This window comes from Spirosoma lituiforme (assembly GCF_054776635.1).
Map to the genome: position 1 here is coordinate 115,344 of NZ_BAAHBO010000005.1, position 327,021 is coordinate 442,364.

Genomic DNA, 327,021 nt, shown 5'->3' on the forward strand with positions numbered 1-327,021 from the left:
AAGCCGTTGAAGCCGCCAAACTCCTGATCGCTCAATCAGGCCAGAAGTTCGTTGTGGTGAAGTCCCAGATCCACGCGGGTGGGCGTGGAAAAGGCCAGATCGTCGGCTCTGAGCAGCGCGGTGTTGCTTTGGCCAAATCGGTGGATGCCGTGCGCGACATCACCAAGAACCTCATCGGCAATGTTCTGGTTACGCACCAGACAGGGCCGGAAGGCAAGCGGGTGAACAAAGTTCTCGTTGCTGAGGATGTATACTATCCGGGGCCATCCGACCCGAAAGAAATGTACATCGGCATTCTGCTCGACCGTACGAAAGCCTGCAACGTAATCATGGCCAGCACCGAAGGGGGTATGGACATTGAAGAAGTAGCAGAGCACTCGCCCGAAAAAATTGTAAAAGAGTGGATTGATCCAGCGATCGGTCTTCAGCCCTTCCAGGCCCGGAAAGTTGCCTTCGGCCTTGGGCTCGAAGGGGATGCGTTCAAGGAAATGGTGAAATTCGTGACGTCGCTTTATAAAGCATACGTCGATACGGATGCCTCGATGTTTGAGATTAACCCGGTTCTGAAAACGTCGGATAACAAGATTTTGGCCGTTGACGCCAAGGTTAACCTGGACGACAATGCCCTGTATCGCCATCCTGAGTTGAAGGCCATGCGGGATTTGGCTGAAGAAGATCCGCTCGAAGTAGAAGCGTCTGCCAATGACCTGAACTATGTGAAACTTGATGGTAATGTCGGTTGCATGGTAAACGGCGCGGGCCTGGCTATGGCAACCATGGATATTATTAAATTATCGGGTGGCGAACCCGCTAACTTCCTTGATGTTGGGGGTGGTGCAAACGCGAAAACGGTTGAGGCTGGTTTCCGCATCATTCTGAAAGATCCGAATGTAAAAGCGATCCTGATCAACATTTTTGGTGGTATCGTTCGCTGTGACCGCGTGGCAACGGGTGTTGTTGAAGCCTACAAAGCGATCGGCGACATTCCTGTTCCGATCATCGTTCGTCTACAAGGTACGAACGCCGAAGAAGGCGCCAAAATCATTGACGAATCGGGCCTGAAAGTACAATCAGCCGTTCTGCTGAAGGAAGCCGCTGAACGAGTACGTCAGGTTATTGCCGCTTTGTAAAGACCCGAATAACCAGATACTGTCTGGAGCATAAACAGAAAAGCCGGAGCGAAAACTCTGGCTTTTCTGTTTATGCTGCGCTCAATGCATTATCGGGCACTAGCGTAATATTTCTCGGCTTCAGGAAGTAACTTTTGCAAGTCAGCGATCCGGCGTGCGTCCGATGGGTGATCCGACAGAAATTCGGCAGGTGCTTTACCACCACCAGCCTTCGCCATACGCGTCCAGAACGAAATGGCTTCCTTAGGATTGTATCCCGCCATCGACATAAAGATTAACCCTAAATGGTCAGCTTCGGATTCCTGTTTACGGCTATGGGGCAGACCCACGCCGTACTGATAAGCTAATGGTCCAACAACGCCAAATGCCTGCTGAAAGATAGCCTGCATTTGTGGACTTTTATTTGATGTGCCAATACCGGTTGCTACCTGACCGGCTTGTAGTAGACCATTGGCCACCAGCCCTTCACTCATTCGTTCGTTACCATGTTCGGCAATAGCGTGGGAGACCTCATGCCCTAATACCGTAGCCAGACCCGCTTCATTCTGGGTATACGGTAAGATACCAGAATAAACCACGATTTTACCGCCGGGCATGCACCAAGCATTTACCTGGTTGCTTTGTACCAGATGGTATTCCCATTTGAACCCCTCGAGTCGTTTGCTATAGCCATTGCTGTTCATGTAACTTTCAACAGCCCGGCGAATTCGATCGCCAACCCGACTAACCATTTCAGCATCGCTATTGCTGGTGCTGACAACCCTGCTGGTATCTAAGAAAGCTTTGTACTGCGTAAAGCTCATCGAAAGCATATCATTATTAGGCACTAAAATCAGTTGCTTTCGTCCCGTTAAAGGTACTTTCTCGCAAGCCGTTACAGCAAAAGCGAGTGACAACATGACAATTATTATTGTTTTCATTTTCGCGTGTTTTAAATGGTAGTTATTCTGACGTTATATGACGAGCAAAGTACTGGAATTGTTCAAAATTTTACCCAGCGATGCGGTTGCCCCTTCTTTAGTCGTTAGATTTGCGGTATTTGCATTGGTTTAATGTAACGCGGACATGTTGTCCGTCCTTGTTAGAACAACACTGCGGGTAGCATGTCCGCGTTATGTCTATGAAAATTATTTGTGTTGGCCGGAATTACGTTGACCATATAAAGGAGCTTAACAACGAACAGCCTGAGGATCCCGTTATTTTCATGAAGCCCGAAACGGCTATTCCCCTCAGGCATGAGCCATTTTTCTATCCGGATTTTTCCAGTGATGTTCATCATGAAGTCGAGGTTCTGGTGAAAATTAATCGGGTTGGCAAGAACATCGACGAAAAGTTCGCCCATAAGTACTACGACGAGATTGGCATTGGGATAGACTTCACGGCCCGTGATGTGCAGAGCAAGTTAAAAGCAAAAGGTTTACCCTGGGAACTGGCCAAAGGCTTCAATGGCTCTGCGCCAATTTCGAACTTTGTCCCGAAAACCAATTTCCCCGATTTACAGAATCTGAATTTCCGGTTGGACATCAATGGCGAAACCCGGCAGACAGGAAATACCAGCCTGATGCTGTTCAGGATTGATTACCTAATTTCCTTCGTATCGCGGTATTTTTTGCTGCAACAAGGCGACATTCTCTTTACGGGTACCCCCAAAGGAGTGGGTCCTGTTCAGGTAGGTGATCGCCTGACCGCCTTCATCGAGGACACTCCGATGCTCACGTTTGATGTAAAGTAAGCGTTCTGGATTCATTTGGCTTTTCGTATAGTCAGACCAACGCTTCTATTTTCAATTAATTTTGCTTTTGAAACAAGTACTAATTTATAAGTTAATAGCCGTTGTCCTGCTAAGTACGGGGCTGGTAGTTGGGCAAACGCCCCCCCGTTCGGCCCCCACAAAACCGGCCATTCAGACAGGGTATATTCAACCCGGTACCATTGAAGATGGCTATTTCCAGTTTCCTATTCAGCCCGGTGGCGCTAACTCGCTATCGGGAGGACTGGGCGATCTACGTCCCAATCACTTTCATGCGGGCCTGGATATTCGCACGGGTGGGCGTGAAGGGCTGGACGTTCATGCGGCTGCGGATGGCTATATCTCCCGAATTGCGGTTTTTACGGGCGGTTATGGCAACGTCATATTTATCAAACACCCGAATGGCTTAACGACCGTGTATGGTCACCTCAAAGCGTTGAAGGACACGCTCGGCACGTACCTGCGGGAGCAGCAATACCAAAAGAAAACATTCGAGATCGACCTGCGTCCGCAACCGGGCCAGTTCCCAGTCAGGCAGGGCGATGTGGTCGCGGCATCGGGCAATACGGGTGGCTCGGGTGGGCCACACCTTCACTTCGAAATACGCGATGCCAAAGACAATCTGATTAACCCCCTGCTGTATGGTTTTTCGGAAATTCAGGACAACGTACCGCCTTATTTCGAACGGATTGCCCTGAAAACGATGACGCCCACCTCGCGCATCAACGGCGAGTACCAACGCGTCAGCTACGCCCCTACCCGCCAGCCCGACGGCTCATATACCATCACCAAGCCTATCACAGCCTCCGGTCTTGTTGGCCTCGAAGTACTGGCTTACGATAAAACAAGTGGCTCTCCGTACCGAAATGGTATTAGCTGCCTGGAAATCCGGCTCGATGGTCGGGAGGTGTTTGCCTACAACATGAACAGTTTCCCGAATGAACAAACCCGGTTTATGAATATCCACGAAAACTACGAAGTGGAGCAGATGACCGGCCAGCGTTATCACCGGGCCTACGTTGCCGATGGTAACATTCTGAATCTGTACAAGATGCAAAGCAACGCGGCTTACCGGGGGCGTTTACCGTTGCTGGATGGCCAATCGCACGAGGTCACATTAATCCTGTACGATGCGTACGACCACTCCACGAAGCTGACGTTTACGATCATGCCCGAGGTAACAACAGCCCAGTCCAGAACAGACTCGGTGGCTATTCAGCCGGTAGATTATTCCTCTGAATCCGTTGCTGGAGAAACGGCCGCTACCGTTACAACTGACGAAAATGTTCTGAAGCTAACGGTCCGCAACGTAGTAGCGGGCAATCCGCCAGTAGCCAAATTGATTACGGGCAAGACGGTGGTGGAACAGCCGGTTAGCTATGTTCGTAACAACCAAGCGGTTTATCTTATAGATTTGCGGCAGACTTTGCCAGATTCGGTCCAGTTTGGTCGGGGTGTGATTCGAACGAACTTCAAAAAACGGGTCATACCGGGCCGGGCTGACGTAGTTACGGTTGGGAATGCGCGACTGGAATTTAGCCCGAAAACGCTGTTCGACACCTTACACCTGGCTACACGAACATTACCGGGGGGAGGTATCGAAATCAACCAGCCTACCATTCCGCTCAATGACTACCTGACGATTCAGTATGTACCAAATTACCCTATTGCGATTGACACCATGCGAACGAAAGCCTACTGGGTGAGTGGCGGTCGGGAAAGCTTTATGGGCGGGAAATGGAACAAGGGCAAAATTGAGTTCAAAACCCGTTCGCTGGGCCGCTTTCAACTAATGATCGATGCGAACCCACCATCGGTTGAAATCCTGAGCGCGACGCCTAAAGGCATTACGGCCAAAATAAGGGACGACCTGTCAGGAATTTCTGAATTCAGGGCGTTAGTAAATGGCGAATGGGTGCTTATGCAATATGATTACAAGCGAGCCTTGTTGTGGTCGGATAAGCTGAACCCGGACGAGCCGTTTGAAGACGGGGCTGAAGTGCTGGTTCAGGTGAAAGATCGATCGGGTAACATTGGCTCCGATAGCACAACGATTGAAATTCCCCGTCAGCCGGTAAAGCGCAAAGCGGCACCGAGTAAGGGACGAAAGAAACGATAACCCAGTAACGGGTTTGTACACTGACGACGAACCAAAAACGGTGAATTCCGGCGGGGAACCGCCCAAACGAAAATTTAATGAGCCTACACATCGGTGACCCAGCCCCTGACTTTACCAGTACGGACCAGAACGGCCAGCCCATCAAGCTATCTGATTACCGGGGAAACAAAGTAGTTCTGTATTTTTACCCCAAAGACAATACGCCCGGTTGCACAGCGCAGGCGTGTAGTCTTCGCGATAATTATGCTGATTTACGGACCAAAGGGTACGAGGTTCTGGGCGTTAGCGTCGATGATCAGGTATCTCATCAGAAGTTTATCAGCAAATACGAATTACCGTTTACACTCATCGCCGATACGGATATGAAGGTGGCCGAAGCGTACGATGTCTGGAAAGAAAAGTCAATGTATGGCCGGACGTATATGGGTACTGTCCGAACGACGTTTCTAATTGATGAGAACGGCATCATCACCGACATCATCAATAAGATAGATACGAAAAATCACGCAGAACAAATTTTACCTTAACGCGACCATCCAGCCAGGACGCCAGTAGCCTTGCTCAGGCTGGACTCGCCATTTTTGATTAAAAAAGCGGGCTTTCACCGCACTACTACATGGAAATAGAACAACTTAAACACACTGCAACCGCCGTTCGGCGAGACATTCTTCGCATGGTTGCGGCCGTTAACTCCGGGCACCCCGGCGGTTCTTTGGGCTGCGCCGATTTTTTAGTCGCGCTGTACTTCGACGTGATGAATCGAAAAAAGGACGCCGATGGCAACCCGGTCTTCGATATGGATGGCCGCGATGAAGACCTTTTCTTTTTGTCGAACGGTCACATCTCACCCGTATTTTATTCAGTACTAGCGCGGGCAGGCTACTTCCCTGTTTCGGAACTGGCTACGTTCCGTAAACTTGATAGCCGGTTACAGGGTCACCCCACAACAGCCGAACATCTGCCGGGCGTCCGCATCGCATCGGGTTCGTTGGGCCAGGGGTTGTCGGTTGCCAGCGGTGCTGCTTACTCAAAAAAACTGAATGGCGATAAAAGCCACGTATACGTTCTGATGGGCGATGGCGAGCAGCAGGAAGGCCAGATTTGGGAAGCCGCTCAGTTTGCTCCCAACAAAAAACTGGGTAACCTGACCGCCATCATCGACCTTAACCATGCTCAGATTGACGGTACTACCGACAACGTGAACAGCAACCGTGACCTGGCAGCCAAATACCGCGCGTTCGGCTGGTTCGTCGACGAAATGGAAGGCAACGATATTGAAGACGTCATCCGGACGCTTAAGAAAGCGCAGGAAAACCCTGACGTACCGACGATGATTCTGATGCACACCGAAATGGGATTCGGCGTCGAATACATGGTGGGTAATTACAAATGGCACGGCACAGCACCCAACGCCGAGCAGCTGACCCAGGCCTTGAACGGCCTGCCATTATCCATTGGGGTAACGGATTACTGATTATACGTATAGACGCAACCCTCTGCGTCTTCTCCTGCCGGATGGTGTTGCTGACGCATAAGAGAGACGCAAGGGATTGCGTCTCTACATGGACACATGAAAATCAAACGCCTGGTTATCGAAAATTTCAAGTCCATTGAACGGATCGAACTCATTGAGCCGAATCCGTTCACGGTCTTTGTTGGCCCTAACGGGTCGGGCAAATCGAATATTTTCGAGGCTTTGGAGTTTGTGAATTTTCAGTCGAAAAATGACAAATCTACAGGTGTAAGATTATTCGGAGGAGCAGATAGCATTCTTAATAGAAAAATTTCGAAAAAGGAATTTTCTTTTAAGCTAAAGTTTGACAGCGAATCGCCAAATCACTCCGAGATTACTTTCTCTTTTTCAGAAATTGGCTACACCCGTAATTCCACAGGAGTTCCCAGTCAAAACAATCGTGATTATTTCTTCGAAACCGGGAATTGGGAAAATTACAAGCAATTTTATGATGGATTTGGAAGATTATTCGTGGGCAATAACAAAATCCTTAAAGTTGACTTCCAAGACAACGAAGTTTTAAATGCTAATGCTTCTAATCTTGAAGAAGTCTTAGAAAGAATTTTATCAGACAGAGACATTATAGACGAGTTTGAAGAATGGCTAACACTATTTATTCCTGGTTTTCTGAAAGTCGAAGTTAGAACTGATAATATTGGAGGCACTTCAACTTTACTTATTTATGAACAGGGTATTGAGAGGCCATTTACAAAGGCTTTGATCTCCGACGGTACGTACAACATTCTGGCTTTACTCACAGCGATTTATCAAAGTACAGATGAACCGCAGTTTCTTTGCATTGAGGAGCCGGAAAACGGTCTGAACCCCAAGGTTGTAAAGGAGCTGGTTAATCTTTGTCGCTATGCCTGTGAAGAGTTTGGGCATCGTATCTGGCTCAATACGCATTCTCAATCGCTGGTTTCTCAATTGACACCCGACGAAATTATCTTGGTGGATAAAAAGGAAGGTGCAACGCAAATAAAGCAAATTAAGGGAATGAACTTGCATGATCTACCCATGGACGAAGCCTGGCTTACGAATGCTCTGGGAGGTGGGTTGCCGTGGTAAAACTAGGTATCATCTGCGAAGGGGAAACAGAGCCTATTATTCTGGATACAGCCTCTTTCCGAACGTTTATTGCTCATTTCGATATTGAACTCGTTGCGGTTACCCAGGCTGGCGGTAAAAAAGAATATGAGGCTGAGCGTATTGATAAGCACCGCAAGATTCTATTAGACAAAGGCGCAGAGCGAATCTTCGTTCTTGTCGATTTAGATCGCGATGCATGCATCACCTTGACGAAGGAAGCCATTAGTCAGCATGCGGATCAGACGGTAATCGTAGCCGTTAAAGAGTTTGAGAACTGGTATCTGGCAGATTCAGAAGCATTGGGCAAATTCACCGGTACAACTGAAGTCATACCCTTTCCTGAAGAGGATAATGACCCCGTCACAACGATTGTTAATCTGGGATTAGCGTCGCAACGATTCAGGCGCTTTCGAAAAAGCAAAGTCTTACTCGCCAACGCTATGAAAAATAACGGCTTCACCATTGAAAAGGCGGCTCAACACCCAAACTGTTCGAGTGCCCATTATTTTTTGACCAAATTGCAAACCCTCGCTTCGGCGAATTAACAGGCGCAAGGGATTGCGTCGCTACACGATGAAAAAATACGAATACACGGAGAAAAAAGATACGCGTTCGGGCTTTGGCGCGGGCATGACCGAACTGGGCCGCTCGAATCCTAACGTCATTGCGCTAACCGCTGATCTGGCCGGGTCGCTCAAACTAGATGTCTTTATCAAAGAAAATCCAGAGCGCTTCGTTCAGTGCGGCATTGCCGAAGCCAACATGATTGGTGTATCGGCGGGGCTAACCATTGGTGGCCATATTCCGTTCGCGACGACATTTGCCAACTTTGCTACCGGTCGGGTGTATGATCAGATTCGCCAGTCGGTTGCTTACTCGGACAAAAACGTGAAGATTTGCGCGTCGCACGCGGGTCTGACGCTTGGTGAAGATGGCGCCACTCACCAGATTCTGGAAGATTTGGGTATGATGAAAATGCTGCCCAATATGACCGTTATCAATCCCTGCGATTATAACCAGACCAAAGCGGCTACGCTGGCCATTGCCGAACACGTAGGGCCTGTTTATCTGCGCTTTGGCCGTCCGGTTATTCCGGTATTTACCCCTGCCGATCAGAAGTTCGAGATTGGTAAGGCGTGGACCGTGAACGAAGGAAAAGATGTTTCGATTTTCTGCACAGGTCACCTTGTCTGGGAGTCTATCAAAGCGGGTGAAATTCTGGCTGAGGAAGGAATCGAGGCCGACATTATCAACATTCACACCATTAAACCGTTAGATGAAGAGGCTATTCTGGCTTCGGTGAAGAAGACGGGTTGTGCCGTATCGGCCGAAGAGCACATGATCAACGGTGGACTGGGCGACAGCGTTGCCCAAGTACTAGCTCGTTATTATCCAGCTCCGCTTGAGTACGTTGGTGTGCATGATACCTTCGGAGAGAGTGCTACGCCCGATCAACTTATGCAGAAATATGGACTCACCGCCGACAAGATTGTTGAGCAGGTGAAAAAAGCAATAGCAAGAAAATAGGTTTCCGTATCCGGTTTGTGGTTTATAGTTTCGGCTCCCCGCCGGGATTGTAAGCCACAAACCCTATATGGAAACCGAATGACTAATGACTGACGAAGAAATCCTCGCCAAGTACCGCGACCCATCGAGCCGGAATTACGCCTTTAATCTGCTGGTACGTAAGTATCAACAGAAAATCTACTGGCATATCCGAAAGATGGTTATCGACCACGACGATGCCGATGATTTGGTGCAGGAAACATTTATTAAAGTCTGGAACAGTCTGGAACAGTTTCGGGGTGATAGTCAGTTATATACTTGGGTGTACCGCATTGCTACCAATGAGTGCCTGAACTTCCTGAACAAAAAACGTCGGCGCTTTTTCCTGCCTATCGGCGATGTTGAAGGTGAGTTGATGGAGAAACTGGAGAGCAATTCCAGCTATGTTACATCGGGGATCGAGCCCACGGGCGAGGAGGTGCAGATGAAATTACAGAAAGCACTTCTCAAGCTTCCCGACAAGCAACGACTTGTATTCAACATGAAGTACTTCGATGATATGAAGTACGAAGAAATTGCTGACATAACGGGAACGTCTGTTGGTGCGCTGAAAGCATCCTATCACCTGGCGGTAAAAAAAATAGAGGATTTTATCACGAAAACTGATACAACCGATTAAACCCAAGCCCGTTGATCCTGTCAAATAAATATAACTGAATTGGAATCGTGTAATACGCACACCACTTACCATGAACGAGGATAATAACTTCCGGCTTGACGAATTACCCCCAGAACACCCCATGCGGCAACATCCGTTTGCCGCACCGGATGGCTACTTCGACACGCTACCTTCTCGGGTACAGGCGCGTGTTATGCAGAAACCCAAACCGGCGTTTAGTATCAGCTGGTCATGGCAGCGCTCGACAGCATCGCTGGTTGGTGCTAGTCTGATCGCTTTGTTGGTTTGGCAGACGTTGCCACAACGCCAGGAGTCGCTACCGAGTGAAGCGCTGGCGGGTGTCAGTAATGACGTTATCACGGCTTACCTCGATGAGCAGGGGATCAACGCCGACGAACTGGCTGATAGTCAGCAACTCCATTCTTCTTTGGGCAACGATACAACGGCTATCCAGTACTTGAACGTACAGCCCGCCGACATTCAGCAGCATATTAAGGACGAGGTTCTTTCGGATAACCCGAATGTAGGCTCCTGATTTATTTAGCATGGTTAACTTTACCGCGATGAAACACGCATGGATTGGCTGGATGATTGCCCTGACGCTGACGACTCAACTCGCTACTGCCCAGGGCGATCTCAATGGACGCCAGAAAATTGAATCAGCAAAGATTGGCCTGATTACCAATCGACTCAACCTGACTACCGATCAGGCCCCGGAGTTTTGGGCTGTTTATAACGCATACAACGCAAAGAAGCAGGAACTGAACCGCCGGGTTCGGCAACTGACCAATGAGCCATCACGCACTAATCAGAACGATAATCAACTGGTCAACGGCCTTCGTGAAGTCAATGCGACAAAGCAGAAACTGGCCGACCTTGATGAAGAATACATGAGTCGGTTTCTGAAAGTAATCAGTCCGCAACAGTTGACTGAGCTGTACAAAACAGAACAAGTATTCAATAAAATGCTGCTCAATAAACTGAACAGCCAGGATTAAATACCCTTCATATACAACAGAAGAGCCTGACCCATCAGTGGGTCAGGCTCTTCTGTTGTGTATGAAGGGTATGATTTGTGCTTTAGCTACGGCATCTTTAACGCATACAACTGATTGAACAGTAGCTTAAACGTACCCTGCGCCTGGGCGCGAAAGGTGATTTCGGGGCCAAAGGCAATTAGTTTACCGGAGCCAACCGGAGCCATAAACGCGGCCACACCGTCCTGTAAGTACCCTTGTCCCCAGGCCCAGCCACTACGCAGCGGTTTAGCTGTCGAGAACCAGGCCAGCGGTTTTACTTCGCCCCTGGCAATCGCATCCGGAGCCACTTTAAAGACGGGGCTGGCATCAAAGTACACATCCGTTTTTGTGGGCATACCCCAGGTAGCCTGCTGCGTTGAGTCAAGACTCACCTGCAAAATACTGCCCGGAATATAGTATTTCTCTGCGGGAAGCGGGCGCTCCTGCCCAGCGGTACTCATCTCAACCAGGGCATTCTTAACGGGTAAGCCAAGGTGGTAAGCCAGGTTGGTACTCGTACCAATGGTTACCACGCTACCGCCCGCTTCCATAAACTGTTTCAACTTCGGAATTGATTTATCAGCCGTGATTCGGCCAAGCCACGGACGGTATTCACTGGGTAGCTCTTCCGCTTTTGGCTCCCGTGACGCCGAAAATTCACCTTCGCTCCGGTTGGCATTGGCATTGCCAACTCCCGGAATAGCGCGGGTTACGAATAAGATCACATCATACTTCTTGCGTAGATCACCGGCATCAATATCCTGGGCGTATACCAACTGAATCGGAAAATGGTACTGCTCCATTAGCCAGCGGGTCCAGCCCGACGGCATCGAGCCACCATAGGTATCCCAAAGAGCGATACGTTTTGGCGACACGTTGATCATGGAAGTTGTTGGCTTTCTGGACAAGCCTGTTACGACCAGCCCTAATTCACTGGTTGCTTTGTCGAGTATCGCTTTTGCTTTTGCTGATGCCGGTATAAAAAATGAGCCTGCTTCGATACCCGACTTATCACCTACTCCATTCGGCAAACGGTATACCGCAACGCCCGCTTTGAGCAGATCATTGACCGCTATAAACGAGTTATTTGCGCGTGCGCCCAATACGTAGCCAGCTCCCGCCGACCCGTCTACACGCCCCTTGGGCGACTGAAGTTCGCCATACGGCAGTTTCCTGAACGGACCGTCGAATCCATCCAGAACCCTATCAAACTGAACCCCCATCTGGTAGGCCAGTGTCCAGCCTGCAGCATCGTACGGACGAACAGGTGGGCCACCGGGATACTGAAAATCATTTGGGTGGTCCTGTGGCTCGAACATATCAATCACGTGCGGCCGAAACGCCTGATCGGTTTTTACGACGTACGAGCCCGCCGGATACTTCTTGCCTGCCACCGAGAAATCGGTCGTGGCTTGCTGAATCTGAATGCCCGTTTTTATCAAGGCATTTACGAATTTAACCGCCGTTGGGAAATCAGGCTGATCGGCGGTAATAATAAAGCCCCGCGGATCGCGCAGTACGGGCGCTTTCATAATTGTGTCGTAATATTTAACGGGCATTCCACCACCACGGGGCAGTAAGCCGTATTGGTCCGGGGTGGTGGAATGCCCGGCACCGGGCGTGTTTTTTTTCTGAGCGGCCTGATAAGCCTGCGTAATAGCGTCGATGCGTTTTGGCGACAAGGTCCAGTAATCATTGCTGCCCCGATCAATGGAATTTTTGCCCATCCGGTAAATATTGTACAGCAATTCATCCGCGTGACGGGCTGCGTAGTTCAGGGTTGCGTAGTTCAGCGATAGCGAGTAGTCGATGGATTGCTTAAAACGCCACTTCTGCGGGGTAACCGGAAACGGCGTATTGCCGTTGGGGATGAGTCGCTGCGGAACCAGCGGAACATCTTCGGGGGTTGGATTACCGATAATTTCGGTGAGCAGGCCAATCATGTTATGAAAGTGCGTAGTGGTTCGCAACCCACCGTTGTACCAGGTCGAAAAGACAGAACCGCCAAGACGGGTGTAGCCGGGTTTATTTTCTGCATTCAGCCGGTTAATCATGGCCGCGCCTAATGCATCAATGCCCGTAATCATCAATGGATCAAATACATAATTGAAGGGGTCACGGTAGGGAGGCCCCGCCAGAACCGAACCGGCCGGACCACGCTGGTGGTGATTGTACATGATTTGCGGCATCCATTCGACAAACAACTGACGGCCGATATTCTGCGACTCTTTCATGTTCATGATGAAGAAATCCCGGTTGTTGTCGTGCCCCACGTATTTCTGATACAGGCGCGGCAGATTATCCAGCGTGCGCTTCTCTGGTGTCGGGTTACGCATGTACCAGTTTGAGACGATCTCCTGCCCGTCGGGATTGGCATGGGTTAAGAGGATAACCACATTATCGAGAATCTTCAGCGTTTCGGGATCTTTCCGGCTTACCAGCTGATAGGCGGTTTCGATGAGCTGGTGAGTACCAACGGTCTCCGTAGCGTGCAGCCCCCCATCAATCCAGACAACGGCTTTTCCTTCCGTCGACAGCGCGCGGGCCTGCTCTTCGCTGATTCCTTCGGCGCGAGCCAGCTTCTGAGAAATGTCTTTGTAGGTGGTCAGCTTTTTGATGTTCTCCGGCGACGAAACGATCAGCATAAACTGATGGCGTCCTTCTTCGGTCAGGCCAATGTCAACCAGTTTGGTTCGGTCGGACGTAGCCAGTTTCTTGAAATAAGCTTCAGTCTGAGTATAAGTAGCCAGATGGTAATCGTCGCCGATGGCAAAGCCAAAATGATCTTTGGGCGTAGGAATGGTTTGTGCCTGAACAATCAGCGCGCCCACCGACAGCACCAGCATAAACGAATGAAGAATTTTTTGAATCATAGATGTATGAAATCGGTCAGTTGAGGTAATGCACACAAATTAGTAACTTCCGACCATGAATAGCCGAATTTTTATTACTTTTTTAAGCTGTATGCCTTTTTTTATATTGCACTATACCTTATCAACAAAACCTAAATTAGGTATTTATACTGATCGCCGAAGTATGTGTTTTATTTTGTCTGGTACATAAAAAAGGGATTACAGTCATGTAATCCCTTTTTTACGAAGAAGTGTCTCGACTTCTGAAGCTTGGCTTAACAAACGTTTTGTCATTGCGACGCAGGAGCAATCTTCAGATGAAAACCGTTTATATCCTTCGAAGATTGCTCCTGCGTCGCAATGACAAAAAATCAGCTATACGTCCGTAGCACCCGTTTCTTGCCAGCTTCTGGACCTTGCCGACTCCAGCACTGCTTCGCAGACTTTCTGGGTTTGCAGCGCATCCTGGAACGTAGGTGCACAAGGTTCGCCGGTTTCCAGACTTTTGAAGAAATCGGCCGCCTGGTGCACAAAGGTGTGCTCGTACCCAATGATTGTTCCGGGAATCCACCAGCGTTTCATGTACGGCTGATCACTATCCGTCACCAGAATTGACCGCCAGCCCCGCACAATGGATTCGTCCGCATGATCGAAATAGTCCAGGCGATTCATGTCGTGTAAGTCCCACCGGATGGACGCATGCTCGCCGTTGATTTCCAACGTATATAAGGCTTTGTGCCCACGCGCGTAACGCGTTGCCTCAAAGAGACCCAGTGAGCCGTTGCCGAAATGACAATGGAAGAGACAGGCATCGTCGATACCAACCGGCTGCACTTTACCCGTCACCTGGTGCATCCGCTCTTTAACAAACGTTTCGGTAACGGCCGAAACATCCGTAATGGCACCGTTCAGCCACATGGCTGTGTCGATACAGTGGGCCAGCAAATCACCGGTTACGCCCGACCCGGCTGCGTCAACGTCCATCCGCCAGGTACCGGTTCCGCCCTGCGGCACATCAGCGCTAATCGTCCAGTCTTGCAGGAAGTTGGCCCGGTAATGGAAAATCTTACCCAGCTTGCCCGAATCAATAATCTGCTTGGCGAGCGTAACGGCGGGTACACGCCGGTAGTTGTACCAGACGGTATTCTGAACGCCCGCCTTTTCTACAGCGTCTACCATCTGCTGAGCTTCGGCCAGGGTCCGGGCGAGCGGTTTTTCGCACAGGATCATCTTCCCGGCCGCAGCTGCGGCCAGGGCAATTTCAGCATGGGTATCGTTCGGTGTGCAAATATCGACAGCATCAATATCGTCACGAGCAATGATCGCTCGCCAATCGGTTTCGATGGATTCGTAGCCCCACTGATCGGCGAATTTCTGTACACTTTCAGCATTGCGCGAACAAACGGCTTTCAGTACCGGCCGGTATTCCAGTTCAGGAAAAAAGTCGCCGATTCGTTTGTATCCGTTCGAGTGTGTCCGGCCCATCAGGCCAGCGCCTATTAAACCAATTCGTATTTCTTTCTTGGGTGTCATGTTGTTGGGGGTTCAGGCTACTCTCGCCAGCCATGTTCGTTGCGGACTTTAATCATGGTGCCCAGAATATCATTCCAGGTCTGCTGATTGTTCATGACGGCGTTGGGGAACATGCAGCCATCCCAACAAATATGCCTGAACGCTTTGGTCAGCACGCCCTTTTCGTCGCGCAGCCAGTAACCGGCATCATGAACGACATCGAGTTTACCATTGGGATCTAACGCCTGACAGTGTCGGCCAGTTTTATCGTGTGAACCGGAACCGAATACCGTGCCGTCATTCTGAGCCACGTGGAAGTCGATTGTCCACGGACGGAGGGCTTTCGTTATGGTCACCAGCGCTTCTTCCAGCGTTTTCCGATCACTCCAATCGAAATTAGCGGGCAGAATACGGTCCTGCTCGCGGTTATAACCGAGTGTGTACAATAAAGTATGGGCCATGTCAGCCTGGAAACCCATATTCGGGCGATCGACGGCTTCCAGCGTGTCGAGCATAGTTTTCCAACTTTGCATGCCGGCCCAGCAAATTTCCCCTTCAGCGGCTAGCTTTTCGCCAAAATCGGCAGCTACATCGCAGGCTTCCCGGAACGTTTGCACAATGATTCTGGAGTTTCCTTCCGGATCGGCATCCCAGGCCTGGGGAGAGCTGGACGAATCGATACGCACAACGCCACTTGGCCGAATGCCCAATTCACGCAACCGCTGACCAAAGTGACAGGCTTTGCGCACCATGTCGACAAACGTGGCTCGTTCTTCTTTGCTGCCCATGGCCGAACCTGCCCAGATAGGGGCTACCAGCGACCCAATTTCCAGATTGTAGCCAGACACCTTGTCCACTAGTCGTTTAATATCATCGTCGGAACTATCGATGTTGATGTGCGGGTCCAGAAGACCGATATCAACACCATCGAATTTAACGCCGTCTACTTCAGCGGCAGCCGTCATTTCGAGCATCGTATCAAATGGAATGGGGGGCTCTGAATCTGGCCCTTTCCCGACGATTCCAGGCCAGGTCGCATTGTGCAGTTTAGGGAAGTTATTCTCGTTCATGGAGTTTTAGGGTATCAATGGTTTGTGGTTCGTCAATGCTGACGCGGAAGTGTCCCGTAAAGCCACAGCTCATGAGTATGGTAGCAATTTATGGGCTTACAGAAGCCCGTCGCTTAGTTTACGATTGCCTATCCATAGACCGGTGTCCTCACGGTCCATTTTCGCGTCAGCCGCCGTCCAATTATCTACAAGACCAAATCAGGATTGCCGGGCCCGAAATGTTTCAGCATCACGATGGGGTCCGTTGTGGAGGCATTGACAATGGTAACGCCCGATAGAGCCGCTTTTTCACTCACGAAGAATTCATCGTTCGTCAGTTGGCCGTACCGAATCAGCGCGGGGGTTTCGATGTTCCAGTCATTCAGTTTACCATGTCCCTGCATCATGATCAGGCCATATGCCGCACTGTCTTTAATGGTTACGGTCTGGCCGGGGAAAACAGTTAGCTCTTTCGCACTGAAGGCATCAGACTTATAGCAAACCCAATGTTCGGCGTAGCCTTCCATCTCCTCCAGCGGCCGTACCGGCAATGGCTTCATAAACCGATTAGCCATCATCTGCGGATCAACATTCAGATCCCAGTCGATGGCTTCCATCAGCTGGTCAAAATCACCGATGCGGTCTTTGGGCGTACCATTCCACAGCAGTTCTTCCGGTATAATCGCTTCGTTCACCAGCGACTGGTACATGGCAAAAACATCGGAGGCTTTCTGAGGCTCGTAAGTACACATACTACCCGGCGCGTGCAGCAATCCCGGCGGCACATCCCACCCCGTTCCCGGCTCCAACCGGTAGGCCGACGAATAATTCGTGATCTTATTGTCGCCTTTGGTAAAGTTTTGCAGGCATTCCTTTATCTGCTCTTTTGTCGTGCCGGGGGCAATACCAAAAAAGGTGTATGGAAAGTCGCCACCGTGGTTGTTGACCTGGGGCGGAAAATAATAGGCTTCGGGCTTACCCAGTTGACCGATCAGGGCTGCCTGCTCATCGTTGTGATGCAGGTGATGCGGCAAAGGACCCATGTTGTCGAAAAACTTAGAGTACATTGGCCAGGCCCCATACTCATCCCACAAACGATCGCCGATCAGTTCGCCTTTCAGTTCATTTACAGCATCTTTCAGCAAAAATTGAACCTCTGACTCGCCGTTGTTGAAAACAACATGGCTCAGACCTTCATTTTCGCCGGTCAGTGGTCCGTTTTTAGCGGGTGTCGTCGATGAGAACCAGCGTTCATCGATGCCGCCCCGTTCACCCCCGAGTACATAATAATCGTCGGGGTGGAGTTTTATCCGGCGACCGGGTACGCAGAATGACCGGGGAACCCAGGTTGGGGTCAGTCGCAGGACGCCCTGCCCCTGCTCCAATGCTTTTTCGATCAAACTGGATGTTGTTGTTGTTTCCATACAGGGTTTTATTAAGGATCGGTTTAGGAATGTTTTGTTAGAAAGTCATCGAGCGCGGCTTTCTCATGTAAAATTTCAATTTCCAGATCGTAGGACCGGGTTTCGCCGGGTACCAGAAACAGAAGCTCCTCTTGTTCACGGGCTTTGGCCTGGCCGATAAGCGGATTGGTGGCAGGTTCGAGGCCGGTCACGTACTCCCCTTTTCCCCAATGCTGCCAGTTGATCAGCCAGGGCAGCTGGTCTTTGCGAAAGCGCAGGGCCATGACTATGCCCAGTTTCTCATTGTACAGACCAGCCGTACACAGACCCCTACTGTCGGGGGTCGCGTTGATGGATGCAACGGCTTCGCCCGTGCCGCTGTGCGTATCTAAAGGAGCCGGACAGGTCCGAAAGTCGTTGCCTTCCCGGAAGATGTCGGCGTTGATACCACCCTCACGGGCTTGCCAGTCGCCCTGCCAGATAATCTTCGTGCCCTCATCGACCAATGGCCAGCCAAAGTTGAAATGGTACAACAGCATATGGGGCATCGGCGTATTACCCCGATTGATAACCTCATCGTGAATACGCAAAAAGGGCTGGCCCAACGTGCCCGATATGGTTCGTCTTAATTCAAGACTGGGGCCAAATATTTTCGTTTCCTTGATTCGGCCGGTGATGCTCATCTCAAGCTGGCCGGTCAGCAGATCGGGCTGAATAATGGATTCGATTTCGGCGGGGCTATTGCTGATCTGCCCATGCAATCCTCGTTCGCCATACGCATCCTGCTCAGGGCCACCCACATGCGATAGGCCACAGGTAATGAGCAGGCCACCCCCAAAGGTGCGAAGCCAGTCGGCTCCCTTATCGGAAAAAGGCTGGGGCGGAGTAATGCCCGTATGGCTAATCCAGGCCAGACTATGCTGGTTGTAAAACGCATCGGCGATATCCATGGCCCGATCAATGACCACTTTATACCGAAGACCTGTTCCAGTATTGATCCACGCAATGCGGGTACCACGGCCCGTTCCGTTATCCAGTACGGATGTTTCAATTCCGCCTACTTGTGCCGGATTGGTTACTCTGTCTGTCCAGGGTTGTTGCGCCAAGGTTGTATAGTTTGTGGTTCGTAGGTGTGCGTTTGTCGTTTGTGATTGCGGTTCTCCGCCGGAACTGTCGCGAAAACAATACGTATGCCCCAGTCCTGGGGGAACCGTAAACCAAACCTATAATTGCTTCAGCATGAGGTTCCGATACTGGACTTTCATGGGTGGGCCAACGTGCACCTGCACGCCCAGAAGTCCTTTGGTTTTGCCATTGACCGTATCCTCATCGGTGACATCGCTCATGAGCACATCGTTGATGTAGTGCTGCAAATGGTTGCCTTTTACAACCAGTCTGAACGTGTTCCAGTCCTCAGCTTTGATCTTCGTCTTTAAAGAATCCGAATCACCCAGCGAGCCAGTCACCGTCAACGCACCCCACGCGTTATTCTTCACATTGGCCCGGACGGCGTCGGGAGTAGCATCGCCCGTATAAGCCGGAATCGTCGTTTTCTGGCCACGATACGCCAGCGTCGTCCGCTTGCGCTCCTCGTAGTTCTGCCCGGTGTAGCGGTTCTTGCCGTCAATATCGGCCTGATACCCGCGCAGGGCAAACGGTACATCCGTTAGTTGATCGCTGCGGTAGTTAATGCCGGAATTGCCTTCGCTGGTGATGTTGAACTCCCCTTTGAACTCGAAATCACCCGGCTCACCACCCCGCCAGATAATAAACGAGTTGGTCTTGAGCAAAGTCGAGGGGGTTATTTCGCCGACCAGATTCCCGTTTTCTACTCGCCAGTAGGTAGGGTCTCCATCCCAGCCTTTCAACGACTTTCCGTCGAATATCTGCACAAATCCGTTCTTGTCTTTCTTTTGCGCCACACTGGCCGTTCCCAGGCCCACCGTCATGGCAATAGCCAGCACGAGCCCCAAACGCCTAACATTAATGCTGTTTTTTTTCATTCTATCCGTTTGTTTTCATAGCGTATTAGTGCCGCAGTTCGAACTGCGGCACTAATACGCTGAATTTTTATTTCCCTTTCGATCCAGTATTACCTGCTTTATAGACCTCGTTGTTCTGATTGCCGCCCGATTTCAGGTAAGCCACCAAATCTTTGAGTTCATCGGGGTTCAGGCTGTTAATCAGACCCGGCAGCATGATGGAAACGGTTGAGTTTTTTCGCGACGCAACATCTTTCTTGGCGATCTTCCGAAGCTGATCCGGGGCAAAGGGATTCTGGGAAATTGAATAACTCGCCTTATCCTCGTTGACCAGCCGGCCCAATACCGACTCCCCGTTTTTCAACGTGAAAATGGTAGATACATACTGATCCGAAATCGCTTTATCCGGGTGGATGATGGACTCCAGAATATCTTTGTTGGAGAACCGGGTACCAAGTTGGGTCAGATCGGGTCCGATGTCGCCCCCCTGACCACCCATCGAATGGCAACGGCTACATAAGATGGCCGAATAGATTTTCTTGCCGGTGTCGAAGTTGCGGCTGGTCGATCCACTGTCAAGTACAGCGACCGCTTTGTCCAGTTCCCACCGACGACCCGGACCTTTTGGCGCGTAATCGCTCACGAAATCGTTGCCCGATGCCGATAGCAGATCGGCCCCCGACAGTTTATTGTATTTTTCAAACTGGTCTTTAGGTACGTGATTCAAGGCCAGTTTACGCGCCCGATCAATGAAGCCGACGTAGCTGCGTCCGCCCTGGTATTTAAACGCATTGGCAAACCAGGAGAAATACTTCGCCCGGAGTTCTGGTGTCCAGCCTGTGTCTTCCCGGCTAAGCATAACGGCATAAAACGTTTGTTGCAGGGGCGGCACTTTGGCCAGCATGTTGGCGATGTCCAGCCCGTATTGCGGGTTGCGCAGAATCAGGTCGGAGGAAGCGGTGCTGTTTTCGAGACCAAGGTCTTTGCTACCCGGTTCGTCTTTTACGTCCATCAGGGCCAGCGTTTTGCTCACCACACCCGGTGCTTCCAGGGTAATCAGAACCTTACTGAGCCCCCGGTTCATCAGCGCCGTTTTAGCGGGATAACGCGGATTCAGGTAGGCGATTACTTTTTCCTTATCAGCCCCTTCGGGCATGCCCATCCGGAGTAGAACCAGTTCGAAAGCCCGACACAGGTCGAACTGCTGCGACTCCGGCAACTGGTCGTATTTTATCGTGACCAGGGCGTTGAGCAGTTTACTTTTCTGCGCAGCGTCACCCTGACGGGCCAGTGCGACGGCCGATTGGATCAGGCGTTGCGGATCGGTTTCGGTGAATACCCGATTCTGCCATTGAGCAACCGGCTGATGTTCAACCGCAATCCGGGCCGCATAGCGAACAAATCGGTCGGGATGGCTCAGATTAGGCCAGGCAGCGTCGATAGCCGCGGGGTTGGCTCCCTGATGATACTGTTCCAATTGGGTTCGGAGCTGGTGTTCTTTGGTCAGCACAGTTGCCTTCGCCGTGGGCGTGACCGATTCAGTGCCGGTATACGTGATCCGGTACAGATCTGATTCCAGTCGACGGCCACCCGTCAGGAAATACAGGGAGCCGTCGGGTCCGAACATGCCATCGGTCAGTGGCAGTGGTGAACCCGAAATAAACTCCTCCCGCTCGGCCTCGTACGATGCCCCTTTAGGCTTCAGATTGATCGAGTAAATAATACCGAAGCTCCAGTCGAAGGCAAACAATGACTGACGATAGCGTTGCGGAAACCGGGCGTTCTCGCCAAAGACAAGGTTTGTCGGCGAGCCCTGCCCGATGTTCAATACGGGCGGCAAGTTGTCGGGGTTGGCAGGCAACCACTTTCCATTACCGGTACGCCAGCCAAATTCAGCACCACTGGTCACGTGACAAATACGGGTAGGCCGGTACCAGGGCAGGCCAAAATCCCATTCCATGTCCGAATCGTAGGCAAACATGTCACCGGCTTCGTTGAACGCAATATCAAACGCATTCCGGAAACCAGCCCCCATGAGTTCCCACCGCTTTCCCTCCGGATCAACATTCGCGATCCAGCCGCCGGGGGCCATCCGGTTGTTGGCATGGCCACGAGGGTCTTTTATCTGTGGGAACAGGTTGTCCTCCTTCCAGTTAGACGGCAAGCGATAGGCGTCCATTTCCGGCACATCGGTATGGTTCCCGGCAATGACGTACAACGACTTCTTGTCGGGTGAGAGTTTTATACTGTGGGGACCATGCTCGCCCGGCTCACCTTTCAGGGCTTTCAGCAAGGTTATTTTGTCGTACTGATCATCGCCATCGGTGTCCTGCAGCCGGTAGAGCCCGCTCCCTTTGTCGAATTTCTTATTTTCCCAGTTGTTCACCATCACGTAGAGGCTGTTGAACGCATACAGCAGACCCTGTGCGTAGCCCATGCCCACCGTCGTATCGCCGGGTTGAACAACCCCCACTTTCAGCTTTTCTATTTTAGGCTGTGACGTACCCGAGCCGATTGGCGGCAGTTCGAGCCGATACAGAAATCCGTACTGATCGGACGTGATCATGCGGCCTTTATCGTCAAATGCCATGGCTACCCAGGAGCCCTGTTTGTTATCGGAGGGACTGTACAAGTGCTCCGCTTTGAACCCCGGCAACAGCTTCAATTTATCGGTTTTAGGGTCATCGGCTACCGGAATCAGGGTACTTGCCCCCTGCATACTAATCCAGGATGTTCCGATAAAGGCGAACGCAGCAACGATGAGTAGTAACTTGGCTGGTTTGTTCGTGAATAACATAATTCGATTGAGTAAATAAGTTTGTAGCAATGCCTCGATGGCGGCATGTCGAACAATAATCGGGGGTGCAGTCTCCGTATAAAGCACCTGAACAGAGCAATATACCGACCTGGCAGTGGCGGGTAAACAAAAGAGAAGAAGCAGAGCCGAAACGATTCTGCTTCTATCGATTCATTTTTACCAACCTAGATTAAACATAAAGAAAGCACTTGTTTTCATTTTCTTTCCGGCCCGAACCGTCCGGTGGGGTACGCGTAAAATTACGTTTGTGGGATGGCAGGTTTAGTAACATGCCCGTGGTGTCGGCCGGGGCGATTCTCAAACCCGATACCACGGGCACATCATAGAACATCCATATACGTTTAAAAATAAGGCGTCAGAGCCGATTCGACGGCGGGTAATCCGTAGTAATCGTCCAGAACCGTGAAGGCATTCGGTGGCGGAACGGCTCCGGCGGGAAAATAGTAATCGGCCGGGTTGGCTTTCACTTTGGCTCCGTAAGCCCCAATGATCTCTTTCACGCGGCCCGTTCTGGTCAGATCGAACCAGCGCTTGTTTTCGAAAGCCAGTTCGACCCGTCGTTCTTTAAAGATGGCTTCCCGCATATCAGCCTGCCCCGTCGCTTTGGTTGCCGCCAGCCCCGCCCGCGTACGAACCTGGTTGATGTAGGTGGCAGCCTCACCGGTTTTCCCCTGTTCATTCAGCGCTTCAGCCATAAACAGCAGCACTTCGGCGTAGCGATATACCGGCCAGTTCTGCCCCGTATTGTTGTTCAACGAGTGTGGCCGGGCGTACTTTTTGATGTACGGGTATTCTTTTGTTGCGCGGAGACTAGTGCTCAGCACAACGGTCCCAATCGAAATATCCTTCCGCTTGTCACCGGCTTCATACGCTGCAATAAGGTCCGGCGTGGGAATGTTATTGCTTTCCTGCGAGGTCGGCTGGGGATTCGACGTGCCCACGATCGGGGCAATCTCCGCTGCGGTTATGGGCGATGGCAGAAACCGGTAAATCTGATTGCCATTGTACCCGGCCGAGCCTTCCATGTACTGAATCTCAAAGATCGATTCCGCATTATTTTTATTCGTACTGGTGTAGGAAAACGCGTCATTGTAGTCAGCCCGCAGCGAGTATTCGTTTTTGGAAACGATGTCTCTCAGCACGGTTTCGGCCGACGCCCATTTCTTCTGCGTGATGTACAAATTGGCCAGCAGGGTCTTGGCGGCTCCCGACGTAGCCCGACCGATATCCTGTGCGGCCTGTGCCGATTTACTCTGTAAGTTGGTACTGGCCGCCAGCGCATCCTTCTCAATCTGGGCATAGATTTCGTCCGTTGTCGACAAAGGTAGGGCGGCATCTTCGCGGCCCGTCACCGGCGTTAAATGCAGCGGCACTTTCCCAAACAACCGAACCAGATCGAAATAGGCAAACGCCCGCAGAAACTGCGCCTGCCCCTTGATGTTGTTTTTAACCGCATCGCTGGTGAACGTTATTCCCGTGCCATCAATCAGCGACAGCACCTGATTGGCCCGTGAGATGATCACGTAGTTCAGCCGGAACTGCACGAGTACATTGTCATTCGCTGTGACACCGTTAGCCGTTGGAACGGCAAAATCAGCGACGTTCTCCGTGGGGTCAACCGCGCCGTACAGCGTATTCCGGGCGTAGTAGGTATTATCGGAGTGCATTTCTTCCAGCACCCATGCCCGTTCGTTGTACATCTGCCGGAACGGAACGTAGGCTCCATTGACGGCCTGCTGAAAATCGGATTCTGTTTTGAAAAAGGTGGCCGAACTTAATGCAGTCTCCGGTATTACCGTTAAAAAATCGCTCTGGCAACCGGTCAGCGCAACGCCCATCAACCAGGTAGCTATAAGTCTTGCTTTCATTCTGTATGAGAAATAAGAATGTTGAAAATGAGTTTGATACACCCGCTGGCCTAAAAGTTCAGGTTGATGCCTGCGGTATACGTGCGGGGAACCGGGTAGTTGGAGAAGTCGACTCCCTGGCTCAAATTGTCGCCGGGGCCGTCACCAGCTCCATTGCCACTGGTTTCGGGATTTGGTCCACCCCAGTATTTCGTAAATACATAGACCTGCTGCACCGATGCATAGAGCCGGGCCGACCGGAAGAACTTGTTCAGCGGACCGAAATTATAGCCCACGGTTATGTTCTTGATGGTGAAGAACGACGCATCGGCCAGAAACTGTGAACTGTGCCAGTCGCGCTCAATACCGGTGTAGTTTCCGCCGTTGTTTGTTGCCCCGAACTGACCGGCTCCCGGCGTAATTACGGTGGTGGCCACATTGGTGGTAATGCCGTTATTGATTACCTGGGTGTTCTTAACCCGGAAGCGATCTTTCACCCCCTCAACCATGTTGAATACCCCATCCAGATTGGCCGTGCTGTACAAATGACGGACCCAAAGCTGGTTGCCATACGAGCCGGACCCCGTAATCGAGAAATCGAAATTGCCGTACTTGAGGTCGTTGGTAATTCCGTAGGTAAATTTCGGGAAGGGGCTGCCCAGAATCGTCCGGTCATCGAGGTCACCGCCGTTCGTAATAACGCCATCCCCGTTTATGTCCTTAAATTTAATCGTCCCGATGGCCGAACGCCCCGGAATAATCGGCGAGGTTCTTAACTCCTCTGCGGTTTGGTAGTAGCCTTCTTTTACCAGTCCGTAGAACTGGCCGAAGGGCTTGCCGACCTGCGTAATGTGAAATCCTGTACCGCCATACACCCGGTCGATACCCGGCGCCAGCGAAACGACAATGTTCCGGTTGAAGGAAATGTTGGCGTTGGTGGTCCATTTCAACCGGCCCGTGGTATTCTTCGTCGTCAGCGAGAACTCATGGCCCCAGAACTTGATCTCACCGATGTTATCGGAGAAGTAGGTAAAGCCGGACTCCTGCGGAATCTGCACGTTATAGAGCAGATTGGTGGTTCGCTTGGTGTAGAAATCATAGATAAACTGAACACGATCGTTGAACAAACCCAGGTCGAGGCCGGCGTCAAACTGGCGGGTGGTTTCCCAGCCTAAGTTCGGGTTAGCCAGGGTCGAAACGACAGCTCCCGTAGCCACATTGCTGCCAAACACCGCATTCGTGGTGTTGTTGACCAGGGCGTAGGAGGTGTAGTTACCAATGTTATTATTCCCGATTACGCCGTAGCTGGCCCGGATTTTGGCAAACGAAACCTGCTGAATGGGTTTCAGGAAATTTTCATCCGACAATACCCAGCCCACTGACGCTGAGGGGAATGTACCAAACTGGTTATTGGCCCCGAACCGGGATGAACCATCTGCCCGAACAGCCGCCGTGAACAGGTACTTGCCTTTGTAATTATAGGTCAGCCGGGAGAGATACGACGTAAGCGTCCACTGCTGAATATCGTTGCTGGTGTTGTTGCCTGCACGATCGATGTTGAGGGCTCCCTGAATGGTTGGCAGCCGGTCGTCGGAGTAGGTATTGGCCGAAATTCGGGTGAACTCCTGGCGGAATTTCTGGTTGGTAAACCCGGCCAGCAACTCAAAATTATGGTCATTGAAACTCCGCGTATAGGTTGCCAGGTTTTCGTTCAGCCAGGATACGTTTTCCAGACTTTGCCGCGTCGATGAGGCCGTTGTGGGTATCGGTACATTGATGGCGCTCGTGGCCGTCGACGGGTTGAAATAGAAGAACTTGGCATTCAGATATTCAATGTTGATGGTCGACTTCAGCGTCAGTCCGTTAATCGGGCGGTACTGAACATAGGCATTGGCCAGCAAATTCGTGTTTCGGGTTTCGTTGGTCAATTCACTCGCGGCCCGCACCCAGTTCGGGTAGTTGAAAATGTTCCCTGTGCTGCTGGGCAACGTATTGTATTTGGTCAGTTGCCCGTTCGAATCGTAGATGGGCATAATGGGCCAGGTATGCAGCGCATTGAACAGGATACCCGTTCCCCGGTCGCCGTCGGTTCGGGGAGTATTGTCGAACACGTACGATGGCGCGGCATTGAAGCCAACGGTTACGCTTTTCGACAGATTGTAGTTCGAGTTCATCCGGAGTGAATACCGCTTGTATTTGTTGTTCAGCACAACCCCGTCCTGGTTGAATACCCCGGCCACCAACGACGTATTTGACCGCTCGGTGTTGTTCGACACACTCAGGTTATAGCTCTGAATAGGGGCTACCCGAAGCAGGGCATCATACCAATCGTTGTTTTTGCCTTCGTACTGAGCTGGGTTCTGAAATATATCCGGTACGGGCTGCAACTGGTCTTCGTAAAACTCTTTCTTGAACTGGGCAAACTGAACTGCATCCAGCATTTTAACCCGGCCCCGTTTGGGCACCTGCTGCACCCCCGCAAACATATTGAAGCTAATGTTGGTCTGACCGGGCTTCCCTTTTTTGGTAGTGATCAGGACAACGCCATTGGCCGCCCGCGATCCATACAACGACGTTGAAGCCGCATCTTTCAGTACGGTCAGGTCTTCAATTTCGTCGGGGTTGAGCTGGGCAATGTTCCCCGTAATCGGAAAGCCATCCACTACATACAGCGGATCACTACCCGCCGTAACCGACACCTGCCCCCGAATCCGGATGGATATACCTTGACCGGGCTTCCCCGTAGTTTGGTTGATCTGTACCCCTGCCAGCCGACCCTGTAGCTTTTGCCCGATCTGCGAAACGGGTAAATCTTTGATTTCGGCGGCACTGACCGTCTGCACAGCGCCCGTTATTTCTTTTTTCAACTGGCTACCGTAGCCAACCACAACCACTTCGTTTAGGGTCTGATCGTCCGGTGCCAGGGCAACTGTCAGCGCGGTCTGGTTACCCACCACGACTTCTTTCCTCCCGTACCCCACAAAACTGAAGACCAGTGTTGCAGCAGCGTTGGGAACATTGATTCGAAAACTACCTTCGCCATCGGTCGTCGCTCCCTGGGTTGATCCTTTCACCACAACACTAACGCCGGGCAATCCTTCTCCTTTTTCGTCTGTCACTTTACCCGTTATGGGAATGTCTGCGACAACATTGTCTACCGGCTTTGGGGTGTTAAAGGCCACTAACTCACGGGACAGAGCGCGTCCTGTGGGCTGGGGTTGTCTGGGCTCCTGCGCAAAGCTGGTAAATGAGCCCGCTACCAGACTAAGTGCCACAAACTGATAGAGTCTTTTCATGAATATGACTGGATTAAGTACTAGAGGTTAGTAATTAACTGGCTTAGGAAAAAGATAATTTAATAGCCAAATATTACCAGATGCTTTCCTCTAACTTTCCCATACCTACCCATAACTATCATTATTTCGACAATATTCTTGGTATTTTCAATACTATTGAACCGTACAGAGCCCCTGTTTCTGCATAGTTATAACTTGTTCAGTGCGCCCGTACCAATAGCTTAATCGATCCTGAACCAGCCCTTTATCAGGCGGCCGCTGATGATTGCAATCGAAAGAGTACATTCACTGGCCTGCCGACTTTTCAGACAATTCAATGTCTATTGTCAATCGGCCATGCTTTATCACATTAAGATTAACGACTACTCCAACACGCCCAAATACCAGCAGATTTATAATTCAATTGTGGAAGGCATCGAGAATCGGGATATTCTGCCGGGTGCCAAGCTTCCCTCCATCCACGAACTTTGCGCTGAATTTGACGTGTCCAAAGGCACGATAGAGCGCGCCTATGAACTCCTGAAGGAAAAAGAAATAATCGGGGCTGTGAAGGGAAAGGGATTTTATATCAACTACACACCAACCGGGAATAACTTAAAAATATTCTTGTTATTCAATAAGTTAAGCGCCCACAAGAAAATTATCTACGACTCTTTTGTGGAACTGCTGGGGCCAGGCGTAGCAATCGATTTTTTCATCTACAACAATGATTTCCGACTGTTTCGGGACCTGATCCAGCGGCAGGCCCGCAACCATACGCATTATGTGATTATCGGGCATTTTTTTGAAGGGGGCGAAAAAGCCGATGACCTGATCAACAGCCTGCCCAAACACAAACTGATTATTCTGGATAAGTTGCTGGAGGGAATAACGGGCAGCTATGGTGCGGTCTTTCAAAATTTTGAGCGGGATCTTTACCAGGCGCTAACCGACGCCCTGCCCCTGCTACGAAAATACACAACGTTGTGCATACTCTTTCCGTCGTACAGTTATCATCCAAAAGCGATTCTGAACGGATTTTACAAGTTCTGTTACGAACACGGCCTCAGGACGCGCGTTATCAACGACATACAGCATGAGGTTATTCAGCCTCAGCACGCGTATATTAATCTGATGGAGGAAGATCTGGTCGAGCTGATCAAACGAATCAAGATAACGCCGTACATCGTTGGGCAGGAGGTGGGCATTCTGTCGTACAACGACACGCCCCTGAAGGAGTTTTTACTGGATGGCATCACGGTAATTTCCACCGATTTTGCACAAATGGGCCGAACAGCCGCCCAACTGGTCTTAAACGCCAGTGTGGAACACGTTGAAAACCCGTTCCACCTGGTCGTTCGAAAGTCATTGTAAGAACCGCATGAGCGGCTCAGGAGGTTTTGTTTAATACCGCACCACCTTGAACCGGGAGATGCCCCCGTTGAAACGGATCGTCATTTTCTTTTTGGCTGTATTGTAGCCTGGACTGACAAATTCGCCCCCGCCCACATCGGTAAAATCATCCAGCTGCTCCAGATTAAGGGCGCCGTCTTTCTTGATCTGGCAACCCACTTCTTTAGGAACATGAACCGTAACCGAAGCCGCTCCGACATCCAGTTTTACATCAGCCTGGTCGGCTTTAGCCCCCAGTTTAAGGTCGAGGTCAGCCGCGCCAGCGCCCAGCTTCAGGCTTTTTACGGCATAGGCGCTCAGGTCCAGATCACCCTGACCCGCACCGAGGGCCACGTCCATTGTCCAGACCGGGGTTGCGTTCAGGTGAACATCCACCCGATTTTCGAACTTGCCATCTTTCAGGTCAATGTCCTGTCTTTCTTCGGTTGGCTTTAGTTCGATGGTCGGAATATGGGTCGTTGCATCGCGGTCTACAGACATAGAATACGTACCCACGGTCTGCTTCGTATCGGCTTTGATGAGTTCGGAAGTGGGTTCACTGATAAAAAACCGGCCGGCCCCACCCGACAACTTCAGCACCGCTTCACGTGTACCGCTTTCCATCGTTTCGGAAAACGTATTGGTGTGCGTTTCAGACGTTTCCGAATCACGACGATCACGCTCGGCCCGGTAATCATCTTCATTCTCGTTCTCCGCGCTGCCGTTATCCTCGTCCTCCTCTTCTTCCGACTCGCTTTCGTTATTGTTATCATCGTTGTCGTCGTCATCCCCATTGTCCCAGCGCATGTGAAACTCATCGCGATCCCGATCGTGTGACAGAAAGCCAAACAGGGTTGTAGGTACGGCAACGGCCAGCATAACCGTGGTGATGAAAGCGGCCGGATTAGCGCGCCGTTCCAGAATCAGATTAACACCAGCCAGAATCAGGAGAACCGGCCACAAATTCACTAGCGAATGCCAGTCGACATCCAAAACCCCTGCTCGCCGGGCCAGGAACAGCACCCCCAGCGTAAGCAGGAAAATCCCCCAGAATAATCCGTTTCTTCGTTGCATAAGACTTTTTAGATGTATGATGCAGGATGTAGGCTGTATAATTTCGCATCAACTTGGCTACATCATATAGCCTACATCCTGCATCATAACGTTACAGTGTCCCGTTATTTGGATCGTTTTGGGTGGGATCATTCCTGTACGGATCATTCTTGTAGGGGTCGTGTTGATTCGGATCGAAAGGCGTCCGGATCCGATCCCGAAAAATCAGCCACAAACCAAGCGCGATCAGAATAAATGGCCATAGATCGCCAAAGTCGATATCGAAGTAGCGGTCAATTAGAAACATGACGCCAAGCAGAATCAAAATTCCCCCGCCGAGGATGCTCCGGTCAGGTGATGCAGGTTTATTGGGATTATAAGGATTCATGAAAATAGGGTTTGCGTAAACAGTTGATTGTAAACCAGCGACCGCCGAACGACGCTCCGGCAATGCGATCCACAAGATAACATAAATGATGACAGCCGGGAAGTGAGGCAGAAAAATCCCGATAACAAACAACAGGCGCACCAGGGCGCGATCAATGCCAAAATAATCGGCTATACCAGCGCATACGCCCCCTACCTGGGCCTGGTCAGCAATACGTTCTAAGCGTTTGTTCATGGCTTCTAGTGCCGGATACCCGGACCGTTAAAACTGTTGTAAACCTAGCCGATGAACCCCTGCCCCAAAAGCAGAATAGGAAGAATGGACGCGCTTATGGATGGATGTATGTTTTCAATGATAGTAGGTAATACATAGTAGTGATTTTAGTCTTCCTCAATCGCTTCCAGAATATCCATCAGCTCGCCAAATTCTTTGTTGCCAGGCTGTTCTTCAATGCCTCCACTCAGGGCAATACCGCGCACCGACGACAGTTCAGCCAACAGCTCATGGACATTCTGCGCCGATATTCCGGTTCCCAGCAAGATGGAATAACGGGTTGTCGGCCGTTGCAGAAGCGTTTTCAGTTCCTCTTCCATATTCATCAGTCCATTACTCTCCAGCAAAACATAGTCGGCATTGGCCGCCCCCGTCTGGAGAAGCGTATCCAGCTGATCGAGCGTCAGCTGCGCCACGTCGACCCGGAGAATGAACCGAAGTTCCGTATCTGATTTGCCCAGGGTACTCAGGTAAGGAAGCAAAGCCGCTTCGTCGACCTGTAGCAAATCAGGCTGGTACGTTTCCAGAAGCTGCTCAATGATTTCCGGATCGGTCGATCTGGTTTCGCCAACAATCTGTACACCCGCGAGCCAGCCCCTTATCTCGGCAAACTTTGCTGGCGCTACGTAATCCGGCGAATCAGCATCCATCGAAAAACCAAGCATATCAACGCCCATACCCGCACAGTAGCGGGCATCGCTGAGGTTCGTCACATTCGATATTTTAACCAGCGTTTTGAGAGCCATAGTAGTAGGTAGCCTTGACAGAGATTGTTTATACCCCAAAGGTAGGGACGCTCGTGTATAGTCGGACAACTTTCCTGTCCGGATTGTTCGGCATCGGACAACCGTGTACGATTTCGGACGGTAGCTTTCTGACAAAACAGCCCCATACAGATCAGAACAGCAAATTTGGTAAGCTGGCAAGGTATTTGTTCTACAAAAGTTAATCTTATTCTTTCTGCATGAAACGGACCTACTTGGGTGAGTTTGAAGAAGTGGTTTTATTGACCGTTGCGGTGCTATACGAGGGCGCTTATGGCGTTGCGATCACGGATGAACTGGATCGGCAGACGGGTCGGTCGGTAAGCATCAGCGCGGTTCACGCAGCCCTCCACCGGCTGGAAGAGAAGGGTATGCTTGCCTCCCGTATGGGCGAGGCAACTGCTGAACGGGGTGGCCGGCGCAAGCGATTATTTACCGTTACGGCACTGGGTAGCCGCACCCTGCACGACATCAGAGCCGTTCGGGATCAACTCTGGAACGCTATCTCACCCCAGGCCCTACCGGCTATCAGTTTATGAACGCCCGCCACGCCAAACCACCTCATATGAACCAGCCACCCCGCTGGGCCGACCGGCTACTCGAATGGGTCTGTGCTCCTCACCTGCTGGAAGAAATACAGGGGGATTTGCACGAGCGGTACGTCCGTGATGCACGACAGGCAGGAACCGGGAGCGCCAACCGACGATACTGGCTGAATGTGCTCCGGTTTATGCAGCCCTTTGCCCTGAAACGCCAGCCCCATTCGTCATCGGATAACTCTATATTCAGCATTGATATGTTTTTCAACTACATTAAACTTGCCCGGCGACAACTTTGGCGTAACCGTTTTTATTCTGGCCTGAACGTCGTCGGCTTGTCCATTGGGTTAAGCGCCTGCTGGGTTATTTACCGCATCGTATCGTTCGAATTCAGTTTCGATACCCAGAACCCTGATCGCGATCGGATCGTCAGGGTTGTAAGCCAGTTCATTGTCGATGGCAAGGAACAGGGAAACCCTGGTACGCCCCTACCGATGGCCGATGCCGTTCGTCGGCACATTACCGGTATTGAACGCACCATCCCCATCTTACATCGCCGATTCGAACAAATTCAGGTTCCGCAGCCGAAAGGGAGTCCCCTGGCATTCGATGACGGCCAGAACGTGGTTCTTACCGATACAAATTATTTTCGGATGGTACCCTACATATGGCTATCCGGCAACCCTTCCCTGGCGCTCACTCAACCCAATTGCGTTGTCTTGACGCAGCGTCGGGCCGCTCAGTACTTTCCGGGCCTGTCGCCCCGTCAGGTACTGAATAAACCTGTTTTGTACGGAGATACGCTTTCCGTACAGGTAGTTGGCGTGGTAGCCGATTTACCTTACCCTTCTGATTTTACCGGCAGCGAATTTATTTCCATAGCAACGGACCGAGAGCCTTATGAACACCGTAAATGGGGCAGTACGAACTCCATCGATCAGCTTTTTCTAATGCTCAGTGCCAATGCTGACCCGAAACGGGTTGAAGAGCAGATCAATGCTCTGTCGAAGAAAAACTCGGCCGCTTACCTTCCCTTTAAACGCTGGCATTTGCTTCAACCGCTGGCCGAATTACACTTTGGCACGGCGTACAACGAATACAGCCACCGGATCGACAAACACGTTTTGGTTGGCTTAATCGGACTAGCCTGTTTTATCCTGGCGCTGGCCGTTATCAACTACATCAACCTGGCTTCGGCGCAGGTACCCCAGCGGGCGCGCGAGATCGGGATTCGCAAAACTCTTGGCAGTCGGCGACGAACACTGGTTATGCAATTTCTTGGCGAGACAGCCGCGATCACGCTACTGGCCTTCGGACTGGCTTACGGTCTCTCCCAATTGTTTTTTGCGAACTTCAGTGACTTGATTCCGGATGGTCTGACAGCCCATCAGAACTGGCTGGCAATTGCCCTGTTCTTGACGGCGCTACTGATCAGCGTAACTTTATTGGCGGGCCTATACCCAGGATGGCTTATTGCCCGTTTTCAACCCGCGGCTGTGTTACGAGGGCAACTAGGCTACTCGACCAAAGACAGTCGAAATCCGCTCACACTGCGAAAAAGCCTGATTGTATTCCAGTTTTTCATTGCCCAGCTTTTCATTGTAGGGTCGCTTATCGTGAATCAGCAACTTCGGTACAGCCTTCAGGCCGATATGGGTTTTGTCCGGGAAGCCGTTCTAACGGTGTCTATCCCGTGGAAACACGCGGAGACGACACCGGTGAACCAACGATTTGCGTTAAAACAGGCGCTGCAAAAGCTACCTGGTGTGTCGGCAGTAAGTCTGGGAAACCAGCCCGCTTCAGATTCTTATTCGAGCAACACCCATGAGCTGGTTGGCAAAAAGGGGAAAGTGGAGGTGAACATGTATCGTAAGTACGTAGATACAGATTACATTCCTTTGTATAAGCTGCCCCTACTGGCCGGACGCAATTTACAGCCCGCCGATACAATCCGAGAGTACGTCATTAACGAAACAGCGGCTAAAGCCTTGGGATTCAATAGACCGCAGGAAGCACTGGTCGCTCATTTGAGAGAGGATAATGGTCAGAAAGTAGTACCCATTGTTGGCGTAGTCCGCGATTTTCATACCCGATCCTTCCGGGAGAAAATACAACCCACCGCCCTTATGACTGACCGGGAAGGCCTGTATACGTTAAACATCAAGCTGGCATCCAATCAGCCCGCCGACTGGCAGCAGACGATTACACAAATGAATACGGTCTGGAAGCAGTTTTTCCCCGATGCTGCCTTCGATTATGAATTCTACGATCAGACAATGGAAGCATTCTACAAGCAGGACCGGCAATTGTCGCGGGTGGTTAATCTGGCAACGGCCATCGCTATCCTGATCAGTTGTCTGGGACTCTTTGGACTGGCTACCCTAACCGCTCATCAGCGCACCAAAGAAATCGGAATTCGGAAAGTACTGGGGGCCAGCATAGCGGGCGTCGTTTCGCTACTCTCCAAAGACTTTATCAAGCTGGTGTTGATCGCTGTGGTACTGGCTAGTCCGCTGGCCTGGTGGGCCGTTACCCACTATCTGCAACGCTTTACGTACCGTATCGATGTATCGGTCTGGATATTTGTGGGGTCAGGTTTGTTAGCGGTGCTTATTGCGCTGCTAACCGTGAGTTACCAGAGTATTCGAGCCGCTCTGATGAATCCGGTCAAGAGTTTGCGAAGCGAATGACGCCTTTGAGACGCAGCTTTTTACGTCTCAAAGGCGTCACCAACCCGTCGCCTATAGCTTATAGTCCCAACGTCCGATTCAGGACGGTCCGGTGTCCGTAATCGGACATTCACCGACTACTTTATCGACCAATATCTTCCCCGTGAGCGTTGCAGAGCTTGTTCCTGGTTCTGGCAAGACATTTGATCAGCAAATATAGAACTAATCAAATGTGATGAAGCGGACCTACTTGGGCGAGTTTGAGGAGATTGTTCTTCTCACCGTTGCGGTGCTGGAAGGGCAAGCGTATGGCGTAACCATTACCCACGAAATCATTGAGCAAACGGGCCGCCCGGTTCGGCTGAATCAGATTCATGCGGCCTTACAACGTCTGGAAGACAAAGGCATGGTCAACTCCGTAATGGGTGAACCCACAGCCGAGCGCGGTGGCCGCCGGAAGCGCTTGTTTACGGTGACCGTTTATGGTCGTCGGACATTGCAGGAAATTCAGGAAGTCCGGACCACACTGTGGAACCGGTTGCCTAGCTCATCAAACCCGGCCATCAGCTTATGAATCAGCCACCTGCACCACCCCGCTGGGCCGACCGGCTACTGTCCTGGATACTGTCTCCTCATAGACGCGAAGAAGTTCTGGGCGACCTCCACGAAGAATTTGCCTGGCAGGTCGGGCGTCGGGGGGAGCGTCGGGCCAGGTGGCGCTATGTGTGGGATGTGATAGGCTTTATCAAACCCTTCGCCCTCAAACGAAAATCAACAGCAACGTACTACCCAACGCCAGCCACAACGACTATGCTTCAGAATTATATCAAAATTGCCTTCCGGAATCTGACCAAAAACAAGGCTTTTTCAGCCATCAATGTTGCCGGACTTTCGGTAGGAATGGCCGTGGCCATACTCATCGGCCTGTGGGTGTGGGACGAACTCTCCTACAATAAATCCTTCCAGCATTACGACCGTATTGCGCAGGTCAGGCAACACCAGACCTTCAATGGAGAGATTGGTACCCAGACGGCTGTCCCCTACCCGATGGGTGCCGAACTACGCAGCAAATATGGCAACGGCTCGTTCAGGCATGTTGCCATGTATACCTGGTTAGGCGATCATATTCTGTCGGCGGGCGAAAAGCGGATCACGAAAAGTGGCACGTATATGGAGCCTGAAGCACCTGAAATATTGACGCTTACCATGCTGAAAGGGACGCGGGCGGGGCTGATAGAACGGGGCTCCATTCTCTTATCGGAATCTGTGGCTCAGGCCGTTTTTGGCGACACCGATCCGATGGGAAAGCTGATGAAGATCGACAACAAGTTCGCCGTAAAAGTAACGGGGGTATATAAAGATCTGCCCATCAATTCTGACTTCAGCGATCTGTCGTTCATCGCACCCTGGGATTTGTCCTTCAGCGCTATGGACTGGCCGGAGAAGCTGACCAACCCCTGGCGCAACAACTCGTTTCTGACGCTCGTCCAGCTAGCCGATAACGCGTCGATGGAGCAGGTTTCGGCGCAAATCAAAAACGTTAAGCGTAACAACGTTCACAAAGAAGACGGCGAGTTTAACCCGGAGGTATTTCTTCATCCGATGAGCCAATGGCACTTGCACAGCGAATGGAAAAACGGGGTAAACACGGGCGGACGGATTCAGTACGTTTGGCTGTTTGGCATTATCGGCCTTTTCGTGCTGCTGTTGGCGTGCATTAATTTTATGAACCTCAGTACAGCCCGATCCGAAAAACGGGCCAAGGAAGTCGGTATCCGGAAAGCGGTCGGTTCGGTGCGTGGTCAGTTGATTGCTCAGTTCCTGAGCGAATCGCTACTGGTCGTTACCATCGCTTTTGTGCTGGCGATCTTGTTTGTGCTGCTCACTTTACCAATTTTCAATGAAATCGCCGACAAACGATTATCAATTCTGTGGTCGTCGCCCGTGTTCTGGCTTCTGGGAATGGGTTTCAGTGTATTAACCGGCCTTATCGCGGGTAGCTATCCAGCTTTCTACTTATCGTCATTTCAACCTGTGAAAGTCCTAAAAGGCACCTTCCGGGTGGGCCGACTCGCTTCCGTTCCCCGTCAGGTGCTGGTCGTCGTACAGTTTACGGTTTCCGTTACGCTGATCATTGGAACAATCATTGTTTTTCGTCAGATCCAATTTGCCAAGAACCGCCCCGTTGGGTACAATCGGGAGGGTCTCATCTCCGTTCCGATCAATGTCGAAGAGCTCGTTAAGCACTACAATGCCCTTCGGACTCAGTTACTCGAAACGGGAGCCGTTGCGGAGATAGCCCAATCGTCCAGCCCAACCACGGGGGTTAATGTAATTAATAACGGATACGAGTGGCCCGGCAAAGCCCCCAACGTTCAGGGTAATTTTGGGACGATTGCCATCTCGCATGATTACGGAAAAACGGTGGGCTGGCAGTTCAGGGAAGGGCGCGATTTCTCCCGGTCATTTTCGACGGACTCCTCTGCGGTTGTCGTTAATGAAGCCGCCGTAAAATTTATGGGTTTGACAAACCCCATTGGGCAGACCATCACGGCCGACGGCAGGCCATTCAAAATCATCGGGGTCATTAAAGACATGGTGATGGATTCCCCCTACACGCCGGTTTTTCGCACCATGTTCATGCTGGATTATAGTTGGGCCGACCTGTTTGTCATCAGGCTATCACCCACCATGGCCGCCAGCGATGCGTTGCCAAAAATTGAAGCCGTCTTTAAAAAATTCAATCCGGCGGCTCCCTTTGACTATAGATTTATCGATCAGGAGTATGCCCGGAAATTCGGTAACGAAGAGCGAATCGGCAAGCTGGCGTCGATCTTCGCCGGGCTCGCCATCTTTATTTCCTGCCTGGGTATTTTCGGATTAGCTTCCTTTGTGGCCGAACAGCGAACCAAAGAGATTGGCGTTCGCAAAGTGCTGGGCGCATCGGTACTGAACCTGTGGGGCATGCTTTCCAAAGACTTTGTTGTACTGGCCTTGATTGCGTTCATTATAGCAGCCCCTACAGCCTATTACTTTCTCAATAACTGGCTTAGCTCTTATACGTACCGAACCGATATTTCCTGGTGGATTTTCGTCGTGGCTGGCCTGAGTACGCTACTTGTCACGTTATTAACGGTAAGCTATCAAAGCATCCGAGCCGCCCTGACAAATCCAGTCAAGAGTTTACGAAGCGAATAAGTTACTGCCTGCCGACCGCTGCTCTGACGGTCGGCAGGCAGTAACTCACTGAATTTTAGCCAGCCACAGCGACGCGTTGATGTGCAGGGCCGGATGCGATGTGTAACCGGAAGGGGCATCGCCCGACCAGCCGTTGAACAGGTTATCGTTCGGATCGCCCGTTCCGTCGTCGGCGGGGGAACTGTCGCCGATGAAGACAATACGCCCACTTCCGTAGGTAGACAAGAGCGCCATCACGCTCGTGGTGCTGCCCACGGTGCTGCTCATCCGCCAGAATAATCCCTGCACATTGGTGTTATTGGTGGGATAGAGCGTCGCCGTCGAGCCATTATAGAACGCTAATTTAGAGGCCGTTCCGGCTATGCCGCTCAGCACTTTCTGAGCGTTGGCGTTTGTACCTGTGTAGACTTTCGTTGTGGGTTTTTCGCTGATGTCCACCAAATCGACCGTAAAGCCGAACGGCTTGTTGTTGTTGATCCCGTTGTTCGACATCAGGTCATTCCAGACACGGGGCGAATCATACCCGTCGCCATCCCGATCCGATGGATTGTACCCATTGGGATCGGTGCCGGTCAGCGACGGAGCCGTATGATCGGCAATCATCATCAGTCCACCCCCGTTCGACACAAAATTCATGATCGCGGTTTTCTCCGTTGCCGAAAACAAGCGGTTAGGTTCGACGACCACGTAGACAGCGTAGTTGCTCAAATCCTGCGGATTTGACGAGTTACCATACGTAACGACCGAGCCGCTGGGCAGCGTTTCAACCAGGTTACCCCGCTTCACCAGGTCAACAGCCCAGGCCGATATAGCGCCCCGCCAGTAGGTTTCCGGAGTACTGGCTGTAATGCCGGTATAAGACGGCGTGGGGAAACGCTGCGCGAGAAGTTCTACCGTGGTGCCACCCGTGTACATCGGTACGTTTTCGGTCCCGTCGGCATCAATTTGCCAATCGGCACTGCCCGCATTTTCGCGCTTGCTGGCATCAAACAGGAATGTCTTGCCCGTTGTCGGTGGTGGTGTCGTGCCGCCCGAATAATCCGAAACGACTATATCGTCGATGTTGATTCGGTTCGTTGAGCCGGATACCTTCCGAATCTCCAGCCGAACATTGCCGGTAACATTCAGCGTAAAGGTTTGCGTTTGCAGCGTCGCGGTTGTGGTTACCGCACTACCGCTCTGCGTCCAGCTACTGCCCGCGTTGGTTGAGTACCACAGGCTCCACTGGCTGGCGGCATCGGAGCCGTAACTGCCGTGTTTAATGCTTACGGTGCTGATGCCCGACGGGAGGTCGAACTGCATGGTTAGCTTACCGCTGTTCCGGATTCGGGCCGACCAGGAACCCGCTTTTAAATCGCCACTAAGGTTTCCGATGATGGCATCGTAAAGGTTCCAGGATTTCGACTGGAGCGTTACGTCATCACCGCTGGCCGAACCGGTTGGCGAGACGTCATAAGCTGTTTTCGGACTGGTCGAACCGACCTCAAAACCCTCCGATAACGTGACGGCCTGCAACCGGGCCGAACGAAGCGCACTCGTGGCATCGACGGTTGGAGCCAATTCACTGAAGGAATGGCAGCCGATCAGGATTGACCCTACCATCAGGCAGCTACCGATTAGAGTTCTTGATTTGCGGGAATTGAGCATAAACGACGGCGTTAACGTGATTACTAAAGATGCACAAATATTAGCGTTTGTCAGCATTACAAGTTACAGGAAGTTATTACTATTCTGTTATGTTATACATCCTTCCGTAATCAATCATTGACCGACTTGATGGGCAAGTGCGTCGGGGCCAAGCCCCCTCTTTTACGCTGTACCTAACCGCTTAACGTTTTTTAACAACCTGTCTGACAGCAATGTACGTACCTTGACCTCGCAACTAAGGACGGACACACTATGCTCACAAATTACCTCAAAATTGCCTGGCGAACCCTGGTCAAAAACCGGCTTTATACCGGAATCAACATCGCGGGACTGTCGATCAGCATGGCGGCCTGCTGGCTGATTACGCTCTATGTCTGGAACGAACTAACCTTCGACCGGTTCCACCAACAGTCAGCGTCTATTTTTCGCGTCATCACCCGATTCAGAATGACGGGCTCGAATGATGGTCTGGCAACATCGAGTACGGACGTCGGGGTCCGTCTGAAACAGACGTATCCGGACGTCTTGAAAACGGTCCGGTTCAAATCCGTTCCGGTGGCAACGGTGCGCAAAGGCAATCAGCTCGTCAATGAAGGCGACGTGTATCAGGCCGATAAAAGTCTTTTCGATGTGTTTTCGTATCGACTGGTTTTTGGTAGCCGGACTGCTTTGGACAAACCGAACAGCATCGTGCTGACCCAGCAGATGGCGGAGAAATACATCGGCCCGGGTGACCCAACCGGCAAAGTTCTGACGCTGAACAACCAGCCCTATACGATTACCGGCGTCGTACAGAATCTTCCAGCCAATACAGACCTGAAATTCAGCGCGCTCCTCACCTGGAAAGATGAGCCGGTTTCGCCCGAAGACGTTTTCGATACGTCCTGCTTTACGTACGTTCTACTCGCCGACAAAACCCTGGCTGACAATTTCCGCCGGAAGCTGGTCCAGTTCGACAAAACCCAGGTAGCGCCCCGCATCAAGGCATTAGGCCTGGGCAACGATATCCGGATCAATCATGAGCTGCAACCGCTAACCGAACTGCATTTCGTCGACGGGTTGTTCGACGATACGCCCAAAGGCAACCGACTGTATCTGATCGTCTTCTCCATTGTCGCGGTGTTTATTCTCTTAGTGGCTTGTATCAACTACATGAACCTTTACGTCATTCAGGCCACCAAACGCTACAAAGAAGTAGGCATTCGCAAGATCATGGGGGCCGGTAGACGCCAGTTGGTTGGTCAGTTTCTGGGCGAAGCGCTGCTGATCATGCTGACAAGCGCCGTTCTGTCGGTTGCACTGGTCATAGGCGCTCGCCCGGTGTTCGAGCAACTGACTGGTATTCCACTAACGATGCCAGACTGGTCATTGATCGTGGCTGGCCTGGGTGTGTTGGGCATCGTGGGGGGACTGACCGCTCTGTATCCCGCCATCATTGTGGCGAAGCCCGAACCCTTAAGTATTCTCAAGGGACGATCGTACGGACCTGGCCGCCAGTGGACCCGCCAGTCGCTGGTTGTGTTGCAATTCACCCTATCCGTTATCCTGATTGCCAGTACGCTAATCGTGCGCCAGCAAACCAGTTACCTCCGAAGCAAAGATCCGGGATTCAACAAGGAGCAGGTGCTGGTGTTATCTATTCCGCCGGTCGAATCCATTCGCCAAAAAATGCCCGTGCTGAAGCAGACACTCGCCCGCAACAGCCATGTCGAGGCCGTATCGCTGGGCTTAAATCCGATTACGAACGAAGCGAAAGCAAGCGTCATAAAAGAAAGTGGTGGCCAGCGAACGGAACAACTCGTCTTTTCGGCCCATATAGACGAGGACTATATCAACCTATTGGGCATTAAGATGAAGGCAGGGCGCACCTTTAATCCCAATATACCCAGCGACAAAAAAAGGGCGGTTGTCGTGAATGAAAGCTTCGTTAAGTGGATGGGATGGTCGATGGATCAGGCCGTTGGGCAGATCGTGAAGACATCGGCGCACGACTCGCTCAACCAACGGGTAATCGGTGTTGTGAGCGATTACCATTTCGCATCACTGCACAACCGAATCGAGCCCATTCTTCTGTATTACCAGACAGGAAATCCATTCAATGTTCTGGTCAGGCTCAAACCGGCAGATGCATCGTTGGTTCAGTCGGCCTGGACAGCCCTGATTCCGGATTACCCTTACGACGCTGCGTTTCTGAATACAACGTTCGACAAGCAATACCAGCGGGAAACAAACGGCCAGACATTGCTCAGTTGGTTATCAGCCCTGATCATCCTCATTTCCTGTTTGGGCGTTCTTGGACTCGTAGCCTTCACCGCCGAGCAACGCACCAAGGAAATCGGCATCCGAAAAGTGCTGGGTGCATCCGTAGCCAATATCGTGAAGCTACTCACCAAAGACTTTTTACGGCTGGTGCTGATCGCCATTGTTGTGGCTACACCCATTGCTTGGTATGGCATGGATCAATGGCTGAACAGCTTCGCTTACAAAATTGACCTCAATTGGTGGGCGTTCGTTTTAGCAGGTTTACTGGCGGTCAGCATCGCCTTACTAACCGTCAGTTTTCAAAGTATCAAAGCCGCCCTAATGAACCCCGTCAAGAGTTTGCGGAGTGAATGAATAAGGTCATCATAAGCGCCATCAACAAGGCCATCCGTGCGGATGGCCTTGTCCGTTTCAGTACAATTCGTGTCCACTTGCGGACACTAAACCGATTCACTACTCAAAAGAAGTGCGTTCAGAGCACAATAGAAAGCCTTTGCTTGGTTTGGCACCGCATTTGTTATACATATACACAACTAATGAACTCGGATGAAAGGAACGTACCTAGGGGAGTTTGAAGAGATCGTTTTACTCGCGGTCGCCATCCACTCGGGCGATGCATACGGGGCAGCGATCGTTTCAGAAATCGAGCAGCAAATGAATCGGTCAGTCAATTTGGGAGCGGTCCATTCGGCCCTGAACCGGCTTCAGGAGAAAGGCCTTGTCAGTTCACAGATGGGCGGAGTGACACCGGAGCGGGGCGGGCGCCGGAAACGACTTTATTCCGTGACGGCTTACGGACGACGCGCTCTGGAGGAGGCTCGTCAGATACGCAATCAAATGTGGGATGCTGTTCCAAAAACGGCCTGGTCATGAGCAAATTGAACAACTCATCTTCCCAAACTGGCGGCCCACCACCCCTCGCGACTCGCTTGCTGAGACTGTTTTGCGCTCCGCATCGGCTGGACGAACTGGAGGGCGACCTGGAGGAACTGTTTCACGAGCGGGTCGCCATAGCAAGCTTGCGCGAAGCCCGCTGGCGCTACTGGCAAGATGTACTGAGCCTGATAAGACCTTCTTTGCTGAAACGAGAAAAATCATCCTACTCAACCCCAACCCACACAACGATGCTTCAGAACTATGTAAAAATAGCTTGGCGGAATCTGACCCGTAACAAGGCGTACTCCTTTATCAACATCTTTGGGCTGGCCGTTGGCATGGCGGTAGCCGTACTGATTGGCCTGTGGGTCTGGGATGAGCTGACCTTCGACCACTATCACAAAAACCACGACCGCATTGCTCAGGTATACCAAAGCCAGACGTTCAACGGCAAAATCAGTACCGGCAACTCGATTCCCCGACCCCTGGAAATGTCCCTGCGTACCGAGTACGGCGAAAACTTTAAGCACATTGCGATGAGTAGCTGGCGGTTTCGCAGCATTCTGACCTACGGCGATAAGAAGCTGGTGAAGCAGGGCAATTTTATGCAGGAGGCCATTCCTGACATGCTTGGTCTGGACATGCTTTCGGGACAACGGGATGGCCTGAAAGACCCTAATTCTATTCTGCTGGCAGCCTCTACGGCTCAGGCACTGTTTGGCAGCGAGCCGGCATTAGGCAAAATCGTCAGGTTCAACAACAAATACGACCTGAAGGTGACGGGTATATATGCCGACATACCGCCCAACAACGAGTTTAGTGCCACGACATACGTTGTTCCCTGGGACCACTACGTAAGCAATAATGAACGCGTTAAAAACGCAGCCACTAAATGGGGGAATAATTCCTGGCAGCTATTTGTCCAGATCGCTGATAACACCACCATGGAGGAGGTGTCGGCCAAGATTAGGGACACCAAAATGAAAGCCGCCCCCGAGGATGACACAAGGCACAAACCGTCCTTATTTCTGCACCCGATGAATAACTGGCATCTACGCTCTACGTTCGAAAACGGCGTTCAGACGGGCGGGCGCATCGAAAACGTCTGGTTGTTTGGTATCATCGGTGCCTTCGTACTCCTGCTGGCCTGCATCAACTTCATGAACCTCAGTACGGCTCGGTCTGAGAAACGGGCTAAGGAAGTCGGCATTCGAAAATCGGTTGGCTCCGTACGGACCCAGCTTATCAGCCAGTTTTTAAGCGAATCATTTCTGGTAGTGGGCCTGGCGTTTACCGTGACCATCCTGCTGATACTGCTTACCTTACCTACCTTCAATACCCTGGCTGACAAGAAAATAGACTTCCCCTGGGCAAACGGCTATTTCTGGGGCGCGTCCCTATGCTTCATTCTGCTTACCGCCCTGCTTTCGGGCAGCTACCCGGCCCTGTATCTTTCTTCTTTCCAGCCTGTTAAGGTCCTGAAGGGTACCTTCCGAGTAGGGCGGTACGCTACGCTGCCGCGCAAGGTGCTGGTCGTATTGCAATTTACCGTATCGATTGCGTTGATTATCGGGACAACCATTGTGTTCCGGCAGATTCAGCACTCTCAGAATCGACCGGTTGGTTACAACCGCGCCGGTCTTATCCAGATACCCCTAACCGATTTTGATTTCGTCGGAAAGTACGATTTCATGCGTCGCGAACTGATCAATTCAGGTGCCGTTGTGGCGATGTCTTCGGCCAGCAGCCCCACAACGGACGTTTGGTCCAATACCTCAGGCTTTACGTGGGAAGGTAAACCCCAGGGATTTCAGGAAGACATGGCGTTAACCTTTGTTTCGCCGGATTATGTCAAATCACTGGGTCTGAAAATCATTGCCGGACGCGACTTCTCGCGGGCATTCGCGTCTGACTCCAACGCGGTTATTCTGAACAAAACGGCCGTAAAATACATGGGGTTGAAGCATCCCGTCGGCACCGTCATCCGCGACGAACACGAAGAAAATCACACACCACCCATAACCGTCATTGGCGTCATCGACGACATGATTATGCAGTCGCCCTATGAGCCCGTCAAGCAGTCGTTGTACATGTTTAATAAAAACAATAACGACAGCTATTACAACCTCCGGCTCAACCCCAACCAGGCTGCCAGCCAGAGCGTTGCCACGATTGAAGCCGTTTTCAAAAAGAACTTCCCCAATCTGCCTTTCGAATACCAATTCGTAGATCAGGAATACGCCGATAAATTCGCGGGTGAAGTACGCATTGGCAAGCTTGCTTCGGTATTTGCCGCGCTCGCCATTTTCATTTCCTGTCTGGGTCTGTTTGGCATGGCTTCGTTCGTGGCGGAGCAACGAACCAAAGAAATTGGTATCCGTAAAGTACTGGGAGCCAGTGTGGGTAGTTTATGGAGATTGCTTTCCAAAGATTTTGTGGGCCTGGTCGTCATCGCCTGCCTGGTTGCTACCCCTATGGCCTGGTATTTCCTGAACGGATGGTTGCAGCACTATAGCTACCGTACGGAAATACGTTGGTGGGTATTTGTAGCCGCAGGCGGGGGGGCTTTTGTGATTACACTCCTGACCGTCAGTTTCCAAAGCATTAAGGCCGCCCTGATGAACCCAGTCAAGAGTTTGCGGAGCGAATAAATAAGGTCATCACAAGCGCCCATCAACAAGGCCATTATTAATCACAAAACGAAATGTAAAAACCTACATTTCCAAATGTAAAGATTTGTCCTGCCTGTGAATTGTACTTAAATGAGATATGAGAAGTGGGCCGATGTGGATAAGTGTCGGTCTATTTTTTCGCCTAAATGTCGGATTTTGCCACTACGAAGGAGTTGGTCAAGCTGACTAAACGATCTTTTTTTCAGCATGCTTAAGTATGCCAAATAGGGGAAAAGAGCTTAAAATCAGGTATATTCGCTTCGCTATCTTACCCCAAAAACTCGATATGCTGAACATTTTAAATAACCTTAGATCGAAATTATTTACGTCACTATCGGACAACAAGACAAAAACTCTATGGATCACCTACTCTTGGGATGATAACAAACTACAAGAGGTCGAATATATTGCCCAACTCATTGAATCGCGGGGAGTATCCGTCAAACTGGATAGATGGAACATAAATGCGGGAAAACGCCTATGGGATCAAATTGATAAATTTATAACAGACCCGAAGGAGTCAGATGCTTGGGCGATTTATGCCACTCAAATAAGCCTAGAAAGTGAACCATGCAGGGAGGAAATAGCGTATGCATTGGGTCGAGCATTGGGGTCTAGGACTGTGAATTACCCACTAATTGGAATCTTCCCTCACAGTGTCGAAGATAAGCTTATACCTGCTTCAATTAAGACTCGTCTTTACGTTAGCATAGAGGACAATGATTGGCTGGAAAGAGTTATATCTACCATTAATGGTGCCCCATTAAATATACCAAGGCAGAGCATAAACCCATTTACTGTCGAATTATTGTCGAATCCCAACTACATCAGAATAGCGCCAAGGACAACCATCTGGAATGATTTCATCATTGGGATTCCCTTGAATGAAAAGGAAAGTATTAAAATGTATATAGCACCAGGATCAAAACATGTGCCAAGTCCTCAGTCACTTCAGTATATGGGATCGCACAGAACCTACCTTTCTGAAGATGGGTTATGGGAATTGCAGCATATAAATACTAGCGCAAACTCAAACACCGCCTATTATGCCCATTTTCAAACTATGCCTACCAAAATAGTATTCTCAGATGGCGTAGCAGTTTATGGCTTGGATATGGTTGAGTTTAGGAACACAGGTAAACTTGTTAAATATGTTGAGTAGGATTCAAATTAAGATAAACAAAAAAGGCAATCTAAAATAGATTACCTTTTTCCAACTCCCCCCTATAAGGCCCAATCATTCGCATGGTTGGGCTATCTTTTTTAAACCCTACTTAAATACCGTTTAAACGGCCCGCTTTAGAATGCCCGATTTCAGTAGCCGGAACCATACCCGCCCGTCCATGCTGGCTTTGTGTGGTAGTGACTCATGGAGAACAAAGGCATTATCCCGGTTATCGTACAAGTCTTGGTAAGCCTCTTCAGACTCAAACAGGACGGGCATCGACACCACCAGGTTCGGGTCGGTAACGAACGATCCAAGATCAAACAGATCATGCGTTGGGCAAGCCGATACCAGCCCGTTCTTATTGACAATAAGCGTGTGTGTCGTTTTCATAAGTTCACTTTTGGGGCAATCGCCAGTTTAACCGCAATGATACAATCCGTAAAATAACCCTGATCGACGCCGTTACCAACGAACCGGCGTTCCGTCTTTAGATCGACAATATGGAACTGACTGGTCAACCCAGCTACCTGAGAACCGAGCCACCGTTGTTGCGCGGCCACTCCCGCCTGTGTGGGGTTATAGGTGGTCGAATCGGTTACAATCGTTTGTTCCGTCCACTGGACGTTTACGGATGCTGGCTTACCTTGCAGATTAGGCCACTTCAGATCAATGGCCAGGAATCGGTTATCTGGGTAACCCTCGAATGCGGCAAACACATCGCCTAGCGTGCTGATAGTACCATCGGGCTGACGGGCTTTCAGGGCTGTGTCGTAGGTCGCGATCCGGGTATTGACAACCTGTTGATCGACGGCGGTTTGTTCGTCCTTGTGAACGAACGAATCAAAAAAATCATCCCAATCCTGTTGGGTGGGCACCTTGCCAGTCTGAAATCGGGAACGTAACTCGGTGCGTGGAATCTTACTCATACAGTTTCACGGAAATTGCGAAGGACACCCCCGCGAAGATTAAACTTAAACTCTTTCCCAGACAGAGGCTGAACAATGATGTTATCGCTCTTATGCTTGCCCTGGCTGGCATCGAAAGCAGCAATATCCAGCGCATTCCCTTTCACCCGAAAGCGTACGTCCGGGCGACCACGGCGGGCATTACTCCCCTGAGCATAAGGACCACCGAAGGCACTGGCGTGGTGCAGGATCGTTGTTCCATCAGAAGCCGGATCAATCCACTGTTCTGCTCCATCGAAACGATACCGGCAATGCTGCCAGGGCTGGCCTTCGGTACGCTCGCACTGGCTGTAGCGGTACGCGGCATCAAAGCTGGCATTGTGCCAGTTCTGTGGCTCATCCGGAAAGTCATTAGACGACGGATCACTGTTCCAGGTTGGTGCCCGTTCATCGAACTGAATCGACCCATCGGTCAGCATGAAACCGACCATGAAATTACAACCCAATAACCAGTCATAGTCCACGTGTGGGTGAAGCCCAAAGGTGGTTTGAACTGAGCCGTCTGGTTTTACCCGTTCGTAGTTCATCCCATTATGAAGGTCATTGTTATCCACGCCAAGCCCCTCGATTTTACCCCAATCCAAGTAGGCTAGTTTGCCCGGTCCAATACCCCCCTGACGGCCCATGCCCTTTCCCATTCCTTCGGCGGCATACGCCTTCCGATAATAATCCGCAAAGTAATCGGGCAGATCGGCGTAATTCTTCACAATCGCCCCCACGCCAATCGACTCGAACAGGCCAAAGTAAGCACACGAAGCCCGCGCCCCCTCCACGCTTTGCAGGACACGCATAAACGGCGCATTCGGGTTATTGGGCATAATATTCCGGTTCCCATCGACGGCATACAACCAGGGATCACCGTTCAAATTTTCAAAACCGCCATAGGTACCGTAGTTCCGCATCGGCACACCAGCTGCCGCGTACATATCCCGGCGAATCTCGTAGTACCATCTTTTCTGTGGTGCCCAATAAGGCATTCCCCAGGGTTCACCTTCACCCAATTCGTCAGCCTCGATGAACGAAAGGGGCATGGTTTGAGCGACCTGCTTTACCTGGTCATACGTCAGGTTTTTGGCTGGATTGGCGTCCCCTGGAGCGGGTTGGCCACCACTATAATTGAATTGACGACTATGCGTCCATTGATAATGAATGCTGACGTTGTTAATTTTATCATAGGAAACGTTGGTGTCCATGATCGCGTTGATACCCGCCCGGCCAATTATATCACGCGATGTCTGGTCCTTGCGCCGGTTAACAGTGGTATGAATCCGGCCATCGGGCAAGCGAAAGGGGGGGGCATTTTTCTGGCTGGTCGCTACCCATAAGTTATAGCGATCATGCCAGGTCGGTGAAGTTACTTCAGTCATGGTGTGGATTAAATTTGGCCAAAAACAACTTTTGCGTGCGCTTTGGTATCCCATTGCGACGCGGACACGTCGGGCGATGTTGCCACGGTGTACCAGACCGTAATTTCATCCCCTGGAAAATAATCGTAGGTCGTTGGCAGGGCGGTCAGGTATGGATTACCATTGATGAAAAAGTACCCGGCTTTACCTTGTGGAATACCGTAGTTAGCCGTATCCCGGACGCGCCATTTTGAGCCGTTATGTTCCGCGACCAGGTTCATGATTCCCCGGTTCATCGGTACGATCATGGTAGCTCCTGGATTGACAACGGGCGGTGGTGTGTTGTTATCAACGCTCGTTGAATCGGCGGGTACGATCGTCAGGTCAAATTCATCAGAGATCGCTGCCCCTTTGTCATCGGCTGCCGTCACCCGGACCGTATAGGTGCCCGCCGTGGTGGGGGTGCCTGAGATCGGACCACCCGCATTGTAGCTTATGCCGGGTGGTAGCCCTGTCGTGGCGAAGCCAGCAATAAAGCCATCCGGGTCCGTAAAGACGTTGGACGGAATCGAATAGGTGAAGTACTGACCGACTTTGCCCGATTGGTTCGGCATGGGATTAACCACCACAGGCGGCTGATTGGGCACCGTCAGATTAATGTCCAACGCCGTGGTAGCCGTCTGACCTTTTACCCTAGCCAGAATCGTGTACTCACCGCTCGGTACATTTGTGTAAGACCGCATCCGGTTGTACGATACCCCCGCCATCTCCGAACCCCAAACAATAGCATCCGAAAAGGAATCTGTGTACGCGGTGTTATTTCTCCCGATCAAGCGCACTTCGACATCCCCGGCATTGATCCACGCCAGTACGTTGAGCGATTGCCCGGATCGCTGATAGGTCAGTTGGGAAATGGCACCAGTGGCTATCCGCGTAAGGGAAGCCGTCAGGCTCATGACCTCCAGCGTGAAGATCGACCCCGTACCTTGTGCCTCCAGCGAGACGGGATAACCCGCCGTGTAGTTGACTGGCTGATCAAACGTAACGACGCCATCTTTCTTCAGGACCGTCCGATACTGCCCGGTTTGTTTTAGGGCAAACACAATCTGAATGTCATTCAGGTAGGGGTAACCCGCTTCCCAAGCAAACGGATTGTTGTTGCTATCGACCACATACGTGGCATCCTCGACAATGGCGTAACGCTTCCCGGCTTGTTTATAGGCATCAACAATGCCTTTTAGCTGGCTAATGAGCGATGGCGCTAACCCGGTAGGCACAACTACCTGAAAATCGACGGTAACGTAGTTACCATCCAGAATATAGATATTTCCCACACTGGATGAAAACGCAGCCTGATTCAGCAATTCTTCCAATAATAAGACCTGACCTGTTGCTTTCGACAGAAGCACCATTTGCCGACGACTGGTTTCAATGGCCAGGAGTAGCGAAGCCATTGGCGCGAAGAGCAATTTCACGAACCCGACATTGAGGTCAGTTCGCCGGTTGATAGGCAGGAGCTGCCGGATGAAAGCCTCTAAATCAAACATAGGTAAAAGCCACGTCTATAAGTTTCATGTGTCCTGCCCGGCTGGTTGTTTCACGGGTAAATGAACTCCAGGCGGATGTGCCAGCCGCACGAGTAGCGGATGAGGTTACCTGAAAATCTAATACACCATTAACTTTCTGAAGGGCATCCGTCAGCCCTGTCCAGGACATGACAGAGTCAAAGGGGAGAGCGCGTATGTATTCCACGATGGCGTTCAATACGACGTTTGTGCCCGGACTAGACAATGAGAGGCCATTGCCGTCTAAAACCTGCCGGTCAATCTTGACCGTTGCCCGAAGCTGTAGTTCATCAGCTGGCAATGAAATGACATCCAACGCAACGCCAGCATACTTCACCATCCGTACATACTCTTTCAGTGCCGTTAGCTCATCTTCAGATAAAGGGCCGAAAAATTCCGCGCTGGCTTTTGCCACTTTTGCCAGCAGCCGACCATCTGATTGTTCGGTTACCGTACATTGTAAGATGACTTGTTTAGCGGGATTGATGCTGGCGTAACCAACCCGGTAGCCGTCATAGACTGTGACTGAATCGCCGAACTGAAAGGCTTTTATGATTTTTACATACCAAGCCAGTGAACCCGTTTGATTGTCCGTTATAGCCTGCAACGTTGCCGCCGTGGCGGCATCGACTCGTTGTTCGATTGCCATGACCAGCAACACCCACATGTTCTTTAAAAGCCGAAAGAAACTGAGTTGACTGGTAGAGGTCAATTTGCTTAAAGCGGGATAGGTGGCTTGCACCGCGTCCATCTCAGCCTGTATCTCTGAATTTGTTCTCATCGTGTGGTTTATGTTAGCCTATTTTATACTCCTCGGTTCGCCAGTAGCCAATACCCATTGGCTTGTCGGTTTCATCAATGGTCTGGAAGGGTCCGTAGATGTCTAGTTCGTCCGCCTGACGTGGGTTGATTTTATCTTCACGCAGGTGAAGCGTTTGGTCCGGTTGTAATCGGTCGGTTAGCCCGATCAGTTGAGGATTATCGGCCAGCAGCCAGAAAATGCCTTCTACATCACCGTACACCTCGATAGCGATGTCAAAAAGGCTTTGTTGAATCAGCACCTTATATCCTATTGCATTCATGATGGGTAACTGGTTTGAACCGACACATTGCCATCTAGCCCAATGTCAACGTAGTCTACATCCTGGCCATCTGCAATGAGTTCTAATCGAATAGCCGCAGCCAAGCCGGGCAGATTGTTGTCATCATTGACGAAGTTGACCGCACCAACACCTCGCCTTGGGTCATGCTTATACCACCCCTTATCAATCACGATCAAATCCTTGGTGTGCTGATCGGTCGAGTCCCCCACCACCAGTTCGCCGTTTTCAATCAGGATGTCCCCGGTAATTGGGTCAAAGAGAATGTCGGTTGTCATGATAGTAGCTGCGAAACCTTCGTTTCGAGTTGGGTGACACTGGTTAGGGTAGCTGGGAAAACCGACGCGGATGGCGCACCAGGACCGGCGCAAATGACCTGAAAGGTTTTCAGCAGCGTGGTCAGATCGGTAAATAAGGACTTCAAGTTCACCCCGGCATTCTTGATACTGACCTTACCGCTGGCAAGCTCTACAACGGTCTGATCCTGCTTCAGTGTCGCTTTATCGGTCAGCGTCAGTTCGCATTTATCCCGGACGGCTTTCACCTGGTCTTTATCGACCGTGACCAGCGACTTGTCGATCTTGATTTCGACCCGATCCACTTCCGACACCATGCAGACAAACAGGTTATCGACCGCGTTTTCCACAGCCGCCACGTACACAAATGAACCCACGCGGGGTACGATCAACACGCCCTCGCTGGCCTCATCATCCGCCCGAAGGTTCACCTCGTTCACGTCCACCAGGTCAGTGCCTACAATGTCAACCGTACAGTCGGTCCCCTGAATGGATTTGACGATAGCGGGCCACACCTGAATAGGTGTTTCGGGATGTAGCCCCTTTAAAGCCTCCAGTAATTGCGCTCGCTTATCCATAGATTATTCTGTTGGGAGTCGGTGAAATGCTGGATTTTGGGGCTGGCCACGTCCGGGCCAGGGCGGATCATGCCAGGAGCCGGGCATTTCACCCGCCATCCAACCAAATATTGTTCTGTTTCTTAGGCTGACACCTTAATGCCCAGGGTGACGGTTCGACGGCCACCACTGGACGAAAATTCCGTCTTGACGGCATTAACATAATAGCGACCTTCGCGTTCGGGATAGTCCTTGTCGATTAGCTTGGCACTATAACCGATCTCACACACGGGAATCAGCCAGCCTTTAACCGCTCCCTTGTAGCCATCGAAACTTAGTTTCTTCAACTCTTCTTTCCCCACGGCCTCCAGTGTCGCTTTATCCGAAATGGTTGGCTTTTGAAACGTGCGAACGTCCCCGCCTTTTTCCCCCACCTCGACTTCGATGTTGGCTCCTTTCTTGGTTCGGCCAACGACCTTGACCAGTACTTTCACATCTTCCGCCCGGACGTATTCCAGCCCGTCCGACTCTTCCAGATTTTTGGCAAAGTCATAGGTCACATCCCCCCGTTTTTGGGTATAGAGCAGATGGCAATGCAACTCATCGTTCCGGCAATAAATAGCGACGCCCGTTTCTGATTTGATCTTCTCCAGCACCTCATATCCGTTGGCCCGAACAATTGTAAACGAATCGAATTGCAGGCCACTCAGATCAGTTACGAGCTTCATTTTATGACCCGTCAGTTGCGGGTTGATCTGGCTAATGACATACTGAAGGATGTCGATGGCCGTCGTCTTTTTGAACTGCTTATCCTTAATTGGTTTACGAAACAGGTAGATCGAATCTTCACACTCCAGCTTCATGGGTGTGTTGGGATGGATGCTTTTTAAATAGCCTTTAAACTCGGTATGCAGGTTGCCATCATAGCCTAATTTTACCGTCACGGCATCCCCTCGCTTAACGACTTTCTCCAGATCATACGCCTTGTTATAAGCCATACCTGGCAACGTGATTTTGCACTGATCCGATAACAGGTCCGCGCTCGAATCGACCGTGACTGATTCGATTCCCTTCAGCTTGACCTTGCCAATCTGAATGTCGTAATCCATTTTAAACATAGGGGGTGGGGTACATTTAACTTTGGAAAGGATGACCAGGCAGAAGAGTGAGCCAAACAAGAGTTTAATCGGGTTCATGGTGTGATAGATTGGGATTAAGTGCCGGAACGCCGGTGCGAAGGTTACGTTAATTCAAAATATTGGTCCGAATAGCCCGAAAAGGTGTATAGCTGATTCTCAAGACCTGCCGTGTGGTCAAAATCGGCACTTTCAATCGCCATCAGGTTGACCCCGAAGATGTCCAGTATCTGACACCGTATCACGATGCTTTTCATCGGCGTGAGAAACGATTTGAGCTTGGACAGTTCACGTTCCGGGAACTTGCCGATTTCGGACGACTGGAGTAACCCGGAAACGCGTATGTCATAATCATCCATGTTCCAGGCTTCCTTTACGCTACCCGATCCGACCGCTTTGGCAATGTTTCGGCGGACAATGGTTTTCTTCAGTCTGACCGTGACAGTCGGTTCCAGCGGAATCGTCCACAGGTCGGACCCGTCTTTTTTAAAGCCCAGGCGAACGGGGCATTGCATCGTCACACCCGTCGTTTTTACTTTCTCCGTGTAGCTCATCACTGGGTAGCCATTGAATTGGAACTGTTCAATACGCGAAGCATAGCGTCTGTTACCTGCGCTTCCATATCCTTGACGCCTTCGCCAACGCTACCGGCATTGATATTGATTCGCTCGACCAGGCTTTTCAGGTTGATGGTAATGGTTGTCGATTTGGTACCACCCGTCGTAGCCTCCAGCCCAGCCGATTTACCAATCCCTTCTTTATCTTTACCCTTACCTCCAGGCTTGCCATCCCCACCACCAGGGGCACCCGGACCACCGACGCCGGGGGCTTTTGGCATGGCGGGTTTCTTGGCCGCTGGTGCATTGGGTACTTTGGGCACATTGGCTGCCGCCCGTGATGCCTTATCTGCCTTGATCTTGACATCGGCATTAGCTAACCCCTGTTTGATTCCATCGGCAAACGCCTTGCCTACTCCCGAAAAGTCACCTTTCATCAGCGCATTCCAGGCTTTACCGATTGAGCCAAACACCGATTTGGCTACTTCCCACAGCTTAATAAGCGCGTGTCGAAACCCTTCCACATTGTCCCACAGCCACATGATCCCGGCTACGATGGCGGCAATAGCCGCTACGATCCAAACAGCCGGACAAGCCAACATGGCCGCACTGAAGGCCCAAAACGATTCAGCCAGGGCAACCACCCACGCGAACGCGGTACCGATCCAGCCGATGAGCGTCACCAGCCAACCCGTGATCGTAGCCAGATTCAAAATGATCAGTGTGGCACTGGCGATAAACAACAGGATTGGATTTTCGACCAGGTATTGAATGGCTGTACTGAGCAGGTTGACCACCCAGGCTACGCCATTAATGGCCGTGGCCAACAGTTGCATAATCACGGTCAATAAACCCGCCTGTTGCCCACCGATGCCAAACAATTCGAGCAGCTTGCCGATGGCAATAAACAACGGCTCAAAGGCTTTGAACAGGTTCATAATGGCGTTAAACACCGGGTCAAGAGCCGCGAACAAACCGCTACCGACCTCCAGCAAAAGCGAGATGATCGGATTAAGCGATTCAGCCAACATGCCAATCTTGTTCTGAACCGTACCCATCAGGGTGGATAATTTCCCCCCCGTCGTTTTAGACATCTTGTCCAACATCCCTTCGAACATGCCCCCTTTAGAGGTCATGGATTCAAAGGCTTTTTCGATGTCGGTGAACTTGATCTGACGGGTTTCGGCCATCTTGAGAATTTCCTCTTTCGATTTACCCAGACTCTTACTCAGGGCGTCCAGAATAGGAATACCCCGATCCGCGAACTGCCAGATGTCCGATGTATCAGCAAAACCCTTTGATTTCAGCTTGCCATAAACGCCAGCGAGTTCACCAAAATTGGTCTGTACACCAGCGGCCACATCACCTACCATACTTTCCTGATGCACGATGTCATTGGCTTTAAAGCCATACGAAAGCATCGACCGACCCGCCCCCATCACTTCTTCATTGGTAAAGGGCGTCACGTCCGCGAAGCGGTTCTGTTTGGCAATCAAGTCCCTGGCAATAGCCGGATCGCGGGTGAACTGCTCATAGGCCATTTGGGTTTGTTCCCGCCCAATTCCTTGCTGAAGCATGGCACCAGCACCAGCCACTAAAGCCGCCGTGGTCAGCATCCCGCCAACCGATCCGGCCAACATGCCGCTAATGCCGCCACCGACAGCCCCACCAGTACCCCCGCCACCCAGCCGCTGTAAACGCTGCATTTCGCGTTCAGCTTGCCCAATTTCCCGGTTTAGCTGACGAATTTCCCGCGTATCAACAGAGATGTCACGACGGCGAGTCAGACCGTCCAAATGGCGGTTTAGGGTATCAATGTTCTGGATTTCCCGCCCGAACGTCAATCTTCTACGTAATTGTTCAACCGACTGACCAGCCCGTGCGAAGCCTGACTGCATCCGACTGGTCGCTTGTTGAACCGTGGATGCCGTGCGCGAAACGGTTGCATTAATTCTAGCCAGTTGGGGACTGACTAAATCTTTCAATCGCATCGCAAACTCGTATACCCGGTTCATTTTTCGTCCTTATTAATTAGTCGGAAGGTCTTAATCACATAGTCAGCTTCGCGCCAGATTCGTATCAAGTCTTCAATCGCCAACGACCAGGGATCAACCATCGGGTAGATGTACCGAATGATGGCACACATGGCGGGTAATCCTTCGCCTGATTTGTTGGTAATTTCCGGCCAGTCGGTTAGAGCTTTACCATTTTAGACTGACGCACTTCCAGAAACTGAAGGGCTTCCATAGCCGCCGAATTAAACATGGCCATGTCGGTTTTGATCTCTTCATCGCCCCCTAGCCAGCAGCTTTTGACCAGCACTTTACCCGCGTCCAGCATAACCGGCAGTTTCGACATGGCAAAGCTCAGTTCCTTGTCGGTTGGCTTGCGTAGGTAGGCCGTTTTGCCTTCGATCTCTTCATCATCGGCGGGAACCAGGTGGGGATCAAATTTGACTGAATGGTCAGCTACGGTAATCTTGCTTATTTCACCGTGCTTTTCTTTCCACTGGTCAATCAATTCGGGCGTTACTTCAGCCGCCGATGCAGGTTTCGTGTTCATTGTGTTTAAGAGAGTTGTAAGGAGGGAAAATGCGTTTAAACGCTATTTAAATGGTTATTGTACACTAGACCTTATACTTGGAAGTGGGGCATGTCGATAAACTTTTCATCACTAGTCTTCCAGTTCTTGTTCCAGTCAGCACCCCAGGTAACATCCGGAAATTTCTCTCGGATGATGTGAGCCGCGTTCTCGTAATTGGCTTCACTCCAATCCATTTTGCCACCCTTCACGAAGCCCAGATCGAACGCCCGGGAAGGACTTACCTGGTGAAGACTCTTGCCTGGTGGGGCATTCGTAATCTTGCGCCGGTTCTCCACTTCCGTGATGGCCTCCAAGCCATTCTTCATACGGATGGTGTTGACGATGGATAGCTTTTCGCGTCCCTGAGCGTAGTAGGCTCGTTGCACATCCGGGCTTCGGTAGGTCTCGACCAGAATCACCGCTGGCGCATCCGGGTAACGCTTCGGCCACTCTTCCTTGAGATACGCCCACGCCTGTTGCAGGCGTGGGACGCACAAGGCAATGTCTTTATTGATTCCCATTGTCTTTTTTGAGGGTGGGTAGCTTAAACTCCCAGATCAGTGAAATGACTCGACCCGTAAACGAAAGCGGGTCTACCTCGAAGAGCTTGGCAGCAGTCAGCATGCCATTCATTAGCCGGTTTCCAACGTTGCCCACGGCGTAGGCAATACCCGACGAAAGCCAGGGAAGCCAACCGGCCTCCAGTAGCGCAAAGCCGACCAGGCTGGCCAGGCAGAACCCCGACAATACATTCAGGGTTCTGACCAGGATCGGCAAGCCAACATCATTTTTGCCTGATGTCAGGACGGCTGAAATAAGACTGGCGAGCGCAATGGCGGTGTGATCAAACTCAAAGAGGTCGTTCAATTTGGCGAGCAGGTCTTTCATTTATACGTCGTATTTAACGTCCAGGAACATGATGGGCAATTCGATTTCCATGAACTGTTTACCCTGCTCCAGTGCCTTTTCAACCTCCGAAAACTCAGCCCCGACGATATTATCAATGACCGATGTGCCGTCTTCCCGCTCGTAGCCAATCGAAATAGTCAGGTTACGGAGACGAAGTAAATCTTTGTTGGGCGCGCCTTGGATGAGCGTCTCAACCTCATCCTGAAGCAGCTTGACCGATCCTTCAAAGGCGTAGTTACCTCGCTGAATGGACATGGGCTTATCGCCTTTGCCATACACGAAGCCTTTCTCCTGCGTGCGTTTGTAGCTGATTCCCTGAACACCCGTCAACACCCGGCTACCAATCTGAATCGTTACGTCAGCCCAGGCATATTGTTCACTATTGAAACTTGATGAAGTTGCCATAATTAAGCTGCGTTGGGGTTATAGAGTCCAAGTTTGACCAGGATAACCCGGTTGGTGCCGGTTGGCGTAATACGCAAATCCACGATTAGTTTTGAGGTTGCCAAAATGTCTTGGTTGGGGTCAATAAACGCGTCTACGTTACTGATCTCGCCAGCCGCTCCCATCGTCAAACCAATCGCCCGTTCGATATTTGACTGATATTGTTTGATGGTTGTCTTGAGAATTTTTCCCTTCTCATCGACCGGAACGGTATCTAATAACTCCTCCACGAACGTGGCATAGGCGATACGAGCCACCTTATCAATAACGCGACCATTTGCCAGGGTTGCGAAATCATCGGTATCCGGGCAAGCCATGTGATCTTCATTAAAATAGAATCCACCCTTGCCGATAAAGCGACGAAACAGGATGTACCCCTTATCCCCGACCGTTGCAATGTCACCCATCGGGATATTGCGCGTCACCTGCCCGCCTGTGGTGTAGGCTTCATCGATCAGAATCTGCCCAGATCGTAGCCGGGCGATACTCTGATTGACCGGACTGGCGGCAATTCTGCCTAATAACTGACCCATACAGGCGTTTTTTGCCCCCTGTTTATTGCTGGCTACGCATACCGCCACCCGATTGTAGGTCAGGGATTTTAAATTGGTTAGGGTAGCCGGGGTTGCGCTCATGTACTTACCGTCCATGATAATACGAAGCGGCATGTGCAGGGCTGCATAGTATTCCGCAAATGCCTGAGCGTCATCCAATGCGTTCATACAGTCCGCATCAATACCACTCACTAGAGCTGGAGACGCTGGCTCAGTCGCCAAGTAGCGGCTGAAGCCTACTACGTTGATTCGACCACCTGACCGCTCAATCAGATTTGACATAACCCCGCCCGAAAACAGCACTGCCGTCGATGTGGCCGGATTCACCGGCTGTAACCATAGTTCAGCACCCGCACCAGCCTCCTTAAAAAAATCGGCAATTTGACGGTCGTATTCGGAAACATAATTAGCGTCCGCACGGGTAGCATGGTTCTTGGCGTCTTCCAGCGAAAATATCTGAAGCGGTTGGTCCGCTACCCCATTGATCACTAATGCACATACCCGATCCTCCTGAGCCGCAATCCGACCAAGACCACCGCTCTGAATCTCTACATTAACTGTTGGAAGTCCCATTGTTCGTTTAAAAAGTTAGAAAAGCCCATTCGCGCTACCCGCTTGGATAGAGCGAACGGGCTATGTTATACGTTATACGATCAATGGATTACGAAACCCAGGTTTCCACGATGGCGGCAATGCCTTTGCCATCAGCACGACGTACCCGTCCACCCAGCATCACCAGGAAGGAGTATACGTCACCGTAGTACAAGGGGTTGTTAAGTTGCTCGAACATCTTGACCGTACCCAAGGCGCGTTCGACCGAATATTTCGACCAGGCCAAACAGCCCACATTGTCCGTACCGGCAGCGGCTGACCCTGGAGCTTTGGCCGCGTTGGTCGTTTTGTCGAATGACAGCGAAGACGCCCGAACTAGGATGTCGAAGCCATACACCCGGCCAACGATGCCTTCCGCTATGTTTGCATACTGCACGAAGTTGACGGCCAACGATGTATCGGCTAAGAGCTGTTCCAGGTATTCCGGTGTCAGCAGGACAGTACGCCCGTCAGCCGGAATGTTCTGTTTATCAAACATCACTTTGGCTTTCCGTAGGTCTTCTTTGGTGAAGAGCTTCCGGGTACCCGTGGCACCTGTCAGCGTCGTAGCCGCTGTCTGACCCGTGGTATAGATAATGTTGGTTGTCGAACCGCCCCAAGTAAACAGGATCGCTTCCGCCTGAGCCTCTTTCAGCTTGGCCTGATCTTCGGCCATTACCGACGCCCGCTTGTCGTACGAAAGCTGAATGTTGTCGATGTTGGGGATCAGGATCGGGTCTGTGGTGTACTCATCCAGCCCGTAGGTGATGTCCGTGTCCGTGCGCTTGCTAACGGTAGCGGGTAACGAAGTACGGTTCTTCGATACACCCGAAGCGGCCCCACTCTGTGGGATGTGAACAGCGGCACCGCCAACAACGTATTCGTCGGCATTCGTGGAACGAGTCAAAAACTCGTTGTCTTTGTACAGGTTGCCAACAATCTGGGCCTGCCAAATTTCGGGCTGAAGAGCCATAGATAAATCAAGTTACGATGGTGTGGAAATAAGCAATCTAACCGCAGTCGCGGATGACCGGCGAACCGGCACATGGTCTAAGCAAATACCTTATCCGGCTCTTTACCGAATTTGGATTTATAAAGGCGTTTGAACTCGTCAGGGTTCGATGTCTTCAGTTGGAGCAGTGTACCAGCCCGGTCCATTTCATCGTACTTATTAGCCGCATCCGCATCAGTGACCGTTGCCGCCTGAGCCGCGCCCTGAGCCGCTAAAGTCACCAGGTTTTGAGGCTTGACCATTCCAGCCAATATGGCTTTGGTTGACTCGTGGTCAGCCGAGAACAGTTTCAGGTACGAATCTTTAGCCGTTGCAGGAATCCGCTTGTCATTCACGGCTTCATCGACCAGGTTTGTGGCTTCAGTGGTTTTATCCTTCGCTATCTGTAATTTTAGATCAGATAGTTCTTTAGCCAGGTTCAGGTTATTGGCGGCAAGGATCATCACTTCCTGTTCGGTTGCCGTCTCCGTCAGGCCCATCGCCAAAGCGATAGTGGTCAGCGCAATTTGCTTCATTGAATTAATCGGGTTTGCTTGAGAATTGTCCGGTTTGAATTGCTCCAGGTGAGCCGCCAGCTTCATTTCTGAAAGGGGTTCACCGCTCTTGTCATAGAGTTGCAGGGCGTTCTGATTAGAGCCAATATCCACAATGGATATTTCCTGCATCGACCATTTGGTGATGTCGTAGCAGTCCAACGCTTCATTATAGGTTGCCTCCAGGATCACAATACCAATCGAAGCGGCATTGATAAACTCCCGATCAACCTTGCCCCCTATTTCCGCCCCCCCGCCTGGCCTGGTGTCAGCCACATCAAAAACCGCATCAGCCAACCATACGCCGTTTTCTTTGCGTAGGTTTTCCCATTTACCAATGACATTCCCACGTAAGTGCATGTACAGCATGACGGGGTTGCTTTCAAAAGCAGATGTGTCACCACCTTCAGAGAGGACTCGACACTTGTAGGAATTTATGCTTTCATCACTTACGCGGAATGTCTTTGGCATTTGGGTCAACTGTTCATGATGTGAATAGAAACGGTGGGTACTTTCGCCCTTGATGACCCAAAGTTGTGAGGCTAAAACCAGCCCCGCAAAAGTCGCTTTACCGGGTTCCCGAAAACCGGGAACGGCGTTCCCGGTTTTCGGGAACCCGGTAAAGCGACTTTTTCAAACCCCGCCCTAACTGCTCAATTTTGGACAAGGCAAAAGCCATCCACACCCCATTCCAATGAGCATTCAGGAAAAGATAATGGCCACCGGCAAGGTCATGTATATGCTCAACGTACCAAACGTTGAGATTGCCCGTACCCTCGATGTGTCGGAAACGACCGTTTCCAATTGGGTCACGAAGGGCAACTGGCGGGAAGAACGCTCGGATCAGACTTCCCGAAAAAAAGCCAGAATGGACATGTTAGGCGATCTGATCGACTACCAGCTCGAAGCCCTGCACCAGTTCATGAGCCGTGGACGAGAAATGGCCAGTGTCGTGGCTGAACAGGAGCGGATCGTTAAAGCCGGTGAAGCCCTGTACATGATCGACTGCCCGGTTGAAGACATTGCCGATGTTCTCCAGGAAGAAGAAGCCGAAGTCGAAAAGTGGATCAAATCACGAGGCTGGCAGGAAAAGCGGGCTACCCAGCACATGAATGGTCGATTGATGCCCCTCGACAAAGGAGAAGTGGACGCCCTGGCGAAGATGTTTGCCCAGGTAAAAGGTAAAGAGCTGACGTTCGACAACCTGGTCAACCTGATCCGGGAACTCTTGGAGTTTCTGAATCAGAAATCACCTGACCTGGCCAAAGCCCTGGTCCCCTACACCAACGACTTTCTGTTTGCCAAAAAGGAGGTATTGGCCCCATGATGACGGCGAAAGAAAAGAAAGCCCTTCAGGAGTATTATGATTCCACCAAAAAGATCGTAAGCCAGCAGGTAGGCGCGGACCCGCACGAACCAGCCGCCGTCCGCACCGCCCGAATCGACCGGCTGTTAGGCAATTTCGTGGAGTTCTGTAAGTACTACTTCCCGCAATTCTGTCAATCTGAGTTTGGCTGGTTTCACAAAGCAGCCGCCAAACGCATCATTGCTGACCCGACGATCTTTGCCGTTTTGGAATGGCCACGCGCTCACTCCAAATCCGTCTTTTCGGATGTCATGATGCCCATGTTCCTTAAGGCCAAAAAAGACCTGAACGGGATGATCGTTGTATCAAATAACCAGGCCAAAGCCATCGGCCTGCTCATCGACATACAGGTTCAGCTAGAGGGCAACGAACGGTACATTGCCGATTTTGGCGAGCAGGCCAGTTTCGGGGATTGGTCGGAAGGTAGTTTCGCCACGCAGGACGGGGTTGGCTTTTGGGCGTTTGGCCGTGGTCAGTCTCCCAGGGGCACCCGGAAGGCAGAAAAACGCCCGGATTATATCGTAGTCGATGATATTGACGATAAGGAAATTGTCAAGAATCAGGACCGGGTTATTGAAGGCGTCAACTGGGTTCGGGAAGACTTGTTCGGTTGTTTCGATTTGATCCGTGGCCGCTTCATCATTGCCGGAAACCGGATTCACCAGGCGTCTATTCTGGCTCACCTGGTGGGTGATGTCAACGAAGGGGATATAGTTAATCCGGAGATTTTCCACTGCAAAGTTTTCGCGCTGGAGAATCCCAAAACCCACAAAGAGGATCAAAGCATCGACGGTGTACCCGCCTGGAAAGAACGGTTCACCCGCGCTATGCTGGAGAAGGCTTGGGCAAAAATTGGCTACATCAGCTCACAGCGGGAATATTTCCACAAGCATATCATGCTTGGTCGAATCTTCAACAACGATATGATCCTGTTTGCGCCCATGAAAAACCTGAGCGCGTATAGTCACATCGTCACCTATAATGACCCGTCATTCAAAGACACTAAGAAAAACGATTTCAAGGCCATCATCGCGGTTGGAAGGCTGGGTAAATACTATGACGTATTGGCCATGTGGGTGCGTCAGGCTACGACCGGCGCAATGGTGAAGGCGCATTACGACATGCACGAATGGCTGGAAAGCCAGGGGGCTAATCTGGTCTCTCACTACATGGAATCCAACTTCATTCAGGATTTGATTTTGGAGGACTACGTAACGGAGTCGGTCACGCGTGGCTATATGCTTGGTATACGTGGTGATGACCGAAAGAAGGACAATAAGTTTGGCCGTATCGAAGCGATGGCCCCGCTTTACGAACGGGCCGTGATCCGCTACAATGAAGCCCTAAAGAGTTCGGTGGACTTCAGAAACTTCAAAGATCAGCTCATTGGCTTTCCAGCCGCACACGATGACGGCCCGGATGCTCAGGAAGGAGCGATCTGGCAGATTAATAAACGTATCAATATTTCAGTCCCTGTCATATCCGGCGGTCAACGCCGTCAAAATCGCTGGTAACATGTTTCTCACAAAAGCCGACTTAGATTCTTCCCTCTATCCTGAAATCAGTTCGATGATTTCCCGCTACAGCGATGCCATCATCAATATGAACCTGGTAGCCGCTGAAGGCGAAATTGACATGTATTTAGCGGCCCGGTATGCCATTCGGACGGAACTCGACAAGACTGGCGAAAACCGTCATGCCTATTTGCTCACTATTGCCCGTGACCTGGCGATCTATCACCTGTACTCGCTCCAGGAGACCATACCCGCTCACCGGGAAAAGCGGTATGAACAGGCCATCACCCTGCTAAAGTTGATTCAGCAAGGCAAGTCAACGCTGCCCGGCGTCGATCCCGCCCCGGTGGCTGACGCCCCTGATGCCGCTAGTCAGATCGGCTATGGTGGCAATGCCCGACGCCCGACCTTATTGAACCCAATGGTCGGCCCTGGTCGATACAATTGATTCTACCTATTTAAAAGGTATTTAAACGACGAGCAAAACAAAAAGCAGTACCAAGATTCCACACAACATTTGAGTGCCTTAAAACGCACGAATTGCAATGGTCAAAAAGAAAGTTAATCCTAAACCTGATTCCGTCGTCATCAACGACTTCGGCATCAACATTCGCACCGTGGATCGGAGCCGGATGGACATGCAGCGTTGGCGGCAAGCCCTGGTCAGCGCAGAAAGCATTCTCCAGCCAACCCGTAATCTGCTTTATGACCTGTATGATGATGCCACTCTTGACGAACACCTGACCAGTGTGCTGGAGCAACGTCGGCTGGCGATTACCAACACCCGGTTGGTGTTCAAAAAAGATGGCGAAGTCGTTGACGACATTCAGAACCTGATCGATACGGAAGGCTTTGAAGATTTGGTGACGTACCTATTGGATTCCCGTTTTTACGGGTATTCGCTTTGCTACGCGGATTTAGCCGCTAAGAATGAGTTAGGCGAGCCTGATCCGGTTGTTGAGCTGGTACCCCGTAAACACGTCGTTCCCTCACGCACGTTGGTTGTTGCTGATCCCTACAGCATCGTCGGCGTTGACTACACCCAACCGCCTTACAACCATTTGTACGTAGCGGCTGGCAAGCCAAAGAATTTAGGGTTGCTCCTGCAAGCGGCCATTCTGGTGTTGATCAAACGGGCTGACGTATCCGATTGGGCAACGTTCAACGAAGTATTTGGTCAGCCCATGCGTGTGGCTTATTACACGACAGGCGATCCGACCCAAAAGCAGCAGCTTGAATCAGCAATGGCCAACGCTGGTGCGATGTCATACCTGGTCTTACCAGACGGCTCGAAAATAGAGTTCCCAGAGGTAAACAAAACCGGATCGGCGGACACCTACGAGCGCTTACAAAAGGCGATGGATGGCGGGATGAGTAAACTCATCGTCGGTCAGACCATGACCACCGAAGACGGCTCCAGCAAAAGCCAGGGTGAAGTTCACGAGCGGGTAGCCGAAAAGATTGCTCGGTCGGATCGTCGGTTTATTCTGAAGCTTTTAAACAGCCGGGTAAAAGCCCTGTTGGCCGCTCAAGGATTTAGCGTCGATGGTAAATTTGATTTTGAAGAAGAGCAGGAGAAGGTTTCCATAAAAGATCAAATTGCTAATGCGATCAATGTCCATACCAAAGTAGCCCCTATTAAACTGGACTGGTGGATGGAGCGGTTTGGCTTTCCTTTCGATGAAGAAGAGATCGAACGCCGTCAGCAGTTGGCCAGTGCAATCACAGAACCGGACGAAGAAGATCCCGAACCGGAAAAGCCCAAAAAGAGCGCGAAGAAAAAGCCTGCCGGTAAACAGAACAACGCTACTGAAACCGACGAAGGTTTGTTGGAACGGGCACGTGCTTTAATGATCAAGCTATTTGGTATTGATCCTTTCGCAAATTTTCACTAGGCCACGATCCCATAGAATCGGCGCTCGTGGCCGAACTCCAAACGTTGTACGGTTCCCATCAGCATGACACGCTGACGCTGGCAGACGGTAGCCCACTACCCAAATTCCTGAACATCAAGAAGCTGGTCGGTAAAGCCCTGGACAATCTATTCAACGGCTTCAAAGGCTTGATAGAACCTAGTCTATTTGCCATCACCTACCAAGCGATGAACGACGCCGTGGACAAAGGGTTCGGGGTAATCAAGTACGGTGAGCCGAATTATGAGTTTGTTCAGCAACTCAAAAAGTCAGGTGCCTGGTTTTCGGCCCGCAAGACCTACCGTCAGCGGGAAGAGTTGGCCGCACTCCTGACCGATGAGAAAGGCAAGGTCCGCACCTGGCGTCAGTTTAAAGCCGCCAGTCAGTCGATTGTCAGCAACTACAATGAGGTGTGGTTAAAGGTCGAATACAATACGGCCATTGCCAGTGCCCGGAATGCCAGCCGGTGGAAGCAGTTCGAAGCGGACGCCGATCAGTATCCGAACCTGGAATATTTACCATCCAGGGCGGCAACCCCTAGGGAGGAGCATAAGCCGTATTACCATGTCATTCGGCCTATCAATGATGAGTTTTGGGTACATCATTTCCCACCGTCTGCATACAACTGTCAGTGTGGTGTAGAGCAATCAGATGACGATGAAACGCCGGTACCGGAAAAAGGACCGCAGCCGGTGCCGGGTTTGGATCACAACGTAGGCAAGACGGGTGAACTGTTCAGCAAGAGCCATCCGTACAGCGTCGATCTGAGCAAAGAGCAGCAAGAGGAAATTGATGATGAAGGCGAAAAACTAGCAGACGACGATGGCCAATAGCAGCTTCGACATTCAGATCAGCCGCCTTCGGGCCTTCGTTCAGCGCGATGCCAAAACCATCATCCGAGTTGAAGCGGTCAAACATTTCAAACAGTCGTTCCGGGATGAGGGCTTTACCGACGATACACTGGAGAAGTGGCCTGACATCAGCGGGAAGCGTAAAGCCCAAAAGCGAAAGCGGAACGGCAACTTGCCGCCCATCTTGACCGACACAGGTGATCTGGGCAACAGCATAACCGGCGAAGAGAATAGCCAGGGCGTGACGATCAGCAGTGACAAAGCCTATGCCCAGCGACACAACGAAGGATTAGCCGGAATGCCAAAACGTCAATTTATGGGACCATCGAAGGCATTGGATCGCAAGATCATGGCCAAACTCGACAAAGGGATTGGTAAGATTTTTGGTCGTTTCTAACCACCGTATAAATGCTGTTTAAACCATGTTTAAAGCCTATTTTACCATTGCCCAGGCAATTAAAAAGCTGGCCAACCAAATCAACTGGATCGACTTGGATAAGGACCAGTTAGACAACCCGGAGTTGTACAATAGCATCATTACACCGGGTATCCTGATCGGCCATTCTGAATTGGAATGGAGCCAACTGGCGGGTCGAAATCAGCTTGGCAACGGTACCGTGACGGTTAAGTTGGTCGTAAGGCTACCCGGTCAAACCCACCTGACTGATCCATTCATCGTTGAAAACCTTAAATCTCTTGATTTGTCCGATCTGGTCAATCAGGCGGTCTTGTCCGTGCCTGGCGTATTGAGCCGGGTTCGTTCCCTCGACTACCCGTCAGGCACCTACTATGTATTTGAACAGACTTATATGACACAGTTCAAATCCAGCCCCACTATTACCCAAAAGACCGTATCCCTAGTTGTTAATCCATTTCTCCACAATCCCACCGCAAACGCATGAAAAATGAACGAATTGGCTGGATAGCCGCCAACGCTTTGCTACTGGCAACCGCCCTGTTACTTGCCTATTTGATGTCCGGCTGCATGACCTACAGCAAAGCTCTACGCAAGTTCGGGCACCTGGCAAAAGATTCTACCACCGTGCTGATCCAGGACACCGTGACCATTCCCAAAGACAGTATCGTCACGCAGTTCAAAACCGACACTACGATCTTTCACAAGGTCATTGAAACGCTTCGCTCTAAGCTGACCATTGATCGTACCCCACGCTCGACCCGGATCACCGCCGAATGCAAGCCGGATACGATCATACGCACGCTCCAGGCTAAATGCCCACCCGTGGCCAGCTTCGGTATTGCGCCCGGGTACAAATGGGCATTCTATATCACGCTTGGCCTGTTGATCGTGGCCATCATCGTTTTTCTGTTTTCTTATCTGTTCAAACTAACCGTAGTAAAACGATGACCATAATGAACGTCATTGATGTTGATGAAGCCGTTGAACTGACGATCCGATGTAAGGCCAACCGCACATTCGATCTGGTAGTCAACCTGAACCGGGATACCACCGGCAAGACCTACAAATTGGATGTCCGGGATAGTAGTGACGCACTCTTGCTGTCGTTTGTTTCCGGTCAGGGAATGACCCAGCAGCCACAAGCCGTAAAACTCTCTAAAAGCCCTTCAGAGATGGAACAGCCAACGGGCTGTTACCGCTACGATCTGGTAGAGATTGACGCGAACCAGGGGGCTGAAAACATCTTTTTCGGCTGGTTCATCATTCAACCAAGCCACACCCAGCTATGAAAGTAATCACCGTAACGAATGGTCAGCGGAATGAAGTAGTCGTTAACGCTGACGCCCCCCCTTCATTAGTTACTGTTGGCTCATCGGCCTACGCAGGTGTCTTGCCTGAGCTGGTTCTACCCATTATTCGCACGGGGCAAACCGTGTTCAACATCGGCGGGCTGGAGCCACGTCGAACCCTGTACCTGAATGGTGTTCGTCAACGGATCGACAGTGATTACACGATTACCCTGCCTTACCTGATCTGGATTCCCGCAATACCCTTGGAACCAACGGACCTTTTGATTTTATCTTTTTGAGTTCACACCCTAACGTAGTTCACAATGCTTATTAAAGCCAAACAGATTGCACCAGGCATTTTACCCAGCCAAATTGACCTCTCAACTGCATCGACGCCGTCGCACCCTGCCAGCCGTCAATTTGTGGCTGACTCCGTACAACAGTCCATCTATAACATGGACATCAAAGATTCGGTAAAGGCGGCTACCACTGCCAACATTACCCTATCAGCCGCGCAAACGATTGATGGCGTCTCGCTGGTGGCGGGTGATCGGGTTTTGGTCAAGAACCAGACTACAGCCAGCGCCAACGGCATCTACATCGTCAATGCTTCCTCATGGGTTCGGTCCACCGACTTCGATGGCTCAACCGAAGTCACCAGTCAGGCGATTATTTCCGTTGAATCCGGCACCACGAATGCCAATACGACCTGGCGGCTGACGGGCACCGGCCCGTTCACGGTCAACACCTCGAACCTGGCGTTTCAACTCTTTTCGTCAGCCTACTACGCAACCCCTACCATCAGCAATAAAAACATGGTAGCCAGCGTCACCGCTGCCGATAACGATATTGCTTGTGCTACGGGCATGGCCGCTACCCCTGCTCAGAGCAGCTACGTCTACGTCGAAGTGAATGGCATTGCTGCCGCCGTGGGTAACGCGGTGAAGACTGCCGATTGCTACTTCAGCGGTGATTCCGGCTCAACGGCCCGCGCGCTGAACGCTGTCGTGTCGGGGGATAAGCTGTATTGGGTTGGTTCGGTGGCTGGTCATCAGCTCGATGCTAACGACCGGATCACGTTCGACTACGTTGTCTAATTCCACGCCATAGGTCTACCTACCTCCCGTAGGTAGACCTATTCTTCATTCCACCCACAAAAAATGAAAATACCCGTCAAACAACTGCGCGATTACCATATCGTAAACTCAACTACGGAGCTTACCGCTTACACAGGTTCCAGAACCGGAATGCTGTTGCCCGATGGCCGAAGTTATTACTATGATTCAGCCAGCAGTGCGACCATTGATAATGCAATCGTTTTGGCCGCGACAGGAAAGGGGGGGGGACGATGGATCAGCAACCTGTTACACCGCGTTGATCTGGCTCGCTTCGGCGTTAAAACGGGCACTTCACTTTCTGCCAGTCAGATCACGGCCAATACTAGTGCGTTTCAATCTGCCATTAATTCAGGCGAACGGCTTTCCCTGCCATCGAACGTTGATATTGTCATTGATGGATTGTTGACAACAAACAATATACCCGTCAATATCATCGGCTCAACGATCAGCAGTAAAATACGTCAGAAAACCGCAGTCGGCGTCTTTGATTGCGCGGTCAATCTGGAAAATTTCTGGATGGAGAATGTCAATGTCTTTCCTGAAGTAGATACGCCGAACAGTTTTGCCATTAAAATCACGGGTGCCGGTGGAAATAACCCCAACGTTCAGCTAAAGAACGTCGTCGTTAATCGGGGAGTTACGGCAAACAATGTGACCAACTTATTCGGGGGTGGGTTCTGGCTGGTAAACTTTGGTGAGGGTTTGATCGAGCACTGTAAGTATTTCGGCATGGATCAAACCAAAAGCGTGGGCATGAAGCTGACGAATACAGTCATAAGTGTGTCATCAACGATTCACGATTTTAAAGTATACGGAGCCTTGACGGGCTTGGATGTTAACAACTCGACCTATCCGGGTATCGAAGGGATTCGGATAACGGAAAGCGATTTTGTTACCTGTAGTACAGGTATCAATGTAAGTTCAGCGACTAACTTAGGCACCGATGGCAACTATCATCCACCGCAATTTGAGATAATAGGATGCCACTTTAATGTGTCAACAGCGGCAGTAAAAATGCGTCAATACTGTCAGTTTAATATTAGTGATCCTTTGGTTTACCTGTCGAACGCAACCGACTCGACCGCGTTTGATATTGACTACTGCCAGGACGTGACGGTGCAAAATGCACGCGTATTTTCAGTCGGAAGCGGACCAACCACGGGGATAATCATCGGTGCCAATTGCAACAATATCAAGTGGATCAATAACTACTCGAAGCAAAAAGCAGGCGAGTCTCAATGTATTGTCAAGCCGGGTGCAACTGGCATCGAAGCCCGTAATAATCGAATTGAAGGGGGAACTACCTGCATTAACGATAGTGCTGGCCTGGCCATCAAAGCCAGTAATTATGTTGGCTCGGAGCGCGAAGTAGAGTATAAAGCAATGTATAGTACGAGTAACTGGTCTACATCGAATTATTACAATGTCATACCAGGGGGGACGCTTGTGCCGGGAGCGGTCTATTTAGTGCAGCTATCATTTTCACAAAGCGGTTTAGATGATATTAATCAAGCCTATATTGTCCCCATTACCAATACGTACACGTCCGCCAATGCCATGTTAATCAATGGCAATTACGTCACCTATTCAGGGACGGCTAGATATTTTACTATCCGATACCGCCCAGGGGCTACCTCTAATACAGCCGTGGGATTAGAAGTAAGCCCGTCTGTTTCCGGTCTTTCCTCTACTTTGGTTGTGACAGCGACCAAGCTAAGCTGAAGCCATTTTTCCAAAATTAGACTACCTTTGCCCCATTATTATTTCTCATTAGATCATAAAAAAGGCGGGGACCAATGGTCCCCGCCTTTCTCGTTTTGAACAACTAAACTAATGAATTATCCTTTGCCAGCTTTGGCCAAAGCTTTGTAATCGTTATCAAACTTACCTCGTAGATACGTAGCCGGGTACAGCTTGTTTTGATTCGGTCGGGTCATCAGATAAAAGTTATAGGAAGGAATATTCTCGAAAGCCTTTATTTGATCATCCCGGCTCATTTTATCCCAAGCCTTGATGGCATCCTGTTTATCGACCTTCAGGCCATACGCGTCATAAAACTGATCGAACGTCACTTCGTTGGTTGTTAGCCGGATCGTCATGCTCTTGCTGTTACCAGCCATCTGCTCCAGTAGCTTTTCCGTGACGGGAAAGTTCTTGTTGAGAAACTGCAAATGCTCGACCGTCAATTCTGCATCGTTGAAAAAGCCCGTTAGCGTACTCTCATCGTTATACGTAAAGGTCAGCTCACCGGGAAACATGGACGACGTGATGGTGTACCTTTTCTTCATGATCTCAAACTTAGCGGGTTTTAAATGATTCATCCGGGCGTAGTTTGGGGTTGTACGCATCATCAGCCATTCGACGGTTATCCGCAAATATGATCCCAATAGCAAAGCCCATTAAGCCAGCAATCATGATAGCCAGAATGAAGAGCATCAACGTAAATTCCAGCGGTCCAAAGTAGATTTCCGGTTTCATGCTGCCAGGGCGATTGATGGTTGGTTGACAACGATCCGGTACCGGCCACGCTTCCACACAATAGCTTCAATCGTCGCTTCAGTCATGTAGAAGCGATAAGCGAGATCAGAGATGATAAACTTGGACTGCTTACCAGCCAACTTTTGCCGGTCGAACTCGTCACGGATCGTTATGATTCGACGTTCACGATTCGACAAAGCAGCAGCAGTAGATGCACTGCCTTCGGGAAGGTTCTTCATTAAGTGTGAGTTACGGTTTGTGGGATTACCACAAAATAATAACGCACAAAATAGATATTTTCGATACATTTTAAAAACAGATTAAAAAATTTAGTTACACGAGAAACGTTTGGTGGATTCGACCGATCAGCGACTGAATAAAGTTGCCCTCGTACGACTGCATGGCCGTTGGCGAATCCACCTCAAAATAGCCAGCGCAAATCAGGGCTAAGGCTTGCGTTCGGGTGATCGTCACGCTGTATAGTTCTTCGTTTCGGGATGCCTTGAAAATGCGAATGTTCTCGCTTTTCTCTTTCACCTTCGCGTATAGCTCATACAACGCTGACATGATCATCAAATCACTTGGCTCCTTGCGTAACTCCTCGATTGGATTCAGCGTCAGCGTCGATGCCAGGTGTTTACTCAAGGCAATCACCTCGCCCGATTTGAGCCGCAATTTTAGCTTGACTATCATTATTAAAGCAGATCAGAAAACCACTTGACCAGGTAGATGAAAAGCGACCACGAAAAGGCTCCGATCACGATCATGATCAGCCAGGCAGACACCAATATTACCACATCAAAAAAAGTTAATCTAGGGGGTTGCATAGCGTTTAAATAGCATTTAAAAGGTTGTTGACCATTTTCTTAGTTTCTGATTCCCGCCACTTTTCCATAGCCGTCACGGCGTCTATTAGCTTCAGATAAGATAGCTTGTGTAGGGGGGCTTTGAACTTGCCAAACAGGAATGTGTTTAGCTTGTCGTAATGCACCTGCTCCCAGGCGTCACGTGGTCTCAAGTCAAAAATATCACGCCCAATGTGGATGATCTTGGCCCTCATTTTCTTGATACTCGTGGTCTGCTCATCGTCCAGTATCTCAATCGCTTTAGCCATCTCGTCTATGCTCATATCTGAACTGGAGGTGGTTCGCCCATCGGTGCAAGCCTTCACGAGTTCGGCTTTATCTTCCCGGTCGAACTTCCGTAGCGTCAACAGGGTGTGAAACCGGCTATTCTGTTGGAGTGTCCGTTGCATAGTTATGAAAGTCAATTGTTTTGTGCGTTCGGACCTCAACTGACGAATAAAAAGGGACTCTTTTACCTGTTAGAATGTACTTTTTAACTAGGTCGAAAGACGCTTTTATGTCCGCCAAATTGCAGAACGAATAGATTATGAAACACTGGCAGTCTGGATATTCCAGGTAAATATCAAGTGACTCTTCATCTCCGCCTTTGAAGGCTATTTGAAGGCGACCCAAGGCATTTTTTTCGTGCATCATGTTGACCATTTCACAGAATTTCTTCAGCATAAATGACCGTTTCTTTATCTCTTCGTTAATGATTGACCTGGCTATTCTAAGTTCCAGTGATGATGCCATCTTCGTTGAGTTGTTTGGTCAACATGAGTGTGTAGTAATTCTTCATGCGTTCATCCGCGTCGATGCTGTTCTGGAACCCTAGCACACAATAGCCGGTTTTGATGCCGGGAAAGCTCTCCAGGATGTAGGTGATCGGAGCGCAAACGAAGCCAGGCAATATCTTTTTGGCATCCCGGTCATACTTCGCCAGGATCAGAATATCACCCACCTTGAACCCTCGATCATTCTTGCGAAGCTCGAATCGTTTACGACCATCGACAACGGCGTCAAACTCGTTCACCCATGTTTTCAGGAAATGCATTTTGACGAATACCCCCTGTTCAATCAATTGCCCTTTGCTCAGTCCAACCAATTGAGTTGTAACTATCTTCTTTTTAGGGTTCTGCATAGCGATCAGTATTGATAGTTTTCAAAATAGTCCTGCCCTTCATCCACGTCTGGCGCGTCAGCAATCAGTTTATTAATCTCATCGACAGTGCCCTTGACCTCGATCCTATGCCCGGATAGGGTTACAATGCTGTTTCCTTCCCGCGTTGATGGTGAAACGTTCTCAATAAATTGGGTATCCATCCGCATGGATTCTGAATCAAATCCCCGTACCCGTTTTACCATTATTTTCTTTGCCATATAAAGTTTGGTTTATGGCTACGGCCGTAGGTCTCCAGCCGTAGCCTGGTCAGAATTTTATACTACTGGATCAGGAGTTGTATCGACCTCGATGATGTCGATGTAAAATCGCTTTCCACTCAAAAAGAACTCGTCCAAGCTCTCTTGCTCGACCAGCAAGGACATCACAGCCGAAGGCGTAGTCTTACTGAAAGACGTATTCTCGTTGGGCGTCCCGTCCAGATTATCACCCGTCACGGCGGTCATGTATACCTGCTTCTGGTACGAGTCTCCAGAAGTGCTATCCTGAACGTCTGTACACTGAAATTTGCACCGGATCGACGCTACCGGAGCCGGTTCCTGAACAGCCGGATCGGCTGTCTTTTCTTGCTTTGCCATAAAATTTGGGGGGTTAAACTGGCAGAATTGCCATTGCACCGGGTAGGGAGTCGAACACCTACCGAAGACCGTCCCGGTTTGCCTTACTGGTTGATTATCTAGCGGTTAGAATGGTCCGCCGTTATTATTGCGCTCGAAGGTGACGATTCGGTTGTTCGGACCATTCCAAATCATTGTGTTGCCGTTATTGGCGAACGAAACGAAATACCCTCGTGAAACACTCAGTGACCCATTGGAACGTTGCACATAGATGTTATCTCCACCTACTCCATTGTTTTCGCCCCAACTGATATTGTCATTCAAGGCTGTTGTCTCGAACATCAGTCCACCCGCATCTGTATCGTAGTACATCGCCATAAAAGAAGGGCTACAGGTAGGCGTCATATTGGCCATACTAATGTTACCACCTCCATTACCATTACTGTGTACATAAATCCAGACATTAGCCAGCGAACAACCCGATGCGTTTTGGTAGTAGGTTGAATTGTAGGGGTACCGATCAAGACCGGTTACAGAAACTAATTTCCATTGGCCAAGCATCGCGTTACTAAAGCCAGAGCGTGCCCCTGATTTTTTGGGCGAAACGGGTGTATTACTGTTACAGCTAACTAATACACACAAAACAAGGATAGCACTCAAAACAAACGATTTCATAAAAATTTGGGATGTTAAATTGTGAGAGATTTAGCTAGGAAGTAGCCCTAATCGGGTGGCTATTTTGTGCGCCTTCGCGTGTTCTTCCAGCTTCTTTTTTAATTCTTGCGCGAAGGTTTTGGCTCGATCTTCAGGTATGGTGGTCCCCTGATTTGGTGCATCTTTTTTCATGGCTATTCAGGTTTCTTTATGTCGTAGCGAGTCTCCTGCACCAATGTGATCTCGTGCTTATCCAGGGCTTTGATCAGCGTCTTATTGCCCTTTGCTACCTCATCCCGGACACGAGTTACATCAACCGATAGTTTACCATAACTTGGTCCTAGAATCGTTACCAAACCCGCTTGCTCGACCGCGTTCAGGTTCTTGCCCGTCGATCTTAATTTCAGCCCTGGTGCATTGACTACGATCTTGACCAGGCCAACGCCTTCGACGGCTAAAATCCCATCCTTATTGAAAGCCGTTGGATTGGCTCTACAGATGTCGATAACAATGGCTTTCAGTTCGTCCATCTGCTTTTCTTGGGCTGTGGTTAAGCCTTTTAGCTGAAGCCATGATGCCATAGCATCGCTCAATTTTGTGCGTTCTGCCTTTTTCATTTTGCTGTTGCCAGGGCTACCCGCCTGGCGTGGGTTTGGGTGGTTAATTGTCTGTAATCTTGACCTCGACTTTACTTAGCTCCTTCACGATTTCGTAAGTCTGAAGAGCCATTTCCCGCAGGAATACGGAGGGAATATTTGGCTCAACTACAGAGATCGCTACGATGCAGTGATCCTGTGTTGGGCTGTCTTCCTTGCGGTGTTCAGCTACCGTGTAGCCAGCCGTAAGGCCATATTTGGCCAAAACGGTACCCATGTCCGCTTGAAAGCGGGCTATCTGTTCTTGACTTAAAGGGGCCATGTTATTTGTCTATTGGAAGGGGGTAATTGAAGGCTTTCATAAACCGCCAAAGCTGAACTTCACTGGTCAGGTGGAACGTCATTGCTCCAGCATACGCACGCCATTCAGCGGCTGGTGTGTAGTACTCGATGTAAGGCGGACGATGGTGTCCTTCACAATGTCTATGTCCCTGTATTTCAAGCCTGTTGTTTGACGCATTAAAGACACAAACCTTATTGATTTGGAAGGAATTATGAACCAAAAATCGGTTGTCTATGTAATGGGCTACTTTGTGTCTCACTACGACAATAAATTCGGCGGGAATGAATTTGAAGCCAGCGGCAAGTATCTCATCTACAGTTAGCATGTCCATTTTCGTAGCGGTTAAGCCAATGCTGGCGTGGTGAGTTGTTGCATTGCAATTTCCGGTTCCCGTTGGCGTAGGGCTTGTGCCCGTTCATGCTTCACAGCCTGTTTTAAGACACGCAGATCATGCTTGCTCATCATGGCGTATTTACCGCCAACCATCACCCGTTCAGGCTGCATCTTTTGCCACACCCGCGCTTGTGCCCGTTCGTCGGTCAGCCCATTTGCCTTGCAGATCGCAACCACATCTGTTTCAAAAATCCCCACTAAGGGCATGTATGAGCGACCCAACCGGCTTTCTAATTCATCCATACCACGCGAGTCCCGACGAACACCGGCCTGAATGTGTTTCTTTAGGTCGTGTGCCCCGATCAGCACCATACCCACTTCATCCTGTAGCTTGTTGAAAAGCGGGATAAACAGGCGCAAACTGGAGGGTTTCAGCTTGTTGGCTTCATCGACAATCAACAGTGGACGGGTAGTCGTTGCCTTTTGCTTCAGGAAGGAAACAATCATGTCGGTCAGGTCCGAAATGCTGTACCGCTCGACCCGCAAACCCAACGTTTCAGCCAGTTTTTGCACGAACTTTTTGTGACTCCAGGACTCTTCACACTCGACATAGAACACGGCATCGTGACTGAGCTTGTACATCTGTACCCCCGCCGTTTTGCCCTGGCCAGCTTCGTGCGAAATGGCCGTAAACAACTGATCATTTTGCGCCCGATCTAATAGTTCCATCATCACCAGTGTGTTGGTGGTTGGGACCAGATGCCAGGCTGATTCATTGATCTTGTAGCCTAGTTTGATAGCTACTTTTGCCCACATCTGATCACTAACCAAGTGCCATTTTGCCGGATCGGTCATGTTATACCGTACCGTAATGTGGTTGGCTCCAACTTTGGTGGCGACGCGTGGCCAGCTACCAAGCTGTTCCGCTTCGATCTCCAAGAGCCGGGCGATTTCGTGTTTCTGTGTGTCCGTTATCATTATTTCTCAGAGGTTAAAAGGTGTTTAAACCGCGTTTAAACGACTATTTGCTATGAAATTCAGCCGCTAGAAGTGCGTCGATTTCGAGTTCAACCAACAGATACCAGCGTATATCTGTCCGCAATTCGTCAATCTGACTGAAGAATAAATTGACCGTCTTGATCCGGCTATAAATCAGCTCAATTCGGGCCGATATGAGCAGTTTAGCGGCTTGTAGCTCCTTGACATCCATAAGCTGTAATTCGCCCAGGGAATGGCTACGGAGAACGCTGTACAGCGTCGTAGCTTGCGGTTGTTTAACCGGCGTGTTAATTGTGGTTGAAACTTGGCTTGTCATCATTTCTCAATTGATTATTGGTTATAGAAGCTATTGTTAACAAAGGATTTTGCGTCGAATGGAGCGTCCGAAACCGGCACCGGATGCGCCTTCGGTTTAGTCTGCTTAGTCTGTTTCGATTTGGCTGTATGGTGAGCATTCACCGACATGGATAGGCCCATTTGCTCATAGATCAGGGTATTTTGGGCACTCTCAAACTCATCTTTCCCGACTTTACCGCCCATCGTCAGCAGGTATTCAGGATCGACCGTGGCCGCACTGATGGTAGCTTCCAGATCAGCCCGTTTGCGGTCGTTGAACTGCTTAATTTTGGTCTGACGACCTGCCAGACGCCGTTTATCAGCATCAGGACCGTACATCACAACCGGCGCTGTATGGCCTAATTCACAGATGAAGAAATCAGTCACCTGATCGTCAGCACCCACCGCAAACAGCATCACTTTAGTCGGGTCGGATTCTTCGTACCGAATGGCTACGCGGTCATAGCGATACAGTAGCTTTTCGTCGTAGATATGGTACTCATAATCGACGCCGTGTACTGTATGCTCCAGGCGATTCCGGCGTATATCCAGCACTTTGGTATGCCAGAATAGTGACGCCTGGTCCCAAATCTCAACCGGGATCACATTTGGCTTTTCGCTTTGCTCGTGGAGTTGAGCCGGGCTAAGATCAAGACCCTTATGCTTGCGGGAATAGTAGCTTACCGGCGTCTGACGGTACTCCTCTATACGTTGCCATGCTTCTTGCCATGATTTGTCAAAGTCCCACCCGTCCGCTTTAGCTTCTTTCCGAACTTTTACCAGGTAATCGGGTGATCGGTGAGCGTAGTCACGAGTAGACATAATGCCTTGCCCGTAGTAGTATTTTGACTTACTCAGGAACACCGTTTGAAGGGTATCGAACCAACGCTCCAAGAGTGCTTTTCCGGTCGCTTTATGTGTGCAAACTAACTGCACACCTTTACGCTCCATTGCGCCTAAAATGGACTGCATTTCGTCGCTCACATGCCCCGGAAACCGATCATAGACCAGCGTATGAGGCAAATAACCCGTCGATTTAACCGCCATTTTCAGGGCATTTGCATAACCCCAACGGTCCTCTTTCGTGTCGAAATAACAGCCAACCACTTCGCCCGAATAGGCATCCCGGATCACGATCACAAACATGAATTGAAACTTGTCTCGATCCGCCGTGGCATGTTCGATGAAGTTGACACGCGTAGCATCCATCATCCAGCAATCACCCGCGTACATGGCCCTGGCCATCGTAATCGAATGCGAGAAAGCTCCAGCCTTTTTGGTTCCAGCACCAAAGCGAGAATCCGCCGTCATTTGCTTCATCTTGCCGCTGGCCAGGACTTGACTGAACCAGGAAGCGGATGGCACGTCCCGCCCAACGATCCGACAAACATCTGACACCTTCCGAATCACATAGGCGTTCGGATCATTGGTACCCTGCATCCGGGCCATTGTGATCCAGGCCATCAGTTCAGCGTCACCCGCGAACTTATCCCGGCTCTTGTTGCCCTCACGAGGGAGCTTAACTACCTCCGTGATCGGAAGCGGATCGACACCCACCTTGCCAAACCGCTGTACAACTTTCTCTTTAAGCCGGATCGCGTTTGAGGGTAGGTACTGATTTCCTTTTGGGAAATAGAAATCATAGTTACCATCCTGTTTCAACCAGCTTATTACTTCGTTATACGGCTGGTAACTGCGTGAGTCTAATTGCCGATCTTGAATGTAATTGCCGATCAATTCAACAGCAGCAGCAGCACGAGCCAGACAAGTTTGAGTCTTTAGAGCCGCCCGGCTCGTATCGTCAGCCGGATAAAGGCCGCAATACCGGCGAAAACGCTCATTTAGCGTTAATTCTAGTTCTTCAGCCAATGACCGTTCGCTCAAAACCTCCTTTGCGCGCTTTGCGGCTATTTCCCACGGTTCCAGCCCTCCACATAGCACCCGCCGAACGGTTGACTTGTATTCATCAGCAAGGGTATCGTAGCGAATCAGCACACAACGCTTATCATCGGGGTCGTTGATTTTTTGCCACCGATTTGAGCCGCGCTTGTATCCACTACGAATAGTATCGTCGTCAATTGAACATTGACTAACCAGTTCATCGAACGACACATACCATATTTGAGCAACAGGCTTCATAATCGTTTACGCGGCTTTACTTTGGGAGGCCAGCCGCGCACGGTCAGCTAAAAGTTGTTCAGCAACAGATATGATTTGAGCGTTTTTACGACGCCCACGAATCACCTTTTTCACATAGTCATGTGTGAAGCCGGTTATCTCTGCAATTCTGGCCTGATCGCCGTGTTTTAGCTCCTTTTCCATTGCCGTTCGCTCAATACCAGCCAATGCGACCCCTTGCAGGACTGGATTATCTCATTAATTTGTCCTCTAATTAGGGGACTTGTCTGCAATAATAGAATATATTCTATTAAGGTGCAAGGGATTTTAGAATATATTTTAAGGATTGCTATGGCCAGTGCGAATCGACTTAAACAGTATTTAGTAGCTAAAGGAATGAATAACAGGGAAGCAGACGATTTATTCGGCTTTTCTAATGGCCTTACAGGTAAATTTCTTGCTGGAAAAACTGTCTTAGGAATCGACAAAATAGAAAATATTCTATCAGCCTGCCCTGATTTGAATGGAGACTGGCTAATCACAGGCCGTGGAGCGATGTTGGTCAACGATCATAGCCATAACGCTACTCAAGAGCCAAAAACTAATTACATACGCTTAAATGACGCTTCTGGGAAGATTTCCGAATTGGAAGAGCGCCTGAAAGATAAAGATGAAATTATAGACGCGTTGAAAGAGAATATCCGCCTTTACAGAACAATGCTCAAAAAATAGAAGAATTTCTATACGGAATGCACCGCTAATTGCACCACTAAATGCACCCCTAATCTTAAATGTAAATTTTAGAGGTGCATTTTGTTAAGAATTTTCTAAATTTTTAATGAATTTAAGTGTAACCACATTTCAACCTTAGATAGAGTTTGTATGGGATTTCTTGATACCATGAAAGAGGTGGCCAACAGTGCCGCAGCAGCGAAGCAAAACGCCTTCAATGATGAAGTCAATACATTGTTGTTGCCAGATGAGAAGATAGAAGACACAATCCGACTATTTGCTGACTACTTCGTCTTTACGAGTAGACGGGTGATTTTTGTAGATGCGAAGGCCATGTCATCTAAGCGGGCGATAATATCCATTCCATACAGCAAAATCAGCGAAGTGGCCATGTCATCGGGTGGAATGATGAACTTCTCTCAAGAGGTAGCCATACAAGTAGGCTCAATACAGCATGAAGTCAAATTATACGACGCTAAGCAGTCAATTGAGCTTTATAAGAAGCTGGTTGCTAAAATCAGCTAAAACGCGATTAAATACCATTTAAACCACATAAAAACGCCTTACAGTGGTCCAATACTGTAAGGCGTTTCCAATTTTTCGGCTAATAATGGCTGGTTTCGCTCAATTTCTCCAACGCCAATTCAAGGCAAATCCAACTCTTTACATTTGGCGATTTATCCACATATTCGTAACTGTCTGAATATCAGAATCGGGCAAAAAATAATTAAACCCTATTCTTTACATTTAGAACTACCCCTTATACCATCCGTGCGGATGGCCTTGTCCGTTTCAGTACGGTTTGTGTCCGTAATTGGACACGGCATTGACCCAGTATGGAAAATAAATGGGTTCAAAACGCTGTAGACAGCCTTCCACAGATTTGGCACTGCATTTGATCGACATAATCGTATATAATAATCCCTGCTATGAAACGGGCCTTTTTAGGAGAGTTTGAAGAGATTGTTCTCCTCACGGTTGCGGTGCTGGACGAACAGGCGTATGGCGTGACCATTACCCAGGAGATTGAGCAGAAAACGGGGCGGTCCGTTGGGTTCAGCACCGTTCATACCACCCTGCAACGTCTGGCCGAAAAAGGCTTTCTGACCTCAACGATGGGCGGAGCCACAGCCGAGCGCGGTGGTCGGCGGAAACGCTTTTTCACGGTTACGGCAACCGGCCGAAGAGCCTTACAGGAGGTTAGGCAAATCCGCGATGAGTTATGGGGTGCTTTACCTCCCCAAACGTTACAACTGATGGGAAACTGACCATAAGAAAACCATGGACAAGCCAACTCGCCCTCGCCCCATCGGTGATCCAACGCCCCGACCGCCCCGCTGGGCCACCCTACTGCTGACCTGGTGGGGCCACCCCGACGCGCGCGAAGAAGTGCAGGGTGACCTGCTCGAACTGTATGCCTACTGGCTAACCACCCTGGGCAAACGGCGGGCCGACTGGTGCTACGGCCTGAACGCCCTGAAGTTGATCCGGCCTCTGGCCAGACCCCAATCGACAAGTGATTACACTACACCCTTTTTCCTAGACCCTGACATGATCCGAAATTATTTCAAAATAGCCTGGCGGAATCTGGCCAATAACAAACTCTATACAGGTATCAACATAGCGGGGCTAGCCCTGGGTATGGCCTGTGCGTTACTCATCGGCCTGTGGGTACACGATGAACTAAGCTACGATCGCTTTTTACCCGATGCAAAAAATCTCTATTTCGTTCGAGTAAACTTTAACTTCCGCGGTGGAGAAACCCAGACAGCCTTTGTTACGCCGGGGCCGTTGCAGGAGGCTATCGCGAACGATGTGCCGCAGGTAGCCGCCGTCACAAAACTCGACTGGGGCTTTGAGACCCTGGTTAAAGCGATCGGCACGCCGATGGGCGAAAAAATGGCCAAAGAACGTGGGCATTACGCGACGTCGGACTTTTTCTCCGTATTTGAGCTGCCTGCGCTCTACGGCGATCCGAAGAAGGCCCTGGCAGATCCCAACAAGGTTGTGATTACGCGCCATTTAGCCGAGAAATATTACCCGACCGGACTAGCACTTGGCAAAACACTTCAACTCGACAACGCCAAATACTACGTGGTGGGAGCCGTAATTGAGGATCTGCCAACAACATCGACGCTGCAATTCGACTGGCTCATCAACTTCAACGCGCAGGAACAACCCTGGCATAAAACATGGGGCAATAATTCATTTTTGACCTACGTCCGCCTGAAACCGGGCACAACCGTAGCTCAGGCAGAAGCCGCCATGAAAAGCATCTACCCGCGCTATGCCCAATTCGACAACAACGAACTACCGGTATTACAGCCCATGACCGATCTGCACCTGTACGGAGAATTTAAAGATGGCCGGTCCATTGGTGGTCGGATTGAGTACGTTCGTATCTTTTCCATAGTCGCTCTGTTTATCCTGTTCATCGCCTGTATCAACTTCATGAACTTAACAACGGCCCGATCCGCCATTCGGGCAAAGGAGGTTGGCGTCCGAAAGGCAGTTGGCGCACTACGATCCTCCCTGATAGGGCAGTTTTTGAGCGAATCGTTACTGACCAGCTTGCTGTCCGTTGGGTTGGCGTTGTTTATGGTCTGGCTGGTTCTGCCAACGTTCAACGCCGTATTCGATAAGCAGCTGGCACTTGATCTGACAAACCAGGGGCTTTGGCTCATCCTGGCGGTTTTGGTCCTGGTTACAGGTTTGCTTTCGGGCAGTTACCCGGCCTTCTTTCTGTCCGGTTTACAACCGATGCGTATTCTGAAGGGAGCCGGTTCGGCGCTTCGGCTACCGATCGGTACGGGTACGGCCAACTTCCGGCGCGTACTGGTTGTGATCCAGTTTTCGCTGTCCACTTTCCTGATTGTGGGAATGTTAGCTATCGGTCGGCAGATGCAGTACCTGCGTAGCAAGAACCTTGGCCTCGATCGCGAAAACGTTATGTACATGAAGCTGGAAGGCAGTCTGAATGACTACCAGAAAACAGAATTATTACAGCAGGCCTTGTTACGAACCCCGGCGGTGGTACAGGCAACCACCACAGGACACCTGCCCCTGAACATCCAGAGCAGTACGACTGACTTACACTGGCCGGGTCAGAACCCCAAGCAGTTGGTAAGCGTAGCAGCCACGTCGGTGGGGAATAATTTCGTTAAAACGATGAACATCAAACTGCTTGACGGACGCGATTTTCGGGTTAATAGTCTTGCCGACACCGCCAATTACCTTATCAACGAAGCAGCCGCTAAACTGATGGGCATGGATAAGCCTGTTGGCCGTGAGATTACGTTCTGGTTTGGCAAAGGACGAGTCATCGGCCTGATGAAAAACTTTCACCTCGGCTCGCTGCATCAGCCCATTGGCCCCCTGGTTGTAGCCTATATGCCGCCTAACACCAGCTATCTGCTTGTTCGTAGCCGCGCGGGACAAACAGGGCAGGCCATTGCCGACTTAGAACGCCTGACCAAGCAGTTTAACCCAAGCTATCCGTTTAGCTACCATTTTCTAGACGAAGCTTACGAGAAGATGTACCTCGCCGAGCAGCAAGTCCACACGTTGGTCAATTACTTTGGGGTATTAGCCATTCTGATTTCCTGCCTGGGCCTGTTTGCACTGACGGCCTTTACCGCTGAGCAGCGAACAAAAGAAATTGGCATTCGTAAAGTATTGGGAGCCAGTGTGCAAAACATTGTCAGCTTACTGTCAGCCGATTTACTGCGCCTTGTCCTGATTGCCCTTGTGTTAGCGACACCTGTCGCGTGGTGGGCCGTCGATAAATGGCTGAAGACATTTGAGTACCGGCAGGAATTAACCTGGTGGATTTTTGCCCTGGCAGGATTGTTAGCGGTTGGTATTGCCCTGCTAACCGTCAGCTTTCAAAGCATCAGAGCGGCCCTGGTGAACCCGGTCAAAAGCTTACGGAGCGAATAGGAAAGCATGCCGAAACTAAGCACACGCCAAATTGTGTTCGTATCTTTGTGAGTCGCTAGTAACGGCGCACGATTAGTCATAACCATTACCATCGCGGGGCTTTGAACCCTGGCGGATATGAGCAAACACGGACGAATTCTGGTCGCCATGAGTGGCGGCATTGACTCTTCATTAGCAGCGGTACTACTGCATGAAGAAGGGTATGAGGTCATCGGGATGACCATGAAAACCTGGGATTATGCCTCCTCAGGCGGCACAAAGAAAGAGACAGGCTGTTGTAGCCTGGACAGCATCAACGATGCCCGCAACATTGCCGTCAATCTCGGCTTTCCCCATTACATTCTGGATATTCGGGAGGAGTTCGGCGATGCCGTAATCGATCACTTCACGGGCGAATACCTCGAAGGCCGGACGCCGAACCCCTGCGTTATGTGCAACACACACATCAAATGGGATGCTCTCCTTCGACGGGCCGACCGGCTCGATTGCGAGTCGATTGCGACGGGCCATTACGCCCATATCCGGGAAGAGAACAGCCGATTTATTCTCTCCAAAGGCGTCGACACGCTGAAGGATCAATCGTATGTACTGTGGGGCGTTTCGCAGGCGAGTCTGAGCCGAACCAAATTACCGTTGGGCCACCTGCGCAAAACCGAAATCCGGGAGATGGCTAAAGAACGAGGGTTTATGGAATTGGTCACCAAATCCGAATCCTACGAAATCTGTTTCGTGCCGGATAACGATTACCGGGGCTTTTTGAAACGGCGGATGCCGGGCCTGGAAGCTGAAGTAGCCGGGGGCAATTTCGTCTTGGAAGGTTCGGGGAAAGTGCTGGGTAAACACCAGGGCTATCCATTCTACACCATCGGGCAACGTAAGGGCCTGGGGATGGCGTTCGGCCAGCCCATGTTTGTTACCGAAATCCGGAAAGACACGAATGAAGTGGTATTAGGGGTCGATAAAGACCTGTTCCGGGATGGCATGATCGTCAGCAAGCTGAATTTGCAAAAGTACGATCGCATCAACGGCCCGCTCGAAACGGTTACCAAAGTACGGTATAAAGACCCCGGCACGCCGGCCACCATTTCGCAGGAAGGGGACAAAATCGAGGTTCTTTTCAAAGAGGGTGTATCGGCTATTGCGCCCGGCCAGGCAGCCGTTTTTTACGACGGCGACGACGTTATCGGCGGTGGCTGGATCATGAAGAGCTTTCGACAGGGTGACAACCAAACCCATCAGCCGTTTGCGTTAAGCACAGTGGCTTGATAGCTCAGGGATTATTTTAGACAGCAAGTCGTCGGGAAAAACAGAGACATACCGTTCCTGGTTATCCCGGCGGCTTTCTGTTTATCACCCTATTGCCTACCTTTCGTACATGAAAACGTTATTTCTGCTCACCGGCGTCATGATGGCCTTTACCGTTCAGGTGCTGGCTCAGACTACGGTCCCCGTTGCCATACCCAAAGGCCATCCAAACACCGCAGCGGCTGGCTGGAAACCGTTGTTTGCCAGTGATCTTTCGGACGCCGGATTTCCCAAAGGTGTGTGGAGTATGGACGACGGGGGCGTTTTGACGGCTACAGCCGACAAGGCCATCTGGACGGCAATTCCCTACGACGATTTCGTTCTGGATCTGCTCTTCAAAACCGCCGACGGTACCAACAGTGGCGTGGTTGTCCACGCCAGCGATACAACAAACTGGATTCCGAACTCGGTGGAGATTCAGATTGCTGACGATTATGCGGCAAAGTGGGCCGAATCGCCCACAAACTGGCAGTGTGGTGCTTTTTTCGGGCATCAGGCTGCCAGTAAACAGCAAATCGTTAAGAAGCCCGACGAATGGAACCGGTACACCGTTACGTGCCAGGGCAAGCTGATTTACGTTGTGCTTAACAACCAACTCATCAACACCATCGACCTGTCGAAGTTTACCTCATCCAAGACGAATCCAGATGGCACAGAAGTGCCCGCCTGGCTCAGTAAAGCCCCCGCCGACCTTCCTCTTCATGGCTACATTGGCTTACAGGGCAAACATGCTGGTGCTCCGATCTACTTCAGGAATTTAAAGATAAAAATTCTATAAGGCGGTGGTGCGGCATTCTGCCATCCTGCCTTGCAGTACGCTTATTACGAACAGGATGGTGGAATGCCGCACCACCGCGCTACACGAACCCAACCGTTGTTATCAGTTGTTCACTGCGTATGCAAACCGAACCACAAACCCGCCATAGTCCTGCGCTGCCCGAATTGCGTTTCTCGCTCCATCTGTTGTACGTTGGCCGACTGTTGCTGGGCATGAAGTCGCCATCGCTCACGACCAACGAAGGAATCGACGCGTTCGATGAGCGGATCGAAGATGTAACCGACGAACTGGTATCTACGGAACTCCTTCACGAAGCAGCCGTTCTGGCGGGTGATGTTCTGCCCATAACGACACCTGACAACAACGTTCACCCTAGTTAATCTCAATTGATACCTCATGATGCCTAACACACCATCGGCTACTCATCCGTGGGCGGCCCTTTTTGATATGGACGGTGTTTTGATTGCCAACACCGAATTCCACATCAATGCCTGGCTGCAATTTGCCCAGCAACACAATCGTCTGCTTACCTGGGAACTGTACGTTGAGCACATTAACGGGCGCGTTGCCGCTGATGCGATGGCGTATGTCTTTCAACGACCCATTTCACCCGATGAATTAACCGCGTTGACAGAAGAGAAAGAAGCTATTTATCGGGAGTTATATCGCCCCTATCGTCAACCGACACCCGGTTTATTACCGTTTCTGGATGCCCTGCGTGCTCAGTCCGTTAAGCTGGCGGTTGGTACGTCGGCTCCGCAAAGCAATGTCCGGTTCACCCTCGATGAGCTTCCGCTGAGGGCCTATTTTGATGTGGTTGTGGACGCCAGCATGGTTCAGCGGGGCAAGCCCGACCCGGAAATTTACCTGACTGCTGCTCAGCGAGTTGGTATTGAAGCAAGTCAGTGCCTTGTGTTCGAAGATGCGCTGGCCGGTATTGAGGCTGGTCTCCGGGCGGGCATGAAAGTTGTTGCGCTGGCCACGACGCATACCCATGACGAGCTCGCCAATACGGGGGCTTCCCTCATTGTTGATGACTTTACCGACTTAAGCGTCGATGCCGTCAGGGCGCTGATTGAGTAGGCTATCCGGGAAATTTTGCGCCCTTGCCGTACCTTTGCTTCTCGTAAACCGTAATTCGTCCATCGTATATGGCTTTGATTCCCGCCCGTGAGGGCTTTTTCTTTCCTGCCGAATGGCATCCGCACGTAGCGACCTGGCTTAGCTGGCCTCATACCGAAGCTTCCTGGACGAAGGAGCGACAGGAACTGATGTTTCCGGCTTACATCGAGTTCATCAAGGCCATCGCCGAAAGCGAACAGGTCTGTATCAACGCGCACAACGACGAGGTGATGGAGTCGGCCAAACGTCGTTTGCTGGCTGCCGGGGCCGATATGAGCCGCATCACCCTGTTGCCCCATCCCACCAATGATTCGTGGTGCCGTGATCATGGCCCGGCGTTTCTGATCAACCCGCAGACAAACAAGCGGATGATCATTAACTGGGGCTACAACGCCTGGGGCAACAAGTACCCTCCCTACGACCGGGATAACCTGATTCCGGTTGAAATTGCCCGGTACCGCAAGCTGGACTACGTAACGCCCACAGTGGATGCTGCCGCAGTGGATACTGCCGCAATGGATTCTGCCACTGCAAATGCGGTGGAAATTATTATGGAAGGCGGATCGGTTGAATTTAACGGAGCCGGAACCGTGCTGACCAGCCGTGCCTGCCTGCTCAACCAGAACCGAAACGCGCACCTGACCCAAACACAGATCGAACAGTATCTCCGTGATTACTACGGCGTTCAGCAGGTGTTGTGGGTAGAAGAAGGCATCGTGGGCGATGATACCGACGGCCATATTGACGACACCGTTCGTTTTGTTAATGAGGACACCGTCATTGCGGCTTACGAGGCCAATCCGCAGGATGACAACTACCCGTTTTTGCAGGAAATTCACCGCGAGCTCCGTGAGATGCGCCTGATCAATGGCAAACCGCTTACCATCGTAGAGCTACCCATGCCCGATCCCGTGTACAGCGATGGCCTGCGCTTACCGGCTTCATACGCCAACTTCCTGATCACCAATGGAGCGGTCATTGTACCAACCTTCCGGTGCGATAAAGATCAACCGGCGCTAGACATCATCGGCTCGTGCTTTCCCAACCGAAAAATTATCGGTATCGACTCAACCGATATTGTCTGGGGTCTGGGCAGTTTCCATTGCCTGAGCCAGCAGGAACCGGCTGTATAGCTATAAGATATATGATGTATGGTATAGCCGTTACCCATAAAGATCATGACATACATCATATACCCTGTATCATACACCATACATCCCCAACACCATGTACGATAACAAGACCTTTCGCTCCGTCGCCAATACTAGTAATGGGGAGGTCAGTGACGAGACACTTTTTCACTACCACCAGGAAGGCAAGGTGGTCTGGGCCGACTACGCGGGTGGTGGCATTCTGAAAGGATTTCTGATTGCCGTTGTTCTGGAAGGGGGTTTCCTGGACATGCGCTATGAGCACGTTAACAAGCAGGGTGAGCTGATGACCGGCCGCTGCACTTCCGCCCCCGAATACCTGCCCGACGGTCGGATTCGGTTGCACGAACAATGGCAATGGACGAGTGGTGACGGGTCGTCGGGTTCGTCGGTTATTGAAGAAGTTTTACCGTAAAAGCGACGTTTAGAGAAGCATGCGCATTCATTTAACCCTGTTGATACTGGCCATTGGTGTTTCGGTTCAATGGAGTTGTACCCGAAAACCGTCGCTGACAGCGGAGTTGACACCCCGATCCATCCACGCGATAAATCTGGAAGAAACCCTGAGTCGGCGCGACGAGTTGATGATGGTCTACTCACTCACCAGCTACGATGCCAAAAACAAGGCCGTAGCGGTTGTGAATGGTGGCTGGGGCATTGAGTCCGTCCAGAAAGGGCAGCTTCTCGACTTACAGGCTCCATCCCAGGAAGAGCATACTCCGGCAAAGTCGATTAGTCTGAGCATTCCCCGAAACGGACGTGTCGTAGCCTCGCTGGTCCTCATTGAGGTAGATGACTACAACCAGGCGAGACAGACCGTGGCAAAAATTCAGAAAATTCATAACCTGGTTGCCTTACCAGCGGGTTTGCTATTAACAGCCGCCGAAGTGCTGACACCCTTGAAGTACGTGTCGGCAGGTTTGGTCGCTTCGGGTGTTGGCCTGCAATTGCTGGACAAACTCGATGATGATGACCTGCTCGGACAAAGCAGCGTGGAACTGAAGGAAGCGGAGATCCGTCAGAAAAACCAGCGATTTATTCGGGTACCCGCTATTTTTACCGGACAGAAATTTAAGGACTCATTCGAGTACCGGCTTGAGTACGACATCATTCTCAAGTCGGTGAAAATCCAGCCCGTGCACCAATAAGGGGGCTTTCGTAACGTTGCTTAGTCATACCGAATGTTTTTTCTGCTGTATCTGTTTTCCTAACATAGTTCCATTTACTTTCCAGACGCTATGCGCCATATCACAGGCGGCCTTCTGCTGACTTTACTCGTAACAGCCTGTAAGACAGCCGCACCCGTTGTTCAGAAAACACCGCCAGAACCTGTTATTCTGACGCTGGGCAACAAAGCCTTCACGACCAGCGACTTCTTTCAGTCGTTCACTAAAAATCAGCTTTCTTCCGATTCGGCTCAGCGAACCGACGTGAAAAATTACTTCGATCTGTACACCAATCTGAAGCTGAAAGTGCTGGCTGCCGAGGCCGGTGGCCGCGATACGACCGAAGCGTTTCGGGAAGAAATGAATACCTACCGGAAGCAGTTGGCGCAGTCGTATTTGACGGATAAAGTGCTGGTTGAGTCGCTGGCTGCCGAAGCCTATCAGCGCATGCAGACAGATGTGAACGCATCGCATATATTGATTCCGATTGCCGAATACGCAACCCCGGCCGATACCCTGACGGCTTACCAGGCCAGTCTGGCCGTGCGCAAACAGGCGCAGGATGGGACCGATTTCGCTAAACTAGCCCGCGACTACTCCAAGGATGTCAATACGGTGGAGAATGGCGGTAACCTCGGCTATGTCTCCGTTTTTGGCGTTGTCTACCCCCTGGAAACGGCGATCTTTACCACACCTGTCAACAGCGTTTCGGCACCTGTCCGCACCCGGTTTGGCTATCACCTCATCAAGGTAAACGATCGGCGACCCAGCCGGGGACGTCTGCGGGTTGCGCACATCTTGGTTCGAATGAGTCCCTCCGCCGATGAAGCCGGACAGAAAATGGCTAAAGAGCGCATCGACGCGGCTTACGCGCAGCTTCAGAAAGGAGAACCGTTTGACCAGGTCTGTAGCCGGATTTCAGACGATGCTACCTCTAAAGCCAATGGTGGGGTATTACCGATGTTTGAGCCCGGCCGATCGGTTCCCTGGGTGCCCGCTTTTGACGATGCGGCTTTCTCACTGACAAAACCGGGTGCGTATTCAAAGCCCGTCCGAACCAACTACGGCTGGCACATTATTAAACTCATCGAGCGTAAACCGCTGGATTCCTATGCAACACTGGGGCCGTCGTTGCGGCAGCGCGTCATGACGGATAGCCGCGCAGAGATTCTACGCCAGGCAACCATACAGCGCCTGCAAAAGGAATATGCGGTGCAACCTGACCAGACCGTTCTGCAACAGGCGCTGGCCAAAGCCGACAGCAGCATGTTGTCCGGTAAATGGCGCTTTGCCGAACCCCTCGATCCGGCTCTACAAGGCAAGACACTCGTTCTAATCAATAAACAGCCCTACAGCGTCAACCAGTTTTTTGATTACGTTCGGCAGAAACAGCAGCCCCCCCGCAACCCGGCCGTAGCCAGCGCACCCGGCAATAGCCCAGCCTCGTCAGCCATAGATCGCCCCGCTGGGGGGTCGCCAGCGGTTGCCATGCGCCGGTTGTTCGACCGGTTTGTGGGTGATCAATTGATATCGGTAGAAGAAGCAAACCTGGACAAGAAATCGCCTGAGTTTCGGGCATTGCTCAATGAAATCAGAGATGGGGTACTGCTCTCGCAGGTTATGGAGCAAAACGTGTGGGAGCGCTCCATGGCCGATTCTCTAGGGCAGCGGCAGTACTATGAGCAAAACAAAGACAAATACCGGTTTCCTGTACGGGCACTGGCCACGGTTGTCGTTGCGCAGAACGATAGCCTGCTGAAGCAGGCCACAACGATGCTCAGTGGTCGCCCCCCGTATCAGCTTCGGCGGTCAGCGGCACCGCTTACGTTCGCCAAAAATCAAACGGCGTTAACGCCCGCCCTTCGCGAAACCCTGTTTGACGTATTAGTGGTCATGGGCGCCAACCCTGATTACATCGTTGAAGTGAGTGGTTCACACGACCCTACCGAGAGCGACTCCATGTCGGCAGGGCGGATCAGGCAGGTAGTAGGGTATTTGCAGAAAAATGGCATTTCGCTTAACCGTATCTCGGAGAAAGATTTTCAGGGGGCACGACCGGGAGCGGCTAAAAATGCCCAGCGCAATGTTTCCTTTCAGTATTTCAGCAATGCCAAAGACGACATCGCGAAAGTAATTAACAGCCGATCTGGTGCACCCACTACTGCAACACCCCGCCTGACCGATAACCCGGCCGTAACCATGACAACGGGTTTATTTGAGCGCGGTGAGAATCCTTATCTCGATAGCGTTACAGACTGGAAAGTGGGAACAACACCCTTACGTCGCAACAACAACGTTATTGCTGTAATCATCGAACGGATTGAACCAGCCAGAGCCAAAACGTTTGCCGAAGCCCGCGGAACCGTCATCAACGAATACCAGGCAACGCTCGAAAAACAATGGCTGGCCCAGCTCCGGCAAACGTATCCGGTAAAAGTCAACGACGATGAAATCCGGAAGTTGGCGAAGTAAGCTTTTGCCAGGCGAATAAAGCTATTGTGCGACCTACCCGCACGACCATAAATTAACTCTTAAAATTGCTTAAAACGCAGAGTAACAACCATTCTCTGCGTATCTTTAAAACATGAAAAAAGTAATCAGCAGTGCGCTTATTATGTTGGTTGGCTGGTTTTTGACCGCACCCACGTTTGGGCAGGGTCAGGGCGTTAGCCTGAACAGGATCATCGCCAAAGTCGATAACTACTACGTGCTTCAGTCCGACCTGGAGGAAGCCTATCAATCGTACGTTGGCCAAAATCAGACACCCCCACAAAAGTGCCAGTTACTGGAAAGCCTGGTCATCAATAAAATGATGCTGGCCAAAGCCGAAATTGACTCGGTGGTGGTTGAAGAAAAGATTGTCGACAGCGAACTCGACTCCCGGATGCAGTACATGATCCAGCAGTTTGGCTCCGACAAAAACATTGTGGAAGCGTACGGCAAAAGCCTGGAAATGCTAAAAAGCGAACTGCGGACGCAGGTGAAAGACCAGAAGGTTGTTCAGAAGATGCAACAGAAAATCACGAGCGACGTGAAGGTAACCCCACGCGATGTTCGTCGGTTTTTCGATGGTATTCCCAAAGACAGTCTGCCGTATATACCCGCCGAAGTAGAGGTAGGCCAGATCGTTCGGTTTGCCAAGCCAACGAAAGAACAGAAAGAAGTACTGCGCCAGAAACTGCTTGACTTCAAGCAGCGGGTTGAGAAAGGCGAAGATTTTGCCAAACTAGCCAAGGAAAACTCCGAAGACGTTGGCTCGGCCCAGAACGGAGGTGACCTCGGCTTTGCCAAACGGGGTATGATGGTTGCACCCTTCGAAGGAGCAGCCCTTAAGTTAAAGCCCAATCAGATCTCCGACGTAGTCGAATCGGATTTCGGCCTTCACCTTATTCAGCTGATCGAAACGCGCGGAGCAGAGTACCACGCCCGGCACATTCTGCTTCGGCCCGATTACAACCGGCTAGATGTCTCGGGGCCAACCCACTACCTGGATAGCCTTCGGAACCTGGTCCAGATTGATTCGCTGAAATTTGATAAAGCCGCTAAAGACTTTTCGGAAGATAAAAACACCGCTGATGCCGGTGGCCTGCTTCGCGATGCCCAGTCGGGCAGCAGTCGGCTGGCGATGGACGGAACGATGGAGTATGCTATGTTCCAGATGCTCGATACGATGAAAGTTGGCAGCGTTTCGGCCCCACTGCCGTACCGTACGGAAGACGGTAAAAGTGCGGTACGAATATTGTACTTCAAAAGTAAGGTTGCGCCACACACGGCTGATTATACGAAAGATTTCGAAAAATTACAGACGATTGTGTTGAGCAATAAAAAGAACCGGGCGATTGATGACTGGTTCAAAAAATCCATTGCGGATGTGTACATCACCGTTGATCCTGAGTATCATGGCTGCCGGATATTTGGCACCACGCAGGGCAGCGCAGCTACGCTAAGTGGGGGAGGAAACTAAGTAAATGATGAATTATAGATGATAATTCGTTTCTTAGTCGTTTATAAGTCATCAGGTGCGGTTGGTTGCTGAAACAACGACAGTACGTTCTTCATTTCTCATTCCTAATTAGAATACTGTGCCCTATTCATCGGATGTTGCGGCTGCCGAAGCCCTTACAGTTTCCTATCAGAAATTAAAAACTGAAATTTCGAAAGTCGTTATTGGTCAGGATGAAACGGTTCGGTTGTTACTGACCGCCATCTTTTGTCAGGGTCACTGCCTGTTGGTCGGTGTACCGGGGCTGGCGAAAACGCTGCTGATCCAAACCATTGCGGGTGCTCTGGATCTTGACTTTAACCGGATTCAGTTCACGCCGGATTTGATGCCTTCCGATATTCTTGGTTCCGAAACGCTGGATCAGGAACGCAATTTCAAATTTATCAGAGGCCCCATTTTCGCCAACATCATCCTGGCCGATGAAATCAACCGGACTCCTCCCAAAACGCAATCGGCTCTGCTCGAAGCGATGCAGGAATATTCTGTAACGATTGCCGGTCAGAAATACGGTTTAGGTCGGCCTTTCTTTGTGCTGGCGACCCAAAACCCTATCGAGCAGGAAGGTACTTACCCCCTGCCCGAAGCCCAGCTGGACCGGTTTATGTTCAATATCTACCTGGATTACCCTTCATACCAATCGGAGGTAGACATTGTTAAGAACACCACCTCGGACAAGCGGTATGATGTGCAACGGGTCATTACCGGCGAAGAAATCCGGGAGTTTCAGCAGTTGGTGCGTCGGGTACCCGTAGTCGACAACGTAATTGAATACGCCGTTTCGCTTGTGCACAAGACCCGGCCCAATACCGAGAAAGCAGCTGCTGATGCCAACTCCTACCTCGAATGGGGGGCGGGACCACGAGCCTCACAATCGCTGATTCTGGCGGCCAAGTGCAATGCCTTATTATCGGGCAAATATTCCCCTGACATCGAAGATGTTCGGGCGGTAGCGCTGCCTATTTTACGGCATCGGGTTGTGCGTAACTTCAAAGCCGAAGCGGAAGGTATTTCAGTAGAGCAGTTGATTAAGCGACTACTCTAAAGTAGCCGGATAAAAATAGCAAACGGGCCACCTTTTAGTAAAGGTGGCCCGTTTTATTTGTGCCCCCGTTCCGTGTATAGGAATCAGCTTATTCGTCGTCTTTGCCTTCCAGGTTGGTCTTGCCCAAAAAGTCATCCTCGCCCATACCGGTCGAGTGGTCATCTACACCTGAAGCATCTACATTGTCGGTTTCCTTACTAACCAAGCGTCCTTCTTTGAGGTCTTGCTGTCCGGTATCCCAGGTTTCTTCGTTGTTCTTGTCGGGTTGTTGATTTTCCATAATGCGTTGTTGGTTTCGTTTTTCATACAACTCAATAGCAACCATCCGGTTTACATTCAGGGTTTCAAACGCCACACCGATTCCGGCTCCACCCGGACACCAACCGACTGTCCGACCTGTAAATCGGCGCGGGTGGTCAGCAAGCGCAGGCACACATAACGCGACAATTCGACTTCGGCTTCGTAGTGACTCCCCTTGAAAAACAGCGCCCGAAGAAGTCCGCGGGCTCCTCCTTCATGCAGAGAAATCTGCTCGGGGCGGAGGCAAATCAATTCATTAGAATTATCGCCTTGGGGTAAGTTAAGCAGCGGTAAGTGCTTTGCTTTTAAAATATTGACCGGCCCCGTCATGCGGGCGGAATAAGCCGTTTCGGGCTGTTTATACACCGCCACTGGAGTTCCCAGTTGTATCAGCTTACCATCCCGCATAATACCCAGCAAATCCGCAATGGACAGAGCATCCGTGGCGTCATGGGTAACCAGTAAACAGGATGTCGGGGAAGACCCATCATCCGTCTGACGAACCATATCGAACAGCAGGTCACGGACAATGAGCCGATTGGGTAAATCGAGGTGACTGAACGGTTCGTCCAGCAGCAAGACGGCTGGTTTATCCGCAATGGCACGGGCAATGGCCGTACGCTGTTTTTCGCCCCCTGATACCTGCCGGGGCAACCGGCTCTGAACCTCCGTTAGTCGACACAGTCTCAGCAGTTCATCAACCCGATAATTGCGGTAACTTTTCTCAAAGAACCGGAGGGCGTAACTGATGTTCTCCCGCACCGATATATTCGGCATGAGCTGGTACTCCTGGTGTACCAGCCGAATGTCTTTGTGTCCGGCCACCAAGACCTCAGCGGGTCCCATTACCCGTTCGCCGTTCAGCGTAACATCACCCGTATCCGCATCGGTCAGCCCGGCCAGCAAGCTAAGCAGCGTACTTTTACCTGAGCCACTGGCACCAACAAGTGCCATGATCCGGCCCGGTTCGAGATGTAAAGAAACGTGCCGTACGGCGGGCGCGTCGTTGTACGCTTTGGTAAGTTTGGTGGCAGTGAGCATAAGTAAACCTATAAGGCCCGGAAGACCTTATAGGTTCTGGCTAGCCGTTAAAAAATAAAGTTGGTACTCAGAAATTCGGACTTATGATTCCCAACAATGTCATTCAGAATTTCTTTATTGGCTGGCGTATCTTTCGTGGCTACCGCCGACCGAATGGAAAATGAACGGAGTGCATCTTCAACCGACAAAGTACCTTCGGCCGAGTCTTTCCGCCCGGTGAAAGGAAACGTATCCGGCCCCCGCTGGCATTGCGCATTGATATTGACCCGGCTCACCAGATTGACCAAGGGGTCAATAAGCCGGGCAATTTTTTCGGTGTCCGTACCAAAAATACTGGCCTGCATACCGTGGTCGTCCGTGATGAGGTAGTCGATAAATTCTTCCACATCATCGTAGGGAACAACCGGAACAATCGGCCCGAACTGCTCTTCCCGGTACAGCTTCATACCCTCCTTAACCGGATACACAACCGCCGGTCTGAACAGCGACGCGGATACCTCACCCCCACCCTCATTCACGATGGCGGCACCATGCGCTTCCGCATCCTGGATACAATCGGCCAGATAGTCGGGTTTGCTTGGCTCCGGGAGTGGTGTGATCTGCACCCCATCGCTCCAGGGCATACCCGGCTTCAGTTTACTTACTTCGGCGCCAAACCGTTTCAGGAACTCATCGGCAATAGAGCGGTGAACCCAGATAATTTTTATGGCCGTACACCGCTGACCATTAAACGACAGCGATCCCAGCAAGCACTCTTTAACGGCTACGTCCAGATCGGCATCGGGCAAAATAATGGCTGCGTTCTTGGCATCCAGACTCATAATGGATCGAAGCCGGTTCAGTTTCGGGTGTTGCCGCTGAAGTTCATCGGCCACCCGACTGGAACCAATCAGGGTCAGCACGTTTACTTTTCCCGAGTGCATAACAGGCGGAATCACATTGGCACCCCGGCCGTAGAGCGAATTGACAACGCCTTTGGGGAAGCTGGTGCGAAACGCTTCGAGCAGTGGATAGTGCAGCAACGAACCATGTTTAGGAGTCTTGAACAGAATGGTATTCCCCATTAGAATGGCCGGAATCAGCGTTGTGTAGGTTTCATTCAACGGGTAGTTGAACGGACCCATAGCCAGCACAACCCCCAACGGCGACCGGCGGATCTGGCCGATGATGCCTTCTTCGATGCGGAACCGGGACGAATTCCGATCCATCGTTTTAAGTGTATCGATGGTATCGTAAATATATGTTACGGTCCGGTCGAACTCCTTGGTCGAATCGGCCAGGTTTTTCCCAATCTCCCACATGATCAGGTTAACGACCAGCTTCTTCTGCTCCAGCATTTTGCCAACGAATGTCTCCATGCACTGAATTCGTCTGGCGACTGGCATTTGCGGCCACTCACCCCGGCCGTTGTCATACGCATTAACAGCTGCATTCAATGCTTCAAGCGCTTCGTCGGGTCCGGTAACCGGAAAGCTACCCACCAGTTTGCGTTCCAGCTGGCCATCAGCGCCCGGAATGCAAACTGGCGAATAAACCTCGGAAACGGGGCCATTCCACGAGCGCATCTCGCCGTTGAGCAGGTATTCACGCTGGTGAATGGGTTCGATACGGTAGTCGGATGGAATCTGATCTTCCGTCGGAAAAAGTTGACTAAGTTCCTGGGTGTTCATCGTAAAAGAAACAGATTTGAAAAGAAACGCTGGCAAACGTCGCCATTCGTCCGGCGAATTCCAACCCGGCCAAAAACAAAATTGGCCGACTCTCAGAGAGAATCAGCCAATTGGGTCGTCCTGTTCGTTTTTATAAGATTGTCTGGTACTTTTCCCACTACTGAACGTGCTTTTCACTCCCTTAACGATACATTCCGATTAGTCTTCAAATTTGACGGTCGACATGGCCCAGGCCCGTTCGTCGAAGGGTGGCCGATACACATCATCCGTGGATACCGCATTGGGTTCCGCCGGCGTAGTCCGCGGATTGGCGGGCGCTTTAAGGAGTTGCTGCCATTCGTTCTCCAGTTGCTTAATGGGTTCTGACATGGACGTTCCGTCAAAACCATCTATAGGTAGTTGAGTGAGGTGTTCATGATCGATAAGTTCGGCCCGTATAATTTTTTTACCTTTCACGGAAAGCGAACTCATTACATCCAAAGCAAACTCCAGGCTAGCAAACCACCAGGAAAAGTCCCGAATCTGGCCTAATTCATCAATTACGGTAAATGATAGAAACATACAAGTCAGCTAGTTTAATGCGCACAAAAATTACAGATAGTCCGTCCAATACAAACTTTATTTACTAATTGGTAACATATAATTTTCACATCAAAGTTATTATGAATTTATTGGTCAGATTTCAACAAAATTCTGTCATAACTACTCAAAAAATAGCAAATATTGGGCCATAGACGACGAAACAAGTATTATCAAATTGAGTTACTCGTAACAAAGTATGAATTTTTGTTACCAATCCAAAATTTTTAAAAACAGTAATTAGGCTATACCTCGGTCGTTTACGACTAGCTTGTTTGCGTACATACCTCTGTACTAGCACATACAATCGTAATTCAACTGCCGATGTGCAACCGGAATCGCCTTTTCCGAGTTTTGAGGTTGGGTAATCTGGCATTTGTCAGATGCCCCTCAGCGGACATCACGATTACACGAAACTTGAAAAGAGTATGGAAATTGGCATAGATAGTTTTGCCTCGAACCTGCTGGAGAATGGTACCAGTACCACCATCAGCGGCAGAGAAGCAATTAGTCAGTTGCTTGACCGCATTGATCTGGCCGATCAGATTGGGCTGGACGTGTTCGGTATTGGCGAGCATCATCGGCCGGAATATCTTGATTCCGCTCCGGTCGTTATTCTGGCCGCAGCCGCAGCCCGAACCAGGCGTATTCGATTAACCAGCGCGGTAACGGTACTCAGCGCAGCCGACCCGGTGCGGGTCTTTCAGGAATTTTCAACGCTCGATCTTATTTCGCAGGGCCGGGCAGAAATGGTGGTAGGCCGGGGTTCTTCCATCGAGGCATTTCCCCTGTTCGGGTTTGACCTCAACGATTACGATGCGCTGTTTGCGGAAAAGCTTGATCTGTTGCTCACTGTTCGAGACAATGAGCATGTCCGCTGGTCCGGCAACTTCCGCCCCGCCCTCACAGGCCAGGGAATTTACCCCAGACCAATGCAAAGCCCCCTGCCTATCTGGCTGGGCGTGGGAGGCACCCCCGCTTCGTTTGTGCGGGCCGGCACGCTGGGCCTGCCGCTTATGGTCGCCATCATTGGGGGAGATACCCACCGTTTCCGGCCCCTTGTGGATTTATACCGGGAAGCGGGTCGGCGGGCGGGCCATTCACCAGAGCAGTTACAGGTAGGGCTGCATTCGCTGGGCTACGTAGCAGAAACCACCCAGAGAGCCGCCGATGAAGCTTATCCAGGTTACGCCCGTACGTTCAACAAACGCTCACAGGAGCGTGGTGGATCGCCCGTAACCCGTGCCCAGTTCGATGCCCAGCTTGGTCCGTTGGGCGCCTTGCTGATTGGCAACCCCGAAGACGTTGCTGCGAAGATACAGCGGCATAGCCAGGCGCTGGGCGGTATATCGAGGGTAACGTTTCAACTGGATGTGACGGCCTTACCACACGACAGAATTATGCAGACAATCGAGTTGCTCGGCACGCGCGTGGCTCCACTGCTGCGTTGAGTATTGGCAAAACAAGACTTCAACGCTCGGGTGGGAAACCGGAAAGAAGCTGCGGGCTGGCAGTCCGGTGCCCCACCAGAGAGGTTTTAGTCTACTTTCGGGCAAAGCAATACCATCGCGTTATCGTTTGATAGCAACTGAATCCGGACCGCTTTGCAGTCGACTCTAGCTGGTTTGATTCGGTCATGGCGAGACGACACGAAACGCCACCGCCTGAGCGGCCCGACAGCCTGAGATTTGCTTATTCGTTTTTCAGGTAATGAACCGGATTGGAACGAGCCGCTTTTAGCGCCTGATGTACGACGGTTAGAGCGGTGATCAGGGCGGTTATGGTAAGCGTACCCGCCAGCAGCCACCCATTTATAGATATTCGATAGGTATACTGCTGTAACCACCCAGACAGCAGCCAGACGCCCAGCGGGGCTGCTACCAGAAAACTCAGACCCAATGATTTGCCGAATTCACGGCCTAACAGCCACAGAAGCTGTTCCGTCCGAGCGCCCAGTACACGACGAACGCCAATTTCTTTCGCTTTGGCTTCGCTCAGGAACGTAACCAGCCCGTACAAACCCAGGCAACCCAGCCCGATGGCAACTAACGCGAAGAACTGCATAAGTCCCGCCAGCAACCGTTCAATTTTCATAAAACTTTGCATCAGATCAGACACGTCTTCCGCATGATAGACCTGATCGGGGAGTACTTTGTCCCAGACCTGCTGAATGCCCAAACGGGTCTGATCGTTGGACGTTGGGGCTAACTGAATCATCGCCACCCGGCTGTGCGGAATGTCGTGGATAAGCGTGACAGGGAGAATAGGCTGGTGCAAATCGCCACTGCGAAAATCCCGTACGACTCCGACAATGATCCGATCCGCATTGTTTACCCGAATTGGTTTTCCCAGCACGGCCGCTGGCGAGGAAACGCCCAGCCGCTTCACCATCGTTTCGTTCACCAGAACATCCTGTCCAGTCGTGTCGGTGGTTCGAACGTTTCGACCCGCCACCAACGACATACCGAAAACCGACAGGTAGTACGCATCAATTGCCCGTAACCGCGTCTCAAATGCTTCGGGCTCGGTGGCCTTGTGGTAGCTGAACGAACTGGGGCGGTCATAGGGGGACGCGGGTATGTCACTGCCGAAAGTTACTTGTTCGACACCCGGAATTTGACGCCACTGTTCCCCGAGGGTCGAAAGAGGAGCAGGACTCTGCTGAGGTAGAAAAACGGCTACGATCGATTCATAGTGAAAACCCCAGGAGGCTTGCTGCATATGCCGAATCTGCGCGGTAATGACCAGCACACTCAGGATAAAAAACTGCATCAACACGAATTGGCCCCAAACCAGCCCCTGTCGAACCGTTAGTCTCCCTTTCAGTCGCGTTGTGAGTTGGCTAGTCAAGGCGCTAATTGGGTTGAAACGAGCGAGAACGAACGCTGGGTACAGACCTGAGAGCAGAATAACCCCGACGAGCAGGCTTATAAACCAGCCTATGGCCCGGGGCTGAACCACATCTATGATGGAGAGTTTGGGCTGTAGCATACTGACGTTAGCGGCCAGGGTCTGATTGACAAACGGCAAACTCAGTTGCGTAAACAGAAGTGCAACAAACATCGACAGGATGACCAGTATGGCCGTTTCCAGCATGAACTGGGCGATAAGCTGCCCCTGCGTGCTGCCCATCACTTTGCGAACCCCGACTTCCCGCGCTCGTTTGAGCGCCCGGGCAGTGGCCAGATTGATAAAGTTGATACAACCCGCCATTACCAGAAGTATGCCTACGCCAATGAGTGCATAGAGAATAGGCCGGGGAGCCATACCACTACGCTCATGATTGAGTTCAGCCAGCGGCAGCATCTGATACTCAAAATGGGCAACCTCCTTGGGAGATAGGTACTTCCGCCGGATAATGGGCAAACTTTGCCGGAGCCGGTTGGGATCGGTTCCGTCCCGCAACTGGACAAAGCACATCGCTTGCAGGCCTTGCCAATCGGCCAGGGCGGTGGGTCCTTCGAGCACCGGAATGGTGGCGTAGGAAACAAACGCATCGAAGCGCATCTGGGTGTTGGCCGGCGGGTCTTTCACAATACCCGTAACCGTCAGGTCTACTTTGTTATCTAACCGTAGGGTTCGCCCCATGGCGGGTGCCGCATCGAAGTACTTACGGGCGTAACGTTCACTGAGCACAATCGTATTGGGAGCCGCCAGGGCTGTTTTGGGGTTACCAAGCACCCACTCCACGCCGAATATGCCAAAGTACTGAGGCTCGGTGAAGCAGACGTTACGGGCTTCGGCAAACTTTTTGACCCAGCCGCCTTTTCCGTTCGAGACGCTCAGAGCGCGGCCAAAAAAGGTCTCCAGACGAACCGCACTTTCCACAAACGCGTAGTCGCGCCGGAGCACCTGGGCCAGCGGACGGGGGGCAGCATCTGTGGGCATTGTTCGTTCCCCTCTGACGTCAGTAACAAGCCAATACGTCCGATTCAAGTGCGGGTGGTAGCGGTCAAAGCTGAACATGTAATTGACCACCAGAAAAATGATCAGGCCACTGGTCAAGCCAACGGCCAGCCCTATCAGGCTAATTAAGTTGATATGCCAGTACTGCCGCAGGTGGCGCTTAGCCACGGTGAGTAAATGAATAACCATGGGAAACGTAATAAGATGAGCTCGTTTTCAGATAGGACTAACTGGAACAAAAATATATAAGAAAATTATATATACAAATAATAGTACTATAATGGTTTATCCCGGAAACGCTTTCGTACTTTTCAGTTGTTTTCATCTGGCGCTTTCACTCCTGCCATCTGACTTAAATTTTCACGACACATAGTAAACCAAATTGACTATCCTTGCGTTTTGCGACTATCATTGTCTACTGATACGTTCATGCAAGCTGCCCTTCCTGTCAGCTCACCCGCCATTCCAACCGGGTTGGTTCGAGTGATTATTGTCGTTACGGCCATCTCGGCCGCCGTTATGGAGCTTATCGATGTTACCATCGTCAACGTAGCGCTCAATGAAATTGCCGGTGCCTTAGGCGCTACCATCGAAGATGTTGCCTGGGTCGTCACGTCCTACGCCATCGCCAACGTCATTATCATTCCCATGACGGGTTTTCTGGCCGATTATTTTGGGCGCAAAAAGTATTACGTGGCGTCGATTATTCTCTTCACAATTGCTTCCTATTTCTGCGCCAGCTCAACGAGTTTGTGGCAGCTGGTCTTCTGGCGGTTTATCCAGGGTATGGGGGGCGGTGCCTTGCTGTCTACCTCGCAGGGCATTATCTTCGACGCTTTCCCACCGGCTAAACGAGGGGTAGCTTCCGGTATTTTTGGTATGGGAATCATCCTGGGGCCAACGCTGGGGCCGTTTTTGGGGGGTGTCATTGTGGATAACTACCATTGGTCGTACATTTTTTACGTTAACGTACCCATTGGGATCATAGCCACCATTCTTACCTTGCTTTACATCGCTAAGAAACCCGGCGAAGGCACCCGCAAAAGCCAGATCAAGATTGATTATGCAGGCATATTACTGTTAAGTATCGGGGTTGGATCGTTGCAATACGTGCTGGAGAAAGGCCAATCCGACGACTGGTTTGAGTCGCGCACCATTGTGATCCTGACCATAACGGCCATCGGCGGCCTGGCAGGCTTCATCTGGCGGCAACTGACGACCGACCACCCGGTTGTCAACTTACGCGTTTTGGGCAAGGGGACGCTGGGGGTAACCACTATTTTCAGCTTTGTGGCCGGTCTGGGGCTCTTTACGTCCGTCTTCGTTTATCCCGTGCTGGTGCAGCGTATCAACGGGTTCACGCCCACCATGACGGGGCTTTCCCTGCTCTGGCCTACTCTGGTGGGTATCCCCCTGTTTCCCCTGATTGGCAAACGACTTTCGACGGGCGCATCTCCCCTGCCCTTTATCATCACGGGCATGTGCATTTTTGTGGTATTCGGTTTTTATAGCGGCACCCTGAACGGACAGGCCAACCAGTGGGACTTTTTCTGGGCGCAGATGATGCGCGTCTTCGCCGTAACAATGCTTCAATTGCCACTTATTAATCAGGCCGTTGCCGGCTTGCCACCCCAGGACTTCCCGTCGGCTATCGCTCTCAACAACATGATTCGGCAATTGGGTGGAGCCTTCGGCATTGCCCTGGCCAACACGTTTGTCACCCGGGATTATGCCCAGCACCGCTACGACCTGGTCAGCAACCTTGACCCCTCTAACCCACTGCTCACGGAGCGGCTTAACCTGTTGGGTGGGGCGAGCCAGCGGGCGTACAAAATTCTTGACCTGACGGTAGATCGACAGGCTTACCTGCTGGCGTATCTGGACACGTTCCGGCTCGTGGGTATTTTCTTTCTGATCATTCTACCCCTGGTTTACTTTCTGCGCACGAAAAAGAAATCAGCAGCGGAGATAGCCCTGGCCGCCAAGGCCATGTCGGAAGCTCACTAAGGCCGGAAAACAGCTCATTCTGGTACCCCGCTACCTGTTTAGATTGATTCGTTGGTTGTTTTCCTATACATTGGTCGGTGCCCGTTGATCAATCCCTACTTAATACAAACTATGCAACGAATAGTCTATTTTTCGCTACTTCTGCTACTGGCCGGAGCTTGTCAGCGCGTTTCGGTTCCGACAACCAAACGCGTAATCCTGACGGGAGTTGACCCGTCTAAAAAACCAGGCGATGATTTTTTCACGTACGCCAATGGCATTTGGAACGACACGGTCCAGATACCGGCCAGTCAAACCGGCGTAGGGTCTTACTCTTTTTTGAACTATCCCCAGCGCATCCGGCTCCAGGCGATTCTGGACAGCGTTTCGACACGCCAGCATTCAGCCGGGAGCATCGAACAAAAGGTAGGCGACTTTTATGCCTCAGGTATGGATACGGCCGCCATCAACAAACGCGGCTATGAGCCGATTAAACCGCTGCTCGCCCGCATTGATGCGGTGACGGATATTCCTTCGTTAGTAAAACTAGTGGCTGACGAACAAAAAACAGGCAACAATTCCATTATTGGTTTTTATGTTGGGCCCGATGACAAACAGAGTACGGTCAACATTGCGCAGTTTTCTCAAACCGGCATTGGCTTACCCGAACGGGCGTATTATTTTAAAACGGATTCTTCAACCATCTCCCTTCAGAAAGCCTACAAAACCTACCTGACCCGCTTATTTGAACTGATCGGCACAGAACCCTCCGCGGCAAAGAAGAACGCAACCATTGCCTACGACATTGAAAAGCAACTGGCTGAATCTCACCGTACCAATATTGAGCTCAGGGACGTAAAGACAAACTATAATAAGTTGTCAGTCAGAGACTTGTCAAAAAAGCAGCCTACCCTGAACTGGCCCACGTTATTAACCGATCTGGGCGTGAAAACAGATTCCGTTAATGTAGGTCAACCGGCTTATTATGACAAGTTGAACACCATGCTGGCTTCCGTTCCCATCCAGAACTGGACCGTTTATTTAAAAGCCCAAGCACTGACCAACTATGCTGATTTTTTAAGTCAACCGTTTGCCGATGCGTCTTTTGCCTATGCAAAAACCCTGACCGGACAAGCCGTCAAGAAAACGCGGGCGGAAGAAATGACACAAGCCGTCGACAGATCCCTGGGCGATGCGTTAGCCCAATTGTACGTAAAAAAATACTTTCCTGAAACAGCCAGAAAACGAATAGCGGCCCTGGTCGACAATCTAAAGACCGCCTTCGAAGCCCGCATCAATAAACTGGACTGGATGAGCGATTCCACGAAGGCAAAGGCCAAAGAAAAACTGTATGCCTTCAATCAGAAAATTGGCTACCCCGATAAATGGCGGGATTACTCGACGGTGGCCGTAAGCAGGGGCGGTTATTTTGAAAACCGGCTGGCAGCGACTAAAAACGAGTATAGCTACAACCTGGCAAAAGTAGGCCAGCGGGTCGACCGGGCAGAATGGCATACTACCCCACCCACGGTGACAGCGTACAACAATCCTCCGCTGAATGAAATCGTTTTTCCGGCGGGCATACTACAGTCTCCTTACTTCGACATAAACGCCGATGATGCCCTCAATTACGGCGGTATCGGCATGGTAATCGGTCACGAAATAACCCACTCGTTCGATGATCAGGGGGCTCAGTATGATAAGGACGGCAACGTGACCAACTGGTGGACCAAAGCAGACTATGCCAAGTTCAAAGCCAGAACCCAGCAGGTCATCAACCAGTACGATTCGTTCACCGTACTGGATTCGGTACACGTCAAAGGAGCCTTAACAGTAGGCGAAAACACCGCCGATATTGCCGGGGTAGCCATTGCGTATGACGCCTTCAAGTTAACCGAGCAAGGAAAAAGTCTGGAAAAACTAGATGGATTTACCCCCGATCAACGGTTCTTTATTTCGATAGCCAGAATCTGGCGGGTAAAAACCCGGAATGCGTACATGGGCATGTACGTAAACACCAATCCGCACTCTCCAGCCAAGTGGCGGGTAAACGGCCCGTTGATGAACTTCACGCCCTTTTACAACGCCTTCAGTGTGCAGCCCGGCGACAAAATGTATAAACCTGAACCGAAAAGGATAACCGTCTGGTAACGTTCCGGACAAAGCATTCGTACTCGCCCGACCCCGCATCGATAAAAAGAAGCGACACTCCAAGCCCCGCCATCACGACGGGGCTTACTTTTTTTTAACGGGTTTTAGGTGATTGGGCCATTTACTCAGGATTGACAAATCATCCGTAGCGTCGCGCCACTAAGTAAATATTAAGCTACATCATTAACATTTAGTTTACTATTGCATGCCTTTTAAGTCCTTACCAATCATGAATGAACTAGTCTATTCTCTATCATTAGTCGGTCTCCTATTCGAAACTGGCTTTGCCCAGTGCAACCAGGTTGTTAGACACGCCGAAAAACAAGGGAACAGAGTCGTTATCAAAAGTACGAGTGCTGGCTCTATCTGGACAGAGCCTGTTCAATACAAACAGGTGACAGAAAAGGGCGTAACTCAATTCTACATACACCTGTACGCCTTGGGTGGCTCTTTAACCGATCAACAGGGAGCATCCATCTTTTTTAAGGATGGAACCGTATTAGAGTGGCCCGAAACCAAAGTGAGGGCGACTTTCGGAGAAACAGCCCCCATGAATCAATGTAAGATCAAGCTGACAGAAAGTGAAATAGAGCAGTTTCAGGAAAAGAAAATCAGCAGCATCAAATTAGCTGGTCAGGAACGATCGCTCACGACTGCGCAGTCACAACGGGCGCAGGACATCATCAATTGTGTCATTTATGCCAACTACTGCGATATCAAGTCAGACAAGTTAATCAACCAATGATAAACCGGCTAGCCAGCAATTCTACGCCGATAGTTCTCCGTCAATCCTGGTAAAATGCGTTGTTGTCATTTCTGTTTTACTTAAGCGAATCTTAGTCATGCGTACGCTCATCAACACCTGCATCATTTACTACTTCGCAATCGGTTATCGACTGCTGCAACTGCTCGATCCAAACGCGGATGATAGGTAGCAGGCAATTAGTTGACGACGTTAACCTCCTTCATTAAGCTGCACGTCGGGGCAGTGGCTTCTCGGATAGTATTACCTGCCAATCGCCCTTTTCCCCGGCTTCCAGGAAATCCTCACGGCTTTGGCAGCCCAGTTCAGCAGTCATACATGTTGGTCTTGAGCCCTTCTCGCCGACGAACTCCGGCCATTGACGGTTCGCCCTGTAGACCTTCGGAACCAATCTTCTCTTCGACCGTATATTGCCGCCGGGTCTAATCCGCGTCGGTGTCCTTTTGTCCCAGGCGGTATAGTAATCTCCATTATTCTACTCCAAATCGTTTTTTCCATCAACTATTTGTATTTAAAAATCATTGTTTAGTAAGTTTACAGACTTTGTTGGTTTGAAACGAATAACGGTATGGCTGATAAAAGCCCGTTTACCCATTCCGTTTGCTTACCCGCACTTAACTTGAAAACGTGTGGCCTGATTCTGAAAGAAGAACGGTCATCGGTGTTGACATACTGGCAGAACTAAATCGGCAACCAGTCAACGCACTTACTTAGTCAATAAAAACACGCACGGCTATTTTTTCATGCAGCCGTGAACGATACCAAAATGGAATTATTTGTACGATATGATCTGGAACGTCTGACAAAATACGCTTCCCTAACTCAAAATTCAGCCCGCATACGAACCCATATAACGACGCATTATGCGTGCTTACAGTTTGTCGATGTCAATTATTTCAACTATTGCATTTGTCTGGTTGCCGAACAGATTCCACAGATCGTTCAGGAAACGAAAGCTTTCTACCAGCATATACCTTATAGGCTCTTAATTGAAGATACTGGCGACTCAGCATCCATCCACCCCTTTCTGAAGCAGCAGGGGTACGTCTGCAAGGGTCAGCAGGTTCTGTTGCACGCACCCGATACGCTCCGTCAGGTAGACAAACCCGATGTGTTAACCGAATTGGAACTCGTGTCTCCTTCAACATTACACTCCTTCACCCAGGACTACCTGACTGGCTTCGAATCCGATCGAACCGACGCCGAATCAGTATCGGTCAACTTTGGGCAATTATTAACGTCCCCGGCTATTCGACTGTACCGGGTTATTGTCAATCGGCAACCCGTAGGTGTTGCCGCGCTTTATCAGGAAGGTGACCACTTCCTGTTGGCTGGCGGGGCCATTCTCCCCCCCTACCGACATCAGGGCTACCATACCGGTGCTTTAATCAGCCGTCTGCAGTATTGTTGGCAACACCAGCCAAAAAGTATTTCAGCCTGGGCTTACCAGGATAGTATCAGTTATCAGAACATGTGCCACTTGGGTCTGGCTCCTCTCAAAAGCTACTGGATTTATGAGCACAGGATTTCGTGATCGCTGGTATCAGTTAAGTGAACAATTTGCCCAGCAGGAAGCGATCTGTCATACGAGTCGGCGGGTAACCTACGGGCAACTGGCTGCACAGGCCAACATGTACGCACGCCGGCTAACTGACTTAGACCTCATTCATACGTGTATCCCGGTGCTGGTCGACAGCCCTATCGATCATATAGCCGCCCTGTTGGGTATCCTCCTGTCGGGTAATTACTACTATTCAGTTCATCCAGACCGGGCACCCACGATCAACCAGATTCTGAAAAGCGTAGGTGCGCGGGCACTGATTGCTACCGCAGATTTAGTTGATCCAGAGCTATTACCGGACTCACAGTGGCTCATTCAGCCCGATACGCTTCAGCCAGTCCGATCTTACCAGGCCACGCAGGTTATTGAACCGACAACCGCTTTCTGCCTGTTCACAACCTCGGGAACCACGGGCGAACCCAAACAGGTCATTCATTCCCACCAGAGTGTACTGACCGACACCGATCGTCAGATTGCGGATAACCAGGTTGGCCCAGCGGATCGCATCGATTTATTATTCTCGCTCGAATTTAGCGCGTCTTTAGCGTGTGTTTTTCCCGCTTTGCTGACGGGGGCTACGCTGGTTATTCATAACCTTAGGAAAGAAGGGGTCTTATCCCTGCCTTCTTTTTGGCAACGCGAACGAATCAGTTTCAGTACACTGGCCGTCAGTACGCTTCGGCTGTTGCTGAAAAGTCCAGTTGATTTCAAAACACTCGACCGGCTCCGGTTTTTGTCAATTGGCGCGGAGCCCGTGTATCAACGGGATGTTGAGGGGTTCCAGCAGCGATTCGGAGACCAAACCATTCTTCAGATCGCCTACGCCACCACCGAAACCCGGACCATCACGGAACACAAAATACGAACCAATACGGTCTGGACGGATACCCTCCATTCAGTCGGTAAACCCGTTAGTGGGCGAACCGTTCGCATCCGGTCGGAAGCGGGTGATTGGCTTGAGGCTGGGGAAGTGGGTGAAATCGTTGTTGTGGCCAGGGCAATTCCTCAGCAGTACGCGAATAGCCCGATTGCCAGTCAACGGTCTTACCAGATCCAGGCCAACGGACTGATAAACTACGCAACGGGCGATCTGGGCTACCTCGACGAAGCCGGTTATTTATTCTGGTGTGGCCGCACCGACTTTATGATCAAGAAAAACGGACAGAAAATTAATTTGCTTGATCTAGAACAGGGGATTGGCCGCGCCCCTGGTATGGGTGAGGTAGCCGTTGTGTGTGATCTGGCTCGACCTGATCAGCCAGTTATTCGAGCTTTTTTAGGGCCAGCCCCCCAACTGGATTTAGTTAGCCTGAAAGGTTGGGTAGCGGAACAGTTCCCTCCCTTTATGCTTCCTGATACGTATCAGTTCGTCACGGAGTTACCCCGCACCCGGACCGGCAAAATTGATCGGTTTGGTCTGCTTCGTCACTACCCGATTGCCTCGCCTGATGTTCCATCCGTCCCCCAATCCGGTACAAATCCCTTGCTGGATGCTGTCAAAAAAATATGGGCCCAGGAATTAAGATACCCGGATGCCATTGCGGACTATGACGATTTTTTTCGGGATTTAGGTGGCGACTCCCTTACCGCTGAGGCTTGTGTGGCCAGGCTCGAAGCACACATTGATCGGACCTTACCGATGCAATTGGCCTTTTCCTACTCCACGCCCCAGGCGCTGGTTTCCTTTATAACCACTCCGCCAGAAACGGGCGTTCAGTGTATTTCGTTGAATCCCCCTGTCGCCGATCGGCCCCAGGTGTATTTTATTCCCCCCCTGTCGGGCGATAAACGAATTTACCAATGGCTGGAAAGAACGCTGAGTACTCAGGCCAATTTATATTGCCTTTACTTTTCCCCTTTCACCGCAACTGGGCATCTAAGGTCGTTGGATGAGCTGTGTGATTCGATGGCTCAGGCGGTCAGTAGTACCAAAAATCACGCACCGAATCTATTGATTGGGTACTCATTCGGTGGCATTCTGGCCTACGAGTTAGCCCTGCGTCTGGATCGTCAGTTACCCCGGCATCAGCTAAGTCGCCTGGTGTTGTTGGATACCCCCGTGTACAAGCGTTACGCTTTTTCGTATGTTATCAGGCAGGATTTGAAACGAAGCTGGCACAAACTTCGGCGGGTCATTCAAGATCAGGAATCCTTTGGTTGGTCAACGAATTTCCATCAGGTATTAGCTCGGTACTCGGGTCGGTTGACGGGTTTATCGCCTGAGCGGCTTTCCACCAACTGGCAACAGAAAGTTGAGCTGGCGGCCCAGCGGTATAGTCAGCAGGTATCGGTGCAAGCTCCTGTTGAGCGGCCTATTGTGTTGTTCCGGGCTAGCGATACGTCTTTTTTCAAGCACGACGTCAAACCGGATTATACCTGGCAGGATTATACAAAAGAAGGGGTGGAAGAGCACCTGTTAGCAACGAATCACTACCACCTGCTGAATCAAGTCAACAGCGGTCAGGTTTCTCAGGTTCTCCTGGGCTTGTTAACCCAGATGATCTAGGATGAGCTATACCGGCAGGCAAATGATCGTGTTGAGCAATTTGATACTACCAAACAGTCATTCATCAACGCATTAAAGTGAGCGAAACGGCTAACTTTTCAGTTGCACTTAGCTCCACTACTCTACCCCTCGTTTAATCGACAGGCAGCGGCTATAGGGCTTACGGGATGTTACCAGTCCAGATGAGTACCACATCTACGCAAAGAATATTGGGGTTGTTTTCTTTGGTAACTGTGACCTCTTTCATCCAATGTGATACGTATCGAGTAAGTAACGGTAACCCACAAACGCAACATCAGGATGACTTTGTTTTTCTTCCAAAGAACGTACCCGTCCGAACCCGGGAAAGCAAGTAAAACAAACTTTTGGTAGTTCGTGCGGCTTGCCCCCCTGTCTCTGGATCAATCTTTATTTACGTGGGAACGTTCCGGCTGTTGCCGAAAGGACAAATACCAGAACACAGCGTCGACCGTCATGGCAAGGTCATGGGGCTTTACTCAACCTGTATTGATGGGATACTCCGTGCCCAGGTGGTTGATATAATTAGCGCCCTTCAATGACGTATCGATAACATCCATCAAAAACGTGGCCGCCAGTACGCTGAAAAGCCAGGTGCGCCGGGCGTAGTAGTAGTCCTTGAATCCCTTGTAGTCAGACAGGTCTTCCGGAAACAGCAACGCGCAGAGAAAGTAAAAGAGAATGACGTAAATGATCACGGCCATGTAGGACAGAAATGTCCATTCGGTCAGTTGACGCAACCGGTATTCCCACCACCAAAAATCAATGATCGTTAAGAATACATTGGCACCCCACACGAGATGCACCCAATAGGGTCGGCTCCGGGTAGGATGAACAATGAGTTTAGCCACTCCACGTAACAAGTGGGCGATCGTAAGGCTCAGAATAAAGCCTATAATCATCCGGATGTGGATGAATTCATTCATGAAGTAATCGTTAGCCGTGACTGCACCACCCAGTTGGTATAGTCACGTGCGTTATGCGGCTATTTTCGTCAACCGCGATGTACACAGTAGAGGCACTGTTTATTTTTTCCGAATGCCAATACGTCCTCCTTCCTGATCGTAGTATACATCAAACATGAAGAAGAAGTTAGTGCCAAAGGCCAGGTAAGCTTTTTCCGGTGTAGACGCGTTCGTAACGATGCGGTCTCTACCTGCTATCTGCCTTGTCACCTGAAACGTCGTGTCAACCAAGGGGGTTGTCTGTCCTGGCAACCCGATTCCTAACGTCACGACCGTTCCTTTGGCTAGCTTTCCATAGCTGGCCAGGTTCGGTACAAACGCCTGGGTAATCGGATTTCCCGTATCTAGGATCGCAGTTGCCTGTATCAGACGGCCATCAACGACCAATATTCCGTTGAGTCGATTATCAATCCAGCTGTTCAGCCCATTTGGCATCAGGTTCGGTCCTGGCGCTAACGAAAAGAACGTAAACCCGGTCAAATCTGAAGCCGTTGGATTCACCACGAGCTTCCCCGCCAACTGGCCGTAGCGGGGAAAATAAATCAGATAGCTGTGGTTGCCCGGTAGTTGAGCCAATGGACTAGCTATATCTGACCGTGGTCCGTGCCGCATGCCTACCCCAAATACCCCCGACAGCCCGTTAAATACCTTCTTCAGCGCAACGGAATCCATAGTCGGCGTTACCAGATTCGAGGACGAATGCGTGATGGTATCGATCAACATCATAGTTAGGAGCCCGTCCGAACTCAGTCCACCCACCGAAATGGTACCACTGGCTTCCTGTCCTTTGATGTAGGTCGTGCTGATGGCTGAGCCATATCCGTAGGTCAATCGTTTAGCGTCCAGTTTGACATTGGCCCCCTTCAGCGCTCCCTTTAGTATGCGAAGTCCGGATGAACCCGTATCGAAGATAAGATCGCTGGCCACTCCATTAACCTTTACCGATATAATTGGGGTAACGGTGTTGTACAGTGTATCGTATTTAAACCTGAGCGGAAGTTCCGTTCGATTGGCAGCGACCAACGAGCCCAGCGGTGAATCGACCTGCTCTTTGCGGGCGCTGCCCACACCCAGCAGCAGCAGCAGGGGTAATACCCAAAGATTAATGATAGACATGAGAACGACGGGTCTCGATTGCGATGTAAATGAAGAGACGGTAGGCTCCCGTTATTTTTTTCGAAAACCAATACGACCGCCTTCCTGGTCATAGTATACATCAAAAGCAAAGAAGAAATCAGTACCGAAAGACAGGAAGGCATTCGCCTGTGTGGACTCGTTAGTGTATACCAAATCGCGACCCGCTACCTGCTCCGTTACCCGGAACGTCGTGTCGATCAATGTGGTTGTCCGTCCTGGCAACCCGATTCCTAGCTTCAAGACAGTGCCTGGAGCCAATATTCCCTGACCCGTCAGGTTCGGAGCGAATGCCATTGAGGCTGGATTTCCCGTGTCCAGAATCGTGTGCGCCTGGATCAGACGTCCATCAATGATCATCATCCCGTTAAGCTGATCCGTAACCCAGCTATGGAGGCCATTCGGCAATGGAGTAGCCCCCGGAGTCAGAGAAAAAAACGTAAACCCGGTCAAATCCGAAGCGGTCGGATTGACAACGAGTTGGCCCACCGGTTGACCGAATTGAGGGAAACGAACCAGATAACTATGATTGCCCGATAGTTGCGCTAGTGGGCTGGCTATAGTAGATCCTGACGCGTATCGCATGTCAACGCCAAATAGTCCTGCCAGATTGCGAAATTCTCCCTTTACAACGACTGAATCTACCGTGGAGGTGACTCGGCTCGTCCATGAATGCGTGATGGTATCGATCAACATTAGCTGTAGAGGACCAGCTGAACTTAATTCCCCTACTGAAACTGTACCACTAGCCTGCCGCCCCTTTATGAGGGTATTGCTTTTCGAATCACCCAACCTATAGGTTACTTGTTTTGCGTCTACGTTTACGTTAGCGCCCTTCAGGGCTCCCCCCAAAATCCGAATCCCCGACGACCCCGTGTCGAACAGCAGATCGTTGTCCACGCCGTTGATCTTTACCGATATAACCGGCGTAACGGACTGTTTACTGTAAATGACCTTCAGAGGAAGTTCCGTTCGATTGCCTGTCGCTAACGGATCAAAAGGTGAATCAGCCGACTTTTTGCAGGCGCTGCTTATGCACAAAAGCAGCAGAAAGGGTACTAATCGGTAGTAGATTACAGACATAAAAAGATAGTTTTCGGATTGATAGCCAACGATATAGCGAGCCATAATCCGTAGCAGACTCATTTTTTTACAAGGTGCATTATAACCTTATTGGCCAGCGCCAAAAGCGGTCTGGCGACCAACGGCTATCGGACTAGCGAGGGGATCAAATCCATCCAGCGGCCGTCCTACGCCCCAACTATAGCCAACGAGTCGACCTTGTAGGTCAGCATAGAAGCGGAAAGTTCCTTCGCCCAGACCGGGGTAATGTTCCGTTGCTGATAGGCGCCGGGTATCGGCACTGTGAGGAGATCCCGTCGAGTCCATCACCCGAACGCTGTACTGAACGGTGTTAGCCAGTAGAATATCCGCTGATGGCATGCGTATAGGCGCGCCATCCATCAGCAAACAATGGCCGGTATCTTCTTCGTGCTGCGACCGGTCCAGAAACTTCAGGGCAATCACATCACCAGGCTGCATATCGCTGATCTGCGTGATATGGTTGAATTTGTTGCCACTCACGATAGCCTCATAATAATCGGAGGCATGGGGCCGCTTTACGCCCATCCATGTTTTGAAATACAGACTATCGACCTGGTAACTATGCTGGAAAAGGGCGTTGATAAACCCGCTGCAATCGGTGTAAGACTGGTAATCGGTTGAGGCTGTTTTCCAGGTGACAATACTGGGACTATGCTGGTAAGTCGTATTGGCCTGAGAGATGTGGGCCAGCAGATCACGGGCGTCCTGTAGATGCTGGAGCGGATTAATCACGGGCGTAGCTGGGTCCGGATGTTTGCAGCCCACCAGGGGTAAGCACAGCAGAATAAAAATCCAATAAATTTGTTTCATAAGCGGGGAGCGTCCAGTGTGATCAGCTAGCTACTGTTCGATTTTTAGTTTACTATATTTACTGTTTAATTACCAAAAGTAGTCAAATAACTTATAGATAAAACTACTTAGTATATATATTTACCGTTTATTACAAATATCAACTTAATGACGAATCGGACTGGGTTTATTACGCTGGTTATACACCACAGGTTGACAACTTCAGGCGCCACGCAGTTTCCCCTAATTGCGCTCGATGCTGGCTGATGTTGATTTAATTCTCGTCGGGCAGGGTGTGTTGCTGCCGTAATTTCACGTAGTTGGCATGGTATGCTTTGTTTCCTTTTACCCCCACGCTGACCAGCACACCGCTCATGATGGATTTGATCCAGTACCCAAACACAAATTTCGTCTGATCACGGCTGTAGAAAATGGGGGCCTCCTGCTGGTTTTTTTTGCGTAGAACGTGGCCAATCACAAAATTTTCAACGCGAATCAGCAGCGATTTCCGGGGGGCATCTGTCTTGCCCAGCAAGCGCAGTTTTAAATCTTTATAGAAAAACCGCATGGTACCCACCGATGCATAGTTGTTCCCCGCCATCCGGACCAAAACGGGCTCCAGATACCCGCCCTCCAGACCCGCAGCAGCCATAGGTTTCGTGATCTGGGTCAGTTCCGGCAGGTGCATACCCGACGTTTGGAGTAGCATACGAAAGCCTGACAGCGAATCGCCGTAAGACTCCCGATAATGCATTTGATTGATGGACAAGCCCAGCAGTTTGGTACTGGCCAGCAACGACAAACTATCCGACCACCGGGTGGGGCGGTTCGTGATGTTCTTGACTACCCCATTGATTTCCGTCAACGGAATCGTACCGACCTGATTGGTTATTTTGGATGTTTCATGATAGGTTAGCCGACTATTTATAATGCGGATCGAGTCCACACGAAACGGCAACGTAATGCCAGACAGCAACCGGGTTGGCATCCGTCTATGAGGAATTGACGCAGGTACCGGTAATCGTTTATCCCGCGACACATCGGTGTCGATACCGTCCAGAATGATGTGGTGGATGGCCATTGCGGAGTCACTGGACCATTGGTTGGTCTGGATACCAAGTAGTTGCGCTTTGCGTCCACGCATGATTATGTAGTCCTTCTGAAACGGGGATCGCTCCAGAGTCTCCTGTTTACTGGTGGCGGGACTAACCTTAAAGTTCTCGACTTCCAGTTGAGACGGGCCATGCAGCCACGTCACCTGTTCAGCCTCGGCATGGGTAGTTGCGCTCTTAACAGACGGTTTTTTGATAGTCACATTCGCGTGGTTTACCCAGGTCGTCCAGGGTATTTTTTTCTCCCCTGTCCAGTAAAAATTGGGTAAATCGACAGTACCCGTAATGCCCTGTACCCGAAATGAAAGTGGCTTCTTCGCCTGGCTGACCAAGGGCCGGGGGTGCAACTCGTCGACTACCCAACTGGCCGTGAGGTGTGCCGTCAATACAGGCTTCCCCGCCGGAGATGTCGCCAGTTTCCCATTGGCTAACTGCATGGTAGCCGACGGTACGGTCGTCGTTAGGGTTGGCATTTCCAGCGCCAGGTCAATGGGGCTGACCCGCACCGAAGCAAAGGTAACGGCCTTGTGTTTTTGAGCCCGTAAAGAAACAATCACCATGTTCATCCGCGTTTGAATGTGCGTTGAGTCAGCTCCCTTTTTGCCCGTAAACGTCACGTTTGCCTGATTGACATTCAGTTGATCGAGGCCAAGTGTAACCGGAATAGAAAATGTATTGGCAGCACCGATCGGTTGGGGACTGTTGTCGGTAATGATGGTTATCTGGGGTTGCTCCAGTTGTACGGAACTCAGCTTGATGGTCGAAAAATCAGTGGACAAAAGTGGCCCTCTGATGGCTGCTTGCGGGACCAGAAAGCGCAAGCTGCGGCCGGGACCATTATCGACGTAGGCAAGGTTGGTCAGGGTAGTGCTGTGTTGGCTGTTCAGCACCAGTTTTTCGGCTGTGATCTGCTTCCCCCCTGTTTGATTATAATAGAAATGCGTCAGTTTTCCGCCGAATTGCATCCATCGCAAGTGATGATCGTCTGTCATTAGTTTATCAACCCGGATACCTTCACCCACAAAACCCGCCAGCGTCTGGTTCGGTAGAGCCGCGTTCATTCGTATCTGCCCAATAACGAGCTGACCAATTTGAAGGCGGGGAAGGGGTTTCTCTACGACTGGGGTAGCCGCCGATGCCATCAACCCATGTGCGGAGAGGGCCGGTTTTATTGAGCTATCCGCTTTGGCATCAATGGTTACTGTACCCACCTGGAGTCGTTCGACCTGCACTGCGTTCATCTTCTGAACCATAGTCCACGACAATTTCTCCCCGCTCAGCGTTGTTCCGTTTGCAGTTTTCAAGTGGAATTTACCCAACCGATTGTACCGATTTTTCCCGTTGAAGGCATACTGACTGAGCAGTACGTTTGCGCGGGTTGTCGCTGCCCGGACCTGACCAATCGTTAATGTTGGCATAGCGTGCATCATATCGGCCAGTGAATCACTCAACAGCAGCTTTCTTAGCCGAATCGTCGTATTCAGGTTTTTCAGATCGACACGGACTGGCTTACCGACCGAAACGGCATAGTGAGCGCTCGCATCAACGACGCGAAACGTCTCTACCTGTAGCAGTTCGGCCAGCCCGTGCAGAGTCTGGTACATAGTCGGTTTAGCATGCGGAGATCCGGTTGCCGTATCGGAGCGGGGGATGAACGGTACTTTTGTCGTGCCCGAAAATGTTAAAACGGGCCGTACCAATTCGGCGTCCGTTGCGATCAGCCGTTTTCGGAGAAGATCTTCCAGGCTGATGTTTCTCAGCCGCAAAGCGGGCGCGGTAAAGGTTAGCTGACTACCCGCGACGTGGGGCGCTACCGGACCATAAGATACCCGGTTGAAAACAACGTCTTTGTTGAACAGGGCGAACGATTCGACCGCTATTTTAAACAAGCTGTCTTTTGAATAAAAGGCGATATTGTTCAGATTCAGGCGAATACTCCCGGCCGTCAGTGAATGCCGTTTACCGGGCCTGAACGAAAGGTTTTGAATGGTGAGGTTGGCTTTCTTCGTCCCGGCCCGGGATACCTTACTGGTTTGCCCGGCTACGATGACTTCACCGTCTTTTATGGCCGCGTGCCGGATCGTTATGTCGTTGAACAGGCTTTGCAGGTTTGTTCGACCGGTTGCGTACTGGTTCTTGTTGCGCTCCATAGGCAACGTTAGCACGGGTCTTACGCACACTAACGTGTCGAGTTGCAGTTTGCCCTTCTGATAAATAGCTGGCAGGTGACTCGACGTAAAAAAAAACTTATCGGCTCGCAGGCTGGTTTCACCCTGCCCGTTGGCCGCCGGTTTCCGATAAAAAACAGAGTCGATTTCAACCAACTGGGTTGTACTCGAAAAACGAAGTCCGGTAAAACTCAGGCTATTTTCACCATCCGACAATTGCCAGTGTTGCCGTCCTATAGCCAGCTCTACGTAATCAGAGCCAAATACATGCTTATCGTTATTGTCTATTTTTAAAAAGTTACGGACAATAACGGTTATATCATTCAGATGAAAGGGAACCGGATTCGTCCGTTTATAAAGCATTAGCGAGCCATGCCGGATCGTGAATGCTTTCGCGTGGAAATGATCGAGTGCCAGCTGAAGGTTTTCCAAAATCATGGCCGTATGAAAACTCGTCAGATGACGGCCCGTTTCTGGTATTCTATAATCATGAATGACAATGTCAGGATGTTCTATCGACAAGCTATCAACCGATACACGCTTGTTAATCAGCAACTCCCGCCATGAATTAATGGATAGATACGCCTTCGGAATTTTTACGTCACAATAAACTGGTATGCTGGCGGTATCCCTACGCGTTAAAACCAGCTTGTCGATCCGGATCGTTTTATCGAGCAACGAAAGCCTAATCGTTTCGCTGTCAATCACGTAGCCATCTGCGGTTTGTTTCGAAACGGCATATTTTACAATGGCCTTTGCGTTGAGAAGTAACACATAGTAACAGGCGCCAACGGCAAGCAACAGACAAGCCGCGACAATAAGCCCGATTTTTATTCCTCTTTTCAACGATATGTACATTACTTATTCTTTAAAGATCTAGCCAGTAGTTGTTGCTAAACTATGGCCCGTTAAAAAGAGAAAAAGCAGTTACTCGTTGCCATTGTATTGATTTGAACTGACCAGCCCATTATTTCTTTTTGATACCAATGCGCCCTCCTTTTTGGTCGTAGTATACGTCGAAGAAGAAGAAGAAATTAGTGCCAAATACCAGACTAGGTTCAGTCCATGTGGGCACATTGGTATGCACCAGATCTTTACCCACCACCTGACTGGTAACCCGAAACGTAGTGTCGACAAGCGCACTTGGTTGCCCCCGTTGCGCTAAGCCCATTTTTACCACACTACCTTGATCGAGTATCCCGTAATGATGCAGGTTGAAGGCGGAGATATGAGTAGTTGGCGTACCCGTATCCAATAGGGCAGGCGCTCGTACAGTTAGTCCGTTAAGTACAGCAATTCCGTTGAGCTGATCATCCGTCCAACTGGATAAGCCATTGGGCATGGGGTAATTGCCTTTGGCGAGTGGAAAGAAGGTAAACCCCGCTAGATCGGATTCGTTTGGATTAAGAATCACGCTACCCATTGGCTGACCATAAGCGGGAAAGCGAATCAAATAGCTGTTATTACCCGGCAGCTGCGCCAGCGGACTAGCCACATCCGACCCTTCCCTATTGCGCATACCAACCCCTAAAATACCCGCCAGATTACGAAAGTGGTGATTAGGTACCGTTACCGAATCCAGGGTAGATCGACCGGCATCCGTAGCGGAACGACGAATCGTATCGATGAGCATAATGTGAACCGGCGCGGTAGCCGCTAAACCGCCAACTGAAAAGGTGCCACTCGCTTGTCGTCCGTTTATCGTGATGCTTCCTCGTGAAGAGCCGTAGCCGTAAGTCAGTTGGTTCGTATTAATGGTCAGGTTGGCCCCTTTCAACGCGCCGGGTAAAATGCGCAGACCCGCAGAGCCGGTATCAAAAACAAGCTCATTGGCCACTCCGTTGACGCTCACCACAAGCGTAGGCGTGATTATTTGTTCGGCAATGTCGTACGTCAATTTAAGCGGCAATTCGGTTCGGTAATCCACCTCAACTGGTGTTGGCAAATGGTCTTTAGGGCTGGAACAGGCAGCCAAAGCCGCCACCAACAAAAGCACACACCATTTCTGGATCGCAAACGGGACATGAACTGGTCCGCAACAATAAGGCGAACCGGACGCTACCGACCCATTGGCTTTGACGTCCTGCTCACGGCTTGCCCGCGTATTAACAAGCTGATTGATTTCAGTAGATATTTGTGACATACGTATGCTTTTTTGATGGCAACCTGTCTGGCCGGTTTGGCCGACTTAGTTATCAATACGAGCGGTGGTTTGACGGATCAGGCGCATTTTTCCGTTCACGCGCTGTTTGAAGGTAGTGATGGTCCGGCTCGACTTGTTCGGGTCTACTGTTGTTTCGGTTTGTTGCAGCAGCGTCAACTGACCATCGAGGAAACCATACGTGTCTTCGCCATAATCGCAGCAATTGGCCCGCCAGGCTGAACGAATCCGCTGATTGACCCGATCTACAACAGGTGAGGTAATTTCTTCCAGAGCCGTATTACGAGTGAACCGATTGGTTTGCGGATCGTACAGCCAGACGTAGTAAGGAATGTTGGGCGCTGCCGGCATTAACTGGCGGATTCGCAGGTCATTGTAGCCATCAAAGTTCATGTCTTCTACCACCAGGGCACTACTTAGTTGCTGGCAGTCCTGGTCATTCTCTTCAGGCTTGATGCGTTGACGCAACTGGTTGTTTGCTCTGTCGAGAATAGCGATGGCGGACACCAAACACGACCTTAGATCCCCCTGCCCCTGAGAAGCGATGTGAACCTGGTACGTAAACCGACTATCCGATGACCGGATGAGCGAATCTGCGGGCTGCCCATACGCCGTCGACAGTAGCGCTTTTAGCCCGAGCAGAACCCCTGTCATGAGCCATTTTGGCTGGGTCATACCCATTCGGTTCAGACTAATGTGAATATTCGGCAAGTTCGTTGAGTGTCTAACCAGTGGATGAATCATGCTCGCAAAATTTGTCAGGCAGACGGCAAAATTGAGCGTAGATAAAGCGGGCGGCAACCCAACCTCCGTAACCAGACGAAGGCTCTGCTCGCAACGTTATTTACTTACCCCAAAAAACGACTGACGACCAACTGCGATTGGATTTTCCTGAGGATTGAACCCTGCGTTGGGCTTTAACTCACTCCAGCTATACGCCACCAGTTTACCCTGCTGGTCGGCATAAAGCCGGAACGTTCCTTTCCCCAAACCGGTATATTTATCAGTAGCCGATAGGTGACGGGTGTCGCTGGTGCCGTGCGGATCTTCCGTTGAATCAATCACACGCACACTATACTGGGTTGTATTGGGGAGCTGAATATCTTTAGCCGTCATCAGTTTGGGCAACTCATCGACCAGCAGGCAATGCCCTGTGTTTTCATCGTGTTTACCCGAATCTACGTACTTCAGTGTGATCAGATCACCAGGCTGAATATCACTCACGTTTTTGATGTGTACAAAACCGTGATTAGCCACAACCGCGTCATAGTAGGTGTACGCGTGCGGGCGGTATGATCCCATCCATGTTTTGAAATAGAGACTATCGACCTGGTAACTATGCTGGAAGAGGGCGTTGATAAACCCGCTGCAATCGGTGTAAGACTGGTAATCGGTTGTAGGCGTCTTCCAGGTGACAATACTAAGGCCGTGCTGGTAAGTCGTGTTGGCTTGCGAGATGTGCGAAACCAGATCACGAGCATCCTGCAGATGCTGAAGTGGATCGACGGTAGGCGCAACTGGGTCAGGCTTGTTACAGCTAAACAAGGGCAGATAGAGCACAACGAGAGTCCAATAGAGATACTTCATGTAAATAGTAATTTTATGTTATAAGCGATGTTACTTTTAAAGATTATGAAAACTTACTAGTTTATTATTAGTACATATATATATATATTATGATTAACTAATTAATATTTTTGTATACTAAATCTATGTAATTAATCCATCTAGACTGAACACAGAAGGCACATTTTATGTAGCTAACAGCGCTTACCAAGCTGAAGAGGAGAGCGACCTTGACCGGAAGCCGCCGGTCATGAATCCACAGCGGTGGTGGAACGACTTTTCATAACGTACTAGCGCCGTCAACCAACGTGAGCTGGTCTGCTTTGTAGGCTTGCCCGGCTAGTGGTGAAATCGACCAATGGCTTAGTCTGGTTCTCTGGTTTTAATCGATGACCGTAAAGCACGACACCTAACTCCTACCGAAAAGAGTTAGGTGTCGCATTATTTTAACCGTAAGTATGTCGTTCCGGACGCGTATCGCAAAATACCCCACCGGTTGATTGCACCACTCAGTCTTTGTTTACTTTCTTCTGGGAATACCGACTTGCAGACCAACGTTGACGGTAAAAAATCTGGACGTCTTATCAACGTTCACATTGCCAAATGTCCCTACGTATGCACTTCCATTACTATTGTCGAATATGACATTGTAAGCCCCTTCGGCAAAAATGCCCAGATTACCTATGGCCAGCATAAGCCCTGCCTTTGGCGCCACCCCAGCATGAGTTGACCTGATTTTACTACTCTCCTGTCCGTTGAATGTAATTTCCGTACCAACGGCATAAGCGCCCACTTCAGCACCAATATAAGGACGCAACAAGCTCCCCGTCAGATAATAGTCAACCTGCGCCGTGATAGGAATGATAGCCTCCAGGTAGTTCAGGGTCTGCCCACCAACGGAGATCGTTCGACTTTCGCCGAAAGCTTTAATACCAACACCTACGTCAACTTTTGGGCTTAGGAAAACCTTTGCATTCAACCCACCTCCGTAGATCGTCGTTGAATTACGAACATTTGAAAAGGCCGCAGACCCATTAACGCCAACTGAAAACTGAGCGAAGGCAGGTGTTAATACAAGTAGAAAAAAAACCAGGATGGCACAAACGCTGGTGTACACTTTACTCATCATAATGTAATTATAGTTAACTTATTCGCAATAGTAGTTAATTATATCTAATATTGATATACTAATTATACAAAAAAGATAGAAATATTACCCTTTTCGAATGAAATTGGATAAACGAAGTTCAGAGGCTACGCAGCCATTCGGCAAATTGATATTGAATAGCCTCTACGGCCAGGCAGCGCGAATATTCGTGGTTGCGGGACTGGTAGGATGGGGATTAAGTGACTGCAAAACTACTCCGCTTGACTCAACGCTCCCCGTTTTTTCGACGGACACTACCGGAGACCGACAGATCGTAGATGTGATTCTGACCTACAATATAGATCTCACAACCGATCAGCTTTACCTATACCAGTCTTATCCAGCCCCCTCATCGGTAGATGCTACTGGCTGGAACGCAGAAAAAGCCAATCAGGCCGAGCATCAACAGGCATTCAGTTTATTTGCCCGCATCATTCCAAAAGCCTACCGAACGCAATTGAAGTATCTTTCAATACAACAACTGGACAAACAAAACCTGGTATTTGCCGCCATGGGGTGGCAGAAAAATAATTCGTTGTCTCCATTCAGGTTAATGCTCGTACCTAACATACTTCAGTATGTTGATTCGATTCCGGCCTTCAAAGCCCCTGCCTACCAGAGCAATACATTAGGCTATTCCATCTCTGTTTATACGATGATTCATGAATTTGGCCATTACCTGACTTGGGCAGACAAACAGGCGTCTGGCGTGACTGGGCAGACAGTTACATTTGGGTCAGGCTCGATTGTGGACAGCCTGATAACCAGGTACTGGAAGCCTCATCTCACTGATGACGTAGTAACCACTTGCTTTCCTAAATATGGAAAGATGTTTTTTTGTTTCCCGTCAGGCTCGTTTGTTGGATCTTACGCCAGTACGTCGCCAGAGGAAGATGCGGCAGAATCCTTTGCTCAATTTGTGTTACTGGATGCCAGGCCGACGGGCGCTACGGAGGCTGAACGAAAAATTCGCTTATTCTATCAGTCGCCCACCTTTGTAGACGTACGGACCGCTATTCGGGCGAATTTGAGGCAGATGGGTATCACTCCCCGAAGTCCCAACTGGCGTTTATGACGCAAACAGGCAGAATTATCAACTAATTTCCAACTTTCACCCAGCAGAGCCGGTTAAACTAGCTTACAGGCGGCTATCAGGCGTAGACATGGCTACAGTTCGTGTCAACATCACACCGATCTATCGACTAGCCGGTCTTGTCTCCAACGGCATCGTCCGAGGGGCAAGCCCCTGAGAATGCAGGGTTTTATAGATGTACCCACTCCCGTATTTATAGAAGTAGCCAATTTTTTGACGATGCCTTCAGGACTTTTTGCGTTATTGGATGATATATCGGCCTTAGTAAAAGCAAGCGCTGCCAGTTTAGATGATGTACCAACTCAGGTGGCTAAAACGACCGGAAAAGTGTCGGGCATTGTCATTGATGATACGGCCGTTACGCCCAAGTACGTTGTGGGTCTCGATCCATCCCGGGAGCTGGCCATTATTTACCAGATTGCCAAAAAATCGCTAATCAATAAGCTCCTGATATTAAGTCCAGCAGCCTTGTTACTCGGTTACTTTGCTCCTTGGGCTATCACGCCTATTTTAATGGTAGGTGGCGCTTATTTATGTTTTGAAGGCTACGAAAAGGTTCATTCTTTGTTTAGTCATCACGATAGCCAAACGGAAAAGAAGCCGGTAAAAGAGATTACGCCCCAGGAACTGGAGAAGGAACGAGTGGAGAGTGCAGTTCGCACGGATGTTATTTTATCGGCCGAGATTATGGCTATTGCGTATAGCCAGGTAACCGGCCAGCCGATTCTTAACCAAGTTGTGGTGATGCTGGCGGTGGCCGTTTTCATTACGGTGGCCGTTTATGGGTTTGTGGGCCTGATTGTTAAAGCCGATGATATGGGGCTACACCTGGCTGGCAGTGAGCAGTCACCAACTACGCAGAAAATAGGCCGCGGCATTGTAAAATTTATGCCTCATTTCTTGCGTTGGCTGGGGTATATCGGTACAGCCGCCATGCTGTGGGTCGGTGCCGAAATCATCGCGCATGGCATACCGTATACTGCTCATTTACTGCACGATCTGGAACAGAGCTTATCCTCCATGCCGGTCGTCGCCTGGTTGGCCAAGGCCCTGGCCTGCGGAGCTGGCGGGCTGGTAATCGGCTTTATGATCGAGAAGATTGTCGTGCTGGTGAAAAAGGTCTTCTTCCAGTCCAGAGAATAGCGTAACCAGTTCATCCAGTTTTTTGCCTCCTGTACCTATTTTCTATCGTCAGACAGTCGATCCACGACCCTTGTTCATTTGTCGCTACTCCAACTTTTCTGAAAAGGCAATCTGTGTACATGACCATTAACAGACTGCGAGGCTAAAATACCTTATTGAATCAAGGTCCTCACCGTTACGGTATAACGATAAAAAATACGGGCTGACTACAGATTTCTGTAATCAGCCCGTTTTGGTACCGGGAGCCGGACTCGAACCGGCATGTCCTTGCAGACAATGGTGTTTGAGACCATCGCGTCTACCGATTCCGCCATCCCGGCGACAGAATCGTCACACTTGCGTGTGATGCGTTTGTCAAACGTGGGTGCAAAACTAGGTTTTTGATATGGCTTATGCAAACAAAACGTGAGATAAATTAAGCCACATCGCTAATCAGCGGGCGTTCGATCATCTTATTCATACCGTAGGGCATCAATAGGATCAAGTTTAGACGCTCGGACGGCAGGATAAATACCTGCGAACAAACCAACCGAAACGCAGACAACAATACCCAGGCCCATCCAGCCCCAAGGAACAATAAAGCTGCCTTTCCCTTGGCTGATAACGCCCGCAATCAAATTCCCAACGCCCAAGCCCAACAGGATTCCGCCTATTCCGCCCAGAATACAGATAACAATGGCTTCAATCAGAAACTGTTCCCGAATCCGTTTGGGTGTTGCACCCAGTGATTTACGGATGCCAATCTCGCGAGTCCGTTCAGTTACTGAAACGAGCATGATATTCAGCAAAGCAATCGATGCGCCTAACAAAGTAATGAAACCAATGCCGAAGCCGCCAATGCGCAGATAGCCCGTAATATTGGCCGTTTCTTTAGCCAGGTCATCGGCGCGTTCGATTTCAAACGAATCCAGCTGACCGAGTTGGTCATGCCGAACCAGTCGCATCGTGCCCCGTGCTTCATCGACGGCTTCGTCCTGATCCGACACCGTTGGCACAGAGGTTGTAATGTCGAACGAAAGCTTTTGGGTTCCGGCCAGCGCCCGGGCGTTATCGAGGGGAATCAGGATAATACGGTCATCGCCACCACCCGAAAAACCGCCTTTCTTATCCAGAACGCCTATAATTTTATATTGGGTACCCGAAACCCGGATAACCTGACTGAGCGGGTTAAGCTTTTTCTCAAACAAAGTATTGGCGACTTCGATGCCAATGATCGCGACGTTCAGCGCGTGGGTCAAATCATTCTGCGTAAAATTGCGACCATTCTGGATCGTAAATCCTTTCACGTTCAGGTAGGCATCATCGCCCCCGATAAGCTGCACATTGGGGTTCGTTTTCTTCGAGCCAAATTTGGCCTGCGCAGCGCCCGATACGGCTGTTGATACCGCAATGGTAGCTCCATAAGGAAACCGTCGCTTAAAGTTCATGGCATCAAAGTAGTCAATCGGCGCATCCTGTTTTTGCACGCGGCCACCCCGCCGAAACGCATCCTGCCGGGCCACGATACTGAACGTGTTGGCTCCCAGACCCGCAAAACTGCTGTCGACTGAACTCTGTATGCCCTCAATGGCCGTCAGAATACCAACCAATGAGGTAATACCGATGGCAATGATGAGGGAGGTCAGAATGGTCCGCAAGCGGTTACTCGCAATCGAGCGAAGACCTTCACGAATATTTTCAAGTAAGTTCATTTAGTAAAGGTGAAAGAGCAAAAGAGCGAATGAGTGAAAGAGCCTAATGCGCAAACGTATACGCGTAGTTTTCGTCGCTCTTTCACTCATTCGCTCTTTCACCTATATTTTCTCGCACAATATTTGCCTATCTTTCGTTATAACAAAACTACCACAAGCATTTTTATCGGGGAAACCAATGAAGCGCCTGCTGTTACCGTTTATCCTATTTCTCACGCTGACGGCTCAGGTGTGGGCTTCCAAGATTCTGATTCCGATGGATGACACCCAGAAGAATCACTTGAAGGCCTATGGTATTGCCTATTGGGTACTGAAAACGCACGATACCGAAATCGACTGGCTACTAAACTACCGGGGGGGCTCGTTCATGATGCCTCAGAGTCAGTCGTTCATTAACGAGATGGTGATTCGAGGAGTCAGCTACGAAGTTATTTCGGATGCGCAGTCGGCCCAGATACTATCGGAAGTGTCGGCCGCCGATGCCAATATGGATGCGGTGAAGCTACAGAAGCCGCCGAAGGTAGCAGTTTATTCGCCCAAGACGAAACAGCCCTGGGACGATGCCGTGACGATGGTTATGACCTACGCGGAAATTCCCTATGACGTTGTTTTCGATGAAGAGGTCATGAACGGAAAATTGCCTGAGTATGACTGGCTTCACCTTCACCATGAAGATTTTACGGGTCAGTACGGCAAGTTTTTTCACTTTAAGGACCAGCCCTGGTACATTGCACAAAAACAGGAAGCCGAGAGCATCACCCGCAAATTTGGCTTTACCAAAGTACCCCAGTTAAAGCTGGCCGTTTCGCAGAAGATCCGCGATTTCGTGCTGGGTGGCGGTTATCTGTTTGCCATGTGCAATGCTACGGACACTTACGACATCGCGCTGGCAGCTCACAATACGGACATTGTGGATACCTTCTACGATGGCGACCCTGCTGACCCCAGCGCCAATAATAAGCTGGATTTCAGTCAGACACTGGCCTTCAGAAATTTTCAGGTGTACACCAATCCCTATCTGATCGAGTTCTCAAACATTGACAATCAACCCGATGAGCGTGGTTTGAGCGAACATAACGACTACTTTACGTTGTTTCAGTTTTCAGCTAAATACGATCCAATTCCCACCATGCTGACGCAGAACCATGCCAATGTCATCAAGGGCTTTATGGGTCAGACAACCGCGTTCAAGAAGAATTACATAAAGCCCGAGGTAGTCATTCTGGCCGAAAATCGGGCAGCGGGCGAGGCTCGTTACATTCACGCTCCCTATGGCCGGGGCTTCTTCACGTTCTATGGTGGGCACGATCCGGAAGACTATCGACACGAAATTGGTGAAGAACCCACTGACCTTAACCTTCATCCCAACTCGGCCGGCTATCGCCTGATTCTCAACAACATTCTCTTCCCCGCTGCGAAGAAAAAGAAACAAAAGACGTAGGTCTGGCTCAGTGATACTTGATCAATTATCGAACCACTCCGATACCATTTCTTCCTGAGATTTGCTCTCTAGTTTTCGCTCCAGATCGTCGGGAATTTTAGGAAAGAAATCAATGCCGGTTAGCTGCTCAATGCGATCGACCGGCACCACAAACCGGCTTAAGGAACTGTCCGACGCTTCGTTGTTCAGCAAAAAGCCAATCATTCTGATGTTGGGTTTGTCGCAGTACAAAATCACTTTGTAAAATTTTTCGGGCACACTCACTTCAACGGTTTTACCGATAGTGGGTAAGCCGGGCTTGAGAACGGCACCCGTGACTACGTATATACCCTTATCCCGAATGGCCCACGAGCGGACTTTCTCTTCGAGTTCCTTCCAGATACCCCGGTTAAAATCAGGCGTCTGAGGCGTAATGTTGCTCATGAAGAACGTCTCACGCATGATTCGCTGCGAAAACTTAAAATCTCCGGCGGGTGCCAGGTGCCCCCGGTCATAGCCCGAGCGGGTGTAATCGGATGGAAGCGCGGTGCCGTTTTCTACGTTTGGATCGGGTTTGAATTGCTCAAATTTCCGATCCGCATCGCCCGTCGTTTCGTAGTTCAGTAACGGGTACGCTACCCAATCTGCGTCTTTATATTGATTCTGATACCGAAGTGTGTACCCTTCGTGCCTTACGATGTCATCACCGGCTTTGACCAGCGGCAGGAGAAAATCAACCTGCTTTTCAAAGTCAAACCGCACATTTCCCGACGAGCCGCCTGTCGGCGCGTTAGACCGATTATCGCTGGCTTCACTTTCATCTGATTTCGGCTTACCTTTCCGCCGACTGCGCGTAGTGACATCAGGATCAGTTGGCTCGGGAGCTTTGTACGGATTATCTTCATCAGGGTGTGATCTCGAGCGACCCAGCCCGATCATCTGCCGGAAGTCGTTCCAGAACGCCACTACCGGTTGAGTACGGCCACCGTAGTGCAGAAACAGGCCAATAAGAAAGAAAAAAAACAGTATTACGAGGGTATTACCACGCAGCCGAAAGCCCCGACGGGAATACTTTTTGTTTGAAAAGCGAGGTTTGAAGAACATAAAAGTAAAGTTACACTGTTTTTGTCTTGGTGATAAGTTAGTCCGTCCGATACAAACTTTCTTAAGGAGTATATTCATTACCCGAACATGGGTAGCCGGTTCATAATCCATGAACCGTTCCCCTCAAAGTGCTGTTAAAAACTCATGTCATCGTTGAATATCGTCGTTATTGGGGGCGGAGCGTCTGGTTTTTTCGGGGCTATAACAGCCGCTGAAACCTATCCGGACGCAACCGTCACCATCCTTGAGAAAACCCGCACGGTACTGAACAAAGTCCGTATTTCGGGCGGAGGACGCTGTAATGTCACCCACGCCTGTTTCGAAAATCGAACGTTTGTCAAGCACTACCCGCGTGGCGAAAAACCGTTGCGCTCATTGATGAGCCAGTTCGATGCAGCCGCAACCGTTGCCTGGTTTGCCAGACGGGGCGTAACGCTGAAAACAGAAGCCGACGGGCGTATGTTTCCAATCACAAATACGTCCGAAACCATTGTAACCTGCCTGCTCCAGACCGCTCGTCGGTTAGGCATTGGTATTCGTACCAGTTGCGGGGTTAGCTCCATAATGCGCGACGAACAAAATCGCTGGCAGTTACACCTACTCACCGACGAAGTTCTGGTGGCAGATCGGGTATTGATCGCTACGGGCGGTTTTCCTAAAGCAGACGGCTACGACTGGTTGCCCGAGCAAAGCGAATCGCTGTCGTTGCCGGTTCCCTCCCTGTTTACGTTCAACATTCCCGACAGCCCATTTCTGTCATTGGCCGGTGTGGCCGTACCGGATGCAAAAGTTTCGGTACCAGGTACCAAACAGGAGCAGCGCGGCCCCTTACTGATTACCCATTGGGGGTTTAGCGGACCGGCTATTCTGCGTTTATCGGCCTGGGCAGCCCGCGATCTGGCTGATGCAACCTATCAGTTTACGCTGCGAGTGAACTGGACACCTACCCTGAATGAGAACGAGTTACGAACTACGCTCCAGAATTTCAGACAGCAGAATGGCAAGAAACAGGTCATCTCTCAAAATCCGTTCGGGCTTCCTTCCCGTCTCTGGCAGGCACTGATACAGGAGTCGGACATATCCGACACGCAGCGGTGGGCTGATTTGCCAGCCAAGCCCCTTAACCGACTTTCTGAGCGACTCACCAACAGTCAGTTTCGGGTTACGGGCAAGAGTACCTTTAAAGATGAATTTGTGACCTGCGGGGGAATTTCGTTCGATGGACTACATCCGCAAACGCTCGAAAGCAAGGCCCAACCCGGTTTGTTTTTTGCCGGTGAAGTGCTGGATGTCGATGGTATTACGGGTGGCTTTAACTTCCAGAGCGCCTGGACAACCGGTTATGTAGCCGGGCTGGCTATTGGCCGTTGACTTACTGATTCAGGATAGTGCGGGCCGACTCTTCGTCGCGTTTCAGCTGCGCGACCAGGGCGGGTAACCCATCAAACTTTTGCTCAGGACGCAAAAACTCCTTGAATTTCAATGTGATGTGCTCGCCGTATATGTCCTTGCCGAAGTCAAAAATGTAGGTTTCGATGGTTTGATTCGTTCCCGCAACGGTAGGCCGAAAGCCAATGTTGAGCATACCGCCCAGGGTTTGCCCGGCATACTCTACATCAACCGCGTAAACGCCATTAGCCGGAATAAGCTTGGATGGATCATCGACCTGTAAATTAGCCGTTGGAAAACCAATGGTACGGCCAAGCTGACGTCCTTTCACGACCGTTCCATTCAAACTATAAAGTCGTCCCAGAAACCGGTTTGCGGTTTGCACGTTGCCTTCATTTAGAGCCGCCCGAATTTTTGACGAACTAACCCCTACAGCCTCTACATCCTGCCGGGGAATTTCCTCCACTTCGAACCCATACTCGCTTTGATGGGCCTGAATATAGTCGAAACCGCCTTCACGATCCCGGCCAAAGCGGTGATCGTACCCGATCACGAGTTTTCGGGTGCCGATTTTACCAATCAGAATCTGACGAATATACTCTTCAGAGGTTAATTCAGAAAACGAGCGCGTGAAAGGAATAACGACCAGATGATCAACCCCCGCCTGATCGAGCAACTCTATTTTCTCGTCCAGCGTTGTCAGGAGCCGCAGATTCTGGCTGTCGTTGGAAACAACCGTTCGGGGGTGTGGCCAGTACGTAATCAGAACGGACTCGCCCCCGCTAGCCTTGGCAACTTCGGTCAGTCGGGACAGAATAGTCTGATGCCCAAGATGAACTCCATCAAATGTACCGCTCGTCACAACAGCATTTGGTAGGGGTTGGATATCGTCGAGTCCTTTGTAAATAATCATTCGTTTGTCGAAAGTGGATCAGGCAGCGAAGCACGATGCACAGCAATAAACTGTTCGATGGTGGCGGCATCCTCCACCCGAAAGTTACCAATGCGTGTTCTGCGCAGGCCGCTCATGTAAGCACCGTTGTTGAGTAATAAGCCTAAATCGCGTACCAGACTGCGAATATAGGTGCCTTTTGAACACACGATACGAAAATCCACTTCGGGAAAGCGTTCGGTGTTCACCTCAAAAACCGATACAGTAACGGTGCGTGCCTTAATCCCACCGTCAACCCGATCGGCGGTTTCGCCCCGACGTGCCTTCTCGTACAACCGTTCTCCGTTTACCCGAATCGCGGAATAAATGGGCGGCACTTGTAGAATGTCGCCCGTTAGCTGCTGAGCGGCTTCCTGTATCTGATCGGGCGTAACTCCGCTTGTATCAAATTCGGCATCAATTTCTGTTTCAAGATCGACAGAAGGCGTTGTTTTACCCAGAACAAGCGTACCCGTATATTCTTTTTCCTGCGCTTGGTACTGATCAATTTGCTTGGTCATTTTGCCCGTGCAAAGAATAAGCAAACCCGTTGCCAATGGGTCGAGCGTACCGGCATGACCTATTTTTTTAAACTTACAGGCGTGTTTAAGCTTGTTCGCCACGTCGAACGATGTCCAGGTTAGCGGCTTATCAATTAAGATGACCTGACCTGGATCAGGGGTTTGTTCCTTGTTCAATGACAGTTTATAGTTTGTACGGTTTCCTACCGGAATTGACTGACCGGCTTAGTTGATTGAATGCCCTGCCATTACAGTACGTCCAGTTTAACGCCAGCCGCCATCAGGCCCAGCAGCAGTAAGCCGAGGGCAATGCGGTAATAGCCAAACACCTTAAATCCGTAGCGGTTCAGGAAGCCGACAAAAGCGCGAATGGCCAGCAGACCAACGAGGAAGGCAATCACGTTACCAATCAACAACGTCTGGTAATCAGCCGGCTGTAGAAGCTTGTATGTTTTGAGCAGCTTGTATCCCGAAGCAGCGGCCATAGTCGGTACGGCCAGGAAGAAGGAAAACTCGGCGGCCTGTGTACGGCTCAACCCCTGAAACATACCACCGATGATGGTTGCTGCCGACCGGGATACGCCCGGAACCATAGCGATGCACTGAAAGAACCCGATTCGGATCGCATCGGGCACCGTTACATCACCATCTTTCGGTTGCCGGTTAACAATGCGATCAATAAATACGAGCACAATACCGCCCAACAGAAGCGAAATAGCCACGGTGGTGATACTTTCCAGCAACGAGTCGATAAAATCGTTCAGCAGGAAGCCAATAACGGCGGCAGGCAGAAAGGCAATCAGAATTTTACTGTAGAAATCCGCCATGGGCTGCAGGCGGATAGGCAGCGATTTGAGATAACCAGGAACGACAAAAGTCCCTTTTCGGGTGTCCGTCATGAAACGACGGTGATACAATACCAGCACCGACAGGATGCAGCCAAACTGAACATCAACGGTGTATAACTTGGTGAATTCATTCCCGGCAATGCCCGCCAGCGAAGAGTAAATAATCATATGGCCCGTTGAGGACACCGGCAGAAACTCGGTTAGCCCCTCAATAATGGCCAGTGCAATGGCATGAATCAGATCCATTAATACTGGTTTGTAGTTTGTAGTTTGTCGTTACCATCTGTCAACGACAGACAAACTTAGAGTAACTGGCACGAAACGACAAACCACAAACCACAAACTTTACGCCTTAGGACGGGCGAGAATCGCAAAAAATTCGAGCATGAACCCGCCCATAACGACTAAAGGACCGAGGGTTAAGCCCAGAAATCCGAAGCCAAACTCTTCTTTGTCGAGACTCATAATAAAGAATCCGGCTAGAATAATACCGATACCTGCCAACATCAGGGTATAGTTCTGCCGACCAAAGGGCAACGCAGCAGCGGTGTCCCGCCGGGTTGGTTCTACCACCGACGACCGGGTTGTAAGCGGTTTAAGAGGCACCGGTGTGGTGGCCACTATTTTAGGGGCTGGTTGTTCGCGGACCAACGTTGGTGCGCCCGCCTGTTTATCTTTTGCCATGTTCGTTCGTCAGTTATGCTTTTTGTGTAACCCTAAAATCGCCCTGTAGGTTTGCGCTGTCCATTACGGCGATTAAACCATAACTGATTCAGCAATAGCCTGATCAATAAAGCTCATCTATTGTTAGGCCCAGATACCGGTTGACGGCCTGAAAGGTGCTCAGGAAGCCGATCAATACACCCAGCCCAACAATACCAATCATCAGAAATACCATCTTTTCTGTATCCTGAAACGTTCCCAGTTCCGGCAGATTATGAATAGCGATCTGTAAACCGGCTAACAAAAGAACGACGGCAATAATACCCGCTAAAAACCCCTGCCACATGCCCCGTCCCAGAAACGGCCGCGTAATAAACCCATTTGTTGCCCCAACCAACTGCATGCTTCGAATGAGCAACCGCTGGGAGTGCAGCGCCAGCCGGATTGTGTTGTTCATCAGCACAACAATGATGATCAGCAGAATTAAAGCAAAAGCCGACATCACGGCGTAAATTTTTGTAATGTTCCGATTGATATTATCGACCAGATTTTCCTGATAGACTACCTCAAATACGCCATCTATTTCTTCCAGATCCTGTTTTACTTCCTGCAATTTAGCTTCCTCAAAATAGCCCTCGTTGAGCTTAATGCGGTAGCTGTCGTGCAATGGATTTTCGCCCAGAAATTTCGAAAAATCTTCCTTTGTTTCGGCAATGAATTCTTTGGCGGCTTCGTCTTTAGTAACCAGATTTATTTGTGGTACCCCATTTATTTTTAAAATGTAAGGCTGCTCTGCTATGGTCTGAAAAAGCGCGGTGCTCTGCTTGGCACTGAGGTCTTTATCCAAAAAAGCCCGCACTTCGTAATGCTCACGAATGTATGTTACCAGTTTCTTTGACTGAATAGCTAGCAAGCCACAGAAACCAACCAAAAATAACGCCAGCGTCAGACTGAATAAAATCATGCCACTGGGATACGCACCTACTTTTTTCTTGTTACGAGCCATTTAGTGGGTTCGTGTTATGGAGACAAAAATAACGGATTCGACCGGGGAAAGGTCGAATTTAACAAATTTTAGCATAACGGGCCGAAAATCAGCACCGAGCCAGTAGTGGCCACCCCCGAAACGTTGGGTTAGCTTCGTTCCGCAAATACAGCGTCCGGATAGCCAACTTCCACCAAATATAGTCCGTTGGCGGGTGCTGCCCGGCCCGCTATAGTACGATCCTGCGCCCGGATGATGTGCTCAAACTGGTCGAGACTCATGCGCCCCTGCCCTATTTCGAGCATAGTGCCGACAATGGTTCGCACCATTCCCCACAAAAACCGGTCGGCTTTAATATGAAACGTCAGGCAATCGTCATTTGTATGTTTCCAGTACGCAAAATCGAGTCGGCAATGAAAGTGCGTAACGTTAGCTCTGGCTTTACTGAAACTCTTGAAATTAGTATGCTGCAAAAGGAGTTTGCAAGCGTTGTTCATCCGGTCAACGTCCAGCACTGGCCGAAAGTGGTACGTCAAATTGCTCTGGAAAGCATCTTTTTGCCGCGTAACATGGTATTGGTAGTACCGTGACGTAGCCGAGAACCGGGCGTGGTCTTTCGGTCGAACCGGAAAAATCGTGTGGATAGCGATATCCTCGGGTAACATGCAATTGATCGAGTAGATAAGGGACTCCGTCAACTCAAGCGGTTCAGCAACCTCAAAATGGGCAAACTGCTGCTTTGCATGAACACCCGCGTCCGTACGCCCACTCCCCATAATGTAAATGGGTTTACCCAGCCGTTGAGTGAGGGCAGCTTCGAGCGTCGTCTGTACGCTAGTCCCGTTAGCCTGTGTTTGCCAGCCATGGTAGGCCGTTCCCCGATACGACAATTCAATAAAATAACGCATACCGGGCAAAAGTACCGTTTAATCCGCTTTTGTCAGCTACCACAGACACCGACTTGACTGATGTGTTATCGGTCACTGAGTACCGGCAAACGAGGTTTTTAAAATGCAAACCTGGTAGAAGCAGTGAAGAGCCGTGCCACGGCTCTTCACTGCTTCTACCAAAGACTTCTAGTACAAAAAAACCAAATGCCCGGTGGTCATAAAGATCTAAACGTTCTCTATGACCACCGGGCATTCACGTACTATATTTTCGCTTAGCGGGGACCGCGCTGACGTCCACCTTCACCATTCCCTCGTTGTGGCTGTTCCTGACCACCGGGTTGCGCCTGGCTCTGCCCACCCCGGTTCTCGGGTATCCGCTGGAAGTTTCCGCCATCACTACGGCCACCGGGCGCAGACGGCGCATTCTGCAAACCGGGCGAGCCGGCATTGTTCATGGAACCGGCCCGTTCTGCCCGATCAAATGGGCGATTAGGTTGCTGCTGCTGGAAGCCGCCGGGCTGCGATTCCCCTCTCGAATTACCACCCGGCTGAAAACTTCCCCGACCGGACTCAAAACGATTGGATGGCGTTGGCGCTGCGTTTCCGGGATTTGGCGCGGGTGCACTTACCGTACTGCTCCGATCAGCGGGCGCATTGTTATTAAAATTCCCATTGTAGCCTCCCCGGCTAGGGCTACCGTTATACTCCCGGTTGGGCGTATTGTTCGAGTTGCTATAATCGGGACGGCCCGGTGCATTATTCCCGTTGTAATCCCGGCCAGGCAGGTTATTAGTACCGTTGTACGGATTATTTCCACCGTAGCTACCCCGATTAGGGACATTGTTGCTGTTATAATTAGGACGCGATGAATTATCGAACCGGTCATTCCGGTCAAACCGATCATTCCGATCATAATTTTGTCCGTATCCCGACGGGCCACCGGGCCTGTAGAAACCCACGGATCCATTGCCGATCACAGAGCGTCCGGGACGATCCAGCGGGTCGATCCGATAGACCGGAACATTGCGTCGGGTAATCCGCTCGATCTCTCCCCGGTTTGGGCCATATACATAAGCTCGGTTGTTGGACCGGTATATGTTATTGATGATGGTTGTGTTCTGGTAGATGTTCACCACGTTTGGCCGGGCTACCCGATAGCTGTACAGGTAGGGACTGGTGATATACACCTGCGGCACGAAAGTCCAGTAAGGAGCCGGAATGTTTATGTTAACATTGATGTCCAGGCCGGGGCCTAATGGAGCCCAGCCGTAATAGCCACCACCCGACCGCCAAGATACCCAGGCTGGCCCCCAGTCGTTACCCGGAATCCAGGCCCAGCCGAACTGGTTGTCGAAATACCAGCGTCCATAGTGGAACGGTGCCCATCCCCAAGGGTAATCCGATACCCAGGTATTACCGAACTCGGTCACGACCCAATGCCCGTCTGTTGCATAAGGCTGAAAATCCTGGCCTACGTTGGGTATCCAGACCGAACCATACATTGGACTGGGCACCCATTGCCCATAGGGAGCCAATTCATTATAAAATGTTTGAATAGGAACGCTGATGCCCGGCTGTGCTGAAACCTGCCGGGGGGATAATGGCTCCAGCGCGAGCACCGCTACCAGGCCAAGTACGTTTATTATTGTCGGGATACGCATGACGTTTGGTCGTTTTCTGCCGCGTACTGAAACGCGTCGAAGGTTAGATGTATAACCGCTCAAAACGTTTAACGTACGAGTAAACAAACTTCGTCTTTGTGTAAAAAATGCCCAACGTATCTAACCAGCTTACCGACCCAGGCCAACTATGCACTACAGCCAGTTTTTACGCCGGAATATCCAGACCGTTAGTGCCGACGACAGCACCATCATCGCCAGCGCAAACGCGTAACCGTATTTCCAGTGGACTTCGGGCATCTCATCGAAGTTCATGCCCCAGATGCTGGCCAGCAGGGTGGGCGGCAAAAACACCAGCGATACAACGGTAAAGATTTTAACGACCCGGTTCTGCTCCAGGTCAATCAGACCGAGGTACGTATTTTGCAAGAACTCCAGGCGTTCAAAGATAAAATTAGTGTGGTCGATCAGCGAATTGATGTCTTTGATCAGCGTTCGTAACCGTTGTTGCTCGACCTCGTTGAACCAGCCATCCGACCGAATCATTGACGATATAACGCGTTGCTTGTCAACCACATTTTCCCGAATAGACATCGTCAATTCCTGGTAATCGTTGATATTGAGCAGCATTTCCCGATCAAGGTTGGCATCAAGGTCGAGCATCCGGTTGATCGCTTTGATTTCACCGGACACCATTTCGATCAGGTCGGCATCGGAATCAATGCGGGATTCGAAAATGGAAATCAGAATCTGTGCACCATCGTTGAACAATGCCCGGCGCGACTTGATGCGCTTAACGGTATCAGCAAATGCTTTCAGGTCGGCATTCCGGTACGTGAACAACGTATCGTCTTTCAGCAGAAAACTTACCGGTACGGTCACGTAACGGTGCTCGGCATCGGATACCAGAAAGTTGGAATTGGCAATCAAAAAATCGTCTTCTTCAATATAACGCGAGCTGCTTTCAATTTCAAGCTGCTCCTGCTGGCTCAGAAAATCAACGTCAAATTTCTCCTCCACCCGCTTGATTTCAACAGGTGTTGGATTCTGAAGATCCACCCAGAGCGTTCGTTCTGTATTGGAGAAAGAATCAATATCACGGATTTTTCGGACGGACGTTGCGTCTTGCTGAAAGATTCGGATCATAAAATCGAAAGCAGAGTATATGGCCGCGAAGTTCGTAGAAACAAATCATTTATTTTGCCCTGATGATGGCTGATTTTCGGCTTTAGCTATCTGTTAAAACAATCTTAACAATATAATTATTCGAAGCGATACCCTCTGAAACAATCATTTAAGCGGCTACTCATTGACTCTTTTACGATATCACGCACAAAATCGTTGTATTAACTGTTACCCTTTTAGCTGAGCCTAACCCGCTTGGCTGTTGGCTATGCAACCCGATTATCTTATTAATACGCGCTCGACTATCGACCGTCGGCCCCAGGCCATCAGCCTCTGGGAAACGGCTCACTTACTTGGTTTCCCGGCTGCCATGTGGCGGCTGCCGAACCAACTGGACAAACACCTGATTGTGTCGTTTGATGAGGTGTTGCCGCGTGTATCGGCTGACCTGGACGAGCTGCCCGCCGGTTTTTTGGTCAGTCCTTTCGACAACCTCGCGGGTACGGCTCCAACCAATACATCGGATGGTGTCACGACAGGAAACAGCAACCAGACGCTTTTCCTGAGAGCTGATATTCAGGCTTCTTTCGCTGAATCAGGTGAAGCGCACTCAACGGCTTTTACACACACCACAGCCGATGCCGCAACGGCTAACACGTTCTGGCAACGCGTATCAATTCAGCCTGTCAATCGACCAGCAAGCCAGTCTGTTCAACATGGCGTAACGACATTGCCCGATCCGGAAGCGCAGGCGGAGTATGTTCATAACGTAGCCCTGGCGGTTGAAGCCATGCAGCGGGGTGAGTTCAGGAAAGTGGTTCTGTCACGAACAAAACGGATCGTTTTTACGAATGCGCCGGATGCTGTGGCTCTGTTCGACAAGTTGTGCGCGGCCTACCCAACGGCTTTTGTTTCGGCCATTTCAATCCCGGAGAAAGGACAGATATGGATAAGCGCCACGCCCGAGCGTCTGGTCAGTGTGGATGCCAACGGCATCTTCAAAACAGCGTCGCTGGCGGGAACACAATCGGCATTTGAGCCGGATGGTACGCCCAAACGGCCCGCCGAAGCGATGTGGTCGCAGAAAGAAATTGAGGAGCAGGCGCTGGTAAGCCGTTACATTATCGAGTGCTTTAAAAAAATCAGGCTGCGCGAATACCTGGAAGAAGGACCCAAAACGCTTATCGCCGGAAACCTGATGCACCTCAGCACTTGCTTTTCGGTAGATACCCAGGCGGTACGCTACCCGCAACTTGGCACCGTTATGTTACGGTTACTGCATCCAACATCTGCCGTGTGTGGCATGCCTCGTGATGTAGCCTTTCGGTTTATCGGTCAGCACGAAACCCATGACCGGGAGCTGTACAGTGGTTTTGTCGGCCCAGTCAACATCAACACGAATAACGAAGGTCCGGCAAGCGACCTGTTCGTTCACATACGCTGCATGAAACTGGAGGGTACGCTCGCAACCCTATACGCGGGTGCGGGCTTGACGGAAGATTCTGTTCCCGAGCGCGAATGGCAGGAAACCGAGATGAAGTGCAAGACACTCCTCAACATAATAATGACAGATAAATGACAAATTTCACTTCATCATTTATCTGTCATTATTGACTGATTATGCCCCTTCAGCAGGATCGTTGGGGGCGCGGGACCCGTCTTCGGCGGTTCGGCCACCAGCTTCACTGGCCGCAGACGATTGCGTGTCTGCGTCAGGAGCGGTCCCTTCCGTATCAGCGCCTTCAGTTGTTACAAGGGCTTCCTCCTGCGGGTCTGGAGTTGATTCTAGGTCTGCCATAGTCTTGGTTGAGTAAAGAATGTAGTGAAAAATTTTTCGACTTCCGGCTAACCGAGCCGTCAATCGCGGTGCAGGAATAGCTTACTCCATGCTATCGTCATCCAGGTCATCTTCAATAGAATCGTCATCCAGATCTTCGTCCAGGTCCTCCTCATTGAAGTCATCTTCGATGTCGTCCAGATCATCTCCTCCGTAGCCACTGGCGGCACCGGAGCCAAGTTCATCGAAATCAGCTCCCGCATCGTCGAAGTCATCTTCATCATCGTCGAAGGCGGCTGTTTCTGGATCTGGGTTAAGCATCAGAACGTCTTCGTCCTGATCAAATGCTAGCTGGTTAATCATGATTTAAAGAGTATAAAAGTTAGTTCATCCCTGTTAACGCGTCTCTTTCCCGGAAGGTTTAGCGATTGCAAAAACTTATTAAGATTTGCGCTATAACAGTGTATTCAGTTTGTGAGTTAGTTGATTGCACCCCTCATACCAGCCATTCATAAGCCAATATACATGCGACACTATCAACTCCAGCGACTCGTTGACCAGCCAATTATACAAACAAGCGATGTAAATCCAACAATCGACGGCTTTGAGGTACTGGGTGCTTTTAACCCGGCGGCCTGCGTGTTTGACAATGAAATTCTGCTGCTGCTGCGTGTGGCAGAAGCGCCGAAAGCCGAGAAAGAGACAATTCTTATTCCGTTGATTGAAGAGCAGGATGGTGTGCCGACGCTGGTAATCAAGCGCTTTCCTGAACCAACCGAGCCATATGATCCCCGCGTCATACCCATTCAGGGCAAGACGTACCTTACCTCGCTGAGCCACTTACGACTGGCCCGCAGCCGGGATGGTATTCATTTTACCATTGACGATAAGCCCTTTCTTTTTCCGGCTCGCCTGGACGAATCGTTTGGTATCGAAGATGCCCGGATCACGTTTCTGGATGGTAAATACTGGATTACGTACACAGCCGTATCCGAACACGGACCGGGGGTAGGTCTAGCCGTGACTACCGATTTCAAAACCGTTGACCGCCTGGGAATGATTTTACCCCCACCTAATAAAGATGTGGCGCTGTTCCCGCAAAAGATCCACGGGAAATACCTGTTGCTACACCGACCCATGGTGTCAGAAATTGGTAAACCGTCCGTTTGGCTGGCGGAATCGACCGATGGTGTACACTGGGGCAACCACCGCTTTCTGTTCGGTGGCCGGGGCGGAACAGACGCCCGTTTTTCCTGGGAAGGCGGTAAAATTGGCGCCGGACCGGAACCGATCCTGACCGATGAGGGCTGGTTAGTTTGCTACCATGGCGCGGACCAGACTCACGCGTATGCGCTGGCGCTGGCGCTGCTCGACAAAGACGATCCATCCATTGTACTGGACCGCTCGGAGACTCCCCTCCTCACACCCGATTTAGTCTGGGAACAGGAAGGATTTTTCCCCAATGTTGTCTTTTCCAACGGCTGGATAAAGTGGCCCGAAGGCAGCGACAAGGCAGGAAAAATCTGGGTGTACTACGGTGCCGCTGATTCGGGAGTTGGCCTGGCGGAGTTAGTGAGAACGGAAACTTTACCAGAGCCTTTATTATAAATACGTCTTCTTCACCAGGGCTACCGTAGTGGCTGGCTCGTAGGCAGCGTTCAGTCGGGTTGCGTTCTCCTCTACGGTAAGCTCAAATCCGGCTTCTTTCCGTCGTTGGTTTACAGCTTTTACATTGGCGATTGGCCAGACAAAACAGCGCGACTGTTTGGATGTTTTCATGGGTCGGCAGGTTACCTGCGTACCGTAGATCTGCGGCTTGCTACTGTTCATCAGTGAACGATCAAGCATCATGGCATACTGAAAAAAAGGCAGTTCCCCCTGATCAGCGGCTTTTTTTATGGCCGGCAAATAGGTTCCGATTTTATCGGAATGCTGAATAATGTAGAAGATCGCCTGATTGGTGGGTGAGCCGACCAAGCTTTTGCCAGGATAGCCATATTGCTTGATAATGGCTTCTGCCCGATTCAGATTACTCGAATCAACTTTCGTTTGCTCAGCCCACAGAATACTAGCCAGCTTCGACCGATCCGTTTTATAGAGGGTGCTCAGGCTATCCGTAAACGGCTGGTTATTTCCCAGTTTAGCCAGCCATTCGCGGTTGCGCTGATCCAGCACGTACATGCTATCCAACTCCTGCTTCAGGCGGGTATTTTGCTGAGCGTATGACAAAATGGGCACACAAGCATATAAAAGCGTGAAAAATTGCAGGTATCTCATAAGTAGTAGACTGATTAACAGATGGTGGTTTATTGGCGCTGGCTTTTTTGTAGTTTACGTTAGTTTTTAACTCTCCTCCTTTAATGAAAAACGTTAGCCAACTTTTACTCTGTCTCTTCCTCTCAACGTCGCTGTTCGCGCAGAGCCAGAAAAGGCCGCTTACCGCTGCCGACTATGACCGCTGGCAAAGTGTCCGATCCGAAAAGATCTCGAACGACGGCCGCTGGATTGCCTACCAGATCGACCCCCAAGAGGGCGACGGCCGGTTGGAGGTGACAACATCTGGTGTCAACTCAAACCGGAAGCAGTATGTTTTCTCGCGCGGTTATATGGCTCAATTTACTCCCGACAGCCGGTTTCTAGTGATGCGCCTGAAAGCCCCCTATGCCGACACGCGCAAAGCAAAGCTCAAGAAGAAAAAGGCCGACGACATGCCCAAAGACAGTTTGCTGGTATTGAACCTGACTACCGGCAAACCAACCAAATTGCCCAACGCCAAATCATTCGCCTTTGGTAAAGATTCGGGTTCGTGGCTGGCAGTGGTGCAGGAGCGTAAAGACGACAAAGAACGGCCGACACCACGGTCAACTTCGCTGAAAGATACACTTACCCCCCTCCCCCCCGTTTCGACAACCGCCGTAGCGACCCGAAAAGGAACGTCCAAAAAGCCCAAAGGTGATGACCTGACGCTGCTGAACATGACCGATGGCACGCGTAAAACCGTTCGGTACGTTTCCAACGTGGCGATGTCCGACAACGGTCAGGCAATTTTTTACAGCAAAGAATCGGCGAATGACTCCTTAAAAACGGGCGAAACCGGCATTCCCGGCGTTTTTCTATTCAACACCACCAACGGGCAAACAATGCTGGTTGATACCAGCTCTAAGCGAAAAATTTACAAAGGACTGGCGGTCGATAAAGCTGGGCAACAGCTCACCTGGATGGCTTCCGCCGATAGCGCCGGAAGCGACGTAAAAGTGTTTACGCTGTATTACAAAAGCCTGTCGCCAGCAATGGCGGCCAAGGGTAAATCAGGCAAAAAGGCAGCACCCGACGTACCGTTCAAAATTATCGCCGACACGCTGACGAACGTTCTCCCCAAGGGTTGGTCGGTCAATGAGTACCGGGAACCGAAGTTTTCGGATGATGGCAGTCGGCTCTATTTCTCGACCTCTCCCATTGCACCAAAGCCAACGAAAGACAGCCTGACGCCCGAGGATGAGAAAGTAAAAATGGACATCTGGACCTGGACCGATAGCCGTCTGCAACCCATGCAACAGCGCCGGTTGAAGGAAGAAAAAGAACGCGGTTTCCTAACCGTTTATGACCCGAAGTCCGGCAAATTAACGCCCCTGGCGAGCCGCGAAGTACCGACTGTTTCGTTCGATCCGAAAAAAAATGCACGTTACCTGCTTGGCCTGAGCGACCTTCCCTACCAGGTTCAGTCATCCTGGGATCCTGGTCATACTGACCTCTATCTGGTTGATGCACAAACCGGTGAGAAGAAGCGTATCGCCAGCGACATTATGGCCTCGCAGCCCCGGCTATCGCCCGAAGGAAAATACGCGTATTGGTTCGATGAACGCGATTCGCTCTGGCGGGCGTGGTCAATTCCCGAAGGCAAACGCATTGACCTGACCCGGGGCCTGCCCAGCAAATTTTTCGATGAAGAACACGACACACCCAACCTGCCCGGCTCCTACGGTGCGGCTGGCTGGACAACCGGCGACCGCTACCTGTGGCTTTACGACCGGTATGACATCTGGCAAATTGATCCTGCCGGTCGCGAGAAACCGACGAGCCTGACTACGGGCTGGGGTCGTAAAAATAAGATTCGGCTGCGCCGGGCGGAGCTGGATAACGACGATGATGATGCCCCCGGCCGGCGGTCGGGTGCTATCGAGAAGGCAATCGACCCCAAAAGTGAACTGTTCCTGACTGGTATTTGGGAGAGTGACAAGGCGACGGGTATTTTAAAAAGCAAAAATGGACTGACAGCCGCCGAACCAACGGTTTTAACCCGTAGCAACCACCGGTATTTTGGTCTGAACAAGGCGAAAAACGCGCCGGTCGTCACCTTCTACAAAGGCAATTACCAGGAGCCGGTCAACCTGTTCCAGACGGATACGACGCTGGCCAACCCCGTACAGCTCACCCACACGAACCCCCAGCAGGACAGTATCCGCTGGGGTAGTGTCGAAATCGTAAAATGGACGGGTACCAACGGCATCAAACTGGAAGGATTACTCTTTAAACCCGAAGGTTTCGACCCAACCAAGAAGTACCCCATGCTCACGTACTTCTACGAGCGGAATGCCGAAACCCTGAATGACTACCGGGCTCCGTCGCCAAGCCGCTCCACGATCAACATTCCTTACTGCGTCTCGAATGGCTACCTGGTTTTTGTTCCCGACATCGTGTACACGACGGGGCAACCCGGCCCCAACGCTTACGACTGTATCGTGCCGGGCGTCTTGAGTCTTCTCGATAAGGGCTTCGTTGACCGGGACCGGCTTGGTATTCAGGGCCAGAGCTGGGGCGGTTACCAAACCGCTTACATCATTACCCGCACGAACCTGTTCCGGGCGGCCGAAGCGGGAGCACCCGTTGCCAACATGACATCGGCCTACGGGGGTATCCGCTGGGAAACGGGCATGAGCCGGGCATTCCAGTACGAAAAAACCCAGAGCCGGATTGGTGGTACCTTATGGGATAAACCCATGAACTACATCGAAAACTCGCCCCTCTTCTTCGCCAATCGCATTGAAACGCCCCTGATGATGACACACAATGACGCCGATGGAGCCGTTCCCTGGTATCAGGGTATTGAGTTATTTTCGGCCCTTCGCCGGTTGAACAAACCCGTCTGGATGCTGGTCTACAACGGCGAAGGGCATAACCTGACCCAGCGGCACAACGCCAAAGACCTGAGTATTCGCCTGTATCAGTATTTCGATTATTACCTCAAGGATGCGCCCATGCCCATCTGGATGAAAGAGGGGCGCAGCGCCGTGGAGAAAGATCGGGGGGAGATGAAATACGGCACTAACCTAAGCGCCGATTCACCACAACGGTAACCAAAAGGAATTTCACGATTAGCGGAACAGAACGCCCGGATATAGTCACATTCGGGCGTTCTGCTGGTTAGTACACTCACCTGTTTCTTATTCGTTGACGACTTCGCCCTTGAAAGACAAGGTTTGCGAGCCACCCTCGGCATTGGACTCGACCGTAACGGTTTTGTTAAAGGCTCCCGGAGCAGCCGCGTTAAACGTTGCCTTGATTTTCCCCGTCTGACCGGGCAAAATTGCCGCCTTGGGATAGTCAACGCCGGTGCAGCCGCAGGAGCCTTTCGCATTGTTGATAACGAGCGGCAATTCGCCCGTATTGGTAAAGGTGAACTCAGCCGTGACGGGTTTACCCTGCGGAATGCGCCCGAAATCATGGGTAGCACTGCGCCAGTTAAACAGAGCCGTTGGCGCAGTCATGGCAACGGAAGCCATCAGTAAAACCAGCGAAGCAAAGAATAGCATGCGTTTCATAAAAAAGCGATTTAATAAGGTTTACAGCACCGCTCACCCGAGCGACAAGGCAAACCTACTCTACTCTTCCCTGTGCCTTTGTTAAGCACTTGCCAACGTTTGTTAATGAGTTGTTAATTAGTTAGAGTACGATACGCTAAGCGCTATCTTTGACTAAACGAGCCCCCCACTCCTCACATTACCGGGCTGGCCCGCTCGTTTGTGCTTTCACTCATTCGTCCTTTATTATGTCCCGCTTACGTCTGCTGATCGTCCTCTCCGTTTTATCCATCATCGGTATTTTGGCGGTCCAAGCGATTTGGGTGCGGAATGCTTACGCCTTGCGGGAACGACAGTTTCGGCAGTCAGCCTTTATTGCGTTGCAGGACGTAGCCGATGAGGTTGCCCGACTGAATCGCTTTACAATCAATCGGTACGCAGTCACGCAGCTTTCAACGGACTATTTCATTGTCAATACCGACGCGCCGATTGATCCCGTTACGCTTGAAGCGTTCATTCAGCGATCGTTGCAGCAGCATCACCTCATTACGGATTATGAGTATGGTATCTACAATTGCGAGACCGACCGCATGGTCTACGGAGCTTATGTGAGCACGAGCAGTTCAACCCCGTTGAAAGCGGGTGTCCAGCGGCAAAGCTTACCGAAATTTCCGCGCTATACCTATTACTTCGGCATTCGATTTCCGAACCAGACGGGTTTTGTCGCGGGCCAGTTAAGTAGCTGGCTGTGGTCAACGGTGGCGGTATTGGTGGTTGTCATGTTCTTTGGCTATACGCTGAGCGTGGTGCTAAAACAACGGCGGCTAACCGAAGTGCAACGTGACTTCATCAACAACATCACCCACGAACTTCAAACGCCCGTTTCGACCATTCGTATAGCTGCCGATGTACTCCAGTCCGACGCCATTCGTCAACAGCCCGACCGACTGACGCAATACGTCCGGGTTTTGGGCGAAGAGAGTCGGCGCTTGCAGAAGCAGATTAACAGCGTGCTGGAACTGGCCCGTTCGGAACGCAACGGGTTTGTGCTCGATCAGGAAGAGGTTGATCTACACGAACTTATGACGCTAGCTGCCACGGGGTTCGCGCCCCACGTAACCCTTAACCTGACAGCACCCGATGTCTGTATTCGAGCCGACCGGTATCACCTCGAAACGACACTCAACAACCTGATCGACAACGCCTTAAAATATTGCAACACCACTCCCTGCGTCTTGCTGGAAACCCGGTTTGAGTCTGGTAAACTAATCTGGTCGGTAAAGGATAATGGCATTGGTATTGCACCAGCACACCAGAAAGCCGTCTTTCGTCAGTTCTTCCGTGTCGCATCCGGCCACACGCATAACGTCAAAGGGTTTGGCCTGGGACTTTATTCTGTTCAGCAGGTAATTCGGGCGCACGGCTGGCAGTTAATCCTCACCAGTAAGCCCGATCAGGGCAGTACGTTTGAGATAACCTGTCCTTATGTGAAGAGCGAAGGAGTGAATGAGCGAAAGAGCGGGTCAACAAAGCGATTGTCTGCCTTGTTTCCGCGGCTCGTATCCTCTCGTGCCACGGAAACAGCAACCTACCGGACAGGTGGTTCGTGAAGACACGAACCACGGATAGGGAATCGCTTTATTAATCATTTTTCGCTCTATCACTACGCATCGGCGGGCCGATTTCACTCTTTCGCTCATTCACTCTTCCACTCTTTATCTTTTGACACCCGCCCGTATCTTGTTTGTCGAAGACGACATCAATCTCGGTTTTGTTGTTCGGGATACCCTCGAAAACGTACCATTCGATGTGACGCACTGCACAACCGGCCCCGACGCCTGGACTGCCTTCCAAACTCAGTCCTTCGATTTATGTCTGCTGGATGTCATGTTGCCGCAAACGGACGGTTTCACCCTGGCACGCCAGATCCGGGCCGTGAACACAAACATTCCAATCTTGTTTCTGAGTGCGCTGGCTGATAAAAATGACCGGTTACAAGGGTTGCGACTCGGGGCTGATGACTACCTGACTAAACCCTTTAGCGTTGACGAGTTACTCTTGAAAATAAACATTTTCCTGCGCCGAACGGCCAAAGAAATCCACTCACTGCCGAAGACGCTTCTCGACCGACAGAATTTAACGCTCCTGGTTAATGGGCAAACGCAGATACTTACCCAACGCGAAGCCGATGTGATGGCTTACTTCCTCGACCGGCCCAACACACTCGTTCGGCGCGACGAGCTGCTGCGGGCCGTTTGGGGTGACGATGACTATTTTATGGGCCGCAGCCTCGACGTTTTCATCTCCCGGCTTCGTAAGCGACTGGCGCCAAGTGCGAGTCTCCGCATTGACAATGTGCACAGTGTCGGGTTTATTTTACGGCAGCCAATCGCGTAGTTTGGAGACGATCTCTATTTTTACGGCATGAATTATCGACTACCTATCCTTGCCGCCACGGCTCTTTTACTGGTCTACGGTTGTAAAACGGCTAAATATGTTACGAATACGGCACCAGCCTCGGCCAGCATTACCCAGGAAGGCTTATTGACCTGTTTTACCGCAGGCACGTCACTCAACGGACAACCGGTTTGGTGCGAAGCATCGGCCGTAGTGTACGACGGCAAAAAGCTGTTCTTCGCCAACGATAAAGATATGCCTTCGGGCATGAGTCCGGTATTTGACAAATCACCTGCATCAATTGGTGACTCAACAAAGACGCCCACGTACCTGATGTCACCTATTTTTTCGGCGGCTCGTAAATACGAAGATTTCGCCCAGACGCCCAATCAGACGACCGGTTACGTTTTTCTGACAACGGCTTTTGACCGCGTAAAGCCCAGAAGCCACGACTGGGATAATTACAATACTATTCTTTACTGGCGCAAAGGCGATGAACAGCATCCGCACGTGCTGGCCCCCGACGATACCAGCCGTACTTCGATCGCTTACCGGCAACGCATGGCCCGACTATTGGCCACCGATAAATTTCCCGGTACGCTCCCCTATTTCAAGGTTGAAGGATTGGCCGCGACCGATAAACAACTGCTGTTTGGTGTTCGTGAAGAAGGCAAATCGTTCGAGAGCTTTACCTACGGGGCAAAAATTATCAGCGTATCGTACCGAATCGAAAAAACCAGCAGCGGGGATCGGATTCGCCTGGCCGACGATTGGAAAATCATTAACAACTTTGATATAGCCAAAGCAGAACCCGGCCTGCCTGCATCACTGGGTTTGTCCAGTCTGGAATATGATCCGTATCGGGGGCGTTTCTGGATGCTGACTTCGCTGGAGAAGAATGGCCAGTTAGATGCCTACCTCTGGACAATCACGCCGGAGGATTTGTACGCGAACAAGCCCTTTACGCTCCTGCGCGATGCCCGGGGGCAACCCCTGCACACGGCCGGCCACAAGGCCGAAGATTTGACATTTCTGGATGCGAATCGGGTGTTACTTATTCACGATGATGACCGGGGCCAAACAGTAGTTGGCCCCCGTACCAGACAGCCTAATCAGGCGGCTTATACAATTATTACTGTATCGCCCCAAAGAACTCGTACGTCCCCAAAATAAATCCCAGAATACCCGTAGCGTGGGTTGCGCCCTTGAGTGGTTTTAACTCAACGGTAGTTGCCCCCCGCTTGGTCATGGCATCGTAGGCGTTCTGCGAGTTCAGAAAATTAACGATCTCGTCGGCGTCTCCGTGATAAAGTCGGGTTGGCGTCCGGGGTTTCCAGTCATGCACATCATTGTCCTGCACAGCCGCCAGAAACGCCTTGTCGGTACCGTCATTGATTCCTTGTTTGAAACTGTCGGTGAAAATCTGATTCAGACTGACGTTAACGGAAGCTCCCATGCCCTGAGCCGCAATTTGCGAGGCATAGGGCTCTTTGAAGTAGCCTGACATGGGCCGATTAATGCCATAGATCCGGTCGTAGGTGAGCAGTACCCAAACGTACAGCCGGTTAATGTAATCAACACCCGCCGACTTTTCGTTGATGATCTGCTTCATGAACGCCGGTTTATCGTAGGCGCCAGCGCCACAACTCGACGCCACTAGGTTGAACTCAGAACCGGTTTCTTCTTCGATCTTCTTCTGCAGAGACATGGTGGCATAACCACCCTCCGAATACCCTGCGATAAACAATCGCTTGTCCCAGTTGATCTGCTGGTCACTCAGGAAATCGCGCGCTGCGCGCAGCATATCCAGTGATGCCGTTGCCAGACCATTTCGCTGCTCATACGTGTGGGGCAAGTCCTTCGAGGCACCATACCCAATGTAATCGGGAGCGGTAATAATGTACCCCTGCGAGGCAAAGACCGATCCAAAACTATACGCTTCGCTGCTCGTGTTAAAATACGATGGGGCGTCGCTATCGTTCGTGATCGTGCCGTGCTGCATACTGAGCATAGGAATCGGCGTTGACATAACAGGCACTATGATGGCGCCGGAAGCCCTGATCGTTTTCCCATCCGTGTTGGTTGTTGTGTATTCCAGCCGATAGGCTTTGACACTGTACCGAACAAAGATTTGAAGTGCCGCATTGACTCCGGTAAAACGACTCCGCAGTTGAGCGGTCGAATATTCTCCGATAAGCGAACTGCTGACCAGTGTACGACTGGGAACTGGCGAAACAGGTTCGGAACTGTTGGACTGTTTGCAACTGGTCGGCCCGACCAGCAACATAACTCCTACCAGGAGTAACGTAATCGTTGATTTAAACAGGATCATGTAAATGAAGAAAAGAAAGCGTGCTGTTTACGGTATCATTTTAACGCTACAAATTCCATTTTCGTTTGGTTGCAATACACAATAAGAAGATGACTACAAAAATCATCTAACTGTAAATCAATCATATATAATCATACCGCAAGAATTTTGGCCGATTGAAGAGCGGGTAGCGTTTGCAACTAATTACATGATGAAATCGGACTGGTCACTTTTCCCCTGATTATGTGGAACCGGCTCTACAACAATAGGCATCTTACTGCCCGCTTACTCTATAAAACAACTACGCTTTGTCCATAATACCAATTCATAGCTTCTTTTCAAACGGTCAATTATGAACTGTTTATCAACAGGTTACGCATGCACGCATTAATAGACGTTGTTTCATTCGGTCAAATTGGTACAGCGTTTGAACAGCTGAAGTCAACACCAAACATTCACAACACTATGAACAATCAGTTAAAATCAGCCGGAACCAGGTCACTCGCGATGCTTATGGCCGCCGGTATCTTGTCAGGCAACGTTTTGACAAGTTGTAAGTCATCCGCTCAGTCATTGAACAAAACACAAAAGGGCGGTATTGTCGGAGCCAGTGGTGGCGCTGTTATTGGCGGCATGATTGGCAAGTCGAAAGGAAATACGGCGCTTGGTGCCATACTGGGTGCTACCGTTGGCGGTGCTGCCGGAGCTGTTATCGGCCGGCGGATGGACAAGCAGGCCGAAGAAATGAAGCGCGACATGCCTAATGCACAGGTCGAACGAGTTGGTGAAGGCATTAAAGTATCGCTTGGTTCAGATATCCTTTTTGATGTCAACTCATACGCCCTGAAGCCAGACACAAAACAACAACTCGACGACTTCGCAAAGTCACTCAATAAATACGAGGATACAGATATCGTCATTGAAGGGCATGCCGACGCTACAGGATCGGACGCACATAACCTGACGCTGTCAAAACAACGGGCTAATTCTGTTGCCTCTTATCTGGAGGCTCAAGGTGTGAAAACGTCTCGTGTCGATGAAAAAGGTTATGGCGAGGCACAACCCATTGCCGACAACAGTACGGAAGCCGGGCGTCGGAAAAACCGCCGGGTAGATGTAGCTGTCTTCGCAAACAAGAAATTACAGCGCGATGCCAAAGACGGCAAAGTAGGTGAATAGATAACCAGTTGGGGGTAGTTGTGCCGCACATAACTACCCCCAGTTTCTAATTTCAAACAAACAAAGAAATGTCAACGGTAGAGAAAGGCGACGAAGTGACCTGGAAGTACGGAAAAGGAAAAGCAACCGGAACCGTTGCTGAAGTCCACACCGACGACGTTGAACGCACTGTTCAGGGTGCTAAGATCAAGCGTAAAGGCTCTGACGAAGAGCCTGCCTTGGTTATAAAGCAGGGCGAAAAAAAGATCATTAAGTCGTCTAGTGAAGTCACTAAAAACAAGAAATAGTTATGGCGGCTGCGAACCTCGATGATGACAAGAAAAAGTCAGTACGCAAAGATTTTGATGATGTCGTAAATATGTCGTCATCGCAAATCGAGAAGTGGCTAAAAACTGACGAATCAAAATCAGTCGGGCAAACGAAAGACGGACAAAGCGAATCAATTGGCCATCAATCGGGGAATCACATCATTGACATTCTGAACAAAAAAGCCAGCGATCTATCTGACAGTGATTACAAGCACATGGAGAAAGTTGTCAGTTATGTCAAACGACATTTGGCGCAACGTCCGGACCAGGTTGCTGACTCAGACTGGAGTTATTCGCTCAAAAACTGGGGTCACGATCCCGAGAAAAAATAGTGACCCCGTTGGCTCATTATATTAAGACAAAGTCGCTCTTATTATTGTTAGTTTAATAAGTACAACGAAGGTTAACTAGCTAATATTCAGTAATAACACAAACGACATTATCAGTAAGCGTACAGCAATGATCTTTCTGATTTACTCAACATTAAATTAAGTACAAATTCAATTTCACCCTACACAATTACAAAACGTTATGGACGTAAAACAAACAAGAGGAGAAATCCTTGACCAACTCAACAAGCTTCTGACCCTTAGCCACGACGCAGAAAAAGGATACCAGGAAGCAGCAGAAAATGCAAAGGACACCGAATTGAAAAGCCTGTTCATGTCCCAGTCGCGTCAACGGTCGGAGTTTGCGGTTTCATTAGACCGGGAAATTCGGGCGCTGGGTGGCGAGCCAGACAACGGAACCAGCATCACGGCCGATTTACACCGCGCCTGGATCAATATAAAATCAACATTTGCCTCCGACGATGACAAAGCAACCGTCGAGGAGTGTCACCGGGGCGATAAAGAAGCCCTTGAAACTTACAACGCCGTGTTGCAGGAAACTGACCTGGTTGCCAGCACACGTGAGCTTTTGCTTCAACAGAAACAGAGCATCGACACAGCTAATTCGACAATGGCTCGTTTAGCCTTGGTAGTGTAGTGAATGGTGGGATTAGAAAGCCTATCTCCATTGGAGATGGGCTTTTTTGTGCCATAACTCGTAAAAACAATCCCAATTGACAGGTTGTTACGTTACAAACATGCCACAAAAGCATACAGATAATTTATACAAAACCACGTTATGAGTAAACAATCCAAATCAAAAGCTTCCTTCGATTCAATAAAATCAAGACCTGGCAAACCCTACCCGCTGGGGGCTACGTATGATACAGAAGGGGTAAACTTTGCCTTGTTCAGTGAGAATGCAACAGCCGTTCAACTATGCCTGTATAACCCAGCCGATCCTACCGAAGAAGTAGCCCGCATTTCGCTGGAAGAACGAACAGACTTAGTTTGGCATATTTATATTGAGGGGCTGCAGCCTGGCCAGCTTTACGGATTCCGGGTAGATGGGCCTTATTCGCCGGAGACGGGTCATTTCTTCAACTCGAACAAACTTCTGCTCGATCCATACGCCCGTGCGATCAATGCCCCCGTCAACAGTAACAATGACTGGCTGGGATACGATTACAAAAAGGCAGCTGCGGAGAACCACAAAAAAGAAGCGATCCTGTCGATGAATAAAGAGGATAGCGGCCCCAGTATGCCTAAGAGTGTTGTTATCGATACGACGTTTGACTGGGAAGACGACGCTGCGCCCGACACCCCCCTGCATCGCTCAGTTATCTATGAAATGCACGTAAAGGGATTCTCGCATTTACATCCTACTATTGACGAGAGCGTTCGGGGTACATACGCCGGCCTGGGCACCCCAGAAAGTGTTGACTACTTAAAGCGGTTGGGCATCACGGCGGTTGAGTTATTGCCGGTTCATCAGTTTACGGATGAGAGCTATTGGGGCTATAACAGCATCGGCTTTTTTGCTCCTCAAAACACGTACTCGTCATCTGGAATGGCGGGTCAGCAGGTTACTGAATTCAAGCAGATGGTTAAAAACCTGCACAAAGCAGGCATCGAAGTTATTCTGGATGTGGTGTACAATCACACCGCAGAGGGTAACCAGATGGGGCCGACGCTTTCTTTTAAAGGCATAGACAATCGCGTGTACTACCATCAGGTCGGCGATAATCCGGCTTACTACATGGATTACACAGGTACGGGTAATACATTCAACCTGAGCCATCCCCGTGTTCTGCAACTGGTTATGGACAGCCTTCGCTACTGGGTAACCGATATGCACGTAGATGGCTTCCGTTTTGACCTGGCTTCAGCCCTGATTCGAACGGATGAAGAATTTGGCACGGTTTCGTCATTTCTGGATACGGTAGCCCAGGACCCCATTCTGGCGCGGGTGAAACTCATTGCCGAACCCTGGGATATTCAGTCGTACAACGTCGGTGGTTTCCCCGTACGCTGGTCGGAATGGAACGGTAAATACCGTGATTCACTCCGGTCGTTCTGGAAGGGTGACGAGAGCACGGCCGCTGAAACCGCCACGCGTTTATTGGGTAGTCCTGATTTATACGCCAGTGATGGTCGCTCACCAGCCAACAGCATTAACCTGATCACGGCCCACGACGGTTTTACCCTCAATGACCTGGTTAGCTACAACGAGAAACACAATGAGGCAAACGGCGAAGACAACAATGACGGCTCAAACGACAACATGAGCTGGAATTGCGGAGCCGAGGGACCTACGGATGACGAGGCCATCAACGAACTGCGCGAACGTCAGAAGCGGAATTTTCTGACGACGATGCTTCTCAGCCAGGGAACACCCATGCTGGTAATGGGTGATGAATGTGGCCGGACACAGCATGGTAATAACAACGGCTATAACCAGGATAGCGAGATCAGCTGGATGGACTGGCACTGGAATGACAAACAGCAGGCTCTGTTCGAGTTCACCAGCCAGTTAACCGACCTGCGTCGTGATATTCCGCTCCTGAGCCGCCGTCGTTTTTTCGGTAAAGAGCAGGTAGCGTATTTACGTCCCGACGGTGGTGAAATGACGAGCGATGATCTGGAAGACCCGAATACACACTTCCTGGCTCTCTTTATCGATGGCCTGCGCGTATCGGAACAAACCGAAGACGGACAGGATATTGGCGATGAACAGTTGATCTGGGTACTGAATTCGTACTGGGAATCCATTGACTTTATGCTGCCTAAAATCGGTCGCAAAAGTTCACAATGGGAAATCCTTGTCAACACCAATACGGGCGAGATTCATCCGAATGGCTCACCCATCAAAGGTGGACATGAACTTAGCATTCCTGGCCGGTCATCCCTGTTGCTACGGTTGAAATAAGGGAAATAATCGTTCTTAAAAACGAATGACGTCAGGGCCTAGGCCCTGACGTCATTCGTTTTTAAGAACGATTGGACTAACTATTTTTCACGAAAGGCCCATTTTTTGACCTCCACAGGTGCTTCCTGAATCGCGGCATAAAGCTGTTTATCGTTTTTGAAGACTAGTTTATTGAGCAGGAATGTTTCAACATGTACTTCAAATGCAGGTACATCGAATGGCCAGGGCTCAATAGTAAGCGATTCATCCGGGCGTTGCAAAATGAAATACGGAATGCCATCGGGACCCAGGCTTACTTCCAGACGGCGGCTTTCCGGCGGTACCTGATCCAGGCACAGCACCAGCGATAGCGCATCGCACCATTGAAGAAATGCGTACGCGTAATCAGCTTCTTTCTTAGTAGCTTTTGTCTCTTTTCGCCATTTAGCCTGATTTGTAGCCTGCTGATCCAGAAATTCATCCAGTTCTTTGTCGGTGCCCCGTTTGGGTTCGTACAGGAACGACGTATGCATTGACATCAACAGTGCGTTCCAGCGGCTCTTTTGCAGGCCGATATGAATTAGCCTGTGGCACTGCCCTACGGAGTACTGTAACAATTGAAAATGAAGCGGTGCGCCCGCCGTGGTAAGATGATTACGTCCTTCCCAGGCGTCCTGTCCGTCATCGTGCTCCGTGAGCGCAATCAGGGTTTCGATCCAGTTGACCGGACGGCTATCGGGGCGCCAGTGCTGAGCGAGCTGCACCGCCAGCAAACCATGTGCCTGCTGGTTAACAATCTGCCAGCCAGTGTCTATTTGGGTAACAATCATAGGAAGCGTATGCGTAAGCTACGAATAGAAAGCGGCCTGAAAAGATTGTGTCTCTTCAGGCCGCTTCCATGTGATTTATGTGTTCATTAGTTGTATACCTTCTCGTTCTCGCCCATTTTGGGTGGATTTCCAGTAATAACCGCGGCCGCCTGCTGAAACAATCGAACCATTGTGCTATCGCTCGAATTCCAATACTCGGCCATGTCGATGTGTACTTTCAGCAGGGTAAGTTCAGGATCTTCTTTTCCGTTTGGAAACCAGGCTTTGGCCTGCGGATTCCATAACTCATCTATTTTAGCCCGATCATCAAATTCCTGTGCTGTACCCGAAACCGACACATAATCGGCGTCACTTACATCGGCAAATGACAGGTTGACTTTATGCTCGTTTTTCTCAATCTGATCAACCTTGGGTGATGTCCGTTTGGTGAAGAACCAAATCGTGCCCTCTTCATCTACCTGAAGAGCAGCCATCGGACGGCTCACTAAGTTTCCTTGTTCGTCTACAGTTGTCATCATGGCGATCCGAATATCTTCGATCATGTCACCAATTTTTTCTAACTGCTTGTTGTTTTGTTGTTTCGTTTCCATAACGTTGAGATTGGTCTATAAGCAAATCATGAATGGCTTGCTGTTACTTACTTAGCGGCTACTGTACTCGAAAAGCTGTATTATAATCATTTAGTTATACAGTGGCTCGCGTGCGTCCGTTCCATAGAACGACGATGAGGGTGCCATACCTGAACCCTTTGCTTCAAACTCTATCTGACTACCCATATCGATAATGTTCACGCAACTGCATATGGTTTGCTTGCACATGGCATACACCTGTCTGCTTCGTTCGGTATCGAATTGTGAAACTTCTTTGGCGCATTCTTCACACACATCAATACAAGCGTTCGCCATCAGCCGTGCATTTGCTGAGCCACGAACATAGGACGCGGCTAGGTTACGACATAGGTCAGCGCAGTCAAGACTTAGAAAAATGCTGCGATAACATTCTTCCAATCTGTCCGAGTTCGAACACTCCGTAGCAAACTCGTTGCAAAGAGTTGAACAACTGGTTAGTGTATCGTAAATGTTTTTCTTCCAGATCATCATGGTGTGGTGAGTGTTACGCGTTCTCTTTTGTATGAACTAGACAAAAGTTCCTACGCTGGTTGCCATCCATTCAGTCCTCGCACTTCCCAGACGAGCCCAGCGACGAGCTTCATCAATGCTGATAGCCACAATTTCGTGGTTGTCAAGATGCCCCTGTTCGAGTAAACTGTTGGCAATTTCAATTGCTTTTGCCCGAGTTGTGGGGTTAAGCGACCGCATTGCCGCCGGAAAGTGTAACGTAGACCACATAACATTGACGCATAAGTTCACCATACCAATAGCTTTTATTATGCCAGTATCCGGGCGAGACACCCCTTTGATTAACAAACCTAAACAACATCTTGACTGTCAATAGCTTATTTATAAAACGTGATTAATTTATCTAAACTATGATTCTGGCTTTCATGCTGGTGTGGGGAAATTTTTTAAGGAGGTGGGTATTTTTATCCCCAATTTGGTCCACAAAAAAGCCAGCCCCATGGCGGAGCTGGCGCTGTTAGCGTGTTACAGGATAGAAAACTACCGATTCGATAAATTATTTCATTTGGGAAAATACAATCGAAAGGTGGTTCCCTCCCCTAACTGGCTTTCTACTTCAATAGAGCCCTTATGGCTGTTAATTATATTTTGTGTGGCGGTCAGTCCCAGGCCCATCCCCCCCGATTTACCGGTGAAAAATGGGTCAAATAGTCGCTGTCTGTCCATTTCGTTTATTCCTCCACCATTATCACTTACCTCAACGTAAACCCGCTTGTCATCCGAACAACTGGTCCTGACAATCAGGATGCCTTTACCCTCCTGCATGGCCTCGACCGCATTAACCAGTATATTCAGAAGAGCCGTTTTCACCTGATCCCGGTCAATGAGCGCGTGGCAGTCATCTTTAACGAAACTCGTTTCAAGACGCATCCGCTTCAATTTAATACGGTCACTTACCAGTTGCAGAGTTTCCTTAACCACCAGGTTAAAATCCTGTTTTTTCCGATCCAAATCGCGGGGCTTCGATGAATTAAGCATCTCGGTAATGAGTTGCCCAATGCGGTCTACGTTGCGGCCAATAATGTCGGTAAACATTGTAATATACTCATTGTCCGTATCCAGCTCGTCTTTCAACTGCTCCAGAGCCAGACTAAGGTTGGTGAGTGGATTACGAACTTCGTGGGCAATGCTCCGGGCAATTTTTCCCGTCATGGTCAGTTTTTCGGCCAGAATCAGATCTTGTTGTGCCTTCTTCTGCTCGGTAATATCCCGCACAATTCCCTGATACCATTCGGGACGGCCATTCGGATCATCAACGGCCCAGATCGAAATCAGGCAGATTCGTTTACGACCACTTCGGTGAATAAGCGTCGTTTCGAAATCTTTAATCTGGCCATGCTCCCGAACATTGAACCGAAGTTTTCGCAATTGATCGAATTCGGCGAACAAACGGGCAGGATTCAATATGCGCAGGTCGTCCCGGCTATAACCCAGCAAACGCTCAACAGATGAATTGGCATCCTGAAAGCGCATCTCATTGTTCACAACGAAAATGGCATCTATAGACCGCTCAAAAAGGGAGCGGTATTTATTTTCTTTTTGGGCTACTTCAGTCAGCACACTGGCCTGCCGGAGCGCATACCGAATACTACGTCCCAGAAGCTGGGCATCAATCCGACCCTTTACCAGGTAATCGGCGGCACCCAGTTCGAGCGCCGATTGATCGACGGTCAGATCATCCTGACCCGTCAGCAAGATCATAGGCGCCCGACAACCCCTCCGGAAAGCTTCCTGTATGAGATCGATTCCCGTATGGTGTCCCAATCGGTAATCAACCAGATATACGTCGTGCTGATTCGTGAGAATGGATTCCAGAGCCAGGTCGTAGCTATCAACCCAATCGAGTTTAATCGTCGAATTTTCTCTTGCTGAAACAAGCGCTTTTGTCAGTAAATAGTCGTCTTCGTCATCTTCAATCAACAAGACACGAATGGTTTCTTTTTTATCAGCAACGTCGAATAATACCGCCACAGGAGTTATGAAATAAAGTGCAGTTAATAGGTATTCGCAAAAAACCAGCTCAAAAATAGACTCTTAATAGACTAGTTGTCAAGCCAGTTATACAGTCGGACATTTTTTATCCGGTCAAAGTCACCAAACAAACCTTGATTCAGTAACTCAATAATCTTGCACAAAGATTTAATACGGGTACTGATTAGGGTAGTTTAACGGTATCCATCCAGTACGTTTTCAAAGCACCCACCATCTCAACCAGACGGTTAAAATTGAACGGCTTCGTCACAAATGAATTAACGCCAAGTGTATAGGTTTTCAATATATCTTCGTCAGCAGAAGAGGTGGTCATAACTACTACCGGAAGTCGGCGTAACCTGGAATCGTCCTTAATTTCCCGAAGGGCCTGAAAGCCATTTTTGCGAGGCATGTTCAGGTCCAGAATCAGCAAGTCAGGCCAGGGTAAGTTCTGATTGGCATAACGACCGCTCCGGTTCAAATACTCCATCAATTCTTCACCATCCTCAACGAATTGTACAGTTTGGGTGTATCCACTCTGTCGAAGCGCACGTTCCATGAACAATCGATCATCGGAATCGTCGTCGGCAATAAGAATGGTCATAAGTTCTTGTTTATAGGACATGTTGTCGGTATTGGATAAAGCAGTTACGGCAGTGATAAGGGCACTTATTTCTATCTTTTGCTGAGAGAAGTCAACTAATTAATTGACAAAAAACACGTTTCATGGATTACCTCAAACGTTTTTCTCTTCATCCAAAGATACTATAAATCATTAATTCTAACTTTATTTTCGGCAACTAAATGATCCCTCCAGTTCCTTGATTTCAGTAAGGTTTGCCGCCTTGCAAACCATTTTATTCACGCTAAAAGCCATTAACAAACAAAGGCGAAGTTGCCTTTCGTGAAACTAGAAAATGGGATAATACCCGGTAATTGAACGTAATCGGTGCCAAGCAAAAAGACAAAACTCTCCCTCTCCTTTGGTTACGTACTTCCCTGTTTGCGCCAAATGTCCACGCTGAGATCAGAAAAAAAACGCCTGATGTCTTCTACAATTTGGGGAATTTTTTCCGCACTAAATAGCAAATATTATTTGGTGCTCTTTTTTCACCAGCCGTCGCAAATGAGTATAATACAACAGCATAGCCCCTTTCAAGCCCGCCTTAGCAGACTTGGCACGATTTTAACATATTAGCCTTCCATAGCAGCAGCACATAACCTCTATCGCTACTAAATTAACCAATATGAAAAAGTCATTCAGCACTTTAATTGCAACAGCCGCAATAATGGCTGGTGCCATCTTCTTCAATTCATCTGACGCGACAGCCCAGGGGCGTACACGAGTAGGTGTAAAGGGAGGTCTAAATGCCAGTTCACTATTTTACGATAGCCAGGGGGCAACGAACAAAAATGAGCGTATTGGTTTCCACGTAGGTTTGTTTGCTCAGGCACCAGTCGGTGAGTTTTTCGCCATTCAGCCCGAGTTACTCTATATGACAAAAGGAGCATCGGCTGATTATAACTTGCTAAGTTTCAACGGAAAAAATACATTCAAACTTAACTACGCAGAGTTACCTGTACTGGCTACTTTCAAATTAGGTCAGGCGGTTGAGTTACAGGCTGGTCCCTATGTAGCGTATTTGCTTAACTCTAATGTCAACTCGAACGGAAGTTTTGGATCAGGTAGCAGTGCAATCAACCGGGACAATTTCAACAAGGTTGATTACGGTATCGCTGGTGGCCTTAACATTTATTTCGGCAAGGCATTTATCGGTGCTCGATACGAACAAGGATTGCAGCAGATTGCGAACAGTGGTGCCGCTCAAACGCTCCTGGGAAGCGCGAAGAATGGTGTAGGTCTATTATCAGTTGGCTTTAGCCTGAATTAAGAACGAACGAGTAAATGAGCGAATACTGGTTACGCCAGTTTCTTCGCTCATTTACTCGTTCGTTCTTACAAATGAATATCGTACGCTTTTAATTTATTGTAAAGCGTCTTGCGGTCGATGTTAAGCACTTCGGCCGCTTTTGTTTTATTGTAACCGGTTTTTTCCAACACTTTCAGAATGGCAGCCCGTTCGGCATTTTCTGAAACAGATTTCAGGTTAGCGGCCGATTGACTGAACACGGGTACACCAGGCCGGGCGGGGTCATAACTAATTTGAATGTGCTGATTACCCGTGTCTTCTGCCGTTAAATACTGGGGCGAAATAATTTCCTGGGGTAACACATCAGCTTCAATGTACTCACCTTGGGTAAGCAACACCGATCGCTTCACTACGTTCTGTAGTTCGCGCAGGTTACCATGCCAGTAATATTCCTTGAGTTTCTCTTTTGCCTCTTCCTCGAAACCCAGGATTTCTTTTTCTAACTGGATATTGGCCGACTCTAGAAAATGTTCGGCGAAAATCATAATATCAGCCTTGCGTTCGCGAAGGGGCGACAAATGCATTTCAAATTCGGCAATCCGGTGGTAAATATCTTCCCGGAACTTTCCTTGCCGCACCGCTTCCCGCAGGTCTTCATTGGTAGCAACAATAATCCGAACGTCAACGGGTATATCCTGGTTGCTACCGATTCGACGAATTTTCCGCTCCTGCAGTACACGAAGCAGCTTGATCTGGTTATCGTACGACAGGTTACCAATTTCATCCAGAAATATGGTACCGCCGTTGGCAAATTCAAAGCTACCTGCTTTGTCGGACATCGCGCCTGTAAACGACCCTTTCACGTGACCGAACAATTCACTACCAGCCAGCTCTTTTCCCAGAGCACCACAGTCAATAGCGACAAAAGGCTTATCAGCACGTTTACTCTTCAGGTGAACGGCATTAGCCACAAATTCTTTGCCCGTGCCAGTTTCGCCGGTAATAATTACCGACATATCCGTTGGGGCAATCAAATCAATATGTTTCTGAAGTTGCTCGGCAGCGCGGCTTTTGCCAAAAATGAACCGCTTCCCATCAGGGGCCAGCGTTGTTTTCGTCGATGTTGGTTTTGTCGCACTTGTTTTAGACGGCTGGTTAGCAGCCGCAGTTGGTGCCACACTTTTGGGTTGACTTAGTGACTGGTTACGCCGTTCGAGTGCCCCCTTAATGGTGTACAGAATTTCGTCGGGATAAAGTGGCTTTGTTACATAATCGTAAGCGCCGTGTTTAACCGTTTGCACCGCCACCCGGACGTCCGAATACCCAGTAATGATGATAACGGCTGTTGTTGAATTCATCACCTTAATACGGCGCAACATTTCCAACCCATCAATATCGGGGAGTTTGAAATCACAAATAACCAATTCAAATGACTCCTTCCGCAGCAAGGCAAGACCATCATCGCCCCGCTGCACCGACGCCGTTTTATATCCCTGCTTTGTCAGGAAACGTTCTAACAACAGGCATATATCATTATTATCGTCAATAATCAGTATTTTTTCCATGAAGAGGAAGTACTTGTTCAGTTGAATACACCCGGTTTTAGACCTGGGATGCTATTCACAAGCCTTCGTTGGCTATACAAACAAAGTTACTCAAACCTGAATGGTTTGCAAAGCCGTCTCCACAGATCGACGAGTGAATGGTTTTCCGATAAAATAGTCGGCTCCCTGCTCGGTAGCACGACGGCGTTCTGCCTGGCCATCGAAGGCACTTATCATGATGATTTTAGCCTCATTCTGACCTTCTTTAATGAAAGGCAACAGGTCAAAGCCCAAGCCATCCGGTAAATTCAGATCAAGGAATATGGCGTCAAACTGCTGAGAATTCAGCCACTGACGCCCCTCTTCTATAAAATGGGCGCATGTTGGCTGATAGCCTAACCGGCGCAAAAGACCTGATAACAGTAAGCATATATCTGCTTCATCATCAACAATCAGCACTCGCTTAGCAAGAGATGTTGTATTCATTACGGTTGGTCTGGATTGATATCCCGTATTAGCTCCTACTATCGGTCTTACCACGGTAAATTCAGTTTTCTAGTGTTTTCTATTTATAGTTACTTATATAAAATATAGTGCCGGAATTGATACCGATGTCTTAAATGTATAATTCATAAATTAATAAAGGCCAATAACTTAACTAATTGCGATTTTTCGGTCCCTGTTTTGTCTAACGTAGATCTAAACGTCTAGCCTGTATTCCTCTCTTTGAACGGGCTATTTTTCTACGATTATTCTACATGTGTAGAAACATTTCCACACCGTACAACGGCACGATTCATACAAGAAATAGTAAGCCTATAGCGTGTATGCGTTTATTATGAGCTCATTTACAAGCCTGTAAGAAGCATTTACCGGCTTCATGCTTTCCAACAAGCTAAACGGTAACTATTTGGCACAGATTTTTCTAATACAACTAACAACAGCGAGATAGCTTTTTCTGATTTACTCACGAACATAATGGGAAACCTCCTTTACACAATAGCTGTGGTGCTGATCATCATTTGGCTACTTGGTTTCTTAGGCGTACTAGGAACAGGTTTGGCAAGTAGTGGTTTAATACACATTCTGTTGGTAATTGCTGTAATCGCAATTATTCTTCGACTGATACAAGGTCGCGGTGTATGAGAAGGAAAGTACCTTTTACGGTATTGTTTTAACAAATAATGTCTGTTACAAAAGCATTCCTATTCAATTAGGTCATTTCATTTTAGGTTAAGTACAAGTTACGGTGGGTACGGAATCCCTGCGCCAGATTGAGCGCGGGGATTTTTATTTTACGCTAATCGTCAAAAAACACATACAGGTGAAGTAGGAAGGGTACGCTGGCAGCTAATCGATGCATAACTTTACACGGGTCGACATATGGGGTACCAACGCGTAAAACGTGGACGCCCTTGTAGAGAAAAATCCTCAACTGCTCAATTTATTCTGTTAGCCTATTTGAAGATCAAATAACTCATTATCAAAAAGTTACCCCTAAAAAATGATTACTGGTATAAAATTTTCTGTGTAACTAGTATCAAGTATGAAATCAATCATTCACAAACGTTATAGAAATTATGAAAGCATTGCCAGGAATAATAGTAGGTCTAGCGGTTGGCGCTGTTGTAGGAATTTTGCTTGCTCCAGAGAGTGGTAAAAAAACGCGCAAACGCATTACGTCAGAGTCTGACTCGTTTTTCAATGATCTTCAGAACCAGCTTCAGTCAGGTCTGGAAAGTATCAAGAGCCAATACAACGACTACGTTGATTCGGCCACTGAAAAAACGCAGGACTTGGTTAGCCAGGCAAAGCGCAAAGTAAAGTAGTAGATTAAGTTGCCATCAGGCAGAAACTTACCTAAAACAATAGAACAATGAGAAGCACAAGAGATTTTCTAACTGGTATCATCACAGGCGTTGTTATCGGCATTTTGACGGCTCCCCGGAGCGGCAAAGAAACACGCGATAAGTTAACGGAAGAAGCCAGTAAACATACCGGCGATCTGAAAGACCAGTGGGAAAAAGGTGTATCGCAAGTAAAAGAAGGTTTGGAGCAGGCGAAAAGCCAGGTAAACCAGTACACCGACAAAGCCAAAGAGCAATTCAACCAGTATAAGGATCAGGCTCAGGCGGATAAAGAAAAGATAAAAGACAAGTATAACAATACAGTTGACGAGTTAGCTGACAATGCCAAAGACGGTGTTGACAATGCCCAGTCATCATTCAAAGCCAACTAGAAAATAGGCTGGGCAACGTCGGTCTTGTATGACTGATGTTACCCTCACTGGTTTGCTCATTAAGTACAAATACCCTATTTACTCAACGTTATTGAAAAGTAACCCCCACCGGTCTCCGGTGGGGGTTACGTCTTTTCAGGGGTTTAATAATCTTTTAATGCTGGTTTAAGGGGCGTTTAATTGCGAGGGTAGACATTTGTGACGGAAAAAATAGTCATGGAAAAATACTCGTTTTTTTTGTCTCTGCAATTACCTGCTAACCTGAGACTTATCGTCCGGCAGGTGTTTGGTCTGCCACAGAATCAGGTGCTGGTTCCGGTCTCGTCGGTATTCCGTCCCGCGCGATTTCCGATGAGACATAACCCTTACATACGTTCATTAAGCGCGTTGCTGATCGTAGCGGCTATGAGCAGTTGTGGTAGTTCTGCCAAAACTGAAGAGTCGTCTGCCACGGGCACTCATCGCAAAAATAATCTGCTTGCCACAGCGACTTACGATACGGCGAAACTCGAAAACGTTCGCAACGAGATTAACCTAACGGGTAAAATCACCTTCAATCAGGATCAGGTCGTTAAGGTTTTCCCGCTGGTTGGTGGTCACATCGAAACGCTCAAAGCTGATCTGGGCGATTATGTTCGGAAGGGGCAGATCATGGCCGTTATTCGTTCTGGTGACCTGGCCGATCTTGAACAGGAAGCCGTGTCAGCACGGGGCCAGCTGGCCGTTGCACAGAAGAATCAGCAGGTCACTGAAGACATGAATAAAGCGGGCCTGAGTTCGCAACGCGAGTTGGTAGCCAGCCAGGAGCAGCTACAGGCCGCAAAGGGCGAATTGGCCCGGGTTGCCGAACGACGCCGGATTGTGGGTGGAACAGGCTCGGTTTATCTGGTTAAAGCACCCATGAGCGGTTTTGTGGTTGAAAAAACGGCTTCCTCCGGCATGGAACTTCGCTCCGATGATCCGGAAAACCTGTTCACCGTATCTAATCTCGATCACGTTTGGGTGCTGGCCAATGTTTACGAATCTGATCTAGCTAATGTTCATGAAGGCGACGCAGCAACCATCACCACCATCTCCTACCCGGACAAAATCTTTCGGGGGAAGATTGATAAGATATTCAACGTGCTTGACCCGGACAGCAAGACGCTTAAAGTCCGCGTTACGCTTGACAATGCCGACTATCGGCTCAAACCCGAGATGTTCGCCAATGTAAGCGTTACGTATGCCGGGCGCGACCAACGTATATCCATTCCGGCAAAGGCTGTTGTTTTTGACAAGAACCGCAATTTTGTTGTGCTGGTCAACAAAGAAAACCATCCTATTGTGCGCGAGGTAAATATCTATAAAACGATTGGTCCGAAAACGTATCTGGCGGGAGGGGTTGCTCCCGGCGACCGGGTAGTAACGACCAATCAACTGCTGGTTTATAATGCGCTGGGAAATTAAGCACATAGGCATCCGTAACCGTTTGTAACCAGCCTGCATGAAAAAAGCCAGCCTTTGTAAGAGCTGGCTTTTTTCATGCAGGCTGACTCTGGTGCGCCTGGAACCTATTTTTTCGTGACCCGAATAGAAATGCGTCGATTTTGGGCCCGACCCTCCTGGCTATCGTTCGAGGCAACGGGATGTTCTTGCCCGTACCCTTCCGCTTCCAGACGGTCCTTGTCAACACCCATTTTTTCAAGTTCGGCGCGCACCGAATTTGCCCGATCCTGCGAAAGTTTCAGGTTGCTGTCTGCATTGCCTGTATTATCGGTATAACCACCCAGTTTAACGTTTACAGCTGGATAGGCTTTTAAAATTTCGGCAATGTTTTTCAGCTGTTCCTGCGAGGCAGGTTTAAGGGTAGCTTTTCCCGTGTCGAAGGTGAGCCGGTCAAAATCGAACCAAGTAGTTTTATCGACGGCCTTGTCACTTTTTATGAATGCCAGCAGTTTATTCTCAATGCCCAGTTCCGGTATATTCAGGTCAACCCCGCTTGTCAATTTTTGAATACTGAAAGCGCCCAAACGCTCATTTGGTGTACTCACAATGTCATTATCGGCTGCCGTCGACTCTTCCAGCGGCACTTCGGTGCCGGCAGCCTCCTTCCCTTCGCGATTATAACCCGGTGTTTCAGAGGACTGGACTGCGATGTACGGCGCAATGACGAGCGAGACGATGGACATTAACTTGATCAGAATGTTCATTGACGGACCGGACGTGTCTTTAAAGGGATCACCAACGGTATCGCCTGTTACGGATGCCTTGTGCGGCTCTGATTTTTTGTAGAACATTTCGCCGTTGATTAGAACGCCTTTCTCAAACGACTTCTTGGCGTTATCCCAGGCACCACCGGCGTTGTTCATAAAAATCCCCATTAGTACGCCCGACACCGTAACCCCAGCGAGTAGACCACCAAGTACTTCGGGCCCAAAAATAAACCCGACAATAACGGGAACAGTCAGGGCAATGGCTCCCGGCAGTACCATCTCGCGGATAGATGCCTGGGTGGAAATAGCCACGCACTTTTCGTATTCCGGTTTGCCCGTACCTTCCATAATACCCGGAATGTCCCGAAACTGACGACGTACCTCTTCCACCATTGCCATAGCTGCCCGACCTACGGCCGCAATGGCCAGTGAGGAGAAAATGTACGGAATCATGCCGCCCACAAACAGGCCAGCCAGCACGTCGGCTTTGTAAATATCAATGGCCGAAATACCCGATAGACCCACAAAAGCCGCGAATAGCGCCAGCGCTGTCAACGCAGCTGAGGCAATAGCAAATCCCTTGCCACTGGCCGCGGTGGTGTTACCCACGGCGTCAAGAATATCGGTACGACCGCGGACTTCTTCGGGCAGGTAGCTCATTTCGGCAATACCACCGGCATTATCGGCAATCGGGCCAAAGGCATCAATGGCCAACTGCATAGCCGTTGTAGCCATCATGCCCGCAGCCGAAATAGCGACTCCGTATAGACCGGCAAAGTGATAGGAGGTATAGATACCGGCCGCCAGCACTAAAATGGGCAATACAGTAGATTCCATACCTACCGACAAACCACCGATGATGTTGGTAGCCGCCCCCGTTGCCGACTGCCGGATGATGGACAACACCGGACGGCGCCCCATAGCCGTGTAATATTCCGTAATGACACTCATCAGTGCGCCAACAACCAGCCCCGTCACGATAGCGAAAAACACATCCATCCGGGTAAATTCAACGCCCCGGATTTTCATCATACCAGCCGGCAGCATGGCATTGACCAAAAAGTAAGAGGCAACTAGCGTAATGCCTATCGATGCCCAGTTCCCGAGGTTCAGCGCGCCCTGCACATTTCCGTTATCGTCTTTTACCCGAACCAGGTAGGTGGCAATAATGGAGAAAATAAGACCTAACCCCGCAATAACCATTGGCAATACAATCGGCGCATGGCCGATGATCGGATCATTCGGAATCACAATTTCGCGACCCAGTACCATAGTTGCCAGAATAGTAGCCACGTAGGATCCAAACAAATCGGCACCCATACCGGCTACGTCGCCTACGTTATCCCCTACGTTATCGGCAATCGTGGCGGGGTTACGCGGATCATCTTCGGGAATACCGGCCTCCACTTTGCCGACGAGGTCAGCGCCAACGTCGGCGGCTTTGGTGTAAATACCACCCCCTACCCGGGCAAACAGCGCAATCGATTCAGCACCGAGCGAGAAACCCGCCAGCACTTCAAGCGCTTTCTCCATTGGCAGGCCATTCACATCGCCCGAGGGTTCGACGTACAATTTGTAGAGAACAATGAACAGACTACCCAGACCCAGTACTGCAATACCTGCCACCCCAATACCCATTACCGAACCGCCGGTAAACGACACCTCAAGGGCTTTGGTCAGGCTGGTACGGGCGGCATGAGCGGTACGGACGTTTGCCTTGGTCGCGATGTTCATACCAATGTAGCCGGCCAGCGCCGACAGAAACGCACCAAGAATAAATGAACCTCCTATAAGTGGACTGGAATTAGGCACCAGACTCCCCATATAGGCTAATAAGATGGCAACGATAATGCCGAAATAAGTCAGAACCCGCCATTCGGCTCTAAGGAAAGCAATAGCTCCATCGGCAATGTAGCCTGCAATTTCCTGCATGCGCGCGTCGCCAGCATCCTGCTTCGACACCCACATAAATTTGGTAAACATCACCAGCAGACCGACGATGCCCAGAATAGGGACCAGATAAACACTGTAATTCATAGAAGTGGCTAAAGGTTAGTGTTTTGATTGCTCACAAATATAGAATTCGACAACGCATAACCCAACCTAAAAAAGCCGTTTACTGACTTTTTTTAAGTTTTTTTTCTATTATTCTGTGAGATTATAATCCGTGCAACGTGAATCAATACTGTCGTTTGGAACTAGGCTTTCGATACCGTAAGTTCAAAATAAAATTTGGATCTAAACGATCTCCATAAAACATTTAAGCTGTAATTAACAGTTGATAGTAACTATGATTCGCCCTACTAACTATTTTATAAAATTTACTTTTTACTGGCTGCTCTTTTTTTCACCGCTGGTAACTCAAGCCAGCGCCGTTGATTCAATACGGGTAACGATCACGGAAGGCACGAACATGGCGGCCGATCTGTCACCGGACAAAAGCCAGCTGGTTATTGACTTGCAGGGCACCCTGTGGCTTCTCCCATCTGCCGGTGGTACTGCCAAACCCATTACCGACCCGTTAGGCGACTGCCGCCAGCCAAGCTGGTCGCCGGACGGGAGGCAGATTGCTTTTCACTCCTTCTGGGACGGGCGGTATCACATCTGGAGTGTATCGGCAACGGGCGGCAAGCCCCGGCAGCTCACGTCGGGTGTGTACGACGACCGCGAGCCCCACTGGTCGCCGGATGGGAAGCAGCTGGTATTCTCGTCGGATCGAAGCGGCAATTACGACATTTGGCAACTCAATCTGGCCGACGGCAAACTGACCCAGTTAACCCACGATTTGGCGAACGATTTCAACCCGGCGTTTTCGCCCGATGGCAAACAGATTGCGTTCATCTCTGACCGAACCGATGCGCCCGGCGTGTACGTACTGACGCCGGGCACTGATGAGAAGCTGATCACTCCCGCCATTGGTAAACTCGCCGGGGTCGGCTGGCAGCCCGATGGCTCACACCTCTATTACAACATTCTCAACAATACGCAGAGTGGCTTGGCAACGGTGTCACTGACAAACAACAAAGCGCAGATACTAACCGAAGTCAGTGACGATGTCTTTCCATTTCGGGTGAGCTGGCTCTCGGCCACGGAGTACCTATACACAGCCAATGGCCTCTTGAAACGGCGAAAAATCGGTAGTAAGACAGACCAGACTATTCCTTTTCAGGCGCTGATTGCGCTGCCCCGAAACACCTACAAACGTAAAGTGTACGATTTTGACAGTCAGAAACCACAGCCCGTTCTGGGCATCAAGGGAGCCGCGATCTCACCCGACGGCAAGCAAATTGCCTTTGCTGCGTTGGGCGATCTGTGGCTGCTGACCAAAGGAACGAAAACACCGGAACGCATGACGCAGGGCCCCACCATGGAGCTGGAACCAGCCTGGTCGCCGGACGGCACTAAGCTGGCGTATGTTTCGGATCGGAACGGCACGATGGACGTCTGGATTCGGGATTTAAGAACCGGACAGGATCGAAGCCTGGTCGATATGACCGACGATCTTCACTACCCAACCTGGTCACCCGATGGGAGTAAACTTGCTTTCTACCAGAGCGATCCCCGCAACGCCTGGGGTCGCAGCACGCTCTACGTGGCTGATGTTACCTATACCGCTGACGTTACAGCTCCTAAAACGCGCAAAGTACACGAGTCAATTTTTGTACCGAGTCAGGCCAGCTGGTCGCCCGATGGCAAAACAATTGCGGTCTCGGCACTCCACCCCTACTCATCGCGCTACCGCGAAGGCGTCAGCGAAGTACTCCTTATTTCGCTGGCGGGTACAGAAGACCGGTACGTATCACCCGCTCCGGCGCACAGCCTGGCAACCAGGGGCCAGAACGGGCCTGTCTGGTCGCCGGACGGATCGAAAATGGCGTATGTGCTCGACGGGCTGCTTTGGGTAACGGACGTTAAGCCCGACGGGAACATCGTTGGAACACCCCGGCAACTCACCACCGAACAGGCCGAAACCCCCACCTGGACCAGTGATTCAAAGAGCCTGTTATTTCTGGCGACGGATGTCTTCAAACAGGTTTATCTGGCCGATGGGCACATGGAGACGCACCCGATGGATTTGTCCTGGACGATCAGCCAGCCAACCGGGACCGTAGTCGTGCATGCCGGACGATTATTCGATGGGCGGGCAAATACGTACCGAACCAACGTCGACATTCTGATCGATGGCCACCGGATCAAGGCTATCCTGCCGCATCAGGCAGGTCGTTCCGGTACACTCGTAGATGCCTCAACGAAAACGGTCATCCCCGGTTTGTTTGAGATGCACACGCACCAGCATTCGATGGTCGGCGAGAAGATAGGGCGATTGTGGCTGTCGTTTGGTATCACCTCTATTCGTGAGCCCGGTGCTGATCCGTACGATGCGCTCGAACGAAAAGAAGCCTGGGCGAGTAGTACCCGACCCGGTCCACGTCAGTTTTTTACGGGTGGGCTGACGGATGGAACCCGTATTTATTACGGAGCTGCTACCAGCATTAATTCCGATGAGCAACTGGATCGCGAACTCAACCGCTCGGTTCGGCTGGGCTACGATCTGATCAAAACCTACGTTCGCATGCCAGACGCCATGCAGCAGCGAATTACGGCTTTTGCCCACGCACATGGCCTGCCTGTTTCATCCCACGAAATTTTCCCGGCCATGCGCTATGATGTCGATGCCGTTGAGCACATTGGCGGTACAAGTCGGCGGGGTTACTCGCCCAAGATAACGGCCATGAACCGCAGTTACCAGGACGTCATTCAGCTTCTGGCAAAATCAGGTATGAACATTACACCAACGGCCTCCTTACAGGGTGGCTTTTCGGTACTGACTACCAAAGACCCTAGTCTGTTGGAAAATCGACAGTACAAAGCGTTTTACTCCGAAGACTACACCAATGCCCTGATGGCTGGCTCGGCTCAGTATGCTAAGTTAAATCCCGGCTACCTGAGTAATTTCGGAAACCTCCAAAAAGGCGTGAAAGCCCTTGTCGACGCGGGTGCCCACGTCACGGCCGGCACCGACAGCCCTTTTGTACCCTATGGCATGAGTCTGCACACTGAGTTGCAGGTCTTCGTCGATGCGGGGCTCAGTCCGTATCAGGCATTGCGGTCGGCGACGCTTTGGGCTGCCGAAACGGTTGGGGTCAGTAAAGATTTGGGGTCCATAGAGCCTGGCAAACTAGCCGATCTGGTCATTGTAAACGGTGATCCACTCACCAACATCCGCGACGTGCTAAACGTCGAGCAAGTCATTCGCAATGGCGAGGTTCTCCCAATGGAACGGTTGCTAAGGCATCCTTAGGTACGTCTTTCTTCTATTGGCCTTCGAATGTTCTGCCACATAACGGACTGACAAGTCGGCGATGAGCAGGGCGCGCATCTTCCAATAATTCGTTTAGTTGTTAGGTAACACGGGTAAAAGGTTACCTTACTTTAGGTAGCCTTTCCTTATTTTAGGTTTTTCGTCCAAAACGGTGCCACGGTTTATTTTGGTATATGTAAAAACCATGGCACCGCTCTGGCACGTCTCTTGGCGAAAGTCTCCTATTTTTACGTTGAACTTTAATTGTAAATTTGCCCGTTGCCCGCTATAATCTACCTCCTGCCTGTGTCTCTTCAAAAATCCCTCCTCATCCTGTTGCTCGGCAGTCTGCTTACGCCCGCTGTTTTTGCCCAAGTTCCTTACGGCCCCATCAAGCCAGCCCCACCGGGTGAGATCCTGTCGAACCTCAAAAAACTGAACGTTCTGGGATCAGTGCTGTATATAGCGGCCCACCCCGATGATGAAAATACGTTGCTGCTGTCTTATCTGGCGAAAGAGCGCCTGGTTCGGACAGGCTATTTATCCCTGACCCGGGGCGATGGCGGGCAAAACCTTATTGGCCCCGAACAGGGCGAAAATATTGGCGTGATCCGAACGCAGGAACTGCTGGCCGCCCGGCGCGTCGATGGGCCGGATCAGTTTTTCAGCCGGGCGTATGACTTTGGTTTCTCCAAGCAAACAACCGAAGCGGTACGAACCTGGGGGCAGGATAAAGTGCTGGCCGATGTGGTCTGGATGATTCGTAAATACCAGCCCGACGTAATCATTACCCGCTTTCCGCCCGACGCCCGCGCGGGTCATGGACACCATAGCGCATCCGGATTTCTGGCCGAGGAAGCGTTTAAGATTTCGAGCGATCCCACGAAGTTTCCCGAACAACTAGCCTACGTAAAGCCGTGGCAGGCCAAGCGAATCATGTGGAATATGTTTATTCCCGGTGCCTTCTTGAGTAACAAAAAACCGGAAGAAGCCGGCAACCTGATCGGTATAGAAACCGGGCTGTTCAATTCGTTACTGGGCCGATCATACGGCGAAATTGCTTCCGAGAGTCGCAGCCAGCACAAAAGTCAGGGCTTTGGCGTGGCTCCTAACCGGGGCGCTAAAATTGATTACCTATTACTGAAAGGGGGCGATCCCGTCCAGAAAGACCCCATGGAAGGCATTGACATGACCTGGAAACGGGTACTCAACAGCGATGCGGTTCAAGCCCAGGTGAACCAGGTAATCAGCCAGTTCAGGCCCGATCAGCCAGCCGCATCGGTACACGCCCTGGTAAACCTGTACGGAGCGATCGGTAAACTGGATACGACCAATAGTTACGTGAAGGCGAAGCGGCAGGAAGTCGAAATGCTGATCCGACAATGCCTTGGCCTGTGGTTTGAAACCAACCCCGCCGATTATGCCGCCACGCCCGGCGAAACCATCAAATTAACCACCAACATCGTCAACCGTACTGACGCACCCGTCACGCTGGTTCGCGTTCAATACTCGACCGGAAAAGACAGTACGCTCAACCTGGCACTCAAGCCAAACGATCTTGTCCTGCTTCCAACGAGCGTACTGATTCCGAAAACGGCGAAAATCTCCCAGCCCTACTGGCTCGAAAAGCCGATAGACAAAGGCTTGTTTCAGGTAGACAATCAGCAACTTATTGGTCTGCCCGAGAATCCACCCGCTCTGACAGCCAGTTATACCTTCGACATCAGTGGTCAGCGTTTTACGTTTAGCCGTCCGGTCGTGTATAAATCGACCGATCCGGTAGACGGCGAAATTTACCGGCCTTTTATTATTCAACCCGCCGTTACAGCCAACCTGACCGAACGGGTGTACACCTTTGCCGACAACACCCCCAAAATGGGTGAAGTTGTTTTAAAAGCAGGGCGTGCCAATATCGCGGGCACGTTACGGATCGAGGTGCCAACGGGCTGGCGGATCGAACCGGCATCGCAGCCCTTCGAGCTAAAAAACAAAGGGGACGAACAACGACTGTCGTTCCGGCTGATTCCTGGCGACAAAGCCCAGAACGGAAAGCTGCAGGCCGTTATGACAACGGCAGACGGCACGTTCACAACGGGGCTTCGCGTCATTGCGTACAAGCACATTCCAACCCAGACGCTGTTTCCGCAGGCAGAGGCCAAACTGGTTAAGCTGGATGTGAAAGTAACCGCCAAAAACATAGGCTACATTGTGGGTGCGGGCGATGAAGTTCCGGCCGCCCTCCAGCAGATGGGTTGCCGGGTCACCCTTCTGGGGCCAACCGAACTGAACGGGAACCTGTCTGCCTACGACGCCATTGTGGTCGGCGTTCGGGCGTACAATACCAACAGTACCCTGGCCCGTTACCAGCCGAAATTGATGGAGTATGTTAAAAATGGGGGAACGATGGTTGTTCAGTATGTGACACCCAACAGTTCGTTTCTGCGCAATGAGGCCCCATTACCTCAGTTAGGCCCCTACCCGTTTGCGGTGGTGAACGAGCGCGTAACGGAGGAGGATGCACCCATGACGTTTATCAACCCAAAACATCCGCTGCTCAACTACCCAAACAAAATTACCGAAGCGGATTTCGGGGGCTGGATTCAGGAACGCGGCATCTACTTTGCCCGTGACTGGGACAAAGCGTACGAGCCCATCTTCTCCTCGCACGACCAGAACGAAGCGCCTAAAGAAGGTAGTCTGATCTATACCAAGTACGGCAAAGGACATTTTATGTACACGGGTCTGGTCTTTTTCCGCGAACTACCGGCTGGTGTCCCCGGCGCCTACCGCCTGTTCGCCAACCTGATTTCAGCGGGCAAGTAAGTGGTGGATATGCTGGACTGTGTGCGGTGGTGTCAGTTTGTCGAAAACTGACACCACCGCACACAAAAACTCGTTCAATTCGGGCTCAGTTGTTTTAGCCGCAGGTGCTGTAGCAGCATGATCGTTTTACCGTCCATTATTTCACCCCGTGCAACCATATCGTAAGCCTGACGAACGGGTAACTCCAGAATATCTATTTCCTCTTCATCGATGCCACCACCGGCATGGCGTTCGGTATCAGCCGAATACTCAGCCAGGTAAAAAAACAGCTTTTCCGTTACCGAGCCGGGGCTCATATACGCTTCCATCACTTTCTGCACCGATTCGATCCGGTAACCAGTTTCCTCTTCTGTTTCCCGCCGGATGGCGTCATCGGGACTCTCATCATCGAGCAGTCCGGCACAGGTTTCAATGAGCATGCCCGTTGGATTACCATTTACGAAGGTTGGTAATCGAAATTGGCGAGTCAGGATAACAGTGTCCGTCTGTGGGTTGTGTAGTAAAATCGTCGCACCGTTTCCCCGGTCATAGGCTTCCCGTTGCTGGGTTGTCCACTGCCCGTTTTTACCGAGGTAATTAAACGTAAATCGCTTCAGGATATACCAATTGTCAGACAAGAGTTTCTCTTCCGTTATTTGCACTCGTTCGACAGCCATTTGTTCAATATTGTTTGTTTTTGTTTATTTTTGATCAAAAGAACACAATTGTCTATGAATTTCCAAAACCGGAAGCAACTAATTGTACAGACGGTCGATGAGCGGGGGTCTGTCGATGTGCGGGAGTTAGCCGAACTGTTGCAAACGTCGGAGATGACTGTCCGCCGTGACTTGGTGCAGTTAGCCGCTTCCGGTCTGCTGTACCGCACACGCGGAGGGGCCATGAAAGTGAGCCTCGCAACCGACTCGTTTCGATTCGCCAACAAAACGGCCGTAAACGCCGACCGGAAAGATTACATCTGCCAGCTAGCCGCACAGGACATCGAGGAAGGCGATATTATTTTTATGGACTGCGGTAGTACCGTGTTTCGCCTGTGTCCATTTATCCGGAACAAACGAATCACCGTCATAACCAACTCACTGCCGGTAGTAGCGGAACTGATGGCCTCCGACGTAACTGTCAATCTGGTCGGTGGCGAGGTTGACAAAGAGCGGCAGGCGGTTCATGGGCTCGTGGCCGAAGAGCACATAGCCCGTTATCGGGCCGACCGGGCCTTCATGGGTGTTGATGGCATTTCGCTCCAGCACGGACTGAGCGCCAACAGCGAGAAAGAGGCCAGCACGGCCACGGCTATGGCCCGGCAAACGGAAAAAGTTTATCTCCTCTGTGACTCGTCGAAATTAGAAACCGACAAATACCTCTATTTTGCACCCCTCAACCTGTTCGATGTGCTGATTACCGATGCGGAAGCCAAACCGGACGTTGTAGCCGCTTACCGACAGGCAGGCATTACGCTGATTAATTGACCCATGTACCAAATCTGGATTGACACCGGCGGCACTTTTACCGATGGCCTCGCCCAAGACCCAAACGGAACCATACACCGCGCCAAAGTACTCAGCAGCAGTCGACTACGGGGACAACTCATTGATGGCAAACTAGTAGCGCCCTGGCTCACCGCTCCCATTTTTGACGGTTATCAGCTTCGCGTTGTCGATACGAATGACGTATACACAATTGAGTCGTTGAGTGTGGATGGGACAGTCGTTTTGAATAACGCGGTGGTGCGGCATTCCGACAGGCGGTTAGAATGCCGCACCACCGCGCCACAAACCATCGAGTTGTTCACCAGTGAGGAAGCGCCGGTTCTGGCGGCTCGTTTACTGACGCAGACGCCCGTGAATGAGCCTTTCCCACCCTTGACGATGCGGCTGGGTACAACAAAAGGAACCAATGCCCTGCTCGAACGAAAGGGGGGGCGGGTAGCGCTGCTCGTTACGAAAGGGTTTACCGATATACTCAAGATCGGTACGCAGCAACGGCCCCATCTTTTTCAGTTGGCCATTCCACCTGCCGATGTTTTGTACGATTCTGTCATAGGCGTAGCGGAACGCCTTACGGCCGACGGTCAGGTATTGACACCCCTATCTGACCAGGTCATTGCCAACTTGATCGAACAGCTGCACCAGAGCAAGCCCGATGCCATCGCGATCTCACTGCTGAATGCCTACCGGAATCCAATTCATGAAAAGCAACTTTACCAGGCGCTAACCGCAGCCGGCTTCCCCTACATTACCCTGTCGACTGACGTATCGACCACTCCGCAGTATGTATCCCGCACGCAAACGGCGGTGGTGGATGCTTACTTAACGCCGGTCATGCGTTCGTACCTGGACAACGTACAGCAGCAGCTCGGCGGAGGTACCACATCCGGGCAGCAGGTTCGCATTATGACCAGTTCGGGAGGCCTAGTACGAGCCGATCTATTCCAGCCTAAAGATAGCTTACTGAGTGGACCGGCGGGGGGTGTGATCGGGGCAGCTGTCGTGTCCGACAATCTTGGGCTATCAGCCAGTAGCACCGCCGACGGCCCGGAGCTATCGGGTACGTTGACCCTCGATATGGGTGGTACCAGTACCGACGTGGCCCGGATTCAGGGGAATTTAGATTATCGGTTCTCGACAAAAATTGGCTCGTTTGACTTACAATTGCCCTCCCTGGCTATCGAAACCGTTGCGGCCGGGGGCGGGTCGATCTGCTGGTTCGATGGGACGCAATTACGGGTTGGTCCGCAAAGCGCAGGCGCTAATCCCGGCCCGGCCTGTTATGGTGTATCCATTCCGGGCGACGTACCCCGGCTGACCATTACGGACGTGAATCTGTTGCTGGGTAAGCTGGACCCGAAGCAGTTTGGCATTCCGGTTTTTCCGGCCAAAGCGCAGGAAGCGCTGGACGCCATTATCCGGCAACTTGACGTGACGGGCACCCCGGCATCTCCCATCGATTTACTGCGCGGCTTCGAGCACATTGCCAACGAGACCATGACGGGCGCTATCCGGAAAATTTCGGTGGCCCGCGGGTTCGATCCTAAAGACTATAGCCTGCTTGTTTTTGGTGGGGCCGGTGGCCTGCACGGATGCGCTGTTGCCCGACTGCTGGGTATGGAACGACTCATTCTTCCCTTCGATGGCGGTCTGTTAAGTGCCTATGGCATCGGCCAGGCTCAGATTGAGCGAATGGCGACCCAGTCCGTCTTGAAACCACTTTCTGACGTTGGGTCAGCTATCTTCGCCATCCGGCAGCACCTCATCGACTCGGCCACCCAGGCACTCCGGCAAGATATTGGCTCAGAAACCGCTAGCCAGGTTAAATCGGTTTCGGTGTTTATGCGGCTGGCGGGTCAGGAAGCGACCGTCGAAGTCCCATTCAGTAATCAGCTGGCGGCTGATTTCGAGCATCAATACCAGCATTTGTATGGTCACTTTCCAACCAGTACCAGCGGACAACCACGAACGATCGAAATCGAAAGCGTTCGGGCGCTAGTTAGCACCGTTACCGATAGACTACCCACGAATGACTCGCCAGTAAGCCATCGGCACGCCGTTCCGGGTGGTTCGTCGGTACAGTTTTCCGGAGATGCCTATCCAACATACGACTGGACGAACTTGCAGGAAGGCGATACCTTTCGCGGCCCGGCTCTACTCCTCAATACGACCTCATCGGCCTTCATCGAACCGGGCTGGCGGCTGGTTATACAAGCCGACAAAAATGCGGTTGTCGACTACGTGGCCGACCTGGAAGAACCCGGAGAAATAGCCGCAAATGAAGTCATCCAACTGGAGCTATTCACCCAGCGCTTCCGGGCCATTGCCGAAGAAATGGGGGCCCAACTACAACGAACGGCCTTTTCAGTGAATGTTAAAGAGCGGCTCGACTTCTCCTGCGCATTGCTCGACGCCAACGCCGAACTGGTCGCCAACGCGCCCCATATTCCGGTACACCTCGGCAGCCTGGGCGTTTGCGCCCGTTTGGTTCGGGCTAAACTAGCGATCGAACCGGGCGATGTAGTCATTACTAACCACCCGAACTATGGCGGGTCGCATCTACCCGATGTAACCCTGCTGAGTGGCGTATTTACCGAGGAAAAAATGGGTGAACAGCCCCAGTTGATTGGGTATGTGATCAACCGCGCACACCATGCTGAAATTGGCGGCAAAGTGCCGGGGTCGATGCCGCCGGATGCGGTTTCGTTGGTGGAGGAAGGCGTTGTTCTGGAGCCGATGTATGTGGTTAAAGCGGGAGAGTTTTTGTGGAAAAGCACCGAAACGACCACAGGCTTATCGACTCATTTTACCGATGGTCTTTATCCCACCCGTGCCCTGGCCGAAAACCAAGCAGACATTGAAGCCGCCCTGGCATCACTCAAAGCAGGCGAAACAGCGCTCCAGGCTCTGGCCCGGCAGTACGGCCTCCCGACTGTGCACCAATACATGACGCGACTGAAACAAGCGGCAAACAGCACCCTGTTAGCGGTATTGGAACCCCTGAATGGACAGCGATTTACGGCGGAGGAATCCCTCGACGACGGCCATACCATTCGGGTGCAGATCCATGTAGCCAACGGGCGGGTTGCGTTCGATTTTTCCGGAACCTCGGGCGTTCATCCCCACAACCTCAATGCCAACATCTCGATTCTGTACAGTGCGGTATTGTACGTGCTGCGACTTTGGTGCGATAAAGATATTCCGCTCAATGAAGGCCTGATGGCCCCCGTCGATCTGATTCTTCCGGAGTCCTCTTTTCTAAATCCGATTTTCCCCGACGCCCCGTCGGCCTGCCCTGCCGTAGTAGGTGGCAATACGGAAGTTAGCCAGCGACTGGTCGATACGTTGCTGAAGGCACTAGGGCTGGCGGCCTGTAGTCAGGGTACCATGAATAATTTTCTGTTCGGCAGGTCAGCGCAGCCAAACCCTTTTGGCTATTACGAAACCATTGGCGGTGGCGCGGGCGCAACCATGGGGGCCGATGGGCGATCGGCGGTGCACCAGCACATGACCAACACCAAACTTACTGATCCCGAAGAATTTGAGCGTCGCTATCCGGTAAGGCTCCATGAATTCAGCATCCGTACTGGCTCCGGGGGCAAGGGTCAGTGGCGCGGTGGCGATGGAATCGTTCGGGATATTGAGTTTCTGGAACCCGTGCAGGCAACGCTCCTGAGTCAGCATCGGGTCATAGCACCGTACGGTCTGAAAGGGGGCGACTCGGGCCTATCCGGTCGCCAAACGTTAATTTACTCCGATGGTCGGGAGGAAAGTCTGCCCGGCATTTTCACCCGCGCCATGCAGGCAGGCGAACGCATCCGAATCGAAACACCGGGGGGCGGTGGGGCCGGAAACACCGATGATAAAAGCGAAACAAACCGCCCGTTTGTGGGTTAATATTGGCGAAGGGCACAGTGTCCTTCGCGATCTCACAAACTCACGTTAGCATCATGCAACCCAATATTGGCCTTGACAAAGACGTCCTCAAACAGGACAATGCCCTTTTAAACGATTTTTTGTCTGACCTGCACGTCCTGTACATCAAGACCCGCAAATACCACTGGAATGTTGCCGGTCCGAACTTCATGGAATATCATAAATTCTTTGAGTCGCAGTACAAGGCCATTGAAGCCGAAATCGACGAAGTAGCTGAACGCATCCGGCAGTTGGGCGGTACTCCGCTGGCGACCATGGCCGAATTCATTCACAATACGAGCCTTAAAGAAGATTCGGGGAAGCCGACAAGCACGAACGACATGTTCAAAAACCTGCTCTCCGACCACGAACAAATCGTTCGCGAGCTGCGCGAAGATGTAGATAAGTGCGATGAAGAATTAAAAGATGCAGGTACCGCTGATTTTCTGACGGGCCTTATGGAAGCCCATGAAGCCATGGCCTGGATGTTGCGTAAATATCTTTCCTAGTATTTCGGCAAGGCGGTAAAACGAAGTGCCACGGTTCCTGCATAATGCAAATGAACCGTGGCACTTCGTTTTACCGCCTTGCCGAAAGCCTTGTGATGAACAATAAATGGTGAATAGTTAGGTTTTTTTTCTACATTCATCATGTACAACTCATCCTCCTCACAAGTGCCTAAAGTACTTTCTCTCCGTTCCGGTCTTGGTAGTGTTTTATTCTGGTCGGTTATTTCAGCCGCCTTTATAGGACCGGGTTCTGTCACAGCCTGTGCCATAGCCGGTTCAACATATGGCCTTCAACTGCTTTGGGTTCTTACGTTTGCCACCCTTGGCACCGTTTGGTTGCAGGAAGCCGCGGCCCGAATTACCATCGCCACCGGCAATGACCTGGGGCAGATTATTGTCAAAACATACGCGGGTCCGCGCGGACGCCGAATAGCCTGGGCTTTGTTCCTGGCTATTTTTTTGGGCTGTGCCGCCTATCAGGCCGGTAACATACTCGGAGCTGTGTCCGGACTGGCCCTGTTAACAGGCTTTTCCATTCCTCTCCTGACTGTCGTTGTCGGACTGATTTGCATCGTACTTTTATGGGTTGGCTCCACACAGGGATTAGCCAATATGCTTGGTCTGGTTGTTTTTGCCATGGGTGGCGCCTTTTTGTACGTTGCCTTTGGCACACCGGTCACACCGGGGAATTTGGCCCGCGCACTGGTCACACCGGCGGTTCCATCGGGTTCGCTACTGCTGATCAACGGCCTCATTGGAACAACGATTGTCCCCTACAACCTTTTCTTCGGTTCAAGCATCGTTCCAACCAGCGATTCATCGACCGGTGAGTCTGGCGGGCAGTCATTAAGCGAAATGAAGCTTGGTATTTGGGTAGCCGTTGTTCTGGGTGGCATTATTTCGGTGGTACTACTGCTGGCCGGTCTGCTCATTCCCAACGACTTCTCGTACGCCCACATGGCGCAGGTCATGACCAACCGGATTGGTCCCTGGGCCGGATCACTGTTTGCCTTTGGTCTTTTTGCGGCTGGCTTTGCCTCATCGCTCACCGCCCCGCTGGCGGCTGCCGTAACGGCGCAGAGCTTACTGGGTATTCAGAAAAACTCACTTCCATACCGGGCCATCTGGCTCATTGTCATGACCACGGGACTGGCGTTTGGACTGCTGAACGTCACGCCGATTCCGGTCATCGTTGCCGTTCAGGCAATCAACGGTATACTCCTGCCGTTCATCACGGTATTCTTATTTCTGGCCGTCAATAATCGGACGCTGCTCGGCGACGGGTACTGCAACACGCTCTGGCAAAACATAGCCATGGGCATCGTTGTCCTCGTTACGGCCGTGTTCGGTCTCTGGAATATCTGGTTAGCCATCCAGGCAGCGTAGTATTGTTACGGCAGACTTATTTACCCGTTTTTTTTCTCAACCGACAATGCGTTGGTGCCTGGCCGCCATGGCTACATAGTAGTCCATACCGGGCGTTAGCAAACCCGGAATTTTGGCCTGCTCGTCCCAGGTTCGCATTTGCAGAATACCCTTAAAGTACGGATTCGCTTCAAAGTCAGCAGCTTCGTCTGGCGTCATAGGGCCACCCTGAAAGTCCAGCGTCTTTAAACTGGCTTCTGACAGACGGGCGAAGTACTTCGTATTTTTATAGACCAGGTAACGCTTGGCATTCACATGGTGTTCGATCAGTTGGGCCACTTTTTCCGAGAAACCAAGCTTACGAAGGTAATCGGCTCCCAGCCGTTCGTGATCAACGGTGCCATAGCCATCCATGTACCCATCGGCCATAGTGGGAGGCAGCAAATGCCCGATGTCGTGCAGGAAAGCGGCTATCACCGTTTCCTCGTCCGTACCGGCCTCTTCGGCCAGTAGTGCACATTGCAGCGCGTGCTCAAGCTGGGTAACGGGCTCGCCGAAATAGGCATCCTGACCTCCCTGGGCGAAAAGAGTAACAATCGTTTCCATGGCTATGTGTATTGCAGGTAGGTTCGTTCTACGCTGCCGTCGTCGTATAAATCAATAAGCGCGTAGCCCGCTTTCGTTTGCTGGTACGTATCGCTCTTCCACCAGTTTCCACTAACGGCTCCGTTGCACATGTACGTAACCCCATTGTACTCAACCCGGTCGAGGAGGTGCATATGACCACTGAGTGCCGTTTTTACGTTTGGGTACTGGTAGAACAATGTCAATAGTTCCGGCGTATTCGACAGGACCAGACCGGCCGAAATAGACCAGTTACCCTCCTTTATATTTTGCTGACTAAAAAAGGCGGTCGGACTAAAAATCGGAATATGCGACAGGACGAGCGTGGGTGTTTTCGTTCCGGTTTTAGCCAAGTCCTGTTTCAGCCACTCCAGCTGCTCCCCATCGATATAACCCGTATACCACTTGCCATCGGGTTTGATCTGCACACTGTCCAGAATGATGAAATGCCAGCCGTTTTTGTCAAAACTACGATACCGACCGCTGATTTTCATCTGATCGACGGCCCATTTTTTACCGTACATTGGGTCTGTTTTGGCCCCTTCGAATCCCCAGATGTCGTGGTTGCCAATACAGTATTCGATGGGTAATGAACTGTCCGCTTTTACAACGGTGTTCCAGGCCTCCCATTGTTTCCGTACATCGTCACGATCCCTGGCCAGTGCGTCCATGATCACATCGCCCCCGTGCAGGATAAATGCCGGTTTGTCAGCGTGATTTTGGGCGTGGTGAAAGCACTTGGCTATCGCTTCCATTGGCTTACTGTCGGGCGTGATATGCGTATCGCCGAGGTAAGCAAACCGAACCGATCGTTTGCGGGCAGCGGGTGCCGGAGCAAGCTGGTCACTGGAAGCGGGAACGAAAGGCAGCAGGCTCGCTGATTTGAGGATAGTTCTACGGTTCATTGTCGAAGCAGGATGTTCGTTAAACGTACTCTATTTATTGGTGTCGATGGGGGCACCAACCGGATGATCGCAGGTGAACGTGAAGCCCATCAACCGGGCCATTGTGGCCGCCAGCTGATTCTGGAACAGGACGGGTCCACCGGTCTGTTCGCCCGTTGCGCGAATGCCCGGCCCCATGGCAGCCAGCCAGATCTGGTACGAATCGGCGGTTTTGGTACCGTGATCTTTCCAGCGGGCTTTGGGTGTATGGCCCCGGCCATGATCTGTGGTAACCAGGATGGCAGTTTTTCCGGCGTACTGCGGCATCTGCTGAACCATCTTCCATAAATCGGCCAGGTAGTTGTCAATAGACTGCACCATGCGAAGATGATCGTGATACCGTCCGGCATGAGCCAGGTCGTCGGTTTCATCGAACGACAGAAACAAAACACGGGGCTGTTTCTGCTTCACGTACTGCCGGGCCGAAAAATACGTCAGAAAATCGGCCCGGACCCCATCGCCAAACTCGCGTGGGTAGAGGGTCGTCATATCGCTCAGCACGGTATCGGCAGCGGTCACCGGCTGGGTGGGTTCATTAGCCGAACTGGCCGGAATGCCGGTCTTCTTTTCATTGACGGCGGCTTCAATCACATCCCAGGAGGAGAACACGGCTACTTTTCCGGCTATTCCCGGCTGCTTGTTCAGGAACTCAAGTACTGTTACGTTCGGATTATCGATCTTATCATTCGATTTGATTCGGTCATCGGCGTAGCCGCTCAGAATTTCGTTGTAACCAGGGTAACTGAACCAGTGCGGATTCGATACATTCATCCGGCTTCCTTTCTGTCGATTCCCATAAAGCTGACCCTGCTGGCCGATGGTGTTCCAGAGAAAGGGCGTCAGTTTTTTCCGGCGTTCGACGGGGGTAGCCGCCCAGAACTGCTTCCGGGCGCTGGCGGTGTCGCGGCTATACATCGGATCGAATAGCAGCGTTGAGTCGGCCCCATTGAACACTTCCTGCCAGCGCACGCCGTCCAGCGTTACCAGAATGATGTTCTGAGCGGTCTGAGCCAACGCCGAACTGCTCAGGAACAGCGCAAACAGTAGGTAAAGTTGTCGCATAGTTTATCGAAAAAGGCCGATGGGCAAGGTGTCAAAACACCTGCCCATCGGCCGTGAAAATACTCAATTATTTCAGCAACCACATGGCGGCATTAATATCATCCGTTCCACCATACTGACTGGCTACAGCAGCCGTGTTGTTCGCCGTATTATACGACCGTTCGGTTGATGGGTACTGCCACCGCACCGGAATCCGCTGGCTGTTACCCGTTCCGGGTCCGGTTAAAAACGTGGGTACACCCGTCCGGCGCTGGTTATAAAACGCTTCCATACCCGACTGCTGGAAGAAGGCAAGGTACTTCTGCGTTAAGATCTGGTTCAGCCCGGTGGTGCTACCTGCATAGTTCACGGCAGTCTGCGCGTAATAATCAGCAAAGCTAACGTTCACCGTGTACGTGTTGAATACTTTATACCCTCCATCGGCCGAGAAGTAAACCGTATTAGCGCCGTCCGTCAGGCCATAAAAAGCCCAGGATGCCTGAATGCCTTTTTTGTAGTAATCTTCGGCCGTACCGCTGGCCCAGCCCCGGTTGATACCTTCGGCAATGGTAAACTGCAGTTCCGGATAGCCAAGGATGATGTACGGCTCGGCGGTATAGGTACTATAGTAATGCTTGCGGTTCTGGAACGAATACAGCCCCTGGTTGGCATTCGAAGACATCGTTGCCAGATCTTCGCCCGACGATGCCCCGACGAAAGCCGAAAAATCAGTTGGCTTGACTCCAGCGGCAACCTTCGCCGTAGCCGGTTCGGCCACCACAAATGTCCGGGGATCTTTGAGGCTTGTCAGGGTACCCAGGTACGTAGCCGCCATGTTCTCGCGGGTGGCGTTTCCGCCGAAGTTATCCGGATTGCGGTTGTACTTGTTGAATGACGTGTTGTAGATGTACTGCAGGTTATCATCCATCGACGTCATCACCGGGTATTTGGTTGGGTTGGCCAGCACCTCGGCAAACCGGGTTTTTACAGCCAAATCCGTATCTGATTCCTTCTTGCTCAAACTCACCAGCACCCGCAGTTTAAAGGTGTTGACCGTTTTTTGCCATTTCGTCAGACTGTTGCCCAGGTAAATATCGCCCGACAGGTTGTTGTCGCCTTTGGCAATCAGCGTGGTCAGGTCCGAGTTGGCATCGTCGAGCCATTTCAGCACCTGTATATATACCTCTTTCTGGGTGTTGTACTTCGGGGTGGGGTTGTCCAGCCCCTGCAAGGCATCGGTCAATGGAATATCGCCCACCCGCTTGGTCATGTTCTCGAAGAAGTACGCCCGGAAAAACTTACCCAGCGCCGAGTAAGCGTTTACATCCGGCAAACCCGCCTTCCTGGCTTCCTGCTCCATCTTCACCACGTTTTTCAGCGTTGTGTAATTAAGGCCTGTTGTTGTCCAGGCGTAGTCGTTGGTTGCGTAGTAATTGTAGTTACTGGCATAAAATTGACCCCAGCGCTGGGCTTCATTCCAGGCACCACCGCCCGCTACACTATACATATCGTTCAATACGCCGTTGAACACCAGTGAGGCTGGAGCGCTCGTTGGCCGGTTTGGGTCCTGCTCCAGTTCATCGAACGGCTTTTCGCAGCCCGAGAGCGTCAGGCCAAGGGCCATCAGCGAGACAATGAAGAGTTTATTGACTTTCATAAAGACTATTGTTGGGAATTCGCTGGAGAGAGAGATGCTCACGCCAGCGAACCGGATTAAAATGTCAGATTCAAATTGATACCGTACCGGCGGGTGGTCGGAGTTTGCAGCGACGAGCGGCCACCCGTTACAAATTGATCGAGATCGATGTCTTTGTACTGAGCGAAGTAGAGCAGATTCCGTCCGACAACCGATATACTGGCCTGTTTTACGCCAATGCGACCCAGCATGGCTGTCGGCAGGGTATAGCCAATGATCACTTCACGCAGTTTGGCAAAGCTCCGGTTCATCAGGTAGGATTCTGTAGCCCCGAAAACACGGGCTATGTAATCCTGCTCGTAGGTTTTCGTCACGTTAGGCGTGTACTTCAACTCACCGTAGTTCAGCACATTACCGTTCACATCGTAATTAATCGTGCCGCTGGCCAGGGCTACGCCATCGCCCAGATATGACTTGATACCCAGCACATCGTTAGGACGGGCGGCCCCAAAGGCACCCTGCACCGTTTCGATATGACGGCCACCCTGGAAGGTTTTCTGCCGAACGTAGTCGCCGATAACACCCCCGACGCGTCCATCGAACTGGAAGCTGAACGTAAGGTTTTTGTAGCTGAACCGGTTGTTAATCCCCCAGACAAACTTAGGATTCACGTAGCCCAGAAACTGAGATACCGGATTGATGATTGGACGACCACCCGCATCGTTGATCAACTGCCCGTCCTGAGTACGCACGAACGCACTGGAATAGAAGCCGTCCGTCCGGTCGCCGATATTGATGTAGCGGGCATCGCTGCTGTTACCCACAAAGTAGCTCGATGCCAGCGTATTGATTCCCCCATCCGGGTACACTTCTTTCAGCCGTTCGGTATAGGTCGAATAGTTAGCAACTACATCCCAGTTCAGGCCTTTTGCCGACCGGATCGCTTTGCCGGTTACCGAGATTTCGCCCCCTTTTTTCTGGGTCTGAATACCGTTGGCTAACCGACTAACATAGCCTGTTGCTTCTGATGAAGGTACGGGAAAAATGCGAGGGCCATCATTGCTGACATAATAGGCGGCATCGACGGCAATTCGGTTATCGAAGAAACGAACATCCAGGCCAACTTCACTCTGAGAGCTTGAGTTTGGCTTCAGATTCAGGTTATTCAGCGTATTGGTATAGTACGCTGACGGCTTGTTGTTATACGATAGCGGCAACGAATACACCGCTGAATTCTGATAGGTTGGTCCGCCATACGATGATGAATAGTTATCGCCATAACCAATTGGATTCGAGCCGTAATTCGGGAATGGATTAAACGCATTTTGAATCGTGGACTGAGTCAGTCCGTCTTTTACGTTGGCATACGAAGCCCGCAATTTCAGGAATGAAATACCCAGATTGGCCGGTAGTTTAACGTAATCTGAAATAACAGTACTCAAAGCCACAGACGGATAGAAGTAAGCGTTGTTTCCTTTCGGTAAAGTCGAGAGTTTATCCAGCCGACCCGTTGTGCTCAGGGTAACATAATCGCGGAAAGTAAAATCAGCCGAGTAGTATGCCGACAGTACGCGCATGTCTGACTGGAAGTTCGACGCAATTACCGGATTCGATGAATTGGCAAAGTTATATACGCCAGGCACGTTCAGATAGTTGGTGCTGGCGTAATCGGTATTATAGTTGAAAATCCGGGCTTCGCCACCGGCCAGTGCACCAATGGTTAAATCCTTCGTCACTTTGCGGTTATATTGGAGCAGCACCTGGTTGATGTTGTCGAACAAATTCCGGCGATCTTCTCGGTAATCGCCACGGGCTTCTTCACGGCCATAGGTCGTTGCCGAATAGGGGAACTTCTCCGTACGAAGCAGGCTATACGTCGTCAGCTGGGTTTTGGCCGTCAGTTGTAAGCCATCGGCCAGTTGGTAGCGTAAAGACGTGTACCCATACACGTTGTTGTTGTAGTGACCCCGCAACCAGTACTTTGCCAGAAACCAGGGGTTGTTGTACCGCTGGTATTCGGCATAAATCTGTTGCGTACCTTCTTTGCCCGGCTGCCAGATCTGCTTCATATCGTCGATGTTCCAGTCGGCACCACCCCAGGCAATCACGTTATAAATAAGCGAGTTAGGCCCGTAGTTTACGTCCGGAAAGTTCGGCGTGTACTGGCGGTTGTAGTTCAGACTGGCCTCGAAACGCAGTTTCGGCGAAAAGTTATACCCGCCCGTCATATTGAAGTTGGTCACGTTCAGCTTGGTGTTCGGCACCAGACCCCGCTGGAAGTTATGGGACAGCGAAAAACGCATGTCGTATTTCTCACCCGACGCGGCCACGGCAACGTTGTTGTTCGACAGGATACCCGTTTGAATAAACCGGCTCAGGTTGTCTTTCCCACGCGGCAGGAAGGGCGTCGGCTGGCGGTTGCTGGTGAAGCTGGCCCCATTCGGAAATTTCGTGGTGAAACTCTGCCCCGATACAACCGGGCTGTCATACTGCGGAATCAGTTGGCCGTTGAGCGCGGGGCCCCAGATGTCGTAGTCACCATCGTTCAGGCCATTGCCTTTTCCGTCGCTGAACGCATACACGCCGTGATCGCCGGGGCCATATTCGTCCTGTACTTTAGGAATGGCGAGAAAACCCTGATCGGCCATCTGACTCGTATTCACCTCAACAGAGAACCCACGTTTGTCTTTCGTCCCGCGTTTGGTGGTGATCAGGATTGCGCCATTTTTACCCCGGAAGCCATACAACGCAGAAGCCGATGCTCCTTTCAAGACGGTGTATGTCTCAATATCGTCGGCGCTGATGTTCCAGGTATCCGACGTGATGGGAATACCATCGACAACGAACAGTACATCCTGATTACCCCGCAGCGTGACCGACGGACGACCCAGCAATTCGGCCGACGCCCCAATGGTCAGACCAGCGACTTTACCCGTCAGGGAGTTGATCGGGTTTGGTTCACGGGCTTTCAGCAGTTGCGACCCATCGACGGTCTGAATGGCGACACCCGTTTGCCGAACGTCTTTCTTGATACCGAGCGCCGTGACGACTACTTCGTTGAGCGCCTTTTCACTACCCCGCATCGACACATCAATCGTGGTCCGGTTGCCTACGGTAATATCCTGCGTTTCGTAGCCAATAAACGAAAACGTCAGCGTACCCGCAGATGGCGCATTAATCGAATACGTCCCATCGGCCCGGCTGGTTGTACCCGTATTGGTGCCTTTAACAATGATTGACACGCCCGGCAGCGGTTGGTTATCATCACCAGAAAGTACACGCCCGCTAATGCCCTGGGCAAAAGCCGACAGGCCGGACAACAGGCAAAATAAAAACGTCATGGACAGTCGGCCATGATCACGAGTAGTGGTCGGCCGATGCCATGACGTTGAAGTTGGTATACGAAGCTTCATACGTTTGACAGGTTAGTGTTGCTCAAGTAATTTTCCGCAAAAGTATCATTGTCTTATTGGCTCATTATTAAGTACTTATTATCTGTTTATAAACAAAAAAGGCAAGATATTTATCTTGCCTTAACACCGGAATGATAACTATTTCTTATTAAAGAATTCAATCATAACACATAGCTATGCATGTATAAATTTTACAGAATGATGGTGATCAAACGATGGTGCGAACGTCTACGTTTGTACACATTATTAGTAGGCCTCTGGCCGTAACTATACACAGTCATTCGGCTGGAGGCCGGGTAATAGTAGGTACGAACGTAGACGTTCGCACCATCGTTCGTCCTCATTACGGAAGCCATTGCCGTATGCTTTCTTCGGCATATCCGGCGCCGGAGCTCATGCCTTTTCCACCGATACCCGTTACGATGCGAATGCTGTCCGTTACATTATGTTCGAAGATTTCGTCCTTCGTCTGGCTGTAAAAACCAGCCCATGTTTTTTTGATCGTTAACGGGAAGGTAACAATGCGCCGGGCTTCGTTTAGCATCAACTCATTGATGTAATCCTGGGTATGATAACCGAGATCTTCAGCCTGGGTGGCCGCTGCGTACTCGTGCGAATCGCCAACGATGATAGACCCATCGATGGCTTGCTTGAACAGAATATGAATCCCCCACTGTTTCAGTTCGGTGAGGTGCGCCGGCGTGTTTGCGCTAATGCTGGCGTAGGACGGACATTCTTGAAACGCTTCGTAGCGCCGTATCGTCAACCCCGTCAGCACGTTGCCGGGTAAATACAGGCCCGCCACCGGTTCGGCCAGTAGCATCTGAAGTTTGCTGACCACTAAGCCCGCTTGCGCCAGCACGTCAGGGAACAGCAGCCGGACCTCATGACCCCCGCAAATCAGTACCCGCTCCGCCTGAAACTGCTGCCGATTACTCAGCGTTACCGTGGCTCCGCTGGCCTTCGGCTGCACGTCAATCACAACGGAACCAGGGCGATAGTCGACGCCGTATTTCTGCTGAACGAAAGCAAGCAGCCGATGAATCATCTGCTCTGGCTCGACGCTCATTTCCTGCGGAAAGAAAATTCCGCCTACGGCATAATCAGACTTTAGCGCTGGGTAATTGGCCAGGCATTGGGCTTTCGTCAGCAACTCGCTTGGGTAGCTAACCTGCTGGTATCGATCGTGTAGCTCATTCGCCAGCGTCAGCTCATCGGCATCGGATGCGATGTATACGGTACCATTGGGCCGCACCGTCAGGTCAGTTTCCTGTTGTAGCTCCCGGTAAATTTCCATACTCCGGCGACCGTACTCGAACCACCGGCCCGCTAGTCCGGATGGCACGACCTGCCCAAAGTTTCGGACGGTAGCCCCAACCGGGTAGCTATCTTTTTCGAGCAACAGAACGCGCTTCCCGGACTTAGCCGCGTGATAAGCATGGAACGTACCGAGCGTTCCGGCACCAACTATAATCAGATCGTACGATGATGTCATTTTTGAAAGAGTATGGCAATAATGTCCTCATGACCGTCAGGACAAACCCAAACCATGAAAATAGCTCAAACGGGGTTTTGAGAAACCTCGCTGGCCAGGTTTGAGCATCCGACTTCACTGGATCTTACGCAAGGGACAGGTTATGCTTTTCCAGCAGGGCGGGTAACTCTCGCAGAGAACCCAGAAGCAAATCGTGGGGCTGGCTTTCCAGCTGTTCCCGCGAGTGTGTCCCGTTTGTGAGGCCCAAGTTCAAGGCCACGCCCGCAGCACGCCCCGATAGTAAATCGGAAGGGGTATCGCCGATATTGACCACCGCTTTGGGGTTTGTCACACCCGTTACCTGCATGGCTCGTTCGATCATTTCTGGATAAGGACGACCATGGGCTACTTCGTCGCTGGCAATGGATGTCTGTAACAGGCTGGTAGCCGTACCTACCCGTTGCGCGTCGAGCCCATCGAGCCAGCCGAGTTTCTCCAGAATAATGTCGGTCACGACCCGGTAGAAGCCCGTTGTCAGAGCAATAGCGATACCGCGTTCATGCAGATACGCAAACGTTTCCAGGCAACCCTCGGTGGGGGTTGCGCCCTGTGTACGGTAATGGTTTTCCAGTATGTGCCGGAACGCATCATAAGAATGATCGACCTTCGATTGAATTTCGGGACTGTCATCACCCAGTTGCTCTTTCCAGAGCGTCTCAAAAACGAAGCGTTTGGACAGGCCCTGCATGGCCAGAATCCGCTCATCGCTAACAGACAAACCCGTTTCCACAGCCGCTTCGGCAAAACAGCGCTCTACTTCGTGGTGATCGGTGACGGTAGTCCCGGCCATATCGAAAACAACTAACTCAATTGGCTGCATAGCGTATAGAATCAAAGGAAAAGTAGACAAATCAACAGAATCTTTCGGTACGACCAACGTCTCCTGGATTAAGAAAAAGTAAAATTGACGCAAATGGGTTTTTCCAATGCGCATCTCCTGCGGGGAGCCACCAGATATAATTAAAAAAAGATTTCATCTCAACACTAGTTTTCGGCGTTAGTTTCCCGCTTCGCCTGATCGACATGGCCGCGTATTTGAATTAAACGTTTTTAAGACGCTGTATTTCTATTTGCAAACGTTTGCGGCAACGTTTGCAAATAGAAACAAGTAAATTAGCGGCTTGAACGGGGGCTATGTTGTACTACACCGCTATTTTAGTGTAAAATAGCTAGTCAATCCTACTGGAATAGGCCAATGTAGCTAGCCTTCTTCGTAGCCGTTCAGTGAAGTAAATTTGTACTTTAGCTAGTTTATGACTGACTCCTCATCATCCCGTTTCCGTTAAACTTTCTTTTGCCAGCAGGCAATTTATCGAACTATGCAAGTCCAATCAACCCCTCTGGCAGACGACCAGGTCGACCAGAAAACCGTCTTCGAAAGCCGATATGCGTCTTCACCCAATGAAGTAAAAGGCATGGATACGGCGCAGCTTCGGCAGAACTTTCTGATCGACACGCTTTTCATTCCCAACCAATTCCAATGGGTACTCTCGTTCTTCGACCGCTACCTGACGGGCGGTGTGATGCCGATCGACGGTCCGCTTACGCTCGACACACCCGACCAGCTTAAGGCCAGTTATTTTCTGGAACGACGCGAACTGGGTATCATCAACGTAGGCGGGGCGGGTCGCGTTGTTGCCGACGGTACGCCGTATGAGTTGAATTATAAAGAAGCTCTTTACATTGGCCAGGGTACGCAGGACATCCAGTTCATTTCGTTCGATGCCGATGCCCCTGCTAAATTCTACCTCAACTCTACCCCCGCCACCCGCCAGTATCCAACCCGGAAAATAGCACGCACGGATGCCGAAGTCGTGGAACTGGGCAGTATGGAAACGGCCAATCACCGGGTTATCAACAAACTGCTGGTCAACAGTGTACTCCCCACCTGTCAGCTACAAATGGGTATGACCGAGCTGAAAGCGGGCAGCGTCTGGAATACGATGCCTGCCCACACCCACGACCGGCGAATGGAAGTGTACTTCTATTTCGAGGTTCCGGAAGGCCAGAGTGTCTGCCATTTTATGGGACAACCGCAGGAAACCCGCCATATTTTTGTGCAGAACGAACAGGCCGTTATCTCACCCAACTGGTCGATACATTCCGGAGCGGGTACGTCGAACTACACCTTTATCTGGGGTATGGCCGGCGAAAACCTCGACTATGGCGATATGGATTTCTGCGCGATAACAGACCTGAAGTAAAGTTTGTCTGCTGAGCGGATATGGGAAAGGGTGTCTGTATTTTTGCGCTATTTGCGGGAGATGAATCCAGCTATAACGATAACCCAGCCCCTTTCTATACTGTATCAGGATACAGATTTAGTAGCCATCAATAAACCGCATGGTTTGCTGGTACATCGGTCGATGATTGCCAGCGATGCTAGCGAATTTGCCGTTCAGCTTCTCCGCGACCAGTTGGGACAGCGGGTCTACCCTGTACATCGGCTCGACCGAAAAACGGCGGGCGTGCTGCTGTTTGCCCTATCCGAATCCATGAATGCCACTATGCAGCAGCAGTTTATGGAAGGCGCTGTTCATAAAACCTACCTGGCCATTGTGCGCGGCTTCACGCCCGATGAGCAGGAGATCGATTATCCCCTTCGGAAAGATGACGACCGTGGCGGTCCCGATATTTTACAGGACGCCTTTACGCATCTGAAAACCATTCGGCGCACCGAAATTCCTTTGCCCTTCGGCAAACACGCCACCTCCCGTTATTCATTGGTAGAGTTAACGCCAACCACCGGCCGAATGCACCAGTTACGCAAGCACATGGCGCATATTCTTCACCCTATCATCGGCGACCGGCCTCACGGCTGCAACAAGCAGAACAAACTTTTCAAGGATCATTTCGAGATGAACACCATGCTGCTTCACGCGCAGCAAATTAACTTTACCCATCCCACTACGGCGGAACGGATTGTGATTTCGGCACCCTTTCAGGATGAGTTTGGGCGGATGTTGGGGGCGTTGTTTGGGACGGCAGCCGTATAAATTTACATTGGCTTGCCGGTAAACAGGGCAGTACATTCAATGAACAGCGCTGATCTACGGCAGAGTCGAATTCGCTTTTAGTCTTCTTTTCTGAGCTTACTCTATGATTTTAACAATCCCAAAATCAATAGGGTAAAAAAGCGTATGTCCCTCCTTTTCTCTCTAAATCTGTTTGACATCCTTTTCTATGAATCCATCAGACAACTCAACGCCCGGATCGGCAGACTCGCCTAATCAGGCTGTGGCTTCCGGCTCCACAACATCACGGCGTCAATTCATGCAAACCGGAGCGCTGGCTGCGGCAAGCTTTTTTATTGTGCCCCGCCACGTACTGGGCGGAAAAGGGTTTATTGCACCCAGCGACAAACTCAACATTGCCGGCGTTGGCTTCGGCGGTAAAGGCTTTAGCGACACTAACAACTCGTATAACAACGGCGCGAATAATATCGTAGCCCTCTGTGATGTCGACTGGGGACTTCCCCGGGTTAAAGAAAATTTCGAGAAACATCCGACCGCGAAACGCTACAAAGATTTCCGGGAGATGCTCGACAAGGAAGGCAAAACCATCGATGCCGTTACGGTTTCAACGGCCGACCATACGCACGCGGTTGTGGCGATGGCCGCCATGATGCGTGGTAAACACGTGTACGTACAGAAGCCGCTGACGCATAATATCTACGAAGCCCGGATGCTCACCGAAGCGGCCCGTAAATACAAAGTCGTTACGCAAATGGGCAACCAGGGCTCGTCGAACCCGCAGCAGAAGCAAATGGTAGACTGGTTCGACAAGGGCCTGCTGGGTACGGTCCATACCGTTAATCTCTGGACCAATCGGCCTGTCTGGCCGCAGGGCATTCCAGTGCCACAGGCCGTTGACCAGGTGCCCGTTGATCTGGACTGGGATCTGTGGCTCGGACCTGCTCAGAAAGTTGGCTATACACCCGCTTATCACCCCTTCAAATGGCGCGGCTGGTGGAATTTTGGTGCTGGTGCGCTCGGCGACATCGGTTGCCACATCATGGATACCCCGTTCCGCGTACTCGGCCTCGGTTACCCAACGGAAGTTGAAACCAGCATTGGTCAGGTCTTTCTAAAGGACTGGACACCCGAGTATATTCCTGAAGGTTGCCCGCCATCGTCGCATGTGGAGTTGAAATTCCCGGCAACGGCTAAAAACAAGTCGGTGGTTAAAATGATCTGGGAAGATGGTGGCCTTCGTCCCTTCCGCCCGGAGATGTTGCCTGAAGGCGAACCCATGCCCGAAAACGGTGAAAATGGAGTACTCATCCACGGCGACAAGGGGCTGTTGATCTGCGGTATGTATGGCGAAGATCCTAAGCTTTACACCAAAGACGGGAAGAAAATTGTAGGTGATCCAAAACCAAAGCCAGCGGATGGTGCCAAACCACTGCCGGAAAACGGCCACCAGGTGCTGTGGACCGAAGCCTGCAAAGCGGGTTTCAACAGCAAAGAGCACAAAGCCCTTACGTCGTCGTTCGATTTCGCAGGACCGCTGACGGAATCGGTACTGATGGGCAATCTGGCTATTCGTAGCTACACCGTCCGCCAGCCTAAAGCCGACGGTAAAGGCTTCACGTACCCTGGCCGGAAACAACTGTCATGGGACGGTAAAAACATGAAGATCACCAACTTCGACGAAGCCAATCAGTTCGTCAAACGGGAGTACCGTCAGGGCTGGTCTTTAACGGCATAAATCGGTAAAATGGTTAACCACAGAGGCCACGGAGTTTTTATTTTCTCCGTGGCCTCTGTGGTTAACCATTTTACAATTAGTTACTGGTCTTAAGAAATAGCGATTGTACCATTGTGCGTAGCCGCTCGTGAGCCACATAAGCCCAGATCAGGAGCATGTACATCGAAAAATCCTGGTAGGATACCGGAAACGCCAGGTTGTTGATGTAGTAGCGCGTAGCGGTGAAATCGAGTGTAGGCGTGAACCCGATAAGGTTTTCATACCCTAACACCAGCGTCAAGCCAAGGGCATAGAACAGGTACTGGGGTTTACGAAAGGCCCACAAAACGCCCGCCAGGGCTGTAGCCCCAAAGCCGACGTAGTGCTTCCAGGAAAGGGAAAGGTCGGTTGTGGCGGCAAGATAAGCGGAGTAAAGCTGAACGGTTGTCAGTACGGCCAGTATAAGGCCATAGCCGTAAAACTCCTTTAATTGAGCACGTTGCATACAGTCAGTTAGTTACGGAAAGAAAAAAACGAAAGATAAAAATACGTAAAAACTGCTATGCATATCGACTAACAACGCTATTTTTTCAGGGCATTTTCGTTAAAAAATACAGACAAGCCATCTTTCCCAGCCACGATAATGTCTTTTCGGCCGGTTTTGCGCAGGTCAGCCACGGCAAAGTAAATACCCGTTCCTTTCCCGACACCTGCCGGACCGTAGGCAATGTCATGTTTGGTGAATTGTTTCGTTGGGGCATCCCAGGTAAAATAATACAGACCAACGGGATCTTCTTCACCGGGATCTTTGCCGTTATGGGCTCGAAACCGTTTGCCCGTTAACAGCTCCGGACGTCCATCGCCCGTTATATCAATCCATTCAAGGCAGTGGTATTGTGAGTTTTTCTCATCGATCAGATGCTTTGTCCAGCCACGTTGTCCATTGGCCCCGCGGGTTTGTTCGTACCAGTGCAATCCGTAACTGTGGCCCTGACCCACAATCAAATCGTTTTGCTTGTCGCCATTCACATCGGCAACAATAATTGGCACACTGGCCGTACCGAACGAAAATTCCTTATGCAACGTCCAGGGCGTTTGCTCCCGGTTGGCGGGGGCTTCGAGCCAGCCAACACTCACGATCAGGTCGCCCCGTCCGTCGCCGTTTACATCACCGAAGCCAAGCCCGTGCCCCTGGGTTGGGGCCACCGTTACAGTCCTGAATACGCCAGGACTCACCAACTTAATGTACTTCAGCGGATGGTTCGGATTGTTCGGCACAATGTCGAGCACCCCGTCGCCGTCTACATCCCAGGCACGGGTTGTTTCCACATTACCGACTTTACCGATTTCGTGCAATGGCCAGACAGTTCCTTTTTTTCCGGGATTTTCGACCCACCGCAGGGTTTGATCGAACCAGCCGCCGGTTATGAAATCCAGCCGACCATCGGCGTTCACATCCATTGGAATGGTCGAAAAATCGTCGTAGTACTGTTCTTTACGGGGTTCGTTGCCAATAAGATGCCGGTTTCGGAAGCGTGGCCCTTCGTACCAGAAATCGCCCGATACCAGATCGAGGGTATCGTTATTATCCACATCGAAGACCCCCACCGACTCATAACTTTCGGCCGCTACGAAATAACGGCTGAAGCGCAAACCAGGTTCGGGGGCAACAGCACTGGCGAAAACCAGCAAGGCGAAAAGACTACTGACCGGACGGAGCATACAGGCATCGGTTTTACTGAACCAAAGACTGAACGCAATCATCTTTACTACAGCAAGCAGTGTCATCGAATCAATTAGTAGCGGTCATCAGGCAGGAATCGTACGGGATGCCGATCAAAATTCCACCGCGTATAGTGAGTTACGGTCAGACACGTTTTCCGCCCACTTTCTACCGTTTGTGTTCTTGTATTTATACTCATGGCAGGTAGCTGAAAAGGCCCCAATAGCCCCTTTCCAGTTAAATTTCTGCTGTCATATATACTCACAGGGACGCAAAAATCACTTGACTATTATTTTTAACAACCGTTTAACTCTTTTTTAATTATTTTCTAATCCTCAAGAGTAGTTCTAAACTCCCTTGGTGTTTTCACAAAAAATCTAGCCAATGTATAATTTTCTTTTCCAACCAACTCTAAACTAATAGCCTAAAGAAACTTCCTTATGAAGAAACACTTACTTCCCCGACGAATGCTGGGCAGACTTTTAAAAACCTCAAGTACTCAACTGCTGCTAGCCTTTACCTGCGTCAGTTTTACGTATGCGAACAATTCGTTCGAGCGGAATTCATTTACAAATCGTCCGGAAATTCGTGCCGACAGAACCTTAACCGGTCGGGTTACGGACGAAAAGAACGAAGGCTTACCCGGTGTTAGTGTTATCCTGAAAGGTACCCAACGCGGAACCGTTACGGACGTCGATGGCCGGTATAAGTTAGATGTGCCTGAAACGGGGGCTACCCTCGTATTTTCGTTTGTCGGCTACCTTCCACAGGAGGTACGTCTGGGCAATCAGACATCGGTTGATGTTAGCCTGAAAACGGACAGCAAAGTACTCGACGAGATTGTGGTTATCGGGTATGGTACCACCCGGAAATCGGATCTTACCGGAGCCGTATCCGGCGTTAAAGAAGCCCAATTGATGGAGCGGCCAGCCCCATCGCTGAACCAGGCGCTTTCGGGCCGGATGCCGGGTGTACAGGTAAACACCAACTCGGGTCGTCCCGGTGGTCGGACAACGATCCGGATTCGTGGGTTTAGCTCAATCAACTCGTCGAACAACCCGCTGTACGTGGTTGATGGCGTGATGCTACCACAGGGTACGGGCGATCAGTTCAGTAACCCGATTGACTACATTAACCCGAACGATATCGTCAATGTTGAGGTCCTGAAAGATGCGTCGTCAACGGCTATCTACGGAGCACGGGGCGCCAACGGCGTTATTCTGGTATCGACCCGCAAAGGGAAAGCCGGTGAAAGCCGCGTGACGTACGACAGCCAGTTCAGTGTTAACACGATTGGTCCGAACAAACCAAAAGTGCTGAATGCCAAAGAGTACCTGGCCACCGAGGATTTGGCGTACCAGAATATGGCCAAATACGATCCCGTCGGCTGGGCAGCTGGCAAATGGACTTATCTTGATCCGAAAGTCCGCCGGACAGCCTTCAGCGCAGCTCATCCGGGCGTTTTCGATGCCAACCTGAACCCACTGTATGATACCGACTGGTTCAAGGAGTCGTCGCAGAACAAATTGTCGCAGAACCACCAGCTGGGTTTCAGCGGGGGTAACGAGCGGACACAGTACTCGCTTTCGCTTAACTACCGCGATGATCAGGGGTTAATCAAAACCTCGTACATGAAACGGTATTCGGGTCGCTTCTCGATCGATGATCAGGTGAAAAGCTGGTTAAAAATCGGCGGTACGATGAGCTATAACTACCAGACAGAAAACTTGGTGGACATTAATGACGCCGTAGCTCGGCAAATTGTGGAAGACTTCCCTTTCTTGCCTGTTCGATATCCCGATAGCGGTGTCTTCGCTGAAAACCGCGATTATCCATACGCTGAAGGATCGATGAGTTCGGTTCACCGCCTGACGGACCGCAAATACATCCAGAATACGCAAACGATTCTGGGTAGCCTGTTCACCAACATCACGTTCGGCAAAGGGCTGGAAATGCGTACGGTATTGGGTACGAACATTCAAACCCAGGAAATTAACCAGTCGCAAACCCGTACGCTGAACATTGGCAACAACGGTAACGCGTCGACCAACAACAACCGGCAGAATTTCTGGTCGCTGGAAAACTACCTGACCTACAACAAGCAGATCGGTCAGGACCACTCGTTCACGGGCTTGCTGGGTTTATCGTGGCAGGAAACCAACACCTTTGGATTCGGGGCCAGCGTCAGCGGCTTTGCCACGGACTATTTTACGTTCAATAACTTAGGGGCTGGTGCTATCAACCCAGCGGTTAGCTCGGGCGCATCACGGTTTGCGTTCAATTCGTACTTCGGTCGGATCAACTACGGGTATAAAAACAAATACCTGTTCACCGCAACGGGCCGGGCCGATGGTTCGTCGAAGTTCGGGGAAAACCACAAGTTCGCTTTTTTCCCCTCGGCGGCTTTAGCCTGGCGCGTATCGGAAGAAGATTTCCTGAAAGGAAACAATGCCATTTCTAACCTTAAAGTTCGTGCCAGCTATGGCTTAACGGGTAACTCAGAGATTCCACCGTATTCATCGTTATCGCTGCTTAGTTCCAACTACGCAACGATTTACAACGATACCAGAACAGGCGGAACGGGTATCAACCGTCTGGCTAACCCTGACCTTCGCTGGGAGAAAACAGCCCAAACCGATGTGGGTCTGGAACTTGGTCTGTTCAAAGGTCGTGTGACAATAGAAGCGGACTACTACTATCGTTTAACGACCGACATGCTGCTTGATGCTCCAGTTCCACGCACCAGCGGTTACGCTACGATTCGCCGGAACGTCGGTTCGATGGAAAACAAAGGATTCGAATTTGGTCTGAATACGGTGAACATCAACCGGGGTCAGTTTAGCTGGAATACATCGTTCAACATCTCGCTTAATAAAAATAAGGTCTTAGCGCTGGCGACTCCCTCCGATATCTTCAACGTGGGTGGTCCTAACTTTACCAACCCAACCAATATAATCCGGGTTGGCGAAGCAGTAGGTTCATTCTGGGGCCTGACCCGTGTAGGCGTATGGGGTACAGCGGAGCGCGAAGAAGCTGCCAAATTTACCAGCTATCGGAACGGCCTGACCATTTTGCCGGGCGACATCAAGTACCTGGACGTAAATGGCGATAAGGCCATCACGGATGCTGACCGTAGCATCATCGGCAACGGTAGTCCGAAAGGCTGGGGTGCTATGACAAACAACATCCGGTTTGGCAACTTCGACGCTACACTGGAACTCCAGTACATGTTTGGTAACAAGGTTATGCTAATGAACCTGCACGCCAGCGAAGACCGTCAGGCACTGGCTAACAGCTACTCGTCTGTGCTCAATGCCTGGACGGAAAACAACCAGGGCAGCCAGATTGCCGAAGTTCGGGATACACGGGCCGGTTACGTAACCAACGTTGATAGCCACTGGATCAAGAATGGCTCGTTCCTGCGCGGCAAAAACCTGTTGTTCGGGTACACCTTCCCGGCTACGCTGACCAACAAGCTTAAAATAAACCGGTTGCGTGTGTACGCATCCAGCCAGAACTTCTTCCTGTTGCTGGAAGATCCGATCGTTGGCGATCCGGAAGTAACCCCCACGAACCAGGCCAACGAAAACAGTGCTTTCTCGCAGGGCATGATCTGGCACAACTATCCAAAACCAACCACCTACCTGCTGGGTCTTCAGATCGGATTGTAGTCCGCAAACGCATTTAACTAATTGACATTTAACAATGAGACATACGTTAGTAAAAAATATAAGTCGGGTTCTTCTGTGTGGCATAGCCCTGACGGGTCCCGCCGGATGTACCGAATTCCTGACCGAACAGGCCCCGTCAAACTTAACATCCGGTAACTTCTATACCATTCCAGACCATGCAGAAGCCGCGCTGGCAGCGGTATACGCCAGTACCCGGTTTATGGGCAATGATGCCGGTATTTTTTCCAGCAACTGGCAGCTACTGGAAGCGCTAACGGGTACATCTACCACCGAGACCGCGCAGAACTCCGATCTGAACAACCTGTATTCGCTGGTGCACGATGGCAATACAGGGCACGTGGTTAACTACTGGAATGGTCTGTATACGGTTATTGCCAATGCCAACCAGTTGCTCGATCGGGTACCCGCCATTACCCCAATGGATGCGGCTCAAAAAACCAAGATCCTGGGCGAAGCCCGGTTTCTGCGCGCAACGGCTTACTTTACGGCCGTTCAGTTGTGGGGTGATATTCCACTGGTTACGACTCCTCAGTCAGCGGCCTCAGCGGATTTCTTACCCGCTCGCGCGTCGAAAGAAGATGTATACAAACTGATCGTCGAGGATCTGACAGCGGCCGAAGCATCGGGTCTGGCCTGGATGGATGTAAGCGGTCGGGCTAATCTGGCTGCGGTAAAAACGCAGCTCGCCAAAGTGTACCTGACCATGGCCGGTTTCCCGCTCGGGAAAGGTGCATCGCACTACAAGCTAGCCGCCGATAAAGCCCTGGAAGTAATTACGTATGCCAATGCGAATTCGTCGTTGATCAATCTGTTCACAACGTACGAAGACGTACACCGGGAAAGCACGAAAAACCGGGTAGAGCACCTGTACATGATTCAGTACAACACGCTGGTAGCACGGAATCCGATGGACAACTTCTATCCGAACTTCAAGCCAGTTACGTACAATGGACCGGGAGGAACAGGAAGTTCAGTACCAACGTCATCCTTCTATAACTCATACGAAGCAGGCGACCTGCGGGCCAAAGACCAGTCCGGGTATTTTTATACGACCTACTACACCAACGGTAACGGGGCGCAGTTTTCGCTTGGAGCACCGTATGTGTTCAAGCACTTCAACCGCACAGCCAACGGAACGGCCGGTGTTGCGGGTTCGCGGCAGAACAACCTGAATGTACCCCAGATTCGTTTCGCCGAAACGCTGCTGATCTACGCTGAAGCGCAGAACGAAGTGGGTGGCCCTGTTCAGGCGGCTTACGATGCCTTCAAGCGCATTCGGGACCGGGCTACGCTCACCACACCCGCTTTGGGTACCTACACGCAGGCAACCTTCCGCGAAGCCATCTGGCGGGAACGGTGGCACGAACTATGTTACGAACAGATCACCTGGTTTGACATGGTACGCCTGCGGAAAGTGTACAATGACAAAACCAACGGGTTCGATAATTTTGTTGGCCACGTGAACCCCAGTTCAAATCAGGCATTGCAGGAGAAACACCTGTTGCTGCCCATCCCTAAACAGGAACTGTTGAACAACCCCAATCTGAAAACACAGAATCCAGGGTATCCGGGCGTTTAAATTTAAAAGAGTAAAAGACTAAACGAGTGAAAGAGCGATTGGCTGACGCCGGTGTAATCGCTCTTTCACTCGTTTAGTCTTTCGCCTTTTAAGTTGTTAGATAATCGTCTTGCGGTAAGCACCTGGCGTCTGGCCCGTTACGGCCAGAAACGTTTTATTGAAATGGGACAGGTTATTAAAGCCAACCGCAGAACTTACGTCGGCTATTGTACGGGCAGAATCCAACAACCGGCGGGCCTGACTGATGCGGTACTCATTCACGAAATCGGTAAACGTCGACTGGGTCATTCGTTTAAAATACCGGCAGAAGGCAGGTACGGTCAGGCTGGACAGGTCAGCTACGGCCCGCATATCGATTGGTTCGGCGTAGTGCTTTTCTACGTACTGGTATACCCGGTTGATGCGATCCTGCTCTTTCGGGTTAAGATCGAACCGGACACCCTCGGTATGGAGTGCTTCTGCATCCGGGGCATTCGCCAGGTAGTGCAGAATTTGCAGCAGCGTTACCAGCCGTTCGAAGGGAACCTGCTCCGGTAGTTTCGCCAACAGAGGCCCTACCCGTTGTCTGGTCCCGATGCCAAATGTAAGCCCTGCGTGAGCCCGCTCAAATAACCGCCGAACGGTAGCCAGTTCCGGCTTTTGCAGGAAGGAATCCCCCATAAAATCATCGCGCAGTTGCACGACGATTTCGTCAAATTGACCTTCTTTTCCGTAGCTGAAATTCAGGTGCGGCAGGTTCGGCCCAATGAAAACAAGTTCGCCTACTTCGTAGCGGGACACATTGGTACCCACCCGGCGCTGCCCGTTACCGTCTGGCAGGTAGACAATCTCATACTCAGGATGATAGTGCCAATAAACCCGACAAGTTTCGGGTTCTGTATTGTGCATAACCTTGAACGAACTTCCGGCTTCCGGCTCTATTTTCTCGAATTGAAGCTTCATAGCGGCAAACGCAGTCTGTATTTTCGCGGGTTTCCGTCCGCCTTCCATCAAACAGGAAACTGTAACCCCTTTTCAATCGTTTATAACGTAACAATACTTTATAGAACAACATGAAACGAATTCACTTACTGGCGCTCAGTCTGCTTCTGCTCGCAGGGTGTGCACAAGGTCAATCGAAAGACACATCGCCCGCCAAGCTTCCCGTTCAGAAGGATGGAGAAGCGGTTGCTACCTTCGCCGGTGGCTGCTTCTGGGCGCTGGACGAAGGCATGAACCAGCTCAAAGGCGTTCGGGAAGTTATTTCCGGCTATGCTGGCGGAAGCGTCAAGAACCCCACCTACGAGCAAGTTGGCACGGATCTGACCGGTCATGCTGAATCAGTGCAGGTCTATTACGACCCGAAAGTAATCAGCTACGCGCAATTACTCGATGCTTTTTTTGCCGGACATGATCCCACTACCCTGAACCGCCAGGGCCCCGACGTTGGTCGTGATTATCGCTCCGTTGCTTTCTACCGGACACCAGCGGAAAAAGCCGAAATTCAGGCCGCTATCAAACGCACCAACGAGTCGAAACACTATGCGAATCCGGTTGTGACGGAAGTAACGCCGATCAGTGTCTTCTACCCAGCGGAGAATTACCATCAGAACTATTTTGCGCTGCACCCCGACCAGCCTTACATTCAGCGGGTATCGCTGCCTAAAGTAGAGAAACTACGGAAGGCTATGGCGGGACATCTCAAGAATAATACAGCGTTAACGATGAATAATTAATTTCTAACGTAAAAGCGTCAACTCAGCATTAGTAAAGGATAACTGATTATAGAAATAGCCGGCCCTGACCGGCTATTTTTGCATTATGAATACCACGGCCCCCTTGAATAACCCGCATCGCAATCTGTTTGTCCAGAATCTGTTGACCTTTTTCCTGAACAGGCAGGCATTGGCCATTGGCCTGGTGTTTGCCTCTGATAGTATTCTGTTTGGCAGTTGGGTCGCCCATATTCCGTACGTGAAGGCGAAGTTGCACCTTTCGGATGCGGAACTGGGATTGACGCTGTTCGCCATGCCCATCGGACTGCTGGTTATGAACCCCCTAACGGGCTGGGTCATCGCTAAACTAGGCGAAGCGCGCTCCTGTTTCTGGTCGGCAATCGGTTTAACGCTGGCGGTGTGTATTCCGCTCAACGCACCGAATCCGTACGTACTGGCCATTGGACTGTTTCTGATGGGACTCAACGCGGCCCTCATAAATGTGGCCATGAATACCACCGCGACGAACCTGGAGCGCGCCCGGGGCATCGTTATCATGTCGTCGTGCCACGGTATGTGGAGCCTGGGGGGATTGCTTGGTTCGGGAATTGCCGGTGTGGTTATCTCACTCCATATGTCGCCCCCAACCCACCTCGCGGTGATGGCCGGCCTGATCTTATTACTGACCTTCGTATTACAGCCGGTTCTGGCGCAGATTCCGTCGAGTAGCCAGACCGAAACGGGCGAAAAAGCCGGATCGTCGTTTGTTCGGCCCAATCTGGACCTCCTGTTGATGATTCTGATCGGCCTTGCCCTGGCCATGGGCGAAGGAGCTGCCTTTGACTGGAGCGCGGTTTATCTTCGCGAAACCCTTGGTGCCACCAGCCAGATTGCGGCACTGGGCTTTGCCAGCTTCTCCCTGACAATGACCGGGTTTCGCTTTCTGGGTGATGCCATTATTCCCAAGATCGGTGCCAAACGCTGGTTGCAAATTGGTGGGGTTTTGGCCGCAGCGGGCCTTTTGTTTGCCATTTTACTTCCTTACCCAACAACGGCGCTTATTGGCTTCGGTTTACTGGGGGCAGGCTGTTCCCTCGGAGCACCGGTACTGTATGCAGCTTCCATGCGGGTACCGGGCATTCCACCCGCGGCAGGGCTGGCAACCTTTGCGACGTTTAGTTTCATCGGGTTTTTGGCTGGCCCTCCCCTCATCGGATTTGTGGCCGAAGCGTTCGGATTATACTACGGACTGGGGTTTGTAGCGGTTCTGCTCTTTATTTCGGCAGGACTAGCGCGCATGGTCAACCTTTTCTGAGTATACCTGTTCCCCATCGTTAAGCCATATGTTTCTAGTTGACGCTTCTGTTCACTTCTGGTTAAAAATACGTAGTATTGATGGTACAACTAATCGCCGAAAGCCATGACCTTAGCCGTTGCACTCCCCTCAAAACAGCTCAGAAAATCAGGCGTGTCCAGCCCTGGATCACCCAGGATTGGGATGCCAGCGTACCTGTTCTGAATGACGCTGTTCTGAACCTGGCCGAGTTGCTACACGAAGAGGGCATCGAGTTCTGATTCCGTCTACTCTTCATTAGCCGCGATGGCCAGCAGATACCAGGCCGCATGCGGCAGCCACTGCTCCGCCCATCGCCAATCGCTGTCTTTACCGGTTTGTTTATAAGCCAAGTTAAAGTCTATATCGTCTTCATTGTTGAGTCCGGACGTTACGCCGTTTACGATACCACCGGGTGCATTCGTGTATTCAAACGTTCCGAAAAAGCCGTAGGTCGGGTTGTTGTGGCCCGCCCCCTGTAGCATGCTGGCATCATAGGGGTTTAACCCCAGTATCCAGTTAAGCTGATCGAGCGCAAAGCCATTCAATTGATCGTGCAGTCGTTTGTCGTCGCTGAATAGCGGAGCGGCCAGCCGAGCAGCCGTTGCCATAGACGCAATCCGGGCATTTTCACCCTGCCACCAGGGCGAAGCCTCGCTTCCGTGCGGAAAGAAAAATGTACTCCGCCGACTTCCCAATGTATCCTGCACCAATTGCCGACTGTAGCCAAACGGATTCGTTACTTCGTGCGTAATCGCCAGTTCGTGCGCCAGGGAGCGCTTAATGACTTCTTTTACCTTAGCCTGAATCTGGGGCGACGCCAGCGGGTAATAATACAACAGGCTTGTTAACGGCAATCCCGCATCGGAGGGGTGAAAGAAGGGCCGATCCTGATTGTCGGCCCGCCAGTAACCATTGTAGTTTTTCCAGGACGAAAGTCGATTCAGAAGTTGCTGCGCCCGTTTATCGGCCACTTGCTTGTAGCTATTTTTTTTCGTCGCCTTGTACAGTTCCGTAGCTGCACTCAACGCGCAGTACTCATCAACGATGTTCTCAACGCCATCGTTGGTCATAGCTACGTTCTCTTTTTCCAGAAAAGCGAAGGCATCTTCGGCAGCTTTCAGGTAGACAGCGGGGCTAAAATCACCCGTCATATCCGGGCCATAGGCAGATGCCATCGCCAGTGCGGCAATAGCCAGCCCCCCACCCGACCGGTAACTGACCTGGTACTTTCGCCAGTTTGTTTCATCGGCCGCGCTGGCCAGTGTCTGGTCTTTCGTTTGCTTGATGCGATACGCTTTATCTTCAGCCTGAATAACGCGGTCTTTTGCTAATTTCCCCGGTCCCGGTGCTTTGACCGACCGATAGAACGAACCACCTTTGGCCTGTACCCGCACCAGGTAGTCGGCACCGTACATGGCCTCATCGAGCAGCCGACGCGTATACTGCCGAAAGTCCGAGCCCGTTCGTTTTGTGAGTTGATCATGCGTTTTGAACAGGCTCCAGGCCGTCAGTGTGATTTGTTGTGGATTGAAGTACGATGAGAACGTCAGGTGCGACAAATGCTTGCCGTAATCGCCGGTTGCATCGTACCAGCCTCCGTGAACGTCCAGTGAATCAGCCGGATGGCCCGCCAGTATCAGTTTATGATCTGCTTTATCCAGCAACCCGGAACTACGCTGACCTTTAAAATAATAGACGACATCCGACAAGGTAAACTGCTCCAGTACATTTTTGCTGATTGAAAATGGATAGGACTCGACCGGCTTCCCCGCCCCGGAAACCTGCACCCGATACGTGCCCTCGGTTTTGTAAGCACTGAAATCCATCGTCCAGAAAAGCCAGTTCTTCCACTTGTTCACGGATCCGCTGAAGAGGGGCTTCCCCGAATAGACCACCTTGCCGGTTGCCGTGTTGACAAGCTCAAAACCGTTTACGGACACCTGCCGGTCGGCCATCAGAATAGCCCGCTTGGCTTTTGCCGGCTCATACCCTACCTGATTGGTTAGAACACGAATGGATTGTGCATTCAACAGGCACGACGGGTGGATACAAACAACGACAAACAGGGTTTTTAGTAATCGAAACTGCATTGACAAGTGAGGTTGGTTGTGTAATGTCCCTACTGCGCGGGTTGCCGGAACAAATGCTTTAGTTTTTCTGTCTGGCTCCCCACAGGATAGCATTCCTGAACAGGGTGGTAAAGGCTTTGTTGTCCAGCAAGTTGGGATGATGCCCCATAAAGATATAGACATTGCGCGCTTTTACTCGCTCGTTTGACCAGACTACCGGGTGGTCTCCCATCTTGATAGGCGAGTCCGGCGAATAGGTTGATTCATCAACTGAGGCCAGTACGTTGACATTAGGGCGCGGGCTTTTGTCGTAGGTGTACCATTCTTCTTTCTGGATCTCAAATGAAGCGGGTACTCCTTTCAGGCAGGGGTGACTTTTTGCTTCAACTCGTACGGTTGCTTTGGCAAAGTCGGGAATGTAATTTTTATACCGGATACCGCCCATAAAATCGGAGAACCAGGGCCACATGGCGTACCCGTCGAATTCGCCCAGCAGGGTGGCATGGTGAAACCCGATCCAACCGCCTTTCCCTTCGGTAATGTATTTTTGAAAGGCCGCTTTTGCCGTATCGCTCCACATATAAGGTGGGTAATTCAACTGGATGAACAGCTGATACTGCGCCAGAAATTTATCGTTTATCGGCTCGGCATTCTCAATGTAATGGATCGCAAAACTGGTTGTGGCAGCCTGATCGGCGAGCCATGTTTTTGCCGCAGCTACGAAGGGCGCATGAATGCCACCGGCTTCGGTCATGACGAGCACGTTAAACCGGGGCTTTGCGGATTGCCCGAACAGGGAGCCACTCCAAGCGGTCCCAGCCAGGATCAATGAGGAGCGAATAAAATCTCGTTTCGTAAAATACGTTGCCATGAATGAGTACCTTCTTCGTAATAAGCTGATGATCCGGCTAGCGAATCAGGCTCAGGGGACCCGTCTTCTGATCAGTAATGACTTTACCCCGTTGCCTGAGCCGATACTGAATCCGCCATGCGTACTCACCTGTTTCGCACCGATCGCCGTGGTAATTACCATCCCACTGGAAGGGCGAGTCTTTTGTCTCGAAAACAACTTCTCCCCAGCGGTTGAAAATAGCCAGCGATGTAATGGTAATGTCTCCGCACCCGTAGGCCAGAAAGGCATCATTCAGCCCGTCGTCGTTGGGGGTAAAGGTGTTGGGGGCGTAAAGAACGCAATCGCAGGCGCTATAATCAATCATAATTGAGTCGGCTACGGTGGCGCAGGCATTTTGCACACTCGCCCGGTATACGCCCGAACTACTTACGGTCCGTTCCATACCGCCAACCTGATCCGCCCAGGTAAACGTTCCCTCGGCAACAATCGGCCTGATGACGAATAACTGCGCCCCGCACAATTGTTTATCGGGTCCTAACTCCAGCTCGGGGGGGCGGATGTACTTTACCTGAATGGTATCACGGGCAATGCAGCTGGCCTGCGTTACCTGTACGCTGTATTGCCCGGCCTGACGTACCGTCAGTGTATTCGTTGATGAGCCATCCTGCCATCGGTAACTCGACGCCGTTGCAGCCGGTATTTGCAAGGAGAGCGTCTGTCCAGTACAAATGGTTGTATCGACACCCAGGCTGAAGTCAAGTGAGTAGTCGACCGTAATGCTATCGGTAAGTGTTTTGCAGGTAGTAAGCACCGTTACGGAGTATTTACCGGGCTTTGTGACCAGCAAGGTAGGCTTGGTACTTCCGTCATTCCACCGATAATCAGATGCTCCGGGCGTGGTTGCATTGAGTAAACAGGTACTCTTACGGCCGCACAGGGTGGTATCCTTCCCAAGATCGAGGTTGACAGGTACCAGCGATACATCATCAACGAACAAGTAATAGAACCCCAGAAAAGGTGGCTCCTTGTAAAAACTCCCAATGGTTATGTACTGCTCCCCGCCCTTGCCCGTTACAAAACCGGCAACCCGTTGCCATTGCAGGCGGCCAAGGCTGCTTTTAGGCTGCGTATCCAGAATTTGCGGACGGGCGGGCAGAATATCCGTTGTTGTGGCGTCCGTAACCGGGCTTGCCGAAAAATAAGCCCCCAGTGTTTCCGTGAGGTATTTGCCGGGCGTATCCGTAGCGATGTACATCTCGAAATAATAGCACTCATCAGCGATCAGGGGTTTGGTCAGGCGTACCCCCAGGTACTCGGCCCACCCCTGATCAAAAAATAAACGCCCTACGCCCTGGCCCGAATGGGGTGGTAACAACATTTGCCCGGTTCTGAAGCACTCGTGGTAGAAATCGGGAGTGGCCCGGTTGGGATTGTACCAGGGTGTGGCCTCGATGAGCTGATTATCCTGTCGCGGACAGTTTCGGTACGTTTCAAAGCTACCGTTGGGAATAAGGTTTTGTCCCGTAAGCATTCCGGGAAGGAGCGCAACGAGACTAACCAGAAGCCAACTATATCCTTTCCGCATAACCCGAAATTATTAAACCGAAGCTGAATATCAACGGCCCGGCCCACCGAACGAGGGGTATCTAAGGTACTGATTTTTCGCGAACACAGACACTATCCCCAGCGGTTAAATATACCAAAAAAGCCACTCTGTTTAGGAGCGGCTTTTTTAGACGGTGTGGACGGAATTACTGCATCAAAGGGGCATTTTCTGATTAGTACTGTATTTAGCCTGGCTCAATTCAGGCAGAAGGACTTTTAGTTGATAGCGTTATAAAGATAGTATCTGGCCTATCGTTGCGCCCTAGGAAAGTTGTCAATGGAAGAAATCAGTAAGCGAACGACCAGACTGACGATGTGAACGACATTCGGCGGGTAATCCCGACATAACCCGATCGGTTCGTTAGTCGCTGCTCAATAGTGATTGAACCGCTGCAGAAATTCTTCTTTGTAGCTCCGGCTTAACGGGATCAGCTGCGTTCCGATGCTTAATTCGGCATCGTTAAAGGAATCCACTTTGTAAATATTAACCGCGTAGGATCGGTGTACCCGAACCAGAGACGGTAAGTTCATTCGCTCCAGAATACCACTCAACGTTTGCCGGACAACATACTTTCGGTTGGTCGTAACCAGGGTAGTGTACACATTATCGGCTTCCAGGTAGAGTAACTCTGCTGTGTCTATTTTGACAAACTGGTAGTTTTGCTTGATGAATAAATGGTCCTCGATTTGCAGAATCGTTTCCTTCTCCCGCGCTGTGCTCCGTTCAGTTGCTGCCGCAACGGCCGGAGCGGGTTTGGTTCGGAGGCTGAAGTTGTGGATGGCCAGTTCGATAGCGGTTCTGAGACTGGTTAGTTGGTAGGGTTTGTTGACATAGGCCGCTGGGTAGGTCTGTTTAGCCCGTTCCAGCGTTCCCCGATCCGTCAGGGCCGTTAGGTAAATAACGGGAATAGGCCGTTCGGCGGTTATGTGTTCTACGGTTTCAATACCATCCCAGTCCCCTTTTATGGTGATATCGCAGAGTAACAGATCGACACGTTGTCGCTTGGATAGGTCGAGCGCTTTGCGTCCGTTGTTCGCAATACCCACAACAAAGTAGCCATCGGCTTCGAGGCTATCGCTCAACTCCATGGCCAGGATACCTTCATCTTCTACTATTAAAATGTGAACGCGTTCATCAGGGGTCATCAACGGGTACTATTTATAAGATTGGGGTAGGACAATCGTATCAATGTCTGCTAATTAACTAGTATTGGTTCATAAATGATCCAGGATAGTACTGTATGGGCTATTATTACGCTGATTCTATCCATGCAATGGGCAACAAGCGTGTTTTCTCAGCAAACGAACCATCAGGCCGCCAGACGATTCTGGGGTATATGCAGCCGACACAAGGTGCCGTTGTGGGATGTCAATTCAAATTTACCGTCTAATTGTTCGGTTAGGGTAGCCACCAGACGTCGACCGAATGATGTCTGGCTACTACCTTTCTGCCAGTCGGCAGACGCTATACCGGGGCCATTGTCCTGCACTTCCAGCGTAATACCGGGCTGCACGGCTTCCGTGGCATAATCAAGTCTGATACGCAGTCGTGGGTGCTTCTGATGAGCAAAGGCGTATTTGAACGAATTAGTAATTAATTCATTCACAATCAGCCCTAACGGCACGGCCACATCGACATCCAATTCTTCTACAACTACATCAACCTGTAAATCGAAGTTAGCGGATTCGTATCCGTACGCCTGCATCAGGCTCACGGCCAAATCGGTCAGGTACTCCCGGATGTTAACGATGGTTACCCGATCTGTCTGGTACAATCGCTGGTGAATGAGCGACATAGCTTGTATCCGCTGCTGCCCCTTCCGAAGCGCTTGCACAGCTTTCTCATCCGTTAGGCCGTTTGCCTGTAAGGTGAGTAGGCTCGACACGATCGCTAAGTTATTTTTAACCCGGTGATGCAATTCTTTCATCAGGGTACGCAACTGATCGGACTGACTGACCAACTGCTGGCTATTGCTGGTAATGATCTCGTTCTGAATGGACAATCGCCTGTTGGCCCGTCGCAGTGCCCAATATTGACCCACCAGAAGGCTCAGTAGTAAACCGAGCAGCCCCAGGCCACCAGCCATGTAATTCACCTGCCGGGTTTGCTGTCGGTTCTGCTGATCAAGGGCCGCAATCTGGCTTACTCGTTTTTGCGTTTCGTATTTAGCCTGAACATCGGCGATTGCCCGCGTTTTTTCAATATCAACGATTGCTTTTACACGGGCAATCCGGCGGTTCTCTTCGGCCTGCATAGCCGCAATCTCTCTTTCCTTAGTTGACTCAATACGGGCAATTTCTCTGGTTTTGGCCAAAGCCAGCCCGGCCTGAATCGTTGCCAGTTCGTTCGACTTTTTTAAGGTATACTGTTCTTCCAGGCGGGCTACCGTGCGTGTTTTGTCTAGATTCATCAACGAATCTTCGATTTGCTTCTGCTGCACGGCGTACCGATAGGCCTTCTCGTATTTTCCTACGCTCGCGTACATCTGCGACATCATTTTGTAAACCGAACGAGTCAGTGGCGCATCCTTGCTTTTCTCTACCAGCATAATGGCTTTTTCGCCGTATAAAACAGCCTGTTCGGGTTTTTGCAGGAGCTGATACGCCGTAGATAGATTGCGATAGTTATGAACAAGACTGGTTGTTCGGTTGAGTTCCAGATTGATGGCCAGGGCCTTGTTGAGGTACACAATTGCCTGTTCATTCTGGCCCTGCACGGTGGCATTTTTTCCAAGGTTATTGTAAATGACCCGGTACGCTTCGGGCTTGGCATGCACGGCATCATTGATCGCCAGTGCTTTCAGGAAACACTCCCTTCCCCGCTCGTACTCGCGCAGGTCTTCATAAATAATTCCGAGGTTAATGTAGTTCTCCGACAGAGCGCGGTTGTTCTTGAGTTCCTGGTTAATTTTAATGGCCTGCTGCATGTAATACAATCCTTTTTCGAGGTTGACCCGTACCCGTAAATCGCCACCCATCGTTTTGTACAGCAGCCCCAGGTTATGATACACTTTGGCGACCGAACCCGGTTTATGGCTTTTCGTGAAGTAGTTGATGGCAGCCTGCGAACACAGAATCGACTCGTCGAACAACCCCTGATGCAGTCGTATGGCACTGGTGAGCAGGTTGTAATCGCCCAATCCGGCCAGATCATGGGCTTTCTGATAAAGTTGCTGAGCTGGTTTCAGGTAGTATAGCGCCGAATCGAGCCTGCTTTCTTTGAAGAAGCTGTTAGCGATATCGTAGTACGTATGTGCCTTGGTTGTATCGGGGAGTTTGGTCGTCAACGTGGTTTTTAGGCTATCGATCAGCCGACGCTGTGCCTGAGTTGGCTCGTTCACCGCAAGTACAACCAAAAGGCCATACAAAACCCATACATGTCGTTTCATGATAACGTCTTGTAATGATTAACCAGGAGAGGAATAGGTGATAGAGTCTACTTTATCGGCAGGAAATATACGATTAAAATCAGCCCAACGCTTTATGCGTAAATTGATGAATCGTTTCAGGTGCAAATCATTCAGAAATACGTTCGACCAATTGTCGAATCGCTGGCACTGAACGCCCAGATAAAACAGATAAGCGCTCAGTCCCAACATAGGCAACAGGCGCTTTTCCTCCTCGCTGATTTTCGTGATCGACTCATAACCAGCCAGGAAGCTTTCTTTCTTCTTCCAGAATTCGGCCTCATCGGCTTCCGTACTGTGAATTTGCAAAATGTAGTAAGCGATGTCGGTACAGAGCAGCCCACTCCCGCAAAAATCAAAATCGAACAGGGTTACCTGACCATCCTTGTCAATATTCAGATTATCGAACCAAATATCCAGATGCACGATTCCTTCCCGTGTTCTGGTGCGGTCTATTGTCGAAAATTCCTCCAGTAAATAGCGCTGGATATCGTGCAGAAACGTCAGTTCGGTCGATTCAGCCATTAGAAACGGCTTCACCAAGTCAAGTGAATCAACGAGTAAAAGCTGGGGCGTGTAGCGAGCCCGCTTTAGGGTCAGGTTATGCGTAAGCTGGTGAAAGCGGGCCATGATTTGCCCTATTTTATAGTGCAGTTCGCCCGAAAAGGTCAGTAACTTTTCGCCCTCGGCAAACGAGAAAAGGACACCAAAACGCCTGCCTTCGGGGGCACTAAATTCCTGAATAAACCCACCGTCTGAATCGACCAGCGGATAGGACACCGGAAGTCCGTTTTTCTGCAGGAGCGTCAGCAATCGTAACTCTTCATTGATCTCCGTTTCGGTACGCCAGTCAAGACTATAAATCCGAAAAATCGCTTTGCTGGTACCATCGGTCAGCAGATAGGAATGGTTGACACCAGCCTTCAGCACCTGGCAGGATGTGTTTTCGCCAAGGCCGTATTTTTTCTGTAGAAATTTGCCCAGATGAGCCGACGACAAGATGGAGGACGAAACGGGAAAGGTGGCCATACGCGATGAGTAGCTGTGATCAGGATACGAACGTTTGCTCAGTTGGCAGGATTGTACCGGGCTGCATCAATGATCGACCACAAGTGAATGATCCAGCCCATCAGGAAAAACCAAAGGGCGCCCGCCAGAATAAACTGTAAAATGGCCATCAGCAGACGACCCTGCAAAAGCTGACCTAAACCGGGAATAAAAAAGCTACAAAGAGCTGCCAACACGTTACCGCCTGAACCCTGACCTGCCATGTTTTCTGTCTGTTTAACGGTGAAATCTGCTTTTTCAATAATTCACTGTGTCACTCTCACCTTGTTATTTCCTCCTGGTCTCCCAAATAAAGGTTTTAATCCATTAGCTTACTACGGTAAGTTTTGATACCAAAAGAAAAGTGTCAGGCTACCAAACCTGACACTAAAAAACGAAGCATACTTTACCTTACAACCCTAAAACCCGCCGATTGAAGGCATCGTCGGCGCCGGTTCCGGCGAAGTCATCAAAAGCCCGCTCGGTGACCCGGATAATGTGGTTTTCGATGAAGGGGGCTCCTTCGGCAGCGCCCTCTTCAGGGTGTTTCAACGCGCACTCCCACTCCAGCACAGCCCAACGATCGTAATCGTATTGAGCCAGTTTGGAGAAGATGCCCGAGAAGTCGACCTGCCCGTCGCCTAACGAACGGAACCGGCCCGCCCGCTCAACCCAGCCCTGGTAACCGCCATATACGCCCTGCTTACCCGTCGGATTGAATTCCGCGTCTTTCACGTGATAGGCGTAGATACGTTCGTGATAGAAATCAATGAATTGCAGGTAGTCGAGCTGCTGCAACACGAAGTGACTCGGGTCATAGTTGATACCGGCGCGCGGGTGGTTGCCCACTTTTTCCAGGAACATCTCGAAGGTAACTCCATCGTGCAAGTCCTCGCCGGGGTGAAGCTCGTAGGCAAGATCAACTCCGGCTTCGTCGTAGGCGTTCAGGATCGGTAACCAGCGATCGGCCAGTTCGGTGAAGCCCGTTTCAACCAGACCCGCCGGACGTTGTGGCCAAGGGTATACAAATGGCCACAGCAGCGCCCCTGAGAAAGTAGGGCTGGCACTCAGGCCCAGATTTTTGCTGGCTTTCGCGGTCATCAGCAGTTGGTCAACCGCCCAAGCCTGCTGGTCTTTCGGCTTACCTGCCAACTCGGCCGGCCCGAAGCCATCGAACATAGCGCCGTAAGCCGGGTGTACGGCTACCAGCTGACCCTGAAGGTGCGTAGCCAGTTCGGTGATTTCAACACCAATGTCTTTCAGCTTCCCTTTCAGTTCGTCGCAGTACGTTTGGCTCTCGGCGGCTTGCTTGAGGTCAATCAGACGCGAATCCCAGGTTGGAATCTGGATACCTTTATAGCCCAGATCTGCCATGTATCTGGCAATCGTATCGAGCGAATTAAATGGGGCTTCGTCACCCAGAAACTGGGCAAGAAAAATGCCCGGACCTTTCATTGTTTTCATGTATGTCTACTTTTGAATGAGCGAATGAGTGAATGATAGAATGGCACAAACGCGATAATCTATCATTCACTCATTCAAAATTTATTCAGGTATTTTTGCGCGCTTTGGAGAGTACTTTGATAATTTCAGTAGCCTCCTGCATCAAACTTTCAAGGCGACCGACTGCTATGATGCCTGATTCAGCCAAAACCTCCATCCAGAAAAGTGATTCGTCAGCTTCTTCAATAGTGATGCTCAGCTTTGCATAAAACTCAGCTTTACTTCTGGCTCGGCAAGCAGCTCGGTAATTAGCCCCCGTCGACGATGCCGATCGCAAAAACTGCTTACCCAGTATCTGAGCTTCTTCGGTTTGGGGTAGGGCCTGAAATACACGAACGCTTCGCAACACAAATTCTTTTGTTCTACGTTTGAAGCTTTCGACAAACTCCTCCTTCCCCGAAAAAACTGGCGTCGCTTCCATCATTCTCTCATTCTACAAATCACTCATTCTACATTAAATCTCCACCCAAGCCTGCTTGCGATTGGATTCCAGAATTTTCTCGCAGATGAGCAATTCCCGATAGCCATCGGCGAAGGTTGGATACGTTGGCTTTTCGGGTTGCTTACCCGCGGCAATGGCATCGTACACCTCCTTGAACAACTGCTTCGATGTATCCGGGAACCCTTCGTTGTGGCCGCCGGGGAAACTGATGACCGACCGGGCTTCGGGGTGAGCCAGCGACGGATCGCGCAGGAACGATTCGTTGGCCCCGTCGCGGTTACCGATCCACATCTCGTTGGGCGCTTCGGAATTCCAGGCAAACGTTTTCTTCGAACCGGCGATTTCTAAACGCATCTGATTTTTGCGGCCTGCCGATACCTGCGATACGGTAATGACACCCCGGTTGCCATTGTCGAACCGCAGCAATACGTTGGCGTGGTCTTCAGTGTTAATGGGGACATCAGCGTAATCTTCTGGCTGAAGCATCTTGCCCGAATACGTTTCAACGGGTTTGAGGGGCTTCTTGCGAACTTTATGCACCGTGTTGAAATCGGCCATAACAGCGACCGTTTTGAGGCCGGTAATGTACTCCAGGCTGTCCATCAGGTGAGAGCCGATGTCGGCAATAGCCCGCGAATCGCCTGATTTGTCGGGTTCGAGCCGCCAGTTATAATCGGTGTCATAAAACAACCAATCCTGCAAATAAGAGCCAATGACGGAATACACATCACCCAGCGCTTCCTGTTCGCGCATTACTTTCATCTGACGAACGAGCGGATAATAGCGCAGGTTAAAATGAACGGCATTGACCAGACCCGTTTGCGCAGCGAGGTCGACCAGTTCTTTGGCCTCGTGCAGATCTTTGGCCAGTGGCTTTTCGCACACTACGTGCTTACCTGCCAGTAAAGCCGCTTTTGACTGCGAGAAGTGCAGGAAGTTAGGGGTACAGATGTGTACGGCAGTTATATCCTGCATAGCCAGCAGTTCGTCGAATGTACACGACCGTTCAATGCCTAGTTGATCCGCTTTCTGGCGGGCCAGTTCGGGGGTCACTTCGCACAGAGCGAGAACGTTCGTGTTTGGCAGGCGACGCAGGGCTTCGATGTGCGCGGGACCGATGAATCCGGTGCCAACAACACCGATGTTAATTTTTTGCATGAGGGTTTAACGAGCGAAAAAATGAAAGAGCGAAAGAGCAAAAGAATGAAAGAGCGAAGTCATTTCGCAGCAAACACTCGTTCATTCGTTCACTCTTTCACCCTTTATGTCAGTCGCTCACTGTTTTACGGGATTTAGATAATTTTTTACAAGTTAATAGCCTTCACTGAGTAGGCTGGCAGTCAATGCAAGGCTCTGACAGGCCGCTCTTTCGCTCTTGCACTCATTCACTCTTTAAACGTCGTCCACTTTGTCGAATCATTCTGGCTCGACGCGATGACTGTATCAATAAAGGCCAGGCCACGAACACCGTCTGCCGCTTTCGGAAAGTCATAGAGTGGGTCCGCTTCCCGCCCTTCCATGTGGGCTTTCACAGCATAAGCGAAATTACGGTAGAGGTTGGCGAAAGCCTCAAAGAAACCTTCGGGGTGGCCCGCCGGTAACCGCCAGTGAACCGATGCCGACGCCGACAAACTTCCCACGTTCGGACGGATGATGCGCTGGCCTTCCTGCGTTTTGTATTTGAGCGTGTTTGGCTCCATCTGGTGCCACTCGATACCACCCAGTTCACCCCAGACGTAAATCTTGAGCGAATTTTCTTCCCCATTGGCAATCTGGCTGGCGTGCAGAACACCCTTGGCCCCATTGTCGAAACGAAGCAGCACGTTCCCGTCGTCGTCAAGCTGGCGACCCGGCACAAAGGCCGTCAGGTCGGCGCAGAGTTCGGTGATGTGCAGCCCCGTCACGTACTCCGCCAGGTTTTCGGCGTGCGTACCAATGTCACCCATACAACCTGCGGCCCCTGATTTTGTGGGGTCAGTACGCCAGATGGCCTGCTTGTAGTCGTTGTGCTCTTCATCTTTCGAAAGCCAGCCCTGCGGGTATTCAACGACCACTTTCCGAATCTTCCCAAGCTTACCATTTCGCACCATATCGCGGGCTTCCTTCACCATCGGGTAGCCCGTGTAGTTGTGCGTAAGACCAAACACCAGACCCGATTTTTCAACAAGGGCAGCCAATTCTTTCGCTTCGGCCAGATTCAGCGTCATGGGTTTATCGCACATCACATGAAATCCATTCTCGAGCGCCATTTTAGCGGGCGGAAAATGCATGTGGTTTGGTGTCACGATGGTCAGAAAATCCATTCGCTCGCCTTCGGGAAGAGATTTCTCCCGCTCAATCATCTCCTGAAAAGACGTATAAATCCGGTCTTCGGGCAGGTACAGGGCGTGGCCGGTCGCCTTCGATTTATCGGGCGAGGCACTAAAGCAGCCACAAACCAATTCGATTTCACCATCGAAACCAGCGGCCCGGCGGTGAACGGCACCAATGAAGGCATCAAGCCCTCCGCCAACCATACCCATTCGCAATTTTCTGTGCATTGGTATTGATGTTGAGAGTAAACAGGTTAGAAAAGAGGGTTACAGGGGTTGGTTTACTGTACCCGATTCAGGGTTTATGGTTGGTGGTTGATAGTTTACGGTTGGCTGGCGGGTCAGCAATACACACGCAACAGCTGACCGTAAACCACTAACCATACCCCATAACTCTTTTTTTACAGCCGAAAATTAGCTGTTTTCTCTTATTTTTCGGAAATTTTGCACAAAAACCATCCCTTGGTAGGGAGTTTATGGCACCTCCTGTCTTTTAATTTTTTTATTAATCCTGTCGCTAAACCACTTTTATCTCGCAGAAATGAGCCTAACCATTAATCGTTCGCGGCTGTTCAACGCCAGTTGCTTTTCGCTCATCACTACCGCGATGGCTTTTGCCATCCGGGCTGGTGTTCTTACTCAGTTGGGTAAGGAGTTCAATCTGACGGCCGAACAGCTAGGCTACGTCAACGCGATGGCCTTTCTGGGTTTTCCGATCGCGATGATCTTTGGCGGCCCGCTCTACAACGTCATCGGCCCCAAGCGCATCGTGTGGGTAGCTTTCGCAACGCACATACTGGGCCTGATCATGACCATTTTCGCAGGTGGCTACTGGACATTGCTCCTATCGACCTTCTTCGTCGGGTTCGGTAACGGTACGGTAGAGGCAGCCTGTAACCCTATGATTGCCGACATGTACGACGGTAATGTGAAGATCAAAATGCTGAGCCGGTTCCATATGTGGTTTCCGGGCGGCATTGTTATCGGAACCCTGGTATCGAAATTCATGACCGACGCTGGCCTGGGCTGGCAGTTGCAAATCGGATCCATTCTGATTCCGGCCGTGGTTTACGCATTCATGTTTTTGGGACAACAATTTCCGGCCAGCAAAGTAGAAGGAGCTGCGTCTACCGGCGAGAACCTGAGATCAATGATGTCACCCCTTTATCTGTTCATGCTGGCCTGCATGGCGCTGACCGCTATCTCTGAATTCGGTCCTGAGCAGTGGGTGGGTCCTATTCTGGGTAAAGCGGGTGCTAGCCCAATGCTCATTCTGGCTTTGGTAACGGGATTGATGGCCGTAGGACGGTACTTTGCCGGACCGGTTGTACACAGCCTGAACCCAACCGGCGTATTACTCGGCTCGGCAATTTTTGCGGCTCTGGGCGTTTACCTGATGAGCACCGCTACTGGCCCGATGGTGTACGTGTCAGCGGTCATATTCGCCATTGGCGTTTGTTATTTCTGGCCAACCATGATTGGCTTTGTCGCGGAATATATTCCTCGTGCGGGTGCTTTCGGTATGTCGATTATGGGGGGTATGGGTATGTTTGCCACGTCCATCTTCCAACCGATCATCGGTGGCTGGATTGATACTGAGACAGCAGCGGCTAAAGGTCGGGGCCTTTCGGGCGATGCCGTCGAGCTGGCAGCCGGACAGGCAACACTGGCGCACATGGTTATCTTCCCCGTGATTCTTATTGTGGCATTTGGCGGATTATACTTCTTCATGCGCAACCGGAAACCAGGCCATGTCGATGAAACGGTCATCCTGGAACAGCCTCAGTTATAAGTTATTAAATAAAGCAATCCATTAACAGAAAAGCCTGAAATCGACGATTTCAGGCTTTTCTGTTAACTAAGTAATTAAAAGTCAATTAACTGTGACTTATGTATTAACGCTATCGCTTACTTTATCGTCAATTAGTCAAATTACTAATCTAATTATCTAATTAATAAGGCGGTGGCTTTACTCGATGTATACACAACGCCCCTGACAACAGCTCAGGTTGCTCATCTTCTTCGGCGGGCCACGTTTGGCCCTACCCCAGAACAGTTGAAGACGCTTACCGGACAAACAGCAGCCCAGATAGTAGCTAAACTATTGGTCGATCAGCCGACGCCCGCCCCGCCCCTTGATCTGGCGACAAGCAAATCGTTTCATGATCAGCCATTTGACATGGCAAATTCGGGCAAACTGACTTCGTACGTTAAGCAGTGGTGGGCTAACCTGATGCTCAACCAGCCAGTGTCGTTGCTCGAAAAAATGACCCTTTTCTGGTCCAACCACTTCGTTACCAACACGACAACGGTCAATGATTATCGGTATACCTATCGGTACAATGCGTTGCTCCGGCAGTTTGCGCTCGGTAATCTCAAAGCCTGTGCCATTGCCATTACGCAGGACCCGGCCATGCTACGGTTTCTGAATGGCAACCAGAATCTGGTGGGTACCGCTAACGAAAACTACGCCCGCGAGCTTCAGGAACTCTTTACCATCGGGCGCAACGGGGGCTATACTGAAGACGACGTCAAGGCAGCCGCTAGAGTCCTGACAGGTTGGGTAGATACAGGGTATCGCGATGCAACCAACGCGACCATCGGCAGTGCATTCAAGGCCAGTCGGCACGACACCACCGACAAAACGTTCTCGGCCACTTACCAGACTACCGTCATAAAAGGGCGATCGGGAGTTACGGCGGGCCTGGACGAATTAAACGACCTGCTCGACATGATACTCAACAATGTCGAGACACCCCGCTACATCTGCCGGAAGCTGTATCGCTGGTTCATCAACGCCGATATTCCGACTGCGGTCGAAGCCGACTTTATTCAGCCGCTGGCCGAGCTATTCCGAACAGGTAATTTTGAGCTAAAACCAGTATTGAGCGCTCTTTTCCAGAGTCAGCATTTCTTCGATGCAGCGTTGCAGGGGGCCATCATTAAATCACCCACCGATCTGGTTGTGGGCACCTTACGCTTCTGGGGTGTACAGGCCCCCGATCCTACGAAAAACATAGCCGGTTTTTATCAGGTCGGGAGCTATATAAACGCCCGCTTAGTCGAAGAGCAGCAGGATCTATTGAATCCACCGACGGTATTCGGCTGGACCGCCTATTACCAAACGGGGTATTATCAGCAATGGATCAACGCCACTACGCTGGGGCTAAGGGGCTATTTCAGCGATTCCCTTACGACCAATGCATTGAAGCTGAACAGTAAACTGGCCGTCGACGTACTGACGTATGTCAAAACACTATCCAACCCCGGCGATGCCGCTAAGCTAGTAACTGATCTGACAGCGCAGTTGCTGGCTCTCCCACTCGATCAGGCCCAGAATGATTTTCTGACCGATACGATTCTGCTGAACTCCATTCCCCGCTACGAGTGGACCAGCGAGTGGAACGATTACACCAAAGCGCCCTCCGACACCGCCAAGAAACAGGCGGTTCAGCTAAAACTGACGTCTTTTCTGCAATACATCTTCCGCATGGCGGAGTATCAGGTGAATTAATCAAAGGGCGAAAGAGTGAATGAGCGAAAGAGCGGTTTCCCAACGCGAATCGAATTGATCTCATTGACTCACTCATCGCTCCAACGGATCGCTCTTTCGCTCATTCACTATTTCGCTCTTTACTCATGAAACGTCGTAACTTTTTACAGCAGGCAGCCTCGTCGCTGATTCTACCAGTTCTCATTGATGGATTCGGAGCCAAAGCGTTTGCGCGCCCTTCGTCCTTTGTGCAATCCCTTATAAACCTGGCTGACCAGACAGATCGGGTGCTTGTAATCATTCAGTTACAGGGAGGCAACGATGGGCTGAATATGGTCATTCCGCTCGATCAAATGGATGTGTATTCGGCACCGAGCTTTCGCGGAAACATTGCCATTCCCGAAGCGAGAGCGCTCCGACTGAAAAAATTCGCCCAAACGGGGTTGCACCCAGCCATGACGGGTATGCAACAATTATTTAATGACGGGAAGTTGAGTATCGTTCAGGGTGTATCTTACCCAACGCCCAACTTCTCGCACTTCAGGGCCAGCGATATCTGGATGACCGCGGTCGATTCCAGCCAAACAGCCTCATCGGGTTGGGCAGGGCGCTACCTCAATAAGCAATACCCGGGCTTTCCAGCCAACTACCCAACGGTAACGATGCCCGACCCACCAGCTATTCAGATTGGTTACGTGGCAACCACCTCGCTGCTTGGCCCAACAGACTCCATGGCCATTGTGTTACAGGATCCCGATACGTTTGCCCGACTGGTTGGCGACACGCCCAAAAGCCCGCTGACCAGTCAAACCGGTTACGCTGGTCAGCAGATCGATTACATCCGACAGCAACAGGCGAGTTCGGTCAGTTATGCCGGACAGATCAAAATGGCCGCCGGGAAGGGAAAAAACCTGGCTACCTATCCGGCAACCAACTCGCTGGCTGCACAACTGAAAATCATTGCCCGGCTAATTAGTGGTGGATTGCAGACGAAGGTGTATTACGTAACATTGGGCGGCTTCGATAACCATGCCAATCAGGTCGATGCCACCGATACAACAACGGGTACCCACGCCAACCTGTTGCGAACGTTGTCCGATGCGGTCCTGGCTTTTCAGACCGATCTGGCCCAGTTAAAACTGGAAGACAGGGTAGTTGGCATGACATTCTCGGAGTTTGGTCGACGGGCAATTTCCAATGGCAGTCGCGGCACGGACCACGGCACGTCAGCCCCCATGTTTGTGTTCGGGACGGCTATCAAATCCCCCATGGTGGGTAAAAACCCTACTCTCAGCGATCTGGACAACAACAACCTGAAAATGCAGATCGATTTCCGGCAGGTGTACGCGGCCATTCTGACCGATTGGTTTGGTACCGATGCCAGTACTGAAACGGCAGCCCTGTTCCGTAATTTTCCGGTGGCCAATGTCTTCAGGTCTTCGCCAGTGACCACAACTGCGGAATCAGGTGAAACGGATCTCCGACTGTACCCGAATCCGGCATCGGGCAATGTAGCGCTCGAATCGGACTGGCTGGCAAAAGGATTGACATCCGTACAGGTTTCCGATATGCAGGGACGGCGAACGACGCTAAACCCAGTCCTGACAGCGCCAGGTTACGCCCAGATCGATGTAGGAAATCTGCCCGTTGGCAATTATATAGTGCAGGTAGAGACCAACCAGGGCTTACTCACGAAGCGGCTATCGGTGACCCGGTAATACTTTTTCGTTACTTTGGTTGCGTCAATGTAGTAGAGCCAAGGGGTCCCTTTCACGTAAGCAACCCCTGTATATCAGGAAACCATGCAACCAAATTTAGCCTATCTACTCACAAAGCCGCCCCTGTGGCTGGCTGTTTTCTTCGCCCTGACAACGGCGCTGACTTTGTTTGCTTTCCTGATAGCCGTTCGGCAGTCTATGACCAAACGCACATTTCCCATATTGACGGGCCTGCTCATCTGGTTAGGTATAATAGGTCTGCTGGCTGGTCAGGACTTTTTCCTCAATCTGAATGCAAGACCACCCCGGTTGCTACCAGCCGTATTGCTACCAATGCTAATGATTATAACGTTATTTGTTTTGCCAAGTGGTCGCCGGTTTCTGGATGCACTTTCGCTCCCCGCAGTCACTTACCTGAACAGTGTTCGTGTGCTGGTTGAGATCGTACTCTATGGCTTATTTATCTACCGTCAAGTTCCACAATTGATAACATTCGAAGGGCGCAATGTTGATATCTTGGCTGGTTTAACGGCACCGATAATGGCTTATTTTTCATTTAATCGCCCACTAATATCAACCCGATGGCTTTTAGTCTGGAACGTGCTGGCTCTGCTACTTTTGGTCAATGTGGTTACACACGCGATCTTATCAGCACCATTGCCTTTTCAGCAGTTGGCTTTTGATCAACCCAACGTAGCCATACTGAAATTCCCCTTTATCTGGTTACCCGGTTTCGTGGTTCCAGTTGTGCTTATGGGTCATTTGGTGTCCATTCGGCGACTGACCATGTCTCAGCTGCGCCCAGCCGATAGCTAACTGAAAAAAAAAGCTTATCAGGCGAGGGCTGTAGCGGCCGATCCGGCCTGTTTGCTGGTCTTGCCAAATCGGTTCTGGCTATCATAGGCCAGCCCCAGGCCAACGCTGGAGAGTTTGTTCTGGTCGGCGATGGCGGCATTCGGGAAGAGTTGTTTGAAAGCAACCTGTATGGAATGCACTTCGGTGGAGCCACCCGTCAGAATGACCAGATCAATAGCTTCCTGCCGAACACCCGCATCCTGGAGGCACTGTTTGGCAGACTCCGCGATTTTGTCGACCTCTTCCTGAATAGATTTCTCGAACAGGTCGCGCTTTATCAGGATAGAGAAATCGTCTTCGATAAAATCGAAAGCGGCTTTATGTTCCAGATCGTAGGTCAGGGCAATTTTAGTTTCTTCGGAAGCGGCCAGGAGCGCGTGGCCCGTTTCGTGTTCGAGCACATGCAACAACCGAGCGTAGCGCTTTTTATCGTGCGACTGGTGCAGCAACAGCCGGGTTTGCGAAATCAATTTGGGCGTATAAAGCATGTTGACCTTACTCCATTCAGCCAGATCGTGGTACTGCTTTAGCGGAACTTCCAGATTTTTATCGCCGTACGTGCTGCGGTAACCCAGTTCGGGCATAATGGCCGCCAGACTCAATTCTTTATCGAAATCATTGCCGCCAATCCGTACACCCGTACTGGCTAAAATATCCGACGATCGATCGGTTTTGTGAATTGAATTCTTCGACAGCCTGATGACCGTAAAATCGGAGGTTCCCCCACCGAGATCGACAACTATTGCCAGTTTGTCGGCGGTTAACTGGGCCTCGTGGGCAAAAGCCGCAGCAATCGGCTCGAACTGAAACTCGATGTGCTTGAAGCCAATGCGCTGGGCAATCGCCCGCAGCTCGTCCTGCGCCCGAATATCGGCAGCCGGGTCATTGTCAACAAAGTGAACAGGTCGCCCCATCACCACATGCTCGATTTCCTGCCCGGCAACCGCATCGGCTTTATTTTTTACCTGCTGTATAAACGAGGAGATAATCGTTGGAAAATTCATGGCAGCCCCATTGACTACGGTTCCCTGCTTCATGAGCGACGTGCCCAGTACCCGCTTTAGACTTCGCATGAAACGCCCCGGTTGCCGATCCAGAAACATGTTGATGGCCGCCCGGCCATAGAACGCCTTATTATCCACACTCCGGAAAAATAAAGCGCTGGGTATCGTTACGTGCGCCTGCTCGACCGGAACCAGACTGATTTCGCCGTTTTTGTCAATGGCTATGCTTGAATTCGATGTACCAAAATCTATACCGCAGGAGATAATCGTCATTGCTATCTGGTTCAACTATCGTCATGCAAAACCCGGCTTTACCAGCGTAGCTGTCGAAACCGACATAGCGATGCACGACCTTTACTAAATAAAAAGGGCGCAAATCTACCTTTAAAATATGACTTTGGTAGCACAACCTCTGCATAGCCACGAACAAGTTTGATCGTTCGCCTGATTTATCCGAAAAAAAAGTCTGTTCTAAGCGTCGATCCTGCGGCACCAAGCTACTTATTCAACGTAAAGAACTGCGTCGAATCGCCCTCAATCAATTCATCACATTAGCGGCAAATTCAGTCAAATCAATAAAACCCGGTACCGATAAGCTTTCACATCGGTCATTTCTTTACTTTCTTGAAATCATCGAGTGTTCCTGTAATCGTCGAGGCAAATTTGCTGTTGGCAAACGACGAATTCCCCTTTTTGTCGATAATCTTGCACCGAAACTTGACCGAGTAAGGCGTGTCTTTTTTGTCGAATAGCATCTTGGGCAACACACTCAGCGTTTTACCCGGATGGGCAGTCACCGGAAAAACCACCGGCGTTGTCGCCTGTGCTTTTATCAGAATGGGTTCGGGCTGGCTTCCTTCAGCGATTTCTTTCCCGTCGATGGTTACAGTATAATGAGCATCGGTGATGTTGAGAGGCACTTTGTTTTTATTCGTGATGCTCACATTAGCTGCCACATCCGTCCGTTTGAGGCCCAGTTTTCCGAAGTCAATGTCATTAATTTTCACCTTCGGCAAATAGATGGTCGGCATTCGTTTATCCACCGTGGTTACGAATGTTTTCTCGCCCAGAATAGGCACATCGAGGGCGAATTTGGCCTGCATTTTATAGCTGGTACTGTCAATATCTTTCCGATCGAGCGTTTCGAGCACCTTGACCAGCTTTTTGTACACCAGCTTGGCGGGCAACACAACCAACGTACTGTCGCCCGATTTTATCTGGATCGGTTTTTTGTAGGCGTCAACCATGACGGGCGTGTTAGCAATGAAAAATGTATAATCCAGGCTGGGGGATTCGAAGCCGACCGGTAATGGGTTATCAATCAGCACATACAGGTTCATCCGGATGGTATCTTCATCGATGTCGGTGATGGCAAATCGACTCATTTCCACCCGTGGCTTCATCGTATTGTCGTACGGCTTTTCGGTACTTGTTTGCTTGTCTTCCAGCCGCTTGTACCAAACATAGGCGCCTAGGCCACCAACCAGCAGCAGCACGAGTACCGCAATACCTCCCTTTTTCATAACGTGTCGTCTAGAATTGAAACTGGGTAACCAACCCAGTAAGGCGACTGTTTTGATCTAGTACTAGTTGTTTAGCGAAGTAACCTGATCAGGTTAAACTTTTTAGCAGAATGCAGGTCTTATACCCAGAACTCATTCGTTAAATCATATGCGAACTGCCTTGCTTGGCTTCCTCCTCCTGACCGCTGCCTGTCGTCGTCCGTCTACCCAATTTGCGGCTATGCTTACACCAGCGAACCAGGTTACTATTACTGATTACAGCCAACAACTTAAATCGGGTGACGACCTCATCGCCATAGGCAACAACCCGGCCTGGTCATTAACCATTAATTCGTCGAAGAACTTTCTGCGCTTTAAAGGGTCAAATGGCGATAGCCTCACAACAACGGCCCCTGAGCGCCAGTCTGATTCGGATGGCGTATTTCGCTACAGCACCGGAACAGAATCAAACCGGGTCAACATCATTTTTCGTCCCGATAGCTGCGTGGACAAACTATCCAGCCAACGCTACGACTACCGGGCCGAAGTCGCTTTTCGGGGTAAAAACTACGCCGGTTGCGGTGCTTCCTTACGCCAGCTGACTTTACTAAACGACATTTGGGTACTCACCGACCTGCAAGGGACGCCAATAGTAGCCGGTGGCCCCCGGAAAGAAGCACCGCGTTTAGAGATTTCTCTTTCCGAGGGTCGGGTAACCGGCACAACGGGCTGCAACCGGCTCAGCGGCACAATCAAAGCCGACACGCGCAATATTCTGTTCGGGCCACTGGTCACCACACGGATGGCCTGCGATAGTAGTATCGCTTCTATCGAGAGTAAATTCCTAAGCGAATTAGCGAATCCCCTAACGTATAGAATTGGCGATGGACTATTAACCTTCCTCTCGAAAGGCAAATCCGTGATGACATTCAAAAAAGTAGATTAACCTGTATTCATCCTTTATTTTAAGCGAACGACTACACGATAGCGTTCGCTTTTTGTTTACTTTTGTTTCTCGATAAAAGTCAATCGAATCCTCAAATAAGTTAACCTTTTGCGCTTCCTTACCAGTTTACCCAAGCAATCTGCATAAATTGAAAAACTCCATGAAAACCCTACGGCTTCCCTCCCGCGCCTGGCTGCTGGCGGGCGTGCTGGCAACGGCCGTGCCCGGCATGATACCATCCGCCGAAGCTCAGACGGCTGCCAAACGTACAGCCAGTAAATCGGTGGTAACGTCGGCCCAAAATTCCGTTGCGCTGAACCGGGTTCTGGTCTTTTCCAGAACCAAAGGGTACCGACACGGCTCGATCCCGGTTGGTAAACTGGCGATCATGAAACTCGGTAAAGAAAACAACTTCGCCGTTGACACAACCGAAGATGCCTCGAAGTTTACCGAAGCCAACCTCAAACAATACAGCGCGGTAATCTGGCTCAGCACCACCGGCGATGTGCTCGACGATGCGCAGCAGGCCGCTTTTGAACGGTATATCCAGGCAGGGGGCGGCTATGTAGGCATTCACGCTGCGGCCGATACCGAGTATGACTGGCCGTGGTACAATAAGCTGGCCGGTGCCTGGTTCCTCAATCACCCCAAGCAGCAGAACGCTGAAATTGAGATCGTCGACAAAAATCATCCGTCGACCAAGATGTTGCCCGACCGCTGGAAACGCTTTGACGAGTGGTACAGCTACAAGAACATTCAGCCTGACCTGAAGGTATTGGGCAAACTGGATGAGAAAACGTATGAAGGTGGCAAAAACGGCGACAATCACCCCTTTATCTGGCATCACGATTTTGAAGGTGGCAAAGCGTTCTACACAGGGGGCGGCCATACCGACGAGTCTTACAGCGATCCGCTGTTTTTGCAGCACATTCTGGGCGGTATTAAATCCGTTATGGCCACCAGCCTGAAATTTGGTCAGGCGACAACGCAGCCTTTTCCGGAAGAGAACCGCTTTGATCGCCAGGTTCTGACAGCTAATCTGGACGAACCAACCGAACTGGTTGTACTCGACAATGGCAAAGTGCTTTTCGCCGAGCGAAAAGGCGCCCTGAAATTGTACGATCCTAAAACGAAGTCGGTAAAAGTGGTGGCTAACTTTCCTGTATTCACCAAGTTTGAATACGGTCTGATGGGCCTGAACGTTGATCCCAATTTCAAGCAAAACAAATGGGTATACGCGTATTACTCGCCCATCACGGGAAAAACGGTAGCCGATACGGCTCAGCATCTGTCGCGTTTTGTGTACGATGACATTCGGGATACGCTGCTTATGAACACCGAAAAGGTGCTGTTGACAGTTCCTGTTAAACGCGATGGCTGCTGCCACACGGGCGGGTCGATTGCCTGGGATCGTAAGGGAAACCTTTACCTATCAGCTGGTGATGATACGAATCCGTTCAACTCCGACGGATTCGCTCCGATCGATGAACGGCAGGGCCGTGGCGGCTGGGATGCCCGGTTAACATCGAGCAACACCAACGACCTGCGCGGAAAAATCATGCGTATCCACCCCGAAGCGGATGGCACGTACACGATTCCCGAGGGTAACCTGTTCCCAAAAGGCACCCCCAAAACCCGCCCCGAAATTTATGTGATGGGCAACCGGAATCCTTACCGGATCTCAGTTGATCAGCGCACGGGATTTCTGTACTGGGGCGAAGTGGGCCCTGATGCCGGTGAAAACAGCGAGAAATATGGCCCACGTGGTCATGATGAGATGAACCAGGCTCGTAAGGCAGGATACTTCGGCTGGCCGCTATTCGTAGCTGACAACCGTCCGTATCACGCCCGGACCTTCGCCGATAGCACCACCGGGCCCCTGTTCGACCCGATGAAACCAATCAACAACTCACCACACAACACAGGTCTCACGGAGCTACCTCCCGCCCAAAAAGCCTTTATCTACTACCCCTACGCTGACTCGCCCGAGTTCGGCCCGATTGTTAGCAAAGGGGGTCGGAACGCCATGGGCGGCCCCGTTTATTATTACGACGATTATGCGGAATCGGCCGTAAAGTTTCCCCGCGCTTACGACGGTAAATTCTTTGCCTACGACTGGATGCGCGACTGGATTCACCCGGTAACGATGGAGAAAAACGGCGACTTCGTAAAAATGGAGACGTTCATGCCCAGCACGAAATTCTCGCACGTTATTGATATGCAGTTTGCTAATGACGGCTCCCTGTACACGCTCGAATACGGCCAGCAGTGGTTTGCGGCCAACGCCGATGCCCGCCTGTCGCGCATTACCTATAATGCAGGTAATCGAAAGCCCGTTGCTCTGGCCAGCGCCAGCAAAACAGTTGGTTCGGCTCCGCTGACCGTGAAGTTCGACTCGAAAGGCTCGATGGATTATGATGGCGATGCCCTGAAATATGCCTGGTCTTTCGGTAACGGAGCGCCCAAGCAATCGACGGCAAAACCTACCGTGACCTTTAGTAAACCCGGTACGTATCCAGCCACGCTCACAGTAACCGACGCTGCGGGTAATGTGGCAACAAAAACGATGGACATAAAAGTTGGCAACGACGAGCCCAAAGTAGAAGTAGCCGTAACGGGTAATAAAACGTTCTATTTCCCTGATAAGCCGGTTAAGTATTCGGTGAAGGTGATGGACAAAGAAGATGGTACATTACAGAAAGGCATTAGTCCCGAAGATGTGACCATGACAATTGATTACCTCGAAGGATTCGACAAAACAATGCTGGCACAGGGTCACCAGGCCAACTTAGGTTTCTCAACCGGCAAGCGCCTGATTGAATTGAGCGATTGCAAAGCCTGTCATGCCATCGACAAAAAATCCATTGGACCCGCTTACCTGGATGTTGCCAAAAAATACAAGGGGGCTTTCCAGATTGAAGGGAAACTGGCCCGCAAGGTTATCAACGGCGGTGGTGGTGTCTGGGGCGAACAGGCCATGAGTGCTCACCCTCAACTGAAAGAAAGCGAAGCTACGGATATGGTACGCTACATTCTTTCCCTGGCCGACGAAAAGAAAGCCAATCGCCAGCCACTAGCCGGTGATTACGTTCCAGCGCAGCAAAAGAAAGATGGGTCTTATATTCTAACCGCCAGCTATACCGACCGGGGTAACGGGGCGATTGGTCCGCTGACGGGGTCAACGTCGCTGGCGCTACGGTCACCCTCGGTAAAAGCAATTTCGGCCGATGGCAAACAGGATATCTTCCAGTATGACATTCCTAAGCTGGGCCCTGCCGCAATCGGCACAAAATCAGGCAGCTATCTGGTATTCAACGACATCGATATGACGGGTATCCAGGGGCTTACCCCTTCGGTATTTGCCTCAAGCGATCAGGTGGTGGGTGGTAAACTCGAAGCCCGGCTCGATTCACCAACCGGTGCGTTACTGGGCGAAGCCGATGTTAAATCAGGTACTGTGGGCGCGGTAAACCTGCCCTTCCGGCAACCCGTTTCGGGCGTTCATAAACTATATCTGATCTTCGTTAATCCCGAAGCCAAACAGAAAGCCCTGTTCGCCGTCGATAAGGTACAGTTCTCGACGCAGGGTATGTAAGGAGAAAGTTAGAATCGTCTGAATGAGAAATGCCACAACCAGTTCCGGTTGTGGCATTTCTCATTTTAGATAGACACTATTCCCAAATTGATTAATACCGGATTCCGGCCCATCCATACGGAGTCTGGTGAGCCGTTATCCGATCGGTGATGTGTTGCTTAATCAGAGCATCGTAACTAGCATCGGTCAGCTTTTTTCCTTTCTGTTTCGGCAGTTTGAGATCCTCGGGTGTGAGCGGGCGGAAAGCCACACTAGCGGCTTCAATTACAACATCCCCCTCATTAATGTCCAGTTCCAGAATCAAACCCGGTAAGCCATTCATCCGTTCAGGACCCGCCGAAACGGGAATATCCTGAGCGAACCAAGCCGTTATTTTCTGCTTCTTGATGGGGTCTTCCGTCTCCGCTTTCATGCAGATATAGCCAGCCACTTCTTTGATCTGATTTCCAATTTTCCAGACCGGCGCGTTCAACGAATCATCAATGACGTAAGTTTTGCCGAGCATCTCGATGATGTCTATCTTTTTATCTTTCTCGAAATTACGGTACAGGTAGAAATCCGATTTACGCCAGGAATAGCCTCCTTCTTCAGGCTCATCGCTATTGTAGGTATACAGACTCTCGTTTGGACTGAAGGCAAGCTTCATTTTGATTCCCTTATTATTTTCTTCCCAGTTTTTCCAGGTTTGGGTCTCACGATCCTTCTCTTCCTGACTCAAGAACGTAAGGCGATTGGTAATCTTTAACCAGTGTTCTTTACGAACGTACGTCACGACACCCTCAGTTTTTTGGGCCATTGCGGCCGAACTGGTCAGCAGGTACAGGACTATAAGTAGTTTTTTCATGGTAGATAGCTTGTTGTGGCGTTGGGCTTGATAAACCAACGCCACAATGAATATAACTTGTATGATTAACTCGTAAACGTTGCTGTTGCGTGATCAGTAGAAGCCATCCCGACGTATGTTGGTCTGAACACCCCGCATGTTATACGTAAAACCGATGGTGAAATACCGGGCCAGCGTCTGAATCGTTTCCGACTGCGTGTAGTTAGGCCCCTGATTCAATGTTACCGCCACATTCCGGTTCAGCATGTCGATCGCCGTCAGTCGAATTTCAGCCCGTTTTGCTTTGCCCAGAATATGGTACACCGATGTGTTCCAGATCGGAATCCGCTGTTCGAAATTTAGCTGCTCATTCTTGGATATTCTGTAGTTCATGCTCGTGTTGATGTAAAAATCATGCGGCAGCTTCAGGTTCAGATCACCACTAAAGTTGTTGTTCGTGAACGTTTGGTTCCGATCTGGGCTGATGGAAAACTGCGTATTATTTACATTAAAACTCGCGTTTCCGTAGAATGTAAGCCATTCAGTAGGCGTCAAACTCAGGCGAGTACCGACATAATAGCTCTGATTGCGCGTTTCGTTGAGAACGTCGTTGATTCGAACCGGATTTTTACCAAAATTCAGGCTGGTATTAAGATCAAGCGTTGCCTTCGTTTTCTTCAATGGAAACCCAAACCCGATATACGAGCCAAGATTCTGGCCACCCGACAGATTTTCGGGCGTGGTCACCGTAATCAGCGTTTGAGTGTCTGTTCGCTGGCTGTACGCAAACTGGTTGACGTATTTGGTAGCGTTTACACCAATATACATGTTTGTAAAACTCCCCGGATTAAAATAATTAAACCCTATGTTCACGTTATGTCCCAGTTGCGGCAGGAGATCAGGATTACCCTGATAGATATACAACGGATTGCTGTTATTTCGAACAGGCTGCAAGTCACGCGAGGTTGGTATCTGAACACTCACATTATAGCCTCCATACAGGTATTTATTGTTTTTCAGATCATAGTTCAGGCCAACATTGGGAATTGCGGTCGTAAATACCCGACTGATGGGCGTAAACGTTGCCGATGTCTGATCGGGAGCGAACTGCCCATTGAGCGTGAACCGCTGACCAGCCAGACCAACCGACAAGTTCAACCCTTTATACGAGTACCGAACGCTGCTACCCAGCCGGTTATACACGTAATTATTTTTGTAATAGAGGCTTAACGTATCGTTGCGGACGTAGCGGTTATCTCCCCGGTTAAACACGTCGCGGTCAACTTCATCGTTTCGAAGGCTAAAGTTGAAGAACGTTTCCCAGGTGAACCGTTTGGCAAACGGCTCAACGTATTGTAAGCTGGCTTTGTATTCGCTACGCACAATATTGTTGCGCTGATCCTGATGAATATCCACCGATTGGTCGGCTGCAGTAATTGGACCCGAGTAGGTATTTTCGGAGTCCAGAAGCAGGTTTGCGTTGTTGGTGTTTACTTCATAGGTAGCACTGGCGGCAATGCTGCGGCCTTTCTTATGCATCTTATGCCTGAAAATAAACGAGTTGGATGTAGCAAACTGGCGTTGATCGCTGGCGTTCGTACTCTGGTTGCGCGTGGCGGCTCCGTTGCTGCGGACCAGATCCTGAATCCGGAAAAGACGGGCATTCCCTATTCCATAACGGCTGTTGTTGATAAAGGTCAATGTATTGAGCGTATCGAGCTGCTTTTCGTAGCGTAAACTCACTCGGTGATTCCCGTTGAAATTAACCTGGTTGCTCGTTTCGTCTGTAGAATAGGTGCTCTGGGGCAATGTTACATTCCGAAGCCGTTGTGCATCCAGCTCCAGCCGGCTCTGGTTGTAATAGTAACTGCCACTCCACTTTTTCTCTTTTGTATCGAAGTTGTAATTGGCCCCGCCAGCCGCGTTGTTGGAAAAGCCAACCCCCTGCCGACCACTTACCGGAATACCCAGCCCTTCGTCGCCACTGTCGGAGAAATAAAAGTAGTTACCTCCACTGAAGCCAAAGTCGGCGTTCTGGTTGGAGTTGTAGGCATTGCTTCCCCTAAAATCCTGATAATCGTCACGTGACAGGCCCTGCTGATTTGTGTTATTGCCTAAACCGACCAGCGAAAACTGGTGCTTGGCATTGAATTTATTGTAAATGCCTTTTGCTTCTGCCCGTGGCGATACGTTGTTGGACGCGGGCCCTCCGGCTGCGGTTACTTTACCAAAACCACCTTTTTTAAACTCTTCTTTCAGCTCCAGATTGATGGTCTTCTCCTTCTTGCCATCATCGATACCCGTTGTCTTGGCCTGTTCCGTTTTGTCGTTGAACACCTGCACTTTCGTAATCGCTTCGGCCTGTAGGTTCTTGGTAGCCTGCTTAGGGTCATTACCAAAAAAATTCTTGCCATCTACGGTCAGCTTCTTCACATCCTGCCCCTGCGCCCGAATGTTTCCATCTTGATCGATCTGCACACCGGGTAACTTACGCAGCAAGTCTTCGACGGTTGAGCCGGGGGGTACCTTGAATGAACTGGCGTTATACTCGATGGTGTCGCCCTTGATGGTTAATGGGGCTTTTGCCGTTCTCACCACCACTTCCATCAGTTCTCTGGTTATAGGTTTGAGCTTCAATGGACCCAAATCAACCACAGCTTCGGTAGTGGGCTTGATCACTGTATTGTAAGGAATAAGGCCCACGTAGGAGATTTTCAGTACATAGTTACCCACCTTGAGATTTTTGAATGTGAACGCACCATTGTCGCCCGTGCGGGTGAAGTTCACGAGCGACGAATCTTTGGCGCTCAGGAGCATGACGGTTGAGGAAGGCAGCGGTACGGACAAGGTGTCGACGGCTCGGCCCTGCAAGGTAAAACGCGTTAAACCAGGTGGATTTTGTGCATAGAGGGCGGTACAAAGCAGGCATAGCACAGCCAGCAGGAAGAAGTTTTTCATCCGGAAAAAGGGAAAAGGTTGTGGTGTAAACGGAGCAAAGCTAAGCGTAACAGCGGCAAATGCTTATCCTGTTAACGATTTTTAACTAAATTTATAGTAGCTAATTTAGTTAATGGCGAACAGCACTCATACTGAGTCACTTCCGAACTGAAACGTTGCAAACGCTATCCAATATGATGACTTTTTGAGGAGAATTCCACACGACGAGCCTAACTTTTTATGAGGCCCGGCTATTGGATCGAAAAAGATAACGCCAGCACTTCCCGAATGGCCCGGGCTTTCAGCAGGCACTCCTCCCACTCCTGCTCCGGTTCGGCATCGTACGTGATGGCACTCCCGACCGAAAACGACGCATACTGGTTTTGGGCATTGTAAAGCAACGTTCGGATAACCACACTGAAATCAAAATCAGCGTTGGGCGTTACAAAACCGATGGCTCCTGAATACACCCCCCGCCGACTCACTTCCAGTTCATCAATCAGCTGCATGGAACGAATTTTAGGGGCTCCGGTCATGCTTCCCATCGGAAAGGCATTGCGAATGGCTTCGGTCCAGGAAACGCGTTCGTGCAGGGTGGCCGAAACCGTTGAAATCATCTGAAACACCTGTTGAAACCCGTAGATACCGAACAGTTCATCGACCCCCACCGAACCGGTTTCGGCACTACGGGCCAGATCATTACGAACCAGATCCACAATCATCAGATTTTCGGCCCGTTCTTTCTCCGAATGAAGCAGGTAAGCACGCAGAGCCTCGTCTTCCTCTGGTGTTTGGCCGCGCCGAATGGTACCTTTAATGGGTTGAGACAAAAGCTGGTAGCCTGTTTTCTTCAAAAACCGTTCCGGCGAGGCACCCATCACATACCGGTCACCCATTTTCATAAAGTTCGAAAACGGCATGGGCGATCGTTCGTTCAGGGCACGATACGTCGCCAGTGGGTCGAGGTGGCCCGCGTTCCGGGCAAAAAATTCGATGCAGTAATTCAGCTCATACACATCACCCGCCCGGATATGCTCCTGAATCCGGCGGACGGTAGCGATGTATTCGTCGGGCGTAACCCGGCACTGGATACTAGCGGGCAAAGCGGGACTGGAAACCGGTGAAGCGTCCGGATGAAATAACCGTAATTGCTTTAGTAAAGCACCCGTATCCCCCTCCCCCTGTATAATGAGCGCATCGCCCAGAACGTCAGACTTCTCGAAGTCAATAATCCACGCGGGCTCAACGAAATAAGCATTCGGGAACTGGAGCCGATCCGGGTTTCGGCTGGTTAATGGCTCCAGCTGATTTTTCAGGTCATAGCCTAAGTAACCGACCAGGTAGGATGGTTTTTCGCGGTGCGCCTGCTGGAGTATGTCAAACGCATCCCGGCCGGCAAGCGCATCTTCCGTAAACGAAACGACCCGCTTCGCCCCGACAAAAAGCCGGTTTGGAAACGGGTCATTCGGGTAGTCAATTCCGTTATTCGTCAAAAAGGCAACAAAACCGTCCTCGTGGGCCTCTTCGGCAATTGCCCAGGCCAGCGCCTGCCAACGCCAGCCTGACAGATCTTCGACCGACACACGAACGCTATTCATCACTAGATAGGTAACAGACGGACATCAACGGCAATGTCCTTTCCTTCGGCATTACGACCTACGGTAAATTCAACCTCATCATCGACCTGCAACTCATTAAAGTCCGTATCAATCAAGCTGGTATAGTGAAAAAACAAGTTATTAGGCGGGTAGTTCACGAACCCATAGCCCGTTTTGAGGCTACGAATCGTACTGATTTTCCGGCCTTCAGGGTCATTATCTACGCCATCGGCTAGGTTATAATTCGGTTCATCAGAGGGTGGATACGCTTCTTCGTAGGCGTCTCCGGCGCTGAGTTCACCAAAGCTGTTGGCGTTGCTGAATGAATTCGAGTTTCCACTGGCAGACACCGCCGTGAAGGTTGGCCGGGCCTGCTGTTTAACAAACAGGTTTTGAATGACTATATCGTTCCGGCGGCTACGGTCATCGATCAAACCATGCATGCCCACCGGATAAGAAACCTCTTCCAGTAAATCCTGCGATGTACGGGTTACCTGCTTTTCACCCTGTTCGTTCAGAAATTCAAAGTCCCAGCTCAAGACCATAATGCGTGAGCCCAGGGTGTTGAGTTTACGGATAAGCGGCACATAATCACCATCCGACGTGATTAGCACAACAACGTCGAATTTTTTGTACTGGGCGAGTTCAAAAGCTTCCAGGGCCAGCCACACATCGATGCCTTTTTCCTGCCGGTAACCCTGATACGTTTTTACGGGTAAATAATGGGTCACAACCCCTTCCGACATCAGAATATCGTCGAACAGACGGTCGTAAAATAGCTGGTTACCGCGCTGATTGGCTTCGTGTGCGTTGAGCCGCCCCCGGAAATAATGGGCATCCACGATTTGACAAAGCCGCTCATTGACGCCCTCCTCTTCGGCTACCTGCCGACGAATGAATGCGTGTAATCCCGAAATACTGATACGACTGCGACGTTCGTGAGAATAATTATAGTAGTTGCTTACGTGTAGAAAATAATTACCGTCGTAAAAGACCCCGATGCGGGTCAATCTTGATCCTTCTGCTGGCATGTTTTTAACTGAGCGTTATTAGGTGTATGTTTATTATTTACTCGAATTGATGATAGTTGCTCTTTTTTACGGTTATCTGTCGGAGTTGGTAGAACTATGCTTATTACGAATCAGCTTTTTATAGGCACCTGGAGAACGAGTACATTAATAAATGATGCTGAAACGAATACGATTAATAACGATATGGATATTGATAGAAACGGTAAAAACAGCTATGCAAGAACTTCGCTGCAAAAGTAGCATATTTTCGTTTGCAATACGCTGTGACCGTATCTTTGTCCGATTTCTATTATTTATTGTATGCAAAAAATAGTCTTTGTTGACCGTGATGGAACGCTCATTGCCGAGCCACAGCCCGATCAGCAGGTCGACTCACTCGCGAAGCTCGACTACATTCCGAAAGCGATTTCGGCCATGCGGAAAATTGCCGAAGAAACGGATTACGAACTGGTTATGGTAACCAACCAGGATGGACTGGGAACCGATTCATTTCCGGAAGACACGTTCTGGCCCGCCCATAATAAGATGATGGACACCTTTGCGGGCGAAAATGTCAAGTTCGCAGCCGTTCACATCGACCGCCATTTCCCGCGCGATAATTCGGCCACCCGCAAGCCGGGCATCGGTATGTTAACCCGATATTTCGAGGCCGGATATGACCTGTCGAATAGCTACGTGATCGGCGATCGGCTAACGGATGTTCAGTTGGCGGTAAACCTGGGCGCCAAAGCTATTTTATTCCTGCCGCCGAACGGCCTGTCTGCCGTTCAGAGCGCCGACGTTGATGGTCTGACCGATGCCATGCAAGCCGTAATTGCCCTTAAAACCGGCGATTGGGACGAAATCTATGCGTTCCTGCGCCTGCCTGCCCGTACGGCCACCGTTGAACGAAACACGAAAGAAACCCAGATACGGGTTGACCTGAATCTGGATGGAACCGGCCGTGCCGACATTCATACGGGGCTCGGCTTTTTCGATCACATGCTCGATCAGGTAGCGAAACATTCGGGGTCCGATCTGTCGATCCACGTTGATGGCGATCTGCATATCGACGAACACCACACCATTGAAGATACCGCGCTGGCGCTGGGCGAAGCTTACCGCCGGGCCCTCGGCGACAAGCGAGGCATTAGCCGCTACGGCTTTTTACTACCCATGGATGAAGCCTTGGCGCAGGTAGGCATTGATTTTTCGGGCCGCCCCTGGTTGGTCTGGAGCGCCGACTTCAAACGGGAGAAGATCGGTGATATGCCCACCGAGATGTTCTACCACTTCTTCAAATCATTCTCAGATACGGCCCTCTGCAACCTTAACATTAAAGTTGAAGGAGACAATGAGCACCACAAAATAGAATCCATTTTTAAGGCATTTGCCAAGTCGATCAAAATGGCGGTTCGGCGGAATATCGATGAACTGGATAACTTACCCAGTACGAAAGGTGTTCTGTAAACAAAAAATCGACAAGGTCTTGGCGACCGGATAGGTTTAAAATCAAAAGGCTATCGTATTTTTGCAGCAGCATTCAACTGAACATCGACATGGATTTATCAACACCTTTGACACTTCTGTTTTACGTAGTACTCCTGGCGTCGGCATTTGTAACTGGCCGTTGGTTAGAGCGTAAAGACCGGAAGTATTAAGCTGGTTTACAGTTTATAGTTTCCGGATTCGTCTTCACCGTTTTTTGACAATGTCTCAACAACTTGGAAGGCTAATTCGGTAACTATAAATGATATACCACTCCACAAGTACATGCTCAGTACCCTTACCCGTTGGTTATTTAAAATGTGGGGATGGCGGGTTGTTGGCCCCGTCCCGACTGTACCGAAAGCGATTTGGGTAGTAGCACCACATACCACCAATTGGGATTTTCTTCTCGGGCTGGGCATCAGACCCACTATTCACATCTGGATACAGTATCTGGCCAAGAGTTCACTGTTCAACTGGTATTCAGGCTGGCTATTTCGAGCATTGGGTGGCAAACCCGTTTACCGCGATAAGTCCCACAACCTGGTCGACGCGACAGCCGAAGTTTTCAACCAGAACGAACATCTTCACATTTGCATTGCGCCCGAAGGCACCCGCAGCAACGTCGACAAGCTCAAAACAGGCTTTTATTACATTGCGCTCAAAGCTAACGTTCCGCTCATTCTGGTCGGCTTCGACTGGCCCCGCAAGCTTATTCTGTTGAGCGAGCCCGTTTACGTAACCGGCAATTACGAAAAAGATATGCTGCCTTTTTATCAATTCTTCGCTCAGGTGCACGGCATCAAAAAAGATTGGTTGACACGCTGGGAAGAAACCGGCATCATTACCCGATGAGGCCCGAACAGAAACTAGTGTAATTAGCCAGCCACGAATCGACTGACTCATCAGGAGTCATCAACGATCAATCGGCGAAAAGTCCTGAGTGCTATTCGTTATTTTTCAGGGCTTCGACCATCAGACGACCGGCGCGTTCTGAAGCCCCGGGAGTACCCATTTTTTCCTGCACATCCGCATAGCCACTCAACACCGTTAAGCGCCCTTCCTGTCCCGGTAAGATACAGTGAAGTTCGGTCGTAATTTGGTCAGGAGTAAGGTCATTTTGAATTAATTCTTTCACTACTTCACGGTTGGCAATCAGATTGACAAGTGAAATAAAGGGCACCGCAATCAGGTTTTTAGCAATGGCATAGCTGATACCGGTTGTCCTGTAGCACACGACCTGCGGAATATTGAGCAGAGCCGTTTCGAGCGTAGCCGTACCCGATGTAACGAGGGCGGCCGTCGACAGGTGCAGCAAATCGTAAGCAGCATCATCGACCCGCAAAACACCAGGGTAATCAGCCAGGAGGGCGTCGTAAAGGGAAACGGGCAAATTACTCACGGTTCCTACGACAAACTGATAGCCCGGAAACCGATCAACGACCCGCAGCATCAGCGGCAGAATAGACGTAATTTCCTGATGACGGCTACCAGGCAAAAGCGCAATAACAGGTCGCGCATCAATACCTAGTTGCTGGCGGAAAGATGGATTGGGCTGGAAATCAGCGAGAGCGTCGAGTAAAGGGTTACCTACGTACTCAACCTGGTAATCGTATTTGGCAAAGAACTCCGTCTCGAAGGGCAGAATGGTAAACAGCTTATCGACCGTTGCCTTGATCTTGAGTGCCCGACGCTGGTTCCAGGCCCATACCTTCGGCGAAATGTAATAAAATACCCGAATCCCGTGTTTTCTGGCAAAACGAGCCATGCGCAGATTGAACCCGGCATAGTCGATCAGGATCAGTACATCGGGTCGATTGGCCAGCAGATCGGCCTGGCACTCGCGCATGATCCGGCGAATGGTACCCAGATTTTTTACCACCTCCAGAAACCCCATAAACGCCATCTCGCGATAATGGCGTACCAGTACCGCGCCGGCCGCTTCCATCTGCTCGCCCCCATACGCCCTGAACGTAGCCGGACTATCGTACGAACGAATGGCTTTGATCAGATTGGCTCCGTGCAAATCGCCCGAGCGTTCACCAGCAATGAGGTAATAGTTCATAAAAATACGTAGAGACGCAACCCTTTGCATGTAAAAATGGAGACGCAAGTGGTTGCGTCTCTACAGCAGGTTATTCACCAAAATAATCCACGAAATTTTTCGGGGTTTCATAGAGCCGGAGCTGGTGCAGATGCGCGTCGGTAACGGGTTCGAGTGCCCGTTCGAGAATCTTCCAGATTTCCATGATGAAGATTTCACAGCTGGCCATTTTGCCCTGCATAAACTCCACGTCGAGGTTCAGGTTCTTGTGATCCACTTTTTCGATCACTTCCCGTTTCACAATATCGCCCAACAGTTTCAGGTCGATCACAAAGCCCGTATCGGGATCAGGTTCGCCTTTTACTGTCACAATTAATTCGAAGTTATGACCGTGCCAGTTCATGTTGGCGCAGGGGCCAAATACGTCTTTGTTACGCTCTTCTGACCAGGCTGGATTATAAAGCCGGTGAGCCGCGTTAAAGTGTTCAATTCTGTTGATATAGACCATTTTTCTGGTTTAGATGGGGCGGTTGCCAGAAACGCCGATTGAAAAATAAGCCGCAAAGGTACGAAAAAGGCGTGAACAGTTCAGGTGTTCAACGAGCCTAAAGTCTGGCTGGTATACCGACTGGAAACAAACTCCGCCACATAAGATAAATCCAACTTAATCAGGAAATACGCTATTCCTTTGTCCATCTAAAAACCCGTATCTTTACACCCTATTTCGCGTAAGTCCTTCAACTACTTATCTAATTATCACTACGAATACCTTTACGACCACCAATTTATGATTATCGTTACGGGAGCCGCCGGTTTTATTGGGAGCTGTTTAATCAGCAAGCTGAATCAGGAAAATTTCAATTTTATCATCGCTGTTGATGATTTTTCAAATCCTGAAAAAGAAGCCAACTTAGCCGGTAAACGCATTCAGGAGCGCGTGGATCGTGAAGTATTTTTCGACTGGCTTGACCAGAACTACCACGAGGTTGAGTTTATTTTTCACATTGGTGCCCGTACCGACACAACCGAGTTTGACCGACAGATTTTTGAACACCTGAACGTCGAGTATTCCAAGCAGATCTGGAACCGGTGTATTCAATATCAGATTCCGCTGGTGTATGCCTCATCGGCAGCCACCTATGGCCTTGGCGAGTTAGGCTACGATGACAATGAGTCGCTGATTCCGCAGTTGAAACCGCTCAACCCCTACGGCGACTCCAAGAATGAATTCGACATTTGGGCACTGGAGCAGGAACGCAAGCCGTTCTTCTGGGCCGGGCTGAAGTTCTTCAACGTCTATGGGCCCAACGAATACCACAAGAGCCGGATGGCCTCGGTTATCTTTCACACATTCCGGCAGATCAAAGAGTCCGGAAAAATGAAATTGTTCCGATCGCACAATCCTGAGTTTGCCGATGGCGAACAGATGCGCGATTTCGTCTATGTAAAAGATGTGGTCGACGTATGTTCGTTTCTGATGCATCACCGGCGCAACTCGGGCATTTACAACCTGGGCAGCGGTAAGGCCCGTACGTTCCTCGATCTGGCCCGTAATACCTTTAAGGCGCTTGACCTCGAGCCCGATATTAGCTTCGTTGATACGCCCGTCGATATTCGTGACAAGTATCAGTATTTTACTCAGGCCAACATGGCCAAGCTTCGCTCCATTGGCTATGATCGACCATTTTCGTCGCTGGAAGATGGAATTTCCGATTACGTAAAAAACTACCTGAGCAAAGGCGAGTATCTATAACTCTTTTTACATCCATAACAAAGCGGGGTCCTAGTTGCATAGCTAGGACCCCGCTTTGTTCATATCACCTCCTCGTTGGCTGACTGTTGCCCGCTAACGAGTCGACCCAGGCAGCGACAGCTCGCTGGTAAATGTAAACGATTGCCAATCGAGATGTAGCCTTCCGCCAAGCAGTACAGTTAGTCGGTGGCCAATCCAAAGGCCCAGTCCATGCCCTTCCTTCAGCGGATCGGCCCTGAAATACGGCTGAATCAGGTCGAGGGTAGGCCCACTGGCACGGGCGGTCTGGTTCTGCACCCGAACGACTAAACCATCGGCATTCGTCACCCGAATCAGGATCGAGCTTCCCGTTACGGCGTACTTAATGGCATTTTCCATCAGATTCAGCAGGATGTGCTCCAGTTTGACGACATCCGTCAGTACTGGCTCACGTGCCGACTCGTCCATATGCAGATTCACCGTTACTTCATAATCAACGGCCAGGCTGGCTAGCTGGCTCAGGCAGCGATCAACCAGTTGAGAAACATCAACTTCCGTTAACTTAAGAGGTTGTGTTGCTTCTTCAGGACGGCTAAGGGTCAGAAACTCATCGAGTAATCGGGCCAAGCGGCTGACCTCATCCAATTGGCTGGTCAGAAACGGCTTTACTGCGCCTGAAACCTGCTCATTACCGAGGGTTACTTCCAGGCCTGTCTTCATAATCGTCAGTGGGGTTCTCAATTCGTGGGCAGCCGCTCCGAAGAAATTCTGCTGGGCATCAACGTTTTCCCGAATACGGCTGAGCATCCGGTTCAATGTATCCGTGAGCTGGTATAACTCATCGCGGGATTTTGGCAGGGTTATCTGGCTGTTGTCGGTAGCGTAACTGATCGTATTCGCCTGATCGACAATAGACTGAATGGGCCTTAACAGCCAACCCGCCACCACGTAGCCAGCCCCGAAAGCGAGGCCCAGGCTCAGCAGCCAGCCCAAACCAAACACCCAACGCAACCGGTTTACATCCTGACGCAAACTCATGTCAGGCACCGATAAGGTTAGGCGAATCTGACCATCGGGAGCCTGCTCCGTAGTCGTCTGGCTGGTTACGGATCGATACGAGTACCGTTGTGTATCCCGGTGCCGATGGGTATTGGGTTCATCCGGAAAACCCGGACTTCGGAACAGTTCGCGGGTGCGGCCGTAGGTATGGTACAGTACCCGCATACGCTCCCGGTCGGTCGGTAAAGGCAAAATAACCGGATCAACACTTACCATCGACAACAGCCAGTCAGCCCGTGTCTGGATAGCCCGGTCGAACGCCGTTCGTAAACTCGTCTCAGCCCGGTTGAGCATCAGCCAGCCCGCCAGCAAACTGATTACGGCAAATACAGTCGTAACCGCCAGCACGACACGGCTGCGCAGGCTCATGTCGTTTTGAGCCGGTATCCCCGGCCAATTAGCGTCTCAATCAAACCCGTTGTGCCAACGGCGTCGAGTTTTTTCCGTAACTGATAGATGTGTACTTCAATGACATTACTGCCCATATCGAAATCGACAGACCACACTTTTTCGGCAATTTCATTTTTGGTAACCAGTTGCCCGGCCTTTCGCATCAGCAGTTCAAGCAACGCAAACTCCCGATTGGTCAGATCGAGGGTCGTTTTGTGTTTGGCCACTTCATGAGCAACGAGGTTCATTTCCAGATCGGATACCCGCAAAACGACATCATTGCTCGTGGTACTTTTACGCTGCAATACCCTAATTCGGGCGAGTAACTCACTGAAGTCGAACGGCTTGCGCAAGTAATCGACGGCACCTAAATCCAGCCCCTGCACCACTTTGTCCGGGTCGCTCAACGCCGACAGAATCATAACCGGAACGGTCAAATTAAACGTCCGCAGATTCTGCAACACCTCGAAGCCCGTTTGCCCCGGCAGCATCAGATCGAGCAGAACAAGGTCGTACAGGCCACCCGCAATGTGATCGAGCCCCTCCGACCCTGAGTGCGTCAAATCGGCTACGTGACCGTGCTGTTCCAGCCCCTGTTTAATAAACCGGGCCAGCTTTCGTTCATCTTCAATGACTAATATTTTCACGGTAATAAAGAGCGAATGAGTGCATGTTTCTTTCCTAATAGTCGGTATTTCAGCGATTATACGTGTTCGCTCATTCGCTCTTTCACTTTTTGATTACCGTACCAGGTACTGTTGTCCGTTAATAGTCAGGACTGAAGCACGCAGAACGTTTACCTTTTCTAGTTGAACCTGACCGTCCCGGAGCGTTTTAGGGTAGCCCTGTACGGTGATGGTACTTCCTTTTTTAGCCAGATCCGTCAGCTGAGAAGCCACCCGCGACGGAAGGCTAACGACAGTTTTATCGTCCAGCACCAGTCCGTTAACACGCCCTCCCCGATCGAGTCGGTAATCAGCAATTTTCCCCGTAGCAGTCGTCAGAGCGGGGGCATCAGGCGTAGTGGCCGGACGAACCGGGGCGGCATCCACTACGGTCGTTTTACCGGCGGTCAGGCTGTTCATACGAAAGCGCGTTTCTCCAGTTGGCGTTTTTTCGGAATAACCCGTTACGCTCACGGTACTGCCCGCTTTGATGGCTTTCTGAACCTGCGTACCCAGATGGGCCGGGAACTTCACTATCGTAGCCGATCCGGAACCTGCATTTAACGTAAAGCCATCCAGAATAAAGTCATCGTTGGCGGTAAGTTGCCCTACGGTACCCGAAACGGTCGTCAGAGAGGTCAGGCCACCTTCCCGATTTTTTCGGCCGGGTCCCTGGTCAGGGCCATGATCCGGACGATCCGCTTCAGGACCACCGGGGCGGCCATGCCGACGACCGGGTCCACCCGCAGGAGGTCCATCGGGACCGTTTACGCTGGGTGCGTTTTGGGCCACAGCAGCCCCGGTCGAGCTTTGAGCGTGTGCAAAAGGAGAAGCTAAAGCCAGGGCCAGGGCAACGGTAGCGATTAATTTTGTGTTGGTTTCCATAAGTCAGTTGTTGTTTACTGGTTGATTACGGAAGCAAAGCTATACTCGCCATCTAAAGCCCATCTGAACTGGATATTAATTTTTCTTCATGCCGGATTTTACTCCCAGATAATCTCAATAACCTCTTTTTTCAAATCTACCGTCGTTTGTTTTTCGTCCGTTGCCCGACGCAGGACTAGTTTACCATTGGCCACTTTAGCCGCTTCCTGCTGCAATACATGGGTAGCGTCTTTCTTGTGAAAGACCGATACCGCCAACTCATTTGTATCGACGGGCAATGTCAGCGTTTTACCGGTAGCCTGAATCACCCGCGGTGCAGCCGGTAACTCCTGATTTCGAAGCAGCGCCAATGCCCGCGATGCCTGTGGTACGCCATACCCGACATAGTTGTTCCCATACGGATACAGATGCGCCGATTTCTCGATAATGGCCATCACTTCCTTATTCGTCAGCTTTGGGTTTGCCTGCATGATGCAGGCGGCAAAACCGGTAATGACCGGCGCTGACAAGGAGGTACCGTAGAGCGAAAAGCAGGCTACGTTTGGCTTTAAGTAGGGCAAACTCTCCGGTCCGATGCTACTGTACCCAATGCGGTTCCAAAGGCGGGAGTTAGTTGCCCCGATAGCCAGTACCCCCTGCGCATCGGCAGGCGTACTGATGATCCGCCAGGAGCGATCTTCGCCTTCGTTTCCGGCAGACACGATGATTAAGATTCCTTTTTTGTCGGCGGCTATCTGAGCAGCCTGGCTAATAAGGCTCGTATGGCCGTTCATCTGGCCCGGTTCGTAGTTATCTTTGGGGTTACTCATGCCCTTGGCGTAGCCCAGCGAGGTGTTTATAAGCCGAACCCCCAGACTATCCATCCATTCCATGGCGGCTACCCAGTTGTCCTCCTCGCCCCGGTACTCGCGATTACCCTGGTCGGAGCGGGCCAAGTAAAATGTTGCATCCGTAGCCAGGCCAAACTGAATGTTTTCGGAGGGGTCGTTGCCGGCAATAGCTGCCAGTACTTCTGTCCCGTGAAAATCAGCGTTGGACTCCAGTGTGCGAAACAGATCACTGTGGGTCTTCTTCTCATTTACATAATCACGCACGCGTTTTACGCCATCGCGGGCAAAAATGTGCTTGAGCGCATTGGCCGAATCGGCACCAAAAAAACCGGCATCGATAACCCCAATGTTCACAAACCGACCTGTTAAGCCAGCTTTCATAAAATCGGGTGCCTGTATCTGCGACATGACCGGAGCCATATGCGGATTGGCCGGTAGGGCAATCGACGTGATCACGATGGCCGGATCAATAGCCTGAATGGCTTTCACAAACGGCATGTTCGCAACCGTTGCGTATTGCTCAGGCGTTAGTCGCACCGATACGGCATTGAGCCACCGCGACTGACAAATGGGCTGAACGCCCACCTGCTTCAGTTCATTCAGGTAAGCGGTTGAAACGGGGCGATCGGTGTCGTCTAGGGGCAGATTCTGGTTTTTCCGTTGTGCAACAGCCGTTGGCGACAAGGATACGGGTACGGCCTGATCTTTATCCGGCAACAAGACCCAGTACTTAGGCTGGGCCTGCGCGACGAGTACGAATAAACAGAATAGCCCGGATAGTCGAATGTTCATGGTTCGTTTAGGAAGAAGTAAGCCTGGCGTTTTCGCCAAGTTTAAACTGAATAGAGTCTAAACGCGAAAACGCGCAGAAACTCTTACCGCTTTTGAGTTTCTTTGCAAACTTAATCACAAACGCGCCCCAATAGTTACGATATGCGTTATCTACCAATTGATAGCCAACTTTTTGTCAAAAACCGCCAGCGGCTGGCTGCCCTGCTGAAACCTAAATCACTGGTGGTGGTCAATGCCAATGACATTATGCCGACCAATGCGGATGGCACAATGGCCTTTCGCCAAAACAATGATCTCTTTTATCTGACAGGCGTTGATCAGGAAGAAACCCGGATGGTCCTGTTTCCCGAACACCCCGACCCGAAATTCCGGGAGGTTCTATTTCTTCGCGAAACCAGCGAACTGATTGAAATATGGGAAGGTCATAAACTGACGAAGGCCGAAGCAGAACAGGTTACGGGCCTGTCGCAGAAGCAGATTTACTGGACGCACCAGTTCAATCAGATTTTCGGGCAGATGGTCTTCGAAGCCAGCCACATCTACCTGAATACCAATGAACATACCCGCGCCAGCGTGAACGTTCAGACGCAGGACGCCCGGTATATCGCTCAATTCCGGGATACCTATCCGTTGCATCAACTGGAACGGCTGGCTCCCTTGATGCACCAGCTCCGGGCCATCAAACAACCGCAGGAACTTCCGCTGATCCAGACGGCCATTGATACGACGGACAAGATGTTCCGGCGGCTGTTAACGTTCATCAAGCCCGGTGTCTGGGAGTACGAAATCGAAGCCGAAATGATGCATGAGTTTCTGCGTAACCGATCGAGGGGGGCAGCGTATACACCCATCATTGCCTCGGGAGCCAATGCCTGCGTGCTACATTATATCGAGAATAACCAGCAGTGTCAGGATGGCGATGTTATCCTGCTCGACATTGGTGCCGAATACGCTAACTACAATGCCGATATGACCCGCTCGGTACCCGTCAATGGGCGGTTTACGGCTCGCCAGCGGGCGGTTTATGACGCGGTGTTACGGGTGATGAACGAGGCCACACAAATGCTCAAAACTGGTAATTTGTGGGATGAGTACCACCGCGAAGTAGGCAAGATTATGGAGTCTGAGCTGATTGGTCTGGGCTTACTGGATCGGACCGACGTGCAGAATCAGGATCCCGATGCTCCTTTGTATAAAAAATACTTTATGCACGGCACCTCCCATTTCCTGGGTCTCGACGTTCACGACGTGGGCAACAAATACCGGAAAATGGAACCGGGTATGGTGTTTACGGTAGAGCCAGGCATTTATATTCGGGAGGAAAAACTGGGTATACGCCTTGAAAATAACATATTGATCACCGAATCGGGCAACATTGATCTGATGAAGAATATTCCGGTCGAGGCCGATGAGATTGAAGACCTGATGAACTAGGCCAAAAAGACCGCTGGACAACGCATAGGCGGGCACTGACGCCCAAAGCTATACGTTGTCCAGCGGTCTTTTTACTTTACTTCGCCTTCGACTGCTCGCGTTCGAGCGCGATGTTCAGGCTGGAATAGATTCGGCGGATAGCGGTTTCCAGACGCTCCCAGCCCGCATCGGAGCGGAGGTCAATATCGCCGATATGATCCCGCTGGGTGCTATTGAGCACAATGTTCGTTACAGCCGCTACCATCAGACTGGTAATGGCCAGTGGATCGAAGTCCGAATAGGGCGCTAGTTTAGCAACCATGTTCTTGTAAGATTGATCCCGAAAATCGGCCAAACGGCGTGCCAGTTCTGTCTCGCCGTTTGACATTTCCCAACGAATAAGTTCCTGCGAAGACTTACGTGTCCGAAACTCCCGCATAAACTGAATGGTGTATTCCGACCAGGCTTTGCTCCGGGCTTCTGGTGCTAAGTTATCCGGCACTGAATCCATGAACTTTTCATTGAACATAGACAGGAAGAAACCACGGTGCACATAGGCTTCCAACAAACCATTCCAGCCACCGAAGTACCTATATATCAGCACTTTGTTAACCCCAGCTCGATCTGCAACGGCGTTAATACCTGCTTTTTCAGTGCCTCGTTCGGCCATAACATCACCCATGGCACGTAAAATTCGTTCCATGGTCATCTGGCGGTTTCTGCGCTTGACGACTTTCATATTTGGTCGTTGTTTTTGTTAAGAGGAAGAATTGATTGTGATCTTCTCAAAGAGGAAAGAAAAACTTGAAACAAGGTATGCTAATTTACTCTTGACACAAATATGAGTATTAGCACCGACGTTTTCAAACTACACAATAATAAAACCCCAAAAACTGATACTCTGGTTTATTCACCGGGAAGCACAATAATTAGTTAACCAAAATAAATTTATTTATACTTAATATAATTTTTAATACACATTATTTGCAAAATAACGACATACGTAGTCAATTATACTTAGCCATTTCCGAGCGGTGTAGTGAAAAGAAACGCAGAGGACAATCTTATGTACACTTTTATGATGTTTTTATAAAAGAACACTGCAGTCTATCATTAGTAACTAATTAGTAGTTTATTACAACTAAAAATCTATATAGTCATACATGGAGCCTAGTGCTTCCCTATAACTTATTTTATTTATTTTTCTTGTTGTGGCTGGTGTCGGGCCGTTTTTGTCCATTTATTGTGCCAGTTGATTCTAATTCCGTTATAGATACAGGCGATATTCGGACAAGCTGCCAGTGGTTACCAAACGCCCGATTACTGATAACGGTACATATAAACGTAATATCCCGGTTAGTTGATGGCTGTAGTTGACCACTGACAGCTTTTTAGCAGCCAGTTTGACCGACTTACCAAGAAAGCAGAGAAGTGTAACTACATATAACAAATGATAAGAGCCGCAATCTCTTGCGGCTCCCTACTGTCTCTATACATCACAAATTAAAACGGCTTCTTTCAAACTGGTCAGCGGGTCGCGCTTGGGAATGAACTCCTGGGCAACATATCCCTTGAAACCAGTGTCAACAATGGCTTTCATGATAGCCGGGTAATAGAGCTCCTGCGTTTCGTCGATCTCGTTCCGGCCGGGGTTGCCACCCGTATGGTAGTGGCCAATGTACTTATTGAATTCACGAATGGTGCGGATGATGTCACCTTCCATAATCTGCATGTGGTAAATGTCATACAGCAGCTTAAAGTTTTCGGAACCAACCCGCTTGCAAAGTTCGGCGCCCCAGGCCGTATGGTCACACATGTAGTCTTTATGATCAACCTTGCTGTTAAGCAGTTCCATGATCATCGTAACACCATGTTTTTCGGCGCTGGGCATCAAGCGTTTTAGGCCAATCGCGCAGTTTTCCAGACCTTCTTCATTGCTCATGCCCCGCCGGTTTCCCGAGAAACAAATAACCGTTGTCAGGCCAGCTGCCTTCAGTTTCGGAAATATAGCTTCGTAACTAGCAACCAGTTCATCGTGAAACTTAGGGTTGTTGAACCCATCCGCAATGCCTTTTCCTGCCCCCTGGGGTAATGCCGACGTCAGGCCATATTTTTTCAACGTAGGCCACTCTTCAGGGCCCGTCAAATCGATTGATTTGATACCCATTTCTTTAGCGGCTTTACAAAGGTCATCGAGGGCTATTTTACTATAACACCACCGGCAAACTGAGTGATTAATACGACCTTTTAACGGGGCCGTTTTTTCAGGTTGATTCATAGAGTTTGCAAAGGAATCAGACAGTAACGGTAGCGTCAGTGCAGTACCGGTCAGAGTTTTCAGAGCCGTTCGGCGGGAGTGGGACATGAGATTTAGCTTTTGTAGAGCCGCAATCCCTTACGGCTCCTGAGCGTCAGCAATTATATTAAAGATCAAGGAGCTGCAAGGGATTGCCGCTCTACGTTACAATTCGCGTATCCGAATATTACGATACCAAACCTTGTTGCCATGATCCTGCAGGGCAATGTGGCCAGTGGCATATTTACCAAAGCCTTCCCACCCCTTAAATTTACTCTCGGCAACCATTTTATCCCATTCGGGGCCGCTGGTTGGGTACTCGGCCGTTTTTTTACCGTTCAGATACTGCTCCGCTTTTCCGTTATTAATAACCAGTCGGGCCTTGTTCCACTCACCAGCGGGTTTGGCGGCACCGGGCGTAACGGGCTTCTGTAAGTCGTAGAGCGAACCAGCTGTCCGGTTGCCGTCACGTCCCTGTTTGGCATCCGGATGCCGTTCGTTATCAAGAACCTGCATTTCGGGACCCGTCTGATAGGTGGCTTTGTACTTTGGATCTTCATGGACGTGAAAAATGACACCGCTGTTGCCACCTTCCGCAATTTTCCACTCAAGTTCCAGCTCGAAATTGCCATATTCTTTATCCGTTACCAGATCACCTGCCCCACCATCGGTAAGGTGAATAGCACCGTCATCAACCGTCCATTTGTCTGATACTGACTGTCCCTGTTTGAGGTACGTATGCCAGCCCGTCAACGTTTTCCCGTCGAACAGCGTCTCCCACTTACCTTTTTTCAGCAGGTAATCAGGCCGATGCGTGGATGGGTTAGAATTAGTCAAATCAGTGGTAGCATTGGCCGATTTGGCGGTAAGCGTCATGGTTAGCGCCAGCAGACCAACAGCAAGCTGAGGGCGTAAGGAAGAGGTTGCTGGAAAACGCAGCTTGTTCATAGTTGAGGATCGTTAGGATTTTGTCGGGGCAATAGTACTAAAAAAAAACACATTCATAACGTTTGGTAAATATTTCTACTGTGACTTCATTGTGTGCAATTTAAGCCATCCTAAATCTGTTTGATTAATGCAACACGGCTCAGGGTTGCCTATTATTGCGTCATTATGGAAGCGACAACCTTAATTCCTGCTGAAAAGCAACGCTATCAGAAACACTTGAATTTACCCGAAATTGGTGCCAAAGGCCAGCTTCGGCTTAAAAATGCCCGGGTGCTGGTCGTCGGCGCGGGTGGACTCGGTTGCCCGGTCCTATTGTACCTGACGGCGGCTGGCGTCGGTAAAATTGGCGTGATTGATCCCGATGTGGTTGATCTGAGCAATTTGCAGCGACAGGTACTGTACACCACCGATGAGGTTGGCAAATCGAAAGCAAAAGCTGCCATCGGTCATCTGAACCGCCTGAACCCCGATCTGACGTTCGATACCTATACAATGGCGCTGGACATCAGCAACGCTCGTGCCATCATTGATGGGTATGACATAGTGGTTGACTGTACCGATAATTTTAAAGTACGCTACCTGGTCAACGATGTTTGCGTTGCGCTTGGCAAGCCGTTTGTGTACGGAGCCATTCATCGTTTTGAAGGGCAGGTGGCGGTCCTGAACGCCGATCTGGGCGATGGCCAGCGGGGCCCAACCTACCGGTGTCTGTTCCCCGAATATCCAAACCAGATCGAGATTCCCAATTGTAACGACACAGGCGTACTGGGCGTATTACCAGGCGTCATTGGCACTTTTCAGGCCAACGAAGTCATCAAACTCATTACCGGTATCGGACAATCCCTGAACGAGCACCTGCTCATGGTCGATTTATTGACGATGAGCCAGCAGAAAATAAAAACCAAACGTCGGGCCGATGCCGAAAAGATAGCGGGTGAGGGCCTGACATCGGCTGGTACCCGCACGAGTCCCGGTGCAGCGGGGCCGCAAAAAATATCCGTTCAGGAACTGGCCGACAAAATGGCGCTGGGCGAAGACATTTTCTTACTGGATGTCCGCGAACGGCCTGAATATGAACTTTGCCACCTGGAGGGGGCGGTTCTGATTCCTGTTAGTATGATCCCGAATAACCGCAAGCGAATCCCGACAGATAAACCCGTTATTGTGTATTGCCATCATGGCATTCGTTCGGCCAACGTTGCCCAATATCTGTATACACAGGACGGCCTGACGAATCTGTATAATCTGGAGGGCGGTATCAACGTCTGGGCACGAGATATTGAACCCGAAATGGCGATGTATTAAGCATTCCCGCTGCGTTTGTTGCGTGAGCCAATGGCATGATCGGATGGTCAAGACATTGGCTCACTTCCTTTCGGGCAATTGCCCGAGCCGGAACCAACCCCCCGATGTGACTGTTTTGGGTGCAATCGGTGAGCGACCCATCTAGTCAATCCCGTATGCCATTAGTCAATCTCCATGTTCATTACCGTACTAAAATCAAAACTGCATCGCGTCAAGGTTACCCAGGCGGAGCTGAATTATGTTGGTAGTATCACTATCGACGAAGATCTTATGGATGCTGCCAACCTGCGCGAAAACGAGCAGGTCCACATTGTTAACAACAACAACGGCGAGCGGCTCATTACATACGTCATCAAAGGGGAGCGGGGCACCGGCATCATTTGCCTCAACGGAGCCGCGGCCCGCAAAGCGCAGGTAGGTGACATCGTTATCATTATTGCCTACGCCATGATGTCGGATGAGGAAGCAAAGACGCACAAACCAACCGTCGTTTTTCCGGATGAAAACAACCGGCTGGTGAACGGCTAGCCCTTTTAGTAACCATTCTCCTCTGTTTCCCCGAAACTCCGTTACTTTGTGGCGGAGTTTTCTGTTGGGTGGCTTAAGGCCACGCCTGTACCTTACCACGACTTACCGAGCGTATACGGCTATATGACGATCAAAAACATACTTAAATACCTTATCTCGCTGGCTTTTGCCGGAGGATTACTTTGGTTTACCTTCAAACAAAGTCACCTCGACGCAGCCGACTTATGGCAAAAAATAAGCGGGGCTGATTTTCGATGGGTGCTGGTATCAGCCCTGATGACCATTGTTGCGCACTGGAGCCGGGCCGAACGCTGGCGCATCCTACTGGAGCCCGTGGTAAAACAGCGCACCAACTCACTCGATACAACAGCAAGCGTTCTGACGGGTTACCTGGCTAATCTGGCCTTACCCCGGGCGGGTGAAGTGGCCCGCTGCGGAACCCTGTACCGCCTGTCGGGCGTGCCGGTCAACGTCAGCTTCGGTACGGTTGTAGCCGAACGTTTGTTCGATTTGCTCATGCTTATTCTGCTGTTGGGCGCCACGTTTATTCTTGAATTTGATCGCCTGAGCCAGTTTTTTATGGAGTTTCTGGGCGGTAAACTGCCCAAAGGGTCCAGTGGTTCGGGAATACTGTTGCTGGCCGGTGCCGTCCTGGTCGGGCTGGCGCTGTTGAGCTGGTTCCTGTTCAGCCGGTACCGCGACGCACTGGGCCGTCATCCGCTTTACCAGAAAATACATGCTTTTGCCAAAGGACTGCTGGAGGGTTTGCTGAGCGTTCGAAAAATACGCCGGCCGGGGGCATTTGTATTCCATACGCTGCTCATCTGGACAATGTACTACCTCATGTCCTTCTGCCTGTTTTTTGCCATGCCCGCCACGGCCAATCTGGGTCCGCTGGCAGGCCTGACCATTCTGGTAGTTGGCTCGCTGGGCATGGCGGCTCCAACGCCGGGGGGCATCGGCTCGTTTCACCTGCTGGTTGGACAGGTAGCCCTGCTGTATGGCCTGACCAGTCAGGACGGGCAGGTATTAGCTACGTTCATTCACGGTGTGTCAACCATTATGATCATCATTCTGGGTATTGCGGCTCTGCTGGTTGTGCTGTTTCGAGGCAACAAAACAACCAATGCCGCCGATGTGCTGGACGACCCTAAAGCGTTGAGAATGGAGCAATAACGCAACCTCTTCACTATGACCGAATCTAAACTATTAACCCGCGAACAGGCTGTTGAACAGGCCCGGTTATGGCGGGCTGAAGGGCAGCAAATCGTTTTTACGAACGGCTGTTTCGATATTGTTCATCTGGGGCATATCGACTATCTGGAAAAAGCCCGGAATCTCGGCACCAAACTGATTCTGGGGCTTAACACCGACGCATCCGTCAGCTGTATAAAAGGACCGCTCCGCCCCGTCGTGAATGAATACGCCCGCGCCCGGCTTATGGCCGCACTGGCCTTTGTTGACGTGGTTACCCTCTTCGGCGAACCCACTCCGCTCGAACTTATTGAGGCCGTACAGCCCGATATACTCGTGAAAGGAGATGATTACACGGTGGCCACTATTGTCGGGGCTGATTTTGTCCTGGCACGCGGTGGCCGGGTCGAGACGGTTGCACTGGTACCGGGTTATTCGACAACCAAACTCATCGAGCGCATTAAAGCCGGCTACCGTTAAAAGCTTATTCGGCAGGGATCAACACCGGTTAGATCCGGCCCTTCTGCCCTGTTAAGTGGCTGTCCGGCGGGATAAATGGTTAGACTAACGGGATACTTTTTAGGGCTAACTCGTGTTTTATTACAAACAAGCTAACAATACGGCTGTTGTAATAGAACCACAAACCTGACTAATTGACGATGATATCACCTTGGTTAATCATGATTATTATCTTCGGCCTCAGCGCATTCGTGAGCTGGCGGTTACGAAGCAAATTCAACGAATACGCCCAGATTGGCCTCAGCAATGGCATGAGCGGGGCAGAGATAGCGCAGAAGATGCTGAACGAAAACGGCATCTATGATGTGCGCGTTGTATCGGTAGAAGGAATGCTGACGGACCATTATAACCCCGAAGACAAAACCGTTAACCTTAGCGCCGACGTTTATTACGGACGAAGTGTCGCTTCGGCTGCCGTTGCCGCCCACGAATGCGGTCACGCGGTGCAGCACAAAGTCGCCTATGCACCGCTGAAACTTCGCTCGGCAATGGTACCTGTCTTATCGGTTTCTTCTCGTTATCTGCAATGGGTATTGCTGGGGGGCATTTTGCTGTTGCAAACAACGCCACTCCCCCTTGCCATTGGCGTCGGTCTGTTTGCGCTGACGACACTCTTTAGTTTCGTAACGCTACCTGTTGAGTTCGACGCCAGCCGCCGGGCACTGGCCTGGATTCAGGAACGAGGAGTTGTTAATCAGCGTGAATATGGCTTTGCGAAAGACGCTCTCTGGTGGGCAGCCATGACGTACGTCGTTGCGGCTTTAGGCTCGCTGGCCACCCTGTTGTACTATGCCAGCATCCTGATGGGCGGTCGCCGGAGCGACTAACCAATGTCGTACGGGAAATCCGGATAAAGAAAAAGCCGTGTCAGTATTGACACGGCTTTTTGTATGAATAACGATGACGGTTCACTAGGCTATTCGTAAACTGGACACCAACGATACAACATAGCCAGACTCAACCATTTCGGGCGTTGGAGCCGACCGGTCGATGAGCATCCCAGCTACAGCTACCGCCAGGGCGATGAGTACCGCAGGCCAGAAACCCACAATGGTGAAACTGTCCATGAACTTGTCGATTACTTTAAGCAGTACCGCCGTCACCAAAATCCGGACAATACCCGTCAGCAGAAAGAACGTAACTAGGTTTAGCGGAAACCGAATCACCCAGCCAACGAAGAAATTGAGAAGTCCAAGCACGAGCGCAATCAGCACGGCCGTTCCAAAGTTCTTCACATCAATTTGTGGCATCAGGTAAGCCAGGCCGAATATTACGGCGGCATCAAGCAGTAAGTGTAGGATAAGATTCATACTCAGGATATAAATGGTTCTTTTGAACAACTGTTTTGCGATAGGATGGTTTACTGAATATACCTGACTCCTTCCGTATGCATCGTCTTCTGGTTTTGTTTTTCGCCCTGCTTTTTGCCTGCTGTCGGGGAGCCTCTCAACAACAGGCAGCCACCTCGCTTCCCGCCGATTCAGCCACGGTTTATCAAATCAGGAGCGCCAGCCGTGACGGAATCGGCAAAGTATATCAGGGCCGCGAGATTGCCCAGGTCATGGGTCACCTGGGTGCATCGTGGCTCGAACGCCCGGAACGTGAACAGGAAGAGCGTACCGACTTACTGCTAAACGCGTTATCGTTAAAGCCAACCGATGTTGTAGCCGACATTGGGGCCGGAACCGGTTTCTTTACCTTTCTGATGGCGCCTAAACTACCCAAAGGCAACGTACTTGCGGTCGATATTCAACCCGAAATGATCGAGTATCTGAATGAAGGAAAGGCTAAGCGCAAAATCAATAATGTGCAACCCGTACTGGGTACCGAATCTGATCCTAAACTATCCGCGAACAGTATCGACATGGCTATTCTGATCGACGCTTACCACGAATTCTCGTACCCGCGCGAGATGATGAAACATATTGCATCAGCACTGAAGCCGGGAGGTCGTATCGTTCTGGTCGAGTACCGGGCCGAAGACCCCAGTGTACCCATTAAAGAACTTCACAAACTAAGCGTGAAGCAGGCCAGCAAAGAAATGAACGCCATCGGCCTGAAACTTCTCAAAAACGACGACCGACTGCCCCAACAGCACATTATGTTTTTTGGAAAGTAAGTACGGCAAGTCCGTGTTTACAAGGCACGTTCCTGCTGCGCCAGTTTGCTTTTCCGGAAACCGTACGAAAAATAAATAATCAGACCGATAACCAGCCAGATGCCAAAAATCTGCCAGTTGCTCGATCCCAGTTCGGTCATCAGGTAGAGATTCGTCAGTACACCAATAACCGGAAGCAGCGAGAAATTATACCGGAATCCCTGCACGGCTAACACGGCCCATACGCCCCAGAAAACAATTAATAGTGGCTTGCTTTCCAGCGTCTGTATTGGTGAACCTTTCGTAAGGGCATAGGCCAGTACGGCCAGCAAAACGACCCCGATGATGTATTTACCGTTAATGTAGGGCACTTTGAATTTCGACTGCGCCGTCAGTCCTTTAGCATCCAGAAATAAGATACCGGCACAGACCAGAATGAACGCGAAAAATGTTCCGACGCTGGTTAGATCAACGAAGAATTTGAGGTCCATAAACAACGACGGAACAGCGACCAGAAAACCCGTTACAATGGTAGCAAAAGACGGAGTTTTGTACTTAGGATGAATCCGGGAAAAACGTTTCCAGAGTAAGCCGTCCCGGCTCATGGTCATCCAGATACGCGGCTGCCCAAGCTGATACACCAGCAACGCACTGGTAATGGCCACAACGGCACTCACCGAAATCACGCCTGCTACAAAATCAAGGTTTACTTTCTGGAATACGTACGCCAGCGGATCACTGACACCCAGCTCCTTGTAATTAACCATACCCGTCAGGACCAGTGTAATCAGCACATAAAGAACGGTGCAGATGCCCAGGCAGTAGAGCATGGCACGCGGCAGATCGCGCTGGGGATTTTTGCACTCTTCGGCCGTGGTGGAAATGGAATCGAAGCCAATGAAGGCAAAAAACACGGAAGCCACGCCACTCAGTACGCCCGATACCCCATTGGGCGCAAACGGTGACCAATTCGCCGGTTTTACGTAAAACGCTCCGACGCCGATAACCAGCCCGATTACTGCCAGCTTGAGTACCACCAGGATGTTGCTCGCCGTCCGCGACTCCTTAATGCCAATGTATACAAGGGCTGTGATCAGGACGGTTATCGCTCCGGCAGGCAGGTTGGCAATCAGGTGAATGTTGCCCACAACGGGTGCATTGGCGTAGGCGTCGGCCAGCAATCGTGTATTCTCAGGAATTGTTGTTAATGCCGTACTAGCCTGTTTGGCCTGTTGCACCAGATCGAACGCACGCGACGCAGAACCATAATCGGTAGCAAAATATTTGGGAAACGGAATACCAAATCCGCTAAGCATGGAGGTAAAATATTCTGACCAGGAAATAGCCACCACCATGTTGCTGACGGCATATTCGAGGATGAGTGCCCAGCCAATGATCCACGCAAAAATTTCGCCGAACGCCACATACGCATAGGTGTAGGCACTACCACTCACGGGAACGGTACTGGCAAACTGCGCGTAGCTCAGGGCCGTAAAGACACAGGCAATAGCCGTAAACACAAACAGGAGCGATACGGCCGGTCCACCGTTATAACTTGCCAAGCCAATGGTGCTGAAAATACCGGCCCCTATGATTGCTGCAATGCCGAATGAGGTTAAATCGCGGACGCCCAGCGTCTTCACCAGCTTACTTGACTCACCCTCGGCGGCATCACTCAGGATTTGGGTTACGGTTTTTTTGCGTAAAAGGGACATAAGCTAGTTAACGAAAACGATGTCTATTGATGTTAAACCGATAAAAATAGAAATTCTTTCCGGTTTTTTGTAGGTTAGATTCAGATAGTGCACATGCCAGTCCTGCATTATCCGTCGTTTATCACGTATCAGTCAACCGTTACTATGTCGATCCGAGTCCAGCATCTTACAAAAGAGTATAACCACCAACGAGCTGTCGATCAGATTTCGTTTACCGTGCAACCGGGCGAAATTGTCGGTTTTCTGGGACCTAACGGAGCGGGAAAATCTACGACCATGAAGATAGCGACGGGGTACCTCTCCCCTACCAACGGCACGGTGGAAGTAAACGGATTCGATGTTCAGACGCAACCGATGGATGTGCGCCGGAGTGTTGGTTACCTACCCGAACACAACCCGCTTTACCTGGACCTGTACGTTAAAGAGTACCTTCGGTTTGCCGGCGCGTTGCACAACATGCGTGGCTCATTCCTGAGCCAGCGTATTACCGAAATCATTGACCTGGTAGGATTGGGCAGAGAACAACACAAGCGTATCGGGCAACTGTCAAAAGGGTACCGGCAACGGGTTGGTCTGGCGCAGGCCTTACTGCACAATCCACCCGTATTGATCCTGGATGAACCAACAACGGGCCTCGATCCAAATCAGCTGGCCGAAATCAGGCAGGTTATCCGCGACACGGGTCGCGACAAAACTGTCTTGTTTTCGACCCACATCATGCAGGAAGTCGAAGCCATCTGCGACCGGGTCATTATTATTAATCGGGGAAAAATTGTCGTCGACCAACCGTTGAGCCAGCTCAGAAGCGCGTCGGCAGGTGAGCGCATTGTTGTTGTCGCCGAGTTCGAAAGCAATCTGACCAACCCAACCCTACTGAACTCCTTACCGGGCGTTGAACAGGTAGAGCCGATCGAGCAAGGACAGTACCGAATCACGGCCTCATCGAAAACAGACCTGAGGGGTGCCATATTCCGGCTTGCCGCCGATCAGAACCTGACCTTAGTCGGCCTTCGTCAGCAGGAAAATTCGCTGGAAGGGATTTTTAAAGAATTGACAAAATAAAGCCGCCATCCTGTTCGCTGTATAAAGAATTAATCACTTTACACAACAGACAGGATGGCGGAATGCCGCACCACCGTGCTATCTACTTAACGGTAGCCATCAATGGGTACTGGTCGAATATGGACCGGACAATGCCTTTAAAGTAGTTATTCTTGAAGTTCTGGTTGCGCATCATTTTTGACGCATAGCCTTTCCAGATGACTTGGTAAGATTCCGCGTCGATTAGAGAAATCATCAACGTGCCTTCGTCGAGGTTATAATCAATACGTTTGTAGGTCGCTTCGTCGTCTTCGCGAACAACCCAGTCTTTGATGACAGGCTGCTGATACCCCCGGAAGCGCAGGTCGGACCGGAATATGTTGTAGGAGATCAATAAGTTGGGGCTCCGGTTGCTGACCCGATAGCCGCGAGCCTCCATCTGGTGCCGAATAGCGTCCTGAATATCCGAGCAGAGAAGCGTTGAATCAACGAATTCGCATTCCAGAAAATTAAACGATTCGTAGTTTTTAAAGTGGCCCTCGTAACTGTAGTCATGTTCTACAAATAACCGACTCGGCGAACAGCCTGCCATAACGACAACAGCCAAGGTAAACAAAATCCCGATGCACTTTTTCATACTACCGTTTGTAAAGAGTTTTCAATAGATAATTGGTATTTAATAGATCGTGGTGATACTAATTTTTCGAACCCAAATATAGACGTAATTGTTTCTTAAACAATAGAATACGCCAGATTTCAACTACTTGTTCAGACCCCGGTAGAACTCCAGTCCTTTGCGCATTTCCGTAGCGGTAACCGGTATATCGAACGCACAGCTTCCGGGCCCATCAAGCAGAGACATTCGAACATCGCGCCCCCGGTTTTTCTTGTCCTGCAGGGTCAAGGCTAAAACGGGCTCAATGTCTTCATCCACCAACCGGACATTTCCATATACGGCAAATACGTACTCTTCGATTTGCGTCAGCAGCGTTTGGTCGATCATCTTTTTCTGGCAGGCAATAAAAGCCTCGGCAATCATCCCAACGGCAATAGCCTCGCCGTGCAAAAGCCGCTTCCGGGGCTGCATCAGGTAGTGCGTCTCAACGGCATGGCCCAGCGTATGGCCGAAATTGAGAATCTTGCGGAGCCCTTTCTCCGTAGGGTCCTGTTCAACCACGCGCTGCTTGACCGCTACCGAATGGGCGACCAGAGCCGTCCAGTCCTGCTCGTCCAGATCGCGACGGCGTATTTCATCCCACATGGCAGCATCGGCAATAAGGCAGTGTTTGATAATTTCGGCAAAACCCGACCGAAGTTCGCGCTCCGGCAGCGTTGCCAGAAAGGTCGTATCAATAAGCACAGCGTTGGGTTGCTGAAACACCCCGATGTGGTTTTTAAAGCCCCGGAAGTCGATACCAAGTTTGCCGCCTACGCTGGCATCGACCTGAGAAAGTAAGGTAGTGGGCAGTTGAGCAAAGGCAATGCCGCGCTTGTAGGTAGCCGCGCAGAAGCCACCCATATCACCGATGACTCCTCCACCCAAATTGAGTACCAGCGCATGACGATCGAAGTTGGCCCGTGTCAGCGCATCCCAGATCATTTCGCAGGTAGCCAGGTGTTTCTGTTCTTCACCAGACTTGATCCGGATCAGCGTATGCTTAGGCAGCAGTGCTTTTACCTCAGGGTAGCAGAATCGGAACGTATGGTTGTCGGCCAGGACGGCAATGGCCGAAAAATCGTAGGAATCGAGGAAAGCAGGAAGGCTTTCGGCAAGTGGAGCAATCGTTACGGTTGACATACTGTAAAAGTACATCGGTCAACGATTGGGAGGAAGGCCATCCTGTTTATTTTTTCCTGGCTGACAGCAGACTCGTTAAAAAGCGGTAAACCCAGGGCTATCTGTGTGGGTCAAACCGCTAGCCATCAGTAGCCTTTGTTGTTTTTTCATCCGCCAAACTTATCTTTACCCGACACCTGTTTCCTATCTTCTTATCCTAAACCTTATGAAAGTTCGCTATCGCGTTCTTGCGGGCTTATTTCTCCTGTCTACCATTACCTATCTCGACCGCGTTTGCATGAACGTAGTCAGCAAATATGTAAAAGCCGATCTTCATCTTGATAATGAACAGTTTGGCTGGATTCTTGGTGCATTCTCGCTAGCCTACGCTCTTTTTGAAATACCCACGGGCTCCCTCGGCGACAAAATTGGCCCCCGGCGCGTGCTGACCCGGGTCGTAGTATGGTGGTCCGGCTTTACGATGCTGACGGGTACAGCGTTCAATTTCATTTATCTGCTCGTCGTTCGATTCCTGTTTGGTGCCGGAGAAGCGGGGGCGTACCCCAATTCGTCCATTGTTATTGCCCGCTGGTTTCCGGCGGTTGAAGTGGGGCGGGCGCAATCGGTGATTTGGGCCGCCGGACGGCTGGGCGGAGCCTTGACGCCATTGCTGGTGATTCCGCTGGTACATTGGGCGGGCTGGCGCTGGGCCTTCGCAGCACTGGGTTTACTGGGCGTAATTTGGGCCATTGGGTGGTATGCTTGGTTTCGCGACGAACCGGCGGCTCAGGAGAGCATAAGTCTCGCCGAGGTTCGGGAGATTGAGCGGGGCCGGAAAATCAAATCGTCCGATCACCTTATTCCCTGGAAAACCATTATTCGCAACCCTGATTTGTGGGCGCTCATGCTCATGTGTCACCTGTTTTTTTACGGCTCTTATTTCTTTACAAACTGGTCGTCGGTTTATTTTCAGGAAGGGCGCGGCATGACCGAAGATCAAACAAAGAACTTTATTTCCCTTTCCTATTTCCTGGGCGCAGTTGGTTGTCTGGTCGGTGGTGTCCTGAGCGACATACTGACCAAACGATACGGACTAAAAATAGGTCGTCGGGCGGTGGGTGTCGGTGGACTTGGCCTATCAAGTCTGTTTTTCCTGCTGGCCGGCATCACGACCGACAATGAGACCGCCGGTTATTTTCTGGCGATCTGCGTATTGGCGAAAGATCTTGCCTTACCCGTTGCGTTTGCGGTTTGTGTAGACATTGGGCAGCGCAACGCCGGTTCGGTAACGGGCGCCATGAATTTCGCCGGACAGTTAGGCGGTTTCTTCATCACCATTCTGTTCGGCATCATCGTCAAGCACACCAATAACTTCAGTTATCCTCTGTTTATGATCGCGGGTTGCCTGTTGGTTAGCGCCTTGCTCTGGCTGCGCATCGACCCAACCAAACCTGTAACGATTAAGGCGTGAGAACGAGTAGCGATTGAGCGGTCTTGGATTTTATTTTTTACCTATTAAATTGTATTATATTTATTTAATTTAACATTGATTAGCCAACAGAAGAATTTCTCTTTTGCAGCTTTACCTTTCTAAACTCGTTACACCATGAAATATTCAATGCGTACCCTTCTGGTCCTTGGGGGCCTGATCAGCTCGACTACGTTATTGGCTCAAATTAAAGTCACTACCGAGGTTAGTGGTGATGCCACTACGGGCAAGCAACTTATTCAGGCCAAAGCCATCGGTGGATCTGGCAAATACAATTACGCCTGGGGTCTAACCACGCCAGGCGCCGTTCCGCCAAATAATGCATCGGACGTTTTGCTCGTGCCCGCTCAGGAAGCCGAATACATTGTCTTTGTCCGAGACAGGGAGACGGGCGCCAGTGCTTATTCGACGGTAGCGGTAAAAGCTTTGGCTGTGACTGAAAGGCACCTGATTCGGATGCCTGGTGAAGATTACAAAATGAAACTCCGTTATTCGGCAGCAGGAACACTTCCGCCTACTCCAACCAGGAAATAATAAGACCGATCTACAGTATTGGTTATGCCGCCAACGCTGTAGATCGTTGAGATTAACGGTAAGGCCAATTATACAACAAGTTTCAACCTCTCATTAAGCTTGCTATATTTATAATTACCCTTAGCGCGCTATGCGAGTAAATTGGCCTGATTAGGTGGTTTTAATCCCACTCAACTTAGGCTATCCATGCGCTCAATAACGGTCCTCCTTTTTGTTTGTTTGTTAGTTGGCACCTTGCCAATGGCTTGCGTTGATCCTGAAGATATATTCTTGCGGGGCACCAATGATATCCTCGTTGTTGATGGTGCCTTGACCAACTTAGCCGAACCCCAGATTATCCGGATAAACCGCTCTCAAGCCGACCGGCTTACGGGTCGATTCGGTTCCATACCTATCACTAAAGCTTCAGTGGAGGTCATTGTTGATTCAACACAGGTGATCGCCTGCCACGAAACAATAGATGGGTCATATCAATTACCTACTGATTTTAAAGGATAAATTGGCCACGCTTATCAATTACGGTTTACCCTCAGCGACGGTAGCCGCTATCTATCTGCTCAACAAGTCATGCTATCCGTACCAGCTATTAAGCAGATGAGTGCCCGCTTCAATCGCCAGAGTCTTCCCCAAACGGTTGCTATCAATGGCTACTATAGAGCGGGCCATGACTTGTTTGTCGACGTTCAAGACCCAGTTGAGCAACACAACTATTATCGATGGGATTGGAACCTGTATGAGAAGCAGCATTGGTGTCGCTCCTGCCAGCAGGGAGCATACGCCGTCAATAACATACTTCCTCATGTGTACAAACGTGGTCCCGATGGGTCGTCCTACGTTTCGGGAAGCGATCTGTATGAAGATTGCTTTGTGCCGGTACCAACTGGTGATTTGGAGCAACCGCTAGTTGAAGATCGTCTCTATGTGTATGATTATCCCTGTCGAACCCAGTGCTGGGAGATATTGCACAACTACGAAATCAATGTTTTCGACGATCAGTACAGCAATGGCGGATTGATTGTAGGCCGCCCGGTAGCCCAGATTCCCTTCTATACCCATGAGCCTTGCTTATTCGAACTACGACAGACTTCTTTAACTCCCGAGGCTTATCGGTATTATAAACTGTTTCAAGATCAAACTCAGAAAACGGGAGGAATAGCCGATTCGCCCCCGACCGCTCTGGCTGGAAACATTAAGAGAATGGGTTCAGCGGTCGAAGCAGTAGTAGGCTATTTCACAGCCTCGGCGGTTTCCAGCTTTCGGTACTGGTTAGATCGCAAAGATGCTACTGGTTTGCCAATGGGTGCTACTGACCCCAATGGGCCCTCGAGCGCACTGGGTGCGGAGTTATTCTATGCCCTTAATCTTCGCCAACCTAATCCCGAACCTACTTTTCCCCCTCCTAATGTGCGCATATCAGGTGGCCCATCGCGTCCACCAACCGCAGTTTGTGTATCCAGTGATAGTCGAACGCCTTACAAACCCGAGGGATGGCGGGATTAATTGAAGCTTTTATGTGGTCAGTCAAGTATAAGAAAACAAGGTTTTTCAGCGGGTTTTTACCTCTATTTACTCCACCTTCTTTCTAAGAAATCTCACATAACATAAGTGTAGTTATACAACTCACAATGGAAATGTACTATATAGCTGTCTATTGTACAGGACAACCATTTTGTTTTTTTAGCAAAACGGAAGCGTTGCTCAGATAGATAGTTACAAAAGTCTGTATAAGAAATGGCGACCTCATGAGGTCGCCATTTCTTATACAGACTTTTGCTTTTGGCCATATAAATTCATCTCTACGAAACCAACTTTAAGCCATCGGCGAAGGCCTGCATTTGAGGCATTGTACCCAGGCTAACGCGGCACCAGTACTGCCCGTCGAATTTCCATTGACGGATACTTACGCCCTGATCCAGCATACGGCTGACGAAATCTTCGCCCTTCATCCGAATCGGGAACATGACAAAGTTAGCTCCCGATGGCAGCGGTTCGTAATTATGCTGTTTCAAAACACCGTACAGGTAATCTTTCGACTCCTGCGCTTTGCCCAGCGAGTATTTGATAAAGTCTTTGTCCTGCAAACTGACCATAGCCGCCCGAAGTGTTGTCATGCTCAGGGAGCCACCTCCCGTGGCAAACTTGCTGATCTGCTCCAACAACTCGGGTTTGGCAATCATATAACCCGTCCGCAAGCCCGCAAAGCCGTGTACTTTGGAGAACGTTTTCGTGATAATGACGTTGCTGCCCTTTTTCACCATATCAACCATGGTGTAGGCTTTTGGATCGGGCGTGTAGTCAATGTAGGCTTCATCGACCAGAATTGGCGTCTTGGCCCCTACCGCTTCGCAGAAGGCCCGCAGTTTGGCCGGGTCAACCGTAATCGCGGTTGGGTTGTTGGGGTTACACAAATAAACCATGCCGGTCTGGCTGCCAACGCGTTCATTCAGTTTGTTCAGGTTGATGTCGTAGCCATCGGCAGCCACGAGCGGAACGCGGTCCATCGTGATGCCGTGTTTGACGGCCGTTCTTGGCAAAGCATCAAACGTCGGATCGGGCGCAACGATCGTCCGTCCGGCATTGGGGCGATAAGCCGCCCAAAGTGAAGCTGCGGTCAGCAATTCGCCCGATCCGGCACCCAGCAGCACGTACTCCTCCGGAACGCCTTCCGTGTCGGCAACCAGTTTCCGAAATTGCTTTGCGTATTCCATCGCGTAGAGGTAGCCATCGGGTGCAGCCTCCGTAATGGCCTTTAATGCTTTGGGCGACGGGCCATACGGGTTTTCGTTGGCTGACAAGCGGGCTTTCAGTCCTCCTTTCGGAACCACGTATCCCCTGGGCATTTCGGATTCTGATTCGCAGAAGGCCGCCGGAGCAGCCGCCAAACCCAGACCAGACAACATACTGGCCCGTAGCCAGTCACGACGATTGATAGACATAGCAGAAAGTATAGTTTACTGCATCAATAAATAAAAAAGAGACTACTGATTAAGGAACAGCTCGCGAAAAAGGCAGGTGAGCCGTGGAGCAGCGGTTTTGTCGTACAACGTCAATCAACAAGTCAAATATATGCCAATTAATGAATCTAGTCAAATAATATTCTGCATTATAAACTACATTAACCTAAAAAACTCCCACAAACCAATTTTATCAAAATAAAATATAAATACTTTTCTATAAATGATGTGAATCGTTTGAAACAAATCGTTGATGCAAGCGTAAGTGTGCCCACACGTCAGCGATTCCGCGTAGAAAAACGCCGAAAATACATGTTGACTCTGTGGGTACAGCTAATTCAATTGGGCTAGTTCCTCGGTCTGAATACCCCAGGCGCAGCGGAAATGCCCTAACGGACAATGGGATCGACCGTGCAGATTGCAGGGCTTGCAATCAAGTACTTCCGGCGCTTGTACCACCCGCGATGTATCAGCCAAAGGGCCAAAACCAAATTCGGGAACCGTTGAGCAAAAGACCGCCGTTGTGGGGGCATTCATGGCCGAACACAAATGAAGTGGAGCCGAATCATTTACGTAATTCATGATGGCTCCCTGCTGCAATGCCGCCGATTGCAACAGGCTTAACTGACCAGCCAGGCTCAGTACATCCACCCTGGAGCCCGCCAGCGTTTTGATGGCTTCACAGGCCGATGCATCGGATGGGGCCCCCAACAGGTAAACCCGGTTGCCACTGGGCAACGCCCGAATCAGTTCGACCCAGCGCTGGGGTGGGTATTGCTTGGTAAACCAGACCGACATAGGCGCGATACAGATGTAAGGCTGGTTCTGATGCTGTTTGATAGCCGTATAATCAGCGGGGGACGGATACAGTCTGGGGCGACGCACAAACCCGCCGGTTATGCCCAATGCCCTCAGCAAACCCGCGTTGCGATCTACTTCGTGTACACCCGGCTCAAACCGATGGTCGACCTGATATGTAAAAAACCGGGCAAAGGGATTCTTATCAAACCCTATCGTTTTCTTAGCTTCCGACAAAATCGTCAGCAAGCCCATCGTACCGTATCGTTGCAGGTTCAGTACGGCGTCGTACTGGCGGGGGCGAATGATGTTGAGCAGCCGCCAAAAATCCCGGTATTTGGCAAACATACCCCCGGCTCCCTTTTTATCCCAAATCAGGACTTCGTTCAGAAAGGGGTGATTAGCCAGCAAACCCTCATTACCTTTGCGCACCAGCATATCCAGTACGGCGGTTGGATAGGCTTCATGTATCTGTTCAAGCATGGCCGTAGCCAGGATCACATCACCGATGAAAGCGGTTTGAATAATCAGGAACCGGGGCGGATTGGTAGCGGTTATCATTGTACGCTCAATGCGTAAAAGCTAAGAATGGAAGATTACGAAGTTTATACTTTACCCAACGGAATTCGGATTGCGCATAAACAAATGCCCTACACGCAAATTGCCCACTGTGGCATTATGCTCGACATCGGCAGCCGCGACGAACAACCACATCAGCAGGGATTGGCCCATTTCTGGGAGCATATGGCTTTCAAAGGTACGGAGAAACGAAAATCCTACCATATCATTACTCGCTTAGAAACCGTTGGGGGCGAACTGAACGCCTACACGACGAAAGAAAAAGTGTGCTTTCACGCGTCTGTTCTGGACGCGCATTTCGAGAAAGCTACGGAGTTATTGGCAGATATCACATTCCATTCAATTTTTCCTGAAAAACAAATCGAGCGGGAGCGTGGCGTCATTCTTGAAGAAATGGCCATGTATTACGACTCCCCCGAAGATGCGATTCAGGATGATTTCGATGAACTGGTCTTTCCAAACCACGCCCTGGGCGGCAATATTCTCGGCACAACTGAAACCGTCGGCTCGTTCAAACGTGAAGACCTTCAGCAGTTTATTGCCGAGAATTACGACACCAGCCGGATTGTCTTTGCGTCGGTAAGTAAGTTGCCTTTCAGCCAGGTGATAAAAGTAGCCGAGAAGTATTTCCGGGATGTACCGGCTCAGCACTCGGCCCGCCAGCGGAACAAGCCCACGGCTTACGTACCGCGCCAAACCAAAGTAGAGCGGCCCATCACCCAGGCGCAGTGTGCGCTCGGACGACCCGCCTATGGCCTGACGGATCCGAAGCGGTTGCCGTTTTTCATGCTGGTCAATTTACTGGGTGGCCCCGGCATGAACTCCCGGCTGAACCTGAATCTCCGCGAAAAATATGGTCTGGTTTACTCCATCGATGCCAGCTACACGCCTTACCTGGACACGGGTTTTCTGGGTATCTACTTCGGTACCGACCCCCGAAAAGTCGATAAAGCCCAGGCACTCATTATAAAGGAGCTGAAACGGCTGCGCGAGCAACCGCTCACAACCCTGCAACTGCATCAGACTAAAGAACAGCTAATCGGGCAGTTGGCCATGGCCGAGGAAAGCAACAACAGCTTTATGCTGATGATGGCGAAAAGTTTGCTCGATATTGACCGGGTTGAAGCGCTGAACGATATTTTCAACGATATAAAATCGGTGACAGCCGAGCAGTTACAAACGCTCGCTCAGGAGGTCTTTGACGAAAATCAATTCAGCTATCTGACATTCGTACCCGAGAAATAGGGATGGTTTACGGTTTTTGGTCTACGGTAGGCTGACGCGAACACATCATGCGTCAGCCTACCGTAGACCAAAAACTGTAAACCGTAAACTGTATACCGAAATCCCATGACCATTAAAGACGCGCAAAGCACTGTTGACGACTGGATCAAAACGGTGGGTGTTCGTTATTTCAACGAACTGACCAACATGGCTCAACTGACGGAAGAAGTTGGTGAAGTAGCCCGCATCATTGCCCGACGCTACGGCGAGCAGTCAGAAAAAGAATCGGATAAGACCAAAGACCTAGACGACGAACTGGCCGATGTACTTTGGGTGCTCATTTGCCTGGCGAACCAGACCGGTGTTGACCTAACCGAAGCGTTTCAGAAAAATCTGGACAAAAAAAATATCCGCGATGCTACCCGGCACCTGAACAATGAGAAGCTAACGTAACGGGGGTACCCTGTTCGCCTTTACCGAGCAGCTAATCGCAGGCAAGAACGGGTTAGAAATTATCCGTTACCCGGCATTCATATGGATGATCATACCTGCGCGGACGACATGCCCACATTACATTAAAAAAGCCCGCTGAGTTATCAGTGGGCTTTTTTATCGCTATCAAAAATTTGAATTACTTCTGGAAAGAACCAAAAATGTAATCCCAGAACGGCGATGACACACCGTAATTACTTTCTGGATTTTTGTAGTGGTGCACACTGTGATTGATCCATAACACTTTGAAGAAATTCTTCGGTGGCGCGTAGGCATGAACGATAAAGTGCACGGCCAGGTATCCTGAATAACCTACCAGAAACCCTGGAAAAAATGCATAGGCCGCTTCACCCATAATCAGGAAGAATAGGCCAAAGAACGCACCGGCAACGAAGATAGCCAGCGCTGGAGGCATGGCCAGCCGGGTTTTATCTTTCGGATATTCGTGGTGAACACCGTGAAACGTGTACTGGATTTTGGCGCGTTGGGGTGTCGATGGGGCCAGATGATACAGATACCGGTGCAATACGTATTCAAACAAAGAGAATACCAGCAAACCCGTTGCAAATAAAGTAGCAATGGTTGCAGTGCCCATATCCGTATAGGTAAAGGCATACCAGCCCAGAAACGCCGATAAGATCAACCACATTGAAATGGGCACCATGATGTGTGTCCGTGATAGCGCTTCCAGAATCGGATTGTCGAACAGCTTTTTACTACCAGTATTCCTAGGCCGGGTTTTGCCGTGGCCAGCCATGGTTTGTAGCTTTTCAGTAGTTGATTCCATAGAGAGATAACAATTAACAAAGAGTATTATGACACAAAAATAAAACGAAAATCAAGTTTTCGGTCAGGTAGTAAACTAAATTTACTATCGGACTCAGGTTTTGCTGACTTCCAGCTGATCCGAAAGCTTTTCCTGCATGGCCGCCATATCGCCCTTGGGCATTTTCTGCCGGATGATGAGCCGCAATGAGTTATTGTACGTGAGGTAGTTAAACATCCAGTTCAGAAAAATAGCCAGCCGGTTTTTAACGCCGACAATAGACATCAGGTGCACAAATAACCAGGTTATCCAGGCAAAGAATCCCTGAAACTTAAAAAAAGGCAAATCGACCACGGCCAGGCCGCGCCCAATGGTCGCCATGGTACCCAGATCATGGTAGGTAAATTCTACCGGTTGCTCATTGCGCACCCAGTGAACCATATTTTTTGCCAGGTGCTTGCCTTGCTGGATGGCGGGCTGCGCAATCTGCGGGTGTCCGTTTGGCCATTTCTCTTCGGTCATAAGGGCCACGTCACCGATGGCGAATACATCCGTAAAGCCCTGCACCTGGTTGTAACGGTTGACCAATACCCGCCCGCCCCGACCAATCACGTCCGGGGGTAAACCAGCCAGTGGGTTGGCTTTGACACCAGCCGCCCAGATAAGGTTATTGGTACGGAGCGATGAGCCGTCGTTCATGGTCACCACGCGGCCATCAAAATCCTTCACCCGTGTATTCAGCCGGACGTTTACGCCCAGTTTTTGCAGATACGCCAGCGAATGCTCCTGCGATTGCACCGACATAGGCCCTAACAATTCGCCACCGGATTCGATCAGGTAAATATCCATCATTTTAAAATCCAGTTCCGGGTAATCGGCAGGCAGCACCGTTTTACGCATTTCGGCCAGCGTACCGCACAACTCAACGCCCGTTGGGCCGCCACCCACCACCACCACGTCCATCAAGCCTTCCCGTTCATCGAGGGTTTCAACGCTGAGCGCATCTTCGAAATTCTGGAGCATCCGGTTGCGCAGGGCAATGGCCTCCGCCACCGACTTCATGGGCAACGCTTTCTCGATGATGTTCTGCTGATTGAAAAAGTTGGTATCAGCGCCCGTTGCCATAACCAGATAATCGTACGTAACCGGTCCCAGTTCGGTATCAACCGCCTTATCGGCCGGCCGAATACCCGTTACGTTGGTAACCCGAATGTGTACGTTCTGGCAGTTGCCAAACACCGCACGCAGGGGAAATAAAATAGAGTTAGCCTCCAGCCCGGCCGTAGCCACCTGGTAGTAAAGTGGCTGAAATTCGTGATAATTCTGTCTGTTGAGCAGTACAACCTGAAACTCTTTCCGGCGCGACAGGTAGCGGGCTAACCTTAGGCCACCAAAACCAGCACCGACAACGACAACGCGCTTGCGGTCTGTTTGAGGTATGTTTGGATTCATTTGTGTTCGTTTACGATCTACAGTACTTGGTCTATGAAGTTTCTCCGCAGACTTAGAACTGTAAACCTAAGACTAAGTTTCAGGATACCAACGGCTGAACCGATTGCAGCACACGCTCATAATGGGCCTCGTAGAGCGGCAAAATACGCGACAGTTCAAACTCCTTGGCGCGCGCCAAAGCGTTTTCCTTGAAGGTCGGCAGGTGTTCGTCGTCCAGAATGTAGAGCGCATTCTTAACCATATCGTCCACATCGCCCACGGGGCTCATGAAGCCGGTTACGCCCTGTATATTCAATTCGGGTAACCCACCGGCGTTCGACGTGATCAGGGGCACTTCACAAGCCAGGGCTTCCAGAGCCGCGAGACCAAAACTTTCATTTTCGGAGGGCATCACAAACAAATCAGCGACCGACAGCACTTCTTCCACCGCATCCAGCTTGCCCAGAAAACGCACCTGATCGTAAATGCCCAGGTCACGCACCAGCCGCTCGATACGCGCCCGTTCAGGACCGTCGCCGACGAGCAGGAGCTTGGCGGGCGTTTGCTGCTGAATAAAGTGAAACATCATGACGGCATCGTCGATGCGCTTTACCCGCCGAAAGTTCGATGTGTGCACGATCAGTTTTTCGCCGTTTGGGCAGATGGCTCGCTTAAAATGGTCTTTCTGTTGCCGTCTGAACCGACTCAGATCAATGAAATTGGGAATGACCTCGATTTCCCGGTGAACGTTAAAGTGCTTATACGTATCCTGCCGCAGATTCTCCGATACCGCCGTTACCCCATCCGACTCGTTGATGCTGAACGTAACCACGGGTTCATAGGAAGCATCTTTCCCGACCAGCGTAATGTCAGTGCCGTGCAACGTGGTAACAATCGGCACGTTACGCCCCTGCGACCGCAGGATCATTTTAGCCATGTAGGCCGCCGATGCGTGCGGAATAGCGTAGTGAACATGCAGTAAATCAACGTTTTCGTTTATAACCACATTGACCATAGCGCTAGCCAGTGCTGATTCATAGGGGGCATACTGAAACAGCGGGTAGGATGGTATATTTACCTCATGGTAGAAGACGTTCTCGTTAAAAAAATCGAGCCGGGGCGGCTGCTGGTAGGTAATAAAATGAATCTGATGGCCGCTTTTGGCCAACCCCTTGCCAAGTTCAGTAGCGACAACGCCACTGCCTCCAAAGGTCGGGTAGCACACAATGCCAATTTTCATGCGTGAGAGAACGATTTTGTTTCTCAACATCAAACAGGAGTAAAAAGAATCCCTAAGCGCAGAAGAAAGGGGGAAGAGCAAAATGACGTAGTTTTGTCGTTTCTTTGTTATCTCGCCCCTTCGTCATCTCTTTTCGGCTTCTCAAATCACGTAGTTCTATAAAAATAGTCATGGTTGCACGGCAGTCCATTCCTTTCTCGGCGTTCACATTCGGCTTTCTGCGACTTATTCGCGTGCAGAATCTGCTGATTGTGGTTCTGACGCAGTTTCTGGCGCGGCTGTTTCTGATTGGCGACAAAGCAAATCTGGTTCAATCACTGACCGACCCCAAAATCTGGCTGCTTGCCTTATCGACGGTTTGCATTGCGGCCGCCGGTTATATTATCAATGACTATTTTGATGTAAAAATCGATCTGATCAATAAACCCCAGCGGGTAGTCATAGGGCGTTACCTCAAACGACGGGTGGCGATGAGTGTCCACCAGGGCCTTAATGTTGTCGGCTGTTTAATCGGGCTCTACCTGAGTCGCTGGGTTTTTGTGGTTGACGTCGTGTCCGTCACGTTGTTATGGTTTTATTCGGCGCAGTTCAAGCGGCAGCCGCTCGTCGGGAATGTTGTTATTTCTTTGTTAACCGCCCTGTCGTTTATCGTGCTGGCCGTTTATTATCGTCAGAACACGGCTATGCTCCTGATCTATGCCTTGTTTTCGTTCGGCATCTCGCTCATTCGCGAGATCATCAAAGACATGCAGGATATTCGGGGCGACGCTCGTTTTGGCTGTCGGACAATTCCCATCGTCTGGGGCCTCCGACGCACCAAGTACCTATTGTACGTACTCATCGGTGCTTTTGTTCTGAGTTTGTCTCTCATTGCCAACTCGCTCCATAATAGTCGGCTTACGTTTATTTTCGGGTTGCTTCTCTTCCCGGTTGCCTGGCTCACTTACCGGCTCGTTCTGGCCGATACCCGGCACGATTTCGGTTACCTCAGCACCCTTTGTAAAGTTATTATGCTGATGGGTGTGTTGAGCATGATCTGGGCGTGAAGACAGTATGCTGTAGGATATAGACTATATCGTATACCGTACACTCTATATCCTACACCACATATACTACATCCTGCATACCTTGCCTTGCATAAACATATCACTATTCACATGAAAACCTTATTTCTTCCCTTACTCCTCGTCGTTGTTGCGTGGAGCACAAGCGCGGCACAGACCTGCATGGGGCTGACCTTTAAATCCGGAATGCGCTTCGAGCTGAGCCAGTTTAATGCCAAAGATAAACCCATTGGCAAAATCAACTATCAGATCAACGATGTTCGTAAAGAGGGGGCTTCGACCGTAATGGACATTGTGGCTCAGGTAGACGATGAAAGAGGAAAGCAACGGCCACCCTATACCATCCATTACACCTGTACCGGCAACGAACTGATCGCCGACATGTCGGGCATGATGCAGGCAATGCAGAACAATGGCATGAGAGACACGGAGATGAAGCTCAAAACCAACAAACTCGTTTATCCGGGAAAACTGAGTGTAGGGCAAAAGTTGAGCGATGGCCAGATGGAGGTTGAGATGAACACGAACGGCAACACCATGATGACCATGAACATGGTTATGGCGAATCGTCAGGTAGCGAGCCAGGCTCCGCTCACAACCCCCGCAGGCACGTTCGATGCCTACAAGATCACATCAGATATAACTATTGAAAACAGAGTTATGGGCATGCCTATTCGCAGCACCATGCACGTTGTCAGCTATCGCACTGACAATCAGCTGTTCGATATAAAATCAGAAACGTACAACAAGGGCGGTAAGCTGATGGGCTATTCGCTGTTAACAAAGGTGAATTAAGTGGCGTGGGCAATGGGCAGGGGTATACAGGCAGATACCAGGCACATTACCTCACTATTCGCCCATTATGCGCTGGCTTACGCAACTTTGTTGCAAAAAAGTAAGTTAAGAGGAAGTACGTTTGCCCAAAGCATCGTATTTTTGTGCGTGCTCATGAAGATAGATACTCTCTCCAGAAAAGCGGATTACATTGGCATAACAGGTTCAGTGCTGTGCATTATTCACTGCCTGATCACCCCTATCCTCCTGCTAACCAGTTCAGTCTTTCAGAACTCAACCATCCGTGTTGGCTATTTGAGTCTGGATTACGTGTTTATTGGCGTGAATATCGTAGCCGTTTATTTTGCTACCCGGCACTACGCGGCTCCGGTTATCAAGAAAAGTCTTTGGGGCTTTTTAGCGCTCTTTACAATTGCTCTTTTGCTGGAAGATGAAGCCCCTTTTTTCGAATACCTGGCCTACACAGCATCTGCTGGTTTGGTCATCACCCATCTGATTAACATCAAGCAGCACAAGCTGAATCATACCCACTAATTTGCGCTGAATGCCCGATTATTCATGAATGTGTCATCGGTCAGCGTGCGCAGGAAGGCGATCACCTGCTTTTTTTCGGAATCGGTCAAAGCAATGCCAAGCTGGCCATTAACTTTCAGGGCCGGGTCGAGGGAGGGGCTGTCTTTAACGCCTGTTGTGTAATGCCCCAAAACCTGGTCCAGCGTAGCAAAACGACCGTCGTGCATGTACGGAAATGTCTTCTCTACGTTCCGTAGACTAGGTACCTTGAACTTAAACCGGTCAGCTTCGCTCAGGGTGATCGCGTATCTCCCCTGATCGTTTATGCCCTGGCTGACGGGCAACCCATTGTTTCGGTAACTTTTGTCGGTAAACAAATCGGTGGCATGGCAGGTCGCGCATTTCTGCTGGAATAATGTCAATCCCGCCAATTCATCGGTGCTCAGCTCCCCGCCAGCTTCTTTCCGTACGTATTTATCGTAGCGCGAATCGGCCGAAACCAGGGTCAGTAAAAACTGCGAAATAGCTTTCAGAAACCGCGCCGTCGTGACCGTATCTGATCCAAAAGCCGCTTTGAACATAGACGGATACTTTGCACTTCTCTGCGCCCGGCTCAGGGCATCCGAAAATCTCAAATCCATCTCGACCGGGTTCTGGATCGGCGTTATGGGCAGTTCATCCAGGCTCGTAACACCCCCATCCCAAAAGAATTCCCGACTCCAGGCCAGATTCTGCAAACCCGGTACATTCCTCGTCCCGAACTTACCGTCAATGCCGTGACTGAGCGGGTGGTCGGAGTGGCCAAAGCCCGCAAACTGCTGATGGCAGAACCCACAGCTAATGGTCGTATCGCGCGAAAGGGCGGGGTCGTAGAACAACGCTTTGCCGAGGGCTACGCCTTCAACGGTGAGTGGATTCCGGCTTAAATCGTAGGCTGGATCCGGAAAATTGGCTGGCTTCCGAAACGCTACCGGGGTAGTTTGATAGACAATACCGCCCCCCGGCCCGGTTGGGTTAGGGTCAGGCGCTGGTTCATTAGCCTTGTTCGTCTGGCAGGCAATGGCCAGAACAAACAGGCAGGTACTGACCAATAAGCCAACCCGTTTGAGCGATATGGTGCCGAAAAGCGTCATTGATTGGTCTGCACGCGGACGTAGCTAAACATCTTGGCGTAATTATCCGAAATATTGGTGGAATACGTGTCAAACATGACAGATGGATGCTGCGCGATACTCAGCTTCGTGGACCCATTGAACAGCGCCAGAACATCGGTTTTTACCTGTACCAATGGCGTCACATTGGTTTGCACGGTTGCTACGTCGGTGTTGAACGGGATGGTAACGGTACGGAGGTTATTAATTGTTTTCTTACCGTCGTACCCCCCGCCGAACCCGCCAACATGGTAGTAAAATACGTTGCTCTGAGCAGCTGGTGCCGCGGCCGATGTACCCTCCAGTTTCAGAAAAACATAGCCCGAATTCCATTCCCAATACATACCATCATTAAGTCCGGGATCGAGTACACCGGTGCGCTTGCTGATGTCGGCCAGACTCCGCAGACTATCGACGCCAATGGTAAAAGTTATTCCGGTGTACTTGCCGACTGGAACGTTGGCTAACGAAATCGTTTGTGACGTCGGTTTATCTTCCTGAATCAGAAAATAGCTGCTATCCTGCGGCACTACATAATCGCTGCCATCGTCTTTACGCAGGCGGATGTTGCTCACAAAATAATTGAATTTGGTAACGGTAAAGGATTCTCCGACGGCATTCTGGTAGGTGCCCGAATTAAGGGCCAGATCAGATAAACCAGCGACATTATCGAAGGCAACACGCAGGCGACCCGTAGTTACCGGCCCTACCGATGGGTCGGTGGTGTTGCAGGAAAAAACGGCCAGCACCAGAGCGATACCAGCCAGCAATCCAACAGTAATGGTCTTTTTCATAGCATGTACGGTAGCTATCTGTTCGTTTAGTAACAGACTGGCGCGTAAACTACTAACGAAGGGAAGCCCAAAATCATACAGCCATCCCGATTAAATCTCTGTTAGCATCTGGGCAACCGAACGCGCCACCCAATTGGGTGGCGCGTTCAATCAATAACTTATAAACTCTTCAGGTAGGCCAGGCTCTGCGGCACCTGTTGCTCGGCGGCTTTGCTTTCATCTTCAATGTAGAAATGGGCAATGGAGCTTTTGCGAGCAGCTTTTAAGACGGCAGGCCAGTCGATTTGCCCCGTCCCCAGCACAACAGATTGTTCATTGGCCATGCTTCCTTTATCGCTACGGGGCACTCCCTTCTGAACATCTTTCAGGTGAATAAGCCGGAACCGTTTGGGATATTTGGCTAACAGAGCGGCTGGGTCCTGCCCCGGCAAATAAGTCCAGGTTACGTCCATTTCATAGCCCACATACTCGGGATTCGTTTCCTTCACCAGGTAATCGAATAGCGTACCGTTCTCGTAGGGCTGAAACTCGAATCCGTGATTGTGGTAGCAGAACATGATTCCTTTTTCGTGCGCCTTCTTGCCAAAGCGATTGAATACGTCGGCAGCGCTCTTCATCATCTCCAGCGTAGCGGCTGTCTTGTGCGGTATCGACCCGATCCGGATGTACTGAACACCCAGCGCCTGCGCGTTTTGCAGGATCGAATCAGCTTTCTGATTAATGGCATCGTAACTCACCCCGTAACTACTGCATTTGAGTCCGCGCTGATCGAGGAGGGCGCGGAGTTCAGGAGCGGTCTTGCCAAAGAGACTCGAAAACTCAATATCGGTAATTCCCCAGGCTTTGATCTTATCTAACGTACCAGGAACGTCCTTACCGAAACTGTCGCGCAGGGTGTAAGAGACGATACCGGGCGTTTTCTGTACGAGTTTACCGAACGGTTGGGCCTGCGTAGTCCATGAACCAGCCAGAAATAGAATGAACAAAAGGGTTTTGCGTATCATGTCAAAAAGAAGAAACAGAAAATAATGAACTGGTTAGCTAACTAATTAATCGGTAGGCGTCAGGTATGACAGGCAGCATCGGCATACCCGAGCCACGTACCAGTAAGGAAGACTCGTTGCTGTTTCTACTTAGTACAGACCCTTAGCAAGGCCATTTTTTACGGTGCTTCTAACCAGTCAGATCATAGTGTCTTCAGCCTGGATATACCGTTTGATTTATTCGTCCGGTAATTTATGCCGTTCCCTCAATACTTATACAGGGAGCCACCTACCTGTCATAACTTCCTGACTGATAAAACAGTAGGCTTCTCTTTGTCCAAAACTTTCGTACTCCTTTTTCACTCAATCCGTTCGTTGTTATGAATCACAAAGTAATGCTGTACAGTGGTCTGGTGGCCCTTCTTTTCATTACGAGTTGCCAGGATCATCGCATACCCACTCCTTCGGACCCTGTCTTCACAGTCGCCCCGCTGGCAACAGGCCTGATTGCGCCTATTAGTGTAGAGACGGATGCCAGTGGTCGTGTTTTTGTTGCCGAGCAAGGTACCGGAAACAATGACGGCATCGTATCGGAGATTACCCAGGATGGTAAGAAACATCCGATTGTTACCGGGATTTATTCACAAACTAACACTATGGGCGATCTGGATGCGGTCGATCATTTGCTGGTTGCCAATGGGATGCTCTATTTCTTGACCCCCAAAGGACTTTATACGTTCGACCTCGCATCGTATAAAACGGATATGACGCCCCCCGTAGCCGCTTCCAGCCTCGTACCCGAAGATATCCGAAAATTTGTCATCGACCATACGTTTACAAACGATACCGGCGAATCACACATCTACAATTTAACGCTTGGGCCGGACGGTGCGCTGTACATTGCCGATGCTGCCGCGAATGCCATCATTCGACGGTCGAAAACCGGCGAGTTAAGCGTAGTAGCCGAAGTACCGGGTATTGTCAACCCGAATCCAGCGGGCCCTCCTCCTGGTCCCCCCTTTATTCAGTCGGTACCTACGGGGATCACCTACGATGGCCACCAGTTTCTGATCAGTACGCTGCTGGGCTTTCCGTTTCCTGCTGGCAAGGCCATTGTTTATCAGATGGATATGGCTGGAAAACTCAGCGTTTATCAGCAGACGTTCAACAGTTTAGTTGACGTGGAGAACGATGGTAACGGCAAACCGCTGGTACTCGAATTTGCAGCTTTTGGCGCTACAGGTTTCGCCCAGAATACGGGTCGTCTATTGCGGGCCAATGGAACGGACAGCACTATTTTGCTCGACAAACTGAATCTACCAACCGACTTAAAAGTAAGCAACGGTCACACGGCTTACATAACCAGCCTGGGCGACGGTGCCTTGCTAAAAGTCACGTTTTAAGCGAGTCTATATGTAGAAATAAGACCATCGTTTAAACACAGAGACCTGAAGAAGACAGAGGATAAATCAACATTTTATTTCTCTATGTTCTTCGGGCCTCTATGTTCGTCAAAAAAACCTACGGCTTTGCGTGGCGCATTTCCAGCCCGACCGACATTCGGGGTTTGAAACCCGTCCAGGGGCCACCAGCGTCGGTTTCGGGAAGGTTCAGGTACTTCGCATAGTCCATCTTTTTCAGATGCATTCCCAGAAAGGCGGTTACGAAGTGCTGGTTTATGTTATTGATCCGGTGTTCATTCCAGGCGGGTTCAGCATAGTGCATGTACTCATCCGGCGATACGCCGGGCTGTAGCGAAGCCATTGGTGGCGGGTTCGGGGCTACATTGTGTCGGGCATTTACGTAAGTAAGCAGGTAACGATCTGCATTGACAGCGCCATCATAAATGGCTTTTATACCTTTCTCGTAGCCCGACACATCGTCTTTACTACCCGCCACAAACAGCGTAGGCAGGGTTAGTCCCGCCAGTCCGGCAGCATCCCAGACGCCCCGCTCCATGCCCCAGGGCGCAAAGGCAACAACAGCCTTGATACGAGGGTCCAGCGAGGCTTTATACGCGGGTGAGTCCATCGCCCGAACGTCAAGCGCAGTACTACCACCCGAAAGCTGACCAAACATCTTAACCGCCTGCGGGCTGTAACCCGCCCCCACTGCATTGAGCGCCCCATAACCACCCATCGAGTAGCCAACCAGTGCCGTGTTATCGGCGGTCAGCAAACCGGCCAGAAACATATTGCTGGACTTGGCACTTAGCCGGGCCATTTCATTCAACACAAACAGATCATCGAGTGCCCGATTCAGCAACGTACTCGGAAACCCGGCGGCATCACTATAGGTCGATTCGGTATGGTCGATGGCCACAACGACGTACCCCTTCGAGGCCAGATTTTCCGTCAAGTAGGTGAGCAGCAGCCGTGAGCCCAGGTAGCCGTGCGAAACAATGACCAGCGGATAGGCCCCGCCACTAGGATCTGGCTCGGCATCGCGACTGGCCCGTCCTCTAAACGTGAACGGAATAAGCGGACGCTTGGGGTCATTGGAACGGCCCAGCACGGATTCGTACGTAACTATCGCGGGTTTGCTGGCCGCCATACGGGCCGGATACCAGACTTCAACCGTTAGCGGACGGTCGTAGAGCGGATGTTTACCGTCTTTTGTATGAAGCACATCAACCTGGTCTTTATGCATCAGCTTCAGGGTTCTTACCCCGACACCATAGGTTCCGCGAGCCGATAGATCGGGTGAGTTGGGCAACGGGTCACCAGTAACGAATGCATTGTCGGGCGTCTGGGCAATGGTCGGGCAGGCTACTCCCAGCACAAAGAGCAGCAAAAACAGGTAACGAATAGACGCTAATTTCACAGAATACAGGATTAGGAATGTTGCTTGTAAAGCTATCTCAAACTTTCTGAAGTCAATAGATGGTCATGCGTTTTTTACAATTTCGTAATCCATTATCTGCTACCTTTGCCCGACAACTTTAGGGGTGTCGGTTCCTGACTGGACTGACTGAGAGAATACCCTCACTACCTGATGCAGCTTGTACTGCCGTAGGGAAAAGTTAACGAGATGCGCTCCGCTCTCCTAAAGTTGCTGTTCACCGAATCATTGACAGCACTATGACTCGATCTCCTCAATCAATCTGGACCGACGTTGCGCGTATTCGCGCTCAATCGCCACTTATCCACAACATTACCAACTTCGTGGTGATGAACAATACGGCCAATGCACTGCTGGCTCTGGGAGCCTCACCCGCTATGGTTCACGCGCCCGAAGAAGTCGAAGACTTTGTTTCTATTTCGAGTGCGCTGGTCGTTAACATCGGTACGCTCGATGCCAGCTTCGTGGCGGGTATGCGGCTCGCCATGCCCCGGGCTAAAGCCCTGGGTAAACCTGTCGTTTTCGATCCGGTTGGTGTTGGTGCCACCGCCTACCGAAATCGGGTTAGCGAAGAATTGCTGGCCCTGGCCGCACCGGATATTATCCGGGGAAATGCTTCCGAAATTATGGCGCTGGCGGGTCTCAACGCCCAGACCAAGGGGGTAGACAGTTTGTACGGCTCCGAAGCAGCCATCGATGCGGCCCGTCGGCTAAGTTCCGTTTGGGGCAGTGTGGTGGTCATCAGTGGCGCAACCGATTACATTATTCACGGCGATAAAACAGCTATTATAGCCAACGGCCACCCCCTCATGGCCAACGTGACGGGTATGGGTTGTACCGCGACAGCCTTGACGGGCGCTTTTGCCGCGGTCAATACCGATTATTTTTCAGCCGCTACGCATGCGATGGCCGTTATGGGCATCGCGGGTGAGCTGGCAGCCGCCGAAAAGCCCTCGCCGGGGAGCCTGCAAGTTAACTTTCTGGACGCCCTGTATGAGCTGACCGAAACGACTATCAGCGATCGACTTCAACTAACGGAAGCGTGAACAGACTTTATTTAGTAACTGACAGCGCCATTGCGCGGCAGGCTGGTCATACCCTGCCCTTTGTGGTCGAAGAAGCCTGCCGGGCCGGAGTCCGTTGGATACAGTTGCGGGAGAAAGACCTGCCCACGCGCGCTTTTCTGGACATTGCTTTTGCCCTGAAACGCATTACACAGCACTACCAGGCTACCCTGATCATCAATGACCGGGTCGATATAGCCCTCGCTGTCGATGCCGATGGCGTACACGTTGGTCAGGATGACATGCCGTATGAGCGGGTTCGCTCGCTGATCGGCCCGAATAAAATCATTGGCCTGTCGATCAACAACTTAACTGAGTTAGCAGCCGTTCGTGGTGCCGATCTGGATTACCTCGGCGTTGCCACCATATTCCCAACCGGCACCAAACAGGATACGTCGAGCCTGCTTGGTCTACCAGGTTTAGGGTTTATTTGTCAGCAAACCGACCTGCCCACGTTTGCCATTGGTGGCATCAATGCCGACAATATCCGGTCGATCCGGCAAACCGGGGCAACGGGAGCCGCCGTTGTCTCGGCCATTTGTGGTCATCCGTCCCCCTACGAAGCTACCCGCGCACTTATCAAACTGATTGACGAACCTGTATGAAAACATACGCACGCGCCTTAACGATTGCGGGCTCCGATAGTGGCGGGGGAGCCGGTATTCAGGCCGATCTCAAAACGTTTGCCGCACTGGGCTGCTACGGCATGTCGGTTATTACCGCGCTAACGGCCCAGAATACAAAAGCGGTAACGGGTATTATGCCGGTGCCGCCGGCCTTCATCGCGAAGCAGTTAGAAGCGGTGTTAAGTGATATAGGAACCGATGCCGTGAAAATCGGCATGCTGCATTCGGCGGAGGTTATTGAGCAGGTGGCAAAAACCCTAGTCCAGTTTGGGGTTAAAACCATTGTTCTTGACCCGGTTATGGTAGCCAAGAGTGGCGATAAGCTGTTGCAGGACGAAGCCGTCGACGCGCTCAAAACATGCCTGCTTCCCATTGCATCGGTCATTACACCCAATTTGCCCGAAACTAGTGTGTTGCTGGGTCGTTCTGTCGAGACGCTTGCCGACATGCAGCAGGCCGCTATCGATCTGGCCGCTCTCTGTCCGGGCGCAATTCTGGTTAAAGGAGGCCATTTGCCATCAGACGAAAGTACCGACCTCCTGTATCTCTCGGCCAACGATCAGCACTGGTTTCCAACAAGCCGAATCCAGACCGGCAATTCACATGGTACGGGCTGTACGCTTTCGTCGGCCATTGCCGCCGGGTTAGCCAGGGGCCTGTCGGTTGTGGATGCCGTAGCTGCAGCCAAGACTTATCTGACGCAAGCGCTCCGGGCGGGGGCCACGTATGAACTGGGACATGGGCACGGGCCTGTTCACCACTTTTTTGCTGTCTGGCAATAACCTGCCCGTTTCATAAACGTGTATACCCGGAACCGCGGCACTATTTTTCTGAACGCCCAAAAAGACATCAGCATGAAGTTTACGGATCAGCTTTGGCAGCACATCAGCCCCATTTATACCGCCATTTTAGAACACGGCTTTGTTCATGAACTAACGCGAGGTAGCCTTCCGGTAGCTACGTTCCAGTACTATATTCAGCAGGATGCTCTCTACCTGACGGATTTTAGCCGGTCACTCAGCCAACTGGCGGCACGAGCCGATACACCCGACGATATGCTGGCATTCACGCAGTTTGCGCAGAATGCAATTCTGGTGGAGCGGGCCTTGCACGCATCCTACTTTACGCAATACGACATTGAGCCTGCAACGGTTAAAATGCCTGCCTGCTTTGCCTATACGAACTATTTACTGGCAACAACCTCACTCCAGTCGATGGCCGTTGGTGCTGCTGCTGTTTTGCCCTGCTTCTGGATTTATCGGGAAGTAGGCAACCACATTTATAGACAAGCCACGCCAGAGAACCCTTACCGTAGCTGGATCGATACTTACGCAGGTGAAGCCTTCGATCAGTCGGTGTCGCAGATGGTGGCCCTAACGGATCAATACGCTGAGGAGGCTGGTGCCTTTGAGCGGGAAAAGATGCAGGAAGCCTTTCGGATAGCCAGCCAGCTGGAATGGTATTTCTGGAATGACGCCTACACACAAAACCGCTGGCTCGTGTAAAATCAAGTCAGCCCCTAACCGTACCCTCGGGAAATCCAGTATCTGTCATTTATTAAAAGAAGGTTTGCCTAACATTTTGTTAGTAGTGGATTAATGATCTATCAGTTAACTCAGCTTACTCAACCGTCATGGACAGTATCAATCAGCAGCAGCCCGAAAAGAACCACGAAGACCTGGCTGGCAGCGAAGCCGGAAAGAAAATAAAAGAGTTAGTCGACAAGAGCAATACGTGTTATTTCTGCACGAAGATCACAACCGGCGAACCCCTGACAACCAGGCCCATGTCCGTACAGAAGGTCGATGATGCCGGTAATTGCTGGTTTCTGAGCGCCAACGACAGCCACAAAAATGCGGCCATTCAAACCGATAACAAGGTACAATTGCTGTTTCAGGGGTCGGAAAACTCGGACTTTCTAAGCATATACGGGCTGGCTACCATCTCAACGGATAAAGCACTCATCAAGGAGCTTTGGGAGCCGATTCTAAAGACGTGGTTTACCGAAGGCGTTGACGATCCCCGCATCACGGCCATAAAAGTAGAAACGGTGGAAGGCTATTACTGGGACAACAAACATGGCGATGCCGTGGCCTTTGTCAAAATGGCTGCCGGTGCGATCCTGGGCAAAACCTTAGACGACTCAATTGAAGGTAAGTTGACGGTATAATCTGTCGATTCAGCCGTAAAACAAGGTAGCCAGATACTGGATCTGGCTACCTTGCTTTGTTAAAAGACAAACGATTCCGTTCAACGGCCGAGCAATGCATCGATCGTTTTTAAAATTGCTGGCATTTTTTCATAGGCATTGTTACACAGCACGATAACGGTTTTATCCGCGTCGATGTATCGGGTGATCTGGGTTTTGTAGCCCGGATTGTCGCCATCATGCCACACTAGTTTGCCGAGCTTATTGCTGTTGCTCAATTCCCACCCAAAGCCATACGACGTTAGTGATCCATCGTTCAGTTTGGCGGGGGTAAAAGCGTCGGCCAGGGTTTGCTGACTGACTAGTTTGTTTGTGTACAACGCCCGGTCCCACTTTAATAAATCGGCAGCGGTCGAGCTGATTCGTCCGGGCCCTTTGCGGTTTCCCAGCCAGATCGCATAATTAAATTGGGGGAATGAATCCGCCTGCACATACCGTTTTTTTTCGGCCACGTACATATGTCCCCAAGCCACATCTGGCCGGGCAAGTTTCTCCTCGCGGGTACGAATGTCCGTATTTATCATACCTACGGGTTCAAATATACGCGCCCGGCAAAACTCGATAAATTCCTGTCCGGAGGCTTTTTCAGCGATGCTGGCCAGAAGCATGTAACCCGTATTGCTGTACGTGTATTTGGCTCCCGGCTCAAACAGCCGGGCAGGGTGGTACTGAATCAGATAGGCAATATTGTCAGCATTACCGGCAACCTTTCGCTTATCCCAGTGCTGGTCCATGACATCCTGATAATCAGGCAAGCCCGACGTATGATTGAGCAGATGCCGAATGGTTATTCCCGGATACGGCAAGCCCGGAATGTACTTTTCGACAGGGTCGTCATAGCCCAGTTTACCCGCCTGTTTCAGCATCATAATTGCCATAGCCGTAAACTGCTTCGACACCGAAGCCAGTTCGAAAACTGACGATGTTGTAATCGGATCTTTTGTGTCGAATCGCTTATAGCCAAACGCCTTTTCATAAACCGGTTTACCTTTCTCGGCAATCAAGACAACCCCACTGAAGTCGGGCGTGCTGGCGAACAGGTCGTCGAGTTTGGTTTCGAGCGGGCGTTGGGCACTGGCACAAAAATGAATTGATAACATTGAAAAGAGAAACCACGCAAACAGATTGATTTTCATGCATGAGCCGGTTGTATAAGGTCTCTGGTAAAAATACATGTTTACCATAACATTCATCACCGAGTGACCGAATAGAACCCAAAGGTTTTACCCTAATCCGTGACTTCGTTCCGGTATTTTCCGCGATTGTAGTAAAAGTACCGAATGCCCCATAAATTTAGGCCACCGGAGATTTCTGGTCGTGAAGTCAGGTTCTCAAACCTAACGTCACAAAAATGATCTAGATTTCTATTTATATACTGTGCCTATTTATCAACCCGAACTCAGAACCGTCAACGTAACGCGCTACGCCAAACCGCTGCGGGAGGGTGGCTCGTTACCCGCTCTTGTCGAGGCCGACGACGATTTTCTGTACGTACTCAAGTTTCGTGGAGCGGGGCAAGGGGCCAAAGCGCTTATTGCTGAACTGATTGCGGGCGAAATTGCTCGTTTGCTGGGCCTGCGAATTCCGGAAATTGTGTTTGCAACGCTCGATGAAGCATTTGGCCGGACGGAGCCGGACGAAGAAATTCAGGATTTACTCCGGGCCAGCGAGGGCCTCAACCTGGCCCTGCACTACCTGTCCGGCTCCATTACCTTCGACCCGCTGGTCAACACAGTCGATGCCCGGCTGGCGTCGCAGATTGTCTGGCTGGATTGTCTGGTAACAAACGTCGACCGTACGGCCCGCAACACGAACATGCTCATCTGGCATAAAGAACTCTGGCTGATCGATCATGGCGCAGCCCTTTATTTTCACCATTCGTGGGAAAACTGGGAGGCCCAGAGCCAGCGTCCGTTCGTTCAGGTGAAAGACCATGTGCTGCTTCCGCAAGCCAGCGAACTCGAAGCCGTCGACGCTGCGTTCAGAGCGATTCTCACCACCGAACGCATTCAAACCATCATCAACCTGATTCCCGACGACTGGCTGATGAATGAGTCCATGCCGGAATCGCCCAGCGAACAGCGACAGGTCTACGCTCAATTTTTAGCGTCACGCGTTGCCTCATCCGAAATCTTTGTGAAAGAAGCTACCCATGCCAGAAAAGCACTTGTTTGAGTACGCCGTTATCCGCGTTATGCCACGCGTCGAGCGGGAAGAGTTCCTGAACGTCGGCGTTATTCTCTATTGCTCCGCGCAGGGTTTTCTGAAAACCATGTATACATTGAACGAAGACCGGCTTTGTGCTTTTTCCGATAAAGTCGATTGCCAGGAACTAACCGAACGGCTACTGGCTTTCGAACGAATCTGCGCGGGTCGACGGGAAGGCGGCACCATCGGTCAGTTGCCCATTGCCGGCCGTTTTCGCTGGCTGACCGCTACACGCAGCACAGTCGTACAAACGTCGCCTGTTCACCCCGGCCTGTGCACCAGCGCTCAGGAAACCCTGGAGAAACTTTTTGAGCAGCTAGTCATGTAAAACAGATTGCACGGGCACCCCGCCTTACCAACTACAACCATGCACTACCTCACCTGCTTTTTGTCTCTATGCCTCTGCACGAATTGGAGTTACGCTCAGCCACGCACGGATGCATGGCTGAAAGAATTACTCGCCACCAATAAGCAGTCTGTTTTTCAGGAGGTTATCCAACATCCGGATAAATATCGGTTACAGATCATTTATACGCAGATTAATCGGGATGCCGCGAACAAACCTTCGTTCAAAAACTACTACTTTCGGGTCGACAGTACCGAGTATTTCAACCCGGCTTCGACGGTCAAACTACCCCTGGCCCTGCTGTCACTGGAGAAACTCAATAAGCTAAAGAAGCCTGGGGTGACCAAGTTTACGGCCATGCAGTTCGACAGTGCCTACAGCGGACAAACCAGAGAGTGGCATGATAATACGGCCCAGACGGGTTATCCGTCCATCGCTCAGTTTATCCGAAAAGCTTTCCTGGTGAGTGACAACGACGCCTACAGCCGGATGTATGAGTTTGTCGGGCAGGGCGGCATTAACCGTAGCCTGCATGCCAAGGGCTATCCGGATACGCGCATTACGCATCGGTTCGTGCGTATGTCGGCAGACGAAAACCGACACACCAACCCCGTTCGGTTTATTCAGCAAGACGGGAAGTTGATTTATGCGCAGCCGGCAGCCTACAACCGAGATCCTTTTGATTTCAGCCGGACAGCTACCATTGGGAAGGGCTATTACGCCAAAGATAGCCTGATTCAGGAACCTTTCAACTTCACCGAACGCAATAAACTCCCCCTGGAAAGCCTTCAGCAAATTTTGCAATCCGTTCTGTTTCCGCTCTCCTTACCAGCAACACAACGGTTCGACCTGACACCAGACGATTACGCGTTTCTGCACCAGTACCTGTCGCAGTTTCCGCGCGAAACCAACTACCCCAAGTACGATGCAAAACAATATTACGACAGCTATGTAAAATTCTTTTTCATGGACAGCCTGCACCATCAGCTTCCTCCCGATGTCCGGGTTTTCAATAAAGTTGGCTGGGCTTACGGTTTCCTGACGGATGCGTCTTACGTGGTCGATTTTAAGCACAAAGTCGAGTATATGCTGACTGCTACCCTGTACACGAATAGCGACGGCATTTTAAACGACGACAAATACGAGTATGAAAGCGTGGGACATCCGTTTCTATATCAGCTTGGGCAGACCATCTATCAGCATGAGTTAAAGCGCAGGCGTCCACACAGGCCAGACCTAAGTCTGTTTCGGGTGCCGTACGAAAAACGGGTGAATGATAATCGGCCCACGGTTAACGACGTCGATAACTAGACCCAATGGGTTTCACCTTGATTTTTTTTGTTATTTACCCACACTAATCCGTTTATCCTTATCGACATGAATCTCACGACTACCATCCGGGCAAGCGTATGGCTACTACTCTCCACCCTTTCGGTGTATGCCCAGACAAGCACCAAACAAACACCCCCGCTCCTGACAGCAGCCGCTCCCGAAACGGTTGGTTTCTCCAGCGAACGGCTCAACCGCATTGATGGCTTGATTCAGTCGTACATCGACAAAAAAGCCTTTCCCGGTGTAGCAGCCCTAGTAGTGAAAGACGGCAAGATTGTGTATTACAAAGCGTTCGGTACGGCGGATCTGGATATAAACAAGCCGCTGGCAAAAGATGCCATCTACCGGATTGCTTCCATGACAAAGGCCATTACGTCACTGGCGGTTATGATGCTCCATGAGGAAGGCAAAATCATGCTCGATGACCCGATTAGCAACTACATTCCCGAATTTGCCAAGCCTGTTGTGCTCGATAAATTCAACGAAAAAGACAGCACTTACACCACTGTTCCGGCCAAACGGGAAATTACGATTCGGCATCTGTTAACGCATATGTCAGGATTGAATTACAATGTTATTTCGAGCGATCCCCGCATGCGGGCCATTTACACGAAAGCGGGCGTTATTGACGCCTTTACGACCCAGAATATAAAAATTGGCGATGCGGTGAAGACGCTGGCGAAATTACCACTGAATCACCAGCCGGGCGAAAAATGGACCTATGGCCTCAGCATCGACGTTTTAGGGGCTTTAGTGGAAGTTGTATCCGGTGTACCGCTGGACCAGTTTTTCCAGAAGCGTATTTTCGAGCCGCTGGGCATGAAAGACACTTATTTCTATCTGCCTGACACGAAAAAAGACCGACTCGTGCCGGTCTACTCAGAAGATAAAAACAAGAAACTGGTAAAAACAGCGACGATAAAAAGCTTGCCAACCGATCCTGATTTCCCAATCGTTGGCGCGAAAGCTTATTTTTCGGGCGGAGGGGGCCTGTCGAGTACAGCCTATGATTATGCTATCTTTCTCCAAATGCTGCTCAACAATGGTGTCTATAACGGTAAGCGGTTTTTGAGCCGGAAAGGAGTCGACCTATTCACGAACTCCAACCAGACCGGTACTCTTTTCCCGGATCCGCACGGTTACTTCAGTCTTGGTTTTTCGGTTGTCAATGACAAAGGACACACCAAAGATCTGAGCAGTATAGGCACGTTTTCCTGGGGTGGCGCTTTCAGCACCGACTACTTTGCCGACCCCAAAGAAAAAATATGTGCTGTACTGATGAAACAGATGTGGGGAACAAGCTACGGCGGGGAGCTTGATGACAAGTTTGGCGTAATGATCTACCAAGCCCTGGACAACTAGCGCCTGTGGTGTATCTATCGCTCAGGATAGGTCTCAATCTGCCCTGACAAATCCTTTATGGCCTCCTGTAACTGCTTTCTGCTCATTACGATATCCATTTCCACCGGGAAATCGGGGTAGGCATGCCACGATGGCGTCAGGTTGTGACCCAACTGGATTTGTAGCCGGTAGCTATCATCCGACAATGCCCGGGCATGCATGCTCAAGCCTGGCTCAGAAAACGTAAGGGCAACCTGATTGGTGGCTTTGTTCCACAGCGACCGCAACCCGGTCAGTAGTCGTTTTACTTCCCAAGTATGCAGTCTTGCCGACTGGATATCAGCTTGTTGCTTCCATAAGGTCGAAAACCGACACTGAAGTCGATTCCGGTCACGCCAGCTTTGGGTAGTCTGGCCGTAGCCTAGGATGGCAAATTCAAATGAGTCGAGGGAGTTGGCAGACGAGACGAATTTCATAACAGTATTATTTAAGGGAGCGGCTATTCTCTATATAACAAATATACTAAATGTGTTGTTACGAATTTTCATCAAAAATTAACTATCCAGGATGAGTGTAGTCAATTCTATCCAACGGGAAAGTTTATCAATCCGTTAACTTCCACGCTTGGCTGCCCATCTACGTAGTCACTTTCCTTATCTTTACAACCGAAAAAATATAAACAGGACTTTCGCCAAAGGCCGTACCATAGTTCTTGCACACTGAAATAAACCACGGTGCGCTGTTGCGCTGGCATGACCTTTTACGAAAGTCCTGATACAAACTAATCATTCAGATAGATGGCAAACGTGCTCATTATTGGAGCCGGTGGCGTTGGCAGTGTTGTAGCGCACAAATGCGCGATGAACAGCAGCGTCTTCACAACAATCATGCTGGCTAGTCGTACGAAATCAAAGTGCGACCGGATTGCAGCCGAAATTCAGGAGATGCACGGCGTCACGGTTCAAACAGCGCAGGTAGATGCCGATGTTGTGGCCGATATGGTTGCGTTGATCCGGTCATTCAAGCCTGTGCTGGTTATCAATGTGGCCCTCCCCTATCAGGATCTGCCCATTATGGATGCCTGCCTCGAAGCAGGCGTTCACTACATGGACACGGCCAATTATGAACCCAAAGACGTTGCCAAGTTTGAATACAGCTGGCAGTGGGCTTACAAAGAGCGCTTCGAGCAGGCTGGGCTGATGGCGCTCCTTGGCTGCGGCTTCGATCCGGGTGCGACGCAGGTATTTACGGCGTACGCCAACAAGCATTACTTCGACCGGATGGATTATCTGGACATCGTAGACTGCAACGCGGGCAACCACGGCAAAGCGTTTGCCACCAATTTCAACCCCGAAATAAACATCCGGGAAATAACCCAGCCCGGCCGCTATTGGGAAAATGGCGAATGGATAGAAATTCCGGCCATGAGCCTTCACAAGCCCATCGATTATCCGGAAATCGGGCCTCGTGAGTCGTATGTTTTGTACCATGAAGAACTGGAATCGCTCGTTAAAAACTTCCCGACCCTGAAACGGGCCCGCTTCTGGATGACCTTCGGACAGGCGTACCTGACGCACCTGGAAGTACTCCAGAACGTGGGCATGACCCGCATCGACAAGGTGCAGTTTCAGGGCATGGACGTTGTTCCGCTCGAATTTCTGAAAGCGGTGTTACCCGCTCCCGATTCGCTGGGCGAAAATTACACGGGCCAGACCAGCATTGGCTGTCAGATCAAAGGGGTGAAAGATGGGGAAGAGCGGACGTGCTTCATCTGGAACAACTGCGACCACGCCGAAACGTACCGCGAGGTACGCGGACAGGCAGTTAGCTATACAACAGGCGTTCCGGCCATGATCGGCGCGATGCTGATGCTAACGGGCGTCTGGATGAAACCCGGCGTCTGGAACTGCGAAGAACTGGATCCTGATCCGTTTATCGAGCAAATGAACAAACAGGGATTACCCGTTCAGGAGCGCATCAACATACCACTCCCGCACGAATATTAGGCCGTTAGGGCACGTTGTGCGTTGATCCGGTTGCCTCACAACGTGCCTGCTGGTAACGACTTTTATCCCGTTCATCCTAGATGGCGGGATTTTTCGTTATTTAGGATAGCCAATTGTACCGACTCATTTCTGTTTTTATGAAACTACTGGTTCAGCTTTCGATAGCCCTTTTCTCGCTTTCGGTAAGTTATGCTCAAACCCGCGACACAACCAACACCAACAAATCGGGTGGTTCGAATAGCGCTACGCCCCTCAACCAGCGAAATGGCTACGAAACCTATCAATCGACCAATCAGATTGTGGGAGCTGGCCCGAACGGCATGGTCAATACCATCGATAATCGCTACGAAGGGCTGAAGGGTACGCCTTATTTTTTGCCCGACTGGCTAAAGGGACAGATCGAGATGACAACCGGGAAGAACTATACCAATGTACCGCTCAAATTCAACGCCCATAAGCAACAGCTAATGTTGCTGCGTACAAGCCCCATGAACGACTCCATTATTATTGATGCCAACCAGGTAAAGCGGTTTACCCTGGCCGGTACCGACGGGCAGACGTTTCTTTTTGACCGATTACCAACGGCTAAAACCAACGATCAGGCGCTTAAAGACGGCTACTTTCTGGTGCTTTATGAAGGCAAAAACACTCTGTTGAAACGCATAGCCAAAACGTTCAAACCGGCTGATTATAAAAACCCTTACGCCAACGACGTACGCTACGATGCTTACCAGAATGCGTTTTCGTACTACCTGCTCAAACCCGACCAGACCTTGACCAAAGTCAAACTGTCGGACAAATCCATTATTGATGCCTTAGGTGATCGAAAAGACGAATTGAAAGCGTTCAGCAAGCAGGAAAATCTGCTGTTCAAGACAGATAATGACGCCATATTGCTTCTAAAAAAATACGATAGCTTGTAAAGTTACATATGGAATCTGGCGGGTGCGAACATCCTGGTAAAGCAGACCAAATCGCATAACGCCATGAATACCGCTACCGAACCCGTTGCATTAACATACGACGACATCATTTTCCGGGCCCGCAACCGGGCTTACGGAGCCTTTGATCTCCGTAAACAGTATCGACCAACGCTTAGCCGCGCCCTCGGTTTAGGTGTCGCTCTGTTCCTGAGCGCGTTGTCAGCGCCTACCCTCTACGCCCGCTTCTGGCCTCAGGCATCAGTGAATCGCGACCAGTCCATGACCGAGGTAACCCTGACCAAACTGGCCGAGCCTCCCGTTGAACCACCTATTTCACTACCCCCCCCCGAAACGGCCCCGGCGGTCAATACAGTCAGAAACCTGCCTCTCATCGTCATGCCCGAGGCCGATGTGGCGGAAGACAACCTCCCGCCCACAACGGAGCAGTTGAAGGAGGCCACATCGGGTACGGAAACGGCCCAGGGTACGGGCGATATCGACATCATTGCAGCACCGGAAGCCAGCGCACCCACCGTGACCGAGAAAGCCCTGGAAGTGGAAACCAAACCCGAAGCGCCCTTCGTAACGGTTGAGCAACAACCGGAGTACCCCGGCGGACTGGATGCATTACGGACATTTCTGAGCAAGAATCTCAACTACCCAAGAGCAGCCGCTTCGTCGGGTGTGTCAGGCCGGGTATACGTTAGTTTCGTTGTCAATACAGACGGTAGCCTGACGGATATACAGGTATTGAAAGGCATCGGATTTGGCTGCGATGAAGAAGCGGTGCGGGTCATGCAGAAGATGCCCCACTGGCGGCCCGGCAAGCAGGCCGGTCGCACCGTGAGGGTGAAATATAACCTCCCGATCTCGTTTACGCTGGAGTAGCGGCCTGTAATTTCCCGGTATTATTCAGGGGGCACTAGTCCAAACGGGAAGGGCATTCGTTATACCTTTGTCCTATGAATACGACTCTGCTTCAATACCTCGATTCAACCAGCGAATCGGTTATTCCATCCCCCTGTTTTGTCCTTGAGGAAGCTAAACTTCGCCGAAATCTTCAGTTGATTGATGCCGTGCAGCGGGCGGCCGGGGTCACGATCATTCTGGCCCTGAAAGGCTTTTCCATGTACAACGCGTTTCCGCTGGTACGCGAATACCTGAGTGGTGCCACGGCCAGCTCGCTCAACGAAATCAAACTCGTCAATGAATACATGGGGGTGCAGGCGCACACCTACATACCGGCTTATCAGGAGGCCACATTTGACGAAGTCGTTGAGCGCAGCAGCCACCTAACCTTCAATTCCTGGACGCAGTGGGAACGCTTCAAGGATCGGGTGGCCGGTAAGCCCGTTTCCTGCGGCATTCGTGTCAACCCGCAGTACTCGGAAGTGGCAACGGATATGTATAACCCTTGTGTACCCGGCTCCCGGCTGGGTGCTACCCGCGATCAACTGCCCGATCAGTTACCGGAGGGTCTGGAAGGTATTCATTTTCATACCCTGTGCGAAAATGATTCGTTTACCCTCGAACGTACGCTGGAGGCTCTCGAAAGCCGGTTTGGCCACTTGCTGCACCAGGCCAAATGGGTCAACTTTGGCGGGGGCCACTTAATGACCCGCGAAGGCTACGACACCAACCACCTGATCGGACTGTTGACGGCTTTTCGCCAGAAGTACAATGTGGATGTCATATTGGAACCCGGTTCAGCCATTGCCTGGCAAACGGGTGTACTGACCTCAACAGTGCTCGATGTGTTCGATAGCCAGGGGATTCCGGTTGCGCTGCTCGATACCTCGTTTGCCGCTCACATGCCCGATACGCTTGAGATGCCTTACAAGCCACGCATTATCGGATCTTACCACGAGCCGGTTGCTGGTAAACCAACCTATCGTCTGGGCGGCATGACCTGTCTGGCAGGCGACTTCATGGGCGATTACTCGTTCGATAAACCGCTGGCCGTGGGCGACCAGCTCGTGTTCGACGATATGATTCATTACACGATGGTTAAAACCAGCACATTCAACGGCGTAAATCTGCCCTCTATTGGTGTCTGGAAAGAGGATGCGTCATTCCAGTTACTCAAGACGTTCGGCTACGAAAGCTTCAAAGACCGTCTCTGAGGGTCACAGGAGGCCTTATTCCGTAAAATACAGCAACAAAAAACCTGCACATGATATCGTGTGCAGGTTTTCATTAGACAGCTAAAGGTAACCACCTAAGGCAGTTACAGCAAAGTAAAGCTACGATGTTTTCGGGAATAGCCTCCCGTTCGCTTACTTTTTTGAAAACTCCCGGTGGTAAGCCGCTGTGTATAATTCTTCTTCCGGCAGACTTTTGAAGTAGTCATACGTGATCCGCAGACCCTCTTCGCGGGCTACTTTTGGCTCCCAGTCCAGAATGGCCTTTGCCTTTGTTATGTCGGGCTGGCGCTGTTTTGGATCGTCAACGGGCAAATCTTTAAGCACTAACTTTTGCTTGGTTCCCGTAAGTTTGATAATCTCCTCGCCAAACTCCTTGATGGTAATTTCCGATGGGTTACCAATGTTGACAGGATAGGCGTAATCACTGAGCAACAGCCGGTAAATGCCTTCAACCAGATCATCGACGTAGCAGAATGAACGGGTCTGGCTACCATCCCCGAAAACCGTCAGGTCTTCACCCCGTAGGGCCTGTCCGATGAACGCAGGCAATACCCGGCCGTCATTCAGGCGCATCCGTGGGCCATAGGTGTTAAAAATGCGAACAATGCGCGTTTCCAGACCGTGGTAGGTATGATACGCCATCGTAATCGCTTCCTGAAACCGTTTTGCTTCATCGTACACACCCCGTGGACCAATCGGGTTCACGTTACCCCAATATTCCTCGGGTTGTGGGTGAACGTTCGGATCACCGTATACTTCCGACGTGGAGGCAATCAGGACTCGCGCCCCTTTTACCCGCGCCAGACCCAGGCAGTTGTGAATACCCAGCGAACCCACTTTCAGGGTTTGAATCGGGATTTTCAGGTAGTCGATTGGGCTGGCTGGCGAAGCAAAGTGAAGAATGTAATCCAGTTCGCCGGGTACATGGATGTACTTGGATACATCGTGGTGATAAAACTCGAAATTTGGCAGATGGAACAGATGCTCAATGTTACGGATGTCGCCCGTAATAAGGTTGTCCATGGCCATGACATGGTAACCTTCTTTAATAAACCGGTCGCAAAGGTGCGACCCCAGAAATCCGGCTCCACCCGTAATCAGTACACGTTTCATATATTGCTTGGAAAAGGATTACATACAAATACACAGAGTACACAGGTTATCTACTCTGTGCAAATCTCTGTGTATTTTGTGCTTGTGCGTAAAAAAATTTAGACTTTCTGCTCAACGGGTGCTAAAACAGCTTCGCGTCCAACACTGTAATACGTATAATTTACTTCGCGCATCTGCTCAAGTTCGTACACGTTACGACCGTCGAAGATCACTTTGTTTTTCAGCAGCAGGTTCATTTTGTCGAAATCCGGCGTGCGGAACAAAGGCCATTCCGTAACGATGACCAATGCATCGGCATCGTCCAGCGCGGCATACTGCGTGTGCGCATACGTAACCGAGTTACCAATCACGTTCCGAACGTTTTCCATCGCTTCGGGGTCGTAAACCGTCACTTTAGCACCGGCATCGAGCAGCGCCTGGATGTTGTCCAGGGCGGGTGCTTCACGAATATCATCGGTATAGGGCTTGAACGCCAGTCCCCAAACCGCAATCGTTTTGCCCGTCAAATCGCCACCAAAGTGGTTCAAAATAATGGGCATCAGTTTGGTTTTTTGCTCGTAGTTCACATCCATAACCGACTTCAGTACTTTGAAGTCGTAATTAAAATCCTTGGCTGTTTTGGCCAGCGCCTGCACGTCTTTCGGGAAGCAGCTACCACCGTACCCAATACCGGCAAACAGGAAGCGCTTGCCAATCCGGCTGTCCGTACCGATACCCCGACGAATGTCATCGACGTTGGCACCCGCCCGTTCGCACAGGTTAGCGATTTCGTTCATGAAGGTAATTTTCGTAGCCAGGAATGCGTTAGCCGCGTATTTGGTCATTTCAGCCGAACGTTCGTCCATGAAAATGACGGGATTTCCCTGCCGTACCAATGGCGCGTACAGTTTATTCATAACCGCCTTTGCACGATCCGATTTTGTTCCGATAACAACCCGGTCAGGCTTCATGAAATCTTCAACGGCAACGCCTTCCCGCAGGAATTCAGGATTCGACACCACGTCGAAATCTACTTTAGCATTGTCGGCAATGTGGGCATGTACTTTTTCAGCTGTTCCAACGGGTACCGTGCTTTTATCGACGATGACCGCGTATTGGCTCAGGATCGGACCCAGATCGCTGGCTACTTTCAGTATGTATTTCAAATCGGCCGAACCATCTTCGCCCGGAGGGGTTGGCAGGGCCAGGAAAATAACCTCAGCGCCTTTGATGCCCTCTTCCAGATCCGTCGTAAACGTTAACCGACCTTCCTCAACATTCCGGTGAAACAATGTTTCCAGGCCTGGCTCGTAAATAGGCACGATACCATTGTTAAGCTTTTCAACTTTGCGCACGTCAATATCGACGCACGTTACCTGGTTACCCGTTTCCGCGAAACACGTACCCGTAACCAGTCCTACATATCCGGTTCCAACAACTGCTAATTTCATATCTATACTATTAGTAAAATTTTCCCAACGACTTAGTTACAAACTCTTCCAAATAAGCGATGTCACAAAAATAGGAGTTTTTCAATAAGCACCCTCATCAAACGTACAATAGTGACTTATCGGTCAAAGGCCCTGTTTATAGGGGCTTTTACTCATTGACGTCCTTGATCCTCGTACAATTTGAAACTTTATTCAATTTTTTAATTCTTTTATGTTTCAAATATATAAAATTCATTAACAAAAAACTTAGGTAACGGTAGTTTAGACGGCCGATTTACCGATTAATTCCGGGCAAAAAGATTATTGAACTTCTCATAGAAAATGTTTAAATTACTCACTTGACACGGTATTGAAAAGACCTACGTTATGATAAACGAAATTGTAGAAAATCAAGAATTAATTGCCCAATCCGTCCGGGATCTGGCCGAACGCCTAATCAGGCCGAATATACGACAATGGGATGATAGTCAGCACTTTCCAGCAGAATTGTTTCAACAGCTGGGTGCACAGGGCCTGATGGGTGTACTGGTCCCAGTCGAATATGGTGGGTCGGGGCTCAGTTACCACGACTATGTAGCGGCTATCGTTGAACTCTCGCGCGTCGACGGCTCCATTGGCCTTTCGATGGCTGCCCACAACTCCCTTTGTACCAACCATATTTTATTATTCGGCGACGAAGATCAGAAACAAACGTACTTACCACGCCTGGCTACGGGCGAATGGCTGGGTGCCTGGGGCCTGACGGAACCAAATACGGGTTCTGACGCAGGCAACATGCGAACCACAGCCGTATCCGACGGTCAGGGCAACTGGGTTCTGAATGGGGCAAAAAACTTTATCACCCACGGAAAAAGTGGTCATGTGGCGGTGGTCATTGCCCGGACAGGGGAGCCCAATACGCCCCATAACGCTACTGCCTTTGTTGTTGAACGTGGTACCCCCGGTTTTTCGGGCGGGCGTAAAGAAGACAAATTGGGGATGCGAGCCTCCGAAACCACCGAAATGCTGTTTGTCGATTGCCGGATTCCGGATAGCCAGCGGCTCGGTGCCGTGGGCGACGGCTTCGTTCAATCATTGAAGGTTCTTGATGGTGGTCGTATTTCCATTGCCGCCCTCAGCCTTGGTATCGCGCTGGGTGCCTACGATGCTGCACTCGCTTACGCTAAAGAGCGCGAACAGTTTGGTCAACCCATTGCTACGTTTCAGGGAATAAGTTTCAAGCTGGCTGACATGGCTACCGATATTGAAGCGGCCAAATTGTTGACGTATCAGGCGGCTGCGCTGAAAGATGCCGGAAAGCCGGTGACGAAAGAATCGGCGATGGCGAAATTATTTGCTTCTGAAACGGCCGTTCGGGTAGCCAATGAAGCCGTGCAGATTTTTGGCGGTTATGGCTATACGAAAGACTTTCCAGTTGAAAAATTCTATCGTGATGCAAAACTCTGTACCATTGGGGAGGGTACCAGCGAAATCCAGAAACTCGTCATTTCTAGACAACTACTGAAATAATAGAGCCTGAATTCACGTAGTTTTCGACCCGCTTCACAGCACAACATGCAGGCTAAAATCATGAGCTGATCCTGCAAAGCCTATTAGTGACAGAGGCCCGGAGATCATACAACATAAGCCGACCAAATCAGTCGCTTATATTGTATGATCTCCGGGCCTCTGTATTTTGTATATCTGATTCTAAATTTACACCGTACGACGCGACCCTTTGATCAACGCTGCGATGCCAAGAATAATGACAGCGCCCACGAATGCCGTCAGGATTTGATCGAGAATGCTACCACCGCGACCAAAGATCCAGCCGCCTACAAAACCACCAGCGATACCGAGTAAAATTTCGGCAAACAGAGAGAACGAAAACCGTTTGAAAACAAGATCAGCCAGCCAGCCAGCTACTGCACCTACCAGAATTGATACGAGGATTCCCATGACGTTTGAGTGTTGAGTAAAAAGTATGTTGTAGAAACAGATACATAACTCCGTCAAATTAATTTTGTTTAATCGGCTACACCAATTACGGCCAGCATACGCCCGGTTTGCCCTTTTTCGGCCCGATACGAAAAATAAGTATCGTTATGGAGGACCGTTGAGAAAGGTGAAATCTCAAGCTGCGTCGCCGGAATACCAGCCGTTAACAGGAGGTGCGCGTTGGCAGCTTTTAGATCCACAAAACTTTTATTGCTGTCGGCAACCGCCCTCTTGAAGGCACCGTCAAATTGCTCCGCAACCTCGGGCCCAACATCGAACGTACATTCATCAATGCACGTGCCTATGTAGGCGTAACACCGCTCGGCCTCTGTTCCGAACTGTTGCTGCATACGCGCCAGTGTTTTTGTAACAATGCCACCCGCCGTTCCCCGCCAGCCCGCGTGAATAGCCGCAACCGCTTTGTGGACCGGATCGTATACAAGAACAGGCACGCAATCAGCAACGGTTACGCCGATTAATAAACCGGGTTTGTCCGTAACGAGCGCATCGTAACCCGTGTAGCGGCCTGATTCTGTAGCGTACAGGACTTCATTACCATGCACCTGGTGTGAGGAAGCAAACGGGTATGCGTTAGCCCCAATGGCGCGAAAGAAACGACGGCGGTTCTCGTCAACATTAGCCATATCGTCGTCGGTATTAATGCCCAGGTTGAGTGACGTGAACGGGGTCGGACTGATACCCCCATGTCGGGTACTTTCAGCCGCAATAAGTTCAGGAAAACCCGAAAACAGGGCAGGTGACCGATATAAAGAGGTATGCGCCGGTTGGTCAGTCATGGGGTAGTCTGTAAAGGAAGTTGAGTTATACGATCAGCAGATTGGTCGTTGATCAAAAGTACTGGCCAGTCCTGTTTTATCCAAAAATGGCCCTGGTGCAGTCCAGCAGGCCTGTACAGAAATACCTGCTTCACTGGAACAGGAGAATTGGGACGTTCGTATTCTTTATTACTGGCTTCTGAATGAAATCTGATTGTGTAGTTAAACACTCGCCAACGGGTATCAGTTGGGCACCGTACGGAATGGGCTAATTTTACTTAATTTTGTTACTATAAAGTTTACTGCTAACCTTATGGTACGTATATTCCTGCTTTGTATGTTACTGACTTTAGCAGGGCAGGGCTTCTCACAAGTACAGCCTATTACTAATGCTGTAGCCATCAGGGAACAAAGTCAGCCTATTGCCAATCAATTTGACCACCTGTCTGTTAAAGACGGGCTGTCCAATAATTCGGTCAATTGCATTCTCCAGGACCGGGAAGGGTTTATCTGGCTTGGTACCAACGAGGGCTTAAACAAGTATGACGGTTATACTTTTACAGTTCTGCAACATGACCCGAATCGCCCGAGGCAGAGCTTTCAGAACAATTACATCACTGGCTTGTGCGAGGATCATTCCGGCCGGTTGTGGGTTGTAACCGAGGGGGGCGGACTGCATGAAGTAAACAAAAAAACGGGTCTCGTTTCGCCACACCTCATTCAGACCAAAGAAGCTTACCGATGGAATAACCAGCTTTCTATTTATGAAGATAAAAAGGGGCTCATCTGGCTGAGTACGTTTGCCGGGCTGGCCCGTTACCAACCCGATCAGCACCGGTTTACACTTTATCCATCGCCCCAGCCCGGCGTACCCATCAAAACGGTTTTCGAAGACCGCCAGCATCGCTTCTGGGTGGCAACGAACCGGGGCTTATATCTCTTTGATCGGCAGACGGGTCAATTTTCCCCCCTACCCGTTCGGGAAATAACCGATAAACAGCCTGCGTTCATTTCCTTTCATCTCGACGCAAACGATGTTCTGTGGCTCGGGACAGCAGGACGCAGTCTTTACCAGCTTGATCTACGCCATCAGCCCTGGCAATTGACTCCGTACAATCCGGGGGGGCTAATCAACCCGTTTGTCTACATGAACTCGCTCCATCGCGATACAAACGGAACCCTGTGGGTGGGCACAACGAACGGCCTGCAAGGCATCAATACACAACGTAATCAGGTTTTTACCTACCGCCCTCAACCCAATGCCTCCAAAGGAATTAGCAGCATTAACGCCCAGGCCGTTTATCACGATCGTTCGGGAATGCTCTGGGTAGGCACGGACAATGGCATTGACCGCCAGTCCGTTACGACAAAACCTTTCCAGACGTATCAGGTAACCCCCAACCGGGGTACGGCAAATTTGCCCGAGAACAAGGTAGTGGCCCTGCTGAAAGACAGTTACGATCAGGTCTGGCTCAGTAATCAGCACGTCGTTTATAGAAAAAAAACCGGTAAGAGTCATTTTGACGCCATTCCATCCGCCGAACTGGGGTCTATCGGTCAGCACGAGAACCTGATCTGTGCCCTACTGACGAATAAATCAGACGGCATCTGGCTGGGCACTACCGATGGCCTGTATCAGTTCGATCAGGCATCTGGCCGGTTTCGTGGGTACCCCTCCGAAGTACCCGCCCAATTTCTGGATCGCGCGCCTTCCGGCGACTTATGGCTTGGTGGCGAGGGGGGTATTGCGTCGTTCAATCCTGCTACCCACCGATACACCTATTATAAAACAGGTCCCGATGCGCTGCCAGACAAGTATGTCCACGGCGTTATGGCGAGCCGGACGGGCGATATATGGGTGCTGATACAACGACAGGGAATTTGCCGTCTCCATCCGCAAACGGGGCACTTCACGCGTTACACAGCCGGTTCTGCGGGCCGGTTGAGCAGCAACGATGTGCAGTCCATTTACGAAGATGCCAGCGGTATCATATGGGTTGGTACGCATCAGGGAGGCCTCAATCGCTTCGACCCGAAAACGGGACTATTTTCCGTGATTTCCCACGCAAAGGGCCTGCCGGGAAACAATGTGCTGGGCATCATTAGCGATCACGCCGGCCATTTATGGTTGAGCACCGATCAAGGCTTGTGTGGATTTGATCCCAGCAACGGGGTCATACGTAATTACGAACTGAGCAATGAACTACCGAGCAATGATTTTGTCCGAAATGCGACGTTTCGGCACCGTACCAGTCTCTATTTTGGTAGCCTGAACGGAGCCGTTTATTTTAACCCGGACAGTATTCGGGATGACAAACGCCCGTTTCCGGTTTACATAACGGAGGTTAATGTCATGGGGCAGAAACGACCACCAACGGATAGTATACTTACCCTGAATTACGACGAGAACTTCCTATCGTTCAGATTCTCGGCCCTTGCCTACAATCAGCCCCAGCAAAATCAGTATGCCTACCAGCTCGTTGGGGTCGAAAAAGACTGGGTTCAGAATGGGAACAGTCACGTTGCCAACTACACCAATTTGTCGCCGGGCCACTATACATTTCGCGTTAAGGCAGCCAACAGCGATGGTATTTGGTCTGCCCATGAAACCTCTGTCAACGTGGTGATTCACCCGCCCTGGTGGAACACGTGGTGGGCCTATTTTCTATATGGCTCGCTGGTAATAGGTACGCTCTGGGCGTATTTTCGATTCTACACGAACCGGCTCAAACAGCAGCAGGAGCTGGAACTGAACCGACGCGAAGCCGAACAACTCAAGTCGGTCGATGAGTTGAAGACGCGTTTGTTTTCCAATATTACCCACGAATTCCGGACGCCCCTATCGCTGATTATTTCGCCCGTTGAGAAGCTGGTACAGGATGGACGTCTCGACGTTTCGACCCGGCAAATTCTGGCTCTCGTACAGCGAAATGCCGATCAGTTGCTTCGTCTTATCAATCAGTTGCTTGACCTCTCGAAGCTGGAAGCCCATCACATGAACGTGTCGCTGATGCGGGGTAACGTAGCGGATTTCATCAACCACATCGTCGAATCGTTCCGGCCGGGAGCCAATCAGAAAAACATACAACTCGTCTACAGATCCTCAGCGACAACGCCTGATGAACAGTTGTTTGATGCCGACAAGTGGGAGAAAATTCTGACCAACTTACTGTCGAATGCCCTGAAATTTACGCCGGAGGGTGGCCACGTAACCGTTTCGCTGGAGAAAGCCTCGCCGTTGGGCACCCAAACTGATAGCCATGTACTGATTCGTGTCACCGATTCGGGAATTGGTATTTTGCCAGAGAATCTGCCGCACATTTTTGACCGCTTTTATCAGGTCGATAACTCGCGTACCCGTTCGTACGAAGGCACAGGCATCGGACTGGCGCTGGTGAAAGAATTGGTCGAGTTGCTGGGGGGTACTGTTACCGTAGAAAGTCAGCGGAACCTGGGTACTACCTTCCTGCTGACTTTACCCGTCTCATCCGTGCAGGAAAAGACCGATGCGCCTTACGTGACCTTGTACACAAGACAGCCTGCGCTCCTCGATTCGGAATCGGCTCCGGCACCAACCGACGCCGAGGACTCATCCATCGAGGATCTCCAAAAGCCGCTCATACTTGTTGTCGAAGATAACACGGAGCTACGCGATTTTCTGGCGGCTGAACTGGCCGCTTCGTACCAGATTCTAAGTGCCACGAATGGGAAAGTAGGCTGGCAACTGGCACAAACCGAACTACCCGATATTGTACTTTCGGATTTGATGATGCCCGAGATGGACGGCTATGAACTGACGCAACACATCAAAAGCCATCCCGACACCGACCATATTGCGGTCGTTCTTCTGACCGCCAAAGCAGCTCACCAAAGCCGTATGGAAGGGTTGCAGAGGGGAGCTGACGATTACCTGGCGAAACCTTTTCACTTAGATGAACTGCATGCCCGGCTGCACAACCTGATCAAGCGCCAGCAGAAGCTTCGCGATCAGTATCGTCGGCAGCTCACCCAGCCCGATTTGCCTGTGGCATCGGCTCCGATGCAGGACCCATTTCTGCAGAAGATTTATGCCATTCTGGACAAACACCTCGACGATTCAACAATTAGCGTAGACTGGCTGGCGGATCAGCTATCCATGAGTCGCAAAACGCTCTATCGGAAAACCCATAGTCTGATTCAATTACCCCCCAATGAGCTGATCCGACACTACCGGCTCCGCAAAGCGGCTGATTTTTTGCGGGAAGGCCATACTGCCGCAGATACCGCCTATCTGGTTGGCTTCAAAACGCCGTCGCATTTCTCGATTCTTTTCAAGGAGTTTTACCAGAAAACCCCTACTGAGTTCATTGCGCACGCAGTGAAGAACAGTCAATAAACGCTTTTTTTGGACGTACACAACTTAATGTCCCAAATCAGAAAGCATTTGTCCCAAATCAGAAAGTCAATGTAAAGACGCCTATATACATTTGATGTACGCTACTTTCTATCCACACCTCTCATTCTTCCTGTTAGTCCGATACCAATTACCATCATAAAAGCCGACCCTGTATGAACAGGGTCGGCTTTTTGCAGTTAAGCCTTTAGCTGTAAGACTGACTCGACTGTTCATCGCCTGACTGGTTGACTGCCTCATGGCGATTTTCTAACTACCCACAGGCACACGATCTAGTCTTTTTTCTACTATTGTCAATTTCTTTTTTGTCATGTAATCAAGAAATAGTTGACTTTTGCGATGTGCCACCTTACCTTATTCGCTTTTCATGTATGCTCACGACGCAATCGCTTAACCTGCCTACTTCCTGGCTCGACGCGGGTTCGAACGGCCAGTTCTGGGAACTACTGACGCAAACGTTACTGCCCCCTTATGTTAACACGTGCCGGTGGTTTGCGGGCAAAGCCCGACAACAAACCGGCTTTGCCGTGAGAACCGTGCACACGCTTCCTCTGGCGGATGGCGACGTTGCCTATTTAGTCATTCTGGAAGCCAGCTATGCCGACGGCATTCCCGAAAACTACCTATTGCCGATTTCTTTTCTGGCCGACAATATCGGCAGCGCACTATCCTTTCAGCTAAGTGATGTTCCTGAGAAAGGACGGATCGGCGAGGCTACCATTGCCAGACAGACGGGCCTGCTGATCGACGCCATTTACGACGAGCGGTTTCGGGCAGCCCTGTTTGCGGACATCTATCAGAATCAGACGTTACCACAAACCGATGGCTCCCTCGCCTTTCATCGGGGAAATGGACTGGAAGAAGGCGATGCCTTCCTTCCTTCGCGCGTACTGCCCGTCGATTCGAGTAACTCGGCCATGACCTTTGGGGATAAGTATTTCCTTAAACTATACCGGAAGCTCTTCCAGGAAACAAACCCGGAAGTTGATATGGTGGCCTTCCTAACGGACGAGAGCAAATTTGACCATATTCCGGCTTTCGGGGGAAGCATTATCTGGCAAGCTAACCACAGGCCCGATATTACCCTGGGTATGGTGCAGCGCATGGTACCCAACGACAAGGATTCGTGGATGCAAACCGGCGATTACCTCAACGATTTCCTGTACGCCGTACCCCAGCGCCTGTTCGCGATTCGGGAAGACGTGTTCGACAAAGTCGAGCTGCTGGGACGTCGAACGGGCGAAATGCACTGCGCCCTGTATAAACCATCCCGCCCCGGCGCATCTACCGATCCGGCTTTTGCCCCGGAGCCGTTTACGGACGACTACCGCGAGTTTCTGATCAAACGGTTTGACGACCTGCTCGAACGCCGGTACGCCCTGCTCATCGACAATTATATGAAGCTCGACATACAGGCGCAACGACTGGCCTGGGTATTCATGGAGGCCAAAGAGATGATCGATGCTTTCATCGCCGACTTCCGTACACGCCCAATCGAATCGCTCCGAATCCGCATTCATGGCGATTACCACCTCGGGCAGGTACTGGCAACCGAAAACGATTTTGTTATTATTGATTTCGAGGGAGAGCCGGAAAGCAGCATCACCGAGCGCAAGATAAAACATTCGCCCCTGAAGGACGTAGCCGGTATGATCCGTTCGTATCACTATGCGGTTTCGGCCAAGCTGTTCAACTCGACAGAAACCGACGCCCTGGACCCCGATCACCTGCAACGGGTATCTGACCGTTGGTTTTACCTGATCCGGGATACGTTTCTGAATGCTTACCTCGATGTGTTTGGGGCTCCGCATCCGCTGTTTAGAAACAACAGTGAAATCAACTTTCTGCTGCTGATTTACCTGCTCGAAAAAGCCGTTTACGAGTTGGGATATGAAATCAGCTACCGGCCATCGTGGGTAAAAATCCCGCTAAAAGGCATTATTGATGTTATTCGTGAGATTGAGAAAATCCGTCTGAGCGACGGCAATACCAGTTCTCATGTAGCCATGCTGCAAACGAATCTGCTGCAAACCAAGTAAGAACAAAGTTACTGGTATAACCACGTAGCCTTGTCTGCAAACGTATAACCCACAGATAATAATAACCCGAGTACACGTGAGCATAAATTCCAGACAGCGTGCCTCTATCCAACGGGCAAATTGACCGGACATTTTTGTAGGTAAGGGTAAGTTTTTTTCTAACTTTCCGCTTCTGATCACGTTCAATAACGTATCTATTAGTCCCAACCAATGGCAAAACGCAAAACTTCTACACCATCGGCCGAAACCGAACCAACGGTGCAATCTACAATACCCGAACAACCTGCGAGTTCCCCGGTCCAATCGGACGAAGCCGCTCAGGATGCCGGTGCTTACTCGCGCTTCTCCGACTTCGACATTCACCTGTTCCGTAGCGGAAAACACCAGAAACTTTACGAAAAATTTGGCGCTCACGTTGTGGAACACAACGGAGTAGTTGGTACTTATTTTGCCGTATGGGCTCCCTCGGCTAAGTACGTATCCGTTATCGGCAATTTCAACGGCTGGAACAAAGGAAGTCAGCCGATGAATGTTCGCTGGGATTCGTCGGGCATCTGGGAAGTATTCATTCCGAACATTGGCCGGGGCGAAACGTATAAGTATTTCATTGTCAACGAGAACGGTCGCGAATTGGAGAAGGGTGATCCTTATGCGCATTGGTGGGAAATACCCCCCAAAACGGCTTCCGTTGTCTGGGATACGTACCATGAGTGGCAGGATCAGGACTGGATGTCTACCCGGAAGGAGAAAAACGCCCTCGATGCAGCCATTTCAGTCTACGAGATGCACCTGTCTTCCTGGCGCCGGGACCCCGGCGATCCGGAGCGGGAGTTGACCTATGGTGAAATTGCTGATGCCTTGGTGCCTTATTTGCAGGATCTGGGATTCACTCACGTGGAGTTTATGCCCATTATGCAGTATCCCTACGCACCATCATGGGGTTACCAGATTACCGGGTACTTTGCCCCCAGCAGCCGTTTTGGCACACCACAGGAGTTCATGCAACTCATTGAGCGCTTGCACCAGGCGGGCATCGGTGTGTTTCTGGACTGGGTTCCCTCCCATTTTCCGGGCGACGCACACGGCTTGTATGAGTTCGATGGTTCGCACCTTTACGAGTACCCAGACCCCCGAAAAGGATACCATCCTGACTGGAAAAGCTACATCTTTAACTACGGTCGGCCAGAAGTTCGCTCGTTTTTGATTAGCAACGCTATGTTCTGGCTCGACCGCTGCCACGTTGATGGCCTGCGGGTCGATGCGGTAGCGTCTATGCTTTATCTGGACTACTCCCGTAATGCCGGCGAGTGGGAACCCAACATTTTTGGTGGCCGCGAAAACCTCGAAGTCATCTCGCTCATCAAGGAAATCAACGAAGCGATCTATAAAGACTTCCCGGACACCCAGACCATTGCGGAAGAGTCGACGGCTTTCCCGGGCGTATCCCGCCCTGTATACACGGGTGGACTTGGCTTCGGCATGAAGTGGATGATGGGTTGGATGAACGACACGCTCCGTTACTTCGAGCGCGATCCGGCTTTCCGCAAATTTCATCAGGACGAACTGACATTCAGTACAGTATACGCCTATACGGAAAACTTCATGCTGCCTCTTTCGCACGATGAAGTTGTGTATGGCAAGCACTCGCTGGTTGGAAAAATGCCCGGCGATGAGTGGCAGCGCTTTGCCAACCTGCGACTTCTGTTTGCGTACATGTTTACCCACTCCGGCACCAAACTTATATTTATGGGTGGCGAATTTGGGCAAACGTCGGAATGGAAATTCGATACCAGCCTCGACTGGCACCTGCTCGAATTCGCTCCGCACAAGGGCGTACTGAGTTGCATGAAAGCCCTGAACGCTCTTTATAAGACGGAGCCCGCCATGTACGAGCGTAATTTCTCGGCCGACGGCTTTGAGTGGATCGATACTACCGACCGGGAAAACAGCGTCATTAGCTACATGCGTAAGGGAAACCGCCCCGAAGATAACTTATTGATTGTCCTGAACATGACGCCCATCCCTCGTACCGGTTATCGGATTGGGGTGCCAGCCGCGGGTTCTTACAAAGAAATCTTTAACAGCGATGCCGTTGAGTTTTACGGGAGTGGTGTTATCAATGCATCTCCGATTTCCAGTGATGCAGAGTCATGGCATGGCCGCTCTCAATCAATCAATGTGAACATCCCACCGCTGGGTGCTGTGGTGTTAAAAATGGTATAATATAGTAAAGTACGGGTGATTGGTTAGCCGGGCATGCATGTAAAAGCCAAACATGTTCCGTTAACTCATCACCCGTATTCCAGTTTAATTTGCGTCTGTTAGCTCCCTATCCTTAACTATATTTGCCCAGCAACTGCCTTACTGTATTAATGAAGCAATTACTTAGTTTATTATTACTCAGCGCCTTACCTTTTTTTACCTTCGCCCAATCGCCGGTAGCGGCTCGTCTTAGCAGCGGTTACGACCTGGGAATAGCCTATTCAAAAAATAATTACAACCCCTCGGCTACCTATTATCAACTGATCAATATCGGCGAACACAAACGTTTTTCGCTTGGCTGGACAGCTCGTTTGGGTGCCTTTTATGGCAACGACATAAATTACTATACCGCCCCGGCTCGCCTGACGCGCGAAAAAACCGGTTTCAATGCATTATCGGGTCCCATCGTGGTTAATAATATAGATACCGTTCGGTACGACCATGTGTCCATGACCTCGCTGAACATTGGTTTTCGGGCGCAGATCAATCTGGGAAGGGTGGAGATAGGAGCCAGCGCCGATCTGTTGGGCGTCTCATTCGGCCGATCACGAACGGGCCGGTATCAGTCATCCACCGGTCAGTTCCAGATAAAGTCATCGACAGGTGCTGATTCAATAACGAATTCCTTCACGGGTGCCAATGCGCTTCAGAAATCCCGTCCAAGCCTTATGAATCTGCGCTTACTCGGCGATAATGACCTGGGCACGCTGGCGACGGAACTATACGCCCGGGTTCGGGTCAGCCAGCGAGTAGGCGTCAAACTGGGTTACCAATGGCTCACTACCGAAACAACCGTCTCTAACCGGGATATTGTGGCGGACAACAATCGTTTCCGTAACCGCGCGAACATGGCTTATCTGGCTGTGACGATACCAATCTTTTACTGATACTAATAGAGCGATTTACAAAGCCTGTCCCCCATTGACGGCTAGCACGTGTCCGTTCACGAATGACGCTTCGTCGGAAGCCAGAAACAAATAGGCATTGGCAATATCTTCTGGCTGGCCAATGCGCCGTACGGGAATGGTGGCTACCGCCTGATTGCGCACCTCATCGGGCATGGCGTCCGTCATAGCGGTTTGTATAAAGCCCGGTGCTACAGCATTCGCGGTAATGCCCTTGGGGCCAAGCTCTTTCGACCAGGACCGTACCATACCGATAATACCCGCTTTGGCTGCGGCATAGTTGGTTTGCCCGAAAGCACCATGCACCCCATTGATGGAAGAGGTACAGATAATGCGTCCGTATTTTCGCTCGATCATATACGGCGCAATAACTTTTGTGCAATTGAACACACCCGTCAGGTTCACGTCAATCACCTGCTGCCATTCGTCAAACGACATTTTCAGGAGCGTTTTGTCACGTGTGATGCCTGCATTATTGATCAGAATATCAATTCGCCCGTACTGGTCATACACGTCCTTCGCGGCCCGCTCAATTTCAGCTACGTCTGTTGTACTGACATGCCTGAAATAGCATTGAAACCCCTGATCCCGAAGCTGTTGAGCGGTTGTTTCGCCCTCCTCCAATAAGTCCCAGATAAGTACGGTGGCGCCCTCCCGGCAAAATACGTTAGCAGCAGCCTGCCCGATACCCCGGGCGGCTCCGGTAATGATGGCGACTTTATCCTGTAGTCTCATAACTCAGTGATCAAAATAATCGTTAACCTTAACAAACCAGTATTGTCGTAGTCCACTCCACTTGTCAACGTTGCCCCCGGTTGATAAACTTCTTTATATGAAACAGTTCTTTTGCGTTTCCTTGCTCAGTCTGCTGGCTTTCCCCGCCTTGTGTCAGTCGTCATCATCTCAAAAGTTGACCGCAAACCGCGACCGGCGGTCTATTCTGGAAACGCTGAAACGACAAACCGATGATTGGAACGCCGGGCGCGTCGACAGGTTTATGACCAGCTACTGGAATTCAGACTCGCTAACGTTCGTCAGTAAAGCGGGCGTTACCTATGGTTATCAGGCTACCCTGGCAAACTATAAGAAGCGCTACCCCGACCGGGCATCCATGGGTACCCTTAAATTCGACATTCTGCAACTGGATTTACTGACGCCAACCATGGCCTACGTCATTGGCCGGTTCCAGCTCACGCGCCCGGAAATTGGCAATACCGAAGGGCACTTCACTTTACTCTGGCGTAAAATCAAAAATCGCTGGATTATCGTCAGCGATCATTCCAATTAGCCGTACGGGCCACAGTCCAGCTGTTATTTATTCGTTCACCCGCTCACTGATCAGTTGAGTAGGCTCCTTCGCGGATATGCGTTCACGAAGCTGGGTAACCGGCTTTTCAAAGAATTTGAATAGCAACGTCGATAGGAACAGGACGAGTACCCAGAATAAACCAACCTTGAACCAGCCGGTAGCCAGGGAAGTGGTTGGTATCCGCTCAATGAACGTAACCATAATGGGGGTCAGATTGAGCAGATACATCGAGTAGGAAATCAGGCTGATATGCGTGATGGCCCGAGCAAGACCGAACCGCGCCCACGGGCCCGTAGCCGTACGCCAGCCGTCCATATATGGCATCAGGAGCGCCATACTCAACCCAATAGCGGGAAAATAAAGGGTGCGTTTGTAGAACGTGTACGCGTGAAAAAAACCAAGATCACCATAAAATTTTATGATAAATACCGATGAGGTGAAGGCTGCAATAAGCGTTAGCGTTAAGCCAATGCGCAGCAACCGGCGACGCAGCGCATCATTCCGCCAGCGCTCGGGAAAGTAATTTTTTACGTAAGCAGCCAGGACTCCGTATGAAATGGCATCCAGTCGGGTAATTACGATACCCCGATACCCTAGCTCCCCTTCAGTAATCGGTATCTGAATAGCCGTAATGAAACGGTATAGATTGGTTCCGATAATGATGAACAGAATCGTTGCCAGAACTATGCGTTGCCGCGGCCAGCTGGCCGACAAGAGCATGTGAAAAAGCCACAGTACCAACGGCAGCGTTATATACGACCATTCTTCGATGGCTAGACTCCAGGTTTCAGGAAAGAAATCCGGGATGTAATGCGCAAAGTTTTGCAGAAAAAAGAAATAGGTAACCAGCGTGCCGGTATCGGGTAGCTTGTGCTGAAGGCCGCTTCGTAGCGCTTGTAGTAAGGCAAAGGCAATCAGTCCGCCCAACACGAGGTAATAGTTGGGTAACGTACGAAACCACCGGCGCGTCCAGAAATTTATCAGTAACTGCCGGTCGAATGTTGCTTTTTTCTCGTACGACCGAATGAGTATTCCTCCGATCAGAAAGCCGCTCAGAACAAAAAACAACTCAACGCCATCGGGCAATAAATGATGCCAAAAGGCGCCACTGTAATAGTCTTTCAGGGCAACGGTTGCGTGCGCATCCACCACAATCAGAATAGCAGCCGCCCGCATAATGTCTAAGCCGAATACGCGCTTTGCTGTCGCTGTATCGAGTTCAACTAGATTTCTCAGCATAATTACCACGAAGGTACAGTTGAATGCTAAATTAAGCGTTCGGAATGAGGAATGATTTAACGGGAGATTACGAACTTTACCGGCTCATTATCCATCCGTCACTATGATTCCTGATTTTGGCCTTCACGCGGTTCATCGTTATTCGTTTCGCTTCTCACAGGCTGATGTAGCCGATTTCGCCAGGGTTACCGGAGACAACAACCCGCTTCACCTCGACGCTGATTTTGCGGCCCAAACGCCCTTCAAGCGCCCTATTATACATGGCATGCTAGGTGCCAGCGTTTTTACGAAAGTGCTTGGTACCGAGTTTCCCGGTTACGGATCGGTCTACCTGGGGCAAACGTTCGAATTTCTGCGACCCATGTTCGTCGACACCGATTACGAAGCTACGTTCACCGTGCAGTCAATCGACTCAGCCAAGCACACCGCTCAAATTCTGGGTGAAGTTCGGGACAAACAAACCGGTAAGGTGACGACCAAAGGCATTGCTACGCTTATGCACCGGGAAAAGATCTCGTAGAGCCGCAACCCCTTGCGGCTCTCATGCGTCAGTCATAACCAGCCGATGTAGTTGATACAACCAGCCGATGCATTAGCCGCAAAGGGTTGCGGCTCTACGCAAAAAACACCCCCGCCTGTATCAGACGAGGGTGTTTCATTTACTGGCCAAGGCGACCGTTTACTTATTCAGCACTGTTTTTAGCGTTCTGAACTTCAGAGCGTATTTCCTGTGCTAACGTCTTCAAATCCTGCATTCCTTTGCGAACGCGAGTTCCGGCAGCCTGGTTATTTTTTTCGTAGAATTTCTCGAAATCACCTTCAAGCGATAGAACCAAATTCTTTACTTCATCGAAGCGTGCCATAGCGATTTGTATGGGGTTAAGTGTATAAAATGCCCAAATTCCGCTAAAAACGCGGTTTTAGATCGAAATTTAGTCATTCTGTCATATAGCGCAATAGGCAAGACAAAAAAATAGCCAGAAAATGCAATTTTTTTACTAAAACTCTATTCACTGGCTGCTTCCGCCGATACTTCGATGGTTTCCGGAGCGATTTCGGTCGTATTCTGGCGATAATATCCTTTTTCCAGGTTATCGGCTACTTTCGAGAAAGCTTCCAGTGTATACTGTACATCGGCGAGCGTATGAGCGGCTGTCGGAATGATCCGAAGCATCACGATTTCTTTTGGAACAACCGGATAAACAACGATCGAACAGAAGATACCGTGGTTCTCGCGCAAGTCACGGATCAAGCCTGTTACTTCGGGAATTCCTCCTTTCACATTTTGTAAAAGAACCGGCGTTACCGGCGATTGGGTGTCACCGATATCGAAACCCCGCTCACGTAATCCGTTCTGAAGGGCACGCACATTTTCCCATAGCTTATCGCGGAACTCCGACGAGTTGCGAATCATATCCAAGCGCTTCAACCCACCTACCACGTAAGGCATTGGCAGGGCTTTGGCGTAGGTTTGCGACCGCATGTTGTACTTGAGGTACATGATGATGTCGTGATCGGCCGCAATGAACGCACCGATAGCTGCCATCGATTTGGCGAACGTCGAGAAATACAGGTCGATCCCATCCTGGCAGCCTAGCATTTCACCAACACCCGCGCCGGTTGCGCCCATCGTACCGAAGCCGTGCGCATCGTCGACCAATAACCGGAATTCGTATTTTTCTTTTAGCGCAACAATCTTATCCAGGCTACCTACTTTGCCGGACATACCAAATACGCCTTCTGTAACGACCAGGATGCTACCGCCTTTTTCAGCTGCTTTTTTAGTGGCCCGCTGGAGGTTTTTTTCCAGACTGGGCATGTCATTGTGGTTGAACTTATAGTATTCGCCCATTTTGGCTTTGTGCAACCGAATACCGTCGATCAGACAGGCGTGACACTCCGCATCATAAACGATGACATCACGGTGGTCAACAACCGCTTCGATGGCCGACATAACCCCCTGATAACCGTAGTTTAACAGGAACGAATCTTCTTTACCAACAAACTCCGCCAACTCCTTTTCGAATTGCTCGTGCAGATCGCTGTTTCCCGACATCATCCGAGCGCCCATTGGATAGGCCAGTCCCCATTGCGCCGAAGCATCGGCATCCGCCTTACGGATCTCAGGATGGTTACCCAACCCCAGGTAGTTGTTCAGGCTCCAGTTCAGCACTTCCTTCCCCCGAAAACGCATGTGCGGGCCAAGTTCGCCTTCAAGTTTAGGAAACGCGAAATAATGGTGGCCATTGAACTCCCGTGCTGGCGAACCAATGGGCCCTAAGTTGTTACGTAGTTTCTCAAATAAATCCACTTATTGCTATTGTTTATCAGGGCAAACCCTTACTTTATTACTGAGTAAGTGCAAAAATACGGTTAACTTTCGGTAGCACAAATTCAAGTTCGTAAAATTCAATTTGATAATCGTTTTGTGACAAATTTGTATTATTGATTTCTTGTCCGGCCGGGCACTCTGGCGGTATGCCGCCAGACCCATCTAAATTTGCTAATCCGTAGTCGCATCCCGGCTCAAACCTGTACCGCAGCCATGTTACTCAAGTGGCTTCGTCCGTCAGATAACCTTATGCCAACGATCAAAAAACTTCTTATTGCGAACCGGGGCGAAATCGCTTTACGGATCATGCGAACAGCCCGGGAAATGGGCATTCAGACGGTAGCCATTTACTCCGAAGCCGATCGTACGGCCCTCCACGTTCGCTATGCTGATGAATCGGTCTGTGTTGGTCCGGCTCCCTCGTCTGAGTCTTACCTTCGGGCAGATGGTATCATTGACGTGTGTAAACGACTGCACGTCGACGCTATTCATCCCGGCTACGGTTTCTTGTCCGAGAATGCCAACTTTGCCCGCGCCGTACGTGATGCCGGGCTGATCTTTGTTGGTCCCTCGCCCGAGAGCATCGAGATCATGGGCAGTAAACTGGCCGCCAAGGCCGCCGTAGCGAACTACAATATTCCCATGGTTCCGGGTACGCCATCAGCCATCGACGGGTCCGCTCAGGGACGGGCTGAGGCCAAACGCATATCAGCCACGATTGGCTACCCGATTCTGATAAAAGCCAGTGCTGGCGGGGGTGGTAAAGGCATGAGGGTGGTCGAAAATGAAGCTGATTTTGATGAACAGATGGACCGGGCCGTTAGCGAAGCGCTGTCGGCGTTTGGCGATGGATCGGTATTCATCGAGAAGTATGTCACCTCGCCCCGGCATGTTGAGATTCAGATCCTTGGCGATCAGCAAGGCAACATCATTCACTTATTTGAACGCGAGTGTTCTATACAACGCCGACATCAAAAGGTGGTTGAAGAAGCTCCTTCGTCTATTCTGACGCCCGAGATTCGAGATGCAATGGGCCGGGCGGCTGTCGATGTGGCGCGCGCCTGTGGGTATTACGGTGCGGGTACCGTCGAATTTATCGTCAACGATAACCTCGACTTTTACTTTCTCGAAATGAACACGCGCCTACAGGTGGAGCACCCCGTTACGGAGCAGATTACAGGGGTAGACCTGGTCCAGCAAATGATTTACATTGCCGAAGGCAAATCCCTGGCCATCAGGCAGGAAGATTTAACGATAAAGGGCCACGCCATGGAAGTGCGGGTTTACGCCGAAGACCCGGCCAACAATTTCTTACCCGACGTTGGTACCCTCGATACGTATGTCCGGCCACAGGGAAATGGCGTGCGGGTAGACGATGGGTTCGAGCAGGGCATGTCTATTCCAATCTATTACGACCCGATGATCGCCAAGCTCATCACCTACGGTGATACCCGCGAGGAAGCTATTCAGAAAATGATTCGGGCCATTGATGAGTACCAGATTTCGGGCGTTCAGACCACGCTGGCTTTCTGTCGGTTTGTGATGGAACACGATGCCTTCCGATCGGGGCAGTTCGATACGGGCTTCGTAAGCAAGTACTTTACACCTGATAGCCTCACTCCTCCACCCAATACTACTGAAGATCAGTTAGCGGTTGTGCTGGCAGCCTGGTTACTGAACAACAAGCCGAAAAGTGCCGCGCAATCACCAACCAATGAGATGACTGTAACGACTAGGCCAAGTAAATGGAAAGCTAACCGGCTGCGGTAACATTCGCCAGCCAATCAGGCGAATCAGTCATGGAGCGCTGTCCTCGTAGACGACTGTTCATCTACTGCCACACTCAACGTAAATTCAGTACCTTCACCGGGTGTGCTATCCACGGTTATCGTACCACCATGCCCTTTTGTGATGATGTCATAGGATAACGAGAGACCCAGCCCCGTTCCACTTCCGGCGGGTTTAGTCGTGAAAAAAGGCTGAAATAGTTTAGCTTTCACTGACTCGGGCATACCCGTACCGTTGTCCAGTACGTGAACTTCTACCTGGTTGTTCACATAAGCCGTACGAACGGTTACGGTGGGTTTATAGGCTATTTGAGCTGTTGCATCGAGCTGGTTCTTCTTTTCGGTAATGGCATAGAACGCATTCGCAAACAGATTCAGTAACACCCGGCCAACATCCTGCGTAACCACATGAATGACAGGCAGAGTCGGGTCAAAGTGGGTGACCAGTTCACAGTTGAAACTTTTCTCTTTGGCCCGAAGTCCATGATAGGCCAGGCGAAGATACTCATCAACCAGCGCGTTGAGATCTGTAAGCTTACGTTCGCCCGTTGACATACGGCTATGCTCAAGCATTCCCTTCACAATGCTGCTGGCGCGATTGCCGTGGTAAGCAATCTTCTCCAGATTCAGCGCTATATCGCTCATAATTTCGTCGGCATACTCCTTCTCCGAATCAGTCAATTTCTGTAAGGGGCCCTCCTTCAATTCATCCAGCAACTCAACGCTCACATCGGAGAAGTTGGTAACGAAATTCAGTGGATTCTGAATCTCGTGGGCAATGCCCGCCGTCAATTCGCCTAACGACGCCATTTTCTCTTTTTGTATAAGCTGGTTCTGCGTCGCACGGAGGTTATCGAGGGAGGTCTTTAGTTGAGCCGTTCGTTCGTCAACCTGCTGTTCAAGAAGTTCTTTCTGGCTTTCGATGATTCGAATGCGTTCCATTTCCCGTTCCTTCTCCACCTGTTCGCGCTCAATAATCTGCTGAGCTACCCGCCGACGAGCCAGGTTGTACCGATTCACAAGCGCCCCCGAAAAGAAAATGATCAGCCAGGCAAAACAGGCATTTTCAACATATTCGGACCCCACACGGACTTGCTTTGGCACCTCGATGCCGAAATACATACCCAGCACCCGGTTCGTTAGGGTATAAAGCCACAATAAGAACAGAGGTGTTGTGGCCAGTAAAACAAAGCGTGCGTCAGCTGATCCGGCTTTTATCATTCTCAACATGAGCATGATACACAACAGGTAAACCAGCCGAATCAGCACCTCGATTATAAACTCAACGGTGTCTGTTGAAATCCATGTAACCCTATACGAGAAAAACAGCCCGATATCTATAAGCACGGTAGCCCATAGAAATAGGGAAATGAATGTATTCAGAGGAGAAAAATCCGGGCCAGGCTGAATAAACTTACAGATCGACTGGACAAAAAATACGAAATAAACGATAAAGAAAAAGTAAGCCAGCAGGCTGAATTCGTAAGGATATTCATCGAAAAAAGCCAGTTGAATACGGGACTGGTTTCGCGATAGGGTAAAGAAGAACAGGCTGACAGAAAAATACAGATAGACGCGGTCTTTTATGGAGAAGAAAATAAACAGATTATAAAAAACCGCCAGCAAAAGAATGCCGATCATGATTCCGTCAAAAAAGTAAGATTCCCACCCATTCTCTACCCGGATATAAGTAAAGAGCGCATCGACTCGCTCGCGCTCCGTTTGCAGTTGCGTGGAAACATACGTCAAGGGAGGCCACCAAAATACGCGTTCCGAGCGCTGGTAAATGGTTGTCTGCTGGCCCGGCGCCAGGCGAAAAAATAGTCTGTTCCGCTCTTTATTTCCCTTTCGGTCGGGTAACTGGCTTTGCGGAATGAGGCCACCCGTACGTTGGTGTTGCCACCGACTTCGGGCATCGAGCCAGTACATATCCAGGTAATTACTGGAGAAATCACACAAATAAAGGTTCAGCGTGTCGGGCAGTGCATTTATAACCCGCATCCGAACCCAATACACATGCGAACGTCGGGCAGGATCATACGAAGGCTCGACGCGAAAATCTGGATTTTCCTGGACCTGCTTGAAGGTAAACTTCCCTTCCCGATCTTCGAGTATCTGGAGATGGGTTGAGTCAATAGTTAGCGCCGTGTCTTTTTTAATTTCATAAACAGGTGGCCAGGTCGTTTGGGCAAAACCCGGCAACAGAAGTCCTGCCCAGAAGCAGAAAAACAAAAAACAGCTTTTCATTCGTGAATAGAGTCGGACCAAAGCCGTTAGGCAGGTACAGGTCAAAAACCAACTTTTTGTGCTTCCTGCCGCTCCCCCGAAACGGTTTGCTCATCCAGATTGAATATATCAGCCAGCGTCATGGGTTGATCCGTCCGGTACGTCATACCGAGTTCAGTGAGCAGGCTGTTGGCTTTGGCTGATGTCAACTTACCAAACGCGTAATCAACCATCAGGCGTCCTTTTCGAAGTAATGCCTTGTCTAATAAATGCTTACTGGCGTTGAAAGTCGCAATCACTTGGATGTGCATGCAATCGGCCAGCAACCCATCGGTAAGATTCAGGATATTCGAGACACTGTTGGTATCTCCTCCTGCTTCGCGCGACTGAAGTATCCGCTCGGCATCTTCAATAATGAGCACCGACTCTTTGTTATCCAGCAAAAACGGAATTATTTCGGGCGAAGTCAGGTAGTTCGTCATGTAAGGCGGCAAAATAAGCATGTCCTTTTTGACCAACGAACTAAGGTGTTTGATGTAAGTCGTTTTGCCGGTTCCGGGCTCGCCGTGCAGCAGGATCAGCCCCTTGCTTTTGGGTTGTGCCAGTAAGTTGACCAACCGCTCATGCACAGCCGGAAAATCATCATTGTAGTGCAACTCAAGATTGATATCGGGCGGCAGAATCTCGACCCGCTCCGTATGCAATCCACCTAAACCACTCTGGATCAAATAGATGTGCGTCTGATTATCTTCATGAACGTATTTGTGTTCCTGAATTCCATCCAGCAGAACCTTGGCCGATGCCTCATCGCGGTAGTAGCCATAAAGCCGAAAGAAGCGATCGCCCACGTATTCGGCCTTCAGAATCACCCCGTCCTCGTGCTGAAAAATCCGCTCAATAACGTGCCAGCCCTCATCGTTCACCCGTGTCGAACTGTTGACCATCGTAAAACTGCGGCTGTCCAGCAATTGCTGAGCCGAGGGCTTAAAATCATCGTTGAAATGCAGGTAGTTCGGATAGCTGCCGAACGTTTGAACGTAATGGGGAGCCAGCGGAAACTCGCGGTCGAGATCGCTGGGAATGTACAGGTTCTGAATAGTGGTTTGATTAGGCATATGACTGTTGGCCGACAAATAGCGCAACATATCGGCTTTGGAAACCTCGCTGTAGGCTTTCAATCAGACGTTAAATTACGGTGTATGTAGGCACGAAGGTACCGAAATTTCTCTTATCGATTGAAAACGAGGAGTATCCCGCAACTAATACATAAATTTAAGGGCGTTGGGCGAAAAGCGGAGCATGATTTCATGAACGCTTTTCTGATCGTACTGCATGGCGTTCGGGCTCTCCGGCGTTTGCGAATTGAAGGTGTACGCCAGCCGGATAGCTTTTGTCAGCTGGTATTCAGCAAAAGCCTGCAGGTAGTTGGTTTGAATAAGCCCCGGACTGTTTTGCCGATACGACAGCCCCAGCCCAAATTCCTCATCGAACCAGGCCCGCAGATTTATGTCGACACCGAGTGGTCGGTCAGCTATTTTTGAGACGAGCAGGGATGGGATAAGCACGGTCGTTTCGCCCACCTCAATGGGCGCGCCCGCCTGGAACATAATTGGCCGGGCGCTTTTGTATACATAGCGGCCTGTAGCGTCCGTTACCTGACCGCCCAGTTCGGGGGCGGAAATGCCCGCAAAAAAGCGATCCGACTGGTAATAAACCCCGACGCCCAGGCTGGCAACGGCCCGATTTATACTAGCAGCCGTTGTTACGTCGTAGATGGGAATTACATTAACACCTCCCTGAAAACCAATCGACAGTTTGGCTAGCGCAGGCATGTTGAAGCGATAAGCCACGCTCCCATACGCACCCGTTGTGGCAAACAAGCCCATTCGATCGTTCAACGCCTGAAAGCCCAGCCCAATTCGACCGTTGGCAATAGCACCATCGGCTGAAACACTCTGCGTTACTGGCGCATACCGAACGCTAATCCATTTGCGTCGAAGAAAAGCCGATAATTGGAAGGACTCACGACTACCGGCATAAGCCGGATTTATGCTCAGCGGATTCAGCAGATACTGCGAGTAAAGTACCTCTTTTTGGGCCTGAACGCGCTGGCTGGTTAACAGAATAAAACTGCTTATGAACAAGCACTTGACTAAGGTATAGTGAGTAAACCGCATAGGAACGTCGAATGAGCAAGTAATTTGCAGGAGTTACGACTAAAAACCTAAAATGCCGGGTATCCTATTTAGGTACAGGAGACCCGGCATTTTACGGATAGCTAGTTGACAGATTCTGGCCCGGCTTTAAATCATTGATTTTTAGGAACTGGGATCCCGTTTCAACGTGATTTATCGCGGCCTTATAATTTCATTATTTTTATTTCCGTCCGTCGGTTTTGCTGATGCTCCTCTTCCGGACAGTTCACACCGTCCTTGCATTCGTTCAGCAATTCGGTCTCGCCGTATCCTTTTGCCACTAACCGTTTTGATGAAATACCTTTCGATTTCAGATAGTTCACGGCCGCTCGCGCCCGATTACTCGACAATGTTTTGTTGTACGCAGCCGTAGCCCGGCTATCAGTATGCGACCGCATTTCAATGGTCATTCCAGGGTATTTGGCTAAAAGAGCGGCCACTTTATCCAGTTCAACAGCCGCATCGGGGCGGATGGTCGACTTATTAAGGTCGTAGTAGATATTATCGATCTTGATAATGTCTCCTTTTCTGAACATGGTCAGGTCAGTGGTACCCGTTCCGTCTTTGGCTACGTGCCCGCCAATGGTTCCCAGGTTATTCTTTATGGCTTCGAGGGAGTAGTCACAGCCGGGCTTAATCGCAAATTCATAGCTCCCATCAGGCCCGGTAACGGCTTCCTGAATAGTACCATCACAACCATTCACCAAAACCACCTTTACGCCAGCAATGGGTACTTTATCCGTTTGAGCCGTTACCCGGCCCCGTAAGGTAGTAGCCGCTGATCGATTATAAACTCTCGACTGGTCCAGTAAAATTTCCAGACGAGATGGCTGATCATCCGAAAGGTCTTTCGTCGAAAAACCAACTTTATTATCGAGATAGCCCTCGCGTCTAGCCATAAAATTAAAATCGCTGTCAGCATTAAGACATAGTCGCACCAGCCCATCGGCATCCGTTTTCAGGTTTTTTTGCTTATCATTAACCGGATTGTCCATGGCGATCTGCGTATTCGCCAGTGGTTCCTTGGACAGTGCATCAATGACACTTACGGTCAATTCGCGGCATGGGTACAGCGCCCCGGCACGAGTGAACCGGTACACATCATCATCGGCACCACCATGTTTGCGATTGCTGCTGAAGTAGCCAGCGTTACGGTTTCCATCAGTCACGATACCAAAATCATCCTGCGACGAATTGATTGGTTCGCCCAGGTTGCGGACAACCGGCCTCTGCCGACCATCAGCTGGTAGCTGCGCATAAAAAATATCCAGCCCGCCTAGACCAGACCGCCCATCCGACGAGAAATAGATATTGCCTTTTTCGTCGGCGAAAGGAAAAAGCTCATTTCCTTTCGTATTGATTTCTTTACCAAGATTTACGGGTTCGCCCCACTTTCCGTTTGTCCATGTAGAAACGTAAATATCCGTTCCACCCAACCCACCAGGCCGGTCAGACGAAAAATAGAGAAGTTGATCAGGTTCACCGTTGCTATTTTTCGATAACGCCGGATGCCCGGTCGAGTATTCATTGCTGTTGAATAGCAATTCGTCGGCCTTGCTCCAGACTCCATTAAGTTGAGTAGCCGTATACAACTTTAACTTGTTGATACCATCGGTACTTTTCCGGTATTTGCCTTCGTTGAAATTATTACGGGTAAAAATAACCCGGGAGCCATCCTGGCTAAACGTAGCAGGACCTTCGTGGTATTTTGTATTCAACGACCGACTGAACCGATCGGATTCGCTGATTGGCTGGTCTTCATAACCCATATTGATGGTATTTCCGCCATAAAAACCAACCGTGCGTGTGTCGTTGGCGGTCTGTGCTGTAAAGTCATCACTACCCAAAGGCCGACTCAAGTGCGCTTTATCGCCCTTCGATAAGGAGTTCCCCCCGCCTAGACTAGACGCCTTTGACACCCGTATTGTCGCGAGATCTGGTAGATAATACAGATCCAGAAAGGGTGTCTTATTCCACTCAAATACGCGTTTTATTCCATCCCTGCTTCCCGCCGAAACGAATACCAGCCCATCTTTATAGATTACCGGACTAAATTCAGCCTTTCGGGTATTCATGGTCAGAAAATCAACCTGGTAGCTTCCTGCGTTTCGGGTGAGCACGCTCGCATCGCTGTAAAGTTTCGTGAATGATGAACTTCGCTTATCATTCGCTTGTACACTTCCGTATTTGTCATAAGCCTCCTGCGCTTCACGGTATTTTCCGTTGCTCGCCAGAGCTTGAGCATAAAATAAATAGTATTTATTGTAATCGGCAGATAACGCACTACCGTTTATCAGGTCATGATACACCCGTTCGGCATTCTGCGTATCATGCGTTTGCTGATAGCTATACCCTAATTTAGCCCTTGCATTTCGACGTTCATCATCCGTTAGTTTGCCAGAATTGGCAAGAGCCTGTTCATACAATTCAATTGCGCGTGTGTACGACAATTGATTGAATTGCTGATCAGCTTTTTTGGTAAGCGATTGGGCTACCGACGGATTAGACGCCAGCCCAAAGAGAGCCAGAATAACTAGAAAACGTGTCATACACTACGAAAGATGAAAAGCCGCAAAAGCAAAAAGGTATATTCTCATGATACTGGAGAATATACCTTTTCAGTGAGCAAATACTAGGCCGAAATTAGAAATACCTCGGCGTCAGAATACGATTCTTGCCGAAGCCGAACTCGTACCGAATCATCACCTCGTGCGAACTCGGCGCTACGCTCTGCAACTGGCTCAGTGTCCGATCATACGCATACCCGAACCGAAGCTGATCCGTCAGCTGGACCTCCAGCAAACCCACCACCGCATCGGTGGTGTAACTCGTCCAGCTCGAAAACTGGTGACGCCGGAGCGACGTGCCCACCG

287 protein-coding genes, 1 tRNA gene and 1 riboswitch (1 of these 289 cut by a window edge) are annotated in these 327,021 nt (G+C 50.5%); of the genes, 134 read left to right on the top strand and 154 right to left on the bottom strand.

Translation table 11 applies throughout. The features are described from left to right. A protein-coding gene (gene sucC, locus ACYU87_RS17915; protein WP_461135453.1) for an ADP-forming succinate--CoA ligase subunit beta crosses the window boundary here: on the top strand, nucleotides 1-1,130 show its 3' portion. Its footprint begins 88 nt before the window's first position; the window shows 1,130 of its 1,218 coding nt (coding positions 89-1,218); its start codon lies beyond the left edge, outside the window; it ends in the stop codon at nucleotides 1,128-1,130. An 89-nt stretch (nucleotides 1,131-1,219) separates the two neighbouring features. Here sucC and ACYU87_RS17920 read toward each other — a convergent pair whose 3' ends face one another. Continuing rightward, nucleotides 1,220-2,050 carry a M48 family metallopeptidase gene (locus ACYU87_RS17920; protein WP_461135454.1) on the bottom strand — a complete coding sequence of 277 codons (831 nt, stop codon included), beginning with the start codon at nucleotides 2,048-2,050 and terminating at the stop codon, nucleotides 1,220-1,222. Nucleotides 2,051-2,250: 200 nt separating this feature from the next. Between ACYU87_RS17920 and ACYU87_RS17925 the strand changes: the two genes are divergently transcribed. The 10 genes from ACYU87_RS17925 (at nucleotide 2,251) to ACYU87_RS17970 (ending at nucleotide 10,784) form a co-directional block, all read left to right on the top strand. Continuing rightward, on the top strand, nucleotides 2,251-2,862 hold the full coding sequence (locus ACYU87_RS17925) for a fumarylacetoacetate hydrolase family protein (protein WP_461135455.1): 612 nt from the start codon (nucleotides 2,251-2,253) through the stop codon (nucleotides 2,860-2,862). Between the two features lie 67 nt (nucleotides 2,863-2,929). Continuing rightward, nucleotides 2,930-4,999 (top strand): M23 family metallopeptidase, encoded by a 2,070-nt coding sequence (locus ACYU87_RS17930; protein ID WP_461135456.1) that lies wholly within the window; start codon nucleotides 2,930-2,932, stop codon nucleotides 4,997-4,999. Between the two features lie 77 nt (nucleotides 5,000-5,076). Then, nucleotides 5,077-5,526 (top strand): thioredoxin-dependent thiol peroxidase, encoded by a 450-nt coding sequence (gene bcp / locus ACYU87_RS17935; RefSeq protein ID WP_461135457.1) that lies wholly within the window; start codon nucleotides 5,077-5,079, stop codon nucleotides 5,524-5,526. A gap of 89 nt (nucleotides 5,527-5,615) precedes the next feature. Next, a complete protein-coding gene (locus ACYU87_RS17940; RefSeq protein ID WP_461135458.1) occupies nucleotides 5,616-6,473 on the top strand; it encodes a transketolase in 858 nt (285 codons plus the stop codon). A 96-nt stretch (nucleotides 6,474-6,569) separates the two neighbouring features. Further along, entirely contained in the window at nucleotides 6,570-7,580 is a 1,011-nt protein-coding gene (locus ACYU87_RS17945; protein ID WP_461135459.1) for an AAA family ATPase, read from the top strand. Then, nucleotides 7,574-8,146: a hypothetical protein gene (locus ACYU87_RS17950; RefSeq protein WP_461135460.1), complete on the top strand. Its 573-nt coding sequence runs from the start codon at nucleotides 7,574-7,576 to the stop codon at nucleotides 8,144-8,146. Before ACYU87_RS17945 ends, ACYU87_RS17950 begins: the two co-directional genes overlap by 7 nt. A gap of 28 nt (nucleotides 8,147-8,174) precedes the next feature. After that, entirely contained in the window at nucleotides 8,175-9,128 is a 954-nt protein-coding gene (locus ACYU87_RS17955) for a transketolase family protein (RefSeq protein ID WP_461135461.1), read from the top strand. Between the two features lie 85 nt (nucleotides 9,129-9,213). Beyond that, on the top strand, nucleotides 9,214-9,786 hold the full coding sequence (locus tag ACYU87_RS17960; RefSeq protein ID WP_461135462.1) for an RNA polymerase sigma factor: 573 nt from the start codon (nucleotides 9,214-9,216) through the stop codon (nucleotides 9,784-9,786). Nucleotides 9,787-9,856: 70 nt separating this feature from the next. Next, nucleotides 9,857-10,321 (top strand): hypothetical protein, encoded by a 465-nt coding sequence (locus ACYU87_RS17965; RefSeq protein WP_461135463.1) that lies wholly within the window; start codon nucleotides 9,857-9,859, stop codon nucleotides 10,319-10,321. 10 nt (nucleotides 10,322-10,331) lie between these two features. Continuing rightward, nucleotides 10,332-10,784, top strand: coding sequence for a hypothetical protein (locus tag ACYU87_RS17970; RefSeq protein ID WP_461135464.1), 453 nt, complete (start codon nucleotides 10,332-10,334; stop codon nucleotides 10,782-10,784). 86 nt (nucleotides 10,785-10,870) lie between these two features. Here the strand turns inward: ACYU87_RS17970 and ACYU87_RS17975 are convergent, their stop codons facing one another. The 9 genes from ACYU87_RS17975 to ACYU87_RS18015 form a co-directional block, all read right to left on the bottom strand. After that, nucleotides 10,871-13,651, bottom strand: coding sequence for a M14 family metallopeptidase (locus tag ACYU87_RS17975; protein WP_461135730.1), 2,781 nt, complete (start codon nucleotides 13,649-13,651; stop codon nucleotides 10,871-10,873). Between the two features lie 381 nt (nucleotides 13,652-14,032). Continuing rightward, nucleotides 14,033-15,190, bottom strand: a complete 1,158-nt coding sequence (locus tag ACYU87_RS17980) for a Gfo/Idh/MocA family protein (protein WP_461135465.1) — start codon at nucleotides 15,188-15,190, stop codon at nucleotides 14,033-14,035. Nucleotides 15,191-15,207: 17 nt separating this feature from the next. Continuing rightward, nucleotides 15,208-16,239 carry a sugar phosphate isomerase/epimerase family protein gene (locus ACYU87_RS17985; protein ID WP_461135466.1) on the bottom strand — a complete coding sequence of 344 codons (1,032 nt, stop codon included), beginning with the start codon at nucleotides 16,237-16,239 and terminating at the stop codon, nucleotides 15,208-15,210. 185 nt (nucleotides 16,240-16,424) lie between these two features. Then, on the bottom strand, nucleotides 16,425-17,642 hold the full coding sequence (locus ACYU87_RS17990) for a class I mannose-6-phosphate isomerase (protein ID WP_461135467.1): 1,218 nt from the start codon (nucleotides 17,640-17,642) through the stop codon (nucleotides 16,425-16,427). A gap of 23 nt (nucleotides 17,643-17,665) precedes the next feature. Then, complete coding sequence (locus tag ACYU87_RS17995; RefSeq protein WP_461135468.1) at nucleotides 17,666-18,727, bottom strand: aldose 1-epimerase family protein; 1,062 nt, start codon at nucleotides 18,725-18,727, stop codon at nucleotides 17,666-17,668. 117 nt (nucleotides 18,728-18,844) lie between these two features. Beyond that, nucleotides 18,845-19,570 carry a 3-keto-disaccharide hydrolase gene (locus ACYU87_RS18000; RefSeq protein WP_461135731.1) on the bottom strand — a complete coding sequence of 242 codons (726 nt, stop codon included), beginning with the start codon at nucleotides 19,568-19,570 and terminating at the stop codon, nucleotides 18,845-18,847. A 121-nt stretch (nucleotides 19,571-19,691) separates the two neighbouring features. Then, nucleotides 19,692-22,400 (bottom strand): c-type cytochrome, encoded by a 2,709-nt coding sequence (locus ACYU87_RS18005; protein WP_461135469.1) that lies wholly within the window; start codon nucleotides 22,398-22,400, stop codon nucleotides 19,692-19,694. Between the two features lie 362 nt (nucleotides 22,401-22,762). Further along, on the bottom strand, nucleotides 22,763-24,289 hold the full coding sequence (locus tag ACYU87_RS18010; protein ID WP_461135470.1) for a RagB/SusD family nutrient uptake outer membrane protein: 1,527 nt from the start codon (nucleotides 24,287-24,289) through the stop codon (nucleotides 22,763-22,765). A 50-nt stretch (nucleotides 24,290-24,339) separates the two neighbouring features. Continuing rightward, nucleotides 24,340-27,564: a SusC/RagA family TonB-linked outer membrane protein gene (locus tag ACYU87_RS18015; RefSeq protein WP_461135471.1), complete on the bottom strand. Its 3,225-nt coding sequence runs from the start codon at nucleotides 27,562-27,564 to the stop codon at nucleotides 24,340-24,342. 336 nt (nucleotides 27,565-27,900) lie between these two features. Between ACYU87_RS18015 and ACYU87_RS18020 the strand changes: the two genes are divergently transcribed. Then, nucleotides 27,901-28,917 carry a GntR family transcriptional regulator gene (locus tag ACYU87_RS18020; RefSeq protein ID WP_461135472.1) on the top strand — a complete coding sequence of 339 codons (1,017 nt, stop codon included), beginning with the start codon at nucleotides 27,901-27,903 and terminating at the stop codon, nucleotides 28,915-28,917. A gap of 30 nt (nucleotides 28,918-28,947) precedes the next feature. Here the strand turns inward: ACYU87_RS18020 and ACYU87_RS18025 are convergent, their stop codons facing one another. From ACYU87_RS18025 to trpF, 3 genes are all read right to left on the bottom strand, one after another. Continuing rightward, the gene (locus ACYU87_RS18025; protein ID WP_461135473.1) at nucleotides 28,948-30,009 is read right to left on the bottom strand and encodes a LiaI-LiaF-like domain-containing protein; all 1,062 of its coding nucleotides are present in this window, start codon (nucleotides 30,007-30,009) and stop codon (nucleotides 28,948-28,950) included. 91 nt (nucleotides 30,010-30,100) lie between these two features. Next, nucleotides 30,101-30,610, bottom strand: a complete 510-nt coding sequence (locus ACYU87_RS18030; RefSeq protein WP_461135474.1) for a PspC domain-containing protein — start codon at nucleotides 30,608-30,610, stop codon at nucleotides 30,101-30,103. 146 nt (nucleotides 30,611-30,756) lie between these two features. Beyond that, the gene (gene trpF / locus ACYU87_RS18035; protein WP_461135475.1) at nucleotides 30,757-31,395 is read right to left on the bottom strand and encodes a phosphoribosylanthranilate isomerase; all 639 of its coding nucleotides are present in this window, start codon (nucleotides 31,393-31,395) and stop codon (nucleotides 30,757-30,759) included. Nucleotides 31,396-31,613: 218 nt separating this feature from the next. Here trpF and ACYU87_RS18040 point away from each other — a divergent pair, with 218 nt between their 5' ends. The 4 genes from ACYU87_RS18040 to ACYU87_RS18055 all read left to right on the top strand — a co-directional run bounded on the left by ACYU87_RS18040 (nucleotide 31,614) and on the right by ACYU87_RS18055 (nucleotide 37,819). Further along, complete coding sequence (locus ACYU87_RS18040; protein WP_461135476.1) at nucleotides 31,614-31,952, top strand: PadR family transcriptional regulator; 339 nt, start codon at nucleotides 31,614-31,616, stop codon at nucleotides 31,950-31,952. Beyond that, nucleotides 31,949-34,642, top strand: coding sequence for a permease prefix domain 2-containing transporter (locus ACYU87_RS18045; RefSeq protein WP_461135477.1), 2,694 nt, complete (start codon nucleotides 31,949-31,951; stop codon nucleotides 34,640-34,642). The genes ACYU87_RS18040 and ACYU87_RS18045 overlap by 4 nt, the downstream gene beginning before the upstream one ends. A gap of 214 nt (nucleotides 34,643-34,856) precedes the next feature. Then, nucleotides 34,857-35,195 (top strand): PadR family transcriptional regulator, encoded by a 339-nt coding sequence (locus tag ACYU87_RS18050; RefSeq protein WP_461135478.1) that lies wholly within the window; start codon nucleotides 34,857-34,859, stop codon nucleotides 35,193-35,195. After that, entirely contained in the window at nucleotides 35,192-37,819 is a 2,628-nt protein-coding gene (locus ACYU87_RS18055) for an ABC transporter permease (protein WP_461135479.1), read from the top strand. Before ACYU87_RS18050 ends, ACYU87_RS18055 begins: the two co-directional genes overlap by 4 nt. A gap of 45 nt (nucleotides 37,820-37,864) precedes the next feature. On the opposite strand, the gene ACYU87_RS18060 is transcribed toward ACYU87_RS18055, so the two are convergent. After that, on the bottom strand, nucleotides 37,865-39,466 hold the full coding sequence (locus ACYU87_RS18060; RefSeq protein WP_461135480.1) for a hydrolase: 1,602 nt from the start codon (nucleotides 39,464-39,466) through the stop codon (nucleotides 37,865-37,867). A 252-nt stretch (nucleotides 39,467-39,718) separates the two neighbouring features. Here ACYU87_RS18060 and ACYU87_RS18065 point away from each other — a divergent pair, with 252 nt between their 5' ends. The 4 genes from ACYU87_RS18065 (at nucleotide 39,719) to ACYU87_RS18080 (ending at nucleotide 46,438) form a co-directional block, all read left to right on the top strand. Continuing rightward, nucleotides 39,719-42,082, top strand: a complete 2,364-nt coding sequence (locus ACYU87_RS18065) for an ABC transporter permease (RefSeq protein ID WP_461135481.1) — start codon at nucleotides 39,719-39,721, stop codon at nucleotides 42,080-42,082. Between the two features lie 192 nt (nucleotides 42,083-42,274). Then, nucleotides 42,275-42,601 (top strand): PadR family transcriptional regulator, encoded by a 327-nt coding sequence (locus ACYU87_RS18070; protein ID WP_461135482.1) that lies wholly within the window; start codon nucleotides 42,275-42,277, stop codon nucleotides 42,599-42,601. After that, nucleotides 42,598-45,255: an ABC transporter permease gene (locus ACYU87_RS18075; protein ID WP_461135483.1), complete on the top strand. Its 2,658-nt coding sequence runs from the start codon at nucleotides 42,598-42,600 to the stop codon at nucleotides 45,253-45,255. Before ACYU87_RS18070 ends, ACYU87_RS18075 begins: the two co-directional genes overlap by 4 nt. A 307-nt stretch (nucleotides 45,256-45,562) precedes the next feature. Continuing rightward, nucleotides 45,563-46,438, top strand: a complete 876-nt coding sequence (locus ACYU87_RS18080) for a toll/interleukin-1 receptor domain-containing protein (protein ID WP_461135484.1) — start codon at nucleotides 45,563-45,565, stop codon at nucleotides 46,436-46,438. Between the two features lie 123 nt (nucleotides 46,439-46,561). On the opposite strand, the gene ACYU87_RS18085 is transcribed toward ACYU87_RS18080, so the two are convergent. The 19 genes from ACYU87_RS18085 to ACYU87_RS18175 form a co-directional block, all read right to left on the bottom strand. Next, entirely contained in the window at nucleotides 46,562-46,834 is a 273-nt protein-coding gene (locus ACYU87_RS18085) for a hypothetical protein (protein ID WP_461135485.1), read from the bottom strand. Next, nucleotides 46,831-47,370 (bottom strand): hypothetical protein, encoded by a 540-nt coding sequence (locus ACYU87_RS18090; protein ID WP_461135486.1) that lies wholly within the window; start codon nucleotides 47,368-47,370, stop codon nucleotides 46,831-46,833. Before ACYU87_RS18090 ends, ACYU87_RS18085 begins: the two co-directional genes overlap by 4 nt. Then, nucleotides 47,367-48,776, bottom strand: a complete 1,410-nt coding sequence (locus ACYU87_RS18095; RefSeq protein ID WP_461135487.1) for a hypothetical protein — start codon at nucleotides 48,774-48,776, stop codon at nucleotides 47,367-47,369. Before ACYU87_RS18095 ends, ACYU87_RS18090 begins: the two co-directional genes overlap by 4 nt. Nucleotides 48,777-48,784: 8 nt before the next feature. Then, complete coding sequence (locus ACYU87_RS18100) at nucleotides 48,785-50,302, bottom strand: putative Ig domain-containing protein (RefSeq protein WP_461135488.1); 1,518 nt, start codon at nucleotides 50,300-50,302, stop codon at nucleotides 48,785-48,787. After that, on the bottom strand, nucleotides 50,295-51,101 hold the full coding sequence (locus ACYU87_RS18105; protein WP_461135489.1) for a hypothetical protein: 807 nt from the start codon (nucleotides 51,099-51,101) through the stop codon (nucleotides 50,295-50,297). The genes ACYU87_RS18100 and ACYU87_RS18105 overlap by 8 nt, the downstream gene beginning before the upstream one ends. Before the next feature lie 13 nt (nucleotides 51,102-51,114). After that, complete coding sequence (locus ACYU87_RS18110; RefSeq protein ID WP_461135490.1) at nucleotides 51,115-51,402, bottom strand: hypothetical protein; 288 nt, start codon at nucleotides 51,400-51,402, stop codon at nucleotides 51,115-51,117. Beyond that, the gene (locus tag ACYU87_RS18115; protein WP_461135491.1) at nucleotides 51,399-51,698 is read right to left on the bottom strand and encodes a hypothetical protein; all 300 of its coding nucleotides are present in this window, start codon (nucleotides 51,696-51,698) and stop codon (nucleotides 51,399-51,401) included. The genes ACYU87_RS18110 and ACYU87_RS18115 overlap by 4 nt, the downstream gene beginning before the upstream one ends. After that, nucleotides 51,695-52,294, bottom strand: coding sequence for a hypothetical protein (locus ACYU87_RS18120; RefSeq protein WP_461135492.1), 600 nt, complete (start codon nucleotides 52,292-52,294; stop codon nucleotides 51,695-51,697). The genes ACYU87_RS18115 and ACYU87_RS18120 overlap by 4 nt, the downstream gene beginning before the upstream one ends. Before the next feature lie 122 nt (nucleotides 52,295-52,416). After that, the gene (locus ACYU87_RS18125; RefSeq protein WP_461135493.1) at nucleotides 52,417-53,469 is read right to left on the bottom strand and encodes a hypothetical protein; all 1,053 of its coding nucleotides are present in this window, start codon (nucleotides 53,467-53,469) and stop codon (nucleotides 52,417-52,419) included. 44 nt (nucleotides 53,470-53,513) lie between these two features. After that, a complete protein-coding gene (locus ACYU87_RS18130; protein ID WP_461135732.1) occupies nucleotides 53,514-53,963 on the bottom strand; it encodes a DUF6046 domain-containing protein in 450 nt (149 codons plus the stop codon). Next, nucleotides 53,963-55,981, bottom strand: coding sequence for a hypothetical protein (locus ACYU87_RS18135; protein ID WP_461135494.1), 2,019 nt, complete (start codon nucleotides 55,979-55,981; stop codon nucleotides 53,963-53,965). Before ACYU87_RS18135 ends, ACYU87_RS18130 begins: the two co-directional genes overlap by 1 nt. Then, a complete protein-coding gene (locus ACYU87_RS18140; protein ID WP_461135495.1) occupies nucleotides 55,978-56,112 on the bottom strand; it encodes a hypothetical protein in 135 nt (44 codons plus the stop codon). Before ACYU87_RS18140 ends, ACYU87_RS18135 begins: the two co-directional genes overlap by 4 nt. A gap of 47 nt (nucleotides 56,113-56,159) precedes the next feature. Next, nucleotides 56,160-56,528 carry a hypothetical protein gene (locus ACYU87_RS18145; protein WP_461135496.1) on the bottom strand — a complete coding sequence of 123 codons (369 nt, stop codon included), beginning with the start codon at nucleotides 56,526-56,528 and terminating at the stop codon, nucleotides 56,160-56,162. Between the two features lie 71 nt (nucleotides 56,529-56,599). Beyond that, on the bottom strand, nucleotides 56,600-57,070 hold the full coding sequence (locus ACYU87_RS18150) for a M15 family metallopeptidase (protein ID WP_461135497.1): 471 nt from the start codon (nucleotides 57,068-57,070) through the stop codon (nucleotides 56,600-56,602). After that, nucleotides 57,057-57,437: a hypothetical protein gene (locus ACYU87_RS18155; protein ID WP_461135498.1), complete on the bottom strand. Its 381-nt coding sequence runs from the start codon at nucleotides 57,435-57,437 to the stop codon at nucleotides 57,057-57,059. The genes ACYU87_RS18150 and ACYU87_RS18155 overlap by 14 nt, the downstream gene beginning before the upstream one ends. After that, nucleotides 57,438-57,863 carry a hypothetical protein gene (locus tag ACYU87_RS18160; RefSeq protein ID WP_461135499.1) on the bottom strand — a complete coding sequence of 142 codons (426 nt, stop codon included), beginning with the start codon at nucleotides 57,861-57,863 and terminating at the stop codon, nucleotides 57,438-57,440. A gap of 2 nt (nucleotides 57,864-57,865) precedes the next feature. Beyond that, a complete protein-coding gene (locus ACYU87_RS18165) occupies nucleotides 57,866-59,029 on the bottom strand; it encodes a DUF2586 family protein (RefSeq protein WP_461135500.1) in 1,164 nt (387 codons plus the stop codon). Nucleotides 59,030-59,117: 88 nt separating this feature from the next. After that, complete coding sequence (locus tag ACYU87_RS18170) at nucleotides 59,118-60,020, bottom strand: phage capsid protein (RefSeq protein ID WP_461135501.1); 903 nt, start codon at nucleotides 60,018-60,020, stop codon at nucleotides 59,118-59,120. A gap of 77 nt (nucleotides 60,021-60,097) precedes the next feature. After that, nucleotides 60,098-61,063: an HK97 family phage prohead protease gene (locus tag ACYU87_RS18175; protein ID WP_461135502.1), complete on the bottom strand. Its 966-nt coding sequence runs from the start codon at nucleotides 61,061-61,063 to the stop codon at nucleotides 60,098-60,100. A gap of 223 nt (nucleotides 61,064-61,286) precedes the next feature. Between ACYU87_RS18175 and ACYU87_RS18180 the strand changes: the two genes are divergently transcribed. The 12 genes from ACYU87_RS18180 (at nucleotide 61,287) to ACYU87_RS18235 (ending at nucleotide 70,783) form a co-directional block, all read left to right on the top strand. Then, complete coding sequence (locus tag ACYU87_RS18180; RefSeq protein ID WP_461135503.1) at nucleotides 61,287-61,919, top strand: hypothetical protein; 633 nt, start codon at nucleotides 61,287-61,289, stop codon at nucleotides 61,917-61,919. Then, on the top strand, nucleotides 61,916-63,472 hold the full coding sequence (locus ACYU87_RS18185) for a hypothetical protein (RefSeq protein ID WP_461135504.1): 1,557 nt from the start codon (nucleotides 61,916-61,918) through the stop codon (nucleotides 63,470-63,472). The genes ACYU87_RS18180 and ACYU87_RS18185 overlap by 4 nt, the downstream gene beginning before the upstream one ends. A gap of 1 nt (nucleotide 63,473) precedes the next feature. After that, nucleotides 63,474-63,920, top strand: coding sequence for a phage protein Gp36 family protein (locus tag ACYU87_RS18190; RefSeq protein WP_461135505.1), 447 nt, complete (start codon nucleotides 63,474-63,476; stop codon nucleotides 63,918-63,920). A 97-nt stretch (nucleotides 63,921-64,017) separates the two neighbouring features. Further along, nucleotides 64,018-65,367, top strand: coding sequence for a phage portal protein family protein (locus tag ACYU87_RS18195; protein ID WP_461135506.1), 1,350 nt, complete (start codon nucleotides 64,018-64,020; stop codon nucleotides 65,365-65,367). Between the two features lie 26 nt (nucleotides 65,368-65,393). Further along, entirely contained in the window at nucleotides 65,394-66,218 is an 825-nt protein-coding gene (locus tag ACYU87_RS18200; protein ID WP_461135507.1) for a phage head morphogenesis protein, read from the top strand. Then, nucleotides 66,208-66,633, top strand: coding sequence for a phage virion morphogenesis protein (locus ACYU87_RS18205; protein ID WP_461135508.1), 426 nt, complete (start codon nucleotides 66,208-66,210; stop codon nucleotides 66,631-66,633). The genes ACYU87_RS18200 and ACYU87_RS18205 overlap by 11 nt, the downstream gene beginning before the upstream one ends. 25 nt (nucleotides 66,634-66,658) lie before the next feature. After that, complete coding sequence (locus ACYU87_RS18210) at nucleotides 66,659-67,138, top strand: hypothetical protein (RefSeq protein ID WP_461135509.1); 480 nt, start codon at nucleotides 66,659-66,661, stop codon at nucleotides 67,136-67,138. Next, entirely contained in the window at nucleotides 67,135-67,602 is a 468-nt protein-coding gene (locus tag ACYU87_RS18215) for a hypothetical protein (RefSeq protein ID WP_461135510.1), read from the top strand. Before ACYU87_RS18210 ends, ACYU87_RS18215 begins: the two co-directional genes overlap by 4 nt. Nucleotides 67,603-67,607: 5 nt before the next feature. Then, the gene (locus tag ACYU87_RS18220; RefSeq protein ID WP_461135511.1) at nucleotides 67,608-67,943 is read left to right on the top strand and encodes a hypothetical protein; all 336 of its coding nucleotides are present in this window, start codon (nucleotides 67,608-67,610) and stop codon (nucleotides 67,941-67,943) included. After that, on the top strand, nucleotides 67,940-68,242 hold the full coding sequence (locus ACYU87_RS18225; RefSeq protein ID WP_461135512.1) for a hypothetical protein: 303 nt from the start codon (nucleotides 67,940-67,942) through the stop codon (nucleotides 68,240-68,242). Before ACYU87_RS18220 ends, ACYU87_RS18225 begins: the two co-directional genes overlap by 4 nt. A gap of 24 nt (nucleotides 68,243-68,266) precedes the next feature. Beyond that, nucleotides 68,267-69,040: a hypothetical protein gene (locus ACYU87_RS18230; protein WP_461135513.1), complete on the top strand. Its 774-nt coding sequence runs from the start codon at nucleotides 68,267-68,269 to the stop codon at nucleotides 69,038-69,040. A 63-nt stretch (nucleotides 69,041-69,103) separates the two neighbouring features. Beyond that, a complete protein-coding gene (locus ACYU87_RS18235; protein ID WP_461135514.1) occupies nucleotides 69,104-70,783 on the top strand; it encodes a hypothetical protein in 1,680 nt (559 codons plus the stop codon). 116 nt (nucleotides 70,784-70,899) lie between these two features. Here ACYU87_RS18235 and ACYU87_RS18240 read toward each other — a convergent pair whose 3' ends face one another. The 18 genes from ACYU87_RS18240 to ACYU87_RS18325 form a co-directional block, all read right to left on the bottom strand. Continuing rightward, the gene (locus ACYU87_RS18240; RefSeq protein ID WP_461135515.1) at nucleotides 70,900-71,349 is read right to left on the bottom strand and encodes a hypothetical protein; all 450 of its coding nucleotides are present in this window, start codon (nucleotides 71,347-71,349) and stop codon (nucleotides 70,900-70,902) included. Nucleotides 71,350-71,359: 10 nt separating this feature from the next. Next, on the bottom strand, nucleotides 71,360-71,539 hold the full coding sequence (locus ACYU87_RS18245) for a hypothetical protein (protein WP_461135516.1): 180 nt from the start codon (nucleotides 71,537-71,539) through the stop codon (nucleotides 71,360-71,362). Beyond that, nucleotides 71,536-71,778 (bottom strand): hypothetical protein, encoded by a 243-nt coding sequence (locus ACYU87_RS18250; RefSeq protein ID WP_461135517.1) that lies wholly within the window; start codon nucleotides 71,776-71,778, stop codon nucleotides 71,536-71,538. Before ACYU87_RS18250 ends, ACYU87_RS18245 begins: the two co-directional genes overlap by 4 nt. A 94-nt stretch (nucleotides 71,779-71,872) precedes the next feature. After that, nucleotides 71,873-72,232 carry a hypothetical protein gene (locus ACYU87_RS18255; RefSeq protein ID WP_461135518.1) on the bottom strand — a complete coding sequence of 120 codons (360 nt, stop codon included), beginning with the start codon at nucleotides 72,230-72,232 and terminating at the stop codon, nucleotides 71,873-71,875. A gap of 139 nt (nucleotides 72,233-72,371) precedes the next feature. Then, nucleotides 72,372-72,794: a hypothetical protein gene (locus ACYU87_RS18260; RefSeq protein ID WP_461135519.1), complete on the bottom strand. Its 423-nt coding sequence runs from the start codon at nucleotides 72,792-72,794 to the stop codon at nucleotides 72,372-72,374. After that, entirely contained in the window at nucleotides 72,769-73,137 is a 369-nt protein-coding gene (locus ACYU87_RS18265; RefSeq protein WP_461135742.1) for a hypothetical protein, read from the bottom strand. The genes ACYU87_RS18260 and ACYU87_RS18265 overlap by 26 nt, the downstream gene beginning before the upstream one ends. Next, nucleotides 73,115-73,525: a DUF3850 domain-containing protein gene (locus tag ACYU87_RS18270; RefSeq protein WP_461135520.1), complete on the bottom strand. Its 411-nt coding sequence runs from the start codon at nucleotides 73,523-73,525 to the stop codon at nucleotides 73,115-73,117. The genes ACYU87_RS18265 and ACYU87_RS18270 overlap by 23 nt, the downstream gene beginning before the upstream one ends. Nucleotides 73,526-73,530: 5 nt before the next feature. Further along, nucleotides 73,531-73,764 (bottom strand): hypothetical protein, encoded by a 234-nt coding sequence (locus tag ACYU87_RS18275; protein WP_461135521.1) that lies wholly within the window; start codon nucleotides 73,762-73,764, stop codon nucleotides 73,531-73,533. A 57-nt stretch (nucleotides 73,765-73,821) separates the two neighbouring features. Then, nucleotides 73,822-74,142, bottom strand: a complete 321-nt coding sequence (locus ACYU87_RS18280; RefSeq protein WP_461135522.1) for a hypothetical protein — start codon at nucleotides 74,140-74,142, stop codon at nucleotides 73,822-73,824. Between the two features lie 105 nt (nucleotides 74,143-74,247). After that, the gene (locus ACYU87_RS18285) at nucleotides 74,248-74,796 is read right to left on the bottom strand and encodes a hypothetical protein (RefSeq protein WP_461135523.1); all 549 of its coding nucleotides are present in this window, start codon (nucleotides 74,794-74,796) and stop codon (nucleotides 74,248-74,250) included. Nucleotides 74,797-74,826: 30 nt separating this feature from the next. Further along, nucleotides 74,827-74,967: a hypothetical protein gene (locus ACYU87_RS18290; protein ID WP_461135524.1), complete on the bottom strand. Its 141-nt coding sequence runs from the start codon at nucleotides 74,965-74,967 to the stop codon at nucleotides 74,827-74,829. 2 nt (nucleotides 74,968-74,969) lie between these two features. Next, nucleotides 74,970-75,392, bottom strand: coding sequence for a hypothetical protein (locus ACYU87_RS18295; protein WP_461135525.1), 423 nt, complete (start codon nucleotides 75,390-75,392; stop codon nucleotides 74,970-74,972). 43 nt (nucleotides 75,393-75,435) lie between these two features. Further along, the gene (locus tag ACYU87_RS18300; RefSeq protein ID WP_461135526.1) at nucleotides 75,436-75,648 is read right to left on the bottom strand and encodes a hypothetical protein; all 213 of its coding nucleotides are present in this window, start codon (nucleotides 75,646-75,648) and stop codon (nucleotides 75,436-75,438) included. A gap of 46 nt (nucleotides 75,649-75,694) precedes the next feature. Beyond that, the gene (locus ACYU87_RS18305) at nucleotides 75,695-76,045 is read right to left on the bottom strand and encodes a hypothetical protein (protein WP_461135527.1); all 351 of its coding nucleotides are present in this window, start codon (nucleotides 76,043-76,045) and stop codon (nucleotides 75,695-75,697) included. Nucleotides 76,046-76,056: 11 nt separating this feature from the next. Beyond that, a complete protein-coding gene (locus ACYU87_RS18310) occupies nucleotides 76,057-77,025 on the bottom strand; it encodes an AAA family ATPase (RefSeq protein WP_461135528.1) in 969 nt (322 codons plus the stop codon). A gap of 43 nt (nucleotides 77,026-77,068) precedes the next feature. Beyond that, a complete protein-coding gene (locus ACYU87_RS18315; protein WP_461135529.1) occupies nucleotides 77,069-77,365 on the bottom strand; it encodes a hypothetical protein in 297 nt (98 codons plus the stop codon). A gap of 11 nt (nucleotides 77,366-77,376) precedes the next feature. Continuing rightward, the gene (locus ACYU87_RS18320) at nucleotides 77,377-79,521 is read right to left on the bottom strand and encodes a hypothetical protein (protein ID WP_461135530.1); all 2,145 of its coding nucleotides are present in this window, start codon (nucleotides 79,519-79,521) and stop codon (nucleotides 77,377-77,379) included. A gap of 6 nt (nucleotides 79,522-79,527) precedes the next feature. Continuing rightward, the gene (locus tag ACYU87_RS18325; RefSeq protein ID WP_461135531.1) at nucleotides 79,528-79,704 is read right to left on the bottom strand and encodes a hypothetical protein; all 177 of its coding nucleotides are present in this window, start codon (nucleotides 79,702-79,704) and stop codon (nucleotides 79,528-79,530) included. A gap of 111 nt (nucleotides 79,705-79,815) precedes the next feature. Between ACYU87_RS18325 and ACYU87_RS18330 the strand changes: the two genes are divergently transcribed. From ACYU87_RS18330 to ACYU87_RS18395, 14 genes are all read left to right on the top strand, one after another. Next, nucleotides 79,816-80,232, top strand: coding sequence for a hypothetical protein (locus ACYU87_RS18330; RefSeq protein WP_461135532.1), 417 nt, complete (start codon nucleotides 79,816-79,818; stop codon nucleotides 80,230-80,232). A 150-nt stretch (nucleotides 80,233-80,382) separates the two neighbouring features. Then, nucleotides 80,383-80,757: a PH domain-containing protein gene (locus ACYU87_RS18335; RefSeq protein ID WP_461135533.1), complete on the top strand. Its 375-nt coding sequence runs from the start codon at nucleotides 80,383-80,385 to the stop codon at nucleotides 80,755-80,757. 404 nt (nucleotides 80,758-81,161) lie between these two features. Further along, the gene (locus ACYU87_RS18340; protein WP_461135534.1) at nucleotides 81,162-81,500 is read left to right on the top strand and encodes a PadR family transcriptional regulator; all 339 of its coding nucleotides are present in this window, start codon (nucleotides 81,162-81,164) and stop codon (nucleotides 81,498-81,500) included. A 13-nt stretch (nucleotides 81,501-81,513) separates the two neighbouring features. Beyond that, nucleotides 81,514-84,171, top strand: a complete 2,658-nt coding sequence (locus tag ACYU87_RS18345; RefSeq protein WP_461135535.1) for an ABC transporter permease — start codon at nucleotides 81,514-81,516, stop codon at nucleotides 84,169-84,171. Nucleotides 84,172-84,288: 117 nt separating this feature from the next. Beyond that, nucleotides 84,289-85,437, top strand: a complete 1,149-nt coding sequence (mnmA, locus tag ACYU87_RS18350; RefSeq protein WP_461135536.1) for a tRNA 2-thiouridine(34) synthase MnmA — start codon at nucleotides 84,289-84,291, stop codon at nucleotides 85,435-85,437. A 109-nt stretch (nucleotides 85,438-85,546) separates the two neighbouring features. Beyond that, the gene (locus ACYU87_RS18355; protein WP_461135537.1) at nucleotides 85,547-86,254 is read left to right on the top strand and encodes a 3-keto-disaccharide hydrolase; all 708 of its coding nucleotides are present in this window, start codon (nucleotides 85,547-85,549) and stop codon (nucleotides 86,252-86,254) included. A gap of 119 nt (nucleotides 86,255-86,373) precedes the next feature. Beyond that, entirely contained in the window at nucleotides 86,374-86,634 is a 261-nt protein-coding gene (locus tag ACYU87_RS18360) for a hypothetical protein (RefSeq protein ID WP_461135538.1), read from the top strand. A 19-nt stretch (nucleotides 86,635-86,653) separates the two neighbouring features. Next, entirely contained in the window at nucleotides 86,654-87,337 is a 684-nt protein-coding gene (locus tag ACYU87_RS18365) for an HAD family hydrolase (protein WP_461135733.1), read from the top strand. Nucleotides 87,338-87,405: 68 nt separating this feature from the next. After that, nucleotides 87,406-88,509, top strand: a complete 1,104-nt coding sequence (locus ACYU87_RS18370; RefSeq protein ID WP_461135539.1) for an agmatine deiminase family protein — start codon at nucleotides 87,406-87,408, stop codon at nucleotides 88,507-88,509. A 94-nt stretch (nucleotides 88,510-88,603) separates the two neighbouring features. Beyond that, nucleotides 88,604-88,942 (top strand): n-acetylglutamate synthase, encoded by a 339-nt coding sequence (locus tag ACYU87_RS18375; RefSeq protein WP_461135540.1) that lies wholly within the window; start codon nucleotides 88,604-88,606, stop codon nucleotides 88,940-88,942. A gap of 19 nt (nucleotides 88,943-88,961) precedes the next feature. Continuing rightward, a complete protein-coding gene (locus tag ACYU87_RS18380; protein WP_461135541.1) occupies nucleotides 88,962-89,675 on the top strand; it encodes a hypothetical protein in 714 nt (237 codons plus the stop codon). Between the two features lie 90 nt (nucleotides 89,676-89,765). Beyond that, the gene (locus tag ACYU87_RS18385; protein ID WP_461135542.1) at nucleotides 89,766-92,165 is read left to right on the top strand and encodes a peptidylprolyl isomerase; all 2,400 of its coding nucleotides are present in this window, start codon (nucleotides 89,766-89,768) and stop codon (nucleotides 92,163-92,165) included. A 112-nt stretch (nucleotides 92,166-92,277) separates the two neighbouring features. Continuing rightward, on the top strand, nucleotides 92,278-93,657 hold the full coding sequence (locus ACYU87_RS18390; protein WP_461135543.1) for a peptidylprolyl isomerase: 1,380 nt from the start codon (nucleotides 92,278-92,280) through the stop codon (nucleotides 93,655-93,657). 118 nt (nucleotides 93,658-93,775) lie between these two features. Next, the gene (locus ACYU87_RS18395) at nucleotides 93,776-94,738 is read left to right on the top strand and encodes an AAA family ATPase (RefSeq protein WP_461135544.1); all 963 of its coding nucleotides are present in this window, start codon (nucleotides 93,776-93,778) and stop codon (nucleotides 94,736-94,738) included. An 88-nt stretch (nucleotides 94,739-94,826) separates the two neighbouring features. Here the strand turns inward: ACYU87_RS18395 and ACYU87_RS18400 are convergent, their stop codons facing one another. The 4 genes from ACYU87_RS18400 to ACYU87_RS18415 form a co-directional block, all read right to left on the bottom strand. After that, a complete protein-coding gene (locus ACYU87_RS18400; protein WP_461135545.1) occupies nucleotides 94,827-95,018 on the bottom strand; it encodes a hypothetical protein in 192 nt (63 codons plus the stop codon). 56 nt (nucleotides 95,019-95,074) lie between these two features. Continuing rightward, nucleotides 95,075-96,079, bottom strand: coding sequence for an ABC transporter ATP-binding protein (locus tag ACYU87_RS18405; RefSeq protein ID WP_461135546.1), 1,005 nt, complete (start codon nucleotides 96,077-96,079; stop codon nucleotides 95,075-95,077). 47 nt (nucleotides 96,080-96,126) lie between these two features. After that, nucleotides 96,127-97,749: an NADP-dependent glyceraldehyde-3-phosphate dehydrogenase gene (locus ACYU87_RS18410; protein ID WP_461135547.1), complete on the bottom strand. Its 1,623-nt coding sequence runs from the start codon at nucleotides 97,747-97,749 to the stop codon at nucleotides 96,127-96,129. A gap of 198 nt (nucleotides 97,750-97,947) precedes the next feature. Further along, nucleotides 97,948-98,310 (bottom strand): hypothetical protein, encoded by a 363-nt coding sequence (locus ACYU87_RS18415; RefSeq protein WP_461135548.1) that lies wholly within the window; start codon nucleotides 98,308-98,310, stop codon nucleotides 97,948-97,950. A 446-nt stretch (nucleotides 98,311-98,756) separates the two neighbouring features. Here ACYU87_RS18415 and ACYU87_RS18420 point away from each other — a divergent pair, with 446 nt between their 5' ends. After that, nucleotides 98,757-99,779, top strand: a complete 1,023-nt coding sequence (locus ACYU87_RS18420; RefSeq protein ID WP_461135549.1) for an LLM class flavin-dependent oxidoreductase — start codon at nucleotides 98,757-98,759, stop codon at nucleotides 99,777-99,779. Nucleotides 99,780-100,020: 241 nt separating this feature from the next. On the opposite strand, the gene ACYU87_RS18425 is transcribed toward ACYU87_RS18420, so the two are convergent. Then, nucleotides 100,021-102,423 (bottom strand): ABC transporter permease, encoded by a 2,403-nt coding sequence (locus ACYU87_RS18425; RefSeq protein ID WP_461135550.1) that lies wholly within the window; start codon nucleotides 102,421-102,423, stop codon nucleotides 100,021-100,023. 240 nt (nucleotides 102,424-102,663) lie between these two features. Between ACYU87_RS18425 and ACYU87_RS18430 the strand changes: the two genes are divergently transcribed. From ACYU87_RS18430 to ACYU87_RS18450, 5 genes are all read left to right on the top strand, one after another. Next, the gene (locus tag ACYU87_RS18430; protein ID WP_461135551.1) at nucleotides 102,664-104,241 is read left to right on the top strand and encodes a DHA2 family efflux MFS transporter permease subunit; all 1,578 of its coding nucleotides are present in this window, start codon (nucleotides 102,664-102,666) and stop codon (nucleotides 104,239-104,241) included. Between the two features lie 111 nt (nucleotides 104,242-104,352). Further along, nucleotides 104,353-106,371, top strand: a complete 2,019-nt coding sequence (locus ACYU87_RS18435) for a M13 family metallopeptidase (protein ID WP_461135552.1) — start codon at nucleotides 104,353-104,355, stop codon at nucleotides 106,369-106,371. Between the two features lie 229 nt (nucleotides 106,372-106,600). Beyond that, nucleotides 106,601-107,116 (top strand): hypothetical protein, encoded by a 516-nt coding sequence (locus tag ACYU87_RS18440; protein ID WP_461135553.1) that lies wholly within the window; start codon nucleotides 106,601-106,603, stop codon nucleotides 107,114-107,116. Nucleotides 107,117-107,900: 784 nt separating this feature from the next. Beyond that, on the top strand, nucleotides 107,901-108,668 hold the full coding sequence (locus ACYU87_RS18445; protein ID WP_461135554.1) for a hypothetical protein: 768 nt from the start codon (nucleotides 107,901-107,903) through the stop codon (nucleotides 108,666-108,668). Further along, nucleotides 108,649-111,201: an AMP-binding protein gene (locus tag ACYU87_RS18450; protein ID WP_461135555.1), complete on the top strand. Its 2,553-nt coding sequence runs from the start codon at nucleotides 108,649-108,651 to the stop codon at nucleotides 111,199-111,201. The genes ACYU87_RS18445 and ACYU87_RS18450 overlap by 20 nt, the downstream gene beginning before the upstream one ends. A gap of 497 nt (nucleotides 111,202-111,698) precedes the next feature. On the opposite strand, the gene ACYU87_RS18455 is transcribed toward ACYU87_RS18450, so the two are convergent. The 9 genes from ACYU87_RS18455 to ACYU87_RS18495 all read right to left on the bottom strand — a co-directional run bounded on the left by ACYU87_RS18455 (nucleotide 111,699) and on the right by ACYU87_RS18495 (nucleotide 123,347). After that, nucleotides 111,699-112,145: a hypothetical protein gene (locus tag ACYU87_RS18455; RefSeq protein ID WP_461135556.1), complete on the bottom strand. Its 447-nt coding sequence runs from the start codon at nucleotides 112,143-112,145 to the stop codon at nucleotides 111,699-111,701. 99 nt (nucleotides 112,146-112,244) lie between these two features. After that, nucleotides 112,245-113,300 carry a hypothetical protein gene (locus tag ACYU87_RS18460; RefSeq protein WP_461135557.1) on the bottom strand — a complete coding sequence of 352 codons (1,056 nt, stop codon included), beginning with the start codon at nucleotides 113,298-113,300 and terminating at the stop codon, nucleotides 112,245-112,247. 51 nt (nucleotides 113,301-113,351) lie between these two features. Continuing rightward, a complete protein-coding gene (locus ACYU87_RS18465; protein WP_461135558.1) occupies nucleotides 113,352-114,401 on the bottom strand; it encodes a hypothetical protein in 1,050 nt (349 codons plus the stop codon). Nucleotides 114,402-114,488: 87 nt separating this feature from the next. Next, entirely contained in the window at nucleotides 114,489-115,232 is a 744-nt protein-coding gene (locus tag ACYU87_RS18470; RefSeq protein WP_461135559.1) for a hypothetical protein, read from the bottom strand. Nucleotides 115,233-115,485: 253 nt separating this feature from the next. Then, nucleotides 115,486-119,349 carry a hypothetical protein gene (locus tag ACYU87_RS18475; protein WP_461135560.1) on the bottom strand — a complete coding sequence of 1,288 codons (3,864 nt, stop codon included), beginning with the start codon at nucleotides 119,347-119,349 and terminating at the stop codon, nucleotides 115,486-115,488. A gap of 109 nt (nucleotides 119,350-119,458) precedes the next feature. Beyond that, complete coding sequence (locus tag ACYU87_RS18480; protein WP_461135561.1) at nucleotides 119,459-120,634, bottom strand: hypothetical protein; 1,176 nt, start codon at nucleotides 120,632-120,634, stop codon at nucleotides 119,459-119,461. Nucleotides 120,635-120,679: 45 nt separating this feature from the next. After that, entirely contained in the window at nucleotides 120,680-121,396 is a 717-nt protein-coding gene (locus ACYU87_RS18485; protein ID WP_461135562.1) for an XAC2610-related protein, read from the bottom strand. 96 nt (nucleotides 121,397-121,492) lie between these two features. After that, nucleotides 121,493-122,239, bottom strand: coding sequence for a hypothetical protein (locus ACYU87_RS18490; RefSeq protein WP_461135563.1), 747 nt, complete (start codon nucleotides 122,237-122,239; stop codon nucleotides 121,493-121,495). Nucleotides 122,240-122,738: 499 nt separating this feature from the next. Next, nucleotides 122,739-123,347 carry a hypothetical protein gene (locus ACYU87_RS18495; RefSeq protein ID WP_461135564.1) on the bottom strand — a complete coding sequence of 203 codons (609 nt, stop codon included), beginning with the start codon at nucleotides 123,345-123,347 and terminating at the stop codon, nucleotides 122,739-122,741. Between the two features lie 97 nt (nucleotides 123,348-123,444). Here ACYU87_RS18495 and ACYU87_RS18500 point away from each other — a divergent pair, with 97 nt between their 5' ends. Both ACYU87_RS18500 and ACYU87_RS18505 read left to right on the top strand, forming a co-directional pair. Then, the gene (locus ACYU87_RS18500; protein WP_461135565.1) at nucleotides 123,445-124,440 is read left to right on the top strand and encodes a hypothetical protein; all 996 of its coding nucleotides are present in this window, start codon (nucleotides 123,445-123,447) and stop codon (nucleotides 124,438-124,440) included. A 237-nt stretch (nucleotides 124,441-124,677) separates the two neighbouring features. After that, a complete protein-coding gene (locus ACYU87_RS18505; protein WP_461135566.1) occupies nucleotides 124,678-125,601 on the top strand; it encodes a DUF808 domain-containing protein in 924 nt (307 codons plus the stop codon). A gap of 233 nt (nucleotides 125,602-125,834) precedes the next feature. Here ACYU87_RS18505 and ACYU87_RS18510 read toward each other — a convergent pair. Both ACYU87_RS18510 and ACYU87_RS18515 read right to left on the bottom strand, forming a co-directional pair. Beyond that, a tRNA-Leu gene (locus ACYU87_RS18510) sits at nucleotides 125,835-125,921 on the bottom strand. Between the two features lie 132 nt (nucleotides 125,922-126,053). Then, entirely contained in the window at nucleotides 126,054-127,292 is a 1,239-nt protein-coding gene (locus ACYU87_RS18515; RefSeq protein ID WP_461135567.1) for an ABC transporter permease, read from the bottom strand. Between the two features lie 178 nt (nucleotides 127,293-127,470). Between ACYU87_RS18515 and ACYU87_RS18520 the strand changes: the two genes are divergently transcribed. Beyond that, nucleotides 127,471-128,733: an asparagine synthetase B gene (locus ACYU87_RS18520; protein WP_461135568.1), complete on the top strand. Its 1,263-nt coding sequence runs from the start codon at nucleotides 127,471-127,473 to the stop codon at nucleotides 128,731-128,733. A gap of 21 nt (nucleotides 128,734-128,754) precedes the next feature. Here the strand turns inward: ACYU87_RS18520 and ACYU87_RS18525 are convergent, their stop codons facing one another. Next, complete coding sequence (locus tag ACYU87_RS18525; protein WP_461135569.1) at nucleotides 128,755-129,816, bottom strand: DNA/RNA non-specific endonuclease; 1,062 nt, start codon at nucleotides 129,814-129,816, stop codon at nucleotides 128,755-128,757. Between the two features lie 144 nt (nucleotides 129,817-129,960). On the opposite strand from ACYU87_RS18525, the gene ACYU87_RS18530 reads away from it, so the two are divergent. Then, nucleotides 129,961-131,187, top strand: coding sequence for a BaiN/RdsA family NAD(P)/FAD-dependent oxidoreductase (locus tag ACYU87_RS18530; protein ID WP_461135570.1), 1,227 nt, complete (start codon nucleotides 129,961-129,963; stop codon nucleotides 131,185-131,187). Nucleotide 131,188: 1 nt separating this feature from the next. Here the strand turns inward: ACYU87_RS18530 and ACYU87_RS18535 are convergent, their stop codons facing one another. The 8 genes from ACYU87_RS18535 to corA all read right to left on the bottom strand — a co-directional run bounded on the left by ACYU87_RS18535 (nucleotide 131,189) and on the right by corA (nucleotide 138,808). Further along, nucleotides 131,189-132,118 (bottom strand): bifunctional riboflavin kinase/FAD synthetase, encoded by a 930-nt coding sequence (locus tag ACYU87_RS18535; protein WP_461135571.1) that lies wholly within the window; start codon nucleotides 132,116-132,118, stop codon nucleotides 131,189-131,191. Beyond that, a complete protein-coding gene (truB, locus tag ACYU87_RS18540; protein ID WP_461135572.1) occupies nucleotides 132,115-132,834 on the bottom strand; it encodes a tRNA pseudouridine(55) synthase TruB in 720 nt (239 codons plus the stop codon). The genes ACYU87_RS18535 and truB overlap by 4 nt, the downstream gene beginning before the upstream one ends. Before the next feature lie 71 nt (nucleotides 132,835-132,905). Continuing rightward, on the bottom strand, nucleotides 132,906-133,751 hold the full coding sequence (locus ACYU87_RS18545; protein ID WP_461135573.1) for an undecaprenyl-diphosphate phosphatase: 846 nt from the start codon (nucleotides 133,749-133,751) through the stop codon (nucleotides 132,906-132,908). A gap of 99 nt (nucleotides 133,752-133,850) precedes the next feature. Further along, complete coding sequence (locus tag ACYU87_RS18550) at nucleotides 133,851-134,189, bottom strand: DUF3098 domain-containing protein (RefSeq protein WP_461135574.1); 339 nt, start codon at nucleotides 134,187-134,189, stop codon at nucleotides 133,851-133,853. Between the two features lie 103 nt (nucleotides 134,190-134,292). Continuing rightward, a complete protein-coding gene (locus ACYU87_RS18555) occupies nucleotides 134,293-135,174 on the bottom strand; it encodes a cell division protein FtsX (RefSeq protein ID WP_461135575.1) in 882 nt (293 codons plus the stop codon). Between the two features lie 128 nt (nucleotides 135,175-135,302). After that, nucleotides 135,303-136,061, bottom strand: a complete 759-nt coding sequence (gene truA, locus ACYU87_RS18560; RefSeq protein WP_461135576.1) for a tRNA pseudouridine(38-40) synthase TruA — start codon at nucleotides 136,059-136,061, stop codon at nucleotides 135,303-135,305. 254 nt (nucleotides 136,062-136,315) lie between these two features. After that, the gene (locus tag ACYU87_RS18565; RefSeq protein WP_461135577.1) at nucleotides 136,316-137,704 is read right to left on the bottom strand and encodes a DUF6600 domain-containing protein; all 1,389 of its coding nucleotides are present in this window, start codon (nucleotides 137,702-137,704) and stop codon (nucleotides 136,316-136,318) included. A 153-nt stretch (nucleotides 137,705-137,857) separates the two neighbouring features. Next, nucleotides 137,858-138,808 (bottom strand): magnesium/cobalt transporter CorA, encoded by a 951-nt coding sequence (gene corA, locus ACYU87_RS18570; RefSeq protein WP_461135578.1) that lies wholly within the window; start codon nucleotides 138,806-138,808, stop codon nucleotides 137,858-137,860. 247 nt (nucleotides 138,809-139,055) lie between these two features. Here corA and ACYU87_RS18575 point away from each other — a divergent pair, with 247 nt between their 5' ends. Further along, entirely contained in the window at nucleotides 139,056-140,366 is a 1,311-nt protein-coding gene (locus tag ACYU87_RS18575; protein WP_461135579.1) for a chorismate-binding protein, read from the top strand. Between the two features lie 39 nt (nucleotides 140,367-140,405). Here ACYU87_RS18575 and ACYU87_RS18580 read toward each other — a convergent pair whose 3' ends face one another. Together ACYU87_RS18580 and ACYU87_RS18585 are read right to left on the bottom strand one after the other, a co-directional pair. Further along, complete coding sequence (locus tag ACYU87_RS18580; RefSeq protein WP_461135580.1) at nucleotides 140,406-140,585, bottom strand: hypothetical protein; 180 nt, start codon at nucleotides 140,583-140,585, stop codon at nucleotides 140,406-140,408. A gap of 81 nt (nucleotides 140,586-140,666) precedes the next feature. Beyond that, nucleotides 140,667-140,927: an adhesin gene (locus tag ACYU87_RS18585; protein WP_461135581.1), complete on the bottom strand. Its 261-nt coding sequence runs from the start codon at nucleotides 140,925-140,927 to the stop codon at nucleotides 140,667-140,669. 162 nt (nucleotides 140,928-141,089) lie between these two features. Here ACYU87_RS18585 and ACYU87_RS18590 point away from each other — a divergent pair, with 162 nt between their 5' ends. Next, entirely contained in the window at nucleotides 141,090-142,172 is a 1,083-nt protein-coding gene (locus tag ACYU87_RS18590) for a glycoside hydrolase family 130 protein (protein WP_461135582.1), read from the top strand. On the opposite strand, the gene ACYU87_RS18595 is transcribed toward ACYU87_RS18590, so the two are convergent. After that, a complete protein-coding gene (locus ACYU87_RS18595) occupies nucleotides 142,167-142,841 on the bottom strand; it encodes a DUF6624 domain-containing protein (protein ID WP_461135583.1) in 675 nt (224 codons plus the stop codon). The genes ACYU87_RS18590 and ACYU87_RS18595 overlap by 6 nt on opposite strands. Before the next feature lie 83 nt (nucleotides 142,842-142,924). Between ACYU87_RS18595 and ACYU87_RS18600 the strand changes: the two genes are divergently transcribed. Continuing rightward, nucleotides 142,925-145,918, top strand: coding sequence for a S9 family peptidase (locus tag ACYU87_RS18600; protein ID WP_461135584.1), 2,994 nt, complete (start codon nucleotides 142,925-142,927; stop codon nucleotides 145,916-145,918). 87 nt (nucleotides 145,919-146,005) lie between these two features. On the opposite strand, the gene ACYU87_RS18605 is transcribed toward ACYU87_RS18600, so the two are convergent. Next, nucleotides 146,006-146,383 (bottom strand): DUF1573 domain-containing protein, encoded by a 378-nt coding sequence (locus ACYU87_RS18605; protein ID WP_461135585.1) that lies wholly within the window; start codon nucleotides 146,381-146,383, stop codon nucleotides 146,006-146,008. A gap of 227 nt (nucleotides 146,384-146,610) precedes the next feature. Here ACYU87_RS18605 and ACYU87_RS18610 point away from each other — a divergent pair, with 227 nt between their 5' ends. The 3 genes from ACYU87_RS18610 to ACYU87_RS18620 all read left to right on the top strand — a co-directional run bounded on the left by ACYU87_RS18610 (nucleotide 146,611) and on the right by ACYU87_RS18620 (nucleotide 149,932). Next, complete coding sequence (locus ACYU87_RS18610) at nucleotides 146,611-147,972, top strand: sensor histidine kinase (protein ID WP_461135586.1); 1,362 nt, start codon at nucleotides 146,611-146,613, stop codon at nucleotides 147,970-147,972. Nucleotides 147,973-148,084: 112 nt separating this feature from the next. Continuing rightward, nucleotides 148,085-148,759 carry a response regulator transcription factor gene (locus ACYU87_RS18615; RefSeq protein WP_461135587.1) on the top strand — a complete coding sequence of 225 codons (675 nt, stop codon included), beginning with the start codon at nucleotides 148,085-148,087 and terminating at the stop codon, nucleotides 148,757-148,759. 27 nt (nucleotides 148,760-148,786) lie between these two features. Beyond that, a complete protein-coding gene (locus ACYU87_RS18620; RefSeq protein ID WP_461135588.1) occupies nucleotides 148,787-149,932 on the top strand; it encodes a hypothetical protein in 1,146 nt (381 codons plus the stop codon). Here ACYU87_RS18620 and ACYU87_RS18625 read toward each other — a convergent pair. Further along, nucleotides 149,892-151,091: a lipase family protein gene (locus tag ACYU87_RS18625; RefSeq protein ID WP_461135589.1), complete on the bottom strand. Its 1,200-nt coding sequence runs from the start codon at nucleotides 151,089-151,091 to the stop codon at nucleotides 149,892-149,894. The two genes, ACYU87_RS18620 and ACYU87_RS18625, sit on opposite strands and share 41 nt — an antisense overlap. Before the next feature lie 444 nt (nucleotides 151,092-151,535). Here ACYU87_RS18625 and ACYU87_RS18630 point away from each other — a divergent pair, with 444 nt between their 5' ends. From ACYU87_RS18630 to glgX, 5 genes are all read left to right on the top strand, one after another. Then, a complete protein-coding gene (locus ACYU87_RS18630) occupies nucleotides 151,536-152,249 on the top strand; it encodes an OmpA family protein (RefSeq protein ID WP_461135590.1) in 714 nt (237 codons plus the stop codon). 68 nt (nucleotides 152,250-152,317) lie between these two features. Further along, nucleotides 152,318-152,536, top strand: a complete 219-nt coding sequence (locus ACYU87_RS18635) for a hypervirulence associated TUDOR domain-containing protein (protein ID WP_461135591.1) — start codon at nucleotides 152,318-152,320, stop codon at nucleotides 152,534-152,536. 2 nt (nucleotides 152,537-152,538) lie between these two features. Further along, the gene (locus ACYU87_RS18640; protein ID WP_461135592.1) at nucleotides 152,539-152,889 is read left to right on the top strand and encodes a DUF3140 domain-containing protein; all 351 of its coding nucleotides are present in this window, start codon (nucleotides 152,539-152,541) and stop codon (nucleotides 152,887-152,889) included. A gap of 199 nt (nucleotides 152,890-153,088) precedes the next feature. After that, on the top strand, nucleotides 153,089-153,544 hold the full coding sequence (locus tag ACYU87_RS18645) for a ferritin-like domain-containing protein (RefSeq protein WP_461135593.1): 456 nt from the start codon (nucleotides 153,089-153,091) through the stop codon (nucleotides 153,542-153,544). Nucleotides 153,545-153,685: 141 nt separating this feature from the next. Continuing rightward, nucleotides 153,686-155,815 carry a glycogen debranching protein GlgX gene (glgX, locus tag ACYU87_RS18650; protein ID WP_461135594.1) on the top strand — a complete coding sequence of 710 codons (2,130 nt, stop codon included), beginning with the start codon at nucleotides 153,686-153,688 and terminating at the stop codon, nucleotides 155,813-155,815. Nucleotides 155,816-155,895: 80 nt separating this feature from the next. Here glgX and ACYU87_RS18655 read toward each other — a convergent pair whose 3' ends face one another. The 5 genes from ACYU87_RS18655 to ACYU87_RS18675 all read right to left on the bottom strand — a co-directional run bounded on the left by ACYU87_RS18655 (nucleotide 155,896) and on the right by ACYU87_RS18675 (nucleotide 160,359). Then, nucleotides 155,896-156,624: a DUF3891 family protein gene (locus tag ACYU87_RS18655; protein WP_461135595.1), complete on the bottom strand. Its 729-nt coding sequence runs from the start codon at nucleotides 156,622-156,624 to the stop codon at nucleotides 155,896-155,898. A gap of 86 nt (nucleotides 156,625-156,710) precedes the next feature. Then, nucleotides 156,711-157,214, bottom strand: coding sequence for a pyridoxamine 5'-phosphate oxidase family protein (locus ACYU87_RS18660; protein ID WP_461135596.1), 504 nt, complete (start codon nucleotides 157,212-157,214; stop codon nucleotides 156,711-156,713). Nucleotides 157,215-157,760: 546 nt separating this feature from the next. Then, nucleotides 157,761-157,973 carry a DUF2188 domain-containing protein gene (locus ACYU87_RS18665; RefSeq protein ID WP_461135597.1) on the bottom strand — a complete coding sequence of 71 codons (213 nt, stop codon included), beginning with the start codon at nucleotides 157,971-157,973 and terminating at the stop codon, nucleotides 157,761-157,763. 291 nt (nucleotides 157,974-158,264) lie between these two features. Further along, nucleotides 158,265-159,743 (bottom strand): two-component system sensor histidine kinase NtrB, encoded by a 1,479-nt coding sequence (locus ACYU87_RS18670; protein WP_461135734.1) that lies wholly within the window; start codon nucleotides 159,741-159,743, stop codon nucleotides 158,265-158,267. 175 nt (nucleotides 159,744-159,918) lie between these two features. Beyond that, nucleotides 159,919-160,359 carry a response regulator gene (locus tag ACYU87_RS18675; protein ID WP_461135598.1) on the bottom strand — a complete coding sequence of 147 codons (441 nt, stop codon included), beginning with the start codon at nucleotides 160,357-160,359 and terminating at the stop codon, nucleotides 159,919-159,921. A 622-nt stretch (nucleotides 160,360-160,981) separates the two neighbouring features. Between ACYU87_RS18675 and ACYU87_RS18680 the strand changes: the two genes are divergently transcribed. Next, nucleotides 160,982-161,626 (top strand): porin family protein, encoded by a 645-nt coding sequence (locus ACYU87_RS18680; protein ID WP_461135599.1) that lies wholly within the window; start codon nucleotides 160,982-160,984, stop codon nucleotides 161,624-161,626. 65 nt (nucleotides 161,627-161,691) lie between these two features. Here the strand turns inward: ACYU87_RS18680 and ACYU87_RS18685 are convergent, their stop codons facing one another. Both ACYU87_RS18685 and ACYU87_RS18690 read right to left on the bottom strand, forming a co-directional pair. Continuing rightward, nucleotides 161,692-163,170 carry a sigma-54-dependent transcriptional regulator gene (locus tag ACYU87_RS18685; RefSeq protein WP_461135600.1) on the bottom strand — a complete coding sequence of 493 codons (1,479 nt, stop codon included), beginning with the start codon at nucleotides 163,168-163,170 and terminating at the stop codon, nucleotides 161,692-161,694. 90 nt (nucleotides 163,171-163,260) lie between these two features. After that, entirely contained in the window at nucleotides 163,261-163,635 is a 375-nt protein-coding gene (locus ACYU87_RS18690) for a response regulator (protein WP_461135601.1), read from the bottom strand. A 492-nt stretch (nucleotides 163,636-164,127) separates the two neighbouring features. On the opposite strand from ACYU87_RS18690, the gene ACYU87_RS18695 reads away from it, so the two are divergent. The 4 genes from ACYU87_RS18695 (at nucleotide 164,128) to ACYU87_RS18710 (ending at nucleotide 166,834) form a co-directional block, all read left to right on the top strand. Next, the gene (locus ACYU87_RS18695; protein ID WP_461135602.1) at nucleotides 164,128-164,295 is read left to right on the top strand and encodes a lmo0937 family membrane protein; all 168 of its coding nucleotides are present in this window, start codon (nucleotides 164,128-164,130) and stop codon (nucleotides 164,293-164,295) included. A gap of 434 nt (nucleotides 164,296-164,729) precedes the next feature. Then, nucleotides 164,730-164,978 (top strand): YtxH domain-containing protein, encoded by a 249-nt coding sequence (locus ACYU87_RS18700; protein WP_461135603.1) that lies wholly within the window; start codon nucleotides 164,730-164,732, stop codon nucleotides 164,976-164,978. A 47-nt stretch (nucleotides 164,979-165,025) separates the two neighbouring features. Further along, nucleotides 165,026-165,388, top strand: a complete 363-nt coding sequence (locus ACYU87_RS18705; protein WP_461135604.1) for a YtxH domain-containing protein — start codon at nucleotides 165,026-165,028, stop codon at nucleotides 165,386-165,388. Nucleotides 165,389-165,604: 216 nt separating this feature from the next. After that, nucleotides 165,605-166,834, top strand: coding sequence for an efflux RND transporter periplasmic adaptor subunit (locus ACYU87_RS18710; RefSeq protein WP_461135605.1), 1,230 nt, complete (start codon nucleotides 165,605-165,607; stop codon nucleotides 166,832-166,834). 104 nt (nucleotides 166,835-166,938) lie between these two features. Here ACYU87_RS18710 and ACYU87_RS18715 read toward each other — a convergent pair whose 3' ends face one another. Then, nucleotides 166,939-169,617 (bottom strand): sodium-translocating pyrophosphatase, encoded by a 2,679-nt coding sequence (locus ACYU87_RS18715; RefSeq protein WP_461135606.1) that lies wholly within the window; start codon nucleotides 169,615-169,617, stop codon nucleotides 166,939-166,941. 253 nt (nucleotides 169,618-169,870) lie between these two features. Here ACYU87_RS18715 and ACYU87_RS18720 point away from each other — a divergent pair, with 253 nt between their 5' ends. Next, complete coding sequence (locus tag ACYU87_RS18720; RefSeq protein ID WP_461135607.1) at nucleotides 169,871-172,882, top strand: DPP IV N-terminal domain-containing protein; 3,012 nt, start codon at nucleotides 169,871-169,873, stop codon at nucleotides 172,880-172,882. Nucleotides 172,883-173,188: 306 nt separating this feature from the next. Further along, on the top strand, nucleotides 173,189-175,705 hold the full coding sequence (locus tag ACYU87_RS18725; protein WP_461135608.1) for a PIG-L family deacetylase: 2,517 nt from the start codon (nucleotides 173,189-173,191) through the stop codon (nucleotides 175,703-175,705). A gap of 74 nt (nucleotides 175,706-175,779) precedes the next feature. Here the strand turns inward: ACYU87_RS18725 and nudK are convergent, their stop codons facing one another. Beyond that, complete coding sequence (nudK, locus tag ACYU87_RS18730) at nucleotides 175,780-176,361, bottom strand: GDP-mannose pyrophosphatase NudK (RefSeq protein WP_461135609.1); 582 nt, start codon at nucleotides 176,359-176,361, stop codon at nucleotides 175,780-175,782. Nucleotides 176,362-176,415: 54 nt separating this feature from the next. On the opposite strand from nudK, the gene ACYU87_RS18735 reads away from it, so the two are divergent. The 4 genes from ACYU87_RS18735 to ACYU87_RS18750 all read left to right on the top strand — a co-directional run bounded on the left by ACYU87_RS18735 (nucleotide 176,416) and on the right by ACYU87_RS18750 (nucleotide 182,996). Continuing rightward, nucleotides 176,416-177,168: a DeoR/GlpR family DNA-binding transcription regulator gene (locus tag ACYU87_RS18735; RefSeq protein ID WP_461135610.1), complete on the top strand. Its 753-nt coding sequence runs from the start codon at nucleotides 176,416-176,418 to the stop codon at nucleotides 177,166-177,168. A gap of 3 nt (nucleotides 177,169-177,171) precedes the next feature. Continuing rightward, nucleotides 177,172-181,083 (top strand): hydantoinase B/oxoprolinase family protein, encoded by a 3,912-nt coding sequence (locus ACYU87_RS18740; RefSeq protein ID WP_461135611.1) that lies wholly within the window; start codon nucleotides 177,172-177,174, stop codon nucleotides 181,081-181,083. A gap of 53 nt (nucleotides 181,084-181,136) precedes the next feature. Continuing rightward, entirely contained in the window at nucleotides 181,137-181,610 is a 474-nt protein-coding gene (locus tag ACYU87_RS18745) for a Dps family protein (RefSeq protein ID WP_461135612.1), read from the top strand. Nucleotides 181,611-181,751: 141 nt separating this feature from the next. Further along, nucleotides 181,752-182,996 carry an NRAMP family divalent metal transporter gene (locus ACYU87_RS18750; protein WP_461135613.1) on the top strand — a complete coding sequence of 415 codons (1,245 nt, stop codon included), beginning with the start codon at nucleotides 181,752-181,754 and terminating at the stop codon, nucleotides 182,994-182,996. A 36-nt stretch (nucleotides 182,997-183,032) separates the two neighbouring features. On the opposite strand, the gene ACYU87_RS18755 is transcribed toward ACYU87_RS18750, so the two are convergent. The 7 genes from ACYU87_RS18755 to ACYU87_RS18785 form a co-directional block, all read right to left on the bottom strand. After that, entirely contained in the window at nucleotides 183,033-183,581 is a 549-nt protein-coding gene (locus tag ACYU87_RS18755; protein WP_461135614.1) for an HD domain-containing protein, read from the bottom strand. Nucleotides 183,582-183,583: 2 nt separating this feature from the next. Continuing rightward, on the bottom strand, nucleotides 183,584-184,504 hold the full coding sequence (locus ACYU87_RS18760; RefSeq protein ID WP_461135615.1) for a metallophosphoesterase family protein: 921 nt from the start codon (nucleotides 184,502-184,504) through the stop codon (nucleotides 183,584-183,586). A 30-nt stretch (nucleotides 184,505-184,534) separates the two neighbouring features. Continuing rightward, complete coding sequence (locus tag ACYU87_RS18765) at nucleotides 184,535-185,605, bottom strand: alkaline phosphatase family protein (protein WP_461135616.1); 1,071 nt, start codon at nucleotides 185,603-185,605, stop codon at nucleotides 184,535-184,537. Nucleotides 185,606-185,672: 67 nt separating this feature from the next. Beyond that, nucleotides 185,673-187,241 (bottom strand): SusD/RagB family nutrient-binding outer membrane lipoprotein, encoded by a 1,569-nt coding sequence (locus ACYU87_RS18770; RefSeq protein WP_461135617.1) that lies wholly within the window; start codon nucleotides 187,239-187,241, stop codon nucleotides 185,673-185,675. A gap of 56 nt (nucleotides 187,242-187,297) precedes the next feature. Continuing rightward, nucleotides 187,298-190,561 (bottom strand): SusC/RagA family TonB-linked outer membrane protein, encoded by a 3,264-nt coding sequence (locus ACYU87_RS18775; RefSeq protein ID WP_461135735.1) that lies wholly within the window; start codon nucleotides 190,559-190,561, stop codon nucleotides 187,298-187,300. A gap of 415 nt (nucleotides 190,562-190,976) precedes the next feature. Beyond that, nucleotides 190,977-192,128, bottom strand: a complete 1,152-nt coding sequence (locus ACYU87_RS18780; RefSeq protein WP_461135618.1) for a TIGR03364 family FAD-dependent oxidoreductase — start codon at nucleotides 192,126-192,128, stop codon at nucleotides 190,977-190,979. A 124-nt stretch (nucleotides 192,129-192,252) separates the two neighbouring features. Then, on the bottom strand, nucleotides 192,253-192,987 hold the full coding sequence (locus ACYU87_RS18785; protein ID WP_461135619.1) for an HAD family hydrolase: 735 nt from the start codon (nucleotides 192,985-192,987) through the stop codon (nucleotides 192,253-192,255). 499 nt (nucleotides 192,988-193,486) lie between these two features. Here ACYU87_RS18785 and kduI point away from each other — a divergent pair, with 499 nt between their 5' ends. The 3 genes from kduI to ACYU87_RS18800 all read left to right on the top strand — a co-directional run bounded on the left by kduI (nucleotide 193,487) and on the right by ACYU87_RS18800 (nucleotide 196,877). Then, on the top strand, nucleotides 193,487-194,371 hold the full coding sequence (gene kduI, locus ACYU87_RS18790; protein WP_461135620.1) for a 5-dehydro-4-deoxy-D-glucuronate isomerase: 885 nt from the start codon (nucleotides 193,487-193,489) through the stop codon (nucleotides 194,369-194,371). A 60-nt stretch (nucleotides 194,372-194,431) separates the two neighbouring features. Beyond that, nucleotides 194,432-195,163 carry a pseudouridine synthase gene (locus ACYU87_RS18795; RefSeq protein WP_461135621.1) on the top strand — a complete coding sequence of 244 codons (732 nt, stop codon included), beginning with the start codon at nucleotides 194,432-194,434 and terminating at the stop codon, nucleotides 195,161-195,163. A gap of 187 nt (nucleotides 195,164-195,350) precedes the next feature. Next, complete coding sequence (locus tag ACYU87_RS18800; RefSeq protein ID WP_461135622.1) at nucleotides 195,351-196,877, top strand: Gfo/Idh/MocA family protein; 1,527 nt, start codon at nucleotides 195,351-195,353, stop codon at nucleotides 196,875-196,877. A gap of 76 nt (nucleotides 196,878-196,953) precedes the next feature. Here the strand turns inward: ACYU87_RS18800 and ACYU87_RS18805 are convergent, their stop codons facing one another. Together ACYU87_RS18805 and ACYU87_RS18810 are read right to left on the bottom strand one after the other, a co-directional pair. Beyond that, nucleotides 196,954-197,361: a hypothetical protein gene (locus tag ACYU87_RS18805; protein WP_461135623.1), complete on the bottom strand. Its 408-nt coding sequence runs from the start codon at nucleotides 197,359-197,361 to the stop codon at nucleotides 196,954-196,956. A 77-nt stretch (nucleotides 197,362-197,438) separates the two neighbouring features. Then, nucleotides 197,439-198,578, bottom strand: coding sequence for an FG-GAP repeat domain-containing protein (locus ACYU87_RS18810; protein ID WP_461135736.1), 1,140 nt, complete (start codon nucleotides 198,576-198,578; stop codon nucleotides 197,439-197,441). Between the two features lie 441 nt (nucleotides 198,579-199,019). Between ACYU87_RS18810 and ACYU87_RS18815 the strand changes: the two genes are divergently transcribed. Continuing rightward, the gene (locus ACYU87_RS18815) at nucleotides 199,020-202,250 is read left to right on the top strand and encodes a SusC/RagA family TonB-linked outer membrane protein (protein ID WP_461135624.1); all 3,231 of its coding nucleotides are present in this window, start codon (nucleotides 199,020-199,022) and stop codon (nucleotides 202,248-202,250) included. Between the two features lie 34 nt (nucleotides 202,251-202,284). Next, nucleotides 202,285-203,850 (top strand): RagB/SusD family nutrient uptake outer membrane protein, encoded by a 1,566-nt coding sequence (locus ACYU87_RS18820; RefSeq protein ID WP_461135625.1) that lies wholly within the window; start codon nucleotides 202,285-202,287, stop codon nucleotides 203,848-203,850. A 96-nt stretch (nucleotides 203,851-203,946) separates the two neighbouring features. Here ACYU87_RS18820 and ACYU87_RS18825 read toward each other — a convergent pair whose 3' ends face one another. Then, complete coding sequence (locus tag ACYU87_RS18825) at nucleotides 203,947-204,792, bottom strand: AraC family transcriptional regulator (protein ID WP_461135626.1); 846 nt, start codon at nucleotides 204,790-204,792, stop codon at nucleotides 203,947-203,949. A 110-nt stretch (nucleotides 204,793-204,902) separates the two neighbouring features. On the opposite strand from ACYU87_RS18825, the gene msrA reads away from it, so the two are divergent. The 3 genes from msrA (at nucleotide 204,903) to ACYU87_RS18840 (ending at nucleotide 207,119) form a co-directional block, all read left to right on the top strand. Then, on the top strand, nucleotides 204,903-205,565 hold the full coding sequence (gene msrA, locus ACYU87_RS18830) for a peptide-methionine (S)-S-oxide reductase MsrA (protein WP_461135627.1): 663 nt from the start codon (nucleotides 204,903-204,905) through the stop codon (nucleotides 205,563-205,565). An 85-nt stretch (nucleotides 205,566-205,650) separates the two neighbouring features. Further along, on the top strand, nucleotides 205,651-206,859 hold the full coding sequence (locus ACYU87_RS18835; protein WP_461135628.1) for an MFS transporter: 1,209 nt from the start codon (nucleotides 205,651-205,653) through the stop codon (nucleotides 206,857-206,859). A gap of 80 nt (nucleotides 206,860-206,939) precedes the next feature. After that, nucleotides 206,940-207,119 carry a hypothetical protein gene (locus ACYU87_RS18840; protein ID WP_461135629.1) on the top strand — a complete coding sequence of 60 codons (180 nt, stop codon included), beginning with the start codon at nucleotides 206,940-206,942 and terminating at the stop codon, nucleotides 207,117-207,119. Nucleotides 207,120-207,125: 6 nt separating this feature from the next. On the opposite strand, the gene ACYU87_RS18845 is transcribed toward ACYU87_RS18840, so the two are convergent. The 11 genes from ACYU87_RS18845 to ACYU87_RS18895 form a co-directional block, all read right to left on the bottom strand. Next, nucleotides 207,126-208,970 (bottom strand): glycoside hydrolase family 9 protein, encoded by a 1,845-nt coding sequence (locus ACYU87_RS18845; RefSeq protein WP_461135630.1) that lies wholly within the window; start codon nucleotides 208,968-208,970, stop codon nucleotides 207,126-207,128. A 58-nt stretch (nucleotides 208,971-209,028) separates the two neighbouring features. Beyond that, nucleotides 209,029-209,820, bottom strand: a complete 792-nt coding sequence (locus ACYU87_RS18850; RefSeq protein ID WP_461135631.1) for a ThuA domain-containing protein — start codon at nucleotides 209,818-209,820, stop codon at nucleotides 209,029-209,031. 37 nt (nucleotides 209,821-209,857) lie between these two features. After that, a complete protein-coding gene (locus ACYU87_RS18855; RefSeq protein WP_461135632.1) occupies nucleotides 209,858-211,333 on the bottom strand; it encodes a T9SS type B sorting domain-containing protein in 1,476 nt (491 codons plus the stop codon). 446 nt (nucleotides 211,334-211,779) lie between these two features. Continuing rightward, the gene (locus tag ACYU87_RS18860; protein WP_461135633.1) at nucleotides 211,780-212,553 is read right to left on the bottom strand and encodes a response regulator; all 774 of its coding nucleotides are present in this window, start codon (nucleotides 212,551-212,553) and stop codon (nucleotides 211,780-211,782) included. A 164-nt stretch (nucleotides 212,554-212,717) separates the two neighbouring features. Next, on the bottom strand, nucleotides 212,718-214,796 hold the full coding sequence (locus ACYU87_RS18865; RefSeq protein ID WP_461135634.1) for a tetratricopeptide repeat-containing sensor histidine kinase: 2,079 nt from the start codon (nucleotides 214,794-214,796) through the stop codon (nucleotides 212,718-212,720). A gap of 18 nt (nucleotides 214,797-214,814) precedes the next feature. Further along, complete coding sequence (locus ACYU87_RS18870; RefSeq protein ID WP_461135635.1) at nucleotides 214,815-215,843, bottom strand: phosphotransferase; 1,029 nt, start codon at nucleotides 215,841-215,843, stop codon at nucleotides 214,815-214,817. Nucleotides 215,844-215,881: 38 nt separating this feature from the next. Next, complete coding sequence (locus ACYU87_RS18875; RefSeq protein WP_461135636.1) at nucleotides 215,882-216,085, bottom strand: hypothetical protein; 204 nt, start codon at nucleotides 216,083-216,085, stop codon at nucleotides 215,882-215,884. Nucleotides 216,086-216,272: 187 nt separating this feature from the next. Further along, entirely contained in the window at nucleotides 216,273-217,325 is a 1,053-nt protein-coding gene (locus tag ACYU87_RS18880) for a sugar phosphate isomerase/epimerase family protein (RefSeq protein ID WP_461135637.1), read from the bottom strand. 85 nt (nucleotides 217,326-217,410) lie between these two features. After that, nucleotides 217,411-217,788 carry a four helix bundle protein gene (locus tag ACYU87_RS18885; RefSeq protein ID WP_461135638.1) on the bottom strand — a complete coding sequence of 126 codons (378 nt, stop codon included), beginning with the start codon at nucleotides 217,786-217,788 and terminating at the stop codon, nucleotides 217,411-217,413. A 30-nt stretch (nucleotides 217,789-217,818) separates the two neighbouring features. Next, a complete protein-coding gene (locus tag ACYU87_RS18890) occupies nucleotides 217,819-218,964 on the bottom strand; it encodes a Gfo/Idh/MocA family protein (protein WP_461135639.1) in 1,146 nt (381 codons plus the stop codon). A 227-nt stretch (nucleotides 218,965-219,191) separates the two neighbouring features. After that, nucleotides 219,192-220,328, bottom strand: coding sequence for a Gfo/Idh/MocA family protein (locus tag ACYU87_RS18895; RefSeq protein ID WP_461135737.1), 1,137 nt, complete (start codon nucleotides 220,326-220,328; stop codon nucleotides 219,192-219,194). Nucleotides 220,329-220,659: 331 nt separating this feature from the next. On the opposite strand from ACYU87_RS18895, the gene ACYU87_RS18900 reads away from it, so the two are divergent. From ACYU87_RS18900 to ACYU87_RS18915, 4 genes are all read left to right on the top strand, one after another. Continuing rightward, nucleotides 220,660-221,910, top strand: coding sequence for an MFS transporter (locus tag ACYU87_RS18900; RefSeq protein ID WP_461135640.1), 1,251 nt, complete (start codon nucleotides 220,660-220,662; stop codon nucleotides 221,908-221,910). Between the two features lie 171 nt (nucleotides 221,911-222,081). Beyond that, on the top strand, nucleotides 222,082-223,632 hold the full coding sequence (locus ACYU87_RS18905; protein WP_461135641.1) for a DUF1800 domain-containing protein: 1,551 nt from the start codon (nucleotides 222,082-222,084) through the stop codon (nucleotides 223,630-223,632). A 125-nt stretch (nucleotides 223,633-223,757) separates the two neighbouring features. Beyond that, nucleotides 223,758-225,329: a DUF1501 domain-containing protein gene (locus ACYU87_RS18910; protein WP_461135642.1), complete on the top strand. Its 1,572-nt coding sequence runs from the start codon at nucleotides 223,758-223,760 to the stop codon at nucleotides 225,327-225,329. Between the two features lie 84 nt (nucleotides 225,330-225,413). Then, the gene (locus ACYU87_RS18915; protein WP_461135643.1) at nucleotides 225,414-226,145 is read left to right on the top strand and encodes a hypothetical protein; all 732 of its coding nucleotides are present in this window, start codon (nucleotides 225,414-225,416) and stop codon (nucleotides 226,143-226,145) included. A gap of 17 nt (nucleotides 226,146-226,162) precedes the next feature. On the opposite strand, the gene ACYU87_RS18920 is transcribed toward ACYU87_RS18915, so the two are convergent. Together ACYU87_RS18920 and ACYU87_RS18925 are read right to left on the bottom strand one after the other, a co-directional pair. Further along, nucleotides 226,163-227,461 (bottom strand): Hsp70 family protein, encoded by a 1,299-nt coding sequence (locus ACYU87_RS18920; protein ID WP_461135644.1) that lies wholly within the window; start codon nucleotides 227,459-227,461, stop codon nucleotides 226,163-226,165. Nucleotides 227,462-227,796: 335 nt separating this feature from the next. Continuing rightward, nucleotides 227,797-228,711: an LEA/WHy family protein gene (locus ACYU87_RS18925; RefSeq protein ID WP_461135645.1), complete on the bottom strand. Its 915-nt coding sequence runs from the start codon at nucleotides 228,709-228,711 to the stop codon at nucleotides 227,797-227,799. Between the two features lie 148 nt (nucleotides 228,712-228,859). On the opposite strand from ACYU87_RS18925, the gene ACYU87_RS18930 reads away from it, so the two are divergent. Both ACYU87_RS18930 and ACYU87_RS18935 read left to right on the top strand, forming a co-directional pair. Beyond that, nucleotides 228,860-229,636, top strand: coding sequence for an META domain-containing protein (locus ACYU87_RS18930; protein WP_461135646.1), 777 nt, complete (start codon nucleotides 228,860-228,862; stop codon nucleotides 229,634-229,636). A 160-nt stretch (nucleotides 229,637-229,796) separates the two neighbouring features. Further along, the gene (locus tag ACYU87_RS18935; protein WP_461135647.1) at nucleotides 229,797-233,231 is read left to right on the top strand and encodes a ThuA domain-containing protein; all 3,435 of its coding nucleotides are present in this window, start codon (nucleotides 229,797-229,799) and stop codon (nucleotides 233,229-233,231) included. A 91-nt stretch (nucleotides 233,232-233,322) separates the two neighbouring features. Here ACYU87_RS18935 and ACYU87_RS18940 read toward each other — a convergent pair whose 3' ends face one another. The 4 genes from ACYU87_RS18940 to ACYU87_RS18955 form a co-directional block, all read right to left on the bottom strand. Continuing rightward, on the bottom strand, nucleotides 233,323-234,075 hold the full coding sequence (locus ACYU87_RS18940; protein WP_461135648.1) for a GLPGLI family protein: 753 nt from the start codon (nucleotides 234,073-234,075) through the stop codon (nucleotides 233,323-233,325). 93 nt (nucleotides 234,076-234,168) lie between these two features. Then, a complete protein-coding gene (locus tag ACYU87_RS18945; RefSeq protein WP_461135649.1) occupies nucleotides 234,169-237,012 on the bottom strand; it encodes a TonB-dependent receptor domain-containing protein in 2,844 nt (947 codons plus the stop codon). 230 nt (nucleotides 237,013-237,242) lie between these two features. Beyond that, complete coding sequence (pabB, locus tag ACYU87_RS18950) at nucleotides 237,243-238,589, bottom strand: aminodeoxychorismate synthase component I (RefSeq protein WP_461135650.1); 1,347 nt, start codon at nucleotides 238,587-238,589, stop codon at nucleotides 237,243-237,245. Between the two features lie 2 nt (nucleotides 238,590-238,591). Further along, complete coding sequence (locus tag ACYU87_RS18955; protein WP_461135651.1) at nucleotides 238,592-239,620, bottom strand: NYN domain-containing protein; 1,029 nt, start codon at nucleotides 239,618-239,620, stop codon at nucleotides 238,592-238,594. A 300-nt stretch (nucleotides 239,621-239,920) separates the two neighbouring features. Here ACYU87_RS18955 and hisB point away from each other — a divergent pair, with 300 nt between their 5' ends. Both hisB and ACYU87_RS18965 read left to right on the top strand, forming a co-directional pair. Beyond that, nucleotides 239,921-241,069 (top strand): bifunctional histidinol-phosphatase/imidazoleglycerol-phosphate dehydratase HisB, encoded by a 1,149-nt coding sequence (gene hisB, locus ACYU87_RS18960; RefSeq protein ID WP_461135652.1) that lies wholly within the window; start codon nucleotides 239,921-239,923, stop codon nucleotides 241,067-241,069. 303 nt (nucleotides 241,070-241,372) lie between these two features. Continuing rightward, nucleotides 241,373-241,942, top strand: coding sequence for a 1-acyl-sn-glycerol-3-phosphate acyltransferase (locus tag ACYU87_RS18965; protein ID WP_461135653.1), 570 nt, complete (start codon nucleotides 241,373-241,375; stop codon nucleotides 241,940-241,942). A 91-nt stretch (nucleotides 241,943-242,033) separates the two neighbouring features. On the opposite strand, the gene lpxB is transcribed toward ACYU87_RS18965, so the two are convergent. Beyond that, complete coding sequence (gene lpxB, locus ACYU87_RS18970) at nucleotides 242,034-243,152, bottom strand: lipid-A-disaccharide synthase (protein ID WP_461135654.1); 1,119 nt, start codon at nucleotides 243,150-243,152, stop codon at nucleotides 242,034-242,036. Nucleotides 243,153-243,222: 70 nt separating this feature from the next. After that, nucleotides 243,223-243,639 carry a 6-pyruvoyl trahydropterin synthase family protein gene (locus ACYU87_RS18975; RefSeq protein WP_461135655.1) on the bottom strand — a complete coding sequence of 139 codons (417 nt, stop codon included), beginning with the start codon at nucleotides 243,637-243,639 and terminating at the stop codon, nucleotides 243,223-243,225. 279 nt (nucleotides 243,640-243,918) lie between these two features. Between ACYU87_RS18975 and rfaD the strand changes: the two genes are divergently transcribed. Further along, nucleotides 243,919-244,884 (top strand): ADP-glyceromanno-heptose 6-epimerase, encoded by a 966-nt coding sequence (gene rfaD, locus ACYU87_RS18980; protein ID WP_461135656.1) that lies wholly within the window; start codon nucleotides 243,919-243,921, stop codon nucleotides 244,882-244,884. A 93-nt stretch (nucleotides 244,885-244,977) separates the two neighbouring features. On the opposite strand, the gene ACYU87_RS18985 is transcribed toward rfaD, so the two are convergent. The 4 genes from ACYU87_RS18985 to ACYU87_RS19000 all read right to left on the bottom strand — a co-directional run bounded on the left by ACYU87_RS18985 (nucleotide 244,978) and on the right by ACYU87_RS19000 (nucleotide 249,484). Further along, nucleotides 244,978-246,291, bottom strand: a complete 1,314-nt coding sequence (locus ACYU87_RS18985) for a sensor histidine kinase (protein WP_461135657.1) — start codon at nucleotides 246,289-246,291, stop codon at nucleotides 244,978-244,980. Next, the gene (locus tag ACYU87_RS18990) at nucleotides 246,288-246,959 is read right to left on the bottom strand and encodes a response regulator transcription factor (protein ID WP_461135658.1); all 672 of its coding nucleotides are present in this window, start codon (nucleotides 246,957-246,959) and stop codon (nucleotides 246,288-246,290) included. The genes ACYU87_RS18985 and ACYU87_RS18990 overlap by 4 nt, the downstream gene beginning before the upstream one ends. A 93-nt stretch (nucleotides 246,960-247,052) precedes the next feature. Then, entirely contained in the window at nucleotides 247,053-247,862 is an 810-nt protein-coding gene (locus ACYU87_RS18995) for a hypothetical protein (RefSeq protein ID WP_461135659.1), read from the bottom strand. Between the two features lie 98 nt (nucleotides 247,863-247,960). Then, nucleotides 247,961-249,484: a S8 family serine peptidase gene (locus tag ACYU87_RS19000; protein ID WP_461135660.1), complete on the bottom strand. Its 1,524-nt coding sequence runs from the start codon at nucleotides 249,482-249,484 to the stop codon at nucleotides 247,961-247,963. 141 nt (nucleotides 249,485-249,625) lie between these two features. Here ACYU87_RS19000 and ACYU87_RS19005 point away from each other — a divergent pair, with 141 nt between their 5' ends. Beyond that, nucleotides 249,626-250,918: an aminopeptidase P N-terminal domain-containing protein gene (locus tag ACYU87_RS19005; protein WP_461135661.1), complete on the top strand. Its 1,293-nt coding sequence runs from the start codon at nucleotides 249,626-249,628 to the stop codon at nucleotides 250,916-250,918. A gap of 76 nt (nucleotides 250,919-250,994) precedes the next feature. Here ACYU87_RS19005 and ACYU87_RS19010 read toward each other — a convergent pair whose 3' ends face one another. From ACYU87_RS19010 to ACYU87_RS19020, 3 genes are all read right to left on the bottom strand, one after another. Then, on the bottom strand, nucleotides 250,995-251,606 hold the full coding sequence (locus ACYU87_RS19010) for a TetR/AcrR family transcriptional regulator (RefSeq protein ID WP_461135738.1): 612 nt from the start codon (nucleotides 251,604-251,606) through the stop codon (nucleotides 250,995-250,997). 780 nt (nucleotides 251,607-252,386) lie between these two features. Beyond that, nucleotides 252,387-253,262, bottom strand: a complete 876-nt coding sequence (locus tag ACYU87_RS19015; RefSeq protein ID WP_461135662.1) for a hydroxypyruvate isomerase family protein — start codon at nucleotides 253,260-253,262, stop codon at nucleotides 252,387-252,389. A 96-nt stretch (nucleotides 253,263-253,358) separates the two neighbouring features. Next, on the bottom strand, nucleotides 253,359-254,141 hold the full coding sequence (locus tag ACYU87_RS19020) for a 3-keto-disaccharide hydrolase (protein ID WP_461135663.1): 783 nt from the start codon (nucleotides 254,139-254,141) through the stop codon (nucleotides 253,359-253,361). A 165-nt stretch (nucleotides 254,142-254,306) separates the two neighbouring features. On the opposite strand from ACYU87_RS19020, the gene moeB reads away from it, so the two are divergent. The 5 genes from moeB (at nucleotide 254,307) to ACYU87_RS19045 (ending at nucleotide 258,514) form a co-directional block, all read left to right on the top strand. Beyond that, on the top strand, nucleotides 254,307-255,446 hold the full coding sequence (gene moeB / locus ACYU87_RS19025) for a molybdopterin-synthase adenylyltransferase MoeB (RefSeq protein WP_461135664.1): 1,140 nt from the start codon (nucleotides 254,307-254,309) through the stop codon (nucleotides 255,444-255,446). 174 nt (nucleotides 255,447-255,620) lie between these two features. Next, entirely contained in the window at nucleotides 255,621-255,974 is a 354-nt protein-coding gene (gene panD / locus ACYU87_RS19030; protein WP_461135665.1) for an aspartate 1-decarboxylase, read from the top strand. Between the two features lie 123 nt (nucleotides 255,975-256,097). Then, complete coding sequence (locus ACYU87_RS19035; protein ID WP_461135739.1) at nucleotides 256,098-257,150, top strand: lysylphosphatidylglycerol synthase transmembrane domain-containing protein; 1,053 nt, start codon at nucleotides 256,098-256,100, stop codon at nucleotides 257,148-257,150. A gap of 15 nt (nucleotides 257,151-257,165) precedes the next feature. Continuing rightward, nucleotides 257,166-257,648, top strand: a complete 483-nt coding sequence (gene rfaE2 / locus ACYU87_RS19040; RefSeq protein WP_461135666.1) for a D-glycero-beta-D-manno-heptose 1-phosphate adenylyltransferase — start codon at nucleotides 257,166-257,168, stop codon at nucleotides 257,646-257,648. A gap of 200 nt (nucleotides 257,649-257,848) precedes the next feature. Continuing rightward, complete coding sequence (locus ACYU87_RS19045) at nucleotides 257,849-258,514, top strand: zinc metallopeptidase (protein ID WP_461135667.1); 666 nt, start codon at nucleotides 257,849-257,851, stop codon at nucleotides 258,512-258,514. An 84-nt stretch (nucleotides 258,515-258,598) separates the two neighbouring features. On the opposite strand, the gene ACYU87_RS19050 is transcribed toward ACYU87_RS19045, so the two are convergent. Then, on the bottom strand, nucleotides 258,599-258,997 hold the full coding sequence (locus ACYU87_RS19050; RefSeq protein ID WP_461135668.1) for a phage holin family protein: 399 nt from the start codon (nucleotides 258,995-258,997) through the stop codon (nucleotides 258,599-258,601). A 77-nt stretch (nucleotides 258,998-259,074) separates the two neighbouring features. Here ACYU87_RS19050 and ACYU87_RS19055 point away from each other — a divergent pair, with 77 nt between their 5' ends. After that, on the top strand, nucleotides 259,075-259,806 hold the full coding sequence (locus tag ACYU87_RS19055; RefSeq protein ID WP_461135669.1) for a class I SAM-dependent methyltransferase: 732 nt from the start codon (nucleotides 259,075-259,077) through the stop codon (nucleotides 259,804-259,806). A 17-nt stretch (nucleotides 259,807-259,823) separates the two neighbouring features. Here ACYU87_RS19055 and ACYU87_RS19060 read toward each other — a convergent pair whose 3' ends face one another. Next, nucleotides 259,824-261,500 (bottom strand): amino acid permease, encoded by a 1,677-nt coding sequence (locus ACYU87_RS19060; RefSeq protein WP_461135670.1) that lies wholly within the window; start codon nucleotides 261,498-261,500, stop codon nucleotides 259,824-259,826. A 144-nt stretch (nucleotides 261,501-261,644) separates the two neighbouring features. Between ACYU87_RS19060 and gldA the strand changes: the two genes are divergently transcribed. Further along, a complete protein-coding gene (gene gldA, locus ACYU87_RS19065; protein WP_461135671.1) occupies nucleotides 261,645-262,562 on the top strand; it encodes a gliding motility-associated ABC transporter ATP-binding subunit GldA in 918 nt (305 codons plus the stop codon). Nucleotides 262,563-262,644: 82 nt separating this feature from the next. On the opposite strand, the gene ACYU87_RS19070 is transcribed toward gldA, so the two are convergent. Continuing rightward, nucleotides 262,645-263,178, bottom strand: a complete 534-nt coding sequence (locus tag ACYU87_RS19070) for a DUF4136 domain-containing protein (RefSeq protein WP_461135672.1) — start codon at nucleotides 263,176-263,178, stop codon at nucleotides 262,645-262,647. 123 nt (nucleotides 263,179-263,301) lie between these two features. Next, on the bottom strand, nucleotides 263,302-264,339 hold the full coding sequence (aroB, locus tag ACYU87_RS19075; protein ID WP_461135673.1) for a 3-dehydroquinate synthase: 1,038 nt from the start codon (nucleotides 264,337-264,339) through the stop codon (nucleotides 263,302-263,304). A gap of 205 nt (nucleotides 264,340-264,544) precedes the next feature. Here aroB and ACYU87_RS19080 point away from each other — a divergent pair, with 205 nt between their 5' ends. The 4 genes from ACYU87_RS19080 to ACYU87_RS19095 all read left to right on the top strand — a co-directional run bounded on the left by ACYU87_RS19080 (nucleotide 264,545) and on the right by ACYU87_RS19095 (nucleotide 267,841). Continuing rightward, entirely contained in the window at nucleotides 264,545-265,789 is a 1,245-nt protein-coding gene (locus tag ACYU87_RS19080) for an MFS transporter (protein WP_461135674.1), read from the top strand. Nucleotides 265,790-265,924: 135 nt separating this feature from the next. After that, a complete protein-coding gene (locus ACYU87_RS19085; RefSeq protein ID WP_461135675.1) occupies nucleotides 265,925-266,341 on the top strand; it encodes a hypothetical protein in 417 nt (138 codons plus the stop codon). A 186-nt stretch (nucleotides 266,342-266,527) separates the two neighbouring features. Beyond that, entirely contained in the window at nucleotides 266,528-266,839 is a 312-nt protein-coding gene (locus ACYU87_RS19090; protein ID WP_461135676.1) for a hypothetical protein, read from the top strand. Then, nucleotides 266,840-267,841 carry a DUF4249 family protein gene (locus ACYU87_RS19095; protein ID WP_461135740.1) on the top strand — a complete coding sequence of 334 codons (1,002 nt, stop codon included), beginning with the start codon at nucleotides 266,840-266,842 and terminating at the stop codon, nucleotides 267,839-267,841. A 296-nt stretch (nucleotides 267,842-268,137) separates the two neighbouring features. Here ACYU87_RS19095 and ACYU87_RS19100 read toward each other — a convergent pair whose 3' ends face one another. Together ACYU87_RS19100 and ACYU87_RS19105 are read right to left on the bottom strand one after the other, a co-directional pair. Next, nucleotides 268,138-269,277, bottom strand: coding sequence for a pyridoxal phosphate-dependent aminotransferase (locus tag ACYU87_RS19100; RefSeq protein WP_461135677.1), 1,140 nt, complete (start codon nucleotides 269,275-269,277; stop codon nucleotides 268,138-268,140). Between the two features lie 351 nt (nucleotides 269,278-269,628). Further along, nucleotides 269,629-270,654, bottom strand: coding sequence for a glycosyltransferase family 9 protein (locus ACYU87_RS19105; RefSeq protein ID WP_461135678.1), 1,026 nt, complete (start codon nucleotides 270,652-270,654; stop codon nucleotides 269,629-269,631). Between the two features lie 27 nt (nucleotides 270,655-270,681). On the opposite strand from ACYU87_RS19105, the gene ACYU87_RS19110 reads away from it, so the two are divergent. Both ACYU87_RS19110 and ACYU87_RS19115 read left to right on the top strand, forming a co-directional pair. Continuing rightward, nucleotides 270,682-271,917 (top strand): M16 family metallopeptidase, encoded by a 1,236-nt coding sequence (locus tag ACYU87_RS19110; RefSeq protein ID WP_461135679.1) that lies wholly within the window; start codon nucleotides 270,682-270,684, stop codon nucleotides 271,915-271,917. 105 nt (nucleotides 271,918-272,022) lie between these two features. Next, a complete protein-coding gene (locus ACYU87_RS19115) occupies nucleotides 272,023-272,349 on the top strand; it encodes a nucleotide pyrophosphohydrolase (protein WP_461135680.1) in 327 nt (108 codons plus the stop codon). A 178-nt stretch (nucleotides 272,350-272,527) separates the two neighbouring features. On the opposite strand, the gene ACYU87_RS19120 is transcribed toward ACYU87_RS19115, so the two are convergent. From ACYU87_RS19120 to bshA, 3 genes are all read right to left on the bottom strand, one after another. Next, nucleotides 272,528-273,175, bottom strand: coding sequence for a sterol desaturase family protein (locus ACYU87_RS19120; RefSeq protein WP_461135681.1), 648 nt, complete (start codon nucleotides 273,173-273,175; stop codon nucleotides 272,528-272,530). Between the two features lie 93 nt (nucleotides 273,176-273,268). Then, nucleotides 273,269-274,606, bottom strand: a complete 1,338-nt coding sequence (locus ACYU87_RS19125; protein ID WP_461135682.1) for an NAD(P)/FAD-dependent oxidoreductase — start codon at nucleotides 274,604-274,606, stop codon at nucleotides 273,269-273,271. A gap of 79 nt (nucleotides 274,607-274,685) precedes the next feature. Further along, complete coding sequence (gene bshA, locus ACYU87_RS19130) at nucleotides 274,686-275,825, bottom strand: N-acetyl-alpha-D-glucosaminyl L-malate synthase BshA (RefSeq protein WP_461135683.1); 1,140 nt, start codon at nucleotides 275,823-275,825, stop codon at nucleotides 274,686-274,688. A 170-nt stretch (nucleotides 275,826-275,995) separates the two neighbouring features. On the opposite strand from bshA, the gene ACYU87_RS19135 reads away from it, so the two are divergent. The 3 genes from ACYU87_RS19135 (at nucleotide 275,996) to ACYU87_RS19145 (ending at nucleotide 278,218) form a co-directional block, all read left to right on the top strand. After that, nucleotides 275,996-276,871 (top strand): geranylgeranylglycerol-phosphate geranylgeranyltransferase, encoded by an 876-nt coding sequence (locus tag ACYU87_RS19135; RefSeq protein WP_461135684.1) that lies wholly within the window; start codon nucleotides 275,996-275,998, stop codon nucleotides 276,869-276,871. Between the two features lie 111 nt (nucleotides 276,872-276,982). Beyond that, the gene (locus ACYU87_RS19140) at nucleotides 276,983-277,684 is read left to right on the top strand and encodes a TapB family protein (RefSeq protein ID WP_461135685.1); all 702 of its coding nucleotides are present in this window, start codon (nucleotides 276,983-276,985) and stop codon (nucleotides 277,682-277,684) included. Nucleotides 277,685-277,837: 153 nt separating this feature from the next. Further along, nucleotides 277,838-278,218 (top strand): MerC domain-containing protein, encoded by a 381-nt coding sequence (locus ACYU87_RS19145; protein ID WP_461135686.1) that lies wholly within the window; start codon nucleotides 277,838-277,840, stop codon nucleotides 278,216-278,218. Here the strand turns inward: ACYU87_RS19145 and ACYU87_RS19150 are convergent. The 3 genes from ACYU87_RS19150 to ACYU87_RS19160 all read right to left on the bottom strand — a co-directional run bounded on the left by ACYU87_RS19150 (nucleotide 278,215) and on the right by ACYU87_RS19160 (nucleotide 281,146). After that, nucleotides 278,215-279,330: a cytochrome-c peroxidase gene (locus ACYU87_RS19150; protein WP_461135687.1), complete on the bottom strand. Its 1,116-nt coding sequence runs from the start codon at nucleotides 279,328-279,330 to the stop codon at nucleotides 278,215-278,217. The two genes, ACYU87_RS19145 and ACYU87_RS19150, sit on opposite strands and share 4 nt — an antisense overlap. Next, nucleotides 279,327-280,142, bottom strand: a complete 816-nt coding sequence (locus ACYU87_RS19155; RefSeq protein ID WP_461135688.1) for an MbnP family protein — start codon at nucleotides 280,140-280,142, stop codon at nucleotides 279,327-279,329. The genes ACYU87_RS19150 and ACYU87_RS19155 overlap by 4 nt, the downstream gene beginning before the upstream one ends. Nucleotides 280,143-280,300: 158 nt before the next feature. Further along, entirely contained in the window at nucleotides 280,301-281,146 is an 846-nt protein-coding gene (locus ACYU87_RS19160) for a sugar phosphate isomerase/epimerase family protein (RefSeq protein WP_461135689.1), read from the bottom strand. Nucleotides 281,147-281,505: 359 nt separating this feature from the next. Here ACYU87_RS19160 and ACYU87_RS19165 point away from each other — a divergent pair, with 359 nt between their 5' ends. After that, nucleotides 281,506-282,528 (top strand): ScyD/ScyE family protein, encoded by a 1,023-nt coding sequence (locus tag ACYU87_RS19165; protein WP_461135690.1) that lies wholly within the window; start codon nucleotides 281,506-281,508, stop codon nucleotides 282,526-282,528. A gap of 118 nt (nucleotides 282,529-282,646) precedes the next feature. On the opposite strand, the gene ACYU87_RS19170 is transcribed toward ACYU87_RS19165, so the two are convergent. Next, on the bottom strand, nucleotides 282,647-283,948 hold the full coding sequence (locus ACYU87_RS19170) for an alpha/beta hydrolase family protein (RefSeq protein ID WP_461135691.1): 1,302 nt from the start codon (nucleotides 283,946-283,948) through the stop codon (nucleotides 282,647-282,649). A gap of 110 nt (nucleotides 283,949-284,058) precedes the next feature. After that, a riboswitch (TPP riboswitch) is annotated at nucleotides 284,059-284,160 on the top strand. 45 nt (nucleotides 284,161-284,205) lie between these two features. On the opposite strand from ACYU87_RS19170, the gene thiM reads away from it, so the two are divergent. The 5 genes from thiM to ACYU87_RS19195 all read left to right on the top strand — a co-directional run bounded on the left by thiM (nucleotide 284,206) and on the right by ACYU87_RS19195 (nucleotide 287,826). Next, nucleotides 284,206-285,012: a hydroxyethylthiazole kinase gene (gene thiM / locus ACYU87_RS19175; RefSeq protein ID WP_461135692.1), complete on the top strand. Its 807-nt coding sequence runs from the start codon at nucleotides 284,206-284,208 to the stop codon at nucleotides 285,010-285,012. After that, nucleotides 285,009-285,635 (top strand): thiamine phosphate synthase, encoded by a 627-nt coding sequence (thiE, locus tag ACYU87_RS19180; RefSeq protein ID WP_461135693.1) that lies wholly within the window; start codon nucleotides 285,009-285,011, stop codon nucleotides 285,633-285,635. Before thiM ends, thiE begins: the two co-directional genes overlap by 4 nt. Then, entirely contained in the window at nucleotides 285,632-286,438 is an 807-nt protein-coding gene (gene thiD, locus ACYU87_RS19185; RefSeq protein WP_461135694.1) for a bifunctional hydroxymethylpyrimidine kinase/phosphomethylpyrimidine kinase, read from the top strand. The genes thiE and thiD overlap by 4 nt, the downstream gene beginning before the upstream one ends. 18 nt (nucleotides 286,439-286,456) lie before the next feature. After that, a complete protein-coding gene (tenA, locus tag ACYU87_RS19190; RefSeq protein WP_461135695.1) occupies nucleotides 286,457-287,161 on the top strand; it encodes a thiaminase II in 705 nt (234 codons plus the stop codon). 128 nt (nucleotides 287,162-287,289) lie between these two features. Next, a complete protein-coding gene (locus ACYU87_RS19195) occupies nucleotides 287,290-287,826 on the top strand; it encodes a pyridoxamine 5'-phosphate oxidase family protein (RefSeq protein WP_461135696.1) in 537 nt (178 codons plus the stop codon). Nucleotides 287,827-287,906: 80 nt separating this feature from the next. On the opposite strand, the gene ACYU87_RS19200 is transcribed toward ACYU87_RS19195, so the two are convergent. Beyond that, a complete protein-coding gene (locus ACYU87_RS19200; protein WP_461135697.1) occupies nucleotides 287,907-289,001 on the bottom strand; it encodes a serine hydrolase domain-containing protein in 1,095 nt (364 codons plus the stop codon). A gap of 241 nt (nucleotides 289,002-289,242) precedes the next feature. Between ACYU87_RS19200 and ACYU87_RS19205 the strand changes: the two genes are divergently transcribed. The 4 genes from ACYU87_RS19205 to ACYU87_RS19220 all read left to right on the top strand — a co-directional run bounded on the left by ACYU87_RS19205 (nucleotide 289,243) and on the right by ACYU87_RS19220 (nucleotide 293,113). Further along, nucleotides 289,243-290,040 carry a HipA family kinase gene (locus ACYU87_RS19205; RefSeq protein ID WP_461135698.1) on the top strand — a complete coding sequence of 266 codons (798 nt, stop codon included), beginning with the start codon at nucleotides 289,243-289,245 and terminating at the stop codon, nucleotides 290,038-290,040. After that, entirely contained in the window at nucleotides 290,018-290,401 is a 384-nt protein-coding gene (locus ACYU87_RS19210; protein WP_461135699.1) for a DUF3037 domain-containing protein, read from the top strand. Before ACYU87_RS19205 ends, ACYU87_RS19210 begins: the two co-directional genes overlap by 23 nt. 39 nt (nucleotides 290,402-290,440) lie before the next feature. Next, nucleotides 290,441-291,730 carry a serine hydrolase gene (locus ACYU87_RS19215; RefSeq protein ID WP_461135700.1) on the top strand — a complete coding sequence of 430 codons (1,290 nt, stop codon included), beginning with the start codon at nucleotides 290,441-290,443 and terminating at the stop codon, nucleotides 291,728-291,730. A 66-nt stretch (nucleotides 291,731-291,796) separates the two neighbouring features. Further along, the gene (locus tag ACYU87_RS19220; RefSeq protein WP_461135701.1) at nucleotides 291,797-293,113 is read left to right on the top strand and encodes a serine hydrolase domain-containing protein; all 1,317 of its coding nucleotides are present in this window, start codon (nucleotides 291,797-291,799) and stop codon (nucleotides 293,111-293,113) included. Between the two features lie 14 nt (nucleotides 293,114-293,127). On the opposite strand, the gene ACYU87_RS19225 is transcribed toward ACYU87_RS19220, so the two are convergent. Further along, the gene (locus tag ACYU87_RS19225; RefSeq protein WP_461135702.1) at nucleotides 293,128-293,568 is read right to left on the bottom strand and encodes a WapI family immunity protein; all 441 of its coding nucleotides are present in this window, start codon (nucleotides 293,566-293,568) and stop codon (nucleotides 293,128-293,130) included. A gap of 321 nt (nucleotides 293,569-293,889) precedes the next feature. On the opposite strand from ACYU87_RS19225, the gene ACYU87_RS19230 reads away from it, so the two are divergent. The 4 genes from ACYU87_RS19230 (at nucleotide 293,890) to nspC (ending at nucleotide 298,144) form a co-directional block, all read left to right on the top strand. Beyond that, nucleotides 293,890-295,098: a saccharopine dehydrogenase family protein gene (locus ACYU87_RS19230; RefSeq protein WP_461135703.1), complete on the top strand. Its 1,209-nt coding sequence runs from the start codon at nucleotides 293,890-293,892 to the stop codon at nucleotides 295,096-295,098. A gap of 137 nt (nucleotides 295,099-295,235) precedes the next feature. Beyond that, nucleotides 295,236-296,021 (top strand): hypothetical protein, encoded by a 786-nt coding sequence (locus ACYU87_RS19235; protein WP_461135704.1) that lies wholly within the window; start codon nucleotides 295,236-295,238, stop codon nucleotides 296,019-296,021. Nucleotides 296,022-296,084: 63 nt separating this feature from the next. After that, nucleotides 296,085-296,909 (top strand): energy transducer TonB, encoded by an 825-nt coding sequence (locus ACYU87_RS19240; protein WP_461135705.1) that lies wholly within the window; start codon nucleotides 296,085-296,087, stop codon nucleotides 296,907-296,909. Between the two features lie 74 nt (nucleotides 296,910-296,983). Continuing rightward, nucleotides 296,984-298,144 carry a carboxynorspermidine decarboxylase gene (gene nspC / locus ACYU87_RS19245; protein WP_461135706.1) on the top strand — a complete coding sequence of 387 codons (1,161 nt, stop codon included), beginning with the start codon at nucleotides 296,984-296,986 and terminating at the stop codon, nucleotides 298,142-298,144. A gap of 153 nt (nucleotides 298,145-298,297) precedes the next feature. Here nspC and ACYU87_RS19250 read toward each other — a convergent pair whose 3' ends face one another. Further along, entirely contained in the window at nucleotides 298,298-299,278 is a 981-nt protein-coding gene (locus tag ACYU87_RS19250) for a UDP-glucuronic acid decarboxylase family protein (RefSeq protein WP_461135707.1), read from the bottom strand. Nucleotides 299,279-299,376: 98 nt separating this feature from the next. Beyond that, a complete protein-coding gene (locus ACYU87_RS19255; RefSeq protein WP_461135708.1) occupies nucleotides 299,377-300,708 on the bottom strand; it encodes a UDP-glucose dehydrogenase family protein in 1,332 nt (443 codons plus the stop codon). Between the two features lie 366 nt (nucleotides 300,709-301,074). Here ACYU87_RS19255 and ACYU87_RS19260 point away from each other — a divergent pair, with 366 nt between their 5' ends. Then, nucleotides 301,075-302,217, top strand: coding sequence for an acyl-CoA dehydrogenase family protein (locus tag ACYU87_RS19260; protein WP_461135709.1), 1,143 nt, complete (start codon nucleotides 301,075-301,077; stop codon nucleotides 302,215-302,217). 186 nt (nucleotides 302,218-302,403) lie between these two features. On the opposite strand, the gene ACYU87_RS19265 is transcribed toward ACYU87_RS19260, so the two are convergent. Both ACYU87_RS19265 and pgeF read right to left on the bottom strand, forming a co-directional pair. Then, entirely contained in the window at nucleotides 302,404-302,646 is a 243-nt protein-coding gene (locus tag ACYU87_RS19265; protein ID WP_461135710.1) for a GlsB/YeaQ/YmgE family stress response membrane protein, read from the bottom strand. Nucleotides 302,647-302,714: 68 nt separating this feature from the next. Continuing rightward, nucleotides 302,715-303,482, bottom strand: coding sequence for a peptidoglycan editing factor PgeF (gene pgeF, locus ACYU87_RS19270; protein WP_461135711.1), 768 nt, complete (start codon nucleotides 303,480-303,482; stop codon nucleotides 302,715-302,717). A 316-nt stretch (nucleotides 303,483-303,798) separates the two neighbouring features. Here pgeF and ACYU87_RS19275 point away from each other — a divergent pair, with 316 nt between their 5' ends. The 4 genes from ACYU87_RS19275 to ACYU87_RS19290 all read left to right on the top strand — a co-directional run bounded on the left by ACYU87_RS19275 (nucleotide 303,799) and on the right by ACYU87_RS19290 (nucleotide 313,042). After that, nucleotides 303,799-307,836, top strand: coding sequence for a hybrid sensor histidine kinase/response regulator transcription factor (locus ACYU87_RS19275; protein ID WP_461135712.1), 4,038 nt, complete (start codon nucleotides 303,799-303,801; stop codon nucleotides 307,834-307,836). A 389-nt stretch (nucleotides 307,837-308,225) separates the two neighbouring features. Next, the gene (locus tag ACYU87_RS19280) at nucleotides 308,226-309,893 is read left to right on the top strand and encodes a putative maltokinase (protein ID WP_461135713.1); all 1,668 of its coding nucleotides are present in this window, start codon (nucleotides 308,226-308,228) and stop codon (nucleotides 309,891-309,893) included. 210 nt (nucleotides 309,894-310,103) lie between these two features. Then, nucleotides 310,104-312,116, top strand: a complete 2,013-nt coding sequence (gene glgB, locus ACYU87_RS19285) for a 1,4-alpha-glucan branching protein GlgB (RefSeq protein WP_461135714.1) — start codon at nucleotides 310,104-310,106, stop codon at nucleotides 312,114-312,116. A gap of 149 nt (nucleotides 312,117-312,265) precedes the next feature. Continuing rightward, nucleotides 312,266-313,042 carry a hypothetical protein gene (locus ACYU87_RS19290; protein ID WP_461135715.1) on the top strand — a complete coding sequence of 259 codons (777 nt, stop codon included), beginning with the start codon at nucleotides 312,266-312,268 and terminating at the stop codon, nucleotides 313,040-313,042. Nucleotides 313,043-313,057: 15 nt separating this feature from the next. Here ACYU87_RS19290 and fabG read toward each other — a convergent pair whose 3' ends face one another. Then, nucleotides 313,058-313,795 (bottom strand): 3-oxoacyl-ACP reductase FabG, encoded by a 738-nt coding sequence (gene fabG, locus ACYU87_RS19295; RefSeq protein ID WP_461135716.1) that lies wholly within the window; start codon nucleotides 313,793-313,795, stop codon nucleotides 313,058-313,060. Between the two features lie 97 nt (nucleotides 313,796-313,892). Here fabG and ACYU87_RS19300 point away from each other — a divergent pair, with 97 nt between their 5' ends. After that, nucleotides 313,893-314,348, top strand: coding sequence for a YybH family protein (locus tag ACYU87_RS19300; protein ID WP_461135717.1), 456 nt, complete (start codon nucleotides 313,893-313,895; stop codon nucleotides 314,346-314,348). Between the two features lie 27 nt (nucleotides 314,349-314,375). On the opposite strand, the gene ACYU87_RS19305 is transcribed toward ACYU87_RS19300, so the two are convergent. Further along, nucleotides 314,376-315,608, bottom strand: a complete 1,233-nt coding sequence (locus ACYU87_RS19305; RefSeq protein WP_461135718.1) for an acyltransferase family protein — start codon at nucleotides 315,606-315,608, stop codon at nucleotides 314,376-314,378. Nucleotides 315,609-315,711: 103 nt separating this feature from the next. Between ACYU87_RS19305 and ACYU87_RS19310 the strand changes: the two genes are divergently transcribed. Further along, nucleotides 315,712-316,128, top strand: a complete 417-nt coding sequence (locus ACYU87_RS19310) for a MaoC family dehydratase (RefSeq protein ID WP_461135719.1) — start codon at nucleotides 315,712-315,714, stop codon at nucleotides 316,126-316,128. A 163-nt stretch (nucleotides 316,129-316,291) separates the two neighbouring features. Here the strand turns inward: ACYU87_RS19310 and ACYU87_RS19315 are convergent, their stop codons facing one another. After that, nucleotides 316,292-316,471 carry a histone H1 gene (locus tag ACYU87_RS19315; RefSeq protein ID WP_461135720.1) on the bottom strand — a complete coding sequence of 60 codons (180 nt, stop codon included), beginning with the start codon at nucleotides 316,469-316,471 and terminating at the stop codon, nucleotides 316,292-316,294. A gap of 143 nt (nucleotides 316,472-316,614) precedes the next feature. Next, nucleotides 316,615-317,919, bottom strand: a complete 1,305-nt coding sequence (locus ACYU87_RS19320; RefSeq protein WP_461135721.1) for an aminotransferase class I/II-fold pyridoxal phosphate-dependent enzyme — start codon at nucleotides 317,917-317,919, stop codon at nucleotides 316,615-316,617. A 270-nt stretch (nucleotides 317,920-318,189) separates the two neighbouring features. Here ACYU87_RS19320 and ACYU87_RS19325 point away from each other — a divergent pair, with 270 nt between their 5' ends. Further along, a complete protein-coding gene (locus tag ACYU87_RS19325; RefSeq protein WP_461135722.1) occupies nucleotides 318,190-319,710 on the top strand; it encodes an acetyl-CoA carboxylase biotin carboxylase subunit in 1,521 nt (506 codons plus the stop codon). Nucleotides 319,711-319,733: 23 nt separating this feature from the next. Here the strand turns inward: ACYU87_RS19325 and ACYU87_RS19330 are convergent, their stop codons facing one another. The 5 genes from ACYU87_RS19330 to ACYU87_RS19350 all read right to left on the bottom strand — a co-directional run. Further along, nucleotides 319,734-321,974 carry a sensor histidine kinase gene (locus ACYU87_RS19330; protein WP_461135723.1) on the bottom strand — a complete coding sequence of 747 codons (2,241 nt, stop codon included), beginning with the start codon at nucleotides 321,972-321,974 and terminating at the stop codon, nucleotides 319,734-319,736. Between the two features lie 41 nt (nucleotides 321,975-322,015). Then, on the bottom strand, nucleotides 322,016-323,098 hold the full coding sequence (locus tag ACYU87_RS19335) for an AAA family ATPase (protein ID WP_461135741.1): 1,083 nt from the start codon (nucleotides 323,096-323,098) through the stop codon (nucleotides 322,016-322,018). Between the two features lie 114 nt (nucleotides 323,099-323,212). Continuing rightward, nucleotides 323,213-324,130 carry a PorP/SprF family type IX secretion system membrane protein gene (locus ACYU87_RS19340; protein ID WP_461135724.1) on the bottom strand — a complete coding sequence of 306 codons (918 nt, stop codon included), beginning with the start codon at nucleotides 324,128-324,130 and terminating at the stop codon, nucleotides 323,213-323,215. Between the two features lie 182 nt (nucleotides 324,131-324,312). Continuing rightward, nucleotides 324,313-326,697 (bottom strand): OmpA family protein, encoded by a 2,385-nt coding sequence (locus tag ACYU87_RS19345; protein WP_461135725.1) that lies wholly within the window; start codon nucleotides 326,695-326,697, stop codon nucleotides 324,313-324,315. Nucleotides 326,698-326,791: 94 nt separating this feature from the next. Then, nucleotides 326,792-327,021, bottom strand: a 230-nt coding sequence (locus ACYU87_RS19350; protein WP_461133602.1) for a type IX secretion system membrane protein PorP/SprF, incomplete at its 5' end; no start/stop codon positions are given.

Coding starts and splice junctions, on each gene's coding strand:
- ACYU87_RS18130 (WP_461135732.1), bottom strand. CDS start 53,963: ATGAGCTACACGGAGAAAGTAAAAACGACGGGTGTGACGATGCAATGC.
- ACYU87_RS19195 (WP_461135696.1), top strand. CDS start 287,290: ATGGACAGTATCAATCAGCAGCAGCCCGAAAAGAACCACGAAGACCTG.
- ACYU87_RS18165 (WP_461135500.1), bottom strand. CDS start 59,029: ATGGGACTTCCAACAGTTAATGTAGAGATTCAGAGCGGTGGTCTTGGT.
- ACYU87_RS19085 (WP_461135675.1), top strand. CDS start 265,925: ATGAAATATTCAATGCGTACCCTTCTGGTCCTTGGGGGCCTGATCAGC.
- bshA (WP_461135683.1), bottom strand. CDS start 275,825: ATGAAAATTGGCATTGTGTGCTACCCGACCTTTGGAGGCAGTGGCGTT.
- ACYU87_RS18005 (WP_461135469.1), bottom strand. CDS start 22,400: ATGTTATTCACGAACAAACCAGCCAAGTTACTACTCATCGTTGCTGCG.
- ACYU87_RS19015 (WP_461135662.1), bottom strand. CDS start 253,262: ATGTCCCACTCCCGCCGAACGGCTCTGAAAACTCTGACCGGTACTGCA.
- ACYU87_RS19010 (WP_461135738.1), bottom strand. CDS start 251,606: ATGACCATGGAACGAATTTTACGTGCCATGGGTGATGTTATGGCCGAA.
- ACYU87_RS18625 (WP_461135589.1), bottom strand. CDS start 151,091: ATGATCCTGTTTAAATCAACGATTACGTTACTCCTGGTAGGAGTTATG.
- ACYU87_RS18805 (WP_461135623.1), bottom strand. CDS start 197,361: ATGCAACGTGCTCAATTAAAGGAGTTTTACGGCTATGGCCTTATACTG.
- ACYU87_RS19055 (WP_461135669.1), top strand. CDS start 259,075: ATGCATCGTCTTCTGGTTTTGTTTTTCGCCCTGCTTTTTGCCTGCTGT.
- thiD (WP_461135694.1), top strand. CDS start 285,632: ATGAAAACATACGCACGCGCCTTAACGATTGCGGGCTCCGATAGTGGC.
- ACYU87_RS18555 (WP_461135575.1), bottom strand. CDS start 135,174: ATGGCTCGTAACAAGAAAAAAGTAGGTGCGTATCCCAGTGGCATGATT.
- ACYU87_RS18080 (WP_461135484.1), top strand. CDS start 45,563: ATGCTGAACATTTTAAATAACCTTAGATCGAAATTATTTACGTCACTA.
- ACYU87_RS18705 (WP_461135604.1), top strand. CDS start 165,026: ATGAGAAGCACAAGAGATTTTCTAACTGGTATCATCACAGGCGTTGTT.
- ACYU87_RS18695 (WP_461135602.1), top strand. CDS start 164,128: ATGGGAAACCTCCTTTACACAATAGCTGTGGTGCTGATCATCATTTGG.
- rfaE2 (WP_461135666.1), top strand. CDS start 257,166: ATGACCGAATCTAAACTATTAACCCGCGAACAGGCTGTTGAACAGGCC.
- ACYU87_RS19045 (WP_461135667.1), top strand. CDS start 257,849: ATGATTATTATCTTCGGCCTCAGCGCATTCGTGAGCTGGCGGTTACGA.
- ACYU87_RS18020 (WP_461135472.1), top strand. CDS start 27,901: ATGCTTTATCACATTAAGATTAACGACTACTCCAACACGCCCAAATAC.
- ACYU87_RS18095 (WP_461135487.1), bottom strand. CDS start 48,776: ATGACTGAAGTAACTTCACCGACCTGGCATGATCGCTATAACTTATGG.
- ACYU87_RS19110 (WP_461135679.1), top strand. CDS start 270,682: ATGGAAGATTACGAAGTTTATACTTTACCCAACGGAATTCGGATTGCG.
- ACYU87_RS18015 (WP_461135471.1), bottom strand. CDS start 27,564: ATGAAAAGACTCTATCAGTTTGTGGCACTTAGTCTGGTAGCGGGCTCA.
- ACYU87_RS18275 (WP_461135521.1), bottom strand. CDS start 73,764: ATGGCAAAGAAAATAATGGTAAAACGGGTACGGGGATTTGATTCAGAA.
- ACYU87_RS18150 (WP_461135497.1), bottom strand. CDS start 57,070: ATGGGAATCAATAAAGACATTGCCTTGTGCGTCCCACGCCTGCAACAG.
- ACYU87_RS17965 (WP_461135463.1), top strand. CDS start 9,857: ATGAACGAGGATAATAACTTCCGGCTTGACGAATTACCCCCAGAACAC.
- ACYU87_RS18630 (WP_461135590.1), top strand. CDS start 151,536: ATGAACAATCAGTTAAAATCAGCCGGAACCAGGTCACTCGCGATGCTT.
- ACYU87_RS19275 (WP_461135712.1), top strand. CDS start 303,799: ATGTTACTGACTTTAGCAGGGCAGGGCTTCTCACAAGTACAGCCTATT.
- ACYU87_RS19315 (WP_461135720.1), bottom strand. CDS start 316,471: ATGGCACGCTTCGATGAAGTAAAGAATTTGGTTCTATCGCTTGAAGGT.
- ACYU87_RS18430 (WP_461135551.1), top strand. CDS start 102,664: ATGCAAGCTGCCCTTCCTGTCAGCTCACCCGCCATTCCAACCGGGTTG.
- ACYU87_RS18645 (WP_461135593.1), top strand. CDS start 153,089: ATGGACGTAAAACAAACAAGAGGAGAAATCCTTGACCAACTCAACAAG.
- ACYU87_RS19335 (WP_461135741.1), bottom strand. CDS start 323,098: ATGTTGCGCTATTTGTCGGCCAACAGTCATATGCCTAATCAAACCACT.
- ACYU87_RS19325 (WP_461135722.1), top strand. CDS start 318,190: ATGCCAACGATCAAAAAACTTCTTATTGCGAACCGGGGCGAAATCGCT.
- ACYU87_RS18920 (WP_461135644.1), bottom strand. CDS start 227,461: ATGACGATTATCTCCTGCGGTATAGATTTTGGTACATCGAATTCAAGC.
- ACYU87_RS17990 (WP_461135467.1), bottom strand. CDS start 17,642: ATGGAAACAACAACAACATCCAGTTTGATCGAAAAAGCATTGGAGCAG.
- ACYU87_RS17920 (WP_461135454.1), bottom strand. CDS start 2,050: ATGAAAACAATAATAATTGTCATGTTGTCACTCGCTTTTGCTGTAACG.
- ACYU87_RS18865 (WP_461135634.1), bottom strand. CDS start 214,796: ATGAAACGACATGTATGGGTTTTGTATGGCCTTTTGGTTGTACTTGCG.
- ACYU87_RS18605 (WP_461135585.1), bottom strand. CDS start 146,383: ATGAAACGCATGCTATTCTTTGCTTCGCTGGTTTTACTGATGGCTTCC.
- ACYU87_RS18345 (WP_461135535.1), top strand. CDS start 81,514: ATGGACAAGCCAACTCGCCCTCGCCCCATCGGTGATCCAACGCCCCGA.
- ACYU87_RS18380 (WP_461135541.1), top strand. CDS start 88,962: ATGCGCATTCATTTAACCCTGTTGATACTGGCCATTGGTGTTTCGGTT.
- ACYU87_RS19340 (WP_461135724.1), bottom strand. CDS start 324,130: ATGCGGTTTACTCACTATACCTTAGTCAAGTGCTTGTTCATAAGCAGT.
- ACYU87_RS18855 (WP_461135632.1), bottom strand. CDS start 211,333: ATGCTTACGGGACAAAACCTTATTCCCAACGGTAGCTTTGAAACGTAC.
- hisB (WP_461135652.1), top strand. CDS start 239,921: ATGCAAAAAATAGTCTTTGTTGACCGTGATGGAACGCTCATTGCCGAG.
- ACYU87_RS18675 (WP_461135598.1), bottom strand. CDS start 160,359: ATGTCCTATAAACAAGAACTTATGACCATTCTTATTGCCGACGACGAT.
- ACYU87_RS19265 (WP_461135710.1), bottom strand. CDS start 302,646: ATGGGAATCCTCGTATCAATTCTGGTAGGTGCAGTAGCTGGCTGGCTG.
- ACYU87_RS19345 (WP_461135725.1), bottom strand. CDS start 326,697: ATGACACGTTTTCTAGTTATTCTGGCTCTCTTTGGGCTGGCGTCTAAT.
- ACYU87_RS19125 (WP_461135682.1), bottom strand. CDS start 274,606: ATGAATCCAAACATACCTCAAACAGACCGCAAGCGCGTTGTCGTTGTC.
- rfaD (WP_461135656.1), top strand. CDS start 243,919: ATGATTATCGTTACGGGAGCCGCCGGTTTTATTGGGAGCTGTTTAATC.
- panD (WP_461135665.1), top strand. CDS start 255,621: ATGTTCATTACCGTACTAAAATCAAAACTGCATCGCGTCAAGGTTACC.
- ACYU87_RS19145 (WP_461135686.1), top strand. CDS start 277,838: ATGAAGATAGATACTCTCTCCAGAAAAGCGGATTACATTGGCATAACA.
- ACYU87_RS18885 (WP_461135638.1), bottom strand. CDS start 217,788: ATGATGGAAGCGACGCCAGTTTTTTCGGGGAAGGAGGAGTTTGTCGAA.
- ACYU87_RS19035 (WP_461135739.1), top strand. CDS start 256,098: ATGACGATCAAAAACATACTTAAATACCTTATCTCGCTGGCTTTTGCC.
- ACYU87_RS19215 (WP_461135700.1), top strand. CDS start 290,441: ATGCACTACCTCACCTGCTTTTTGTCTCTATGCCTCTGCACGAATTGG.
- ACYU87_RS18300 (WP_461135526.1), bottom strand. CDS start 75,648: ATGGGTACCGTTTTGGCCAAATATGGCCTTACGGCTGGCTACACGGTA.
- ACYU87_RS19290 (WP_461135715.1), top strand. CDS start 312,266: ATGAAGCAATTACTTAGTTTATTATTACTCAGCGCCTTACCTTTTTTT.
- ACYU87_RS18775 (WP_461135735.1), bottom strand. CDS start 190,561: ATGACGTTTTTATTTTGCCTGTTGTCCGGCCTGTCGGCTTTTGCCCAG.
- ACYU87_RS18895 (WP_461135737.1), bottom strand. CDS start 220,328: ATGGGTATGGTTGGCGGAGGGCTTGATGCCTTCATTGGTGCCGTTCAC.
- msrA (WP_461135627.1), top strand. CDS start 204,903: ATGAAACGAATTCACTTACTGGCGCTCAGTCTGCTTCTGCTCGCAGGG.
- ACYU87_RS18040 (WP_461135476.1), top strand. CDS start 31,614: ATGAAACGGACCTACTTGGGTGAGTTTGAAGAAGTGGTTTTATTGACC.
- ACYU87_RS18155 (WP_461135498.1), bottom strand. CDS start 57,437: ATGAAAGACCTGCTCGCCAAATTGAACGACCTCTTTGAGTTTGATCAC.
- ACYU87_RS18030 (WP_461135474.1), bottom strand. CDS start 30,610: ATGAACAAACGCTTAGAACGTATTGCTGACCAGGCCCAGGTAGGGGGC.
- ACYU87_RS18810 (WP_461135736.1), bottom strand. CDS start 198,578: ATGCTCCGTCCGGTCAGTAGTCTTTTCGCCTTGCTGGTTTTCGCCAGT.
- ACYU87_RS18060 (WP_461135480.1), bottom strand. CDS start 39,466: ATGCTCAATTCCCGCAAATCAAGAACTCTAATCGGTAGCTGCCTGATG.
- ACYU87_RS18900 (WP_461135640.1), top strand. CDS start 220,660: ATGAGCCTAACCATTAATCGTTCGCGGCTGTTCAACGCCAGTTGCTTT.
- ACYU87_RS18580 (WP_461135580.1), bottom strand. CDS start 140,585: ATGGCAGACCTAGAATCAACTCCAGACCCGCAGGAGGAAGCCCTTGTA.
- ACYU87_RS18225 (WP_461135512.1), top strand. CDS start 67,940: ATGAAAGTAATCACCGTAACGAATGGTCAGCGGAATGAAGTAGTCGTT.
- ACYU87_RS19260 (WP_461135709.1), top strand. CDS start 301,075: ATGATAAACGAAATTGTAGAAAATCAAGAATTAATTGCCCAATCCGTC.
- ACYU87_RS18815 (WP_461135624.1), top strand. CDS start 199,020: ATGAAGAAACACTTACTTCCCCGACGAATGCTGGGCAGACTTTTAAAA.
- ACYU87_RS18825 (WP_461135626.1), bottom strand. CDS start 204,792: ATGAAGCTTCAATTCGAGAAAATAGAGCCGGAAGCCGGAAGTTCGTTC.
- aroB (WP_461135673.1), bottom strand. CDS start 264,339: ATGTCAACCGTAACGATTGCTCCACTTGCCGAAAGCCTTCCTGCTTTC.
- ACYU87_RS19005 (WP_461135661.1), top strand. CDS start 249,626: ATGCGTTATCTACCAATTGATAGCCAACTTTTTGTCAAAAACCGCCAG.
- ACYU87_RS18070 (WP_461135482.1), top strand. CDS start 42,275: ATGAAAGGAACGTACCTAGGGGAGTTTGAAGAGATCGTTTTACTCGCG.
- ACYU87_RS17980 (WP_461135465.1), bottom strand. CDS start 15,190: ATGACACCCAAGAAAGAAATACGAATTGGTTTAATAGGCGCTGGCCTG.
- ACYU87_RS18710 (WP_461135605.1), top strand. CDS start 165,605: ATGGAAAAATACTCGTTTTTTTTGTCTCTGCAATTACCTGCTAACCTG.
- ACYU87_RS19115 (WP_461135680.1), top strand. CDS start 272,023: ATGACCATTAAAGACGCGCAAAGCACTGTTGACGACTGGATCAAAACG.
- truA (WP_461135576.1), bottom strand. CDS start 136,061: ATGCGTTATTTTATTGAATTGTCGTATCGGGGAACGGCCTACCATGGC.
- ACYU87_RS18480 (WP_461135561.1), bottom strand. CDS start 120,634: ATGTCACAAATATCTACTGAAATCAATCAGCTTGTTAATACGCGGGCA.
- ACYU87_RS19225 (WP_461135702.1), bottom strand. CDS start 293,568: ATGAAATTCGTCTCGTCTGCCAACTCCCTCGACTCATTTGAATTTGCC.
- ACYU87_RS18760 (WP_461135615.1), bottom strand. CDS start 184,504: ATGAACCGTAGAACTATCCTCAAATCAGCGAGCCTGCTGCCTTTCGTT.
- ACYU87_RS18125 (WP_461135493.1), bottom strand. CDS start 53,469: ATGAACCCGATTAAACTCTTGTTTGGCTCACTCTTCTGCCTGGTCATC.
- ACYU87_RS18370 (WP_461135539.1), top strand. CDS start 87,406: ATGGCTTTGATTCCCGCCCGTGAGGGCTTTTTCTTTCCTGCCGAATGG.
- ACYU87_RS18290 (WP_461135524.1), bottom strand. CDS start 74,967: ATGAAAAAAGATGCACCAAATCAGGGGACCACCATACCTGAAGATCGA.
- ACYU87_RS18785 (WP_461135619.1), bottom strand. CDS start 192,987: ATGCAGCCAATTGAGTTAGTTGTTTTCGATATGGCCGGGACTACCGTC.
- ACYU87_RS18260 (WP_461135519.1), bottom strand. CDS start 72,794: ATGCAACGGACACTCCAACAGAATAGCCGGTTTCACACCCTGTTGACG.
- ACYU87_RS18000 (WP_461135731.1), bottom strand. CDS start 19,570: ATGACGGTGGGCCTGGGAACGGCCAGTGTGGCGCAAAAGAAAGACAAG.
- ACYU87_RS19220 (WP_461135701.1), top strand. CDS start 291,797: ATGAATCTCACGACTACCATCCGGGCAAGCGTATGGCTACTACTCTCC.
- ACYU87_RS18315 (WP_461135529.1), bottom strand. CDS start 77,365: ATGATGACAAGCCAAGTTTCAACCACAATTAACACGCCGGTTAAACAA.
- ACYU87_RS18245 (WP_461135516.1), bottom strand. CDS start 71,539: ATGAAACCGGAAATCTACTTTGGACCGCTGGAATTTACGTTGATGCTC.
- ACYU87_RS18195 (WP_461135506.1), top strand. CDS start 64,018: ATGGTCAAAAAGAAAGTTAATCCTAAACCTGATTCCGTCGTCATCAAC.
- ACYU87_RS18880 (WP_461135637.1), bottom strand. CDS start 217,325: ATGAAAACAATGAAAGGTCCGGGCATTTTTCTTGCCCAGTTTCTGGGT.
- ACYU87_RS18190 (WP_461135505.1), top strand. CDS start 63,474: ATGTTTCTCACAAAAGCCGACTTAGATTCTTCCCTCTATCCTGAAATC.
- ACYU87_RS18845 (WP_461135630.1), bottom strand. CDS start 208,970: ATGCAGTTTCGATTACTAAAAACCCTGTTTGTCGTTGTTTGTATCCAC.
- ACYU87_RS18450 (WP_461135555.1), top strand. CDS start 108,649: ATGAGCACAGGATTTCGTGATCGCTGGTATCAGTTAAGTGAACAATTT.
- ACYU87_RS19330 (WP_461135723.1), bottom strand. CDS start 321,974: ATGAAAAGCTGTTTTTTGTTTTTCTGCTTCTGGGCAGGACTTCTGTTG.
- ACYU87_RS18680 (WP_461135599.1), top strand. CDS start 160,982: ATGAAAAAGTCATTCAGCACTTTAATTGCAACAGCCGCAATAATGGCT.
- ACYU87_RS18940 (WP_461135648.1), bottom strand. CDS start 234,075: ATGAAAAAACTACTTATAGTCCTGTACCTGCTGACCAGTTCGGCCGCA.
- ACYU87_RS18375 (WP_461135540.1), top strand. CDS start 88,604: ATGTACGATAACAAGACCTTTCGCTCCGTCGCCAATACTAGTAATGGG.
- ACYU87_RS18965 (WP_461135653.1), top strand. CDS start 241,373: ATGCTCAGTACCCTTACCCGTTGGTTATTTAAAATGTGGGGATGGCGG.
- ACYU87_RS18925 (WP_461135645.1), bottom strand. CDS start 228,711: ATGAAAAAGGGAGGTATTGCGGTACTCGTGCTGCTGCTGGTTGGTGGC.
- ACYU87_RS18055 (WP_461135479.1), top strand. CDS start 35,192: ATGAATCAGCCACCTGCACCACCCCGCTGGGCCGACCGGCTACTGTCC.
- ACYU87_RS18210 (WP_461135509.1), top strand. CDS start 66,659: ATGTTTAAAGCCTATTTTACCATTGCCCAGGCAATTAAAAAGCTGGCC.
- ACYU87_RS19230 (WP_461135703.1), top strand. CDS start 293,890: ATGGCAAACGTGCTCATTATTGGAGCCGGTGGCGTTGGCAGTGTTGTA.
- ACYU87_RS18270 (WP_461135520.1), bottom strand. CDS start 73,525: ATGCAGAACCCTAAAAAGAAGATAGTTACAACTCAATTGGTTGGACTG.
- ACYU87_RS18235 (WP_461135514.1), top strand. CDS start 69,104: ATGAAAATACCCGTCAAACAACTGCGCGATTACCATATCGTAAACTCA.
- ACYU87_RS18535 (WP_461135571.1), bottom strand. CDS start 132,118: ATGATTATTTACAAAGGACTCGACGATATCCAACCCCTACCAAATGCT.
- ACYU87_RS18835 (WP_461135628.1), top strand. CDS start 205,651: ATGAATACCACGGCCCCCTTGAATAACCCGCATCGCAATCTGTTTGTC.
- ACYU87_RS18335 (WP_461135533.1), top strand. CDS start 80,383: ATGGGATTTCTTGATACCATGAAAGAGGTGGCCAACAGTGCCGCAGCA.
- ACYU87_RS18135 (WP_461135494.1), bottom strand. CDS start 55,981: ATGAACCGGGTATACGAGTTTGCGATGCGATTGAAAGATTTAGTCAGT.
- ACYU87_RS18795 (WP_461135621.1), top strand. CDS start 194,432: ATGAATCCAGCTATAACGATAACCCAGCCCCTTTCTATACTGTATCAG.
- lpxB (WP_461135654.1), bottom strand. CDS start 243,152: ATGAACTATTACCTCATTGCTGGTGAACGCTCGGGCGATTTGCACGGA.
- ACYU87_RS18410 (WP_461135547.1), bottom strand. CDS start 97,749: ATGAACACCCAGGAACTTAGTCAACTTTTTCCGACGGAAGATCAGATT.
- ACYU87_RS17960 (WP_461135462.1), top strand. CDS start 9,214: ATGACTGACGAAGAAATCCTCGCCAAGTACCGCGACCCATCGAGCCGG.
- ACYU87_RS18530 (WP_461135570.1), top strand. CDS start 129,961: ATGTCATCGTTGAATATCGTCGTTATTGGGGGCGGAGCGTCTGGTTTT.
- ACYU87_RS18025 (WP_461135473.1), bottom strand. CDS start 30,009: ATGCAACGAAGAAACGGATTATTCTGGGGGATTTTCCTGCTTACGCTG.
- ACYU87_RS18185 (WP_461135504.1), top strand. CDS start 61,916: ATGATGACGGCGAAAGAAAAGAAAGCCCTTCAGGAGTATTATGATTCC.
- ACYU87_RS18170 (WP_461135501.1), bottom strand. CDS start 60,020: ATGGCTCTTCAGCCCGAAATTTGGCAGGCCCAGATTGTTGGCAACCTG.
- ACYU87_RS18280 (WP_461135522.1), bottom strand. CDS start 74,142: ATGGCAAAGCAAGAAAAGACAGCCGATCCGGCTGTTCAGGAACCGGCT.
- ACYU87_RS18355 (WP_461135537.1), top strand. CDS start 85,547: ATGAAAACGTTATTTCTGCTCACCGGCGTCATGATGGCCTTTACCGTT.
- ACYU87_RS18010 (WP_461135470.1), bottom strand. CDS start 24,289: ATGAAAGCAAGACTTATAGCTACCTGGTTGATGGGCGTTGCGCTGACC.
- ACYU87_RS18205 (WP_461135508.1), top strand. CDS start 66,208: ATGGCCAATAGCAGCTTCGACATTCAGATCAGCCGCCTTCGGGCCTTC.
- ACYU87_RS18610 (WP_461135586.1), top strand. CDS start 146,611: ATGTCCCGCTTACGTCTGCTGATCGTCCTCTCCGTTTTATCCATCATC.
- ACYU87_RS18110 (WP_461135490.1), bottom strand. CDS start 51,402: ATGAATGCAATAGGATATAAGGTGCTGATTCAACAAAGCCTTTTTGAC.
- pgeF (WP_461135711.1), bottom strand. CDS start 303,482: ATGACTGACCAACCGGCGCATACCTCTTTATATCGGTCACCTGCCCTG.
- ACYU87_RS18175 (WP_461135502.1), bottom strand. CDS start 61,063: ATGCCAAAGACATTCCGCGTAAGTGATGAAAGCATAAATTCCTACAAG.
- ACYU87_RS19250 (WP_461135707.1), bottom strand. CDS start 299,278: ATGAAACGTGTACTGATTACGGGTGGAGCCGGATTTCTGGGGTCGCAC.
- ACYU87_RS18160 (WP_461135499.1), bottom strand. CDS start 57,863: ATGGCAACTTCATCAAGTTTCAATAGTGAACAATATGCCTGGGCTGAC.
- ACYU87_RS18385 (WP_461135542.1), top strand. CDS start 89,766: ATGCGCCATATCACAGGCGGCCTTCTGCTGACTTTACTCGTAACAGCC.
- ACYU87_RS18800 (WP_461135622.1), top strand. CDS start 195,351: ATGAATCCATCAGACAACTCAACGCCCGGATCGGCAGACTCGCCTAAT.
- ACYU87_RS18850 (WP_461135631.1), bottom strand. CDS start 209,820: ATGGCAACGTATTTTACGAAACGAGATTTTATTCGCTCCTCATTGATC.
- corA (WP_461135578.1), bottom strand. CDS start 138,808: ATGATCCGAATCTTTCAGCAAGACGCAACGTCCGTCCGAAAAATCCGT.
- ACYU87_RS18820 (WP_461135625.1), top strand. CDS start 202,285: ATGAGACATACGTTAGTAAAAAATATAAGTCGGGTTCTTCTGTGTGGC.
- ACYU87_RS18770 (WP_461135617.1), bottom strand. CDS start 187,241: ATGAAAGTCAATAAACTCTTCATTGTCTCGCTGATGGCCCTTGGCCTG.
- ACYU87_RS19020 (WP_461135663.1), bottom strand. CDS start 254,141: ATGAACAAGCTGCGTTTTCCAGCAACCTCTTCCTTACGCCCTCAGCTT.
- ACYU87_RS19300 (WP_461135717.1), top strand. CDS start 313,893: ATGAAACAGTTCTTTTGCGTTTCCTTGCTCAGTCTGCTGGCTTTCCCC.
- ACYU87_RS18475 (WP_461135560.1), bottom strand. CDS start 119,349: ATGTACATATCGTTGAAAAGAGGAATAAAAATCGGGCTTATTGTCGCG.
- ACYU87_RS19120 (WP_461135681.1), bottom strand. CDS start 273,175: ATGGAATCAACTACTGAAAAGCTACAAACCATGGCTGGCCACGGCAAA.
- ACYU87_RS18215 (WP_461135510.1), top strand. CDS start 67,135: ATGAAAAATGAACGAATTGGCTGGATAGCCGCCAACGCTTTGCTACTG.
- ACYU87_RS18935 (WP_461135647.1), top strand. CDS start 229,797: ATGAAAACCCTACGGCTTCCCTCCCGCGCCTGGCTGCTGGCGGGCGTG.
- ACYU87_RS17985 (WP_461135466.1), bottom strand. CDS start 16,239: ATGAACGAGAATAACTTCCCTAAACTGCACAATGCGACCTGGCCTGGA.
- ACYU87_RS18455 (WP_461135556.1), bottom strand. CDS start 112,145: ATGAATGAATTCATCCACATCCGGATGATTATAGGCTTTATTCTGAGC.
- ACYU87_RS18255 (WP_461135518.1), bottom strand. CDS start 72,232: ATGATAGTCAAGCTAAAATTGCGGCTCAAATCGGGCGAGGTGATTGCC.
- ACYU87_RS18435 (WP_461135552.1), top strand. CDS start 104,353: ATGCAACGAATAGTCTATTTTTCGCTACTTCTGCTACTGGCCGGAGCT.
- ACYU87_RS18090 (WP_461135486.1), bottom strand. CDS start 47,370: ATGAGTAAGATTCCACGCACCGAGTTACGTTCCCGATTTCAGACTGGC.
- ACYU87_RS18490 (WP_461135563.1), bottom strand. CDS start 122,239: ATGAAGTATCTCTATTGGACTCTCGTTGTGCTCTATCTGCCCTTGTTT.
- ACYU87_RS18145 (WP_461135496.1), bottom strand. CDS start 56,528: ATGAACACGAAACCTGCATCGGCGGCTGAAGTAACGCCCGAATTGATT.
- ACYU87_RS17945 (WP_461135459.1), top strand. CDS start 6,570: ATGAAAATCAAACGCCTGGTTATCGAAAATTTCAAGTCCATTGAACGG.
- ACYU87_RS19080 (WP_461135674.1), top strand. CDS start 264,545: ATGAAAGTTCGCTATCGCGTTCTTGCGGGCTTATTTCTCCTGTCTACC.
- ACYU87_RS18550 (WP_461135574.1), bottom strand. CDS start 134,189: ATGGCAAAAGATAAACAGGCGGGCGCACCAACGTTGGTCCGCGAACAA.
- ACYU87_RS17955 (WP_461135461.1), top strand. CDS start 8,175: ATGAAAAAATACGAATACACGGAGAAAAAAGATACGCGTTCGGGCTTT.
- ACYU87_RS19305 (WP_461135718.1), bottom strand. CDS start 315,608: ATGCTGAGAAATCTAGTTGAACTCGATACAGCGACAGCAAAGCGCGTA.
- ACYU87_RS18995 (WP_461135659.1), bottom strand. CDS start 247,862: ATGGAAACCAACACAAAATTAATCGCTACCGTTGCCCTGGCCCTGGCT.
- ACYU87_RS18405 (WP_461135546.1), bottom strand. CDS start 96,079: ATGCTCACTGCCACCAAACTTACCAAAGCGTACAACGACGCGCCCGCC.
- ACYU87_RS18575 (WP_461135579.1), top strand. CDS start 139,056: ATGCAACCCGATTATCTTATTAATACGCGCTCGACTATCGACCGTCGG.
- ACYU87_RS19050 (WP_461135668.1), bottom strand. CDS start 258,997: ATGAATCTTATCCTACACTTACTGCTTGATGCCGCCGTAATATTCGGC.
- ACYU87_RS18460 (WP_461135557.1), bottom strand. CDS start 113,300: ATGTCTATCATTAATCTTTGGGTATTACCCCTGCTGCTGCTGCTGGGT.
- ACYU87_RS18285 (WP_461135523.1), bottom strand. CDS start 74,796: ATGAAATCGTTTGTTTTGAGTGCTATCCTTGTTTTGTGTGTATTAGTT.
- ACYU87_RS18700 (WP_461135603.1), top strand. CDS start 164,730: ATGAAAGCATTGCCAGGAATAATAGTAGGTCTAGCGGTTGGCGCTGTT.
- ACYU87_RS18075 (WP_461135483.1), top strand. CDS start 42,598: ATGAGCAAATTGAACAACTCATCTTCCCAAACTGGCGGCCCACCACCC.
- ACYU87_RS18295 (WP_461135525.1), bottom strand. CDS start 75,392: ATGAAAAAGGCAGAACGCACAAAATTGAGCGATGCTATGGCATCATGG.
- ACYU87_RS18250 (WP_461135517.1), bottom strand. CDS start 71,778: ATGAAGAACCTTCCCGAAGGCAGTGCATCTACTGCTGCTGCTTTGTCG.
- ACYU87_RS18495 (WP_461135564.1), bottom strand. CDS start 123,347: ATGATGAGTAAAGTGTACACCAGCGTTTGTGCCATCCTGGTTTTTTTT.
- ACYU87_RS18765 (WP_461135616.1), bottom strand. CDS start 185,605: ATGCGACAACTTTACCTACTGTTTGCGCTGTTCCTGAGCAGTTCGGCG.
- ACYU87_RS18660 (WP_461135596.1), bottom strand. CDS start 157,214: ATGGAAACGAAACAACAAAACAACAAGCAGTTAGAAAAAATTGGTGAC.
- trpF (WP_461135475.1), bottom strand. CDS start 31,395: ATGGCTCTCAAAACGCTGGTTAAAATATCGAATGTGACGAACCTCAGC.
- ACYU87_RS18120 (WP_461135492.1), bottom strand. CDS start 52,294: ATGGATAAGCGAGCGCAATTACTGGAGGCTTTAAAGGGGCTACATCCC.
- ACYU87_RS18750 (WP_461135613.1), top strand. CDS start 181,752: ATGTACAACTCATCCTCCTCACAAGTGCCTAAAGTACTTTCTCTCCGT.
- ACYU87_RS18305 (WP_461135527.1), bottom strand. CDS start 76,045: ATGGACATGCTAACTGTAGATGAGATACTTGCCGCTGGCTTCAAATTC.
- ACYU87_RS17970 (WP_461135464.1), top strand. CDS start 10,332: ATGGTTAACTTTACCGCGATGAAACACGCATGGATTGGCTGGATGATT.
- ACYU87_RS18875 (WP_461135636.1), bottom strand. CDS start 216,085: ATGGCAGGTCAGGGTTCAGGCGGTAACGTGTTGGCAGCTCTTTGTAGC.
- ACYU87_RS18975 (WP_461135655.1), bottom strand. CDS start 243,639: ATGGTCTATATCAACAGAATTGAACACTTTAACGCGGCTCACCGGCTT.
- ACYU87_RS19280 (WP_461135713.1), top strand. CDS start 308,226: ATGCTCACGACGCAATCGCTTAACCTGCCTACTTCCTGGCTCGACGCG.
- ACYU87_RS18590 (WP_461135582.1), top strand. CDS start 141,090: ATGCGACACTATCAACTCCAGCGACTCGTTGACCAGCCAATTATACAA.
- ACYU87_RS17975 (WP_461135730.1), bottom strand. CDS start 13,651: ATGCTGGTGCTGTCGGTGGGCGCGCTGATTGTTCAGGCACAAACCATT.
- ACYU87_RS19160 (WP_461135689.1), bottom strand. CDS start 281,146: ATGATACGCAAAACCCTTTTGTTCATTCTATTTCTGGCTGGTTCATGG.
- ACYU87_RS18565 (WP_461135577.1), bottom strand. CDS start 137,704: ATGCGTATCCCGACAATAATAAACGTACTTGGCCTGGTAGCGGTGCTC.
- glgX (WP_461135594.1), top strand. CDS start 153,686: ATGAGTAAACAATCCAAATCAAAAGCTTCCTTCGATTCAATAAAATCA.
- ACYU87_RS19165 (WP_461135690.1), top strand. CDS start 281,506: ATGAATCACAAAGTAATGCTGTACAGTGGTCTGGTGGCCCTTCTTTTC.
- ACYU87_RS18180 (WP_461135503.1), top strand. CDS start 61,287: ATGAGCATTCAGGAAAAGATAATGGCCACCGGCAAGGTCATGTATATG.
- ACYU87_RS19105 (WP_461135678.1), bottom strand. CDS start 270,654: ATGATAACCGCTACCAATCCGCCCCGGTTCCTGATTATTCAAACCGCT.
- ACYU87_RS18310 (WP_461135528.1), bottom strand. CDS start 77,025: ATGATAACGGACACACAGAAACACGAAATCGCCCGGCTCTTGGAGATC.
- nudK (WP_461135609.1), bottom strand. CDS start 176,361: ATGGCTGTCGAACGAGTGCAAATAACGGAAGAGAAACTCTTGTCTGAC.
- ACYU87_RS18915 (WP_461135643.1), top strand. CDS start 225,414: ATGCAACCAAATTTAGCCTATCTACTCACAAAGCCGCCCCTGTGGCTG.
- ACYU87_RS18595 (WP_461135583.1), bottom strand. CDS start 142,841: ATGAGATACCTGCAATTTTTCACGCTTTTATATGCTTGTGTGCCCATT.
- thiM (WP_461135692.1), top strand. CDS start 284,206: ATGACTCGATCTCCTCAATCAATCTGGACCGACGTTGCGCGTATTCGC.
- ACYU87_RS18655 (WP_461135595.1), bottom strand. CDS start 156,624: ATGATTGTTACCCAAATAGACACTGGCTGGCAGATTGTTAACCAGCAG.
- ACYU87_RS19000 (WP_461135660.1), bottom strand. CDS start 249,484: ATGAACATTCGACTATCCGGGCTATTCTGTTTATTCGTACTCGTCGCG.
- ACYU87_RS18585 (WP_461135581.1), bottom strand. CDS start 140,927: ATGATTAACCAGCTAGCATTTGATCAGGACGAAGACGTTCTGATGCTT.
- ACYU87_RS18425 (WP_461135550.1), bottom strand. CDS start 102,423: ATGGTTATTCATTTACTCACCGTGGCTAAGCGCCACCTGCGGCAGTAC.
- ACYU87_RS18500 (WP_461135565.1), top strand. CDS start 123,445: ATGAAATTGGATAAACGAAGTTCAGAGGCTACGCAGCCATTCGGCAAA.
- ACYU87_RS18265 (WP_461135742.1), bottom strand. CDS start 73,137: ATGGCATCATCACTGGAACTTAGAATAGCCAGGTCAATCATTAACGAA.
- ACYU87_RS18470 (WP_461135559.1), bottom strand. CDS start 115,232: ATGAAACAAATTTATTGGATTTTTATTCTGCTGTGCTTACCCCTGGTG.
- ACYU87_RS18665 (WP_461135597.1), bottom strand. CDS start 157,973: ATGTGGTCTACGTTACACTTTCCGGCGGCAATGCGGTCGCTTAACCCC.
- ACYU87_RS18100 (WP_461135488.1), bottom strand. CDS start 50,302: ATGTTTGATTTAGAGGCTTTCATCCGGCAGCTCCTGCCTATCAACCGG.
- ACYU87_RS18420 (WP_461135549.1), top strand. CDS start 98,757: ATGGAAATTGGCATAGATAGTTTTGCCTCGAACCTGCTGGAGAATGGT.
- ACYU87_RS18050 (WP_461135478.1), top strand. CDS start 34,857: ATGAAGCGGACCTACTTGGGCGAGTTTGAGGAGATTGTTCTTCTCACC.
- ACYU87_RS18240 (WP_461135515.1), bottom strand. CDS start 71,349: ATGAAGAAAAGGTACACCATCACGTCGTCCATGTTTCCCGGTGAGCTG.
- ACYU87_RS19060 (WP_461135670.1), bottom strand. CDS start 261,500: ATGTCCCTTTTACGCAAAAAAACCGTAACCCAAATCCTGAGTGATGCC.
- ACYU87_RS18390 (WP_461135543.1), top strand. CDS start 92,278: ATGAAAAAAGTAATCAGCAGTGCGCTTATTATGTTGGTTGGCTGGTTT.
- ACYU87_RS18945 (WP_461135649.1), bottom strand. CDS start 237,012: ATGAAAAACTTCTTCCTGCTGGCTGTGCTATGCCTGCTTTGTACCGCC.
- ACYU87_RS18740 (WP_461135611.1), top strand. CDS start 177,172: ATGTACCAAATCTGGATTGACACCGGCGGCACTTTTACCGATGGCCTC.
- glgB (WP_461135714.1), top strand. CDS start 310,104: ATGGCAAAACGCAAAACTTCTACACCATCGGCCGAAACCGAACCAACG.
- ACYU87_RS18635 (WP_461135591.1), top strand. CDS start 152,318: ATGTCAACGGTAGAGAAAGGCGACGAAGTGACCTGGAAGTACGGAAAA.
- ACYU87_RS19140 (WP_461135685.1), top strand. CDS start 276,983: ATGAAAACCTTATTTCTTCCCTTACTCCTCGTCGTTGTTGCGTGGAGC.
- ACYU87_RS19135 (WP_461135684.1), top strand. CDS start 275,996: ATGGTTGCACGGCAGTCCATTCCTTTCTCGGCGTTCACATTCGGCTTT.
- ACYU87_RS19070 (WP_461135672.1), bottom strand. CDS start 263,178: ATGAAAAAGTGCATCGGGATTTTGTTTACCTTGGCTGTTGTCGTTATG.
- ACYU87_RS18415 (WP_461135548.1), bottom strand. CDS start 98,310: ATGTTTCTATCATTTACCGTAATTGATGAATTAGGCCAGATTCGGGAC.
- ACYU87_RS18365 (WP_461135733.1), top strand. CDS start 86,654: ATGCCTAACACACCATCGGCTACTCATCCGTGGGCGGCCCTTTTTGAT.
- ACYU87_RS18840 (WP_461135629.1), top strand. CDS start 206,940: ATGGTACAACTAATCGCCGAAAGCCATGACCTTAGCCGTTGCACTCCC.
- ACYU87_RS18320 (WP_461135530.1), bottom strand. CDS start 79,521: ATGAAGCCTGTTGCTCAAATATGGTATGTGTCGTTCGATGAACTGGTT.
- ACYU87_RS18690 (WP_461135601.1), bottom strand. CDS start 163,635: ATGAATACAACATCTCTTGCTAAGCGAGTGCTGATTGTTGATGATGAA.
- ACYU87_RS18780 (WP_461135618.1), bottom strand. CDS start 192,128: ATGACATCATCGTACGATCTGATTATAGTTGGTGCCGGAACGCTCGGT.
- ACYU87_RS18045 (WP_461135477.1), top strand. CDS start 31,949: ATGAACGCCCGCCACGCCAAACCACCTCATATGAACCAGCCACCCCGC.
- kduI (WP_461135620.1), top strand. CDS start 193,487: ATGCAAGTCCAATCAACCCCTCTGGCAGACGACCAGGTCGACCAGAAA.
- ACYU87_RS17925 (WP_461135455.1), top strand. CDS start 2,251: ATGAAAATTATTTGTGTTGGCCGGAATTACGTTGACCATATAAAGGAG.
- ACYU87_RS19150 (WP_461135687.1), bottom strand. CDS start 279,330: ATGACGCTTTTCGGCACCATATCGCTCAAACGGGTTGGCTTATTGGTC.
- ACYU87_RS18445 (WP_461135554.1), top strand. CDS start 107,901: ATGGAATTATTTGTACGATATGATCTGGAACGTCTGACAAAATACGCT.
- ACYU87_RS18720 (WP_461135607.1), top strand. CDS start 169,871: ATGATTCGCCCTACTAACTATTTTATAAAATTTACTTTTTACTGGCTG.
- ACYU87_RS18440 (WP_461135553.1), top strand. CDS start 106,601: ATGAATGAACTAGTCTATTCTCTATCATTAGTCGGTCTCCTATTCGAA.
- ACYU87_RS19310 (WP_461135719.1), top strand. CDS start 315,712: ATGATTCCTGATTTTGGCCTTCACGCGGTTCATCGTTATTCGTTTCGC.
- ACYU87_RS19200 (WP_461135697.1), bottom strand. CDS start 289,001: ATGAAAATCAATCTGTTTGCGTGGTTTCTCTTTTCAATGTTATCAATT.
- ACYU87_RS18930 (WP_461135646.1), top strand. CDS start 228,860: ATGCGAACTGCCTTGCTTGGCTTCCTCCTCCTGACCGCTGCCTGTCGT.
- ACYU87_RS18640 (WP_461135592.1), top strand. CDS start 152,539: ATGGCGGCTGCGAACCTCGATGATGACAAGAAAAAGTCAGTACGCAAA.
- ACYU87_RS18085 (WP_461135485.1), bottom strand. CDS start 46,834: ATGAAAACGACACACACGCTTATTGTCAATAAGAACGGGCTGGTATCG.
- bcp (WP_461135457.1), top strand. CDS start 5,077: ATGAGCCTACACATCGGTGACCCAGCCCCTGACTTTACCAGTACGGAC.
- ACYU87_RS18520 (WP_461135568.1), top strand. CDS start 127,471: ATGAAGCGCCTGCTGTTACCGTTTATCCTATTTCTCACGCTGACGGCT.
- ACYU87_RS18685 (WP_461135600.1), bottom strand. CDS start 163,170: ATGGAAAAAATACTGATTATTGACGATAATAATGATATATGCCTGTTG.
- ACYU87_RS18140 (WP_461135495.1), bottom strand. CDS start 56,112: ATGTGTGCCATCATTCGGTACATCTACCCGATGGTTGATCCCTGGTCG.
- ACYU87_RS18525 (WP_461135569.1), bottom strand. CDS start 129,816: ATGTTCTTCAAACCTCGCTTTTCAAACAAAAAGTATTCCCGTCGGGGC.
- ACYU87_RS18600 (WP_461135584.1), top strand. CDS start 142,925: ATGAAAAACGTTAGCCAACTTTTACTCTGTCTCTTCCTCTCAACGTCG.
- ACYU87_RS18465 (WP_461135558.1), bottom strand. CDS start 114,401: ATGTCTGTAATCTACTACCGATTAGTACCCTTTCTGCTGCTTTTGTGC.
- ACYU87_RS18115 (WP_461135491.1), bottom strand. CDS start 51,698: ATGACAACCGACATTCTCTTTGACCCAATTACCGGGGACATCCTGATT.
- ACYU87_RS18910 (WP_461135642.1), top strand. CDS start 223,758: ATGAAACGTCGTAACTTTTTACAGCAGGCAGCCTCGTCGCTGATTCTA.
- moeB (WP_461135664.1), top strand. CDS start 254,307: ATGGAAGCGACAACCTTAATTCCTGCTGAAAAGCAACGCTATCAGAAA.
- ACYU87_RS18515 (WP_461135567.1), bottom strand. CDS start 127,292: ATGAACTTACTTGAAAATATTCGTGAAGGTCTTCGCTCGATTGCGAGT.
- pabB (WP_461135650.1), bottom strand. CDS start 238,589: ATGAATAGCGTTCGTGTGTCGGTCGAAGATCTGTCAGGCTGGCGTTGG.
- ACYU87_RS18745 (WP_461135612.1), top strand. CDS start 181,137: ATGCAACCCAATATTGGCCTTGACAAAGACGTCCTCAAACAGGACAAT.
- ACYU87_RS18360 (WP_461135538.1), top strand. CDS start 86,374: ATGCAAACCGAACCACAAACCCGCCATAGTCCTGCGCTGCCCGAATTG.
- ACYU87_RS19255 (WP_461135708.1), bottom strand. CDS start 300,708: ATGAAATTAGCAGTTGTTGGAACCGGATATGTAGGACTGGTTACGGGT.
- ACYU87_RS19210 (WP_461135699.1), top strand. CDS start 290,018: ATGCCAGAAAAGCACTTGTTTGAGTACGCCGTTATCCGCGTTATGCCA.
- nspC (WP_461135706.1), top strand. CDS start 296,984: ATGAATACGACTCTGCTTCAATACCTCGATTCAACCAGCGAATCGGTT.
- ACYU87_RS18620 (WP_461135588.1), top strand. CDS start 148,787: ATGAATTATCGACTACCTATCCTTGCCGCCACGGCTCTTTTACTGGTC.
- ACYU87_RS19100 (WP_461135677.1), bottom strand. CDS start 269,277: ATGTCTATCAATCGTCGTGACTGGCTACGGGCCAGTATGTTGTCTGGT.
- ACYU87_RS19240 (WP_461135705.1), top strand. CDS start 296,085: ATGAATACCGCTACCGAACCCGTTGCATTAACATACGACGACATCATT.
- ACYU87_RS19155 (WP_461135688.1), bottom strand. CDS start 280,142: ATGAAAAAGACCATTACTGTTGGATTGCTGGCTGGTATCGCTCTGGTG.
- ACYU87_RS18325 (WP_461135531.1), bottom strand. CDS start 79,704: ATGGAAAAGGAGCTAAAACACGGCGATCAGGCCAGAATTGCAGAGATA.
- ACYU87_RS19090 (WP_461135676.1), top strand. CDS start 266,528: ATGCGCTCAATAACGGTCCTCCTTTTTGTTTGTTTGTTAGTTGGCACC.
- ACYU87_RS19235 (WP_461135704.1), top strand. CDS start 295,236: ATGAAACTACTGGTTCAGCTTTCGATAGCCCTTTTCTCGCTTTCGGTA.
- ACYU87_RS18400 (WP_461135545.1), bottom strand. CDS start 95,018: ATGGAAAATCAACAACCCGACAAGAACAACGAAGAAACCTGGGATACC.
- fabG (WP_461135716.1), bottom strand. CDS start 313,795: ATGAGACTACAGGATAAAGTCGCCATCATTACCGGAGCCGCCCGGGGT.
- ACYU87_RS18545 (WP_461135573.1), bottom strand. CDS start 133,751: ATGGATCTGATTCATGCCATTGCACTGGCCATTATTGAGGGGCTAACC.
- ACYU87_RS18985 (WP_461135657.1), bottom strand. CDS start 246,291: ATGAGCCTGCGCAGCCGTGTCGTGCTGGCGGTTACGACTGTATTTGCC.
- ACYU87_RS18105 (WP_461135489.1), bottom strand. CDS start 51,101: ATGAGAACAAATTCAGAGATACAGGCTGAGATGGACGCGGTGCAAGCC.
- ACYU87_RS18860 (WP_461135633.1), bottom strand. CDS start 212,553: ATGACCCCTGATGAACGCGTTCACATTTTAATAGTAGAAGATGAAGGT.
- ACYU87_RS18715 (WP_461135606.1), bottom strand. CDS start 169,617: ATGAATTACAGTGTTTATCTGGTCCCTATTCTGGGCATCGTCGGTCTG.
- ACYU87_RS18870 (WP_461135635.1), bottom strand. CDS start 215,843: ATGGCCACCTTTCCCGTTTCGTCCTCCATCTTGTCGTCGGCTCATCTG.
- ACYU87_RS18890 (WP_461135639.1), bottom strand. CDS start 218,964: ATGCAAAAAATTAACATCGGTGTTGTTGGCACCGGATTCATCGGTCCC.
- ACYU87_RS17940 (WP_461135458.1), top strand. CDS start 5,616: ATGGAAATAGAACAACTTAAACACACTGCAACCGCCGTTCGGCGAGAC.
- ACYU87_RS18755 (WP_461135614.1), bottom strand. CDS start 183,581: ATGGAAACGATTGTTACTCTTTTCGCCCAGGGAGGTCAGGATGCCTAT.
- ACYU87_RS18485 (WP_461135562.1), bottom strand. CDS start 121,396: ATGATTCATCCACTGGTTAGACACTCAACGAACTTGCCGAATATTCAC.
- ACYU87_RS18340 (WP_461135534.1), top strand. CDS start 81,162: ATGAAACGGGCCTTTTTAGGAGAGTTTGAAGAGATTGTTCTCCTCACG.
- ACYU87_RS18505 (WP_461135566.1), top strand. CDS start 124,678: ATGCCTTCAGGACTTTTTGCGTTATTGGATGATATATCGGCCTTAGTA.
- ACYU87_RS18735 (WP_461135610.1), top strand. CDS start 176,416: ATGAATTTCCAAAACCGGAAGCAACTAATTGTACAGACGGTCGATGAG.
- ACYU87_RS18065 (WP_461135481.1), top strand. CDS start 39,719: ATGCTCACAAATTACCTCAAAATTGCCTGGCGAACCCTGGTCAAAAAC.
- mnmA (WP_461135536.1), top strand. CDS start 84,289: ATGAGCAAACACGGACGAATTCTGGTCGCCATGAGTGGCGGCATTGAC.
- gldA (WP_461135671.1), top strand. CDS start 261,645: ATGTCGATCCGAGTCCAGCATCTTACAAAAGAGTATAACCACCAACGA.
- ACYU87_RS18230 (WP_461135513.1), top strand. CDS start 68,267: ATGCTTATTAAAGCCAAACAGATTGCACCAGGCATTTTACCCAGCCAA.
- ACYU87_RS18220 (WP_461135511.1), top strand. CDS start 67,608: ATGAACGTCATTGATGTTGATGAAGCCGTTGAACTGACGATCCGATGT.
- ACYU87_RS18955 (WP_461135651.1), bottom strand. CDS start 239,620: ATGCCAGCAGAAGGATCAAGATTGACCCGCATCGGGGTCTTTTACGAC.